Source organism: Candidatus Methylopumilus turicensis, from assembly GCF_000953015.1.
GTDB classification, from domain to species: Bacteria; Pseudomonadota; Gammaproteobacteria; order Burkholderiales; family Methylophilaceae; genus Methylopumilus_A; species Methylopumilus_A turicensis.
The window spans coordinates 113,731-575,103 of the sequence record NZ_LN794158.1 but is presented as its reverse complement, the minus strand read 5'-3'; the positions used below and the strand labels follow the sequence as shown (position 1 = coordinate 575,103).

462 protein-coding genes, 12 tRNA genes, 3 rRNA genes and 8 pseudogenes (2 of these 485 cut by a window edge) are annotated in these 461,373 nt (G+C 44.6%); 219 read left to right on the top strand and 266 right to left on the bottom strand.

Going from position 1 to position 461,373, the window contains the following annotated elements:
• Window positions 1-72, top strand: the 3' end of a protein-coding gene (serB, locus tag BN1209_RS03020) for a phosphoserine phosphatase SerB (protein ID WP_045750889.1). 792 nt of this gene lie to the left of the window's left edge; only the last 72 of its 864 coding nucleotides appear in the window; the start codon falls outside the window, past its left edge; it ends in the stop codon at window positions 70-72.
• 59 nt (window positions 73-131) lie between these two features.
• On the top strand, window positions 132-692 hold the full coding sequence (locus tag BN1209_RS03015; protein WP_082048376.1) for a peptidylprolyl isomerase: 561 nt from the start codon (window positions 132-134) through the stop codon (window positions 690-692).
• 102 nt (window positions 693-794) lie between these two features.
• Here the strand turns inward: BN1209_RS03015 and BN1209_RS03010 are convergent, their stop codons facing one another.
• The 6 genes from BN1209_RS03010 to purL are packed head-to-tail and all read right to left on the bottom strand — an operon-like array spanning window position 795 to window position 8,436.
• A complete protein-coding gene (locus BN1209_RS03010) occupies window positions 795-1,652 on the bottom strand; it encodes an SMP-30/gluconolactonase/LRE family protein (protein ID WP_045750888.1) in 858 nt (285 codons plus the stop codon).
• A 52-nt stretch (window positions 1,653-1,704) separates the two neighbouring features.
• Window positions 1,705-2,280, bottom strand: a complete 576-nt coding sequence (locus BN1209_RS03005; protein WP_052661083.1) for a hypothetical protein — start codon at window positions 2,278-2,280, stop codon at window positions 1,705-1,707.
• Window positions 2,281-2,316: 36 nt separating this feature from the next.
• Window positions 2,317-3,588: an NAD(P)/FAD-dependent oxidoreductase gene (locus tag BN1209_RS03000; protein WP_045750887.1), complete on the bottom strand. Its 1,272-nt coding sequence runs from the start codon at window positions 3,586-3,588 to the stop codon at window positions 2,317-2,319.
• A gap of 1 nt (window position 3,589) precedes the next feature.
• Complete coding sequence (locus BN1209_RS02995; protein ID WP_320408777.1) at window positions 3,590-3,970, bottom strand: c-type cytochrome; 381 nt, start codon at window positions 3,968-3,970, stop codon at window positions 3,590-3,592.
• Between the two features lie 41 nt (window positions 3,971-4,011).
• Window positions 4,012-4,494 (bottom strand): ankyrin repeat domain-containing protein, encoded by a 483-nt coding sequence (locus tag BN1209_RS02990; RefSeq protein ID WP_045750886.1) that lies wholly within the window; start codon window positions 4,492-4,494, stop codon window positions 4,012-4,014.
• A 24-nt stretch (window positions 4,495-4,518) separates the two neighbouring features.
• Entirely contained in the window at window positions 4,519-8,436 is a 3,918-nt protein-coding gene (purL, locus tag BN1209_RS02985) for a phosphoribosylformylglycinamidine synthase (RefSeq protein ID WP_171816495.1), read from the bottom strand.
• A 278-nt stretch (window positions 8,437-8,714) separates the two neighbouring features.
• On the opposite strand from purL, the gene BN1209_RS02980 reads away from it, so the two are divergent.
• From BN1209_RS02980 to BN1209_RS02910, 15 genes are all read left to right on the top strand, one after another.
• Complete coding sequence (locus BN1209_RS02980; RefSeq protein ID WP_045750884.1) at window positions 8,715-10,136, top strand: TolC family protein; 1,422 nt, start codon at window positions 8,715-8,717, stop codon at window positions 10,134-10,136.
• A complete protein-coding gene (locus tag BN1209_RS02975; RefSeq protein ID WP_045750883.1) occupies window positions 10,133-11,074 on the top strand; it encodes a phosphate/phosphite/phosphonate ABC transporter substrate-binding protein in 942 nt (313 codons plus the stop codon). The genes BN1209_RS02980 and BN1209_RS02975 overlap by 4 nt, the downstream gene beginning before the upstream one ends.
• A gap of 5 nt (window positions 11,075-11,079) precedes the next feature.
• Window positions 11,080-13,521: an EAL domain-containing protein gene (locus BN1209_RS08870; protein ID WP_171816494.1), complete on the top strand. Its 2,442-nt coding sequence runs from the start codon at window positions 11,080-11,082 to the stop codon at window positions 13,519-13,521.
• A gap of 90 nt (window positions 13,522-13,611) precedes the next feature.
• On the top strand, window positions 13,612-14,358 hold the full coding sequence (locus tag BN1209_RS02965; protein ID WP_045751926.1) for a heavy-metal-associated domain-containing protein: 747 nt from the start codon (window positions 13,612-13,614) through the stop codon (window positions 14,356-14,358).
• 15 nt (window positions 14,359-14,373) lie between these two features.
• Complete coding sequence (gene aat / locus BN1209_RS02960) at window positions 14,374-15,060, top strand: leucyl/phenylalanyl-tRNA--protein transferase (RefSeq protein WP_144402537.1); 687 nt, start codon at window positions 14,374-14,376, stop codon at window positions 15,058-15,060.
• Window position 15,061: 1 nt separating this feature from the next.
• Window positions 15,062-15,793 (top strand): arginyltransferase, encoded by a 732-nt coding sequence (locus BN1209_RS02955; protein WP_045750881.1) that lies wholly within the window; start codon window positions 15,062-15,064, stop codon window positions 15,791-15,793.
• Between the two features lie 74 nt (window positions 15,794-15,867).
• The gene (locus tag BN1209_RS02950; protein WP_045751925.1) at window positions 15,868-16,767 is read left to right on the top strand and encodes a prephenate dehydrogenase; all 900 of its coding nucleotides are present in this window, start codon (window positions 15,868-15,870) and stop codon (window positions 16,765-16,767) included.
• 3 nt (window positions 16,768-16,770) lie between these two features.
• On the top strand, window positions 16,771-18,066 hold the full coding sequence (aroA, locus tag BN1209_RS02945; RefSeq protein ID WP_045750880.1) for a 3-phosphoshikimate 1-carboxyvinyltransferase: 1,296 nt from the start codon (window positions 16,771-16,773) through the stop codon (window positions 18,064-18,066).
• Between the two features lies 1 nt (window position 18,067).
• Window positions 18,068-18,736 carry a (d)CMP kinase gene (gene cmk / locus BN1209_RS02940; RefSeq protein ID WP_045750879.1) on the top strand — a complete coding sequence of 223 codons (669 nt, stop codon included), beginning with the start codon at window positions 18,068-18,070 and terminating at the stop codon, window positions 18,734-18,736.
• Window positions 18,737-18,965: 229 nt separating this feature from the next.
• A complete protein-coding gene (gene rpsA / locus BN1209_RS02935) occupies window positions 18,966-20,477 on the top strand; it encodes a 30S ribosomal protein S1 (protein WP_045750878.1) in 1,512 nt (503 codons plus the stop codon).
• Window positions 20,478-20,488: 11 nt separating this feature from the next.
• Window positions 20,489-20,770: an integration host factor subunit beta gene (locus BN1209_RS02930; protein ID WP_045750877.1), complete on the top strand. Its 282-nt coding sequence runs from the start codon at window positions 20,489-20,491 to the stop codon at window positions 20,768-20,770.
• A 137-nt stretch (window positions 20,771-20,907) separates the two neighbouring features.
• On the top strand, window positions 20,908-21,171 hold the full coding sequence (locus BN1209_RS02925; protein ID WP_045750876.1) for a LapA family protein: 264 nt from the start codon (window positions 20,908-20,910) through the stop codon (window positions 21,169-21,171).
• Window positions 21,171-22,334: a lipopolysaccharide assembly protein LapB gene (gene lapB, locus BN1209_RS02920; protein WP_045750875.1), complete on the top strand. Its 1,164-nt coding sequence runs from the start codon at window positions 21,171-21,173 to the stop codon at window positions 22,332-22,334. The genes BN1209_RS02925 and lapB overlap by 1 nt, the downstream gene beginning before the upstream one ends.
• Entirely contained in the window at window positions 22,331-23,044 is a 714-nt protein-coding gene (pyrF, locus tag BN1209_RS02915) for an orotidine-5'-phosphate decarboxylase (RefSeq protein ID WP_045750874.1), read from the top strand. The genes lapB and pyrF overlap by 4 nt, the downstream gene beginning before the upstream one ends.
• Before the next feature lie 97 nt (window positions 23,045-23,141).
• Window positions 23,142-23,441 (top strand): ComEA family DNA-binding protein, encoded by a 300-nt coding sequence (locus tag BN1209_RS02910; protein WP_045750873.1) that lies wholly within the window; start codon window positions 23,142-23,144, stop codon window positions 23,439-23,441.
• Window positions 23,442-23,497: 56 nt separating this feature from the next.
• Here BN1209_RS02910 and metG read toward each other — a convergent pair whose 3' ends face one another.
• Complete coding sequence (gene metG, locus BN1209_RS02905; protein ID WP_045751924.1) at window positions 23,498-25,546, bottom strand: methionine--tRNA ligase; 2,049 nt, start codon at window positions 25,544-25,546, stop codon at window positions 23,498-23,500.
• A 118-nt stretch (window positions 25,547-25,664) separates the two neighbouring features.
• On the opposite strand from metG, the gene apbC reads away from it, so the two are divergent.
• Window positions 25,665-26,753 carry an iron-sulfur cluster carrier protein ApbC gene (gene apbC, locus BN1209_RS02900; protein WP_045750872.1) on the top strand — a complete coding sequence of 363 codons (1,089 nt, stop codon included), beginning with the start codon at window positions 25,665-25,667 and terminating at the stop codon, window positions 26,751-26,753.
• A 58-nt stretch (window positions 26,754-26,811) separates the two neighbouring features.
• On the opposite strand, the gene pgl is transcribed toward apbC, so the two are convergent.
• Complete coding sequence (pgl, locus tag BN1209_RS02895; protein WP_045750871.1) at window positions 26,812-27,525, bottom strand: 6-phosphogluconolactonase; 714 nt, start codon at window positions 27,523-27,525, stop codon at window positions 26,812-26,814.
• Window positions 27,526-27,633: 108 nt separating this feature from the next.
• On the opposite strand from pgl, the gene gnd reads away from it, so the two are divergent.
• From gnd to BN1209_RS02875, 4 genes are all read left to right on the top strand, one after another.
• A complete protein-coding gene (gene gnd / locus BN1209_RS02890) occupies window positions 27,634-28,557 on the top strand; it encodes a phosphogluconate dehydrogenase (NAD(+)-dependent, decarboxylating) (RefSeq protein WP_045750870.1) in 924 nt (307 codons plus the stop codon).
• 83 nt (window positions 28,558-28,640) lie between these two features.
• A complete protein-coding gene (zwf, locus tag BN1209_RS02885; protein ID WP_045750869.1) occupies window positions 28,641-30,149 on the top strand; it encodes a glucose-6-phosphate dehydrogenase in 1,509 nt (502 codons plus the stop codon).
• Window positions 30,150-30,261: 112 nt separating this feature from the next.
• Complete coding sequence (gene dcd / locus BN1209_RS02880) at window positions 30,262-30,837, top strand: dCTP deaminase (protein ID WP_045750868.1); 576 nt, start codon at window positions 30,262-30,264, stop codon at window positions 30,835-30,837.
• 158 nt (window positions 30,838-30,995) lie between these two features.
• Window positions 30,996-33,236: an arginine/lysine/ornithine decarboxylase gene (locus tag BN1209_RS02875; RefSeq protein WP_045750867.1), complete on the top strand. Its 2,241-nt coding sequence runs from the start codon at window positions 30,996-30,998 to the stop codon at window positions 33,234-33,236.
• 79 nt (window positions 33,237-33,315) lie between these two features.
• Here BN1209_RS02875 and BN1209_RS02870 read toward each other — a convergent pair whose 3' ends face one another.
• From BN1209_RS02870 to BN1209_RS02850, 5 genes are read right to left on the bottom strand one after another with little or no spacing between them, the layout of a single operon-like run.
• Window positions 33,316-33,798, bottom strand: a complete 483-nt coding sequence (locus tag BN1209_RS02870; RefSeq protein ID WP_045750866.1) for a dihydrofolate reductase — start codon at window positions 33,796-33,798, stop codon at window positions 33,316-33,318.
• Between the two features lies 1 nt (window position 33,799).
• Window positions 33,800-34,594 (bottom strand): thymidylate synthase, encoded by a 795-nt coding sequence (locus BN1209_RS02865; RefSeq protein WP_045750865.1) that lies wholly within the window; start codon window positions 34,592-34,594, stop codon window positions 33,800-33,802.
• Window positions 34,595-34,627: 33 nt separating this feature from the next.
• On the bottom strand, window positions 34,628-36,061 hold the full coding sequence (thrC, locus tag BN1209_RS02860) for a threonine synthase (protein WP_045750864.1): 1,434 nt from the start codon (window positions 36,059-36,061) through the stop codon (window positions 34,628-34,630).
• Entirely contained in the window at window positions 36,058-37,374 is a 1,317-nt protein-coding gene (locus BN1209_RS02855) for a homoserine dehydrogenase (RefSeq protein ID WP_045750863.1), read from the bottom strand. The genes thrC and BN1209_RS02855 overlap by 4 nt, the downstream gene beginning before the upstream one ends.
• A gap of 27 nt (window positions 37,375-37,401) precedes the next feature.
• Entirely contained in the window at window positions 37,402-38,631 is a 1,230-nt protein-coding gene (locus BN1209_RS02850; protein WP_045750862.1) for a pyridoxal phosphate-dependent aminotransferase, read from the bottom strand.
• A gap of 56 nt (window positions 38,632-38,687) precedes the next feature.
• Here BN1209_RS02850 and BN1209_RS02845 point away from each other — a divergent pair, with 56 nt between their 5' ends.
• The gene (locus BN1209_RS02845; protein WP_320408776.1) at window positions 38,688-39,113 is read left to right on the top strand and encodes an Mth938-like domain-containing protein; all 426 of its coding nucleotides are present in this window, start codon (window positions 38,688-38,690) and stop codon (window positions 39,111-39,113) included.
• Window positions 39,114-39,992 (top strand): 23S rRNA (adenine(1618)-N(6))-methyltransferase RlmF, encoded by an 879-nt coding sequence (gene rlmF / locus BN1209_RS02840; protein ID WP_045750861.1) that lies wholly within the window; start codon window positions 39,114-39,116, stop codon window positions 39,990-39,992.
• Between the two features lie 60 nt (window positions 39,993-40,052).
• Here rlmF and fabB read toward each other — a convergent pair whose 3' ends face one another.
• Window positions 40,053-41,270: a beta-ketoacyl-ACP synthase I gene (fabB, locus tag BN1209_RS02835; RefSeq protein WP_045750860.1), complete on the bottom strand. Its 1,218-nt coding sequence runs from the start codon at window positions 41,268-41,270 to the stop codon at window positions 40,053-40,055.
• A gap of 36 nt (window positions 41,271-41,306) precedes the next feature.
• Window positions 41,307-41,822 (bottom strand): 3-hydroxyacyl-[acyl-carrier-protein] dehydratase FabA, encoded by a 516-nt coding sequence (gene fabA, locus BN1209_RS02830; protein WP_045750859.1) that lies wholly within the window; start codon window positions 41,820-41,822, stop codon window positions 41,307-41,309.
• A 188-nt stretch (window positions 41,823-42,010) separates the two neighbouring features.
• On the opposite strand from fabA, the gene BN1209_RS02825 reads away from it, so the two are divergent.
• From BN1209_RS02825 to BN1209_RS02800, 6 genes are read left to right on the top strand one after another with little or no spacing between them, the layout of a single operon-like run.
• Entirely contained in the window at window positions 42,011-43,027 is a 1,017-nt protein-coding gene (locus BN1209_RS02825; protein WP_045750858.1) for an AAA family ATPase, read from the top strand.
• A gap of 20 nt (window positions 43,028-43,047) precedes the next feature.
• Window positions 43,048-43,908: a DUF58 domain-containing protein gene (locus tag BN1209_RS02820; RefSeq protein WP_045750857.1), complete on the top strand. Its 861-nt coding sequence runs from the start codon at window positions 43,048-43,050 to the stop codon at window positions 43,906-43,908.
• A gap of 14 nt (window positions 43,909-43,922) precedes the next feature.
• Window positions 43,923-44,936 (top strand): hypothetical protein, encoded by a 1,014-nt coding sequence (locus tag BN1209_RS02815; RefSeq protein ID WP_231855147.1) that lies wholly within the window; start codon window positions 43,923-43,925, stop codon window positions 44,934-44,936.
• A 5-nt stretch (window positions 44,937-44,941) separates the two neighbouring features.
• The gene (locus BN1209_RS02810; protein ID WP_045750855.1) at window positions 44,942-45,934 is read left to right on the top strand and encodes a vWA domain-containing protein; all 993 of its coding nucleotides are present in this window, start codon (window positions 44,942-44,944) and stop codon (window positions 45,932-45,934) included.
• Window positions 45,935-45,938: 4 nt separating this feature from the next.
• On the top strand, window positions 45,939-46,493 hold the full coding sequence (locus tag BN1209_RS02805; protein WP_045750854.1) for a hypothetical protein: 555 nt from the start codon (window positions 45,939-45,941) through the stop codon (window positions 46,491-46,493).
• A 1-nt stretch (window position 46,494) separates the two neighbouring features.
• Window positions 46,495-47,469 (top strand): VWA domain-containing protein, encoded by a 975-nt coding sequence (locus tag BN1209_RS02800; protein WP_045750853.1) that lies wholly within the window; start codon window positions 46,495-46,497, stop codon window positions 47,467-47,469.
• Here the strand turns inward: BN1209_RS02800 and BN1209_RS02795 are convergent.
• On the bottom strand, window positions 47,434-47,895 hold the full coding sequence (locus BN1209_RS02795) for a protein YgfX (protein WP_045750852.1): 462 nt from the start codon (window positions 47,893-47,895) through the stop codon (window positions 47,434-47,436). The genes BN1209_RS02800 and BN1209_RS02795 overlap by 36 nt on opposite strands.
• Before the next feature lie 39 nt (window positions 47,896-47,934).
• Between BN1209_RS02795 and ygfZ the strand changes: the two genes are divergently transcribed.
• A complete protein-coding gene (ygfZ, locus tag BN1209_RS02790; RefSeq protein ID WP_045750851.1) occupies window positions 47,935-48,960 on the top strand; it encodes a CAF17-like 4Fe-4S cluster assembly/insertion protein YgfZ in 1,026 nt (341 codons plus the stop codon).
• Window positions 48,961-48,986: 26 nt separating this feature from the next.
• Here ygfZ and ftsB read toward each other — a convergent pair whose 3' ends face one another.
• The 6 genes from ftsB to BN1209_RS02760 all read right to left on the bottom strand — a co-directional run bounded on the left by ftsB (window position 48,987) and on the right by BN1209_RS02760 (window position 54,453).
• Window positions 48,987-49,331, bottom strand: coding sequence for a cell division protein FtsB (ftsB, locus tag BN1209_RS02785; RefSeq protein WP_045750850.1), 345 nt, complete (start codon window positions 49,329-49,331; stop codon window positions 48,987-48,989).
• Window positions 49,332-49,349: 18 nt separating this feature from the next.
• Entirely contained in the window at window positions 49,350-50,636 is a 1,287-nt protein-coding gene (gene eno, locus BN1209_RS02780; protein WP_045750849.1) for a phosphopyruvate hydratase, read from the bottom strand.
• A gap of 64 nt (window positions 50,637-50,700) precedes the next feature.
• Window positions 50,701-51,540, bottom strand: coding sequence for a 3-deoxy-8-phosphooctulonate synthase (gene kdsA / locus BN1209_RS02775; RefSeq protein WP_045750848.1), 840 nt, complete (start codon window positions 51,538-51,540; stop codon window positions 50,701-50,703).
• Window positions 51,540-53,171 (bottom strand): CTP synthase, encoded by a 1,632-nt coding sequence (locus tag BN1209_RS02770; protein ID WP_045750847.1) that lies wholly within the window; start codon window positions 53,169-53,171, stop codon window positions 51,540-51,542. Before BN1209_RS02770 ends, kdsA begins: the two co-directional genes overlap by 1 nt.
• 719 nt (window positions 53,172-53,890) lie before the next feature.
• On the bottom strand, window positions 53,891-54,136 hold the full coding sequence (locus BN1209_RS02765) for a GIY-YIG nuclease family protein (RefSeq protein ID WP_045750846.1): 246 nt from the start codon (window positions 54,134-54,136) through the stop codon (window positions 53,891-53,893).
• Window positions 54,137-54,249: 113 nt separating this feature from the next.
• The gene (locus BN1209_RS02760) at window positions 54,250-54,453 is read right to left on the bottom strand and encodes a cold-shock protein (protein ID WP_045750845.1); all 204 of its coding nucleotides are present in this window, start codon (window positions 54,451-54,453) and stop codon (window positions 54,250-54,252) included.
• Window positions 54,454-54,765: 312 nt separating this feature from the next.
• On the opposite strand from BN1209_RS02760, the gene BN1209_RS02755 reads away from it, so the two are divergent.
• From BN1209_RS02755 to BN1209_RS02730, 6 genes are all read left to right on the top strand, one after another.
• Window positions 54,766-55,434, top strand: a complete 669-nt coding sequence (locus BN1209_RS02755; RefSeq protein WP_045750844.1) for an MtnX-like HAD-IB family phosphatase — start codon at window positions 54,766-54,768, stop codon at window positions 55,432-55,434.
• 31 nt (window positions 55,435-55,465) lie between these two features.
• Entirely contained in the window at window positions 55,466-56,839 is a 1,374-nt protein-coding gene (locus BN1209_RS02750; protein WP_045750843.1) for an aspartate aminotransferase family protein, read from the top strand.
• A 75-nt stretch (window positions 56,840-56,914) separates the two neighbouring features.
• Window positions 56,915-57,772: an alpha/beta hydrolase gene (locus BN1209_RS02745; protein ID WP_045751922.1), complete on the top strand. Its 858-nt coding sequence runs from the start codon at window positions 56,915-56,917 to the stop codon at window positions 57,770-57,772.
• Between the two features lie 9 nt (window positions 57,773-57,781).
• A complete protein-coding gene (locus BN1209_RS02740) occupies window positions 57,782-58,021 on the top strand; it encodes an acyl carrier protein (RefSeq protein WP_045750842.1) in 240 nt (79 codons plus the stop codon).
• Window positions 58,021-59,253, top strand: a complete 1,233-nt coding sequence (locus BN1209_RS02735; RefSeq protein WP_045750841.1) for a beta-ketoacyl-[acyl-carrier-protein] synthase family protein — start codon at window positions 58,021-58,023, stop codon at window positions 59,251-59,253. The genes BN1209_RS02740 and BN1209_RS02735 overlap by 1 nt, the downstream gene beginning before the upstream one ends.
• 16 nt (window positions 59,254-59,269) lie before the next feature.
• A complete protein-coding gene (locus BN1209_RS02730; RefSeq protein WP_045750840.1) occupies window positions 59,270-60,436 on the top strand; it encodes a nucleotide sugar dehydrogenase in 1,167 nt (388 codons plus the stop codon).
• A gap of 19 nt (window positions 60,437-60,455) precedes the next feature.
• Here BN1209_RS02730 and BN1209_RS02725 read toward each other — a convergent pair whose 3' ends face one another.
• Complete coding sequence (locus BN1209_RS02725) at window positions 60,456-61,067, bottom strand: response regulator (RefSeq protein WP_045750839.1); 612 nt, start codon at window positions 61,065-61,067, stop codon at window positions 60,456-60,458.
• Between the two features lie 340 nt (window positions 61,068-61,407).
• Here BN1209_RS02725 and BN1209_RS02720 point away from each other — a divergent pair, with 340 nt between their 5' ends.
• Entirely contained in the window at window positions 61,408-62,115 is a 708-nt protein-coding gene (locus tag BN1209_RS02720) for an IS1595 family transposase (protein ID WP_045750838.1), read from the top strand.
• On the opposite strand, the gene BN1209_RS02715 is transcribed toward BN1209_RS02720, so the two are convergent.
• From BN1209_RS02715 to BN1209_RS02670, 10 genes are read right to left on the bottom strand one after another with little or no spacing between them, the layout of a single operon-like run.
• On the bottom strand, window positions 62,116-63,639 hold the full coding sequence (locus BN1209_RS02715; RefSeq protein WP_045750837.1) for a fumarate hydratase: 1,524 nt from the start codon (window positions 63,637-63,639) through the stop codon (window positions 62,116-62,118).
• Window positions 63,636-65,282, bottom strand: coding sequence for an acetate--CoA ligase (locus BN1209_RS02710; protein ID WP_045750836.1), 1,647 nt, complete (start codon window positions 65,280-65,282; stop codon window positions 63,636-63,638). The genes BN1209_RS02715 and BN1209_RS02710 overlap by 4 nt, the downstream gene beginning before the upstream one ends.
• 42 nt (window positions 65,283-65,324) lie before the next feature.
• On the bottom strand, window positions 65,325-66,482 hold the full coding sequence (locus BN1209_RS02705) for an HpcH/HpaI aldolase/citrate lyase family protein (RefSeq protein ID WP_082048373.1): 1,158 nt from the start codon (window positions 66,480-66,482) through the stop codon (window positions 65,325-65,327).
• Window positions 66,483-66,532: 50 nt separating this feature from the next.
• Window positions 66,533-66,817, bottom strand: a complete 285-nt coding sequence (locus BN1209_RS02700) for an FAD assembly factor SdhE (protein ID WP_052661081.1) — start codon at window positions 66,815-66,817, stop codon at window positions 66,533-66,535.
• Window positions 66,817-67,512 (bottom strand): succinate dehydrogenase iron-sulfur subunit, encoded by a 696-nt coding sequence (locus tag BN1209_RS02695; protein ID WP_045750835.1) that lies wholly within the window; start codon window positions 67,510-67,512, stop codon window positions 66,817-66,819. Before BN1209_RS02695 ends, BN1209_RS02700 begins: the two co-directional genes overlap by 1 nt.
• An 18-nt stretch (window positions 67,513-67,530) precedes the next feature.
• Window positions 67,531-69,282, bottom strand: coding sequence for a succinate dehydrogenase flavoprotein subunit (gene sdhA, locus BN1209_RS02690; protein ID WP_045750834.1), 1,752 nt, complete (start codon window positions 69,280-69,282; stop codon window positions 67,531-67,533).
• Window positions 69,282-69,629, bottom strand: a complete 348-nt coding sequence (gene sdhD / locus BN1209_RS02685; protein WP_045750833.1) for a succinate dehydrogenase, hydrophobic membrane anchor protein — start codon at window positions 69,627-69,629, stop codon at window positions 69,282-69,284. The genes sdhA and sdhD overlap by 1 nt, the downstream gene beginning before the upstream one ends.
• Complete coding sequence (gene sdhC, locus BN1209_RS02680; RefSeq protein ID WP_045750832.1) at window positions 69,623-70,021, bottom strand: succinate dehydrogenase, cytochrome b556 subunit; 399 nt, start codon at window positions 70,019-70,021, stop codon at window positions 69,623-69,625. Before sdhC ends, sdhD begins: the two co-directional genes overlap by 7 nt.
• A 10-nt stretch (window positions 70,022-70,031) precedes the next feature.
• Entirely contained in the window at window positions 70,032-71,243 is a 1,212-nt protein-coding gene (locus BN1209_RS02675; RefSeq protein ID WP_045750831.1) for a malic enzyme-like NAD(P)-binding protein, read from the bottom strand.
• Between the two features lie 40 nt (window positions 71,244-71,283).
• Window positions 71,284-72,024, bottom strand: a complete 741-nt coding sequence (locus BN1209_RS02670) for a GntR family transcriptional regulator (protein ID WP_045750830.1) — start codon at window positions 72,022-72,024, stop codon at window positions 71,284-71,286.
• 160 nt (window positions 72,025-72,184) lie between these two features.
• Between BN1209_RS02670 and BN1209_RS02665 the strand changes: the two genes are divergently transcribed.
• From BN1209_RS02665 to mqo, 9 genes and pseudogenes are all read left to right on the top strand, one after another.
• A complete protein-coding gene (locus BN1209_RS02665) occupies window positions 72,185-73,066 on the top strand; it encodes an HpcH/HpaI aldolase/citrate lyase family protein (RefSeq protein ID WP_171816493.1) in 882 nt (293 codons plus the stop codon).
• Window positions 73,059-74,135, top strand: coding sequence for a MaoC family dehydratase (locus BN1209_RS02660; RefSeq protein ID WP_045750828.1), 1,077 nt, complete (start codon window positions 73,059-73,061; stop codon window positions 74,133-74,135). The genes BN1209_RS02665 and BN1209_RS02660 overlap by 8 nt, the downstream gene beginning before the upstream one ends.
• 28 nt (window positions 74,136-74,163) lie before the next feature.
• Window positions 74,164-75,156, top strand: a complete 993-nt coding sequence (locus BN1209_RS02655) for an HpcH/HpaI aldolase/citrate lyase family protein (RefSeq protein ID WP_045750827.1) — start codon at window positions 74,164-74,166, stop codon at window positions 75,154-75,156.
• Between the two features lie 31 nt (window positions 75,157-75,187).
• On the top strand, window positions 75,188-76,066 hold the full coding sequence (gene prpB, locus BN1209_RS02650) for a methylisocitrate lyase (RefSeq protein ID WP_045750826.1): 879 nt from the start codon (window positions 75,188-75,190) through the stop codon (window positions 76,064-76,066).
• A 109-nt stretch (window positions 76,067-76,175) separates the two neighbouring features.
• Window positions 76,176-77,336 carry a bifunctional 2-methylcitrate synthase/citrate synthase gene (gene prpC / locus BN1209_RS02645; protein ID WP_045750825.1) on the top strand — a complete coding sequence of 387 codons (1,161 nt, stop codon included), beginning with the start codon at window positions 76,176-76,178 and terminating at the stop codon, window positions 77,334-77,336.
• Between the two features lie 23 nt (window positions 77,337-77,359).
• A pseudogene (locus BN1209_RS09200) lies at window positions 77,360-78,802 on the top strand (bifunctional 2-methylcitrate dehydratase/aconitate hydratase); the annotation flags it as partial.
• A pseudogene (gene acnB, locus BN1209_RS09220) lies at window positions 78,800-81,306 on the top strand (bifunctional aconitate hydratase 2/2-methylisocitrate dehydratase); the annotation flags it as partial. The pseudogenes BN1209_RS09200 and acnB, both read left to right, overlap by 3 nt.
• Window positions 81,307-81,371: 65 nt before the next feature.
• Window positions 81,372-83,351 (top strand): acetate--CoA ligase, encoded by a 1,980-nt coding sequence (gene acs, locus BN1209_RS02635; RefSeq protein WP_045750824.1) that lies wholly within the window; start codon window positions 81,372-81,374, stop codon window positions 83,349-83,351.
• A 241-nt stretch (window positions 83,352-83,592) separates the two neighbouring features.
• Complete coding sequence (mqo, locus tag BN1209_RS02630; RefSeq protein WP_269446870.1) at window positions 83,593-85,098, top strand: malate dehydrogenase (quinone); 1,506 nt, start codon at window positions 83,593-83,595, stop codon at window positions 85,096-85,098.
• Between the two features lie 101 nt (window positions 85,099-85,199).
• On the opposite strand, the gene galU is transcribed toward mqo, so the two are convergent.
• Together galU and BN1209_RS02620 are read right to left on the bottom strand one after the other, a co-directional pair.
• Complete coding sequence (galU, locus tag BN1209_RS02625) at window positions 85,200-86,084, bottom strand: UTP--glucose-1-phosphate uridylyltransferase GalU (RefSeq protein WP_045750822.1); 885 nt, start codon at window positions 86,082-86,084, stop codon at window positions 85,200-85,202.
• 27 nt (window positions 86,085-86,111) lie between these two features.
• The gene (locus BN1209_RS02620; RefSeq protein ID WP_045750821.1) at window positions 86,112-86,936 is read right to left on the bottom strand and encodes an inositol monophosphatase family protein; all 825 of its coding nucleotides are present in this window, start codon (window positions 86,934-86,936) and stop codon (window positions 86,112-86,114) included.
• A 106-nt stretch (window positions 86,937-87,042) separates the two neighbouring features.
• Between BN1209_RS02620 and BN1209_RS02615 the strand changes: the two genes are divergently transcribed.
• Window positions 87,043-87,795, top strand: coding sequence for an RNA methyltransferase (locus BN1209_RS02615; protein ID WP_045751919.1), 753 nt, complete (start codon window positions 87,043-87,045; stop codon window positions 87,793-87,795).
• Window positions 87,796-87,800: 5 nt separating this feature from the next.
• Window positions 87,801-88,547 carry a serine O-acetyltransferase gene (gene cysE / locus BN1209_RS02610; RefSeq protein ID WP_045750820.1) on the top strand — a complete coding sequence of 249 codons (747 nt, stop codon included), beginning with the start codon at window positions 87,801-87,803 and terminating at the stop codon, window positions 88,545-88,547.
• A 20-nt stretch (window positions 88,548-88,567) separates the two neighbouring features.
• Here cysE and BN1209_RS02605 read toward each other — a convergent pair whose 3' ends face one another.
• Complete coding sequence (locus BN1209_RS02605; protein WP_045750819.1) at window positions 88,568-89,203, bottom strand: ParA family protein; 636 nt, start codon at window positions 89,201-89,203, stop codon at window positions 88,568-88,570.
• On the bottom strand, window positions 89,203-89,604 hold the full coding sequence (locus BN1209_RS09195; protein WP_045751918.1) for a hypothetical protein: 402 nt from the start codon (window positions 89,602-89,604) through the stop codon (window positions 89,203-89,205). Before BN1209_RS09195 ends, BN1209_RS02605 begins: the two co-directional genes overlap by 1 nt.
• A gap of 309 nt (window positions 89,605-89,913) precedes the next feature.
• Here BN1209_RS09195 and BN1209_RS02595 point away from each other — a divergent pair, with 309 nt between their 5' ends.
• The 13 genes from BN1209_RS02595 (at window position 89,914) to BN1209_RS09155 (ending at window position 99,829) form a co-directional block, all read left to right on the top strand.
• On the top strand, window positions 89,914-91,158 hold the full coding sequence (locus BN1209_RS02595) for a glycosyltransferase family 4 protein (protein ID WP_171816491.1): 1,245 nt from the start codon (window positions 89,914-89,916) through the stop codon (window positions 91,156-91,158).
• Window positions 91,159-91,375: 217 nt separating this feature from the next.
• Window positions 91,376-91,855: a Fe-S cluster assembly transcriptional regulator IscR gene (gene iscR / locus BN1209_RS02590; RefSeq protein ID WP_045750817.1), complete on the top strand. Its 480-nt coding sequence runs from the start codon at window positions 91,376-91,378 to the stop codon at window positions 91,853-91,855.
• A gap of 13 nt (window positions 91,856-91,868) precedes the next feature.
• Window positions 91,869-93,023 carry a cysteine desulfurase family protein gene (locus BN1209_RS02585; protein WP_045750816.1) on the top strand — a complete coding sequence of 385 codons (1,155 nt, stop codon included), beginning with the start codon at window positions 91,869-91,871 and terminating at the stop codon, window positions 93,021-93,023.
• Between the two features lie 56 nt (window positions 93,024-93,079).
• Window positions 93,080-94,297, top strand: coding sequence for an IscS subfamily cysteine desulfurase (locus tag BN1209_RS02580; protein ID WP_045750815.1), 1,218 nt, complete (start codon window positions 93,080-93,082; stop codon window positions 94,295-94,297).
• A gap of 246 nt (window positions 94,298-94,543) precedes the next feature.
• Entirely contained in the window at window positions 94,544-94,927 is a 384-nt protein-coding gene (gene iscU, locus BN1209_RS02575; protein ID WP_045750814.1) for a Fe-S cluster assembly scaffold IscU, read from the top strand.
• Between the two features lie 17 nt (window positions 94,928-94,944).
• Window positions 94,945-95,268 (top strand): iron-sulfur cluster assembly protein IscA, encoded by a 324-nt coding sequence (gene iscA / locus BN1209_RS02570; protein WP_045750813.1) that lies wholly within the window; start codon window positions 94,945-94,947, stop codon window positions 95,266-95,268.
• 8 nt (window positions 95,269-95,276) lie between these two features.
• The gene (gene hscB, locus BN1209_RS02565) at window positions 95,277-95,807 is read left to right on the top strand and encodes a Fe-S protein assembly co-chaperone HscB (protein ID WP_045750812.1); all 531 of its coding nucleotides are present in this window, start codon (window positions 95,277-95,279) and stop codon (window positions 95,805-95,807) included.
• 3 nt (window positions 95,808-95,810) lie between these two features.
• The gene (gene hscA / locus BN1209_RS02560) at window positions 95,811-97,679 is read left to right on the top strand and encodes a Fe-S protein assembly chaperone HscA (RefSeq protein WP_045750811.1); all 1,869 of its coding nucleotides are present in this window, start codon (window positions 95,811-95,813) and stop codon (window positions 97,677-97,679) included.
• A 14-nt stretch (window positions 97,680-97,693) separates the two neighbouring features.
• Window positions 97,694-98,035 (top strand): ISC system 2Fe-2S type ferredoxin, encoded by a 342-nt coding sequence (gene fdx, locus BN1209_RS02555; RefSeq protein ID WP_045750810.1) that lies wholly within the window; start codon window positions 97,694-97,696, stop codon window positions 98,033-98,035.
• Between the two features lie 223 nt (window positions 98,036-98,258).
• Window positions 98,259-98,636 carry a hypothetical protein gene (locus tag BN1209_RS02550; RefSeq protein ID WP_045750809.1) on the top strand — a complete coding sequence of 126 codons (378 nt, stop codon included), beginning with the start codon at window positions 98,259-98,261 and terminating at the stop codon, window positions 98,634-98,636.
• A 133-nt stretch (window positions 98,637-98,769) separates the two neighbouring features.
• A complete protein-coding gene (locus BN1209_RS02545; RefSeq protein ID WP_045750808.1) occupies window positions 98,770-98,967 on the top strand; it encodes a hypothetical protein in 198 nt (65 codons plus the stop codon).
• Between the two features lie 158 nt (window positions 98,968-99,125).
• A complete protein-coding gene (locus tag BN1209_RS02540) occupies window positions 99,126-99,338 on the top strand; it encodes a hypothetical protein (RefSeq protein WP_144402533.1) in 213 nt (70 codons plus the stop codon).
• 191 nt (window positions 99,339-99,529) lie between these two features.
• Window positions 99,530-99,829, top strand: a complete 300-nt coding sequence (locus BN1209_RS09155; RefSeq protein ID WP_045750806.1) for a hypothetical protein — start codon at window positions 99,530-99,532, stop codon at window positions 99,827-99,829.
• A 60-nt stretch (window positions 99,830-99,889) separates the two neighbouring features.
• Here BN1209_RS09155 and BN1209_RS02530 read toward each other — a convergent pair whose 3' ends face one another.
• Window positions 99,890-101,299, bottom strand: coding sequence for an alkaline phosphatase PhoX (locus BN1209_RS02530; protein WP_045750805.1), 1,410 nt, complete (start codon window positions 101,297-101,299; stop codon window positions 99,890-99,892).
• 129 nt (window positions 101,300-101,428) lie between these two features.
• Window positions 101,429-103,000: an OprO/OprP family phosphate-selective porin gene (locus BN1209_RS09150; RefSeq protein ID WP_045750804.1), complete on the bottom strand. Its 1,572-nt coding sequence runs from the start codon at window positions 102,998-103,000 to the stop codon at window positions 101,429-101,431.
• Between the two features lie 199 nt (window positions 103,001-103,199).
• On the opposite strand from BN1209_RS09150, the gene chrA reads away from it, so the two are divergent.
• Entirely contained in the window at window positions 103,200-104,519 is a 1,320-nt protein-coding gene (gene chrA / locus BN1209_RS02520; protein ID WP_045751917.1) for a chromate efflux transporter, read from the top strand.
• Between the two features lie 29 nt (window positions 104,520-104,548).
• Here the strand turns inward: chrA and lysS are convergent, their stop codons facing one another.
• Together lysS and prfB are read right to left on the bottom strand one after the other, a co-directional pair.
• Window positions 104,549-106,054, bottom strand: a complete 1,506-nt coding sequence (gene lysS / locus BN1209_RS02515) for a lysine--tRNA ligase (RefSeq protein WP_045750803.1) — start codon at window positions 106,052-106,054, stop codon at window positions 104,549-104,551.
• Window position 106,055: 1 nt separating this feature from the next.
• Window positions 106,056-107,160, bottom strand: a protein-coding gene (prfB, locus tag BN1209_RS02510; RefSeq protein WP_144402531.1) for a peptide chain release factor 2 whose coding sequence is annotated in 2 segments (ribosomal slippage) — window positions 106,056-107,078 and window positions 107,080-107,160 — 1,104 coding nt in all. Because the reading frame shifts where the segments join, the coding sequence is not laid out codon by codon here.
• 264 nt (window positions 107,161-107,424) lie between these two features.
• On the opposite strand from prfB, the gene BN1209_RS02505 reads away from it, so the two are divergent.
• From BN1209_RS02505 to pstB, 4 genes are all read left to right on the top strand, one after another.
• A complete protein-coding gene (locus BN1209_RS02505; protein ID WP_045751915.1) occupies window positions 107,425-108,414 on the top strand; it encodes a PstS family phosphate ABC transporter substrate-binding protein in 990 nt (329 codons plus the stop codon).
• Between the two features lie 153 nt (window positions 108,415-108,567).
• Window positions 108,568-109,509: a phosphate ABC transporter permease subunit PstC gene (pstC, locus tag BN1209_RS02500; protein ID WP_045750802.1), complete on the top strand. Its 942-nt coding sequence runs from the start codon at window positions 108,568-108,570 to the stop codon at window positions 109,507-109,509.
• A gap of 83 nt (window positions 109,510-109,592) precedes the next feature.
• Entirely contained in the window at window positions 109,593-110,528 is a 936-nt protein-coding gene (gene pstA / locus BN1209_RS02495) for a phosphate ABC transporter permease PstA (RefSeq protein ID WP_045750801.1), read from the top strand.
• 51 nt (window positions 110,529-110,579) lie between these two features.
• Complete coding sequence (pstB, locus tag BN1209_RS02490; protein ID WP_045750800.1) at window positions 110,580-111,359, top strand: phosphate ABC transporter ATP-binding protein PstB; 780 nt, start codon at window positions 110,580-110,582, stop codon at window positions 111,357-111,359.
• A 107-nt stretch (window positions 111,360-111,466) separates the two neighbouring features.
• Here the strand turns inward: pstB and BN1209_RS02485 are convergent, their stop codons facing one another.
• Together BN1209_RS02485 and BN1209_RS02480 are read right to left on the bottom strand one after the other, a co-directional pair.
• On the bottom strand, window positions 111,467-112,624 hold the full coding sequence (locus BN1209_RS02485) for a glycosyltransferase (protein ID WP_045750799.1): 1,158 nt from the start codon (window positions 112,622-112,624) through the stop codon (window positions 111,467-111,469).
• 94 nt (window positions 112,625-112,718) lie between these two features.
• On the bottom strand, window positions 112,719-113,093 hold the full coding sequence (locus BN1209_RS02480) for a diacylglycerol kinase (RefSeq protein ID WP_045750798.1): 375 nt from the start codon (window positions 113,091-113,093) through the stop codon (window positions 112,719-112,721).
• A 163-nt stretch (window positions 113,094-113,256) separates the two neighbouring features.
• Here BN1209_RS02480 and BN1209_RS02475 point away from each other — a divergent pair, with 163 nt between their 5' ends.
• Window positions 113,257-114,057: a zinc dependent phospholipase C family protein gene (locus tag BN1209_RS02475; protein ID WP_231855146.1), complete on the top strand. Its 801-nt coding sequence runs from the start codon at window positions 113,257-113,259 to the stop codon at window positions 114,055-114,057.
• A gap of 41 nt (window positions 114,058-114,098) precedes the next feature.
• Here the strand turns inward: BN1209_RS02475 and BN1209_RS02470 are convergent, their stop codons facing one another.
• The 17 genes from BN1209_RS02470 to BN1209_RS02390 form a co-directional block, all read right to left on the bottom strand.
• Complete coding sequence (locus tag BN1209_RS02470) at window positions 114,099-114,632, bottom strand: phosphatase PAP2 family protein (protein WP_045750796.1); 534 nt, start codon at window positions 114,630-114,632, stop codon at window positions 114,099-114,101.
• A gap of 119 nt (window positions 114,633-114,751) precedes the next feature.
• Window positions 114,752-114,865, bottom strand: a 5S ribosomal RNA gene (gene rrf / locus BN1209_RS02465).
• Between the two features lie 204 nt (window positions 114,866-115,069).
• A 23S ribosomal RNA gene (locus BN1209_RS02460) occupies window positions 115,070-117,952 on the bottom strand.
• A 363-nt stretch (window positions 117,953-118,315) separates the two neighbouring features.
• A tRNA-Ala gene (locus BN1209_RS02455) sits at window positions 118,316-118,391 on the bottom strand.
• Between the two features lie 25 nt (window positions 118,392-118,416).
• A tRNA-Ile gene (locus tag BN1209_RS02450) sits at window positions 118,417-118,493 on the bottom strand.
• Window positions 118,494-118,599: 106 nt separating this feature from the next.
• Window positions 118,600-120,139, bottom strand: a 16S ribosomal RNA gene (locus tag BN1209_RS02445).
• Together the 16S, 23S and 5S rRNA genes with 3 tRNA genes alongside form the textbook arrangement of a ribosomal RNA operon.
• Before the next feature lie 348 nt (window positions 120,140-120,487).
• Window positions 120,488-120,564, bottom strand: a tRNA-Met gene (locus tag BN1209_RS02440).
• A gap of 109 nt (window positions 120,565-120,673) precedes the next feature.
• Entirely contained in the window at window positions 120,674-121,438 is a 765-nt protein-coding gene (gene kdsB, locus BN1209_RS02435) for a 3-deoxy-manno-octulosonate cytidylyltransferase (protein WP_045750795.1), read from the bottom strand.
• 24 nt (window positions 121,439-121,462) lie between these two features.
• Window positions 121,463-121,642 carry a Trm112 family protein gene (locus BN1209_RS02430; RefSeq protein WP_045750794.1) on the bottom strand — a complete coding sequence of 60 codons (180 nt, stop codon included), beginning with the start codon at window positions 121,640-121,642 and terminating at the stop codon, window positions 121,463-121,465.
• Complete coding sequence (gene lpxK / locus BN1209_RS02425) at window positions 121,632-122,633, bottom strand: tetraacyldisaccharide 4'-kinase (protein ID WP_045750793.1); 1,002 nt, start codon at window positions 122,631-122,633, stop codon at window positions 121,632-121,634. Before lpxK ends, BN1209_RS02430 begins: the two co-directional genes overlap by 11 nt.
• A 1-nt stretch (window position 122,634) precedes the next feature.
• The gene (msbA, locus tag BN1209_RS02420) at window positions 122,635-124,386 is read right to left on the bottom strand and encodes a lipid A export permease/ATP-binding protein MsbA (RefSeq protein WP_045750792.1); all 1,752 of its coding nucleotides are present in this window, start codon (window positions 124,384-124,386) and stop codon (window positions 122,635-122,637) included.
• Between the two features lie 103 nt (window positions 124,387-124,489).
• Complete coding sequence (locus BN1209_RS02415) at window positions 124,490-124,912, bottom strand: ExbD/TolR family protein (RefSeq protein WP_045750791.1); 423 nt, start codon at window positions 124,910-124,912, stop codon at window positions 124,490-124,492.
• 2 nt (window positions 124,913-124,914) lie between these two features.
• Entirely contained in the window at window positions 124,915-125,526 is a 612-nt protein-coding gene (locus BN1209_RS02410; protein ID WP_045750790.1) for a MotA/TolQ/ExbB proton channel family protein, read from the bottom strand.
• 126 nt (window positions 125,527-125,652) lie between these two features.
• Window positions 125,653-127,989 carry a DNA internalization-related competence protein ComEC/Rec2 gene (locus tag BN1209_RS02405; protein ID WP_045750789.1) on the bottom strand — a complete coding sequence of 779 codons (2,337 nt, stop codon included), beginning with the start codon at window positions 127,987-127,989 and terminating at the stop codon, window positions 125,653-125,655.
• 14 nt (window positions 127,990-128,003) lie between these two features.
• Window positions 128,004-128,678 carry a lipoprotein-releasing ABC transporter ATP-binding protein LolD gene (gene lolD, locus BN1209_RS02400; RefSeq protein WP_045750788.1) on the bottom strand — a complete coding sequence of 225 codons (675 nt, stop codon included), beginning with the start codon at window positions 128,676-128,678 and terminating at the stop codon, window positions 128,004-128,006.
• Window positions 128,671-129,960 (bottom strand): lipoprotein-releasing ABC transporter permease subunit, encoded by a 1,290-nt coding sequence (locus BN1209_RS02395; RefSeq protein WP_045751914.1) that lies wholly within the window; start codon window positions 129,958-129,960, stop codon window positions 128,671-128,673. Before BN1209_RS02395 ends, lolD begins: the two co-directional genes overlap by 8 nt.
• A gap of 19 nt (window positions 129,961-129,979) precedes the next feature.
• Window positions 129,980-131,635, bottom strand: a complete 1,656-nt coding sequence (locus tag BN1209_RS02390; RefSeq protein ID WP_082048370.1) for an ArnT family glycosyltransferase — start codon at window positions 131,633-131,635, stop codon at window positions 129,980-129,982.
• A 77-nt stretch (window positions 131,636-131,712) separates the two neighbouring features.
• Between BN1209_RS02390 and BN1209_RS02385 the strand changes: the two genes are divergently transcribed.
• Genes BN1209_RS02385 through BN1209_RS02355 form a run of 7 tightly spaced genes read left to right on the top strand, consistent with a single transcriptional unit; the run spans window position 131,713 to window position 137,201 of the window.
• Entirely contained in the window at window positions 131,713-132,318 is a 606-nt protein-coding gene (locus BN1209_RS02385; RefSeq protein ID WP_045750787.1) for a riboflavin synthase, read from the top strand.
• Entirely contained in the window at window positions 132,315-133,412 is a 1,098-nt protein-coding gene (ribBA, locus tag BN1209_RS02380; RefSeq protein ID WP_045750786.1) for a bifunctional 3,4-dihydroxy-2-butanone-4-phosphate synthase/GTP cyclohydrolase II, read from the top strand. The genes BN1209_RS02385 and ribBA overlap by 4 nt, the downstream gene beginning before the upstream one ends.
• 27 nt (window positions 133,413-133,439) lie before the next feature.
• Window positions 133,440-134,000, top strand: coding sequence for a YqgE/AlgH family protein (locus BN1209_RS02375; RefSeq protein WP_045750785.1), 561 nt, complete (start codon window positions 133,440-133,442; stop codon window positions 133,998-134,000).
• On the top strand, window positions 133,993-134,496 hold the full coding sequence (gene ruvX, locus BN1209_RS02370; RefSeq protein ID WP_045750784.1) for a Holliday junction resolvase RuvX: 504 nt from the start codon (window positions 133,993-133,995) through the stop codon (window positions 134,494-134,496). Before BN1209_RS02375 ends, ruvX begins: the two co-directional genes overlap by 8 nt.
• A complete protein-coding gene (gene pyrR / locus BN1209_RS02365; protein WP_045750783.1) occupies window positions 134,483-134,980 on the top strand; it encodes a bifunctional pyr operon transcriptional regulator/uracil phosphoribosyltransferase PyrR in 498 nt (165 codons plus the stop codon). Before ruvX ends, pyrR begins: the two co-directional genes overlap by 14 nt.
• The gene (locus BN1209_RS02360; protein ID WP_045750782.1) at window positions 134,980-135,927 is read left to right on the top strand and encodes an aspartate carbamoyltransferase catalytic subunit; all 948 of its coding nucleotides are present in this window, start codon (window positions 134,980-134,982) and stop codon (window positions 135,925-135,927) included. Before pyrR ends, BN1209_RS02360 begins: the two co-directional genes overlap by 1 nt.
• 2 nt (window positions 135,928-135,929) lie before the next feature.
• The gene (locus tag BN1209_RS02355) at window positions 135,930-137,201 is read left to right on the top strand and encodes a dihydroorotase (protein ID WP_045750781.1); all 1,272 of its coding nucleotides are present in this window, start codon (window positions 135,930-135,932) and stop codon (window positions 137,199-137,201) included.
• 528 nt (window positions 137,202-137,729) lie between these two features.
• On the opposite strand, the gene BN1209_RS02350 is transcribed toward BN1209_RS02355, so the two are convergent.
• The 5 genes from BN1209_RS02350 to BN1209_RS02330 all read right to left on the bottom strand — a co-directional run bounded on the left by BN1209_RS02350 (window position 137,730) and on the right by BN1209_RS02330 (window position 145,894).
• The gene (locus BN1209_RS02350; protein WP_045750780.1) at window positions 137,730-138,251 is read right to left on the bottom strand and encodes a hypothetical protein; all 522 of its coding nucleotides are present in this window, start codon (window positions 138,249-138,251) and stop codon (window positions 137,730-137,732) included.
• A 67-nt stretch (window positions 138,252-138,318) separates the two neighbouring features.
• A complete protein-coding gene (locus BN1209_RS02345; protein ID WP_045750779.1) occupies window positions 138,319-141,378 on the bottom strand; it encodes an efflux RND transporter permease subunit in 3,060 nt (1,019 codons plus the stop codon).
• The gene (locus BN1209_RS02340) at window positions 141,378-142,997 is read right to left on the bottom strand and encodes a L,D-transpeptidase Cds6 family protein (RefSeq protein WP_045750778.1); all 1,620 of its coding nucleotides are present in this window, start codon (window positions 142,995-142,997) and stop codon (window positions 141,378-141,380) included. Before BN1209_RS02340 ends, BN1209_RS02345 begins: the two co-directional genes overlap by 1 nt.
• A gap of 49 nt (window positions 142,998-143,046) precedes the next feature.
• A complete protein-coding gene (locus tag BN1209_RS02335; protein WP_171816490.1) occupies window positions 143,047-144,441 on the bottom strand; it encodes a TolC family protein in 1,395 nt (464 codons plus the stop codon).
• Window positions 144,442-144,847: 406 nt separating this feature from the next.
• A complete protein-coding gene (locus BN1209_RS02330) occupies window positions 144,848-145,894 on the bottom strand; it encodes a type IV pilus twitching motility protein PilT (protein ID WP_045750776.1) in 1,047 nt (348 codons plus the stop codon).
• A gap of 94 nt (window positions 145,895-145,988) precedes the next feature.
• Here BN1209_RS02330 and BN1209_RS02325 point away from each other — a divergent pair, with 94 nt between their 5' ends.
• Genes BN1209_RS02325 through BN1209_RS02315 form a run of 3 tightly spaced genes read left to right on the top strand, consistent with a single transcriptional unit; the run spans window position 145,989 to window position 148,180 of the window.
• Window positions 145,989-146,714 (top strand): YggS family pyridoxal phosphate-dependent enzyme, encoded by a 726-nt coding sequence (locus BN1209_RS02325; RefSeq protein WP_045750775.1) that lies wholly within the window; start codon window positions 145,989-145,991, stop codon window positions 146,712-146,714.
• A gap of 60 nt (window positions 146,715-146,774) precedes the next feature.
• Window positions 146,775-147,602, top strand: coding sequence for a pyrroline-5-carboxylate reductase (proC, locus tag BN1209_RS02320; RefSeq protein ID WP_045750774.1), 828 nt, complete (start codon window positions 146,775-146,777; stop codon window positions 147,600-147,602).
• A 2-nt stretch (window positions 147,603-147,604) separates the two neighbouring features.
• A complete protein-coding gene (locus BN1209_RS02315; protein WP_045750773.1) occupies window positions 147,605-148,180 on the top strand; it encodes a YggT family protein in 576 nt (191 codons plus the stop codon).
• A gap of 12 nt (window positions 148,181-148,192) precedes the next feature.
• Here the strand turns inward: BN1209_RS02315 and rng are convergent, their stop codons facing one another.
• Both rng and BN1209_RS02305 read right to left on the bottom strand, forming a co-directional pair.
• Entirely contained in the window at window positions 148,193-149,644 is a 1,452-nt protein-coding gene (gene rng, locus BN1209_RS02310) for a ribonuclease G (RefSeq protein ID WP_045750772.1), read from the bottom strand.
• A 61-nt stretch (window positions 149,645-149,705) separates the two neighbouring features.
• Complete coding sequence (locus BN1209_RS02305; RefSeq protein ID WP_045750771.1) at window positions 149,706-150,311, bottom strand: Maf family protein; 606 nt, start codon at window positions 150,309-150,311, stop codon at window positions 149,706-149,708.
• 111 nt (window positions 150,312-150,422) lie between these two features.
• Between BN1209_RS02305 and BN1209_RS02300 the strand changes: the two genes are divergently transcribed.
• The 3 genes from BN1209_RS02300 (at window position 150,423) to mnmA (ending at window position 152,716) form a co-directional block, all read left to right on the top strand.
• Complete coding sequence (locus BN1209_RS02300) at window positions 150,423-151,061, top strand: MarC family protein (RefSeq protein WP_045750770.1); 639 nt, start codon at window positions 150,423-150,425, stop codon at window positions 151,059-151,061.
• Window positions 151,062-151,147: 86 nt separating this feature from the next.
• Window positions 151,148-151,591 carry an NUDIX hydrolase gene (locus BN1209_RS02295; protein WP_045750769.1) on the top strand — a complete coding sequence of 148 codons (444 nt, stop codon included), beginning with the start codon at window positions 151,148-151,150 and terminating at the stop codon, window positions 151,589-151,591.
• 30 nt (window positions 151,592-151,621) lie between these two features.
• Complete coding sequence (mnmA, locus tag BN1209_RS02290) at window positions 151,622-152,716, top strand: tRNA 2-thiouridine(34) synthase MnmA (protein ID WP_045750768.1); 1,095 nt, start codon at window positions 151,622-151,624, stop codon at window positions 152,714-152,716.
• 12 nt (window positions 152,717-152,728) lie between these two features.
• Here the strand turns inward: mnmA and BN1209_RS02285 are convergent, their stop codons facing one another.
• A complete protein-coding gene (locus tag BN1209_RS02285) occupies window positions 152,729-153,343 on the bottom strand; it encodes a glutathione S-transferase family protein (RefSeq protein WP_045750767.1) in 615 nt (204 codons plus the stop codon).
• 85 nt (window positions 153,344-153,428) lie between these two features.
• Between BN1209_RS02285 and nadC the strand changes: the two genes are divergently transcribed.
• From nadC to asd, 5 genes are all read left to right on the top strand, one after another.
• Window positions 153,429-154,319, top strand: a complete 891-nt coding sequence (nadC, locus tag BN1209_RS02280) for a carboxylating nicotinate-nucleotide diphosphorylase (protein WP_045751912.1) — start codon at window positions 153,429-153,431, stop codon at window positions 154,317-154,319.
• Window positions 154,320-154,468: 149 nt separating this feature from the next.
• Window positions 154,469-156,238 carry an acetolactate synthase 3 catalytic subunit gene (locus BN1209_RS02275; RefSeq protein ID WP_045750766.1) on the top strand — a complete coding sequence of 590 codons (1,770 nt, stop codon included), beginning with the start codon at window positions 154,469-154,471 and terminating at the stop codon, window positions 156,236-156,238.
• 1 nt (window position 156,239) lies between these two features.
• Complete coding sequence (gene ilvN, locus BN1209_RS02270; protein ID WP_045750765.1) at window positions 156,240-156,731, top strand: acetolactate synthase small subunit; 492 nt, start codon at window positions 156,240-156,242, stop codon at window positions 156,729-156,731.
• Window positions 156,732-156,774: 43 nt separating this feature from the next.
• Window positions 156,775-157,791 (top strand): ketol-acid reductoisomerase, encoded by a 1,017-nt coding sequence (gene ilvC, locus BN1209_RS02265; protein WP_045750764.1) that lies wholly within the window; start codon window positions 156,775-156,777, stop codon window positions 157,789-157,791.
• A gap of 90 nt (window positions 157,792-157,881) precedes the next feature.
• Window positions 157,882-158,733 (top strand): archaetidylserine decarboxylase, encoded by an 852-nt coding sequence (gene asd, locus BN1209_RS02260; protein WP_045751911.1) that lies wholly within the window; start codon window positions 157,882-157,884, stop codon window positions 158,731-158,733.
• A 77-nt stretch (window positions 158,734-158,810) separates the two neighbouring features.
• On the opposite strand, the gene BN1209_RS02255 is transcribed toward asd, so the two are convergent.
• Window positions 158,811-159,332, bottom strand: coding sequence for an RNA pyrophosphohydrolase (locus tag BN1209_RS02255; protein WP_045750763.1), 522 nt, complete (start codon window positions 159,330-159,332; stop codon window positions 158,811-158,813).
• Window positions 159,333-159,560: 228 nt separating this feature from the next.
• On the opposite strand from BN1209_RS02255, the gene BN1209_RS02250 reads away from it, so the two are divergent.
• From BN1209_RS02250 to folE2, 7 genes and pseudogenes are all read left to right on the top strand, one after another.
• Entirely contained in the window at window positions 159,561-160,532 is a 972-nt protein-coding gene (locus BN1209_RS02250; protein WP_231855145.1) for a YncE family protein, read from the top strand.
• A gap of 144 nt (window positions 160,533-160,676) precedes the next feature.
• Window positions 160,677-161,213: an SRPBCC family protein gene (locus BN1209_RS02245; RefSeq protein ID WP_045750762.1), complete on the top strand. Its 537-nt coding sequence runs from the start codon at window positions 160,677-160,679 to the stop codon at window positions 161,211-161,213.
• A 120-nt stretch (window positions 161,214-161,333) separates the two neighbouring features.
• Window positions 161,334-161,996 (top strand): alpha/beta hydrolase, encoded by a 663-nt coding sequence (locus BN1209_RS02240; RefSeq protein ID WP_045750761.1) that lies wholly within the window; start codon window positions 161,334-161,336, stop codon window positions 161,994-161,996.
• Between the two features lie 13 nt (window positions 161,997-162,009).
• Window positions 162,010-162,267, top strand: coding sequence for an exodeoxyribonuclease VII small subunit (gene xseB / locus BN1209_RS02235; protein ID WP_045750760.1), 258 nt, complete (start codon window positions 162,010-162,012; stop codon window positions 162,265-162,267).
• Between the two features lies 1 nt (window position 162,268).
• A pseudogene (locus BN1209_RS02230) lies at window positions 162,269-162,981 on the top strand (polyprenyl synthetase family protein).
• Window positions 162,981-164,834 (top strand): 1-deoxy-D-xylulose-5-phosphate synthase, encoded by a 1,854-nt coding sequence (gene dxs, locus BN1209_RS02225; protein ID WP_045750759.1) that lies wholly within the window; start codon window positions 162,981-162,983, stop codon window positions 164,832-164,834. The pseudogene BN1209_RS02230 and the gene dxs overlap by 1 nt, the downstream one beginning before the upstream one ends.
• 45 nt (window positions 164,835-164,879) lie before the next feature.
• Window positions 164,880-165,680 (top strand): GTP cyclohydrolase FolE2, encoded by an 801-nt coding sequence (gene folE2, locus BN1209_RS02220; protein WP_045750758.1) that lies wholly within the window; start codon window positions 164,880-164,882, stop codon window positions 165,678-165,680.
• A 50-nt stretch (window positions 165,681-165,730) separates the two neighbouring features.
• Here the strand turns inward: folE2 and BN1209_RS02215 are convergent, their stop codons facing one another.
• The 3 genes from BN1209_RS02215 to BN1209_RS02205 all read right to left on the bottom strand — a co-directional run bounded on the left by BN1209_RS02215 (window position 165,731) and on the right by BN1209_RS02205 (window position 168,582).
• Window positions 165,731-166,876 carry an MFS transporter gene (locus BN1209_RS02215; RefSeq protein WP_045750757.1) on the bottom strand — a complete coding sequence of 382 codons (1,146 nt, stop codon included), beginning with the start codon at window positions 166,874-166,876 and terminating at the stop codon, window positions 165,731-165,733.
• A 19-nt stretch (window positions 166,877-166,895) separates the two neighbouring features.
• Window positions 166,896-167,987 carry a chorismate synthase gene (gene aroC / locus BN1209_RS02210; RefSeq protein WP_045750756.1) on the bottom strand — a complete coding sequence of 364 codons (1,092 nt, stop codon included), beginning with the start codon at window positions 167,985-167,987 and terminating at the stop codon, window positions 166,896-166,898.
• Window positions 167,988-168,051: 64 nt separating this feature from the next.
• Window positions 168,052-168,582 (bottom strand): pseudouridine synthase, encoded by a 531-nt coding sequence (locus BN1209_RS02205; protein WP_045750755.1) that lies wholly within the window; start codon window positions 168,580-168,582, stop codon window positions 168,052-168,054.
• Between the two features lie 99 nt (window positions 168,583-168,681).
• Here BN1209_RS02205 and icd point away from each other — a divergent pair, with 99 nt between their 5' ends.
• Entirely contained in the window at window positions 168,682-169,920 is a 1,239-nt protein-coding gene (gene icd / locus BN1209_RS02200; protein ID WP_045750754.1) for an NADP-dependent isocitrate dehydrogenase, read from the top strand.
• 109 nt (window positions 169,921-170,029) lie between these two features.
• On the opposite strand, the gene BN1209_RS02195 is transcribed toward icd, so the two are convergent.
• The 7 genes from BN1209_RS02195 to BN1209_RS02165 form a co-directional block, all read right to left on the bottom strand.
• The gene (locus BN1209_RS02195; RefSeq protein WP_045750753.1) at window positions 170,030-170,749 is read right to left on the bottom strand and encodes a DsbC family protein; all 720 of its coding nucleotides are present in this window, start codon (window positions 170,747-170,749) and stop codon (window positions 170,030-170,032) included.
• A gap of 40 nt (window positions 170,750-170,789) precedes the next feature.
• Window positions 170,790-171,962, bottom strand: coding sequence for a UbiH/UbiF family hydroxylase (locus BN1209_RS02190; protein WP_045750752.1), 1,173 nt, complete (start codon window positions 171,960-171,962; stop codon window positions 170,790-170,792).
• Window positions 171,963-173,126, bottom strand: coding sequence for an FAD-dependent monooxygenase (locus BN1209_RS02185; RefSeq protein ID WP_045750751.1), 1,164 nt, complete (start codon window positions 173,124-173,126; stop codon window positions 171,963-171,965).
• On the bottom strand, window positions 173,119-174,375 hold the full coding sequence (locus BN1209_RS02180) for an aminopeptidase P N-terminal domain-containing protein (protein WP_231855144.1): 1,257 nt from the start codon (window positions 174,373-174,375) through the stop codon (window positions 173,119-173,121). Before BN1209_RS02180 ends, BN1209_RS02185 begins: the two co-directional genes overlap by 8 nt.
• 80 nt (window positions 174,376-174,455) lie before the next feature.
• Window positions 174,456-175,226 (bottom strand): class I SAM-dependent methyltransferase, encoded by a 771-nt coding sequence (locus tag BN1209_RS02175; protein WP_045750749.1) that lies wholly within the window; start codon window positions 175,224-175,226, stop codon window positions 174,456-174,458.
• Between the two features lie 22 nt (window positions 175,227-175,248).
• On the bottom strand, window positions 175,249-175,920 hold the full coding sequence (murU, locus tag BN1209_RS02170; protein ID WP_045750748.1) for an N-acetylmuramate alpha-1-phosphate uridylyltransferase MurU: 672 nt from the start codon (window positions 175,918-175,920) through the stop codon (window positions 175,249-175,251).
• Window positions 175,920-176,930: an aminoglycoside phosphotransferase family protein gene (locus BN1209_RS02165; protein WP_045750747.1), complete on the bottom strand. Its 1,011-nt coding sequence runs from the start codon at window positions 176,928-176,930 to the stop codon at window positions 175,920-175,922. The genes murU and BN1209_RS02165 overlap by 1 nt, the downstream gene beginning before the upstream one ends.
• 513 nt (window positions 176,931-177,443) lie before the next feature.
• Here BN1209_RS02165 and BN1209_RS02160 point away from each other — a divergent pair.
• The 7 genes from BN1209_RS02160 to BN1209_RS02130 all read left to right on the top strand — a co-directional run bounded on the left by BN1209_RS02160 (window position 177,444) and on the right by BN1209_RS02130 (window position 184,668).
• Window positions 177,444-179,729 carry an LPS-assembly protein LptD gene (locus tag BN1209_RS02160; RefSeq protein ID WP_045751909.1) on the top strand — a complete coding sequence of 762 codons (2,286 nt, stop codon included), beginning with the start codon at window positions 177,444-177,446 and terminating at the stop codon, window positions 179,727-179,729.
• 1 nt (window position 179,730) lies between these two features.
• A complete protein-coding gene (locus BN1209_RS02155) occupies window positions 179,731-181,053 on the top strand; it encodes a peptidylprolyl isomerase (RefSeq protein ID WP_082048367.1) in 1,323 nt (440 codons plus the stop codon).
• Between the two features lie 15 nt (window positions 181,054-181,068).
• Entirely contained in the window at window positions 181,069-182,076 is a 1,008-nt protein-coding gene (gene pdxA, locus BN1209_RS02150; RefSeq protein WP_045750746.1) for a 4-hydroxythreonine-4-phosphate dehydrogenase PdxA, read from the top strand.
• Window positions 182,073-182,852 carry a 16S rRNA (adenine(1518)-N(6)/adenine(1519)-N(6))-dimethyltransferase RsmA gene (gene rsmA / locus BN1209_RS02145; RefSeq protein ID WP_045750745.1) on the top strand — a complete coding sequence of 260 codons (780 nt, stop codon included), beginning with the start codon at window positions 182,073-182,075 and terminating at the stop codon, window positions 182,850-182,852. Before pdxA ends, rsmA begins: the two co-directional genes overlap by 4 nt.
• Before the next feature lie 49 nt (window positions 182,853-182,901).
• Window positions 182,902-183,555 (top strand): adenylate kinase, encoded by a 654-nt coding sequence (gene adk, locus BN1209_RS02140; RefSeq protein WP_045750744.1) that lies wholly within the window; start codon window positions 182,902-182,904, stop codon window positions 183,553-183,555.
• Between the two features lie 99 nt (window positions 183,556-183,654).
• Window positions 183,655-183,731: transfer RNA gene (locus BN1209_RS02135), tRNA-Met, on the top strand.
• 73 nt (window positions 183,732-183,804) lie between these two features.
• A complete protein-coding gene (locus tag BN1209_RS02130; RefSeq protein WP_045750743.1) occupies window positions 183,805-184,668 on the top strand; it encodes a radical SAM protein in 864 nt (287 codons plus the stop codon).
• A gap of 146 nt (window positions 184,669-184,814) precedes the next feature.
• Here the strand turns inward: BN1209_RS02130 and gndA are convergent, their stop codons facing one another.
• Window positions 184,815-186,326 carry an NADP-dependent phosphogluconate dehydrogenase gene (gene gndA, locus BN1209_RS02125; protein WP_045750742.1) on the bottom strand — a complete coding sequence of 504 codons (1,512 nt, stop codon included), beginning with the start codon at window positions 186,324-186,326 and terminating at the stop codon, window positions 184,815-184,817.
• 260 nt (window positions 186,327-186,586) lie between these two features.
• Between gndA and BN1209_RS02120 the strand changes: the two genes are divergently transcribed.
• The 7 genes from BN1209_RS02120 to BN1209_RS02090 all read left to right on the top strand — a co-directional run bounded on the left by BN1209_RS02120 (window position 186,587) and on the right by BN1209_RS02090 (window position 196,031).
• Window positions 186,587-186,982: a hypothetical protein gene (locus BN1209_RS02120; RefSeq protein ID WP_144402529.1), complete on the top strand. Its 396-nt coding sequence runs from the start codon at window positions 186,587-186,589 to the stop codon at window positions 186,980-186,982.
• Between the two features lie 70 nt (window positions 186,983-187,052).
• Complete coding sequence (locus BN1209_RS02115; RefSeq protein WP_052661076.1) at window positions 187,053-188,312, top strand: TolC family protein; 1,260 nt, start codon at window positions 187,053-187,055, stop codon at window positions 188,310-188,312.
• Between the two features lie 26 nt (window positions 188,313-188,338).
• Window positions 188,339-189,472: an efflux RND transporter periplasmic adaptor subunit gene (locus BN1209_RS02110; protein ID WP_045751906.1), complete on the top strand. Its 1,134-nt coding sequence runs from the start codon at window positions 188,339-188,341 to the stop codon at window positions 189,470-189,472.
• Window positions 189,472-192,591 carry an efflux RND transporter permease subunit gene (locus BN1209_RS02105; RefSeq protein ID WP_045750740.1) on the top strand — a complete coding sequence of 1,040 codons (3,120 nt, stop codon included), beginning with the start codon at window positions 189,472-189,474 and terminating at the stop codon, window positions 192,589-192,591. Before BN1209_RS02110 ends, BN1209_RS02105 begins: the two co-directional genes overlap by 1 nt.
• 112 nt (window positions 192,592-192,703) lie before the next feature.
• Entirely contained in the window at window positions 192,704-193,696 is a 993-nt protein-coding gene (locus tag BN1209_RS09095; RefSeq protein WP_045750739.1) for an AI-2E family transporter, read from the top strand.
• A gap of 12 nt (window positions 193,697-193,708) precedes the next feature.
• Window positions 193,709-194,503, top strand: a complete 795-nt coding sequence (locus BN1209_RS09090) for a ferritin-like domain-containing protein (RefSeq protein WP_045750738.1) — start codon at window positions 193,709-193,711, stop codon at window positions 194,501-194,503.
• Window positions 194,496-196,031, top strand: coding sequence for a helicase-related protein (locus BN1209_RS02090; RefSeq protein WP_045750737.1), 1,536 nt, complete (start codon window positions 194,496-194,498; stop codon window positions 196,029-196,031). Before BN1209_RS09090 ends, BN1209_RS02090 begins: the two co-directional genes overlap by 8 nt.
• Here the strand turns inward: BN1209_RS02090 and BN1209_RS02085 are convergent.
• The 3 genes from BN1209_RS02085 to BN1209_RS02075 form a co-directional block, all read right to left on the bottom strand.
• Window positions 196,028-196,603 (bottom strand): LexA family protein, encoded by a 576-nt coding sequence (locus BN1209_RS02085; RefSeq protein WP_045750736.1) that lies wholly within the window; start codon window positions 196,601-196,603, stop codon window positions 196,028-196,030. The two genes, BN1209_RS02090 and BN1209_RS02085, sit on opposite strands and share 4 nt — an antisense overlap.
• 104 nt (window positions 196,604-196,707) lie before the next feature.
• Complete coding sequence (locus BN1209_RS02080; RefSeq protein ID WP_045750735.1) at window positions 196,708-198,372, bottom strand: OFA family MFS transporter; 1,665 nt, start codon at window positions 198,370-198,372, stop codon at window positions 196,708-196,710.
• 212 nt (window positions 198,373-198,584) lie between these two features.
• The gene (locus tag BN1209_RS02075) at window positions 198,585-199,067 is read right to left on the bottom strand and encodes an EF-hand domain-containing protein (protein WP_045751905.1); all 483 of its coding nucleotides are present in this window, start codon (window positions 199,065-199,067) and stop codon (window positions 198,585-198,587) included.
• A gap of 425 nt (window positions 199,068-199,492) precedes the next feature.
• On the opposite strand from BN1209_RS02075, the gene ompR reads away from it, so the two are divergent.
• Window positions 199,493-200,236 (top strand): osmolarity response regulator transcription factor OmpR, encoded by a 744-nt coding sequence (gene ompR / locus BN1209_RS02070; protein WP_045750734.1) that lies wholly within the window; start codon window positions 199,493-199,495, stop codon window positions 200,234-200,236.
• A 25-nt stretch (window positions 200,237-200,261) separates the two neighbouring features.
• A complete protein-coding gene (locus tag BN1209_RS02065) occupies window positions 200,262-201,569 on the top strand; it encodes an ATP-binding protein (RefSeq protein ID WP_320408774.1) in 1,308 nt (435 codons plus the stop codon).
• 7 nt (window positions 201,570-201,576) lie between these two features.
• Here BN1209_RS02065 and cysG read toward each other — a convergent pair whose 3' ends face one another.
• Entirely contained in the window at window positions 201,577-202,983 is a 1,407-nt protein-coding gene (gene cysG / locus BN1209_RS02060) for a siroheme synthase CysG (RefSeq protein WP_045750732.1), read from the bottom strand.
• A gap of 168 nt (window positions 202,984-203,151) precedes the next feature.
• Here cysG and BN1209_RS02055 point away from each other — a divergent pair, with 168 nt between their 5' ends.
• On the top strand, window positions 203,152-204,639 hold the full coding sequence (locus BN1209_RS02055) for a high affinity choline transporter 1 (protein ID WP_045750731.1): 1,488 nt from the start codon (window positions 203,152-203,154) through the stop codon (window positions 204,637-204,639).
• Between the two features lie 11 nt (window positions 204,640-204,650).
• Here BN1209_RS02055 and mutM read toward each other — a convergent pair whose 3' ends face one another.
• From mutM to BN1209_RS02030, 5 genes are read right to left on the bottom strand one after another with little or no spacing between them, the layout of a single operon-like run.
• Window positions 204,651-205,487 (bottom strand): bifunctional DNA-formamidopyrimidine glycosylase/DNA-(apurinic or apyrimidinic site) lyase, encoded by an 837-nt coding sequence (gene mutM, locus BN1209_RS02050; protein ID WP_045750730.1) that lies wholly within the window; start codon window positions 205,485-205,487, stop codon window positions 204,651-204,653.
• A gap of 3 nt (window positions 205,488-205,490) precedes the next feature.
• The gene (locus BN1209_RS02045; protein WP_045750729.1) at window positions 205,491-206,375 is read right to left on the bottom strand and encodes a DUF4340 domain-containing protein; all 885 of its coding nucleotides are present in this window, start codon (window positions 206,373-206,375) and stop codon (window positions 205,491-205,493) included.
• Window positions 206,376-206,406: 31 nt separating this feature from the next.
• Window positions 206,407-207,825, bottom strand: a complete 1,419-nt coding sequence (locus tag BN1209_RS02040; protein ID WP_045750728.1) for a GldG family protein — start codon at window positions 207,823-207,825, stop codon at window positions 206,407-206,409.
• Between the two features lie 14 nt (window positions 207,826-207,839).
• Window positions 207,840-208,586, bottom strand: coding sequence for an ABC transporter permease (locus BN1209_RS02035; protein ID WP_045750727.1), 747 nt, complete (start codon window positions 208,584-208,586; stop codon window positions 207,840-207,842).
• A gap of 32 nt (window positions 208,587-208,618) precedes the next feature.
• Window positions 208,619-209,551, bottom strand: coding sequence for an ABC transporter ATP-binding protein (locus BN1209_RS02030; protein ID WP_045750726.1), 933 nt, complete (start codon window positions 209,549-209,551; stop codon window positions 208,619-208,621).
• A 282-nt stretch (window positions 209,552-209,833) separates the two neighbouring features.
• Here BN1209_RS02030 and BN1209_RS02020 point away from each other — a divergent pair, with 282 nt between their 5' ends.
• From BN1209_RS02020 to BN1209_RS01955, 14 genes are all read left to right on the top strand, one after another.
• Window positions 209,834-211,576 (top strand): tetratricopeptide repeat protein, encoded by a 1,743-nt coding sequence (locus BN1209_RS02020; protein ID WP_045750724.1) that lies wholly within the window; start codon window positions 209,834-209,836, stop codon window positions 211,574-211,576.
• Between the two features lie 11 nt (window positions 211,577-211,587).
• A complete protein-coding gene (gene lolB / locus BN1209_RS02015) occupies window positions 211,588-212,286 on the top strand; it encodes a lipoprotein insertase outer membrane protein LolB (protein WP_231855155.1) in 699 nt (232 codons plus the stop codon).
• Between the two features lie 7 nt (window positions 212,287-212,293).
• Window positions 212,294-213,259, top strand: coding sequence for a 4-(cytidine 5'-diphospho)-2-C-methyl-D-erythritol kinase (gene ispE / locus BN1209_RS02010; protein WP_082048365.1), 966 nt, complete (start codon window positions 212,294-212,296; stop codon window positions 213,257-213,259).
• A gap of 12 nt (window positions 213,260-213,271) precedes the next feature.
• Window positions 213,272-213,348: transfer RNA gene (locus BN1209_RS02005), tRNA-Gln, on the top strand.
• A gap of 82 nt (window positions 213,349-213,430) precedes the next feature.
• Entirely contained in the window at window positions 213,431-214,366 is a 936-nt protein-coding gene (locus BN1209_RS02000; RefSeq protein ID WP_045751902.1) for a ribose-phosphate pyrophosphokinase, read from the top strand.
• A gap of 111 nt (window positions 214,367-214,477) precedes the next feature.
• Complete coding sequence (locus tag BN1209_RS01995) at window positions 214,478-215,089, top strand: 50S ribosomal protein L25/general stress protein Ctc (RefSeq protein WP_045750723.1); 612 nt, start codon at window positions 214,478-214,480, stop codon at window positions 215,087-215,089.
• A 123-nt stretch (window positions 215,090-215,212) separates the two neighbouring features.
• The gene (gene pth / locus BN1209_RS01990; RefSeq protein ID WP_045750722.1) at window positions 215,213-215,791 is read left to right on the top strand and encodes an aminoacyl-tRNA hydrolase; all 579 of its coding nucleotides are present in this window, start codon (window positions 215,213-215,215) and stop codon (window positions 215,789-215,791) included.
• A 27-nt stretch (window positions 215,792-215,818) separates the two neighbouring features.
• Window positions 215,819-216,904, top strand: a complete 1,086-nt coding sequence (ychF, locus tag BN1209_RS01985) for a redox-regulated ATPase YchF (protein ID WP_045750721.1) — start codon at window positions 215,819-215,821, stop codon at window positions 216,902-216,904.
• A 142-nt stretch (window positions 216,905-217,046) separates the two neighbouring features.
• Window positions 217,047-219,503 (top strand): leucine--tRNA ligase, encoded by a 2,457-nt coding sequence (gene leuS / locus BN1209_RS01980; RefSeq protein ID WP_045751901.1) that lies wholly within the window; start codon window positions 217,047-217,049, stop codon window positions 219,501-219,503.
• Window positions 219,504-219,505: 2 nt separating this feature from the next.
• Window positions 219,506-220,009 carry an LPS-assembly lipoprotein LptE gene (locus BN1209_RS01975; RefSeq protein WP_045750720.1) on the top strand — a complete coding sequence of 168 codons (504 nt, stop codon included), beginning with the start codon at window positions 219,506-219,508 and terminating at the stop codon, window positions 220,007-220,009.
• A 23-nt stretch (window positions 220,010-220,032) separates the two neighbouring features.
• Complete coding sequence (holA, locus tag BN1209_RS01970; protein ID WP_045750719.1) at window positions 220,033-221,058, top strand: DNA polymerase III subunit delta; 1,026 nt, start codon at window positions 220,033-220,035, stop codon at window positions 221,056-221,058.
• A 20-nt stretch (window positions 221,059-221,078) separates the two neighbouring features.
• Window positions 221,079-222,335 (top strand): glutamate-5-semialdehyde dehydrogenase, encoded by a 1,257-nt coding sequence (locus BN1209_RS01965; RefSeq protein ID WP_045750718.1) that lies wholly within the window; start codon window positions 221,079-221,081, stop codon window positions 222,333-222,335.
• A 9-nt stretch (window positions 222,336-222,344) separates the two neighbouring features.
• Entirely contained in the window at window positions 222,345-222,977 is a 633-nt protein-coding gene (gene nadD / locus BN1209_RS01960; protein ID WP_045750717.1) for a nicotinate-nucleotide adenylyltransferase, read from the top strand.
• 8 nt (window positions 222,978-222,985) lie between these two features.
• Window positions 222,986-223,468: a hypothetical protein gene (locus BN1209_RS01955; RefSeq protein WP_045750716.1), complete on the top strand. Its 483-nt coding sequence runs from the start codon at window positions 222,986-222,988 to the stop codon at window positions 223,466-223,468.
• On the opposite strand, the gene bioD is transcribed toward BN1209_RS01955, so the two are convergent.
• Genes bioD through BN1209_RS01925 form a run of 6 tightly spaced genes read right to left on the bottom strand, consistent with a single transcriptional unit; the run spans window position 223,455 to window position 228,394 of the window.
• Window positions 223,455-224,111 (bottom strand): dethiobiotin synthase, encoded by a 657-nt coding sequence (bioD, locus tag BN1209_RS01950; RefSeq protein ID WP_045750715.1) that lies wholly within the window; start codon window positions 224,109-224,111, stop codon window positions 223,455-223,457. The genes BN1209_RS01955 and bioD overlap by 14 nt on opposite strands.
• The gene (bioC, locus tag BN1209_RS01945) at window positions 224,098-225,015 is read right to left on the bottom strand and encodes a malonyl-ACP O-methyltransferase BioC (protein ID WP_045750714.1); all 918 of its coding nucleotides are present in this window, start codon (window positions 225,013-225,015) and stop codon (window positions 224,098-224,100) included. Before bioC ends, bioD begins: the two co-directional genes overlap by 14 nt.
• The gene (bioH, locus tag BN1209_RS01940; RefSeq protein ID WP_045750713.1) at window positions 225,012-225,770 is read right to left on the bottom strand and encodes a pimeloyl-ACP methyl ester esterase BioH; all 759 of its coding nucleotides are present in this window, start codon (window positions 225,768-225,770) and stop codon (window positions 225,012-225,014) included. The genes bioC and bioH overlap by 4 nt, the downstream gene beginning before the upstream one ends.
• Window positions 225,767-226,930: an 8-amino-7-oxononanoate synthase gene (gene bioF, locus BN1209_RS01935; protein ID WP_045750712.1), complete on the bottom strand. Its 1,164-nt coding sequence runs from the start codon at window positions 226,928-226,930 to the stop codon at window positions 225,767-225,769. Before bioF ends, bioH begins: the two co-directional genes overlap by 4 nt.
• A 40-nt stretch (window positions 226,931-226,970) precedes the next feature.
• Window positions 226,971-227,984, bottom strand: a complete 1,014-nt coding sequence (gene bioB, locus BN1209_RS01930; RefSeq protein WP_082048364.1) for a biotin synthase BioB — start codon at window positions 227,982-227,984, stop codon at window positions 226,971-226,973.
• Window positions 227,981-228,394 carry a hypothetical protein gene (locus BN1209_RS01925; protein WP_231855142.1) on the bottom strand — a complete coding sequence of 138 codons (414 nt, stop codon included), beginning with the start codon at window positions 228,392-228,394 and terminating at the stop codon, window positions 227,981-227,983. The genes bioB and BN1209_RS01925 overlap by 4 nt, the downstream gene beginning before the upstream one ends.
• Window positions 228,395-228,486: 92 nt before the next feature.
• On the opposite strand from BN1209_RS01925, the pseudogene BN1209_RS09270 reads away from it, so the two are divergent.
• From BN1209_RS09270 to trmL, 3 genes and pseudogenes are all read left to right on the top strand, one after another.
• Window positions 228,487-228,597, top strand: a pseudogene (locus tag BN1209_RS09270) (ComF family protein); the annotation flags it as partial.
• Between the two features lie 126 nt (window positions 228,598-228,723).
• A complete protein-coding gene (locus BN1209_RS09265) occupies window positions 228,724-229,161 on the top strand; it encodes a ComF family protein (RefSeq protein ID WP_320408780.1) in 438 nt (145 codons plus the stop codon).
• On the top strand, window positions 229,162-229,626 hold the full coding sequence (gene trmL, locus BN1209_RS01915; protein WP_045750709.1) for a tRNA (uridine(34)/cytosine(34)/5-carboxymethylaminomethyluridine(34)-2'-O)-methyltransferase TrmL: 465 nt from the start codon (window positions 229,162-229,164) through the stop codon (window positions 229,624-229,626). It abuts the gene before it with no gap.
• A 9-nt stretch (window positions 229,627-229,635) separates the two neighbouring features.
• Here the strand turns inward: trmL and BN1209_RS01910 are convergent, their stop codons facing one another.
• The 4 genes from BN1209_RS01910 to grxC form a co-directional block, all read right to left on the bottom strand.
• A complete protein-coding gene (locus BN1209_RS01910) occupies window positions 229,636-230,628 on the bottom strand; it encodes an NAD(P)H-dependent glycerol-3-phosphate dehydrogenase (RefSeq protein WP_045750708.1) in 993 nt (330 codons plus the stop codon).
• Between the two features lie 9 nt (window positions 230,629-230,637).
• Window positions 230,638-231,087: an SH3 domain-containing protein gene (locus BN1209_RS01905; RefSeq protein WP_045750707.1), complete on the bottom strand. Its 450-nt coding sequence runs from the start codon at window positions 231,085-231,087 to the stop codon at window positions 230,638-230,640.
• Window positions 231,062-231,568 carry a protein-export chaperone SecB gene (gene secB, locus BN1209_RS01900; RefSeq protein ID WP_045750706.1) on the bottom strand — a complete coding sequence of 169 codons (507 nt, stop codon included), beginning with the start codon at window positions 231,566-231,568 and terminating at the stop codon, window positions 231,062-231,064. The genes BN1209_RS01905 and secB overlap by 26 nt, the downstream gene beginning before the upstream one ends.
• A 105-nt stretch (window positions 231,569-231,673) precedes the next feature.
• On the bottom strand, window positions 231,674-231,931 hold the full coding sequence (gene grxC, locus BN1209_RS01895; RefSeq protein ID WP_045750705.1) for a glutaredoxin 3: 258 nt from the start codon (window positions 231,929-231,931) through the stop codon (window positions 231,674-231,676).
• 181 nt (window positions 231,932-232,112) lie between these two features.
• Here grxC and gpmI point away from each other — a divergent pair, with 181 nt between their 5' ends.
• Window positions 232,113-233,654, top strand: a complete 1,542-nt coding sequence (gene gpmI / locus BN1209_RS01890; protein ID WP_045750704.1) for a 2,3-bisphosphoglycerate-independent phosphoglycerate mutase — start codon at window positions 232,113-232,115, stop codon at window positions 233,652-233,654.
• A 2-nt stretch (window positions 233,655-233,656) separates the two neighbouring features.
• Entirely contained in the window at window positions 233,657-234,931 is a 1,275-nt protein-coding gene (locus BN1209_RS01885) for a murein hydrolase activator EnvC family protein (RefSeq protein ID WP_045750703.1), read from the top strand.
• Window positions 234,932-234,952: 21 nt separating this feature from the next.
• Here BN1209_RS01885 and BN1209_RS01880 read toward each other — a convergent pair whose 3' ends face one another.
• From BN1209_RS01880 to cysS, 7 genes are all read right to left on the bottom strand, one after another.
• Window positions 234,953-235,969: a quinone-dependent dihydroorotate dehydrogenase gene (locus BN1209_RS01880; protein WP_045750702.1), complete on the bottom strand. Its 1,017-nt coding sequence runs from the start codon at window positions 235,967-235,969 to the stop codon at window positions 234,953-234,955.
• 55 nt (window positions 235,970-236,024) lie between these two features.
• Window positions 236,025-236,363 (bottom strand): P-II family nitrogen regulator, encoded by a 339-nt coding sequence (locus BN1209_RS01875; protein WP_045750701.1) that lies wholly within the window; start codon window positions 236,361-236,363, stop codon window positions 236,025-236,027.
• Window positions 236,364-236,400: 37 nt separating this feature from the next.
• Window positions 236,401-239,496, bottom strand: coding sequence for an efflux RND transporter permease subunit (locus tag BN1209_RS01870; protein WP_045750700.1), 3,096 nt, complete (start codon window positions 239,494-239,496; stop codon window positions 236,401-236,403).
• A 3-nt stretch (window positions 239,497-239,499) separates the two neighbouring features.
• Window positions 239,500-240,675, bottom strand: coding sequence for an efflux RND transporter periplasmic adaptor subunit (locus BN1209_RS01865; protein WP_052661073.1), 1,176 nt, complete (start codon window positions 240,673-240,675; stop codon window positions 239,500-239,502).
• A gap of 20 nt (window positions 240,676-240,695) precedes the next feature.
• The gene (locus BN1209_RS01860) at window positions 240,696-241,967 is read right to left on the bottom strand and encodes a TolC family protein (protein WP_052661072.1); all 1,272 of its coding nucleotides are present in this window, start codon (window positions 241,965-241,967) and stop codon (window positions 240,696-240,698) included.
• Between the two features lie 163 nt (window positions 241,968-242,130).
• Window positions 242,131-242,418 carry a hypothetical protein gene (locus BN1209_RS01855; protein ID WP_144402528.1) on the bottom strand — a complete coding sequence of 96 codons (288 nt, stop codon included), beginning with the start codon at window positions 242,416-242,418 and terminating at the stop codon, window positions 242,131-242,133.
• A 39-nt stretch (window positions 242,419-242,457) separates the two neighbouring features.
• On the bottom strand, window positions 242,458-243,822 hold the full coding sequence (gene cysS, locus BN1209_RS01850; RefSeq protein WP_045750698.1) for a cysteine--tRNA ligase: 1,365 nt from the start codon (window positions 243,820-243,822) through the stop codon (window positions 242,458-242,460).
• A 172-nt stretch (window positions 243,823-243,994) separates the two neighbouring features.
• Between cysS and BN1209_RS01845 the strand changes: the two genes are divergently transcribed.
• The 4 genes from BN1209_RS01845 to BN1209_RS01830 all read left to right on the top strand — a co-directional run bounded on the left by BN1209_RS01845 (window position 243,995) and on the right by BN1209_RS01830 (window position 247,590).
• Window positions 243,995-245,011 carry a nuclear transport factor 2 family protein gene (locus BN1209_RS01845; protein ID WP_045751897.1) on the top strand — a complete coding sequence of 339 codons (1,017 nt, stop codon included), beginning with the start codon at window positions 243,995-243,997 and terminating at the stop codon, window positions 245,009-245,011.
• 138 nt (window positions 245,012-245,149) lie between these two features.
• Entirely contained in the window at window positions 245,150-246,271 is a 1,122-nt protein-coding gene (locus tag BN1209_RS01840; RefSeq protein ID WP_231855141.1) for a L,D-transpeptidase family protein, read from the top strand.
• A 44-nt stretch (window positions 246,272-246,315) separates the two neighbouring features.
• Complete coding sequence (locus BN1209_RS01835; RefSeq protein WP_045750696.1) at window positions 246,316-246,807, top strand: peptidylprolyl isomerase; 492 nt, start codon at window positions 246,316-246,318, stop codon at window positions 246,805-246,807.
• Window positions 246,808-246,837: 30 nt separating this feature from the next.
• Window positions 246,838-247,590: a UDP-2,3-diacylglucosamine diphosphatase gene (locus BN1209_RS01830; protein WP_045750695.1), complete on the top strand. Its 753-nt coding sequence runs from the start codon at window positions 246,838-246,840 to the stop codon at window positions 247,588-247,590.
• Between the two features lie 61 nt (window positions 247,591-247,651).
• Here BN1209_RS01830 and nusB read toward each other — a convergent pair whose 3' ends face one another.
• Both nusB and ribH read right to left on the bottom strand, forming a co-directional pair.
• Entirely contained in the window at window positions 247,652-248,116 is a 465-nt protein-coding gene (gene nusB / locus BN1209_RS01825; protein WP_045750694.1) for a transcription antitermination factor NusB, read from the bottom strand.
• Window positions 248,113-248,562, bottom strand: a complete 450-nt coding sequence (gene ribH / locus BN1209_RS01820) for a 6,7-dimethyl-8-ribityllumazine synthase (protein WP_045750693.1) — start codon at window positions 248,560-248,562, stop codon at window positions 248,113-248,115. The genes nusB and ribH overlap by 4 nt, the downstream gene beginning before the upstream one ends.
• Before the next feature lie 199 nt (window positions 248,563-248,761).
• Here ribH and phoB point away from each other — a divergent pair, with 199 nt between their 5' ends.
• The gene (phoB, locus tag BN1209_RS01815) at window positions 248,762-249,448 is read left to right on the top strand and encodes a phosphate regulon transcriptional regulator PhoB (RefSeq protein ID WP_045750692.1); all 687 of its coding nucleotides are present in this window, start codon (window positions 248,762-248,764) and stop codon (window positions 249,446-249,448) included.
• A 41-nt stretch (window positions 249,449-249,489) separates the two neighbouring features.
• Complete coding sequence (phoR, locus tag BN1209_RS01810) at window positions 249,490-250,788, top strand: phosphate regulon sensor histidine kinase PhoR (RefSeq protein WP_045750691.1); 1,299 nt, start codon at window positions 249,490-249,492, stop codon at window positions 250,786-250,788.
• Window positions 250,789-250,817: 29 nt separating this feature from the next.
• On the opposite strand, the gene BN1209_RS01805 is transcribed toward phoR, so the two are convergent.
• The gene (locus BN1209_RS01805; RefSeq protein ID WP_197539016.1) at window positions 250,818-251,072 is read right to left on the bottom strand and encodes a helix-turn-helix domain-containing protein; all 255 of its coding nucleotides are present in this window, start codon (window positions 251,070-251,072) and stop codon (window positions 250,818-250,820) included.
• Between the two features lie 215 nt (window positions 251,073-251,287).
• Here BN1209_RS01805 and BN1209_RS01800 point away from each other — a divergent pair, with 215 nt between their 5' ends.
• On the top strand, window positions 251,288-251,599 hold the full coding sequence (locus tag BN1209_RS01800) for a hypothetical protein (RefSeq protein WP_082048363.1): 312 nt from the start codon (window positions 251,288-251,290) through the stop codon (window positions 251,597-251,599).
• A 67-nt stretch (window positions 251,600-251,666) separates the two neighbouring features.
• On the opposite strand, the gene BN1209_RS01795 is transcribed toward BN1209_RS01800, so the two are convergent.
• On the bottom strand, window positions 251,667-255,479 hold the full coding sequence (locus BN1209_RS01795; RefSeq protein WP_045750688.1) for a DUF3683 domain-containing protein: 3,813 nt from the start codon (window positions 255,477-255,479) through the stop codon (window positions 251,667-251,669).
• Window positions 255,480-255,660: 181 nt separating this feature from the next.
• Here BN1209_RS01795 and BN1209_RS01790 point away from each other — a divergent pair, with 181 nt between their 5' ends.
• From BN1209_RS01790 to BN1209_RS01765, 6 genes are all read left to right on the top strand, one after another.
• A complete protein-coding gene (locus BN1209_RS01790) occupies window positions 255,661-256,197 on the top strand; it encodes a peroxiredoxin family protein (RefSeq protein WP_045750687.1) in 537 nt (178 codons plus the stop codon).
• Window positions 256,197-256,610 carry a CopD family protein gene (locus tag BN1209_RS01785; protein WP_045750686.1) on the top strand — a complete coding sequence of 138 codons (414 nt, stop codon included), beginning with the start codon at window positions 256,197-256,199 and terminating at the stop codon, window positions 256,608-256,610. Before BN1209_RS01790 ends, BN1209_RS01785 begins: the two co-directional genes overlap by 1 nt.
• A gap of 201 nt (window positions 256,611-256,811) precedes the next feature.
• Window positions 256,812-257,762 carry a carbohydrate kinase family protein gene (locus BN1209_RS01780; RefSeq protein ID WP_045750685.1) on the top strand — a complete coding sequence of 317 codons (951 nt, stop codon included), beginning with the start codon at window positions 256,812-256,814 and terminating at the stop codon, window positions 257,760-257,762.
• A 20-nt stretch (window positions 257,763-257,782) separates the two neighbouring features.
• The gene (locus tag BN1209_RS01775) at window positions 257,783-258,244 is read left to right on the top strand and encodes an outer membrane lipoprotein (RefSeq protein ID WP_045750684.1); all 462 of its coding nucleotides are present in this window, start codon (window positions 257,783-257,785) and stop codon (window positions 258,242-258,244) included.
• A gap of 128 nt (window positions 258,245-258,372) precedes the next feature.
• Window positions 258,373-259,155, top strand: coding sequence for a GNAT family N-acetyltransferase (locus BN1209_RS01770; protein ID WP_045750683.1), 783 nt, complete (start codon window positions 258,373-258,375; stop codon window positions 259,153-259,155).
• Window positions 259,133-259,921: a lysophospholipid acyltransferase family protein gene (locus BN1209_RS01765; protein WP_045750682.1), complete on the top strand. Its 789-nt coding sequence runs from the start codon at window positions 259,133-259,135 to the stop codon at window positions 259,919-259,921. Before BN1209_RS01770 ends, BN1209_RS01765 begins: the two co-directional genes overlap by 23 nt.
• On the opposite strand, the gene BN1209_RS01760 is transcribed toward BN1209_RS01765, so the two are convergent.
• Together BN1209_RS01760 and BN1209_RS01755 are read right to left on the bottom strand one after the other, a co-directional pair.
• Window positions 259,918-260,754, bottom strand: coding sequence for a symmetrical bis(5'-nucleosyl)-tetraphosphatase (locus BN1209_RS01760; protein ID WP_045750681.1), 837 nt, complete (start codon window positions 260,752-260,754; stop codon window positions 259,918-259,920). The genes BN1209_RS01765 and BN1209_RS01760 overlap by 4 nt on opposite strands.
• Window positions 260,755-260,813: 59 nt before the next feature.
• Window positions 260,814-261,305: a c-type cytochrome gene (locus BN1209_RS01755; RefSeq protein ID WP_045750680.1), complete on the bottom strand. Its 492-nt coding sequence runs from the start codon at window positions 261,303-261,305 to the stop codon at window positions 260,814-260,816.
• A gap of 146 nt (window positions 261,306-261,451) precedes the next feature.
• Between BN1209_RS01755 and BN1209_RS01750 the strand changes: the two genes are divergently transcribed.
• A tRNA-Arg gene (locus BN1209_RS01750) sits at window positions 261,452-261,528 on the top strand.
• 75 nt (window positions 261,529-261,603) lie between these two features.
• Here the strand turns inward: BN1209_RS01750 and BN1209_RS01745 are convergent.
• From BN1209_RS01745 to BN1209_RS01720, 7 genes are all read right to left on the bottom strand, one after another.
• On the bottom strand, window positions 261,604-261,897 hold the full coding sequence (locus BN1209_RS01745; RefSeq protein ID WP_045750679.1) for a hypothetical protein: 294 nt from the start codon (window positions 261,895-261,897) through the stop codon (window positions 261,604-261,606).
• Window positions 261,898-262,030: 133 nt separating this feature from the next.
• Window positions 262,031-262,621, bottom strand: a complete 591-nt coding sequence (locus BN1209_RS01740; protein ID WP_045750678.1) for a response regulator transcription factor — start codon at window positions 262,619-262,621, stop codon at window positions 262,031-262,033.
• Entirely contained in the window at window positions 262,618-264,069 is a 1,452-nt protein-coding gene (locus tag BN1209_RS01735) for a sensor histidine kinase (protein ID WP_045750677.1), read from the bottom strand. Before BN1209_RS01735 ends, BN1209_RS01740 begins: the two co-directional genes overlap by 4 nt.
• A 30-nt stretch (window positions 264,070-264,099) precedes the next feature.
• Window positions 264,100-264,621, bottom strand: coding sequence for a TIGR00645 family protein (locus BN1209_RS01730; RefSeq protein ID WP_045750676.1), 522 nt, complete (start codon window positions 264,619-264,621; stop codon window positions 264,100-264,102).
• Window positions 264,622-264,805: 184 nt separating this feature from the next.
• The gene (locus tag BN1209_RS09300; RefSeq protein ID WP_082048445.1) at window positions 264,806-264,934 is read right to left on the bottom strand and encodes a M23 family metallopeptidase; all 129 of its coding nucleotides are present in this window, start codon (window positions 264,932-264,934) and stop codon (window positions 264,806-264,808) included.
• 624 nt (window positions 264,935-265,558) lie between these two features.
• A complete protein-coding gene (locus BN1209_RS01725; RefSeq protein ID WP_045750675.1) occupies window positions 265,559-267,049 on the bottom strand; it encodes a protein adenylyltransferase SelO in 1,491 nt (496 codons plus the stop codon).
• A gap of 144 nt (window positions 267,050-267,193) precedes the next feature.
• On the bottom strand, window positions 267,194-268,204 hold the full coding sequence (locus BN1209_RS01720; protein WP_045750674.1) for a zinc-dependent alcohol dehydrogenase family protein: 1,011 nt from the start codon (window positions 268,202-268,204) through the stop codon (window positions 267,194-267,196).
• A gap of 314 nt (window positions 268,205-268,518) precedes the next feature.
• Here BN1209_RS01720 and BN1209_RS01715 point away from each other — a divergent pair, with 314 nt between their 5' ends.
• Both BN1209_RS01715 and BN1209_RS01710 read left to right on the top strand, forming a co-directional pair.
• Entirely contained in the window at window positions 268,519-268,806 is a 288-nt protein-coding gene (locus tag BN1209_RS01715) for a hypothetical protein (protein WP_045750673.1), read from the top strand.
• Between the two features lie 26 nt (window positions 268,807-268,832).
• Window positions 268,833-269,168, top strand: a complete 336-nt coding sequence (locus BN1209_RS01710; protein WP_144402527.1) for a hypothetical protein — start codon at window positions 268,833-268,835, stop codon at window positions 269,166-269,168.
• 63 nt (window positions 269,169-269,231) lie between these two features.
• Here BN1209_RS01710 and BN1209_RS01705 read toward each other — a convergent pair whose 3' ends face one another.
• Window positions 269,232-270,146, bottom strand: coding sequence for a LysR family transcriptional regulator (locus BN1209_RS01705; protein ID WP_045750671.1), 915 nt, complete (start codon window positions 270,144-270,146; stop codon window positions 269,232-269,234).
• Between the two features lie 94 nt (window positions 270,147-270,240).
• Here BN1209_RS01705 and BN1209_RS01700 point away from each other — a divergent pair, with 94 nt between their 5' ends.
• The 10 genes from BN1209_RS01700 to BN1209_RS01655 all read left to right on the top strand — a co-directional run bounded on the left by BN1209_RS01700 (window position 270,241) and on the right by BN1209_RS01655 (window position 280,161).
• Window positions 270,241-271,200 carry a sodium-dependent bicarbonate transport family permease gene (locus tag BN1209_RS01700; protein WP_045750670.1) on the top strand — a complete coding sequence of 320 codons (960 nt, stop codon included), beginning with the start codon at window positions 270,241-270,243 and terminating at the stop codon, window positions 271,198-271,200.
• 66 nt (window positions 271,201-271,266) lie between these two features.
• Window positions 271,267-271,737, top strand: a complete 471-nt coding sequence (locus BN1209_RS01695) for a toxin-antitoxin system YwqK family antitoxin (protein ID WP_045750669.1) — start codon at window positions 271,267-271,269, stop codon at window positions 271,735-271,737.
• A gap of 343 nt (window positions 271,738-272,080) precedes the next feature.
• Window positions 272,081-272,872 carry a bacteriorhodopsin-like gene (locus tag BN1209_RS01690; RefSeq protein ID WP_045750668.1) on the top strand — a complete coding sequence of 264 codons (792 nt, stop codon included), beginning with the start codon at window positions 272,081-272,083 and terminating at the stop codon, window positions 272,870-272,872.
• 95 nt (window positions 272,873-272,967) lie between these two features.
• The gene (locus BN1209_RS08850; protein ID WP_052661070.1) at window positions 272,968-273,900 is read left to right on the top strand and encodes a polyprenyl synthetase family protein; all 933 of its coding nucleotides are present in this window, start codon (window positions 272,968-272,970) and stop codon (window positions 273,898-273,900) included.
• The gene (crtI, locus tag BN1209_RS01680; RefSeq protein WP_045750667.1) at window positions 273,884-275,377 is read left to right on the top strand and encodes a phytoene desaturase family protein; all 1,494 of its coding nucleotides are present in this window, start codon (window positions 273,884-273,886) and stop codon (window positions 275,375-275,377) included. The genes BN1209_RS08850 and crtI overlap by 17 nt, the downstream gene beginning before the upstream one ends.
• Entirely contained in the window at window positions 275,374-276,309 is a 936-nt protein-coding gene (locus BN1209_RS01675; protein WP_045750666.1) for a phytoene/squalene synthase family protein, read from the top strand. The genes crtI and BN1209_RS01675 overlap by 4 nt, the downstream gene beginning before the upstream one ends.
• Entirely contained in the window at window positions 276,302-277,483 is a 1,182-nt protein-coding gene (locus BN1209_RS01670; RefSeq protein ID WP_045750665.1) for a lycopene cyclase family protein, read from the top strand. The genes BN1209_RS01675 and BN1209_RS01670 overlap by 8 nt, the downstream gene beginning before the upstream one ends.
• 32 nt (window positions 277,484-277,515) lie before the next feature.
• Complete coding sequence (locus BN1209_RS01665; protein ID WP_045750664.1) at window positions 277,516-278,355, top strand: Brp/Blh family beta-carotene 15,15'-dioxygenase; 840 nt, start codon at window positions 277,516-277,518, stop codon at window positions 278,353-278,355.
• Between the two features lie 216 nt (window positions 278,356-278,571).
• A complete protein-coding gene (locus BN1209_RS01660) occupies window positions 278,572-279,312 on the top strand; it encodes an SDR family NAD(P)-dependent oxidoreductase (protein ID WP_045751895.1) in 741 nt (246 codons plus the stop codon).
• Window positions 279,313-279,471: 159 nt separating this feature from the next.
• On the top strand, window positions 279,472-280,161 hold the full coding sequence (locus tag BN1209_RS01655) for an SDR family oxidoreductase (RefSeq protein ID WP_045750663.1): 690 nt from the start codon (window positions 279,472-279,474) through the stop codon (window positions 280,159-280,161).
• A 168-nt stretch (window positions 280,162-280,329) separates the two neighbouring features.
• Here BN1209_RS01655 and BN1209_RS01650 read toward each other — a convergent pair.
• Window positions 280,330-280,416, bottom strand: a tRNA-Leu gene (locus tag BN1209_RS01650).
• Window positions 280,417-280,451: 35 nt separating this feature from the next.
• Between BN1209_RS01650 and queA the strand changes: the two genes are divergently transcribed.
• Window positions 280,452-281,489 (top strand): tRNA preQ1(34) S-adenosylmethionine ribosyltransferase-isomerase QueA, encoded by a 1,038-nt coding sequence (queA, locus tag BN1209_RS01645; RefSeq protein ID WP_045750662.1) that lies wholly within the window; start codon window positions 280,452-280,454, stop codon window positions 281,487-281,489.
• 69 nt (window positions 281,490-281,558) lie between these two features.
• Window positions 281,559-282,446: a hypothetical protein gene (locus BN1209_RS01640; RefSeq protein ID WP_045750661.1), complete on the top strand. Its 888-nt coding sequence runs from the start codon at window positions 281,559-281,561 to the stop codon at window positions 282,444-282,446.
• Between the two features lie 79 nt (window positions 282,447-282,525).
• Here BN1209_RS01640 and BN1209_RS01635 read toward each other — a convergent pair whose 3' ends face one another.
• From BN1209_RS01635 to arfB, 7 genes are all read right to left on the bottom strand, one after another.
• Entirely contained in the window at window positions 282,526-283,029 is a 504-nt protein-coding gene (locus BN1209_RS01635) for a DUF1097 domain-containing protein (RefSeq protein WP_045750660.1), read from the bottom strand.
• A 206-nt stretch (window positions 283,030-283,235) separates the two neighbouring features.
• On the bottom strand, window positions 283,236-283,835 hold the full coding sequence (locus BN1209_RS01630; protein WP_045750659.1) for a lytic transglycosylase domain-containing protein: 600 nt from the start codon (window positions 283,833-283,835) through the stop codon (window positions 283,236-283,238).
• A 16-nt stretch (window positions 283,836-283,851) separates the two neighbouring features.
• Window positions 283,852-285,564, bottom strand: coding sequence for a proline--tRNA ligase (locus tag BN1209_RS01625; RefSeq protein ID WP_045750658.1), 1,713 nt, complete (start codon window positions 285,562-285,564; stop codon window positions 283,852-283,854).
• A gap of 68 nt (window positions 285,565-285,632) precedes the next feature.
• Window positions 285,633-286,295 (bottom strand): uracil-DNA glycosylase, encoded by a 663-nt coding sequence (locus BN1209_RS08845; protein ID WP_052661068.1) that lies wholly within the window; start codon window positions 286,293-286,295, stop codon window positions 285,633-285,635.
• Window positions 286,292-286,756: a ribosomal protein S18-alanine N-acetyltransferase gene (rimI, locus tag BN1209_RS01615; RefSeq protein ID WP_045750657.1), complete on the bottom strand. Its 465-nt coding sequence runs from the start codon at window positions 286,754-286,756 to the stop codon at window positions 286,292-286,294. The genes BN1209_RS08845 and rimI overlap by 4 nt, the downstream gene beginning before the upstream one ends.
• A gap of 1 nt (window position 286,757) precedes the next feature.
• A complete protein-coding gene (tsaB, locus tag BN1209_RS01610) occupies window positions 286,758-287,447 on the bottom strand; it encodes a tRNA (adenosine(37)-N6)-threonylcarbamoyltransferase complex dimerization subunit type 1 TsaB (RefSeq protein WP_045750656.1) in 690 nt (229 codons plus the stop codon).
• 26 nt (window positions 287,448-287,473) lie between these two features.
• Complete coding sequence (gene arfB, locus BN1209_RS01605; protein ID WP_045750655.1) at window positions 287,474-287,899, bottom strand: alternative ribosome rescue aminoacyl-tRNA hydrolase ArfB; 426 nt, start codon at window positions 287,897-287,899, stop codon at window positions 287,474-287,476.
• A gap of 77 nt (window positions 287,900-287,976) precedes the next feature.
• Between arfB and BN1209_RS01600 the strand changes: the two genes are divergently transcribed.
• Both BN1209_RS01600 and BN1209_RS01595 read left to right on the top strand, forming a co-directional pair.
• On the top strand, window positions 287,977-288,195 hold the full coding sequence (locus BN1209_RS01600) for a TIGR02450 family Trp-rich protein (RefSeq protein ID WP_045750654.1): 219 nt from the start codon (window positions 287,977-287,979) through the stop codon (window positions 288,193-288,195).
• Window positions 288,196-288,210: 15 nt separating this feature from the next.
• Window positions 288,211-288,423 (top strand): DUF3820 family protein, encoded by a 213-nt coding sequence (locus BN1209_RS01595; RefSeq protein WP_045750653.1) that lies wholly within the window; start codon window positions 288,211-288,213, stop codon window positions 288,421-288,423.
• A 3-nt stretch (window positions 288,424-288,426) separates the two neighbouring features.
• Here BN1209_RS01595 and BN1209_RS01590 read toward each other — a convergent pair whose 3' ends face one another.
• Window positions 288,427-290,370, bottom strand: coding sequence for a DNA repair helicase YoaA (locus BN1209_RS01590; RefSeq protein ID WP_045750652.1), 1,944 nt, complete (start codon window positions 290,368-290,370; stop codon window positions 288,427-288,429).
• A gap of 101 nt (window positions 290,371-290,471) precedes the next feature.
• On the opposite strand from BN1209_RS01590, the gene BN1209_RS01585 reads away from it, so the two are divergent.
• The 6 genes from BN1209_RS01585 to BN1209_RS01560 all read left to right on the top strand — a co-directional run bounded on the left by BN1209_RS01585 (window position 290,472) and on the right by BN1209_RS01560 (window position 297,914).
• The gene (locus tag BN1209_RS01585) at window positions 290,472-291,542 is read left to right on the top strand and encodes an aldo/keto reductase (protein WP_045750651.1); all 1,071 of its coding nucleotides are present in this window, start codon (window positions 290,472-290,474) and stop codon (window positions 291,540-291,542) included.
• Between the two features lie 150 nt (window positions 291,543-291,692).
• Window positions 291,693-292,445, top strand: a complete 753-nt coding sequence (locus BN1209_RS08840) for an energy transducer TonB (RefSeq protein WP_052661067.1) — start codon at window positions 291,693-291,695, stop codon at window positions 292,443-292,445.
• 24 nt (window positions 292,446-292,469) lie between these two features.
• Complete coding sequence (locus BN1209_RS01575) at window positions 292,470-294,689, top strand: TonB-dependent receptor (RefSeq protein WP_052661066.1); 2,220 nt, start codon at window positions 292,470-292,472, stop codon at window positions 294,687-294,689.
• 12 nt (window positions 294,690-294,701) lie between these two features.
• Complete coding sequence (locus BN1209_RS01570; protein ID WP_045750650.1) at window positions 294,702-295,382, top strand: Fe2+-dependent dioxygenase; 681 nt, start codon at window positions 294,702-294,704, stop codon at window positions 295,380-295,382.
• Complete coding sequence (locus BN1209_RS01565) at window positions 295,383-295,664, top strand: PepSY domain-containing protein (protein WP_231855140.1); 282 nt, start codon at window positions 295,383-295,385, stop codon at window positions 295,662-295,664.
• 99 nt (window positions 295,665-295,763) lie between these two features.
• Window positions 295,764-297,914, top strand: coding sequence for a TonB-dependent receptor (locus BN1209_RS01560; RefSeq protein WP_045750649.1), 2,151 nt, complete (start codon window positions 295,764-295,766; stop codon window positions 297,912-297,914).
• Here BN1209_RS01560 and BN1209_RS01555 read toward each other — a convergent pair.
• Window positions 297,911-299,830: a peptidase U32 family protein gene (locus tag BN1209_RS01555; protein WP_045750648.1), complete on the bottom strand. Its 1,920-nt coding sequence runs from the start codon at window positions 299,828-299,830 to the stop codon at window positions 297,911-297,913. The two genes, BN1209_RS01560 and BN1209_RS01555, sit on opposite strands and share 4 nt — an antisense overlap.
• 125 nt (window positions 299,831-299,955) lie before the next feature.
• Here BN1209_RS01555 and BN1209_RS01550 point away from each other — a divergent pair, with 125 nt between their 5' ends.
• Window positions 299,956-300,537, top strand: coding sequence for a C40 family peptidase (locus BN1209_RS01550; RefSeq protein WP_045751890.1), 582 nt, complete (start codon window positions 299,956-299,958; stop codon window positions 300,535-300,537).
• A 12-nt stretch (window positions 300,538-300,549) separates the two neighbouring features.
• On the opposite strand, the gene BN1209_RS01545 is transcribed toward BN1209_RS01550, so the two are convergent.
• Complete coding sequence (locus tag BN1209_RS01545; RefSeq protein ID WP_045750647.1) at window positions 300,550-300,831, bottom strand: Rdx family protein; 282 nt, start codon at window positions 300,829-300,831, stop codon at window positions 300,550-300,552.
• 143 nt (window positions 300,832-300,974) lie between these two features.
• On the opposite strand from BN1209_RS01545, the gene BN1209_RS01540 reads away from it, so the two are divergent.
• The 3 genes from BN1209_RS01540 (at window position 300,975) to BN1209_RS01530 (ending at window position 303,424) form a co-directional block, all read left to right on the top strand.
• Complete coding sequence (locus BN1209_RS01540) at window positions 300,975-302,372, top strand: S41 family peptidase (protein WP_045750646.1); 1,398 nt, start codon at window positions 300,975-300,977, stop codon at window positions 302,370-302,372.
• Between the two features lie 69 nt (window positions 302,373-302,441).
• Window positions 302,442-303,065, top strand: a complete 624-nt coding sequence (gene coq7, locus BN1209_RS01535; RefSeq protein WP_045750645.1) for a 2-polyprenyl-3-methyl-6-methoxy-1,4-benzoquinone monooxygenase — start codon at window positions 302,442-302,444, stop codon at window positions 303,063-303,065.
• A 35-nt stretch (window positions 303,066-303,100) separates the two neighbouring features.
• The gene (locus BN1209_RS01530; RefSeq protein ID WP_045750644.1) at window positions 303,101-303,424 is read left to right on the top strand and encodes a DUF2322 family protein; all 324 of its coding nucleotides are present in this window, start codon (window positions 303,101-303,103) and stop codon (window positions 303,422-303,424) included.
• 3 nt (window positions 303,425-303,427) lie between these two features.
• On the opposite strand, the gene BN1209_RS01525 is transcribed toward BN1209_RS01530, so the two are convergent.
• The 5 genes from BN1209_RS01525 to BN1209_RS01505 all read right to left on the bottom strand — a co-directional run bounded on the left by BN1209_RS01525 (window position 303,428) and on the right by BN1209_RS01505 (window position 307,847).
• A complete protein-coding gene (locus tag BN1209_RS01525) occupies window positions 303,428-303,847 on the bottom strand; it encodes an OsmC family protein (RefSeq protein ID WP_045750643.1) in 420 nt (139 codons plus the stop codon).
• Between the two features lie 41 nt (window positions 303,848-303,888).
• Window positions 303,889-304,347, bottom strand: a complete 459-nt coding sequence (locus BN1209_RS01520; RefSeq protein WP_171816489.1) for an FKBP-type peptidyl-prolyl cis-trans isomerase — start codon at window positions 304,345-304,347, stop codon at window positions 303,889-303,891.
• A 91-nt stretch (window positions 304,348-304,438) separates the two neighbouring features.
• On the bottom strand, window positions 304,439-305,767 hold the full coding sequence (gene dacB, locus BN1209_RS01515; protein ID WP_052661065.1) for a D-alanyl-D-alanine carboxypeptidase/D-alanyl-D-alanine endopeptidase: 1,329 nt from the start codon (window positions 305,765-305,767) through the stop codon (window positions 304,439-304,441).
• A 71-nt stretch (window positions 305,768-305,838) separates the two neighbouring features.
• Complete coding sequence (gene bioA, locus BN1209_RS01510) at window positions 305,839-307,143, bottom strand: adenosylmethionine--8-amino-7-oxononanoate transaminase (RefSeq protein ID WP_045750642.1); 1,305 nt, start codon at window positions 307,141-307,143, stop codon at window positions 305,839-305,841.
• On the bottom strand, window positions 307,143-307,847 hold the full coding sequence (locus BN1209_RS01505) for a hypothetical protein (RefSeq protein WP_144402526.1): 705 nt from the start codon (window positions 307,845-307,847) through the stop codon (window positions 307,143-307,145). The genes bioA and BN1209_RS01505 overlap by 1 nt, the downstream gene beginning before the upstream one ends.
• A gap of 141 nt (window positions 307,848-307,988) precedes the next feature.
• Between BN1209_RS01505 and BN1209_RS01500 the strand changes: the two genes are divergently transcribed.
• The 3 genes from BN1209_RS01500 (at window position 307,989) to BN1209_RS01490 (ending at window position 312,813) form a co-directional block, all read left to right on the top strand.
• A complete protein-coding gene (locus BN1209_RS01500) occupies window positions 307,989-308,279 on the top strand; it encodes a co-chaperone GroES (protein WP_045750640.1) in 291 nt (96 codons plus the stop codon).
• A gap of 64 nt (window positions 308,280-308,343) precedes the next feature.
• Window positions 308,344-309,987 carry a chaperonin GroEL gene (gene groL / locus BN1209_RS01495; protein ID WP_045750639.1) on the top strand — a complete coding sequence of 548 codons (1,644 nt, stop codon included), beginning with the start codon at window positions 308,344-308,346 and terminating at the stop codon, window positions 309,985-309,987.
• Between the two features lie 618 nt (window positions 309,988-310,605).
• Window positions 310,606-312,813: a UvrD-helicase domain-containing protein gene (locus tag BN1209_RS01490; RefSeq protein WP_045750638.1), complete on the top strand. Its 2,208-nt coding sequence runs from the start codon at window positions 310,606-310,608 to the stop codon at window positions 312,811-312,813.
• Between the two features lie 26 nt (window positions 312,814-312,839).
• On the opposite strand, the gene BN1209_RS01485 is transcribed toward BN1209_RS01490, so the two are convergent.
• The 4 genes and pseudogenes from BN1209_RS01485 to BN1209_RS01470 all read right to left on the bottom strand — a co-directional run bounded on the left by BN1209_RS01485 (window position 312,840) and on the right by BN1209_RS01470 (window position 315,886).
• Complete coding sequence (locus BN1209_RS01485) at window positions 312,840-313,667, bottom strand: hypothetical protein (RefSeq protein WP_045750637.1); 828 nt, start codon at window positions 313,665-313,667, stop codon at window positions 312,840-312,842.
• A 21-nt stretch (window positions 313,668-313,688) separates the two neighbouring features.
• Window positions 313,689-314,639, bottom strand: a complete 951-nt coding sequence (gene thrB, locus BN1209_RS01480) for a homoserine kinase (RefSeq protein WP_045750636.1) — start codon at window positions 314,637-314,639, stop codon at window positions 313,689-313,691.
• 74 nt (window positions 314,640-314,713) lie between these two features.
• Window positions 314,714-315,073 (bottom strand): DUF2782 domain-containing protein, encoded by a 360-nt coding sequence (locus tag BN1209_RS01475; RefSeq protein WP_045750635.1) that lies wholly within the window; start codon window positions 315,071-315,073, stop codon window positions 314,714-314,716.
• Between the two features lie 83 nt (window positions 315,074-315,156).
• Window positions 315,157-315,886: pseudogene (locus BN1209_RS01470) on the bottom strand (LOG family protein).
• A 15-nt stretch (window positions 315,887-315,901) separates the two neighbouring features.
• Between BN1209_RS01470 and polA the strand changes: the two are divergent.
• The 10 genes from polA to BN1209_RS01420 all read left to right on the top strand — a co-directional run bounded on the left by polA (window position 315,902) and on the right by BN1209_RS01420 (window position 327,972).
• The gene (gene polA, locus BN1209_RS01465) at window positions 315,902-318,679 is read left to right on the top strand and encodes a DNA polymerase I (RefSeq protein WP_045750634.1); all 2,778 of its coding nucleotides are present in this window, start codon (window positions 315,902-315,904) and stop codon (window positions 318,677-318,679) included.
• A complete protein-coding gene (locus BN1209_RS01460; RefSeq protein ID WP_045750633.1) occupies window positions 318,679-319,440 on the top strand; it encodes a competence/damage-inducible protein A in 762 nt (253 codons plus the stop codon). Before polA ends, BN1209_RS01460 begins: the two co-directional genes overlap by 1 nt.
• A 134-nt stretch (window positions 319,441-319,574) precedes the next feature.
• Window positions 319,575-320,606 (top strand): tRNA dihydrouridine synthase DusB, encoded by a 1,032-nt coding sequence (gene dusB / locus BN1209_RS01455; RefSeq protein WP_045750632.1) that lies wholly within the window; start codon window positions 319,575-319,577, stop codon window positions 320,604-320,606.
• The gene (locus BN1209_RS01450; RefSeq protein WP_045750631.1) at window positions 320,603-320,839 is read left to right on the top strand and encodes a helix-turn-helix domain-containing protein; all 237 of its coding nucleotides are present in this window, start codon (window positions 320,603-320,605) and stop codon (window positions 320,837-320,839) included. Before dusB ends, BN1209_RS01450 begins: the two co-directional genes overlap by 4 nt.
• Window positions 320,840-320,898: 59 nt before the next feature.
• A complete protein-coding gene (gene purH, locus BN1209_RS01445) occupies window positions 320,899-322,461 on the top strand; it encodes a bifunctional phosphoribosylaminoimidazolecarboxamide formyltransferase/IMP cyclohydrolase (protein ID WP_045750630.1) in 1,563 nt (520 codons plus the stop codon).
• Window positions 322,462-322,481: 20 nt separating this feature from the next.
• Window positions 322,482-323,750 (top strand): phosphoribosylamine--glycine ligase, encoded by a 1,269-nt coding sequence (gene purD, locus BN1209_RS01440; RefSeq protein ID WP_045750629.1) that lies wholly within the window; start codon window positions 322,482-322,484, stop codon window positions 323,748-323,750.
• A gap of 6 nt (window positions 323,751-323,756) precedes the next feature.
• On the top strand, window positions 323,757-324,308 hold the full coding sequence (gene tsaC, locus BN1209_RS01435; RefSeq protein WP_045750628.1) for an L-threonylcarbamoyladenylate synthase type 1 TsaC: 552 nt from the start codon (window positions 323,757-323,759) through the stop codon (window positions 324,306-324,308).
• Between the two features lie 3 nt (window positions 324,309-324,311).
• On the top strand, window positions 324,312-325,238 hold the full coding sequence (gene hemF, locus BN1209_RS01430; RefSeq protein WP_045750627.1) for an oxygen-dependent coproporphyrinogen oxidase: 927 nt from the start codon (window positions 324,312-324,314) through the stop codon (window positions 325,236-325,238).
• Window positions 325,235-326,530, top strand: a complete 1,296-nt coding sequence (locus BN1209_RS01425; RefSeq protein ID WP_045750626.1) for a M18 family aminopeptidase — start codon at window positions 325,235-325,237, stop codon at window positions 326,528-326,530. The genes hemF and BN1209_RS01425 overlap by 4 nt, the downstream gene beginning before the upstream one ends.
• 44 nt (window positions 326,531-326,574) lie before the next feature.
• Window positions 326,575-327,972 (top strand): APC family permease, encoded by a 1,398-nt coding sequence (locus BN1209_RS01420; protein ID WP_045750625.1) that lies wholly within the window; start codon window positions 326,575-326,577, stop codon window positions 327,970-327,972.
• Between the two features lie 71 nt (window positions 327,973-328,043).
• Here the strand turns inward: BN1209_RS01420 and BN1209_RS01415 are convergent, their stop codons facing one another.
• The 3 genes from BN1209_RS01415 to ilvD form a co-directional block, all read right to left on the bottom strand.
• On the bottom strand, window positions 328,044-328,358 hold the full coding sequence (locus tag BN1209_RS01415; protein WP_045750624.1) for a c-type cytochrome: 315 nt from the start codon (window positions 328,356-328,358) through the stop codon (window positions 328,044-328,046).
• Between the two features lie 183 nt (window positions 328,359-328,541).
• Entirely contained in the window at window positions 328,542-329,462 is a 921-nt protein-coding gene (locus tag BN1209_RS01410) for a D-hexose-6-phosphate mutarotase (RefSeq protein WP_045750623.1), read from the bottom strand.
• Window positions 329,463-329,470: 8 nt separating this feature from the next.
• Window positions 329,471-331,324, bottom strand: coding sequence for a dihydroxy-acid dehydratase (ilvD, locus tag BN1209_RS01405; protein ID WP_045751887.1), 1,854 nt, complete (start codon window positions 331,322-331,324; stop codon window positions 329,471-329,473).
• Between the two features lie 163 nt (window positions 331,325-331,487).
• Here ilvD and lgt point away from each other — a divergent pair, with 163 nt between their 5' ends.
• Window positions 331,488-332,285 (top strand): prolipoprotein diacylglyceryl transferase, encoded by a 798-nt coding sequence (lgt, locus tag BN1209_RS01400; protein ID WP_045750622.1) that lies wholly within the window; start codon window positions 331,488-331,490, stop codon window positions 332,283-332,285.
• Between the two features lie 16 nt (window positions 332,286-332,301).
• On the opposite strand, the gene BN1209_RS01395 is transcribed toward lgt, so the two are convergent.
• The 6 genes from BN1209_RS01395 to radC are packed head-to-tail and all read right to left on the bottom strand — an operon-like array spanning window position 332,302 to window position 337,150.
• Complete coding sequence (locus BN1209_RS01395; protein ID WP_045750621.1) at window positions 332,302-332,562, bottom strand: TIGR03643 family protein; 261 nt, start codon at window positions 332,560-332,562, stop codon at window positions 332,302-332,304.
• A complete protein-coding gene (locus BN1209_RS01390) occupies window positions 332,553-332,744 on the bottom strand; it encodes a YbdD/YjiX family protein (RefSeq protein WP_045750620.1) in 192 nt (63 codons plus the stop codon). Before BN1209_RS01390 ends, BN1209_RS01395 begins: the two co-directional genes overlap by 10 nt.
• 2 nt (window positions 332,745-332,746) lie before the next feature.
• Window positions 332,747-333,046 carry a hypothetical protein gene (locus BN1209_RS01385; RefSeq protein ID WP_045750619.1) on the bottom strand — a complete coding sequence of 100 codons (300 nt, stop codon included), beginning with the start codon at window positions 333,044-333,046 and terminating at the stop codon, window positions 332,747-332,749.
• A 47-nt stretch (window positions 333,047-333,093) separates the two neighbouring features.
• Window positions 333,094-335,148 carry a carbon starvation CstA family protein gene (locus tag BN1209_RS01380; RefSeq protein WP_045750618.1) on the bottom strand — a complete coding sequence of 685 codons (2,055 nt, stop codon included), beginning with the start codon at window positions 335,146-335,148 and terminating at the stop codon, window positions 333,094-333,096.
• A gap of 23 nt (window positions 335,149-335,171) precedes the next feature.
• A complete protein-coding gene (locus BN1209_RS01375) occupies window positions 335,172-336,440 on the bottom strand; it encodes an MgtC/SapB family protein (protein ID WP_082048361.1) in 1,269 nt (422 codons plus the stop codon).
• A 35-nt stretch (window positions 336,441-336,475) separates the two neighbouring features.
• Window positions 336,476-337,150, bottom strand: a complete 675-nt coding sequence (gene radC / locus BN1209_RS01370; protein ID WP_045750617.1) for a RadC family protein — start codon at window positions 337,148-337,150, stop codon at window positions 336,476-336,478.
• 71 nt (window positions 337,151-337,221) lie between these two features.
• On the opposite strand from radC, the gene coaBC reads away from it, so the two are divergent.
• From coaBC to rpmG, 4 genes are all read left to right on the top strand, one after another.
• Window positions 337,222-338,409, top strand: coding sequence for a bifunctional phosphopantothenoylcysteine decarboxylase/phosphopantothenate--cysteine ligase CoaBC (coaBC, locus tag BN1209_RS01365; RefSeq protein ID WP_045750616.1), 1,188 nt, complete (start codon window positions 337,222-337,224; stop codon window positions 338,407-338,409).
• A 34-nt stretch (window positions 338,410-338,443) separates the two neighbouring features.
• Window positions 338,444-338,896 carry a dUTP diphosphatase gene (gene dut / locus BN1209_RS01360; protein WP_045750615.1) on the top strand — a complete coding sequence of 151 codons (453 nt, stop codon included), beginning with the start codon at window positions 338,444-338,446 and terminating at the stop codon, window positions 338,894-338,896.
• Between the two features lie 109 nt (window positions 338,897-339,005).
• Window positions 339,006-339,242, top strand: a complete 237-nt coding sequence (rpmB, locus tag BN1209_RS01355; RefSeq protein WP_045750614.1) for a 50S ribosomal protein L28 — start codon at window positions 339,006-339,008, stop codon at window positions 339,240-339,242.
• Between the two features lie 9 nt (window positions 339,243-339,251).
• Window positions 339,252-339,407 (top strand): 50S ribosomal protein L33, encoded by a 156-nt coding sequence (gene rpmG / locus BN1209_RS01350; RefSeq protein WP_020166850.1) that lies wholly within the window; start codon window positions 339,252-339,254, stop codon window positions 339,405-339,407.
• 86 nt (window positions 339,408-339,493) lie between these two features.
• Here rpmG and BN1209_RS01345 read toward each other — a convergent pair whose 3' ends face one another.
• Both BN1209_RS01345 and mgtE read right to left on the bottom strand, forming a co-directional pair.
• Window positions 339,494-340,825, bottom strand: a complete 1,332-nt coding sequence (locus BN1209_RS01345) for a mechanosensitive ion channel family protein (RefSeq protein WP_231855139.1) — start codon at window positions 340,823-340,825, stop codon at window positions 339,494-339,496.
• A gap of 8 nt (window positions 340,826-340,833) precedes the next feature.
• Window positions 340,834-342,276 (bottom strand): magnesium transporter, encoded by a 1,443-nt coding sequence (gene mgtE, locus BN1209_RS01340; RefSeq protein WP_045750613.1) that lies wholly within the window; start codon window positions 342,274-342,276, stop codon window positions 340,834-340,836.
• 92 nt (window positions 342,277-342,368) lie between these two features.
• Here mgtE and BN1209_RS01335 point away from each other — a divergent pair, with 92 nt between their 5' ends.
• Window positions 342,369-342,650, top strand: a complete 282-nt coding sequence (locus tag BN1209_RS01335) for a glutaredoxin family protein (RefSeq protein WP_045750612.1) — start codon at window positions 342,369-342,371, stop codon at window positions 342,648-342,650.
• 44 nt (window positions 342,651-342,694) lie between these two features.
• On the opposite strand, the gene rplQ is transcribed toward BN1209_RS01335, so the two are convergent.
• The 57 genes and pseudogenes from rplQ to BN1209_RS01055 form a co-directional block, all read right to left on the bottom strand.
• A complete protein-coding gene (rplQ, locus tag BN1209_RS01330) occupies window positions 342,695-343,084 on the bottom strand; it encodes a 50S ribosomal protein L17 (protein WP_045750611.1) in 390 nt (129 codons plus the stop codon).
• Between the two features lie 24 nt (window positions 343,085-343,108).
• Window positions 343,109-344,092, bottom strand: a complete 984-nt coding sequence (locus BN1209_RS01325; protein ID WP_045750610.1) for a DNA-directed RNA polymerase subunit alpha — start codon at window positions 344,090-344,092, stop codon at window positions 343,109-343,111.
• 27 nt (window positions 344,093-344,119) lie between these two features.
• Window positions 344,120-344,749: a 30S ribosomal protein S4 gene (gene rpsD / locus BN1209_RS01320; protein ID WP_045750609.1), complete on the bottom strand. Its 630-nt coding sequence runs from the start codon at window positions 344,747-344,749 to the stop codon at window positions 344,120-344,122.
• A 41-nt stretch (window positions 344,750-344,790) separates the two neighbouring features.
• Window positions 344,791-345,180: a 30S ribosomal protein S11 gene (rpsK, locus tag BN1209_RS01315; RefSeq protein ID WP_011478671.1), complete on the bottom strand. Its 390-nt coding sequence runs from the start codon at window positions 345,178-345,180 to the stop codon at window positions 344,791-344,793.
• 13 nt (window positions 345,181-345,193) lie between these two features.
• Window positions 345,194-345,556: a 30S ribosomal protein S13 gene (gene rpsM / locus BN1209_RS01310; protein WP_045750608.1), complete on the bottom strand. Its 363-nt coding sequence runs from the start codon at window positions 345,554-345,556 to the stop codon at window positions 345,194-345,196.
• A gap of 123 nt (window positions 345,557-345,679) precedes the next feature.
• A complete protein-coding gene (rpmJ, locus tag BN1209_RS08955; RefSeq protein ID WP_082048359.1) occupies window positions 345,680-345,793 on the bottom strand; it encodes a 50S ribosomal protein L36 in 114 nt (37 codons plus the stop codon).
• A 36-nt stretch (window positions 345,794-345,829) separates the two neighbouring features.
• The gene (infA, locus tag BN1209_RS01305; protein ID WP_045750607.1) at window positions 345,830-346,048 is read right to left on the bottom strand and encodes a translation initiation factor IF-1; all 219 of its coding nucleotides are present in this window, start codon (window positions 346,046-346,048) and stop codon (window positions 345,830-345,832) included.
• Window positions 346,049-346,076: 28 nt separating this feature from the next.
• Window positions 346,077-347,399: a preprotein translocase subunit SecY gene (gene secY, locus BN1209_RS01300; protein ID WP_045750606.1), complete on the bottom strand. Its 1,323-nt coding sequence runs from the start codon at window positions 347,397-347,399 to the stop codon at window positions 346,077-346,079.
• Window positions 347,400-347,403: 4 nt separating this feature from the next.
• A complete protein-coding gene (gene rplO / locus BN1209_RS01295; protein ID WP_045750605.1) occupies window positions 347,404-347,838 on the bottom strand; it encodes a 50S ribosomal protein L15 in 435 nt (144 codons plus the stop codon).
• Window positions 347,838-348,038, bottom strand: coding sequence for a 50S ribosomal protein L30 (gene rpmD / locus BN1209_RS01290; protein WP_045750604.1), 201 nt, complete (start codon window positions 348,036-348,038; stop codon window positions 347,838-347,840). The genes rplO and rpmD overlap by 1 nt, the downstream gene beginning before the upstream one ends.
• A gap of 1 nt (window position 348,039) precedes the next feature.
• Window positions 348,040-348,546: a 30S ribosomal protein S5 gene (gene rpsE / locus BN1209_RS01285; protein WP_045751884.1), complete on the bottom strand. Its 507-nt coding sequence runs from the start codon at window positions 348,544-348,546 to the stop codon at window positions 348,040-348,042.
• Window positions 348,547-348,561: 15 nt separating this feature from the next.
• Entirely contained in the window at window positions 348,562-348,915 is a 354-nt protein-coding gene (gene rplR, locus BN1209_RS01280) for a 50S ribosomal protein L18 (RefSeq protein WP_045750603.1), read from the bottom strand.
• Window positions 348,916-348,925: 10 nt separating this feature from the next.
• Window positions 348,926-349,459, bottom strand: coding sequence for a 50S ribosomal protein L6 (gene rplF, locus BN1209_RS01275; protein ID WP_045750602.1), 534 nt, complete (start codon window positions 349,457-349,459; stop codon window positions 348,926-348,928).
• A 9-nt stretch (window positions 349,460-349,468) separates the two neighbouring features.
• Complete coding sequence (rpsH, locus tag BN1209_RS01270) at window positions 349,469-349,864, bottom strand: 30S ribosomal protein S8 (RefSeq protein WP_045750601.1); 396 nt, start codon at window positions 349,862-349,864, stop codon at window positions 349,469-349,471.
• 15 nt (window positions 349,865-349,879) lie between these two features.
• Complete coding sequence (gene rpsN / locus BN1209_RS01265) at window positions 349,880-350,185, bottom strand: 30S ribosomal protein S14 (RefSeq protein ID WP_045750600.1); 306 nt, start codon at window positions 350,183-350,185, stop codon at window positions 349,880-349,882.
• A gap of 7 nt (window positions 350,186-350,192) precedes the next feature.
• A complete protein-coding gene (gene rplE / locus BN1209_RS01260; RefSeq protein ID WP_045750599.1) occupies window positions 350,193-350,732 on the bottom strand; it encodes a 50S ribosomal protein L5 in 540 nt (179 codons plus the stop codon).
• Window positions 350,733-350,755: 23 nt separating this feature from the next.
• Complete coding sequence (gene rplX / locus BN1209_RS01255) at window positions 350,756-351,073, bottom strand: 50S ribosomal protein L24 (RefSeq protein WP_045750598.1); 318 nt, start codon at window positions 351,071-351,073, stop codon at window positions 350,756-350,758.
• Window positions 351,074-351,084: 11 nt separating this feature from the next.
• Window positions 351,085-351,453 (bottom strand): 50S ribosomal protein L14, encoded by a 369-nt coding sequence (gene rplN, locus BN1209_RS01250; protein ID WP_045751883.1) that lies wholly within the window; start codon window positions 351,451-351,453, stop codon window positions 351,085-351,087.
• A gap of 160 nt (window positions 351,454-351,613) precedes the next feature.
• On the bottom strand, window positions 351,614-351,889 hold the full coding sequence (rpsQ, locus tag BN1209_RS01245; protein ID WP_045750597.1) for a 30S ribosomal protein S17: 276 nt from the start codon (window positions 351,887-351,889) through the stop codon (window positions 351,614-351,616).
• 11 nt (window positions 351,890-351,900) lie between these two features.
• Window positions 351,901-352,107: a 50S ribosomal protein L29 gene (gene rpmC, locus BN1209_RS01240; protein ID WP_045750596.1), complete on the bottom strand. Its 207-nt coding sequence runs from the start codon at window positions 352,105-352,107 to the stop codon at window positions 351,901-351,903.
• A gap of 2 nt (window positions 352,108-352,109) precedes the next feature.
• Entirely contained in the window at window positions 352,110-352,526 is a 417-nt protein-coding gene (gene rplP, locus BN1209_RS01235) for a 50S ribosomal protein L16 (protein WP_045750595.1), read from the bottom strand.
• Window positions 352,510-353,226 (bottom strand): 30S ribosomal protein S3, encoded by a 717-nt coding sequence (gene rpsC / locus BN1209_RS01230; protein ID WP_045750594.1) that lies wholly within the window; start codon window positions 353,224-353,226, stop codon window positions 352,510-352,512. The genes rplP and rpsC overlap by 17 nt, the downstream gene beginning before the upstream one ends.
• Before the next feature lie 10 nt (window positions 353,227-353,236).
• Window positions 353,237-353,566, bottom strand: a complete 330-nt coding sequence (gene rplV, locus BN1209_RS01225; RefSeq protein ID WP_045751882.1) for a 50S ribosomal protein L22 — start codon at window positions 353,564-353,566, stop codon at window positions 353,237-353,239.
• A 9-nt stretch (window positions 353,567-353,575) separates the two neighbouring features.
• Window positions 353,576-353,851, bottom strand: a complete 276-nt coding sequence (gene rpsS / locus BN1209_RS01220) for a 30S ribosomal protein S19 (protein WP_045750593.1) — start codon at window positions 353,849-353,851, stop codon at window positions 353,576-353,578.
• Between the two features lie 5 nt (window positions 353,852-353,856).
• A complete protein-coding gene (rplB, locus tag BN1209_RS01215) occupies window positions 353,857-354,690 on the bottom strand; it encodes a 50S ribosomal protein L2 (RefSeq protein WP_045750592.1) in 834 nt (277 codons plus the stop codon).
• An 8-nt stretch (window positions 354,691-354,698) separates the two neighbouring features.
• Complete coding sequence (gene rplW, locus BN1209_RS01210) at window positions 354,699-355,019, bottom strand: 50S ribosomal protein L23 (protein WP_045750591.1); 321 nt, start codon at window positions 355,017-355,019, stop codon at window positions 354,699-354,701.
• Window positions 355,016-355,642 (bottom strand): 50S ribosomal protein L4, encoded by a 627-nt coding sequence (gene rplD / locus BN1209_RS01205; protein WP_045750590.1) that lies wholly within the window; start codon window positions 355,640-355,642, stop codon window positions 355,016-355,018. The genes rplW and rplD overlap by 4 nt, the downstream gene beginning before the upstream one ends.
• Window positions 355,642-356,304 (bottom strand): 50S ribosomal protein L3, encoded by a 663-nt coding sequence (gene rplC / locus BN1209_RS01200; protein ID WP_045750589.1) that lies wholly within the window; start codon window positions 356,302-356,304, stop codon window positions 355,642-355,644. The genes rplD and rplC overlap by 1 nt, the downstream gene beginning before the upstream one ends.
• A 116-nt stretch (window positions 356,305-356,420) precedes the next feature.
• Window positions 356,421-356,729, bottom strand: coding sequence for a 30S ribosomal protein S10 (rpsJ, locus tag BN1209_RS01195; protein ID WP_045750588.1), 309 nt, complete (start codon window positions 356,727-356,729; stop codon window positions 356,421-356,423).
• Window positions 356,730-356,805: 76 nt separating this feature from the next.
• Window positions 356,806-357,996, bottom strand: coding sequence for an elongation factor Tu (gene tuf / locus BN1209_RS01190; protein WP_045750587.1), 1,191 nt, complete (start codon window positions 357,994-357,996; stop codon window positions 356,806-356,808).
• A 37-nt stretch (window positions 357,997-358,033) separates the two neighbouring features.
• Entirely contained in the window at window positions 358,034-360,145 is a 2,112-nt protein-coding gene (gene fusA, locus BN1209_RS01185; protein ID WP_045750586.1) for an elongation factor G, read from the bottom strand.
• Window positions 360,146-360,176: 31 nt separating this feature from the next.
• Complete coding sequence (gene rpsG / locus BN1209_RS01180; protein ID WP_045750585.1) at window positions 360,177-360,647, bottom strand: 30S ribosomal protein S7; 471 nt, start codon at window positions 360,645-360,647, stop codon at window positions 360,177-360,179.
• A 38-nt stretch (window positions 360,648-360,685) separates the two neighbouring features.
• Entirely contained in the window at window positions 360,686-361,063 is a 378-nt protein-coding gene (gene rpsL / locus BN1209_RS01175) for a 30S ribosomal protein S12 (protein WP_015829259.1), read from the bottom strand.
• An 84-nt stretch (window positions 361,064-361,147) separates the two neighbouring features.
• Complete coding sequence (gene rpoC, locus BN1209_RS01170; RefSeq protein WP_045750584.1) at window positions 361,148-365,395, bottom strand: DNA-directed RNA polymerase subunit beta'; 4,248 nt, start codon at window positions 365,393-365,395, stop codon at window positions 361,148-361,150.
• A gap of 39 nt (window positions 365,396-365,434) precedes the next feature.
• Window positions 365,435-369,607 (bottom strand): DNA-directed RNA polymerase subunit beta, encoded by a 4,173-nt coding sequence (rpoB, locus tag BN1209_RS01165; protein ID WP_045750583.1) that lies wholly within the window; start codon window positions 369,605-369,607, stop codon window positions 365,435-365,437.
• 124 nt (window positions 369,608-369,731) lie between these two features.
• A complete protein-coding gene (rplL, locus tag BN1209_RS01160; protein WP_045750582.1) occupies window positions 369,732-370,112 on the bottom strand; it encodes a 50S ribosomal protein L7/L12 in 381 nt (126 codons plus the stop codon).
• A gap of 47 nt (window positions 370,113-370,159) precedes the next feature.
• Entirely contained in the window at window positions 370,160-370,681 is a 522-nt protein-coding gene (gene rplJ / locus BN1209_RS01155) for a 50S ribosomal protein L10 (RefSeq protein WP_045750581.1), read from the bottom strand.
• A 336-nt stretch (window positions 370,682-371,017) separates the two neighbouring features.
• Window positions 371,018-371,710: a 50S ribosomal protein L1 gene (rplA, locus tag BN1209_RS01150; protein ID WP_045750580.1), complete on the bottom strand. Its 693-nt coding sequence runs from the start codon at window positions 371,708-371,710 to the stop codon at window positions 371,018-371,020.
• Window position 371,711: 1 nt separating this feature from the next.
• Entirely contained in the window at window positions 371,712-372,143 is a 432-nt protein-coding gene (rplK, locus tag BN1209_RS01145) for a 50S ribosomal protein L11 (protein ID WP_045750579.1), read from the bottom strand.
• A 138-nt stretch (window positions 372,144-372,281) separates the two neighbouring features.
• Window positions 372,282-372,818, bottom strand: coding sequence for a transcription termination/antitermination protein NusG (gene nusG, locus BN1209_RS01140; protein WP_045750578.1), 537 nt, complete (start codon window positions 372,816-372,818; stop codon window positions 372,282-372,284).
• Complete coding sequence (secE, locus tag BN1209_RS01135; RefSeq protein ID WP_045751881.1) at window positions 372,818-373,168, bottom strand: preprotein translocase subunit SecE; 351 nt, start codon at window positions 373,166-373,168, stop codon at window positions 372,818-372,820. Before secE ends, nusG begins: the two co-directional genes overlap by 1 nt.
• Window positions 373,169-373,205: 37 nt before the next feature.
• Window positions 373,206-373,281 (bottom strand) — tRNA-Trp (locus BN1209_RS01130).
• 67 nt (window positions 373,282-373,348) lie between these two features.
• A pseudogene (gene tuf / locus BN1209_RS01125) lies at window positions 373,349-374,541 on the bottom strand (elongation factor Tu).
• Window positions 374,542-374,634: 93 nt separating this feature from the next.
• Window positions 374,635-374,709: transfer RNA gene (locus BN1209_RS01120), tRNA-Thr, on the bottom strand.
• Window positions 374,710-374,738: 29 nt separating this feature from the next.
• Window positions 374,739-374,812 (bottom strand) — tRNA-Gly (locus BN1209_RS01115).
• 85 nt (window positions 374,813-374,897) lie between these two features.
• Window positions 374,898-374,982: transfer RNA gene (locus tag BN1209_RS01110), tRNA-Tyr, on the bottom strand.
• Between the two features lie 90 nt (window positions 374,983-375,072).
• A complete protein-coding gene (locus BN1209_RS01105) occupies window positions 375,073-376,233 on the bottom strand; it encodes a peptidogalycan biosysnthesis protein (protein WP_045750577.1) in 1,161 nt (386 codons plus the stop codon).
• Window positions 376,226-377,449, bottom strand: a complete 1,224-nt coding sequence (locus BN1209_RS01100; protein WP_171816488.1) for a DegT/DnrJ/EryC1/StrS family aminotransferase — start codon at window positions 377,447-377,449, stop codon at window positions 376,226-376,228. The genes BN1209_RS01105 and BN1209_RS01100 overlap by 8 nt, the downstream gene beginning before the upstream one ends.
• Complete coding sequence (locus tag BN1209_RS01095; RefSeq protein WP_045750575.1) at window positions 377,433-377,828, bottom strand: DMT family transporter; 396 nt, start codon at window positions 377,826-377,828, stop codon at window positions 377,433-377,435. Before BN1209_RS01095 ends, BN1209_RS01100 begins: the two co-directional genes overlap by 17 nt.
• A complete protein-coding gene (locus BN1209_RS01090) occupies window positions 377,825-378,187 on the bottom strand; it encodes an EamA family transporter (protein WP_045750574.1) in 363 nt (120 codons plus the stop codon). Before BN1209_RS01090 ends, BN1209_RS01095 begins: the two co-directional genes overlap by 4 nt.
• Before the next feature lie 28 nt (window positions 378,188-378,215).
• A tRNA-Thr gene (locus tag BN1209_RS01085) sits at window positions 378,216-378,291 on the bottom strand.
• A gap of 35 nt (window positions 378,292-378,326) precedes the next feature.
• Window positions 378,327-378,746, bottom strand: a complete 420-nt coding sequence (locus tag BN1209_RS01080; protein ID WP_045750573.1) for a ClpXP protease specificity-enhancing factor — start codon at window positions 378,744-378,746, stop codon at window positions 378,327-378,329.
• Between the two features lie 2 nt (window positions 378,747-378,748).
• Complete coding sequence (locus BN1209_RS01075; protein WP_045750572.1) at window positions 378,749-379,348, bottom strand: glutathione S-transferase N-terminal domain-containing protein; 600 nt, start codon at window positions 379,346-379,348, stop codon at window positions 378,749-378,751.
• A 73-nt stretch (window positions 379,349-379,421) separates the two neighbouring features.
• Window positions 379,422-380,132 carry a cytochrome c1 gene (locus BN1209_RS01070; protein WP_045750571.1) on the bottom strand — a complete coding sequence of 237 codons (711 nt, stop codon included), beginning with the start codon at window positions 380,130-380,132 and terminating at the stop codon, window positions 379,422-379,424.
• Window positions 380,132-381,427 carry a cytochrome b gene (locus tag BN1209_RS01065; RefSeq protein ID WP_045750570.1) on the bottom strand — a complete coding sequence of 432 codons (1,296 nt, stop codon included), beginning with the start codon at window positions 381,425-381,427 and terminating at the stop codon, window positions 380,132-380,134. The genes BN1209_RS01070 and BN1209_RS01065 overlap by 1 nt, the downstream gene beginning before the upstream one ends.
• Window positions 381,427-382,023 carry a ubiquinol-cytochrome c reductase iron-sulfur subunit gene (petA, locus tag BN1209_RS01060; RefSeq protein ID WP_045750569.1) on the bottom strand — a complete coding sequence of 199 codons (597 nt, stop codon included), beginning with the start codon at window positions 382,021-382,023 and terminating at the stop codon, window positions 381,427-381,429. The genes BN1209_RS01065 and petA overlap by 1 nt, the downstream gene beginning before the upstream one ends.
• A gap of 144 nt (window positions 382,024-382,167) precedes the next feature.
• A complete protein-coding gene (locus tag BN1209_RS01055) occupies window positions 382,168-382,914 on the bottom strand; it encodes a Nif3-like dinuclear metal center hexameric protein (RefSeq protein WP_045750568.1) in 747 nt (248 codons plus the stop codon).
• 44 nt (window positions 382,915-382,958) lie between these two features.
• Here BN1209_RS01055 and BN1209_RS01050 point away from each other — a divergent pair, with 44 nt between their 5' ends.
• Window positions 382,959-384,101 (top strand): trypsin-like peptidase domain-containing protein, encoded by a 1,143-nt coding sequence (locus tag BN1209_RS01050; protein ID WP_045750567.1) that lies wholly within the window; start codon window positions 382,959-382,961, stop codon window positions 384,099-384,101.
• 10 nt (window positions 384,102-384,111) lie between these two features.
• Here the strand turns inward: BN1209_RS01050 and tatC are convergent, their stop codons facing one another.
• The 28 genes from tatC to BN1209_RS00910 form a co-directional block, all read right to left on the bottom strand.
• Window positions 384,112-384,849, bottom strand: a complete 738-nt coding sequence (gene tatC / locus BN1209_RS01045) for a twin-arginine translocase subunit TatC (protein ID WP_045750566.1) — start codon at window positions 384,847-384,849, stop codon at window positions 384,112-384,114.
• A complete protein-coding gene (tatB, locus tag BN1209_RS01040; protein ID WP_082048357.1) occupies window positions 384,846-385,184 on the bottom strand; it encodes a Sec-independent protein translocase protein TatB in 339 nt (112 codons plus the stop codon). Before tatB ends, tatC begins: the two co-directional genes overlap by 4 nt.
• Window positions 385,185-385,187: 3 nt before the next feature.
• Complete coding sequence (locus BN1209_RS01035; protein ID WP_045750565.1) at window positions 385,188-385,382, bottom strand: Sec-independent protein translocase subunit TatA; 195 nt, start codon at window positions 385,380-385,382, stop codon at window positions 385,188-385,190.
• Window positions 385,383-385,396: 14 nt separating this feature from the next.
• Window positions 385,397-385,735, bottom strand: a complete 339-nt coding sequence (locus tag BN1209_RS01030) for a histidine triad nucleotide-binding protein (RefSeq protein ID WP_045750564.1) — start codon at window positions 385,733-385,735, stop codon at window positions 385,397-385,399.
• A gap of 23 nt (window positions 385,736-385,758) precedes the next feature.
• Window positions 385,759-386,079 (bottom strand): phosphoribosyl-ATP diphosphatase, encoded by a 321-nt coding sequence (locus BN1209_RS01025; RefSeq protein ID WP_045750563.1) that lies wholly within the window; start codon window positions 386,077-386,079, stop codon window positions 385,759-385,761.
• Window positions 386,072-386,455: a phosphoribosyl-AMP cyclohydrolase gene (gene hisI, locus BN1209_RS01020; RefSeq protein WP_045750562.1), complete on the bottom strand. Its 384-nt coding sequence runs from the start codon at window positions 386,453-386,455 to the stop codon at window positions 386,072-386,074. Before hisI ends, BN1209_RS01025 begins: the two co-directional genes overlap by 8 nt.
• Window positions 386,452-387,225, bottom strand: coding sequence for an imidazole glycerol phosphate synthase subunit HisF (hisF, locus tag BN1209_RS01015; protein ID WP_045750561.1), 774 nt, complete (start codon window positions 387,223-387,225; stop codon window positions 386,452-386,454). Before hisF ends, hisI begins: the two co-directional genes overlap by 4 nt.
• Window positions 387,225-387,965, bottom strand: a complete 741-nt coding sequence (hisA, locus tag BN1209_RS01010) for a 1-(5-phosphoribosyl)-5-[(5-phosphoribosylamino)methylideneamino]imidazole-4-carboxamide isomerase (RefSeq protein ID WP_045750560.1) — start codon at window positions 387,963-387,965, stop codon at window positions 387,225-387,227. The genes hisF and hisA overlap by 1 nt, the downstream gene beginning before the upstream one ends.
• 41 nt (window positions 387,966-388,006) lie before the next feature.
• Complete coding sequence (hisH, locus tag BN1209_RS01005; RefSeq protein WP_045751879.1) at window positions 388,007-388,651, bottom strand: imidazole glycerol phosphate synthase subunit HisH; 645 nt, start codon at window positions 388,649-388,651, stop codon at window positions 388,007-388,009.
• A gap of 75 nt (window positions 388,652-388,726) precedes the next feature.
• Complete coding sequence (gene hisB, locus BN1209_RS01000) at window positions 388,727-389,314, bottom strand: imidazoleglycerol-phosphate dehydratase HisB (protein WP_045750559.1); 588 nt, start codon at window positions 389,312-389,314, stop codon at window positions 388,727-388,729.
• A gap of 113 nt (window positions 389,315-389,427) precedes the next feature.
• Window positions 389,428-390,105: a 3-hexulose-6-phosphate synthase gene (gene hxlA / locus BN1209_RS00995; protein WP_045750558.1), complete on the bottom strand. Its 678-nt coding sequence runs from the start codon at window positions 390,103-390,105 to the stop codon at window positions 389,428-389,430.
• A 139-nt stretch (window positions 390,106-390,244) separates the two neighbouring features.
• On the bottom strand, window positions 390,245-391,309 hold the full coding sequence (gene hisC, locus BN1209_RS00990) for a histidinol-phosphate transaminase (protein WP_045750557.1): 1,065 nt from the start codon (window positions 391,307-391,309) through the stop codon (window positions 390,245-390,247).
• Window positions 391,306-392,604 (bottom strand): histidinol dehydrogenase, encoded by a 1,299-nt coding sequence (gene hisD / locus BN1209_RS00985; RefSeq protein ID WP_045751878.1) that lies wholly within the window; start codon window positions 392,602-392,604, stop codon window positions 391,306-391,308. The genes hisC and hisD overlap by 4 nt, the downstream gene beginning before the upstream one ends.
• A gap of 50 nt (window positions 392,605-392,654) precedes the next feature.
• A complete protein-coding gene (gene hisG, locus BN1209_RS00980) occupies window positions 392,655-393,293 on the bottom strand; it encodes an ATP phosphoribosyltransferase (RefSeq protein WP_045750556.1) in 639 nt (212 codons plus the stop codon).
• Between the two features lie 21 nt (window positions 393,294-393,314).
• Window positions 393,315-394,580 carry a UDP-N-acetylglucosamine 1-carboxyvinyltransferase gene (gene murA / locus BN1209_RS00975; RefSeq protein ID WP_045750555.1) on the bottom strand — a complete coding sequence of 422 codons (1,266 nt, stop codon included), beginning with the start codon at window positions 394,578-394,580 and terminating at the stop codon, window positions 393,315-393,317.
• Window positions 394,581-394,898, bottom strand: coding sequence for a Grx4 family monothiol glutaredoxin (gene grxD / locus BN1209_RS00970; RefSeq protein ID WP_045750554.1), 318 nt, complete (start codon window positions 394,896-394,898; stop codon window positions 394,581-394,583).
• Between the two features lie 26 nt (window positions 394,899-394,924).
• The gene (locus tag BN1209_RS00965; RefSeq protein ID WP_045750553.1) at window positions 394,925-395,176 is read right to left on the bottom strand and encodes a BolA family protein; all 252 of its coding nucleotides are present in this window, start codon (window positions 395,174-395,176) and stop codon (window positions 394,925-394,927) included.
• Between the two features lies 1 nt (window position 395,177).
• Entirely contained in the window at window positions 395,178-395,954 is a 777-nt protein-coding gene (locus BN1209_RS00960; RefSeq protein WP_045750552.1) for an ABC transporter permease, read from the bottom strand.
• Window positions 395,951-396,850 carry an ABC transporter ATP-binding protein gene (locus BN1209_RS00955; RefSeq protein WP_045750551.1) on the bottom strand — a complete coding sequence of 300 codons (900 nt, stop codon included), beginning with the start codon at window positions 396,848-396,850 and terminating at the stop codon, window positions 395,951-395,953. Before BN1209_RS00955 ends, BN1209_RS00960 begins: the two co-directional genes overlap by 4 nt.
• A 43-nt stretch (window positions 396,851-396,893) precedes the next feature.
• Complete coding sequence (locus BN1209_RS00950; protein ID WP_045750550.1) at window positions 396,894-397,181, bottom strand: STAS domain-containing protein; 288 nt, start codon at window positions 397,179-397,181, stop codon at window positions 396,894-396,896.
• A gap of 31 nt (window positions 397,182-397,212) precedes the next feature.
• The gene (locus BN1209_RS00945; RefSeq protein WP_045750549.1) at window positions 397,213-397,830 is read right to left on the bottom strand and encodes an MlaC/ttg2D family ABC transporter substrate-binding protein; all 618 of its coding nucleotides are present in this window, start codon (window positions 397,828-397,830) and stop codon (window positions 397,213-397,215) included.
• A 1-nt stretch (window position 397,831) separates the two neighbouring features.
• On the bottom strand, window positions 397,832-398,320 hold the full coding sequence (mlaD, locus tag BN1209_RS00940; RefSeq protein ID WP_045750548.1) for an outer membrane lipid asymmetry maintenance protein MlaD: 489 nt from the start codon (window positions 398,318-398,320) through the stop codon (window positions 397,832-397,834).
• Window positions 398,321-398,356: 36 nt separating this feature from the next.
• Window positions 398,357-399,148 (bottom strand): lipid asymmetry maintenance ABC transporter permease subunit MlaE, encoded by a 792-nt coding sequence (gene mlaE / locus BN1209_RS00935; protein ID WP_171816524.1) that lies wholly within the window; start codon window positions 399,146-399,148, stop codon window positions 398,357-398,359.
• Window positions 399,141-399,947 carry an ABC transporter ATP-binding protein gene (locus BN1209_RS00930; RefSeq protein ID WP_045751877.1) on the bottom strand — a complete coding sequence of 269 codons (807 nt, stop codon included), beginning with the start codon at window positions 399,945-399,947 and terminating at the stop codon, window positions 399,141-399,143. Before BN1209_RS00930 ends, mlaE begins: the two co-directional genes overlap by 8 nt.
• Before the next feature lie 106 nt (window positions 399,948-400,053).
• Window positions 400,054-400,707, bottom strand: a complete 654-nt coding sequence (locus BN1209_RS00925) for a prepilin-type N-terminal cleavage/methylation domain-containing protein (RefSeq protein ID WP_045751876.1) — start codon at window positions 400,705-400,707, stop codon at window positions 400,054-400,056.
• 315 nt (window positions 400,708-401,022) lie between these two features.
• On the bottom strand, window positions 401,023-402,093 hold the full coding sequence (gene ccsB / locus BN1209_RS00920; protein ID WP_338140343.1) for a c-type cytochrome biogenesis protein CcsB: 1,071 nt from the start codon (window positions 402,091-402,093) through the stop codon (window positions 401,023-401,025).
• Between the two features lie 121 nt (window positions 402,094-402,214).
• Window positions 402,215-404,167 (bottom strand): cytochrome c biogenesis protein ResB, encoded by a 1,953-nt coding sequence (locus BN1209_RS00915; RefSeq protein ID WP_231855138.1) that lies wholly within the window; start codon window positions 404,165-404,167, stop codon window positions 402,215-402,217.
• 138 nt (window positions 404,168-404,305) lie between these two features.
• Window positions 404,306-404,917, bottom strand: coding sequence for a c-type cytochrome (locus BN1209_RS00910; protein ID WP_045750545.1), 612 nt, complete (start codon window positions 404,915-404,917; stop codon window positions 404,306-404,308).
• A 107-nt stretch (window positions 404,918-405,024) separates the two neighbouring features.
• Between BN1209_RS00910 and yihA the strand changes: the two genes are divergently transcribed.
• Entirely contained in the window at window positions 405,025-405,663 is a 639-nt protein-coding gene (gene yihA, locus BN1209_RS00905) for a ribosome biogenesis GTP-binding protein YihA/YsxC (RefSeq protein WP_045750544.1), read from the top strand.
• On the opposite strand, the gene trmB is transcribed toward yihA, so the two are convergent.
• Together trmB and BN1209_RS00895 are read right to left on the bottom strand one after the other, a co-directional pair.
• A complete protein-coding gene (gene trmB / locus BN1209_RS00900) occupies window positions 405,622-406,332 on the bottom strand; it encodes a tRNA (guanosine(46)-N7)-methyltransferase TrmB (protein ID WP_420885815.1) in 711 nt (236 codons plus the stop codon). The two genes, yihA and trmB, sit on opposite strands and share 42 nt — an antisense overlap.
• Before the next feature lie 20 nt (window positions 406,333-406,352).
• Window positions 406,353-407,525, bottom strand: a complete 1,173-nt coding sequence (locus tag BN1209_RS00895; protein ID WP_045750542.1) for a class I SAM-dependent methyltransferase — start codon at window positions 407,523-407,525, stop codon at window positions 406,353-406,355.
• A gap of 30 nt (window positions 407,526-407,555) precedes the next feature.
• Between BN1209_RS00895 and BN1209_RS00890 the strand changes: the two genes are divergently transcribed.
• The 3 genes and pseudogenes from BN1209_RS00890 to topA all read left to right on the top strand — a co-directional run bounded on the left by BN1209_RS00890 (window position 407,556) and on the right by topA (window position 411,974).
• On the top strand, window positions 407,556-408,323 hold the full coding sequence (locus tag BN1209_RS00890) for a pteridine reductase (RefSeq protein WP_045750541.1): 768 nt from the start codon (window positions 407,556-407,558) through the stop codon (window positions 408,321-408,323).
• A gap of 16 nt (window positions 408,324-408,339) precedes the next feature.
• Window positions 408,340-409,253, top strand: a pseudogene (gene ttcA, locus BN1209_RS00885) (tRNA 2-thiocytidine(32) synthetase TtcA).
• 126 nt (window positions 409,254-409,379) lie between these two features.
• The gene (topA, locus tag BN1209_RS00880; RefSeq protein ID WP_045750540.1) at window positions 409,380-411,974 is read left to right on the top strand and encodes a type I DNA topoisomerase; all 2,595 of its coding nucleotides are present in this window, start codon (window positions 409,380-409,382) and stop codon (window positions 411,972-411,974) included.
• Window positions 411,975-412,054: 80 nt separating this feature from the next.
• Here topA and pbpG read toward each other — a convergent pair whose 3' ends face one another.
• The gene (gene pbpG / locus BN1209_RS00875) at window positions 412,055-413,089 is read right to left on the bottom strand and encodes a D-alanyl-D-alanine endopeptidase (protein WP_045750539.1); all 1,035 of its coding nucleotides are present in this window, start codon (window positions 413,087-413,089) and stop codon (window positions 412,055-412,057) included.
• A 166-nt stretch (window positions 413,090-413,255) separates the two neighbouring features.
• On the opposite strand from pbpG, the gene gcvH reads away from it, so the two are divergent.
• On the top strand, window positions 413,256-413,633 hold the full coding sequence (gcvH, locus tag BN1209_RS00870; protein WP_045750538.1) for a glycine cleavage system protein GcvH: 378 nt from the start codon (window positions 413,256-413,258) through the stop codon (window positions 413,631-413,633).
• A 5-nt stretch (window positions 413,634-413,638) separates the two neighbouring features.
• On the opposite strand, the gene BN1209_RS00865 is transcribed toward gcvH, so the two are convergent.
• From BN1209_RS00865 to BN1209_RS00855, 3 genes are read right to left on the bottom strand one after another with little or no spacing between them, the layout of a single operon-like run.
• The gene (locus BN1209_RS00865; protein ID WP_045750537.1) at window positions 413,639-414,616 is read right to left on the bottom strand and encodes a hypothetical protein; all 978 of its coding nucleotides are present in this window, start codon (window positions 414,614-414,616) and stop codon (window positions 413,639-413,641) included.
• A 29-nt stretch (window positions 414,617-414,645) separates the two neighbouring features.
• On the bottom strand, window positions 414,646-415,071 hold the full coding sequence (locus BN1209_RS00860; RefSeq protein WP_045750536.1) for a DNA polymerase III subunit chi: 426 nt from the start codon (window positions 415,069-415,071) through the stop codon (window positions 414,646-414,648).
• A gap of 6 nt (window positions 415,072-415,077) precedes the next feature.
• Window positions 415,078-416,598 (bottom strand): leucyl aminopeptidase, encoded by a 1,521-nt coding sequence (locus BN1209_RS00855; protein WP_045750535.1) that lies wholly within the window; start codon window positions 416,596-416,598, stop codon window positions 415,078-415,080.
• Window positions 416,599-416,722: 124 nt separating this feature from the next.
• Between BN1209_RS00855 and lptF the strand changes: the two genes are divergently transcribed.
• Both lptF and lptG read left to right on the top strand, forming a co-directional pair.
• Window positions 416,723-417,811: an LPS export ABC transporter permease LptF gene (gene lptF / locus BN1209_RS00850; RefSeq protein WP_045750534.1), complete on the top strand. Its 1,089-nt coding sequence runs from the start codon at window positions 416,723-416,725 to the stop codon at window positions 417,809-417,811.
• An 11-nt stretch (window positions 417,812-417,822) separates the two neighbouring features.
• On the top strand, window positions 417,823-418,893 hold the full coding sequence (gene lptG / locus BN1209_RS00845) for an LPS export ABC transporter permease LptG (RefSeq protein ID WP_144402573.1): 1,071 nt from the start codon (window positions 417,823-417,825) through the stop codon (window positions 418,891-418,893).
• 26 nt (window positions 418,894-418,919) lie between these two features.
• Here the strand turns inward: lptG and BN1209_RS00840 are convergent, their stop codons facing one another.
• Genes BN1209_RS00840 through BN1209_RS00825 form a run of 4 tightly spaced genes read right to left on the bottom strand, consistent with a single transcriptional unit; the run spans window position 418,920 to window position 420,776 of the window.
• Entirely contained in the window at window positions 418,920-419,342 is a 423-nt protein-coding gene (locus BN1209_RS00840) for an RDD family protein (protein ID WP_045750533.1), read from the bottom strand.
• The gene (locus tag BN1209_RS00835) at window positions 419,343-419,792 is read right to left on the bottom strand and encodes a DUF3106 domain-containing protein (protein WP_045750532.1); all 450 of its coding nucleotides are present in this window, start codon (window positions 419,790-419,792) and stop codon (window positions 419,343-419,345) included.
• Complete coding sequence (locus BN1209_RS00830) at window positions 419,768-420,172, bottom strand: DUF3619 family protein (protein ID WP_045750531.1); 405 nt, start codon at window positions 420,170-420,172, stop codon at window positions 419,768-419,770. The genes BN1209_RS00835 and BN1209_RS00830 overlap by 25 nt, the downstream gene beginning before the upstream one ends.
• Window positions 420,159-420,776: an RNA polymerase sigma factor gene (locus BN1209_RS00825; RefSeq protein ID WP_045750530.1), complete on the bottom strand. Its 618-nt coding sequence runs from the start codon at window positions 420,774-420,776 to the stop codon at window positions 420,159-420,161. Before BN1209_RS00825 ends, BN1209_RS00830 begins: the two co-directional genes overlap by 14 nt.
• 133 nt (window positions 420,777-420,909) lie before the next feature.
• Between BN1209_RS00825 and BN1209_RS00820 the strand changes: the two genes are divergently transcribed.
• The gene (locus tag BN1209_RS00820) at window positions 420,910-422,226 is read left to right on the top strand and encodes a sigma-54-dependent transcriptional regulator (RefSeq protein WP_045750529.1); all 1,317 of its coding nucleotides are present in this window, start codon (window positions 420,910-420,912) and stop codon (window positions 422,224-422,226) included.
• Window positions 422,227-422,238: 12 nt separating this feature from the next.
• On the opposite strand, the gene BN1209_RS00815 is transcribed toward BN1209_RS00820, so the two are convergent.
• Window positions 422,239-423,237, bottom strand: a complete 999-nt coding sequence (locus BN1209_RS00815; protein WP_045750528.1) for a sodium:calcium antiporter — start codon at window positions 423,235-423,237, stop codon at window positions 422,239-422,241.
• 54 nt (window positions 423,238-423,291) lie between these two features.
• Here BN1209_RS00815 and ampD point away from each other — a divergent pair, with 54 nt between their 5' ends.
• Genes ampD through BN1209_RS00800 form a run of 3 tightly spaced genes read left to right on the top strand, consistent with a single transcriptional unit; the run spans window position 423,292 to window position 428,117 of the window.
• A complete protein-coding gene (gene ampD, locus BN1209_RS00810; protein WP_045750527.1) occupies window positions 423,292-423,828 on the top strand; it encodes a 1,6-anhydro-N-acetylmuramyl-L-alanine amidase AmpD in 537 nt (178 codons plus the stop codon).
• Between the two features lie 59 nt (window positions 423,829-423,887).
• Window positions 423,888-425,009: an efflux RND transporter periplasmic adaptor subunit gene (locus BN1209_RS00805; RefSeq protein WP_045751873.1), complete on the top strand. Its 1,122-nt coding sequence runs from the start codon at window positions 423,888-423,890 to the stop codon at window positions 425,007-425,009.
• Between the two features lie 33 nt (window positions 425,010-425,042).
• Entirely contained in the window at window positions 425,043-428,117 is a 3,075-nt protein-coding gene (locus BN1209_RS00800) for an efflux RND transporter permease subunit (RefSeq protein WP_045750526.1), read from the top strand.
• Window positions 428,118-428,130: 13 nt separating this feature from the next.
• On the opposite strand, the gene BN1209_RS00795 is transcribed toward BN1209_RS00800, so the two are convergent.
• The 6 genes from BN1209_RS00795 to purM form a co-directional block, all read right to left on the bottom strand.
• Window positions 428,131-428,652, bottom strand: coding sequence for a GNAT family N-acetyltransferase (locus BN1209_RS00795; RefSeq protein WP_045750525.1), 522 nt, complete (start codon window positions 428,650-428,652; stop codon window positions 428,131-428,133).
• Between the two features lie 3 nt (window positions 428,653-428,655).
• On the bottom strand, window positions 428,656-429,888 hold the full coding sequence (locus BN1209_RS00790; RefSeq protein WP_045750524.1) for a dicarboxylate/amino acid:cation symporter: 1,233 nt from the start codon (window positions 429,886-429,888) through the stop codon (window positions 428,656-428,658).
• A 2-nt stretch (window positions 429,889-429,890) separates the two neighbouring features.
• A complete protein-coding gene (locus BN1209_RS00785; RefSeq protein WP_231855137.1) occupies window positions 429,891-431,339 on the bottom strand; it encodes an RsmB/NOP family class I SAM-dependent RNA methyltransferase in 1,449 nt (482 codons plus the stop codon).
• Window positions 431,336-432,328 carry a DUF3108 domain-containing protein gene (locus BN1209_RS00780; protein ID WP_045751871.1) on the bottom strand — a complete coding sequence of 331 codons (993 nt, stop codon included), beginning with the start codon at window positions 432,326-432,328 and terminating at the stop codon, window positions 431,336-431,338. The genes BN1209_RS00785 and BN1209_RS00780 overlap by 4 nt, the downstream gene beginning before the upstream one ends.
• 84 nt (window positions 432,329-432,412) lie before the next feature.
• Window positions 432,413-433,075 carry a DUF3108 domain-containing protein gene (locus BN1209_RS00775; RefSeq protein ID WP_231855136.1) on the bottom strand — a complete coding sequence of 221 codons (663 nt, stop codon included), beginning with the start codon at window positions 433,073-433,075 and terminating at the stop codon, window positions 432,413-432,415.
• Window positions 433,076-433,123: 48 nt separating this feature from the next.
• Window positions 433,124-434,176, bottom strand: coding sequence for a phosphoribosylformylglycinamidine cyclo-ligase (gene purM / locus BN1209_RS00770; RefSeq protein ID WP_045750522.1), 1,053 nt, complete (start codon window positions 434,174-434,176; stop codon window positions 433,124-433,126).
• A 167-nt stretch (window positions 434,177-434,343) separates the two neighbouring features.
• On the opposite strand from purM, the gene BN1209_RS00765 reads away from it, so the two are divergent.
• Both BN1209_RS00765 and BN1209_RS00760 read left to right on the top strand, forming a co-directional pair.
• Window positions 434,344-434,964 (top strand): HdaA/DnaA family protein, encoded by a 621-nt coding sequence (locus BN1209_RS00765; protein WP_045750521.1) that lies wholly within the window; start codon window positions 434,344-434,346, stop codon window positions 434,962-434,964.
• A gap of 21 nt (window positions 434,965-434,985) precedes the next feature.
• A complete protein-coding gene (locus BN1209_RS00760) occupies window positions 434,986-436,620 on the top strand; it encodes an NAD(P)/FAD-dependent oxidoreductase (RefSeq protein ID WP_045750520.1) in 1,635 nt (544 codons plus the stop codon).
• A 105-nt stretch (window positions 436,621-436,725) separates the two neighbouring features.
• On the opposite strand, the gene htpX is transcribed toward BN1209_RS00760, so the two are convergent.
• The 4 genes from htpX to BN1209_RS00740 all read right to left on the bottom strand — a co-directional run bounded on the left by htpX (window position 436,726) and on the right by BN1209_RS00740 (window position 439,966).
• Window positions 436,726-437,601 (bottom strand): protease HtpX, encoded by an 876-nt coding sequence (htpX, locus tag BN1209_RS00755; RefSeq protein WP_045751870.1) that lies wholly within the window; start codon window positions 437,599-437,601, stop codon window positions 436,726-436,728.
• A 147-nt stretch (window positions 437,602-437,748) separates the two neighbouring features.
• Window positions 437,749-438,066, bottom strand: a complete 318-nt coding sequence (gene soxZ / locus BN1209_RS00750; RefSeq protein ID WP_045751869.1) for a thiosulfate oxidation carrier complex protein SoxZ — start codon at window positions 438,064-438,066, stop codon at window positions 437,749-437,751.
• 1 nt (window position 438,067) lies between these two features.
• Entirely contained in the window at window positions 438,068-438,511 is a 444-nt protein-coding gene (soxY, locus tag BN1209_RS00745) for a thiosulfate oxidation carrier protein SoxY (protein WP_320408772.1), read from the bottom strand.
• A gap of 18 nt (window positions 438,512-438,529) precedes the next feature.
• Window positions 438,530-439,966, bottom strand: a complete 1,437-nt coding sequence (locus tag BN1209_RS00740) for a beta-barrel assembly-enhancing protease (RefSeq protein WP_045750519.1) — start codon at window positions 439,964-439,966, stop codon at window positions 438,530-438,532.
• Between the two features lie 88 nt (window positions 439,967-440,054).
• On the opposite strand from BN1209_RS00740, the gene moaC reads away from it, so the two are divergent.
• The 5 genes from moaC to BN1209_RS00715 all read left to right on the top strand — a co-directional run bounded on the left by moaC (window position 440,055) and on the right by BN1209_RS00715 (window position 442,583).
• Window positions 440,055-440,528 (top strand): cyclic pyranopterin monophosphate synthase MoaC, encoded by a 474-nt coding sequence (gene moaC, locus BN1209_RS00735; RefSeq protein ID WP_045750518.1) that lies wholly within the window; start codon window positions 440,055-440,057, stop codon window positions 440,526-440,528.
• 73 nt (window positions 440,529-440,601) lie between these two features.
• A complete protein-coding gene (locus BN1209_RS00730) occupies window positions 440,602-441,609 on the top strand; it encodes a tyrosine-type recombinase/integrase (RefSeq protein WP_045750517.1) in 1,008 nt (335 codons plus the stop codon).
• A 125-nt stretch (window positions 441,610-441,734) separates the two neighbouring features.
• Complete coding sequence (locus BN1209_RS00725; RefSeq protein ID WP_045750516.1) at window positions 441,735-441,983, top strand: type II toxin-antitoxin system Phd/YefM family antitoxin; 249 nt, start codon at window positions 441,735-441,737, stop codon at window positions 441,981-441,983.
• Window positions 441,973-442,260, top strand: a complete 288-nt coding sequence (locus tag BN1209_RS00720) for a type II toxin-antitoxin system RelE family toxin (RefSeq protein WP_045750515.1) — start codon at window positions 441,973-441,975, stop codon at window positions 442,258-442,260. The genes BN1209_RS00725 and BN1209_RS00720 overlap by 11 nt, the downstream gene beginning before the upstream one ends.
• A gap of 65 nt (window positions 442,261-442,325) precedes the next feature.
• Complete coding sequence (locus tag BN1209_RS00715) at window positions 442,326-442,583, top strand: hypothetical protein (protein ID WP_045750514.1); 258 nt, start codon at window positions 442,326-442,328, stop codon at window positions 442,581-442,583.
• Between the two features lie 67 nt (window positions 442,584-442,650).
• Here the strand turns inward: BN1209_RS00715 and BN1209_RS00710 are convergent, their stop codons facing one another.
• On the bottom strand, window positions 442,651-443,112 hold the full coding sequence (locus tag BN1209_RS00710; protein ID WP_045750513.1) for a hypothetical protein: 462 nt from the start codon (window positions 443,110-443,112) through the stop codon (window positions 442,651-442,653).
• Window positions 443,113-443,493: 381 nt separating this feature from the next.
• Between BN1209_RS00710 and BN1209_RS00705 the strand changes: the two genes are divergently transcribed.
• Window positions 443,494-443,934: a DUF6641 family protein gene (locus tag BN1209_RS00705; protein WP_045750512.1), complete on the top strand. Its 441-nt coding sequence runs from the start codon at window positions 443,494-443,496 to the stop codon at window positions 443,932-443,934.
• Between the two features lie 551 nt (window positions 443,935-444,485).
• Here the strand turns inward: BN1209_RS00705 and BN1209_RS00700 are convergent.
• Window positions 444,486-446,183 (bottom strand): NB-ARC domain-containing protein, encoded by a 1,698-nt coding sequence (locus BN1209_RS00700; RefSeq protein WP_045750511.1) that lies wholly within the window; start codon window positions 446,181-446,183, stop codon window positions 444,486-444,488.
• A 201-nt stretch (window positions 446,184-446,384) separates the two neighbouring features.
• Between BN1209_RS00700 and BN1209_RS00695 the strand changes: the two genes are divergently transcribed.
• On the top strand, window positions 446,385-446,951 hold the full coding sequence (locus BN1209_RS00695) for a tyrosine-type recombinase/integrase (protein WP_045750510.1): 567 nt from the start codon (window positions 446,385-446,387) through the stop codon (window positions 446,949-446,951).
• Between the two features lie 31 nt (window positions 446,952-446,982).
• Here BN1209_RS00695 and BN1209_RS00690 read toward each other — a convergent pair whose 3' ends face one another.
• On the bottom strand, window positions 446,983-447,951 hold the full coding sequence (locus tag BN1209_RS00690) for a hypothetical protein (protein ID WP_144402524.1): 969 nt from the start codon (window positions 447,949-447,951) through the stop codon (window positions 446,983-446,985).
• A gap of 139 nt (window positions 447,952-448,090) precedes the next feature.
• Between BN1209_RS00690 and BN1209_RS00685 the strand changes: the two genes are divergently transcribed.
• Together BN1209_RS00685 and BN1209_RS00680 are read left to right on the top strand one after the other, a co-directional pair.
• A complete protein-coding gene (locus tag BN1209_RS00685) occupies window positions 448,091-448,924 on the top strand; it encodes a hypothetical protein (protein ID WP_045750508.1) in 834 nt (277 codons plus the stop codon).
• Window positions 448,925-448,980: 56 nt separating this feature from the next.
• Window positions 448,981-449,634 carry an AAA family ATPase gene (locus tag BN1209_RS00680; RefSeq protein ID WP_045750507.1) on the top strand — a complete coding sequence of 218 codons (654 nt, stop codon included), beginning with the start codon at window positions 448,981-448,983 and terminating at the stop codon, window positions 449,632-449,634.
• 495 nt (window positions 449,635-450,129) lie between these two features.
• On the opposite strand, the gene BN1209_RS00675 is transcribed toward BN1209_RS00680, so the two are convergent.
• The 3 genes from BN1209_RS00675 to BN1209_RS00665 form a co-directional block, all read right to left on the bottom strand.
• Window positions 450,130-450,384, bottom strand: a complete 255-nt coding sequence (locus BN1209_RS00675; RefSeq protein WP_045750506.1) for a hypothetical protein — start codon at window positions 450,382-450,384, stop codon at window positions 450,130-450,132.
• 67 nt (window positions 450,385-450,451) lie between these two features.
• Complete coding sequence (locus BN1209_RS00670) at window positions 450,452-451,435, bottom strand: porin (protein ID WP_231855135.1); 984 nt, start codon at window positions 451,433-451,435, stop codon at window positions 450,452-450,454.
• Between the two features lie 228 nt (window positions 451,436-451,663).
• Window positions 451,664-452,893 (bottom strand): tyrosine-type recombinase/integrase, encoded by a 1,230-nt coding sequence (locus tag BN1209_RS00665; RefSeq protein ID WP_052661061.1) that lies wholly within the window; start codon window positions 452,891-452,893, stop codon window positions 451,664-451,666.
• 275 nt (window positions 452,894-453,168) lie between these two features.
• Here BN1209_RS00665 and BN1209_RS08945 point away from each other — a divergent pair.
• Window positions 453,169-453,294: pseudogene (locus tag BN1209_RS08945) on the top strand (cyclic pyranopterin monophosphate synthase MoaC); the annotation flags it as partial.
• A 2-nt stretch (window positions 453,295-453,296) separates the two neighbouring features.
• On the opposite strand, the gene BN1209_RS00660 reads toward BN1209_RS08945, so the two are convergent.
• From BN1209_RS00660 to BN1209_RS00650, 3 genes are all read right to left on the bottom strand, one after another.
• Window positions 453,297-454,235, bottom strand: coding sequence for an aspartyl/asparaginyl beta-hydroxylase domain-containing protein (locus tag BN1209_RS00660; protein WP_045750504.1), 939 nt, complete (start codon window positions 454,233-454,235; stop codon window positions 453,297-453,299).
• A gap of 83 nt (window positions 454,236-454,318) precedes the next feature.
• Window positions 454,319-455,407, bottom strand: a complete 1,089-nt coding sequence (locus tag BN1209_RS00655; RefSeq protein WP_082048354.1) for an NAD(P)/FAD-dependent oxidoreductase — start codon at window positions 455,405-455,407, stop codon at window positions 454,319-454,321.
• Complete coding sequence (locus BN1209_RS00650) at window positions 455,404-457,377, bottom strand: monovalent cation:proton antiporter family protein (RefSeq protein ID WP_045750503.1); 1,974 nt, start codon at window positions 457,375-457,377, stop codon at window positions 455,404-455,406. Before BN1209_RS00650 ends, BN1209_RS00655 begins: the two co-directional genes overlap by 4 nt.
• A 104-nt stretch (window positions 457,378-457,481) precedes the next feature.
• Between BN1209_RS00650 and BN1209_RS00645 the strand changes: the two genes are divergently transcribed.
• The 6 genes from BN1209_RS00645 to BN1209_RS00620 all read left to right on the top strand — a co-directional run.
• The gene (locus tag BN1209_RS00645) at window positions 457,482-458,480 is read left to right on the top strand and encodes a KpsF/GutQ family sugar-phosphate isomerase (protein ID WP_045751865.1); all 999 of its coding nucleotides are present in this window, start codon (window positions 457,482-457,484) and stop codon (window positions 458,478-458,480) included.
• Between the two features lie 80 nt (window positions 458,481-458,560).
• On the top strand, window positions 458,561-459,022 hold the full coding sequence (locus BN1209_RS00640) for a KdsC family phosphatase (RefSeq protein ID WP_231855154.1): 462 nt from the start codon (window positions 458,561-458,563) through the stop codon (window positions 459,020-459,022).
• A 31-nt stretch (window positions 459,023-459,053) separates the two neighbouring features.
• Window positions 459,054-459,785: an LPS export ABC transporter periplasmic protein LptC gene (gene lptC, locus BN1209_RS00635; RefSeq protein WP_045750502.1), complete on the top strand. Its 732-nt coding sequence runs from the start codon at window positions 459,054-459,056 to the stop codon at window positions 459,783-459,785.
• 10 nt (window positions 459,786-459,795) lie between these two features.
• On the top strand, window positions 459,796-460,329 hold the full coding sequence (lptA, locus tag BN1209_RS00630; RefSeq protein ID WP_052661060.1) for a lipopolysaccharide transport periplasmic protein LptA: 534 nt from the start codon (window positions 459,796-459,798) through the stop codon (window positions 460,327-460,329).
• Window positions 460,330-460,338: 9 nt separating this feature from the next.
• Window positions 460,339-461,061, top strand: a complete 723-nt coding sequence (gene lptB / locus BN1209_RS00625; RefSeq protein ID WP_045750500.1) for an LPS export ABC transporter ATP-binding protein — start codon at window positions 460,339-460,341, stop codon at window positions 461,059-461,061.
• 29 nt (window positions 461,062-461,090) lie between these two features.
• Window positions 461,091-461,373: the start of an RNA polymerase factor sigma-54 gene (locus BN1209_RS00620; protein ID WP_045750499.1), read on the top strand. Its footprint extends 1,199 nt past the window's final position; only the first 283 of its 1,482 coding nucleotides appear in the window; its start codon is at window positions 461,091-461,093; its stop codon lies beyond the right edge, outside the window.

The following is a 461,373-nucleotide window of genomic DNA, read 5'->3' as shown; positions in this document are numbered from 1 at the left end:
CAAGCCCAAGCCAGCTATGCGCTCAACCATGTTGGGTTAGACGGCATCGCTCATTTATTTTCTACGATTTAACTAAACTTTTTAATTCAAACCAAATTTATTCAAACCACACACTCACCAAAGGATTAAATATGTCATTAAAAAAACGACTTCTTTCATGTGCTTTAGTTTCACTTCTCGCTACAAGCGTCAGCGCATTTGCACAGCCTACGGTTGAAATTAAAACCAACAAAGGCATAATTGTGGTGGAACTCAATCAAGAAAAAGCGCCAAACACCGTGGCTAACTTTCTGAAATATGCCAACGACGGCTTTTACACAGGCACGATTTTTCACCGTGTCATTTCAGGCTTTATGATTCAAGGCGGCGGCTTGGATAAAAACTTAAATGAAAAAACCACCCGCGCTCCAATTAAAAATGAAGCAGATAATGGTTTAGCAAATACCATCGGCACTATTGCCATGGCACGCACCAATGACCCGCATTCCGCATCATCACAGTTCTTTATCAACGTCGCCAATAACTCCTTTCTAAACCACAGCGACAAATCAGAACGTGGCTGGGGCTACACCGTGTTTGGCAAAGTGGTTAAAGGCATGGACGTGGTTGAACGCATTGCCAAAATGCCAACGGATGGCGGTGATGTGCCGATGCAAACGATTGCGATTGAGTCAGTGACAGTGGTGAAATAACTTTTATTACGGTTAACACATTTCGACAAGCTCAGTGCGAATGAGGTTTGAAAGTAAAAAAGGCCTTCATTTGAAGGCCTTTTACATTTCTCTAACTTTAAATTAATGAATCGGCAAATACACCAACTCACCCGCTTTCATATCTGGCACCAACAAAAACTTGCCATCTAAGCTAGGTGCAATATCTGCAGCGGCTGCAAAGCCTTCTTTAACTAATTCGCCAGTTGGCACAGCACCTTTTTCTAGCTTCACGCTAAATACTTTGCCGTTTTTCCAATCGCTAACAAAGAACTGGTCTTTTTTACCTTTAACGATGCCATCGCCACCGCCAAAGCCTTTGGCGACTTCAATGAGAGTGTTTTTCTTCATCTCTAAGCGATATAACACGCCAGATACAAAATCGACCACCATGATGCAGTTTGGTGTTTTGCCCATTAGTAAACCATTAGGCGCTAATACGCGTGCATCTTGTTTGCCATTGATAATGGTGGTGACTTTACCTTGTGGGTTAATTTTATAAACCGCACCGCCTACGCCCTTTAAGTCACCGCTGTCGCTCACGTAAATATTGCCAGCCGCATCTGACTCTAAGTCGTTCAAAAATTGTGGTGCCTCAGGGAATGCTTCTGCCGCGGCAAACACTGAAGTTTTGCCATCTGGCGTGATTTTAATCACACGGTGGTTATCGGCCACATACAAATCCTTACCGACAATCGCTAGGCCTTTCGGATCATCCAAGCCTTGTGCAAATACTTTGGCTTCGCCGTTTTTATCTACCACGGTAATTTGACCGTCACCGTCTTTACCAAACTCGCCAATTTCTGAAACAAACACACGTCCATCTTTTGCGGCAATCGCTGATTCAGGCATTTTTAGGCCAGTGATTTTTTTGGTTTCGTGGGCTTGGGCAGTGATAGAAACCACCGCGACTAAGGCTAGTAATAATTTGGAAATACGCATACAAACTCCCCTATTGAATTGACACTACTCATTTGCAACTACTGTATTAAAACTACTGAATGGACATAAATTTAATTTTTGACTCGGGCAACATGCTGGCTGTTGCACAAGGCGATGAAAACGAAGGCGCTTTGAGCGCTTCTTGGAACTTGGTATCGGCTTTCATTTTATTTGAAACCCCTTGCATGGCTGCGTGATAAACCGCTTTGAGTGTCATGTCGGTTTTAACATCAAAAAAAGCACGCTTGCTAGCTTCGCCCACATACTTACCCAAAGGCTTACCATCCGCAGTCAAGGTCATCGCAGTGACTTTTCCGTAAAAGGTTTGCATTTGTGGGTTATAGAACATACTTGGGCGGAGCCACACCAAGACTTTAGATTCCAGTGGTTTTGCATCGCACATTTCCACGCCGCCAAAGTCCTTGCTCAACACCTCGAGCGCCGCAGTCTCTAACATTGGCGCTTGGCTAACCCAATAATCTTGTGAGTAATTTCTTAACCGAATTGGGTGATCATAGTCTTGCGCTTGAATATAGACAGCGACAGAGGTTAGGGTAATTTCATGTGCCAGTGCCGATGTGCTAACGCATGCCAGCAGCCAAACAGATAAGCATTGTTTTAATTTCAAGGTAACGCTCCTTCATAAAATGTGCTAAAAAAACCCTTAGGTCAGGACGTCGGACCAAATATTGTTTGCCCAAGCTTGCGCATAATTGCCTTCCAGCTCTGATGGTTTTTCAGACACTCCGCCGCCTTCGGCAGGCACCATGATTTTTTTATTCGCATCATAACGATAGACATTCGCTACGTGCATGGCCATTTTATCGGATACATAGCTGTAACATGTATTGGCAAATACAGGCGATGCGTCAGGCGCTTGCTGGCTCATGATTGCCAGGATGGCATTGGCGCACACTTTGGCTTGCGAAGTCGCCATGTGCGCTGACTTTGGCAATGCAGCTGAAACGGAGTCTCCAATAATATGAACATTGGGGACAATCTTAGATTCATAGCTTACAAAATCCACCTCGCACCAACGCTTATCCACATTGGCAGTGCCTGCAATTTGTGCAATTTTTCCTGCACGTTGCGGCGGAATAATATTCAGCACATCAGCCTGAATGGATTCGAATTCAGTTGTAACGGTTTTACGCCCTACATCCACATCAACTATCGTGCTATTGGCCCGATAGTCAATAATGCTTGCATAATTTTCCGCAAACACTTTAGTGAACAAAGCTTTTTTTGAAGTGATTTCGGGATTGGCATCCAACACAATCACTTTTGATGTTGGTTGATTGTTCTTTAAATAAAGCGCGACCTGACAGGCGCGCTCATATGGCCCCGGTGGGCAACGGTATGGCGCTTTAGGGACGCTCATGACAAATACCCCGCCGTCTTTCATACTTTCTAGCTGTTTGCGCAAAGTCACAGTTTGCGCCCCAGCTTTCCAAGCGTGAGGCACTTCCAACTGCGCTTCCTTGCTTTCCAACATCGGTAATTGTTCATACATAAAATCAATACCAGGCGCCACGACTAGCTTGTCATAGGCGAGTTCACCCCGCTTCATTTTCACGACCCGCTTAGCAGCATCGATGGCGAGCACTTCATCTGACACCCATTCAATGCCATGATTTTTTTTAAGAAGATCGTAGCCAAAGGTCAGTTGATTGATATTTTTACTACCACCCAACACGAGATTGCTCAGCGGGCAAGAAACGAACTGATTACGCGGCTCAACCACCACAACATCAAGGCCACCGTCACTCCAAACACGTAAATACTTCGCCACCGTCGCGCCGGCATAGCCGCCACCAATTACCACCACCCTGCCCCTGGCTTGGCTTGCTTTTGCAAGCAAGGGGGTAACCATGGGCAATGAAACCAGCGCACTTGCAGCCGCCATTTTAAGGAAGTCACGTCTATCGATAGCCATGTTATTCTGCCCACTTTTGATTGGGCGGTGTGAGTCCGTCGATGCGCTTTTGCTGAGAAAAGTATAGGGCCAAATCGTTAATTTCCTCAACCGTTAAGCCTTTAGCATGTCGATGCATCACAGTTGCGCTTCGCGTGCCATTTTTGAATGCCATCATTTGCATTACAAAATGGGAGGCATCTAAGCCGGCAAGCACTGCGTTGCCACCAAGACTATTCCCTTCAGAGCCATGACAAGCCGCACAGGATGCTGCAAGTGTTTGAATATGTCGGCTGGTGAATTGGTTTTCTTCCGCATGACCGTGACTCATCAACGTAAAAAAACCCACAAACACCATCAGGTACTTGTGGGTTAATGCATTAATGTTCAAATGAATCTGCATAGACTCATGTTAAAGCATTTAAACTAATTTGTGAGGCTTTATTAGAAGCACTTCTCTTCTTTACAGCCGTCATCTTTAGCACCTAAAGAAAGTAGCAAATCTACCATCTTGGTATTGCCTGTATCACGAACCACACGAACAATCGATACATCACCTTTAAGCTTTAAGTTTAAATCAGCACCTTTAGAAGCCAGGTATTTCACAATTTCAGTATAACCATCATAAGCCGCCATTTGGATCGCAGACATCTTCGTTAATGGATGGGTATAGTTCACATCAGCGCCATGCTCAACCAAATATTTGACCACGCCTAATTGATTTTTGTTTGCAGAAATCTGTAATGCTGACCATGCGAAGAATTTCTCATTCACATCTACACCTGAATCAATATATTTTTTTACTTTTTTAACATTACCATCACGTAATGCTTCGGTGTAATCAACTTGCTGCTCACCTTCCATTGCAAATGCTGCAAACGGGATGCTTAGGGCAATTACCATCATTAGGGCTTTGATCATTTTCATGTATTTCTCTCCGTGTTATTTGTTTTAATTAATAAACTTTCTTGCATTTCTAAACATACGTATCCAAGCACCATCTTCGCCCCAAGCATCTGGATGCCAAGAGTTTTGCACAGTACGGAAAACACGTTCTGGATGCGGCATCATAATACTAAAACGCCCATCTTGCGTAGTTAAACCAGTAATTCCCTGGGGTGATCCATTTGGGTTAAATGGATACACTTCAGTTGGACTGCCTGCATTATCTACGAACTTCATACTAACTAATTTACTTGCTATAACATCATTGACCGCAGATTCTGAAGAAAATTCCGCAAAACCTTCACCATGTGCAACGGCAATTGGCATGCGGCTTCCAGCCATGCCTGCAAAGAATAGTGATGGCGACTCTTGCACTTCCACCATCGCAAAGCGCGCTTCAAACTGTTCTGACTTGTTACGAACAAAATGCGGCCATTGATCAGCACCAGGAATAATGCTGTGTAAGTTGCTCATCATTTGGCAACCGTTACAAATACCTAAAGAGAATGAGTCTTGGCGTTGAAAGAATGCTGAGAACTCGTCATTAGCGCGTGCGTTAAACAAGATGGACTTCGCCCAACCCTCACCCGCACCTAACACATCCCCATAAGAGAAACCGCCACAAGCCACAAAACCAGCAAAGTCTTTTAAGCTCACTCGACCGCTAATGATGTCACTCATATGCACGTCGTAAGTGGCAAAGCCAGCACGGTCAAATGCAGCAGCCATTTCCGTTTGGCCATTCACGCCTTGCTCCCGCAAAATTGCCATTTTTGGGCGCGCGCCAGTGGCAATATATGGGGCAGCAACATTGTCGCTTGGGTCGAATGTGAGTTTTGCATGCAAACCCACATCTGATTTATCTAAAATACGGTCATATTCTTGTTGCGCACAAGCTGGGTTATCACGCATTTTTTGCATTTGGTAAGTCGTTTCAGACCAAGCGCGATGCAAATCAACTCGAGAGGCTTCAAATATTGCCATGCCCGCTTGCTTCATCACGATAGCGTCGCCAGGAGTCACCTCACCAATGACATGGATGCAATTTGGTAGCGCTTGCTTCAAGCTGGCGGCAATCACATCTGTATCTGATGCGCGCACTTGAATCACTGCACCTAATTCTTCGTTATATAGCACGCTTGCAATATCACCAGCCAAGCCATCTAGACTTATCGCCAATCCGCAATGTCCGGCAAAAGCCATTTCAACAACGGTTGAGAATAAGCCGCCGTCAGAACGGTCATGATAGGCAAGCAATTTACCATCTGAATTCAACGCTTGAATTGCGCTAAAGAAGCTTTTCAAACGTGACGCATCATCCACATCTGGCGCTTGATTACCCACCGCACCGTAGACTTGTGCCAAAGCTGAGCCACCCATGCGGTTTTTACCAGCGCCCAAATCAATCAAAATCAAACTGGTATCACCCAAGTCTGTTCTTAATTGTGGCGTCAGTGTTTTACGTGCATCTGGCGTAGCGGCAAATGCAGTGACTACTAATGAAATTGGTGATGTGACGGCTTTATTCTCGCCCGCATCATCCCAAACCGTCTTCATTGACATCGAGTCTTTACCAACAGGAATACTAATGCCAAGCGCAGGGCAAAGTTCCATGCCTACTGCTTTAACAGTATCAAACAAGGCAGCATCCTCACCCGGGTGACCTGCTGGCGCCATCCAGTTAGCGGATAGTTTCAAATCACTAATGTCGCTAATTAAACTTGCGGCGATATTGGTAATTGATTCGCCAATGGCCATCCGGCCAGATGCGGGGCCGTAAATCAAGGCCAAAGGCGCTTTCTCACCAATCGCGAAGGCTTCACCTTGATAAGTTTGATAGCCCGCAAGCGTTACCGCCACGTCAGCTACTGGTACTTGCCATGGGCCGACCATTTGGTCACGCGCAATCAAACCCGTTACAGAGCGGTCGCCAATGGTAATGAGGAATGTTTTATCAGCAACGCCAGGCAGGCGTAGCACGCGATTTGCCGCGTCTTTTAAATCAATCTTTGTTGTATCAAAGGCTGGCAAGGTACGTGTTGCATGCTTTACATCCCGAAGCATTTTTGGCGGTTTGCCAAGCAATACAGATAAATCCATATCCACAGGCTTGTTGCCAAAATGACTGTCAGCCACCGTTAAATGGCGCTCTTCAGTAGCTTCACCAACCACTGCAAACGGACAACGCTCACGCTCACAGATTTCAGCAAATAGCGCTAGGTTTTCTTTAGAAACAGCCATGACATAACGCTCTTGCGCTTCGTTACTCCAAAGCTCACGAGGTGACATACCCGGCTCTTCGTTATGCACATCACGTAATTGGAACACTGCACCCACACCAGCATCATTCACCAGCTCAGGGAATGCATTTGAGATACCACCCGCGCCAACGTCATGAATACTTAAGATTGGGTTCTTATCGCCCAACTGCCAGCAACGATCAATCACTTCTTGCGCACGGCGCTCTAACTCTGGATTGCCTCGTTGCACTGAATCAAAGTCCAAGTTCTCTGCATTAGCGCCTGTATCCATACTTGAAGCAGCACCGCCACCTAAACCAATCAACATCGCTGGGCCACCTAACTGAATAAGGCAAGCACCTGCAGGTATCGGGTTCTTTTTAGAGTGTTTCGCAGAAATATTACCAACGCCCCCTGCCAACATAATTGGCTTGTGATAGCCGCGTATTTCACCAGCAGCTTCTAATTCAAAAGTTCGGAAATAACCCGCAATATTTGGACGACCAAATTCATTGTTATAAGCCGCGCCACCCAGCGGGCCATCCATCATAATTTGTAAAGGGGAAGCGGTACGTGAAGGCTTGCCGTAACTACCTTCCCAAGGCTGTTCAAAACCTGGAATATTCAAATTTGAAACTGAGAAGCCAGTTAAGCCAGCTTTCGGTTTAGAGCCGCTACCTGTTGCACCTTCATCACGAATCTCACCACCTGCACCTGTCGCCGCACCAGCAAAAGGTGAAATGGCTGTTGGATGGTTATGTGTTTCCACTTTCATCAAGTAATGCATTTCTTCTTCGATGAAACCATATGCGCCGCCTGCTTGCGGATAGAAACGTTTGGTTTTTTGACCAGCTGAGCCCGCCACGATAGAGGCGTTGTCAGAATAAGCAACGACAGTGCTGCCTGGATTTAACTTGTGTGTATTTCGAATCATGCCAAACAATGACTGTGCTTGCTCAACACCATCCACAACCCAATCCGCATTAAAAATCTTGTGGCGACAATGCTCTGAGTTCGCCTGCGCAAACATCATCAATTCAACATCCGTTGGATTGCGGCCAATGCGAGTGAAGTTTTCTAACAAATAGTCCACTTCATCTGGAGAAAGCGCTAAGCCTAAGTCGGTGTTGGCTTGATTAAGCGCAGCCTTACCCCCAGCCAAAATATCCACACTCGACAAAGGCGCTGGCGTTGCTTGATGATAAAGCTTAGCCGCATCATCGATGCTTCCAAACACAGCTTCCGTCATGCGATCATGGACGGCAGCCTTCACTGCTTGTTTTTCAGCTTCCGTTAATGCTGAGCCATCTTTCTTACTCACGTAATAAGCAATCCCTCGCTCAATACGTTGCATATTGCCTAAGCCGCAATGTTTAGCAATATCCGTTGCACGTGAAGCCCAAGGTGAAATCGTGCCTGGTCGGGGAATCACCAAAAACAACTCACCTACTGGCGCTTCCTCAGCCATACGTGGACCATAAGTCAGGATCTTTTTCAGCGTGTCCAATTGCCCATCAGTCAACGATCCTTCATTCCAAGCAAAATGCCAAAAATCAGCATGCACCGCATTAATTTGAGGGGCTGATTGACTTAAATTCGCAAGGATTTTTTGAAGTCTGAAAGAGGATAGCGCCGCGCTACCGCGCAAACTTAACATAGGCAAACTTGGCATAGATGGGGACATGGACTGAGAAGCTGAAGTGATAAAAGCGTTATTTTACCCGAAATTGGATTGAATATCGCCCAAAGGAATCGTTTTATCCCTAGCCATCTTACAGAATCAAATGATGCCAAATAAAATAGCGCACTTAATCATCCATCCCATTAAAACAAAGCGTTGTTTAAGCATATAAAAAATGTAATCATATTAAAATTTTCCGTATTAGATAATAAAATTTCCTGTATTAGATTGATTTTATTCGTTCTTTTTTAACCGAAACCGATCATTAAGGCATTGAAAAAATGAATTGTTTTGCTGTGTTCACCAAAAACAATAATAAAAGCACACGCACGCACGCTGTTTTAATCTTGGCTAGCGTTCTGACATCACTCAATCTCAATCTCAATGTCTATGCCGCCGAGAACTTCCCTCGTCTAAGCCTAGATACCGCGATTGAAATTGCCCTCAAAAACAATATTGAAAAACAGATTTCCTATCAATCTGCAGCCATCGCTGAAAGCCAATACCAACAAGCACTTTCGGCACGCTGGCCCACCTTGACCCTTCAAGCTGGTTTTCAGCACCGCGATAAAGCGCCTTTGTTTAGTGTGCCCGCAAACAGCATTTCTGTGGCCGCACTGGGTGGCGCAGAGGTGCCAGTGCCAGCGCAAAACATTAAGCTCATGGATCAAAACATCAGCTCAGCTGCATTGCAATTAATGTATCCGCTATACACTGGCGGAAAAATCACCAGCCTCATTAACCAAACTGTTATCGGCAAGGAAATTGCACAAGAGGAATATCGCCGCACCAGCTTGCAAGTGGTGCGCGATGTAAAGCGCTATTATTTCGCAGCGCAACTCACTCAGGCACTCAACAAAACAGCGAAAGCGATTCTCAGCTCACTGAGTAGCACAAGGGATTTCACCAAAAGCTTGTATGAGGGCGGTTCAGAAACGGTGAATAAACTTGATTTCATTAAAACAGAACTCGCCGTCTCTTATGCAAAATCAGTTGAAATTGATTTTGCCAGCAAACATCAAGCGGCACTGGCTGCCCTGGCCAATACGATGGGTGCAAGCTGGGATAGTCAAATCAGTATCGAGACGCCTTTAAACAATACATTAAATCAAGATCCACAAATCGAGGCATTGATTCAACAGGCGAATCAATTCAATCCTCAAATCAACTTACTCAAACTCGCAGTGCGTGCCTCCAATGAAAAGATTGATGAAGCACGCAGCGGCTACTTTCCAAAAGTTGCGCTTACCGCAGAAGCAAAACACCTCGACAGCAACATCGACTCGGCACTGGTTAATGGCTCGACTAAAGATAGCTGGACAATTGGTGTTGGGATCAGCTTGCCACTTTTTAATGGTGGCATGACCACGAACCAAGTCAATACAGCAAGATTGCAATCCTCACAAATGCGAGACAAGCAGAAATTAGTTGAGCAAGGCATCGCGACTTTAATCAAAAAGCTATTCATCGAATTTGATGCGGCAAGACAACAAATCGCAGTATCAACACTCGCCGCTAAACAAGCACAAGAAAACGTCGATCTCACTGCAAGTGCGTTGCAGATAGGCGCATCAAAACCTCAAGACATGGTAGAAGCCAGTATTTTAGAAGCCATCGTAAAAGGCAATTTGTTGCGCGCACAGCATGATCAACAGCTTCAATTAGCGGAAATCAACTACGTATTAGGCGCAGAAGCGCAATGATCCAGCATCTACAAAAAATATTTTTGCTTTTACTACTCACTATCGCAATCAATGGCATAGCTGCCGACGATAACATCGCTGAAAAGATCATGATGGGTGGCAGTTCCCTTGGTATTCGAGATAGCTCCAAACAAGATACTGAAATCACGTTTAACGTGGCCTTATCAGACTTGCTTAAAGCACACAGCGCCAATTTATCCGTGCTTGTATTTGACTCGACACAAGATCTATACAACGCCTTTGATAAAGATCAAATACATGGCATCTTTGGCACACCTCTTGAATACCTTCAACGAGAAAACAAGATGAAGCCTCAAATGATGGCAATTCATTATAAAAATGCAGCGCTTAAACAATCACTTATTGCGCTGGTGAGAAGCGCTGATAACATTAAAAGTATTAAAGATTTACGAGGTAAACGCCTGAGCATGCGCAATACGCAAGATATGGAAAAGCTTTTTTTGAATACTATGCTGTTGGAAAACCAAGCGCCTGAGCTTGATAGTTTTTTTGCCGAAAGCATTAATCCAAAAAACATCAATACCGGCATTATGGATGTTTTCTTTGGACGGTCAGACATGACCATCGTGAGAGAAAGTGAATACAAAACGGCCATTGAACTAAATCCTCAATTAGCTAAAAAATTGACCGTCTTAGCAACATCAGAACCTATGCTAGGACTAGTCGCGGGCGCAAAAATTTCCATGCCCAACAAATCCCATCAAGCCGCAATGCAGTCTCTCATTGACCTCAGCTCCACTGAAAAAGGTAAGCAACTCATGCGCATTATTCATGCGGAGTCATTCGAAGAAGTCGGCAGCGCTGACTTAGACAACGTGCGTGATTTACTCAAGCGTTATAAAACGCTCAAAGCGAATGCGAGTATTGGTTCGTCAAACGCAAATAAGTCTAAAAAACCGGCACGTGTCCCCAACTGATGCTAATGAAAAATAAGTTATTTTCAGGCATTTTTGGTCACTTCTTCATACGCACCAGTATTATTCAATCGTTCACTGGTCTATTACTGTTATTGGTAGTTTTACCATTCTTCAATCGCCTTTCTGATGAAATGGCTGCCGAGCAGGGGCGAACCTTCTCCAACAGCACCCTCGCTGCCACTTACGATGCACTCTACAAAAAAGAATTTAGTCAGATTATCGATTACTGCATGAACGTTATGCGGGATACACCGAACATTTTGATGATTGTTTACAGCAATCGTAGTGGTGAAGAAATCATCATGACAAAAGATAATTGGACGCTGAAAGAAAAATCCCTGCCCTATTACAAAATACACTTTAATCATGACAAAGCATTATTGATAGGTGACCGCCCTTACGTCATCAGCAATAGCCACAACTTATTTTCAACCACCAAACATTTTGAATTTAGTACGCCAGTAGCGATTAGCGGTCAAGAGTGGGGCGTGATTACTGTGAGCTTCTCTCAAGAAGCTTATTTTTCTATTATCAATAGCTTTTACTGGGCCGTGATCGTTTTCACTATTCTCTCCTGCGGTTTGTCTTTATTCTTATTCTTCGCCTCATCGAGTAAAATCCGTCGACAAATCAGTACATTTACCTCCATGGCCAAAAACTTGGCCGAAGGCAAACTGTCTACTCGTGCGCCGGAAACCTCGATTGGGGAAATTGGCGAGCTAGGCAAAGCGATTAATGAAATGTCCAGCTCTCTACAAGAAAAGTCTTCACGACTTTTCCAACTAGTGCAGATTGTTGAACAAACCCACGATGCCTTTGTGCTGTTTAATAAAAATCTTAATATTGTTTTTGTGAATGATGCAGTGACTAGCATTACTGGTTATCCGACCGATTACTTTAATGGCATGCATGTTGTAGCGTTTAGTGATGCGCTTAACCTTGACTTGGCCGACTTACTCCGTGAAATCGAGTGGATGGAAAAACACAAAAGCAACCCACCTTCTCATGACATCGTGATCTCAAAGCAAAACAAAACTGCACTCCCTGTCGAAATGCGTTTGGAATTTATAGAGGATAGTGAAAAGTCTGAGAACCATTTACTTGCAGTGTTATCAAGCATTACTGAACGCAAAAAATTAGAGAATGAGTTACATCAACTTGCGTTCTTCGATAAGTTAACAGGCTTGCCAAATCGCAGAATGTTTTTGGATCACCTCAATCAGGTTATCCGATTCTCACATCACAACAATCAATCCTTTGCGCTGTTTTTTATGGATTTGGATAATTTCAAATATATTAATGATTCACTTGGCCACGAAGCTGGGGACGCACTTTTAATTCAAATTGCAGGCAGGCTGAAAGATATTTTTCGTAGCAGCGATATGGTGACGCGTCTTGGTGGTGATGAATTCACTGTCATCATTGAAAATACAAAAGAAAACGCGCAATTTGATGTCACACTCTTAGCGCAAAAACTTCTCGACCAATTAGCGACCTACCCAATTGTGATTGGCGCTAGAAGCTTCACGGTCAACACCAGTATCGGTATCGCAAAATTTCCTGATAATGGGTTGGATAGCGACACCCTCCTTCGGCATGCCGATACTGCCATGTATGCGGCCAAAAAATCTGGCAAAAATCGTTATGCTTTATTTACCGAAGACATGAATAGCGATATGCGAGAGCACATCGAAATGGAAAGTGCGCTCAAAGAAGCAATTCGAGTAAAAGATCAGCTCAATTTACAATACCAGCCGATTGTAGACCTGAAAACAGGGGCATTAGTCGGTGCTGAAGCACTCGCCCGATGGCATCATCCGACAAAAGGCTTAATTTCTCCAAGCGACTTTATCGCCGTGGCAGAAAAATCCGACCTCATCATCGATCTCAGCGACAAACTCTTAAATATTGCATTTAAACAAGCACAAATTTGGGAAGGTAATGAAAATTCACCTTATTTATCCATCAACATTTCTGTCAAGCAATTTGCCAAAGATGACTTTGTTGACCGCATGATTGTGATGCTACAAACCTTCCAAATTAACGCACATAAAATACTGCTCGAATTTACAGAGAGTGTGATGCTTGACTCCACCAACGAGACATTCACTAAATTTGAAAAGCTGAAAAAAGTAGGCTTTCAAATTGGTATTGATGATTTTGGAACTGGCTACTCATCGATGGGCTATATACACAAACTCCCGATCGATATTCTCAAAATTGATCGAACATTTGTGGTTGATGTGACGAACAATAATAAGTCGCAAGCAATCGTTTCAGCGATTACGAAGCTTTCATCCACGCTAGGCATTAAAACGATTGCTGAGGGCGTTGAACGTCAGGAAGATGCTGACTGGTTGCAAGCATTTGATTGCAACTATGGGCAAGGGTATTTGTATGATGAAGCACTCGATATTGATGTATTCGAAAAAAAATATCTGAAATAATTATGAATCGACATTTTGCGTATCAATATCTAGCCAATTAAAATGGGTTAAACTGATTTTCTTATTGGTCGATTAAGAATGGTTTTACTAATGCCAGCACAAGATACATTACTGTTAGAAATTCAGGGCATGCATTGCAACAGCTGCGTAAACAAAATCAGACTTGCACTTGAGCCTTTGGCCGAAAGCGTGACAGTCACACTCAATCCGCCTTTGGCAAAGCTTGATCATGCGAAGGCAACTTTTACTCAAATCAATCAAGCCCTTGCGCTCGCAGGAAACTACCAAGCATCAAAGCTTAGCCCTCATAAAATTCCTGAGCGTTCAACGATTGTCGCTGAAAATCCATCTTGGTTATCGACTTATCAACCACTGCTCTTAATCCTGTCTTATCTTCTCATCACTACGCTAGCCATCCAGCTTCATCCGGTCATGTTGCATGATGAGCTCTTTAATATTGAGCGTTGGATGATGGACTTTATGGCGGGATTTTTTCTGGTGTTTTCTTTTTTCAAGTTACTCAACATTCGCGCCTTCGCGGATAGTTATGCCATGTATGACCTACTTGCGATGCGTTGGAAACAGTATGGTTTGATTTATCCATTCATCGAACTCGGACTTGGCTTTGCATATTTACTCGCCCTAGCCCCTCAAATTACGAATATGGTAACAATCGTGGTCATGGGCTTCTCAAGCTTGGGTGTCATTCGCGCCGTCATGAATAAGCAAAAAATACGTTGTGCCTGTTTAGGCGCTGTGTTTAATTTGCCGATGTCAACCATCACCATCATCGAGGACTTACTCATGGTGGCGATGGCGGCTTGGATGCTCGCATAACAAGAGAAAATTGAAGTGCAAGGTGATTACTATCAACTTCCCACGGGGAAAGTGGCTGCACTAGACGATGCCACGCCCTTTCCACCTCTCAGGGATGCTTTGACTGAGCCAAATGGCTTGATAGCCATAGGTGGAGATTTGTCCAGCGAGCGCCTTTTAAGCGCTTATCGGTCCGGCATTTTCCCTTGGTTTAGCGAGGGTGAACCTGTGCTTTGGTGGAGCCCAAGTCCACGCATGGTGCTTTTTCCGCAAGACTTTAAAGTCTCTAAATCACTTGCAAAACGCTTAAAGAAAAATGACTTCGAAGTAAGATTTAACACCCATTTTCGTCAAGTCATGGAAGCTTGCGCAGAGACCAATCGTCCAGACCAAGATGGCACTTGGATTACTTCTGAGATTATTGATGCATACTGTGAATTGCATCAGCGAGGCTTTGCTTATTCCGCCGAAACTTGGATAAATAACACTTTAGTTGGTGGTTTATATGGTGTACTGATCAACCACATGTTTTTTGGTGAATCGATGTTTCACAATGTCACGGATGCTTCGAAGATTGCTTTTGCTCACATGGTGCAATTCTTAAAAGATAAAGGGGTTGGTATGATCGATTGTCAGATGAACACCCGACATCTTGCTTCACTTGGTGCTCAAGAAATTGATAGAACAGCATTTATGATTCATTTAAAGAGACTGATCGCATAACATGACAAGCCCAGCCGATTCAATCCTGCGAAAGATTCAGTTTTATGTCACTGCGCCATACACTTGCAGTTACTTACCCAACCAGCTTGCACAATCAATCATCGCGACACCACAACATTTAGTGGATGCTCATCAATATAGCGGGCTCATTCAACAGGGGTTTAGACGAAGCGGCAAGTTTGTTTATCGCCCACATTGTGAAAACTGCAATGCCTGTATTCCTGTCAGACTGCCTGTCGCTGATTTTCAAGAAACTAGAAGCCAGAAACGCGCTTTCAAGCAACATGCAACGCTAGAAGCTAGCGTATCCAGGCTTTCTTTTGATGAAGAACATTTTGCCCTTTATAAAGCCTATCAAATCGCACGCCACGAAGGCAATGAACAAGAAGAAACTGCTGAGCAATACCGCAACTTTCTAGTTCAAAGTAACGTTGATAGTCTATTTATTTCATTTACCTTGAACGGCATTCTAAAAATGGTCAGCGTGGTCGACATTCTCGAGGATGGCGTATCGGCGGTTTATACTTTTTACGATACCACTGACTCAAAAGCCAGCTATGGCACTTACAGCATCCTTTGGTTAATTGAATGGTGCAAACAGCTCAAACTGGCGTATTTATATTTGGGCTATTGGATTAAAAGCAGCCAAAAAATGGCTTATAAAGAAAACTTTAGCCCACAAGAAGCGTTAATTGATGGTGAATGGCAAAAGATAAAACACGTTAAACCGTAAACGGGCCATAAATCAGACAAGCCCAGCTTGGCAATGCTACAATTATTGTTTTATCAATCTTCAAAGCAATGCACTTGAATAAAATCGTCATTTTTGGTGTCGGGCTCATTGGTGGCTCTGTTGCACTTGCGCTCAAAAAAGCAGGTGTCTCGTCTAAAATTGTGGGGGTTGGCCGAAACTCAGATAACCTCAAAGCAGCGATTCATTTGGGTGTGATCGATGAAGCAGAATCGAATATCGAAATAGCGATCAGCGATGCTGATTTAATCCTCATCGCTACGCCTGTCGCCCAAACTCCAAAAATTTTAGCAGCCATCATTCCGCATCTTGCTGAAAAAACAGTGATTACCGATGCAGGCAGTACAAAATCAGATATTGCACAGTATGTAATTAATGCTTCAACACAAGCCAAAAATGCACAGCATTTTGTTAGCCAGTTTGTAGGGGGGCATCCAATCGCTGGTGCAGAAAAAAGCGGTGTCACTGCTGCAAAAGCTAATTTATTTAGTGGCAAAAATGTAGTGTTAACCCCTAACGAAAACACCTCTGCGGAAGCCATCAAACTTGTTCGCGAATTATGGCTAACAACAGGTGCGAACGTAAGTGAAATGACCGCCCAAGCGCATGATCAAATTTTTGCTGCGGTGAGTCATTTACCGCACCTATTGGCCTTTGCTTTGGTCAACAATTTAGCTAATCGAACGAACGCCAAACAATTATTTGAATTTGCTGCAAGTGGATTTAGGGATTTCACGCGCATTGCTGGTAGTTCACCTGAAATGTGGCGCGACATTAGTCTCGCCAATAAAACTGCTTTATTAAGCGAATTAGAGGCTTATCAAGCTGAAATATCAGCCTTGCAAAACCTCCTAAAGAACGAAGACAGCCAAGGCTTACAGACTATGTTTGAGCATGCAAGTCAGGCACGCCAAGCTTGGCAAAAAGAACGAGAAATGTCACAAGAAAAATCATAAGCCATGACGGAATCTATTACCTTACAACCAGCTAATCAAGTTGGCGGAACCATTAAGCTACCCGGCTCAAAGAGTATCTCTAATCGCACTTTATTGCTGGCCGCCTTTTCAAATGGCGTCACACATATTCGTGATTTACTTGCCTCAGACGACACAGCAAGAATGCTGGAAGCGCTTGAAAAACTTGGTATTCCACTTGAGAAAACTGGTGAGAATGACTGGCGCGTGTCAGGCAATAACGGAAAACTCTCCATCAAACAAGCAGACTTATTTTTAGGCAACGCAGGCACTGCCTTTAGACCCCTGACTGCAGCTTTAGCCTTATCACAAGGCGACTTTACACTTTCTGGCATTGCACGCATGCATGAACGTCCGATTGGTGATTTAGTCAATGCACTGCGCCAGGCTGGCGCAAACATAGAATACCTAGGTAATGATGGCTTCCCGCCACTTAAAATCTCACCTGCAAACATTCAATCATCGACGCCAATCAAAATTCGTGGGGATGTGTCTAGTCAGTTTTTAACTGCACTTTTAATGGCTTTGCCGCTCACTGGAAAATCTTTCATCATCGAAGTGGTCGGGGATCTCATCTCAAAACCTTATATTGAAATCACGCTTAATTTAATGCGTCGTTTTGGTGTAGAGGTTCAACGTGATGGTTGGGAGCGCTTCAATATTCCTGCAAACACCCCCTATCAAAGTCCACAAGAAATTTATGTGGAGGGCGACGCCTCTTCAGCCTCTTATTTCCTGGCTGCTGGCGTAATTGCGGCAGGTGCCGATGGCCTCAAAATTGAGGGCGTTTCATCAGATAGCATTCAAGGCGATATCAAGTTTGCAGATGAGATCGTCAAAATGGGCGCGAAAGTTGAATACGGCACCAATAGCATTGTTGTGAAACGTACAGCAGGCAAATTAAAAGCCATAGATCTGGACTGCAATCACATCCCGGATGCCGCGATGACTCTCGCCATTTTGGCTTTGTTTGCTGAGGGCACAACCACCTTACGCAATATCGCGAGCTGGCGCGTTAAAGAAACTGACCGCATTAGCGCAATGGCCACTGAGCTTCGCAAAGTCGGTGCTATCGTTGAGGAAGGTGCTGATTACATCCGTATCACCCCGCCTGAAAAAGTTACTCCAAATGCAGTGATTGATACGTATGATGACCACCGCATGGCGATGTGTTTCTCGCTAGTAAGCTTGGGCGGCGTGCCTATCGTGATTAATGACCCAAAATGCGTAGGCAAAACCTTCCCTGATTATTTCGAACGCTTTGCAACAATTATTCAATAACATGAGTTCAAATCCTACTCCTGTGATTGCAATTGATGGCCCTTCTGCGTCGGGCAAAGGCACCGTTGCACAAATCGTTGCTGAAAAACTTGGTTACCATTATTTAGATTCAGGTGCACTCTATCGTATCGTTGCATTGGCAGCTTTTGAACAAGACATTCATTGGGAGGCTGAACAAGCCGTCGCAAAAATCATCCCCCAATTAACGATTCAATTCGAGCATGACGAGATTTATCTCAATGATGCAAACGTCAGCGAAAAAATACGCACCGAGCAAATGGGACAAGGCGCATCGAAAGTTGCAGCGCACCCACTTGTCAGGCTTGCATTAATTGACTTGCAACACAGCTTCCGAAAGGCACCTGGCTTGGTGGCTGATGGCCGCGATATGGCCACGGTGATTTTCCCTGATGCGGAAACAAAAATCTTCTTAACGGCCAGCGCAGAAGTCCGCGCAGAAAGAAGATACAAGCAACTGATTAATAAAGGACTTGAGGCGGATTACCAGGCTATCTTAAAAGACCTTCAAGATAGGGATGCGCGTGATAGTGAAAGAAGTGTTGCGCCGTTACAACAAGCACATGATGCCACGCTTTTAGACACAAGCCATCTCAACATAGAACAGGCTGTAAACCACGTATTACAAGCGATTGCAGCAACGCAACAATAGCTGACAGTGCCACGGTCACACTAAAATCTGTCGCACTTAACCAATCTTATCTGTAAATCAAAAACTCAATTCATTAGAGTTTCACAAAAAAATCAAAAAATACTTAATTAAATGATTGTTTTATTGTAAAATTCCGATTTGTTTTGATTTTTAGGCATCCGAGTCTCTAAAACTCGTGATTTTTTTAATTTACCCCACTGCACGGTGGGATTATTTAGGTACCTTTTTAATGGCTAATGTTTCAACCTCAACCGCCTCTATGGGCGAAAGTTTCGCAGCGCTATTCGAAGAAAGTCTTGCACGTCAAGAGATGCGCTCTGGTGAAGTGATCACCGCGGAAGTTGTTTCTATTGATTCTGATTTTGTTGTAGTCAATGCAGGCCTCAAATCTGAGAGCGTGATTGACGCAGCAGAATTCTTAAATGACCGTGGCGAAATGGAAGTCCAAGTTGGCGACTTCGTTAAAGTTTGCATCGAATCATTGGAAGATGGTTACGGCTCAACAAAATTATCACGTGAAAAAGCGAAACGCCTAGCAGCATGGCTAGATCTTGAAGAAGCGATGAATGAAGCTCGCATCATCAAGGGTATGGTAAACGGTCGCGTTAAGGGTGGTTTAACTGTCATGGTTAACGGCATCCGCGCATTCTTACCAGGTTCATTGGTTGACTTACGCCCAGTTAAAGACACGACACCATTCGAAAATAAAGAATGGGATTTCAAAGTGATCAAGCTAGACCGCAAACGTAACAACGTTGTGGTTTCACGCCGCGCTGTTCTAGAAGACAGCATGGGTGCTGATCGCGAAGCATTAATGGGTTCATTGAAAGAAGGCGCAGTTGTTAAGGGTATCGTTAAAAATATCACTGACTACGGTGCATTCGTTGATTTGGGCGGCATTGATGGCTTGCTACACATTACTGACTTGGCATGGCGCCGTGTTAAACACCCATCAGAGGTGTTGACTGTTGGTGAAGAAGTTGAAGCGAAGATCCTTAAATTCGATCAAGACAAAAACCGCGTTTCACTCGGTATCAAACAATTGGGCGATGACCCATGGGTTGCATTAAGCCGTCGTTACCCAGCAAACACACGTTTGTTCGGTAAAGTGACTAACTTGACTGACTACGGTGCATTCGTTGAAATCGAACCAGGCATTGAAGGTCTTGTTCACGTTTCAGAAATGGACTGGACTAATAAGAACGTTCACCCAGCTAAGATCGCTCAATTAGGCGACGAAGTTGAAGTAATGATTCTTGAAATTGACGAAGATCGTCGTCGCTTGTCACTTGGCATGAAACAATGTCAAACAAATCCATGGGATGATTTTGCAGCAAGTCATAAAAAATCTGACAAAGTAAGCGGTCAAATTAAATCAATTACAGACTTCGGTGTGTTTATTGGCTTGCCAGGCGGCATTGATGGTTTAGTGCACTTATCAGACCTTTCATGGACTCAAACTGGCGAAGAAGCGATCCGCAACTTCAAAAAAGGTGACGAATTAGAAGCTTTAGTATTGAGCATTGATGTTGAGAAAGAGCGTATCTCATTGGGCGTTAAGCAAATGACGCCAGATCCAACAGGTGGCGCATCAGAAGAAAAAGCTGAAGCAAAACCTAAGGCTAAGTCTGCTAAAGCTAAAGAAGCCGCGCAAGTACCTGATGATGGCGCAGCAACAGCAGGCACTACTAACTTAGGCGCTTTGCTTAAAGCTAAACTTGATAGCAAAAACAACGAATAAGGTAGAAAGCCATGACAAAATCAGAGCTCATTCTTAACTTAGCCACACGTTTTCCACAACTTGTTGTCAAGGATGCTGAACTTTCAGTGAAAGCCATCCTTGACTCAATGACGGACAACTTAGCAGCTGGTGAGCGTATTGAAATCCGTGGCTTCGGTAGCTTTAGTCTTAACTACCGTCCGCCACGTCTTGGTCGCAACCCAAAAACTGGCAGCAAAGTTGAAGTGCCTGCAAAGCATGTACCTCACTTTAAAGCAGGGAAAGAGTTACGCGAGCGCGTTGATTTAGTCTAAGCCTCACATTAATCAACTGTTTGTTGATTGAGACCTGAAAGACGGTAGTTTCCAAGTCATCAGATAAGGAAGCTACCGTTTTTTTTAACTATATTTTTACCTAGCCCTTTTTAGCTAGCGCCAGTAAAATCTAAGTCATGCGAATACTGTATAAAATATTAAGCTTGGCATTGTTTATTCTTTTGATGGGATTTGCCGTCAAGAATGCTTACCCAGTGACCTTGCTCTACTATCTGGGGATTTCTTGGCAAGCCCCCCTATCGTTGATTCTTTTTATTGCATTGCTCACGGGCATAGTCGCAGGACTAATTGCCATTACACCAACACTAATCAAACAACGTCGTGAATTAAACAGTTTACGCAAACAAATTACCGCATCAAGCCATCAAGGTGCTCAATAATGGATTTTGAATATTGGTGGCTGATTGCTATCCCGCTCTTTTTCACCCTAGGCTGGGTTGCTGCTCGTATTGATATCAAACAGTTACTCTCTGAATCGACCAGTTTGCCTGCTGCTTATTTCAAGGGCCTAAACTTCCTCATTACAGACCAGCAAGATAAAGCCATTGAGGCTTTTATCGAGGCGGCTCAATCTAATGCCGAGTCACTAGAACTCCATTTTGCATTGGGTAGCTTATTTCGTCGTAGTGGAGAGGTAGATCGTGCAATCAACCTCCATCTCAGCTTGCTTGACCGTAAAGAACTCCCCAATGAACAAAGAAAAGCAATCAAGGCAGAACTCGCGCAAGACTATCTGAAAGCCGGCTTGTATGATCGCGCTGAGGAGTTATTTAATGGTCTTGATGATAGCCGCTACAAGCAACCTGCACTCCGTGCATTGCTAGAAATATTCATTCGTGAGCGTGAGTGGCAACGTGCGATTAAAACAGCCACGGAACTTGAACGCGTTTCTGGGATTTCATTTCGCAAAGAAGTTGCCCAGTTTTATTGTGAAATGGCCATTAAGTCTACCTTAGATCAAGACGATCAATCAGCACGCCATGCCCTTGAAATGGCTCTCGACGCTAACAAAAACTGTGTACGGGCTAACATCATGCTAGGCGATATGCAAGCTAATGTAAAAGCACACAAGCTTGCCATTAATTTTTGGAAACGTATTGAATTTCAAAAATCAGAATGTCTGGGCATGGTGGCAAATAAATTGCTCCATAGCTATCGTGAACTGGGTGAGCTTAATGACGGTATAGCACTGTTAAGTCAGTACTTTCATCACTACAAACTACCATCGCTGCTTTCTGTTGTTTTCGAAATCACCCTCGCCGAACAGGGTGCGGATGCCGCAGCCAATTTGGTTCTCAGTGATTTAGAAAGAAAACCAAGCTTACAAACCTTAGACCAATTACTAAAAGCACGCAGCTTGCAAAGTAAGCGCCCGAATAGCGACATTAATCTTATGCACCAAACCATTCGCTATGCTATTGGCAATCGCAATGCGTACTGTTGCGACCAATGCGGCTTTAAAGCCCGTAACTTTCATTGGCAATGCCCAGCATGTAATGCCTGGGAATCCTTACCTGCCGAACCTAAAGAAACTGCAGCATGACCAATACTACCCTTGACCCAAAAATTGTGATCGCACTAGATTATGCGAATCCTCAAGATGCGCTTAATTTTGCTGAACAGCTTGATCCATCCATTTGCCGTTTAAAAGTCGGCAAAGAATTATTTACTGCGGCAGGCCCACATCTTGTTGAGGCGCTAATTGCAAAAGGTTTTGGCGTGTTTTTGGACTTAAAATTTCATGACATCCCAACCACAGTTGCAAAAGCTTGCGAGGTGGCAAGCCGCTTGGGGGTTTGGATGCTCAATGTTCATGCATCAGGTGGGAGCGCCATGATGGAAGCAGCCCGAGAAGGTGTTGAGCGCTCAGGTCAAAAACCAATTCTCATCGCAGTGACTGTGCTCACCAGCATGAATCAACAAATGCTCAATGAAGTCGGTGTGGAGAGCACCGTTTCCGACCAAGTGTTAAACCTTGCCTCGCTCACCCAAAAGTCTGGTTTAGATGGCGTTGTTTGCTCGGCACAAGAAGCACCAATCTTAAGAAAAGCTTTAGGTGACAAATTTTGTCTAGTCACCCCGGGCATTCGTCCTGCAGATGCCGCTCTCGATGACCAATCTCGCGTAGTGACGCCAAGCCAAGCATTGGCGCTGGGTTCAAGCTATTTAGTAATTGGCCGTCCGATTACAAAATCTAACAACCCTCTAGAAACCCTGAAAAAAATACATGAGGAAATCCTTTTATCTGAATAAATATTAATAGTTAGTTACTATTAATCTAATACAGGATTATGATTTAGTTGCGTGATTTGTTACGCAGTTCATTCATTTTCAAAAAAGGAGATTCATCATGAAAAAGTTTTTACTAGCGACCATATTGTTCTTTAGTTTTACCGTTGGCGCTTTCGCGGCAGTTAATCTAAATACAGCCACTGTTGAGCAACTCGAGGCACTAAATGGTGTTGGCCCAGCAAAAGCCCAAGCGATTGTGGATTATCGTAAGAAAAATGGCAATTTCAAAACAGTCGATGATTTGAATAATGTGCCAGGTATCGGTGACAAAACCTTAGCCAAACTAAAACCAGAAATCACGGTATCAGGCACCGCACCAGCAGCAGCAGCAGCAAAACCAGCACCCGTAAAGAAATAAAATCATTAGCCAACAAAAAGCCCGCTTGCGCGGGCTTTTTGTTGGCTAATGCCGTGTTACTTAACGCGCATTCCCGCTTCAGCACCGACATCTGGTGACAAGATAAACGGGCCACCGCGCTCATCACTTGCAGCAAGCACCATGCCTTCAGACATCCCAAATTTCATCTTACGCGGTGCAAGGTTCGCCACCATGACCGTCAAGCGGCCAACCAATGTCACAGGGTCGTAAGCTGATTTAATCCCTGCAAATACTTGGCGTGGTTTTTCTTCACCGATATCTAAACTCAAGCACAAGAGCTTTTCAGCCCCCTCCACATGCTCGGCATTCACGATTTTCGCGATACGCAAATCCACCTTGGTAAAATCATCAATCGAGATATAGTCGCCAGCATTTTCAGACACCGCAGGCGCAGGTTGAGCAGTTGGCGCAACGGATTGTTGTAACGTTTCTTTATTGGCTTCAGTCATGGCTTCAATGTGTTTCGGATCAATTCTGGTAATTAAATGGTTGTATTCGTTAATTGCATGACCATCCGCAAATGAATCATTCACGCTAGCCCATGTAAGCGGGGCAATATTCAAGAACTGCTCAATATTGCCTGCCAAATCAGGCAAAGCTGGTTTTAAATAAAGTGTTAATAAACGGAACATTTCAAGCGCGCTTGAACAATCTGCATTTAATTTAGCTTGCGCTGCATCGCCCTCTTGCTTAGCCACGACCCAAGGCGCAGCCTCTGCCACATCAGCATTAGCCAAATCCGCCAAACGCATAATTTCACGCAAAGCACGGCTGTAATCACGCGCTTCATAAGCTTTAGCAATTTCAGGTGCTGACGCTTTGATCGTCTCTACCACAACATGACTCTTCGCTGAAACTAACTTGCCTGCAAAACGCTTATTGATAAAACCCGCCGTACGACTCGCAATATTGATGTACTTACCTACCAAATCACTATTTACCCGCGCAACAAAGTCTTCCAAATTCAAATCAATATCTTCCATGCTACCGTTCAGCTTAGCTGCATAGTAATAACGTAAATACTCAGGATTTTTGATGTGATCTAAATAACTGCGGGCAGTAATAAAGGTGCCGCGAGATTTGGACATTTTTTCGCCGTTCACGGTTAAGAAACCATGAGAGAACACTTGCGTTGGTTTGCGATAGCCTGAATATTCAAGCGTTGCAGGCCAGAATAAAGCATGGAAATACAAAATATCTTTACCAATAAAATGATAAAGCTCAGTTGTTGAATCCGCTTTCCAGTACTCATCAAAATCTAGGCCATTTTTAGCACATAAATTCTTAAAGCTAGCCATATAACCAATAGGCGCATCTAACCAAACATAGAAGTACTTATCTGGTGCATCAGGAATCTCAAAACCAAAATATGGTGCATCGCGTGAAATATCCCAATCAGATAATTTATTCTCGCCCGCCTCGCCTATCCACTCGTTCATTTTGTTGGCAGCCTCTTGTTGAAGAGTGCCGGAGCGCGTCCAGCCTCGTAAGAAGTGACTACACTCTGAAAGCTTGAAGAAATAATGTTCCGTTTCTTTACGAACAGGCGCCGCGCCAGAAACTGCTGAGAAAGGGTTAATCAATTCAGTTGGGTTGTAAGTGGCGCCGCAGACCTCACATGAATCACCGTATTGATCTTTCGCATGACACTTAGGACACTCGCCTTTAATAAAACGGTCTGGCAAGAACATGTTTTTAACTGGGTCATAAAACTGTTCAATGGTTTTGGTCGCAATCTTGCCATTGGCTTTAAGCGCTTTATAGATACCGCTTGCGAGCGCTTTATTTTCTGGCGAGTTGGTTGAGTAGTAATTATCAAACTCAACTAAGAACTCTGAAAAGTCTGCAAAATGCTCTGTATGCACCTTGGCAATCAAAGCTTCAGGGGTAATGCCCTCTTTTTCAGCGCGCAACATAATCGGGGTGCCGTGGGTGTCATCTGCACAAACATAATGCACGGTATTACCTTGCATCTTCTGAAAGCGAACCCAAATGTCGGTTTGAATATACTCAACCAAATGGCCTAGATGAATACTGCCATTGGCATAAGGAAGTGCAGAGGTGACCAGAATTTTACGGCTCATGAATTTCAATCTATGTATAAATTGTTCGAATACGCCCATTTTAACAAATGACGGGCGCTTTCACATGCGTTAAAATTACCTTAATCTTTTACTCAAGAATTATTGCAAGGAAAAGCAAATGGCAATTTCGGAATTAGACGTTCAAAACACGCTTAAAACATTGGTAGACCCAAACACTGACGCTGACTTTGTAAGCAGTAAATCTGCAAAGAATATTCAAATTAACGGTAGTGACGTGTCAGTAGATATTGTGCTTGGTTACCCTGCAAAAAGCGTACTTGCTGAATTGAAAGCACTCGTTGAAAACAAATTAGCGACGATTGCAGGCATCGGCAAGATCACTGTCAATATCGGCAGCCGAATTGTTCCGCACAGCGCGCAACGAGGCGTACCCCTTATTCCAAATGTAAAAAACATCATCGCCGTAGCGTCAGGCAAAGGCGGCGTTGGCAAATCAACCACTGCGGTAAATATTGCTTTAGCACTTGCTGAAGAAGGCGCTAATGTAGGCATTTTAGATGCTGATATTTACGGCCCTAGCCAACCACAAATGTTGGGCATTTCAGGCAGGCCAGACAGCGCGGATGGCAAAAGCATAGAGCCGATGCAAGCCCACGGCATACAAGCGATGTCGATAGGCTTCTTGGTTGACGTTGACACGCCTATGGTATGGCGCGGTCCAATGGTCACAGGCGCATTAGAGCAATTGTTACGCGACACACGCTGGAAAGATTTAGATTATTTAATTATCGACTTACCGCCGGGCACTGGCGATATCCAACTCACCCTGTCACAAAAAGTACCAGTAACAGGCGCGATTATTGTGACAACACCACAAGACATTGCCTTATTGGACGCACGCAAAGGCCTCAAAATGTTTGAAAAAGTAGGAATTCCGATTTTAGGCATTGTTGAAAACATGAGCACGCATATCTGCTCAAAATGCGGCCATGAAGAACATATTTTTGGCGCAGGTGGTGGCGAGGCAATGTGTAAAGACTACAACGTGGACTTGCTCGGCAGCCTGCCTCTCGACATTAAAATTCGTGAGCAATCAGATGGCGGCAAACCAACCGTGATTAGCGAACCAAATAGTCAAATCGCTGGCATTTACAAACAAATCGCCAGAAAGACAGCCTCTAAACTCTCTCAACTCGCCCTAGACCACAGCAGTAAATTTCCAAATATTGTGATTCAGAATACCTAATAAAAAAGCCCCGAATTTTCGGGGCTTTTTTATGGCAATCTAGAATGCAACACTGGGCCTAAAAAGTCACGCCATAACAATAAACATCCACGCCATTTTCAGGGGTAATTAACGTAGCAGGAATCGCAACACCATTTCGCCAATGATTGACCGCATCTTGTTTACCCGCACCAGTCACCAAAAAGATCACTTCACGCGAATTGCTTAAACGTTGCTGACTGACAGTAATACGATCTGCAGGCGGTTTTGGCGCATCAAATACAGGCACTGCATCGGCTGAATTATCGACTGCTTGATTAGGAAATAAGCTTGCCGTATGCCCGTCTTCACCCAAACCTAACAGCACCAAATCAAACGTTGGCACACCAGCCAAGGTTTTGGCATAAGCTTTAGCACCTTCAATATTACCTAACTCTGCAGGAATGTCGTGGATTTGATTAGCCGGAATGCTCACATGATTGAGCCACGTGGTGCGAGCCATCAAACTGTTGCGTTCAGAATTATCCACTGGCAAACAGCGGTCATCGTTATGATAAACATGCCAATTTGCCCAATCGGCTTTTGCATCTTTCAGCAAAGCGTAAATGCTTTTAGGCGTTGATCCGCCGGCTAGAACGATAGAAAAACGACCACGATTAGCAATTGCTTCATTTGCTGCAGCTAAAATTCGTTTTAATGTAGTTTGGTTAATGGCATCTTGCGTTTCAAAATTGTGCCATCGACTTATTTGGCAGGGGGGTTTTGGGGAGTTTTCTTGGTTTGTATTTTGCATCATGCAAAGCCTTCACGTTATAATTACAGACTTATTCAATAAATCAATTTAGCCCGCCATCTTACCCAAAAGGACGATGGCAGACTACATCCTAACCAAGGAAAATTAATGAAACTAGCAATGATAGGTTTAGGCAAGATGGGTGGCAACATGACGACTCGCTTGCTTCGTAGTGGTATTGAAGTGGTTGGCTATGACAGAAGTGTGGAAGTCGTCACTAAATTAGTCGACACTGAGGGTATGACTGCTGCCAGCTCAGTGGCTGATGCAGTTTCAAAGCTAGGGGAATCTGGCGAAAAACGCATTGTTTGGCTAATGTTACCAAGCGGCGAACCGACCGAAATTCAAATTCAAAATCTTGCTGAGATGCTTGCTAAGGGCGACATCATTATTGATGGCGGCAATTCTAACTACAAAGACAGTCAACGTCGTGGTGCTTGGCTTGCAGAGCGTGGCATTGGATTTATGGATGCTGGAACCTCTGGCGGCATCTGGGGATTGGAAAACGGCTACTGCTTGATGGTTGGCGCAACCCCTGAAATTGCTAAAGTAGTTGAACCCATTTTGATTGCGCTTGCACCTTCGAAAGAAAATGGCTGGGCACACGTGGGACCAATTGGATCAGGCCACTTCACTAAGATGATTCACAACGGAATTGAATACGGCATGATGCAAGCAATGGCCGAAGGATTAGATTTGCTAAAAGGCAAAACAGACTTCAATTTAGACCTCGCACAAATCACAGAACTATGGCGTCATGGTTCTGTTGTCCGCAGTTGGTTGCTGGATTTAACTGCCGATGCACTAAAAGAAGACCAAGAGTTATCTGCGGTTGCCCCTTATGTGGCCGACTCTGGCGAAGGTCGCTGGACAGTGATGGAGTCAGTTGAACAAGGCGTTGCTGCGCCAGTGCTAACGCTAGCGCTTCAAGCGCGATTCAGAAGCCAAGATGCAACTGGTTACAGCTACAAATTGCTATCTATGATGCGTAATGGCTTTGGTGGTCACTTTGTTAAGTCAGTCAACGACTAAGCGCATCAAAAGTTAAACATATCATCGCGGCCAACATCAGATTGGCCGCTTATTAATACCGAAACTTTAGGAAACTTGAAGTAATGAGCAAACAAATTGATCCTTGTACCCTTGTTTTATTTGGCGCTAGCGGCAACCTATCTCGCCTGAAGCTAATTCCAGGCCTTTTTCGTTTGGATGCTGCTGGTCGTTTACCAGACCACATGGCGATTTTATCTGTCGGCCGTGGTGACGTTGCCCGAGAAGATTGGCACAAAGAAATCAAAGGCATGTTGGATGCTAAATTTAAAAATGGCTACGACAAGCAAGTATTCGAGCGTTTTTTAAATCGTAACCATTACCATGCTAATCCGCCAACGGATCCTAATGCTTTCGAAAAAATGCGTGACCGACTCAGTGATGAGAAAGTGTTCCCGCAAAACCTGGCTTATTTCTTGTCTGTTCGCCCGACTGACTTCGCCCCAGTGGTGGAGCAGCTCTCAGCGGTGGGCTTGCTAGATGAGAGCAAATACTGGCGCCGTGTATTGATTGAAAAACCGTTTGGCACAGACTTAGCCAGCGCGCAAGATTTGCAATCAAAAATCACTAAGCACTTGAAAGAAAGCCAAATTTACCGTATCGACCATTACCTCGGTAAATCAGCGATTCAAAACATCATGCTTACTCGCTTTACCAATGCGATTTTTGAGCCGCTTTGGAATAACGGTCATATCGACCATGTGCAAATCACTAACAATGAGACATTAGGCGTTGGCGAACGCACCACTTTCTACGAAGCAACGGGCGCACTTCGTGACATGTTCCAAAGTCACTTGCTACAAACCTTAGCTTTGGTGGCCATGGAAAAACCAAAAGACCTGACGCCAGACAGCATCCGTGCAGAAAAAATCAAGGTGCTAGAATCTATTCGCCCAATCGACTTAGAAAACTTCAACAAACAAGTTTTCCGCGCACAATATGCGGCAGGCCGTGTTTGTGTAGGTGATGGTCATGGTGAAAATGTGCCTGGCTACTTAGAAGAAATAAAACGTGATGGTCTTGGCGATACAAGCTTCACAGAAACTTACGCTGCCGTTAAGCTGTTTATTGATAGCCCACGCTGGAAAGGTGTTCCTTTCTACGTTCGTACTGGCAAACGTATGCACGAAGGCAATACTGCGATTGCCATTCGCTTTAAACAATCTCCACTCGAGCTTAAACAAGGCCAACATCACAACTGGCTAATTATCAACATCCAACCACGTGAGTGCATAAAAATTGAGATGGAATCTAAGATTCCAGGTCTAGATATTGCAACACGCACCATGAGTCTTGATGGCGCCCAACGCCAACAAGGCGATGAAACAATCGACTCGTATGAAACATTGATGTTGAACTTGATGGAGGGCGATCCTTCACAATATCTACACATCAGTGAAGTGGAAGCACAATGGCGCTTGGTTGACCAAATCGTGAATGCGTGGGCAAAGGACAAAACACCATTGCATCAATACCGCGCTGGCGACCGTGATCCAAAAGAGTCTAGCGTGATTTTTGAAGCGGAAGATCAGTTCTGGCGTTACAGCATTGAACTAGGTGGCGACGCGCACTAAACTGGGTTTTAGCTATCATAAAATGCCTGCGCGAACTGTCAGTAAAATGGCATAATGCGTGGGCATTTTAATTTTGTTATTTTTGTTTTTTTAATGAATGGTTGAGTGAAAAATGAGCATTAAATCGGATAAATGGATACGCCGCATGGCTGAACAACACGGCATGATTGAGCCGTTTGAGCCTAAGCAAGTTAAAACCAATGCTGCTGGAGAACGTTTAGTGTCATACGGCACTTCAAGTTATGGCTACGATATCCGCTGCTCAAAAGAATTCAAACTATTCACGAACATTAATAGCACGATTGTTGATCCCAAAAATTTCGATCCAAACTCATTTGTCGAAGTGAATGCAGATTACTGCATTATTCCACCTAACTCATTTGCCCTTGCGCGTACTGTTGAGTACTTCCGCATTCCACGTAATGTACTAACAGTTTGCTTAGGTAAATCTACTTATGCGCGTTGCGGCATTATCGTGAACGTCACGCCATTCGAGCCAGAATGGGAAGGTTATGTCACACTAGAATTCAGCAACACCACCCCGCTTCCAGCCAAAATCTACGCAAACGAAGGATGCGCACAAGTGTTATTCTTTGAAGCAGATGAAGACGATGTTTGTGAAACGAGTTATAAAGATCGTGGCGGCAAATATCAAGGCCAAGTCGGCGTGACATTACCTAAAATCTAACTTTAGCCCGACAACGCCAAACAGAAATTTACTTTTGTTGGATGAAACGCAAGAAGCCGCACAGCGAATAACGCTGGCATATCAGTAAGATAGACAAGGAATGAGCGAGCACGCGACGCAGCGATTCGCCATCAAAATAAATTTATGAAGGCATTGAAATGAAATTTAGATTTCCTATCGTAATCATCGATGAAGACTTTCGCTCTGAAAACTCTTCAGGCCTAGGCATTCGTGTTCTCGCAAAAGCGATTGAAGAAGAGGGCTTCGAGGTCTTAGGCGTGACCAGTTATGGAGATCTGACCTCTTTTGCACAGCAACAAAGTCGAGCATCGGCCTTTATTTTGTCGATTGATGATGAAGAAATCGTAGAAGAAAAACCAGAAGCGATTGAGCAGCTTCGGACATTCGTGACGGAAATCCGTTACCGCAACGAAGAAATCCCTATTTTCTTGCACGGCGAAACACGCACTTCACGTCATATTCCAAACGACGTACTACGGGAATTACACGGCTTCATCCACATGAATGAAGATACGCCAGAGTTTGTGGCACGCTTAATCATTCGTGAAGCTAAAGCTTATTTAGATAGCTTACCACCGCCATTTTTTAAAGCCTTAACGCATTACGCGGCTGACGGCTCTTACTCATGGCACTGTCCTGGACACTCTGGTGGCGTTGCATTCTTAAAATCACCAGTGGGTCAAATGTTCCACCAGTTCTTCGGTGAAAACATGCTACGTGCGGACGTTTGTAATGCGGTAGATGAACTTGGTCAATTACTCGATCACACAGGCCCTGTCGCAGCATCAGAACGCAACGCTGCACGCATTTACAACTGTGACCACTTGTACTTTGTCACCAACGGCACATCAACGTCTAACAAGATTGTTTGGAACTCAACCGTCGCGCCAGGTGACATTGTGGTGGTTGACCGTAACTGTCATAAATCCGTGTTGCACTCCATTATTATGACAGGGGCGATTCCTGTCTTTCTAATGCCAACGCGCAATCATTTTGGCATTATCGGCCCGATTCCAAAAGCAGAGTTTGAATGGGAAAACATTAAGAAAAAGATTGAAGCCAATCCATTTGCTACCGATAAAAACGCAAAACCACGTGTCTTGACCATTACCCAATCGACTTACGACGGTGTGCTTTATAACGTAGAAGAAATCAAAGAAATGTTAGACGGCAAGATTGATACACTGCATTTCGATGAAGCTTGGTTACCACACGCCACATTCCATGACTTCTATGGTGATTACCACGCAATCGGTGCTGATCGCCCACGTTGTAAAGAGTCGATGATTTTCTCAACGCAATCTACGCATAAACTATTAGCAGGTCTCAGCCAAGCATCACAGATTTTGGTTGAGGATGCTGAAAACATTCAATTAGATCGTGACGTATTCAATGAAGCCTATTTGATGCACACATCTACCAGCCCACAATACTCAATCATTGCAAGCTGCGACGTAGCCGCAGCAATGATGGAAGCGCCTGGCGGCACGGTACTCGTTGAAGAGTCCATTATGGAAGCCTTGGACTTCCGCCGTGCGATGCGCAAAGTAGATGAAGAATGGGGTGCCGACTGGTGGTTTAAAGTTTGGGGGCCTAATGACCTGTCAGAAGAAGGCATTGAGGAACGCGAAGCTTGGATGCTTAAAGCTAATGAGCGTTGGCATGGTTTCGGCAATCTTGCCGAAGGCTTTAATATGCTTGACCCAATTAAAGCGACCATCATCACCCCAGGCTTGGACGTGGATGGTGACTTTTCTGATGAATTTGGCATTCCAGCCGCGATTGTCACTAAATACTTGGCTGAACATGGCGTGATTGTTGAAAAAACTGGCCTCTATTCATTCTTTATTATGTTTACGATTGGCATCACTAAGGGCCGCTGGAACACTATGGTGGCGGCGCTTCAACAGTTCAAAGATGATTACGACAAGAATCAACCACTGTGGAAGGTGTTGCCTGAATTTGCGGCGAAATACCCACGTTATGAACGTACAGGCTTGCAAGATTTATGTACGCAAATTCATGAAATCTACAAACAAAATGATGTCGCGCGCTTAACCACTGAAATGTATCTATCAAACATGGTACCTGACATGAAACCGACTGATGCATTCGCAAAAATGGCGCACCGTGAGATTGACCGTGTATTGATTGATGAACTAGAAGGACGCATTACTGCTGTATTGCTCACCCCTTACCCACCGGGCATCCCGCTATTAATTCCGGGCGAACAGTTCAACGCGATTATCGTGAATTACTTGAAATTTGCACGTGAATTCAATGAGCGCTTCCCAGGTTTTGAAACTGACGTTCACGGCTTAGTGAAACAAGTGGTCGATGGCAAGGCGATGTACTATGTCGACTGTGTGGCAGCATAGACCGATAAAGATCACCTGATCGGATAATAAAAAAGCGCTTAAACCATAAGCGCTTTTTTATTATCTAAAACTTTATAACCTAGCCCCGCTGATAAGTCAGATAACTGAAGCCTAAGCCGTTCTCAGCCTGATGGCTTTCACGCTCTACAACTTGCCATTCAGCCACATCAAATTCAGGGAAAAAAGCATCGCCCTCATACTCCGCATCAATCTCAGTAATGTAGAGCTTTTTAGCAAGCTTTAAGCCATCTTTGTATAGCTCTGCACCACCAATCAAGAATGCTTCATTGTCGTCACCACAAGCAGTAATAGCGGCTTCAAGGCTATGGACAACTATTGCACCTGCCATCTTGTAATCTGGATTGCGTGTGACGATGACCGTGGTTCTGCCGGGTAATAAGCGGCCAAGAGAATCAAAGGTTTTGCGACCCATAATAATATGATGGCCGGTGGTTAAAGCCCGGAAGCGTTTGAGATCTTCAGGAAGATGCCAAGGCAAGGTGTTGTTGACACCAATCACCCTATTTTTGGCGATTGCCACAATCAGAGATAAATCACTCATGCTAAACCGCGACTATGCCTTTAATTGGCGGATGTGGGTCGTAGCCTTCTAGCGTGAAATCTTCAAATTTAAAGTCAAAAATATCGTTGACATCCGGATTGATGTGCATAGTTGGCAAAGCACGCATATCGCGGGTAAGTTGCTCATTCACTTGTTCAAAATGGTTGCTGTAGATGTGCGCATCACCGAGCGTATGCACGAAATCACCAAGCTTTAAACCGCACACTTGCGCCACCATCATGGTGAGCAATGAATAAGAGGCAATATTAAATGGCACGCCCAAGAAAATATCAGCACTACGCTGATAAAGCTGGCAGCTTAATTTACCGTCCGCCACATAAAACTGAAAGAAAGCATGACAAGGTGGCAACTTCATTTGGTCAACATCTGCGACGTTCCAGGCGGAGACAATCAAACGGCGTGAGTCAGGATTATTCTTAATCATGTTCACCACTTGCGTGATTTGGTCGATATGTGTGCCATCTGGCTTAGGCCAATTGCGCCACTGATAGCCATAAACAGGGCCTAAATTACCATTTTCATCGGCCCATTCGTCCCAAATGCGCACACCATTTTCTTTTAGATAGGCAATATTTGTACTGCCCTGCAAAAACCAAAGTAGCTCATGAATGATGGACTTTAGATGGACTTTTTTAGTCGTGAGTAGCGGAAAGCCTGCATTCAAATCAAAACGCATTTGGTAGCCAAAAACAGAAACCGTGCCAGTGCCGGTTCTATCTTCTTTTTTATTACCATACTTAAGAACATGACTAACTAAGTCTTGATATTGTTTCATACTGGCTCCGTCAAAATGACTCTCACTTGACTATTAAGTATTCGCGACTAAATAAGCTTTAATTGCATCCACATCAGCATCCATCACTTCAAAGCGTTGAGGCAGATCCTCTATTCCTTGTAATGGCTCTGGACGTTCTGGCGAGTGACCTAGCGCTTCAATAATGGCATCTTCGAATTTAATAGGCAAAGCCGTTTCTAATACCACCATTGGCGTATTCATATCCCGCAACTCTAGCGCCACTTTCAAACCGTCTGCGGTATGCGTATCAATCACTACGCCATATTTAGCTTCAGCCTCTCGAATGACAATCATGCGATGAAGATGATTACTGCTACCTGAAACAAACCCATAACTGGCAATCTTGTCGAACAAGCCAGCTTGCTTGATATCAAAAGCGCCGCCTGCATCAACAGAAGACCATAGTTCGCGAACCTTAGCAGCATCACGTCCCGTTAAGTCGAAAACAAAACGCTCAAAATTGGATGCCTTACTAATATCCATAGAAGGGCTTGAGGTGTGGTAAGTGTTCGCTGAGCCACGCGGACGATACACGCCTGTTTTAAAGAACTCATCAAGCACGTCATTCTCATTAGTTGCCACAACTAATTTATCAATCGGCAAGCCCATCATGCGAGCAATATGGCCTGCGCATACATTACCAAAGTTACCAGATGGCACAGCAAAGCTTACTTTTTCGCTATTGTTTTGCGTGACCGCAAAATAGCCTTTGAAGTAGTAAACCACTTGTGCCGCAACACGGGCCCAGTTAATTGAATTCACTGCGCCTATCTTATTTGCAGCCTTGAAAGCATGGTCATTAGACACTGCTTTCACAATGTCTTGCGCATCGTCAAACACACCCTTCACGGCGATATTGAAAATATTCTTATCTTGAAGACTAAACATCTGGGCGGCTTGGAATCGACTCATTTTTTGGTGTGGCGAAAGCATGAATACGCTCACACCTTTTTTGCCACGCATTGCATATTCAGCTGCAGAGCCAGTATCGCCAGAGGTCGCGCCTAAGATATTAGTGGTCTCCCCTTTTTTAGCGAGTACATATTCGAACAAATTACCAAGCAACTGCATGGCCATATCTTTGAATGCCAACGTTGGGCCATTTGAAAGCGATAACAAATACAGGTTATTTTCGAGCTTGAGTGTAGGCGTAATATCCTCTGCATTTTGCCCTTTACGCGTATAGCAATAAACCTCGGCGCGATAAGTCTTGTCAACAATGGTGCGGAGATCTTGCGCTGGAATATCTTGCTCATCGATTAAACGACTTAAAACTGTGAAGGCTAAATCACGGTAATTCATGCCACGCATGGCGCTTAAATCAGCATCGCTAAATTGCGGATAGCTTTCAGGCAAATACAAGCCACCGTCTGGCGCTAAACCGCCAAGCAAAATTTCACTAAAACTTAAAGCAGGCGACTGCCCACGGGTGCTGATGTATTTCATTTGTTTAATTCTTCCATACGCAATTTCACGACTGCGCCATCAATCGCTGGCAAAGCTTCAATGGCTTGAATTGCAGCATTCATATTCTTTTCAACCGTAATGTGCGTCAAAATCACAATATCCGCCTCAGTCTCACCATCTTGCGGTTCTTTTTGCATCATCGCATCGATAGAGATTTGTCTATCACCTAAGATCTTGGTCACTTCTGCCAACACTCCAGGCTTATCTGAAGCACGCATACGCAAATAGTAAGCAGTACTAATTTCACTAATCGGCAAAATGGGCGTGTTCTCAGTGGCAGAAATATCGTGATAGGCCAAATAGGGAACACGATCTTGGATGCTGGTATTTTGCATACGCGCCACATCCACCAAATCAGCAATGACCGAACTTGCAGTTGGCTCTGAGCCAGCACCAGCACCATAATAAAGCGTAGGGCCTACCGCATCTCCTTTTACTACCACGGCATTCATCGCGCCATTGACATTCGCAATTAAGCGCTTTTCAGGAATCAAGGTGGGATGCACACGAATCTCAATGCCATTAGCGCTATGTTTAGTCATACCTAACAATTTAACGCGGTAGCCTAGCTCCTCAGCATAGCGAATGTCTTTGCTCTCAAGCTTAGTAATACCTTCGGTATAAACTTTATCAAACTGCATCGGAATACCAAATCCAATCGCCGACATAATCATCAGCTTATGCGCAGCATCGATACCCTCAACGTCAAAAGTGGGATCTGCTTCTGCATAACCAAGACGCTGAGCCTCACCAAGTACATCAGAGAAAGCTAGGCCCTTATCACGCATTTCTGTCAGGATAAAGTTAGTAGTGCCGTTAATAATGCCTGCAATCCACTCAATTTTATTCGCGACCAAACCTTCACGCAGCGCTTTAATAATAGGAATCCCGCCTGCAACAGCCGCTTCAAAAGCCACAATCACGCCTTTGGCTTTTGCTGCTGCAAAAATCTCGTTGCCGTGTGTTGCAATTAGGGCCTTATTCGCTGTCACTACATGCTTACCATGTTCAATCGCTTTTAAGATTGCATCTTTGGCCAGCGTGTAGCCCCCAATCAATTCAACAACAACATCCACATTCGGGTCTGTGACTATCGACATCACATCATCGGTGACTTCAACTTGTCCGTTGGTTAGTTTTTTTGCAAGCTCAAGGTTACGATCTGCTACTTTCACAATTTCAATCTTGCAACCAGCACGACGTGAAATTTCTTCTTGATTACGCGTTAATACTGCGTATGTGCCACCACCTACTGTGCCTATACCAAGCAAACCAACTTTTAATGACTTCATCTATTCATGTACTTTCGTTAACGTTTGTTATTTTGTGCCGTGCTGTTTTCTGTATTGATCCAAGAAACGTGCCACTCTTGTCATTGCTTCTTTCAAGTCATCAACATTCGGCAAAAACACCACTCGGAAATGATCTGGTGTTTTCCAATTAAACCCTGAGCCTTGTACCAATAACACTTTTTCCTCTAAGAGCAGGTCAAGAATGAACTGCTGATCATCCTCAATCGGATACATTTTAGGATCAAGTTTAGGAAAAAGGTACATGGCGGCTGCAGGCTTGTAGCAGGTAACGCCAGGAATAGCGGTGAGCATGTCATAGGCGAGGTCGCGCTGTTTACACAAACGACCCTCTGGAGAGACTAAATCATTGATGCTCTGATAGCCCCCCAGTGCAGTTTGAATACCTAGCTGGCCAGGCACATTGGCGCAAAGGCGCATCGAGGCAAGCATATTGAGACCCTCGATATAATCTTTAGCGTGTTTTTTCTCGCCAGAAATAATTAACCAACCAGCGCGATAACCGCAGGTACGATAATTTTTAGACAACCCATTAAATGTCACGAACAGCACATCATCTGCAAGTGAAGCAATTGATGTATGGGTATGACCGTCGTACAACACTTTGTCATAAATCTCATCCGCAAAAATCACCAAATTGTGATGGCGGGCAATTTCAATAATGCCTTGCAAAATCTCATCAGGATACAAAGCGCCTGTTGGATTGTTGGGATTGATAATCACAATACCGCGAGTATTCGCAGTAATTTTTGATTCAATATCTTTTAGATCTGGCAACCAACCAGAACCTTCATCACAAATATAGTGGCGCGGTGTACCGCCGGCTAAATTAACAGCCGCTGTCCACAAAGGATAGTCTGGCGCCGGCACCAACACTTGATCCCCATTATTCAGCAAGCCTTGCATTGCCATTACAATCAGTTCAGACACCCCATTACCAATAATGATGTCATCAATTGTTACACCATCAATATTCTTTTGCTGTGAGTAATGCATAATGGCTTTGCGAGCAGCAAACAGGCCTTTGGAATCTGTATAACCAGAGGCTTGATCCATATTGCGAATGACGTCTTGTAAGATTTCTTCAGGCGCGGCGAATCCAAATGGTGCTGGGTTACCGATATTCAATTTAATGATGCGTTGACCATCTTCTTCCATCTTTTTGGCACGCGCCAACACTGGGCCGCGAATGTCGTAGCACACGTTATTAAGCTTGGAAGATTTAAGTAAAGGTTGCACGGCAAAAACCTAAGCGGAAAAATGTGTTATCTTACCCGCGAAGGCCATATCAGGCAATGAAACGAGCGATTTTCGGGCTCACTATTCCAGCCGTTCAAACACGAGAAATGACGATGAAGTTACATTTAACCCAAGCAGATGGCAAACAGCTGATTACAGGCTATAGTCCAGACTGGATTTCGATCAACAATTTTGTTTATCCTCAAAGTCTGGTTGTGCTTCCCGAAGCCTTACTTTTAGACTGGATCGTGAATGACTTTGCCGACTTAAATCAATCGCATTTTGAACATCTATTGCCGCATCAGCCTGAAGTCGTCTTACTTGGCACAGGTTCAACACATCGCTTCATCCGTCCAAATCTCATTCAAGCATTAACAGCAGCAAATATTCCTGTGGAATGCATGACGACCGATGCGGCTTGCAGAACTTACAACATCCTGATGGCTGAAGGTCGCAAAGTGGCAGCTGCACTGATTTTATAAATGCACCCAAGAAACAAACATCAAGGTCGATACGACCTTCAATCGCTATCCCTTGCAAATCCATCGCTTAAATCCTTTGTTAAGCTAAACGCTTTTAATGACTTATCTATCGACTTTGCCAATCCAATCGCAGTCAAAGCCCTGAATAAAGCACTGCTAATGCTTGACTACAATATTACAGATTGGGATATTCCAGACCAATTCCTTTGTCCACCGATTCCTGGCCGAGCAGACTACATCCACTTTTTAGCAGACCTAATTGGACACAATCAAACAAGCGTGGTGAAAGGGCTAGATGTGGGTGTGGGCGCGAATGTCATTTACCCATTGATTGGCCATCGTGAATATGAGTGGGATTTTGTAGGTGTAGACATCAATCTTATCGCTATTCAAAATGCTCAGCGCGTGCTGGATAAAAATAACTTGTCCAGCGCAATCGAGTTGCGTTTACAAAAAAATCCCAAGCAAATATTTAATGGCATTATCCGTGAACAAGACTTTTTTGAATTTAGCATGTGCAATCCCCCCTTTCATGCGTCCCTCAAAGACGCACAAGCTGGCACAAAAAGAAAAATGAACGGGCTCGCCAAAACGTCAGGAAACCGACCCTCAAAGACGGAAAATCCCACGCTTAACTTTGGCGGGCAAGCAGAAGAGCTTTATTGTGAAGGCGGGGAAATCAGCTTTATCAATCAAATGATTGAGGAAAGCCAACGTTATCAACATCAGTGCCGCTGGTTTACAACCTTAGTTTCAAAATCCAGCAACTTACCTAAAATCCAACACTTACTCAAAGCATCAAGTGTGAAAAAAACAAATGTTGTTGAGATGTCACAAGGCCAAAAACAAAGCCGTTTTGTCGCTTGGTCATACATGTGATGAACATCTTATCAATAAAAAAGCCGCCTAAAGAGCGGCTTTTTTACTCGCTAAAAACGCTTACAAGTTTTTAGTTGATAGCGTCAATGAAGCGTTTGTACCACCGAAACCAAAGCTGTTAGAAAGCGCCGTTTCGATTTTCACATGATCAATACGCTTGCGGACAATATTCAAGCCTTCAGCCCCAGGATCTAACGTTTCGATATTCGCAGATGCGGCAATGAAGTTATGTTCCATCATGATGAGCGTGTAAATTGCTTCATTCACACCCGCCGCACCAAGCGCGTGACCTGAAAGTGATTTAGTTGAAGCAATGGCGGTATCACTATCCCCAAATACAGCCCGAATCGCTTCCAATTCTTTAGTATCGCCCACTGGCGTACTTGTGCCGTGGGTGTTGATGTAATCTACCTTATCAACACCTTCAATCGCTAGCTTCATGCAACGCTCAGCACCTTCACCACTTGGCGCGACCATATCATAACCATCTGAAGTTGCCCCATAGCCAACCACTTCAGCGTAGATTTTTGCGCCACGGGCTTTCGCGTGTTCATATGCTTCTAATACTAAAATTCCGCCACCGCCTGAGATAACAAATCCATCACGGTCCGCATCATAAGTGCGCGAGGCTTTTTCTGGCGTTTCATTGTATTTACTTGAAAGCGCACCCATTGCATCAAACAAGAATGACATCGTCCAGTGCTCTTCTTCACCGCCACCAGCAAATACAATGTCTTGTTTGCCTAATTGAATTTGTTCTACTCCGGCACCGATACAGTGTGCGCTGGTTGAGCAAGCCGAGCTGATGCCATAGTTGACACCTTTAATTTTCGCGCCAGTTGCCAAGCATGCAGCAATCCCGCTAGACATGGTTTTTGTTACCATGTAAGGCCCAACACGGCGGATGCCTTTCTCAGCAAGGGTATCTGTTGCTTCCAACATGCTTTCTGTCGATGTGCCACCAGCGCCAACAATCAAGCCTGTTCGGACATGAGAGACCATTTCTTCAGGCAAGGCTGCATCCGCAATCGCCTCTTGCATGGCAAGCCAAGTGTAAGCATGGCCCTTGGCCATAAATCGCAAAAGCTTACGGTCAATTAAAGCTTCAACATCAAGATTCTTGATAGAACCGGCCACATGAGAACGTAAACCACGGTCTGCATATTCCTGTTGAAATGTGATGCCTGAGCGGCCCTCATAAAGACTATCTTTCACCTCAGCTTTGTTATTGCCTAAGCTTGAAACAATCCCCATGCCAGTTACGACGACACGACGCATAATACCGTTCTCCCGAACTCGTTTATTTTTGTAATTTTAGAAATTATCTGTACTGGTAAATAAGCCAACACGCAAATCATTTGCCACATAAATTTCACGACCATCTAACTCCATGCGTGCATCGGCAATACCCATCACTAATTTGCGCATGATCACACGCTTCAAATCAATATAGTAAGTAATCTTTTTTCCTGTAGGTAAGACCTGACCGCTAAATTTAACTTCACCTGCGCCCAGCGCTCGTCCGCGACCAGGGCCACCTTTCCAACCTAAGTAAAAGCCAACCAACTGCCACATTGCATCCAAACCCAAACATCCAGGCATCACAGGATCACCTTCAAAATGACATGCAAAAAACCATAGATCTGGCTTTATATCCAACTCAGCAATGATTTGACCCTGACCATATTTGCCACCCTCTTCCGTGATAGAAACAATACGGTCAAACATCAACATTGGTGGCAATGGCAATTGTGCATTGCCGGCACCAAACATCTCGCCTCGCCCGCAGGACAGGAGTTCTTCGAAGGTAAAGCTATTCTTTTTTTGCATTGGATTAACCTAGTATTTTCAGAATTAATGCTATTTTCGCTGGAAAACCGTTTAAGTGAAAGCCCTATTGTTATTTAAGCGCGAAATTAAGAGCGCACAACTCCGTTTTACAGCATGTTAAATCTCAGTTACTATCAGTTACAAATTGGTCATCCAAAACTCCAACCATTTTCTTACGGGACACGTCCATGAGCGACAAACAACTTACCGACTGGCGCCAACACGCACAAAAACTAGAGTCAGAAATTAACAAAGTCGTAGTAGGCCAGCAGACGCCTATTCGCTTAATTACCACAGCGATTTTTTCTCGAGGTCACGTTTTACTTGAGGGTGACGTGGGCGTTGGTAAAACGACCTTGTTACGTGCTTTTACAAGATGTATTGGCGGTGGCTATCAGCGTATCGAGGGCACCATTGATTTGATGCCGAATGATTTGGTTTATCACACCTATCTTGGTGAAGACGGCAAACCGCATGTGAGCCCAGGCCCGTTGTTAATGTCTGGTGAGAATCTTTCAGTGTTCTTTTTTAATGAAATTAACCGTGCTCGTCCACAAGTTCACTCATTGTTACTACGTGTGATGGCAGAACGCACTTTATCTGCATTCAACAAGGAATATCATTTCCCACACATGCTGGTATTTGCTGACCGTAATCAAGTTGAAAAAGAAGAGACTTTCGAAATTCCATCTGCTGCTCGAGATCGCTTTATGATGGAAATTCCAATTCTAGTGCCTGAAGACAACGCGATTATGGAGTCTCTAGTATTTGATACTAAATTCCACAACGTAGATGCCTTAGTTGATACGATTCAAGCAGACGTTCTTCAATTCGATCAACTGAATGCTTTCTCCGCACTTCTTCAGGATCGTATTGAAGCGAGCCCTACACTCCGTCAATACGCACTTAATTTATGGCGCGCAACTAAAGCACCAGGTACCTATGGGGTTAAAGTGAGTGGTGTGGATATGAATCGCCTTGTATTAGCTGGCGCAAGTCCGCGAGGCATGAGCATGATGATGCGTGCCGCACGTGTCAATGCATGGTTGAACAATCGCGACTCAGTAATTCCTGAAGATATTCATGCCGTGTTCCACTCAACAGTGGCACATCGCTTGGTATTCAGCCCTGTTTATGAAATGCGCCGCACAGAAATTGCACGCGAATTACTTACAGGCATTGTAAATGCAGTGGCTGCCCCCTAGTTTTATCAAGTACAAGACCCATGCACACCGAGATAAAAGAGTTTAGTTATCATATCAATTGGCGTTCACGTGGACGGCACTCTGGTAGTCACTCAAGCACCCAACGTGGCATGGGGATGGAGTTTCGTGGTCACACAACATTACTGTCATATCCTGACCCTCGTCGCATTGATATTCGCCAAACGATGCGTGATCCACTTGAACAGGTATATGTGCGCATTTTTAATCAAAAAAGCGCAACCCCTGTTTTTGCTATTGCAGACTTGTCTGGCTCAATGAGTTTTGGCAATACGCAAAGTAAAATTGCGCTCAGCAGTCAAATAGCAAACTCAATTGCAATGTCAGCCACCAACAACAGCGACCCATTTGGCTTCATTGGATTTGATGATATCGTCCGAGAAGACTGGCTTTGTACCCAATCTTTCAGGGTCCATCAAGCCTTGGAATTAACCGCCTTGTTAAAAGATTTTGAACCAGACCAAGTAGGCAGCGCGGGACTGAGGGATGTTAACCGGTTTTTACCACGGGAACGCGCTTTAGTCTTCTTGATTTCAGATTTTCACATGCCGCTTAGTGAACTAGAAGAATCGCTATCACTATTAATGCAACACCATGTTGTACCAGTGGTGCTTTGGGACTCTGCTGAGTACAAGCAACTGCCTGAATTTGGTATCACCAGCGTAACCGACTGCGAAACAGGTGAGAAACGCACAATATTTTTGCGTAAAGATATGCGTGCAAATATCATCGCAAGATTTGAAACAAGACGCATTGAAATTGAAACCTTATTTATGAAGTTCGATATGGCGCCATTTTTCGTGGATGGTGATTTCGATGCTGATGCTTTAACCGAATACTTTCACCAATTTGTGGCGGCCTAATAATGAAATGCCTAATGAATCCCTTGATAAAACCGTTCAATATTAGCTTAGCAAGCTTTGTATTATTTTTTAACATTAGTTTCTTGGCGCTTGCTAACGATGCGCCATCACCAGAAATTCCTGAGGGTGTAGTAAAGCTAACCAAGATTGACCCTAATCGCAATGTTGGCTATTTGATGGGTGACATACTTGACCGCAACATCACGTTGGAAGTTAAAAAGCCTTACAAACTCATTGAAACAACGCTGCCGATTGTCGGATACGAGCATCGCTATCAAGGGCAGGTCTCTGGTATCGAACTTCGTAAAATTAGTCATACCAAAAAAGAAAGTAATACTTCCACTACTTACGTGATGCAACTTTCTTACCAAGTTTTTGCAACAGCGCCTACTGTAAAGCCAGCGCTACTGCCTGCTGAAATTGTAAAATTTCAAGGTCCATCAACCTCAGAGGCTAAAGATGGTCTGGTGCAATATCGAATTCCTGAGTTTTACTTTAGAAGCTCCCCTATGGCCGTTTTTGGTGCCGTCAAAATCGAAGATGATATGAGCCCTTTAAGACAGCCTATTTTGCTTCAGCCCTATCCTGAAAAACAAAAGCTAGTAGCTTACCTAGCGGTACTTAGTTTGAGCTTGCTTGGATTGCTCTATATTATAGGTTCTCATGCTTGGTTACCTCTGATGGGTAAACCTTTTGCAAGGGCTTCACGTCAACTAGCTAAGCTCTCCCCAAAAGAAGCAAAAGACCTTAAAGTCGCGATATCTGCTTTACATCAAGCGCTAAATACCACAGCTAAATACAGTGTATTTAGTGACAACTTGGCCACATTTATTCAGTGCAATCCATCATTTAAAACAATTGAATCAGAGATGGGTCAATTTTTTGCGCTGTCACATCAGGTTTTTTTCAACACACAAAACCCTCCAGGCCATGAAGAATCTTGTTCGCTAGTATGGTTGAGAAAATTTTGCAAACAATGTCGAGATTGTGAACGTGGTCTTAAGCCATCGAAGCTCAAGAAGGCCTGAGGCATATGAACATTCCTCTATTCTTTAACTCGCCATGGGCACTCTGGCTAATGCCACTAGCATTTTTGCCTTTGGTACTGAATCGCACCTTTACGCAGCGCTATTCTTGGGTGGCCATGCTCCCCAAAGACAGACTCTCCGACTTGATAGGCTTAATGCTAAAAGTGTTAGCAGTGCTAGCCTTGTTAATGATCATTCTAGGATTGGCGAGCCCGCATAGCCAACAACAGAGTATAGAGCGTATTGGTGTTGGTGCTCAGATAACCCTGGTGCTAGACAGAAGTGCCAGTATGGATGATCCGTTCTCTGGTGGAGAAGTTAACGGTAAAGTAGGAGAAACAAAGTCTGTTGCAGCAAGCAGACTATTAACTGATTTTCTAAAGTCCCGCCAAAATGATATGTTCGGCATGATCACTTTTAGTAACTCTGCCATGTATGTTTTGCCGCTCACTGAGAACCGTGAAGCAATCTTAGCTGCGGTGCAAGCGACTGCTGGTAACGCACTATTTCAAACCAATATCGGCAGTGGAATCACAAGTGGCGCAGGCCTCTTCGACAAAGTCCCTGATTCAGGATCTCGGGCAATGATTCTCATATCTGATGGTGGCGGGCGCATTGATATTGAAACACAGCAAAAAATTAGGGATTGGCTTGACCGCTTACATATTGGCTTATATTGGATTGTTCTTCGCCAACCCGGTGGCTTAAGTATTTTCGACACTAGTTACGTCCCACCCGAAGATGCTGTATTGCCACCGCAAATTGAATTGAATGCGTTCTTCAAAACGCTCAACTCCCCTTTTCATGCTTATGAAGCAGATGATCCGAAATCATTAGCAGCTGCAATTGCCGACATTAATCGAAAAGAGAAAAAACCAATTCGTTATCACGAACAAATCCCGGGGTATGACTTTTCTTCAGCCTGCTTTTTACTCGCTGCGTTGATGATCGGTCTTTTGCTGGGCGTAAAGTTTTTAGAAGTTAGAACATGGGATTAAGCCAATGACACTCAATATTTTTAAAATCCTTAGCGTTAAAAAACTAATTTGGATTTTTAGTATTATCGCTCTTGCTAGCACAGTAGGTGCTGGATATCAGCTAAATCGCATCATGCAAATCAATGCATTTAATCATGCAATATTAAATGCGAAATCTCCCAAAACGGATATGCAAAGTTTTGAAGCAAAGTTTGCGACAGCCTATTGGCTTGCAAAAAATGAGCGTTACAAGGAATCAACCTTGCTTTATACCCAACTGTTAGAACGTGCCAACACTGCCCAGAAAGAAGCCATTCAACACAATCTTGGCACCATCTTCTTTTTAAGGGGCTTAGCCATCAATGGCACTAACATGGCGGTTGGCAAAGAAACAGAATACCTCCTCAGACAAGCAAAAACGCTTTACCAGCAAGCAGTTAGGCTTGATAACACTCATTGGGATGCACGTCATAATTTGGACAGATTAATCCTTTTGCTGCCAGGCACTCCGACACCTGGCGTTGGAGAATCAGACTCTCCTGGGCTTATTATGGGCAACATTCCAGTAGGTCTTCCATAGCATGGGCAAAGTTATTAGCTACCTTCGTGATCGTCGAGATGCGGCGCTGATTGCAAGCGCGTGCGTTCTGCTCATTGCGGCTGCTTTCAAGCCCACGCTTCCAATGCCTAGAAATATCTATAGTTACATATTAGTGGCTGATATATCGCAAAGCATGAACGTTATTGACACTAACTTAAATGGGAAGCCCACAAGTCGTATCGCTTATACACAGTATATGTTGCATCATATCGTTGCCAACATGCCTTGTGGTACTCACGTCAGTATTGGCTTGTTTGCTGGCGCTAGCGTTGCAGCACTTTACAATCCAATTGAAGTCTGTAGCAATTATGCGGCGATTCAAGATACGATTGATAACCTAGATTGGCGAACAGCTTGGTCAGGAAATAGTCGCGTACGTGAAAGCATGCTGACCCTTGCTCGCGTCATTCGTGCTTTTCCAGAACCTGCGCAAGTCGTTTACTTTACTGATGGAGAGGAAGCCCCTAAACTCCACGCATTTAACACCAAAGATTTAACCAATTTCCAAGGTGGCAATGGCTGGCTTTTTGTAGGCGTTGGCAGTGAAAAAGGCTCTTCTATTCCAAAACTTGATGATAAAAACCAACTTATCGGCTATTGGTCCGCAGACAGTTTTGCGATGCAGCCAGGGATTGCACAAATTTCAGAAGCTAACATTGGTGTACGTGATAATAATGTTGCGAGTGGAGAAGGTGACCGCTACATTTCAAAATTACAAGAAGATTATCTCAAATCACTCTCTAAAGAGGTGAATGGCGATTATGTGCGCGCCGATAATTTGCAAAGAATTTTATCCGCCATGAAAAACCAAAAGCCTGCTCGTCGAGATATCGCACCTTATGAGATTCAATGGATATTGGCCTCTCTTGCAGGCTTATTATTTTTGATGGCATATTTTCCAAAAAAACCTTTCAATGCTTTATCTAAATGGCTTAGTCGCAAAAGAATAGTCTAGATTTTTCAATCCCCAACGCAACCATATCCGCCACAAACGCGCTTCATCTGCTTGGACATTATCAGGGAGAAGGAGGATGTGGCGGGACAAATAATGACCGTTCGCAATCAGATTAATGACCGTTAATTGCGGTGTTACAAGACTAGTTGGCAATACTTTGATAAGAAATTTTTTGCCATTTTTTTGAGTTAACTCAATTTCACTATCTTTATTAAGCGTTAAATAATGACAAGACCAAGGCAACAACAATAATGCACTGAGCGCAATGGAGTAAGCGCTTAGAAGCAGGATGATTGAGATGAGTCCGACCTTCCACCAAAAACCAAATGGCAAACATATCAAGAGCACTGAAGCGACTAAGCTCACTAGTGCCAATAAGAATGAAAGTAAGCGTGATGGCTTTAACGCTAATTGGGTGGGCTTCATTTATAATCTCCCTTATGGTTTTTCATATAAAGTAAGCAAATGACACAATGGCACGAGTTTTTAAGCGCGCAGGGCGCAAATTTTATCGATAGCGAACTCCAATCCTTTGGTGATACGAGCCATGAGCTCGCTGCTGCAAATGGCAATGTGCTGACCAGTTTATCGCATTTAGGCCTTCTGGAAATTAGCGGTGATGATGCGATTACTTTTCTACAGGGGCAAGTGACGAATGATGTCAAAAAGCTCAATTGTAGCAATAGTCAATATGCTGGTTATTGCACACCGAAAGGTCGTTTATTAGGTCTATTTTTAGCTTTTGCTCACGCCGACCACTTACACCTTCAAATGCCACTTAGCATTCTAGAGCCCATAATGAAGCGCCTCAGAATGTATGTAATGCGATCAAAAGTAGTTATTACAAACAAATCTGCTGATATTTTATGCTTTGGTATTGCGGGGCCACATGCTGAAAGGACATTGCTAAGCCTTTTCAGTCAGGTACCCACCTTACCGCACCAACTGATCACCTTAGAAGATGCGACTTTATTAAGGCTAACGGGGATCAACCCTCGCTACCAAGTGTTTACCAATATCGCGAATGCTGAACGTATTTGGAATACACTTTCTAACACCTGTAATAAGGTTGGGAAATCGGTTTGGGACTATTTAGAAATTCAAGCTGGTATTCCCGAAATCGTGCCAGCCACTCAAGAAGCCTTTGTGCCACAAATGATTAACTTAGATGCACTAGATGGAATTAACTTCAAGAAAGGCTGCTATACAGGCCAGGAAATCGTTGCGCGCACCCATTATCTTGGCAAAGTGAAGCGCCGCACACAACTTGCTCATATTAACACTGAAGAAATGCCATGCGCTGGCGATTTAATTCAATTGGATGGTCATGATGAAACAATAGGCCAGATTGTTCGAGCTGCAAATACCCCCAGCGGAGGTGTAGATGTCTTGGTTGAAATTCGCCTAGAAAACTTAGAATCGACCGCTGAACATCCAGTTTGGAAAGGTAAAAGGCTAGCATTTAAACCATTACCTTATGCGCTTAGCTAGTCATTAGGAGATTCGTATTCAATAAGTTAATGCTTGGCCTGCTCTTTCATTTCAGCCATTGGTGCTTGAACAACCGGCTTATTTGGGGAAAGGCTATTGGCATCTAGTACTTGGATAAACACTTCATCTTGTTTCACCATGCCTAACTCACTTCGTGCACGCTCTTCAATCGCGGCATAACCTTGTTTTAAATCTCGGACTTCCTCATCCAAACTCGCATTGCGCGCATTTAATGCATCGTTTTTATCTTTTTGCTGAGAGATTTGCTGATTGAGGTTCCACACAGTTAACCAGCTACCCTTTTTGCTGAGCCACAGAGGATACTGAAGCGCAGCAATCAGGATAACGAAGATGAGCGTGAGCGATTTCAAGGCAGGCTTTAATCAGGACTATCGTTTGAGGTTGTAAAACGCACCCATACCCGCATAGCTAGTTGCATCACCAAGCTCCTCCTCGATGCGTAAGAGCTGGTTATATTTCGCGATACGTTCAGAGCGTGAAAGTGAACCCGTTTTGATTTGCAATGCATTGGTTGCAACTGAAATATCAGCAATCGTTGTATCTTCAGTTTCACCAGAACGATGTGAAATTACTGAGGTATAACCAGCACGTTTTGCTGTTTCAATGGTTTGGAATGTTTCAGTCAATGTACCAATTTGGTTCACTTTGATCAGTACTGAGTTAGCCAAGCCTTTAGCGATGCCTTCTCGCAAAATTTTAGCGTTTGTCACAAACAAATCATCCCCGACTAATTGGATATTTTTGCCCATGCGGTCCGTCAATAGTTTCCAACCATCCCAATCATGCTCACTCATCCCATCTTCAATGCTGATGATAGGATATTTATCCACCCAAGCACTCAAGTAGTCTGCAAACTGACCTGAAGACAATTGCAAGCCTTCTGACTCTAAATTGTATTTACCATCTTTGTAGAACTCAGAGCTTGCACAATCCAAACCTAACAATACGTCACGGCCTGGCTCATATCCTGCCGCTGAAATCGCTTCTAAGATATATTGAATCGCAGATTCGTTTGATGGCAAATCAGGAGCAAAGCCACCCTCATCACCTACTGTTGTTGCCAATCCTTGTTTGTGAAGAATTTTGTTCAACGCATGGAATACTTCAGCGCCGCAACGCAACGCTTCACGGAAGCTAGGCAAACCAGCAGGAATAATCATGAATTCTTGAATATCAACACTGTTAGCCGCGTGCGCACCACCGTTAATGATGTTCATCATTGGCGTTGGCAATTGCATCATGCCAGAACCACCCAAGTAGCGATAAAGTGGCAAGCCAGATTCTTCTGCTGCAGCACGAGCGCAAGCCATCGAAACCGCTAAGATTGCATTTGCACCTAAGCGTGCTTTATTTTCAGTACCATCCACTTCAATCAAAGTTGCATCGATAAAGCTTTGGTCTTCAGCATCCAAACCAATAATCGCTTCACAGATTTCTGTATTAACGTTCTCAACCGCTTGCAAAACGCCCTTGCCCAAATAGCGGGCTTTGTCGCCATCACGAAGCTCAACCGCCTCTTTAGTGCCTGTTGAAGCGCCAGAAGGCACAGCCGCACGGCCAATAATGCCAGACTCAAGCAATACATCTGCTTCAACAGTTGGATTGCCACGTGAATCCATAATCTCGCGGGCGATGATGTCTACAATTGCGCTCATACTTTTTTCCTTGGTTTAAATCTAATGATTAAGTTTAAATCTGATGATTAATTAAAGCGTTTTTTTAAAGCGTACTTTCAATAAAGCCCGCTTTTTTGACTACTTTATCTAAATCAATCAATACTTCTAACAAATCTTTCATCTTAGCCAAAGGCCATGCATTAGGGCCGTCTGACAATGCTTGAGATGGGTCTGGATGCGTTTCCATAAACAGGCCTGCAATTCCGCTTGCGACAGCCGCACGCGCCAACACAGGCACATGCTCACGTTGACCGCCACTCTTGTCACCATGACCACCAGGCTGTTGAACGGAATGTGTCGCATCGAAAACAACAGGGCAATTCGTCTCGCGCATAATGGCTAAGCCGCGCATATCTGAAACCAAAGTATTATAGCCAAATGAAGCGCCGCGTTCACACACCATAATCGTATCTGCACCACCGTTAGCTTCTTTAGCTTTTTGCACGACTTGCTTCATGTCGCCCGGTGCTAAAAACTGACCTTTTTTAATATTTACAGGCTTACCGCAAGTCGCAACTGCAGTAATAAAATCTGTTTGGCGGCATAAAAATGCTGGCGTTTGAAGCACATCCACGACTGATGCCACTTCAGCAACCTGCTCTTCGGTATGCACGTCTGTCAAAATCGGCACGCCAATTTGGCGACGCACTTCGTCCAAAATACGCAAACCTTCTGTGATACCAAAGCCACGGAATGTCTTGTTAGAGCTACGATTGGCTTTGTCGTATGAAGACTTATAAATAAATGGAATGCCAAGACTTGCGCAAATTTCTTTGAGCTGACCAGCCGTATCAATTGCCATTTGCTCAGACTCAATGACACAGGGACCAGCAATCAAGAAAATTGGATGTTCGATACCAACATCAAAACCGCATAATTTCATTATTTAGATCCTTTGTATTTCAACGCGGCTTCAATATAAGACTTAAATAGCGGATGGCCTGTACGAGGATTTGACGTGAACTCAGGATGGAACTGACAAGCCACAAACCAAGGATGCACATTTTGTGGCAACTCCACCATTTCACACAATTGCTCTGTTGGTGTTCGGGCTGAAATCACCAAACCTGCTGCTTTTAATTGGTCGACGTAATGATTGTTTACTTCGTAACGATGACGGTGACGTTCATTCACTTCTTTTCCGTAAATTTGAGCAGCTAATGTACCTGCTTCAATTGGACATTTTTGTGCGCCCAAACGCATGGTGCCGCCTAAATCAGAATCTTCTGAACGCACTTCAACTTTGCCGTCAGCATCTTGCCACTCAGTAATTAATCCGACGAGTGGATGCGGGCTATCTGGATTAAACTCTGTACTGTTCGCATCTTTAAGATTTGCGACATTGCGAGCATACTCAATCACCGCCAATTGCATACCCAAGCAAATGCCCAAGTATGGTTTTTTATTCTCACGCGCAAATTGAATGGCTTTCATTTTGCCTTCAGTACCGCGCTTACCAAACCCGCCCGGTACCAAAATCGCATCCATTGGTTCGAGCACTGCTGTGCCGTCGCGCTCGATGTCTTCTGAGTCCATGTAATGAATACGCACTTTTGATTCAGTATGAATACCCGCATGAATGAGGGCTTCAGTGAGCGACTTGTATGACTCAGTTAAATCAACATACTTACCAACAAAGGCAATATTCACTTCTTGTTTAGGGTGGGCTAAGGCGTAACATATTTTTTCCCAGCTGGAAAGATCCGCTGGCTTCGCGGTAATATTCAGCTTGCGGCAAACAATTTCATCCATTTTTTGCGCATGCAATAGACCTGGAATTTGATAAATTGAGCTTGCATCAACCGCAGAAATCACTGCTTCTGAAGATACATTAGTAAACAAGGCAATTTTATAGCGCTCATCTTCTGGCAATGCTCTGTCTGAACGACAAAGTAACAAGTCTGGTTGAATACCAATCTCGCGCAATTCTTTTACGGAGTGCTGAGTTGGTTTAGTTTTAAGCTCCCCCGCCGTTGGAATCCATGGCAGCAAGGTTAAATGGATATAACAAGTGTTATCTCGCCCCTCTTCAAAACCCATTTGGCGAATCGCTTCAAGAAAAGGGAGGGACTCAATATCTCCCACCGTACCACCCACCTCCACAATCGCGACTTCAGCGCCTTCTGCTCCGCGTTTTACATGCGTTTTTATTTCGTCGGTAATATGAGGAATGACTTGAACAGTTTTACCAAGATACTCACCACGACGCTCTTTCTTGATAACAGTCTCGTAGATTTGACCCGCCGTAAAGTTGTTTCTCTTACCCATTCGAGCACTAATGAAGCGCTCATAGTGACCCAAATCCAAATCAGTTTCAGCACCATCGTCAGTAACAAAAACCTCGCCATGCTGAAATGGACTCATCGTGCCAGGATCAACGTTGATGTAAGGATCAAGTTTTAGCATCGTCACCTTAAGGCCACGTGATTCAAGGATAGCGCCTAACGATGCAGCTGCAATTCCCTTACCTAAAGAGGAAACAACGCCACCTGTAACAAACACATATTTGGTCATGAAAATACTTTTCTAGATATTACGGACAATAGCTTTATGAGTCTTTTATTTTACTGGAAAGCGTTGCTAGTCACAAACCAAAAACCATTTTTTCTAACTTCTAATGCTTGATTAAATGCGTCCTTTAAACGTTACAAAATGTTCAAGTAACATTCTCACCTCTCAACTTAATATTGATTTTCAATTGGCTGCCATTAAACATAACAACTCACCCTTAAAGCATTAACATCTAACCTCTTGTAAGTTTGAGTGAAATCAAAACTACGCTACACTACTCCAGTCGCCAAAGCCCATCACACTTTCGCAATTGCTAGATTGCCGAATTTCATTTATCGGGCATTAGTTCTGTCATCCGCCACATATCGGATGTAACCAAAAACGCCTTAAATATGTTTTTTGAAATCAATGGCGATGTTAGAAAATGTTGCTGACGGCTACCTATGCCAAACTGCAACAAAAGAACCTCGGCTATTTAAACAATATGTTGCAAAAAAAAGAGAATAGCTATGGCCAACAAAACTGATGTGATGAAAATTAGGCAAAAAAAATGACGAGATAAAAATCTCGTCATCAAAAATGGTAAATTAAATACCACTGGAGGGTAACACAAGGAGATAACTTATTCATGTAAACAAGCTAATGTTCTTATTACATCATGTGTGTGTAACAAGAATATGTCACTTTGTAATAACTTTGTATCTCTTATTACTTTAAGCATTTTAACTATGATTAAAAAAATCTATTTTTTTATGCTTAGGCAAAGATTTCAGAAAGAATTCAGCTTTGCTAGCCTCAGATCTGTCTGCATAACTCTTGTGAGCTAAAATTCTGATCGGCGGATAAGCCCGGGTATATTTAGCACCACGACCCTCAACGTGCGCCTTAAATCTGACCTCTAATTGATTAGTGATTCCCGCATAAAAGCTTCCACCTTTACATTCCAACAGATATAAAAACCAGGGCATTTTTTCGGTGCTTTATCCTCAAGCTTTGATTAACGCGATGAATTAAATAAAAAAACGGCTCGATAAACGAGCCGTTTTAATTAAAACCTGTAGCTAAACACTACAAAAAGCGATTAAGCCTTTTGAATGTTTGATGCTTGTTTGCCCTTAGGGCCGTCAGTTACATCAAAGCTAACACGTTCGTTTTCTTTTAAGCTCTTATAGCCGCTATCTACGATCGCAGAGAAGTGAGCGAAAAGATCATCGCCGCCTTCATCAGGAGTGATAAAGCCGAAGCCTTTAGAATCATTGAACCATTTTACGGTACCAGTTGCCATTGCATACTTCCTTACTAAAACAAGGGGAGGCGCCCCAAAAGTTTGTACTTCACGAACTAAAGCCAGCTACGCCAACCATAAAAGATCTAAGTAAAAACGCCCAATATGCTTTGTACGGGTATAAGTCGATCAAGTCAAGTGTTTATTTGCACAATCATTCAATTTAAAAACCATATAAATCTCAAAAACACTATATGGTGTGGTTTGAACTTCCTAAAAATCAATAGGCGAGTGTAAATTCTTAACGTTTGTAAGCATACTGTAAGGAAGCATCTTTATTATGACGATAAATAATTTTAGTAAAGATGCACGATGCTTTTTGTTGTAGATTTTGATGGCACACTATCACTAAGAGACACTGTTGATGCAATGCTTGAGCGTTTTGCAGACCCTTCTTGGGAAGATGTTGAGAAGGAATGGCTGGATGGAAAAATTACAGCCGTCCAATGCATGCAAAAGCAACTCCACATGGTCAAAACTGATCATGCAAAGCTCGAAGATTTTTTTCGCAACATACAACTCGATATCAGCTTTCTACCTTTCTATGAATACGTTAGTCAGTTTGCAAAACTCGCAATCGTCAGTGATGGCTTGGATCACGCTATTGATGTCGCCATGAAAAATGCTGACTTCCCCAACCTCCCAGTTTACGCAAACAAGTTGCACTTTGTTACTGATGGCATCGATATGTCCTGGCCACACAAAAATCCAAACTGCAACGCAGGTAACGGGGTTTGCAAATGCAAGGTAGCTCAAGACTTATCTAGTGGAGAGAAGCCTGTCATTTTAATTGGTGACGGTAAGTCCGATGCTTGTTTGGCAAAATCAGCAGATGTTGTCTTTGCAAAAGGTTCGCTCATTAAATATTGTGAAGCTAACAACATTCCTCACATTAAATTTCAAACTTTTGCTGACGTACTTGCAGAAGTGAAAGCCTGGCCAGAAGATGCTCGCAATAATTTTGCTTGCTTGTCTGCTTAATTTTTTAGATTCGTAACCGAGAGCTTAAATCATGGATAAAAAAATCATCGAAATCCTCGCAAAGAACGATAAGTATTGTTCACATGGCGATACCGTTAATTATGCTGACCCTCCAAAAGTATTTGAAAACTGTGAAGGTAGCTTTTTATTCGATGAGAATAAAACACCTTACCTAGATTGGCAGATGTGGTATTCGGCCGTTAACTTCGGTTACAAAAACAAACGCATCGCCGACGTACTGCATAAACAAGTGGACACACTCCCACAATTAGCTAGCCAGTATCTACACAAAGAAAAAGTTGAGCTAGCTGAAATCATTTGCAAATACATGGAAGACAAATACGGCGTTAAAGGTCGTGTTCACTTCAACGTAGGTGGCGCGCAGGCAGTTGAAGATTCATTAAAAGTAGTACGTAACCACACAGGTAAAACACACCAATTTGCTTTCATGGGTGGCTACCACGGCCGCACATTAGGTGCTTCAGCCATTACTTCTAGCTATCGCTACCGTCGTCGCTTCGGCAACTTTGCTGACCGCGCACATTTTGTACCTTATCCATACTGTTTCCGCTGCCCATACGACATGAAGGTAGAAACTTGCGACACTTATTGCCACAAACAATTTGAGCATTTATTCGATACAGAATATCAATCTATATGGGATGAAAAAGCAAAACAAAGTGAATTTGGGGCTTTCTACATTGAACCTATGCAAGGCACGGGCGGTTACATCGTTCCACCTGCTGGCTACATGAAAAAACTTCAAGAGTCATTGAAAAAACGTAATATCTTGTTAGTCGCTGACGAAATTCAAATGGGCGTTTACCGTACTGGTAAGCTTTGGTCATGGGAAAACTTTGACATCATCCCTGATATTTTCGTGTTCGGTAAAGCCATTACTAATGGATTAAACCCACTGTCAGGCATTTGGGCGCGTGAAGAATTAATCTCTCCAGAAAAATTCCCGCCAGGCTCAACACACTCTACATTTGCTTCAAATCCGTTAGGCACTGCAGTGGCGCTTGAAGTCATGAACATGACGCTAGAAGAAGATTTTGAACCACATGTTCGTGAGCGTGGCGCTTACTTCTTAAAACGTATTCAAGAATTGAAGTCACGTTGGAAGTGCGTTGGTGATGTGAGTGGATTAGGCTTGGCATTACGCATCGAACTTTGTGAAAAAGATGGCTACACCGCGAGCCGTGCACTAGCAGACCGCATGTTTAATGAAGGTCTTAATGGCGACATTATGATTGATGGCAAACAATATGGCTTAGTGCTTGATATCGGTGGCTATGAAAAGAACGTCATTACGCTTGCACCATCTCTATTGATTACAGAAGAAGAAATTGATCTGGGTATTAAGCTGTTTGAATCATTACTTAAACGCTGCGGCGCTGAATAATGAAAGTTCAAATCGGGGCGCAAGCCCCGATTTGATTTTTAGCGATCCTATTTGAATCAACGCAAAAAAGAATACATGACACAAGAAACTCAACACTCACTGGGCTCAACAGGTTTTTATGATAAGCGTGGCGAAGATGCCGTATTGCTTATTCACGGGCTGACTGGCACTCCTGCTGAAATGCGCTACATCGCTAAAAACTTGCTCAAGCAAGGCTTCAGCGTGGCCTGTCCGCAATTAGCAGGGCATTGTGGCAGTGTCGCCGATCTGAAGCGCTCAACATGGCAAGACTGGTATGCTTCAATGGAAGTGTCATTTGAAGCACTCAAAAAAGAACACAAACGCGTGTTTGTTTCTGGCTTATCAATGGGCGCATTAATTGCAATTAAACTAGCCGAAGAAAAAGGCGAGCGCGTAGATGGCTTAGGACTACTTTCTACAACTTTCTTTTATGACGGCTGGAATATGCCACGACTAAAGCGAAAGCTATTGCTTCCGTTTGTCTTGTACACGCCACTTCAATACTTTATGTCTTGGGAGGAAACCCCACCTTACGGCATTAAATGTGAGAGAACTCGTGCGCTAGTCCATGCAGTGCTTGAAAATCGTGATGCGATGGCTTCAGAAAAAGTGGGGATTTTTAACACACCTGCTGTTGTGATTAAAGAAAGTACAAGATTAATCAAGTCAGCTAAGAGAGGGTTACCCAAGGTCACCTCACCCACCTTGATTGTGCATTCAACCGAAGATGATATGGCCAGCGTCAAAAACGCACATTTAGTTGCAAAACGTATTTCATCGCGTAAAGTAGAGACTTTTCTAGTAGATGACTCATATCATGTGCTGACGCTAGATAAGCGTAAGAATGATGTTGCCCTTCGTATGGGTGAATTTTTTAAGAAATGCGTCGCCATCGAAGCGGCTGTAGTTTAGGAGAGTAAGTTGGACACCTTTGAAACATTGCGAGAAATTATCGCAACGAAATTTGATAAACCGCTTGATGAAATCACCCCTGATGCTACTTTTGAATCTCTAGAAATTGATTCATTGGATACGTTCGATATTATTTTTGATGCAGAAGAAAAATTTGGCATTAAAGTGCCAAACGATGAAGTTGATATTAAAACTGTCAGTGATGTTGTTGCATTGCTTGAGCGTCTTCGCGCAGCACAAGGTCAATAATGACTGTTAGACGCGTTGCTGTGACGGGCTTGGGTGTGCTTTCCCCCGTTGGAAACGACCCAAAAACTTTTTTTGCCAACTTAATGGCTGGAAGATCAGGCATTAAACGCATGGAAACAGACTTTGTCGATAGCCTGGATTGCAAAATTGCAGCCTATATTAACGACTACGACCCCCTTGACCACTTTGTAAAAAACAAAGCAGCGACCATGGACCGCGTCACACAATTTGCGGTATCCGCCAGCCAACAAGCCATTAACGATGCAGGTCTTAATTTAGAAGCAGAAGATTTAGAGCGCTTTGGCGTTTACCTTGGCACCGGCATGGGTGGCGCAGCTTCAATTGAAGAAGGTTATATCAGACTCTACAAAGAGCAAGCAAGACGCCTCAAACCCTTTACCGTGCTCATGGCCATGAACAACGCCGCAAGCGCACAAGTAGCATTAGATTTTGGCATCACTGGCCCAGACCTGACATTCTGCACTGCATGTTCATCATCATCTGTCGCCATTGGTGAGGCGGTAAAACAAATCAGGCACGGCTATACGGATGTTATGTTGGCAGGGGGCTCGGAAGCACTGCTTACATTTGGTACGATAAAAGCATGGGAAGCACTTAGAACCCTTGCGGATGAAGATGAGGCTAATCCAAGTGCATCGTGTAAGCCATTCTCAGCCAATCGCTCAGGCTTGGTATTGGGTGAAGGCGCTGGGATGGTGGTCTTAGAAGATATGGACAGAGCCATCGCCCGCGGTGCAAAAATCTATGCTGAAGTCATTGGTTACGGAAGTAGTAACGACTCAACCCATATCACCCAACCCTCTATCGAAGGTCAGGCTCGTGCCATGCGTAAAGCGCTTAAAGACGCTAATATTAATGCTGACCAGCTTGATTATATCAATGCCCACGGCACAGGCACAAAGCTAAATGACATCACTGAAACCAATGCAATTAAACAAGTTTGCGGAAACAAAATCCCAGTCAGCTCAACAAAATCCATGCACGGTCATTTAATGGGTGCAGCGGGTGCTGTTGAGTTTGTGGCGTGTATGATGGCGATAGAAGAACAAGCGCTTCCGCCAACTGCGCATCTGCTAGAACCCGATCCTGAATGCGACTTGGACTATATTCCAAATGTCGGGCGTAAAAACGTTAAAGTGAACACCATCATGTCTAATTCATTTGCATTTGGTGGCACTAGCGGCGTTTTGATTGCCAAAAAAATTATTTAAAAGCTAAGGAGTAAGCATGAAAATTGTCATCGCAGGCACAGGATATGTAGGTTTATCTCTCGCAGTGTTGTTGGCTCAGCAAAATGAAGTTGTTGCATTGGACATCATCGCTGAAAAAGTGGACATGTTAAATCATAAAGTCTCACCTATTTCAGATGTTGAAATTGAAGACTATCTAAAAAACAAAGCGCTTAACCTCACTGCGACGCTAGACAAAGAAAAGGCATATCAAGGTGCTGACTTTGTGGTGATTGCAACCCCTACAGACTACGATATTGAGACCAATTACTTCAACACCAAGTCAATTGAAGCTGTGATTCAAGATGTTTTAAGTATTCATCCAAAAGCTGTCATGGTCATTAAATCGACTGTCCCTGTTGGCTATACGGACAGTATCAAACAACGCTATCCAAACGCTCATATTATGTTTTCACCCGAGTTTTTACGTGAAGGCAAAGCACTTTATGACAATCTTTACCCATCACGAATTATTGTGGGCGAGATATCCGAAAGCGCTAAAACATTTGCAGGTTTACTGAAGCAAGGCTCAAACAAACCAGATGTGGAGGTTTTACTTACGCATAGTGCAGAAGCAGAAGCGATTAAACTTTTTGCGAACACCTACCTGGCGATGCGCGTTTCTTACTTTAATGAGCTTGATACATACGCTGAGTCGCATGGATTAAATACGCAACAAATTATTGAAGGTGTTTGTTTAGATCCCCGTATCGGAAGTCATTACAACAACCCTTCTTTTGGTTATGGCGGTTATTGCTTACCCAAAGATACAAAACAGCTTTTAGCCAATTACAGTAATGTTCCGCAAAACTTGATCAATGCAATTGTGCAATCCAATAGCACACGTAAAGATTTTATTGCAGAGAGTATCGTCAAACGAAATCCACAAGTCGTTGGGGTCTATCGACTGATTATGAAAGCAGGTTCAGACAACTTTAGGGCATCAAGCATACAAGGGGTCATGAAACGTATTAAAGCTAAAGGAATCGAAGTCATTGTGTACGAGCCTGAGCTTAAAGAAGCTGAATTCTTTAACTCAAAGGTTTACAAAGATTTGAGTGCATTCAAAGAAAAGGCTGATGTGATTATTAGCAATCGGATGACTGAAGAACTATCAAACGTCAAAGAAAAAGTATTTACACGGGATTTATTTGGCGCTGATTAAAAGTCAGCCCCAAATCGTATTACTGAAGCCTTGCTCTTGCTGCTTCCTTGGCTTTTACATAGCCTTCTAAAGTTGAAAATGAAATAGGTTTTGTTAACACCGTCATGCCTTTAGGCAATCCACCACGCGCAGCAATTTCATCTTTATGCATACCAGTAACGACAACAATATCAATTTCGTCAAAGCTTGAGTCGTTATGCAGGGTATGAATCATTTCAAAGCCATCTAATCCCTTCATGCGTAAGTCTGCAATGACCAAATCAGGGTAGTGCTTTGCAATATGAAGCAAAGCAGTTAAACCATCTCCTACTAGCTTCAGATCAACATTCAAGTCCCACTCAGCCACATTTAAGGCATAAAGCTTTTGTATTTCAGTGTCATCTTCGACAACCAAAATAGACAGTTGCTGATTACGCACTGCACGAATATTAGACTCCCTCGCGGTCATGTAGCTAGTCACAGAGCTTGCAATCACGCGCCGATGACCGCCAGCTGTTTTCCAAGCACTTAGTGCGCCTGTTTCCACCATTTTTTGGACAGTGCCCAGTGACAAACCAAGTTTTTCAGCCGCTTCACGGGTGCTATAAAACTCTGGGAGCGCATCAGCACTATTTGAGGTTGAATTCTTCATATAATTTTTATATTGGTGTCGTAGATAATTAAGGTGAAAAGCAAAAACAAAACGAATTTTATTACAAAAATGAAATTAATGTACAAACTATTTTTTACGTTAATTTTGTTAAATATTTAACAAAATTAATGGTTAAAATCCTAATAATTAATTGATTTTGAAGGGGTTTTGGCTCGTAAAAATCAACAAATATTACATATATAACAAATACAATATAAAATCAGAAATGGTATATAAAATATAGGCGTCTATATGTTAAATATTTAACATATAGACGTGCAATCTTCTTATAATCATTGGGTGAATTCGCTCGTCCATCACGATAAAGAACAGTTTCAACATGAAAATAGCCGTGTCAAAAAATCAGTCATCGTTAAAACAGACCCCTAAAAGGGTCAGGATAAGTCGTTGCAAACTGTCCAAAAAAGAACAACAAAAAATGATCGAGTTTTTTGTGCTGGGCGTTACTGCACGCTCTGCCGCTGACCTAATGGAAATGCAACCAAATACTGCCGCTTTGTTTTACCGAAAAATCCGTGAAGTGATTGCACATTATCTGGCAGAAGATGCGAGTCAAGCATTTAACGGCGACTTTATATTGGATGAGTCACATTTTGGTGAGCCTCGCGACAACAAGCAATATAAAACGGATGAAGACAAGCACGCCGTATTTGGTATTTTATCAAGGCAAGGAAAAATCTTCACCAAAATGACTGGCCAAACAACCGCGGCGCTTTTAACTGCAGCTGCACCCAATCTATTAGTGCCTGATAGCGTTGTCTATATTAAAGGCTATCATGAAGATCAGGCATTAGACGTGAATGAGTTTTATCAAGAACGTGTGAGCAATATTGAAGATGCCGAGCAGGCTAGATATTTAATTGGTGAAACTGAAAATTTCTGGAATCAGACTAAGCGCATGTTAAGAAAATATAACGGCATCCCAAAAAACACATTTCCTTTGTTTTTGAAGGAGTGCGAATTTAGATTTAACTATGGCACGCCGAAACAACAACTCAAAATACTCAAGCAATGGACAGGCGTCTAACTAAGATTTCTTTGCGATTATCTTCTGCCATTTTGCAGGTCCTGAAGTGTGCACAGAAGCACCTTGAGCATCTACAGCAACAGTTACGGGCATATCCTTTACATCAAACTCATAAATCGCCTCCATACCCAAATCTGCGAACGCAACGACACGCGCAGATTGAATAGATTGCGACACCAAATAAGCCGCGCCACCCACAGCAATTAAATACACCGAATGATGCTTTTTGATAGAAGCAATTGTTTCTTCACCACGCTCAGCTTTACCCACCATCCCTAACAAGCCTGTGTTATCAAGCATCATGTCGGTAAATTTATCCATACGTGTCGCTGTGGTTGGGCCTGCAGGACCAACGGCTTCGCCGCGCACAGGATCAACAGGACCGACGTAATAGATAAAACGATTAGTTAAGTCTACGCCCTCAGGCAAAGATTCTCCTCGGGCTAAAATCTCTGCAATCCGCTTATGCGCGGCGTCTCGGCCAGTGAGTAACTTACCATTTAAGAGTAAGGTTTCTCCAGGCTGCCAAGTTTGCACATCGGCGGCCGTCACCGTATTTAAATCAACACGCCGGGAAGCTTGATTGGGGGCCCAAGTCACATCAGGCCAATCTGCTAAATCAGGCGGAATTTGTTTCACCGCGCCAGAACCATTCAATACAAAATGCGCATGACGCGTTGCTGCGCAGTTAGGTATAACGGCTACAGGCAATGAGGCCGCATGGGTTGGATAATCTAAGATTTTCACATCCAATAAAGTCGTTAAGCCACCTAAACCTTGTGCACCGATACCAAGCGCGTTTACTTTATCTGCAATTTCCAAGCGTAACTCTTCGATACGATTACTTGCGCCTCGTTTCCGCAATTTTGCTAAATCGAGCGGCTGCATGAGCGACTCTTTAGCCAGCAACACTGCCTTTTCAGCGGTTCCACCTATACCAACGCCCAATACACCCGGTGGACACCAACCAGCGCCCATCTCCTGTACCACGCTTAAAATCCAATCCACAATACTGTCAGAAGGATTCAGCATGGCTAGCTTTGCTTTGTTCTCAGAACCGCCACCTTTAGCGGCGATATTTACTTCCACCGTATTGCCTGGCACCAAGCGCACATGCACAACGGCCGGCGTATTATCTTTAGTGTTAGCTCGTTTGCCCGCAGGGTCAGCTACGATCGATGCTCTCAGCGGGTTGTCTGCAAACAAATAAGCCTGACGCACCCCCTCATTCACCCAAGCTTCAACATCTGCGCCCTGCTCCCACTCCACACCTGTGCCAACATTCACAAAAGCCACCACAATGCCTGTGTCTTGGCAGATAGGACGCTTACCCTCAGCACACATGCGAGAGTTGGTTAAAATTTGTGCAATTGCATCTTTTGCGGCTGGAGACTCTTCAATTTCATAGGCATCACCTAAAGCCTGAATGAAATCCACAGGATGGTAGTAAGACATAAATTGCAAAGCATCCGCAACGCTCGCAACAAAGTCTGATTTAGTGATAATCGGCTTATTTAGGCTCATGTACTCGATCTGCTTAATGCAATAGTTGGGTTCACATCACGGCGTAAAATTTTGCCGTTTTTAGTGCGTGGAAATTGGTCAGTAATATAAACCACTTTAGGCGCTTTGTATGCCGCCAAATGCTTTTTACCAAATGCATACAAATCGTCTGCGGTAGCAGTGCTACCTGGCTGCAGAATAATATAAGCCACGACCAACACCTTATCTTTTTCAATCGTTTCTGCCACAGAAGCACAATCTGCCACATCTGGGTGTGACTTCAACACGCGCTCAACCTCATAAGGTGAAACCCGGAAACCAAAGCTTTTAATAATGTCGTCTTTGCGGCCTAAGAACCAAATATAACCATCGGCATCCATGCGCGCAAAGTCGCCTGTAATAAACCAGCCGTCATGTTTATGTTTAGCCGTTTCTTCTGGTTGATTCCAATAGTGAATAAATAAACCTGGATCAGTATCCGGAACGCTAATCACGCCCTCTTCACCCTGCGCTACCGGCTGCAAGGTTTCAGGGTCTAGCAGCGCAATATCATGCCCTGGCTGGGCAAAACCTGCTGAACCAGGGCGAATTGGACGAGACTTAGTTTCGCACAAGTAATATGAAAACTCAGACATGCCTACTGCTTCGTAAATATCAATGCCAAAGCGCTCATGCCATTGGGCTAACACTTCATCAGACAAGTGTTCACCAGCACTCATGCAGTAACGCAAGCTAGGCAAGTCCTTTTGCACATATTCAGTTTTTTGCAAAATCTGACGGTAAATTGTCGGGACCCCAATAAAAATCGTGGCCTGATGTTTTTGAATCAAGCGCGGCCATGTATTCGCATCATTTTTGCCTTCATGCACGATGACCGTTTTGCCTTGAAAGAGCGGATCCATCAAGCCAGTCCCCAAAACATAAGTCCAATTGAACTTGCCTGAGTGCATGATACGGTCGCCGTTTGGACTGAAATTAAACCAATATTTAGACGCTGGCTGACGACCAATCATTGAGCGGTGTGCATGCAATACACCCTTCGGATAACCTGTTGTGCCTGAGGTATACACCAAATACGCAGGGTCATCTGACTTGGTTTGATGTGGCGCATCCCAAGTGGAAATGGCTTCTAAGCTAGAGGCCAAATCGAGCACTTCTAGGCCATCCGCAGGCAAGCATTCACCCTCACCAGACAGCAATACATGGGTTAAACCACCCACGCCATTCAAGCCTTCGCGTAATGTTTTCCAAGCGGCTTTATCAGTCACCAATACTTGGGCGCCAGAATCTTTAGCTAAATAAACCACTTCATCAGCTGTCAGCAATGTTGAAGTAGGCACTGAAATCGCGCCACGCTTCATCGCACCCAAAAAGGCTGTTGGATAATCCAAACTGTTTGGCAAACGAATGAGTACTCGTTCACCTGCTGCAATACCAATATTTCTGAGTAGCTGTGCAAACTGATGTGTTCGTTTTGATAATCCAGCGAAAGTAATTTCAGAGGTGCCTAGTGTGTCATCTTCGACGATCATCGCAATCGCGGATTCAGCGGGCGTGCCAAGATGAATATCAGTACAAGCCACACCAATATTGAAATGCGCTGGCACTTGCCACACCCATTTTTCGAATGGTGCAAACGGTGCTTGTGTAGTCGTTACTGACATTTGATAACTCCCTTTACTTAATATTCGCTTATAAAACCAAACTTACAGAATTAAACCGTATGGCCAGTTTTGACTAATCACTTGCGTTGGCAACATCTGCATCACGGTCAGTGCAAACTTGGTATCTTCTGGACCTAGTGCACGTAAAGCATTGGCACGAAGCAACGTTTGTAGCGCCTTACCAAACATTGGTGGATCAAGCATTTCACCTTCAAACTTAATCGCACCACCAAGAAGCGCATCAGCCTCAATCGCCGCTTTTAGAATTTTGATTTTTTGCGTAATCTCAGTGGGTGATGGCGTATAGGCCACCTTACATAAATGAATATGCGCAGGATGAATGACTTGCTTACCAGTTAAGCCCATCGCCGCTTCTTGGCAGGCGTGTTTGTAAACAATGCGTGACTCGTTTTCACCGTGCAAATCTAACCAACGACGCACATCATGTGGCTCTAAAAACTTCTCCGGCATACTGCTTGAGCCAATTAAAGTTTCCACACCACCAATCACGCCCTTACCGGCAATACGTGCTTCAAACATGAGTTGATTCATGAAGTACTTCAACTCTTCAGTCCAGTGCTCTGGCGTGATGTGAATACCCATCGCCTTTGAGAAGTCATGGATACCAAACACCACGTGTTTAACGGTGGAATACTGCATCAATTCATGGGCGATTTTGAGCGATTTAGGATGCTCAATAATCGGCTGAATCGTGATTTTGTCATTCCAGCCCGCAAGCAAATTAGACAAATCGCGCACTTCAGCAGCACCATAAGCCTCGCCAGCTTTGGCGAGCATCACCACATCAATCACATCCGCCATATCACGCACGAAAGCAATATCGCGCTCGTACTCCTCCGTTCTAAACGGATTAATCCGCACAGCAATTGAAACTTTTTTATTGCTCGTCATGAATGCTGGCAATTCATTCCTCAGCAATTCACGACTCATTTCCTTTTGACGACAACCATCTTCCAAATCAAAAATCAAGGTATGCGCATGGGTATTAAGCGCATGTTTTTTCATGCGCTTTGAAGCGGCTTCTAAATCCTCATAAATGCCCTGCGCTGGCGAGTATTTAACTGGCGGATAGTAGAGCTGGATGCCCGGCCAATAATCACCCAACACATGTGGCGACACAACACGGCAATAGTCCGCGTTGGCGTATGGATCTGAATTGTAGGTATGGTCTTGGCTCATCGTACTTTCCCTATTAAATGGGATTAAAAAGAACTATCCGTTTTTTTACTTTATTGCTTACTGCGCAACATCGTTAACACTTGCGCAGTTGCTAAATCGCTGACATCTTCGCCTTCAGAAACTAAGTTCCACAGCTCGTTATCTGGCAAATCTAGCAACTTATCCAAGGCTGAAATTTGTGTGTCGCTCAAACTTGGCAAATGGCGACTCACAAAATCAACAAACAACAAATCCATCTCTAACATGCCACGCCGACAGCGCCACTCCATGCGCCTCAACTCAGCATCGTGCGTATCTATTGTTGGAGTGTTAGCTGTTTGCGCATCGGCCATCATTAAAATTTTTGCTTCACTTTAAGCGCTTTGATTTCATTAATCGCTTTCGATGGATTCAAGCCCTTAGGGCACACATCTACACAATTCATAATGTTATGGCAACGATACAAACGATAGGGATCTTCAAGGTTTTCCAAACGCTCTTCTTGCGCCTGATCTCGACTATCTGAAATGAATCGATAGGCTTGCATTAGGCCAGCTGGACCTACAAACTTATCAGGATTCCACCAGAAGGAAGGGCACGCTGCCGTGCATGCACCACACAAAATACACTCATAAAGGCCATCTAACTTTGCCCTGTCTTCTGGCGATTGCAAACGCTCAGTGGCAGGTGGCGGATCATTGTTAATTAAGTAAGGCTTAATCGAGTTGTAATGAGCAAAAAATTGCTCCATATCCACCACCAAATCACGCACCACGGGCAAACCAGGGAGTGGGCGAAGCACCACGGGCTGTTTAATTCCCTCTAAAGGCGTCATACATGCCAAACCATTCTTGCCATTGATGTTCATAGCATCTGAGCCACACACCCCTTCTCGGCAAGATTTACGCATACTTAAAGTGTCATCGAGGGCTTTAATTTGGATGAGGGCATCCAGCAACATCCGCGTATCGGGCACAAGCTCAATGTCGTACTCCTGCATATACGGATCTTTATCAACATCTGGGTTAAAACGATAAATAGAAAATTTCATTTTTTCCTTATCCCCGGCTTAATAGGTTCTTGCAATTAATGGGAAGCTATCCACGGTGAGTGGTTTTAAGCGAACTGGCTTATATGCAAGGCGATTACCTTCACGATAATGCAATGAGTGTTTTAGCCATTGCTCATCATCTCGCGCCGCAAAATCTTCACGACAATGTGCACCGCGACTCTCTTGTCTCGCTTCTGCCGACACCATGGTGGCTTTTGCCACTTCAATTAAATTCTCAAGCTCAAGCGCTTCAACACGGGCGGTGTTGAACACTTTGCTTTTGTCTTTAATTTCAAGTGACTTAATGCGCTCTTCAATTTGCATAATTTCGCGCACCCCTTTTGACATCAAATCTGGGAATCGAAATACACCACAATGCACTTGCATTGTTCTACGCATTGCATCCCCCACTTCAGCCACCACTTCGCCTGATTTTTGATGATCTAAACGGTCAAGACGACTTAAGGTTTGATCTGCAAAGTCAGCTGGCAATGGCTTATGACTAAACCCTTTAAGCGTTTCTACTGTATGGTTGCCAGCAGCACGGCCAAACACCATCAAATCAAGCAATGAGTTTGAACCCAGCCGATTGGCTCCGTGCACAGAAACACAAGCACATTCACCAATCGCATAAAGACCATTCACGACTTTTTCATTATCGATGACTTGGCCGTTTAAATTGGTGGGAATCCCCCCCATCATGTAATGCACCGTTGGGACGACTGGAATTGGAGAGTGAACAGGATCCACATTAGCGAACTTAATCGCAATATTTCGTATCCCAGGCAGGCGAGTATCGATGACTTTTTCGGACAAATGATCAAGCTTAAGCAATACCGCCTGACCATCAATACCAACACCACGGCCAGCTTTCACTTCCGTGGCAATAGCCCGCGATACCACATCACGACTCGCTAAGTCTTTAGCATTTGGCGCGTAACGCTCCATAAAGCGCTCGCCTTCAGCATTGACCAAATAACCGCCCTCACCTCGGGCGCCCTCTGTAATCAGAACCCCAGCGCCAGCAACACCTGTTGGATGGAATTGCCAAAACTCCATATCTTGTAAAGGCACACCAGCACGTGCCGCCATCCCTAAGCCGTCGCCCGTATTAATAAAGGCATTCGTGCTTGCCTGGAAAATTCGCCCCGCACCGCCTGTGGCAAACATTGTTGATTTCGCGTGGAGCGCAAAAATCTGACCAGTTTCAATTTCCATGGCTGTCACCCCTAACACATCGCCTTCAGCATCACGAATTAAATCAAGCGCAAACCACTCGATCAGAAAGTCTGTTTTCGCGTAAACATTACGCTGATAAAGCGTGTGAAGCATGGCATGACCAGTTCTATCAGCCACTGCACAAGTGCGGGCAACAGATTCCGCACCATATTTCTTAGACATACCACCAAATGGACGTTGAAAGATTTTGCCGTTTTCTAAACGGTCAAACGGCATCCCAAAATGCTCAAGTTCATAAATCGCTTCAGCCGCGTTTTTGCACATAAACTCAATCGCATCTTGGTCACCCAAATAATCTGAGCCCTTGATGGTATCGTACATGTGCCAGTGCCAGTTATCTTCCCCCACATTACCAAGTGAAGCTGCAATACCCCCTTGCGCTGCGACAGTGTGTGAGCGGGTCGGGAAAACTTTGGAAAGGACAGCAACACTTAAGCCGCTATCGGCCAATTGCAAAGCTGCACGCAAGCCTGCGCCACCGCCACCAATCACGATGGCATCATATTTTCTAATCTCGATTGCTGAGGCCATTACGCTAGACTCCAAAGTATATAAGCTGCCCAAATGGCATCGCCCACCAAAACCAAGCCAAACAAGCTTTGCAACTTAGCGCGAATGCCGACGTTGTGAACGTAATCCATTAAAATCTCTTTCACCCCAAGCCAGGCGTGATAAATCAAGGCCCATAAAAATAGTAAGGTGATCGCTCTAAATGACATTGGCGCAAACCATGTATGCCAACCATCAAAACCAACACTGGGCGCATCCACCACAAAGCGCACTGCAAGCAATAAACTGTAGATGACCATCATGATTGCGGTCGCTCGCTGCCAAGCCCAATCACTAAAGCCGTGTGCAGGTTTTTTACGATCTACCATAGCCAAATTCCCATTCTTAATGTGAGCAAGCCACTAACGATCAACACCGCACGACTGGTCGCTCGGGCGTAGTTAAGACGTAAGCCATAATGTGCGTCCAAAGCCAAATGACGAATGCCCGCACAAGCATGATGTAAATAAGCCCAAGTCACCGCCAAACAAATCAGCTTAGCAATCGGATGATGGAGAACCGCCTGCGCCAATTGGTAAGACTCATCATTAGCCAAGCTCTGATGCAACACCCACAGCAAAACAGGCAGTAACATAAACAAAAATGCGCCACTTACACGGTGCATGATCGACACCAAGGCAGGAATCGGCAGACGTATCGTGAGCAAATTCAGATTTTTTGGGCGTTTTCTTTGGGGCGCTTTTGGATAAGATGAGGCCATGTTGTTTTCCCTATTGATCCAGAGCGGCTTCAGCGCGTGCAGCATCCGCCACACGTCCAGAAACACGGGCCATTAAGCGAGGATCAAATGGCTTAGGAATAATGTATTCCTTACCAAATGACAACTCAGTTAATTGGTAAGCATCCAGCACTTCTTGTGGCACTGGTTCACGGGCAATTTCAGCCAAGGCTTCCGCTGCAGCGACTTGCATCGCCGTGGTGATTTGTTTTGCGCGCGCATCTAAAGCACCGCGGAACAAATAAGGGAAACACAACGCGTTATTTACTTGGTTTGGAAAATCTGAACGGCCTGTTGCCATCAAAATATCGTCACGCACTGCATGCGCTAATGAAGGCAAGATTTCTGGATCTGGATTTGCCAAAGCAAACACCACTGGCTTAGCCGCCATGACTTTCAATAACTCTGGCGACAAGGCATTCGCTGCAGAAACGCCAATAAATACATCCGCATCCACCATCGCTTCAGCTAAGGTGTTGACATCTCGGCTTGTGGCCAAATCACGGTTCATATCGTGTAAATCAGGACGGCTTGTTTTCAGCACGCCAGACTTATCCACCATCACCAAATGCTGTGCACCCATCACTTTAAGTAGGCGAGCACAAGCACAGCCTGCCGCGCCAGCCCCCAAAAATACAATTTTTGCATCCGCAAGCTTTTTACCTTGCACTGCCAATGCATTGAGTAATGCCGCACCCACAATCACCGCCGTACCATGTTGGTCATCATGAAAAACTGGGATGTCTAAACGTTCACGCAACTCTTTTTCAATGCGGAAACAGTGTGGCGCGGCAATATCTTCCAAGTTAATGCCACCAAAAGTTGGTGCAATATTCACGACTGTTTCAATAAAAGCCTCAATACTTGGTGCGGTCACTTCAATATCAAACACATCAATATTAGCAAAACGCTTAAACAATACCGCCTTACCTTCCATCACAGGCTTGCTGGCTAGCGCACCCATATTACCCAAGCCCAATACCGCAGTGCCGTCAGTAATCACGGCAACCAAGTTGCCCTTGTTGGTATATTTGTAAGCGTTTTCAGGGTCACGATTGATCTCACGCACAGGCTCTGCAACACCTGGGGTATAAGCCAAAGACAAATCCGCTTGCGTCGCACAAGGTTTGGAAGACTCAACCGACAGCTTGCCCGGCTTTGGAAACTGGTGATAATGCAATGCTCTGGTTTTTAAATCGCTCATGATGGTTTCTTTTTAAGATGTAATTCGAAAATGAATAGGTTTACTCAAGCTCATTTCGATAGTGATAACTATCGGTCAAACATAAACCTAAGCGCCATTCCAATGGCCTATCACCGTAAGTAAAAGCGATACGTTCAATTCTTAACAAAGGTGCGCCCTCTTCCAAGTTCAAAGCATCTGCCGCTTCTTCGTCTGCGCCTACCGCACGAATATCTTCAACCGCACGCACCATACGGATATCGTATTCTTGCTCATACATTCGATACAGCGATCCCTGATACTCTTCAATCTGCTTAGCGCCTAAGCCAGAAAATTCGGCAGAGGGAACAATAATGTGATCTAAAATCAGAGGCCGCCCTTCAAATCCCAACAAACGCTTAATTTCAATAATCGAAGTGCCCGCTTTTATATTTAAAGCTTTGGCAATTTTTGCGTTAGCTTTGCCTCGCGTGCAAGAAAGCAAACTATTCTTTGGAAAAGCTTTATTGCCACTCTCATCCGTCAAACGCAGAAATCGAAGCTGCATTCCCTTTTCGTTGTGCGTGTTGACATAGGTCCCCTTGCCTTGACGTCGCATCAAAATATTTTCTGATACCAATTCATCAATGGCTTTTCTAACGGTACCTTGGCTCACTCTAAAGCGAGCAGCCAACTCCATTTCGCTGGGAATCACTTCACCAGCCCTCCATTCACCCTCGATCAAACTCTGCGTCAGCATGCGCTTGATTTGCTCGTAGAGTGGCTGATATGAAAGGACTGTTGATGTATTTGTAGTAACCATAAGCGCAAGTTTAACTCAAGGAAATATTAAAAGTCTATAGTTTTATGTCTTATATAAGATATATATATTTTTATTGACTTCAGTGTTTTCTCTCGCTAAAATCGTTTCACATATAGGGAACTTTTTCGCACTGTATTAATAACTTTCGAATCGAGAATGTATGAACGGTTTGTTTCGACCACGCAGATCCATGCTTTATGTACCAGGATGCAATACACGCTATATTAATAAAGCGCGTTCGCTGATTGTCGACTCCGTCATTCTTGATCTAGGCAATCCAATTCTTATCGAAGCAAAAGAAGAAGCTCGAAAGAATGTTGTGGCTGCAGTAAAAGAGGGTGGCTTTGGTTCCCGTGAAGTGGTCGTAAGAGTCAATGACATCGACTCGCCTTGGGGCAAAGATGATATTTACGCAGTCGCCAACATTGGTGCGGATGCGATTTTGTTTCCCAATATCGAAAGTCGTGAGGATGTTCTTACGGTGCTCGACATATTAAAAGATGCAGGCAACACCACTATTCCTATTATGGTGATGATAGAAAGTCCACTTGCTGTATTGCATGCAGAAGAGATCGCCAGCGCTTCAGATCGCATCGCCTGTATGGTGATGGCCACTTCAGACCTGCTCTCGCATTTACGTGGACGCATTACTTTAGAACGCCTCCCGCTTTTAACCAGCTTATCCATGGTGCAATTAGCCGCTCGCGCATATGGTCGCTCTATTGTGGATGGCATCAACACCAACTTAAAAGATATGCACTCATTCGAATATGCATGCCGAATGGGTCGCGATTTAGGCTTAGATGGCAAAACATTGGTGCATCCTTTTCAGCTCGACTACTGCAACGATGCTTACACCCCCAAACGTGCTGAGGTGGAGTTGGCGCAAGAAGTGATTACAGAATTAGAAGCCGCCAATGCAGCAGGCCGAGGCACTGTGGTGGTTGAAGGCCGCCTCATTGAAAAACACCAAGTTGAAGCAGCCAAACGCTTGCTGATACTCAGCGAAATGATCCAAAAATTGGAGGCAGAAAGTGCATAACAGCAACGCGACAAACAAAAGCCCACGAGGCAATTTTTTTGAAGACTTCCATATCGGGCAAGTCTTTCATCATGCAACGCCCCGCACAATATCCGATGGCGATAGCGCTTTATATATTGCATTAACTGGCGCACGCCAAGTGATTCACTCTGCACAACCCGTAGCACATGCCATGGGTTACAAAAACCGCACTATTGATGATTTACTTGCTTTTCATATGGCACTTGGCAAAACCGTGCCAGATATTTCGATTAATGCTATTGCCAACTTAGGTTACGCCCAGGTGAAGTTCGTGAAACCCATTTATGCTGGCGACACCATCAGCTCAACATCTACTGTGGTTGGCCTCAAGCAAAACTCCGATGGCAAAAGTGGCATTGTATATGTGCAATGTGAAGCGCTTAACCAAGACCACCAAGTAGTGATCTCATGGGTGCGCTGGGTGATGGTGCGTAAAAATGATACCAATGCGCCAACCCCTGAAACAGTATTGCCAACACTGGATACAGTAGTTCAAGCAAAAGACTTAGATATTCCACACGATGTTGAATACAACGGCTTTGATACTTCGATGACAGGCAGCGACTTCCTATGGGATGACTACAACGTAGGCGAAGAAATCGCACATCCATCCGGCATGACGATTGATGAAAGCGACCACACCTTAGCGACTAAATTGTACCAAAACCCTGCGCGCCTGCATTTTGACGCTTCAAAATCCACTTACAACAAACGCCTAGTGTTTGGTGGCCACGTGATGTCTGTGTGCCGTGCGTTGAGTTATGAGGGCTTGGAAAACGCACTCAGCATTGCTGCAATTAACGGTGGAGCACATTGCAATCCAACGTTTGGCGGCGACACGATTTACGCCCATAGCGCAGTGCTTGATCGCTTTGAGATCCCAGGTCGCAAGGATGTCGGCGCACTTCGTTTACGCTTAATTGGCGTAAAAGGCGCTCCACTAAAATCCATCGCTGAAGCTTCAAGCAATGTTGATGGCAAACGCAGCTACAACCCAAATGTGGTGTTGGATTTGGACTATACCGTCCTCATGCCGCGCAAATCTTAAAAGCAATTTTGGAAAAAAGGAAAAGTTCTTGAATACTCTAGTCCACCCAAACGACGCATTGTTTAAAGGCGAAAAAGCCTTTCCAGTGATTCCTAGTTGCGAGCATTTTGCGGGCAGCGAGAAGCTCATCTTAAAAGCATTACAAATTCAAGATGAGCTAGGTCCAATTTTTGACATTACTTGCGACTGTGAAGATGGCGCTGCGGCAGGTCAAGAGCGCGAACATGCCGAGATGATTGTGCGCGTTCAGCAATCTCAAGCAAACAAACACAAAATGGCGGGTGTACGTATTCACGACTACACCCACCCTGCTTGGCGCCAAGACGTCGATATTTTTGTCGAAGGCATCGGCAATCTTGTGGCTTATATCACGATTCCAAAGTCGACCAATGCGGCGCAAGTAAAAGAAATGATCACTTACATTCAAACCAAATGTAAGGAACATGGCATCAAGCGTGAAATTCCTATCCATATATTGATTGAAACACATGGCGCTTTGCATGAAGTATTCGAGATTGCTGCTTTGCCTTGGATTCAAGTTTTAGACTTTGGTCTCATGGACTTTGTGAGTGGCCATCACGGCGCAATTCCAGCGTCGGCAATGCGCAGCCCAGGGCAATTCGAACACCGCTTACTTGCACGCGCAAAATCAGAAGTGGTTGCTGCAGCTTTAATGCATGGCATTGTCCCAGCGCACAATGTGTCTCTAGATTTGAAAAATACCGTAGCAACCAATAGCGATGCCTCTCGTGCTCGCCAAGAGTTTGGCTTCTTAAGAATGTGGAGTATTTACCCAACCCAAATTCAAGCGATTGTAGATGCCATGAAGCCTAATCTCGATGAAGTACAAGATGCAGCTGACATTTTGATTGCCGCACAAAAAGCGGAATGGGGACCAATTCAACATGCAGGCGAGCTGCATGATAGAGCAACGTATCGCTACTACTGGGAAGTATTACAAAAAGCAAAAGTGAGTGGCATTAGCATTCCTGCCGAAGCTGAACACGCTTTTTTCGCATAATACTTTTTTGCTTAAAACCTAGGACATTAACATGACGACCCTTAATTCAGCCGGCGCAAGATTCCGCGCAGCACTTGCCGCAGAAAAGCCTTTGCAAATCATCGGCGCAATTAACGCTTACCACGCAAAACTTGCTGAACAAGTTGGCTACAAAGCACTTTACCTTTCTGGTGGCGGCGTTGCGGCTGGATCACTTGGCTTGCCCGACCTTGGCATCTCAACGATGGATGATGTAATGACAGACGTGCGTCGCATTACCGATGCCACGGATGTGCCTTTGTTAGTTGATATCGACACAGGCTTTGGTGGTGCATTTAACATCGCCCGCACAGTCAAATCCATGATCAAAATGGGCGCCGCGGCTGTGCATATTGAAGACCAAGTGCAAGCAAAACGCTGCGGTCATCGCCCGAATAAAGCCGTGGTGAGCCAACAAGAAATGGTGGATCGCGTTAAGGCAGCAGTGGACGCAAAAACCGATCCTAGTTTCGTCATCATGGCTCGCACTGATGCGCTTGCTGTTGAAGGTTTGCAATCAGCGATTGACCGTGCATGTGCATGCGTTGAGGCTGGTGCTGACATGATTTTTCCTGAAGCCATGACAGAACTTAGCATGTACAAGCAGTTTGCCAATGCCGTCAAAGTGCCTGTGCTAGCCAATATTACTGAGTTCGGCTCAACACCACTATTTACAGTTGAAGAGCTTGCCACTGCAGATGTAGGCATGGTGCTGTATCCACTTTCCGCTTTCCGCGCCATGAACCAAGCAGCGCTTAAAGTTTACGAGGCTGTTCGTAAAGAAGGCACACAAAAGAATGTAGTACCACTGATGCAAAGCCGCATGGAGCTTTACGATTATTTGGGTTACCACGCTTTTGAACAAAAGCTTGATGAACTCTACAAGAGTTAATCAACAAAAATATAAAGCGAAACTCTACAAAAGTTAAGCGATAAAAACTCACCCGTCGCTTTAATGATTTAAACAAAAGTTATATTAAAAATAACGATAGGAAACAGTCATGACAAACCATGCAAATCCAGCACCTGCTGAGCCAAAACGTAAAAAAGGCGTTGCCCTTTCTGGTGTCGTTGCAGGCATTTCAGCCATCTGTACTGTCGGCCACTCAGGCAACGATTTGCATTATCGCGGTTACGACATTTTAGAATTAGCCAAACACGCGACCTTTGAAGAAGTGGCGTATTTGTTGATTCACGGCGCATTGCCAACTAAAACTGAATTAACGGGATACCACGCAAAACTTAAAAAACTGCGTGATTTACCAGCTGCACTTAAAACTGTTTTAGAGCAAATTCCAGCCAACGCCCATCCAATGGACGTCATGCGGACAGCTTGCTCCATGCTCGGCACACTTGAGCAAGAAGCTGAAGACCATAACATTAATGGTGCAAAAGATATTGCTGATCGTTTGATTGCTTGCTTTGGCTCTGTTTTGCTTTATTGGTATCACTTTAGTCACCACAACAAACGCATCAACTGCGTGACGGATGATGATTCTGTCGCCGCGCATTTCTTACATTTATTACACGGCAAAAAACCATCCGCTTTACACGAAGCCTGCATGAACACGTCTTTAGTGCTTTACGCAGAACATGAATTTAATGCTTCAACATTCACTGCCCGCGTCATTTCAGGCACGCTTGCTGACATTTACTCTAGCATCAGTGGTGCGATTGGTGCCCTGAGCGGCCCTAAACACGGCGGCGCGAATGAAGTAGCGATGGAAATTATTGCGCGCTACCAAACACCTGATGAAGCAGAAGCTGACATCATGCGTCGCATGGCAGCTAAAGAAATTATCATTGGGTTTGGCCACCCTGTTTACACCATTTCAGACCCCCGCAACGTGGCGATTAAAGAAATCTCACGCAAGCTTTGCGAGGCTGGCAACAACATGAATTTATTTAACATTTCTGATCGCATTGAACAAACGATGTGGCGCGAAAAGAAAATGTTCCCGAACCTCGACTGGTACAGTGCGTCGAGTTATCACATGATGGGGGTTCCAACTGCCATGTTCACCCCCATCTTTGTGATTTCCCGCACGACTGGCTGGGCTGCACACGTTATTGAGCAGCGCATAGACAACAAGATTATTCGACCAAACGCAGAATATAACGGTCCCGAAGACCGTCCATTCTTGCCTATCGAAAAACGCTAATTTATATAAAAGAAAGCAATAACATGTCATCTCATATTTCAAATGTTCGCCCAGCAGCAGACCAAGTTTTAGTCGATATTGCTGATTATGTATTGAACTACAAAATTGATAGCGCAGAAGCTTACGATACCGCACGCAACTGTTTGATGGACACATTAGGTTGTGGATTAGAAGCGCTTTCATACCCTGCTTGCACAAAACTAATGGGGCCAATCGTTCCTGGCACTGTTGTACCGAATGGGGCAAAAGTACCAGGCACACAATTCCAACTCGACCCGATTCAAGCAGCATTCAACATCGGCGCGATGATTCGTTGGTTAGACTTTAACGATACTTGGTTGGCTGCTGAATGGGGTCATCCATCTGATAACTTAGGTGGCATCCTTGCAACCTCTGATTGGATTTCCCGCACACGTGTTGCGCAAGGCAAAGTACCCTTGACTGTTAAAGATGTGCTTACTGCCATGATTAAAGCCCACGAAATCCAAGGCGTGCTTGCCCTTGAGAACAGTTTTAACCGCGTTGGTTTAGATCACGTAATTTTGGTGAAAGTCGCCTCTACTGCTGTAGTCACAGGCTTGCTTGGCGGCACGAAAGAAGAAATTATCAATGCCGTTTCTAATGCATGGGTCGATGGTCAAGCGCTACGTACCTATCGCCACACGCCAAATACTGGCTCACGTAAATCATGGGCTGCTGGTGATGCAACGAGTCGCGCAGTACGTTTGGCTTTAATGGCGATGAAAGGTGAAATGGGTTATCCATCAGCACTGACAGCGAAAACTTGGGGCTTTTATGACGTGTCATTCAAAGGTCAGCCATTCAAATTCCAACGTCCATACGGTAGTTATGTGATGGAACAAGTATTGTTCAAAATCTCGTTCCCTGCAGAATTCCATGCACAAACCGCTGTGGAATGTGCGTTAACACTGCACCCACAAATTGGGGAGCGTATTAATACACTAGAAAAAATCGATCAAATTGAAAAAATCGTGATTACAACGCACGAATCTGCAATCCGCATCATTGATAAAACAGGTCCATTAGCGAACCCAGCCGACCGTGACCACTGTATTCAATACATGAGCGCAATTGGTCTATTAAAAGGCAACCTCACCGCAGCTGATTATGAAGATGATGTTGCGGGTGACCCACGCGTTGATGCGCTGCGCGCAAAAATGCAATGCGTGGAAAAGGCGGAATACACCAAGGACTATTTAGACCCTGAAAAACGTTCTATTGCGAATGCGATTCAAGTGTTCTTTAAAGATGGCTCTAAATCTGACAATGTCGCTGTGGAATATCCAATTGGCCATCGTCGTCGTCGCGGTGAGGGCATTCCTGAGCTAGTGAAAAAATTCAAAATCAACTTGGCACGTCGTTTCCCAGCGAAACAACAAGCGGCAATTTTGGCGGTGTGCGAGAACCAAAAAACATTGGAAGCCACACCAGTTCACGAATTCGTTGCAGAGCAAGTAGCTTTGCTTGTTGAATTACTGAAGGTCACGCCTGCCAACTCATCCGATGCGTCTGAGCTTGTTGATTTACTCGAGAACCGTATTCCTGCTGGGGTGGATCAAGCAGCGTATGTGAAGGCGGCATTCTTAGCGGATTTAGCAAAGGGCGTGGCCAAATCTGCTTTGGTATCACCCCATCATGCCGTAAAGTTACTCGGCACCATGTTGGGCGGTTATAACGTTCAAGCTTTGGTTGCTTTGCTCGATAGCAGTGATGCTGCGCTCGCTGCTGAAGCGGGTTCTATTCTTTCTCATACCATCCTGATGTTCGATGCTTATCATGATGTCGCCACCAAGATGAAGGCCGGTAATGCCCATGCGAAGAAGCTCATTGAATCTTGGGCTGCTGGCGAATGGTTTACTGCACGCCCTAAACTTGCTGATGAAATCCGTGTGGTGGTGTTTAAGGTCGCTGGTGAAACCAATACCGATGATCTCTCTCCTGCACAAGAAGCTTGGTCTCGTCCTGATATCCCGCAGCACGCCAAAGCGATGCTCGTGAACAAGATGCCAGAAGCGTTAAGTGTGATCGAAGCGCTCAAAGCCAAACACGGCTTACCACTTGCTTATGTGGGTGATGTGGTGGGGACTGGTTCATCACGCAAGTCAGCGATTAACTCATTACAGTGGTATATGGGTGATGACATCCCTAACATCCCAAACAAACGCACTGGCGGTATCGTCATTGGCAGTAAGATTGCCCCAATCTTCTTTAACACTGCAGAAGACTCTGGTGCTTTCCCGATTCAATGTGATGTCAGCAAACTCAATACCGGTGATGTGATTGTGATTCGTCCGTATCAAGGCACCATTACTAAAGATACAGGTAGTCAAGATACTGGAAACGCAGGCGACGTCCTCGCCACCTTCGACATGGCACCGCTCACCATTGCCGATGAGGTGCGAGCCGGCGGCCGTATCCCCCTCATCATTGGGCGTGGCTTAACAACGAATGCACGCACGACATTAGGCTTACCCCCATCAGATCTCTTCATTCACCCCATTGCCCCTAAAGATACTGGCAAGGGTTATACGCTTGCCCAGAAGATGGTGGGCCGTGCTTGTGGGTTACCTGAAGGCGTAGGTGTACGTCCTGGTACTTACTGTGAACCGAAAGCCACCACCGTTGGCTCTCAAGACACCACAGGCGGCATGACCCGTGACGAACTTAAAGAACTCGCTTGCTTAGGCTTTAGCGCTGACTTAGTCATGCAAAGCTTCTGTCATACCGCCGCTTATCCTAAGCCTGTGGATATTAAGCTACAACACAGCTTGCCTGAGTTTATGTCTAGCCGTGGCGGTGTATCGCTGCGTCCTGGTGATGGCGTGATCCACTCTTGGCTTAACCGTATGGTGTTACCCGATACGGTCGGCACAGGGGGCGACTCACATACCCGTTTCCCCATTGGCATTTCCTTCCCAGCAGGTTCAGGCTTAGTCGCCTTTGCGGCGGCCATGGGGGTGATGCCTCTTGATATGCCTGAATCAGTCTTAGTGCGCTTTAAAGGCGAGATGCAGCCTGGCATTACTTTACGAGACTTAGTGAACGCGATTCCCTATGTGGCCATTCAAGCTGGTGAACTCACGACCGATAAGAAAGGCAAGAAGAACGTCTTTAACGGCCGCGTACTCGAGATTGAAGGCTTACCTGACCTGAAGGTCGAACAAGCCTTTGAGTTTGCTGATGCTTCTGCTGAACGTTCAGCCAACGGCTGTACCGTGCGCTTAAACAAAGAACCCGTCATCGAGTTTTTAAAGTCCAACATCGTGCTCATGCAAAACATGATCGATCATGATTATGAAGATGCACGTACACTCAAGCGCCGTATTGAAGCCATGGAAGCTTGGCTCGCGAATCCGCAGCTACTCGAACCAGATGCGGATGCAGAATATGCACACATCTTTGAGATTGATTTAAACCAAATCAAAGAACCGCTGGTGGCGTGTCCGAACGATCCTGATGACATCAAGCCACTGTCTGCAGTGCAAAACGACAAGATTGATGAAGTCTTTATCGGTAGCTGTATGACCAATATCGGTCATTACCGCGCAGCTGCCAAAGTATTAGAAGGTCAAGGCGCTATTCCAACCAGATTATGGATTGCACCACCGACAAGAATGGACGAAGCACAGCTGCGTGATGAAGGGGTTTACTCGACCTTTGGGATCGCAGGGGCGAGAACTGAAGTGCCTGGATGTTCTTTGTGTATGGGCAACCAAGCCAGAGTCGCAGACAAAGCCTAGGCTCTGCAGAACTCGCTGCGGTGTGTGCCAAACTAGGGCGCTTGCCAACAACGGCAGAGTACTTGCAAGTCGTGGGCGACACCATCAGCCAACATCACGCGCAAATCTATCAGTACCTCAACTTCAATTTGATGGATGAGTACAAAACTAATATGGTGATGAGTGCTGGCAAAAAAATCATCGCAATTAATGCTGGCGCGGCAGTTTAGCTCTACTTTTAAAACAATAATTTTTAAATCATCACAATAATAATAAAACATCAGTGGGAGTAAGGATGAGTTCTATCGAATCAGTGATGCATGAAACACGGGTTTTCAAGCCGAGTGAACAGCTACAAGCCAATGCCGCAGTAAAAGGCATGGCTGAGTATAAAGCCCTTTGTAAAAAAGCAGGTGACGACTATGAAGGTTTTTGGGCTGAACTTGCGAGTGAATTGCTTGACTGGAAAAAGCCTTTCTCCCAAACACTAGATGAGTCTAACGCGCCTTTTTATCGCTGGTTTGGTGACGGTGAGCTTAATGTTTCTTACAACTGTCTTGACCGCCACTTAGCGACACGCGCTAACCAAACTGCCATTATTTTTGAAGCAGATGACGGTAGTGTCAGCCATGTGACTTACCAGGAATTATATCACCGCGTTTGTAAACTAGCCAACGGCCTGAAGTCCCTAAAATTCAATACAGGTGACCGCGTCATTATTTACTTACCGATGGGCGTCGAAGCGATTGTCGCGATGCAAGCTTGCGCTCGTTTAGGCTTAACACATTCGGTGGTATTCGGTGGTTTTTCATCAAAAAGCTTACAAGAGCGCATTCAAGATACAGGCGCTCGTGCAGTCATTACTGCTGATGGCCAATTCCGTGGCGGCAAAGCATTGCCATTAAAATCTGCTGTTGACGAAGCGCTCACAATGCCAGGTTGTGAAAGCGTTGAAAAAGTCATCGTATATAAACGTACTGGTTTAGCGATTGATTTTAATAGTCGTGACATTTGGTGGGACGATTTAATCGAGGGCCAAGCCAACACTTGTGAGCCTGTTTATGTCAATGCAGAACACCCCCTATTCTTACTCTACACCTCCGGCTCTACAGGCAAACCAAAAGGTGTTCAACATTCATCAGCCGGGTATTTACTCCATGCCATGAACACCATGCGCTGGACCTTTGATGCCAATGAGAAAGACGTCTTTTGGTGTACTGCAGATGTGGGTTGGATTACAGGACATAGCTATGTAGCCTACGGCCCATTAGCTTTAGGCGTGACGCAGGTGGTATTTGAGGGCATTCCAACCTACCCAGATGCAGCACGCTTCTGGCGCATGATTGCGGCCCATAAAGTCAGCATTTTCTACACAGCACCAACTGCCATTCGGTCATTGATTAAGTCTTCAAGCACCAACCCTGAACTTCATCCGAAACAATATGATTTAAGTAGCTTACGTTTATTGGGTTCAGTGGGCGAGCCTATCAATCCAGAGGCTTGGATGTGGTATTACGAAGAAGTGGGCAATAATCATTGCCCTATCATGGATACATTTTGGCAAACGGAAACAGGTGGGCACGTGATTACGCCGCTGCCAGGTGTCACACCACTTATCCCAGGTTCTTGCACTTTACCCTTTCCTGGCATTCAAGCAGATGTTGTGGATGAAACAGGTAAAGATGTGCCTTGGGGTACTGGGGGCTTGATGGTGATTAAACGTCCGTGGCCTTCGATGATTCGGACGATATGGAATGACGATGAACGCTATGTAAAATCCTATTTCCCAGAAGATTTGGGTGGGAAGCTTTATCTCGCTGGCGATGGTGCAATTCGCGATGCAGAAACTGGCTACTTCACGATCATGGGCCGTATTGATGATGTACTGAATGTTTCTGGTCACCGCCTAGGCACGATGGAAATTGAGTCTGCGTTGGTAGCGAATCCATTAGTAGCTGAAGCTGCAGTTGTGGGCAGACCGCATGACATCAAAGGAGAATCGATCGTCGCTTATGTGGTACTTAAAGGCAAACGACCAGAAGGTGATGAAGCTAAAAAAATGATTGCCGAATTACGTGAATGGGTTGGCAAAGAAATCGGACCTATTGCAAAACCTGACGACATTCGCTTTGGAGATAATTTGCCTAAAACACGCTCAGGGAAAATCATGCGTCGCTTATTGCGGAGCTTGGCAAGAGGTGAAGAGATTACCTCGGATATTTCGACTTTAGAAAATCCAGCGATTTTAGAACAACTCAAAGAGGTCATTAATTAATGACTGCTCAGAAACGCAGGATTTCGACGCAGGCTAACTCGCGTAGCGATGTTAAGCAAAGCGGCCGAAGCCAAAATCCAGCGATTCTTGAACAGCTGAAACAAAGCATCACTTAATTTTCAGTCAAAAAAGCAATCAACCAAGATGGGGCGCTTTGCCCCATCTGCATGTCAGGCATAGCAATTTACATCAAGCGCATTCACGCTTATCATGCTGACCGAGCGACTAGATATAAAGCGCGATTTTTAATCAAAATAGGCAAGCATTCATGTCAAATCAGCAAGTCGATGTTTTATTAGTGGGCGCAGGCGTCATGAGCGCAACACTAGCGGCTATGCTAAAAGAGCTCGACCCCAATTTGTCGATTAACATCGTTGAGCGTTTACCCAAAATCGCGGGAGAAAGCTCCGATGGCTGGAACAATGCTGGAACAGGTCACGCAGGCTATTGTGAACTTAATTACACCCCACAAAATGCTGATGGCAGCGTTGCGATTAACCGTGCGCTCAACATCAATGCTGCTTTTGAAGAGTCACTACAGTTTTGGTCTTATTTAGTCGAACAAAACATTTTAAAAGCCAAAGATTTTATCAACCCAACACCGCATCTCAGCTTTGTTTGGGGGCAAGATAATGTCGCTTTTCTGAAAAAACGCTTTGATGGCTTGAGTCAACATCCTTTATTCCAGGATATGGAGTACAGCGAGGACGTAAGTAAGCTCAAGCAATGGATGCCATTAATTATGGAAGGCCGTGACAATCAAGCTGTTGCAGCCACCCGTATTGATTACGGCACCGATGTAGATTTTGGTGCACTAACGCGCGGCTTAATTTCACACCTTCAAAAACAAAATGATTTTGAGTTAAAACTCAGCCACAGTGTGCGACGACTTAAGCAAGACAAACGTGGCATCTGGCATGTTGGCGTGCATGATTTAAACAATAAAAAATCACATACCATTAAAGCTAAATTTGTATTTTTAGGGGCTGGCGGCGGCGCATTACCGCTACTACAAAAATCACGCATTCCCGAAAGCAAAGGTTACGGCGGCTTTCCTGTGAGTGGCTTGTGGCTAGTATGCAAAAATCCTGACATCATTAAAGAACACAATGCAAAAGTGTATGGCAAGGCCGCCATCGGGGCACCGCCAATGTCTGTACCGCACTTAGATACCCGCATTATTGATGGTGAACCCGCTTTATTGTTTGGCCCGTATGCAGGATTTACCACTAAGTTCCTCAAAAAAGGCTCTTTACTGGACTTAGTAAAATCATTCAAGCTCAACAATATGAAGTCGATGACATGGGCTGGTTTGCGCAATATGGATTTAACCCGCTATTTAATTGGCGAAGTATTTCAATCACCGGCTAAACGTTTAGATGCTTTGAAGCAATATTTCCCAAACGCCAAAACCGAAGACTGGCATTTAGCCACCGCTGGTCAACGTGTCCAAATCATTAAAAACTGTCATAAAAAAGGCGGGAAATTAGAGTTTGGCACTGAAATTGTGACGGCTAAAGATGGCTCGATTGCTGCTTTATTAGGTGCTTCACCAGGCGCGTCAACTTCAGTGCAAGCGATGACCGAAGTCATTAAGCGCTGTTTTAGTGACCGCGTGCAAACGCAAGAATGGAAAGCAAAGATGCGGACGATGGTGCCATCCTATGGACAGTCCCTCATTGATGATGCAGAGCTTCTCAAAGAAGTTAGAAAAAGAACACTCGCAACACTCGATCTTAAAAAATAGACATAAAAAATCCCAGCAGACCGCAAGGGTCTTGTCCGTGGAATATATCCGCTAAAGCAGATTATTCACACGCCATGGGGATTTTCAATTCAAAAACGCATTTACTTAAACTTTTCTTCATTCACAATCTTCTCTAGCAACTTCTTAAAGTCTGCACCAACCTCAGGATGGCGTAAACCTAAACGCACTGTCGCCTCCATATAGCCCGCTTTAGAGCCGCAATCATAACGAACTCCGTCGTATCGGTAAGCCAAGATTTGCTCTTCAGCCAATAGCGCTGAAATACCGTCCGTTAATTGAATTTCACCACCAGCACCAGGTTTTACATTATCCAAATGATGAAAAATTCTTGGCGTTAAAATATAACGACCTACTACGCCGAGTGTAGATGGCGCATCTTCTGGTTTTGGTTTTTCTACAATGCCTGATACCTGCTCGATTTGTTCATTGACTGGTGTTGTAGCGACAATACCGTAACTCTTGGTTTGCTCGCGTGGCACATTCTGTACACCTAACAATGAACAGCGGTAGTAATCATAAGCATCGACCATTTGCTTCATCACAGGCACATTGCCGTCAAGCAAGTCATCAGCTAATAGCACCGCAAATGGCTCATCATTCACTACTGGTCTTGCAATACGCACTGCGTGGCCTAAGCCCAATGCTTGTGCTTGACGAATATAAATACAATTCACATGTTTAGGAATAATGTTTTGAACGATTTTAAGCAGCTCTGTTTTACCGTTACGCTCAAGCTCGTTTTCCAATTCGTAAGCCATATCAAAATGATCTGGAATGGCACGTTTATTACGACCGATAATAAAAATTAAATCGGTAATGCCGGCATCAATCGCCTCTTCCACCGCATATTGAATAAGCGGTTTATCAATAATCGGCAACATCTCTTTTGGATTTGCTTTGGTCGCCGGCAAAAAACGTGTGCCTAAACCCGCTACTGGAAAAACCGCTTTCGTCACTTTTTTCATCGCGCTACCTTTGGTGTTCAATGTTGACTATTCAGAAATAACTGCTTGGTATTTTGACTTTAATTCATCGGTTAAATGTGGCGCTAATACTTGTAACATTTGTGCGAAAACTTTCGGATTGCCCGCCACGATATTGCCGGTGTCTATCCAAGTTTCATTTCCTTCAAAGTCGCCCACAATACCCCCCGCCTCTTGCACCAATAATGCGCCTGCGGCAATATCCCATTTAGACAAACCGATTTCCCAGAAGCCATCAAACCAGCCAGCGGCCACATAAGCTAAATCAAGCGCAGCTGATCCAGGGCGGCGAAGACCTGCCGTATTCTTAATCATGTCTTTGAACATGCCAAGGTAGGTATCTAGGTGCTTAAAATCACGGAATGGAAAACCAGTGCCTATCATCGAGCTTTGGAGTTTGGCACGGTTGCTCACACGGATACGTTTGTCGTTTAAAAAAGCACCTCGACCACGCGTTGCGGTAAATAAATCGTTACGACTGGGGTCAAACACAACTGCTTGCTCTAATTGACCACGACTCATTAAAGCAATCGACACGGAGTATTGCTCAAAACCATGCAAGAAGTTGGTTGTGCCATCCAACGGATCGATAATCCAAACATGTTCGGCGTCCACTCGGTCATGGCCACTTTCTTCACCAATAAATCCATGATCGGGATAAAGCGCTTGGAGTGTTTCAATAATTGCACGCTCAGCCGCATGGTCAACTTCGCTGACAAAGTCGTTGTAATTTTTACTGTGTACTTTAATCGAACCTACATCTTGAGAGGCGCGATTGATGATGGTGCCAGCAAGGCGCGCGGCTTTTACCGCATTCGTTAGCATTGGATGCATGTGTGTTTTCCATTGTTGCCTGATGTCGATTAAGGACATCTGTAGATTAAAACTACATGAGGCATGATTAAAGAGCTGTTAAAATAACATTTTAATGCTTTATGCCATGACTTCCAAACTTAACTTACTAAATAATTTTCGCATTGTGCTCTGCCAAACCAGCCACCCGGGCAATATTGGCTCAACAGCACGTGCAATGAAAACCATGGGTCTGACTCAGCTCTATTTGGTCCAGCCCAAACACTTTCCAGACAAGGAAGCAAATGCGCTTGCTTGTGGGGCAATTGATCTCCTTGAAAATGCAGTCGTTTGTGACACCTTGGAGGATGCCTTAAAAGGCTGTGCTGTGGCAATTGGCATGAGCGCCCGCAAACGCCAGCTTTCACATGAACTCATCTCCTCACGCGAGGCGGCAATGCGTGCAGCAAGCATTGCACATGGAGAGCAAGCAGTGGCTTTAGTATTTGGCACAGAGATGAGCGGACTCTCTAATCGAGAGTTGGATTTATGCCAATTATTGGCAATGATTCCGACCAACCCCGACTTTTCATCACTTAACGTCGCCGCGGCAGTTCAAGTCATGTGTTATGAATTACGGATGGCATCAGGCGAAGGCAATATTGAAAATACTGCAAACAAAGTACCGCTAGCCACCAGCGATGAAGTGGAGGGCTTTTATCAACACTTAGAAGAAACGCTCATTAAAGTTGGTTTTTTAAATCCGAAAGAACCTAAAAAGTTGATGCAACGCGTGCGTCGTATTTACGCCCGTGCAAATCTAGAAAAAGAAGAAGTCAATATTTTGCGTGGTATATTAAAACTCACGCAAAACCCACGAAGCTTTAGCGATAAAGAGTAAAAACAATGCTAGATCATATTAAAGAAGATATTTCAGTTGTCTTTGAGCGTGACCCTGCTGCAAGAACGCACTGGGAAATTATCACCACATATCCGGGTGTTCATGCCCTCCTTGTTCATCGCTTATCCCATTGGATTTGGCGTAAACGTTTTTTCTGGCTTGCTCGCTTTATTGCGCATATCAGCCGCTGGATGACTGGGATTGAAATTCATCCCGGGGCAACCATTGGTCGCCGTGTATTTATCGATCATGGCATGGGCGTGGTGATTGGGGAAACCGCCGTGATTGGTGATGATTGCACGCTTTATCACGGCATTACGCTAGGGGGTACATCATGGAACAAAGGTAAACGCCACCCAACCTTAGAACAAGGCGTAGTCATTGGCGCGGGTGCTAAAGTGCTGGGCCCAATCACGATTGGCAAAGGTGCAAAGATTGGCTCTAATGCCGTGGTTGTAAAAGACGTGCCTGAGAATGCGACGGCAGTTGGTATCCCTGCTCGCATACTTGAACAAGAAACCAACAAACAACGCGATGAAATGGCAGAAAAAATTGGCTTTTCAGCTTACGCTGTTAGCGACAACGCAAACGATCCGATGACCAAAGCGATTCAGGCTTTGCTTGATCATGCAGCCGCGCAAGATTTAAAACTGCAGGAAGTGATGGCGCAACTTAACAAACTAGGCGCAGATGTTGAGTCTGATGCTGATGTAGGTAAAGCGTTTGATGTAGATGCGTTTAAAAAACTCTAACTGACCAATCAGCAAGTTGCTTAAACGCCTTTGTTTTCGCCTGCTCGTATCCATTGCAACAAGTTTGACCACTGCTGAATATCTTGTTTGACGCGAGAGGGGCTCATGTCAAACAAACTCAGCCCAGCCTCTGCGGCATGCACGTAGGCTTGCGCGCTGCGCAAATGTCCCATGACGGGGAATCCACTTTGCGCTAAATAGTCCTCAAGATTGATGGCGGCTTTGGTTCTTGCATTCACACGCATGCCCACCATCGCAACAAAGGTACGTTCCTTGCGAACAGCCTTTTCCTCTTTTAGCACTTCCAAAAAGTCCTGTGTCGCATTGATATCAAAACTCGATGATTGCATTGGCACAATGACCCAGTCTGCGGCCTTCACCGCATCACTCAACTTATCTCCACGCAAACCGGCTGGAGAATCAATCACGTTAATATCCGCACTCAAGCTACTCAGGTGGCCGCTTCTGCCGTTCAGCGCATGGATTAAGGGTAAATGACTTGGCCGACGCTCAAGCCAGCCAAGCGAAGACTCTTGTCTATCCATGTCGGACAGCACCACATGGCGACCTCGACTGGCAAAATAGCCAGCCAGATTAGTCGCAAGCGTTGTTTTGCCGCTCCCACCTTTGGGATTAGCGACGAGAAACGTTTTCATTATTTCTTCACAGCAGGTGTTACTGGGGCTTTGGCTTGCACAGCGACTTTAGCGGCTACTGCTGGTTTTGCTGAAGGCTGCACTTTAGTTTCTGTGCTTGTTTTAAGGGGCGCATCTTTGGTTTTAAAGGGCGCATCTTTAGATTTTGATTTAGCCGCTTTTTCATCCGCTTTTAATTTGGCTTTAGCTGCTTTCTCTTGAATAACGGCCATATTGGCACGCCACTCCTCAAGCTGCTCATCCTCCAGCTCCAACTGAATGGCAATTGCTTCTTCAACTGTGAGCTTTTCTTTATGGAGTCGCTTAGGTAATTTTCCACACATGCGAGAGAGAACGCGATCACGGTCTTCTTCATTTAATGCTTTCGCTTTTGCAACGTAATCAACATTTACACTTTTCATGGCCAACATTCCTATTAAAATTACTCAACTGAGCGATTAATTAACATTGTAAAGCTTTTGAATCACAGATATGTTACTTTTTTATGACAAAAAGAGCGATATAAAAAATCCATAAAAAATATAAAATCTCGACCCAATAATGGTCATTGTTAACTCAATAATAATATTGATAGCTTATGAAGAAAATATTTCAATTGAATTGTGAGTTGATGAGATGACCATAAAAAAGGTCCCAAAAGATTTCACAAAATTTTCACAAATCTCTTATTGATTCATCCTAAAATTTGTTAAAACTCAATGGATGTGGACATGCCAACAAAATCTGACACTCAACAACCACATCGACTCAAGTATGCGTTAGTGACCGAAACATTCCAACCTGAAATCAATGGCGTTGCGATGACATTAGGCAAAATAGCAGAACACCTCGCCAAAAAACAACATCTGGTCCAAGTCTTTCGCCCTCAGCAATCCAGGATGGACAAACCCTCACACACCAAACATCTGACGGAGCATTTGGTTGCGGGCATGCCGATTCCTTTTTATCAACACTTAAAATTCGGCTTCCCTGCTAAGAGCCATTTAATCAAGTGTTGGTCCGCAAATAAGCCAGATGTCGTGCACATTGCCACTGAAGGCCCGCTCGGATGGTCAGCTCTTCAAGCGGCAAAACAACTTAACATTCCAGTCATCAGCTCTTACCACACCAATTTCCATCAGTACTCTCAACACTACGGCGCTAGTTTTTTAGTCGATCCTATTCGAAATTATCTTAGGCACTTTCATAATCAAACGCTGGCAACATTGGCCCCTACCGCGCAGGTTGTCCACGAGTTAGAAAGCAGCGGTTATAACAATGTTTCTATCATGGCAAGAGGGGTCGATACCACGCAATTTCACCCTGCCATGCGCTCAAACCATTTGCGTAAAAGCTGGGGAGCCAGCGATGAGGACTTGGTGATTATTCATGTCGGCAGATTGGCCAAAGAAAAAAATATCCATTTAGTGCTCGATGCCTTTACCGCTATTCAAAAAGAAAAGCCGAGCACAAAACTAGTATTCGTGGGTGACGGCCCAATGCGAAACTCACTTGCCAAAGCTTGTCCGCATGCAATATTTAGTGGCAACAAACAAGGAAGAGACCTGGCTGAACATTACGCGTCAGCAGATCTATTTATATTTCCTAGCATGACGGAAACATTTGGAAATGTGGTACCTGAGGCATTAGCCAGCGGCTTGTGTGTGATTGCTTATGATTATGCAGCAGCTGGAAGCATCATTAAACATGGCGTCAATGGTCTACTTGCCCCTTTCAACCAAAGCAAGACCCTGATTGAAACAGCGTTAAATGCCACCAACAACATGAATATAGTCGCGCAATGTCGCGAACAGTCCGCTGCAAGCATAGCCAATCACCAATGGGATAAGGTGATAGATGAATTAGAAAGATTACTCTACGCCACCGCCAATGGCTTTAAACCGACAAAGTCAGCCACAAGCAAGCCTAATAAAAACAAGGCTAGCACAGCAAATCCCATTAATTTAAACGTATAAGGCAACAGGCCAACTTTCCTCGCGGCCTATGCAACGCTCCTCGCGTGCTATATCAAGCAACAAACGCTCACCAACCCTCAAATTAGCCCGACGTATCCATCCCTTTAACCACTAATTAATACTTGACTAAAGTATTGGGTTATTATATTATTTTTACATGGTTAGTGACGCAAAAAACATCATTAACCACCTCCCAACACTCCTAGGAATTTAAGCAATGCGATTAACCACCAAAGGTCGATTTGCAGTGACAGCCATGCTAGACCTCGCCATGAATGAGGCTGATAAGCCCGTCACGCTTGCAGGTATTAGCGAGCGCCAAAGCATTTCTTTGTCATACCTAGAGCAATTATTTAGCCGTCTTCGCCGCAGTGGACTTGTGAAAAGCGTGCGAGGCCCGGGTGGGGGTTACCGAATTGCAAAAACATTGGATCAAATTACAGTCTCAGAAATCATCAGCGCAGTAGATGAATTAATCGACGCTACCCAATGCGGCGGACATGAAAACTGCCATGATGAAGGTCGTTGCATGACGCATGATTTATGGTCGAGCTTGAATGTAAAGATTTTAGAATATCTTTCTGGCGTGAGCTTGGCTGACTTAGTCGCGAGCAACGAAGCAAAATCCAAAGGGCAAAGCAAACCTATCGCCTTTAATGTCAGAAAAGATTCTGCTTCAGAATCACTGACCAACTAACGATCAAGCGCTCATGTCCAGCCAACACGCATACTTTGATAACAACAGCACCACGCTATTAGACGAGCGTGTGCTAGAGGCTATGTTGCCTCACATGCAACACCAATATGGCAACGCCACGAGTCGTCACATGTTTGGCCGGTCTGCACGACAAGCGTTAGATCAAGCACGTGAACAAGTGGCTGATGCCTGTGGCGCGCACCCATCCCAAGTCATATTGACTGCTAGCGGGACTGAAGCGAATAATTTTGCGATTCTTGGTATGGCTGGCACTCGGGAAAATGCCAAGCAAATTGCTGTAAGCGCTATTGAACATCCTGCAGTGACTCGCCCTGCTTTTGCACTTCGTGAGCGTGACTATCGCGTTGCGGTCATTGCGACAGACCACTTTGGTCAAGTCGACCCTTTAAGCTTGCAAGTCGCACTAGAAAAACCGAGCAGTTTAGTTTCGATTATGTTGGCGAATAATGAAACTGGCGTGATTCAAGACATCGCCGCACTAGCAGAAATAGCAAAAGTAAAAGGTGCACTGTTCCATACAGATGCCGTGCAAGCACTAGGCAAAATACCAGTTGATTTTGAATCACTTGGCGTTCACGCCATGACGGTTTCGTCACACAAGATTAATGGCCCGCAAGGCGCAGGCGCGTTAATTTTAGATAAGCGCGTAGACATCAAGCCTCTTCTGCATGGTGGCGGACAAGAGAAAGGCTTGCGCAGTGGCACTGAAAATGTCGCCGCGATCGTGGGCTTTGGTGCAGCATGTGCGCTGATTAAACAATCACTCGAAGCGCGAGCAACAAACACACAGCAATTGCGTGACGCCTTAAATGTTGGTCTAAAAAACATGGGTGCCAGCATTTTTGGCGAAAAATCAGCACGCTTACCAAACACCAGTTTTTTTGCTTTCAATGAAATTGAAGGCGAAACCTTAGTCATGGCGTTAGATCGCAAAGGTTTTGCAGTTGCCAGCGGCTCTGCTTGCTCTAGCGACAGCACCGAACCCAGCCACGTGTTAATGGCCATGGGCGTGACGCCAGACTTAGCGCGTGGCGCAGTGCGTGTGAGCTTTGGGGCAAACAACACGCAGGATGAACTCAATCGATTTTTGGTGGCCTTACAAGGTGAAGTGCAGCGTTTGCGCCAGCTCACCGCTCTGAGTGCTTAATTTAATGAAATGCCTAACAAAATTTGCAATAGCTACTTAAGACTTACAGGAACGATATGACCGTAAAAACACCTATTTATCTTGATTACTCAGCGACCACACCCGTAGATCCTCGCGTGGCTGAAAAAATGATCCCTTTCATCACGGAACATTTTGGCAATCCTGCTTCACGTAGCCATCCATTTGGTTGGACAGCGGAAGAAGCGGTTGAAGAAGCGCGCGACGAAGTGGCTAAATTAGTCAATGCTGACCCACGTGAAATCGTTTGGACGTCAGGTGCAACCGAATCAAACAACCTAGCGATTAAAGGCGCCGCAAATTTCTACAGCGCCACTAAAGGCAAGCACATCATTACTGTGCAAACTGAGCATAAAGCCGTGATTGACGCAGTACGCGATTTAGAACGTCAAGGCTTTACCGCAACGTATTTGGCGCCTGAGCCAAATGGCTTAATCGACTTAGAAAAGTTTAAAGCAGCCATTCAACCTGATACTGTTTTAGCGTCTGTCATGTTCGTGAATAACGAAATTGGCGTGATTCAAGACATCACAGCGATTGGTAATATCTGCCGCGAAAACAACATTATTTTTCACGTGGACGCAGCACAAGCCACGGGCAAAGTAGAGATTGATTTAGAAAAATTGCCAGTCGATTTAATGAGCTTTTGTGCGCATAAAACTTATGGCCCTAAAGGTGTTGGCGCTTTGTATGTTCGCCGCAAACCACGCATCCGTATTGAAGCGCAAATGCATGGCGGTGGTCATGAGCGTGGTATGCGCTCAGGCACATTAGCCACGCACCAAATCGTTGGCATGGGTGAAGCCTTCCGTCTTGCTCGCTTGGAAATGAAAGCAGAAAATTTAGAAGTTCGCCGCCTACGCGACCGCTTGTTAGCTGGCCTTGAGGAAATTGATGAAGTGTACGTCAATGGCGACATGGATCACCGCGTGCCACACAACCTCAACATCAGCTTTAACTTTGTTGAGGGCGAATCACTTATTATGGCGGTGAAAGATATCGCCGTTTCAAGCGGTTCAGCATGTACTTCTGCCAGCCTAGAGCCTAGCTATGTGTTACGTGCGCTAGGTCGCTCTGACGAACTTGCACATAGCTCAATTCGCTTCTCTATCGGCCGCTTCACCACCGAAGAAGACATTGACTACACCATTGCATTAATGAAGAGCAAGATTGGTAAGTTACGCGAATTATCTCCGCTTTGGGAGATGCATTTAGACGGTGTTGATTTAAGTAAAGTTGAGTGGGCTGCCCATTAATCATTCATCTTTAATAGACTGATGTTGTTGTCGAACTGCTTGTTTAGAACAACTAAACGGCGCAGTCCTCCGCCTAATCAGCCAATTAAATCAAAAATGATTCGCAAGCAAACAGCAATTTAAAAGCAATTGAAATAGGAAGAAAAATCAAGGCGACAAGCCGACGACAGCACGATAAGTTCGGCGAGGCGCAGGCAACGTAGATTTTTCGAAGTAGTTCAGTTGCCCTAATAAAGGAGAAACAAAATGGCATATTCAGATAAAGTTTTAGACCACTACGAAAACCCACGTAACGTAGGAACATTAGACAAGAATGATCCACATGTTGGTACCGGCATGGTCGGTGCGCCAGCTTGTGGTGACGTGATGAAACTGCAAATTAAAGTGAATGATAGCGGCATTATTGAAGATGCTAAATTCAAAACTTATGGTTGTGGTTCTGCGATTGCTTCAAGCTCACTTGTGACCGAGTGGCTTAAAGGCAAAACACTCGATCAAGCGGCAGAAATCAAGAACTCAGCCATCGCTGAAGAGCTTGCATTACCGCCAGTGAAGATCCACTGCTCAGTACTAGCAGAAGATGCAATTAAAGCAGCAGTCGCTGATTTAAAGTCAAAACAACCGGCTTAATGAAGGCGTAAAGACTGATGGCAATTACACTCACAGAAACTGCAGCACAACGTGTTGAAAAATTTCTCGCAAACCGAGGCAAGGGAATCGGCTTGCGCCTTGGCGTGAAAACCACGGGCTGTTCTGGCATGGCTTACACATTGGAATTTGTGGATGACATGCAGCCCGAAGACACGGCCTTTGAAAGCCATGGGGTGAAGGTCATTGTGGATCCTAAAAGCTTGGTGTACATCGATGGCACTGAACTCGACTTCACCAAAGAAGGCTTAAACGAAGGCTTTAAATTCAACAACCCCAATGTCAAAGATGAATGCGGTTGCGGTGAAAGCTTTACTATTTAAGCCAGACGATGGAACTGCTGCAAAGAAATTATTTTGAGTTATTGGGATTGCCCACGCAGTTTGAAGTCGATTTAACCTTGCTCGATCAGCATTACCGCACCCTTCAGTCCGAAGTTCATCCAGATCGCTTTGTCACCGCCTCAGCCAACGATCGCATGCAATCAATGCAACTGGCGACACAAGCGAATGAAGCGTACCAAACGTTAAAGAACATAACGGCGCGTGCACGTTATCTTTTACAACTGCGTGGTATTGAAACCCTCGAAGAGAGCAACACCGCCATGCCTGCTGACTTCTTAATGCTGCAAATGGAATGGCGCGAAGCCATTGATGACGCAAATAGCGCAAAAGATATCTCCGCACTCGATCAACTGCTGGCCGAAATCAGACAAATGGCACAGCACTTGTCAAAAGGCCTCAGTATGCAATTTGCAGAAAAATCCTATCAGGCCGCCAGCGAAAGCGTCAGAAAACTAAGTTTTATTGATAAAATTAGCGCCGACATCAATCGTGTCATTGAACAATTAGAGAACGCATAATAAATGGCATTACTTCAAATCGCAGAACCAGGCATGAGCGCAGCGCCACACCAGCACAAACTGGCGATTGGCATTGACCTTGGCACGACCAACTCACTGGTGGCGACTGTACAAAGCGGCATGAGTCTTTGCCTTCAGGATGAACATGGCCATGCCCTGCTTCCTTCCGTTGTGCGTTATTTAGAAGATGGCCAAATTGCGGTGGGTCACGCCGCGCAAGCTGCGCAAAGTGCAGACCCTAAAAACACCATTAGCTCCGTGAAACGCTTTATGGGGCGTGGTATCAACGACATTCCCGACACCACGCATATCCCTTATGCGTTTCGTGACACAGGGGCTGGCATGGTGCAGATTGAAACCCGCGCTGGCATCAAAAGCCCAGTTGAAATCTCGGCTGAAATTTTACGTACCCTTAAAAACCGCGCTGAAAAAGCCTTAGGGGGCGAACTCACTGGCGCGGTCATTACCGTGCCTGCTTATTTTGATGATGCACAGCGCCAAGCCACGAAAGATGCGGCACGCCTTGCAGGCTTAACGGTTTTACGGCTACTGAATGAACCTACTGCCGCCGCAGTTGCTTATGGCTTAGATAATGCGGCTGAGGGCGTTTATGTGATTTACGACTTAGGCGGCGGGACGTTTGACGTATCCATCTTGCGCTTATCCAAAGGCATTTTTGAGGTACTTGCCACCAATGGGGACTCAGCCTTAGGCGGCGATGATTTTGACCACCGAATTTTCTGCTGGATATTGTCTGAAGCAGGCTTAGCCCCACTTAACCAAGAAGATACAAGGCTACTGCTCACAAAATCACGCGAAGTAAAAGAATGGTTAAGTGAAAATACTGAAGCACAAATCACCAGCGTATTAAGCACTGGCAAGCTTGTGAACATCAAGCTGACTGCCGATAAGCTCGTTGAGCTGACGCAAACCTTAGTCACCAAAACACTCAACCCAACCCGCAAAGCCCTGCGTGATGCTGGCTTAAGCATTGAAGACATTAAAGGTGTGGTCATGGTGGGCGGCGCAACGCGCATGCCGCAAATTCGTCAAGCCGTGGCTGAATTTTTTAAGCAAGAACCACTAACCAATTTAGACCCCGACAAAGTCGTGGCGCTTGGTGCGGCGATTCAAGCCAATGTATTGGCCGGTAACCGCAGTGATGATGATTTATTACTACTGGATGTTATTCCATTGTCACTTGGCTTAGAAACCATGGGCGGCTTGGTAGAGCGTGTGATTCCTCGCAATGCCACATTGCCAGTGGCGCGCGCACAAGATTTTACGACCTTCAAAGATGGCCAAACTGCCATGAGCATTCATGTGCTTCAGGGTGAACGTGAATTAGTGACAGATTGCCGCTCACTCGCTAAGTTTGAGTTACGCGGCATTCCACCCATGGTGGCTGGCGCAGCACGCATTCGTGTGACCTTCCAAGTGGATGCCGATGGCTTACTTTCGGTGACAGCACGTGAGCAATCAAGCGGCGTCGTGGCTGATATTGTCGTCAAACCGTCTTATGGATTATCTGAAGATGAAATCACCACGATGCTGAAATCATCATTTGGATCAGCCGAACAAGACAAACAAGCACGTGCATTAAGAGAGGCGATTGTGGATGCAGAACGTCTCATCGAAGCTATCAATGCAGCCCTTGCCCAAGATGGTCATTTATTAAGTGCGGATGAAAAGACAGCCATTCAAGCCCAAGTGAGTGCATTAGACGCCACTCGCCAAGGCAGTGATAAAGACAGCATTATTCAAGCGGTAGAAGCGCTTAATCATGCCACTGAAGGCTTTGCCGCTAGACGCATGGATGCTTCCGTTAAACAGGCCTTTGCTGGCCAAGACTTACACAAATTAGAACTTTAAAAGACAAAAACAACATGCCACAAATTATCGTATTGCCCCATGAAGAACTCTGCCCCGAAGGCCTTGCATTTGAAGAAAAGCCCGGTGTATCGATTTGCGATAGTCTGCTCAATCATGATATTGATATCGACCATGCTTGTGACAAAGTGTGTGCTTGTACCACTTGCCACGTGATTGTGCGTGAGGGTTATAAAACGCTTAAACCAGCCGAGGACCAAGAAGAAGACCTACTCGACAAGGCTTGGGGCCTAGAGCCAAACTCACGCCTCTCTTGCCAAGCCATGGTTGGCACCACGGATTTAGTGATTGAAATTCCTAAATACTCGATCAATATGGCAAAAGAAGGCCATCGCTAAAGCACGCACCACTCAAGTAAGATCGCGTGGCTTAATTCCCGCGTGACGCTCGCTAGTGGCTTACTCAGGCCACAGCAAGATTAAGCGTCTAGGATTGCTTATTCCATTATTAACGGCTCATCCCAACCAAATTAAGTCACTGTTCACACATCCCCAATCGGGGTTGTCATCAAACCTTCATCTAATCATGTTTGACTAGCATCTTTGATCAGGAGCGAACCACATGTCCAAAAAAGAGAAAGTTGAAGTGCACTGGCTTAACAAGCCACAAGATCACAACTACCCGGCCGCGATTTCCTATTTAAGTCTCCTGTATGACGAAAAAACTGCAGTAAGCTTAGTCAAACAGCTTGAAAGCGCACCGCTTGTGGAGTTTAAGGCGAAAGATATATTTAGAGCCTCCCATTTATCCTTGCTCGGCGTGAGTAATTTACATGTCAGACGTGATATCAAAAAAATAAAATCTGGGGAGTTATTATCGCCTTTACTGTTGATTCGCGACCAAACAAATCGCATGCTCATCATTGCAGATGGCTACCATCTTCTTTGTGCGGCTTATCGTTTTGATGAGGATGCACTCATCCCCTGCAAAATTGCCTAATGCATAAATTGTCTTATTACTGCAACAATTAAGTCCTAAAATAAAATCTGATTGATGAATTAATCTCTACTCCTAGTTTTAATAGAGCGCCTTAAAGCCGCTCTATTTTTTTATCTGCAAGCGTGTACAAAAAATGAAAATCTTTTTTATCAGTTGGGCAATGACTGCGATTGCATTTACTTTTTACGCTAGCCACTACAAATTGTTTGGCTTTAAAAACCTCGCCAAAACTACGGGCAATCTGGTCATTCTTTTTTCATTGGGCATTTTTGTGTTCTCCATCAGCTGCCTGATTTACCGAGAAGCGATGATTTACGCCATCCTCTCCTAGCCATTCAACTACTACTCAACGCTTCACGCACGACCCATCAGGTTTTCAATCCCTTCATTAATTCATCTTCAATTTGACATACAACTGCAACATAGCAAACGCATAATGCTTACTTAATTTGAATAACTGCATTAAAGAAGTCAAAAATGATTGAAGTCATGAAATTAATAAAGCAAGCAAAAACCAGTGAAATCACCAGCCAACTCAATAGCCCGATGATTCATCAACGCGTGCTTAAAAGCATCCACAAGATTTCAAAAGAAGAAATCACAAGAACCGCGACAACGCTTCGTCTATTTAACGAACACCTAAGCGCCAAAAAACAAGCAAAACACCCAAAAGAAATAACCCCGATTTATCTTGTTTTTTAGAACACCATTTTAACCCACACTCCTTTTAGAGCGTCCTTCGTGGCGCTCTCTTTTTTCATATAATCTTCATGCAGTCTTAACAATAAAAAATAGCATGCTTGATAAGATAGACTCACTTGAAATATGACCAGTGCTACTCCTTAAACTAAACCACGTTCAAGCTTTATTAATTATTGATCAGGTGAGGGTTTGTGCCAGAAACAATAGGCTACTTTGATTTTATAGTAATCAAACACCATCAGGATTATCTCAACTTTGCTATTACCTTTAGCTTTGGCAAACACTTTTGCGAGGTCACCGGCATGGGCTGGCAAACGGAAAAGAAAGTGCATTACTACATTAGCAATATCATCATGAACAAACAACACGCAACGTTTGAAGAAGCCAAAGAAGTAGGTATTGCGATGGTGCAAGATAGCGCCGTATTTGAATATCTACAACTCGACCACTTAGCCAAGTCTTACATTAAAGCCAAACTGGCTAAGCCCTAAGGTGCATTAACACGATAGGTGCGCAGCCAGTATTGGGTTTAAAGCCAACAGCAGGATCAATCATGGACGATTTGGCCCGGTGATTAAATACAATTGCCCATCTTCGATGAGTTCAGGATCATTCGACTTTGTATGCACTTGAAGTGCCCCTAAATAGTAACGCTGGCTTGCATCAAACCATGTTGCTTTGCGCACCAAATCGGTAATGTCAATAATCCCTGAATTTTCTTCATCTTGCGTTAAATAAGCTGTGCTGTTTTTATCCAAAAAAGCTTCTGGCGCAACTTTAACGATCTTCTCGGCCTTGCCTGTTTTTGGGTCAAACTGCCAAATAGAAGCCATGTGCGCGTTATCACCTGGGTCTTCTTCCACCAGCAATTTGCCATCGCCCGCCACGGTGATGTTATCAAACATCTGCGCACCAATATCCCGCGCATTGAGCACGACTTTAATCGCGCCACCTTTTTCTGGCTGAGTCATATCATCAAAGGTCAGTTGAAATAACTGGCTAGTGCCATCGATCTTATCCGTGGTGGCAAAGTAGAAAACATTCGGGTTATTCACATCCCAAGCACCGTCTTCTGGGCGCATAAAGTTAGCAACACCCAGCTTTTGCCCCGCTTTTTCTAAGTCATCGCCACTCATGGCCGACACATCACCAAAGCTCACAAAGCCAAAGCGTTTGCCATTCACTTTTACTGCGTACAAATTACCGCCCATCAAGCCTGCTTGCTCCACAGGGTTGCCAGCCGCACGTTTTTCACCCACATACATGTACACTTGGCCACCAGGGCTATCATCCATGCCCATCACCAACGTTTTAACCCCTGTGCTTGGGTTAGCCACGGCATTTTCCCAAGCAAATTTACCCAAGTAAGGTAGCTCGTAACTGATGCCTTTTTGTTCGCCGGTCACCACATGCGCAAAGCCACGGCCACCCTCGCGGTCTTCTTCACCGTTCATAAACAAGCGGCCATTAAAGCCCTTGGCAGAAGCCGCATCATATAAGGCGCTCAGGGCAGGTAAATCAGCCGAACATAAACGGTTAAAGCTATGCGCTGGGGCGTTTGCATGCTTTTTATCATCAGGTAACCATAGCTTGACTTGCTTGATTAAATCCTCACCTGCGGTGATTTTTAGACGATCAATATCTAATATCCAAGAAGATACAAATGCACCACGTCCAAAATGTTTACGATTTTTACCTTGGTCTTTACCCGCCTCATGGTTCATATAAATGGATAGCGTACCGTCACCATTATCCATCGCACCCAAACCATCCGGGATGCCCACCATGCGGTAGTTTTTAGCGCCAACGGCATCGCCTACATTGAGTAAAGGCTTGACTTGCCAAGCATCAGCGATCGGCCTTAACCAAGCCTGAGAAGCTACACTTTCAGCAAGCGCTGGTGTTTGATATGCAAGGAGTGCGAATAAAGTGGCGAGCTTGAGAGAGTTGGAGATTTTCATACGCGTATCCAAAAATGACATTAATTTAATAAATATTATTTTAAGTGATAAATAAGATAGTTTTTTGACAGGCAATAAAAAAACCCGCCGAAGCGGGTTTTTTTATTTAGTAAAACAATCTAACTTAAATTAAAACATCCATTGACCACGAAGTGACATAACTTGTTCGTTATCCATGAACTTAGTACCTTCTGTATCAAAGTGATCCCATTTATAATCAAACTTAGTATATGTGTAGTTAAGCTTAAATAGTAAATTTGGATTAGCAATCCATCTTAGACCAGCAGTATATGATTTAGCGCCTGATTCGCAATTAGCTTGAGCAGCTGTTTTGCTTGAGCCTGTGTTAATAGTTTCTGATGAACCTGATGCACAGCTCAAGTTACCTTGGAAGCGAGAGCTTGAGGCACCGCCGGTAAGTGAACCATTTTCGACATTATAACCTTCAGCCCTAAATGCCAGTTCCCAAGCACCCCAGCCCTTGCCGCCATCCATGTCATACATACTCTTAGGTTTGATTGCACCAAATACACCTTTTTTGTATGAATCAGCATAACTTTCGCCAGTAATCATCCATGCAGCTTCAGCGTACCAAGCATTGGCATCAAGTGACATTTTTGCAACGTCATTGTAATTAGCTTTGTAATCTGATCTTACATATTCACCTTGCAATTTGAATGGACCTCTAGCAACGATACCCTCAAGACCAAGTGCTTTAGCTGAGACCTGTGAACTATTGTCTGACGCAACGCTCTGGCCGCTTACTGTTGTGTCACCCTCAATTTGAGCTCTAAAAATATTGCTTAAACCACGATTAGAACCTCTAAATGACATGATTGAACCACTTGAAGTGGTGCCACCTGAAGCGCTTGATGATGTTGTAGGACGAACAGCATAAGATGTATCAAAACCAGACAAGCCAACATGGTAAATAGCAGTTTTGTCGCCCATAATTTCAGCAAAGTTTAATGTCGTACGGCCAGCGTAAGACAAATCTTCACCTTTATAACTTAGCTCAGTATCGTTAAATTGGAAACCTGAAGCCGCGTATGTGAAGCCAGGACGACCTTCACCAGAGAACATCACACCAAGTTTTTTTGCTGGTGCTAACTGGTTAACGTATGAGCGCTCCATGAAAGTGATATTGTTTGAACTTGTTAACTCTTCCAAGTTAAATGGTTGCTTAAATTTACCAAAACGAATATTACCTTGATCGTACTTAGCCCAATCTAAGAAAGCCACATCGATTGTCGGTGTGCCACCAACTAAGTTTGTAACCGCTTCATATTTGAAATCTTTGGCAAGTTTGCCTTTAACACCAATACGTGCGCGACGAATTTCAAACTGATCCGCAGCACTTGCAGTGTCTTTATCAGTGTTTTCGGTAGTAGCAAAATCAAGATTTGAGTTATGCATATCAAAATGCAAACGACCTGTAACAGCCATTGTTGTGTTGCCATTGCCACTTTCAAGCGTAAATGCGCCATCTTTTTCAGTTGTTTTAGGTTTTTTTGAAGCACCTAATTTTTCGCCCTCACGGCCTTTTTGAAGCAAAGCACCTTCTTCTTCTGTTAACACGCCTTTTGCAATCAATGCATTCAGGATGTCGTCTGTTGAGTCAGCCATTGCGTTGGCGCCGAAGCCGAACATCAAAGCACCCGCTACCGCAGCTACTACGCCACGCATTTTGATAGATTTCATAAATACTCCCTTAAAAAAACCAAACAAAAAAATTCTGTAATAAAGAAATTGATACGTGCGCGATTATGATAGTTATATATGACATTTAGATGACAATAATGAATTTAGATTAGTTCTGTTGTAAAAAAACAACAATGCAGTGTTCAATGAGATGACTTATCATTCATCTCACATAGATAAACTCAATTTATATGATGACATGGCAAAAAAAAATATTTCCTTAAAACAAGCTTTTTGGTATTGGCTAAGGCTAGGCTTTATTAGCTTTGGCGGCCCAGCTGGGCAGATTGCGATCATGCATCAAGAGTTAGTGGTAGAAAAACGCTGGATTTCTGAAGCCCGTTTTTTACATGCGCTTAATTTTTGTATGTTGCTGCCCGGCCCTGAGGCCCAGCAGCTGGCGATTTATATTGGTTGGCTGATGCACAAAACCGTGGGCGGGCTAATCGCTGGGTTGTTATTTATCTTGCCATCCTTCTTTATATTGGCTGGTTTGGGTGTGATGTATATGCAATATGGCGATTTGCCTATCATCCAAAGCCTATTTAGCGGCATTAAACCTGCGGTGGTGGCGATTGTGTTATTTGCGGCTTATCGCATTGGCACACGGATACTGAAGCATCCTTTACTCGTCCTCATTGCGGCCTTGTCATTTATTGGTATTTTGTTTTTCAAATTGCCATTCCCTTTGATTGTTTTACTTGCAGCCGTCATCGGCTGGGTAGCAAGTCATTGGTTGCCGCAGGCTTTTAAAACAGCCCCACACAAAGCTGATACACACGCTGAACATTTGCCCGCCATCATTGATGACGATACGGCCATTCCCGACCATGCAAGCTATAGCCCTAAGCATTTCATTAAAACACTGACCTTGGGATTTCTGATTGGCGGCTCGGCTTTTTATCTATTAGTGAGCGCTTTTGGCTTTGATGATTTGCTTAGCCAAACGGCTTTGTTCTTTACCAAGGCCGCCTTATTAACCTTTGGCGGGGCTTATGCAGTGTTACCTTATGTGTATCAAGGGGCGGTGGAGCATTATCATTGGATTACTGCCACGCAAATGATGGATGGCTTGGCGCTGGGTGAGACCACGCCTGGCCCGCTGATTATGGTGATTACCTTTATTAGCTTTGTGAGTGGCTGGGTGAACCATGCACTACCTCTTGCACCGCTTTGGGTTTCAGGTTTGGCTTCGGCGGGCGTGGCGACCTTTTTTACTTTTTTACCGAGCTTTGTGATGATTTTTTTAGGCGCGCCGTTTATTGAAACCACGCGCAGCCAACTTAAACTCGCTGCGCCATTAACCGCCATTACTGCAGCAGTGGTTGGCGTGATTTTGAATTTGGCGGTGTTTTTTGCCCTACATACTTTTTGGCAAGAAAAAACCCAGCAACTTAACATTGCTGGGTTGGTGATTGCAGGCTTGGCTTTTATTGCCCTCACCAAATTTAAAGCGAATACTTTAGTGGTGATTATTGCTAGCGGGTTAATTGGGCTGGCTTTAGCTTATTTAAGCTAACTTAGTATTTAGCCTAACTTAATATTTAATTAAACTTCTTTGCGCATGTGCGGGAATAAAATCACGTCACGAATGCTTGGGCTGTCTGTGAGGAGCATCACTAAGCGGTCAATGCCGATACCGCAACCGCCTGTTGGTGGCATGCCGTATTCCAGCGCACGGATAAAGTCTGCATCGTAATACATCGCTTCATCATCCCCCGCCTCTTTGGCCGCCACTTGCGCATGAAAGCGCGCGGCTTGGTCTTCCGCATCGTTCAGCTCTGAGAAGCCATTGGCGATTTCACGGCCAGCAATAAAGAGTTCAAAACGCTCCGTGATTTCAGGGTTGGCATCTGACGCACGCGCGAGTGGAGAAACCTCTATCGGGTAGTCAATAATATAAGTAGGCTCCCACAATTGGCTTTCTGCGGTTTCTTCAAACAGCGCCAATTGCAATGCGCCGAGGCCTGCATGGTCAAAGGCTTTTACGCCAAACTTGAGTAGCTCTTGACGAATAAACGCTGCATCGGCTAATTGCGCTGCGTTGTAATTAGGGGCGTATTTGTTAATGGCGTCCACAATGGTTAAGCGTTGGAATGGCTTGCTAAAGTCTAATTCACGACCTTGATATTGCAAGGTAGCAGTGCCGCAAGCCGCCATTGCCGCAGCGCGGATACAGTTTTCTGTATAGTCCATTAGCCACTTATAGTCGGTATAAGTCGCGTAAAACTCCATCATGGTAAATTCTGGATTGTGTCTAACACTCACACCTTCATTACGGAAATTGCGGTTTACTTCAAACACACGCTCAAAGCCACCCACAATCAAGCGCTTCAAATATAGCTCTGGGGCAATACGCAAGGTCATTTGCATATCTAAAGCATTGTGATGCGTGACAAATGGCTTAGCTGAAGCACCACCAGGAATTGGGTGCAACATCGGCGTTTCAACCTCTAAAAACTCGTTTTCCACCATGAAATTGCGAATGGCTGAAACAATTTTGCTACGTGCCTTAAAGGTGTTGCGGGTTTCTTCAGAAACAATCATGTCCACATAGCGTTGGCGATATTTAATCTCTTGGTCAGCCAAACCGTGGAATTTTTCAGGGAGTGGACGCAACGATTTAGTGAGTAAGCGAAGCTCCGTGACTTTAATCGAAAGCTCGCCTGTTTTGGTTTTAAACATTACACCAACGGCGGCGAGAATGTCGCCCAAATCCCAATGTTTGAATGATTCGTATATTTCTTCGCCGATATTATCTTTAGAGATAAATAGCTGAACGCGACCAGAGCGATCTTGCACGGTCGCAAAGCTGGCTTTGCCCATCACGCGTTTGAGCATCATGCGACCAGCGATTTTAACGTTGACGGCCATGCCTTCAAGCGATTCGTTTTCAAGCTCGCCATATTGCGCATGTAAATCTGCAGCAAAATGCTCAGGCTTAAAATCATTCGGGAAGGCAACGCCAGCCGCACGAATGGCTTTTAGCTTTTCACGACGCTCGGCAATCACGTGGTTTTCGTCTTGTAATGGCGGATTTAGATGTTCACTCACTTCAAACTCCCTGCTTTAAACTTTCAGATATAAATGGATCAAGGTCGCCATCGAGCACCCCTTGTGTATTCCCAACTTCAACGTTGGTACGTAAATCTTTAATACGTGATTGGTCTAGCACATAGCTGCGAATTTGGTGGCCCCAGCCGATGTCGGTTTTGGCATCTTCTAAGGCTTGTTTTTCTTCATTACGCTTATTCAGCTCTAGCTGATAAAGCTGAGCTTTGAGCATATTCATGGCTTCCGCTTTATTGCGGTGTTGCGAGCGATCGTTTTGACACTGCACCACGGTATTGGTTGGGATATGCGTAATCCGCACCGCAGAATCGGTCTTGTTAATATGCTGACCACCCGCACCACTGGCACGGTAAGTATCAATACGCAAATCGGCAGGATTAATATCCACTTCGATCGAGTCATCAATCTCTGGAAAAATTTGCACGCTTGCAAATGAAGTGTGACGGCGATTACCCGAGTCAAATGGTGATTTACGCACTAAGCGATGCACCCCTGATTCACTGCGCAAATAACCGTAGGCATATTCACCCGACACTTTAAGCGATGCACTCTTGATCCCCGCAATATCGCCTTCGGATTCTTCAAGCACTTCGACCTTAAAGCCTTTACGCTCGCAATAACGCAAATACATCCGCAGCAACATAGACGCCCAATCCTGGGCCTCAGTTCCGCCACTGCCAGATTGAAAGTCCATAAAGCAGTTATTGGGGTCCATTGGATTGGCAAACATGCGGCGGAATTCCATGCCTTCAAGTTGTTTTTCAAGTGCAAGGCTATCGGCTTCTATACTGAGTAGCGTGCCTTCGTCGCTTTCATCTTTGGCCATGTCAAATAGCTCAGAAGCATCTCGAATGCCCGCATCGATGTCCACTAGCGACTTCACTAATCCTTCAAGCTCACGGCGTTCTTTGCCTAGCTTTTGTGAGCGCTCGTTATCGTTCCAAATACTGGGGTCTTCTAAAAGCTGACTGACTTCTTCTAAACGTTGTTGCTTGTTTTCAAAGTCAAAGATACCCCCGAAGCGCATGTTGGCGCTCGGCGAGGTCGGCAAGGCGATTGCCAATGAGGTTAAGTTGTTCGGCTTCCATGTGTATTTCCGGCACGGCTAATTTTTAGTAGGCCAAATTATACATCAAACCTCGCAAGGCGCCCTTTATCAAACCGCGCTTTCAAACAAGAAGCTAAAGCATCTCGCACATTCTTAGCAAAGGATAGTTTCGGAATATATGTTTCGCAAATTTTGTCACAAACTTGTAATATTTCATCTATACGATACGAAGCATATTTCTGAGTCAAATGATCAGGTTTATGATCAGGCTCATGAAAGAACAGTTCACTCAATGGAGATTATTATGCAATCTAAGTTCGTAAAAGCTCTCACAGTTGCTTCGTTTGTTGCAGCTGCATTGTCAGCAACATCAACATACGCTGTTGAAAAAATCATTAAAATCGACGGTTCTTCAACTGTTTATCCAATTACTGAAGCAGTTGCTGAAGAATTTCAAAAATCAGCAAAAGTAAAAGTAACGGTTGGTGAATCTGGTACTGGCGGTGGTTTCAAAAAATTCTGCCGTGGCGAAACTGACATTTCAGATGCTTCACGCCCAATCTCACAAAAAGAAATCGACGCTTGTAAAGATGCTGGTATTCAATACATTGAATTGCCAATCGCTTATGATGCGTTAACTGTTGTTGTTAACGGTAAAAACAACTTCATCAAAGAAATCTCTGCTGATGACTTGAAAAAAATCTGGGCTGGTTCTTCAGTGAAAAACTGGAACCAAATCAACAGCTCTTATCCAAACCAACCACTTGCTTTATTTGGCCCAGGTACTGCTTCAGGTACATTTGATTATTTCTGTGAAGCGATCAACGGTCAAAAAGGTAAACATCGTTCAGACTACACACCATCAGAAGATGACAACGTGTTAGTACAAGGCGTTTCAAGCAACCTTGGCGGCATGGGTTACTTTGGTTATGCATATTACGAAGCGAACAAAGACAAGCTACGCGCACTACCAATTATTGCTAAAGCTGGTACTCCAGCGATTATGCCTTCACCAGAAGCGGTAATGAACGGTACATATCAACCACTTTCACGTCCATTGTTCATCTACGTGAACGCAACAGCGGCTGCATTCAAACCAGAAGTTAAAGCATTCGTTAACTACTATTTGGAAAATGCACCTAAGTTGGTTAAAGAAGTGAAATATGTTCCACTTCCAGCTGCAGATTATGCAGCAGTGACAGCCCACTTCAAGGCAATGAAACCAGGTACTGGTTTCAACGGTACGCCAGAAGTAGGCATTAAGATTACTGACCTAATCAACCGTATCAAGTAATTCAATGTTGTAAGCATTGGGGCAGCGAAAGCTGCCCCAAATTCGCTAGGGGTTTAAATCTAGCGGTTATAAATTGTCACCTCTTGTCATTAAGATTGATTGAATTGTTAAACAGCAAATTCCGTCATCTAAAATAGAAAAATATCATTAAATATGGCTACTACTGCGATGAATGAATTATCAACGACGACCATCAGCCCACGTTTAGCGAAAAATATTCGCCGCAACATTAAAGAACGTGTGATTGAATTCATTTTGATGCTCGCTGCGCTATCAGCCGTTGCCACAACCGTTGGGATTGTGGCCATTTTATTAAATGAATCGCTTGGGTTTTTCAAAACCGTTTCAGTGATTGATTTCTTTACAGACACTCAATGGACGCCTCTTTTTGAAGATGCGCACTACGGCATTATGCCGCTCGTTGCAGGTACACTCACTACCTCAGCGATTGCTTTACTTGTTGCAATTCCAGTTGGTACGATTGGGGCAATTTACTTATCAGAGTTTGCTTCGCACAAAACCCGTGAAACGGTTAAGCCTATTCTTGAACTGCTTGTTGGCGTGCCAACAGTAGTATTTGGTTACTTCGCGCTTTTCTTCATCACCCCTTTACTTCAAAAAATGATTCCTACATTGCCTGGCTTTAATATGCTTTCAGCTGGCTTGGTGTTGGGCATTATGATTATTCCTTACATCAGCTCTGTGGCTGAAGATGCGATGCGCGCTGTGCCGATGAGTATGCGTGAAGGCTCTTACGCCATGGGTGCGACACGTTTTCAAACCGCTTTGCGTGTCGTTGCGCCAGCGGCGATTTCAGGGATTGTTGCTGCTTATATTTTGGGCATTTCACGTGCGGTAGGTGAAACCATGGTGGTGGCGGTTGCTGCTGGCCAACAACCTAACTTAACGTTCAATCCGATGGATAGCGCCGCCACAATTACCGCTTATATTGTGCAGGTGGCACTGGGTGACTTACCGCACGGCAGTATTGGTTATCAAAGTATTTTTGCTGCTGGTTTAGTACTCATGGTGATGACGCTTGGCTTTAACATGCTTGGACATTATGTTCGTAAAAAATATCGTGAAAATTACTAAGCAGAAGATTCGTTGAATAGAAATTAAAGATTTAAATCAACAATTCAATATTGATCATCAATATTCATAAATAGAGCAACCATATGACACAAGTATCGGTAATTAAAAACTTAACTGAAGTGCGCGCCATGATTAAGCGCCACAAAATGAATGACTATATTTTCTCAGTCATTGGCATCATCGCTTTGATGATTGGCTTGCTAACCCTACTTACGCTGTTTATTGACTTGATTTACGATGGTAGTGCTCGCTTTAATTTGCAATTTTTGAGTGACTTCCCTTCTCGTCGTGCTGAACATGCTGGCTTATTATCAGCCTGGGTTGGCTCAACCTTAGTGATGATGATTACTTTCTTAACTGCGGTGCCGATGGGCGTGGCTGCTGGTTTATATCTTGAAGAATATGCCCCAAAAAATTGGTTTTCTGATCTGATTGAAATTAACGTGTCAAATCTTGCAGGTGTGCCATCCATTGTTTATGGTTTGCTCGCTTTGGGTTTGTTTGTTTATGGCTTAGGTTTGGGTCAAAGCATTTTGACTGCTGGCTTAACGCTTGGCTTGTTAATTCTGCCTATCGTGATTGTTTCAACACGCGAATCCATCCGTGCAATTCCAGTGGCCATTCGTGAAGCAGCTTACGCGGTTGGCGCCACTAAATGGCAAGTCGTTCATGACCATGTATTGAAATACTCTTACGGTGGTGTGTTAACAGGTGTGATTATTGGGATGGCCCGTGCGCTTGGCGAAACTGCACCGATTATTACCATTGGCGCACTTACATTTATTGCGTTCTTGCCACCATCACCCATTACAGCTGAACCACCTTACTTGAATTTTGAATGGCTAAGCTCTGGATTTACAGTGATGCCGATTCAAATGTTTAACTGGTTATCACGTCCAGACCACGCTTTCCATGTGAATGCAGCAGCAACAGGCGCGATTATCATTGTCGTGACGCTGCTGATGAACGGTTATGCGATCCGCTTGCGCTACAAAATTCGTGAAAGTATTAAGTGGTAGCGCGCAATTTTTTACTAAATCAATATTCAATCTATTAGCAGGGAAATAATTATGGTCACTACGACAACACCGATTAAAGCTGAAGCACGTGATTTAGACTTTTACTACAGCACCGGCATGAAGGCGCTAAAAGGTGTCTCAATGCCTTTGTACGAAAAGAAAATTACTGCACTCATTGGCCCTTCAGGCTGTGGTAAATCGACATTCTTGCGTTGCTTTAACCGGATGCATGACCTTTATCCTGGCAATAAGTACGATGGTGAAATCGTGATGCACCCGGACAATACCAATATTTTGGCTGATGGTGTTGACCCTATTGAAGTGCGTATGCGTATTAGCATGGTTTTCCAAAAACCTAATCCATTCCCTAAATCAATCTACGAAAACGTGGCGTATGGCTTACGTGTTCGTGGCGAGTCAAACAAACGTGTGGTGGATGATAAGGTTGAAGAAGCACTGAAGGGTGCAGCGATTTGGAATGAAGTGAAAGACCGTTTGGATGACTTGGCTTTCAACTTGTCTGGTGGCCAACAACAGCGCTTGTGTATCGCACGTGCTTTGGCAACTGACCCTGAAATTATGCTATTTGATGAACCAACATCAGCACTTGACCCTATTGCGACTGCGAACATTGAAGAGTTAATGTCTGAGCTAAAAGATAAGCTAACGATCTTGGTGGTCACGCACAATATGCAACAGGCAGCACGTGTATCTGACTACACCGCTTATATGTATCTTGGTGAGATGATGGAGTTTGGTGACACAGACTCGATCTTTACTAAACCAACACGTAAAGAAACTGAAGATTACATTACTGGTAAATTTGGTTAATTAACCGAATGACCCCAATAAAAAAGCTGGCCTAGGCCAGCTTTTTTATTGCTTATCTTGGATCAGCTTATCTTGCACTAGCTTATCTTGGACTAGCTTATCTTGGACTAGATTGAGGTTGTCACATCCGTATAGAAATGAATCATTCGTTCAGCTTGCGCTTTATCGGTCCAGCGTGCTTTTGCGTATTGGTATGCCGCTTTGCCTAATGCATCACGACGGGCTTGATCGCTGAGTAGTGCATATACTTTATCCGCAAAAATAACTTGATCATGGGGTGCAATCAAAGCACCTTCGCCTTCGATCAAAATAGACTTTGTGCCCAACTCAGCAATGGCAACCACTGGCGTTGCTTGTGCCATGGCTTCTAGCAAGACTAAACCTTGCGTTTCGCTTAATGAAGAAAATACAAAGACATCAGCACTTTGATAACAAGCATTTAGCTCGGTATTGCGGTCCAAATAGCCAATAAACTTAATATTGTCCTCAAGATTCAGTTCTTTACTTAATGCATGAAGACTCGCCTCCGCTGGGCCCTCGCCTGCCACCACCAACAATGCATTTGGCTGTTTCTTGATGAGATCAACCCACATTTGTAACAAGAAACCAATATTCTTTTCAAACGCTACCCGCCCAACAAACAGACCCATCGGTCTATCGGCTGCAATGCCATATTTAGCTCTAAACGCTGCGCCATCTGCTTTTGCAAAGCTGTGTGCTTGCAGGCCTGTTGGAACGACTTCTGCTTTTGATTTGACACCGTATTGACGTAACACGTCGAGCATAGGCTGTGACGGAGCCACAATCGCATCTACCGCATTGCATTGTCGGCGTGAAATCTGGCGTGCAATACTTTTTGCAATGCCTTTAGGGATAAAAGGCAGATAGTGATGCAAGTAATCTTCAAAGAACGTATGGTAAGTCTCAACACAAGGCACATCCAGCAAGTGTGCAAGCTTTAACCCTAAATAATGGGCGACAAATGGGGTGTGTATATGAATGATGTCGTACTTTTCTTTGCGTAGCGAGATTAAGTTATCCAACGCTACCCCGTACTTCATGAGCTTATCTTCGGGATCGAAATAAATGCTGCGGGCTGGAATGCGCTTAATCCAAGCTTCGTCCTCTGTCTTTATGCCATACTCTGGCGCGATTAAATGCACGGTATGACCCATGTCCTGCATTTGTTTCACAAAGGTTCGGATGGAGGTAGAAACCCCATTGATGCGCGGAAAATAGACATCAGAGATAAATAGAATTTTCAATGCTACGGCCTTAGTAGTGGCGCCGCGATGACGGTCGCTAACAAGCTTATGTTAGCGACGCTTTATGACAGTTAGATGAATTGTAACAATTCTTTTATAACGCGGTGCAAAGCACCAAAGACCAAACGACGACTAGATTTAACAAACTAAGTAACACTGCTGCGCTGCCGATATCTTTTGCGCGTTTTGCAAGCAAGTGATGGTCTAGTGAAATACGGTCAACAGTTGCTTCAACAGAAGAGTTAAGTAGCTCAACAATAATGACTAAAAACACACAAGCAATCATCACGGCACGTTCCATGCCCGTATGTCCCAAGTAAGCAGCAAGAGGAATTAAGATCAATGCTAAGCGCAACTCTTGTCTGAAAGCATCTTCATTTTTGTAAGCTGCTGATAAGCCCTCCATCGAATAACCGAACGCATTAATTAATCGACGAAATCCTGTTTTTCCTTTGAATGGACTTTCCATAACATCCTTAATATATGGTTATTAATCTTGGCGAGCAGTATATCAAACAAGTCGCGCTCAATTTGTTTGTCATCATACCATCATCAAATCTTCACACTCCTTTAACGTCTGCAGGGCAAATTATCAACCCATGAAGAAGATAATCTATAAGCTGTGTTGGATAATGCCACTCATCCTCTATACGGCTGATGCGAATGCTTGGGGATTAATGACGCATCTCTATTTTGCGCATTCTTTATTATGGGCGATGCCTGCGCTTGACCCCAGACTCAGAAAAGCGGTTCAAAATTTTCCTGACTTGGTTATGGCAGGCGCTTGTCTTCCCGATTTAGCCATCATGTCAAAAACATTCAAAAGCTCACATGATTGGCAACATGCACACAATTTATTAGCGATTGCGGAAACAGAAGAGGAGCTTGCGATTGCCATTGGTTACGCAAGCCATTTGTATGTGGACGTAATTGCGCATAATCATTTTGTACCAGCGCATGAGGAGATGTGGACGGAAAATGGAATGATCGCTCATATTGCATCAGAGTGGGCCATGGACGCACATTTACAACCCTTACTTCATACATCTCCAAGTAAGCTCATTAATAAGCATAAACGTATGCTTTGTGAGTTTATTCATAAAGAATTTGCATGCACATTCAAAGATGCACAAAAGGCGTTAACACAGTTAAGCTTTTGGGATGGTCTATTAAGAACCGCTAAGATACCGCATGCAATTTATATTAGTATTAAGGTCGTTGATCGGCGTGTGTTTAAGCATTTTGTTTACTACATCGCAAAAACTCAAACTGCTATTACTGAAATAGGGATCGTACTGAGTGGGGAAAAACCTGCTTGGAAAGCAGAGCTGCTTCATCTTAATGACACGCAACTTAGTGCATGGAGATTAGCTTGCCTAGGAGACTTAGCACTGCTGCATCCGTCACCCATTAATTTTTTTCATGCCGAATAATTAGCCGAGTAATAATGAGCAATCAAAAGTGACTATATCAATTAAAAAATAATAAAGATGCTTGCAATCAACCCACCAATGAATGCGCCTGCAATTACATCACTAGGATAATGCAAGCCAAGCACAACACGTGATAAGGCAACAAAGGCGGTAAAAGGAAGAAGCAATGCAGCTAACTGCGGATAGTAATACAAACCAACTGCGCAGAATGCAACCGCGTGTAATGTATGTCCAGATGGAAAGCTAAAACGATCAAGTGGTCGACCAGTAAGCCAAATGTCTTGATGTATTTCGTATGGACGTGGACGTAATGTTTTACCTTTGATCCATTTATAAACAATCGTGCCTGTTAATCCTGCAGTTGCCATATGTAATACTGGAACAAACGAACTCTCGCCTTGGGTCAACATAATGCCAAGCATTACTGCGTACCAAAAAACACCATCGCCTAGTCGGCTGATTAATCTAAAGAAAACTCTTACTGCTCGATAGTGGCTCGATTTATTAACACTAATACAAAGCGCACTATCCCAAGCAAGAAAACGATTTCTATACAAGGCTAATTTATAAGGCATGATGGCTCCAAGGCTTATTCATGCCGCTATAGTGACAAGCAATTATGACAATTTGATGAAGAATCAAGACTATAAATGAAAAAACCCCAGTCATTGCTGACTAGGGTTTTGTATAAAGAGTCTGGCGGTGACCTACTTTCGCATGCACGAAGCATACTATCATTGGCGCAGAATCGTTTCACGGCCCTGTTCGAGATGGGAAGGGGTGGTTCCAATTCGCTATGGCCGCCAGACATAACCGTGATTTCTTGGGAGCCAAGTAATCGTTAAGCTGTCGTGAGCAATTGCTTGCTCAGCGAGTAAAACATGTTTGTTTTTCACAAACTTGTCTTAAACAAATTGGAAGAAGTAAAGATTATTGGGTTGTTGCAATTGATTACATTGCTTTAGAACAACCTTAATTTGAATCTCATCAAGAGATCAAGATTTAAGGTTATAGGATCAAGCCTCACGAGCAATTAGTATCGGTCAGCTTAACGCATTACTGCGCTTCCACATCCGACCTATCAACGTCCTGGTCTCGAACGACTCTTTAGTGTGCTTAAAGCACAGGGAAGTCTCATCTTGAGGCAAGTTTCACGCTTAGATGCTTTCAGCGTTTATCTCTTCCGGATTTAGCTACCCGGCTATGCCATTGGCATGACAACCGGTCCACCAGAGATCCGTCCACTCCGGTCCTCTCGTACTAGGAGCAGCCCCCCTCAAACTTCCAACGCCCACGGCAGATAGGGACCAAACTGTCTCACGACGTTTTAAACCCAGCTCACGTACCACTTTAAATGGCGAACAGCCATACCCTTGGGACCGGCTACAGCCCCAGGATGTGATGAGCCGACATCGAGGTGCCAAACTCCCCCGTCGATATGAACTCTTGGGAGGAATCAGCCTGTTATCCCCAGAGTACCTTTTATCCGTTGAGCGATGGCCCTTCCATACAGAACCACCGGATCACTATGACCTGCTTTCGCACCTGCTCGACCTGTCCGTCTCGCAGTCAAGCAACCTTATGCCATTGCACTATCAGTACGATTTCCGACCGTACCTAGGTTACCTTCGCACTCCTCCGTTACTCTTTGGGAGGAGACCGCCCCAGTCAAACTGCCCACCATACACGGTCCCCGATCCGGATTACGGACCTAGGTTAGAACCTCAACAACATCAGGGTGGTATTTCAAGGTTGACTCCACGAAATCTAGCGACTCCGCTTCAACGTCTCCCACCTATCCTACACAAATCTTGTCAAAGTCCAATGTAAAGCTACAGTAAAGGTTCATGGGGTCTTTCCGTCTAGCCGCGGGTAGATTGCATCTTCACAAACATTTCAACTTCGCTGAGTCCCGAGAGGAGACAGTGTGGCCATCGTTACGCCATTCGTGCGGGTCGGAACTTACCCGACAAGGAATTTCGCTACCTTAGGACCGTTATAGTTACGGCCGCCGTTTACCGGGGCTTCGATCAAGAGCTTGCACCCCATCAATTAACCTTCCGGCACCGGGCAGGCGTCACACCCTATACGTCCACTTTCGTGTTTGCAGAGTGCTGTGTTTTTATTAAACAGTCGCAGCCACCTTTTCACTGCAACCCCATCGGCCTTCGAGAGTAAATCTCTACAACCTACCGGGGCGCACCTTCTCCCGAAGTTACGGTGCAAATTTGCCGAGTTCCTTCTCCCGGGTTCTCTCAAGCGCCTTAGAATTCTCATCCTGCCCACCTGTGTCGGTTTGCGGTACGGTTTTAATATGACTGAAGCTTAGTGGCTTTTCTTGGAAGCATGGTATCAATCACTTCAGCACCTAAGTGCCTCGTTATCACGTCTCAGAATTGACCTCCCGGATTTGCCTAAGAGATCTCCCTACTCGCTTGAACCAACTATTCCAACAGTTGGATGACCTAACCTTCTCCGTCCCCACATCGCATCATATTAAAGTACAGGAATATTAACCTGTTTCCCATCAGCTACGCATCTCTGCCTCACCTTAGGGGCCGACTCACCCTGCGCCGATGAACGTTGCGCAGGAAACCTTGGGCTTTCGGCGAGGGTGCTTTTCACACCCTTTATCGCTACTCATGTCAGCATTCGCACTTCTGATACCTCCAGCATTCCTCACAGAACACCTTCGCAGGCCTACAGAACGCTCTCCTACCATGCATATAAATATGCATCCGCAGCTTCGGTTACGTGCTTAGCCCCGTTACATCTTCCGCGCGGGACGACTCGACCAGTGAGCTATTACGCTTTCTTTAAAGGATGGCTGCTTCTAAGCCAACCTCCTGGCTGTCTGTGCCTTCCCACTTCGTTTTCCACTTAGCACGTCATTTGGGACCTTAGCTGGCGGTCTGGGTTGTTTCCCTCTTGTCCACGGACGTTAGCACCCATGGACTGTCTCCCGTAATTGAACTTCTCGGTATTCGGAGTTTGCAATGAGTTGGTAAGTTCTTGTGAACCCCCTAGTCATAACAGTGCTCTACCCCCAAGAGTTATATACGAGGCACTACCTAAATAGTTTTCGGAGAGAACCAGCTATTTCCAAGTTTGTTTAGCCTTTCACCCCTATCCACAGCTCATCCCCAAATTTTTCAACATTTGTGGGTTCGGACCTCCAGTACCTGTTACGGCACCTTCATCCTGGCCATGGATAGATCACTTGGTTTCGGGTCTACACCCAGCAACTAGACGCCCTATTCGGACTCGCTTTCGCTACGCCTCCCCTATCGGTTAAGCTTGCTACTGAATGTAAGTCGCTGACCCATTATACAAAAGGTACGCAGTCACGGAACAAGTCCGCTCCCACTGTTTGTATGCATACGGTTTCAGGATCTATTTCACTCCCCTCCCGGGGTTCTTTTCGCCTTTCCCTCACGGTACTGGTTCACTATCGGTCGATTACGAGTATTTAGCCTTGGAGGATGGTCCCCCCATGTTCAGACAAGGTTTCTCGTGCCCCGCCCTACTTGTCGTTACCCTAGTTCCACACACGGGATTTCGTATAAGGGGCTATCACCCTCTATGGCCGGACTTTCCATTCCGTTCTACTATCGCATGTGCTAAAAATAACAGGCTTTTCCGGGTTCGCTCGCCACTACTTCCGGAATCTCGGTTGATTTCTTTTCCTCGAGCTACTTAGATGTTTCAGTTCACTCGGTTCGCCACCACTCCCCTATATATTCAGAGAGGGTTACCCTTGCGGGTGGGTTTCCCCATTCAGATATCTACGGATCAAAGCTTATTTGCCAGCTCCCCGTAGCTTTTCGCAGGCTATCACGTCTTTCATCGCCTGTAATCGCCAAGGCATCCACCATATGCACTTATTCGCTTGACCCTATAACGTTAAAACCTGAGCCCTTTTTAAACTCAAATCATGCGGCAAGGAGTAAATTTGCCAGTTATAGGTTTTCTAAAGCACTACATCACCACATACCAAGCTAGATATATGGCAACTTGAGTTAACCGTTTATTACTTAACTAGTTAGAGAACTAGTCAGAACTTACGTATTAAAACATTTCGATTTTGCAATCAATTACTACCCATTTGAACACATCACACTCATCACAAATGCGTGTGTTCTCTTTACTTCTTCCATTTTGTTAAAGATCAATACTAAACGTCAAGACGCTAGTCCTTAATACTCATCAAGCAATTCGCTCAATCAGCACTAACGACTAATTTCTTACACTAAATAAATGGTGGAGGATGACGGGATCGAACCGACGACCCCCTGCTTGCAAAGCAGGTGCTCTCCCAGCTGAGCTAATCCCCCAGATTTTCAATACACATATAAAATCTGGTGGGTCTGGTTGGACTCGAACCAACGACCCCCGCCTTATCAAGACGGTGCTCTAACCAGCTGAGCTACAGACCCTCTAAGGCTTTATCTGTTTCAAGATATCTTAAGGACCAATCATTTAGTGACGCTCTTTTTTAAACAACCGATAAGTGTGAATGCTTGCAGCCATAGGCTTCTCTAGAAAGGAGGTGATCCAGCCGCACCTTCCGATACGGCTACCTTGTTACGACTTCACCCCAGTCATGAATCCCACCGTGGTAATCGTCCTCCTTGCGGTTAGACTAACTACTTCTGGTGAAACCCACTCCCATGGTGTGACGGGCGGTGTGTACAAGGCCCGGGAACGTATTCACCGCGACATGCTGATCCGCGATTACTAGCGATTCCGACTTCATGCAGTCGAGTTGCAGACTACAATCCGGACTACGATCGGCTTTCTGGGATTGGCTCCCCCTCGCGGGTTGGCAACCCTCTGTACCGACCATTGTATTACGTGTGAAGCCCTGGCCATAAGGGCCATGAGGACTTGACGTCATCCCCACCTTCCTCCGGTTTGTCACCGGCAGTCCCATTAAAGTGCCCAACTAAATGATGGCAATTAATGGCAAGGGTTGCGCTCGTTGCGGGACTTAACCCAACATCTCACGACACGAGCTGACGACAGCCATGCAGCACCTGTGTTACCGTTCTCTTTCGAGCACTAAAGCATCTCTGCTAAATTCGGTACATGTCAAGGCCAGGTAAGGTTTTTCGCGTTGCATCGAATTAATCCACATAATCCACCGCTTGTGCGGGCCCCCGTCAATTCCTTTGAGTTTTAATCTTGCGACCGTACTCCCCAGGCGGTCTACTTCACGCGTTAGCTGCGTTACTAAGAGATTTTACTCTCCCAACAACTAGTAGACATCGTTTAGGGCGTGGACTACCAGGGTATCTAATCCTGTTTGCTCCCCACGCTTTCGTGCATGAGCGTCAGTATTAGTCCAGGGGGCTGCCTTCGCCATTGGTATTCCTCCACATCTCTACGCATTTCACTGCTACACGTGGAATTCTACCCCCCTCTACCATACTCTAGCCTTGTAGTTTCAAACGCAGTTCCCAAGTTGAGCTCGGGGATTTCACATCTGACTTACAAAACCGCCTGCGCACGCTTTACGCCCAGTAATTCCGATTAACGCTCGCACCCTACGTATTACCGCGGCTGCTGGCACGTAGTTAGCCGGTGCTTCTTATCAAGGTACCGTCATTATCACGAGTTATTCGCTCGTAACGTTTCTTCCCTTGCGAAAGAGCTTTACAACCCGAAGGCCTTCTTCACTCACGCGGAATGGCTGGATCAGGCTTGCGCCCATTGTCCAAAATTCCCCACTGCTGCCTCCCGTAGGAGTCTGGACCGTGTCTCAGTTCCAGTGTGGCTGGTCGTCCTCTCAGACCAGCTACTGATCGAAGCCTAGGTGAGCCTTTACCTCACCTACTAGCTAATCAGATATCAGCCGCTCCATTAACGCAAGGTCCGAAGATCCCCTGCTTTCCCCCGTAGGGCGTATGCGGTATTAGCCAACCTTTCGATTAGTTATCCCCCATTATTGGATACGTTCCGATATATTACTCACCCGTTCGCCACTCGCCACCAAGAGCAAGCTCTCGTGCTGCCGTTCGACTTGCATGTGTAAAGCATTCCGCCAGCGTTCAATCTGAGCCAGGATCAAACTCTTCAGTTTAATTCCTAACTATTACTTGTGACCCCAATAAAGGGATCGGTATGTCGCTTTTGCTTTATTTACTCAAATGAATCTAGGTTGTCGACATTGTCTATTGCTAAACAATGTTTATTACAAAGTTTCATTCAAGGTATAAGCATTTGTATCTTGAGCGTTCACGTTCCGAAGAACCAGTGAACTTGCCAGCTACAAACACTCACACCTATCGATTGTTCAAATTTTTAAAGAGCGGGTATTACTAAATTCTTTCTACTTCGCCAACCCAGAATCTTGTTCCGCGTTAGCAACGAGAGGGGCGCATTATACAGAGCCAAAAATTCTCGTCAACCACTAAATTCAGTATTTTTTTGGTTGCGGGGGCAGGATTTGAACCTACGACCTTCGGGTTATGAGCCCGACGAGCTGCCAGACTGCTCCACCCCGCGCCTGATTCGACATTGGTGCCGTCGAGAGGTGAGACTATAGCAAGCCTTGACCTTGAGTGTCAAGGCAAAAACCGGATTATATTCAAAGAAACCATCGACTCTGATGTAACTAATTGGACTGACTTAAAATAATCTGACGCACCATCTCTAAGTCATCAAGCGTGTCGACCCCATTGGCTGGAGCTTTGCTAACAATTGAGACACTAATTTTGTAACCATGCCACATTGCCCGCAACTGTTCTAATGCTTCAAACCTCTCAACTGGCGCTGGGCTCAGCTGAGTATAAGCATGAAGGAATCCTGCTCGGTAGGCATAAATGCCTACATGACGATATACAGGTAAGCCATGAGGCAAACCATGCCCCTCCGCAAATGCATCACGCGGATAAGGAATGGGCGCCCGACTAAAGTACATGGCATACCCATCGGCATCCATCACAACCTTAACCACATTTGGATTAAGCATTGTTTCTTTATCATGAATCGCATGACTCACAGTGGCAATAGAGGCTTGAGATTGTGCATTTAAATCACTGGCCACTTGCTTAATCAACTCGGGATCAATTAACGGCTCGTCACCTTGCACATTGACCACTAAGACGTCATCCGCCCATTGAAAGTATGCAGCTACTTCAGCAAGTCGATCTGTTCCAGATACATGATCTTCACGTGTCATTAAGGCTTTAAATCCGGAGCGCTCAACAACGGCCAGGATATCCGCATGGTCGGTTGCGACAATAACTTCTTCTGCACCACTCGCGAGCGCTTGTTCGGCAACACGCACTACCATGGGTTTTCCGCCAATATCTAACAATGGCTTGGCTGGCAAACGGCTACTTGCATAACGGGCTGGAATGACAACTTTAAATTTCATGGTTTGCACTGACTGATCATACGTTCAGACTTCTTCTGCGTCAGGCAATTTTCTCGCCTCATCTTCCAGCATGACTGGAATATCATCTCTTATCTGAAAACCTAAGCGGCAGGGACTACAAACCAACTCTTGCTCAGCTTTTCGATAATGTAGAGGTCCTTTACAAACCGGGCACACCAGAATTTCAAGCAGCTTAGCGTCCATAAAAACTGTTTATCCTTTCAACGACTTTATTTTCTAAACCCAACTCAATATGAGCTTGCACCGGCAAAACCCAAATGTTTTTAAGTGCAAACTTTGAACATTTCACCGCATCTTTTTCTGTCATCAGTATGACTTCAGCCCCATTGATTTGCAAATCGGCCAGACTAAATGGATGATGATCAGGAAAGGCATGCTCAACGAACGTCAGCCCGAGTTGACGAAGCTGATTAAAGAATCTCGCTGGATTGCCAATACCAGCAACTGCATGTATCTGCTTAGCTTCAAAATCCTTAGCGATTGCAGTGTGGGTCATGTCATTTAGTGTGTGAAAGATCTCGCCATTTAGGCGCATTAAATACTCACCTTCACTCATATCAGAATCACCGCCATTCACAACCAAGGCGTCTGCTTCAATCACGCGTGAAGCAGGCTCTCGCATTGGACCAAACGGTAACATCGCACCATTGCCATACCGGCGAACCCCATCCACCATCACAATCTCAAAGTCTCGCTTCAAGGCATAATGTTGTAAGCCGTCATCAGAAATAATGACGTCGCATTGAGGATGCGCTTTTAGAAGCGAGCGAATAACCGCCGGTCGCTTTTTCCCAATCCATACCGGACAAGAGGTGCGCATCGCCATGAGCAAAGGCTCATCCCCAACTAAAGCAGCACTAGTATCTTTGGTAACCTCAGTGATTTGAGTTGCAGCGCCACCGTAGCCACGACTAATAATGCCCGGGGAGTATCCTTTTGCTTGTAATTGCTCCGCCAGCCAAATCACTAGTGGGGTCTTACCTGTGCCACCCACTGTGACATTGCCAACTACAATCACTGGGACAGGACTGCGCCAGGAGGAAACAAGGCCCGTTTGATATAAAAATCGACGAAATCTCACCAATGTAGCAAGCAGAAAACTGGGGAACACAGCAAACAAGCGCCAAAAACTGGCGTTGTCTGAATACCAATATTGCTCCAGCCAGCGTTGCATCTTAATGAAATTGCTTTTGATAAAGCTTAGCGTAATGCCCGCCAGCCTCTAATAGGGTTTCGTGCGTGCCACTTTCAACAATCGCACCATGCTCCATCACAAAAATACGATCCGCATTTTCAATGGTTGATAAGCGATGAGCAATCACAATACTCGTGCGGTTTTGCATTAAGGTGTCTAATGCCGCCTGAACATGCTGCTCTGACTCAGTATCTAGGGCAGAAGTGGCTTCATCCAGCAACAAAATAGGTGCATCTTTCAAAATTGCACGTGCAATCGCTAAGCGCTGACGCTGTCCGCCAGAGAGTCGCACACCCCTATCCCCAATCTGGCTTTGCAAGCCACCAGGCAAATGCTGAATGAACTCCCAAGCGTGCGCGGCTTTTGCAGCCGCAATGACTTTTTCCTCACTCACGCCACGCAAAGCACCGTAAGCAATGTTATTAAAGACAGTATCGTTAAACAACACAACGTCCTGACTTACTAAGGCAAACTGCTCTCGCAAATTACTGAGTTTTAGTGCCCGAATATCCAGGCCATCTAAGAGGACCAAGCCTTCTTGATGCTCATAAAAACGTGGAAGTAAGTTGACCATTGTCGTTTTGCCACCACCGGAGCGCCCAACCAGGGCTAATTTTTCGCCTGGCTTAATCGTAAAGCTGAGCTGACTCAGCGCATTACTTTTTGCGCCCTCATAACGTAAACCGACGTTTTTAAATTCAATTTCACCTTTGGCACGGCCAATCTCATGGCAGCCTTCATCAGACTCAGGCTGCGTATCGATCAAACCAAAAACACTTTGTGCTGCCGCCACGCCGACTTGCACGGTTTCATTCATTTTGGTGAGACTTTTAATGGGTGGAATCAGCATGAGTAATGCGCCAATAAATGCCGCAAATTCACCTGCCGTAAATTTACCGACGGAGTAATAAACAACCGCACCTAAGGATAAAGCAGCCAGCATTTCAACCACCATACTGTTGATGCCAGAAATGCGCGTCAGACGAATCTGCATATGTCTATTTTTAGCCACCACCTCACTAAAACGCTTTTGCTCATAAGGTGCGCCAGCAAAAATTTTAATCATGCGCTGACCAGCGCTAGCTTCTTCGGCCACCTGAGTCATTTCACCCATCGTGCCTTGATTCGCCCTACCTGCTTCCCGAAGCTTGGGCGTCATTTTGTTAAGATAAAGCACCATCAAAGGCGCCGTTACCACAAAAATCAAAGTAAGCCGCCAATCTAAGTAAAGCATGTAAGCAACCATACCAACAATCGTCAAACTATCCCGCACTGAACTCATCGCCGCATTCGTGGCGGCGCCAGACATTTGTTCAGTGTCATAAGTGAGCTTTGAGGTCACAATCCCTGCTGAGATGGAATCAAAGAAACTGACTGGCAAGGTCATTAATTTGGCGAAGGCCTCAACACGCAAATCTTCTACCACGCGACGCGCCACCCACTTCATCGCAAATGTTGACGCAAATCCGGCAAATGCACGCAAAGCCAGCAAACCAAACAACATAAAAGGAAGTAGATTGAGCATCGTGGTATCGTGCTTAACAAAGCCTGCATCCGTCACCAATTTTATGGTGGCAAGAAAACCTGTATTGGTCGCCGAAAAAACCACGAGCGCCAATATACTGAAAGCAAATACAGGCCAATAGCGAAGGGCGTACTGCAACATTCGCAAATACAGTGTCTTTGCGGAGTAATTGAGAGCGGGAGATTTTGAACGACTAGATTTGGTCATGAAGTTGACTACTTTGCTCAACCGCTCGGAGAAGCTTACCTAAGCAGCAAACCCAAGGCGCGTTGAATGAATACAATAACGGATAGGAATCCATCAATAGTGATTAACGATTACCACCCGTTTGTGTTGCAAAGGTGATGTGTGTGTAGCCTACCTGACGCGCGGCTTCCATCACATTAATGACAGATTGATGTGTGGCATTAGCATCCGCATTGATAATAATTGTCGGCTCTTTACCATTGCCTGCAGCACTTTGAAGCGCAGCACCAATTGCACTTACAGAGCCATCAGTTAGCGCAGTTTTGCTGATAACATAATGACCTTTTGCGTCAACACCGACATCAATCACCAAAGGCTTCTGTTCAGGTGAATTAGCATCTGCCGTTGGCAAATTAATTTGCAACTCACTCATGCGCGCAAAGGTTGAGCTGACGACCAAGAAAATAATAATGACTAATAACACATCGATTAGTGGCACAAGATTCATTTCTAAATCCTCGTGCTTTTTGCCACGCTGAAAATTCATGATTACTGACGCTCGCCGTGAATAATTTCTACTAGTTTATTGGCCTGTTGTTCCATTTCAACAATCAAGCCATCAATTTTAGCGCGGTAATAACGATAGGAAATCATCGCTGGCACTGCCACCACAATACCGCCCGCTGTGTTGTAGAGCGCCACAGAAATCCCTTTAGCAAACTGTGCTACATCATGGCCTGAACCTGCTGCATTGAAAGCACCAAATAATTCCACCATACCAATCACGGTACCCAACAAACCAAGCAATGGGCTGACTGTTGCAATCGTACCAAGCGTTGACAAGTTTCTTTCTAGTTTGTGTGCAACAGCACGGCCAGATTCCTCAATAGACTCTTTAATAATTTCTCTGGATGAAGTGACATTATTCAATGCAGCAGCAAAGATCTCACCGAGTAAAGAATGCGCTTCAAGTTTGTCACACGTTTCTTTGGTCACACCGCCCTGCGCTAACCATTTTTTTACTTCTGGTAATAAATTGGATGGTGCAATCAACTCACTACGCAAGGTCCAGGCACGCTCGACAATAATGGCAATCGCAACAATAGAAGCAAGAATAAGAGGGTAAATTGGCCAACCAGCAGCTTTGATGATTTCTAACACGCAGCACTCCTAAAATGTTCTTAAAAACTCTTACTTAGCGGCATTAAAACACTAAGTCATATAAAGTGCCGTTACTTTAGCGCGTCAGTGCTTTTTCAGCAAGTGGACATCACTTAAATCAAGCAGTTATTTATCGTGCCAATAGTGGCAATGTGTGTTTCGCCAAGCCTGCTCAGACCAACCAGATTTAGCATTAAAATTAAACAAAACTGCGCCGTTTTCATCCGAACGATAGGTCTTGATGTTGCGTCGCAAATAGCGTGCCACAATATCTGGCTTGGGATGCCCAAATCGATTGCGATAGCCCACGGTAAAAATAACCGTTTTTGGATTCACTGCCTCAATCCAAGTTTCACTTGATGAGGTTCTACTGCCATGATGAGGCACAATCAGGACATCCGCTTTTAGCGAACTCCCTGCATTTTCTGCCAATCGCATTTCTACAGGACGTTCAATATCCCCTGCCAACAAAGCACTGCCAGAGACGCTAGTTATCTTAAGCACACAGCTTCGATTATTATCTTTGATGGCCTTGTCAGGATAGCTCGTCAAGTCTGGGCTGAGCATTTCAAACCGCACCCCATCCCAGGTCCATTGCTGCCCGGCAAAACAAGTGAGGTGTTTGATGTTCCTGAGTTCAGCAGGTAACTGCGGCAAAGAAGAGGCCATCCAATTGACAGGAACTTGCGACAAGACAGAACGCATACCGCCACTGTGATCATTGTCGTTATGACTTACCACGAGACCATCCAAACGCTTGACCCCCTCAGCACGCAAGTATGGCACCAAAATTCGTCCACCCGCATCTGTGAGCGAAGTGTATTGAGGGCCAGTGTCGTAGAGCAAGGTGTGTTGATGCGTGCGCACAAACACGGCCAAGCCTTGGCCAACATCCAAGACTGTCACCAGCATCGCACCCTCTTCAGGCGCCTTGGGCATCACAAGAAATAAGGGTAAGAAAAATATCACACCCAATAGTCGGAGCGGAAAACCTCTCGGCAGAAGCATCCAAACTAAGCCAAACATCGCCAATAAAAAGGTCCAAACTGGCGGCGCTTGTTGTTGCCAAGTGCTTAAAGGCAAAGCTGCCATCCATTTGAGAGCCAGCATTAAGGCTTGCATCAACCAATGCGCTAGCCATAGGGCACCATCAATCGGTAATATGGCCCCAAGCAAAGATAAAGGCACAACGAGCAAGCTCACAATAGGAATCGCAAGCGCATTAGCCACTGGTGAAATCAATGAAATTTGCTGAAACATTAATAGCAAAAGCGGCACCAAGCCTAAGGTGACAACCCATTGCGTCCGAACTGCAGCAGTGAACCAATGAGATTGGCCCAGTCGACCGCCCAAGGCATAGGCAATAATCGCTACTGCGCCAAACGACAGATAGAAGCCCGGCGCCAAGACCGCCCAGGGATCAAGCAATGCCACCACAAATAAGGCGTAAGCTAACACTTTGACGATATCCACTGGTTTGTTTGACCAAAGCGCGAAAGCAAATACCATCAACATATAGACAGTGCGTTGCGTGGGCACAGAAAATCCGGCCACCAACGCGTAACTCAATGCAACCAGGACGCCTGCAACCACTGCCGCTTTTCGCGCAGGCAATTTAAGTGTGAATTTGCTCGACCGTCGCCACAAGGCCATCACGAAGGCAAATGCGATACCCGACAGCATAGTGATATGCAGCCCTGAAATACTCATTAAATGATTGATGCCTGTACGTAAAAAAACCTGCCAGTCTTCCTGCGTAATTTCACTTTCATCGCCCATCACTAAGGCCTGCAAAACGCCAGCATAGGGTCTGCCTTTGAGCACTTGCGAGATGCGAGATTGCACGCGCTCCCTCAGCGCTTCGATCATGTAAGTTGGTCGCCAAACGAAGTCACTTAAACGTTGATTAGTAGATGCTTTTCGCACAACACCAACAGCCCGAATATTCCGCTCCAGCGCCCACGCTTCAAAATCAAAGCCATGTGGATTCATCGTGGCATGCGGACGCTTGAGCTTCACACGCAAATGCCATCGCTCACCGGCATGAAACGCCAATAAATCAGTCGGCTTTTTGATTTCAGAAAATCCATCCGCATATTGCGCTAGGGCAATATGCTCAGGCACATGAGCACCAGGGGTTAAAACGCGCTCGACATTAACATTGAAGCGCGTACCGTTTTCGATCACTTGAGGCAGTGTCGCGACCACCCCCACTAGCTCAACCTCCTTAGATTCCCATTCATATGGCAAGGCATCCGCCAGGCGCCATGAGGCAAATAGCCCAGCCCAAACAAACCCCAAAGCAAGTGCTAAAACATGGAAAGCAACCCGTCGAATAACAACAAATCGATAAGCGCAAAAAATAAGCGGAATAAACGCCAGCAACCAAAAAATGCTGGGTATAAAAGACATTTGCTGAAACAGCCAAACACCTAACACAAAGATGATTGCCTGAATCGCCATGTGAGACTAAAACATCAAATCGCCAACAACTTACCATCCACCAATTTATATTGGCGTTTTAACTTGGCTGACAACTCCAAATCATGCGTGACCACTACCAAAGCCACGCCTTGCGTTTGGTTCATTTCAAGCAATAAATCGAATACCGCATGCGCAGTGTGTCTATCTAAATTGCCCGTTGGCTCGTCCGCCAACACGCATTGAGGGTTGGTGACTAGCGCACGGGCTACCGCAGCGCGCTGACGCTCACCGCCAGAAAGCTCGCCCGGCATATGTTCCATGCGGTGAGCTAAGCCCACTCTTTTCAACACTTCAGCAGCCCTCACCATCGCTTCTTCACGCGGTGTGCGGCGGATTAATAAAGGCATAGCCACATTCTCTAGCGCAGTAAATTCGGGCAACAAGTGATGAAATTGATACACAAAACCCAAATACTGGTTACGCAGTTCGCCACGCTTGGTTTCATTCATTTTCGCAAGCGGCTGACCTAAGACACTGACTTCACCAGCAGTTGGAGCATCCAAGCCACCAAGCAGATGGAGTAAGGTACTTTTCCCTGAACCAGAAGTACCAACAATTGCCACCTGTTCACCAGCACTGACTTGCAAATCAATGCCATTCAGGACAGCAACATCCAAACCAGCATAAGTCTTTTGCAAACCTGTTGATTGAAGAATAGGATTAGTCATAACGCAAAGCCTCAGCAGGATTCATTTTGGAAGCCTTCCAACTTGGGTAAAGCGTCGCAATCAAACTTAACAAGAACGATAAGATCACGATAGTCAACACGTCACCCCAGAGCAAGTGAGATGGTAACTCGCTGATGTAGTAAACATCTTTTGCCAAAAACTGCACATTAAATAAGTGCTCAATAAATGGCACGATGGTGCTGATATTCAGCGCAATCAACACCCCAAAAAACGCCCCAACCACGGTACCAATCACCCCGATGAGCGCGCCCTGCACAATGAAAATCGCCATAATACTAGGCGGACTTGCCCCGAAGGTCCGCATAATGGCAATATCAGCGCGTTTATCCGTGACTGCCATGACTAAAGTCGAGACAATATTAAAGGCGGCCACAGCGACAATGAGCGCGAGGATAATAAACATCACCCGCTTTTCCATTTGAATCGCACGGAAAAAGTTGGCATGCTCTTGTGTCCAATCCGTTAAAAACAAAGCCTGCGTTTCATCACTCAACACCACTGCCAAATCACGCGAGATTTTTGGCGCCAAAAACAAATCATCTAATTTCAAGCGCACACCAGAAACATTATCGCCCATTCGATAAAGCTTAGCGGCATCTTCTATATTGATCAGCGCCAAGCCAGCATCGTACTCATACATGCCAATTTGAAATAGGCCAACCACAGTGAACTGCTTAATACGGGGCACAACACCCGTCGGCGTAAATTGCCCTTGCGGTGCCATCAGCACGACTTTGTCACCTAAAATAACACCCAATGACTGCGCTAACTCAGCGCCCAATACAATGCCAAATTCGCCTGCTTTTAAATCGGCTAATTGCCCAGCACGCATATGCTCAGCTAAGTCAGAAACCTTGCCTTCTTGGCTTGGCAACACCCCACGTACAATTGCGCCTTGGACCGCTTGACCGTTAGAAAGCATGCCTTGCGCCATAATATAAGGCGCTGTCCCTGTGACATGCTTGGCCGTTTGTACTTTAGATGCAACCGATTGCCAATCCGCAAGCACGTTATTCGCACCCGTGACTTGCAAATGCGAAGCCACGCCCAAAATACGTGATCGCAACTCTTCCTGAAAGCCATTCATCACTGAAAGCACAACAATCAGCGCTGCCACACCAAGCCCAATGCCGACCATGCTGGTGAGTGAAATAAAAGAAATAAAGTGGTTGCGTCTTTTGGCACGGGTATAGCGCATGCCGACAAAAAGTTCGAATGGCAATGATTGCTTGATATTCTGGAAACGACTAAAAATGGACATCAACGTTTTCTCTTTTGATTTATTCACTGCGACCAGCTTCATTCGATGAAAATATTTGAGATTGTTCAGACAATGCCTGCCATTGCGCTTGCGTCAGAATACATAAAAGCTTTGAGCCACGGTATAGCTGCTTATATTCTGGCTTAACAGCTTTAAGCTTGGATGGCTGGTCAATATAAATGATCACTTGTCCTTGAGGATTTTCTTTGAACCAACCATTTAACTGGCTCTCACTTAATACATCGGGTGACTTTATCAGCCTACCTAAGAAATTAAACTGTCCATAATATCGACCAATATGCGCAATAGGAATATTTTGGTCCTGCAGTCTCTTTAAGTGATAACTAATGGGCCGAACATCATAAGCTTCACCCGCAGTGCGGATAACGCCAAACCATAACATTGAAATAAGTAATAAACCCAACAAAGCCACATGCTGCAAATAACGCAATTTGTTAGTGCCAGCACTCAACATTAAAAGCATACTGCCTAATACCACCACAGCACCAACCCAAACAGGGATATCAGCCAACCAGATCACTGAAGGGAATTGATGTTTCAGATTAGGCAGCGCAAGTAACAAAACGCCGACACCAACACCCACAATTGCAACTAATAATTTGTCCAACCAAGAAATATGATTAAGCTCATCCCAGCCTCGGGCAACTAACAAAGCAAAGGCTGGAATAATCGGCAACACATAATGAGGTTGTTTCCCACTAATCAAACTAAAAGCGATAAATACAGGGATAAACCAAGCCAAGCAAAATCGCACGCCTTGTTCATTAATCGCACTGCCCGCCTTAGCCAAAGCTCGCCAAATTGGCAAAGCGAATAACCAAGGGAATAGCATGACTGGCAGCATAGGCAAATACCAATAAAGAGGAAGGCGATGTGCGAAAGATTTCACCATGCGGTCAGCCGTTTGTCCCCAGAAAATCTCATGTTGATATTTAGCCCCCCCGTAAATGCCTGCTGGAATTGCCCAAGCCAGCAATACCAACACCCCAACCACAACGGCAATTAAAATACTGAAATACCAATGACGTAAATTTAGCTTATTAGCAGCATTGCCCGTCCACCAAGACGCAAGCGCCGCTAAAGGTAAAATCTGTAGCAATATCGTTGGGCCTTTTGCGAGCAAACCACCAGCGATGGCAAGCGCCACATAAGTCCAACCTTTTTTAGGCTCGCCCTGCCAGGCAAGCAATAAACCTAACGCGCCCCATAGGGTAAAAAACGCCACCAACATATCAAACATGGTGGCGGTGGTGAACACTGCCCACATTCCACTACCCAGCAAAATGAGCGATGCCACATAGCCAATTTGCGGACGCTCAGGCCATAAACGTGCCGCAATTTTCTGCATTATGAGGACTGCGCCTAATGCAAAAATAGAAGGGACTAGTCGAGGCCACCAGTCATTGACACCAAACACTGCCCACCCCAAATTCATCAGCCAAAATAAAAGCGGCGGTTTATGGCTGTAGGTTTCACCATTTAAATACGGCACTAAAAAATCGTGATTTAAAAACATATTCCACGCGACAGTGACGTAGCGCGTCTCATCAATCGGCATGAATGAACGACTAAACAAAGAAACCAGCACTAATACTAACCAGAATAAGCCGATATGGAGTTGCATTTGCTGAGATTGATATTGCGGATGGCTCATGGAAAATTGCACTAAAGTAATAATGTGAATTCAAGAATTTTAGCAGGGTTGAGGCTTCATTCTGTTAAAATTACATTATGTTTACAGGAATAATTCAAGCTACAGGCAAAATCGAAACCATCACCCCTGCTGGCGATGACGTCAAACTACACATCAACATTGGAACGCTTGATATGTCTGACGTGCAGATTGGCGACAGCATCGCAGTGAATGGCGTATGCCTCACCGCGGTGGCTTTGAGTGACAAACACTTTGAAGCACACGTTTCAAAAGAAACGCTCAACTGCACAGTAGGCTTAGATTCGCCACGTGAAGTCAACTTAGAAAAAGCACTACGTCTTTCAGATCGCTTAGGTGGGCACATGGTCAGCGGTCATGTGGATGGCGTAGGCCAAGTCGTTAAATTTGAGCCTATTGGCGATTGCTGGATTTTGCTGATTCGTGCACCACATGCACTTTCACGTTACATCGCCATTAAAGGTTCCGTAGCGATTGATGGCGTTAGCCTAACGGTAAACGCTGTCGACAAAGACACCTTCAGCATGAACCTGATTCCTCATACCCTCGAAAAGACTTCCCTGAAACACTTGGGTATTGGCAGTCGAATTAATTTAGAAGTTGACCTGATTGCGCGTTATGTTGAACGCATGACCCAATGGGGCAATGAAAGCGAACCTGCATGAACGCATTTAAAATGAGCACCACAGAAGAAATCATCAGCGAAATTCGCAATGGTCGCATGGTGATTTTGGTGGATGAAGAAGACCGTGAAAACGAAGGTGACTTAGTACTGGCGGCGCAATTCGCTTCACCAGAGCACATTAATTTCATGGCAAAACATGGCCGCGGACTAATTTGCTTAACGCTGACTGAGGCGCGTTGCCGTCAACTCAACCTGACCTCGATGGTGGATAAAAACGGTTCAAGCATGCACACCAACTTTACGGTGTCGATTGAAGCTGCAGAAGGCGTGACCACTGGCATTTCAGCGTCAGATCGCGCACGCACAATTCAAGCAGCCGTTGCCAAACAAGCGACTGCGAAAGATATTGTCAGCCCTGGTCATGTATTTCCGCTTGCCGCTGAAAATGGTGGCGTATTGGTGCGTGCTGGCCACACAGAAGCCGGTTGTGATTTAGCCTCACTTGCTGGCTTAGAGCCAGCTTCTGTGATTTGTGAGATCTTAAAAGACGATGGCAGCATGGCGCGGCTACCGGATTTAATTGAATTTGCCGAACAACATCAACTCAAAATCGGCACGATTGCAGACCTTATTCACTACCGTAGTGAAAACGAATGTTTAGTTGAACGCAAAGCTGAACGCAATATAGAAACGCCTTACGGTGCAATGCGCTTGATGGCTTATACCGACAGAATGGCACAAGAGACGCATTTAGCTTTGGTCAAAGGCATACCTAATTCAGAAAACGAGGTCCTAGTGAGAGTGCACGAGCCACTGTCGGTATTTGACTTGCTCGACAGTAGCAGCCTCAGCCACTCCTGGAATATGTTAGATGCGATGAAAGTCATTAGCGCATCCGAGTGTGGCGTGATCGTCATGCTCAATCGCAATGAAAATGGCGAGGAGTTGTTAAATCGGATTATGAACGCAGATGCGCCTATTCGACTCAAGCAAGATTTACGCAATTACGGCATAGGCTCACAAATATTGCTAGATTTGGGGGTGCGTAAAATGAAACTCATGGCAACGCCGCGCAAGATGCCAAGCATGGCGGGTTTTGGGCTTGAAGTCACAGGATACTTAGAGTCGACTTAGTTCGATAGAAAAGATATAATTCGCAGCGTGGAAAACGTCAATCTTACTGGACACTTTCTCATTGCAATGCCCGCAATGACAGACCCACATTTTGCAAAGTCAGTGACCTACATTTGCGAACACAATGAAACAGGCGCGATGGGCGTGGTGATTAACCACCCGATCGAGATGAAATTAGATGCCCTGTTCAAACAAATTAATCTCAATATTTCCGAATTACCAATCGCCCAGCAAACAGCCCAATTTGGCGGCCCTGTGCAAATCGAACGCGGCTTTGTACTGCATCAGCCGCCAGGAGATTGGGATTGCACTATTGCCGTGCTTGGCAACACCGCCCTCACCAGCTCAAAAGACATTCTAGAAGCAGTTGCTAATGGCAATGGCCCAGAAAAAATACTGGTGACCCTTGGCTTTGCAGGCTGGTCGCCCGGTCAGCTAGAAGATGAAATTAGCAAAAATGCTTGGCTGACTGTCGAGGCCAAAGACACCGTGATTTTTGATACGCCCAATGCTGACAAACTCAATGCCGCAATGGGCTTATTAGGCTTAAACTTTGCAAATCTTTCCGAGGTGGCTGGTCATGCTTAAATCATTGCAGGCCATCAATAATGACAAAACCATACAACCTACCTTTGCTGGCACCGTATTAGGCTTTGATTTTGGCCTCAAGCGCATTGGCGTGGCCTCTGGTGAACACATGCTGGGGATTGCACATCCGCTCACGACACTCAATGCAGAATCCAACGACGATCGCTTTAATTTGATTGCCAACTTAATAAAAGAATGGAAACCGACGACTTTAATCGTTGGCTTACCCCTGAGTCTAGATGGCCAAGAAAATGAAGTAACGTTACTCAGTAAAAAGTTTGCACGGCGCATGGATGGGCGATTCAATCTGCCTATTATTATGATAGATGAACGCTTCAGTTCAGCAGAGGCGAGCCAATCTCTCAGTGAAAGCGGCATCAAAGGGCGTAAACAAAAACCGATGTTGGACCAAATGGCGGCGCAAGTCATATTACAATCTTACTTTGACACGATTACCCATGAAATGAGCAAGCGGCAGCATCATGAATCTTCCTAACGCAGAAACGCTTTTTGAAACCCTCGCCGAGCGCATCAAGCCCCTCATTCAACCAAACACGGCGATTGTTGGCATTCATAGTGGCGGCGCTTGGCTGGCGGAGCGCTTGCTGCCTATGTTAGGCAAAGACTTAGCGCATGGGATCCTAGACGTGTCGTTTTATCGGGACGACTTTAATGAACGTGGTTTGCACAGTGAAACCAAACCATCGCAAATCCCCTTTGATGTGCAAGACAAACACATTATTCTCATTGATGATGTTTTTTACACGGGCCGCACTATTCGTGCCGCAATGAATGAGTTGTTTGATTACGGTCGCCCTGCCAGCATTACATTGGCAGTCTTGGTGAATCGGGGCGGACGTGAATTGCCGATCGCACCTCAAATCAGCGCGTTCGACACTGAATTAGCCGAATCACAAAACTTACAACTACTCCGCCATGAGAATGGTACTTTTTACTTTACGCTGGAAGAGAACACGTAATGCAAAATCCACAATTGACGCAAGACGGCGAACTTAAACACCTGCTTTCGATTGAAGGCCTCCCCAAAAGAATCCTGAACCAAATTTTAGACACGGCAGAATCTTTTGTCGGCGTGGCCGAGCGTGAAGTTAAAAAAGTGCCGATTCTTCGAGGCAAAACAGTCTGTAATTTATTCTTTGAAAACAGCACCCGAACACGCACTACTTTTGAGATTGCCGCCAAACGCCTTTCTGCCGACGTGATTACGCTGAATGTGAGCACCTCGTCACAATCCAAAGGCGAAACTATCTTAGACACCATCGACAACCTCACGGCCATGCATGCTGATATGTTTGTGGTCCGCCACGCACAATCTGGCGCGGCACATATGATCGCCAAGCACGTTGCACCTCACATCAGCGTCATCAACGCGGGTGATGGCCGTCATGCTCACCCAACACAAGGTTTGTTAGACGTGTTCACCATCCGAAAATACAAACCTGAGATGCATAATTTACGTGTCGCCATCGTCGGTGACGTGTTGCACTCGCGGGTGGCAAGATCTGAAATCCATGCACTCACCACGCTAGGCGTGCCAGAAGTCCGCGTGATTGCGCCCAAGACCCTTTTACCACAAGACGTTGAAAAACTAGGTGTGCACGTTTATCACGACATGAATGAAGGCTTAAAAGATGTGGATGTGGTCATGATGCTCCGCCTACAAAACGAACGCATGGCTGGCGCGATGTTGCCTAGCGCGCAAGAATATTTTAAGACTTACGGCCTTACTTCAGAGAAACTGGCACTCGCAAAACCCGATGCGATTGTGATGCACCCGGGTCCAATGAACCGAGGCGTAGAAATTGATAGTGCGGTCGCAGATGGCACACAGTCCGTCATCTTGCCGCAGGTGACTTACGGAATTGCGGTGCGCATGGCTGTGATGAGCATTTTGGCGGGGAATTAATCATGAAAATACACATTAAAAACGGCCACTTAATCGACCCTAAAAATGGCATAGATGCCAAACACGACCTCTACATCGCCGCAGGAAAAATCGCTGGCATAGGTAAAGCGCCTGATGGTTTTGTTGCCAACCAAACCATCGACGCAACTAACTTAGTCATCATCCCTGGCTTAGTGGATTTATCTGCACGCTTGCGTGAACCAGGCTATGAGCACAAAGCCACCCTAGAAAGCGAAATGAATGCTGCAGCAGCGGGCGGCGTGACTAGCCTTGCTTGCCCTCCAGATACCGACCCAGTGCTTGATGAGCCAGGCTTGGTAGAAATGCTCAAGCATCGTGCTAAACAACTCAACCAAGCCCATGTTTATCCGCTAGGCGCTCTCACCCACCAACTTGCTGGCAAAGAAATTACCGAAATGTGCGAGCTGAGTGAAGCAGGTTGTGTGGGATTCTCGCAAGCAGATGTTGCCATTAAAGATACCCAAGTATTGTGGCGTGCGATGCAATACGCTGCGACATTTGGCTTCACTGTCTGGCTTCGCCCAGAGGAGCCTTACCTCGCTAAAGATGGTGTGGCACATGATGGCGAAGTAGCCGCACGACTTGGCTTAAAAGGTATCCCAGCCGCAGCTGAAACCTTAGCCATTGCAAGCATCTTGCGTATCGCCAAAGAAACAGGCGCCAAAGTGCATCTATGCCGGCTCTCGACTTCAGAAGGTGTGGAGATGGTGCGCGCCGCGAAAAAAGCAGGCCAACAAGTCACCTGTGATGTCAGCGCCAACCACCTGCACCTCACCGACTTTGACATTGGCTACTTTGATGCCAACACCCACCTCAAACCACCTGTGCGCAGTCAACGTGACAAAACAGCCCTCACCAACGGCCTCGCGGATGGCACCATTGATGCCATTTGCTCTGACCACACCCCAGTGGATGATGATGCAAAGCTCTATCCTTTTGCCGAAGCAGAAGCCGGTGCCACAGGCCTGGAGTTACTATTGCCCCTCACCCTCAAATGGGCAGAAGATAACAAGCTCAAGTTAAGCGATGCGATAAAACACATCACCCAAGCCCCAGCCAATATCTTAGGCGTTCAAGCTGGTGATTTAAGTTTGAATGCCAGCGCAGATATTTGTGTGTTTGACCCAAAACAATATTGGAAGATAGAACCGAAAGCGCTGCTCAGCCAAGGTAAAAACACACCGTTCTTGGGGCTGGAACTCGCAGGAAAAGTGAAATACACCCTGCTCAATGGGCATGTGGTGCATGGGTAAGTTACAGATTTAGCACAACTTCCGTTCGTGCTGAGCTTGTCGAAGTACACCATCCGTTTAGGCTAAGCCTGCCTTTCGGCAAGATCAGGAAGAGCGGTTTATTGAGAATTAACGAAGGAAGTACGGCGGACTGCAACCGAGTCCGCCCAACAAGAACCTAACAACAAGAACCTAAGTGCCTAAACCCGTCCGAACCCGCATCAAAGCTTGCGAACACTGCAAAGTAGTCAGCGCAACGCTTTATCGTATTATTTACGACCAAACAGCTTCATGGGCCTTAATCTGCAATGAATGCAGAATCAAAGTCCAAGAGCACCCTTGTTATCGCTACGGCGGCACTTGGAAATCGGACAAGCGGCACTGACTCTTCAATATTAAAAGATAGCGCCGTGAGATTCTCTCAACACAGGCAAGATAAAATGCAGCCTTCAGAGTGAGCATTTGGTGCATGGCTAGTTTTGAGAAGTTAATTGGAGGGAGTACTGCGAACTGCAAGCAAATCCTACCTAATGGACTAAACCAAACTATCTAGATTTTTTCGTTAAATGTTTTGTCGAAACAATATAGCTGTTCATCAACTTCTCTTAGCGGGATATTCAGTGAAGTAGATATTTTTGTAATTTCATCTATGTAATCTAAATATAGGTTCAAACTATATTGACCATAAGATATTTTTTTCCCATTTAAAGCTCTGTAAGCCCGCACATCAATAATTGGATAAATATCTGGTCTGATAAACTTTAAAATAGAACTCGCCATTGGAAATCCTACACCATCGCATTCAATAAGCGCACTAATGATTGATCTTGATGTTTCATCACTAAAATGGAGGCTTTTATTAGTAGCCAGTTTACTAAGGTTTTTTAATAGATCTTCGGGAATATTAATGACCCTGTTCAACTTCCAAAGAGCCACTCTTCGAATATCATCCATGCCTAAGCTGGGGTTATAGTTTAGCTGCTCATGACAATTAAATGTTTCGTCGGGATTAAAAGAAAAATCAAAATTTAATTTATCTGTTTTGATATTAAAAACTCTTAAATTACTCATTACAAATCCTACAAAACCTTAAGAGCTGCATATTGCAGACTTACCTCATAAAATAGCATTACAAACACTACTTCTCTAGCGTCAACAAGCCTCTTAATTTAGGCGTGATTGACTGCTCAAAATCGTCAATCAGCACATAGACCACAGGCACAAATAACAAGCTCAATGCGGTAGAAGCAATCAAGCCGCCAATCACCGCAACGGCCATCGGCTCGCGGAAAGCGTTGACCGCACCAAAGCCAAGTACTAGCGGCAACATGCCGGCAATCATCGCCATGGAGGTCATGACGATCGGTTTAGCGCGTTGTTGCGCAGCTTCTAAAATAGCCTCGTGACGAGATTTTCCAGAGGCAATGGTTTCGATAATGCAGTCCACCAGCAAGATGCCGTTTTTACCAACGATGCCAGAGAGCATGAGAATGCCAATCACAGAGGGCAATGAAAGCGATTCACCAAACACCCAAAGCGCCAAACAAGCACCAAAGATAGAAAGCGGTAGTGCGACCATGATGGTGATAGGCTGAAGCACGGTGCGGAATAAAAGCACTAACACACCGAGCACCACCATGGCGCCAAACACCATCGCCATTAAGAATGAATCGAACATTTCGCCCAGCAATTCCGCATCGCCTGTATCAAAACGCTTCACGGTTTTAGGGAGATTTTTTAAGGCAGGCAATTGCTCAACTGCATCCAAGCCCTCACCTAGCGTTGCATGATTAAGATTGGCTTCTAAGGTGATTTGGCGCTGTCTGTCGTAGCGCAAAATGCTCGATGGACCAGCGCTAAAGTTAATATCTGCCACTGCGGAAATTGGAAGCATGACGCCTTCACTATTGGGTACGAGCATCTGACCAATCATCACGCCATCTTCTTTAGCGCCTGCATTGAGCTGAACACGCAATGGAATTTGGCGGCCATCCAGACTGATTTTGGCTAGGTTAGAATTTAAATCCCCCATCGTTGCCACGCGACCAGCTTCTGCTATCACCTCCGTATTGACACTAAAGCGCGCGGCATCTTCACTCCTTGGGGTAATCACGTATTCTGAATGTGGCAATGGGATGGTGGATGAGACTTCTTTTAGCACAGGCAAGCCACGCATTTGGGTTTCCAAGGCGCCAGCAGTTTGCGCTAAATCATCTGGCTTGCTACTAGCCAGCGAGAAGGTCAGCGCTTTGCTTCCGTTTTCATTCAGCACTGAAATTCGCGCATTTGGAATAGCGGCAAAATCTTGCAGGATGGATTGCTCAAAGGTTTTTACATCCACATCCCGCTCAGATTTAGGCTTGAGGCGCACTAAGACAGAAGCACGGCGCACTTCACCATCAATATTGGTATCAACATCCGCACCACCAGCCACAGTGTAAACTGACTGCACTTCTGGTTTTTTGCGTAAAACTGCCGTCATCAAACCCAAGACATGGTCCGTTTCTTCAATACGCGAACCTGTTGGCAATTCCACTTGCAGGGTGGATTGCGATTTATCTTCAAACGGCATGAAGTCGGTAGGCAAGCGTGATGCAATCAACACCGTTGCGACCATAATGCCGATAGCGATTAATAATGAGGTTTTAGGCTTAGCTAAAGCCTGCTCTAACCAGCGGCGATAGCTTGACATCCAGGAGGACGGCGCATGCGCTTCATCGAAAGGTTTGAGGAAATAAGCCGCTAATACAGGGGTGATAAAACGCGCAACGAACAATGAGAAAACAGTTGCGACTGCCACGGTTAACCCAAACTGAATAAAGTATTGCCCAACCACCCCGCCCATAAAGCTGACAGGCACGAATACCGCCACAATAACTACGGTCGTCGCAACGACGGCGAGACCAATTTCGTCAGCAGCATCCATCGCGGCGCGATAGGCGGTTTTGCCCATGCGCAAATGACGCATGATGTTTTCAATCTCAACAATCGCATCATCCACCAACACGCCCGAAACAAGCGACAAAGCTAACAAGCTGACCATGTTGAGCGAGAAGCCTAGCCATTGCATGACGAGGAAAGTAGGAATCACAGAAAGCGGAATACCCAGCGCGGTAATCCAAGTGGCACGCCAATTGCGGAAGAACACAAACACCACAGCAGCCGCGAGCAATGCGCCTTCAATAAACGACCAAAGTGCCGCATGGTAAGTATCTTGTGTAAATTCAACCAATGTTTGCGCTTGAGTGAAACTCACATCTGGCTGGTTCGCTTGAATCTCTTTAAGTACAGCTTGCACTTCTTTTTCAACACTGACTTCACTGGCAGTTTTTGAACGATACACCGCAAACCCAACCAAAGGCTGGCCATCTAATCGTGCGATTTGGCGTTGCGAGGCGGTGGTATCAATCACGTCACCCAAATCCGCCAAGCGCACAAAGCGTTGGCCAGGCAAAGCGATATTCATATGTTGCAAACTGACTACATCCGTTGGCGCACCTAAAGTACGAATCAGCGTTTCTTGCCCCGCGCTATCAATACGCCCTGCAGGCAAGTTTTGCACAGAAGCAAGTAATTGATCATTAATGGCGGCAGCGGTGACGCCATAGCTTTGAAGTTTTACGGGATCTAAAGCGATGCGAATTTCACGCCCAACACCGCCTTGTCGCTGCACTTTTGCCACGCCTTTAATGGCCAGCAAAGCACGGCTAATTTGTGTATCCACCAGCAAAGTGGACTGTTCAATTGAGCGCTGTGGGGCTTGCACGGCATAAGTCAAAATCGGCACTACATCGGCATCAATGCTTTGGATCATCGGTTCTTCTGAGCCACGCGGCAATAGCGGTTTAATGCCGATCATTTGGTCACGCACTTTTGAGAGTGCTTGGTTGATGTCCGTTCCAAGCTGGAATTCGATTTTGGTACTTGAAACGCTATCCGTCACATTTGAAGTAATGTGTTTGATATTACCGATGCCTGCTAATGCAGTTTCCACGCGTAGCGTAATTTGGGATTCAATTTCCGTTGGCGATGCACCAGGCAAAAATACCGACACATTGACTACAGGAATATTCACATTCGGCATGCCATTGATAGGCAAGCGGGAGAAGGACATTAACCCAGTCACTACTAAGCCAACAAAGATGACGATTGGCACTAGCGGGCGTTTAATCGCCCATGATGAAATGCGCAAAGCCATTAGTTTGCAGACCTTATCGTTACTTTGACAGGCTCACCATCCCGCAAGAAAGAAGCGGCGGTATCAATCACCATCATGCCCGCTGATACGCCCTCCAAGATTTCTAGCTTACTACCAATATGCTGACCAACTTTGACTACCTGACGTTTTGCAACACCATTTTTGGCCGTAAATACATAAGCGGAAGAACCCTCAAAGCGCACTGCTGTGTCGGGTAGATAGATGCCATTGCTTGAACTTGCATTAACCGCAACCCGCGCAAACTGACCCAGAATCAAATGCGGTGTTTGGTCAAAGCGAACGCGTACTTTTGCGATTTGGTTTTGGCGATTAATTTGGGTGGCCGCGCGGCTAATTTTACCGTTATAGATATTGGCAGATTGTGTATCAGATGCTGGCAAAGCGCGTTCTGCTTGCATCGCATCGAGGTGCGCCACACTTTGTTCACGCACAATCAGCCACTCACCATTCACATTAGATAGCGTTAAGCGCTTATTCGTGTCTTCTTTTTTACCGTTGGCGCTGTAATGTTGCACAAACTCCTCGGTGGCTTTGTCGCCATTGACTTGCACATTAATTTGGCTCAACGAAATATCCAGTGCGTCTTTTGAGGACAAGCGTTTTTGACGCTGGGACTGCCATTCTGCTCGGCTAATTTTTTGTTCAGGCACAAATTTTTCGGCATAAAAGCTTAAATAAGTATCAATATCTTTGTTTTTCCATGCTTGAGACCAAGCATCCACGCGGCTTAACACAGCATCTACGGCATTAGCACTTGGCGCTTTGATAGTCGACAGGTCACCGACTAACTGAATCGTCGCTGGCATGCCCAATTTCAGACGAGGCGCGTCATCTGCGGACACTTCAAGCTCCACTTCAACGTCATCCTCACGGAGAATGTTAAATAAAGGCTCAGTGTTTTGAGCAAGCGACATCCCAGTTCGCGCCCTACGCTCAACCACCATGCCAGACACTGGTGAACGAATGGCTGCTTGATCGAGGCGTAAATCAGACTCTGCCAATTGCGCACTGGCTAAATTAAAATCCGCTTGCGCCATGCTTAAGCTATTTTTCACGGCTTGAACGTGCGTTTTCGCTAACTGCTCAGCCATCACGCGCTGATCTCTCGCTTCTCTTGAAATTAAGCCAGATTCGGCCACCAGATCACCACGCTTACGTTCAGCTTGCGCTTGAGTATATTGGGCTTGCGCTTCCTCTAAAGCATTTTCTTGTTGCTTAATGGCGACGCTCGCTTTTTGTTGATTGGCTTGTTGTTGCGCTTTTTGAATACGCAAAGCTGAAGCATCAACAGTTGCAAGCACAGTGCCTGCTTTGACGGGTTGGCCAGGTTCTACCAAAATCTTATCAATACGGCCTTGTGCGAGATCACTATAAATTGGCACTTCATCACGGCCAACTACTGGCCCAGAAAAGGTCATACGGCGCTGCACTGTCCCGGCTTGTGCCGTGACGGCGGTGACGGCGATCGCTTGACCATTTTTTTGGTCAACTGCATTTGCGTTATTGCTGGTATGTTGAATCAGCACAAATAAACCAAGTGCCGCCACGGCACACAAAATACTAAAACGCGTGAGTTGTTGGGTGGTATATCGTTTCATGCAGCTTTTTACCTCAAGCAATTTTTACTTAAATAGTTGAATGATGATGTTACTTAGCCGACACGCTTGGCTTATCAGTCATGCGCGTTTTTTCAGCCTTCATATTGGTTTGCGCTTTGTTTGCCGCAGCAAATGCGGCTAGCCATGCTGATTGATCATCGGCATGGGCTAATTTACGTTCTTGCAATTTCGCTTGTAAGCGAAATGCATCTAAGGGACTTAAATAGCCAATAGTTAACCCTGCTTTGTTGCGCTTCGCAGCATCCTCAAGATTAACGGCCTCTTTGCTTGTTCGCTCCATGCGCTCATCCATTGCATTAAAGTTTGCAATGGTGATTTCCGTCTCGGCAATGGCCTGTAATACGGTATCACGATAACTCAAAATCGCGCGGCGTAACTCTGCTTCACTGGCGTTCTTCTGTTCACGTGACACGCCCCAATCCATAATGGGGAAGCGCAAACTTGGCGCCAAGAAACTGATTAAGCCATCGGGTGTTGTTGACCCATTTCGAATAATCGACCCTGAATACAATACCGCACCTTCTAAACCAATTTTAGGATAAAGCTCTGCATCCGAAACGCCTACAGCGCCGGCAGCATATATAACTTTTGCAATCGCAGTTTGGACATCCGGGCGCTGCATAATCAAATCAACAGGCACAGCAAAGGCCGGGACTTTGGCGCGCTCAAGCAGCCATGGACGTTCACTCAACGCCAGCCATTGCGGCAATGGCGCATCAAGACCGCAAAGCACATCGAGGCGCTGAATGGCGGATTCACGTATGGCACGCATTTCAGATAGCGCAGACTCTGCTTCAATCAGTTTGCTATTGGCTTCCATCACATCTTGTTGTGAAACGGCACCCACTGCAACCGAGCGTTCAAACATTTCATTAACGCCTTGCTGATAAGCCACGATTTTTTTAATTGACTGCACTTTTTGATCGGCGGCTCTCAACTCACCATAAACACGCACCACCTCAGCGATTAAACTTGTCCTTGCTGCGACCATACTAGCTTGCGCCATCTCCACATTGGCTTGCGCCATCTCCCGTTCGCCTTGCTTTTTTGAGGTATAGGGCACTTCCCAATTAAAATCAAAACCGAATAAAAAAGCACTCGATGAACGGTAGTTTGAAAAAGCCACCGAGCTGTTTGGGCCTAGATACAAACCCACCCGCGGTTTGTGTGAGGCTAGGGTGGCTTTTTCTAGGGCACGCTCAGCATTTAAGCGCTCATAGGATTGAGCAACGGATAAATTATTGCTTAGTGCTAATTCAACGACTTGATTAAGCGCAGGGTCATTGAGCAATGTCCACCAGGGTTCATTTGCGTTGGCAGAGGAGGTTGGAACGGCAGTATTTCTCCAAGTTGCAGGCGTTTTGACATTTAAATCAGGATGCGGAACAGACCCGCAAGCGGTCAGCGCGAATGAAAGTGCCAAAACAGCACTTGAACGAAGCTTTCCAAGTCGCAGAACTAAAACATTTTTATTGTAAAAATTGACCATCAACAATACCTGAATACCGCGTCCCTATTGGTTTAACGGGCCTGTTAACCACGTCAGCTTGCAATACTCCCATAAATAGAAAAGCTAACGCAAGTCATTTTGAATAATTTATTTTTTGATAAATGATTGTTAAATAACATTTAATCCTTGCATGCTATGGCCTAAATCCATGCCTTGATTAATATTGCCATCTAACTTGATTTTGAGTTGCACATCATTTACCGATTCGGCATTTCAAATAGATTCTCTATGTGAGCCCTCCTTCTGCATACAAATCCAACAGCACACCTTGATTTGTTCTGTATGGATTTGTTCTGAATGGATGTGTGCTTGGCGCATTTTATGCGCCTAAGAAGTTATCTTTGTTGGCGGCCTTCTTGCGTGCTTCTGCATTTGAAATCACATTGCCACTGACTAGCGCCTGTAAATGTTGATCGAGGGTTTGCATGCCGATGTTTTGACCTGTTTGAATGGCCGAATACATCTGAGCGACTTTGTTTTCGCGAATCAGGTTACGAATAGCGGGCGTACCAATCATAATTTCATGGGCGGCAACCCTGCCTTCACCATCTTTGGTTTTACATAGGGTTTGTGAAATGACTGCACGAAGCGATTCAGAAAGCATTGAACGCACCATTTCCTTTTCTGCGGCAGGAAAAACATCCACGACACGGTCAATGGTTTTTGCGGCAGAGCTTGTGTGCAAAGTGCCGAAAACCAGATGCCCTGTTTCAGCCGCACTTAATGCTAAGCGTATCGTTTCTAAATCACGCATTTCCCCGACTAAAATCACATCTGGATCTTCTCGCAACGCCGCTCTTAGTGCATTAGCAAATGACTGCGTATGTGGCCCAACCTCCCGTTGGTTAATCAGACATTTTTTTGACGTATGCACAAACTCAATCGGGTCCTCGACCGTCAGAATATGACCATAGTCATGTTCATTGACGTAATCCACCATGGCGGCCAATGTCGTCGATTTTCCGGAACCTGTTGGCCCAGTTACCAACACTAAGCCACGCGGCATTTCGGCAATCTCTTTAAAAATTTTGGGCGCATTCAGCTGATCAAGGGTCAACACAACAGAGGGAATCGTTCTGAAAACCGCACCAGCGCCGCGATTTTGATTAAACGCATTGACGCGAAAACGGGCTAAATTTGGAATTTCAAATGAAAAATCACACTCGAGCGTTTCTTTAAACGTCTTGCGCTGACCATCGTTCATAATGTCATACAACATGCCATGCACTTGCTCATGGCTCAATGATGGAAGACTCATCTTACGCACATCACCATGCACCCTAATCATAGGAGGCAATCCAGATGACAAATGCAAATCGGATGCTTTATTTTTGACTGAAAATGCCAACAAATCGGAAATATCCACACAACGCTCCTATATAATCAAACCAACACAGCAGATCAACCCAGATCCACTAAAAACCTGTCGTAGTTTAATGGCATAAATAAACGAATTGATTATGAACATAAGCACCCAGCGCTTGCAAGCCGTGAAAGCGGATATTGAAAAAGCCCTTACCAAACGTGGCACCCAACACATCGTCAATCAAGATGGTCATGTCACCCTAGTAGCTGTGAGCAAAACACAATCTGCGGACAAAGTACGCGAAGCTTATCAAGCGGGGCAAACCGCCTTTGGCGAAAACTACTTACAAGAAGCGCTAAACAAACAAGTTGCCTTGGCAGATTTAGCAATTGAATGGCATTTTATTGGCCCCATACAAAGCAACAAAACCCAACCAATTGCACAACACTTTAGCTGGGTGCATGGCGTGGATAGGCTAAAAGTTGCACAACGCTTAAATGACGCTAGGCCTGCAGCATTGCATCCTTTGCAAATCTGTTTGCAAGTGAATATCAGCGGTGAGTCAACCAAGAGTGGCATTGCGCCTGACGCCCTTGCCGAATTAGTAAAAACAGTAAGCACTTTACCTAAACTCAAATTACGCGGATTAATGTCAATCCCAGAACCGACAGATGATGAAGCTTTACAGCGACAACAATTTCAGCAAATGCGACATTTGCTTAATGCATTAGTCAAGCAAGGCTATGCAATGGATACCTTATCCATGGGCATGTCGGGGGATTACCAAATTGCGATTGAAGAAGGCGCAACCATCGTCAGAATCGGCTCTGCTATTTTTGGCGCACGACCAGCCAAAATTACACTTGAAGACCCACATTAAATCCCGCACTATAAGTCGCGCAATATTGAAGAACAATGCAAGCAACACTGAAAGCTAAACATGACTGAACATACCCTCGGAAAAATTTGTTTTATTGGCGGCGGCAATATGGCGCGAGCGCTTATTGGCGGCCTTCAAACCAATGGCTACCTGATGAGTGATATCAATGTGATAGAGCCTGACGCAGAAAAACGCACGCAACTCAAAGCAGACTTTGGTGTATCAGTCACCGAACAATTACCAAGCGTTTCGATGGCGGACATTGTGGTGTTGGCTGTGAAGCCTCAACAACTGCGTGATCTCTCTATTTTCTTGGGAAGCTTATTGCAAAACCAATTACTGATTTCGATTGCTGCGGGCATTCGTGCTAAAGACATCGCACGTTGGCTTGGGGGTTATCAATCGATTATTCGCGTGATGCCAAACACACCGGCACAAATCCAATTAGGCGTTTCTGCGCTTTATGCAATGCCAGAAGTGACCCAACATCAGCATGGTCAAGCAGAAACAATCCTTAAAGCAGTCGGTCAAATTTTATGGTTGGACGAAGAAGCTAAGATGGATGCTGTCACGGCTATTTCAGGCAGCGGGCCAGCATATGTGTTTTACTTTATTGAAGCGATGCAACAAGCCGCATTAGAATTGGGGCTTAATGCAGAACAAGCAAAAACCTTAAGTTTGCAAACCTTTATTGGCGCCAGCAAATTAGCTGAACAAAGCCATGAGTCGCCAGCAACATTGAGAAGCCAAGTGACTTCAAAAGGTGGCACGACCGAACAAGCCATTTTGACCATGGAAAGCGCGACCGTAAAGTCATCGATCATTAAAGCAGCAAAAGCCGCCGCCGCTCGTTCAGAAGCGCTTGGTGATAGTTTAGGGAAGGATTAATCATGCTGGTCACTGCGTTCCAATTCTTGCTGAACACCCTACTTGGTTTGCTCAGTCTGGCTTTTTTACTACGCTTTTATTTACAAGCCACCAACGCGCCGTTTCGAAACCCACTTTCACAGATGGTCGTTGCGGTGACTGATTTTGCAGTGATCCCAATGCGAAGAGCGATCCCGAGCCTTTTTAGGCTGGATACATCAACATTTTTACTCGCCTTCTTAACCCAGTTACTCTTACAGTTTCTGTTGCAATGGGTAAATGGTTTTCCATTTTCACTTGCGGGGAATTCAGTTTACCTGGTGATCATTGGCTTATCCGTACTGCATGTCGCCAACCTCAGCATGGATCTATTCTTGTACGCGATTGTGGCCCAAGCCTTGCTGAGCTGGGTGAATCCCCACACCCCTATCGCACCTGCGCTGGAAGCTTTAACAAGGCCGATCATGCAACCTATTCGTCGCATGATCCCATCACCTAACGGCCTAGATCTATCACCATTAATTGCGATCATGACTGCGCAGCTTATGCAGATACTTGTCTTTGCACCCCTAGAAATAAGCTTGATGAAGTTGTTTTAAGCGCAAGACTCATTACATCAACACAATATCAAACGACTCTTGTGAGTATTGATTTTCCACCTGCAGGGAAACGGGCTTACCAATAAAGTCAGATAGATTAGCGAGGCTTTGTGACTCCTCATCCAACAACATCCCAATCACTTTTTGCGAAGCGAGCACACGAAATTCTCTGGCGCTAAACTGTCTAGCATGCCGCAATAACTCACGCAGAATTTCGTAACAGACCGTCTGCGCAGTTTTTAGCTCACCGCGACCTCTACAACTTGGGCATGGCTCACAAAGAATATGTGCCAAACTTTCACGGGTACGTTTGCGGGTCATTTCAACCAAGCCCAAAGAAGAAAAGCCGCTCACACTAATCCGTGCACGGTCTTTTTCCACAGCACGCTTCAGCTCCTGCATCACGGCTTCGCGCTGGCTATCTTCATCCATATCAATAAAATCGATAATAATAATACCGCCAAGATTACGGAGTCTTAGTTGGCGAGCAATGCATTGTGAGGCTTCAAGATTTGTCTTAAAAATGGTGTCAGACAGGCTCTTTCCACTGACAAAGCCCCCAGTATTCACATCCACTGTAGTGAGCGCCTCGGTTTGATCAAAAATCAAATAGCCGCCGGACTTAAGCTCCACTTTGCGTGACATGGCTTTTTCAATTTCCACCTCCACGTTATACATGTCAAATAATGGACGCTCACCTTGGTAATGCTCGAGTCGCGTTACCGCGCCTGCCGCATAAAGCTCTGCAAACTCTGAAAGCTTTTGGAAGGTTTCTCGTGAGTCGATGACAATACGATCCGTTTTTTCATTCACCACATCACGCAATATCCGCATCGGCAAGTTCAAGTCCTGAAACACCAGAGAACGTTCAGAAGCGCCATGACTTGCCGCTTGAATATTGCCCCACACCTTATCTAAATAAGCGATATCGGCTAGCAACTCTTCATCACTCGCTGTTTCTGACATGGTGCGAATAATGTAACCCCCCGCGTGCTTTTCAGGTAACAGCCCAAGCAGTCGATCTCGCAACAATTCGCGCTCCGCCTCATCTTCAATCCGCTGCGAAACTCCAATATGATCTTGCTGCGGCAAATAAACCAAAAAGCGCCCGGCGATACTGATTTGCGTCGTCAGCCGCGCACCTTTGGTGCCAATCGGCTCTTTCACCACTTGCACCATTAAAGGCTGGCCTTCGTGCAACACCTCTTGAATGGTTTTTTCTTGATTCGCATTGGTACATTCCAACACATCAGCCACATGTAAAAATGCGGCGCGATGCAAACCAATTTCCACAAAAGCTGACTGCATGCCGGGTAATACGCGACATACCGAACCACGATAAATATTACCAACCAAGCCCAATGATGTGCTGCGCTCAATATGAAGCTCTTGAACGACCCCCTGCTCGACAATCGCTACCCGCGTTTCTTGCGGGGTGACATTAATTAAAATTTCTTCACTCATCTCAACTCACTTTAGCTATTTTTTGATTCGTCATTTGTTATCAATTTTGTATTTTTTGTTTTCAATACATTCGGATGCCCGCTTGGCTCAGCAACTGGGCAGTTTCATAGACTGGCAATCCCATTACGCCAGAATAGCTGCCTTCAATACGCTTAATGAGTGTGCCAGCAAAGCCTTGTATGCCATATGCACCCGCTTTGTCGCGGGGCTCTCCTGTGGCGATGTAGGCCAGAATCGTTTGATCAGACAATGGTGCCATTTCAACTCTAGTGCTGGAAATAGCCACACTCACGCCATCAGCAGTCGCGACAGCGATTCCTGTGTGGACTTCATGCCATCGCCCGGACATGCTTGAGAGCATCTGAAAAGCATCATCATCATCCTGTGGTTTGCCTAATATTTTTCCATCAATACTAACCGTCGTATCGGCCGCCAATACTGGGTAGAGCGACATAGATTTCATGACCAAGTCTTTGTAGCACGCTTTTGCTTTTTCGGCAGCCAGTCGCAACACGTACGCCTCTGATGGCTCATTTTGGAGCGGTGTTTCATCAATATCTGCAGGCAACACAATAAACGCAAGGCCCATTTGCTGAAGCAACTCAGCGCGTCTTGGTGACCGTGATGCTAAGTAAATCATTTTGTGCTGATCAGTATTGGTAAACATAGATTGACGCTTAGGGTTAATATTTCGTTGTGTAATAAGCCGATGTGCCACAATACTAACCGAAGCCTTAATAAGCACCAACAAAGAAAACAAGAAAAGAAGACTACTAACATGACCGAATGGGCCTATTTATTCAAAACAGGAATTGCACTTTTCGCCATCGTCAATCCAATCGGTAGCATCCCGATTTTTATCAGTGCGACCAGCAGCTGGGACAAAAAGGCAAGGGCTCACACAGCCAATATCGTTGCCATCACCGTGTTTACGGTACTAACGATTGCAACGTTTATTGGCAATGATATTTTGAATTTTTTCAGCATCACCATTCCCTCGTTTCAAGTGGGTGGTGGAATTTTAATTTTGCTGATGTCAATTAACATGATGCACGGCAAACAAAGTCATGCAAGCCAAACACCTGAAGAAGCACAAAATTTAGTTGACCGTGAAGCAATCGCGATTGTCCCGCTCAGCATTCCTTTATTGGCAGGGCCAGGTGCGATTAGTAGTATGATTATTGCGGCCGAAAAAAGTACCAACTTGGTGAATCATGCCAGCCTAACCATCCCTGTCGCTGTGGTCGCGGCTTTGGTTTGGATCACCTTAAGACTCTCTGCCAATATCGCCAATAAGCTTGGCACCATCGGCATGAATATCGTCACGCGTTTGATGGGCCTGATATTAGCGGCCATGTCCATTGAATTTATTGCACACGGACTGACAGGATTATTTCCCCAACTAGTGTCTTCATGAGCCTGGCTGGTGATGTCGAGCGACACGCGGTAAAATGTCTCTTTAAGATAACTAAGCCTCCAAGGTAATTTGGAAAGCCAAGCAACATGAACTGGAAACCTAATACCACGGTAGCGGCTATTATCGAGCAGGATGGTCGTTTTTTAATGGTTGAAGAAAACACAACAGAAGGCGTGCGCATCAATCAGCCTGCTGGTCACTTAGACCAAGGGGAAACGCTCTTGCAAGGCGTCATTCGCGAGACGCTTGAAGAAACGGCGCACGACTTTACACCAACTGCATTATTAGGCATTTATCTCTGGCAACGTCCGGCCAAAGACATTACTTATTTACGTTTTGCCTTTGTTGGAAAACTTGGGCTTCATTACCCAGCGCTAGGTTTAGATGATGGCATTATTCGCGCGGTGTGGATGACGATTGAAGAGCTTCGCGCCAGCCAAGCAACCCATCGCAGCCCCCAAGTATTGAAATGTGTAGAAGATTATTTAGCTGGACAGCGTTTTCCATTAACTGTTCTGTCTCATTTGTAAAAAATAGCCCTTGTATAAAGCAAAGATTTTATGAAAAACAAAAGAGTTGTCGTTGGGCTTTCTGGAGGCGTAGATTCTTCAGTCACCGCTTTGTTGCTCAAGCAGCAAGGCTATGACGTGGTCGGCCTATTTATGAAAAACTGGGAAGACGACGATACCGACGAGTATTGCTCATCTAAGCAAGACTTAATTGATGCCGTTTCTGTCGCGGACAAAATCGGCATTGAAATCGAAGCGGTCAATTTTAGTAAAGAATATAAAGAGCGCGTGTTTCAAAACTTCTTAGATGAATATCAAGCAGGCCGCACGCCTAATCCAGATATTTTGTGCAATGCCGAAATTAAATTCAAAGCGTTTTTAGATCATGCGATGGGCTTAGGCGCCGATTTAATTGCCACAGGCCACTATGCTCAAGTCCGAGAAAACCCGTTCGAAGCGGGCGAGTATCAGTTACTGAAAGCAGAAGACGGCAGCAAAGACCAAAGTTACTTCTTACACCGCCTAAACCAAGCGCAACTTTCTAAAACATTATTTCCACTGGGTCACTTACTTAAACGGGACGTACGTGAAATTGCCCGTGAAGCAGGCCTTGCCACCAGTGAAAAGAAAGACTCAACTGGCATTTGCTTTATTGGCGAACGCCCATTTCAGGAATTTTTAAGCCGCTACTTACCACGCGAACCAGGCGAAATGAAAACGCCAGACGGAAAAGTGGTCGGCAAACACGATGGCTTGATGTATTACACATTAGGCCAGCGCCAAGGGTTGAAAATTGGCGGCTCAAAAGAGAGCAACGGTGAGCCTTGGTTTGTGGCGCAAAAGGACATGAAGAATAATGTGTTGATTGTGGTGCAAGGGCATGAGCATCCGTTACTGCTCAACGATGGCCTGCAAGCAGGTCAAGTGCATTGGATTAGTGGCAAGCCACCCAAAACCAATTGGGTTTATGCCGCAAAAACACGCTACCGCCAGCCTGATGCACCATGCGAAATCGAACGTTTAGGCGATGATTTTGTGGAAATTAAATTCGGCCAAAAACAATGGGCAATTACCCCGGGCCAATCAGCCGTTGTATATGAAAGCAACGTCTGTTTGGGTGGTGGAATTATTACAGGGGCGATTTAAGCCTGAATGGGCTTACGCCTGAGGCGGAACAGTTTCTGCAATTGAAGGGCGTGAAGCAAGCGCCTGATTCACTCTTGCTAAGTTTGGGTAATTTTTATCTAAATCAAGCTTGTTACCAAAGCGTAGATTTAAGTAGCCAAGCACACAGACCAAGGCAATATCGGCCAAACTGAATGTATCCGCCACACAAAATTTATTTTGACCCAAATCGTCATTGAGGACTTGCAAGCCACGTTCAACTTTCGTCCATTGTTTGGCAATCCAACTTGGATCTTGTAAGTTTTCTGGGCGACGCTGCTCGATCATCACCGCAACGCCAGCGTCGCAAACACCATCCGCCAAAGACTCCCAGCGCTTTACTTGAAACTTAGACTTAGTGTCTTGCGGAACAAGATGAGACACAGGGGTACGCTGATCTAAGTAATCAACAATCACGCTGGAATCATACAAGCTCTCACCATCATCCATAATCAATACTGGAATTTTGCCTAATGGATTATGCAATGGCACAGGACAATCCGGATCTGCCAAGACCACTAATTCTAGGTCGATTGAAATATGTTTTTCAGCAGCGACAATGCGCACTTTTCGTGCATAAGGGCTAGTAAGTGAATACAAAAGTTTCATAAATTTAGCGTTTACTTTTTTAAATGAGGTGAACTAAAAGACAGCATCGAGACATCCGATGCGGATTGTCATTATAATGGAATTCATGAACGAACTTACACACAAACACACGTTGGCAATGCTTGCCGAAACCATCACAGCCAATGTCCAAGCCGCCATCCTTGAAGATTTAGGTGGGTTAGGTGTGAACGCCCAGGACTTTACCGCACAGTTAATTCGCTCAACGCAACTGGCCGAAGCGCGCATCATTTCTCGAGAGCATGCCGTGATATGTGGCATTCCTTGGGTAGAGGAATGTTTTAAACAAATTGCACCTAGCGTCACCATTACTTGGCAAGTCAAGGAAGGTGAAATCGTGTCAGCCAATCAAACTTTGTGTACATTAAATGGACGCGCACAAGAAATGCTGAGCGCAGAACGTTGCGCCCTAAACTTTTTACAAACATTATCCGCCACCGCGACCGCCACAAAAAAATATACCGATGAAATTGCTGGCACCAAAGCACGCATTATGGACACAAGAAAAACCATCCCTGGATTACGGATTGCACAAAAATATGCAGTCACTGTGGGCGGGGGGCTCAATCAGCGCATCGGTCTTTATGATGGCATTCTCATTAAAGAAAACCATATTGCCGCCGCAGGTAGCATAGAAGCTGCAATGCTTGAGGCCAATAAAATTGCGGCTCAGCAAGGCCATGCCTTGAGCATTCAAATCGAAGTCGAAAGCTTAACCGAACTTGAACGTGCATTGAGTGCCGGCGCTCAGTTGATATTATTGGACAACTTCGACACCGCCCTGCTCAAAGCGGCAGTAGCGCTTAATGCCAACCGAGCAATACTAGAAGCATCGGGAGGCATTGATCTATCTAACGTCAAAGAAATTGCCCTGACTGGTGTAGATCGGATTTCGATTGGTAGCCTGACCAAAAACATTAAGGCCATTGATCTTTCCATGCGCTTTTCGAACATTTGAGTTTGTATTCTTAAAGCAGAATAAGCCTATGTGTTTTAGGGCTTATTTCGCAGCAAGGGCATGAACATTCTGGGCTTCCCGCCTTGACCAAAACGCTGTAAACAGTTACTGTTCAGGGTTACCCGATTATTAGCAAATACAAGTACGTTATGGACGATAGCAATCAGCAAAAAGTAGGCCAAATTTCTGGCGCAGAAATCATCATGCGATGTTTGCAAGAAGAGAACGTTAAGTTCGTCTTCGGCTATCCAGGCGGCGCAGTGCTTCATATTTATGACGCACTGTTCAAGCAAAATCACTTCAAGCACATTCTCGTTCGCCATGAGCAAGCTGCGGTGCATGCCGCCGATGCCTTCTCACGCGCAACAGGCGAAGTGGGTGTAGCGCTTGTAACATCAGGGCCAGGCGCAACCAACGCAGTCACAGGGATTGCAACGGCGTACATGGACTCTATCCCCATGGTGGTAATTAGCGGTCAAGTACCCACAGCAGCCATCGGCATGGACGCATTCCAAGAGGTCGATATGGTGGGCGTGACTCGCCCATGTGTGAAACACAACTTCTTGATCAAAGATGTACGCGACATCGCCAGCACTCTTAAAAAAGCATTTTATATTGCTTCAAGTGGCCGTCCGGGACCTGTTGTTGTTGATATTCCAAAGGATATTACAGCTGAATTTGCCGACTTTGATTATCCTAAGACCATTGAAATGCGCTCTTACACGCCAGTCGTGAAAGGCCATTCCGGACAAATCAAAAAGGCTGTCAAAATATTATTGGAAGCTAAACGCCCAATGATTTATACAGGCGGTGGTTTAGTGCTTGGTGACGCATCAAATGAGCTTGTTAAATTAGCGAGAGCACTGGGCTATCCTGTTACTAACACACTCATGGGCTTAGGTGGCTATCCAGCAACGGACAAACAATATGTGGGCATGCTTGGTATGCACGGCACTTACGAAGCCAACAATGCAATGCAAGACTGTGACGTTTTGTTAGCGGTTGGTGCGCGTTTCGACGACCGCGTGATTGGCAACCCTGACCATTTCTTGAGCGTTCCACGGACAATTATCCATATCGATGTTGATCCTTCATCTATCTCAAAACGCGTAAAAGTCGATGTGCCTATCGTTGGCCATGTGCAATCCGTGCTTGCTGAAATGAATGAGCTTCTAGCTGCGGAAACCACAAAGCCCGATACTTCTGCATTAAAAACTTGGTGGGCAAAAATTGATGGTTGGCGCGCGAAGAAATCGGCCAGCTATGACGGCTCAAGCAGCACGATTATCAAACCACAATATGTGATTGAAAAACTATGTGAAGTAACCAAAGGCGACGCCTTTATTACTTCCGACGTTGGTCAACATCAAATGTGGGCAGCGCAATACTATAAATTTGACAAACCACGTCGTTGGATTAATTCTGGCGGCCTTGGCACGATGGGCGTTGGCTTGCCGTATGCAATGGGCTGTCAATTAGCGTTTCCTGATGCGCAAGTAGCTTGTGTGACGGGTGAAGGCAGTATTCAAATGAATATTCAAGAGCTTTCAACCTGCAAACAATTCCATTTGCCGATTAAAGTGATTTTGCTCAACAACCGTTATTTGGGCATGGTGCGCCAATGGCAAGAGTTCTTCTACGAGAACCGTTACTCAGAATCTTATATGGACAGCTTGCCTGATTTCGTTAAGCTCGCAGAATCTTATGGCCACATCGGCATGAACATTGAGAAACCAGGCGACGTTGAAGGTGCATTACAAGACGCATTCGCCATGAAAGACAAGTTTGTCTTTATGAACTTCTTAACAGACCAAAAAGAGAATGTATTTCCAATGGTGCCAAACGGCAAAGGTATTTCTGAGATGATTTTAGGCTCGGACACTAACGCCAATAACGCTAGTGATGAGATGGAGGGTTAAGATGAAACATATTATTTCTCTACTCATGGAAAACGAAGCGGGCGCCCTCTCTCGCGTGGCCGGTTTGTTCTCAGCACGTGCTTACAATATTGAATCCCTGACAGTAGCGCCAACTGAAGACGCTACCTTGTCACGCATGACGATTGTCACATCCGGATCGGATGAGGTAATCGAGCAAATCATCAAACAGCTCAACAAGCTGGTCGATGTTGTAAAAGTCCTAGACCTGAATGATGGCCGCTATATCCAACGCGAGCTGATGTTGGTCAAGGTCAAAGCCACTGGCGCATTGCGCGAAGAAATGAAGCGTATTAGCGATATTTTCCGTGGTCGTATTATTGACGTAGCAGATGGCAGTTACACCATCGAACTCACTGGTTCTGGCTCAAAACTAGATGCTTTTTTAGAAGCACTGGATAAAACCGTTATTCTAGAAACTGTGCGCACAGGCGCCTCAGGCATTGGTCGCGGCGACAGAATTTTAAAAGTTTAATTATTTAATATCACCTAAGCAAAAAGCACCGAAAGGCAAAAAAATGAAAGTTTATTACGATAAAGACGCTGACCTCTCCATCATTAAGAACCTTAAAGTAACCATCGTTGGTTACGGTTCACAAGGTCATGCACACGCACAAAACTTAAAAGACTCTGGCGTTAATGTCACAGTTGGTATCCGCAAAGAAGGCAGCTCATGGTCGAAAGCGCAAGCAGCTGGCCACAACGTGGCTGAAATCGCTGACGCAGTTAAAACTGCTGACGTTGTAATGCTTTTATTGCCAGATGAAAACATGGCGCAAATTTACGAAGCAGAAGTGGCAGCGAACTTGAAAAAAGGCGCAGCATTAGCATTTGCTCACGGCTTTAACATTCATTACAACCAAATCGTGCCACGCCAAGATATGGACGTGATCATGATTGCACCAAAAGGCCCAGGCCATACAGTGCGTTCTGAGTACCTTAAAGGCGGCGGCGTTCCTTCACTCATCGCTGTTTACCAAGACGCATCAGGCAAAGCAAAAGATATCGCATTGTCATACGCTGCAGCTAATGGCGGCACTAAAGGTGGCGTGATTGAAACTGATTTCCGCGAAGAAACAGAAACAGACTTGTTCGGCGAACAAGCTGTGTTGTGCGGTGGTGCTGTTGAATTGGTGAAAGCAGGTTTCGAAACTTTGGTTGAAGCTGGTTACGCACCTGAAATGGCATACTTCGAATGCTTGCACGAATTGAAATTGATTGTGGACTTGATGTACGAAGGTGGTATCGCGAACATGAACTACTCAATCTCAAACAACGCTGAATACGGCGAATACGTGACTGGCCCTAAAGTGATTAACGATGAATCACGTTGGGCAATGAAAGAAGCGTTGGAAAACATCCAAAACGGTGAGTATGCTAAGAAATTCATCTTGGAAGGCCGTACAAATTATCCAGAAATGACAGCACGTCGTCGTTTGAACGCGATGCACCCAATCGAAAAAGTGGGCGGCCAATTACGTTCTATGATGCCTTGGATCGCTAAAAACAAATTAGTTGATCAATCTAAAAACTAATTTAGGCACGTATTAAGCGTTAATCGCTTAAAATAGAAGGGCAAGGTGATAACACCTTGCCCTTTTTACTTTTATACAGCTGAGATTTATGTGCGCAATCAATTAAAAGTTTTACCGCAATACCTAATTCCAAAACAAGCGATTACAGCATTGGCGGGAAAACTCGCCTCAGCCAAAGCAGGTAAGCTAACGACTGCTGTGATTAAATGGTTTGTAAAGCGCTACCAAGTCAATATGGCAGAAGCGGCCGAACCCAATATTGCAGCTTACGAAAGTTTTAACGAGTTTTTTACGCGCCCATTAAAAAAAGGTGCAAGACAGATCGCTAAAGCTGACTTCATCAGCCCAGTTGATGGTGCGATTAGCCAATTTGGCAACATTGAAGCCGACCAAATCTTTCAGGCCAAAGGCCATCATTACTCGACACTTGCGATGCTTGCTGGCGATAAAAAACTCGCCGCTAGTTTTCAACATGGTCACTTCGCCACGCTTTATTTAAGTCCCAAAGACTATCACCGTATTCACATGCCATGCGATGGCACGCTAAAAAGCATGACTTATGTGCCAGGCGATTTATTTTCAGTCAATCCAACCACAGCACAAGGCGTACCAGGTTTATTTGCAAGAAACGAACGGGTGATTTGTGAGTTTGATTCAGCACACGGGACTTTTGTACTAATTTTAGTTGGCGCAACCATCGTGGGAAGCATGGCGACGGTTTGGCATGGGATGATTAACCCACCGCGAGTAGGCCGTATCACTACGTGGACTTACGAAAACCAAAGCATCACACTTAAACAAGGCGAAGAAATGGGCCGCTTTTTACTCGGCTCAACCGTGGTGATGTTGTTTCCAGAAAACACGCTCAGCTTTAATAACGCATGGAAAGCAGCCAAGTCCATTAAGCTTGGTGAAAAAATGGCGGATGGCGTAATCAGCTAAGCAAAAGCTTTAGCTGATCCATCCCTAAGCAACAAAAAAGCCGCGATTAAGCGGCTTTTAATTTTAATGATCGGAATCTACTCGGTCATTGAGTGATCATTTTGTGCGCGCTGTTTTGTGCGATCACTACCCCCCAAATAAACCGCCAGTTCATTGAGCGCTAAACGATACACATCACGCTTAAAATCAATCACACTTTCCATGGGCACCCAATACTCACTCCAGCGCCATGCATCAAATTCAGGATGCGGTGTTGCACGAAGCGACACATCCGTATCGCGTCCAACTAAACGCAATAAAAACCAAATTTGCTTTTGGCCTTTATAACTGCCTCGCCACTCACGCTTAATCCAGCTGGTCGGCACGTCGTAACGCAACCAGTCGCGTGTGCGACCAAGAATTTTGACATGCTCGGGACGTAAGCCGACCTCTTCCATCAGCTCTCGGTACATGGCCTCTTCAGGGCTTTCGCCTTGCTTAATGCCACCTTGCGGAAACTGCCAAGAGTGTTCGCGGATGCGTTTACCCCAAAAAACCTGATTGTTGGCATTACTAATAATAATGCCAACGTTCGGGCGATATCCATCGCGATCTATCATCACAAACAACCTAAATAATTTAGTGTAATTTTTTCATACTTCGCCACATATTGAAAGGCATCGTTTCAATATCGGCCTTATAAAACATGAATTAGCTTCTTAACAAAGGGATAAACCGTCCTTTAATTTTCTCTTCACTTTTTTGAGTCAACCTGATCAAAACAAGCACGTTAAATAAACTAAATAAGCGTTAAAATGAAAACTATTCAATCTCATTAAGCAATCCAATTGAAATCTCCTAAACTCATATTAGAGACTACCATCTTCGCCTTATTGATGCTCAGTCATGTCTGCCCTTCTATTGCTGGCATGGCATACATTACTAATCAAGGCGATAACACTGTATCGGTCATTGATACCACGACTAACCAAGTCGTCAGCACCATTAAGGTGGGATTGAAGCCGGTTGGCGTCGCTGTGTCAGCCATCAATCATCGTGCTTACATTTCAAATGTGGATGGTCAAAGCGTTTCAGTGATCGATACCCAAAAAAACAAATTGATAAGTACCTATCCAATTAAAGGCTCTCCGGTAGGCCTGTTAGCTTCACCAGACAACAAGACATTGTATGTGGCCGATTGGACCGAAGATCGTATTTATCTATTCGATGCAATGAGCATGAAAGCGCAAGCAGAAATCAAAAGCGGCAAAGCACCTGCCGGCATGGTGATCAGCCCTGATGGAAAAAGTCTCTACATTGCCAATCGTGATAGCAATGATATCGCCGTCATCAACACCACCACTCGTCAAATTAGCCAACGCATCCCCGTTGGCAAACATCCTTTTGGTTTGGCACTGAACAAAAGTGGCACTGAGCTTTATGTTGTTAATGTTTTTAGCAATTCTGTCTCAATCATCAATACCACTAACTTCAAAAGTGAAAGCATTCGTGTAGGTGAGCACCCATACTGCGTCACCCCAAGTAAGGATGGCTTATTTTTACTAGTCACAAACACCCAAGACGATAGCGTATCCATCATTGAATTAGCAAAAAAACAACTCATTGCCACGATTAAAGTGGGAGAAGTGCCAGAGGGCATCAGTGTTGACGAGCAATCCGGCCAAATTTACGTGGCCAATTGGGCAAGCAACCAAGTGAGTGTGATTGATGGGCAAACGTACAAGCTTATCACCCAAATAAAAACCGGCGATAAAAGCCGCGCTTTCGGTCAGTTCATCCTCCCTTCAATCATTAAATAACGGGTTTTTCATCAAAAAATATCGTAAAAAAGGCTAAATTTAGGTAGAGTGCTAAGTTAAGTTTTTTGCAGTATTTTGGTTGTTTTTAGCGTTAAAAGTAGCAAGCTTGATTAAGCAATATCATTTATTTTTGGAGAAATTCGCATGAAAAACGTAATCGCCCTTATCGCTATGGCTTTGTTGCCGCTAACTGCGGCAGCGCATGGCCCAAGCCCACAAAAAGTAGAAAAAGAAATTGTCATCAAAGCAGATCCAGCGAAAGTTTGGGCTTTGGTCAAAGATTTCGGCAACTTGCAAAAATGGCATCCCGCAGTCGCTAGCACCAAGCTAGAAAGCAAAAAAGATGAAAATGGCGACATGCAAACTTACCGCACATTGACATTAAAAGCCGGTGGCACAATCTATGAAAAACTACGTAGTTCTGACGACAAAGACATGCAACTAAAATATGAAATCGTCTCTGGTGTATTACCAGTAGCAGATTACAACGCAAAAATGACAGTGAAGGCAGGTCCTGGTGCTGGTGAAACCACTGTGGTTTGGATGGCGCGCTTCTACCGTGTGTACAAACTCAACCCACCAATCCCTGCGGGCCAAGATGATGAATCTGCGGTGAAAGCAGTGACCGGTGTATTTGATGCAGGTTTACCCGCACTAAAAGCATTGGCCGAAGCTAAATAATTTTCGCTAAGCGTTTCAGGCACTTAAAAAGCCCCGAGTTGTTGGGGCTTTTTTTATTTCCTAAGACTGCTTAGAAGTGCCAAAATACAAGCCTCACTCTTTTCAGATTTAAGCAACGCTATGTCTGCACTCGAAACCATCATCATCGAAACATCTCAGCCAATCAAACATAGTGTCATTTGGCTCCATGGCTTGGGCGCCGATGGCCATGATTTTGCGCCGATTGTGCCTGAACTAGACTCACCCAATACTCGCTTTATTTTTCCGCATGCCCCGCACAAAGCGATCACCATGAACAATGGGTATGAAATGCGCGCTTGGTTTGATTTATTTGGTCTCAGCTTGCAACATCAGCAAGACGAAGCGGGCATGCGTGACATGCAAAAAAGTATCGAAGCCATCATTGCGAATGAGGTGGCGCAGGGCGTGAGTGAGAAAAACATCGTGCTGGCAGGCTTTTCACAGGGCGGAGCGATGGCCTTATTTACTGCACTTCGCTATCCAACAAGGCTGGCGGGCGTATTGGCGCTCTCTACTTATGTGTCGCTCAAAGAGAAACTCTTCGAAGAGGCCACCGCTGCAAACAAAAATATGCCAATTTTGATGGCGCATGGCCGTTTTGATAGCATCATTACCTTAGACACTTGCTTGGTTTCACGGCGCCTATTAGAAAGCCTAGACTACCCTCTCGAATGGCATGAATATCCAATGGCGCATTCTGTATGCGCCGAGGAGATTGATGATATTTCACGCTTTCTAAACAAGGTTTTTAGAGCCGAATAGGTTAAAATGTCATATGATTAAAGATCTCACAGAAACTAGTGCCGAATCCCTTGAGCTGACGTTTGAAGCCGCAGTAACTGAGCTTGAAAGTATCGTCAGACAAATGGAATCCAATCAATTGCCTTTGCAAGATACCCTGGCCGCATTTAAGCGGGGCACCATGCTATTGCATCACTGCCAAAAAACTTTGGCAGACGTTGAACAACAAGTACGCATATTGAGTGATGACGGCAAATCCCAATCACTACAGGCTTACCAAGACCACGATTAACATGGACTTGCACAATGACTTTCAAGGATGGGCAAGCGCCATCCAGCAACGCACTGAACAGGCTTTGGATCAAGCACTGCCAGCCGTGAGCATCATCCCAAATCAACTACACGAAGCGATGCGCTATGCAACCCTGGGGGGGGGGCAAACGCGTTCGCGCTTTATTGGCTCATGCCGCAGGCGAGTTTTGCGGCGCGGATGCCAATAAGATTGATCAAGCCGCCATTGCCGTTGAGATGATTCATGCTTACTCATTGGTGCATGACGATATGCCGTGCATGGATGGCAGGCGGTCAAGCCATTGATTTAGCCAGCGTTGGTCAAACGCTGACGCAAACTGAACTTGAGCATATGCACATCCACAAAACGGGGGCGCTAATTCGTGCCGCAGCTTTACTCGGAGCCTCTAGCGCAAATACCATAGATGAAAAACGCATTGCCGCCATTGATCATTATGCACAATCAATTGGTCTTGCTTTTCAGGTGGTCGATGACATTTTAGATGCCGAAGCGGACACCGCTACATTGGGCAAAACTGCAGGCAAAGATGCGGATAGCAACAAGCCAACTTATGTAACTATTCTGGGTTTGGCCCGTGCCAAAAGCCTGGCGCAAGAACTTTACGCAGCGGCAATTGAGCCGCTTAACGCTTACGGCCTTGAGGCAGCAAGGCTGGTTCAGCTTGCCCAATTTATTACCCAACGAGGCTTTTAATGACGGCTGATTACCCTTTACTCGATCGCGTTAAAATGCCTGAGCAGTTGCGCCAATTATCGCGCAAACAATTGCCAGAGCTTGCGCAAGAGTTGCGTGCGTTTGTAGTAGAAAGCGTCTCGCAAACCGGCGGGCATTTATCCTCAAACCTTGGCGTGGTGGAGTTAACCATTGCCTTGCATTATGTATTCAACACCCCAGAAGATCGATTGGTGTGGGATGTTGGCCATCAAACTTATCCACACAAAATTTTAACCGGTCGTCGTGATGCGATGAGCAACTTACGCAAACCTGGCGGCATCGCAGGATTTCCGCGTCGAGACGAAAGTGTATTTGATACTTTCGGCACGGGTCACTCTAGCACGTCTATTTCTGCCGCACTCGGCATGGCGATTGCTGCGCAACAAACAGGTTCTGATCGCCGTGCAGTCGCAATCATTGGTGACGGCGCGATGACAGCAGGTATGGCATTTGAAGCACTGAACAATGCGGGCGCAATGGACGCAAACTTACTGGTGATTTTGAACGATAACGACATGTCGATTTCACCAAATGTTGGTGCGTTGCAAAACTACTTAGCCAAACTACTTTCAGGAAGCCTTTATACAAAAGTCCGCAAGTCTGGCGAGCGCGTGCTTGGTGTGATGCCGCCAGTATTGGAATTTGCCAAGCGCGCAGAAGAGCACGTTAAAGGCATGGTGACCCCAAGCACGCTATTTGAAGAATTTGGCTTCAATTATATTGGGCCAATTGACGGTCACAATCTCGACACTTTGGTCAGCACGCTAAGCAATATCAAGCATCTACAAGGCCCGCAATTCTTACATATCGTGACTGAAAAAGGCCGGGGTTATGCACCTGCTGAAAACGAGCCTGGCAAGTTTCATGGCGTTGGGAAATTCAACCCTGAAAATGGCTGTGCGATTAGCACTTCAAGCAAAAAGACTTACACCCAAGTATTTAGCGATTGGCTGGTTGACATGGCGGCAAGCGATGAGCGCTTAATCGGCATTACGCCCGCCATGTGCGATGGCTCAGGTATGAATGACTTTGCCGCAGCCTATCCAAAACGGTTTTACGATGTAGGTATTGCCGAACAACACGCACTGACCTTTGCCGCGGGCATGGCTTGCGATGGCTTAAAACCTGTTGTCGCGATTTACTCTACATTTTTACAACGGGCATACGACCAGCTCATCCATGATATTGCGCTACAGAACTTGCCTGTCGTATTCGCGATTGATCGTGCGGGCTTGGTAGGCGCTGATGGTCCGACCCATGCAGGCAGCTTTGATTTAAGCTTCTTACGCTGCATCCCCAATATGATCGTGATGACGCCGAGCGATGAGCAAGAGTGCCGTCAAATGCTGACAACCGCATTTCATCATGATGGTCCAAGCGCGGTGCGTTACCCGCGCGGCGGCGGCCCAGGTGCTGCCATTCAAAACGACCTTAGCGTTTTACCAATTGGTAAAGGCGAAGTCCGTCGTCAAGGCAAAAAAGTGGCTATTTTGGCTTTTGGCAGCATGCTGTCACCTGCACTTACCGCCGCAGAAAAGCTCGATGCAACGGTAGCCAATATGCGCTTTGTTAAACCTTTAGATATTGCGTTAGTAAAAAGCCTAGCAAGTAGCCACGACCTCATCGTGACCATTGAAGAAAACGCCATCATGGGCGGGGCAGGTGCGGCAGTGATGGAGGCCATGCAAGCAATGAACATGACAACACCAATGCTATGCCTTGGCTTGCCCGACAGCTTTATTGAACATGGCGTGCATGAAACCATGTTGGCAGAATGCGGTCTTGATAGTGAGGGCATCGTGACCTCAATTGAGAAAAAATTAACCGAGTGATATACTCAAGTATTAGCAATAAACATTCATAAATACAGGAACCCAATGAGCCAAGACAACAACCTACCTATTGAAGATGTTCAAAATACGCCTGATGTTCGTCATTTGGCCATTGATAAAGTAGGCATTAAATCTATCCGCCACCCTGTGAAGGTGAAAGACAAAACAGGCGGTGTTCAGCACACTGTTGCCATGTTTGATATGTACGTGCATTTACCACACAATTTCAAAGGCACGCACATGTCGCGCTTTGTTGAGATTCTCAACATGAATGAACGTGAAATTTCAGTGGATTCTTTTGAATCGATCTTGCAAGAAATGGTGAAGCGCTTGGAAGCCGAATCGGGCTATGTGCAAATGACCTTCCCTTACTTTGTGAATAAAGCGGCGCCTATATCTGGCGTACAAAGTCTACTTGATTACGAAGTGACATTTATCGGCGAAATCAAACAAGGTAAATTCGACATTACCGTTAAAGTATTGGTGCCAGTGACTAGCCTTTGTCCATGCTCTAAAAAGATTTCAGACTACGGCGCGCACAACCAACGCTCACACGTCACAGTCACTGCACTGATTAACGACTTTATTTGGGTAGAAGACATTATTCGCATGGTCGAAGAACAAGCCTCTTGCGAGCTTTATGGCCTACTCAAACGCCCAGACGAAAAATTTGTCACTGAGCGGGCTTATGACAATCCTAAGTTTGTAGAAGACATGGTGCGCGATGTTGCCGCGGTTTTGAATAATGAAAAACGTATTGATATGTTTGTTGTGGAGTCGGAAAACTTCGAGTCTATTCACAATCATTCGGCTTATGCATTAATTGAAAAAGATAAACGCGTTTAACTAATTTTCAGCATTAAAAAAGCCAGTTCAATTGAACTGGCTTTTTTAATTTAGAGCTTCGCTTTTTTTGGCATCACCCAAATAAAGAACAAACAACCCAGCAAGCCAAAGATACCCGAAATGGTGAACGTCCAACTAGATCCTAACGCCTCCCAAGCATAACCACTCACCAAACCACCAAAAGTGCCGCCCATGCCATAAGAAACGCTGGTGTAAAGCCCCTGCCCTTTTGATTGATGACGACCTTTGAAGTGCTGATGCGTCATCGCCACTGCGGCGGCATGATAAGAACCAAAAGTAGCAGCATGCAAAACTTGTGCAAACAATACGATCCACCACCAATCCACCGCCCAGCCAATTAAATTAAAGCGCACGAAGGCAATGAATAAGCTGACGAGTAAAATATTCTTTAGGCCAAAGCGCTTGGTGAGTTTAGGCATCCACAAGAAAATCAAAATCTCAGCGATGACTCCCAAGGCCCACAACAAACCAACATTTGCTTTACTGTAGCCATGATCAACCAAGTAGATAGAGTAAAAGGTGTAATACACGCCATGCGCGGCTGCCATCATGAAACAAGCCGCTAACAAGGCCAACACTTCGCGCTGACGCATAATCGCCCAAATAGAGCGATCATCCGTATGATGCGGCTCTATTATTGGCTCTGGAATATTGCGAGAGAACACCAAGACCGCTACCATCATGCCGAGCACCGCCCACAGCAATAAACGAATATTGTAGATATCCAATAAATAGCCAAGACCAATCACCGCAACGATAAAGCCTATCGAACCCCACATACGGATATGTCCGTACTTATCAAAGCGATCCCCAAGATGGCCTAGCGTAACGGTTTCAATTAAGGGCAGAGATGCGCTCCAAAAGAAGCTGAGCAACAGCATCACGGCAAACAGCCATGCATAGCTTGTGCTGACAAATACACCAACATACGATAGCAAGCTCAACGCAGATAGCCATTGAATAATAGCAACGCGCCTGCCAAGGTGGTCTGCCAACCAACCCCACAAGCTAGGTGCAAAAATTCTCGCCACTTGAAACAAAGCCATGAGAACAGCAATCTGAAATGGTGCAAAAGCGAGTGATTTTAGATAGAGACTCCAATACGGCGAAAAGGAGCCTACAAATGCGAAGTAAGCAAAATAAAAAGCGGAAAGGCGCCAATAAGGGAGTTGCATATCAGGCCTATAAAAATAATTAGATGTTTTTAAGGCCCGGATTTACATCAGCATTTTGTGCACGATTGCGAAGCGCATGGTCGATTAATACCAAAGCCAACATCGCCTCAACGATAGGCGTAGCGCGTATACCGACGCACGGATCATGACGACCCGTGGTTTGCATCAGCACTGGCTGGCCAGTTTTATCAATGGAGTTGCGCTCTTGTGGAATACTTGAGGTTGGCTTGAAAGCCACATTCACATGAATTTCTTGGCCGCTAGAAATGCCGCCCAAAATGCCGCCGGCATGGTTAGTTGCAAAGCCATTTGGTGTGAGTTCATCACTATGCACACTGCCGCGCTGGGCAATAGACTCAAAACCTGCCCCGATTTCAACACCTTTAACCGCGTTAATACCCATCATGGCATAAGCAATTTCTGCATCTAAACGATCAAAGATAGGCTCGCCCCAACCCACTGGCACACCTTCGGCAATCACAGCAATCTTTGCACCAACTGAATCACGCTCAGCACGCACATTGTCCAAATAAGCCTCAATTTCCGGCATCATCGCCATATTCGGCGTAAAAATTTTATTGTCTGGATGCTGTAAGTCATCCCAACTTGCAAAAGGAATATTGATCTCACCAAGTTGACTCAAGTAAGCACGAATCGTCACGCCATATCGCTGCTTCAACCATTTTTTAGCAATCGCACCAGCGGCAACGCGCACTGCAGTTTCACGCGCGCTTGAACGACCACCGCCACGATAATCGCGAATGCCATATTTTTGGGCGTAAGTGTAATCGGCATGGCCAGGACGGAAAGTGTCCATAATCTTACTGTAATCTTGACTGCGCTGGTCAGTGTTGCGAATTAACAAGCCAATCGGCGCACCTGTGGTTTTGCCTTCAAATATACCTGAGAGAATCTCGACGCTATCTGCTTCACTGCGTTGCGTGACATGACGCGAAGTGCCTGGTTTACGTCTATCCAAATCCACCTGTAAATCTTCTGCCGATAACTCCAAACCCGGAGGGCAGCCATCCACCACGCCGCCAATAGCAGCGCCGTGAGATTCACCAAATGACGTAAGCGTGAATAAAGTACCAATGGTATTACCAGACATGAATTTTCTCTTTAATGAGCGCAATAAATAGACGTAAGTTTACCATAAGCGATTTACCTTCAGGCTAGACTTGCCGCCAAGTGCCCAATGGCAAATCATCCAAGGTATGTTGCCCAATCGCATATCGAATCAATCGTAAAGTTGGAAAACCCACTTTGGCGGTCATTCGGCGCACCTGACGATTTTTACCTTCTGAAATTTTAATCTCCACCCATGTGGTGGGGATGGCTTTGCGCTCGCGAATGGGCGGATTGCGAGGCCATAAATGAGCGGGTTCCGGAATGACTTTCACTTGCGCTGGCGCGGTCACAAAATCACCCAAGTCCACCCCTTTTAAAAGTGGCATTAAATCTGCTTGGGTAGGAGCACCCTCGACTTGCGCCCAATAAGTTTTGATTTCTTTATACTTTGGGTGCGAAACACGGTGTTGAAGTGCGCCATCATCGGTTAAAATAAGCAAACCTTCGCTATCCGTATCGAGTCTGCCAGCGGCATAGACATTTGGGATAGCAATATAATCAGCCAATGTTTCGTGATTTTCGTGTGCACTAAATTGGCAAACCACACCGTAGGGCTTATTGAACAGAATTAACATAAGTATTTGTTTTTTGTTTTTTGTTTTTTGTTTTTTGTTTTTTGTTTTTTGTTTTTTGTTTTTTATTTTTAAAGTTTTAATACATAGGGTCTATTGAGCATGTCATCCAAAATCACAGTTCCAACCTTTGGTGAAAAAATCACCGTTAATGCAGACAACTCTTTGAATGTCCCAAATCAGCCCATTATCCCATTTATTGAGGGAGATGGTATTGGTGTAGATATTACACCGCCGATGCAAAAAGTCGTGGATGCAGCGGTAGAAAAAGCTTACGGCGGTCAGAAGAAAATCGCATGGATGGAAGTATTTGCTGGCGAAAAAGCCACGAAGATGTACGACAAAGATACTTGGTTACCAGATGAAACCATGAAGGCCATTCGTGACTATGTCATCTCCATCAAAGGCCCTTTGACGACCCCAGTGGGTGGCGGCATTCGTTCACTTAATGTGACATTGCGCCAAGAGTTAGATTTGTATGTTTGTTTACGTCCTATTCAATATTTCAATGGTGTTCCAAGCCCTGTGAAGCATCCCGAGAAAACTGACATGGTGATTTTCCGTGAAAACACGGAAGATATTTACGCAGGTATTGAATGGGCAGCTGGCACACCAGAAGCGGAGAAAGTCATCACTTTCTTGAGCGACATGGGCATGCGTAAAAAAATTCGCTTTCCCGAATCTTCAGCCATTGGCATCAAACCAGTTTCAATTGATGGTAGCAAACGCTTAATTCGCAAAGCGATTCAATATGCGATTGATAACAAGCGAAAATCGGTGACCATCACCCACAAAGGCAATATCATGAAGTTCACCGAAGGTGGCTTTAGAGACTGGGGTTATGAATTAGCGAAACAAGAGTTTGGCGCAGTTGAGATGGATGGCGGCCCATGGTGCAAACTACCGAATGGCATCATTATTAAAGACTGCATCGCTGATGCATTCTTACAAGAAATCTTGTTACACCCTAGCGATTATGATGTGGTCACAGCGCTTAACTTAAACGGCGACTATATGTCCGACGCCCTTGCAGCTCAGGTTGGTGGGATTGGGATTGCACCAGGGGCAAACTTATCTGACACAGTTGCGATGTTTGAAGCCACACATGGTACAGCGCCTAAGATAGCTGGCAAAGACATTGCCAACCCAAGCTCGATTATTCTTTCCGCTGAAATGATGCTTCGTCATTTAGGCTGGGTAGAAGCGGCTGATTTAGTGCTTAAAGGCGTAGGCAAAGCAATTAGTGCGAAACGCGTCACACACGATTTCTCTTCGCAAATGGATGGCGCAACACAAGTCGGTAGCGCGCAGTTTGGTGATGAAATTATCAGCCAAATGTAATTAAAGTTTTTAGCTATCCAAAAGAAGGGCTTAACGCGTGTGCTTTAAGCCCTTTTTATTGGGACAAACTGAGTTGAAGTTACCCTAACCCAAGCATGGAGTCACTGAATTACTTTTTTGGTGAGGGGACCAACGCCTTTTCAATTTCCGCCGCAGGATATGCCCCTAACATGCGTTTGCCATCAGCAAAGAAAATGGTAGGCGTGCTAGTCACACCAAGCTTACGCGCTAAAGTCGCCACCTTTTCAAGCGGCACATCACAATTCGCTGTTTTCTTTGGCAGCTGACTATTGAGTGCCCAATCTTGCCAAGCTTTCGCCCGATCAACAGCACACCAAATAGCTTTGGATTTATTGGCGGCATCCGGATGCAATTGCTCTAATGGCATGAGGAATGTGTAAATCGTCACATCCGTTATATTGCTCAATTCGTTTTGTTCTAAACGCTTACAAAATGGGCAATCCGGATCAGAGAATACCGCCATTTTTCGACTTCCATTGCCCTTCACTACTTTGATCGCCTGATCCAAAGGCAGTGCTGAAAAATCAATTTTAGACAAATCCGCCATGCGGTCACCCGTTACGTCCTTTTTAGTTTTTGAATCGACCAAATGGCCTTCGGCGATCAAGAAACTAAACTTTTCATCGGTATAGACAATCTGCCCATTCATATACACTTCATAAAGCCCTGCATAGGGCGTTTTCACAACACTTTCTACCGACATTTTTGGGTAAGCCGCTTCAACGGCTTTTTTGAGTGAGGCCTCATCCGCCCAAACGCTTGCAGCGTAAATTGAGAGAATTGCTGCAATGAGTGATTTTTTTAACATGTTTGTCCTATTAACTTTTCTAGTCGTGTTTTTAAAAGTTTTAAATTAATGCCTGCTTCATCAAAGCGCGTTTGAGTATGGGATGCTTATTGGGCAAGCTTAAACCCCAATTGCGCGCAACTCTCACTAAGGCTTGCTTGCTATCAAAAGCACCATACAAACCATGAGTTAGGCTTTGCATCGACAACACATCCGCTTTTCTAGCGCGTTCATAACGGCGCAATACAAACTGATCGCCAATATCGGCGAATGGATTACGGTCAGCAAGCACTTGAGCCAACTCAATCGCATCACGAAAGCCCAAATTAACACCTTGCCCTGCCATGGGGTGCACTTGATGCGCCGCGTCACCCACTAAAGCCAAGCGATTAGCAATTAAGGCACTCGCCTTCTGCTTGATTAACGGAAATGCCTGCGCCGGGGTAATCACACGCATTTTTCCCAACACATGGCCACCCGTTTGTTCAATAAATTCAGCCAATCCCTCTGGAGTTAACGCCATCAACTTCTCTGAGTGCTTAGTAGAAAACACCATTGAAATTTTATTACCCGCAAGTGGCAACCAAGCCAAAATGCCATCCTCGACAAACCATTGCCTTGCAATATTTTGATGCGGCAAAGTCACTTCAAAATTGGCGACGACACCCACATGCTCGTAAAATGTTTTATGTTGACTCAAGCCTGCATTTTCTCGCACCCAAGAGCTACCGCCATCGGCGCCAACCAATAATTTAGCACTGAGTTGCGTGCCATCAATCAGCGCTAAATGTGCCTCCTGATCGCTCAAATCAAGGGACGCACCCTCTCCAATGAAGACATCAACTTCCAAGGTCTTGAGTTCATCCCAAATGGCTTGTTGCAGGGCATTGCTTTCCAAGATGTAGCCTATGTTATTGGTAAAAGCCTCTTCTGCGTTAAAGGCTAATGGGTCAGGGTTTGTATCTCCCCAAATATGCATCGCCTCGATGGGCGTCACTCTCCTAGCATCCATGTGATGCCAAACACCAAGCGCTTTTAGCCACTCTGCATTACCTGGACTAATTGCATAAATACGACTATCCCAAGCTTCAGCCTTGATTGCAGATGGAATCGGTGTTTTTTTGTCGACCAATGCAACACGGAGGCCTTGTTTGGAAAGAGCAACCGCAGCAGAGGCGCCCACTAGCGAAGCACCTACAATCACAACATCGTATTGCTTGATTGTCGATTGCATTTAACCGCGACTTCCAAAGCTCATTTTTCTTACCAAGCGGGATTTCACCGGCTTTAACAAATGAAGCATGCCTAAACTCATGCCGCGCAAACCAGAAACACCCACAAGATCATTGGAAAACAAGTTGACTAAAAAGTCAGTAAACATCAAACCACGCTGCGTGTCAGTCTTGCGGCTACGTTGATAGGCCCGCATCATGGCATCTTGACCCCAAGAGATGGGCTCTGTTGCAGCAATTAATTGTGCTAACTCACAGGCATCTCGCAAGCCAACATTAAAGCCTTGTCCTGCAACAGGGTGCATCGTTTGAGCTGCATTACCAATCACGACTAGATGCGGTGCGGTCACTGGATTGAGCTGGGAAAGTTTGAGCGGGAAAGTCAGGCGCTTTCCAACACTTAAAAAGTGACCAACACGGTCGCCAAAATGTTGATGCAATTGGCTTAAAAAATCGGCATCTTCCAGCGCCATCACCTTTGCCACCTCGGCTTGCTTTCCAGTCCATACCAAGGAAAAATCTTCACCATTCGGCAGTAATGCCACCGGGCCCATGGGCGTGAAACGCTCATAAGCAATATTGTGATGAGGCAACTCACATTTCACCTTGGTGACTAAGGCATCATGACCGTACATTTTAGTTTCGCGCTGTATACCAGCGATATCACCTAAACTTCGACCACCGTCAGCAAGGACAAGTAAGGACGAGTTTAAGAGGTGTGACTGACCTTGATGATTAAATGCAACCGCCGCTTTTTCCAAGCCAGGATCAATGTGAGTAGCCTCTGCTTCAGCAATAATGGTGACCCCAGTAAACTCTGCGAGCGCCTCATCCAAGGCTCGTGCAAGGACTCCATAAGAAAGCACATAACCCAGCGCAGGCAAATCATGATCCTGTGCTTTAAGTAAACTACGTCCAAAGCTACCACGTTGTGAAATATGAATCGTATTAATCGCAGTCGCTTGGCGCTCTAGTTTTTCCCATACGCCTAACTTTTCCAAAATAGTACGACTGCCATAAGAAAGCGCTAATGCACGTTGGTCTTGGTAAGCCGCGCCCTCAGCGCGTGCTTCCAACATCGTCACTGCAATACCTTTGTGCTGTAAGGTCAATGCGAGTGTTGCACCTACCGGACCTCCACCGACGATGACAACTGGTTCAGTCATGACGCATCAAATCCTCAATCTCAGCCACCGTTTTCGGCGCGGCGTGCGTCATCACTTCGCAACCACCTTCGGTCACAACAACGTCATCCTCAATGCGGATGCCAATATTCCAAAAGTGCTCTGGAACATTGTCTGCTGGCCGAACATAACATCCTGGCTCAACGGTTAAGGTCATTCCTGGTGCTAGCATTTTCCAGCTTCCCAGCTTATCTTTATATTCACCGGCATCATGGACATCCAAGCCGAGCCAATGCCCTGTGCGATGCATATAAAACTGACGATAGCTTCCCGTTTCCAGCACCTCTTCAGCGCTGCCTTTACACAAACCAAAATCAATAAACCCTCGAATGAGCACATCCAATGCCGCCTCGTGAGGAGCGTTCCAATGGTTCATTGGCGAAACTTTTGAAATCGCAGCCGCTTGCGAGGCCAATACCAATTCGTACAAATCTTTTTGTGCTGCACTGAATTGGCCGCTGACTGGAAAAGTACGTGTAATGTCTGAGGCATATCCATCTAATTCGCAACCTGCATCAATTAATAGCAAATCTCCATGATTCAACTTCGCATTGTTCGCGTTGTAATGCAAAGTGCAAGCATTAGCCCCACCAGCCACAATACTGGTATAAGCGGGGGCTTGTGCACCGCTTCGATAGAACTCATGCAAGAACTCTGCCTCAACTTGATATTCCATCATGCCCGGCTTAGTGAACTGCATAGCGCGTTGATGCGCCGCCGCCGCAATATTGGCCGACTGACGCATGGTGTCGATTTCGTACTGTGATTTATGTAAACGCATTTCATCAAGGTGTTTGCGAACATCTACTACCGCATCGGGGGCGCTAAGCCCAGTTCGCGCTTGAGAGCGCAGGGCGTTCATCCAAGCGGTCACACGGCCATCCCAAGCGGCATCTGCGCCCAAGTTATAAAAAAGCTTAGATTGATTGGCAAGCAGTTTAGGCGCCATTTCATCAAGCTGTTGAATAGAATAAGCTTCATCAATGCCGAACTCAGTCACCGCCGCAGTGGGGCCGTAACGGAATCCATCCCAAATTTCTCGCTCCATATCTTTGTCACGGCAAAAAAGGATTGTTTTTGGGTTGGCGCCAGCAACAACAAACAACACCGACTCAGGCTCTTTAAATGCAGAAAGATAATAAAAGTAACTATCAAAACGGAAGGGATAATGACTGTCACGATTGCGAATCAGCTCATGGGAAGTTGGGATGACTGCAACTCCTTCGCCCATCAACTTAATTAACCTTTGGCGTCTGAGCGCAGCTTCCTGAATACAATGTTTCATTATTTAAAGACTTTTCTATAATAGAACTACTTGGGCTTACGAAGCACCCAATAAGTTTCACCCGGCCAAGAAGGAAACATGCCTCCAAACCATAAATTAAACTTGAACCACCATTGATAATTTTCTAGGAAAAAGCCTTTTTTACGCATGAAGAAAGCGCCCGACAACAGCTCTACTTGCAAGCCACTCTCTGCCGCCATATTTCTTACGCGCGCTGGAGAAAACACGCTGACATGTCCATATTTTTTAGCGCTTGGTCGAATTTTTGCTTCTCGCTTGGCCTCAAGACATTTCGGCAATGAAGGAAATCCACCGATCATAATGCCGCCCGGCTTTAGATTCTTCATCAGCTTTTTGACTAGCACCTCAGGCTCAAAAAGGTGTTCAAGGACGTGCAACAAAATCATTGCATCATAGGTTTTATCACTCAAGCTAAACTCAGGACTCTCTAGGTTCACTTCATAAAACTGGCCATAGCCAGCTTTAATTAGCAATTCCTTTTGGACAATCACGTCCACTGCGTCCCAACTTGCAAACTCGACTTGCTCTCCACCATTCGCTGCGGCACCTTTAACAAATCCCAACATTTGCCCGACATCTACGCCAATCTCGCAAACATCCATGACAGCGACTTGCTTAGATTGATTTCGTAAAAAATGATACATAAACCAATATCTCACCAACCGAATTGGATAGTGGATGGCTTTTACTTCCTCGGGAATGCCGTAATGTCTATCCTGAAATACTGGATTGTTTTTTAAAAAATTCATGTCCCAAGACAATTGCGGCAATGCCATCAGAAATCTCCTACCTATCAAATTATAATGATGAAAAATTGATCAGCTCGTCGAGCTGATGAAGTCGTTCAGGTGTTCCTATGTCATGCCAAACGCCTTGGTAATACTCACCACTCACCAGCCCGTTTGACATGGCAGCCTTTAACAAAGGTGCTAATTTTGCGGGCTGGCCTCGCTGAATACCAACAAATAATGTTGGATGGTAAACCCCAACACCAGAAAATGTCAGTTTCCGTGCACCCGCTTCAGCCACTTTGCCAGAGCTGACTGCAAAATCCCCATGCGGATGCTGTGGTGGATTATCCACCATCACCAAGTGCGCCAAGTTAGGTGACGAGAGGCTCAAACGATCAAAATGAATGTCAGTAAACACATCGCCATTGACTACCAAAAATGGCGTGTCTCCCAACAAAGGCAGGGCATTTGCAATTCCGCCGGCTGTTTCTAAGGCAATGCTTTCTGGGCTATATTGAATATTGAGCCCCCAAACACTGCCATTTCCTAAGGCTTGTTCAATCTGCTCACCAAGATATGCGTGATTAATCACAACATCTTTAAAACCAAGCGTTGATAAACGCTCTAAATGCCAAACAATCAGCGGCTTGCCTCCCACCAGCAAAAGCGGCTTGGGGGTATGGTCAGTCAATGGGCGCATTCGCTCCCCTCGCCCGGCCGCTAAAATCATGGCTTTCATTAGAACGTGTAACCGGCTTTTAGCTCAACGCCAGCTAACTGATCGAGCAAACGGAGCATCGGTTTTAATTCAATATAGCGGTCGCAAACACGGCGCAGATAATCCATCACCAACGGCATATCTTTCAAATAGCCGTCTTTACCATCGCGATGGTAAAGTCTTGCAAAGATGCCAAGCACTTTGATATGGCGCTGCGCGCCCATCCATTCAAAATCACGGTAAAAATCTGCTACATCTTCTGGCACAGGCAAACCCGCTTTCCTTGCAGACTGCCAATAGCGGACTACCCAATCTAACACCTGGTCTTCTTCCCAGCTTATATAGGCATCTTTGAGCAATGACACCAAATCGTAAGTAATTGGCCCATATACCGCATCCTGGAAATCCAAAATGCCCAAATCATGAGAGCCACTTTGCACCATCAAATTACGTGAATGATAATCACGATGCACATAAACTTTTGATTGCGCCAAGATGTTGGCATTCAGCAAATCAAAAGTTTTTTTCATAGTTTGTTGCTGCGCACCAGTCAGCGTGACATTCAAATGCTTAGTCAAATACCAATCTGGAAATAACTCCATCTCACGAGTCAGCAGTGCTTCGTCATACGCTGGAAAAACATTCGGCTTACTTGCTAGCTGCATAGTCACCAAAGCATTACTCGCATCTCGATATAAATCAGCCGCGACTTCTAGGCCATTTGGCGCTTGAAGCGCGCTTAAAAAAGTCGTATTGCCTAAATCGGAGAGCAATAAAAACCCATGCGAAATATCTTGCGCAATGACTTTGGGCACATTCAATCCAGCGTCCGCAAACACTTTTGCCACATGCACGAATGGGGTGCAATCCTCTTGAGGTGGCGGGGCATCCATCGCGATGTAAGTAAGCTCATTGATCGTTACCCTAAAATAACGCCTAAAGCTGGCGTCTGCGGAGGCAGGCTCAATTTGATAGGGAGCGTTTTTCAAGACTACGGCCAACCATGCGTTTAACTGCTGCAATCGTTCCAATTTAGATATCCATCAACATAATTATTTAGGGCTAAAAACGCTTAAACAGGCATTTTTATTGTTCAAAAAAGCTAAAAAAACACATCTTTAAGCTATCATACGAAGATGATGAAAAACGTGTTTGAAACTCTATTTGCTGTGCGATTTTATCACCCAAAAAGAAACCCGCGCTCACTTTAATATCCGCGAATACTAATATTGAAATTTATCTCATTTATTTTTACTGCAATGCTCGCCATCTTGAGGCCTGAACTCGCTTGTGCCGAGGATGCCAAGCTGACTGAAAACAACACGAATAACGATAATCCAATTGCGCTAAAACTTGACCAAGTGATGCTACCCATCACAGCTCCCTCTGATAGCGAAAAGCAAGCCTCCATTCCAAAAGTGGATTTGCGCATCAAGTTACGCATGAGTAAAAGCATCAACAATTTTGACGTACTCAACAAAACAACTGATATTGCTGAAATTGATCCACTCACATTTAAAAAACAAGCAGATGCCGAAAACGAGATGCTTGCCAACGGTGGAGTAATTATCGAGGGGGATCGACTAGAAGTTCAGCTTGATAGAACCATGACTTCTTTGGGTAATGCATCTCTAAAAACAGGCTCCAACGTCATTCTTGGCGACCGGATTGAGTTTGACTCACAAAATCACGCTACGCACTCAGCTGGGCACGCCTCTATGGAAGGGCCAGACAGCCTGGTCAAAGGTCCGTCATTTCATCTCAATATTGATGACAATACTGGCGAGATGCCTAACGCCTCTTTCTTTATGTACAAACCACTCATCAAGATTTCTCCTTTAGGGGCTTTGGGAGACAAACTTTACGGGCAAAATCCAGGCTTGAATAATGATCTTTTATCTGGTGTGGTCGATCGCAACATGATGCCAGTCAATGGAGAAACTAAGCCAGTCCTAGGTCTAGAAAATACAGACAATACTGAAGCGAAAAAAGTAAGCTCACGCGGCGATGCCGAAATGCTATTTTTCGAGGGCGACTCCAAGAAGCGATTGCTTAAATCTCGCTACACCACTTGCGAAGTCGGCTCTGACGATTGGTATATCAAATCAGGTCAGCTTAAAATTAATGACGAAACCAAAACAGCCGTTGCTACGAATGCCACTGTTGAATTTAAAGGCGTGCCTATTTTGTATACGCCTTGGATTAATTTCCCATATGCCAATCAACGAAAATCAGGATTACTAGCGCCCACATGGGGCACCACCACAAAGAGTGGCTTTGAGGTATTAACACCTTTTTATTGGAACATTTCACCCAACATGGATGCCACCATTGCCAGTCGCTATTTGAGTAAGCGAGGCCTTCAGGGGCAAGGTGAGCTTCGTTACTTGGAAGAAAACTATGCCGGTATTCTAGCGGCTGAGTATTTGCCTTCGGACGACATCACGAATAATCAGCGTTATTTTGCAAAAATTAAACATCAGCATAATTTTGGCGATGGATGGACAGCTGGCATTGATGCACAAAAAGTCTCCGACGATCAATATTTTTCAGATCTATCCACTCACATTATTACCACCAGTAAAGTCAACTTACTCCAACAAGCTAATATCAATTACGCTGGCGACGTTTGGCAATTTGGTGCCTTGGCACAAAAGTACCAAACACTCGATAAAATTTCATATCCATACCAACGCATGCCTCAGATGACACTTAATGGGTCCAAAGATTGGGATTGGGGCACAAGTCGCATACAAAACCAGTTAACGCGCTTTGAATCTGACCCAAGTTCAAGCCGAGCCGTGAAGGCTGGTACCCGCTTTAGCACTTACCCAAGCATTAGCATCCCCATGGTCAGGCCTTATGGTTATATCACGCCAAAAATTGGAATTAATTACACAAGCTACAGCTTGGATAGCATCGATCCTTTATCGGCATCCGCCTATGATAAAACGGCTGACCGTACCTTGCCGATTGTGAGCTTAGATAGTGGATTATTCTTTGAGCGTGACACGCGAATTGTCAGCAGAAACTACACGCAAACATTGGAACCAAGGCTTTTCTATGTTTACATTCCATACCAAGATCAATCACGCCTGCCTGTGTTTGATACCGGCATTGCCGACCTCAACATGGGAACAATGTTTATTGAAAATCAATACACCGGTGGCGATCGTATTAATAACGCCAACCAGATGAGTATGTCTTTAAGTTCGCGCCTCATTGATGCCAATACCGGCGAACAACGATTTGCGACATCCATTGGACAACGCTTTTATTTTGAAGACCAAAAGGTAGGTTTGCCTAACGAAGTTTTACGCTTTGGAGCTAGCTCCGACATTGTGGCCGCAGCAACTGCAAGGCTCGTGAATAAATGGAATATTGACGCTGCTTGGCAATATAACAACAACACAGGCGAGACAGTGAAGGGCAATATCGGCACAAGATACAATCCGGAACCCGGCAAAGTGCTCAACTTAAGTTATCGTTTTACACAAAACAATCTAGAGCAAATTAACGCCTCAACACAATGGCCCCTGGGCCGAGGCTACTATGGTTTGGCGCGGGCAAACTACTCCATTCGTGAAGGCTCAATGATCGAAGGCCTTGCAGGGATTGAGTATGATGCAGGCTGTTGGCAATCTCGATTCGTTGTTCAGCGCGTACAAACCGCAACAGCCGATGCTAACTTTGCGATGTTTTTCCAATTAGAGCTTGGCGGAATCGCATCGATCGGTTCAAATCCGCTACAATTGATTAATCGAAATATTCCTGGCTACAAGAGCAGTGGCCTTCTCCCTGATAATTATCGACAACTATACAATGAGTAAAATGCAAAAAATCATTAAATTAAAACAGTCATTCGCCCTTTTGATTGGTCTGGTTTTGCTGACGTCAGTAGTGCACGCTGAGTCGGACAAAAAAACTGAAATCGTCAAAATGGATCGCATCGTTGCTATTGTTGATCAAGTAGTGATAACAGAAAAAGAGTTAGCTGACCGCATTAAAAGCGTGACTGCCCAATTAGAAAAACAAGGTACAGAACTTCCACCACCAACAATTCTCGAAAAGCAGATTCTTGAGCGGATGATTACAGATAGATTGCAGTTGCAATTTGCCAGCCAAACTGGCCTGCGCATTGATGACAACCAGTTAGATAAAACCATCGAACGTATTGCTGGGCAAAATAAAATGGACATCCCCGCATTTAAAAAAGCTTTACTCGACGATGGTATTCAATACCGAAAATTTCGTGAAGACATCCGAAACGAAATTACCCTAGCCCGCTTGCGCGAACGTGAAGTTGACAACCGCATTAATATTACAGAATCTGAAATTGACAGTTTCATTTCACTCCAGTCAGCCTCAAACACCTCAGACGAGTATGAAATTGCCCATATCTTAATTCGTGCGGCCGAAGATACCGCCCCAGAGGATTTGAAAAAACTTCGCGCAAAAGCAGAAGATGCGCTAGCGCAACTGCAATCAGGAAAAGACTTCGCAAAAATCTCAGCAGGCTTCTCTGATGCCCCGAACGCCCTCGAAGGCGGCAGTCTTGGCTGGAAAAATGGCGCGCAGATTCCAGCGTTATTTCTTGAAGCACTCAAACCACTGAAAGCTGGCGAGATGAGTCAAATCCTTCGCAGTCCAAATGGCTTTCATATTCTCAAGGTCACCAATCGTCGCGGCGGTTCATCGCCCCTTGTGGTTAATCAGACGCATGTCCGCCATATCCTCATCAAATTCAGTGAAATTGTCTCTGAAAAAGACGCACTTACCCGAATGGCAAGCATTAAAGAGCGTCTAGATAACGGAGAAAAATTTGAAGATTTAGCTCGCCAATACTCGGATGATGGCTCAGCGAAAAGTGGTGGCGACTTGTCTTGGGTGAATCCTGGGGATACGGTGCCCGAGTTTGAAAAAACTATGAACGTATTAGCGCTTGGTGAAATTAGCAACATCATCAAAACGCAATTCGGCTTGCACGTTATCCAAGTTCTGGAACGACGCAATCAAGACATGTCCAAAGAGGCTGCCCGCATCAAAGCCAGACAAGAGATTCGTGCCAGAAAATCTGACGAAGCTTATCAAGACTGGGTGCGCGAACTCCGCGACCGCGCCTTTGTTGAATTAAGACTCGAAGATAAGTACTAAGCGTCAAACCTCAACGTGGCAAAGATTTTACCTCGCATCGTTATTACCGCTGGAGAACCAGCAGGCATAGGTTTAGATTTATGCGCCATGTTGGCACATCAAGCCATTGCCGCCAACATCGTAGTGATTGCCGACCAGGAAGCTTTGTTAGCTCGCGCTAAAGCACTCAACATCCACTTGGGCGTTCAAAACTACCAAGCTGACCAAGCGCCATCTTTTCATGTTGGCAATGGAATGATAACCGTTTTGCATCAAGCCACAGCCCAGCCTGTGATTCCAGGTATTTTAAATAAAGCCAATAGCGCTTATGTTCTCGATACGCTATCTACCGCGCTTCAAGGGTGCCAGCAGAACCACTTTGATGCGATGGTGACAGCACCTGTTCACAAAGGCATTATCAATGAGGCAGGTATTGCTTTTACTGGCCATACTGAATATTTAGCTGAAGAAACCAATACGCCACAAGTTGTGATGATGCTCGTTGGTGGAGAGATGCGTGTCGCGCTTGCCACCACGCATTTGCCGTTGACTCAAGTGAGTGCAGCGATTACGGCAGAGAGTTTAACCAATACCATTCGCATTTTATATGCCTATCTCGTTCAAAAATTTGGCATCACAGCCCCTACCATCATGGTGGCTGGACTCAATCCGCACGCGGGCGAAGGTGGCTACTTGGGCGAGGAAGAAATCAAAACCATTACCCCTGTGCTAGAAAATCTTCGTGCTGAAGGCATGAACTTAGTTGGTCCAATGCCAGCAGACACGATGTTTTCACAAAAAAACATCGCGCACACTGATGCATTTTTAGCGATGTATCACGACCAAGGATTGGCTGTACTGAAGCACGCAAGCTTTGGTGAGGGCGTCAACGTCACACTTGGCTTGCCTATCATTCGCACATCAGTGGATCATGGCACAGCTTTAGATTTGGCTGGTAAAGGTAACATCGAAATTGGCAGCCTACTTGCTGCCATTAACCTTGCCATTGAGTTGGCTCACACAAAAAACAATCAAGCCGCATGAAACATATTGCCAAAAAACGCTTCGGCCAAAACTTCCTGACCGATCAAGGCGTAATTTATAGCTTAGTGGAAGCCATCTCCCCAAAATTAGATGACTTATTGGTAGAGATTGGACCAGGCCTTGGCGCGCTAACACAGCCACTGCTTAAAAAACTAAACCATTTACATGTGGTTGAAATTGACCGAGACATTATTGCTTGGATGGAAAGCTTTTATCCCAAAGACAAACTGACCATTCATAATTCTGATGCACTCAAATTTAATTTTGCAGAACTTGCGACACTCAGCCCTGATCACAAAATTCGCGTCACCGGCAACTTGCCTTACAACATCTCTACGCCAATTCTGTTTCACTTACTAGAGAACGTCAGCAGCATTATCGATATGCACTTTATGCTGCAAAAAGAAGTCGTTGAGCGCATGGTAGCTGCTCCTTCAACATCGGAATACGGCAGACTTTCGGTGATGCTGCAATATCGACTCAAGATGGATTATTTAATCACGGTACCGCCAGAAGCCTTTGACCCAGCCCCTAAAGTGGAGTCGGCTTTTGTGAGATGTGTACCGCATCAAGCTCTCCCCTTCCCAGCTAAAAATGAAGCATTATTTGGCAAAATTGTGACAGCCGCTTTTGGTCAACGTCGCAAAACTTTACGCAATACACTTAAAGAGTATTTAGATGATGCCGGCTTTAATGCTGTTGGTATCGACTCTGGACTTCGAGCAGAAAATTTATCGGTCGAACAATTTGTGTCGATTGCTAACTTTCTAGCCTGATATAATTTCACCCCTTTATGCAAACAACCCACACCATCAGGAGATAAACATGCGTGTAATTCTGCTAGGCGCACCTGGCGCAGGCAAAGGCACTCAAGCCACATTCATTAAAGAAAAATTTAACATCCCACAAATCTCAACGGGTGATATGTTGCGTGCGGCTGTTAAAGCAGGCACGCAATTGGGTTTGGAAGCAAAAAGCTATATGGATAGCGGCGGCTTGGTGCCGGATGCCGTGATTATCGGTTTGGTATCTGAACGCATCAAAGAAGCAGATTGCGCCAATGGCTTTTTATTTGATGGCTTTCCACGCACCATCCCTCAAGCGGAAGCGATGAAAGCTGCGGGTGTCGATATTGATTACGTGGTTGAAATCGATGTCCCTGATGAGGCTATTGTAGAACGCATGAGCGGTCGTCGTTCACATCCAGCGAGCGGCCGTACTTATCACGTTAAATTTAACCCACCTAAAGTGGCTGGCAAAGATGATGTGACTGGTGAAGACTTAGTACAACGAGAAGATGACCACGAAGCAACGGTATTAAAACGCCTAGAGGTTTACCATAGCCAAACAAAACCTTTAGTGGATTACTACGTAAGCTGGGCTAAAAGTGGTGCAACTGGTGCGCCTAAGCACGTGTTTGTGCCGGGTCTTGGCGAGATGAATACCATCCGCGATCAGATTTTCGCGGCGCTCAAATAAGTAATTACTTTTTTTATTCCAAAAAAGTAGAGTAGTTTTTGACAAGGGCTCGCCAAACCCATAAAATGGCGAGCTTGCTTAATTGCAAGGTAATAGGATGGTGATGTAGCTCAGCTGGTTAGAGCGATGGATTCATAATCCATAGGTCGAGGGTTCGAGTCCCCCCATCACCACCACTCAGTTTCAAGCCTAGTCAGGTTAGTTGGAAATCCTTTTCAACTCAGAATTTTTTCCGAAATGGTATTTAAAATGTCTGATGACCAATACCTTACCGTCGAAGATCACAATAGAGATGTCACCGGCTTAACCTATATTTACCCGGTGGTTTCACGTCGTGCTGGCGGTGTCTCAATCGGCATCAATCTGAATATCAACAATGCGTGTAATTGGCGATGTGTCTATTGCCAAGTCCCCAATCTTACACGCGGCACACCGCCCCCCATTAATCTTGAATTGCTCGAAAAAGAGCTTCGTGATTTTTTAAAGTACATCGTGCATGGCGATTTTATGTTGCGCTATGTTGCGGAAGGCGATCGCCAGACTCAAGACATTGCATTTGCAGGCAACGGCGAACCCACCAGTGCAAAAGAATTTCCAGCGGTCCTTGGCATTGTTGAAAAGCTGTTGAACGAATTTGATTTGCTGAATCCTGGCTTGGCGCATCCGATAAAAGTACGTTTAATTACCAACGGTAGCTTAATGGATAAACCGCATGTGCTTGAAAGCATGCGTCATCTGGCAAAAATCAATGGTGAAGTTTGGTTCAAGGCAGATGCTGGCACCGCTGAAGGTGTTGCAAAGATTAATGATGTGAATATCAACATTGCTAGCGTGATTAAGCGCATCAAAGCTTGCGCTGACGCTTGTCCAACCTTTGTGCAAACTTGCATGGTTGCGATTGATGGTAAGCCTCCAACAGAGATCGAAGTAGATGCCTACATTGCGCTCCTGGCTGAGGTGAAAGATGTCATTCAAGGCGTACATTTGTATGGCCTAGCCAGGCCATCCATGCAAGCTGAAGCTCCAAGACTGACGCGGCTTTTGCCAGAATGGCTAGAAGGCGTTGCTAATAAAATTCGAGCGATTGGCTTGAAGGCTTTTGTAAGCCCGTGAGCGCGTTCATTGAGAAGCTTAATGAAGTGACCTTCATTGAGTGACAAAAAGCAGGCAATAAAAAAGGCACAGGATACTGTGCCTTTTTCGTTTTAAGCTAGTTTGTCATTGAGACATGACGTCTCAATGACAAACTAAAACATCGCTTAAATCTCGTACTGTGGACGACCTGCTTCTGGCCAATCCAAGTGGTAGAACTGACCACGTGGCTGATCAACACGCTCATAGGTGTGCGCACCGAAGTAATCGCGCTGTGCTTGCAGCAAGTTAGCTGGTAGCACTGCACTGCGGTAGCCATCATAGTATGAAAGCGCTGCGCAGAAACCTTGAGCAGGAATACCGTTGGTCACTGCTAGGGCAATCACTTTACGCCAACCAGCTTGACCGTCGTTCATTGCTTGCGTGAAGTATGGATCGAGCATCAAGTTTTTCAAACGTGAATCAAGCGCATAAGCATCCGTGATTTTTTGTAAGAAACGAGCGCGAATGATACAACCACCACGCCAGATTTGAGCGATTTCACCGAAGTTCAATTTCCAGTTATAAGCCACTTGTGCCTTATCAATCAATTGGAAGCCTTGTGCGTAAGCGCAGATTTTTGAGCAATACAAAGCGTTTTTAATCGCTTCAATAATTTCTTTCTTATCCGCTTCCGTTTTGATCACTGGGCCTTTAAGAATCTTGCTTGCTTCAACACGCTCCTCTTTCAAGCTTGAAAGTGCGCGTGCATATACCGCTGCTGCAATCGCATTCGCTGGCGCACCTAACTCAAGCGCATTGGCTGCAGTCCACTGACCTGTGCCTTTTTGACCTGCAGCGTCCATCACCATATCAACTAAGAAACCCTTACCCATTGGGTCTTTTTGTTGCAGAATATCGCCAGTGATTTCAATCAGGAAGCTTGATAATTCACCCTTGTTCCAGTCTTCAAAGATCTTACCGATTTCGCCAGCAGTCATGCCGAGCAAATTCTTCATCAGCCAGTAAGCTTCGCAAATCAATTGCATATCGATATATTCAATACCGTTATGCACCATCTTCACATAATGGCCCGCGCCATCTGGGCCGATGTATTCAGCACAAGAGAAACCGCCTTCAACTGGCTTACCTGGTGCGCCGCCTTCAAGTGGCACACCAGTTTTTGGGTCAACTTTAGCGGCAATATCGCGCCAGATTGGCTCTAAGCTCGCCCATGCTTTGCGTGTGCCAGATGGCATCAAGCTTGGACCGAAACGTGCCCCCGTTTCGCCACCAGAAACGCCTGAGCCGATAAATTCAATGCCCTTGGCGGCTAATTCTTTTTCACGACGAATCGTGTCTGTCCATAAAGCATTACCGCCATCAATAATGATGTCACCTTGCTCTAAGAATGGAAGCAACGCATTGATGGTGACATCTGTTGCACTACCTGCTTTTACTAACAATACAATCTTACGTGGACGCTTAATGCTCAACACGAAAGAAGCTAAATCCGCATGACCAACCACATTTTCATGTGAGGGCTCATTTTTCTTACACTCTTCAATAAAATTCACCATTTTTTTCGGGTCACGGTTGTAAACCGCAATGGTGTAGCCATGATCGGCAATATTGAGGGCAAGATTTTGCCCCATCACAGCAAGGCCAACGAGGCCAATATCAGCATTTTTGGTGGTCATTTTCTTCTCTTTTGGAGTTGTTTAATGGATGCGATCTGGATTGCCCAAACCGACAGAGCCGAAATTATAAATCGGATTTGCTTGGAAAGCGCGTTAGATAAAGAAAAACTTCAACAAAATTATTATTTTTATCAACTACACATGAGAAACAGTTAAAAACTAATTGTACAAACCCTCAAGCAATCACTTTCTTTTATCTATCATCTCGCCCTATAATAACTTTTGAAGTAGTTAAAACAATGATTATATTTGTATGCATTTTGAATAAAAAACGACACATTCAGTTTTTCATATTTTGGCTAGTTGCTTTACAGCTTATCTCGCCATTTTTGCACGCCCATGTATTTGGGATTGGCGCTGTAGAAAATACCCCTGGCATCCATATTCATTTAGATGAAATCGAATCTGCTGCGAAGCAAGATTTTCAAACAGCCACCATCCACAACGAAGTACTTTCCGAGCAAAGTGTTGGTGTATTGACAGGGGTGAATGAAAAGTTTGAATTTGAATCCCTGATCCCATTTTTATTTGTATTGAGCGCACTGAGTCTTTACTTAGTTTACGTTAGGCGCTTCTACGCGCCATCTTCGGCCCCTGTTGTTAAGCCACACTTCAAACGCACCTCCCCGCCTCGCGCACCACCATCACACTATTAATCCCTAGGCGGCGTTGCCGTTTTAGCCAAGCATCTAGATGCTTGGCGTTCGTATTAATAGGAGTGATTTTATGTTTCCGAAGTTTGAACTGATGCATCCATGGTTTTTACTATGGGCTTTATATTGTTTGTTGTTCAATACGCCAGCCTTTGCTGAGTCAGATGAACACGACCATGATTTGCAAATAAGCGCTCAACTTAGCCTACACGACTTAGTCGAGAAAACCATTGTGCGTTATCCAGATAGCGCTTTATTGGCGGCCAAAAAAATTGAAATCGAAGCAAAGTATAAAAGAGCGAGTGGGCTTCTTCCTGCAACACCGGCGATAGGCCTACTGAACCGAAACGACGCTGCAACCTCGAATCGAGGGGAGCGCGAATGGGAAAGTGAACTTGAATTGCCGATATGGCTGCCAGGTCAAAGAGCCGCCCGTGAAGCCCTTGCTCGTGATGCCGCCCTTGGATTTGTCGATACAAAAGCAACGCTTAATCTTCAAGTGGCTGGCATGGTTCGCAATGCACTCTGGGACATTGCGATGGTGACCCATCAAGCAACACTTGCAAAAAGTCGTCATGTGACTTCACTGGAACTTCTGTCTGACGTTGAAAAACGGGTAAAGGCTGGGGACTTAGCAAAAACAGATCGTATGCTGGCACAAAACGATGCCTATCAAGCGGAGACTTTTTTACTGCGTGCACAAGCAGAAATTAAACATGCGCAATATCGATACAAACTACTGACAGGACTCAACACACTCCCTGAATATTTTTCTGAGCAGCAGTCCAAAACAATACTTGATGACAACCATCCCGCCCTGAGGGATGCCTCAAAGAAAATATTAGTCGCTGACGATGAGAGAAGTTTAATTAAAGTCGAGCGTCGTTCAAACCCAACGGTTTCCATTAGTGCTAGAACGCAGCGTGGTGCCTTTGATAATCAAATTAACGAAACAATTGGTTTGAGGCTAAGAATTCCTTTTGAAACGGAAGCACAAAGCGCACCGTTAATGGCGATCGCTGAAATGAACTATGCAAAAAATCAGGCCGACGCTCAGCATTTACGTTATGCCTTGGAGGCAGCATTCCATGAAGCTGAACATAATTTAAATGTGACAAAGTCAGAGCTTGAGATCACAACAAAACAACATGCCAATGCACAAGAGAGTTTACGCCTTGCCAAAAAAGCCTTTGCCCTAGGCGAGACCGATTTAGTGAATCTTTTACGTGTGCAAGCCTCAGCTTATGAAGCAGAGCGAGCGATGAAACAACGTCAAATTCAATTGCAATGGGATACCGCGCATTACAATCAAGCTGCCGGAGAAATGCCATGAGCCAACCAAAAAAATCTGGAAATACTATGTCTACCCCTATCAAAAATACGTGCTTTTTTACGGCCACAATCCTGCTATCGATATGCTTGAATATTGCCAACGCTAGCGAAATAATCCACATTACCCCATCACAAATAAAAACGTTAGGGATAGCAACCGCCCCGATCGTCGCCAACCAAAATGCGAGCAGCCAGCATTTACCAGGTGAGATTGTGGTGCCGGTCGATCAAGCACGTTTGATTAGCGCGCCGCAGTCTGGTCTGATTGATCAAATGTTTGTCGCGACGGGTCAGCGCGTTAAACAAGGGCAAGCGCTTGCCCATCTCAGCAGTCCCGATTTAGTTGCATTGCAACGAGATCACCTGCAAGCACTTTCCCAACATCGCCTTGCGCAACAATCCCTTAATCGAGATGCAGAACTATACAAGGATGGCATTATTGCTGAACGTCGCTACCTCAGCACACAGAGCACCCATGCTGAAGTCAATGCATTACTCGCTCAGCGCCGACAGGCACTCAAATTATCTGGCATGAGTTCGCAAGCCATTAAAAGTCTAGAGACTCACGGTAATTACACGAATGGCATCACCTTGAGTGCGCCGATTGATGGCATGGTACTTGAGCAAATGGTGACCGCTGGGCAACGTGTTGATAGCGCTATGCCGATTTACCGCATTGCTAAACTCTCACCGCTTTGGTTAGAAATGCGTGTTCCTTCACAACTACTGAACGGCATGCAAGTTGGGATGCGCGTTAGCGTTTCTAACACAGAGGCCAGCGGAAAAGTGATCGCCATCGTGCCCAACGTCAACAAATTAGATCAAACCGCTTTGGTGAGAATATTGATCACAAATGGCACATCTGCTTTAGCACCCGGACAGTTAGTTGAGGCAGAAATTGCTCAACCAATCAATCAGAAATCCTCAAGCTTTAGCATATCAAAACGCGCGATTGTGCAAATTAACGATGCCAAACATAGCAATCAAACACTTGTTTTTGTTCAAACAAAAAAGGGCTTTGAAGCCCGTTCAATTAAAGTACTCAACAACAACGGCAATCAAGCTTTTATTTCTGGTGATTTCATAGGCAATGAGCATTTAGTCGTCTCTGGCACCGCAGCGCTGAAAGCAAAAATGCAGGGCATTGGCGGAGACGAGTGATGTTAAATTCAATTATTCAAGCCTCCATGAAAGGCCGACTCGTTGTGATGCTCTTCATTGTTGGTCTAGTCGGTGGTGGCCTTTATTCAGTTCAAAACTTGCCAATTGATGCGTTTCCTGACGTGTCTAACACCCAAGTTGAAATCATTATCAAATCTCCAGGGCTCACGCCAGAGGAAATGGAAGCACGTATTACAGCGCCGGTGGAGGTGGAAATGCTGGGCTTACCCAAGCAAACGATGCTGCGTTCAATTGCAAAGTTTGGACTAACGGACATCACCATCGACTTTGCCGATGGCACCGATATTTATTGGGCACGTCAGCAGGTGTCGGAGCGGCTCAATAATGTATGGGGCAATTTGCCTGCGGAGATTACTGGCGGCATTGCACCCATGACCACCCCGCTTGGGGAAATGTTTATGTTCACGATCGAAGGAGATCACTTATCACTTGATGAACGTCGAAGCTTGCTAGACTGGGTCATTCGTCCGCAATTACGAAGTGTGCCAGGGGTGGCTGATGTCAACGCTTTGGGCGGATTAGTGCGTAGTTTTGAAATCACACCAGACCTAGCCAGAATGTCAGCTCGCGGGATCACACACGATGATTTACAACAAGCACTCGAGCGTAATAATCGCAACGATGGGGCTGGCCGATTAAACGAAGGTGAAGAGTCATTAATTGTTCGTGCTGAAGGACGTTTTAACAATTTAGACGATGTACGAAATACCGTGATTAAAGCTTATGCTGGCAATCCGATTAGAATTAGCGATGTCGCGAGCGTTAAAATTGGCGCATTAACCCGATATGGTGCCGTCAGCAAAAACGGTAAAGGGGAAACCGTTGAGGGCTTGGTGCTTGGTTTGCGCGGCGCGAATGCAAGACAGGTCGTTGACAATGTGCGTGATCGCTTAGCAGAAATTCAACTTACGCTCCCCAAAGGCGTTACCACAAAAGTTTTTTATAACCGTGGAAGTTTAGTAGACCGCGCAATCAGTGGGGTGTCTAAAGCACTACTTGAAGCGATTGTGCTTGTTGTGATCCTGCTGATTTTATTCTTGGGCAATTTACGCGCTGCTCTCGCGGTAGCGCTGGCCCTGCCACTCGCAGCCTTAGTCACCTTTATTCTTATGCGTTACTTTGACTTGTCGGCCAATTTAATGAGCTTGGGCGGCCTCTCTATTGCGATTGGTATGCTGGTGGATGCTGCAGTCGTCGTTGTAGAGAATATTACGGCCCACCTCGCTAAAAATGAGCATCAGCCTAAGTTTTTGGATGGTCATTTAAATCAAAAAAATAGTGATTTGCAACGTGCCTCTCGTCTAGAAATTATCACGTATGCGGTCAAAGAGGTCGCTGTTCCAGTGACTGCAGGCATCTTAATTATCATCACGGTATTTATACCATTATTAACCTTACAAGGTTTAGAAGGAAAGTTGTTTAGTCCAGTTGCTCTGACCATTGTTTTCGCACTTGCTGGCTCACTCTTTTTATCGCTGACTGCCATTCCAGTGCTCGCTTCTTTGCTGTTAGGAAAAATCAAGCACGAGGAGCCTTGGCTTGTACAAAAAGCGTTGAAGCTTTACGAACCTGCTTTGCAATGGGCACTCAAGCATAGTCGAACAGTTTTTATAGGTGCGCTGATAGGCTTATTAGCGACTGGCATTATTTATACCCAAATCGGTAAAATATTTATGCCCACCATGGATGAAGGTGACATCATTATTGGGACTGAAAAGTTACCGTCCATCAATCTCAATCAAAGTGTGTTAATCGATGGAAAAATTCAGCAAGCAATTTTAAGTCGTGTTCCCGAGGTGAAAGAAATCGTCTCAAGAGTGGGTTCGGATGAACTTGGTCTCGACCCAATGGGACTCAATCAAACTGATCATTTTTTGATTCTTCATCCCCGTGATACTTGGCGATCATCCAATAAAAATGATCTGATTGATCATCTTCGTGTGGTGATGCAAGACTTGCCAGGGGTCGCTTACAGCTTTACTCAGCCGATCGATATGCGGGTCAATGAAATGATTTTAGGCGTGCGTGGTGACTTGGCGATTAAAGTATTTGGGAGCGATTTAGAAGTGCTCAATCAACACGTACAACAAATCAAAAGCATTCTTGAAACGATCAAAGGAAGTCAGGATGTCTACACGCCTCAAAATAGTGGTGTGCAATATTTGCGCGTGGAGATAGATCGAATGGCGGCGGGAAGGCTGGGATTTGATATCACGCAAATTGAAGATATTTTACGCGCGCACGTTGAAGGCAAAGTCTTGGGTATCGTACAAGAAGGTCAGCGTCGCACGCCCCTACTTTTAAGAGGCGAAGAGTCTTTACGATTTTCACCTGCTGAGTTCGCTAATATTCGCCTCACTTTGCCTTCTGGCGTGAGCGTGCCTCTCTCAACCATTGCCAAGCTTGTACGCACCGACGGCCCAGTCAAAATTGACCGTGAACGCGCTGCCCGCATGGTGGTGGTCACCGTGAACGTGCGTGAACGTGACTTGGTAGGCTTTGTGGAAGAAGCCAAAAAACGGGTGAATGCCGAAGTGAAATTAGGCGAAGGCTATCATTTGCTTTGGGGTGGTCAATTTGAAAATCAACAACGTGCAGCACAACGCTTAGCAATTGTAGTACCGATTGCATTGGGCTTGATTTTCTTACTGCTTTATACGACGTTTAACTCTATCCGCCAAGCGGTGCTGATTCTCTCAAACATTCCGTTTGCGATGATAGGCGGCGTATTTGCACTGTGGATTTCTGGCGAATATTTATCTGTGCCAGCCTCGGTTGGCTTCATCGCGCTTCTGGGAATTGCCGTGCTCAATGGCGTAGTAATGGTGAGTTACTTTAACCAACTTGCCAATGAAGGTATGGCGCTAGTCCAAGTTGTCGTCGAAGGTGCCAAACGTCGATTGAGACCGGTACTGATGACCGCCAGCATTGCTGCATTTGGGTTAGTTCCATTGTTATTTGCAAGCGGCCCAGGTTCTGAAATCCAACGCCCGCTTGCGATTGTTGTGATTGGGGGATTAGTGACTTCGACTTTATTAACCCTGATTTTATTACCGATGCTGTATTTGCGATTTGGACAAAAAGACGGAACGCGGTAACTTAGGGATGGGATGTCATTAATCAAAATCGGCATCTCAACCGATCCCCGCCAAATAACAATCAAAGTGCTTAAATTAAGTATAATGAATTTTCATTAGCCAATACCTCGCCATGAATAACATCAAAATCATTAGCTTTATTGCGATATCAGCCCTCATTAGTTTGGTCTTAATTTTCCACATGGCCCCGACGCTGTTAATTGGCATGTTGATCTTTTTGCTTGCCAAAAGACTTGGCGATAAGTTGACCTTCATCATGCCTGATCAATTTGCGCGTATTTTTGCCGTCTTTTTAATTACCGCCTCGATTATTGGCGCAACAGCCAGCGCAGTGATGTTTCTATCCAACACCCTTGGTAATGAGCAAAATTTAGCAGGGCTTGCTGCGAAGCTTGGGGAAAGCGTCAATGATATTAAGGATGACTTACCGCCCACGCTATTAAGTTATCTTCCAGAAAGCATGCAGTCATTAAATAGCTCTGTCAGCGACATCATTAAAGAGCATACCCGTGAGCTGGGGGTTGCTGGCAAAGAGAGCCTACATACATTTGCCCATATTTTAATCGCGCTTGTGATCGCATTAATGGTCTCCATTCATTCTTTTTCAGAGATTGCTAAAGCGCACCCCTTGGCAAAAGCCCTTCGTGAACGGATCCAGCTATTTGGTAAGGCTTTTGAAAATATTGTATTTGCCCAAATTAAAATCTCTGCAATTAATACCTTGCTGACGGGCATTTTCCTACTGATTATATTGCCACTATTTGGGGTGAATTTGCCTTACAACAAAACCCTTGTCGTCGTGACTTTTGTTGCTGGGCTGTTGCCAGTGATCGGCAACCTCATTTCCAATATCATTATTACGGTGATCAGTATTGGTGTTTCATTCAAAGTAGCAATTGCAGCTTTAGTGTTTTTAGTGGCTATCCATAAACTAGAATACTTCATCAACGCCAAAATCGTCGGGAGCAAAATAAATGCTGCCGCTTGGGAATTGCTATTAGCGCTGCTGGTAATGGAAACATTGTTTGGGATTACAGGCGTATTAATTGCCCCCATTCTTTATGCCTATATCAAATCCGAATTGTTAATTGCCAAGCTGATCTAGGGGTTTGACAAGATGGAGCTGCGTGCACAAGCACTTAATTGTCTGGCTGAGACAGATTTTTTAAAGAAAACACAAAAAGTAGCGCAATTAACCGAGGCATGGTCATCAGGGTGCTGTTCATTGGACGCCACCAGTGTGATTAATGCGTCTGATCATATTCCTGGCTTACCAAACAAACCCCATTTAGTCTCGCCCAAAGACGTTGCTCGTCGGAACATGCGCACTACTGAGGGGCGTGCAGTCATGATTCATGCACTTGCACATATTGAGTTTAATGCGATTAATTTAGCTCTCGATGCTATTTGGCGTTTTGCGGAGATGCCCGAGCAATATTACAGCGATTGGCTGAAAGTGGCGGCTGAAGAGGCGTATCACTTCACTTTGCTCAACCAACATCTTGTAAAACTTGGGTATATCTATGGGGATTTTCCTGCCCATAATAGCTTGTGGGAGATGGCGACACGCACTTCAAATGATCTCTTAGCGCGCATCGCTTTAGTCCCTCGCACCATGGAGGCTCGTGGTTTAGATGCCTCACCTGCCCTTCGTGCGAAGCTGGCCCAGGTTGGTGACATGGAAGCGGCCGAAATTTTAGATATCATCCTTCGTGATGAAATCGGACATGTGGCGATCGGAAACTTCTGGTTTAATTGGCTGTGTCAGTCACGTCATTTAGAACCAATCAACACCTACGCCCAGCTTGCCAAGCAATATGAAGCACCAACACCCCGCAAACCTTTTAACCATCAAGCAAGGCTTGCTGCCGGGTTTACCGAACAAGAATTAGCTTGGCTTGAGAATGCATAAACAACTCACCAGCACGCTTGCACTGCATGCGCTCCCCAATAGTTTCAAATTAGCACGAAGTTTAAATCGTCGTATCCATTTTCATTTGGGGCCAACCAACTCTGGAAAAACCTATGAAGCACTCATCAAACTTCAGAAAGCTGAATCTGGCGTTTACCTTGCTCCCCTTCGATTATTAGCCATGGAGATTAGAGATAGGCTCATGGAGGCAGGCGTGCCTTGCAACTTGATTACAGGAGAAGAGCGCCAACTCATTCCAGGTGCAAAACATACCGCGTGTACTGTCGAAATGATGAACACGAATCAAGCGGTAGACGTAGCCATTATTGATGAAATACAAATGTTACAAGATGAGTCGCGGGGATATGCATGGACGACTGCCCTCATCGGCGCCCCTGCGAAAGATGTGTATGTGTGCGGTGCAAATAGTGTCACTGAACCATGTCTCAGGGCGATCAAAGCGCTTGGGGAGCAATTTGATGTGACACATCTTGAACGAAAAACTCCCCTGCTGCTTGAGCAACAGGGGCTGAGCGGTCAAAAATACAAGCGCGCAAACCTTAAAGGAAAGTTACAAAAGGGCGACGCAGTCATCGCCTTTTCTCGCAAAGATGTGCTCACCTTAAGCGCAAGATTTAGACAATGGGGTTATGGCGTTGCTTCTATTTATGGCGCGCTGTCTCCTGAAGTACGCCGTACCGAATCCAAGCGTTTTTGCGAGGGAGAGGCTGACATCCTTGTTGCCACAGATGCTATTGGGATGGGCCTTAACTTACCCATTCGGCGTGTCATTTTTTCTTGCATTGATAAATTTGATGGCGTAGCAAGCCGCCGGATTAATGCAACGGAAGTGCGTCAAATTGGAGGGCGTGCGGGTCGCTTTGGTATTTATGATATTGGCTATATCAGCGCTTTTGAAGATGATGAGTTAATCCATTTAGAACATATGCTGACCACATCAGATGTGGCCGATTTGAAAAAACTACCGATCTCCCCGAGCTTCCCGCATTTATCTGAAATTGCCAACACACTGCATAGCCATAAAATAAGTGAAGTGCTCGCATACTTTGCTGAGCGCATTCGTATTGAGAGTGATTTGTTTGAGATTGCCCCCCTTCAGACGCAAACGCAACTTGCTTTGTTGGTCGACGAATATGCCCCAACCCTGAATCTTAAAGACAAGTTTTTGTTAACTTGCGCGCCAGTTGGATGGGATAAAGCACGTGAGCGCGATTATTTTTTAAGTTGTTTAGATTGTGTAGTGAATAACCAAAAGAAGGCATTACCAAATGATGTCAGTTGGTTAAGTTCAAACAGCCCTAAACATCTAGAAGAAGCTGAAGATTTGGGTAAAGACATCAGTTTATACGCTTGGTTAGCGCATAAATTTCCTCATCACTTTTTTGAACTAGATGCACTGCCCGCATTGAGGAGCAAAGTGAGTCGATATATTGAAGCCGCATTATTAATCCAAGCGGGGTACCGCGATACATCGAAAGAAATGATGTATCAGTCAGGACAGTTTTAGTATTTTCTAAATTGTCCGACCACCACACCAAAAATTTCTAACTGGCCTTGTGGGCGAATGGTTGGATAGGCCTTGTTGGCAGGGTAAAGCACGAACTCTTTACCTTCGCGACCTAACGTTTTAAGCGTGAACTCATTATCGACAATCGCCACCACAATGTCGCCAATATTAGCCGCCTGCTTTTTCTCAATGATGACAACATCATCTTGATAAATGCCAGCATCAATCATCGAATCGCCCTTGACGGTAATGAGTACTGTATCGGATGGCCGCTCAATCAAATAATCATCAATACTTAAACTATCGCTTCTGTCGCTCAATGCCGCGGTTGCAAAGCCAGCCTGCACAGTGCTTTCAGCAAGCACACGCTCAAAGAAACGACGACCAGGCTTTAGTCTGCCATCGGTTGCTGACTCAATAAAATTTTGCAGCTTGAGTCTTGCCACCAATGCGGTCACTGCATTCTTAGACTTAAAGCCTAATAATTGCGCGATTGCAGCATAAGACGGCAAGATCTTTTGATCTGCGTAATAGTCTTGAAGCTTGCCTAAATAATCAATATCGTTAGCCATAACCTTTACAATACTGTACGAACGTACATGCGTCAAGTATTTGTTTGATCCAAACAAAAACAGGGGCTAGCGCCCCTGTTTTGATGATTCAACTTCAGTCAAAGTTAGCTAAATAAAGCCCAAGCCTTTTGAAGCGTGCTCCAAACACCGAAGGTAATTGGGATAAGCACGGCAACCCAAGCAATTACAGCGAGGGCTTTGCCACCCCTTGCTTGTTCACTAACGGCTTTGGAAGCTGGCGCCGCTTGTTCATGTGCTAATTTTTTTTCAGCAGCTAACTCAGCATCTGTCATAAAGTATTTATCAGCCACTGGTCGCACTAACAGGTTCGCCACAAAACCAATTGCCAACATACCCGCTAACACATAGAAAATAGGTGCGTAGATTTGATCAAAAGGCACCTTCGCCTCTACTCGCATATCGTGCATGTAGTTCACAATCACCGGGCCTAAAATGCCGGCCGTTGACCATGCAGTGAGTAATCGACCGTGAATCGCACCCACAAACTGTGTGCCGAACATATCTGCAAGATAGGCTGGAATGGTTGCAAAACCGCCGCCATACATAGAAACAATGACACACAAAGCCGCGCCAAAAATTGCCAACGACTTCACGTCAGCACCATAGCTTGCTAATACATACAACAAGGCCCCTAATACAAAGAAGATGAAGTAAGTTTGTTTACGACCCAATTTGTCAGATGAGCTTGCCCATGCGATTCGACCAAAAATATTGAAGAGTGAAATTAATCCAACGAAACCAGCCGCAATGGCTGCTGCTGCTGCCGTCAATGCATCATCCGCTTTGATATCGGCAAAGCCTAAATCAGGCTGATGGATCAAAATGCCGCCAAAGGTTTCTTGGAGCATTGGTGCAGCCGCGCCAATAATACCGATGCTGGCCGATACGTTCATACAAAGCACCAACCAAAGCAACCAAAATTGTGGAGTTTTGTGTGCGTTTTTAAGATGGACATGGCGCGTTGCAATCATGCCATTGTTTGCTTTGGCTGCTGGCGGCGTCCATCCTGCAGGTTGCCAACCCGTTGGTGGAACACGATAGCCAAGTGAGCCGCAAATCATGAAGATCGCGTAGACAACGGCTAGCACCACAAATGTTTGCCATACACCAACCGCAGTAGGCGTTGCGAAGTAAGTCATTAACTTAGTAGCGATGGGTGAGCCAACTAACGCACCCCCACCAAAACCCATGATAGCAAGACCTGTCGCCATGCCACGACGATCTGGAAACCATTTGATTAACGTAGAAACGGGTGAAATATAACCCAGCCCAAGGCCTACACCACCAATCACCCCTGAGCCTAACCACATCATCCAGAGTTGATGGGTATAAACACCCAAGGCGGAAATAAGCAGTCCGCCTGTCCAACATAGCGTGGCTACAGAACCCGCTTTACGTGGCCCTGCACGCTCAAGCCAGCCACCCCAAAGCGCTGCAGAACAACCGAGCAATACAAAAAACAGGGTATACATCCAGCCCAAATCAAATTGGGTCCAATTACAATCCGTTGCAAACAATGCACGACCAGTTCCACTTAACTTTTCTGCAAAAGTCGTTGCGCCAGCAGCACACGCGGCAAGCGGCTTACCATCCGCCCCCATTAAAGCATTGCCTAGCGGCTTCCAAAAAACCGAAAAACCATAAGCCATGCCGATACATAAATGCACGGCTAAAGCAGCAGGTGGAATTAGCCATCGATTATAGGAAGAAGGCGCAATGATGCGCTCTTTAGAAAAAAAACCAGCCATGTGATTACCCTCTCGTTATTAGTATTTACTCAACATTGATCACGCAATTTGAGCTGAAGCTTTGTCGCTTCTTGAACGAGACTATATATGCAAGTTTAGTTTTTTACCACCATGGATGGCTGGCAGTTCAGGATGAGAGACTAAAAGATGAGAGGTTAAAACTTAATGAGGGAGTAGGGATTTGTAAGACTGAAGAGATGTCACTAATCTTTTTAGTAAGCGTTTTTACGGTTATTTACGACACTTTGTTTGTTCTTGGACTTGGTGTTTTCAACTTCAGGTGGATCAGATTTCACAGAAGCGACTCGTTGGCGCTCAATGATTCTAACCTGTAAGGCCTCAAGTTCATCCAAGGTAATTAAGCGGTCACCATTCAAATCAACCGCACCAAAATGACGGGCTAACTGAGGCATTGAGTCGTATGCTTCTTCTAGCGAAACCGTGCCATCATTGTCTTTGTCGGTTTGTGAAAACCGCTCTTGCAAGCGCTTGTGCATAACACGACGACGCTCTTCAATTTGAACATGGGCAGGATCGACCATACGAGAGTATTCATCTAGCGCACGGCGCAAACGAATATTGTCATCCATATTCACGCCGGCAGGTTCATTTGAGGATTTTGGGTTAGCGCTTTCGACTTGCTGAGCTTTGCTTGCCTCATCATTGTTTTGATTATCACGTGGGGCAGCCATCATCGATTCAGTGCTTGAAACCAACAAGAAAAGGCCAAATACTATACGAAAATTCTGAAATGCACGGCTGATTTTAATAAAACCAAATCTGACTAAATCAGCCTTATTGCTGATCGGATTTATGTAAAATCGCTTGCTAAGAACATTAAAGTTTTGATTGATGATCATGCATTCCTAACCGTTTTAACAAGAATTACAACTGGTAAGACTGAATAAAAGAAGGTGAGTTCATGGCTTGTTCAAAATACAAGATTACACTTGCTTTTCTATTTTTGCAAAGTTGATCATGATGCTATAGGAATGTAAATCGAGTGTTTCACACAAAAACGTGTTTGTAAGAAAATGTAACGAATTAAATTGTTAAATAGCTCTCAGCAAATCGTATAATAATGTTTAGATAATTCGCAAGCGAATGGAGCGGCCCTAAGATGAGTACCCCATCACAAACCCCTAATGCAAAAAAAATATTGATGGTTGATGATGATGTGCGGATGCGCGAGTTATTACAGCGCTATTTATCTGAGCAAGGTTTTAACATCAAAACGGTCGCAGACGCTAGCGAGATGGATGCCGCAATCGCTCAAGAACATATCGATCTACTGGTGCTTGACCTCATGTTGCCCGGCGAAGATGGCTTAGCTATTTGCCGCCGGCTCCGCGCTGCTGGCAGCACAATGCCTATCATTATGCTTACAGCCCGGGGGGACGAAGTTGATCGTATCATCGGCCTTGAAATGGGAGCAGATGACTACTTACCAAAGCCATTTAACCCACGTGAGTTACTGGCCAGAATCAACGCCATTATGCGCCGTCAAGTGCGCACAGAACCAAGCGCCCCTGGACTGATACCAGGCAGCCTTGCATTTGGTGATTTTTTATTTGATCCTTCAACACGCAGCCTTACCCGTCATGGTGAAAACATCACCATTACCAGTGGCGAATACGCGTTGTTAAAAGTATTTATCGATCATCCAAGACAACCACTTTCACGTGACAGGCTGATGCAGCTGGCGCGCGGCCGTGAACTGGATGTTTTTGATCGTAGTATCGATGTACAGGTATCGCGCCTGAGAAGACTCATAGAATCAGACCCAGCACATCCGCGCTACCTTCAAACCATGTGGGGCTTTGGTTATGTATTCGTCCCAGATGGTGAAGCTGGCAAACATTAGTTTTTACCACCAAATATCGATTCGTATGTTGAAACTGCTCCCTCGTACTCTTCTTTCACGGCTGATGCTGCTTATCGCTATTTTGCTGACAATCGGACAATTTGCGGCCCTACAACTGTTTGATTACTTTGAACGTGAGCCTCGTGCCAATGCCGCTGCCTTACAAGCCATCACCATTGTCAACTACACCAAAGCATCCCTTTTAGCTGCGCATGAAAACCGTAGGACTGCATTGTTATCTGAGCTTTCTGGTCGCGAGGGTGTCCGCATCTATGCGGCAGACATTCTGGAGGAAATTGAGCCTCTACCTAAAGATCCATTCATTCAAATCCTCGCCAAAAAGATTCGTAACACCCTGGGTAGCGATACGATGGTCGCCATTAACCATTTCGGTGTGCCTGGGCTTTGGATTAGCTTTAATATGGATCAAGATGAATATTGGGTAGTCATTCCACGGCTGCAAGCTGAACGACACTTTCCTTGGCAATGGCTAAACTGGGGCGCATTAGTGATTCTGCTGTCGCTAATCGGCGCCTACATGACAGCGATTAGAATTAATAAACCATTAAAACTTCTTGTTAGCGCAGCCGATCGGATTCGAAATGGCCAAACACCCATCCTGCTGCCTGAAGAGGGTGTTGATGAGTTAAGGGCCGTTAGTCACACTTTCAACCAAATGACAGAATCACTCGCTTTGCTGGACTCGGAAAGAACGCTTTTACTGGCTGGCGTTTCTCATGACCTACGCACTCCATTAGCGCGCTTACGTCTAGCGATTGAGATGCTACCTGATACGCTAGGCGCCGCATACAAAGAAGGCATGATTCAAGACATTACCGATATGGATGGCATTATCAATCAGTTCCTCGATTTTGTTCGAGGGGTGGAAGGCGAGCCCACCCAAATGCTTGATTTAAATGCATTGCTTACATCACTTTATGAAAGACATGTTCGCTCAGGCCGAAAACTCAGCCTTCATCTTGCGCCCACCCATCTCATTGCACTTAGACCTTTAGCGATGCAAAGACTTTTAGGTAATTTAATTGATAATGCTTTTAATTATGGGAAAGGCGAAGTCATTATTAGCACTAAGATTGAAGCGGAAAACATTTTAGTCAGCGTGCTAGACAACGGCCCTGGAATTCCCGATGCCCAAAAGTCAAGACTTCTCAGACCATTTGAACGTCTAGATACTGCGCGTGGCAACACCAAAGGGAGTGGTTTAGGGCTCGCAATTTGCGACAGAATTACTAAGTTGCACCGTGGCAAACTAGATTTAATTAATCGCCCGGAAGGTGGTTTAGAAGTGAGACTGACCTTGCCACTTAATTGAGCCTTATTTAATCTAAACGAGGCTCAAACCAAGCAAGCTTCTCTCGCAGCTTGACTACATGCCCCACAATAATTAAACATGGCGGCTTTAATTCAGCTAAAGCCGCTTTTGCTGCTAAATCACTTAAATCCCCAACCACGACTTTTTGTTTCGGCGTTGTGCCTTGCTGAACAATCGCTGCCGGCGTTGTTGCATCCAGCCCATGCTTGATGAGTTGTATGCAAATCTGCTCCAACCCAATTAAGCCCATATAAATAACCACGGTTTGATTTGGCCTTGCCAGTGCGGGCCAATCCAATTCCACGGTATGCGACTGCCCATCTTTCGATTTGAGATGTCCCGTAGTAAACACACATGACTGAGCATAATCGCGATGGGTCAATGGAATGCCCGCATAACTAGAAACACCATTTGCAGCGGTAATCCCAGGGACCACTTGAAACGGCACGCCATTCTCCATCAATGTTTCTATTTCTTCACCACCCCGCCCAAAAATAAACGGGTCCCCCCCTTTAAGCCGGAGCACTCGCTTGCCTTCTTTTGCCAGCGCGACCAAGAGCAAATTTATTTCTTCTTGTGGAAGCGTATGTTGGTCACGCGCCTTGCCCACATTGATAAGTTCAGCATCACGTCGAACGAGCTCCATGACCTCTTTGCTCACCAGCTTATCGTAGACACATACATCGCATTGCTGCATCAATCTGAGCGCACGAAAGGTAAGTAAATCGGGATCTCCCGGCCCACCACCCACTAAATAAACCTCACCATGCTGAGCCTTGCTATCCTCTGCTTTGATTGCATCGGCTAAAGCAATATTTGCGGCACGCTCTTGACCAGAAAACATCAATTCTGCAATTGGGCCTTGAAAGGTTTTTTCCCAAAAAATACGACGAGATTGCGTATCCGCAAATTTAGCTTTGACTGCATCACGAAAGTCTCGTGACAAATAGGCAAGCCTGCCGTACGAAGCTGGAATCATGGTCTCAAGCTTGCCGCGAATTAGCCTTGCAAGCACAGGTGCAGCACCGTTACTAGAGATGGCAATCACCACTGGGGAGCGATCAACGATCGATGGCATGGTAAACGTGCAAAGTGCAGGCGAATCCACTACGTTGACCGGAATATTTTGCGCTTTGGCGGCATTTGAAACTGCCGTGTTTACATCTTCATGATCTGTTGCTGCGATCACTAACACCGCACCAGTCAATTGCGTAGGCTCAAACAATGCTTGCCGAAACTGGATTTCATTCGCCAGCACCTGTGCATTTAGTGCATCACAAAGCTCAGGCGCAATCACTTCCACCGCAGCTTCAGCCTTAAGCAACATACTCACTTTGCGAGTAGCAACTTCGCCACCCCCAATGACCACGCAGCGAGCGCCCTTTATTCTCATAAAAATTGGTAAAGATTCCATGATGGTATTTTACCCTTGAAACGCATCATCCTCGCCTAAAAACTTAGCAATAGTGCTGCCTCGCTATTCCAGCAAGCTAGTTTTTGATAAAATCGTCTTTGTTTTAAAAGCGCTGCCATTGTTCAATCTGGCAGCATTCCATATTTTCCTAACGATAGGTAACGCACCTTGCTCCTTTGGTTGGTCATTAGCTACTGGGTACTCTCTGTTGGCATCGGCCTTTATGCTGGTACTAAAGTGCATACATCAAAAGACTTTGCGATCGCAGGCCGACACCTTCCCATGCACATTGTTGTCGCCACAGTATTTGCAACGTGGTTTGGTGCTGAAACGGTCCTCGGCATTCCAGCCGTATTCTTAAAAGATGGCTTAAATGGGGTTGTTGCTGATCCTTTTGGATCATCCCTGTGTTTAATTTTAGTCGGCTTGTTATTTGCTGCGCCGCTTTACCGCATGAACCTCATCACCATTGGCGATTTCTATCGAAAACGATATGGCCACGTCGCTGAAACACTCACTTCAATCGCAATTGTCGCCTCTTATCTCGGCTGGGTTGGTGCCCAAATTACGGCCTTAGGCTTAGTATTTAATATCGTTTCAGCAGGGGAAATCAGCAAAATAACTGGCATGTGGATAGGCTCTAGCACCATTCTCATTTACACGCTTTTTGGTGGGATGTGGGCAGTTGCGATTACTGACTTTATTCAAATGCTCGTGATAGTTATCGGCATGTTATTTATTGGCAATGAATTCAGCGGACAAATTGGCGGGGTGTCTGTTGTGATTGACCATGCAAGACAGGCAGGAAAGTTTGAGTTTTGGCCTCATGCGAATGCTAAGGAAATAATTGGATTCTTTGCCGCGTGGATCACCATTATGCTGGGTTCAATACCACAACAGGATGTGTTTCAACGCGTCCAGTCTTCCAAAACAGTCAACATTGCAATATGGGGCTCCCTGATAGGAGGTGCTCTTTATTTTTTATTTGCCTTTGTGCCAATGTTCTTAGTTTACTCAGCCACACTTATCGACCCTAAAATGGTAGCTGAGCATATTGATAATGACCCACAAATGATCTTACCCACACTTGTGCTGCAACATGCTCCTCTCGTTGCGCAAGTGCTATTTTTTGGCGCCTTATTATCTGCCATCAAGAGTTGCGCGTCTGCCACGCTGCTTGCCCCATCAGTGACCTTTACCGAAAACATCATCAAGCCCATCCTGATTAAGCGCTTAAAAGGCGCCAGGCTTGCAGATCATGTGGTGCTCAACTATATGCGCGTGGTGACATTCAGCTTTACGCTACTCGTCACATTGTATGCAGTCAATTCGGAAGCAAGCATTTTTAGCATGGTTGAAAAAGCCTACCAAGTGACATTGGTCATGGCATTTGTTCCACTTGCTTGCGGTGTATATTGGAAGAAAGCGAATAATCAAGGCGCCCTACTTTCCATCTTTTTAGGGGTTGTCACCTGGTTAACATTATTGACGGTTGGTCCAGATGATCCATTTATTCCAGCACAATTAGCAGGGCTTATGGCAAGTGGCGTGGGGATGTTAGTTGGGTCATTGCTGCCAAAATATATTAAAGACCCTCCTAAGGAGCATCAACACGACTTCTTACACGAACATGCTGCACAAATACATCGGCATTAAACATTGAACGACTAGTGCTGGCACTCCGCACAGTAAAATGTCGATCGTTGCCCTTGTTTAATTTGACTAATCGGTGCGCCGCACTCTCTACAAGGCGCATCTGTTCTGCCATAGACAAAATACGTTTGTTGAAAGTAGCCAGGATTGCCATCTGCACCAAAGAAATCGCGCAAACTACTCCCGCCCGCCTCAATCGCTGCAACCAGTGTGGCTTTAATTTCCACCACTAAACGCTCACATTTTACTTTGCTAACTTTATTAGCAGGGGTTTTGGGGTTTATTTTGGCACGAAACAAAGACTCACTTGCATAGATATTGCCAACACCGACGACTAAATGACTGTCCATGATGGCGATTTTAATGGCAGTACTTTTGGTTTTCAGTTGACGATACAAATACTCGCCCGTAAAGCAGGCTTCAAGCGGCTCAGGACCCAGTGATTTAATTAAGGCAAACTCTGCTAAGCTTTCATTGGCGTCCACCCATAGCACAGCACCAAACCGTCTTGGATCGCGCAAACGTAACACCTGTCCATTCACAAAGTGAATATCAAAGTGATCATGCTTCGCAGCCGCTTCATCTTGTGCCAATAAACAAATGCGGCCAGACATCCCAAGATGCAAAATCAAAGTGCCCAAATGGCCATCGTTCACATCATTAAAATCCGCCAAAATATATTTAGCGCGACGGGTTAATCTGGAAAGCTTGGCGTGGGGAAGCGTGTCAACAAGATGCGCTGGAATGGGCCAGCGTAAGGTTGGGTGTCGAATAACAACACTACTCACCTTTTGATCGACCAAGGGGGCAATGCCCCGCATGGTCGTTTCTACTTCTGGGAGTTCTGGCAAAAATTACTTACCGAGATTGACGGGTGGATTGAGCAAACTAAATCCAATATCAGGTGGCACATGGTACATCATGCCTTCATCCGGACGACCCAATAAAAGCTCGGGCGATTCTTGTATTTTATCAAAATGTACTTTGTGACCATCACTCAGCTTCACTTCAAACGATGGATAAGCCACTTTTCGATCCGGGGTGTATGACGTGACACGCTGAACGCTGATATTGCGCCATAATGAGTCAAACCATTCATTCATTTCCTTCTGAGTTGGTTTTGCTTTGGCAGGAGATGCCGTCCACTTACCATCGATCAAATCGACATTCAACCGTACCTCTTCCCACTGTTCTAAGTGAGAGAGATCAAAACCAACAATTTTCTTTTGCTCCGTTGGTTTAAATGGCGTTTTGTCCAAATATTCTTCCAGTGGAGACTGAGCACTCTCGGCGTAGCTGACTGGGAGCAAATATACATGATTGTCATGGGCAACATACTGCTCCGAGGTCACTGGATTGAAGGTGCCAAATACAAATTCAGCATCATCAAACTTAAGCTTTAATTTGGGCTGATCGAGACCAAACTGCGCTAGATCAGTAGCTGGAAACTTTTGTGCGCTTTTTGCTGCTACCAATGACAGAATACGCATCACCAACATTTGGTCAGCGCGAGCCTTGTAAGGTTTGGCAATGTACCAATAGCCATCCACCTTTTCAAAAGCAATCGGGGCTTTAGTAGGAAATTCAACACTGACATTGTTGAACGAACTCAGCTTAAGCGAAGATACTTCATAACTCGTCGCCTTAACTATCTCTTGTTGGGGGCGAAATTTAATAAACGCACCAACGCCCAACACGATCAACAAAAGCAGCACATTAACTAACCAACGTGACTTCATTCTTCTATCCTTTAATGATTATCTCTAGCGATTAAGCTTTGCGACGCTTCCACCATAAAACGACGCCAGTCACTAATAGCGCTAACGGAATAATAATTTGGAATAAACCGAACGAAACACCGAAAATCGGCATAAAAACAATCATTGCCCAAAAGTGACCCCAGCCTGATTGAGGAATTGTCACGTTCATATCCTTCAGTGGCTTAGGTTGAATAGTAATCAAGCTATCATCACCCGCCAACCAGTTCACCATATTTAAACCCAAGTCGAGATTGGATTCACTGGTAATGTGAGTATTAGAGAGAAAGTTAGCGTTACCCACAACCACGACACGCTGCCCTTTTTTGCCATAAATACGATCTAGAGCGACAGCAATATTAGTCGGCCCCTTAACGTCTTCTTTTTCATCAAATACTGCTTTAGATGCTTTAGCATCCAATTCTTTGGGGTTGTTTTCCAACCAACCATTTGGCGCAACATCGATAATATTGCTGACTTTCCAGCCATTCGCATCAGTACCATAAGCAGTCACTTTCCTGGCTTCCGGAAACATCGTGCGTAACATGAAGTTTTTAGTAATGGCATGCTCACCATACTGGCTCGCAAATGCGAATTTAGGATCAACACCGTATTGCGAAGCGGAGCCATCGATCACCATACCTTTGGACACTTCTAAGCCGATGTAATTTGCAATCTCATCTAAACCATGCAAATTATTGTCATCCAACAACCAAAGCAAATTGCCACCATTATCCAGATATCGTTTAATTTTTTGCACTTCAACTGCACCGACATTCACCTGTGGGCTAGCAATGACCAACATAGAGCCATTCATCGGAACGTCCTGAGCAATCGTTAAATCAGGATTAAATAGTTTAAATCCTTTCTTCTGCAATTGCTCGCCGAACCCGCCAAGGTCATTGTTTTTGACACCGATCAAATTACGCTCACTATGCCCATCCAAATACATCACAGGCTTTTCATGGCTTCTGGACAGACGCACCAACAAATTGGTCATTTCTTGCTCAGCGTATGGCGGCAATAAGTGCTCGCTACGCTTTTGGTATTCAACCACCAACTCACCTTCGGCTTTAATGCCGGCCTCTTGTGCAAGTTTTGGCTGTGCAGCTGGACTTACAAAGGCCACATGAATATTAGGCTTTGTGCGCTGGAAGCGCGAAATAAAGTCACGCACGCCTTTACGATAGTTTTCGCCATGCGCCGTATTATCTTCTGAGGCAAATACGGTGACATTCACATCACCCTTCATTTGCTTGAGTACGTTGATACTGCCTTCGGTCAAAATATTACGATTGCTTTGCGTGATGTCGCGGGCCACATGATATTCACGGCTTAAGTAGCCAACTAGAGACACCAAGACCAAAAACAAAATAACAAAAAAACTATTTTGCATGAGCAATTGCAAACGCAGTTTGTGATTAATTTTCATAATGAAATACCCGATTAGCCACGAAGACGGTCGGCATCAAGACGACGCACCGTTAGTGTTAAGAATGTAATGATAAATAGTAAGAAATAGGCAATATCGGCCGTATCAATTAGTCCGCGTGCAAAAGGCTGGAAGTGATGCATGAGCGAAAGATAGTTCACTACGCTTGTTTCATCCCCCGTTAAAAAGCGATCGACGATGAGCAGACCAAATAGCGCAATGAACGTGATGATCGCTGCAACCACTGGCTGAGCAGTAAGGCTAGAAAAATAAAGCCCCATTGCAGAAAAACTCGCCACTAATAACCAAAGACCAAGCACATTTGAAAATAAGTAGCCAAAGTCAACATCTGCCCAAGCGTTAAGTGTGCAAAGCATGACGGCAATCATCATCACCAAAATACTTAAGAACGAGACCAGTCCAATGAATTTACCAAGCACGATTTCGGTTAATGACAATGGCGCACTGAATAAAAAGGTTAATGTATTGCTTCGGCGCTCTTCGCTAATTAAGCGCATTGAAAGTAGGGGAACAGAGAAAAGCATCACGAAAGAAGCCAACCCGAATACACTCTGTCCAATAAACATGGTCACACCAGTGCGCTCTGCTGGGCGAATTGCGCCAGACATGACTTCAAAATACTCATTCACTCCATTTAAAAAATAAGTACCAAACCCAAATTGCAGCAGTGCCAAAATCACCCAGCCCATTGGAGAGGCAAATACGCTTTTAAGCTCTTTTCTTGCGACTTTTAAAATCATAACTTTTGCTTTCTAAATTAGACTGAAGACACTTAAGCGACAGCGTCTTGGTAAGTCAATTGTACGAATACGTCTTCAAGACTAGTTTGGTCTGGATTAATTTGATGCAAACCCCAACCTTTTGAAACAGCCGCTTGAACCAATGCTTCCGCTGGCATTTGACCTGCTGCATAGCGAACGCTTATTAATCCATTTGGTAGCGCTTCAACTGACTCAACCCCCGCCACCTTCAGCAACTCGCCATGCGCTGGCGCGTTATTTAAACCGATGACTAATTTATTACCGTGACGTTGCTGTTTAAGAATATCGATTGAACCGTTAAACACCAACTTACCTTTGTCGATAATTTGTACATGATCACAAACCATCTCAACCTCAGGAAGAATGTGCGTCGAAAGAATGACACTATGCTCACCACCGAGCTCTTTAATTAGCGCACGGATGTCACGAATCTGAATTGGATCTAAACCAACGGTTGGCTCATCCAAAATCACCACCATGGGGTTGTGAATAATCGCTTGTGCAATCCCAACACGCTGTTGGTAACCTTTAGATAAGTTTTCAATCAAGCGCTTGCTCATTTCGGTTAAGCCACAACGCTCTTTAGCGCGCTGAACCGCTGTTTTAATGTGTTTGCCGCTAACGCCATGAAGACGCGCCGCAATAGCCAAAAACTCATCAACGGTAAATTCACGATATAAAGGGGGGGTTTCTGGCAAATACCCAATCAGCGCTTTTGCCTCTTTCGGGTTTTCGATCATATCTACGCCGCAAATTTGCACGCTACCTTTGCTGGGGGCTAAATTACCAGTCAGCATTTTCATGGTCGTTGATTTGCCAGCACCATTAGGGCCCAGAAAACCAAGCACTTCGCCCTTACTTAAAGTAAAGCTGACATCACTGACCGCCTCGCGGCCGCCGTAAATGCGCGTTAAATTGTTTGCTTCAACAGTTAAAGTAGTCATAAAAAATTAAAGACTCCACATTATTTGGCAAGACCAAATCAAAATTACATTGCCTCTAGATTAGTGGCAGATTAAATTAAAAAAACGCCTGACAATTGTCAAGCGCCGGGCAATCAACTGACCACTTTTTCTTCAACACTCATCACTTTGAAACAAAGCCTATTGGAAAGTTTCAATTAAAAAGCTATAGTCAGCTCTCATTATGGATGAACTTGCATAAGGTGTCACGGACTAAGCATCATCAAGTTCATTCACTATCAGCGAAGAAACAAACCCCACATCATGCTAAAAAACTCAAATTTATTGCTTAATTTCAAAAAAAAATCACTGCTTGTAGCGATTTCAATTGGACTTTATTCGATAACACTAGCCCCTTGTGCTATTTCTGCTGAGGCAGCATCTAAGCCAGTACAAACCGAAGCGAATGCCGAGTTCGTCTTTAAGTACTTGGCAGCGGAGGTTGCCGGACAAAAAGGTGAGTTAGGCATTTCAACCCAGCTTTTCTATGACCTTGCGAAATCGAGTCGAGATGTTCGTTTAGCTGAGCGCGCAGCAAAAGTAGCCATGTACAGTAAAAATGCCCAAGCCGCTTTAGAAACAGCCAAACTTTGGGTTGAGCTGGATGCCAACTCCACAGAAGCGCAGCAAACGGCGGCACAAATTTATGTCATTAATGGTGATTTAATTGCTGCCAAACCACTTTTGCAAAAACTGCTTGAAAATACAGAAACGCAAAGCAACAGCTTTTTATATCTGAATAATTTGTTTTCACACCAAGCGAATCGAAGTGCTGTCTTGCAATTAGTGCAGGATCTGGCAGCCCCCTATCCGCAGTTAGCAGAAGCGCACTTCACTTTGGCACAAGCTGCATTTCAAGCCGACAATCTTGCGCTGGCACTTACAGAGTCCGCTCGAGCAAATCAATTAAAACCCCATTGGGAAATTGCTGCGATTCAACAGGCCGACATTCTCTACACCACCTCACCAGAACAAGCGATTGGTTTCTATCGCAATTTTCTAAATGACAATGCTGATGCAAATGATGCGCGCCTGAATTTGGCAAGGATGTTGATTAAGCAATCTCGTTTCAATGAGGCTAAACCCGAGTTAGTTAAATTAACCAAACTTGCGCCTCAAAATCCCGAGATTTTGGTCGTTGTTGGGCTTTTATTTGTCCAAAGCAATCAATTCAACGATGCTGAAAAGTATTTCTTACAAGCACTTGATAGCGAAATCAAAAATAAGGACCCCATTTATCTATACTTAGGTCAAATTGCTGAGAAAAACAAAAACGATACTGAAGCAATCAATTGGTATAACAAGGTTCAACAGCGGGCAAGCAATACAAGTGCTCCGCAAAATGATCATTATTTAGATGCAAAATTAAGCGCAGCCAATGTCATCGCTCGTAGTCAAGGTGCTGATATCGCGATTAAGATGTTGGATGACCTCGAGAATTTGAGTGATATTCAATTAGCACAAGTCATTACAGCACAAGCCAACATATTGGCCCAATCAAAACGCTACCAGGAATCTTATGAGTTATTAGGCAAAGCGGTTGCCAACATGCCCAATACTAATGAACTGATTTATGAATATGCGATGGCTGCAGAGCGCGTTCAACAATACAGCGTGCTAGAAACGCAATTGCGTTTGCTGATTAAAATTAAACCAAACTTTGTTCAAGCCTACAATGCACTCGGCTATTCGTTTGCAGACCGAAACGTTAAACTTGAAGAAGCAAACAAACTGATTGCAAAAGCTTTAGAACTTAGCCCAGGTGATCATTACATTATGGACAGTATGGGCTGGGTACAATACCGATTAGGTAATCTTGATAAGGCTTATGAGTTCTTAAACAAAGCCTACAACTTACAGAACGATAGCGAAATTGCAGCGCATTTAGGTGAAGTGCTTTGGAAACAAGGCAAGCACGATGAAGCGAACAAAATATGGGATGAAGGCATAAAAGCAAGCCCTCAAAATGAAGTAATTCTTAAAACGATTAAGAAATTTAAGCCTTAGTATTGACCCCTATGCCCCTGTTCCAGGTTTCATGCGCCAGTCTTCTTTTGTTGATGTCTGGCGCATTAATTTCTAGTTGTGCAACGGTGCGCCCAACACCATCAACCCCTAATCACCAACCCAGTTATTCATCAATATCAGAAACACCAATCGTTCCAGCCCAAGCGCAACGCCACCAAGCGAATTTGTTGCCTGTCGTCGACTTTAAAATCAATGGAAGAATGGGTGTTCAAAGCCAAGGCTACGGTGTTTCTGGCAACATTCATTGGATACACACAAAAGAAAATGATGTGATCGATTTATATTCACCGCTTGGAAGTAAAATGGCCGCCATTGTAAAAAATACTAACGGCGCCATCTTAACCTCATCAGACGGCAAAACGATCAGAGCTGAGGACGCAGAGACCCTCACTGCATTAACATTAGGCTGGCGCTTACCATTATCGAAACTATCCGACTGGATTGTTGGACGTCCGGCCCAAGGGGCCGTTTCTGGGGTTGCTTGGGATGAAAAAGGTCAAGTCAGCAGATTTAATCAGGACGGATGGGAAATTAGCTACCTGCAATATCAGAGCGAAATCCAGCCAGCCTTGCCGAGTAAAATTAATCTTCGCAATCCAAAAATGAATGTACGCATTCTGATTGAAAGCTGGGATATTACGCCGCAAACACTCTCAACTCCAGATAACAACTCTGCGCAAACGCACTAGGCCAAAAATGGCAAACTTAAGAAAAAATACAATATTAAGCAAACAATTGCTGGATCTTGGCTATCAAGCTTTTTTAGCGCCCGCAAAAATTAATTTATTTTTGCATATTACTGGCCGCCGCGATGATGGCTACCACTTGCTACAAAGTGTATTTCAACTCGTCGATTTATATGATTCTGTTTTTCTAAAAGTACGTGAAGATGGCCTCATTACTCGCGTTACTGAACATGCCAATGTGCCAGCAGATCAAGATTTATGCGTAAAAGCGGCCAGACTCCTACAGATGCAAACTCAATGCAGTTTGGGCGTTGATATTGGTCTAATAAAAAACATTCCAATGGGCGGTGGCTTGGGTGGCGGAAGTTCAGATGCTGCAACCGTTTTGATAGCATTAAACCATCTTTGGCACTTGGGCCTCAGCCGAAAAGTATTAATGGAATTGAGCTTAACACTTGGCGCCGATGTACCTTTTTTTATTTTCGGAAAAAACGCTTGGGTAGAAGGTATCGGCGAAAAAATGCAGGCTATTCCCCTGCCAACCGCTACTTATGTGATTGTGACACCCAAAGTACACGTTTCCACGCCTGAAATTTTTAGCACTGAGGAATTGACAAGAAACACGTTTCCCACGACAATAGCGGCCTTTTCCAAGATGCTGAATTCGATGCAAATCGGTAAAGAAAAACAAAGCCTAGTGTTTGAACATGAAAACCAACATTTTCATAACGATCTCGAAGCAGTGGTTGTTCAGAAATATCCAGTCGTAAAGGCTTGTCTCAATTGGTTAAATCAATTCTCACAAGCACGAATGAGTGGTTCTGGAGCATCAGTTTTTGTGGCAGTTAAGGATTTAGCTGAGGCAAATAATTTTGTCAAAACCGCGCCAAAAGAGATTGCGAATACTGAAATATTTTGTGTAGCGGCACTCGGATTATCACAGCATCCGCTGTATAATTTGGTTCCTGTACTTTAGGTAAAGATCAAATGGGGAGTCGCCAAGCTGGTTAAGGCACCGGATTTTGATTCCGGCATGCGAAGGTTCGAATCCTTCTTCCCCAGCCAGTATTGCAATATGGAGCGTGTAGCATTACACGCTTTTTTTGTTTTAATAGCTTAAAAGGAATCCACTGTGGCCAAAGGCGACATGATGGTGTTTACAGGTACGGCCAATCCGAAACTCGCCAAAAAAGTGGCTAAACACTTAGGCATGGAGTTGGGTCGTGCTACCGTTGACCGTTTTAGCGATGGCGAAGTCATGGTTGAGTTACAAGATAACGTACGTGGTAAAGACGTGTTTGTGTTGCAATCAACTTGCGCCCCAACCAATGACACGTTAATGGAAGTGATGGTCATGGTTGACGCGCTTCGCCGCGCATCTGCTGGTCGCATTACGGCAGCCATTCCTTACTTTGGCTACTCACGTCAAGATCGTCGTCCACGCTCTGCCCGCGTTGCGATTACTGCAAAAGTAGTGGCCAATATGCTCACCAGCGTAGGTGTTAACCGTTTATTGACCATGGATTTACATTCAGATCAAATCCAAGGCTTCTTTGAAATTCCAGTTGATAACATTTATGCATCACCTGTATTGCTGGATGATCTAACAAAACAAAACCACAACAACTTAGTTGTCGTCTCACCAGACGTTGGTGGCGTAGTTCGTGCACGTGCACTCGCTAAGCAAATGGGTTCAGATTTAGCGATTATCGACAAACGTCGTCCAAAAGCCAATGTGGCTAAAGTGATGAACATCATTGGTGATGTTACAGGCCGTACATGCGTGATCATGGATGACATGGTCGACACAGCCAATACACTTTGTGAAGCCGCATCAGCACTTAAGAAAAAAGGCGCAATCAAGGTTGTGGCTTACTGCACTCACCCCGTGCTTTCAGGCACTGCGATCGAGCGTATTACCGCTTCAGAACTTGATGAATTAGTTGTTACAGACACCATTCCACTGCGTGAAGACGCAGCTTCATGCAAAAAAGTTCGCCAACTAAGCGTAGGTGAATTAATGGCTGAAACCATCCGCCGCATTAGCAATGAAGACTCTGTCAGCTCATTATTTGAAGATTAATTAAAGTTTCGATGCCATTGGCAACAATGGCATCACACCCTGTTATCTGGTCGCGGATAACAGTTTTTAAAAAGCCAAAATGTTTTTTGGTTAAATTTAGGAGTAGTAAAAATGACGATTGAAATTTCAGCAGTAACACGTGCAGCGAAAGGTACGGGTGCGAGCCGCCGTCTTCGCCGTTCAGCTAAAGTACCAGGTGTGGTTTATGGTGCTGGTAAAGACGCAGTAAGCGTTGAATTTGATATGAAAGCCTTGTTCATGGAATTCCGCCATGAAGCATTCCACGCCTCTATCTTAACGCTTAACTTAGATGGCAAAAAAGAGTCAGTATTGTTACGTGACTATCAAATGCATCCAGTGCGCAACACCATTCAACACATCGACTTTCAACGTGTTAGCGCAACAGAAAAAATCCACGTTAAAGTGCCATTGCACTTCGTGAATGCAGACATCGCTCCTGGCGTAAAAGTGGGCGGCGGCATTGTAGCTCACATCGCTACTGAAGCTGACGTAAGCTGCTTGGCAAAAGACTTGCCAGAGTTTATCGAGGTTGATTTGGCTAATTTAGAAATGGGTCACTCAGTACACTTGTCAGAAATCAAATTGCCTAAAGGTGTTGAGTTCGTTCAATTAGCGCATGGTGCCGACGTTGCTGTTGCAAGCATTGCAAAAACTCGCGGCGGTGCAGCTGCTGCAGCTGAGGAAGCAACGCCAGCAGCTTAATCGCTGATGTGCTTTACACTCTGTGTGAAAGCCCTCTAAAACGCGCGTTTCGGTTTTTCCGGAACGCGCGTTATTATTTTCAGGCTGTGAAATTATTTTAGGCTGGATGAGCGACAATAGGCTATGAGTCAAATCAAACTAATCGTTGGACTAGGCAACCCAGGCGCCCAATATGAATCCACCCGCCACAATGCAGGTTTTTGGTGGGTGGATCAAATCTGCGCCGAAACAGGGAGCAAGCTCAACCTTGAAGCCAAGTTTTTTGGTCATGCTGGCCGCTTAAAATCCAGCAATGATGAAGCATGGCTACTCAAACCAACAACCTTCATGAATGCCAGCGGGCGTGCAGTCGCGGCACTGGCTAAGTTTTATAAAATTGCGCCTGAGTCAGTTTTAGTGGTGCACGATGAATTAGATCTACCCCCCGGCACCGTGAAGCTCAAAAAAGGTGGCGGGCATGGCGGACACAACGGTCTTAAAGATATTACTGCACAGCTAGGCACCCCTGATTTTTGGCGTTTACGCTTAGGCATCGGCCACCCAGGTGATAAAAATGCGGTGGCAAATTTTGTATTACACGACCCAAGTCGCGATGAAATGCGCGCCATTGAAGAAAATATAGATCAAAGCACGACACTGCTTCCTTTGCTATTAAAAGGCGAATTTGAAGCAGCAATGTTAAAATTGCACACTAAAAATTAGTTACGAATTTATTGAACAGGAAAAAATATGAAATGCGGAATTGTCGGCCTACCAAACGTAGGTAAATCAACGCTCTTCAATGCCATTACCAAAGCAGGCATCGCCGCAGAGAACTACCCTTTCTGCACCATCGAGCCTAACGTCGGCATTGTTGAAGTGCCTGACCCACGCATGAAACCATTGATTGATATCGTCAATCCGCAAAAAGTACAACCCGCCATTGTTGAGTTTGTGGACATTGCAGGCTTGGTGGCTGGGGCATCAAAGGGTGAAGGCCTAGGTAACAAATTCTTGGCTAACATCCGCGAAACAGATGCGATTGCACACGTGGTACGTTGCTTTAATGATGCTAACGTGGTGCACGTTGCCAATAAAGTTGATCCGCTTTCAGACGTTGAAACCATCAACACCGAACTTGCACTCGCTGATATGGAAACCGTCGACAAAACGGTTCAACGCGAAAGTAAAAAAGCGAAATCAGGCGATAAAGAAGCGATTGCCCTTTGTGCGGTATTGGCCAAAGTCCAAAAAGGCTTAGATGAAGGCAAAGCTGTTCGCACCTTAGGCTTAGATGCTGACGAATTGCACTTACTCAAGCCACTCTGCCTGATCACTGTTAAACCAGTCATGTACATCGCAAACGTTGATGAGAAAGGCTTTAACAATAACCCACTCCTTGATTCAATTGTAGAGCTTGGCAAAAAAGAAGGTTCACCAGTAGTGAGCATCTGCGCAAAAATTGAAGCAGAAATCTCAGACCTTGAAGATGAAGACAAAGCTTTATTCTTAGAAGAGCTAGGCTTAACTGAGCCAGGCTTAGACCGCGTAGTACGCGCGGCATATGCCCTACTCGGCCTAGAAACCTACTTCACCGCTGGTGTTAAAGAAGTTCGTGCTTGGACAGTCCGCAAAGGCTCAACCGCACCACAAGCCGCCGGCGTTATTCATACAGACTTTGAACGTGGCTTTATTCGCGCAGAAGTGATTGCCTTTAACGAATATGTTGCTCACAAAGGCGAGCAAGGCGCAAAAGAGGCTGGCAAGATGCGTTTAGAAGGAAAAGAATATATCGTGCAAGATGGCGATGTGATGCACTTTAGATTTAATGTCTAAGTAAAAAATAGCCCTGTAAAAGCCATCCTCAGGATGGCTTTTTTATTGCCTCAAACACCAGAGCAATTCGTTGATGCTTCCGCACATCCCTTTGGCTTCAAGGTATAATTCAGGCTTATTTATCCACACAAAAATATTTGCCATGCAACAGCAGTATCCATTTAAAGAAATCGAAGAACGCGCCCAGCAATATTGGGAAACCAATCAAACTTTTAAGGCGACTGAAAAGAGCGATAAGCCTAAGTATTACTGCTTATCCATGTTTCCTTATCCAAGTGGTCGATTGCACATGGGTCATGTCCGCAATTACACGATTGGTGATGTGCTAAGCCGTTTCCATCGCATGCGTGGTTTTAATGTGATGCAACCGATGGGCTGGGATGCATTTGGCTTGCCTGCTGAAAATGCAGCAATCAAAAACAATGTGGCGCCTGCTGGTTGGACATACAGCAATATCGAGCACATGAAAGAGCAACTCAAGTCTTTAGGCTTAGGGATTTCTTGGGATAGAGAAATTGCCACTTGCACCCCAGAGTATTACCGCTGGGAACAATGGTTATTCACGGAGCTATTCAAAAAAGGCCTCATCTACAAAAAAACGGCCACGGTGAATTGGGACCCTGTTGACCAAACCGTGCTTGCGAATGAACAAGTGATTGATGGTAAAGGCTGGCGCTCTGGGGCGGTGGTTGAAAAACGCGACATTCCGCAATACTTTATGAAAATCACGGCTTATGCCGATGAGTTGTTAGCTGACCTCGATAAACTTGAAGGCTGGCCTGAGCAAGTCAAAACCATGCAACGCAATTGGATAGGTAAAAGTTACGGCTGTGAAGTTGAGTTTCCTATCGTTGGTGGCAATGGCAATCTTAAGGTTTACACCACACGTCCAGATACATTGATGGGCGCAACTTATGTCGCTGTTGCTGCAGAGCACGCCCTTGCAACCCAAGCGGCTGAGAACAACCCTGCACTACAAGCATTTATTCAAGAGTGCAAAATGGGTAGCGTGGCTGAAGCCGACATGGCGACTGCCGAGAAAAAAGGCATGGCAACTGGGCTATTCGTTCAGCATCCAATCACTGGCGAGCAATTGCCAGTTTGGGTAGCTAACTATGTACTCATAAGCTACGGCGAAGGTGCTGTCATGGCTGTGCCAGCACATGATGAGCGCGACTTTGAGTTTGCGAACAAATACAGTTTACCTATGAAGGTTGTGATTAAGCCACAAGGTACCGAGCTTGATCTTCCGCTGACTGCCGCTTTTACAGAACATGGCGTTTTGTTTAACTCTGGCGCGTTTGATGGCCTGGATTTTGATAGCGCATCAAGCAAAATCGCTGAAGCACTCACTACTAAGAATTTAGGTAAACGTCGCACACAATATCGTTTGCGCGACTGGGGTGTTTCACGTCAGCGCTATTGGGGCTGCCCTATCCCTATCGTGCATTGTGCTAGCTGTGGCGAGGTGCCAGTGCCTGCTGACCAATTGCCTGTGCGCTTACCAGAAGACGTGGTGATGGATGGCGTAGGCTCACCAATTAAAAAAGACCCAAGCTTTTACGAAACGACTTGCCCAAGTTGTGGCGGCAAAGCCACGCGTGAAACCGACACCATGGACACGTTCTTCGAGTCTTCATGGTACTTTGCACGCTACGCAAGCTTTGACTGCCACACCGGCATGGTGGATGAACGCGCAAACTATTGGTTGCCTGTTGATCAATATATTGGCGGGATTGAACATGCGATTTTGCATCTACTTTACGCGCGCTTCTTTAACAAATTGATGCGTGATGTTGGCCTGCTCAAAAATGATGAGCCGTTTACTCATTTGCTCACACAAGGCATGGTGCTAAAAGAAGGCACCAAGATGAGTAAATCTAAGGGCAATACAGTTGACCCGCAAGCGCTTATCGACACTTACGGCGCAGATACTGCACGTTTATTTATGATGTTTGCTGCACCTCCTGAGCAAAGCTTGGAATGGGCTGACAGCGGTGTGGAAGGCGCACATCGTTTCTTGCGACGCTTGTGGACATTTGTGGCAACGCATTTAGAAAATGGTGCTGTAGCTGCTTACAAAACGGGTGAATTAACTGCCGAAGTTAAAACCCTTCGTCGCCAACTTCATCAAACGATTGAAAAAATTACGGATGACTATGGTCGTCGCCAAACATTCAACACGGCCATTGCTGCCGTGATGGAACTCATGAACGCTTACGGCAAAATCGAGGGCGAGGATGCCGTCACACGTAGCGTACGCCAAGAAGTACTAGAGAATGTTGTACTACTCCTATCTCCTATCGTGCCGCATATTTGCCAAGCTTTGTGGGCTGAACTGCGTCAAGACATTGTGATTGAGGATGCCACATGGCCAAGTGCCGACCAATCTGCGATGGTACAAGATGAGGTAGAGCTGGTAGTGCAAGTCAATGGGAAATTGCGTGGTAGCATCACCGTGGCTAAAACCATGGCAAAAGAAGCCATTGAGCAACATGCACTTGCACAACCGTTTGTGCAAAAATTCCTAGAAGAGGGTTCGGCTGTGCGTAAAATCATTGTCGTGCCGAATAAACTCGTCAATATTGTTGTGGGGTAATTATGCAAAGCACTATCGCTCGTCGCTTAACTATTCTGATGCTGGCCTTTGTCGTTGCGGCCTGCGGATTTCATTTACGTGGCGTGGCTGATTTGGCATTCAGTAAGCTTTACATGAAGGGCTCTGCGAGTATTTCTAAAGACTTAATCAGCGCACTTAAAACCAACGGGGTTAAGATTGTGACTGAGCCGGAAGAAGCAGAAGTGATGCTAGAGCTAATGAGTGATGGCGTTGAAAAGCGCATTCTTTCATTGGGCGGCACAGGTTCTGTTCGTGAGTTTGAGTTGTTCTATCGCATAAAATTTCGCGTGCGTGACGCGTCAGAAGAGCTTTGGGGCCAAGAACAAATCATTGAAAGTCGTCGTGATTTTTCATATTTAGATACTGAATTGCTCGCCAAATCTTACGAAGAAGCCATGCTTTATGAAGATATGCGCCGCGATGCTACAAGAGAACTCATGCGTCGCTTAGTTGCACAAAAACCTAAAGCCAAGGCAGTGAAATAGGCCAACCGCCTATATGTTCAAATATGAATTTGGCGCCACAACAACTCTCCCAACATTTAAGCAGCGGTCTTAAACCGCTCTATGTGCTCACGGGAGATGAGCCTTTATCTCAGCGGGAATGTTTAGATGCTATTCGTGCCAAAGCGTGTGAATTAGGTTTTGATGAACGGACCAGTTTAACTTCTGACCGTTATTTTAATTGGGGACAAATTGCTGAATTCGGTCAGGCCATGTCATTGTTTGCCAGCCAACGCTTGCTTGAAATTAATATCCCTACAGGCAAACCTGGCCTTGATGGTAGCAAAGCACTTCAAGCATTAGCAGCTGAAGCATTGCCTGATACTGTCACTGTGGTTATTTTGCCAGCGGTAGATTGGCGAGATGCAAAGAGCGCTTGGTACACAGCGCTGCAACAAAACAGCGTATTTATTGAATTGCGCGAAGTTGGACCAGCGCAATTGCCACCATGGATTGCAACCCGTTTGGCTTTGCAAAAGCAAAGTACTGATGCGGAAACTTTAACTTTTATGGCAAACCAAGTGGAAGGTAATTTACTTGCCGCGCATCAAGAGATACAAAAACTAGGCTTGCTCTTCCCTGCTGGCGTCATTGCTGGGGATGATGTCCGTGCAGCCGTGCTCAATGTTTCGCGCTTTGACGCAGTGCAACTTGGCGAGGCCGTATTGGCAGGCGATGTTGATCGCACCGTGCGTATTTTAGATGGCCTGAAGGACGAGGGCGCACAAGCTGTTGCTGTGATGAACCCACTGATTTGGGCGATTACGCCATTAGTCAAAATCAAGCAGGCCGAAGCACGTGGTGAAAACTTAAACAGCGCCATGGTGCAAGCCAAGGTATTTGGCCCAAAACAAGCGCTTGCCAAGCAAGCGGTTGGCCGATTAAGCTTAAAACAATTACAAGCCGCATTACTAAAACTCGCCGACATTGATAAAACCGCAAAAGGCATGATGCAAGGCGATGCTTGGCTAGAAATTTCAAGATTATGCTTTGGCCTGGCAAGAGTTGGCACAAGAGCCAGAAGCCGCTAAAAAGAAGGTTAGGAACACTGATGGACATTAAATCGTATATGCACAATGTTGGAGTTGAAGCGCGCAACGCTTCACGCGCCATGGCAAAAGCTGAAACCAACACCAAAAACTTAGCACTCACCACCATCGCTAAAGCGATTTTGCGTGAAAAAGATGCACTACTTGCCGCCAACCAACAAGATCTTGCAGCAGCAAAAGCTGCAGGCATGGAAGCAGCCATGTTAGACCGCCTCACACTCACTGAAAAATCTATTGCGACAATGGCTGAAGGCCTTCAGCAAATTGCGAGCCTTGCCGACCCAATTGGCGAAATCAGCGATATGAAGTATCGCCCTTCTGGTATCCAGATTGGCAAAATGCGCGTACCACTTGGCGTAATAGGCATCATTTACGAAGCACGTCCAAATGTAACAGTGGATGCGGCCGGCTTATGTATTAAATCCGGCAATGCCACCATTCTTCGTGGCGGCTCAGAAGCTATTCATTGCAACCAAGCCTTGGCAAAGTTAGTACATGAAGGCTTAGCGGCTGCAGGCCTACCAAAAGCCGCAGTGCAAGTCGTCGAAACCACGGATCGTGCTGCGGTTGGCGAACTCATCACCATGAAAGAGTTTGTGGATGTCATCGTGCCGCGAGGTGGCAAAGGCCTCATTGAGCGCATTTCAGCCGACGCACGCATTCCTGTGATTAAGCATTTAGATGGGAATTGTCACGTTTATGTAGATGATGAAGCTGATTTTGAAAAGGCTATACGCATCGTTGAGAACTCAAAAACGCAACGTCTTGGCACTTGCAACACCACAGAATCTTTGTTGGTGGCACGTAGCGTATCCCACAGCATGCTGCCAAAAATTGCTGAGATGTTGATCAGCAAAGGTATTGAGATTCGTGGTTGTGCAGAAACTTGTGCGTTGGTCCCAGCCGCTAAGAAAGCATCAGAAGAAGATTTTTATACGGAATATTTAGATGCGATTATTTCCTGCAAAGTGGTTGAGGGCTTAGATGAAGCGATTGCACATATCAATCAGCATTCATCACAGCATACCGAAGCCATCGTGACTGAGAATTACACCAAAGCACGCCGTTTCTTGCGCGAAGTGGACTCAAGCAGCGTCATGGTAAATGCATCCACACGCTTTGCAGATGGCTTTGAATATGGCTTGGGCGCTGAGATTGGCATCTCAACGGATAAGCTCCATGCCCGCGGCCCAGTTGGTCTTGATGGCTTAACCTCACTCAAATACATCGTATTGGGTGATGGGCATGTTCGCGCTTAAATATCATTCATGATAGGTATTTTAGGCGGTACGTTTAATCCCATCCATAACGGCCACCTGCACCTTGCTGAACGCTTACAACAAACGCTTGCTTTTGAGACAGTTCGTTTCATGCCTGCTGCAATTCCTGCATTAAAAGATTTGCCAAACGTCAGCGCAGAACAACGCGCTGACATGGTAAAACTTGCGATTGTTGACCATCCCACATTTCAGATTGATAGCCGCGAACTTGATCGCGCAGGCCCGTCCTACACCATCGATAGTCTCATTTCATTACGTGAAGAACTTGGCGACAAAGTCAGTATTTGCTGGCTGATAGGTTCGGATGCTTTCGCAAGGTTGCACACATGGCATCGCTGGAATGAGCTGCTCGACTACTGCCATTTTGTGGTGGTCAAACGCCCGCAATCTGAAGACTTAACTTGGAACGCTAAGATTGAGTCTCTCGTTGAAAAGCATCAAACCAACCATCTAAATGCCCTTAAAAACTCCGCCAACGGAAAAATATTAATGCAAGAAATTGCGGCTTTGGACATTTCATCTACACAAATTCGAGAAAACATCGCATCCAAAACTAATGTCAGCGATGTAATGCCGAGCCATGTTATTCACTACATTCAACAACATCAGCTCTACCAATAAATAAATAAATGGATACCTTTAGCCACGCACTTTGGGGATATGGATTATTCGGTCACAAGCGCCATGCGTGGTTGGCAATTCTATTTGGTGCTGCACCTGATTTAATTTCTTTCGGCGCATTGATGCTGCTTAACATGCTGAGTGGCACATGGCATTTTGGCAAACCGCCGCTAGAAACACTGCCGTCTTGGCTATTCACCAACTATGCTTTTGGGCATAGCGTCATCGTTTGTTTTTCTGTAGTTGGATTGGTATGGTTGTGGCGCAAAGACATTGCGTTTGCCATGCTTGCGTGGCCTTTTCACATCCTGCTTGATTTTCCATTCCACGCTAAATCCTACTTCGCCACGCCGCTATTTTGGCCGTTCTCAGACTTTAGTATTGATGGCATCCCTTGGTCACATTGGTATATTTGGTATCCCAATGTCGCCGGTTTGATCATTTTGCTGACCTATCGATTTAAGCAAAAACGCAAAGTTAAAAATCAATAAATTGGGGCTCTTCACCCCAAGCCACATCTGCAATACAAGGCGCTTTAATCATGGCTTTTAGCGTTGCAATATTTTCCTCAATGGCTGGCATATTAGGATCAAGGCGGTTAGCCACCCAGCCTACTAAATTTAACCCTGCCGCTCCAATAGAGCCAGCTGTCATGAGTGCATGATTAATACAGCCCAAGCGAACACCCACCACCATAATCACGGGGAGATTGAGTTTCACCGCTAAATCCGCCATGGTTTCTTGGCGATTAATGGGTACACGAAAACCGCCCGCCCCTTCCACCACCACTACATCGGCTTTTGCTTGTAAGGCATCAAAAGCTTGCTGAATATCATCTAATGAAACCGTCATGCTAACCTGCTCAGCGGCAATGTGAGGCGCAATCGCGGGAGCAAATACATAAGGATTCATCAAAGCCAAATCAGCATCCACGTTACTGGCTTTAATAAGTGCAGTCACGTCACTATTAAGCAAACGACCATTCACCATCTCAGCCCCAGCAGCGACTGGCTTCATGCCAACCGCTTGCAAGCCTTGGTGTACGAAATGACGAACTAAGGCAGCGGCAACATAAGTTTTACCAACGTCGGTATCAGTGCCAGTAATAAAATAGGCGGTCTTATTTTTTTGCATGAAAAGTCACAGGCGCAAAGCCAGCCTCTAAGTCGATTTTTGTTTTAGGTCTAGCCGCGGGCTTCCAAGCGTGGCCATAAATCACTTCAAACGTAGCAGGCAACTTCCCATCTTTTCTAAAGCGCTCGTAGTGTTCAGCAATCTGCTTTAAAAAACCTCGACCTTGCAAGCCACGACTCCGGCCATCAGCCGCATTATGCGCGCCGATAGCCTTCAAATCGCGCATCACGGCCATCACATCATTGTAAGTCAGCGTAATGTGTTCTACATCCAAAACAGGCGCCGCAAAACCCGCACGCACCAAAGCATCGCCAATATCATGCATATCAATAAAACGACTGACGTGCACATGCTCGCCATCCACACTTGAAGCCGCACGCAACTCTTTCAGCGTATCGGGCCCAAGCGTGCTAAACGTCAGCAGACCTTCATGACGAAGCACGCGATGGATATGAGTGAAAGCGGCATCTAAATCATTGCACCATTGAATCGCAAGGTTAGACCACACCATATCCAAACTGGCATCCGCCAAAGGGAGCTGTTCGATATCTGCACACAGGAAATGCTGCTTATTAACACCTAAGGTTTGCTTGATGCGCTGAATAAGGGAGGTATTCGTGGACTGGCTTTTGTGCAACATACCCATTGCCAAATCCAGCGAAACAACTTGAGATTTTGGGTACTTTTGCATCAAGGCTTGGCTGGCATGACCTGTGCCACAGCCCGCATCTAATATGCTTGTGGGTTGCATACTCACTAAATCTAAACGGCTAAGCATTTCTTCACGCACCAGCTTTTGCATCACTGCCGCCGCATCGTAAGTATTGGCCGCACGGTCAAATGACGCACGGACGCGCGCTTTATCTAGGTGGTAAACATCTTGCTCGGAAGGGGCTTGGCTCATAAGTGTAAAAACTCTGTGACTTTTTGGCTGAATAATTCAGGATGCGAAATAAATGGCTCGTGCGCGGCGCTTGGTAAGGTCAATAACGCTGCGTTCGGCAAAGTCTTAGCCGTCCATTCGGCCGCACTTAATGAGGCTAATTTGTCATGAGTGCCATGTATCACCAAGGTTGGCATTTTCAGGCTTGGCAAGTCAGCACGCACATCCCCTGTACGCAAAATATCTAAAGCGCCAAGTAAGCCTTGTTGATGAGGGGCAGGACGGAGACTAAGTGCCTCACGTAATATTTTGGAGGTCGCGCGCGCATTGCCGCTTCCCATCGCAATGAGCGCCAAAAGCTTATTCATTGTGCCTTGATAATCCTGCATCGCCCCTGCAAAAAAACTTTCAAATACATCGCTAGGCATGCCTTGTTGCCAATCATCCCGGGCTACGAAACATGGCGTACTCCCGACCAAAATCAGCTTTTTAATGGGGGTGATTAAGGCGATTTTTGTTGCAATTAATCCCCCCAATGACCAACCGAGAAGATAAGCATTGGCTGGCATTTCCTGCGCAACTTTTTCAGCAATCGTGTGTAGGTTATACACATCAATATTGTCGCTGTGCCCCATGCCTGGCAAATCCACCAAGTGCAATTCAAAATGCTGACTGAGTAAATCACGCGCTTGCATCCACATGCCGCTATGCATCCCCCAACCATGAATCATCACAAGTGGCTCACCCTGCCCTATTTTTTCAATATGCAGACTCATGTGGCCAACACCTGCTCAGCTTCATGCAAATGCTGAATCAGTAATTTCACATCATCTAAAGTATGTGCTGCCGATAGTGAAATACGAAGACGTGCAGTATTTTTTGGCACAGTCGGTGGACGGATGGCTGGCACCAAGACACCCAGCGCCAGGAGATAGTTACTTAGTCCGAGCGTCGCTTCATTACTACCCACAACGATAGGTTGTATCGCAGTATCCGATGGCATTAACTGCCATTTTTTAAGGCTTAAATTTTCTTTGAAATAAGCAATTAAATCCCGCAAATGCTGATGACGCGCCTCATCTTTTTTCATCACATTAACCGCCGTGACCAAAGCCGCCGCCAATGCTGGCGGGCTCGCCGTCGTATAAATATAAGTGTTAGCCGACTGAATTAAATACTCAATGATCGTTTCATCGCCAGCCACAAAGGCGCCCGCAACGCCTGCCGCCTTACCTAATGTTGCCATGTAGATAATGCGTGGGGATATCACATTAAAATGACTCAAAATACCGCGACCTTGGCGACCCAACACACCAAAACCATGGGCATCATCAAGCAAAAAATAGGCGTCATATTTTTCGCAAAGTGCAAGCAGTTCAGGGACAGGAGCGATGTCACCATCCATACTAAATACTGCATCAACAATGACTAGCTTTCTTGGCGCATTGCTGGCCGCGAGCATTTGCTCTAATTGGGATAAATCTTGATGTGCATAGCGATTTAATTCTGCACGCGACAAAACGGCGGCATCATTCAATGAGGCATGATTAAGTTTATCCGCAAAGATTGCATCGTTACGTCCAAGCAATGCCGCAACTACCCCCATATTCGCCATATAACCTGTGCTAAACAGCAAGCCTGATGGCGAACCTACAAAGCCCGCCAATGCTTGTTCTGCTTCATGGTGAAATTGATGATGGCCTGTAATAAGATGGGATGCCCCACCACCCACGCCCGCTAGTTGAGCCGCTTGTTGAAAGGCGAGGATTAAATCAGGATGATTTGCCAAACCAAGATAATCATTGCTGGCGAATGAGAGCAGGTGCTGATCATCTGCAACCAAGTGGGCAGCTTGAGGGCTTTGCAGCAAGCGCCGCTTACGCTTTAAACCTGCTTGCGCACGCTCCGCGAGTTCTGATTTAAGTTGTTCTATCATTTTGTAAATGCGCGTAACGTTTGCACGTCACGCAAAATGATTAAATTGGATGTAGACCCAATTTGGCAAACAGCTGTTTATCTGTTTCCGCTTCTGGGTTGCCTGTGGTGAGTAATTTTTCACCATAAAAAATCGAATTCGCGCCAGCAATAAAGCACAATGCTTGAATGCCTTCATGCATGCTTTGGCGACCCGCTGAAAGGCGAACGAAGCTCTTGGGCATGGTGATGCGTGCCGCGGCAATAGTACGGATAAATTCAAACTGATCTAAATCTTCCACGCCATGCAATGGCGTACCTTCGACTTGCGTGAGCAAGTTAATTGGCACGCTTTCTGGTGGACGTTCCATATTGGCAAGTTGCGCAATCAGACCGGCACGTTGGTTGCGACTTTCGCCCATACCGATAATGCCGCCACAACATACGTTAATGTCTGCCTCACGCACGCTGTCCAATGTATCCAATCGATCTTGGTAGGTCCGCGTCGTGATGACATCACCATAGAATTCTGGCGCGGTATCTAAGTTGTGGTTGTAGTAATCAAGACCTGCATCCTTCAATTGCGCGGCTTGCCCCTCTTTTAACATGCCCAAAGTGGCGCATGTCTGTAAACCCATCGCTTTAACTTCTGAAATCATTTTAAGCACAGGCTCTAAATCTTTTTGCTTAGGGCTACGCCATGCAGCGCCCATACAGAAGCGGCTCGCACCGCTTTCTTTGGCTGCGCGAGCAGCGGCCAATACTTCATCAATAGGCATCAGAGGCTCATTTTCCACGTCCGTGTGATAACGCGCAGCTTGTGGGCAATAACCACAGTCCTCCGAACAACCGCCGGTCTTGATTGAAAGCAATGTGCTCACTTGCACAGCATTGGGATCAAAATTTTCACGATGCACAGTTTGCGCGCGGTGGATTAAGTCGCTAAATGGCAACTCAAACAATGCCACAATTTGCGCGACACTCCAGCGCTGCTCTGTTTCAACTGGGGCGACATTGCGCTTAATACTTGATGCTTCAACCACGCTCACATTTACATCCATATTTAACTCGCTCATGCTTCAATCTCCATCTTCATGTCTTGCCAATCTTCTTTTGAAGCGCGCAACATATCTCTAATACCCAGAGGCACCACCAGCAACACACTAATGCCCCACACTAAAAACAAGACGTTTAATACGCCAATTTTTTCACCTAACATAAAACCAAAAAACGCCATCACCACCAGCAAAGCAAAAGTGGAATAGAATCGGTAAGCTGACTTTGTCATGTACTCACAGATTTTGTGATTAGGATGATTAGCCGCTGCCGCGTACATAAAGATCGAAGCGGCCACCCATATAAAAAGAGGAATCACTAAAGGCAGAAGCAACACCGCCAAACAGGAAAAAAAGGTAAATCCCTGTGCAGAGCGCATTTGTTGTTTAGCAGTAATAATATGATGTGTATTTGAAGCGGATTCCATCATGACGGGCCTACTGAAGACTAATAATATTAATGATTATACATTGTTAAGTAGAAAGCCATTCATTGAATAACCACTGGTTAAAATTTAAGCAAATGTTCAAAGCAAGCCTATTTCCACAAGCTTGCCTGCTGTGCTCCGCAAGTAAGGGCGGTAGCTTGGGGGTTTGCAGTGACTGTCTTTGCGACCTGCCTTACCATGACCAATCTTCTTGCCCACAATGCGGTTTGCCAAGTTTTGAACGCCAGCATTGTGGTTCATGTCTTGCATCAACGCCAGACTTTGACCTAACCACTGCGGCATTTACTTATGCGTATCCCATCAGCCAAGTATTGCAACAATACAAATATCAGCAGCAATTGTTTTTAGCGGAAACCTTTGCCAACTTAATGCTCCAAAAACTTAAACCACACAACATAGACCTCATTATTCCCATGCCGTTGCATCCAAACAGATTGCAAGAACGTGGCTTTAATCAATCTTTAGAAATTGCACGCATCATCGGCAAACGCTCAAATATTGTAGTCAATAGTCAGGCCGTTGCGCGAATCAAACACTCCCCACCGCAAGCCAGCCTACCGCTTAAAGAACGTGCACGGAATATGAAGGGCGCTTTCATCTGCCATGAAGATTTAAGCGGTCTGCGCATTGCCCTCGTTGATGACGTGATGACCACGGGGGCCAGTCTCAACGCACTTGCAAAAGCAGTCAAGGCAAAAGGTGCAGCTCATGTAGAATGTTGGCTTATCGCACGCACACTCGCAAAGTAAATGTTTAATATCGTCTTATTTGAACCAGAAATTCCACCAAACACAGGCAACATTATTCGTCTGTGTGCCAATACGGGCGCGCAACTGCACTTAGTTAAACCGCTCGGATTCTCATTGGAAGATAAGCAGCTTAAACGCGCTGGCTTGGATTATCACGAATACGCCAACTTGCAAATCCACGAAAATTGGCAGGCGTGCAAAATAGCTTTAGCTGGCAAGCGCATGTTCGCTATCACAACCAAAGGCAGCACTTCACACGGCAACATCAAGTTTGAGAAAGACGATGTGTTTGTGTTTGGACCAGAAACGCGCGGGCTACCAGAAGAAATACGAAATGAATTTAGCGCAGAGCATCGCGTCAGGTTGCCGATGTTGCCGCAAAGCCGCAGTTTGAACTTATCTAACTCAGCAGCAGTGTTGCTTTATGAAGCTTGGAGGCAGATAGGCTTTGAGGGCGGGGTTTAACAGTAGCAGCTAGTTAAAAGACTCTTGTTTTTGCTCACGACCGAGCAAATCCATCACCGCATCGCGCGGTGACTTTCCATGAGAAAGCACTTGGTCTACCTCATGGGTAATCGGCATATCCACACCTAAATCTTGGGCGCGCTTCACGACTTCACGCGCGGTATAAACACCTTCAGCCACATGGCCTAAAGTCGCTAGGATTTCAGCTAAAAGCTTGCCACTTGCTAATTGCAAGCCCACTTCACGGTTACGTGAGTACTGTCCGGTACAAGTCAAAATCAAATCACCCGCGCCAGCCAAGCCCATAAAGGTGTCTTTTTGCGCGGCCATCGCCATACCGAAGCGCGTCATTTCAGCCAGCCCACGCGTAATCATTGCCGCACGAGCATTGTTACCAAACTGCATACCATCTGAAATACCCGCGGCAATCGCCATCACATTTTTAAGCGCACCACCAACAGCAACTCCAGCCACATCGGTGCTGGTATAAACACGTAGCGAACCACCATGAAGCGCGGCACCTGCTTGTTTTGCAAAGTCAGCATCGTTCACCGCCAAAGAAACCGCCGTTGGCAAGCCACGCACTAATTCAGCCGCAAAGCTAGGGCCAGAAAGTGCACCCCACGCTTGATGTGGACCAAGCTCTTCAAGCGCAACTTCATGAGGTAGTTTAGCGGTGACAGGCTCCAGGCCTTTGTTCGCCCAAATAACTGGCACCTTTACGCCAAGCGCTTTGATGGATTGCAACATATCGCGGAAGCCACAAGTAGGGACAACAGAAACGATGAAGTCGACGCCTTGCAATGCCAAGCCTAAATCTGACTCTACGCTGAGATTATCGTTGAATTTGAAATCGCCAAGATACATAGGGTTGGCGCGCACCTTGCGCATACCATCCACATGGGCAGCTTTGCGCGCCCACAAGCAAACTTGGTGCTGCTGGCTGATATGCATCGCCAATGCGGTTCCCCAAGCACCTGCTCCTAATACGGCTATTTTCATTGCATATCCTTACAAACCCCAAACGGCTGAGGTTTGGACAAAGCCTACCAATCCATCGCGATGCTTTACTTTGACCCAACCATTTTTAGCTGGCTCAATAAAATCCACCACCACATCTTTTTCTAACCGGCCAATCGAAGCAACGCCCATCTCAGGGGATGGCTTAATATCTGCAGGGGCAACCAACAACAAAGTACGTTTAGCGCTGAGTTGTTTGGCATCTATCCAACTTAGGCCGCCTTGCTGATCTCGCACCTTAACCCACTCCGCGAGATTAACGATTACTTCTACTGGATAGCCTTGACCAAGCAAATAAACTTTTTTGCTTTGCGCTGAGGGCGAATCGTAAACAATCGCCTTAGACACGCTCACTGAACGAAATTCAGCTACTGCCAAGCTAGGCAGTAGCATCAGTAAAGCAACAACAAAAAGCCTAGTGTGTCGTTTTTGCAGCGTCATCTTGCGCTTGTTGTTGCTTTTGTTGCGCATATAACGCTTCAAAGTTAATCGGGCTCAGTACCACAGGCGGGAAGCCAGCACGGACTGAAGCATCGGAAACCACTTCACGCGCGTATGGGAACAAGATGTTCGGGCAAGTGATGCTAAAAATGATCTCTAAATTTTCTTCCGGTACGTTACGTACTTGGAAAATACCGGCTTGCGCTACTTCAATGAGGAACGCAGTTTTGTCACCAATTTTTGAAGTCACTGTAATGGTTAACACGACTTCATAAATGCCATCTTCAAGTTTGCTAGCAGTATTGCTGATTTCGATACCGATTTGCGGGGCATCACGTTCTGTAAAAATCTGTGGGGCATTAGGCAATTCTAATGACAAATCTTTAACGTACAATTTTTCAATCCCAAAGCCAGGCGCTTGATTTTGTTCTAAGGCTTGATTTTCTGTTGTTTGCTCTGCTGCTGTGTCTTTAGTTGCCATGATGTTCCCTAAAAATTTCAAAAAAATGCATCAAAAAATGCTAAACGATAACGAATAAAGGCGATATTTTAACCGATGCGCATACTAATTGCTTGTGTTGCTTAATTAAGCACTTAATAACGAGTCAAGCTCGCCTGCCAAATCTAAGGCACGCAAATCATCAAATCCCCCAACGTGCTGCTCACCAATGTAAATTTGTGGCACAGTGCGACGACCAGTTTTTTCCATCATGGCGACTTTTAATTCAGGATCAGTATCAATTTGAATTTTCTCTATCTCCATCACGCCTTTGGCATTTAGCAAGCGTTCAGCGTTTGTGCAATAGGGGCAATAAGCACTGGTGTACATCAAAACTTTGGCCATGAAAAAACCTTTAAAGAATTAAGCGCGTTGCGCAATGATTAAATTGGAAGCTGAATTGTACAGAAAGACAGGATTAAAAAAGAATCTGAACAAGATAAATTCGGCAAATAATGCAGATTTATTAAGCAAAAATCACTAAAATAGTGATATCCCATGAATACTCATTGAGAAAACACCTCGCATGAAAATTACGCCCGTCGTATTGTTGATTTTAGATGGTTTTGGATATCGCGAAGACATCACAGATAATGCCATTGCCCAAGCCAATAAACCAAACTGGGATAGACTTTGGCAACAGTATCCACATACCCTAATTAACGCATCAGAACACTTTGTCGGCTTACCTGACGGACAAATGGGCAATTCAGAAGTTGGTCATCTTAATATTGGTGCAGGCCGTATCGTCTTTCAAGAATTTGAGCGAATTAATCACGCAATAAAAACCGGTCAATTTGGTCAAAATCCGGTGCTGCTTGAAGCGGTAAATCAGGCTAAAAACACCGATAAAGCATTGCACATTTTTGGCTTAATTTCTGATGGCGGCGTGCATAGTCATCAAGACCATATATATGCCATGATCCGCATGGCCGCAAAGCAAGGCCTCAATAAGATCTACATCCATGCGTTTTTAGATGGTCGCGATACGCCACCGGTTAGCGCAAAACCATACCTTCAAGCACTGGAAGATCAAATCAAAATGATTGGTGCCGGCAAAATCGCTTCTATCTGTGGTCGTTATTATGCAATGGATAGAGATAAGCGCTGGGAGCGCGTCGAGCCAGCCTATCGCTTACTAACAGAAGGCACAGGTGAATTCAAAGCCAACTCCGCTTTAGAGGCCTTGGAGGCCGCCTACAAGCGGGGCGAAAATGACGAATTTGTAAAAGCCACCTCTATTGCTAATGAGGGTGAAGTGCCGGCATTTGTGGATGATGGCGATGTGATTGTATTTATGAACTTCCGCTCTGATCGCGCCCGGCAGATGACTGCGTGTTTTCTCGATGCGAGTTTTGAAGGCTTTAAACGTCAAAAATTACCAACTCTGGGGGGCTATTACACCCTGACGATGTACGACAAAAATGAAGTCAATGCAAAAACTGTATTTGCTCCCAATGATATTCACAACACTTTTGGTGAATACATTGCCAACCAAGGCCTTAAACAACTGCGCATCGCGGAAACTGAAAAATATCCCCACGTGACATTCTTCTTTAACGGTGGCGAAGAAAAAGTTTTTGAAGGCGAAAGTCGTATTCTTGTGCCTTCACCTAAGGTCGCTACTTATGATTTACAGCCTGAAATGAGCGCATTTGAGCTAACAGACCAATTAGAAGCGGCTGTGTTGAGCAATGCGTATGCCGCTATTATTTGTAACTATGCGAACTGCGACATGGTCGGCCACACCGGCTTCATGCCTGCTGCAATTAAAGCTATTGAAGCGATCGACACATGTATCGGCAGGGTCGTAAAAGCTGCCTTAAGCGTTGGCGCTGAAGTGATAATTACAGCAGATCACGGCAATGTAGAAATGATGCAAGACCTTGCCAACGACCAACCGCACACCCAGCACACCACGAATGTGGTGCCATTGCTTTACATTGGCCGCGATGCTGAAATGGCCAAGACTGGTGCACTTTCTGACATAGCACCAAGTTTGCTCTGCATGATGGGGCTGTCGCAACCAGCAGAGATGACTGGTCACTCTCTGGTGAAAATTAAGTAATCATGCGTCATGTTAAAAGCATTGCAATTGGGCTTAGTTTATTTGCGGCAACGATACTTTCAACCTCGACTTTCGCGGCAAACAAAACAGAAAAACCAAAAGAAAAGCTCAACACCATTCATGAACGTATTGAATCGCTCACCAAAGCGTTAGGCAAAACAAAAGAGGCACATGACGATGCTGCTGACGCTTTGAAAGAGAGCGAAAAGGCCATCAGTGAGACCAATCGAAAGCTTTTCGAGCTTCAACAAGAACAAAAGAAACATAGCGAAACCCTTCAAGCATTGCAAACCCAAAAATCAGGCCTTGAGAATACGATTGAAGGTCAAAAGGATCAGCTAAGTAAACAGATGTATCAGCAGTATCTGCACGGCAAGCAAAATTACTTACAAATTATTTTGCAAGAACAAGACCCCAGTGCCGCTTCGCGCCAACTAAAATACTTTTCATACGTGACTAAAGCCCGTGAAAATCTGATTCATGGCATGCAATCCAATTTAAGCCAAGTCACCAAGCTAAACGAACAAACAGTCGATGCATTACAAGAGGTAGTCAACCTCAAAAACAAACAACAGTCGGAGCGAAAAAATCTTGAGTCGCAAAAGCAATCACATAGCAAGATCGTTGAGAAGCTATCATCACAGATTAGTGCGCAACGTAATGAGATTGAAAAACTAAAGCGTGACGAAAAAAGCCTATCTCAATTAGTTGAGCGCCTAGCAAGAGCAGCGCAACCAAAACCACAAAAGCCAACAGAAGAAAGTAAACCAAAAAACATATCGCGTGAAACAACTGCAAATAAACCTGACACTGAAAATCGACCACAACAAGCGTTAGCTAGCAACGAGTCGTTACCTAGCAATGCATTTGACGGTGGAAGCTTTGAGTCATTAAGAGGAAAACTGAATTTGCCTGTGCGCGGTGAAGTCACCAATAAATTTGGCAACAGTCGCCAAGACACCGGGCTTACATGGAAAGGTTTATTTATCAAATCAAATGAAGGCAACGACGTCAAGTCCGTGGCAAGCGGCCGAATCGTTTTTGCGGATTGGATGCGCGGATTCGGCAATCTGATTATTGTTGACCATGGTGGGGGCTACATGAGCCTCTACGGTAACAACCAAGCACTTTTGCGCAAGATGGGGGATACGGTCAAAGGTGGTGATACGATTGCAAGCGTTGGTAACAGCGGCGGCAACGACACTTCAGGCTTATATTACGAGTTACGTAGCCGCAGCAAACCATTTGACCCGATGAGTTGGAGCGTTTTACGCTAGGATGCGCTTAACTTTCAAGATCTAACCGATGGCTTTACAAATATCGCGAACCAAACTTGGACCACGGTAAATCAAGCCACTGTAAACCTGCACTAAGCTTGCGCCAGCCGCAAATTTTTCTGCGGCATCAGCACCACTCAAAATGCCACCAACCCCAATAATGGGCAATGCGCCAGCGAGCTGTTTTGAAAGTTGTGTAATCACCAGCGTAGACTTTTCACGCACCGGCGCACCAGACAAACCGCCTGCCTCAGAGGCATTTGGTAAACCAGCCACCATGTCTCTTGCGACCGTGGTATTCGTGGCAATGACGCCATCAAACTGATGGATTTTAAGTAAATCAGCAATGCCAATAATTTGGGCCTCGTCTAGATCTGGTGCAATTTTCAATGCAATTGGCACGTATTGACCATGCTTATCCGCCAATATTTTTTGCTCTGCTTTTAAGCTAGCCAGCAAAGCATCTAATGCATCTTTTTCTTGCAACTGGCGAAGGTTTTTCGTATTTGGCGAAGAGATATTTACTGTGATGTAGCTGGCATGCGAATAAACTTTACGCATACAAATCAGGTAATCATCCACCGCACGTTCGTTTGGGGTATCAAAGTTCTTGCCAATATTAATACCTAAAATACCGCGAAAATTAGAAGCTTGGACGTTCTCAATAAGATGATCAACACCCAAGTTATTGAAGCCAAAGCGATTCACAATACCTTCTGCTTCTTTAACTCTAAATAATCTAGGCTTAGGATTACCTGGCTGCGGACGTGGTGTAGTCGTTCCGATCTCCAGAAAGCCAAACCCTAATGCGGCCATGCCATCAATGACAGCCCCATTTTTATCCAAACCTGCAGCGAGACCAACAGAGTTAGGGAAAGTAAGCCCCATCACTTGTTTGGACTTGCATTGGATAGGTGTTGGCAACATAGCTAGCAAGCCTGTTTTCTCAGCCAATTTAAGACTGTTCAGCGACAGGTCGTGGGCGCGTTCAGCGTCGAGCTGAAATAAAAACGGCTTTGCGAGTGCGTATAAATTCATACGTTTATTTTACTCGAAAAGCCGCGGTTTTCTAACACTCTCAACAATTGACTAATTAGCAGTCAAACACAATAATCTGCTCCGATAGCCTTATCATTCGCTCAACAGGCGTTACCCAAACGATGCCATCTCCCACCTGACCCATTTGACCAACCTCAACCAATATTTGCAATATGCCCTCCACCAACTCATCTGGGGCCACAATATCGATTCTCACCTTGGGCGTATATTCGTTTAGCTCATCTTTAAGACCCTGACTTGGTTTCGCCAAATAGTGCCCACACCCCTCAACTTTCGTAATGGTCATTCCTGGGAATTCTTTAATATTACGAAATGCCGAGCGGATTTTGGCTAATCTTTGTGGCGGAATAATCGCCTTAATTTCTTTTTTCATTCTAGCTCCATCTACAAATAGGAATCTTTAGGATTCTTTATGATTCAATTCTTTTCTCTTCAAACGTTCTGTAGAGTGCCGGCAATACAACTAGGGTCAGCAAGGTTGAGGTGATTAAGCCCCCAATCACCACAATCGCTAATGGTCGCTGAATTTCTGAACCTGGTCCCGTCGCAAACAAGAAGGGCACCAAGCCTAACATCGCCACTGTCGCGGTCATCATGACCGGCCTAAACCGTTGCTGACAACCCTGAGTAATCGCTTCAAACTGGCTCTTCCCTTCGTCACGCAAGTGTCGGATATAAGAGACCAACACAACCCCATTGAGCACCGCAATCCCCCACAAGGCAATAAATCCTACCGATGCCGGCACCGAGAGATACTCTCCCGTTACAAACAAGGCAACGATGCCGCCGATCGAGGCGAATGGAAGCACCAGGATAATTAATGCTGCATAACGCACTGAGTTAAACAGTAAAAATAACAGGAAGAAAATTGCGCCAATCGTTACCGGTACAATTAAAGCCAAATGACTCAAGGCGCGCTGCATATTCTGGAACTGACCACCATATTCTAAATAATAGCCATCTGGCAGTTTTAACTCTTTGTCCAAATTATTTTGAAGCTCAGCAACAAAACCACCTAAATCTCTGTCCTTTACGTTGACACCAACCACGATCCTTCGTTTCGCCAGCTCACGACTAATTTGCACGGGTCCGTCTTTCACTTCAATTTTAGCCAAATCGCGTAATTTAACCCGACTACCATTTGGAGAAGTCATCAAAATATCGCCAATCTCCTCGGCGCTACTTCTGAAGTTTTCTGGATAACGCACAGCGGCGCTAAAACGACGCTGCCCTTCAAACACTTCCGTTGCTTCTTTCCCCCCAATGGCGGTTTCAATAACGTCATGCACATCTGCAGCATTAATGCCGTGCCTTGAAATTTCATGACGATCAATGGTGATGTTCAAATATTGCTGACCAGAGACTTTTTCCACACGCATGTCCACCGCGCCAGGAACACCGCCCGCAATTTTGGCAATCTCGTCAGCTTTGGCTTTCAACACCAACATATCATCGCCAAACAATTTGACTGCAACATCGGAACGAACACCACTCAGCAGTTCAGCTACCCTAGCAGCAATCGGCTGCGCCATGACCACTTGAACACCAGGCAAGATTTTTAGGCTGTTCTGAATAGAGGCCGCAATATCATCCTGCGTCCAACCTTTTGGCCATTGATCTCGAGGCAATAAACTCACAATAGGCTGAGACTCGTTCTGACTTTGTGGATCTGCAGGACTCTCACCACGCCCCACGCCTGAAACCACGGACTTCACGCCAGGCAGCTTAGCAATCACTTGCAAAGCTTCTTTTTCCATCACGAGTGACTCATCTAAAGAAATATTAGGCGCACGAATAATGTTAGGCACAATCGAGCCCTCGCGCATTTCAGGAATAAACGAAGTACCTAATAAAGGAATGATCAGCAGCGCAACGACAAATGATGCAACTGCAACGCCAATGGTTCTCTTTTCATTGGAAATGGCCACGTTAAGCAATCGAAGGTAGGGCCTTTTAATGGCTTGAATAAAGCGCGTATCTTCGCCACTCCCCCCTTTTAAAATATAAGAGCACATCACAGGCGAAAGCGTGAGAGAAAGCACCAATGATACAAACAACGCAATTGCGATGGTCATGGCTAAAGGACCAAACATCTTCCCTTCCATCCCTTCTAAGGTCATTAATGGCAAGAACACGAGGATGATAATGCCAACCCCAAAAAGCACAGGAGTGCCAACTTCTGTTGCCGCTTCTAAAACGACGCGAATTTTGCTTTCACCCTGACGATGTCCTAATTGATGAAATGCATTTTCAACGACCACCACCGATCCGTCCACCATCAAACCAATGGCAATCGCTAAACCACCCAAGGACATGAGGTTCGCTGAAATACCTAAATAGTTCATGGCCATAAACGTCATCAATGGCGTTAGGATTAGGGTCCCAACTACAATCAAACTAGAGCGGACATCCCCCAAAAAGAGAAACAGAATAATAACAACCAAGATAACGCCCTCAATCAACACCTTCACCACAGTGTTCAAGGCAGCATCCACTAGCTCACTTCGATCGTAAAATGGGGTGATTTGTAAATTACCGGGCAGAATTCCTTTTTCATTCACCTCTTTAACTTTGGTTTTAATACGACCAACAACCTCTTTGGCGTTACCCCCTTTAATCATCATCACGATGCCACCAACAGACTCGGTTTCACCATTTTTGAGCAAGGCACCAACCCGTACTTCATTACCAAGCTTAACCTCAGCCACATCGCGCATATAAACAGGAACGCCACCCTGTTCTTTTAAAACGATATTGCCAATGTCATTAAGATTTTGAATTAAACCAACGCCCCGAATTAAATATTGCTCGGAATAGTGAGGCAAAATGCCACCACCACTGTTTGCATTATTTCTAGCAAGTGCGGTGTAAATATCGTTGAGCTTAAGCCCGTAATAATTCATTCGGTCTGGATTCACTAAAGCTTGATACTGCTTAACATAACCGCCCATGGAGTTAATTTCAGCAACCCCTGGAATGCTTCTTAACAAGGGACGAACCACCCAATCTTGAATAGCTCGACGCTCAGTTAAGTCTTCTTTAGTTAAGTTTTTGTGACCATCCGTTTTTTTGTCTAATGTGTACTGATAGACCTCACCTAAGCCTGTAGATACCGGGCCTAAAATGGGAATAACGCCTTCAGGCATTTTCTGGCTGGCTTCCATCAGACGTTCCATCACCAATTGCCGAGCAAAGTAAACATCCGTATGCTCAGTAAATACAAGAGTGATGAGTGACAATCCATTTTTATTAAGCGAACGCATCTCGACTAGGCCAGGCAATCCGGTCATCGAAATTTCTAGGGGAACGGTAATAAATCGCTCAACTTCTTCGGGAGATTTACCCATCGCTTGCGTTGCGATTAACACCTGAATATTGGTCACATCAGGAAAAGCATCAACAGATAGTTTTTTAACAGCAAAACCACCCGCCACCATCATTGCCAATGCCAGCACAACAACAACTAGGCGCTGCTTAAGCGCGCCACGAATCAATGACTCAATCATGGCTTACTCCAATTCTTTACGTTTGCGTTCGTTATTTAAATGGAACGCACCGTCAGTCACGATCGTTTCACCCTCTTCAACGCCACCAATGATTGGCCGCATCGCATTAAATTCATCACCAACATCCACCTCTCTCAAGCGATATTTATTCGCTGAGATTTGAACGAAAACATAATTCTTATCGTTCTGACGAACAATTGACCTAACCGGCACAGAAAGTTTTGCAATTGGCTTTGATTGCACCAACATGGAAACCAACATATCTGGTTTGATCTCACGATTCACATTACTGAGCTCACTCCGGACCATGACAGTTCTGGTTTCTGGATTGACGATATCGGAGACATACACCAATTTGCCTTTAATTGGCTTTTCATTGATTGATGGAATTAAAATATCGACTTCCTGGCCTTTTTCAATCAAGTCAATCTGACGCTCTGGCACTTCCGCAACTGCGTAAACCTTTGACAAATCGGCAACAATAAAAAGCTCATCCGCAGGCTGAACAACCTGCCCCAGGTTAATCTTTCTGGAAATGACAGTGCCTGAAATTCTTGCTGTCACTGTGCTAAATGAATGCATCTGTGAGTTTTTTGAAAGCTTAGCAATGCCTTGCGATGTCATCCCTAAGACTTGTAACTGATCCGCAGCGGCGTTCAAATCAGCCTTTGCGGCACTAAGTTCAGACTCTCTTCGTTGAACTTCTGCCTTACTAATAACATCGGCCTCTAACAAAATGCGTGCGCGCTCCACCGCTTTACTTTGCAGATCAATTTGTTGCAATGCTTTAATGTAAACCAATTGATTTTGAGCTAACTCAGTACTATTGAGCGTGGCTAAGGCCTGTCCTTGTGTGACATGTTGACCCAACACAGCATCGATATCAGTGATACGACCAGTGACTGGCGCACCTATTTTAGCCATACGTTGTTCATCCACTTGAATGCTACCTGGGATTCGCAACACTTCGCGAATGTCTGCCTGGCCAACCTTCATTAAGGTTACCTTCTTTTGCAAGTCCGCACTTAACTCAACCAAATACGGATCGATCTCTGGTTTTTTTGATTGCTGTGTGTCATCACTGCCTTTACAAGCCGTCAATGCAAGCATCAAACTCAACACTAGAACATCTCTCAGCACGGATGCCCGAGTTTTGTTGCCATTAAAAATTGTTGTCATCTCGATTATTCCTAATTTTTTTAATTTGTTTGTAGTATTTCAAAACCCAATAAGCGCTCTATCTCAAGCATTGCGCTAACGTAGTCAAACTTTGCAGCCAAATAATCTTTTTTTACGATGCGATAGACGCGCTGGGCATCCAGGTACTCCAAAATTCCACGCTCACCATAACGATAAGCCGCCTCAGCGACCTTGAGCACTGACTCTGACTGCGCTAATAAACCGCTCTCAAAAGAAGTCACTTGATTTTGTGCAATGATGTAGCGCTGATATGAAGCATCTAAATCCCGTGTTAATGCGAGCTCGCGGTCACTGAAAACCGCCTGAACTTGACTCACATTAGCAGCTGCCTCAGCAATCTGACCTTGGCGTTGATTCCATAGCGGCAATGGCAGCGCCAAACCCAAACGGTAGCTTGTTAAATCAGGATCTTGCTCAATACCCGCCTTAAGCGTTAACCCGGGATTGCGTAGATTTTGCTCAAGCCTTAACTTTGCATCCGCTGTCTGAGAAGCAGCTCGCACTTGTTTCAGTTGTGGGCTTTGGGAAATTTGATCTTTCAACGCACTAATACCGGGAAGTGATTGGCGCATTGGGAGCTCACCTGTCACGTCAAAGTTAGCTGGCATTGAAGCGCCAACCAGCCCTTGTAAAAATGCTTTTGACTCTACAACGCGAACAATTGCCGCCTGATAATCTCGCTCTGCAGCAAGCGTTTCCGTATCCGCCTTAATTAATTCATAGCGTGGAGACTCCCCAACATCCACACGCAATTTCACGCGCTCACGAATTTGTTGTAACAAATTACGATCATCTTCGATTAAACGTAATGCCGCCTGTCTTTGTAAAACATCATAAAAAGCTTTTTTGACCCTGGCACGCAATTCGATCTGATTGATTTCAGCACTGACGCCATAAAATGCCACATTGGATTCGGCAATCTCTCGTCTCGCTGCTCTAACATCTGAAAACTCCAGCGGCTGAGATAAGCCAACAATCCAGTTGCTTTTATTATCGCCTGGACCCGTTCTATAACGACTAGGACCCGCTGTCATTTCAACTTCAGGATTGGCAAAGGATTTGGCAGTCGTGACCGTTGCAACAGCGGCATCTTGTTGCGCTTTCACCACGCGAACGCTTGGGTTTTCAACCAAAGCAATGTCGATCACTTGCTGAAGTGAATAAACGGGGGCAGCCGAGGAAAATAGGGGCTGAGAAAGCAGTATTGAGAAGCAAAGAAAGATTGCACGCTTCGTCAAACATGAGGGTTTGATATTTTTTTCTACATTCATTTGATTTTTTTATTCCATAAACAAAAAACATGCTTAAAGTTTTTATCCATCGCTCTGCGTTGGTAAAGACAAAAGCGCACTGGTTTGTTCTTGCGCATCTTCAAACATCTTAAATTAATTATGATAAAAGTGAAGAATACGCAGAACTGGTGCACCAGATCAATTAGAACGATGGTGGCCGTTTGGGGGCAATAAGTGGAGGCTGAGAATAGAGTCGAACGATAGAAGTTGGCAAGATAGCCAACAATAAGGAGATAAACGGGATGAGTAAAGTCAAAATACCATCATCATTAATATCTGATGAATCATCGTGATTGGACGACTCAGGCACAACATCTTGTATCGAAAAACCATCCATAAATTCAGGCGAAGAGTGATTCACTTGTTTACCAAGCAAACAAAAGCAAAACATTAATCCAATAATCAGCGTAGTGAAATATTTCAGTGTCATGGTTGTATTGTAATCAATTGCCCGAATTAGTTCCAAATATTAGCTATTTCGCCAAGTCGTACCCTGTGGAGTATCCTCTAAAACAATCCCTTGCGCTAACAACGTTTGACGAATGCGATCTGCCTCCGGAAAGTTTTTATCCTTTTTAGCCTCTGCGCGGGCTTTAATCAGCCCCTCGATAGTATCGGGTTGTAAGCCGCCTTTAGATTCAGCCTGCATAAATTCTTCAGGATTACGCTCAAGCAAACCAAGCACACCAGCAAGACCCTTCAGCTGTGAAGCCAATGCCACATCATTCGTCTTGTTTAATTGATTAGCCAAATCAAACAGCACCGCCATCGCTTCTGGAGTATTGAAATCATCATCCATGGCGTTTTGAAATGCTTGAAAGGATGGCAGAGTCGTATCAACATGAGCAATGACATCATAATTGCGTAGCGCTGTGTAAAGTCTGGTCAAGGCTTGCTTTGCGTCATCCAGGTGCTTATCAGAGTAATTGAGTGGGCTACGGTATTGTGCCCGCAAAATAAAGAAACGAACGACTTCAGCATCATATTTTTTCAGGACATCACGAATCGTAAAAAAGTTACCTAAGGACTTAGACATCTTCTCATCGTCGACGCGGACAAAACCGTTATGCATCCAATAATTCACAAAAGTACAATCATTGGCGGCTTCGGATTGCGCAATTTCATTTTCGTGATGTGGAAATTGAAGATCTTGACCACCGCCATGAATATCGAAGTGTTTGCCTAAGTGGCATGCGCCCATGACTGAACATTCGATATGCCAACCTGGACGCCCCTTTCCCCAAGGAGAGTCCCAACTAGGTTCGTTAGGCTTCACAGATTTCCAAAGAACAAAGTCCATCGGGTCGCGTTTAAAGGTATCGACGTCCACACGCTCACCAGCGCGCAAGTCCTCTAAGGATTTACCAGAAAGCTGGCCATAATTGGCAAAGCTATTGACTGAGTAAAATACATCTCCATTATCTGCTTGATAAGCGTGCCCCTTGTCAATAAGGCTAGCAATCATCCTAACCATTTCATCTACATGGGTTGTTGCTCGCGGTTCAACGTTAGGGGGCAACACACCCAGCATCGCTGAGTCCTCATTCATGGCGTCAATAAAGCGCTGAGTTAAGTCACCAATCTCTTCACCATTTTCATTGGCACGTTTGATAATCTTGTCGTCAATGTCCGTAATATTCCGAACGTAATTCACCTCAAGGCCTGAGGCTTTTAACCAGCGATTAACCATATCAAACACGACCATCACACGCGCATGCCCAAGATGACAGAAGTCGTACACAGTCATGCCGCAGACGTACATTCCGACTTTTCCGGGCACTCTTGGGACAAAGGTTTGTTTTTCTCGTGCAAGTGTATTGTAAATTTTGAGCATTTGATTTGATTAAAACTGAGTGCTTTTGATGACTCGCATAATACACCCTGTGGTGAGATCACTTAAATCACTAAATAAATATGGTTTATTGTGTTGCGCTAGTGGAGCAAAGACGGGGTTTTTGATAGAATCAGCACCTCATCAAACTGCGAAAAAGTATATCACAATGGTTATGTCGCGCACCCTCTCTATTCGTTTACTACTTGTCCTGATTCTGAGCTTCTCAAGCTTCGTTAACGCCGACGACCTAAAAGATATCGCTCAACAAGCTAGCCAAGGCCAACCATCTGCCGCAATGGAGCGCGTGAACAACCACATCAGTGCTAACCCAAATGACGTTCAAGCACTGTTCATGCGTGGCGTAATGCTAGCGGAGCAGGGTAAAAAAGATGAGGCCATCAAAGCCTTTACAGACATTACTCAACGATTCCCAGCCCTGCCAGAGCCATACAACAATTTGGCAGTCCTTTATGCCGATCAAGGCCAGTTTGACAAAGCAAAACAGGCGCTGGAAAGTGCAATCAAAACGCACCCAAGCTATGCCACCGCCCACGAGAATCTTGGGGATATTTACTCAAAAATGGCCTCAGAGGCTTATGGAAAAGCGCTTCAATTGGACACAGCTAACGCTCGGGCTCAAAACAAACTACTACTGATTAAAGATTTGCTCAGCGCAAGCGGAAAAACAGCTTCGGCAATCAGTGCAAAACCGGCACACATCAATACAACAACCTTGCCAGCCACGCCAGATTCCGCCTATGGAAATAAAGTTGCTGATTCAATTAAATCTACTGAGCCTGGAAAAACAAATACAAAGCTTGAAAGTAGCAATGACGTAGGGCGCGCTGACACCCAAAGTGTTGTAACCGCGGTAAATAAATGGGCCAGCGCATGGTCAAATAAAGATATTAACGCTTACTTAGATGCTTATGCTGATGGATTTAAAACGCCTGACGGACTGAGTCGCAAGGCTTGGGAGGCGATGCGTCGCGAACGCATCAACAAACCAGGGAAAATCGAAGTGTCAGTTTCTAATATCAATGTTCACCTAGACGATAGCTCTCATGCTACTGCCAGCTTCAAACAAAGCTACCACTCTGGCAATCTGTCGCAAAAAACCTCCAAGGTATTGGTCTTTGTTTTCACCAATGGAAAATGGCTCATCGTGCAAGAAAAAGCCAACCACTAATACTGAGCTTATTGCATCGTGAATCTCTTTCCTCATTACCCTAGATTGAAATTTAAACTCTATACTTTCATTACTTTAGTGATCGTAACAGTTTGTCCATGGAGTGCGACCGCATTAAACCGCCCCGAGCTTAGTTTATTGACTAAAGATAGTCTCTCTGCATCCACTAAGACAGAAGATTTAATTGTTCAAAGTCTGATGGAAATTTCATCAGGAGATATAGAATCCGCCCTAAAGACATTAGATCAGGTCATTTCAGCCACGCCTAATTTTAAGCTAGCCCACCTTGTCAAAGGCGATTTGTTAATGGCACGGGCACAACAGTTTGAAGCATTCGGCAGCCCGCATCCCAGCTCAGAAGATGTCGCTGGTTATCGCGATGAAGCGCGTAAAAGAATTGAGCGTTATTTAGATAAATCATCCGATCAATTAATTCCTGAACCCATTTGGCAACTTGATGGTTCGCAATCTTATATTTTTGTCGTGGATGCAGATAAGTCACGCTTGTTTGTTTATCGCAACGAAAATGGCAAGGCACAATACACTGCAGACTTTTATGTGACGATCGGTAAAAACGGTAGCGAAAAAAAATATGCCGGCGACAAGAAAACACCATTAGGTGTTTACTTCACCTCCCCCAAGCTAACTCAAAAACTAGCGGACACTTATGGTGATGCTGCATACCCATTAAGTTACCCCAATGAATGGGACAGGCGAGAAGGAAAAACGGGAAGTGGTATTTGGTTACATGGAACACCCCACGACACCTACAGCCGCGCGCCTCAATCAAGTGATGGTTGTGTGGTACTCTCTAATCAAGACTTAAGTAAATTGGCGCCCATTTTGCAACAAGGCAATATTCCTGTCGTTGTAAGCAAAGGGCTTGAATGGCTTAAACCAAATCAAACCTCAAAAGACAAACAAGCCCTTCTAGACACTATTGAGGCTTGGCGCAAAGACTGGGCTTCACAAGACACTGAAGAGTATTTAAGTCACTATGCAACTGAATTTTCAAACGGGAGCTTGGACCTTCATCATTGGTCAGAAGAAAAACGACGCATTCAAGCAAGCAAGCCAAATGTGGATATTACCATTTCAAACCTTAGTTTATTACGCTACCCCAATAGTGCTCTGCCGATGGCCGTGGTGACATTCGACCAAAACTTTCGAAGTAGCTTGCTGGATAGCAAAATGCGAAAAAGACAATATTGGATTCAAGAAAACCAACAATGGAAAATTATTTACGAGGGCGCTGCATAAGCACTCTTTTTAAAAACACACTTTAATTTTAAAAGGAAAATATCATGGTTAAATTACACACAAATTTCGGCGAAATTACACTTGAACTGGATGCAGAAAAAGCGCCGATAACGGTCGCTAACTTTCTGGCTTACGTGGAAAGTGATTTCTACAACGGCACAATTTTCCATCGCGTGATTGATGGCTTTATGATTCAAGGCGGTGGCTTCACGCCAGAAATGTCACAAAAAAATACCAGCCCGACCATTAAAAACGAAGCTAACAATGGTCTAAAAAATAAATCTTATACCATCGCCATGGCTAGAACACCTGCCCCTGACTCTGCAAGCAGCCAATTCTTTATCAACATTGCTGATAATGACTTTTTGAACTTCACATCACCAACTGCACAAGGCTGGGGCTACTGCGTATTTGGCAAAGTCGTTGCAGGCACTGAAGTGATCGATAAAATCGCCAAAGTAAAAACAGGCAGCAAAAGCGGCCATCAAGATGTGCCTGCTGAAAGCGTGGTAATCGAACGCGCTGAAGTTTGCTAATCAGACGTTACGTTTCTTTAGCCTAGTCAAATGAACAACATCGGAAATGCAGTAAGCCACAGCTTATTCATTTCCGATTTGCATTTGTGTGCCTCGCGACCAGCTATCACACATCTATTTATCCACTTTCTGCAACAGACGGCAAGCCAGGCTGAACAGCTGTTTATACTGGGTGATTTGTTTGAATATTGGGCCGGCGATGATGACCTAACGCATCCCGACCATGCGGCAATGATTGAGGCTTTAAAAAATCTGACAAGCAACAACACTCAGGTCTCTTTGATACATGGCAATCGCGACTTTCTGCTCAGCGAACAATTTTCGGCTGCAACCGGGATCCAGCTACTCAACGACCCAAGCGATGTCAATCTCTATGGCAAACGCATATTAATCAGTCATGGTGATGCCTTGTGTACGGATGACACTCGCTACCAAGCTTTTAGATTACAAGTGCGTTCAACAGACTGGCAACAAGACTTTTTATCGCAACCACTGAGCACAAGAAAAGCGCAAATTGAAGCCCTTAGGTTGCAAAGCGAACAAGAAAAATCTCATAAATCACTTACCATTATGGATGTAAATGAAGACGCGGTTCGCGCACTTTTACGTCATCACGCTTATCCCGAATTATTTATTCATGGGCATACACATAGACCAGGCATTCACGACATCGAGATTGATGGCCATCAATGCAAACGCATTGTTCTTGGTGATTGGTATGAGCAAGGCTCGTGCTTACGATTAGATCATCATGGCTTCTCTAGCCAAACAATCAATGTTTAATCAAATTCGGACATTAAAAAAGCCAAGCATTGCTTGGCTTTTTAGTTTACGCAGATAAAAACTAGCGGCTGACTTCCGAAGGTCTTGCTGCCGCAGCGAGTTTATCTAGCACACCGTTCACGTACTTATGACCATCCGTACCACCATAAAGCTTTGCTAATTCGACACCTTCATTAATTGCAACGCGGTATGGGATGCTCACATCAAAAATTAATTCATAGGCTGAGATCAATAAAATTGCATGTTCAATTGGACTAAGCTCGCTAATTGGGCGGTCCAAGAACTGAGCGATACGATGATCGAGTTCAGGGATCTGATCGTAAACGCCTTCGAGCAGACTTCTGAAGTAAGTTTCATCTGCTCGGGCGAAATCGGCCTCATCTGCCATTTCACGCACAATGAGACGAAGCTCTTTTGGGCTCAACAACAGCTGATATAGGCCCTTTAGTGCAAGCTCACGAGATTTGCGGCGATTGCCCGTTGGCTTAGTTGATTTGATCGCACTTTGTGTTGGATTGTCGCTCATATTGCCCTAAGTAAATTAACCATTTCGATTGCAACTTCCGCCGCTTCCGCACCTTTAACATCAATCCGCGCAAGCGCTTGCTCGTCGTTTTCTGTGGTTAAGATCGCATTGGCAACTGGCACACCGTATTGCAATTGCACTTCGGAAACCCCACGAGCAGACTCGTTAGAGACGACTTCGAAATGGTAAGTCTCACCTCGAATAATGGCGCCTAAAGCAATCAAAGCATCGAATTTTTCGCTGTTAGCCATTTCTTGCAATACGACTGGCGTCTCAAGCGCACCAGGCACTGTGGCCAGCGTAATATCATCCGCCAAAACACCTAGCGCTAATAACTTAACCTCGCAAGCCTTCAATAATCCTTCACCCACTTCACTATTAAAACGAGACAGCACAATCCCTACTTTTAAGCCTGTGCCATCCAAATTTTTTTCGATGATATTCAACAACAACCCCTTTTAACATCTACATTCCAAGAATGCGTCATCATACCACTAAGCGCCGTCACGCTAAATCATGCGTGCGTTAAAAACCAATCTTTTTCAATGCCTAAAACAAGCGTCACAATTGTCATTAAATTGTCACAATAAATTCATATAGTGTGTTCAATTGTGATAAAACATCATTTAAATGAGAGACTAATTTATGGCCGCAAATATACTAATTGTTGAAGACGAACCTGCAATTCAAGAACTGCTGGCGCTCAACCTGACCCAGGCCGGCCATAATCCAATTCGCGCACTTTCTGTAGAGCAAGCGCAAATGCTGATGCGTGATGCCTTGCCAGATCTTATTATTCTTGATTGGATGCTTCCTGGCATGAGCGGCATTGAGTTTGCTCGAAAACTCAAAAGTGACGAACTCTCAAAAACCATTCCGATTATTATGCTGACTGCCCGCGGTGAAGAGGTCGATAAAATTCGCGGGCTTGAAGTTGGCGCAGATGATTACGTCACGAAGCCATTTAGCCCGCGCGAACTTAATGCGCGTATCAAGGCTGTCCTCCGTCGACGTTCTCCGCAAATGACTGACGATCCAATTGAATTAAATGGCTTACGTTTAGATCCAACTACGCATCGCGTGACGGGCAATAACAAAACCATTGAACTTGGCCCAACCGAATTTAAATTATTACATTATTTAATGTCCAATCCAGAGCGTGTCCATTCTCGCAGTCAGGTATTAGACCGAGTCTGGGGTGACCGCGTTTTTGTAGAAGACAGAACGGTGGACGTCCATATCCGCCGCTTACGTCTTGCACTTGAGCAAACAGGGCATGAAGATTTAATTCAAACTGTACGTGGCGTTGGCTACCGCTTTTCATCGCAATAGCTCATAATATGAAGGCCTTCTAACTTCATGATTGAATAGCCTTGCAAGATATCCGCTGGAAAGCATTTTGGCTAATTGTTAGCCTTACCTTCATCTGCCTCATCGTGTGGGCAGCAAATGACGCTGAAACAGCCCTCATCACTTTTTCTGTCGGTATTACGCTTTACCTTGCACATCACTTGTTTTGGTTAGCCAAACTGCTCGCTTGGTATAAAAAACCAGACTTGAATGCTATGCCACTTGGGAGTGGTGCTTGGGAAGATGTGTTTGCCACCATCTACCACGAACAGCGACGTCACAACCGCAGCAAGATACAACTCAGCTCTGCACTTGATCGCTTTAGACACGCTGCCAGCGCACTCCCCGATGGCGTAGTACTTTTGGATGATGACAATAAAATAGAGTGGTGTAATAAACCTGCTGAGCAGCAATTAGGTTTGTCGCTCAAACAAGATATCAATCAACCAATTGTTTACTTAGTTCGCAATACCGACTTCATTCAGTATCTCAAACATCATGTCGACATTGACCCGATCAAGCTCAAGTCATGGATAAAATCGGATATCACCCTTGAAATACAGTTAGTAGCATTTGGTAGCAATCAAAAACTGCTGATCAGTCGAGATATCAGCCAAGTAGAAAAACTTGAGCACATGCGCAGAGATTTTATTGCGAACGTCTCTCACGAACTAAGAACACCGCTGACTGTGGTCGGTGGCTTTTTAGAAACGCTCAGCGACATGGACGGCGCCGTCCCAGAATCACTTCGCAATTACTTTGGAATGATGCAAGATCAAACAAGTCGCATGCGTCTCTTGATTGAAGACCTGCTTACCTTGTCTCAATTAGAAAGTGGCGCCACATCCCCAGATGAAGCAGAACTTGATGTGCCTGCACTTCTCAACACTATTCTCAATGAGTCGAAAAGCCTCAGTAATGGCCGCCACACTATTACACTAGATGCTAATCCCAATTTATCAATCATTGCTTCAGCCCAAGAACTACACAGCGCCTTTGGAAACTTAGTTGGTAACGCGATTCGTTACACCCCTGAGGGTGGCAGCATCACGATGCATTGGGATGAGAACAATCAAGAGGCTGTGTTTAGTGTCATCGACACCGGGCTAGGCATTGAACAACAACATATTGATCGTCTCACCGAACGCTTTTACCGCGTCGATCGCAGCCGTAGCCGTGAAACGGGCGGCACAGGCTTAGGACTCTCTATCGTTAAACACATCCTTAGCCGCCATCAAGGTCGCTTAGAAATCACCAGCGAATTTGGCAAAGGCAGTACGTTTAAGGCGGTGTTTCCTAAGTCTAGGATTGTAAGTAAATAGACTGAATTGGTTGAGTAATTGATATCAAATCAAGACTTCATCAACTCTTCAAAAAGGCCTCTTCGCCTCTCTGCACTAAGTTTACTTATCAGCAGAATAGTCTCAGCAAGCTCATCATCTTCACAATATAAATAAGCAGTAGGCACAGATAAAACTTTCGCTATTTTTGATGCTGTTAAATAACTTGGCTCATGCACCCCACTCTCATACCTGCTCATTCTAGCGCTGCTGGACCCTTCATCCAATCCAACTTGAACACCAAGCTTATCTTGCGCAACACCCATAGCAATTCTCGCGGCTTTTAATCGCCTACCGAAAACTGATGAGCTGCATGTTTGACTAGACATTCTACGATAATGGTAGAAATAATATTTTTTATCTCTACGAATTACGTAGATTTATTGGTAATATGCTTACGTTTTACTAATTCATATTAATTACCAATAGAAAGTTTATTATGCTCAAAAAAATAACATTAGCCTTAGCTATAGGGCTTTTAATGCTTAGCGGTTGCGCAACAAAACCCAACAAAATCTCAGCAGCTTATGTTTCACCCTTGCAATACAAAGACTATGATTGCAAACAACTCGGCAATGAATCAGAAAGAGTGAATCGCAGAGTAACGGATTTAAATGCGTCGCTTCAAAAAAAAGCTGATGGTGACAACGCAAAAGTGGCAGTTGGAATGATCTTGTTCTTCCCCACTTTATTCTTTACTGATGGCGATGGTCCTGAGGTAGCAGAATACTCAAGACTGAAAGGTGAAGCAGAGGCGCTTCAAAAAGCAGTCATTGAAAAGAAATGTGGATAGAAAAATAGGCGATAAAAAAGCGCGGCATCTTTTCAGACCCGCGCTTTTTGTTTAATACTACAGCACATTACAACAAGACTTTTTCAATCCCACCGTTATTCGCTTTTTCCACATAGTCTTGCATCCAGTTTTCACCAAGTATGTGCTTGGCCATTTCCACCACGATGTAGTCAGACGTAATACCTGTATCTTCACCATAGCGTGACAAGCCTTGTAAACAACTTGGGCAAGAAGTCAAAATCTTCACATCTTGCTCTGGCGCGCCAGGGGTTAAACCAAGCTTAACCATGCCTTTTTCTAGCTCTTCTTGCTTACGCATTTTTACTTGCGTTGCAATATCTGGACGGCTGACCGCAAAAGTACCTGACTCACCGCAACAGCGCTCATTCAAGGCAACATCTTGACCCATCAATGCGTTAGTCACTTTAAGTGGCGCATAAGTCTTCATTGGGCTATGGCAAGGGTCGTGATACATATAACGTGTACCAGTAACACCTTCAAGTTTCATGCCTTTTTCCATGAGATATTCGTGAATATCTAACAAGCGACAGCCAGGGAAAATCTTCTCAAACTCGTACTTTTGCAACTGATCCATACAAGTACCGCAAGACACAATCACCGTCTTAATATCAAGATAGTTTAGGGTATTGGCAATACGATGGAACTGTACGCGGTTTTCAGCGGTGATTTGCTGACCTTTATCATGATTACCACTTGCCGTTTGCGGATAGCCACAACATAAATAACCTGGTGGTAATACAGTCGTTGTGCCTACTTCATAAAGCATGGCTTGAGTTGCTAAACCAACCGTTGAGAACAAACGCTCTGAACCACAACCTGGGAAGTAGAAGACTGCATCACCCTCTTCACCCATTTTTTTAGGGTCACGAATCACTGGCACCATCTTGTCATCTTCAATGCCAAGCAAGGCACGTGAGGTCTTCGTTGGCATGGCTTTTGGCATCGGACGATTTAAGAAATGCACTACTTGCGCTTTTATTTCCGGCTTGCCTAAGGTTGATGGCGGACGTTTCTTAAAGCCTGTTAACAGGCCCAGCTTATTCAATACAGTATGGCCAAGTCGTTGTGCTTTGTATCCAACACCCACCATCAAAGTGCGCATCAATTTAATTGTTGCTGGGTCTTTGATATTAAGGAAAGTCATGGCTAGCGAAGTGCCAGGATTGAAATGCTTCTTACCTTGCTCACGCAAGAAATTACGCATTGCAATCGACACATCACCGAAGTCGATATCCACAGGACAAGGGTTATAACACTTATGGCAAACCGTACAATGGTCGGCCACATCGTTAAACTCATCAAAATGCTTGAGTGAAATACCGCGGCGGGTTTGCTCTTCGTAAAGGAAGGCTTCAATCAGTAATGATGTGCCAAGAATCTTGTTGCGTGGGCTATAGAGCAAGTTAGCGCGTGGCACATGCGTGGTACACACTGGCTTACACTTACCGCAACGCAAACAATCGCTGATTGAGTCGGCAATCTCACCAATTGCAGATTGCTCCATAATAATGGACTCTTGCTCAAGCAAGCCAAAGCTAGGGGTATAAGCTCTCTCCAAGCCGGAGCCCGCAAGGAGTTTGCCTTTATTAAAGCGGCCTTCCGGATCAACTTTTTGCTTATACGCTGCAAAGGTAGAAATGGTTTTCTCATCCAAGAATGCCATTTTGGTGATGCCAATACCATGCTCGCCAGAAATCACCCCATCCAAATCACCGGCCAATTTCATAATGCGTGCTACCGCAGTATGCGCGGCGTGCATCATTTCATAGTCATCTGAGTTGACAGGAATGTTGGTATGCACATTACCGTCACCTGCATGCATATGCAGCGCAACAAACACGCGGCCTTTTAGCACTTTCTGATGAATTTCGTCGCAACGCGCCAAAATACTTTGGTATTCACGGCCAGAGAAAATAAGCGCTAGTGGCTTTTTAAGCTCTCGCTTCCAAGAGATGCGTACTTGGTGCTCTTGAACAGCGCGGAATACATTCTCTACCGCAAGATTTGCGAAGTCTTGGCCCAAACTGCTGGCTGGTAAATCAAGGCTATTGAGCACTTTCAGCCAATGTGCCTTGACATCTTGAATCAATTTGAGCGATTGGGCTTTTTTGGCCAATAACAACTCTTGATCCACTTGCGTGTCGTCATCTTCATACAAGGGCAAATCCCCTTGCAAGAATGACTCAAGCGCATCCACCAGCTTCAATTTATTATCAATAGAAAGCTCAATATTGATGCGCTCAATACCATCTGAATAATCACCCAAACGAGGCAATGGAATTACCACGTCTTCGTTAATTTTAAAGGCGTTGGTGTGCTTAGCAATCGCCGCAGTCCGCGCGCGATCTAGCCAGAATTTTTTACGTGCTTCAGGCGAAACAGCAATAAAGCCTTCACCGCCACGCGCATTGGCTAGGCGAACAATGTGCGATGCTGCTTCTCCCACGGCATCTTCATCATCACTCGCAATATCGGCAATCAACACCATTTTAGGGCGCTCAGAACGGTTCGCTTTCGTCGCGTAACCTACTGCCTTAATGTAGCGCTCATCCATGTGCTCCAAACCTGCAAGCAAAGTTGATTCTGTGGCATCTAAATGATCTTTAATTTCGACGATTGCTGGCACAGCAAGGGCCACGTGGCCAAAGAACTCCAAGCAAACGGTACGCACGTGCTTAGGCATACGATGAAGAATGAATGTTGCAGAGGTGATTAAGCCATCACAGCCTTCTTTTTGGATACCAGGTAAACCAGATAGGAATTTATCTGTGACGTCTTTACCCAAACCAACTTTACGGAAGCTAGGGCCAGGAATTTCTAAAATCTCAGGCTCACCAATGAGGGTTTTGCCATCAACATCGAAACGACTAACGCGGAATCTTGCTACATCAATATCGTGAATTTTGCCGAGGTTATGATCTAAACGCTCAACCTCAAGCCAGTTTGCATCTGGGGTTACCATGCGCCATGAAGCCAAGATGTCGAGCGCTGTGCCCCAAAGCACCGCCTTTTTACCGCCAGCGTTCATTGCTACGTTACCACCGATACAACAGGCGTCAGCAGAGGTTGGGTCACAAGCAAACTCAAGGCCCGCTTCAGTAGCGGCTTCCATAGCACGACGTGTCACCACACCAGCACCACAATGTAAAGTGGGCACTTGGCGGCTAACACCAGGTAAAGTGCGCATTTCTACACGACCAATGGTGTCTAATTTTTCTGTGTTAATCACTGCTGAGAGCTTAGTCAGTGGCACGGCTCCGCCTGTGTAACCAGTACCACCTCCGCGTGGGATAATCGTCAAACCAAGCTCAATACAAGCTTTTACAATCGCGGCCACTTCAATTTCAGTATCTGGATTCACTACAACAAAAGGATATTCAACGCGCCAATCAGTGGCATCAGTCACGTGCGAAACGCGCGCTAAACCATCAAATTGGATATTGTCTTTACGGGTAATTTTTCCTAGCTTAGCTAGAGCCTTTTTACGCAAAGCTTCTGTTTGCTTAAAGTCTTCTTCAAAGGCATTAACAGCCTCACGCGCCGCTACAATAAGTTTAAGAACGAGAGGATTCTCTTGTGAACGTTCATGAATTGCATGGATTCGGTGATTAAGCGCGCTGATTAATTCATTTCTACGCTTTTTGCTTGCAAGCAGATCATCTTGCAAGTATGGATTTCGTGTCACCACCCACAAATCACCAAGCACTTCAAACAACATGCGCGCAGAGCGACCTGTTTTGCGCTCTCCGCGCAGCTCGTTTAAAACATTCCAGATGTCTTCGCCCAAAAATCGAATGACGATTTCGCGGTCTGAGAATGAGGTGTAGTTATATGGAATTTCGCGTAAGCGGCTGGCCATGAGTGTTCACGTCAAATTAAAGAAACAATTATATCATGCGAGTGCATGGCATTAAACGGTTGCAGGATTGTGGTTATAAAGTTAATTCAGCCTTCAAACTGATGACATTCCCTAAAAAAAACCGCACAATGCGTAGAGTATTTAGTTCATAAAAACGTTCCACAGAATGAAGATTTTCTTAATGAAGTTATTGTTCAATTCCCCCGCAAAAATTTTGATCCCGCTGATCGTGGCAGGATTACTTGCTTTTTTATTTTTAAACTTGAGCGACAAAAAACAAGCACCAAACCTCACGTTCACAACCATCGATGGGCAAACCATGCCCATCACTTCACTCAAAGGCAAAATGGTGGTGGTTAACTTCTGGGCCACATACTGCCCTGGTTGTATTGAGGAGATGCCCGACTTGGTCAAGATCTATCAGCAATATCATGCCCAAGGCTTGGAAATAATTGCCGTCTCAATTGCAGACGATCCACTCAATCAAGTTGAAAACTTTGTGAAAAAGAATGCGTTGCCTTTTCCTGTGGTGCATGACAGCGACGCTTCAATTAGTTTAGCCTTTGATCAAGTGAGTCTCACACCCACTTCATTTATCATTGACCAACAGGGCCGTATCATTGGCAAAACCATTGGAAAACTCGACTTTGTGAGCCTGCGCAAATTGCTTGATCAGTCACTCACCACCCAATCAACCTCAAGTAAGGGCTCAACATAATGTTGTGGATAAAAGCTTGGCACATTATTTTTATGGTGACTTGGTTCGCGGGCATGTTCTACCTGCCCAGACTATTTGTTTACCATGCCATGTCTGACGACAAAATCAGTCACGAGCGCTTCAAAATTATGGAGCGTAAATTGTTTTACGGCATCATGACCCCCGGCGCCATTCTAACAATCGCTTTTGGCTTTTGGCTTTGGCTAGGATATGGCATTACAGGTGGATGGTTACATATCAAGCTAGCAATCGTTTTAGGCTTGGTGGCTTATCATATTTATTGCGGAAAATTACTCCGCGATTTTAAACATGATAGAAATCAGCGCAGTCATATTTACTACCGGTGGTTTAATGAGGCGCCTGTCCTAGCCCTTATTGCAATCATTATTTTGGTTGAGGTGAAGCCTTGCTAGGGCTTGTCAATTCTTACTCATCCTAAATTACCCATAAAATAATGCTTTGTGCAAAGATGCACAAAGCAGTTAATGCCAACAAAATCTCAATCAATGGCGCGCTAAAAATGCGCATTTTATTCGGGCCAAAAAATCCACATCTTGCCCTTACTAATCCCTATCAGGATAATGACGTTTTAATCTAATTAAAGCTTTCCACTCATGCAAACCCTAATCTGCGGCTCACTGGCTTTTGACACTATCATGGTGTTTCCTGACAAATTTAAACATCACATCCTGCCAGAGAAAATTCACATGCTGAATGTGGCTTTTTTAGTGCCAGAAATGCGGAGGGAGTTTGGTGGCACGGCGGGCAATATTGCTTACAACCTGAGGTTGCTTGAAGATAACCCCATTATCATGGCAACAGTGGGTGATGACTTTGGCGCTTACACTGCTTGGCTTGAAAGCAACAACATCAGCGATGCGCACATTAAAAACATCCCCAATAGCTTTACTGCACAAGCTTTTATCACGACCGATTTAGATGATAATCAGATCACCGCTTTTCATCCAGGCGCTATGAACGAGTCTTATTTAAATAGCGTGAATGATGCAAAGAACATCTCACTCGCCATCATCGCGCCAGATGGCCGAGATGGCATGTTTAAACATGCTCAGGAATGTTTTGATGCTGGCATTCCATTCTTGTTTGATCCAGGCCAAGGCTTGCCGATGTTTAACGGTGAGGAGCTACTTGGTTTTATTGATATGGCAGACTATCTGGCCGTCAATGACTATGAGGCACAAATGTTGCAAGAAAAGACCGGCTTGGACCTCGACACACTAGCTTCAAAAGTAAAAGCGCTGATTGTGACGCTTGGCGCAAATGGCTCAACTATTTATGCAGATGGTCAACGCTTTGAAATCCCGCCCGTTAAAGCAGAGGAAGTGGTTGACCCAACAGGCTGTGGTGATGCTTACCGTGCTGGCTTACTGTATGGCATTTCAAGAGGCTGGGATTGGCCAACTTGCGGAAGGCTTGCTTCAGTAATGGGCGCAATCAAAATCGCTAGTCGCGGCGGACAGAATCACAGGCCTAGCAAAGAAGAGATTGAAGTCATTTACACCCAAGCTTTGGTGGATAACACAAAGCTGGATGAAAACACCTAAACTTAAAAAGAGGCTTAATCATGAAACATCATTATTTAATTAAAACCACTTTTATCTTAATCATTGCAGGCTTGCTCAATGCTTGTGCAAGTTCTAACTCCGGTGACGTTTACAGTCGTGATGAAGCACGCAAAGTGCAAACCATCCGCAAAGGCGTGGTTGAATCTGTTCGCACCGTCAAACTCGAAGGCACTAAAACGCCTGTCGGCACTGCCGCCGGCGCTGTTATTGGCGGAGTTGCAGGAAGCACAGTAGGCGATGGTAAAGGCTCAGCAATCGCTGCTGTGATTGGCGCCGTTGCTGGTGGCTTACTGGGCTCAGCAGCCGAGGAAGGGCTAACCAGAAAAGACGCGCTAGAGATTACTGTCAAACTTGATAATGGTAGCTTGGTTGCGATTGTGCAAGAAGCAACTGAAAAGTTCGCACCAGGCGATACAGTTCGCCTCATTGATAGCGGCGGCATCACACGCGTCAGTCATTAAGCCTCAATATTTCCATGAAGCTGCATTCATCGCACCTTCATGGAAACGTCAAATTTTAGTCACATTTCTGTCACAAAAAGTTCGTAAAGTTGCTCCTGTTAAAATCTATTGAATAGCAGGAGTTTGAGATGCTCGAACAACCAACTTCAGAACAACAAAGCGCGCAAAACCAAAGCACTCAAGAACAACAACAAGTTGTTGGGCACGAGTTGTACATCAGCTTTGCACGCAACCCAAGTGAAATCGCAGAAGCCCAGCGTTTACGTTATAAAGTATTCGCAGAAGAAATGGGTGCGAATATTCAAAGCGACGATGGCCTTGACCAGGACGGCTTTGATGCCTTTTGTGATCATCTTTTAATTCGTGAAAGTGTGAATCATCGGGTCGTTGGTACCTACCGTATTCTTAATCCAGCTATGGCTAATGAAGCTGGGGGTTATTACTCTGCTGGTGAGTTTGATATTAGCCGCTTGCAACATTTATTTCCACGCATGGTAGAAGTTGGTCGCGCTTGTGTTCATCGTGATTACCGTAATGGCGGCACTATCACAATGCTTTGGGCCGGCCTTGCAAAATATATGCAAATGAATGGTTATGAATATATGATTGGCTGCGCAAGTGTGCCCATGGCTGATGGTGGACATATGGCCGCGAGTCTTTATAATGGATTGCAGAAAAAATACCTGTGCCCACCAGAATACCGCGTATTTCCGCATTGCCCACTGCCAATGGAAGCTTTACAAAAAGACTTGGCAGTCGATTGTCCGCCACTCATTAAAGGCTATTTGCGTTTAGGTGCTTACATATGCGGTGAACCTGCTTGGGATCCTGACTTTAATAGTGCAGACATGCTAGTCATGCTGCCCCTTTCACGAATTAACAGGCGTTATGCTGCCCATTTTTTTAAGTAATCAACAACAATCCTCGCTTGTCATTCGCTTAATTCGAATTCTTCGGATTATCATTCATACTGTTTACGGTGGCTTCTTGGGCATAGTCATTATGCCTACAGCCACTGCAAGACAGCGCAATTGGATCGTTAGCCACTGGTCCAGATCCTTACTCAAGCTGTTGAATATCGAACTGACGAAACACGGTGAAATGCCAGACCATGATGCTGTTAACACCATGTTTGTTGGCAACCATATCTCTTGGATCGATATTCATGCGCTCAATAGCGTTCGCGCTGTTAGGTTCATTGCCAAATCCGACCTAAAAAGCTGGCCTATCTTTGGCTGGCTCGCCAAAAAATGTAACACCCTATTTATTGAACGCGAGCAAAAGAAAGACGCTGTTCGGATTATCGAGGAAGCAAGTGCGAGTCTAAAACGCGGCGATTGTTTATGCTATTTCCCGGAAGGCACGACCACGGATGGCTCAACGCTTTTGGCGTTCAAAGGCAGCCTGATGCAAGCCCCGATCAATGCGGGGGCAACTATTTGGCCTTTTGCAATTCATTACCCAAATACTGACGGAAGTGCAAATACTGAAATGGCATTTGCGGGAGAAACAACACTCGTGGAATCTATCTGGCGGATTGTTTCGTTAAGTAGTCCAAAAGCAGTCCTAACGTTTTTGCCCAAGATTCACCCACAGGGACATGAACGCAGAGGATTAACGATTGCAGCACGACATTCAATTGCTACCCAACTAGGCTTAGGTCATCACCTAGACTAATCCGCAAAATGGATGCTAATAGGAGCATCATCAGCATGACAAGGCACTTGAGTAACCGCCTTGTCCTCTAAGCGAAGGGCGGTTAACGCGCCCCCCCACAAGCATCCTGTATCTAATCCAAAAACATTATTTTGTGTATAGAGACCAAGCGCAGACCAATGCCCAAAAATAACAGGGATATCCGCACTCGCTCTTTTCGGCAGATCAAACCATGGTGCGTAGTTTTTTGGGCAATTCACAAGCTCGCCCTTAAACTTAAACTCCATCTCACCCTCCTGCGTGCAGACACGCAAACGAGTCATCGCGTTGGTAATCACACGCAATCTGTCCCAGCCAGTCAATGCATCATGCCATTGCGCTGGCTGATTGCCATACATGTGTTTAAGAAACTCACGGTAGTCGTCAGCGCTTAACGCTTGACTGACTTCCTTAGCCAACCCTTGTGCAATTTGACTTGTCCATTGCGGTAAAAGACCAGCATGTACCATCAAATAATCGTGTTCGACATGCAATAAAGGCTGGTGACGTAACCAGTTCAGCAATGAGTCAGCATCTGGGGCATCTAAGAGGGTTTGAATTGTATCGCTGCGGTGTGGGCTGACAAAGCCCTCAGCAACGACTAGGGCATGCAAATCATGATTACCGAGAACGGTCACGATTGAAGATTGATGATCAAACACCCAGCGCAAAACTTCTAATGAGCCCGAGCCGCGATTGATTAAATCCCCTACCAACCATAGCTTGTCTGAGGCGGGATTAAATTTAATTTTTTTCAGGAGCGCCTGAAAGGAATGGAAACAACCTTGAATGTCACCAATCGCGTAGGTAGCCATATTTTGTGTCAATGGTCATCATGAGCAATGCTCACAATGACCATTATTTGACCTGCAATTTACTTGCCAGCCTTAAAGCCAGCACCCGCTTGGTTCGCCATATAGGCAACCGCATTAGCGACTTCACCGTCTGTTAATTCAGCATTGCCACCACGCGCAGGCATGGAACGGATACCAGCAATCGCATGTTTCACTAATGTTTCATAGCCTTGTGCAATACGAGGCCCCCAAGCGGCTTTATCGCCAATCTTAGGTGATCCCAAAGCGCCTACAGCGTGACAAGCTGAACAAACACCCTTCACGACTTCCTCGCCACCTTTGTCGACATGGGGCCCGGTTTCGACAACGGCCACCGCAAGTTGCGCCACTGGCTTAATTCGCTCTTCAGCTTGTGTTGCAGCCACTTTAGCATCTTCAGGCGTATGACTAGCATCAACACCAAAGACTAATTTAGCAATCAAAAAAATGACCAAAGCTGGGGCAATAATGCCGCCAAGTACAGCCAAAACAACCTGCTTGACGGAAGTGGGGGGAAACTCGTGTTCGCTCATGACTATGTATTCCAATCCAAAAATTTGATCAACGGAAAAATTTATAACTGAATTATACTGATAAGGCAGGACGGATAAAAGGGCAATGTCTTGCAATCGGACAATCCAAGGCGCATTTGCTATAATCCTCAGGCTTTAAAGCATATGCGCCCGTAGCTCAGCTGGATAGAGTGTTGGTTTCCGAAGCCAAAGGTCGTGGGTTCGACTCCCGCCGGGCGCACCAGAAAATATCAAAAAAAAGCCGCGGTCAGAATGACTCACGGCAACAAACCCCATTACTTTTAAAATGTTCGAGTGACTAGTCTTGTCTTTTCTTCAAGAACTCGGGTAAATCTAAATTCGCTTCAATCGCTAAATTAGCGAGCTGATCTTGACCAACGATTGCTTTTTCACTGACTCTGCGACGAACACCAGTGATGATGTCTATCATCCAAACGCAATCTTCGCAAATCACCAATAAAGTATTTTGATGAATCTTTGCCTCCACCAAATCCGAGACAAAGATCGTCTTAGAAACAGTAGAGTCTAGTTTATTAACTTTAATCAACTGTCTTTTTGTGTCTACCAAATCAAGCACCCAAGTTGACTGCATGACATTACCTTCTAAGCAAATATTGAAGGCATTAAATCTGAAAAAAAATACGAGGAGTATCCCCAATTGGGGATGTTAACGAATAAAAATCAACAACAATTACATAGCGTTAGCGATTTAACAAATTTGAAAACTAATCAAGCAGCTCGGGCAAATTAGTCACCTGCAATTTTTCGTAAATATGCGCACGTCTTTTTTTAATAGTATCCGCTTTTAAATGCATCGCCTCTGCCACCGTTTTGTTGGGATGCCCCTTTAGAAACATCAACAGAATTTGGTGCTCGACAGGGGTTAATCGACTGAGTAATGCACTTTTATTGATCTCGTGCTTAATCGCACTGTCTCGCTGATACTTGCTCTTAAAAGTTCGCTGCAATGCTTCAAACAATAACTTGGGTGAGACTGGCTTAAGAAAAAACTCGTATGCGCCACCTTTTAGTGCATCAATAATCTGCTGAGACTTGCTTTCACCACTCAGAAAAAATATTGGCGAATCATTATCAATTTCAAGCAATTTACGCTGTATGTCCAATCCACCTAACAGGGGCATATGCATATCCAGGATAATCACAGATGGATGCGCCAATGGTAAAGCGCGTAAAAAATCTAATCCATTATTAAAAGTACGCACTTCAAAATGTTTATCACGCAGGTAAGTAGATATCCCAGCAAGAATTAACTCATCATCATCTACCAGATAAATTGTTTCTCGCCACACATTCATGATTGAGAAGTTTTTAATTTAATTTCAAATACCGCACCAGCCAGCCCATCGATATCTGGGTTTGCTGAGTATGCCCTAATTGCACCTTGCCAGCTCTCAACAAGCATTCTAGACAATGCCAGCCCAATTCCCATGCCGCCTGACTGTGTCTCTAGCCACTCAAAGACTTTAGTTTCGGCACCGTCAGGAATCCCCGGTCCAGAATCAATCATTTTGATCAGCACAAATTGCTTTTGCTGAATATGAGTGAGTTTAATCACAATGCGCTTAAGTCTTCCTGCATCGGAGCCGCTCCCGATCGCATCTAATGCATTGTTCATGAGATTAAAAAATACACGCTCTAGTTGATGCTGATCGGCTTGCACAAATAAATTGGATGCATTGGACTCGATCAAAATCTCGACATCTAACTCTTTTACTCTTGACTGCACTAGCGCAATCACGTCTTCTAAGGTGTGTTGAACGTCGACTTGCTTCAACATCACATTCCGTTCAACCATAAAATTACGTAAATTTTCAATGACATCAATTGCTTTTTCAGCTGGCTTTCTGACGGCAGCCAACCGCTCAGTTGCAATAGGATCTTGGTTGTTCTTTAAGAAATAAGACTCTAGATTCTCAAGGCCAAAACGCAATGCAGTCAAAGGCTGAAGCACCTCATGAACAACCGTCGCCCCATAGCTACCAACGGTAGAAAAAGCCTGCATTTTCATTAGGTCCTTAATTAGGGAATTACGTTTCTCGAGAAGATTGAACATCATTTCATTTTCCCTGACACTTAGTTGATACTCCTTCTCAACCTTAGATAAAACAATAGCAATATAGCCAATGTTAGAGTAGATCACTGTAAAGATACCCGTGAGCGTCATGACGGAGTTAATCAAAGAGCTTTTCAAAATATTGGCTTCATCATGCCCAGAAATCAGCAAAATAAATTTAATGAATACAGTGACGCCTAAGACAAAATACGCTAACCCAAGATAACTCAATCTTGTAATTGCAAAGTAGCGGACATACCTCTGCACTTCAAAAGACAGCGTAAATGTCAACACACCAACCACGACGAGACCCAACAAAACTCTCGTTTCCAACTCGTCTGAGAAGAGAACAATCAAATGATAAATAAATCCGTACAGCATCACGAAAGCAACAAGCATCGCCAAAGGAAGTGCTCGATTCATTTCTGAACGTAGCGATTTAATACGCGTTAAATACCCTGTAACAAGGAGAACATTAGCTAGCGTGAACGTAAAGAATTCAGAAAGATGCCCATGCAATAGCGGCCTGAGACTGATGATAATGAAGCCAATACCATTAAGAAGCCCACCAAGACACCACAACTTTACCGGTATCGTTCTATGACCGCGCAAATATAGATAGGCGGTAAGAGGCATCACGACATAAAAAAGCCCAAGTAAGAAATAAGCTGTTTTTATGTCAAGAAGCATAATTGATTGCCCTAAGGCTTACTTAGAAGATTAGTGTTTGGTAGATTCTGAAATCTTATCCATCACAGCAAATAACACGCCGGACAATATCAAGATAAAGTGAATACCGACCATCCATGCCATTTGCGTATTGCTTTGATGCTCAATACCCACCTGAGATTGATGCATAAATGCTTTCAATAAATCAATCGCAGAAATCGCCACGATAGAACCAATCAGCTTCAGTTTTAGCCCTGAGTAATCCACATGTCCCATCCAGCTGGGTCTATCTTCATGCGTGGCAACATCAATTTTAGAAACAAAGTTTTCGTAACCACTAAAAATCACCATGATGAGCAAATTGGCAACCAAGGTGATGTCCACCAAGCCCAAAATTGATAACACCACTTCCTTCTCGGGAGTATCTACAATATGCGTAAAAATATGTAAAAACTCTTGAACGAATTTAACCAACATGAGAACCAAGCCGCCCACTAGTCCAATATACATGGGGGCTAAAAGCCAACGGCTTCGAAACATAATGACTTCTAATACATGTTCAAAAAATCGCATGTTTTTTCCTTATTGAAAATCTTCGTGAATGCAGATCAGACAATCGCATTGGTCTATGTGAAGAATCAAACCACTCTAAATACTGTTGAGTGATAAGCTCTGTTTTTTGAAGATTATATCACCCGTTAAAACTCAAAGTAGTGTGAACTTGAGTAGCCATGAATCATTTCATTGAATCAAAAAATCAATGGGCGAGAAATGGTTGAATATTGATATATTCAGTAGGATCTTGCTTATTTCCATACTTGATAACTTCGTAATGAAGGTGCGGTCCAGTTGACCTACCTGAACTGCCGATTGCACCTAAAATCATCCCTTTTTCAACACGCGCACCTTGCTGCCAATCAGCTTCCGTCACTCGCCCGCTCGCAGTCGCAAAAAAAGCGTGCCATACAGAGGAACATCGATGGGTTTCGATTTAAGCCACTCGATAAAACGCCTAGTGTCGAAGACCCCGTGATCTAATTGCTAATTAAGCAATTAGATATCTTGATGGGTCTGTACAAAAAGAGCTAAAGGGCTCCCCGACCGAATCGGCTCGAGCAGCTCAACCCGACCACCTAAGCCTGATGAAATTGGCTTATCTTTTCGAATGACCGTCAGCATCGCGGAAATCGATAGCTGCTGATAGCGTCTTTATGCCTAAAAAAGTATCTATATTCCAACTTAGCTTTTTATTTTTTTAACATACCATAGTGATGAAAATAATGAATTAAGGTGTTAAAAAACTCAGGCAATGTGACAAAAATATGGACATATGCGCGCGTAAAATGAAGGGCTTCTAGAACAGCATCATTAGAAATTTACTTTTTTAAATGAGTGGAATCGCAATTAAATTAACTCAAAAAAATGGCACCTGAGGGTGCCGTGGTGAAAGTCAATTTCATCGCGTTTTACTTAACAACACTTAACGCTTGTTAGTTAGATTTCAATGCAACTACGTACCACAGAAGGTCTGGTAGGTTTCGTCAAAACCTGATCCTGCGCCTGATAAATATTTGTCATTCATAGGCAGGTTGTATGGATTTTGTAGCACTTCGAGAAAGTCATGAAATGGGGTCATATTGCCTTGGGCCGCAGATTCCAACACTTCTTCTACCAAATGATTTCTTGGAATCACCTGAGGGTTGTGTGCATTCATTAATTCAACAACCTCTGCCATCGTTTGTTTTTGCTTAGCCAGACGCTCTTTCCAACGCGTCTGCCAATGTTGAAAGCCGACATCGCTAACAAGGCCTTCATCCAATTGACCGGGGTTATTGAGCTGCCTAAAGGTATTCGTAAAATCCGCTTGGTGTTTGTACATCAACATCAACAAATCTTCCACCAGATTCAAGTCACTAGGCTCCGCGTTAATTGCTGCAGCATCAAAAATCCCGAGTTTATTTCGCATTGCATTTAGCCAACAATCTCTATATTGCGTCTGATATAAATTCAAGCGATCGGTTGCGATACGAATCGCCTCTTCACGATCTTTAGCCAACAAAGGTAAAAGGCTTTCAGCAAATCGGGTTAGATTCCATTCCCCCATCTTGGGCTGATTACCGAACGCGTAACGGCCATTTTGATCGATCGAACTAAATACGGTGTTGGGTGAATAAGCATTTACAAAAGCGCATGGGCCATAATCAATGGTTTCTCCAGCAATGCTCATATTATCTGTATTCATCACGCCATGAATAAAGCCTAGCCGCATCCAGTTGGTAATTAATGAGGCTTGCGCGTTGATCACCGCATCAAGCAAAGCCACATAAGGATTGGGATGATCTTTTATCGCTGGATAATGACGATTTATTGTATAGTCAGCTAAGGCTTTTAATACATCCACTTGATTGATGGCTGCCGCATACTGAAACGTGCCAACACGAATATGGCTAGCCGCTACCCGAGTGAGCACTGCGCCGCTTTGTGGCTGGGCTCTGTAAACGACCTCTCCGGTCAACATCACAGCAAGACTTCGTGTCGTTGGCACGCCCAAGGCATGCATGGCCTCGCTAATTAAATACTCACGCAACATGGGCCCTAAACCAGCCAGACCATCTCCAGAACGCGAATACGGTGTTTGGCCAGCACCTTTGAGCTGAATATCAACACGCGTGGCATCCGGCAAAATGTGCTCACCGAGCAATACGGCTCGTCCATCGCCCAAATTATTGAAGCCGCCAAATTGATGCCCTGCATAAGCTTGCGCAATAGGGTAAGCCATCACTGGAATTTCTAGACCTGAGAAACAGGCCCAATTGGAGGATTCAATCACGTTCGCATTCAAGCCAAGCGTTTTGGCTAGGGAGACATTAAAAATCACGAAGCTTGGATGGTTAAATCGCTTGGGATTTGCACGAGAAAATAAGACTTCAGGTAGTTTCGAGTAAGAGTGATCGAAACAAAAGCCATATTGATCTGGCGTAAGATTGGTTGGAGCGTTCATCAATGTATAGTCTTCTATTTATTTGGTTACCGTGAACCAACAAATCATACGATCAAAGCATACGGTTTAAGTCGGTATCAGAAAGACAAAGCCTCTAATCCAATGAGAAGCTTTGTTGACAGGTAAAGCGTGGTTAATGATCTATTACATTTCTAGGCAAATTTTACCAAAGTGCTGATTACTTTCTTGGTATTGAAATGCTTCTACTATATTTTCTAGCGGAAAGACTTTATCGACAATCGGCCGCATATGATTGGCGTCAATGGCCCTCACCATTTCCTGCTGTTGCGTGCGATTGCCAACAATTAGCCCCTGTAAACGCAGCTGTTTAATCAAGGCAGTCACAATAGACAGCTCACCACCAAGACCAGTCAATATTCCAATCACCGAAATGTGTGCACCAACGCGAGCCGCCATCATTGATTGGTCAAGCGTGGACGGCCCACCCACCTCAACAATATGATCAACGCCCCTTCCACCTGTTATTTCGCGTGCAACTTCACCCCAATTGGCTGTTTTACGATAATTAATCAGATGATCCGCACCAAGTGCCTTCAAACGTTCCAGCTTTTCATCACTAGAAGATGTGGCAATCACTTTGGCGCCAGCCATTTTTGCAAACTGCAGCGCAAAAATAGAAACCCCACCTGTGCCTTGAACTAAAACGGTATCGCCAGGTTTTAGCGCATCATCTGACATGAGGGCACGCCATGAGGTAAGCGCAGCAGTAGTCAGCGTAGATGCTTCAACGTGGCTCCAGCCTTTTGGGGCAAGTGTGAACGCTTGCGTGGATGCGGTGACAGTTTCTCGTGCATAACCATCAACCCCATCGCCCGGCGTGGTTGCAAATCCCTCAACAAGCGGCTCCCCAGCAAGCCAGGTCGGGAAAAATGTACTGACGACATGATCGCCGACCACAAAATCCGAAACACCATCTCCCACCGCAGTCACAACACCAGCGCCATCAGCCATTGGAATTCTGGCTTCAGAGGGGCCCCACATCCCGCTTACAACGGCAAAGTCATGATAATTCAGTGAGTTCGCATGCAAACGAACCGTTATCTCACCGGCTTTGGGCTCGTCTGCATCTCGAACGCCAACGGTGACCTTGTCATAACCTCCTCCTGTAAGCAGGATAATGGATTTATTTTGCATACAATTCCTTTTGAAAGTTAAATAGACAGAGTGATGAAATTGAAATGAATTTAATCATAAGACTTGCAACATCATCAAACAAATTCGCATTGATACCAATGCAATCAATTGAAAGATCCTCATCTAAGGCAACTCCTTTGCATTTGAAGCGTCATAGAATAATCTAGCCTGATTTAATACGCGCCAAACCAAGCATTGCCAGCAATTAAATTATCGTCGTACGTGACGTTAAGTTGCCTGTATCGAGTAAAATAAGCACTCAGGCAATTCCGTCCTGTAGTTCCCAATCACATTCACAACTTTCAGGATTTAGCATGCAAACCAAAATTAGCTCGGTGATCAATACTGTTTTATCAATCGCCGTCGTAGCACTAGCAATCAACGCCTATGAGACTAAACAGCAACTAGATAGTCTGCTGTTAGATTCATCGAGTGCGGTTGAGAAAATTGATGCCTCCATTACCACCATCAAATTGCATGAAGTCGAACAAGAAAAAAAAGAGGCTGCAACGTCAGCTTTGATTGCTGATCTCATTATCAAAACGCAAGAACAAGGTCAAAATATCGACGACCTCATTACAAAACTACCAAAGAAAAAATAAGTCGCTAAGGGAGTGGGTAAAAATTGATGAAGATACTTATATTGTTGTTAGGCACTTTTCTGGCTGCTGATGCACAGGCTGAAGCAGGGCTTCCTAGTTTTGATCAAGGCACGACATACGAGGAGGTCAAAAAGGGCTTAATCGCGCATCAATGGAAGCCCATTCCTAACCTCAAGATTTCAAACAGTAGTTTATATGCGCAAGAACTTTATGCGCAGGGAATGCTAGAAGTTGTTGATTGTGTCTCAATGGAGTTAGATGGCTGCTGGTTTTACTATGCTAAAAATAAGCAAAAATTAGAAGTTAGAACGATTACACGTCAGCTTCGCGTTGAGAAAATCAGACGTATCCAGAACCCTTGAATTCTTTGACTTGAACTCTTTGAAATGCGTTGAATTCAAGTATCAGTTTACTTTGCGAAGATGTTAGTAGATGTGTTCTAGACTCTCATTAATTTCGCTGACTTTTTCGAGCAAATGATCATGGAATATTTGGGCAATAGGACTCATCTTCTTGCCTTTCAAACTCACAATGTGCCATTGAGATTTAATTGGGAAATCACTCATATTTAATACGGACACTAAGACTTTCAAGTCGTGCTCAGTCAGTGAATGCATTGAAACAATCGAGAGTCCCAAGCCACTTCCAACAGCATGTTTAATGGCTTCATTACTGCCAAGCGTCAACCTCACATTGGGCGAAATTCTTTTATTTTTAAAGAATAAGTCACAAGACATCCTCGTGCCAGATCCGACTTCACGCATCACAAAAAACTCATGGGCAATATCGTTAAGACTTATTTTCTTACCTACTAAAGGGTGATTCTTTGCTGCGATACAAACCAAAGGATTGTCCAAAAACACCTCATCCTGAATCTCTAAATGCGCCGGCGGCTGAGTCATGATGGCCATGTCATCTAAATTGTTTTCTAATCTTGCAATCACTGCATCTCTGTTCAACACCTCCAAAGCAATATCCACCCCTGGATGATCTGCACAAAAATTTCCCACTAATTTTGGAATGAAATATTTTGCAGTACTCACCACAGAAATTTTGAGCGTACCTCTCTCCAATCCCTTAATTGATGAAATAGTTTGATCAAAGGCTTCCCACTCTTGAGCAATAGATTGCGCCGTGACCGCCAATTTTTTTCCGGCTTCTGTTAAGTAAACTTTTTTTCCAACGAATTCAAACAATGGAAGACCAACCGCATTGCTTAGGTCTTTAAGTTGCATTGACGCAGTCGGCTGAGTCACATGCATTAACTTAGCAGCCGCTGTCACACTGCCTGTCTCTGCAAATGCTTTAAAAAGTCTAAGTTGTCTAAAACTAATGTTCATAGATTTTTATCTATAGCTTTATTAATAATTATTGATTTTACTCTATTTTAATTCTTACTTAAAATTCAGCCATTAAAATCACCAAGAAAAAATAATGCATAACTTTTTAGATCCAGCCATCCTCTTTTTTATCTTTGGCGTGAGCGCTGGCTTATTAAAATCAAACTTAGAAATTCCTCAGCCAGTCACAAGATTTTTATCTTTGTATTTATTAATGGCACTGGGATTGAAGGGCGGATTTGCGCTTCATCAATCAGGCATTACTGCAGAAATCACATTAGTACTGGGGAGTGCGATCTTACTGGCCGTGTTAGTGCCGCTGCTTGCCTACGCTTTACTTAGCCACCACCTAAATAAATTAGATGCAGCCGCGATTGCTGCGACTTACGGATCCATCAGTGCGGTTACTTTTATCACTGCCACTCAAACGCTTGATCTGGCTGACATTCAATATGGAGGCTACATGGCTGCAGCCATGGCGTTAATGGAATCACCCGCGATTATTTTAGCCATCATTCTTGCCAATAAAGCCAGGTCATCGACTTCTGCTGACCGTCATCAAGGAAAAGGCCTTTCAAAAATATTACATGAATCATTTACCGATGGCGGTCAAATTTTGTTACTTGGATCGATGTTAGTTGGCTACTTAAGCGGCGACGCAGGCCATACAGTCATGGCTCCATTTTCAATTGATTTATTCAAAGGCATGCTTTCTTTCTTTTTATTGGATATGGGCCTACAAGCCGCAAAAAGTTTCGGTTATTTAAAGAACACACCAAAGCTCACTTTGGTTTATGGCCTCGTGGCACCTTTTGTCCATGCCTCAATCGCACTCATCATCTCCAAGCTATTGGGGTTTGGTTTGGGTGAGACGATCTTGCTCATGGTACTTGCAGCGAGCGCTTCTTATATTGCAGTACCTGCGGTACTGAAGCATGCGCTTCCCGAGGTTAAGCCAGCACTTTATATGGGGATGTCGCTAGGCATTACCTTTCCCCTGAATATCTTGATCGGCATCCCTGTTTATACTTATCTAGCTAAGACCTTTTTATAGTTAAAAAACTTGGAACAAATATCTGAATAGGCTATCTTAAAAACTGACTTATTAAAGAACTTAGCCATGAAAACACTCAGCCACTATGTAATAACCTTAGCAATGACCTTATTTTTTGTTTTATCTATTAGCACCAGTTTCGCACAAACGATTTTTGATAAAAATTTTACTGGCGTTCAGAAAGAGCATTACGCGGATGGCAAACCAAAATATGAAGTGAATGTCATCAAAGGTAAAAAGCAAGGTCTCGAAACCTTTTGGTATGCGAGTGGCGGTCTTTATATTCAAACGAATTATCTCGATGACAAAGAAGATGGCGTTTGGAAGCAATGGTACGAAAATGGTCAAATCAAATTAGAAGCCAACTACAAAGCGGGCCTTGAACATGGCACTTTTACGCTGTGGTACGAAAATGGCCAGAAGCGCGTTCAAAGCACACTCGTTAATGGCAAAAAAGAAGGCGAAGAAACGGCTTGGAATAAAGATGGCAGCCTTAAGTACAAAAGCACTTACATTGACGGCAAAGAAGTAAAGTAACACCGATCACTCAACAGAAATAAGTCTGATTTAAACGCCTAAACACTTTAATTGTGATCGAATTCTATCGCTGTTTCCGTCACTTTTATTTGAGAATTTGCTGAGTTTTCACTCTTAGCAACAGCCTCCCAAACAGCAACACTCTGATTGTCATCCGTCACTTAAATGCCCCCAATGAGGCCCAGCATGGCTTCCATCGACGTTTTTGAATGTCCGAAATAGACGCTATATACCCATAAAAAATTTAAGGTTGTTAATACTAAATTTTAGGCATATTGTATCAATGCTGTAAAAAAGTGTTAAAAGTTGTATCTACACTAAAATTATCCTTTAGGAGAATTAAATGATTAAAGATTTAAAAATTTCTAGTAAGCGTATGTGGTTGGGCGTAGTCGCGTTGCTTGGTTTTTCAGCACCAGCTTTTGCTGAACATAGCTCTGTACTTCAATCTAGTGACTTCGTTGGTATTTCATTTTGGTTAATCTCAATGGCATTAATTGCTTCAACAGCGTTCTTCTTTCTTGAGCGCGACCGTGTTGCAGGTAAATGGAAAACTTCATTAACTGTTTCTGGCCTTGTAACGCTTGTTGCAGCTGTTCACTACTTCTACATGCGTGATGTATGGGTGGCAACAGGTTCAACACCAACTGTTTATCGCTATATCGATTGGCTCATTACAGTGCCATTGCTCATGATTGAGTTCTACTTAATTCTTGCTGCAATTGCAAAAGTGCCAGTTGGCGTATTCTGGCGCCTAATGATTGGTACTTTAGTCATGTTGGTTGGTGGCTATGCAGGTGAAGCTGGTTACCTTTCTGTTATGCCAGCATTCATTATTGGTATGGTGGGTTGGTTCTACATTCTTTGGGAAATTTTCGCTGGCGAAGCAAGCAAGATCAATGCTGGCCAAGCACCAAAAAATGTTCAATCTGCATTTAGTTTAATGCGTTGGATTGTGACAATTGGTTGGGCAATTTACCCAATTGGTTACTACTTCGGCTACCTAACAGGTTCAGATCCTGCTGATAGCATGAAAGCACTAAACATTGTTTATAACCTTGCTGACGTTCTAAACAAAATTGCTTTCGGTGTGATCATCTGGTCTGTTGCAGTATCAGAAAGCGAAAAGAAGTAATCATTAGTTAATTAAATATTAACCAAGCGGACACATTTTTATTCAAAGTAAAAGCAGTCCTTTAAAAATGTGTCCGTATTTATTGAGGTTAAAAGATGTCAGCTCAAGCATTAGTTAACTTACCAAACGAATTACAGTCGTCTCAAATATCGCTTGATATGCTTTTGTCTGAATTAGACGACTTCACTAGTAAACATCTATCATCCGCCTCAGATTCAAATCAACGTCATGTTAATGCTGCTGAATATGCGGCGAAATATCATCTGGCCACCCCAGGACACAAAGTAAGAGCGAGACTTTGCCTAGCGGCCTGCCTCGATCTCAACATCCAATATAATGACATGCTGATTATTTCAGCAGTCTCAGAATTACTGCACAATGCATCACTTATTCATGACGACATTCAAGACATGGATGAAACCCGCCGCGGCGTAGAAACCGTATGGAAAAAATTCGGGGTCAGTGTTGCTATTTGTGCTGGCGACTTACTGCTATCAAGCGCTTATGGCGTTTTAGCTGGCATCAGTGACGTAAAAAAATTACAGCAATTAATCTCACTGATCGCCAAGCGTACCACCTCTGTCATTAAAGGGCAGTGTGACGATATTGAGTACAAAAACAAACCAATCAACTCAATCGAAACCTACAAAAATATCGCCCAAGCAAAGTCTGGCGCATTGCTTGGACTTCCCATTGAGCTGGCATTGACGCTATCAGGCCAGACGGAATATTTACGTTTAGCGCAACAAGCAACCAGCGCATTTGCGGTGGGTTATCAAGTAGTGGATGACCTAGACGACATCACAAAAGATGCGCCGCAAAATGGACGCTCAAAATCATTAAATATTGTGTTTGTATTAGCAGATGCGCATTCAAGCGATCCAGTTGCAGATGCAACGCGTCTTGCAGAACAATCTTTGTCCGAAGCAGTCAGATTAGCAGAACAGCTCCCTCACTCTCTCGGGACTTTGCTCATCTCACTGGCACAACAGCTTCAAGGACAAATAAAACATGACATTGGAAGTTAAACAAGCCATCGTTATTGGATCTGGCTTTGGTGGAATCGCTTCAGCATTAAGACTCAGAGCCAAAGGCTATGCCGTCAAAATCATTGATCGCGCCCCAATGCTTGGTGGTAGGGCGCAAGTATTCACCAGAAACGGGTTCAAACATGATGCGGGTCCAACCGTTATTACAGCCCCCTTTTTATTCGAAGAGCTTTTTGACCTTTTCCAAGAAAAACTTGAAGATCATATTAAGCTCGTTCCACTGACCCCTTGGTATCGATTTTATTTTTCGGATAAAACCACGTTTGATTACGGCGGGACACTCGAGCAAACGCTATCAGAAATTGAAAAGATTGAGCCAAAAGATAAAGCCGGCTATTTAAAACTACTCAATCATTCAAAAAATATTTTTGACGTTGCTTTTACGCAGCTTTCAGCCATCCCTTTTCATCGATTTTTTTTAATGCTTTCGTTAATCCCAAAGCTCATTATCTTGAGAAGTTACGAGACGGTATGGGGAACGGTGTCACGACACCTCATTAGCCCAAAACTACGCCAAGCCTTTTCTATCCAGCCATTGCTGGTTGGCGGCAACCCTTTCTCGACAACCAGTATTTATGGCCTGATCCACTACCTTGAGCGTGCGTATGGTGTATTTTTTGCAATGGGAGGCACGGGGGCAATTGTAAATGCTCTAAAAAGCCTCATGGAAAGACATGGTATTGAGATTTGTCTGAACACGACCGTGAAAAACATCGTCATTGATAATGGAAAAGCAACAGGGCTCTTGCTAGAAGACGGAACAACACTTAGTGCAGACATTATTGTGTCAAATGCAGATGCTGCTTACCTTTATCAGAAGATGATTAAGCCAAGCCAGGTCGCTTTATCTTCAAAACTCAAAATAAAAGCAGCGCACTACTCCATGGGTTTGTTTGTGATTTATTTTGGCACCACAAAACAATATCCAGAGGTCGTTCACCATACCATTTGGTTAGGAAAAACCTACAAAACGCTCCTCTCAAACATTTTCGATAAAAAAATATTATCGGAAGATTTCTCACTTTACATCCATCGACCCACAGCAACGGATGAGAGCTTTGCGCCAACTGGGTGCGATAGCTTTTATGTACTGTGTCCCGTGCCTAATTTAAAAGCCGACATTGATTGGTCTATTGAAGGCGAAATCTTAAAAAATAAAATCATCGAGGCCCTGGATCAAACCATCCTGCCCGACTTGAAAAAGCATATCACTGATGACTTTTTCATGACGCCTAGCGATTTCAAAACAGACTATCTAAGCATGCATGGTGCAGGCTTTTCTATTGCGCCTTTATTCAGGCAGTCGGCTTGGTTTAGATTTCATAATAAAGCCGAAGGCATTAAAAATTTATACATTACCGGCGCTGGCACCCATCCAGGCGCAGGATTGCCCGGCGTTCTATGTTCGGCAAAAGTGATTGATCAGCTGATCCCCGCCGCCGCTGATTTTAAATGAGTCAAGCTAAGCGTAATCAAGCAGAATATATTAAAGAGTCAAATGTGGTGTTGGCTCAAAAAGGCAAAACCTTTTTTTGGGCTAAGTTTTTACTTAACCAAAAACATGCCACGCAAGCGGTCAGGTTATATCGATTTTGCCGGCATGTTGATGATGTTGCTGATGACACCGAAGATCAATCTGTCGCTCGTCAAATGCTGTTACAGATGATTGAGGAATTAACCGCGGGTCGATCAGCCCATCCCATTATCAGCGATGCAATTGCCCTCTTTCATGAAGCTCAGATCAACATACATATTCCTATTTCGTTGATCGAAGGCGTGATTTCTGACTTGGCTCTGGTGAGATTTAAAGATGAAACCGCACTGATGGTTTACTGCTACCAAGTCGCGGGAACGGTAGGATTGATGATGAGCAAAATTCTAGACATCAAAGATAAACGTGCTTTCGCGCATGCGATTGATTTGGGCATGGCGATGCAATTAACCAACATCTGTCGAGATGTTGCTGAAGATGCCTTAATGAATAGAAGATACCTGCCTGCATCGCTCATTGGGGATGTTGAGCCGGCTGCGCTCATTACGCCTGATGGACAAACACAAGATAAAATAAGAAGCACATTAATTAAAATGCTAAATGATGCTGATGCCTATTACCAAAGCGGGCATGATGGGTTATGTTTTTTGCCGATACGAGCGCGTTTAGGGATTGTGATTGCGTCAGGTTTATATCGTCATATTGGGACGCAACTTGCCAATAAAAATTACGCATGTTGGGCATTTAGATCGGTGGTGAGCAAACCGTTAAAAGTTTGGCTAACCCTCAAAATATTAACGCAAAGCTTAATGAATAAATCATTTTATGTTCACGCTAAGGTCCATCAACAGCGCTTGCATCATGCCATTCAGGAAATGGCTCATCTAAATGGCTGAGCTTCCGCATTACGATTTAGTGATCATAGGTGGTGGCTGTGCTGGCTTTAGTCTTGCAAGTAAGCTATCTGAGTATGGCGAAAAAGCGCCTAAGGTACTGATCCTCGAACAACGAAAAAACTACACCAATGATCGGACCTGGTGTTTTTGGGATATCGATCATCCGGCATATCAATCCCTCGCTAGCCATGCATGGTCCACATTTGAAGTGGCGAATCGAGAACGCGTTCATCATTTTGATTGCAACCAACATCCATATCTCATGTTGGAAAGTCAGCACTTTTACGAGGCGGCAATCAAACAAATTAGCAATCATCCGAAAATACAATTGATGCTTGGCCAAGAAGTGCTATCAGCTCCGATCAACACAGATCAAGGCTGGCATATCAGCACTGCGCATACAGTATTCACAGCAAGACAAGTCATCGACACTCGGCCACCAAAGAAAATTAACCCTCAGGACTCTGTGCTCTGGCAGTGCTTTGTGGGCTATGAGATTCAAACGCAATCAGATTGTTTTTCACCCGAAAAAATGGTGTTAATGGACTTTGACCATACGTTTGAACATGGCCTAGCATTTATTTATATTTTGCCCACATCCGAGAAAAAGGCATTAATCGAGTACACCGTTTTTTCTGAAAACATTATTCCCAAGCAGCAATTAATTACACGTCTAAAAAAATCTATTACTCAAAAGATTGATCGCCAGCCATACGAACTTTTAAGGGTTGAACACGGCACGCTTCCCATGGGTTATACATTAACCCAACAATACAAAGCCTCCACTTACCTGTATGCAGGATTGTTTGCGGGGGCGGCGAGGCCCAGTTCTGGCTATGCCTTTCAACGCATACAGTCCTGGGCAAACAAATGTGCGCAATCAATTGTGAGCGAGCAAAAGCTTTACGCATCGCCAAAAGAACAGTGGGTACAGTCTTCCATGGATGGGCTTTTCCTAAACGTGATTAAAAATAACCCAACGCGGGCGGCCTCACTTTTTGAGGATTTATTTAATCGATGTGAGTTGAATACGGTTGTGAAATTCATGTCAGACCAAGCAACACTTGGCGATTACTTTAGGATCATCAAATCACTGCCACCTGGACCCTTCATAAAAGCGCTCCCAGGCTTTGTGATTCAAAAGATTTTTCATCGTCTAGGATGGGCGAAATGAACAAACCCATGATATTTCAGAGCAATCTATTCATGTTAATTAGTAGTCTCGCTTTGGTCTTGGGATTCGCATTTGACCTTAATGCTAATCCCTATGGATTACTGATGACCTTGGTCTTTGTCGTTTTGCTGGGCGTCCCTCACGGCTCACTCGATGTATTATTTGCCAGCCAAACTTACGACCTCAGACACATCAAGCATTGGCTGAAATTTATCGCTTATTACATGGCAGCGGCGTTGGCAGTGATTTTAGTGTGGTGGCTCGTGCCGAATGCGTTCTTTATTGTATTCTTAATATTGTCAGCCCTGCACTTTTCGGATGATCTCAACTTATCCGGCTTTACATTGCTAAAATGGAGTGATGGCGCTGCTATTATTAGCCTCCCTAGCGTATTCTTTGGGCATGAATTAATTGATTTATATGCAATGATCATTCACATCGACATCGCCACCAGCATCGTCAAAACCTCTCAATTGATCAGCATCCCTGCTGGCTTGGTCATTGCTTTTTATCTTGTGACAAAAAAAATAGACCTGCGAACAAAATTAGAATTATTTTGCACTTGCGCTCTATTTTTACTACTTAATCCCATCTTGGCATTTGGGATTTATTTCTGTGGCATGCATAGCGCAAGGCACCTCATCAGAAGCCGCTATTTTTTGCGTCAATTTACGCGACAGGCATTTCTAAATGCATTAATCTTACCAACGATTGCAGTGATTTTGATGGGCCTCGTGATTTGGTGGCTAGGCCCAAAAAAACCGCTAGAAATTGACTTAATCCGGATTGTTTTTGTTGGCCTCGCCGCACTCACTGTTCCTCACGCTTGGGTCCTAAAACAATCAAAGTTTCAAGCACACCGCACGCGTTAATAAAATCTAATAAGGAGTTTGTATGAGTAAAATACAAACCATTAGAGACATTCCTGCTGCAGTGCTTGATGTGGAAGCCTCGGCAGCCTAAGGAGATCTTTCTGAGGCGATAAGTAGGTTTGCACGCCAACGTCGCTTTTAAAGTCAGGCCGCCCAAGTGCATTAATCTTCGTAGAACGCAGTAAGAAAACTTAATTCAAAATGATGGATATCGATATGAACAAAACAGTATTAATAACCGGTGCGACAGGTGGATTAGCGCAGGCTTTAGCTAAAAAGTTGGTCATAGGTAATTGGCAGCTCGTTTTAGTGAGTAGAAACTCAGAAAAACTTGAAGAGATATATGGCGATCAACACACTCAAATTACTGCAGACTGCTCAACCATTGATGGGGTTAAACACCTCTTTGATGAAATTGAAAAAAGAAGTATCACTTTAAATAGCTTGGCACATTGTGTTGGTAACATCAAGCTTGGCGCGCTTCACAGAACCTCCGAAGCGGACTTGTTAGATTGTATTTCAACAAACCTATTGAGTGCGATATTCACCTTGTCATCTTTTATTTCGCATTTGAAACAAACCTCTAGTGATGGTGCCGCAGTGTTTGTTTCATCTGCTGCCGCCAGCATAGGCATTCAAAATCATGAAGCCGTATCTGCTGCCAAGGGTGGTCTCGAGGCGCTAGTGAGAAGCGCCGCCGCAACCTATGCAGCCTCTAATATTCGTATTAATGCTGTTTCTCCTGGAATATTGAACACGCCCGCATCCGCAAATCTTTTGAGTAGTGAACTGATGAGAGAAATAGCGGCAAAACAATACCCGATTAAAGGGATTGGAAATCCAGACGATGTGGCTGATTTAATGGCTTGGTTGTTATCTGAAAAAGCACAAAGAGTGACTGGTCAAATTTGGTCAATTGATGGTGGCTTTTCAGCCATCAGGCCTTTAGTTAAATAAGTGGCGGCATCATGCAAGTGATGGTCTAGATAATGTTACAAAGACCTGGGAAGCTCAATCGACAATATCAAATATTGATTGGAGTCGGTGAAGTCCAGTCCTCTAATAAAATGGGGCTTTTTTACTTTATATATTTTTAACTTTTCAAAGGTTTTGCTCGTGGCACATACATTATTTATAACAGGCGCCAACCGAGGCTTGGGTTTGGAATTTGTGAGGCAATATGCAATTGATGGCTGGCAAGTAATCGCAAGTTGCAGGAATTCTGATGAAGCTCACGCGTTGCAGTCCCTTAAAACAAGTTACGCGAATATTTCTATCATCAAATTAGATGTCGCGAATTTTGATGAAATTCATCAGGTTGCAGACTCTCTCAAGCATGTCACGATCGATCTGCTCATTAATAATGCAGGCATCTATCTTGACCGAGCAACTGATCAAATGAATGTCGATGACTGGGTGCAAACTTTCAAAGTGAATAGTATTGCGCCTGTCATCTTATTGAATGCATTTAAAAACCATCTAGCAAATAGTACGCTTAAAAAGGCGGTCACTTTGAGTAGTAAGATGGGGAGTATTGATGACAATACTAAGGGTGGAAGTTACCTTTATCGCAGTAGCAAAGCCGCTGTTAATATGGCAATTAAAACTGCAAGTATTGATTTAAAGCACCTTGGCATTAGCGTTGCGACTTTACATCCTGGTTGGGTGCAAACGGATATGGGCGGTCCGGATGGTTTAATTGACATACCAACAAGTGTGAATGGTTTAAGGCTGGTGATTGACAATTTATCCCTTGCAAACACTGGCCGATTTATTGACTATCAAGGCAAATCAATTGCTTGGTAAAGCCATTTCCATATCAATGGAGATAGCACTTAAATATGCCTGACATTTCCAAGCAGCAAAACTTTTGACAGCCCACTTCGGGTAAAATGTCGAATAATACTGAGTGATGTGCCACAAGAATTTTTAGACGTAAAAAAAGCCTACCAATTGGTAAGCTTTTAATTTACTTGGTGCCGGGGGGGGGAATCGAACCCCCATGAAGTTGCCCTCGCTGGATTTTGAGTCCAGTGCGTCTACCAATTCCGCCACCCCGGCAACGAAGTCAAATATTATAACAAACACTGGCGTTTATGCGAACTACTGAATTCGATTTTTATTTACCAACGGAGCTGATTGCACAATTTCCAACCAAAGAGCGCTCAGCCAGTAGATTACTGAGACTCAATGGCAATAGCGGCATCATCAGTGACGAGCACTTTATTGATATCTGCCAATTCATTGATGCAGGTGATTTACTGATTTTTAACAATACTAAAGTCATCAAGGCGCGCCTTGCTGGGCAGAAAGCATCAGGTGGTGCGATTGAAGCCTTATTTGAGCGCATTATTGATGAGCATCATGTGTTGGCACATGTTCGTGCGTCTAAATCACCCAAGCCTGGCGCACGTTTGATTTTTGCGAATGCTTTTGAAGCTGAGGTGGAAGCGCGTCAGGATGACCTTTTTTTACTGCGTATTGATTCACCACGCCCTATTTTAGATTTGCTAGATGAATACGGCGCACTGCCTTTGCCACCTTATATTACGCATGCCGCAGATGAGTTTGATGATGAGCGTTACCAAACTGTCTTTGCCAAGGACCCAGGCGCTGTGGCGGCGCCAACAGCAGGCCTGCATTTTGATGAGGAAGTAATTGAACGTTTAAAAGCGCAAGGCGTGAATGTCGCTTATGTGACACTCCACGTTGGCGCCGGAACTTTTCAACCTGTGCGTGTCGATGATATCAACGAGCATAAAATGCATTCTGAGCTTTATTCCGTGCCCGCAGAAACGCTGGCCTTAATTCAATCTACGCATAATGCAGGCAAAAAAGTCACCGCGGTTGGCACCACAGTCCTTAGGGCGCTTGAGAGTGCGGCGCGCTCTGGTGAGCTAGTGGCTGGTAATGGTGAAACCGATATTTTTATTACCCCAGGCTATCAATTCAAAGTGGTGGATAGATTGCTGACCAACTTCCATTTACCAAAAAGCACCTTACTGATGTTAGTGTCAGCCTTTGCTGGTTTGGAAAATATCCAAAAAGCCTACCAACACGCGATCGAACAAAAGTACCGTTTCTTTAGCTACGGCGACGCGATGTTACTAGAGCGAACCGAGACAAGACAATAAACTGGGAACTCTTCAAGAGAAGTTGTGCCCACTAAACGACAATGTGTTCACCGTAAGAAGAAAGCGTTTATGAAAATTCTAAAATCATTATCTAGCCTGAGTCTTTTATGCTTGCCTTTAATTGGGCTTCAAGCCCAAGCGGCTGTTTTGCCTGAAGCTGAAGTCGTGACTAAAATCACCCTCGCTAAAATGCCAAGCTCTAAACCCATGTCAATCGCTTACGTGCCGATTCATCAACGTTACTATGTGGCAGATGGCGGCTTAGCGCCGATGGGCTCAGAAATGGAAGCGCCGATTTCAAAATCACAGGTGCATGTTTATGGTGATGGCGGTCAGTATATTCAATCCGCAAAACCTGGCTATGACAATCGCTCGATTTACTTCAATCAAGTCACCAAACAACTTGAGACGATTACTTACAACATCTCTAGCAATGCAGGCTTCTCTCCAAATACCGGCCTTTTTTCATTAGAGCTTGATGACAAAGGCAACCTCACGGGAAACTCTAAAGACATTTCGGGCTTTAATGCGGCATTTGGCGACGCTTCGACCATTCCAACTCATAACCCTGAAACCAACCTTTATTACGCCAAACAAGGCCGCAGTAATTTGGTGTGGGTGGTTGATTTAAATAAAGATGAAAAAGTAGAAGAGATTAAACTCGACCTAAAAACAGCCGGTGTTCAATTTGATGATATCACTGACTATTATGTTGCCTATACAGGCATTAAAGGCGAAGAGCTTGCCTTGTTAGACGTCGATCACAAAGCAGTCTTGGTGTTCGATATTAAAGGTAGCTTTGTGGCCAAGAGTGCTTTACCAAGCACATTGAAACTGCGCTCACAAAACCACATCGCTGGGCTCGGTTATACAAACGGTTTGTTCTTTGTGTATCACGAACCTGAGAGTGAATTTGGTACTTTTTATGGCTTTAAGGTGTCCGATTTAGCCAGATAAGCATCATTAAATCGCTATATATCAGCCAATAAAAAAACCGCCCAAAGGCGGTTTTTTTAATTTAAGTGATGTGAAATGCTTATTTCCCTAATGCCCCTGCAAGCTTGCCTGATATCAAACCAAACACAGCACCAAGCACCGCTGAAACTGCCACTAATACCACTGGGTTAGTCAGATCAGTGGCTGTTACACTCCCTGCATTTGCTGTTTGTAAGGCATAAGCTGCCGTTGCTGCATAGCCATATACGTTGGCTGGCACGCATGAAAGTGGTTCAATATTGGCAACGATGACTAAGAAAAAGACTGTCACGGCGATATAAACGGCTGGACCCACTGGAGCGGCTAAACCTAATGGGTTCAAGCCAACCAAGTACAAGGCAACACCAGCGATGACAGCACCATAAATCATTCCGACGATTGTTTTTTGAAGTGCAGCAGCGTCACCACCAGAATGGAAGAAACTTCCCCAAGCAATAAAGCCGGCCCAAACTAAAACGGAACCGGCCAATGGACCTAATGCTAGAAACGCCCATAGACCACCAAGCAAAGCGATACTTACAGATAGTGCAGTTACTTTAGACATGCTTATCTCCTCTAGTTGTACTTCTATTTTTACTTCTAGTTAAAATTTAAAAAATAGAACAGCTATAGCGACAGGTGCAAAAGCGTTTATTTCGTTGTAGTGCTGTTGCACCATCAAAACCGCTGAATGTGATACTAGTACGAAAAAGAGGAATGTGTAAACTATTTGCACTAAATAAGTGCAGAGAAAATCTGTGAAAATACTGCCTAATGCGCGTAACTCCAATAACGACGCCAGACTCCGAGCACCGCATTAGGATATTGTGGCTGACCTAAACTGCCATTATATCGACCTAAAGCACGGTATAAATCCCCATGCTCAATGTCTAGATAGTGCCTTAATATCGTGCAGCCATAGCGCAAATTGAGTCGTAAATGAAACAAATCATGCTCAGGCGAGCCTATGCTATTTACCCAAAATGGCATCACTTGCATAAAACCGCGCGCGCCAACGGATGAAACTGCATACTTCTTAAAGCCACTTTCTACTTGAATTAGGCCCAATACTAACTGCGGATCTAAGCCTGCACGGGTGGCTTCGTAATGCACTGTACGTAAAAAATCTTCACGCAAGGATTGATCTGGCATACGCTTTTTGAGGCGTTCGGACATGGTATCCAGCCATTTTTGGGCTTCAACTTCATTGCTAAAAAACAACTTAGGCACGGCACGATCGCTGACCGATTGTTGCATCAAGGATTTGACGCTATTAGATAGGGGCTCCTCTTGCTGAGCCCCTGCAAAGGCAAAATGACTGATTAAATAAGCACTAAAAAATAGGGCAATTATACAAAAGCGCTTTTGCATAATTTACCCTGCTCACTCAGCGCAATGTGTTGGTGATAAATCCAAACACTTCATCAAGCGGAATCAATTGTGCTTCAGTGGAGGTACGCGCTTGATATTCCACTTGGTTTTCTTTCAAACCACGGTCACCAATCACAATACGATGCGGAATCCCAATCAGCTCCATCTCCGCAAACATGACACCTGGTCGCTCACCGCGGTCATCCAGTAAAACATCCACACCCGCCGCAAGCAAATCATTATAAAGCTTGGTCGCGGCCTCTTTTACCGCGTCACTCTTATCCATGCCAATTGGTGCAATCGCCACTTGGAAAGGCGCAAGGCTGGTTGGGAACACAATTCCGCGCTCATCGTTACCCTGCTCAATCGCCGCGCCCACAATACGTGATACGCCGATGCCATAACAACCCATTTCCATGACTTGCGTTTGACCTTGCTCATCAAGGTAAGTCGCATTCATCGCTTGTGCGTACTTAGTGCGTAATTGGAAAATATGACCTACTTCAATCCCGCGACATAAAGCCAAAACGCCCTTGCCATCTGGGCTCGCATCGCCATCAATCACATTACGAATATCTGCCACCAAACTAGGCTCTGGCAAATCACGGCCAAAGTTCACGCCTGATAAATGGAGTTTTGGTTGGTTTGCACCGCAAATAAAATCGCTCATCGTAGCTACTGTGCGGTCCGCAATCACTGTCACATTCGCACCCACTTTTACCGGACCGATAAAGCCAGGCGGGCAATCATTCAAATTCGCACGCACTTCTTCAGGCGTTGCAAAACGGAAATCAGCCAAGCCTTCTAACTTGCCAACTTTAATCTCATTTAAGCTGTGGTCGCCACGCAGCAAGAGCAAATAGAACTTGTCATTCGCCATTAACGCGATGGATTTCACCGTGCGTTGCAAGCTCACGCCTAATAATTCTGCAACGGCTTCGCAGGTCGTTTGTTTTGGCGTTTCTACTAACTTCATTTCTTCGCTAGCCGCCGCACGTGGCGTGCTTGGTGCGAGGGCTTCAGCCAATTCCACGTTTGCCGCGTAATCTGAATTTGGGCAATACGCCAAACCATCTTCACCAGAATCAGCCAATACATGAAACTCATGTGAACCATCGCCGCCAATCGCGCCAGTATCAGCACGCACAGCGCGGAACTCCAAGCCTAAACGGGTAAATACATTTGAATAAGCTTGGAACATACGCGCGTAAGTTTGCTCAAGCGAAGCTAAATTGGTATGGAATGAATACGCATCTTTCATCATAAATTCGCGTGCACGCATCACCCCAAAACGTGGGCGAATCTCGTCACGGAACTTGGTTTGTACTTGGTAAAAATTAAGCGGCAATTGCTTATAACTCTTAATCTCACGGCGGGCGATATCGGTAATCACCTCTTCATGCGTTGGACCAAAGCAAAACTCGCGCTCATGTCTATCGTTAATCTTGAGCATTTGTGGGCCAAACACCGCCCAGCGACCGGTTTCTTCCCACAACTCTTTTGGCTGAACGGCAGGCATCAAAAGCTCTAGCGCGCCGGCCTTATTCATCTCATCACGCACCACCGCTTCCACTTTGCGCAACACACGCAAACCAAGTGGCATCCAAGTGTAAAGACCAGAACCTAAACGCTTAATAAACCCAGCGCGCAACATTAAGCGATGGCTAGCAAGCTCCGCTTCTTGTGGAGCTTCTTTTTGAGTGGCAATAAAAAACTGTGAGGCGCGCATAACGACTTCTTTTCAAGTAACAAGTAATAAGGGGTGGAATTTTATAGCTAAATCAACTCAGCGTCAGCCTATTTAAAGGTTTCCATTGTGCTTCGCGCTAAACACAAATCTGCCCAAGCTTTAGCTTTGTCTTGCGTGTGTTCTAGCAAGTGAGATGGTGCGTAGCTAACCACAAAAGAAATACCTTGATATTGATGAACTGTGTCACGCAAGGCATCGAGCGGCTCATTTGAGACCAGCAAAGTTTGGGCGGCTTTTTCACCAAAAGCGACAATCAATTTTGGCTGAATGAGTGCGATTTGGCGTTTGAAATAATCTGGTTCAGATAGCGGTGTGAGGTACACATTTTTGCCACGCTGTAGCTGAATGGCGATGAGCATTTTATCGAGCAATACGCCTGTATCGCCATCGGTAGGCACATCGCCCACAAACACCCATTCGGCATTTTGGTCTCCAGTGCCCACCACGAATTGTTTGAGTTCTGCCCAATCCATATTCGCAATATCGGGTAAAGCTGGTGCTTGAATTTCAGGCGCTTGAGTTTCTAGGTCTTGAGTTGCTAATGCTTGTGTTGGCTCTTCTTTTATTTCAGCCATCAATTCAACAACCGGTTCTATTGGTGGCGCAACAGTCGCATCAGCCGCTTCCTGCTTAGCTTCTAGAGTCCCATTTAAGCGCCACACAGGCAATAGTTCTAATTCGCGCAACATATCTTCACGGGTCAAACTCATAGCGCGACTCCCATTAATACCGCGTTTTCTCGGCCATTGTGCGCTGGGTAGTAGCCAGGGCGAACGCCCATTTCATTAAAGCCTATGCTTTCATAAAGCGTGATGGCAGAAACATTCGATGGGCGCACTTCTAAAAACATATTGAGGCCGCCTTGTTCGCGGCTGATTTGCATCATGTGGTTAAGCAGATGACGTCCCCAGCCTTTGCCTTTCCAATCCGCTGAAATACTAATATTAAGCAAGTGCGCTTCATCGAGCACCATCATCAAGATGGCATAGCCAATCATCAATTCATCAATCTCCAACACCAAGCAAATGTGCCCTGAGTTGATGGAGTCTTTGAAATTACCCGCAGTCCAAGGGAAAGGAAAGTTGACGGTTTCGATTTGGATAACAGCGTCCAAATCGTCAATCTGCATTTCCCGAAAACTGACATTCGGCTGATTTAACGGCGCGTTCATGTTAGCGGTTTACCCGTTCGCTCATTTTAAGCGCGACTTTGTTGCGGATATAAATCGGTGCAGCTTCATGGGCTGGTCGTGCCAAGCCTGCCTCAAAAGTGGGTAAAGCGAGTTCTGCAATGGAGGTAGCAGTTGGATGTGAGCTATGGTCAGGCTTGGGCATTTCGCGCAATTGCTCGCCATACACAGTTTGCAATACCTCAGGATAAACTAGCCAACCCGTGCCTACCCCCACCCAATCATTACCAGTTACTTTGGGTGCTTCTTCAGGCTTAAATAATGCTGGGGCGCTCACCTCAATCCAGGCATTGTTTTGCTTCTCATAAGCCGCATGGTAGATTTCCCCCATACGTGCATCGAGGCAGGCGATTACTTTATCTGCCCCGCTTTGCTGGGCCAAGGCCTGTAATGTGCTCACCGCGACTACTGGCAAGTTGGCACCAAATGCCAAGCCTTGTGCCACGCCGCAAGCAATACGCAAACCTGTAAAAGAACCGGGGCCAGCCCCAAAAGCAATACCATCTAGCGCTGTTAATTCGATATTCGCTTCATCAAGCAATTCGCGGAGAGTGGGCAAAATCTGCTGTGAATGCGTTTGCCCGGCATGAATATCGCGCGACAACACACGGCCATCCAGCCACAAGGCTAATGACAAAAATTCAGTGGAAGTGTCGATGGCGAGGATTTGCATAAGGCTCTACATAAAAACGTGAAAGGTTAATCAGCCTCTATTTTGCCATAACCCAAGCGGGTACGATTGGCTTTGATTTCACCACGCTGACTTTTGCTCGCGAGCCGTCTTTTTTGTGAGCCTAGGGTTGGCCTTGTTGGTCTTCTTATTTCAGGCGCTTTTGCCACACTATTCACCAGCGCATGAAGTCGCTCAATCGCATCTTGTTTGTTGAGTTCTTGGCTGCGATGCTGTTGCGCTTTAATAATCAACACTCCTTCCGCTGTAATACGAGAATCGCGGAGTGCCATGAGGCGCAATTGATGCGGCAGCGATAGCGATGAAGCCCGAATATCAAAGCGCAAATGAATGGCGCTAGATACCTTGTTCACATTTTGCCCACCCGCACCCTGCGAGCGCATCGCGGTGAGCACGTATTCACTTTCTGGAATGAGAATAGGGCTTGGTTTCATGATTGGATTTTAACAAGAAAACTGCTCAAAAATCATTTGGCTGATAAACTGACAAGCTATTTACTGGATGGCACGACATGGCACTTAGTCCGAAAAAATTATTGCACTCAAAATGGACGGCCACTGCTCCACAAAACCGTGAAATGCATTTCATTGTGGTGCGCGTCACGCAAGATGAAACTGACCCGCAAATTGTCACCGAGGTGACATTAGAAGCTGTGCTGAGCAAACGTCATCAAACCTTGCATTGGCGTGTTTTATCGGACGAAACACTTTGGAAAGCTGGCTGGCTTTAATCAGCATAATTGGCAATGCACCCCGAAGATCTTAAAAAACTTGTCAGCATGGAAATGCCGTTCGGCAAACACAAAGGTCGCATAATTGCCGACTTACCTGGCAACTATCTTAATTGGTTTGCGCGTGAGGGGTTTCCACCAGGAGAGATTGGCCGATTATTGCAACTGATGCAAGAAATCGACCACAACGGATTATCAGACTTGCTTAAGCCGCTTCGTCAGCGCTAGCTTTTAATGCTTAATGTTTTCAAAGAACGCCTGCACATCCGCCAAAAAGCGTGAGCGTTTAAATGGCGGTAAGCTCTGCCAAATGCGGCGACCATAAGGCTTAGAAATCAAACGCGGGTCGCAAATCATGAGTACGCCACTATCCGCTTCATCTCGAATTAATCGACCTGCACCCTGCTTGAGCGTAATCACCGCATAAGGCAATTGATATTCCATAAAGGCATTTTTGCCTTCTTCATTCATCTTGTCGATACGCGCAGCCAGCACAGGATCATCAGGTGGAGCAAAAGGGAGTTTGTCGATAATCACGCAGGAAAGCGCTTCGCCGCGAACGTCCACACCCTCCCAAAAGCTTTGACTACCCACCAGCACAGCATTGCCGCGCTTACGGAAACGCTCTAGCAATTCGCTTCGTGAACTTTCGCCCTGCATCATCAATGGATATTCAATGCCATTTTGTTCAAACGCATCTTTGAGTAAAGCATGAATTTCACGCATGGCTCTTAATGATGTGCACAAAACAAAGGCACGTCCTCCACTGGCTTGAATGACAGGTAACGCCACCGTCGCAACCGCTGCGGAATAGCCTGGGCTATTCGGCTCTGGCATATTTTCTGGCACATAAAAAAGGGCTTGCTTGCCATAATCAAACGGGCTTTCCCAATAACCTGTGTTGGCATTACTCAAACCCATTTGGCCGATGTAATGACTAAAGTCACTTTTTACCGCGAGCGTGGCTGAAGTAAAAATCCAAGCACGTGGCGATGCGTTCAGTTGCTTACCAAAACCTTCAGCCACCGATAAAGGCGTGGCATGAAGCTGAACGCTTTGTGTAAAAACTTCCACCCAGCGCACTAAGTTAGCATTTTCAGCGGCAAGCCAGCGTTGCAATTGCACCATTAGTCCTGCGCCACGTTGCCAGCAATTTTCGAGTGCAGGGTCACGCGGGGCTTGCGTTTCTAATACATTGGTCAAGGCTTGAAGCTTGGCTTGCATCTCAATATAAGCGCTATCAAAACCCTTCAAAGCCAAGGCTTTTTGCACAGGCATACGAGAGCCTTCATAAGCAAATACCAGCCTAAAATCTCGGACGGATTTTTCTAGCGCATTGGCGGCTTCTTGCAAAGCAGGACAATCTTTAGCGGTAGTGATGTATTCAGCCTCAGCATCACGTGCTAACTCTAAAAGCTGACTAGTCGAAACATCTTCACCAAAGAATAGTCCCGCCACTTCAGGCAATTGATGGGCTTCGTCAAAGATCACCGTATTGGCTGATGGCAATAATTCAGACACGCCTTCATCGCGCAACATCACATCTGCAAAAAATAGATGATGATTCACCACCACCACATCAGCAGCTAACGCCCTTTTGCGGGCATCCATCACAAAACAATCTTTGTAAAAATTACATTCTTGCCCCATGCAGTTATCACGTGTCGAGGTCACACTGGGCCAAATGGTCGCGTTCTCTGGAACTTCAATTAACTCGGCTTTGTCGCCTGTTTTACTGTTCTCAACAAAGTTGCGAATTACATGGACATAGTTGGCATCTTCACGCGAAACAAAACGGCCTTCGTTAGCTGAGCGTTCTAAATGAAAATGACACACGTAATTAGCACGGCCTTTAAGCATTTCAACCGTGACAGGCACTTTGAGTGCATCACGCACGGCAGGCAAATCGCGATGAAATAATTGGTCTTGCAGGGTTTTGGTACCAGTTGAAACGATGACTTTACCGCCAGAAAGTAAGGCTGGCACTAAATAAGCAAAGGTTTTGCCGGTGCCGGTGCCCGCTTCAGCCACTAATTGTTTGTTTTCTTGAATAGCCGTTTCAATCGCCAAGGCCATTTCTAGCTGTTGTTGACGCGTGCGATATCCTGGGATGCCCTCTGCGAGCGGCCCTTTTTCGGAAAAGATAAAATTGAGTTTTGAATCTGACGCGGACAAAGCTGACTCTTAGAGTAAGAACTGCAAAGACCATATTGTAATGCTTTTATGAGGCGGCCTTACAGGTACAATGTTGGTAAAGATTAATTAATAGGCAAAATATGGAATATAGAAAGTTAGCCAACACTGATTTAAACGTTTCTGCCATCTGTTTGGGCACCATGACCTATGGCGACCAAAACACACAAGCCGAAGCTTTCAACCAGCTCGATTATGCCATGTCGCAAGGCATTAACTTTATCGACACGGCAGAAATGTATCCTGTGCCACCGAAGGCAGATACTTATACCAAAACTGAAACCATCATTGGCCATTGGCTCAAAAATCAGCCTCGCGACAAGATTATTTTAGGTGGCAAAGTGGCTGGCCCAAGACGAGGGATGGATTGGATACGCGGTGGCCCACCATGCTTAGATAGCACCAATATTCGCGAGGCAATTGAAGGCTCTCTCAAGCGTATGCAAACGGATTACATCGATATTTACCAATTGCATTGGCCTGAACGTAACGTGCCGATGTTTGGGCAATATTTATTCGACCCTGCGAATGAATATGTCTCAGGTAAATTTGGCGAAGGCGAACGTAAAGAGTGGGTGACGATTCGAAACCAGTTAGAAACCTTGGCCGAATTGGTGAAAGAAGGAAAAATAAGATACATCGGACTATCCAATGAACAGCCCTGGGGACTAATGGAGTTCTTACGCATCGCCAAAGAATATGATTTACCGCGCGTTGCCACAGTACAAAACTGCTATAACTTAATTAATCGTGGCATGGAATTTGGGATGTCCGAAGTGTTATTCCGCGAGAATGTGGGATTACTTGCTTATTCACCTTTGGCATTTGGACATTTAACTGGCAAGTATATTGATGACCCTGCAGCGCCTGGACGTATTACTGAGTTCCTGGGCTATTCACAGCGCTACAAAAAACCAAATGTCACGCCAGCCAGCAAAGCATATGCAGAACTGGCCCGTGCGCATGGACTAACGCCAACGCAACTCGCTTTATCTTTTGTGTATCACCGTTGGTTTGTCACCAGCACCATTATTGGTGCCACGAAGATGCACCAGCTCAAAGAAAATATGGCGGCTTGGGATACAAAACTATCACCAGAGGTGATGCTGGAAATTGAAGACCTCCATTTACGAATGATGAATCCAGCACCTTAATATTAGCGTCACTTAGCACTCGAAAAAAATACTCTTTGAGTTGAAACTCTCGCAACTTCTTTTTGAGAATAATTCTTATTTACTTTTTAGATGAGAATGATTATCATTTAATCTAATTGATAACAAATTGTGAGTTTCATCTAAAGAATCATGAGTTCAACTTTCTCCTTTAATATTAATCCTTTCGGTAAGGCGGAAAGCGGGCTCAATCTTAGCGCCCCAAAAACACATGAGCTTTCAACAAGCAAATTTATGGTGCTGTCTGCTATTGCACACTTAGTCGCTGCCTTGTTACTTTTTCAACAAGTTAACATAACGCCCACCAACCTAAATTCGTTTCAATCACCGATCACCATCAAGTTAATGAATGAATCGAAAAATTTAATCGCACCTTCTGAGCCGATCGTTCAAAAAGTAAGCCCCAAAGTGCAAGAAAGCCCTGTAATAAGCGCTCACGAAATAAGTACATTTACCATCCCTGAGAAGCCGCAAGTCAGTCACAAAGATCTTGCGCCAAAAAACCCACTGGAAACAGAAATCAAGACTGATCAATCTTCAGGACCAATTACGTCAGAGCCCCCTAGAAAAGGGGAAGAAAAAGCTGAGCCTAACCCAGTTTATGTAGCGCCAAAATTTGGTGCTGATTACTTACGCAATCCAGCTCCAGAGTACCCAGGCATGGCAAGACGAAGAGGGGAGCAAGGCAAAGTGCTCCTCAAGGTTTTTGTCTCCGTACAAGGAAACGCAGAAAAAGTCTTGCTCGAAAAAGGCAGTGGCTACGAGTTATTGGATAAATCAGCAATCGACGTTGTAAAAACATGGAAGTTTATCCCGGCCAGTAGCAACAACCAGCCAGTCAGCGGTGTCGTGATTGTGCCAATTAGATTCTCACTCGATAGTTAGTGTAATTGTTATAGAAAGTTTAGAATGTTCTCGAAAAAAAATATGCTATACAAAAAAAGTATTTCTCTTGCCGTGCTTATCGCATTGCAATCGATGACTGCTCAGGCTGAACCAGAGACTGCATTGATCAAAACAGCGCAAAAAAAACAAGAGGAATTGGAGAAAGCAACCTCAGAAAAAGAATTAGCTGAGGTCACCGTCAAAGCAACGGCTATCCAATCAAGTACTGGCTACCAGGCCACTAAAACGCGCGTTGGTAAAGTGTTACAAGACCCGCATGATATCCCACAAGCAGTGACCACGATCACAAAGAGCCTCATTAAAGATCAGCAACTTAGTTCGTTGCGTGAAGCGCTATCCAACGTTGCTGGCTTGACATTTAACGCCGCTGAAGGCGGACGCGCTGGCGACAATATGATGTTGCGTGGCTTTTATACTTTCGGTGATATTTATTTAGATGGCATCCGCGACACTGCTCAATACAATCGTGAACTATTCAACCTAGAACAGGTCGACGTTTTGCGTGGCTCCGCTGCAATGTTGTTTGGACGCGGCCAAGCTGGCGGGGTCATCAATCAAGTGAGTAAAATGGCTGAACTCAAAGATGAAAATAAAATCAGTGCGGCTTTGGGTAGTCAAGACTATTACTTGGTAACGGGCGACTTTAATAAAAAGTTGGCTGATACTACTGCGATTCGCATCAACGTAATGGATAGGGCTGAAGAAAACTATCGTAAAAACCCGACCAATGGCGATCGCCCAAGATTAGACCGACAAGGAATTGCATTAAGCTTTGGCACCGGCATCGGGACAAACGATGAGTTTTTCTTTAACCATGTCACAACCAAAACAGACGATAAGCCAGATTACGGCGTTTCTTTTGTAAACAAAAGGCCTGTGAACACGCCATCAATCAACAACAGCATTTATTACGGTGGCAACCAAAACTTTGATAACAGCACCACTTCAGTCACCACTGGGATATACACCCATAAATTTAGTGAAGACAGCCAGGTTCGGACACAATTGCGGGCGGCGGACTATGAGCGCGCTTACTGGGCTAAAACCCCAAACTCCTCGAGCTTACCAGCCCATGATTACAGCGTAGGTGGAAATCAAAGTCGAAAGATGCATTACCAAACACAAACGCTACAGTCCGACTTCAGCACGAAGTTTGATTTTGCAGGATTCAAGCATCAATTCTTAAGCGGTGTCGAATACTTAAAAGAAAAAAACTATCGCAATAGTTTGCGCGATCTGGATTTAGGAAGTGGCGCACTTTATATGCCTGATGCAGAAAGTACAACAACGAATCCATCAAAGTTTAATGCTGACAACTACGCCGTTTATGCGCAAGACACCATTACCATTGCCCCTAAATGGGATGTGTTATTCGGTTTACGCAGAGATGAGCTCCGCGCAGAGTACTCGAGCGCAACCTCCCCTAAACTAAGTTATGGTGAGAATAGCTATCGCAGTGCATTGTCGTATCACCACACTCCAGAAAAGCACTATTATCTGAGCTGGAGTGACTCATTCAGTCCAACTGCCGACCTTTATCAATTAACGGTTGCCCCAATGCCAGCAGAGCGAAGCAAGACTATTGAGGCTGGTGCAAAATGGCTCCTTTTGGATGGCGACCTCGCTTTAAGAACTGCGATTTACACGACAACCAAAGATTGGGAAAGAAATACTGACCTCGAATCAACTGCTGCAATTTTGACCAAAAAACGTCGTACCAATGGTGTTGAATTTGAACTCGCAGGCCGAATCACTAATAAGTGGGAAGTCTTCAGTGGCTTAGCTTTGATGGATGCTGAAATTCTAGAAGTGGCGGAAAATGTGAACGCAAACACTGGTGTCATCACACCTGCCTATGCGGGATATAAAGGTCAACGGCCTAGGAATACTCCGCCGGTCACATTTAACATTTGGAGCACTTACAAGCTCACTGACAAATTGAAGTTTGGTATGGGCTTGGAGGCTAAGGGTGAGCGATACGGATATAACCCATCTGGAAGTGCGGGCTCTAATTTCACTAATGGAAACTTTGATCCAAATGTGCTTCCAGGTTACGCCCGTGTAGATGCAATGCTGACTTATGAAGAAAAAAAATGGGCTGTTAAATTGAATGCTAAGAACTTACTAGATAAAGTTTACTACGATGCCATTTACGACAATGGCGGCTTTAGCGTCCCAGGCAATGGTCGTACAATTATATTAACGACTGAATTTAAATTTTAAGGAAATAGCACAATGCTTCTCCGTATTCCTAATGTTTTAAACCCTGAGGAGCTAGCGAAGCTTCAAGACTTAATGGCAAAGGCAAACTGGGTGGATGGCAAGGTGACGGCCGGCACTCAGTCAGCGCAGGTCAAACGGAATATGCAACTACCTGAAGAGTCTGAGTTTGCAGAAACCAGCAGAAAAATTGTGTTGCAAGCCTTGAGTCGAAATGCGCTATTTTTCTCAGCGGCACTGCCTAAAAAAATCTACCCACCGCTTTTCAATCAATATCGTGAAGGGATGGATTTTGGAGCACATATTGATAACGCAGTTAGAACCCACGCTTTAACTGGCAACCATGTTCGTACGGATATTTCATCTACTTTATTTATCTCCCCTCCAGAAAGCTATGAGGGAGGAGAGTTAGTGATTGAAGACACCTATGGCGTTCAGTCTGTAAAGCTTCCAGCTGGCGATATGGTTTTATACCCCGGTACTAGTTTGCATCATGTAAGACCTGTCTCAAAAGGTGCCAGAATTGCCTGCTTTTTTTGGACACAAAGCATGATTCGAGATGACGCACAGAGAACTTTATTGTTTGACATGGATGCCGCCATTTCAACATTACGGCAAGAACATGGCGACAGTGCGGCAGTGATTCGACTCACTGGAAATTACCATAATTTAATTCGCATGTGGGCTGATACTTAAATGAAAAATAAAAACATGAAAAGCTTATTCTTAGTTTTATTGCTTGGCTTGATGGTAAGCAAAGTGCAAGCGGCAGTTACTTGCAAAGCTTACCCTCAATCGGAATGGGCAAATCAAGATGACTTGAAACAAGTGCTCATTGAGGAAGGTTACACGATTAAAACCTTAAAGATTGAGAACAATTGCTACGAGATGTACGGTAAAAACAAGCAAAACAAAAAGGTCGAAATCTATTTCGACATGAAATTATTAGCGATTGTGGCCGCGGAAATTGAAAAGTAAGATCAGGCAATTCTCTCAGAGTACGTAACTTTTAATTGATAATGATTCTCATTTACTATAAGATGAGGATCATTATCATTTACAAACTAAAGCCGCGCAATGAAAAATCGTCATTCAAAACCCCTTGGATACTTCACTTTTGCAGTACTGAGCGCATCAATTGGGCAAGCGCATGCTGAGACATTAAAAGTAGCCGCACTCAATATTGATAAGGTTGAGGTAGCCGCCAAGCGGATCAGCGACACAAAGCCAGTTAAAGGTTACCAAGCAAAAAGGTCCTTAACCGCTACAAAAACGGATAGGCCGCTTATTGATGTTCCTCAATCCGTTTCTGTGGTTACCCAAGAGCAAATGAGTGACCAATCCGTTCAAAGCATGTCTGATGCCGTTCGATATGTGCCTGGCGTTACTGCATCGCAAGGTGAAGGCAACCGCGATGCACTTAACTTTCGAGGAAGTGGCGTTACAACCGGCGACTTTTATTTAGATGGCATTCGCGATGATGTGCAAACTTACCGAGACTTTTACAATACCGATCGTGTAGAGGTTCTTAAAGGCCCAAACGGCATGGCTTTTGGTCGAGGAGCGTCAGGCGGCGCGATTAATCGCGTATCAAAAGAAGCTGGCTGGGATCCTGTCAGAGAAATTAAAGCCACTTATGGCGCTTACAATCAAAAACGTACCAGCATCGATATTGGCAATGGTATTAATGACGTGGCCGCTTTTAGGCTGAATGCTGTTTATGAAGAATCAGACAGCTATCGAAGCGGCGTTAATCTAAAGCGATATGGGGTTAATCCAACGTTTACCATCACGCCAACTGAAAACACCAAAATTACTTTTGGCGCTGAGTATTTTAAAGATCAGCATATTGGTGACCGAGGCATTCCATCGATTGGGAGTGAGTTGAACAATCGTCCATATCGCTTGGAAGATTACAAAACGTTTTATGGCAATGCGAGCTTAAGCCCAAACGAAACTGAAACAAAAGCATTGAACGCGATGATTGAGCATGCCTTCAACGACAATCTCAGTATCCGAAATCGCACCCGCTATGCAAGTTACGATAAGTTTTATCAGAACGTTTATGCTGACGGCGCTGTGGCCAACAATCTATTTGCTGTCGGCGCGTATCGTGATACGACTGACCGAAAAAACTTTATCAATCAAACCGATATTATTTACAAAATCAATACCGGTCGCTTTGAACATCAACTCTTGGCGGGCATGGAAGTTGGCACACAAAAAACCACCAACGCAAGATTCATTGCTGGCAATAGCGAAAGAATTTCATCTAGCGTTTCAGCTCTCAGCCCGACTTACACTCTCCCAATCAGCCTGAGCAATACTTCACGCAATCAGGCCAGCGAAATCGATATATTTGCGTTGTATGTGCAGGATCAAATTAAGATTAGCGAGCAGTGGGAGGCCATTGTAGGTGTCCGTCATGATCAACTAAAAACAAACTATGACAACATTAAAACAAGTCAGACTTTTGACGTGACAGACAGTCTTGTTTCACCGCGCGCCGGATTGATTTTCAAGCCACTTGAAAATCTCTCTGTTTATGGTTCATACAGCCTTTCTTATGTGCCTCGCGCTGGCGACCAACTGATTAGCTTAACGGCAACGACCAAGTCATTGCAGCCTGAAAAATTCATCAACAAAGAGCTTGGCGCAAAATATGACATCACGCCTCAATTATCTCTAACAGCGGCTATATATGAGCTAGAACGAAAAAACGTAGCCATCACAGATCCAGCCAACACCGCCCAAAATACCATCATCGACGGCCAGCTAACAAAAGGCGCTGAGTTTGGTATTGCAGGAAAAATAACTGACCGCTGGAGTATGGTAGGTGGTTATAGCTACCAAGATGCCACGTTTACCAAAGCGATGACCATCAGTGGACTTAGTTATATTGCTGGCGCCACGCTTGGCCAAACGCCTAGCCATACATTTTCATTGTGGAACCGCTACGACTTTAATGAGACCTGGGGCGCCGCAATAGGTGTGGTCAGCAGATCTCAAATGTACGCGCTTACGCCAAGCACAACAGCAAGCACAATACTGCCTGGCTTCGCGCGTGTAGATGCAGCCCTTTTTTGGAAAGCCACAGATAAAATGCAACTACAGTTGAACGTAGAAAATCTTACGAATAAAGACTACGTGGCGAGTGCGCATACCAATAACAACCTCACGCCTGGTGCGCCGCTTACTGCTCGCGCAACACTCACCTATCACTTCTAAGATTTAACTCTTGGAATAAACTGCAAAGGCTGCGGCGGCGGCATTTGCAGGATGGGCTTACGAATCTTGCCCATCACGTGCATTTCGCAAGGTTTACAATCAAATTTAAGCGTAAACCTATCGTTGCCATTAATCAAAGTCATTGGCTCCGCAGTCACCGTGCCTTGCACACCAATGACGCCCTTGGCCTCTTTAGGACACATGCCGTGACTAAAGCGCAAACAGTGTTTGGTAATCATGAGCGGCACTTCATCTAACTCTTGGTTTGCCTCGTAAGCCGCCGCAATCATTTTAACGCCATGCTTCTCATAAAAAGCGCGGGCTTTTTTGTTATACACATTGGCAAGGTAGCTCAAAGTATCTTCAGGATAAATGGCTGGTGGATTCGCTGGCATGCGCTTTTCAGGACGCTGATAGCTAGCAATACGCACTGCGGTGAGTTGTTCAATGGCATCGCGTCTAAGCGCATTAATGCTCGATGCTGGCACAAACCACGCTTGCGATAAATCGAATGAAATGGCACTCACCACAAAATCGGTACTGCCTAATTTTGCTAAATTCTCACGCAAACTGGCTTCAGCTTTTTCTGCTTGCTGTGCAGGCTGCTTTTCTACTTGGCAAAGTGCAGTGGCGTTCAGCCCATCACTATCCGTCACGCTAAGTGCAAAGCCATCTGACGTTTCATAAAAATGCATCTCTACAGGAATTTTGCGTGTGGCCGAATCTTTTTCTAGTAAGCGCATAAAAGCTTGGTCGCGATTACGATAAAGCGTCATGCCACGGCGCATATCCTCAGGCATTTCATTGGGTGTTAAGCGCTTACCTTCAACGGTGTTAATACGCATGCCGACCAACTCTTTATGCACATCAAAAAAGCATAGGCCGTCACCGTTATGAAGCGCAATTTGGCTATCAACCTCAAAAGAATCTTTAGCCACTTTAGTGACTTTGCCCACTTCTTCCCCCGAAAATTTAGGGGTATCAAATGCACCAATATCATCTTGACGACCGTTTACAAAATAATCCGTTGCGCTTCGGTTAAAGGTTTTTTCAGGTTGAGGCGTAAAGCTAAACGTGGTGATGCCAGAAGAAGTTTTTGCATACTCAGGCATATCCAGCAAAATTTCATCTATCAGCTGACGATAATGCGCGGTGGCGTTCTTTACATAGGGTAAATCTTTGTAGCGCCCCTCAATTTTGAATGAGCTAATCCCCGCGCCAATCAAAGCACGCAGGTTTGCGCTTTGGTCATTATCTTTCATGGATAAGTAATGCTTGTCGTTGCCTATTACACGGCCTTGGGAATCTTCTAAACGGTAAGGCAAACGGCACTCTTGCGAGCACTCGCCACGATTGGCGCTTCGACCTGTGTGGGCATGGCTAATAAAACACTGTCCGCTAAACGCCACACACAAAGCGCCATGCACAAAAAACTCTAAATTGCAGGTAGTTGCATCAGCGATTTGCTGAATGGTTTTTAAGTCTAGCTCACGCGCTAAGACGATTTGCGAGAAGCCCACTTGATCTAGAAACTTGGCTTTTTCAACGGTGCGAATATCAGTTTGTGTGCTGGCATGAAGCTGAATAGGTGGCAAATCCATTTCCAGTAGGCCCATGTCCTGGACAATGAGCGCATCGACACCAGCATCATAAAGCTGATAAACGATCTCACGCGCACCTTCTAATTCATTGTCATGAAAAATAGTATTAAGCGCTACAAACACTTCAGCATTAAAACGATGCGCGTGTTTGATTAATCTTGCGATATCTTCAACTGTATTTGGGGCTTTGGCACGTGCGCCATAGGCTGGGCCACCAATATAGACTGCATCTGCGCCGTGATTAATCGCCTCAATACCAAAATCGGCATTTTTTGCAGGGGCAAGCAGTTCGAGATGGCGGCGGGAAGTTTTCATGGTTTGGTGCTGTCAAAAAGATGTGCGAACTATAGCATTTATCGGCACATGCTTCACCCATACCATGTCTGGCCAAAACCAGTGGTGGATTAGGAAAAATGACGGCTTCGTTTTATAATATGCTGATGAAAAATTGGAAAAAAACATCATGCTTTGTCGTGTTAAGTCTCTTGTTAGGCCTGTCAAACATTGCCTTGGCATTTGATTTTCCGTTCTTATCGTCGACCCATGACGAGACCCCTGCGACGCCCAACCAGGTTCAAGAAGCTGAGTCAAACAGCTCTTGGACAAGTGTTGCACAAGAAATTATTCTGCATGCCCTAAGCCAAACAGGCGTGAAATATAAATATGGTGGCATTAATCCTGACTCAGGCTTTGATTGCAGTGGCTTCGTTCGTTATGTATTTAAAGAGGCGGCAAACCTAACCTTGCCGCACGGTGCAAGGGCGATGAGTCAAGTGGGTCAAAATGTGCCAGAAAAAGAATTAAAGCCGGGTGATTTAGTGTTTTTTAACACGATGAAATCTGTTTATTCACACGTTGGCATTTACGTTGGCAACAACCGTTTTATTCACTCACCAAGTGCGGGCAGCAGCATTAGCGTTGCTGACATGAATGATAGTTACTGGTCAAAACGCTTTACTGGGGCTCGTCGTGTTGATGCAAAAGAACTTGCAAGCACCGACCTCAGCAAACAGACTAAGTAAACACCAATATTTCTAACGGTCACTGTGCCCAAGTGGCCTTTCAGGGTCAATTACATCGCGCACTAACTGTTTTAACTCCTTGGACTCTGGGAACCGCCCTGTTGCTTTACGTGAGCATATGACTGCATCATTGAGTCTGACTTCAAAAATACCACCGGTGCCAGGAACTAGCGCTAAACTTGTAATGTCTGTGTTAAAGGTCGTTAAAAGTTCCTGTGCCATCCAGGTAGCGCGAAGTAACCAATGACATTGTGTGCAATATTCGATTTCAAGCTTGTTTGTTTGTGTTTTCATGTGACCTTGCTATGCAAAAATACCTGGGGACATGTTATTTCAATTGGTTAAAGTCGTGCAACACGATATTATCTCAAGCATCATTTTTAATTGCCCTTTTGGGTTATTTGTCATTTAAAAGTCAGTGAAGGAATTTTTATTTCATGCGTACAAAATTTGAAAAAATCAGCTTAGTAGTGATAGGCGCAGTTTTAGGCGTCAGCTTAAGTCTCAACTATCCGGCAGTGGCCGAAAAAGACGCGAAGCCTCAGCTTCCGCTTGATGAGCTACGCACCTTTGCTGAGGTGTACGGCAAAATTAAAAGTGACTACGTAGAAACAGTACCAGATAAGAAGTTAATCAATGAAGCGATTAACGGAATGTTAACCGGATTAGATCCACACTCATCATTCTTAGATGTTGATGGCTACAAAGATTTGCAAGCTGGCACACAAGGCGAATTTGGTGGCCTAGGTATTGAGGTTGGCATGGAGGATGGCTTGGTGAAAGTCATCTCTCCAATCGAAGACTCTCCAGCGTTCAAAGCAGGGGTGAAATCTGGCGATTTGATTATGCAGCTAGATGATAAGTTAGTGAAAGGTTTGACACTCAATGATGCAGTCAAGCTCATGCGCGGCAAACCCAACACGCCAATCAAGCTAACTATTTTACGTAAAGGTGAAGTTAAACCACTTTACATCACCTTAGTACGTGCAATCATCAAAACTCAGAGTGTAAAGTACAAATTGCCAGAGCCTGGTTACGCATATCTTCGAGTTACGCAATTCCAAGAACACTCAGCTGCTGATTTAGCTAAAGCAATTAAAACACTGCGTGAGCAAAACAAAGCACCACTGAAAGGCTTAGTGCTCGATTTGCGTAACAATCCAGGCGGTTTAATTACTGCTGCAGTTGGCATTACTTCTGCATTTGTGCCAAAAGATGCACTTGTGGTTTACACAGAAGGCCGAACAGAAGACGCGAAAATGCGTTTGACTGCGAATGCCGCAAACTATTCACGTGGTGGCGAAGCTGGTGACTTCCTGAAGGACTTGCCTGCTGACATCAAAACGGTACCGATGGTGGTGTTAATCAACGGCGGTTCTGCTTCTGCTTCAGAAATTGTGTCTGGTGCGTTGCAAGATCACAAACGTGCAGTCATCATGGGCACACAAAGTTTTGGTAAAGGCTCTGTGCAAACCATTCTACCGATGAATAATGGCACTGCGATCAAACTCACGACTGCTCGCTACTTCACACCAAACGGCCGCTCTATTCAAGCCAAAGGGATCGTGCCAGACATCATCGTAGAGGATGCAACGGTGAATACTGCTGATCAAGGCATGAACTTGCGCGAAGCGGATTTAAGCAATCACTTATCTAATCCTAAAGAAGCGGAAGCCCCAGCAAAAGAAACACCTAAACCGCCTACAGTGAAAAAAGACGACAAACAGTCTGCTGATAAAGCACCAATGGAAGCTGGCACTAAAACTGACTACCAATTTATGCAAGCAGTTAACTTGCTAAAAGGTATTGATATTTTAGCGCCGAGTAAGAAATAATCATCTTCCCTGAGGGTAGGCAATGCTACCCTCAGGCTTAGTTTTATTAAGACCTCACTGGTATAACCCATGCTAGACCGACTCATTATCGAATTCGACAAAGGCTTAAAAACCTTAGCGGCAACTGCGCGTAGCGTTCGCCCACATCCAGATCAAAACATTTCGCAAACTACCGAGTTAAACGCTGAAGAGAAGCGACATGCTGCTGCACTGATGCGGATTAATCATTGTGGCGAGGTGTGTGCCCAAGCGCTTTATAACGGCCAGGCGCTGACGACCCAAAATCCTCAAACTGTGCGCGCCTTAGAACATGCATCAAAAGAAGAAACCGAACATTTGGCTTGGTGTGAAAAGCGCATACACGAACTTGGTGGCCACACCAGTTTTCTAAATCCGATTTGGTATGCTGGATCCTTCACGCTTGGGGCAATTGCTGGCGCACTTGGTGACAAATGGAATTTAGGTTTTCTAGCCGAAACGGAACGCCAAGTCGGCGAGCATCTCAATCAACATTTAGATGCGCTACCTACTAACGATGACAAAAGCCGGGCCATTCTAGAACAAATGAAAATAGACGAAGCCGAACATGCAGCTACAGCGATACACTTAGGTGGGGCAGAACTACCAAGCCCCATTAAAGCGGCAATGCAGGGTATGTCAAAAGTCATGACTTCAACCACCTACCATTTATAAATCAATCGTAAAAAAGAAAGCGTCAGCAAAGACACATGAAGAAATTTAGCGAAGTTTTAGCCAGTTTAGAAAACAGCGATCATATTCAAAAAATTGAATTGGCTAAAGCTGATGGGTCAAATGCAGGCTTGATTGAAAACAAACCTGGGAGCCAAGGCTCGGTGAAGGTGTACCATCATTTATTGAAAAAATGGGGCAGCATCAACAAAGATGCTGCAACAGATGGCTTGGAAATTTATGCAGAACACACGCAAGATGCAGAAGAAAATCCAGGCAAGCACCCAAATATCGACCGACTATTTGAAGTGATTGAAACAGGCGATGTACTGACTGTTTCAATCATTGAAGCAAGCAACTAAAAGCTATTCAGCCTCTTGAATCTCAAAGCTGTGGCTCATTTCCGCCGCTTTGCCGAGCATAATAGAGGCTGAACAATACTTATCAGCAGATAAACTCACCGCACGCTCAACCTGCGTGGCATTGAGATTTTTACCCGTGACCACAAAATGTGCGTGAATCTTGGTAAATACTTTTGGAATTTCATCCGCACGTTCAGCAGTAATTTCAGCAACGCAATTGGTAATTGGTTGACGTGATTTTTTAAGAATCGTCACCACATCAATAGACGAACATCCCCCCATTGCGAGCAGCAACATTTCCATTGGACGCATGCCGAGATTACGTCCGCCAATCTCTGGCGAGCCATCCATGATGACTGCATGACTACTTTCCGCCTCGCCCATAAAACAGACGTCTTCCACCCATTTCACTCTTACTTTCATTGCGTTGCCCTTACCAAAACAAAAGGTTGAAATTGTGTGCCTTATTTAATCCCTAACAACTCAACATCAAAAATCAATGTTGCATTTGGCGGAATCACACTACCAGCGCCGTGAACACCATAACCCATGTTTGGCGGGATGATGAGCGTACGTTTACCGCCCACTTTCATGCCAGCAAAGCCTTCATCCCATCCTTGAATCACTTGGCCACCACCTAAGAAAAACACAAAAGGCTCATGACGATCTAATGAACTATCAAACTTAGTGCCTTTACCCTCTGCCTTGCTTGGGTCATATAACCAGCCTGTATAGTGCACGGTCACATTAAAGCCAGCTTCAGCCTCGCGACCCTCACCAACGACCGTGTCATTTTTGACGAGTTCTGTGATATTTTGTGTCATTGCAGTTTCCTTCGTGGATGTTTTTGAATCGGCTTTACAGCCAGTGATAGCGAGCATGGCAATCATTAAAGCGCTTGCCATTAAGGTACTTTTTTTCATATTTCGCTCCAAAATAAAAATCTTAATTATCATACCCGAGTTACAAGATCGGATTCAATCAAACTGACTTGATTGACCAAGCTCCAATCATTTAATCCTGTTGATATACCCAGTTTAACAGTGCATCTTGAGCTGGCCGGGTGGCTTCTGACTTAGCGCCATTTGCGATAAAGACGACCGACCAATAACGGCCTTTAGCATCGAGTACATAACCAGCGAGACTTCTTACGCTATCTAATGAGCCTGTTTTTAAGTGCGCGCGTCCGAACACACCGGCGTCTTTACGTTTGCTTAGTGACCCATCTACACCGTAGATAGGCAAAGAAGCCGTAAGTTCGGCCATGACTGGGCTTCGGAAAGCATCGCCAAGTAAAACGCCTAAATGTGAAGCACTAATTCGCTCAATCCTTGAGAGCCCTGCACCGTTTTCAAGCACCAATTCATCAAAATTAAATCCTTTATTTTGTAACCAAGTCTTCATCATCAATTCACTTTTAGCAATCGAAGCTGCTTGTAATGGGTCATTCAAACGACTCAAGCTTAAATAAAGGGCACGTGCCATCACATTGTTACTGGTCTTATTCATTTCACGCAGCATTTCTGCTAGCGTTGGGGACGTATGTTCTACAAGCAAGGTTGCATTTTCTGGCACACTCTCCATGCGTGTTTGCGTTCCATCTGCCAGCGCCCAGCGTCCACCCGCCTGCTCCCAAGCGCTATAAAAAAGCCCACCGACGTATTCTGTCCCTTGCCAATTCACATCTAAATACTTATTTCCACAACTCATGGGATATTCACCACGAAGATTTAATACCCGTCCCTCACGCTTAATTTGAAGGCCGTTTTTCCAATCCCCACACTCGCCCACCACAGGCTTAATATCTGTGCGCTTAATCAACCACTGCCAACTGGGGTAAGCGACCACCGTTACTTTTTCGCTACTAGGAATAAGTTGCAAACGAATGGCCTGCTGATTCACCATCAAGGCCTCTGCTGGCGCGTTGTAAGCACGAGTGGGCTTCCCATCAAAGGAAGCCGGATCAAAGTTTTGGGGTGCATAAGCGCTGTTATCCAAATAGATTTCACAGCAAATTTCATCCAATCCATACTTTTGTTTAAGCTCACTGGCCGCTTCAATTAAATGTGCCGTATTTAAGGCGGGGTCACCTGAACCCTTAATCCAAATCCCACCTTTTAGCTTGCCTTGCTGAGGCTGATTTAAGCCATAAAATTGTGTTTTCCAACGATAAGATGGGCCGAGCAAATCAAGCGCTGCATAGCTTGTCACTAACTTCATCACGGATGCTGGATTACGCGGCACATCCGACTGATAAGTTAATAATGCTTGCGGGGCGTCTACGCGCTGAACATAAATACTGACATTTTCTACTGGCACATTTTCCGATTGCAGTGCTTGCATAACAGGCGTAGGTAATAGCGAACTTTGAGCGAAGGTTAGCTCGGAGGAAATCACCAATAAAAGGACGAAGATTAAGCGCACGCAGTGACCAATTGCTTGGTTGTATTGACCATAAAATCTATTTCATCCTGGCTAATCACATAGGGTGGCATCCAATAGACAGTATGACCAATCGGTCTCAGCAATAAGCCTTTTTCCAAACCTTGTTGATAAAACGCGCGTTGAAATTGCTGATTATTTGTTTGCACATCAAATGCCCAAATCATGCCTTGATTACGGACATGCGCGATTGGCAGATCATGCCACGTGCTAATTTGATTATTGATATAAGCCGTCTTGGTTTGGTTTTTAGAGAGCACATCGTCTTGCTCAAAGATCGCCAAGGTCGCCAAAGCCGCACTACAAGCCAAAGCATTGCCAGTGTAACTATGTGAATGTAAAAAGCCCCGCGCCACGCTATCGTCATAAAATGCCTCATAAATTTTATCCGTCGTCAGCGTGACTGATAAAGGCAAGTAACCGGCGGTAATGCCTTTTGAAAGACAAATAAAATCAGGCTTAATATTGGCTTGTTCACAAGCAAACATCGTCCCTGTTCGACCAAAGCCCACCGCAATTTCATCCGCAATCAAATGCACTTGATATTGCGAACAGATTTCTCCCGCACGCTTGAGATAAACCGAGGAGTACATCCCCATACCAGCAGCACATTGAATCAATGGCTCAATAATAAATGCTGCAATGTCAGCATGATGTTGCTTTATATAGGCTTCTAAAAAATCTGCACAGCGATTTGCGTAAGCTTCGGCGCTCTCACCCGATTCAGCCAGGCGTGCATCTGGTGATGGCATTTGTGCACTTTGACGAAGCAAGGGCGCATAAGTATCTTTGAAAATAGCGACATCTGTCACCGATAAAGCACCGATGGTTTCACCGTGATAGCTATTTTGTAGACTTAAAAATTGATTCTTTTCTGGCTGACCAATGTTGCGCCAATAATGAAAGCTCATTTTGAGCGCTATTTCAGTCGCAGAGGCACCATCCGAAGCATAAAAACAATGACCAAGCCCAGTGAGCACACCTAGCTTTTCCGATAACTGCACCACTGGCGCATGCGTAAAGCCTGCCAACATAACGTGCTCTAAGGTGTTCAACTGCTCACTAATGGCAGCTTTAATGCGCGGCTCGTTATGCCCAAATAAATTAACCCACCATGAACTTACACCATCTAAATAACGCTTACCCTCAAAATCCTTAAGCCAGACACCCTCGCCACTGGCAATGGGTAGCAATGGCAAAGTTTCGTGCGCTTTCATCTGTGTGCAAGGATGCCAAACAGACTTTAAGCTTCGATTAAGTAAGTCTTGATTGTTCACTAATGTAAAACCTGATTTGAACGCATTTGCGGGGTCACAAAGTGGCTGTTTTGCACGCCAATATCCCAAGCCGCCTCTTTTGCGGCTAATTGCAACATATTGCCAAAGGCAATCTTCAGCTCCGCATTAAAAGAAACTTGGGCATTAATGCCTTCTTTAGCAGTAAATTCCAGTACAAATTGGGTTGCGTTATCACTCAATACTTTGCATATGGTCGCCAACATAGGGGCTTGAAGGCGTGATGTACGATTTGCCAAATATTGCTTACTAAAGTCTAAATTTGGTGCTGCAGCTTGTAATTGTGCTTCTGCGCCTGAACTAGCCTCCGGGCTAATTGATGTCGCAGAAATCGTGTTAGGAGTAACCGGATCTAAGCCACCTTGGGCATTCATCACCACGACTTGCATAGGCAAATCAACCGCAGCTTGGCTCCCTTGCAACCAAGCAGTAATCGACTTTGCAATCCGCCGCGTAATCCAAATTGCAAGCTCGGTATTGTCCGACAAACCTACTTTGAATAACAAACGGTCTTGGTCAGCATCAAATGCTAAATTCAATTGTTCAATGACCGCTGGCTGCATACCTATTTGTCCCACGATTTCACTCAAAATGCGTATCCTTTCACCCAACACTGGCAATACCCTTATTATCGCTGATTGCGTAGAAATTGCGTTGAATTTGCCGATAGATTTTATTTCCAACATTTTCGTGTCAAAAGATTTCATCCTTCCTCTTGAAATTCCCAACCCCGCCCCAAAGTATTAGCAGTCGATGGACAGGAGTGCTAAAATGCATTTTAAGATTTTTGTTATTCGTTATTTATTCAATTATTAAGGAGTTCGTTTATGAAAATTCGTCCTTTACACGATCGCGTGATCGTTAAGCGTTTAGAAGAAGTGCGTACCACTGCATCTGGCATTGTGATTCCAGACACAGCCACTGAAAAACCAGATCAAGGCGAAGTAATCGCAGTGGGTCCAGGTAAAAAAGATGACAACGGCAAAGTGATGACACTTGACGTTAAAGTGGGCGATAAAGTGTTGTTCGGCAAATACGCTGGCCAAACCGTCAAAATCGACGGTGACGAATTCTTGGTGATGACTGAGTCAGACCTCATGGGTGTAATCGAGGCTTAATCGCTTCTTCCCTTTTTGCATTAAAGAATTTTAGTAATTAATTAAGTAATTAAGGAGATTTAAGATGGCTGCTAAAGACGTAAGATTTGGTGATGACGTTCGCCAAAAAATGGTGAATGGTGTAAATATTTTAGCTAACGCAGTGCGCGTAACTTTGGGCCCTAAAGGCCGCAATGTAGTGTTAGAGCGTTCATATGGCTCTCCAACCATCACTAAAGATGGTGTGTCAGTTGCTAAAGAAATCGAATTAAAAGACAAATTCGAAAACATGGGTGCGCAATTAGTAAAAGAAGTGGCAAGCAAAACTAACGATATCGCTGGTGACGGCACAACAACTGCAACAGTTTTAGCACAAGCAATCATCCGCGAAGGCATGAAATCTGTTGCCGCTGGCATGAACCCAATGGATTTGAAGCGTGGCATTGACAAAGCTGTTGAAGCTGCTGTTGCTGACCTTCAAAAACAATCTGTTGCATGTACAACAAGCGCACAAATCGCGCAAGTTGGCTCTATTTCAGCGAACTCAGACGCTTCAGTTGGCCAAATTATTGCTGACGCAATGGACAAAGTGGGTAAAGAAGGCGTGATTACTGTTGAAGATGGTTCAGGCTTACAAAATGAACTAGATGTTGTAGAAGGCATGCAATTCGACCGTGGTTACCTATCACCATACTTTATCAATAACCAAGAACGTCAAATCGCATTAATGGACAATCCATTCGTGCTTTTATATGACAAAAAAATCTCTAACATCCGTGATTTGCTTCCAGCACTTGAACAAGTGGCTAAAGCAGGTCGTCCACTGTTGATTATCGCTGAAGATATCGACGGCGAAGCATTAGCAACATTGGTGGTAAACAACATCCGTGGCATCTTAAAAACTTGTGCTGTTAAAGCCCCTGGTTTCGGTGATCGTCGTAAAGCGATGTTAGAAGATATCGCTATCTTGACAGGTGGTACTGTGATTGCTGAAGAATTGGGTTTGAAACTTGAAAACATCAAGTTAGAAGATCTAGGCCAAGCTAAACGTATCGAAGTAGGTAAAGAAAACACCATCATCATCGACGGTGCTGGCGTTGAAGACAACATTAAAGCACGTATCGACCAAGTGAAAAAACAAGCTGAAGATGCAACAAGCGACTACGACCGTGAAAAATTGCAAGAACGTGTTGCAAAACTAGCAGGCGGCGTTGCTGTGATTAAAGTTGGCGCAACCACTGAGATCGAAATGAAAGAGAAAAAAGCACGTGTGGAAGATGCATTACACGCAACACGCGCAGCGGTTGAAGAAGGTATTGTGGCTGGCGGCGGCGTAGCGTTGATTCGTGCACGTGATGCAATTGCTAAAGTAAAAGGCGACAACCACGATCAAGATGCTGGCGTGAAAATTGTATTGCGTGCTGTTGAAGAGCCACTCCGTCAAATCGTTCAAAACGCTGGCTGTGAACCATCAGTCGTAGTTAACAACGTAGCTGCCGGCAAAGGCAACTACGGCTACAACGCTGCTAACGAAACTTACGGCGACATGGTTGAAATGGGCGTGCTAGATCCAACTAAGGTAACGCGTTCTGCATTGCAAAACGCAGCTTCAGTGGCTGGCTTAATGCTCACAACAGACTGCATGATTGCTGAACTACCTAAAGATGACGCACCAGCAATGGGTGGTGGTGATATGGGTGGTATGGGTGGCATGGGCGGTATGATGTAATCTTTGCTTGCTTAAGCATCGAAATAAAAAACCCGCTTCGGCGGGTTTTTTATTGTCTAGATTCATCAAAGCCAACAAGACTGCACACCGTCACCCCGCATCTAATGCGGGGTCCATTTTGAAGTTGATGTGCTAATTAAAATGAATATTGGCTCTTAGGCTGGAATGACATCAAGAGAAGTTTTCGGATTTACTAATTATCAAGTTTATCTTCGCCGAGAATTTCACCAAAGCCAGCAAGTGGCTTGTCCGCAAAATCATAATCGCTAAAGCGATTTGTTTTGCGCCAAGCCCGCAAGGGGCTTCCCCAATTTACCAACCGCAAGGGTTGTGTCCATGGAACATATCAGCTGAAGCCGATTGTTCACATGCCATAAGCCAGTAAACTGGCAAGTAAAGTGTGAAAAAAAGCCCCGACCAAGGGGATCGGTCGGGGCGAAATGCCTTAAAAGGCGCCACGCTCAGGGAGGGAAGCGTGGGACAGTGACTTGATTATTCATTGAATATTCAACATCACCATCGCACTACTAAAGACCGACAATACTTGAGTAAAGTTCAAGATTATTTAATCACGTTTAAGTGGTTCTCGAAGTAGCACCGACCTGCGATAATCTCAACATGACAACATCAAACGCATCTCAAGATTCACTCCTTACCGGACTCAATAACAAGCAATTAGAAGCGGTGACTTTGCCACATCAATCCGCGCTCATTTTAGCGGGTGCTGGCAGTGGCAAAACACGCGTGCTCACGACGCGGATTGCTTGGTTGATTCAAACAGGTCAGGTTTCGCCTACTGGATTATTAGCGGTCACGTTCACCAATAAAGCCGCGAAAGAAATGCTCACAAGACTGACCGCAATGTTGCCGATTAATACGCGCGGTATGTGGGTGGGGACTTTTCACGGGCTATGCAATCGCTTACTAAGAGCCCACCATCGTGAAGCTTTATTGCCTGCTACTTTCCAGATTTTAGATTCTGCCGATCAGCTTTCTGCGATTAAGCGCCTGATGAAAGTCATGAATGTAGATGATGAGAAATTCCCACCTAAACAAGTAATGGGCTATATCAATAGCTGCAAAGAAGAAGGCCTGCGTGCGCACAGCGTGGATGCTTATGACCCACACTCACAGCGCATGCGTGAGATTTTTGAAGAATACGACAAGCAATGCCAACGCGAAGGCGTGGTGGATTTTGCGGAGTTATTGTTGCGTTGCTATGAGCTTTTAAGTCGCGACACCAATATTCGCAAGCATTACCAAGCACGCTTTAAATACATCTTGGTCGATGAGTTTCAAGACACCAACAAACTGCAATATATGTGGCTCAAGTTATTTGCTGGCATGGGCAAAGAAGAACCGAATAACTGTATTTTTGCAGTGGGGGACGATGACCAATCGATTTACGCTTTCCGCGGTGCGCGCGTGGGCAATATGCGTGACTTTGAGGTGGATTTTAAAGTACAGAACATTGTAAAACTCGAAGAAAACTACCGCTCACACAGCAATATTTTGGATGCGGCCAATGCGATTATTTCAAATAACAAAAATCGCTTGGGTAAGAACTTATGGACATCCGCTGGCGAGGGAGAGCCGGTCCGTGTTTATCAAGCCTATAACGACATAGATGAAGCGAGCTTTATTGTTGATGAAGTCAAGATGCTCCACAGCGATGGCTGGGCGCTTAATGATATCGCCCTACTCTATCGATCCAACGCGCAATCTCGTGTGATTGAACATGCGCTATTTTCAAACAATATTCCTTATCGCGTTTACGGTGGGCTGCGCTTTTTTGAGCGTGCCGAAATTAAACATGCTATGGCGTATTTACGGCTGATTAACAATCCAGAAGATGATGTCGCTTTATTACGCGTAATTAATTTCCCAACTCGCGGCATTGGTGCGCGTAGCTTGGAGCAACTTCAAGAATCAGCACGCGCGCAGGATTGTAGCCTGTGGCAAGCCGCGATTAACAAGGTTGGCAATGGGCGTCCAGGTAAAGGCTTGGAGGGCTTTGTGTCGTTGATTAAGCAAATTCAAGATGATGCAAAAGGCATAACGCTCACTGAAATGACTGAGATTGCAACCACGATGTCTGGCCTCAAAAACTTCTATCAACTAGAAAAAGAAGGCGAAGACCGTATCGCCAACTTGGATGAGTTGATTAACGCCGCGGTAAGCTTTATGAATAATAATAGCGATGCCCTAGAAGATAATAGCAGCGGCCTGACTGAATTCTTAACCCATGCCAGTCTTGAGGCAGGTGAACACCAAGCAGATGTTGGGGCTGACGCTTTGCAGATGATGACGGTTCATGCCGCAAAAGGATTGGAGTTTAAAGGAGTATTTATCAGCGGGCTAGAAGAGGGCTTATGCCCGCATGAAAATAGCCTGTACGAAAATAACGGCTTAGAGGAAGAACGTCGCTTGATGTATGTAGCAGTGACCCGCGCAAGACAACGACTTTACTTGAGCCACGCGCAAAGCCGCATGCTCCATGGGCAAATTCGTTATGGCATTGCTTCGCGATTTTTAGATGAGATTCCTGATGCTTTGTTAAAACGCCTGAACAGCAAACCAGCCCCAAAACCAAGCATGTCTAGTCATTATGACAACAGCTATCAAGGCGCACCAACAGTGAGCAGTAGCGAACAAAAATCGGCGATGCCTTGGAAGATAGGCCAAGCCGTAACACATGCTAAATTTGGGCAAGGTGTGGTGGTGAGCTACGAGGGGAATGCCAGCGATATGCGCATCCAAATTAACTTTGGACGGGAAGGCCTTAAGTGGCTTGCGATGGAATATGCAAAACTAGAAAAAGCGTAATTCAGATCTAGTTTTGCATCATCAGCTTAGCTAACGAAATCTTCGCCTTTTTTGTAATACATCGACAAGAAACTGAAGTATTGGATGGAGAATAAGAAGGCCGTTGCCATTAACGACACAAACATAATGAGCATCATGCCTAGAAACGCCGCAATCCCTTTTGCGAAAATTGCGATCACACCAATCACAAGGCCAAGGACTAACATCACGCCCACAACCGCTAATGTCAGGGCGACCCAAGCGGTAACCAATGCCGTGATATTGTGTAAGGCAGCCCAAACACTGTGCCCAATAGACTTAAATACAGAATATTGATGATAGGAAATCAGCAGCGGAGAGTACCAGGTGGCTAATAAAAGTGGTACTTGCAAGATCAACAATTTAAGCATTAACCACCAAAAACCAATAGGCATCACCTCTTTATCCATCTGTTGGATATCCATCGATTGAATGTCAGCTTCTGTCAGTGCAATCATAATTAAACGATAGACAAAGAAAACCACCCCCAAGAAGATTAATTGTTGCGCGTGTGGCTTCACTCGATGAAAAATTTCTGTCACTGAGGTCGTTCTTTCGGCGTGCGTTTCGCGACAAACACCAATCACGACTGAAGTAAAAATTGGCCAGCTAAACGTTAACGCCAAACCCAATAAACCAACCAAAAACAAGATAATGATCGAGCCATGCGCTTGATTAATTTGCTCAATAATGCCGAGTAGCAGAATGGGTAAGAACTGAAAAAAAACGAGATACAGGGAAGACAAACCCATCCACTTAGCAGGATGCTGTTTGAAAAGCGCTAAACTGTCAGTCACCCAGCTAAAACCTAGTTTCACTTTTGATCTAAACGTCATATTTTTTCCAATTTCAATCTATTAAACCCACATCGCTGAGATTTCAGCTTGATGCGTAATGCCCCATTGTAATATTTTCTTAAAGTGCTGCGGGTCTTTCGCGTGTGTCAATTCCCCCGCTTGAGGAAAGTGCTTATCTTTTAAGCGCGATAACCAAAATCGAAGCGCAGCAATGGTTAGCATGCTTGGCCAGGCAGCATGTTCCGCTTGGGTGAATGGCCTTATCTGATGATAATTTGTGATCAACGCTTTCACGCGTGATGCATCTAATGAACCATCATCGTTGACGCACCAATCATTCACTGCAATCGCAACATCGTAAAGATAAGCGCCACGACAAGCGTAATAAAAATCAATCACACCACCGATTTTGTCGCCATCAAATAAAACATTATCACGGAATAAATCCGCATGAATGACGCCCTGTGGTAGTACTTGAAGATCTAATCGCGCTTGGCGATCCATCATTTGCTTGAGCATCACTTGATCATCAGCGCTCAAAAAATCTAAAACGCTCTTAGCCGCTGCTTCACGCCAAACGACATCTCGCGTATCTTGATTATTGCCAGTAAAACTGGCACCGGCCACATGCAAATTGGCGAGCACTTTGCCTAATTCGGCACACTGCGCAACAGATGGCTTAACAACATCACGGCCAGCAAGGCAAGTGACCATAGCCGCTGGCTTGCCATTGAGCTCATCTAACATGACGCCGTCGAGGCGCATCACTGGGTGCGGACACGGCACACCACGCTCTGCTAAGTGGGTCATCAAGCTTAAAAAGTACGGCAACTCTTCTGCGCCATGCTCTTCAAATAAAGTCAGCACATAGCGACCCGTGGTCGTGGTCACAAAGTAGTTGGTATTCGAGATGCCAGATGAAATACCTTGGAGCTCAAGTAACTCCCCTAATGGGTATGCTTGGAGCCAAGGAATTAATTCATCTTTAGAGACGGTGGTAAATACGGACATAACAGCTTTACGTTAAATGCTTTAAATTAAACAGGCGTTTTCAATGGAAATAAACCCCCGTCATGAAGCAAAATTTAGAATCTAAAAATCACCCACTTAGGAATGACTAAAGGGGCTGCTGGCCCATCAAACTTAGACCATCCTCCTTCTTGATCTTGCTTCATCAAATAATAAGGCTTGCCAGTTGAAGGCGTGATTTTTTGCATGTAAAGCTCACCATGCATGCGGTATTCTTCAACAGTTGTTTCACCTTTTTTGACAATGGTGATTTCTGGCTCATCATTCGGATTAGCCTCAATCACACCCGGTGGTGGCAACGCTTCAGGCAAGGGCTCTACATCCGCGGGCACTGGCTTTTTATCTGCCGCTTGAGCAGACATGTAAGTGATGGGGGAAGCTAACACTAAAAGCAAAAACAAATGTTGAATACGCATAGGATTCCCGCGCTTAATGCGCAAAAACTAAGATAAATTTCATTCTATCAAAAAGCTATGCTTGTCGGTAAAGCGTTTTTGTCCTAGAGATAAAGCTGCGTCTTACGTTCAGCGGCGGAAAGCTCAAAGCCACGCGTTTCGTAATGCTTAAATATCGCTGCAACCACCTCATGAGGATCGTCAATCACTTGGATTAAGTCCATATCATCGGCCTCAATCATGGCTTCTGAGATCAAGGTTTTACGAAACCAGTCAACCAAACCACCCCAAAATTTGGTGCCCACTAGAATAATTGGAATACGACGTGACTTTCCTGTTTGCACCAGCGTCATCGCCTCGAGCAATTCATCCAAAGTGCCGAAGCCCCCCGGCATGACCACATAAGCAGATGCGTATTTCACAAACATCACTTTACGCATAAAAAAATGTTTGAAATCCAGACTGATGTCTTGATAAGGATTGCTGGTTTGCTCATGTGGCAAATTAATATTGAGCCCAACACTTGGAGATATACCGGGATGCGCGCCTTTATTAGCCGCTTCCATGATGCCTGGCCCCCCCCCCCGATATGACTGTAAAACCTGCATCGGAAAGTAGCCGTGCAATTTTTTCAGCTAACAGATAATCAGCGTGCTTTGGTTTTGTGCGAGCACTGCCAAAAATAGAAACGGCTGGTGTGATTTCTTTCAGGCTTTCCGTTGCACCGACGAATTCTGCCATAATCTCAAATGCGTGCCAGGATTCGTTTGCTGTTTGATGGTCGCCCTGAAAATCAGGATCGGCGATTTTTGGTACTTTTTTTGTAACAGACATAATGTAGACCCAAATATGAAAACATTGTTGTTAGTGGATGGTTCATCCTACCTTTATCGTGCCTTTCACGCCATGCCAGATTTACGCAATCGGCAAAACGAGCCAACTGGCGCGATTCAAGGCGTACTCAACATGCTAAGACGCTTACATAAAGAATACCCAGCTGATTATAGCGCGTGTATTTTTGATGCAAAAGGCAAAACCTTCCGCGACGACATTTATCCAGAATATAAAGCCAATCGCGCCTCAATGCCTGACGATTTACGTGCACAAGTTGAGCCACTGCACGAGGCAATCAAGGCAATGGGATGGCCCCTGATTATGGAAGAAGGCGTTGAGGCGGACGATGTTATCGGCGCGCTTGCTAAACAAGCTGAACGCGAAGGTATCCGCGTCATTATTTCTACAGGTGATAAAGACATTGCTCAGTTGGTGAATGAACACGTCACCATCGTGAATACCATGAGCAACGAAGTCCTTGATATCGCTGGCGTGACCAATAAGTTTGGTTTGCCTCCTGAACGCATTATTGATTACCTCACCTTAATCGGCGACACTTCCGACAATGTGCCAGGGGTGGAAAAAGTTGGCCCAAAAACAGCGGTCAAATGGCTCACCCAATATGGCACGTTGGATAATATTGTTGCGCATGCCGATGAAATTACAGGTGTCGTGGGTGAAAACTTACGTAAAGCCTTGCCTTGGATACCAACTGCGCGCGAACTGATTACGATTCGTTGTGATGTCGGCATACAAGAATCTTTAGGCGATCTTGCACCACGAGCAATGGACAAAAATAAACTGGCGGAATTGTTTGAGCACTTTGATTTTAAGTCTTGGCGCCGTGAATTAGATTCAATGGGTGGTGAGCCTGTGAGTGTGACACCACTTACCGTGCCAACAAGTAGTGGCGATTTATTCGCGCCCACCAGCGAAACTGTTAATACACCCCCAACAGAAACGACTGTTGATTACACCCCAATCACTACCCGCAATTATGCAACCATTCTGAGTGAAGCTGATTTAGATGTTTGGCTCGACAAAATCAACCAAGCTAAACTAGTTTGCTTTGATACCGAAACAACGTCACTAGACCCGATGACTGCAAAAATCGTCGGCATGTCATTTAGCATTGAGGCTGGCTCGGGGGCTTATTTGCCACTGACGCATGATTATTTTGATGCACCAGCTCAACTTAACTTAGCAGCAACTTTAGCCAAAGTGAGGCCCATTCTAGAAAATTCAGCCATCAAGAAAGTTGGGCAGAATCTAAAATATGACCAACATGTATTAGCTAATCATGGCATTGCCCTACGTGGCATTGCGCATGACACGTTGCTGCAGTCATATGTGTTTGAATCACATAAAACGCACAATATGGATGACCTGGCGATGCGCCATTTGGGCATCAAAACCATCAGCTTTGATGAAATCGCTGGCAAGGGAGCTAAGCAGGTTGGATTTAATCAAGTCACTGTTGAGGTGGCTGCAGCTTACGCAGCAGAAGATGCAGACATTACCCTGCAATTACACCAAGCCATGTATCCAGTCATTCAAGCTGATGACAAGTTAGACTTCATTTACAGCCAAGTTGAAATGCCATCTCGCGAAGTGCTTTTTACGATTGAGCGCAATGGCGTGCTGATCGACCAAGGCATGCTTAACCGCCAAAGCAATGAAATCGGCATGAAGTTAATGGACTTGGAAAAACAAGCCTTCGAGCTTGCAGGCCAGCCTTTTAATTTAGCCTCCCCAAAACAACTACAAGAGATTTTGTTCGGCAAGCTTGGCATTAAGCCTACCAAAAAAACACCTTCTGGCGCCCCTTCAACCGATGAGGACGTACTTCAAGAGTTAGCGCTTGATTACCCGTTACCCAAGGTACTACTGGAGTATCGTGGGTTGGCAAAACTAAAGTCGACCTATACAGACAAGCTGCCAAAAATGATTAATACGCAAACTGGGCGCGTACATACAAGCTACAACCAAGCGGTAGCCATTACGGGCCGTCTAGCAAGCTCAGATCCCAACTTACAAAACATTCCTGTACGAACCGCTGAAGGTCGCCGTATTCGTGAAGCATTTATCGCGCCTACTGGCAGCGTCATTGTCTCTGCCGACTATTCACAGATTGAGCTCCGCATCATGGCACATCTTTCACAAGATGACGGCATGCTGAGCGCATTTGCTAACAACGAAGATATTCACAGAGCAACAGCCGCTGAGATTTTCGGATGCGAGCGTGAAGCCGTCACCAGCGAACAACGTCGTTATGCCAAAGTGATTAACTTTGGGTTGATTTATGGCATGAGTGCATTTGGTTTAGCGCAAAACCTCAACATCGACCGTAGCGCCGCCCAAAGCTATATCGAACGCTATTTTGCGCGTTATCCAGGCGTCCGAGCTTACATGCAAGACACGCGCGAACTCGCCAAACAAAAAGGGTATGTAGAGACCTACTTTGGCAGACGCCTATGGGTACCAGAAATTAATAGCAGCAACGGCATGCGTCGCGCTGGCGCAGAACGAGCTGCCATTAACGCCCCTATGCAAGGCACCGCAGCCGACCTGATTAAACTTGCCATGATTGCCGTTCAGAATTGGATCGCCGCTCAACAACTACAAACCAAACTCATCATGCAAGTTCACGATGAGCTGGTACTTGAAGTGCCTGAAGCAGAATTAGATTTAGTCAAAACAATGTTGCCACAGCTCATGCAGAACGTGGCCAAACTTGATGTGCCATTATTGGCTGAGGTTGGCGTGGGTAACAATTGGGAAGCGGCGCATTAATGATGACTAAAGACATTCCAAATATCGGCATTTACGTGATTGGCGATGAGATTCTCTCAGGCAAACGCCAAGATGCCCATTTAAGCAAAGCCATTGAAATCTTAAAAGCACGCGGCTTACAATTAAGCTGGGCTGAGTATTTAGGCGATGACCCAGCGCGTTTAGTGGCTTCATTCAAACGCAGTTTAGCCACCAACGATATCGTATTTTCCTTTGGCGGTATTGGTGCCACGCCCGATGACTTTACAAGGCAAGCGGCAGCAGAGGCAATCAATGTACCCATCGAGCGTCATGCTGGCGCAGTGGCTGAAATTGAAGCGCAATTTGGTGAAGCCGCTTATCCTAAAAGGGTTTTGATGGCAGACTTTCCCAAAGGGGCTGATTTAATTCCAAATCCAGTCAATCGGATTGCAGGCTTTAGTGTAAAACAGCATTACTTTATGCCCGGCTTTCCACAAATGTCTCACCCGATGATGGAGTGGGTGCTAGATACGCACTACCAACATTTTTTTCACCAAGTCATCATTAGCGAGTTATCTATTTTAGTGATGGATGCAGGGGAAAGTAGTTTGTTAGACTTCATGAATGAAATGACAAGCAAATATCCTCAACTCAAGCTCTTTAGCCTCCCCCGCTTGGATACAAGGCGCACAATTGAACTTGGCATGAAGGGCGATTTAACGTCCATCGACACTGCGATGTCAGAAATAAAAGAAAAAATGACTGTATTAGGTTACGCCTGGTCAGAACTCCCTAAATAAAGCTAAAACGCGCTAAGAAAAAATATCGCACGGAAAAAATTGCTAAGCTGTTCAAAAAATAAGCAAATTTAGGTTTTAAGAAGGGCAGTTTGCGTATAAAATAGGCAGCTTTCTCGTAAGGTTTAAAATCACCCGTGCAAATTGGTCCATACAAACTGCGTAACAACCTTGTCGTTGCCCCTATGGCGGGCGTAACCGACAGGCCTTTCCGCATGCTTTGTAAAAAGCTAGGTGCAGGGTATGCCGTATCCGAAATGGTGACGTCAAACTCCCTACTATATGGCAGTGAAAAGACCTTGAGACGCGCCAATCATGAAGGTGAAGTAGCACCGATCTCAGTGCAAATTGCAGGTGCAGATCCAAAAATTCTGGCGGATGCTGCTCGATATAATGTAGACCATGGCGCACAAGTCATTGATATCAATATGGGCTGCCCAGCCAAAAAAATCTGTAACGTCATGGCGGGTTCAGCGCTTTTAAAAGACGAGCCCCTCGTTTCTCAAATTCTCAAAGCGGTCGTTGCTGCGGTTGATGTGCCAGTCACACTTAAAATTCGCACTGGCTGGGATAAGCAAAATCGCAATGCCGTTGCGGTCGCAAGAATGGCGGAAGATATTGGTATACAAGCCTTAGCCATGCACGGCCGCACTCGCGCTTGCGCTTACATGGGCGATGCTGAGTACGACACCATTGCGGAAGTTAAACAAGCCATCAACATTCCACTCATCGCCAATGGCGATATTACCACCCCTGAAAAGGCTAAATTCGTCCTAGAGTACACAGGCGCTGACGGGGTCATGATTGGTCGTGCCGCACAAGGCCGCCCTTGGATTTTCCGCGAAATTGAACATTATTTAGCCACTGGCGAGCATATGCCTGCACCAGAGGTTGAAGAAATCCGTAGCGTGATGCTAGGCCATTTACACGATTTATATGAATTTTATGGTGACTTAACAGGAATGCGGGTCGCTCGTAAGCACATCTCCTGGTACACCAAAGGCTTGAAAGATTCGTCTAATTTCCGTCATGCAATGAATCAATTGCAAACGATTGATGAACAATTGAACGCGATTAACGACTTTTTTAACCATCTGCAATCACAAGATACACGCATTCAATATGCCACTGATGAAGTGGAAGCTAACGGCGAGGTGCTCGCAGCATGAGTTCAAAATGTGAACTAGCGATGAGCGTGGAGCTTGCGCTCAATGAGTATTTCAAGGATTTAGACGGTCAACCACCGCATGCGGTATATGACATGGTGCTTGCTTGTATCGAGAAACCAATGATTGAGCACATTATGAAACGTGCTGGTGGCAACCAAAGCAAAGCTGCTGAAATCTTGGGTTTAAACCGCAACACCCTCAGAAAAAAATTACAGCAATACAATATTGAATAAGCGTACACCGCTTACTCAGCCCTTTTCCATTCCAATTACTTTTATCGAAATCTTTCATCATGGCAGTCATTAAAAGAGCACTTATCAGCGTTTCAGACAAACAAGGTATTCTAGAGTTTGCAAAAAACTTGCAAAGCTTTGGCGTAGAAATTTTATCAACAGGCGGCACTGCGAAACTATTCCGTGAAAACAACATTCCAGTGATTGAAGTCAGCGACTACACAGGCTTCCCAGAAATGTTAGATGGCCGTGTTAAAACCCTACACCCTAAAGTCCACGGTGGTATTTTAGGCCGTCGTGACTTGCCTGAGCATGTGACTGCCATGCAAGAAGCGAACATTCCTAACATCGACATGGTGGTCGTGAATCTTTATCCATTCCGCGAAACCATTGCCAAACCAAACTGTAGCTTAGAAGACGCGATTGAAAACATCGACATCGGCGGCCCAACCATGGTACGTGCTGCGGCTAAGAACTATCATCATGTTGCGATTGTGACTGACCCAGCAGATTACGCTATTATTGCCCGCGAAATGACTTCTACCAAAGGCGCAGTCGGTGCTGAAACACGCATTATGTTGGCGAAAAAGGCCTTTTCACATACGGCTGAATACGATGGTGCAATTAGCAACTATCTCACCAGCCTCACTACGACTGGCGAGAAACAAGCATTCCCAGATAAATACTCAACACAGCTCACTAAAGTGATGGATTTACGTTACGGCGAAAATCCACACCAAGAAGCTGCTTTCTATCGAGATGCAACTGTACCGGCAGGCGCGCTTGCAAGCTTTACGCAACTACAAGGTAAAGAGCTTTCATACAACAACATTGGCGATGCTGATGCGGCTTGGGAATGCGTAAAAACATTCGATGTGCCAGCTTGCGTGATTGTGAAGCATGCCAATCCATGCGGCGTTGCGATTGGCGCAACTTTGCTTGAGACCTATCAAAAAGCATTTAGCACAGACCCAACTTCTGCATTTGGCGGCATCATCGCGTTCAACCGTGAAATTGATGCGGCAACGGCAGAACCCTTGGTAAAGCAATTCGTTGAGGTGGTCATTGCGCCAGCAGTGTCATTTGCCGCAAAAGAAATTTTTGCCGCAAAAACCAATGTGCGTGTATTAACCGTTGCGCTTGGTAGCGAACTCAATACGCTTGAATATAAACGTGTTGGTGGCGGCTTATTGGTACAAACACCAGACGCGTTAAACGTGACCCCGGCGCAATTCAAAATTGTGACTAAAAAACAACCGACCCCAAAACAATTAGAAGATTTGCTCTTCGCTTGGCGTGTCGCTAAATTTGTTAAATCTAACGCGATTGTATTCTGTGGCAATGGCATGACATTAGGTGTGGGCGCAGGGCAAATGAGCCGTGTGGACAGCACTAAGATTGCTGCCATCAAAGCGCAAAACGCAAACCTTGCATTGCAGGGCGCAGCGGTTGCTTCTGATGCATTCTTCCCATTCCGTGACGGTGTAGACGTCCTTGCTGAAGCCGGCGCTTCATGTGTGATTCAACCCGGCGGCAGTATGCGTGACGAAGAGGTCATTGCAGCGGCAGATGAACATGGGTTAGCAATGGTGCTCACAGGCTTCCGTCACTTCCGTCATTAATTAAGTATTAGGAATAAACAATGAAAGTCATGATTATTGGTGGTGGCGGACGTGAACATGCGTTAGCTTGGAAAGTGGCGCAAAACAAATCCGTTAGCCGAGTTTTTGTCGCCCCAGGTAATGCAGGCACAGCCCTTAATCCAGACATGGTGAACGTCGCAATAACCAGCGTGCCAGAATTGGTCAAATTTGCACAAGAAGAACAAATTGGCCTCACTATTGTTGGCCCTGAAGCCACCCTTTCTCAAGGGGTAGTAGATGCATTTCGTGCTGCTGACCTTAAAATTTTCGGGCCAACCAAGGCGGCTGCACAACTTGAAAGTTCTAAAGACTTTGCAAAAGCTTTCATGATTCGTCACAACATTCCTACCGCTGCTTACGCCACCTTCACGGATGCAAATGCCGCGCATGATTACGTGAATGCACAAGGTGCTCCAATTGTCATTAAAGCCGATGGCTTGGCTGCTGGTAAAGGCGTGGTTGTAGCGATGTCACTAGATGAAGCGCACGCGGCTATTGACTCTATGCTTTCAGATAACAAACTAGGCAGTGCTGGTGCACGCGTGGTGATTGAAGAGTTTTTAACCGGTGAAGAAGCTAGCTTTATTGTGATGGTAGATGGCAAAAATATCTTGCCACTCGCCACTAGCCAAGATCACAAACGCTTACTTGATGGTGATCAAGGCCCTAATACTGGCGGCATGGGCGCGTACTCCCCAGCCCCTGTTGTCACACCGACCATCCATGCAAAAGTCATGCGCGAAATCATCAAGCCAACTGTCGAAGGCATGGCGGCTGATGGCATTCCGTACACAGGCTTTTTATATGCAGGCCTCATGATTAGTCCGAATGGCGATGTTAAAACATTAGAATTTAATTGCCGCATGGGCGACCCTGAAACACAACCCATCATGCTTCGATTAAAGAGTGATTTGGTCAAATTAGCGGAACATGCAGTGAATGGGACGCTCAACACCATTGAAGCTGAATGGGACAGGCGTACTGCTTTAGGCGTTGTCATGGCCGCTGCCAACTATCCTGACACGCCACGTGCAGGTGATGAGATTACAGGTTTACCTACTGGCTCGGATGATATGCAAGTATTTCATGCTGGCACCGCCTTAAATGGGGATCAAGTAGTGACAAGTGGCGGTCGTGTTCTATGCGTCACAGCGCTAGGTGAAACAGTGAAGTATGCACAAACACAAGCCTATCAAGCGCTTGATGGAATCAAATTTGCAGGCGCGCAATATCGCAAAGACATTGGCTACCGCGCAGTTAAAGGTTAATGCCCGTTGAATGCCCGTGGCCTTAGGCATTATTTAAAAATTGGTGGGGTTTTCGCCTATCCAACCGAAGCTGTATTTGGACTTGGCTGCGACCCTACCAACCGAAAAGCGGTACAAAAAATCTTGAGATTAAAAGGCAGGCCGCAACACAAAGGCTTAATCTTGGTTGCCGATTGCTTTGATCATCTTGAACGATTTATCGCGCCCCTTAGCCCATCTCAAATACACAACATGCAGCAATCATGGGGCAATGCCAAAAAGCCTCATACCTGGATAGTCCCCGCCGCTAAACATTGCCCTAAATGGCTCACCGGTAGACATACCAGCATTGCAATTCGCGTTAGCAGTCACCCATTAACCGCTAAACTATGTAAAGATACTGGGATGGCCTTAGTCTCCACCAGCGCAAACCACAGCGGACATCAAGCCGCGAAAACAGCTAAGCAATGTCATCAGGTTTTTGGGCATCAAATCCAAATCATGACAGGCAAAACATCTGGCGCTAAGAAACCATCGACTATACAAGATTTGTTGACTGGAAAAATCCTTAGGAAGTAAGTCATGGCTGAACAACACATTAATCTAAACGCCGTTTATGAATATCTTCAGGGCTTACAAAATCGTATCGTTGAAGCAGTTGAACTCATTGATGGAAAAAACTTTTTAAATGACAGCTGGCAACGTCCCGAGGGTGGTGGTGGAACCTCTTGCATGCTGGAAGAGGGCAACGTATTTGAAAGAGCCGGCGTTGGCTTTTCACATGTTAAAGGAAATAAGCTACCGCCTGCAGCAACCTTAGCCCATCCTGAAGCCGCGGGAAGATCGTGGGAGGCTATGGGAGTGTCTTTAGTGTTTCATCCACGCAATCCATACATTCCGACAGTGCATATGAATGTCAGATTTTTTGTAGCAAAAGCCCGACAAGATTCTGATGAGCAAGATATTTGGTGGTTTGGTGGCGGTATGGATTTAACCCCTTACTATGGCTTCGAAGAGGACGCCGTGCATTTTCATAGAACATGTCGCGATGCGCTAGCGCCTTTTGGTGAAGATTTATATCCAAGTTTCAAACAACATTGTGATGAATACTTTCATCTTAAACATCGTAATGAACCACGCGGTATCGGTGGCATTTTCTTTGATGACTTTAATAAACTGGGATTTGAGCAAAGCTTTGCGATGCAAAAAGCAGTAGGTGATGCTTTTGTTAGCGCGTACTTACCTATCGTACAACGCCGTAAGGACTTGCCATTCGGTGAAAGAGAGCGAGATTTCCAAGCATATCGTCGTGGTCGCTATGTGGAATTTAATTTGGTATTCGACCGCGGCACATTATTTGGATTACAGTCGAATGGACGCACAGAATCCATCTTGCTTTCCATGCCGCCTATCGTGAAATGGCGATATGATTGGAAGCCTGAAGCTGGAAGCGCTGAAGCAAAACTCTATACTGACTTTTTAATTGATAAAAACTGGTTAGGTCTATGACAACGATTGCTAGTTCCAACATTCAAGATCTTCTCGACTTTATTGATGCCAGCCCAAGTCCTTGGCATGTTGTGTCGACAACAACAAAATGGCTAATTGATGCTGGGTTTAGCGCCCTAACTGAACATGAAGCCTGGAAACTGGAAATCGGTGGTCGCTATTTTGTCACACGTGGCGGCAGTTCAATCATCGCTTTTACCGTGGGCCAAAATGCCTTACCGACCACGGGCTTCAATATGGTTGGAGCCCATACAGACTCACCTGGCCTTCGCCTCAAACCAAACCCAGCGCATAGCGGCGATGGCTTAATTCGCATCGGGGTTGAGGTATACGGGGGGCCGATATTAGCTACTTTTGCAGATCGAGACTTAAGCATGGCGGGGCGAGTTAATGTCCGCACTGTCGAGGGCTTTGAGTCGCACTTAGTCAAATTTGATCAGCCAATTTTAAGACTGCCCAACTTGGCAATTCATATGAACCGTGAGGTGAATGAAAAAGGACTCAAGTTCAACAAACAAACAGAGCTTCCTTTACTCTTTGGCGAAAGTGCAAATCACATAGAAGCCGATACCGCATTTTTAGGCCATATTGCTGAAGCACTCAATGTAAAAATTGAAGACATCATTAACTTTGAATTAAATGTTTTTGACACGCAAAAGGGAGTCGTCTGGGGAGCCAATCAAGAATTCATTGCCAACAGCCAGCTTGATAATTTGGCTTCATGCCACGCAGCACTCACTGCTTTACTGGCCAATAAAAAGCCTAAGGCGACAGCCGTCTGCGCCCTGTTCGACCACGAAGAGGTCGGAAGCGAAAGTGCTACTGGTGCAAGCGGAAGCTTTTTAGCCGATGTCATCGAGCGCATTTCAATTAGTCAATCGCTGAAGGATGAAGAGAAACTAAGGGCATTAGCTAAAAGCTTTTTCATTAGCGCTGATATGGGCCATGCTTTTCACCCGAATCATGCCGCCAGTTATGAGCCGTGCCACCATGTGCTCATCAATCAAGGTCCAGTGATTAAAACCAACGCGAATCAGCGTTATGCCACCAACGCAGACAGTGCTGCAAGATTTATCAGACTTTGCGAACAAGCCGGCGTCCCTTACCAACAATATGCGCATCGAACAGATTTGGGGTGTGGTAGCACGATCGGGCCAATTGTTGCCTCTCGCCTTGGCGTACAAACGGTTGATGTTGGGTCGCCGATGTGGGCGATGCATAGCCTTCGTGAAAGCGCAGGGGTTCTTGACCACGCCTACATGATAAAGGCCTTGACCAGTTTCTACTCCTAAAAAATACACCTTTAATAAAGGGGAAGCTCGTGTTCGCTCAACTAATGAAGCAAATTTTCCGCACCAAAGCCGTGTCTTCAAAAGATCACGGTGAATTAAAACGATGCCTGAGTGCGTTTGACCTGACATTACTTGGGGTAGGGGCGATTATTGGTACAGGTATTTTTGTGCTCACCGGCATTGCGGCGGCCAATCAAGCTGGCCCTGCTGTGATTCTCTCGTTTGTGGTGTCTGGCACCGCTTGCGCTTTTGCTGCGCTTGCGTACGCTGAACTAGCCGCATCAGTAGGTGGTTGTGGTAGCGCTTACGGCTATAGTTATGTGGCATTTGGTGAGATTGTTGCTTGGATTATCGGCTGGATTTTATTGCTTGAATACAGCGTATCCGTGGCGGCGGTTGCTAATGGCTGGTCAGGCTATTTTAATAACGCACTGCACGCCATTGGCATGGGACTTCCTGATGCACTGACTAAGTCACCAGAGTTAGGTGGGATCATCAACTTACCTGCGTCGGCGATTATTTTGATTCTAATGGGTCTATTGATTAAAGGCGCCAAACAAAGTGCCCAACTCAATACCGCCATGGTATTCGTCAAAGTACTCGCCATCACCATCTTTGTGGGTGTGGCAATTTTTAACGTACACCCTGAAAACTGGCATCCTTTTATGCCATATGGATGGTTTAGCAGCTTACCGGATGGCAAAACGGTGGGGGTGCTTGCTGGTGCATCTTTGGTTTTCTTTGCTTATGTTGGATTTGATGCGGTTTCAACCGCTGTGGAGGAGGCGAAAGACCCGCAACGTGACGTCCCGATTGGCATTATTTCATCCCTCGCGTTCTGCACCATTATTTATGTCATTGTCGCAGGACTGCTCACTGGTATTGTTCCATACAGCACACTAGGCGTGGATCATCCTGTGGCTTTTGCATTAGAGTCCATTGGCTATCACTGGGCTTCTGCACTTGTTTCAACAGGCGTGATTGCTGGCCTCACGACCGTGATGCTTGTCCTTTATTATGGCTTAACACGGATTATCTTAGCCATGAGCCGAGACGGCTTAATAACGCCTTATCTATCCCATGTCAGCCCAAGCACGCAAACCCCTGTTCGCGTGATTATCATCACTGGCTTAATTATGTCGATTGCCGCGGGGCTTGTGCCACTTGGCGCACTGGCAGAGTTAGTCAACATCGGTACCTTAGCGGCATTTGTATTGGTTTGCTTGGGTGTGATTGTATTGAGAAAAACGCACCCTGACCTACCAAGGCCATTCAAGAACCCCTTCACACCAGTGTTTCCGGTCTTAGGAATGCTTTCGTGCGGCGCATTAATGACCTTCCTCCCGCAACAAACTTGGACGCGCTTTTTACTTTGGCTGGGTCTAGGCCTGATTATTTATTTTGCTTACTCCATTCGAAATAGCAAATTGAACAAGATCTAATCCAACTTTTGAACAACAAAAAAGCCAGTCTTTTGAACTGGCTTTTTTTATTCATCAACTGTGCTTAAAGATTACAGTGACAACACCCAATGAACGATAGTCTTGATGTCTTCTTCTTTTACTTGTGGGTGTGCTGGCATTGGAATTGGACCCCAAACACCGCTACCACCGGCTTTCACTTTAGCAACTAACTTAGCTTCCATGTCTTTGCCTTTGTACTTAGCAGCAACATCTTTATATGCTGGGCCAACCACTTTTGCTTCAACAGAGTGACAAGCTAAACAACCGCTTTTTTGCGCCAATGCTTTAGCAGCATCATCTGCACTGGCTTGACCAGCTAGCATTAGTGAACCTGCGGCTGCAACTGTTAATAATAATGCTCTCATGCTATCTCCTAATTTCAATGAACTTTGAAAAGCTTATAACTACTGCCACCCGTAATACTACTGAATATTGATCCTGTTTTGAAAGTATTTTAAGTTTTTTTAACAACTCACCATCACAATTGATAGCAGGCACTTATCTAACGCCCTAAGGTTTACTTGAGTTGACATCTCAGCGCACAAATATTAACTAGCGCTTACAGACTCCAAACTATATTCCGTCACCATCGTATGCGTTTCGTTGGGATAAATGGTCACACTATTTTCCATGGCATTGGCTGACTCGACACAAATCATCTTGCGCCATTCGTGTTGAGCGCCCATATCGACCATTTGCCCTGCTTTTTCTTCCCAAGGCGTCCAAATAATCGTGGTATGACTACATGACTTAGTGACGCGAATTTTGCGCGCGTAAGCCGCATCATGAATCACAATGTCACGACGACTATTGATATAGACACGGTCAAACTCACTATTAAATTTCACAGGTCCATGCTGAATATTGCGTTCATAGCCAGCCACTTTGTCGGAGAACACTAAATTCTCTAACCCCGTCACTTGAATATCTTCAACATCGCTCACGTTAAAGTAAGTATGGAATGCCTCGCCAATCATAAAGGGATGACTTGCCAAATTGGTCGTCATCATCTCTAAGCGCAAAGTTTCACCAATATTAATGGCCATCACAAAACGATAGTCGTAAGACAATTGTTTTCTGGTGACATCCGTGTGCGTCATTTCAAGTAACAGTCTTGTCGCACCATTTGAAAGCGTACTTGTTTGCAACACCTTCCAAGGGATCACCCTTGCAAACCCATGCGGGCAATAGCTACTATCGGTTGGGTGTGCGCCAAACCAAGGCCAGCAAATTGGGATACCACCACGAATAGAACGACCTTCGGTATAGCGCGCATTGCTTGAGAGCCACAACAAAGGCTCAACTGCAGATTTTGGTTGCCAATGCATCACATGCCCACCTTGCATTGCAATCGTGGCCGTTGCATGGTTATTTTCTATCGATAAAAACTGTAATCCGTTCTCATCCTCGTACTGAACAATGCCAACCCCTACCCCGACTTTATTTTTAGCTAATGCTGTATGAATCATGACTACCCTTATTTCTTCTCGATTTGCGATACATCCCGCACTGCACCCTTAGCGGCTGAGGTCGTCATGGCGGCGTATGCACGGAGGGCTGGTGAAACAACACGCTCACGGCTTAAAGGCTTCCAAGCTTCAGCGCCTTTTGCTTCCATCGCCGCACGGCGCTTTGATAGCGTTGCATCATCGACTTTGAGATTAATCGTGCGGTTAGGAATATCAATTTCAATGGTATCGCCCTCTTCCACCAAGCCAATTGCACCGCCTTCGGCCGCTTCTGGCGAAGCATGACCAATACTCAACCCAGAAGTGCCACCTGAGAAACGACCGTCTGTAAGCAAGGCGCATTCTTTGCCCAAGCCTTTAGACTTGAGGTAAGAAGTTGGATACAACATTTCTTGCATCCCAGGCCCACCACGTGGACCTTCATAGCGAATCACCACCACATCACCAGCAACGATTTCATCATTCAAAATCGCCGCCACTGAATCATCTTGTGATTCAAAAATACGTGCACGGCCAGTGAATTTCAAAATACTATCGTCCACGCCTGCGGTTTTAACAATACAGCCATCTAAAGCAATATTACCGTAAAGCACTGCCAAACCACCGTCTTGTGAATAAGCATGGGCTTTATCGCGGATACAGCCCTCAGCCCTATCGGTATCTAGGGATGGCCATAACATGGATTGGCTAAAAGCGATCGTGGTGGCGATACCACCTGGCGCCGCCAAGAATAATTTCTTGGCTTCTTCATTACCAGACTTCATCACATCCCACTGATCTAAGGCATCACCCATCGTTGGGGCATGCACCACTGGCGTATCACGATGGATGACGCCTGCTCGGTCTAGCTCACCCAAAATACCCATCACACCACCAGCGCGGTGGACATCTTCCATGTGGTACTTAGCGGTTGCTGGCGCCACTTTACAAACACAAGGCACACCGCGAGAAATACGGTCGATATCTTTCATTGTGAAATCAACACCAGCTTCATGTGCCGCTGCCAATAAGTGCAATACGGTATTGGTCGAACCGCCCATCGCCACATCTAAGCTCATGGCATTTTCAAAGGCTTTGAAGTTCGCAACTGAGCGAGGCAATACGCTTGCATCATCCTGCTCGTAATAACGCTTAGTGATATCCACAATTAAACGACCCGCGTTTAGGAATAATTGTTTACGGGCAGCATGGGTAGCAAGCGTAGAGCCATTACCAGGCAGGCTTAAACCAAGCGCTTCGGTTAAACAGTTCATGGAATTAGCAGTAAACATCCCTGAACAAGAGCCACAAGTTGGGCAAGCTGAGCGCTCAATTGCTTCAGATTCAGCATCTGAAACATTGCTGTCCGCTGCCGCCACCATCGCATCCACTAAATCTAGCTTGTGAGTATTGCCTTGCCAGTTCACCTTGCCGGCTTCCATCGGGCCGCCAGAAACAAACACCACTGGGATATTCAAACGCAAAGCTGCCATCAACATGCCAGGCGTGATTTTGTCGCAATTAGAAATACACACCAGCGCATCCGCACAATGGGCATTCACCATGTACTCCACGCTATCGGCAATCAAATCGCGGCTAGGTAAGCTGTAAAGCATACCGCCATGGCCCATTGCAATGCCGTCATCTACAGCAATCGTATTAAACTCTTTTGCTACGCCGCCTGCTTTTTCAATCTCACGCGCAACCAACTGACCCATGTCTTTTAAGTGCACATGTCCTGGTACAAATTGTGTAAAAGAATTTGCAACCGCGATAATCGGCTTATCGAAATCTCCATCTTTCATCCCAGTAGCGCGCCAAAGTGCGCGAGCGCCCGCCATGTTGCGGCCGTGAGTGGTAGTGCGTGAACGATATACAGGCATGACAGCATCCAACAAAATTCAAAAATGTAATTTTAAACTACCCAGCCTCAATCGGCATTAGTTATATGGCCTCAGAAAGCATAGGGATATGAAATCACAGCCACGCATCTCTGCCTTAGATGTAAAATAGTCACAGTCTTTTATTGAGAGTCTTTTTATTTTCATGTTTACACACCCGCAATTAGACCCCATCGCTATCCACATCGGCAATTTTGGCATCCATTGGTACGGCCTGATGTATTTAGCTGGCTTTATGGCTTTTTTAACTTTAGGCAAATGGCGTGCGGCCCATCAAATTTGGCGCGGCTGGTCTGTTGAGATGGTGGATGATGCATTGTTCTTCGGCGCTTTAGGCGTCATTTTCGGCGGCCGTTTAGGCTACGTTGTGTTTTACCAAGCAAGCTACTTTATCGAGCATCCACTTGAGATTTTTTACGTATGGCAAGGCGGCATGAGCTTTCATGGCGGCTTTTTAGGTGTATTAGTGGCGATGGTCTTTTTTGGGCGCAAGTATCATAAATCATGGTTAGGCATTATGGATTTTGTCGCACCGCTTGTCCCAATTGGCTTGGGCGCAGGCCGCATGGGGAACTTCATCAATGGCGAGCTATGGGGTCGCGCTACCAATGCTCATTGGGGCATGATTTTCCCGCGTGTCGATAACACACCACGCCACCCTTCTCAACTTTACGAGTTCGGTCTAGAAGGCGTTTTGCTATTTTTGATTTTATGGACTTACTCAAGCAAACCGCGTGAGACAGGAACGGTGTCAGCGATATTTTTAATCGGTTATGGTAGCTTTAGATTTTTAGCAGAGTTCACCCGTGAACCAGATGCTAATTTAGGGATATTAAGCTTGGGGATGAGTATGGGGCAGTGGCTGAGTTTACCAATGATCGTGGTAGGTCTGGCTATGTACTTTTATCACCAGCATAAAGCACAACCTTTAAAACCGTTCTAAATCTACAAGGCTTTCTCTAAAACTGTTTTACTCGGTGATTGGCTTTGTGCCTGGAGACTTCAGGGCTGCGCAACTTTGCATGCTTGGTAGTTTGTCCATGGGTACGCTCACGCCAAAGCTTGAAAGAACTTAACTTTAGCTCCCGACGCATGAGCTTAATCACGCCGTCTTGATTCAAGCCAAACTGCAATTCTATGGCTTCGAATGGCGTTCTATCCTCCCAAGCCATTTCTACCACCCGAGAAATCTCAGCCTCATCCAATATTCTTAACAGCATCGCTTAACACCCGTCCATTTTTTATCTTGCCACGCTTTAAAGAAAGCCTCTTGACTGAGAGGCGGCTCCGCCTCTAAAACATGTTGATGATGCTCTGCATAATGGCGCAAATAACGCTCATAAGCATCATCGCCAGACAACTGGCGCACACTTCTCCATAGATTTTTGAGCACGCTAAACAAGCTTAGACTTCCACAATCCCCAGCACAGCACGCGCACGTGCCATCACCGCTGGTTCATCTTTTAGAATGTAGCCTTTCTCAAGCATTCTGATCATGTATTGTTTGTTATATAAAAACGCAACAATAAACTGCCAAAGACCAAAGGTAATCAAAGTAAAAATCAAGTGTAGCGCAGCAACACCAAGCTCCCCACGAATAAGTGGCACCCACCAGCCGAACAATAGATATGTCCAACTAAAGCCAAAATAACCCATACGCGTTAATCCATTTTTTGGGTTTTGAATAATCACGCCTGTTGCCATAATCAACCATCCTCTACTCTTAAAATTAAACCACTAAATATCAAGCACTAATCAATGCATGACTTTTGATAGGCGACTTCTGATGAAGGTAAGACCGCTTTACCGAAATAAGATTGCACCACTACACGCAACATATCCAGCACCACCACCCAAAGCATGACCACAAAGAACATGGTAAGCCAAGCATCTAAGTGCTGATTAAAAATCAACTTCGGCGCAACAGCCGCTTTTTCAGGAGGTAAAACACCTGCCGCTAATTTATTCGTCATGTCGTTCGCCGCTGCAAAAAATCCTACGCGAATGTCGCTACTTGTAATCTTTTCCCATGCGGCAGTGCTAGTAATCACTATTAGCCAGAGCAAAGGTAAGCCTGTTACCCATGCAAATTTGAGCTTGCCAGACTTGACTAGAATCCCGGTACCCACACTCAAAGCAATCGCAGCCAACATTTGGTTGGCAATGCCAAAGAGTGGCCACAAAATATTCACGCCACCGTTTGGATCAATTACACCGATATACAAGAAATAGCCCCAACCAGCCACTACCAGCGCACTGCTGATTAATACCGAAGGCCACCAAGAAGTTTGTGCCATTTTGGGCCAAATATTGCCCAGCATATCTTGCAGCATAAAGCGACCAACGCGTGTGCCTGCATCTAATGTCGTAAGAATAAAAATCGCCTCAAACATAATCGCGAAGTGATACCACATCGCCAACAAACCTTTGCCGAACAAACTACCAAAAATGCTTGCCATGCCAACTGCCAAGCTTGGTGCACCACCTGTACGCGCAAATAAAGACGCTTCACCCATGTCACTCGCGAGGGTGTTCATTTGCTCTACCGTCACAGGAAAGCCCCAAGATGAAATCATCGCAACCGCATCTGCCGCCTCTTTACCCACCACTCCCGCTGGACTATTGATCGCGAAGAACACGCCAGGATCAAGCACTGTAGCGGCTATCAGAGCCATGATAGCGACGAAAGACTCAAGCAGCATACCGCCGTAACCGATCATGCGAATATCACGTTCATTGGTCAACAACTTAGGCGTAGTGCCAGATGAAATCAGTGCGTGAAAACCAGAAATAGCGCCGCAAGCAATGGTAATAAATACAAACGGAAATAACGTGCCTCCAAAAATTGGACCTGTGCCATCAATAAATTGCGTGAGTGCTGGCATCTTAATTTGTGGATGCAGCGTCAAAATCGCGACCGTGAGCAAAATAATCGTACCGAGCTTCATGAAAGTTGAGAGGTAGTCACGCGGGGCAAGCAATAGCCAAACAGGCATAATCGCCGCCGCAAAGCCATAAGCAATGACCCACCAAGCAAGGGTCAGGCCTTCATGATCAAACAACACACGCAGGGTCGGGTGATGATCAACCCAACCACCACTCACTACTGCAAATAACAACAAGACCACACCAAGCGCAGAAGCCTCAAGCACCTGCCCCACCCGAATGTGGCGCATATAAAGGCCAACAATCATGGCAATAGGGATCGTCGCTGCCACAGTAGAAGTTGCCCAGGGGCTATGCTTCATGGCATTCACCACGACCAGCCCAAGCACAGCAATCAAAATAATCATGATAGCGAAAGTGCCAACTAACGCCGCCGCACCACCGATCGGGCCAATTTCATCCCGTGCCATTTGGCCTAAACTACGGCCATTACGGCGCACTGAGAAAAAGAGCGTGACCATATCCTGCACACAACCACCCAGCACCGCGCCAAACAAAATCCAAAGCGTTCCTGGCAAGTAGCCAAACTGCGCCGCCAAAGTTGGGCCAACCAATGGGCCAGGGCCAGCAATGGCCGCAAAATGGTGGCCAAAGACTATCCATTTATTGGTCGGAATAAAGTCTCGGCCGTTATCCAAGCGCTCAGCAGGCGTTGCGCGGGTTTCATCCACCAATAAAACTTTGGTGGCTAACCAAGCGGCATAAAAGCGATAAGCAATGGCGTACACACAAAGCGCCGCAGTGATAAACCAAAGTGCATTGATACTCTCACCACGATTGAGCGCAATACCACCAACTGCGCCAGCACCGATTAACGCAACCAGTATCCAAATGAGATTTTTCATTAAGTTATTTTGCATTGTCATTCACTTTTTTAACGACCTCATGAAAACACTAACCAACCAAGCCACACAGCGACCACCTGTATGACTAGGCTTGGCACTACCTGCCAAGCAAACACTTTACCACCGCTTACAATTGCAGCAATCACTTTGGCCATTGCATTAAACGAAAACGCTGCCAGAATAGGCAGCGCTGCATCGACTGCAGCAAGTTGGTGGTTGGCCACAAAAGAGGCCGCAGACACTGTGGGGGCATGCGCATCAATTAATCCTACAAGTGCTGAGCCAATGACCAAGCCCGCTTGCCCAAACCAAGCATTGAGTCCCGCTGAAACAACCAACACCACCGCAATAATACCTGCCATAGAGAATGCCGTCTTGATCCCAAAAGACTGACTGACTTTACCTGGATCGGTTACAGGGCGATGCATTGCATTTAAGGTAAGCGCACCACCACATAGCAAAATTGCAACCCCACCAAAAATCATCGGGATCGCCAAAGCCTCCAGAGTTGGCTGGCTGATGGCGATCAAGATTAAGGTGATTTGTAAAATTGTTGAAAAGCTTGAAAGCACTGCACCTGCTACTGCAGAGCCAAGCAAAGCTGGCGTCTCACGTGAACGATGACCCATCGCGCTAATCGTTGCAATGCTGGAGATAAATCCAGACACCATACCAACCAAAGGTAAGCCAATACGTCCACCCACCATGCGTAAAGCCAAATGACCGAATGCACCAATCGCCATAACCAAAATCACCACCAGCCATAAATTATGCGGATTAATTGCGTTAAAAGGCCCCATGGTTGCGTTTGGCATCAGTGGCAGAATGATGAGGGTTGCTCCAGCTAAAATCAAAAAATCATTTAACTCTTCTCGAGTCATGATCCCCAGCACAAAACCATGGATCGGTTCTTTTGCAGCAAGCAAAATGGCCGCGCTCACAGCAAGGCTGGCAGCCAATATCGGCGAGGTCATTGCCAGTGCCCCTAGAATCACCGTAAACAAAAGAGAAATCTCAGTGGTTAAGCCCAAGCGTTCATCACGCCTCACGTAAAACGCGACGGCCGCAAACAAAGCAACGCAGGTAACAGATGCAAACAGTAACCAGAAGTTCATCCAAGACGTAATTGCCCCCAACATCGATGCAATGGTAAAAGTCCGTATGCCGGCTAAGGTGCTATCCATTTGACCATTGCCATTGACCGGATGACTTTTGCTGCGCTCTCTTTCCGCGCCAATCAAAAGGCCGATGCCAAGCGCAACACCCAAATTAATTAATACAATGTTATCCATTGCGTGACCAATCATTATTCAATATCCAAATACATTCATTAATCGAGAGTTTACAACAAGCCTCGCTCTGCGAAAGACATTGTCTCGTTTCCCGCCACAATAAAATGATCGAGCACACGCACATCCACTAAATCCAAAGCGCTTTTTAAAGCTTTGGTTAAAGTTTCATCCGCACGGCTGGGCTCAACGATGCCCGATGGATGATTGTGTGCAAAGATGACCGAAGCGGCATTGTAATGGAGCGCGCGTTTGACAATTTCGCGCGGGTAAACGCTGGCTTGGGTGAGTGTGCCTTCAAAAAGATTTTCTTGCGCTTGAACGCGATTTTGTGAATCCAAAAACAGTACCATAAAGATTTCGCGTGGCTCGTTGCCTAGCTTAAGCGATAGATAATCGCGCACTTTTTTGGGTGAACTGAGTACATTTTTTTGCTTCATTTCTTCAATCAATGCACGGCGGCTCATTTCAAAGATGGCTTGTAACTGGCAATATTTACTGATACCCATGCCGTGCACGGTTTCAATCTGGTTCGCGCTGGCTGAAAATATGCCATTGAGGCTGCCAAACGTGCTGAGTAAATCACGCGCCAAATCCACTGCACTTTTACCCACGACGCCAACGCGCAAAAAAATAGCGAGCAGTTCAGCATCCGACAGCGCCTCAACGCCTTTTTGCATGAGTTTTTCACGTGGCCGTTCGTCAGTTGGCCAGTCGGTAATTGACATGATTGCCCCTTTTTGTGTCGTGGAACGCGAATTCATATTAAAATGAAAGCATTACATAGTTTCAAAACTCCATGCAAACAATCAAACACTTAGTATTAGGCATCACAGGCGGTATTGCAGCATACAAAGCGGCTGAATTGACGCGTCTACTGGTAAAGCAAGGCATTACCGTTCAGGTGATCATGACTGACGCAGCGTGTCAGTTTATTACCCCAATTACCATGCAAGCCCTCTCTGGCAGAGCTGTGCATACCAAGATGTGGGATGCGAGCATTGCTAATGGCATGCCACATATTGAGCTTAGTCGTGAGGCCGATGCGATTTTAGTAGCACCAGCGAGTGCAGACTTCATGGCGAAGCTAGTTCACGGCAATGCCGATGATTTACTTTCTACCCTTTGCTTGGCGCGCGACTGTCCATTATTAGTTGCGCCCGCCATGAACAAGCAAATGTGGGAAAGCCCAGCAACACAGCGCAATGTGGCGCAGCTTTTAAAAGATGGCGTCATGATTTTAGGGCCTGATAGCGGCGTGCAAGCCTGTGGTGAAATTGGCTTGGGGCGAATGCTTGAGCCTAAGTCTTTATTTGCCGAACTATTATCAAGTCTAAATGCAGAGACCGCTCCAAGACCTTTAGCAGGCAAGCGCATACTGATTACTGCTGGCCCAACCGTTGAAAAGATTGATCCAGTCCGCGCGATTACTAACTTAAGCTCAGGAAAAATGGGGTACAGCCTTGCCGAAGCGGCGATTGAAATGGGTGCGGAAGTCGTTTTAGTCAGCGGCCCAACCAACTTAATCCCTCCCACATCAGCGCAAGTGATTGCTGTAGAAAGTGGTGCAGAGATGTTAGATGCTGTGATGGCTAATATTTCGAATCAAGATATTTTTATTGGCGTCGCTGCAGTGGCGGATTACCGTCCATCCAAACCCAGCAAGGAAAAAATCAAGAAGAGCAATGCTTCGCTCAATATTGAACTTATACCGAATGAGGATATTTTGGCGAAAGTTGCTGCCATGCCTCATGCACCATTTTGCGTGGGGTTTGCCGCCGAAAGCGAAAACGTATTGGCTTATGCCGAAGAGAAGCGCAAACGTAAAAATATTCCTTTGATCGTTGCAAATCTTGCATCAGAGGCTTTGGGCGCGGATGAAAGCACGCTGACGATTTTAGACGACCAAGGCGCGCATCCTTTGCCTAAAAGTAGCAAAGCCAAGTCAGCACGTGCGCTGTTAAATCATATTGCAAAGATGCTTTAGCAATTTTTATATAGAAATATAGAAAGTCACTCAAATGCGTTTACAAGTCGAACTTAAAATTTTAGATCCTCGCTTAAATGAAAACATGCCTGCCTATGCCACAACTGGCTCAGCAGGCTTGGATTTACGCGCATGCATTAACGAAGCCATCACCATCCAACCAGGTGAAACAAAACTGATTCCAACTGGCATGGCGATTAACCTTGAGAATCCCGCTTATGCAGCGATGATTCTTCCCCGTTCAGGCTTGGGCCATAAACATGGCATCGTCCTAGGCAATTTAGTTGGATTGATTGATTCAGACTATCAAGGCCAACTATTTGTTTCTTGCTGGAATCGCAGCCAAGAAGCTTTTGTCATGAATCCAATGGAGCGCATGGCTCAATTAGTGATTGTGCCGGTTGTGCAGGCAAGCTTTACAGTTGTAGATGAGTTTAACGCTAGCGAACGTGGCGAAGGCGGCTTTGGTAGCACCGGTAAACATTAATTAAACTTTTAGCATATGCAAAAATATTCGAATTAACTTGAAAATAAACGCGTTTTCATGGTATAAATGCGGTCTTTCGAATTTTGGTATGCAGTATCAGGAGAGTAGTATGGCGCGCGTATGTCAAGTAACCGGCAAAAAGCCGATGGTGGGAAATAATGTTTCTCATGCAAATAACAAAACAAAGCGTCGTTTTTTACCTAACTTGCAAAATCGCAAGTTCTGGGTTGAGAGCGAAAATCGTTGGATCAGTATGCGTATTACTAACGCTGCACTTCGTACTATCGACAAAAATGGCATTGATGCTGTTTTAGCTGATATGCGTGCTGCTGGCGAGAAGATTTAAGGACTCATCATGCGTGAAAAAATCAAATTAGAATCAAGTGCTGGTACAGGTCATTTCTATACCACTACTAAAAACAAACGTACCATGCCAGAAAAAATGGAAATCAAGAAATTTGATCCAGTAGTTCGCAAGCATGTGATTTACAAAGAAACAAAATTAAAATAATTCGAAGTATCTTCGAGTTATATGCCCAATAAAAAACCCGCTATTAGCGGGTTTTTTATTGGCTGTAACTTTTTGATTTATGCTATCTATATCACATCATCCCAGTTTCTGATTGATGGCTTTGCCTCTTCAACAATAGACTCAGCTCTCACAACCGCTTGCGCTTCTGGAGTCGAAAGCATACGAACCTCTCTTTGCGGATATGGTACAACAACGCCATGCTTTTTAAACTGCCGCCAAACATCCAAGTAGATCTCTGATTGCAAGGCTGAAGAGCCTTCCTCTGGATCGGGGATCCAAAAAACGAGGCTCAGATCAATACCGCTTTCACCAAAGCCTTTGATGTGGACATCTGGCAATGGCGTTTCCAAAACTCTAGGATGCGCATTTGCTGAACCCTTCATCAGTGCCATAGCGAACTCTAAATCACCTTCATAGCTCACTTGAATTGGCATAGCAATACGCGCTTTACGCTCGGTATGCGTATGGTTAATCACAGCGGTCGTCATTAAGGTTTCATGAGGAATCACAACTTCCGTGCCATCAAGCTTACGGAGCACCATGTAACGGAAGCGAAGCTCACTAACCACGCCGTAATGCAGATCTACCGTGACAACATCCCCAATGTGCATAGAGTCATCAAGCAAGATGATAAAGCCGCTTAAATAGTTACTCGCAATCTTCTGAAGACCAAAACCAAGACCTACGCCTAACGCACCACCAAATACTGATAATAAGGTGATATCAATCCCCACGGTTGATAGTGCAAGCAATACCGCAATTACCGCAAATGCAATACGAATGAGTTTCGAGAGTACAACGCGTACATTGATATCAATCTTGTCCGCACGCATCATTTTATTTTCAATCATGCGGCTCAATGAAAGCGAAACAAACAATGTAATTAATATCGTAAGAACGCCTTGAATGAGCATCAAAACGTTAAGGTGGGTCTTGCCGACACTAAAACTGATCTCCTCTAAAAAGCTCAGGATGGGAGACCAAAAACCACTTAAGTGTAGCGCTAGCACAACCCAAATCGCCTTGGAGATAACATGTTCCATTGTGCGCATCCAGCCACCTTCGGTAAAGATGTAGCGCATACCATAGACAGACAATCGAATAGCCGCCATCGCCCATAACAAATTAATGCTCAATATCAATAAGCTAACGTGTTGCCATTGCACCAATATATATTTACCTATATAGATGAACACAAGCGAAGACAACGGGAATAACACGCGATTAAAACCTCCAATACCCACCTTCCAGCCCTCAGGGGCATGGGACATCACATATGCACGCAGCAAGCCGCTTAGCAGCCATGCAGACGCGACACCAGCTCCAATCACAACAAACTGCCAAAGCATAATGGCTTTAGGCAAATCATCAATCAATTCACGCCATATCAATTGCATCTCTGTATTCATCGTAAAAATATCGCCGCTAAACCAAGGAAAATAAAGAAACCACCACTATCTGTCACCGCAGTAATTAATACGCTTGACCCGACTGCCGGGTCACGCCCGGATTTAGTCATGACTAATGGGATCATCACGCCCATCACGGCAGCGAGTAGTAAATTCAGGGTCATTGCAGCCGTCATTACAATACTCAGCGTGATATTTTGATAGAGTGCGTAAGCAATGACACCAAGCACACTTCCCCAGATGAGTCCGTTAAGCAGACTAACACCTAACTCTTTTTTAAGAAGAGAATGCATATTGTGTGATGCAATTTGGCCAAGGGCTAAGCCTCGAACAATCATTGTCGTCGTTTGATTGCCCGAGTTACCCCCAATACCAGCCACAATAGGCATAAGGGCTGCCAAAGCAACAGTTTTCTCAATAGAGCCCTCGAATAAACCAATGACCCGTGACGCTACTAATGCAGTAACAAGATTAACTGCCAGCCATGTCCAACGGTTTTGAACTGACTTCCATACAGAAGAAAACAAGTCTTCTTCTTCGCGCAAACCCGCCATGGAAAGCATATCACTCTCAGCTTCCTCACGAATGTAATCCATGACAGTATCAACCGTTAAACGACCAACGAGCTTGTTATTATGGTCAACAACAGGGGCGGTTACTAAGTCATAACGTTCGAAAGCCTTAGAAGCATCATCAGCTAAGTCCTCTGGATGAAAAACCACTGGATCGTCTGCCATAATTTCCGCAACACCAAGGTCCAGGTCATTTACAACCAATCGCTTTAATGGCAATACCCCCCGAAGGATATCATGCCTATCTACAACGAATAATTTATCTGTGTGATCCGGTAAAGTGCCGATACGGCGAAGATAGCGTAATGCAACCTCTAACGTAATATCCTCACGAATAGTGACAATATCAAAGTCCATCAACGCACCTACTGCGTCGTCAGGATAGGCAAGCGCTGACTGTAGTCGCTCACGATTTTGGTAGTCTAGACTATCTAAAAGTTCATGTAGTACATCGGTCGGTAAATCAGGTGCTAAGTCTGCAAGTTCATCGGTATCAAGTTGTTCAGCAGCGGCAAGAAGCTCATCACTGTCCATGTCTGCGATCAGTGTTTGACGAACCGCATCTGAAACTTCCAGAAGGATTTCACCATCTCTCTCAGCTTTTACAAGTTCCCATACGTCTAAGCGTTGTGCTAAAGGCAATGCTTCAAGAATATATGCAACGTCAGCAGGGTGAAGTAGATCAAGCTTTTTCTGAAGTAGTGTGATGTTTTGCTTGTGAACAATGGATTCAACAAGTGAGCGCTTGGGCATGTCTAGTTCTTGCTTATGAACAAGATCTTCAATAAGCTTATGCTTATCTAACAAGTGGATCACTTGCTGAAGACTTTCCTGTAAGCTTTCTTTAAGTTCTGGAACTTCTGCCATTTCGTTTACCCGCAGAGAAATAATTATGCTTGAGAAATGCCTTAGCATTCACCGCAATAAGGACTAATGATGTTATATCATAAGTTTTAGGTATGTTTTTAAAAACTATGAATCAACTCAACTCAGAGATAAAAATTCAATATATTTTATATGGTACAAGCGCGTGTCATTTGTGCGAACTTGCAGAAACAATGATCATTGATGCCAGCCAGGCTCATGGAATCGGTTACGAATATATTGATATCGCTGAAAATGAAATCTTGCTAGAAAAATACGGCATAACAATTCCTGTTTTTAAATGCATAGAATCACGACAAGAGCTTAATTGGCCATTTACTAAAGTAATGTTGAAATCATTTATTGATAGGCAATAAAAAAGCCGGCAATTAACCGGCTTTTTTAAAAAAATCAATAAGATTTAGTCAGCAACAACAGCTTCTGCTGATGTATCAGGACGATCTACTAATTCAACCAACGCCATAGGCGCATTGTCACCATTACGGAAACCGCACTTCAATATACGAAGGTAACCACCTGGACGTGTAGAGTAGCGAGGGCCAAGTTCATTAAACAACTTACCAACAATGTCTCTGTCACGAAGACGACTAAACGCTAAACGACGATTTGCTAAAGTAGCATCCTTACCCAAGGTAATTAAAGGCTCTGCGATACGACGCAGCTCTTTAGCTTTTGGCAATGTAGTTTTAATGATCTCATGACGCAACAATGAAGTTGCCATATTACGCAACATTGCCTGACGATGGCTGCTGGTACGATTTAATTTACGATTACTGTTGCGATGACGCATAGTGATATCCTCACACCTTTACTATTATACTTTTTCCAGGCCAACTGGCGGCCAGTTCTCTAATTTCATACCTAACGTGAGACCTTTAGATGCTAATACATCCTTAATCTCATTAAGTGATTTACGGCCCAAATTAGGCGCCTTCAATAACTCATTTTCACCGCGTTGGATCAAATCACCAATATAGTAAATATTTTCAGCCTTTAAGCAGTTCGCAGAACGAACCGTTAACTCTAAATCATCTACCGGGCGCAACAAGATAGGATCAACTTGTGGCACCTGTTTAACTTCAACTTCCGTTGGAGCACCCTCAAGATCGGCAAATACAGATAACTGGCCAATCAAAATACGTGCTGCGTCACGAATCGCTTGTTCAGGTTCCATCACACCGTTTGTTTCAACGTCCATGATAAGTTTGTCCAAGTCAGTTCGCTGTTCAACACGAGCGCTTTCTACGAAATAGCTAACTTTGTTGATTGGGCTAAATGAAGCATCAACCATAATAAAACCAAGTACACGATCTTCATCAGTTTTCTGACGAACTGGAACTGGTTGATAACCACGACCCATTTCAACTTTAACTTCTAAATTTAATTTACCACCTTTAGTCAGGTGAGCAATTACATGATTTGGATTAAAGATTTCAGCATCATGACCAGTTTCGAAATCACCAGCTGTAACTACGCCTTCTGATGATTTACTTAATGTTAAAACTGTTTCACTTTTATTATTAAGCTTTAGTGCAACACCTTTAAGGTTCAACAAGATATCAACGACATCTTCTTGAACGCCATCAATGGTTGAATACTCGTGAACAACACCATCAATTTTCACTTCTGTAATTGCGAAGCCTGGAATTGATGAAAGCAATACACGGCGGAGAGCATTACCAAGTGTATAACCAAAACCACGTTCCATAGGCTCTAAAGTAACACGTGCACGCAATGGTGAAATAACCTCAACATCCACTACACGTGGCTTCAAATATTCAGTCGGACTGTTTTGCATAAACTTTCCTTACGGTCCTAAATTAAATTACTTAGAGTAAAGCTCAACAACGAGTGACTCATTTATTGTTGCTGGCAACTCATCACGTTGTGGCTTAGCCTTAAATGTACCCTTAAGCGCTTTAACATCAACTTCAATCCATTGTGGAAAACCGCGTAGCTCTGCAGCAGCCAAAGCGCCTTTGATACGCAATTGATTAATTGATGCTGGAGCAACCTGCACAGTATCACCTGGCTTAACTTGGTATGAAGGAATGTTGACGCGCTTACCATTAACCAAAATACTATTATGGCGAACAATTTGACGCGCTTCAGTGCGTGAAGCACCGATACCCATACGATATGTTACGTTATCTAAACGACATTCCAAGAGTTGTAACAAGTTTTCACCTGTAATACCTTTAAGACGGTCAGCTTCAGCATAATACTTACGGAATTGCTTCTCTAACACGCCATATATACGACGTAACTTTTGTTTTTCACGCAACTGGACACCATAATCAGATAAGCGCTGATTACGACGCTGACCATGTTGACCAGGTGGAAAATTACGTTTTTCGATAGCGCATTTGTCTGTAAAACACTTTTCGCCTTTAAGGAAAAGTTTTTCGCCTTCACGACGACACTGACGGCACTTAGGATCGAGATTTCTAGCCAAGGTATTTCTCCTATTAAATCTTGCTGCTTAATTGCGGCGTATTAAATACGGCGCTTTTTAGGTGGACGGCATCCGTTGTGTGGAACTGGCGTCACATCTGAAATGCTAGTAATTTTAAAACCAACAGCGTTCAACGCACGAACTGCTGATTCACGGCCTGGACCAGGTCCCTTGATACGAACCTCAAGGTTTTTAACACCACATTCTTGTGCAGCTTTTCCAGCTGCCTCTGCTGCAACCTGCGCAGCAAATGGCGTACTCTTACGAGAACCTTTAAAACCAGCACCACCAGAAGTTGCCCATGAGAGCGCATTTCCTTGGCGATCTGTGATCGTAATAATAGTGTTGTTAAATGAAGCATGAACGTGGGCGATACCCTCGGCAATGTTCTTTTTAACTTTTTTGCGTACACGTACGTTAGCTTTAGCCATGTCTACTTATTCCTTACTTGGATTGCTTAATAGGCTTCACAGGACCCTTACGTGTTCGCGCATTTGTCTTAGTGCGCTGACCACGAACAGGTAAACCACGGCGGTGACGAACACCACGATAGCAACCTAAGTCCATTAATCGCTTAATATTCATTGAAACTTCACGACGTAAGTCACCTTCAACTTGAAGCTTTGCAACTTCGTCACGCAACTTTTCAACTTCCGCATCGTTAAGATCCTTAACTTTTGCAGTCGTTAATACGCCAGCTGCAGCACAAATTTGTTTTGCAGTATTGCGTCCTACACCGTAAATCGAAGTTAATGCGATTTCAGTGTGCTTATGATTTGGGATGTTTACCCCTGCTATCCGAGCCATGTATCTACTCCAAAATTATGGCGTTGAATTTTCAATTTCGCCAAAAAAGCCCTAAATTTTAACACCTAAGCTAATTTATAACAATTAGCAGAGGATGATTCTCTACTACTCTACAACCACCAATTAACCTTGGCGTTGTTTATGTCTAGGATCAGTGCAAATAACACGCACAACACCACGACGACGAACAACTTTACAATGACGGCATAAAGCCTTTACTGATGCACGAACTCTCATGTTTGCCTCACAAAATCCAAATAATTATTGCTAATACTATTTAGCCCGGAAAATAATCCGTGCTCGCGAAAGATCATACGGGGTCATTTCTACTGTGACTTTGTCACCTGGCAAGATGCGAATATAGTGCATACGCATTTTTCCAGAGATATAACCCAAAACGATATGTCCGTTTTCTAACTTAACTCTAAATGTTGCATTCGGGAGATTCTCTAAAATCTCTCCTTGCATCTCAATTCTGTCTTCTTTTGCCATGCTCTAATGAACTCGCTCTCTTATTAAACTAGCGTGAACTAGCCGCACCATTCTTAAAATTCGCTTTCTTAAGCAAACCTTCATACTGGTGCGACATCAAATGCGCTTGCACTTGCGTCATGAAGTCCATAGTCACCACAACAATAATTAAAAGTGATGTACCACCAAAATAAAACGGCACATTAAATTTCAAAATCAAAAACTCAGGCAGTAAACATACCAGGGTAATGTAAATAGCGCCTATTAAAGTTAAACGACCCATGATGCGATCAATATACTTGGCTGTTTGCTCACCAGGACGTATCCCAGGTACGAAAGCACCGTTTTTCTTTAAGTTATCTGCAGTTTCCTTAGGATTAAACACTAAAGCAGTATAGAAAAAGCAGAAAAACATAATCGCACTGACAAAGAATAAAATGTACAAAGGTTGTCCTGGGGACAATTTAGTACCTATATCTTTGAGCCATGAAAAATTTTCGTTACTTCCAAACCAACCCGCCATTGTAGCTGGAAACAAAATAATACTTGATGCAAAAATAGGGGGAATTACACCAGCCATATTTAGCTTCAAAGGCAAATGACTTGTTTGACCGCCCATTACTTGGCGACCAACTTGTCTTTTTGCATAATTAACGGTAATTTTTCTTTGGCCGCGTTCAACAAAAACAACAAATGCAGTGACTAATATAGTCGCAGCAAAAAGAAAGATCACAAATACAGGATTAAAAGCACCACTACTTGCAAGCTCTAGCGTACTAAAAACCGCATGAGGGAGTCCTGCAACAATACCCGCAAATATAATGATTGAAATACCATTACCAATACCACGCTCAGTAATCTGCTCTCCCAACCACATCAAAAACATAGTGCCACTGACCAAAGTTACAACTGCAGTCAGTCTAAATAATAATCCAGGATCAACTACTAGGTTCGCCTGTGATTCAAGTGCAATAGCAATACCTAGGGCCTGGAATGTTGCTAAAAGAACCGTTCCGTAGCGTGTGTACTTAGTAATTTGTCTTCTACCCGCTTCACCCTCTTTTTTAAGTTGTTCCATTTGAGGTGAAACAACCGTCAAAAGCTGCATAATGATTGAAGCAGAGATGTAGGGCATGATACCAAGTGCAAACACCGTAAATCTTGAAAGTGCGCCACCAGAGAACATATTAAACATTCCCAAAATACCACCACTTTGCGATTCAAATAACTTAGCTAAAACATCTGCATTAATACCAGGGACTGGTATATGTGCGCCCAAACGATAAATAACCAGTGCACCAAGAACAAATAGCAAGCGACTTTTTAGTTCGCCAGTCTTGCTTACAGCACTTAAAATACTATCGTTTGCCAACTGATTACTCTACGATCTTGCCGCCAGCAGCTTCAAGAGCAGCGCGAGCACCTTTAGATAGCAATAAACCTTGAACAGATACTGCACGTGTCAAGTCACCTGACAAATAAACTTTTACAGATTTAACAGTGCCTGGAACAATATTCGCAGCTTTTAAAGTCAAAATGTCGATTACTGGAGCATCAATCAACAACAACTCGCTTGTTCTTACACGTGCTGTGTCGTTTTTGGTTAATGATCTAAAACCACGTTTAGGTAAACGGCGTTGTAAAGGCATCTGGCCGCCTTCGAAACCAACCTTGTGGAAACCACCTGTACGTGATTTTTGACCTTTGTGACCACGACCAGCTGTTTTACCAAAACCTGAGCCAATACCGCGACCTACACGACGTTTAACTTTTTTACTGCCTTCTGCAGGACTTATAGAATTTAATTTCATTATGCTTCTACCTTTAAAAGATAGTTAACGGTATTAATCATTCCACGGTTAGCAGGAGTATCAATCACTTCTACAGTGTGGTGCATACGACGTAGACCTAAACCAGCCACGCATGCTTTGTGAGAAGCAATACGACCAATAGTACTTTTTACTAAAGTAACTTTAACCGTGCCAATCGTCTCTTTATTTGTCTTAGCCATGTTACCCTCTAATTTCTTCTACTGATTTGCCGCGTTTAGCAGCAATTTCAGAAGGTGTATTCATTGACTGCAAACCATTAAGGGTAGCACGTACAACGTTGTAAGGATTTGTAGAACCAATGCATTTAGCTAACACATTAGTAATACCCATTACTTCGAAGATAGCACGCATTGCACCACCAGCAATAATTCCAGTACCTTCAGATGCAGGCTGAATGAATACTTTAGCTGCGCCGTGAACACCAGTAACTGCATGATGCAATGTACCGTTATTCAAGCTCACTTTAACCATTCCGCGACGTGCTTCATCCATTGCCTTTTGAACAGCAACTGGTACCTCACGTGCTTTACCTTTACCCATACCTACAGCACCATCGCCATCACCTACAACAGTAAGTGCAGCAAAACTCATAATACGACCGCCTTTGACCACTTTGGTCACGCGGTTGACTGTGATCATTTTTTCACGCAAACCATCGGTTTGCTGTTGTTCCATTTCTTTTGCCATCATCAACCCCGTCTATTAGAAGGACAAGCCGTTTTCGCGGGCAGCTTCTGCCAACGCTTTAATACGACCATGGTATTTATAACCAGAACGATCGAACGCAACTGTAGTAACACCAGCTTTTTTCGCCTTTTCAGCGATACGTTTACCAATTAATGCTGCCGCAGCAACATTGCCGCCATTTGCCAAACTCTTGCGAACCTCAGCTTCTAGCGTAGAAGCACTCGCTAATACCTTATCGCCAGTTTCAGCAATAATTTGAGCGTAAATGTGACCGTTACTACGGTGTACACAAAGACGGGTTACTTTCAATTCGGCGATTTTGGCACGGGTTTTACGTGCGCGACGCAAACGTGAATTTACATTGTTCATGGTTTAAACCTTACTTCTTCTTGGTTTCTTTAATAATCACTACTTCATCAGAGTAACGAACACCTTTGCCTTTATAAGGCTCTGGCGCTCTGTAACCACGAATCTGAGCAGCAACCTGACCAACTACTTGTTTATCAACACCCTTAAGAATAACTTCTGTAAGGGTTGGAGTTTCAACAGTAACACCAGCTGGCATTTTGTGATTGATAGGATGTGAGTAACCTAGTTCCAAATTCAACATAGCACCTTGAGCCTGCGCTTTATAACCAACGCCAACTAAAGATAACTTACGTGTGAATCCTTCGGATACACCTTTCACCATATTTGCAACTAACGCACGCAATGTACCTGACATTGCACGAGAATGCTGACTATCGTTAGCAGCAGCAAAAGTGATTGTTTCACCTTCACGCGTTAACGTTACTGCACCTGTAAGTGGGTGAGTTAGTTTACCTAACGGACCACTCACATTAATACTATCTGGGTTCAAAACTACCTCAACTTTAGCTGGGATAGCGACCGGGTTTTTAGCTACACGAGACATTTTTGCTCCTTAAGCTACTACGCATAGCACTTCACCACCGATACCGGCAGCTGATGCTTTACGATCAGTCATTACACCCTTGGACGTAGACACGATGGTCACGCCTAGGCCGTTCATTACCTTAGGAATATCTTGACTACCACGATATACACGAAGACCAGGACGGCTTACGCGGTCAATCTTCTCGATAACTGGTTGACCAGCATAATACTTAAGGCCAATGTTTAATGTTGGTTTGCCATCAACTGTTTGCACACCAAACTCATCAATGTAACCTTCATCTTTTAATACGCTAGCAATAGCGCACTTCAGTTTAGATGAAGGCATAGATACTGTTGGCTTGTTAGTGCTTTGCGCATTACGAATGCGGGTTAGCATATCGGCAATCGGATCACTCATACTCATCGTTAAATTCCTCCGTTACCAGCTAGCTTTAGTGACGCCTGGCACTTCGCCACGCATCATTAACTCGCGCAATTTACTACGCGCAATGCCAAATTTACTAAACACACCACGTGGGCGACCAGTTAAAGCACAGCGGTTACGCAGTCTTACTGGACTTGCATTACGTGGCAAACTTTGCAACTTCAAACGTGCTGCACGGCGATCTTCTGGAGTTGCATTAACGTCGTTAAGCACCGCCATAATTTCAGTACGCTTAGCAGCGTATTTTTCAACCGTTTCGCGACGTTTTTGTTCGCGCTCAATCATACATGTCTTAGCCATGAGATCCTCAGTTTCTAAACGGGAAGCTGAATGCAGTTAAAAGTGCACGCGCTTCTTCATCTGTTTTTGCTGTCGTTGTAATGGTGATGTTCATACCACGCAACGCATCAATTTTGTCGTATTCAATTTCAGGGAAAATAATCTGTTCTTTAACGCCCATGTTGTAGTTGCCACGACCATCAAATGATTTAGCAGAAATACCACGGAAGTCACGAATACGAGGGATTGCAACAGTTACTAAGCGATCCAAGAACTCATACATACGTTCACGACGCAACGTTACCTTACAACCAACAGGATAATCATCACGAATTTTAAACGCAGCAACTGATTTCTTTGCTTTCGTTACAATTGGTTTTTGACCAGCGATTTTCTCCATATCACCCACCGCATTTTCCATTACCTTTTTATCAGCAACAGCTTCACCAACACCCATATTGAGTGTGATTTTTTCGATTCGCGGCACTTGCATTGGAGACTTATAACCGAACTGTTCGGTCAAAGACTTAACCACTGTATCTTTATAGAAATCTTTTAAACGAGCCATTTGTTTTCTTATGCCTCTCGCGCTTACGCGTCAACAACTTCACCGCTAGATTTGAATACACGCACTTTGCGTCCATCATCTAACGTTTTGAAGCCAACACGTTCACCCTTTTGGGTGGCAGGATTAAACAAAGCAACATTAGAGATATCAATTGGCATCTCTTTATTGATGATACCGCCAGCCACACCCTTCATTGGGTTTGGCTTAGCATGTTTCTTCACCATGTTTGCGCCTTCAACTACAACATGACCAGTATCAAGAATACTCAATACTGTGCCACGTTTACCTTTATCCTTACCTGTATTCAGGATAACTTCGTCACCTTTACGAATTTTATTCATTTAGCAGATCCTTACAAAACTTCTGGTGCTAAAGAAACGATCTTCATGAAACGCTCACCACGTAACTCACGTGTAACCGGTCCAAAGATACGAGTGCCAATTGGCTCTAGCTTGTTATTTAGCAAAACAGCAGCGTTGCTATCGAACTTAACTAAAGAGCCATCTGCACGACGAACACCTTTAGCTGTACGAACAACAACAGCACTATAAACTTCGCCTTTCTTGACGCGACCACGTGGTGCAGCATCTTTAATGCTGACCTTGATAACATCGCCAATACTTGCGTAACGACGCTTTGATCCGCCCAACACTTTGATACACATTACAGAACGTGCACCAGTATTGTCGGCAACATCTAGCCGAGATTGCATTTGAATCATGAGAATAATCTCCAACTTAATCCGTTAAAACCAACACCAGCCGCTTGTCATCCACGGCCGACAGCACTACGGTCAGTATTGGGGCACTAGCTTAGGCCGAAGCCATGAGTGCCGAAAAGTCCAACATTATATATTGCATCCGTGACGGATGCAATATTATTTATACACCTGTAGATTTAGTAACTACTTTACTAACTTTCCAAGTTTTTGTTTTTGAAAGTGGGCGTGTTTCTTCAATCACAACCAAATCACCTTCTTTACATTCATTTGTTTCGTCATGCGCGTGAAACTTATTTGAACGGCGAATAACTTTACCGATCAATGGATGCTTCACTTTACGCTCAACTAAAACAGTGACTGTTTTATCCATCTTGTCACTTACTACTCGACCGCTTAATGTACGGACGACTTTATTTGTTGCTAAATCGTTACTCATAATGACTCCGTTTAAGCTGCTTTAGCAGATGACTTTGATTTTTCCGCAAGCACTGTGCGAACACGTGCAACATCTCTGCGAACTTTACGAATTTGATCAACTTTGTTGAGTTGTTGAGTTGCCAATTGCATACGCATAGAAAACTGTGCGCGACGCAATTCGATTAACTCAGCATTCAACTCGTCAACAGACTTCGCTCTTAATTCAGTTGCTTTCATCATTAACTCCCGAGATGACGTGTAGCAAATGTTGTTTCAATTGGCAATTTCGCAGCTGCCAATTTGAACGCTTCACGCGCCAACTCTTCACTCACACCGTCCATTTCATAAAGCATTTTTCCAGGCTGAATCTGTGCAACGTAGTACTCAGTACTACCTTTACCATTACCCATACGAACTTCAGCTGGCTTCTTAGAAATTGGCTGATCAGGAAAAATACGAATCCAAACGCGACCACCACGTTTAATATGACGTGTCATCACGCGACGAGCTGCTTCAATTTGACGTGCAGTAAGACGACCACGACCAACTGCTTTCAAACCGAATTCGCCAAAACTTACTTTATTACCCGTAGTTGCAATACCTTTATTACGGCCTTTTTGCATCTTACGGAATTTTTGTCTAGCTGGCTGTAGCATTTTTTGCCCCCGACTTTCTTACTTTCTTTTCTGGTTCTGCGACTGGCGCAACAACTGGTTGTTCACCTTTGTTGTCAAACACTTCGCCTTTGAATACCCAAACTTTGATGCCGATGATTCCGTATGTTGTTAATGCTTCTGCAACACCGTAATCAATATCAGCACGTAAAGTATGAAGTGGCACACGGCCTTCGCGATACCATTCAGTACGAGCAATTTCAATACCGTTCAAACGGCCTGAACTCATAATCTTGATACCTTGAGCACCTAAACGCATCGCGTTTTGCATCGCACGCTTCATCGCACGACGGAACATTACACGTTTCTCTAATTGCTGAGCGATGCTCTGTGCAATCAAAGTAGCGTCAATCTCTGGCTTACGCACTTCTTCAATATTCAAATGAACAGGTACACCCATCAAACCCTGAATGCTAGAGCGTAAAGTTTCAATATCTTCACCCTTCTTACCAATCACGATACCTGGACGTGCACTGTAGATAGTTATTTTTGCGTTCTTTGCAGGACGCTCAATCACGATCTTGCTTACAGCAGCGTGTGCTAGCTTTTTGTTAAGGAACTCGCGTACCTTAATGTCGCTATTCAACATTGCTGGGAAATTTTTGCTGTTGGCATACCAACGTGATGTCCAGTTCTTTTGGACGCTCAGACGGAAACCAATTGGATGAATTTTCTGACCCATAACGATTCCTTTAGTTACCCACTGTCACGTTAATGTGACAAGTTGGTTTGGTAATGCGACCAGCGCGACCTTTAGCACGAGCACGAATACGCTTAAGCACAATACCTTTATCAACGTAGATTGAAGTTACCTTCAACTCATCGATATCAGCACCATTGTTGTGTTCGGCATTAGCAATTGCTGACTCAAGCACTTTCTTGATAATTTCAGCACCTTTTTTAGGTGAGAATTGCAAAATGTTAAGTGCATGGTCAACTTTCTTACCGCGTACCAAATCCGCTACTAAGCGAGCTTTCTGTGGAGAAAGATGTACACCTTTTAATACTGCAGATACTTGCATCATCATCTCCTACTTCTTAGCTTTCTTATCGGCTGCATGACCTTTGAAAGTGCGTGTTAACGCAAATTCGCCGAGCTTGTGGCCAACCATGTTTTCAGAAATCAACACAGGTACGTGTTGCTTGCCATTATGAACCGCAATAGTTAAACCAATGAAGTCAGGCAAAATTGTAGAACGACGTGACCAAGTTTTAATTGGTTTACGATCGCGCGTTTCAGCAGCTTTTTCTACTTTTTTAGCCAAGTGACCATCGATAAATGGACCTTTTTTAATTGAACGTGCCATATTGATTACCTCTTATTCGCAGGACGGCGTGAAACACGCATATTGTCAGTGCGCTTGTTGCTACGAGTACGATAACCCTTGGTTGGAGTACCCCATGGGCTCACTGGATTCATACCAGCAGCTGTTTTACCCTCACCACCACCGTGCGGGTGATCAACTGGGTTCATTACAACACCGCGGACTGTAGGACGCACACCGCGCCAGCGCATCGCACCAGCTTTACCGATAGAGCGCAATGAATGTTCTTCATTACCCACTTCACCAAGCGTTGCTTTGCAATCAACGTGTACACGACGAACTTCACCTGAACGTAAACGCAATTGAGCGTAGCTGCCTTCACGAGCTAAAAGCTGCACTGAAGTACCTGCTGAACGAGCCAACTGCGCACCTTTACCAGGTTGCAATTCAATACAATGAATCGTGCTACCTACTGGGATATTGCGTAATGGCAATGCGTTACCTACTTTAATAGGTGCATCTGAACCACTAATCAACTGTGCGCCAGCAGCTACACCGCGCGGAGCGATGATATAACGACGCTCCCCGTCGGCATAACATAACAACGCAATGTGTGCGCTACGATTTGGATCGTATTCAATATGCTCAACCTTTGCTGGAATGCCGTCTTTATTGCGACGGAAATCTACCAAACGGTAATGTTGCTTATGACCGCCACCTTGGTGACGGATTGTAATGTGGCCGTTATTATTACGACCCGCATTTTTGCTTTGCTTCTCCAGCAGCGGCGCATAAGGCTTGCCCTTATATAGATCAGGTGTTACCACCTTTACTACGGCGCGCCGACCTGGTGAAGTTGGCTTGACTTTAATCAGTGCCATGATTTCTCCTATTCGCCCGCTGCAAAATTAATTTCTTGGCCTGGTTTCAAGCTTACATAAGCTTTCTTCCAGTCTTTACGGCGACCCATAATGCGGCCAGCACGTTTCTCTTTACCCTTAACGTTAACTACCGTTACGGATTGCACTTCAACTTTGAATACAAGCTCAACCGCAGCCATAATTTCTGGTTTAGTTGCATCTGTACGCACTTTGAAAGCAATTTGCTGATTTTGATCAGCAATACGAGTTGCCTTTTCAGTAATTTGCGGAGCCAAAATAACTTGCAGTAAACGATCTTGGATTTTTACTAAGTTTAGATTCGCACTCATGCTAGCATCTCCTCAAGCTTCTTCACTGCAGCTTTAGTAGCAACCACATTTGGGAAGCGAACCAAGCTGACAGGATCAACGTATTGAGCTTCAACAACTAACACGTTAGGAATGTTACGTGCTGACAGATATAAGTTTTCATCAAAACCATCCACCAACAACAAAACACCTTCAGCAAAACCCAAACCCTTGATTTTCTCAACAAGGTTTTTAGTTTTTGGAGTGTCAACAGTAAACTCTTCAATCACTGACAAACGTGTTTGACGTACAAGTTCTGAAAGAATTGCACACATACCAGCACGGTAAGCCTTACGGTTTACTTTATGGCTGAAGTTTTCATCAGGACTATTAGGGAATGCACGACCACCTCCACGCCAGATAGGGCTTGAGCTCATACCTGAACGTGCACGACCAGTACCTTTTTGGTTCCATGGTTTGTGTGTAGTGTGACTTACGTTACCACGACCCAATTGAGCACGAGTCGCAGTACGGGCATTAGCTTGGTATGCAACAACAACTTGATGCACCAAAGCCTCATTAAATTCACGAGCAAACGTTACATCTGAAAGCTCAACAGCTGACTTTGTAACCTTACCGCTTTTGTCGATTAATTTGATTTCCATTATTTGGCCGCCTTATTAGAAGACTTGGCTTTAACAGCAGGACGTACAACTACATCGCCACCCTTAGAGCCTGGAATAGCACCTTTAATCAACAATAGATTACGTTCAACATCAACACGAACCACTTGAAGGTTTTGTGTCGTTACTTGAACAGCACCTAAATGACCAGGCATGCGCTTACCAGGGAATACTCGACCTGGATCTTGCGCCATACCGATTGAGCCTGGAACATTGTGTGATCTTGAGTTACCGTGAGATGCACGGTTTGATGAGAAGTGGTGACGCTTAATCGCGCCAGCAAAACCTTTACCAAGAGAAGTGCCAGTCACATCGACCATTTGACCTTCTTGGAAAATATCAACTGAGATTGTTGCGCCAGCAGTGTAGTTTGCCAACACATCATCAGAAACTGAAAATTCTTGGATACCAGCACCTGCAGCAGAGCCTGACTTAGCATAGTGCCCAGTCAAAGCTTTGTTGATACGGCTAGCGCGACGTTCGCCGAATGCAACTTGAAGGCCTGTGTAGCCATCAGTAGCAATCGTCTTAATCTGTGTCACACGGTTAGGTACAACTTCCAATACTGTAACTGGGACGCTTGCGCCATCCTCAGTAAACAGGCGGGTCATGCCTACCTTGCGACCAATAAGCCCTAAGCTCATGATCGATTCCTTATATTTAGTTAAAAAGCCGATTACAATTGACCGACTTCTCTGAAAGAGCGCGGATTATACCGAACTCTCGTTTACATTACAACTTTAAATCTAAAACCAGCTTATTAAAGCTTAATCTCTACATCAACACCAGCCGGCAAATCTAACTTCATCAATGCATCAACTGTTTTATCAGTTGGGTCAACAATATCCATTAAACGTTGGTGTGTACGGATTTCAAATTGATCGCGTGATGTTTTATTCACGTGTGGTGAACGTAAAATATCGAAACGCTCAATACGCGTTGGCAATGGAACTGGGCCTTTAACAACAGCACCAGTACGTTTTGCTGTTTCTACGATTTCTTGAGCAGATTGATCAATCAAACGATAATCAAAAGCTTTTAAACGAATTCGGATTTTTTGACTTTGCATTTTTTACTGCCTTTCTAAAGAGCGAAACGGCGGGACAAGTCCCGCCATCTGATTTAACTACAAAATTACTTATTGATTATTCAATAATCTTAGCAACAACACCCGCACCAACAGTACGACCGCCTTCACGAATCGCGAAGCGTAAACCATCTTCCATCGCAATCGGAGCAATCAATGTCACTGTGATTGATACGTTATCACCTGGCATCACCATTTCTGTACCTTCTGGCAATTCAACTGCACCAGTCACGTCTGTTGTACGGAAATAGAATTGTGGACGGTAACCATTGAAGAATGGTGTATGACGACCACCTTCATCTTTACCCAACACGTAAATCTCTGCTGTGAATTTTGTATGTGGCTTGATAGAACCTGCTTTTGAAAGCACTTGACCACGTTCAACTTCTTCACGTTTTGTACCACGTAGCAATACGCCAACGTTGTCGCCTGCTTGACCTTGGTCTAGCAATTTGCGGAACATTTCAACGCCTGTACATGTTGTTTTCAATGTTGGCTTAATACCAACGATTTCAATTTCATCACCAACTTTAACAATACCGCGCTCAATACGGCCTGTTACTACTGTACCGCGACCTGAGATTGAGAATACGTCTTCAACTGGCATCAAGAATGCACCGTCGATTGCACGTTCTGGCAATGGGATGTAGCTATCTAAAGCTGCAGCCAATTTGAAAATTGCTGGTTCGCCGATTTCTGATTGGTCACCTTCTAGTGCCAATTTTGCTGAACCGTGAATGATTGGTGTGTCATCACCTGGGAAGTCATATTTAGACAACAAATCACGAACTTCCATTTCTACTAGCTCTAACAACTCAGCATCATCAACCATGTCTGCTTTGTTTAGGAACACAACGATGTATGGAACACCAACTTGGCGAGCTAAAAGGATATGCTCACGTGTTTGTGGCATAGGACCGTCAGCTGCTGAACATACCAAAATAGCACCGTCCATTTGCGCAGCGCCAGTAATCATGTTTTTTACATAGTCAGCATGGCCTGGGCAGTCAACGTGTGCGTAGTGACGTGTTTCTGTCTCGTACTCAACGTGGGCAGTATTAATAGTAATACCACGTGCCTTTTCTTCTGGTGCAGCATCAATTTGGTCGTAAGCTTTTGCTTCGCCGCCAAATTTCTTTGTCAATACAGTCGTGATCGCTGCTGTTAGTGTTGTCTTACCATGGTCAACGTGTCCAATTGTGCCTACGTTAACGTGTGGCTTGGTACGTTCAAATTTGCCTTTTGCCATTTTTTTCTTCCTTAATCTATCTTAATTAAATTAATACTTATTTTTTGTTGATAATTGCTTCAGCAACGTTTCTTGGTGCTTCAGTGTAATGCTTAAATTCCATGCTGTAACTTGCACGACCTTGAGACAATGAACGTACAACCGTTGAGTAACCGAACATCTCAGCTAGCGGAACTTCTGCACGAATGATTTTACCTGTCGGGCTATCATCCATACCTTGAATCATACCCCGGCGTGATGACAAGTCACCCATCACATCACCCATGTAGTCTTCTGGTGTCTCCACTTCAACAGCCATCATAGGCTCAAGCAAGATAGGATCTGCTTTACGCATACCATCTTTGAAACCGATTGATGCTGCCATCTTAAATGCGTTTTCGTTCGAGTCAACATCATGGTACGAACCATCAAACAACGTTACTTTTACGTCAACGACAGGGAAACCAGCCAAAATACCGCTAGGGATAGTTTCTCTCAAGCCTTTTTCAACAGCAGGGATAAATTCACGTGGCACTGTACCACCCTTAATTTGATCAATGAATTCAAAGCCCTTACCTTGCTCGTTAGGCTCCATGATAAGCCAAACGTGACCGTATTGACCCTTACCACCAGATTGCTTAACGAACTTACCTTCAACTTCAACTTTCTTCTTGATCGCTTCACGATACGCAACTTGTGGTGCGCCAACGTTAGCTTCAACGCCAAACTCACGTTTCATACGATCAACTAGAATTTCTAAGTGCAACTCACCCATACCAGAAATAATCGTTTGGTTAGTTTCTTCATCTGTTTTAACACGGAACGAAGGATCTTCTTGTGCCAAACGGTTAAGCGCAACACCCATTTTTTCTTGGTCGGCCTTTGTTTTTGGCTCTACAGCAACGTGAATTACTGGCTCAGGGAAAATCATACGCTCAAGAATCACTTCGTGGTTCAAGCTACACAATGTATCACCTGTTGTGGCTTCTTTAAGACCAACAGCTGCTGCAATATCGCCCGCACGAACTTCATCAAGCGGCTCGCGAGTATTCGCATGCATTTGCACGATACGTCCGATACGTTCTTTTTTTCCCTTGATTGGGTTGTAAACTGTATCACCAGCATTAACAACACCAGAGTAAACGCGGAAGAAAATCAATTGACCAACAAATGGGTCAGTCATAATCTTAAACGCTAACGCTGAGAATTTTTCATCATCAGCAGCGAATTTTTCATCATCAGCAGCACGCAAGCGAACTTCATTGCCTTTTTCATCTTCAGCTTTAACTGGAGGAATGTCAGTTGGTGCTGGCATAAGTTCAATTACCTTGTCCAACATTGCCTGAACACCCTTGTTCTTAAATGCTGAACCACACATCATTGGAACAATTTCAAATGCAATCGTACGAAGACGCAAGCCTGCCAAGATATCTTCTTCTGACAAATCACCATTTTCTAGGTACTTGTTCATTAGCTGTTCATTAGCTTCAGCAGCAGCTTCCACCATGTTCTCACGCCATTTAGCGCAATCAGCCTTTAGATTGTCAGGAATATCACGGTAATCAAACTTCATACCTTGCGAAGCTTCGTCCCAGAAGATTGCTTTCATCTTGATTAAGTCAACCACACCCTCAAAGGTTTCTGAAGCGCCGATTGGCACTTGCAATGGGACTGGATTTGCTTTTAGACGAAGACGCATTTGATCGTAAACTTTGAAGAAATCCGCACCAGCGCGGTCCATCTTATTTACGAATGCCAAACGTGGCACTTTGTATTTGTTAGCTTGACGCCAAACCGTTTCAGATTGTGGCTGTACACCACCTACCGCACAGTAAACCATACATGCGCCGTCAAGCACACGCATTGAACGTTCAACCTCAATTGTGAAGTCAACGTGACCTGGGGTATCAATAATGTTGATACGGTGCTGGTCAAACTGCTTAGCCATGCCAGACCAGAAGCAGGTAGTCGCTGCAGACGTAATAGTAATACCACGTTCTTGCTCTTGCTCCATCCAGTCCATCGTAGCAGCGCCATCATGCACTTCACCGATTTTGTGGTTAACACCAGTGTAAAAAAGAATACGTTCAGTTGTCGTTGTTTTACCAGCGTCAATGTGCGCACTAATACCAATGTTACGGTAGCGTTCAATAGGGGTTTTACGAGCCACAGCGATTACCTTTTTTCTTTATATCTGTTGATTAGAAGCGGAAATGCGAGAATGCTTTGTTAGCTTCTGCCATACGGTGAACTTCTTCACGTTTCTTCATTGCAGAACCGCGACCTTCAGAAGCCTCAACCAATTCAGCCGCCAAGCGCAAGCCCATTGATTTTTCACCACGCTTACGCGCAGCATCACGCAACCAACGCATTGCCAAAGCACTACGGCGATTTGGACGAACTTCAACTGGCACTTGATAGTTAGCACCACCAACACGGCGGCTCTTAACTTCAACAATCGGGCGCAAATTGTTAATTGCTAGCGTAAACACTTCCAATGCATCCTTGCCACTTTTTTGAGTAACTTGGTCAAATGCACCGTACAAAATACGCTCAGCAACTGATTTTTTACCACCAGTCATCAATACGTTTACGAATTTAGAAACTTCTTGGCTACCAAATTTTGGATCAGGCAAGATGTTTCGTTTGGGGACTTCTCTACGTCTAGGCATTTTTCTCTATTCCTTAGTTTAAGCGGCTAGGCCAATAATTAAGCCGCTTTAGGGCGCTTAGCACCGTATTTAGAACGTGATTGTTTACGGTCTTTAACACCAGCAGTATCCAAGCTACCGCGCACCATATGGTAACGCACACCAGGCAAGTCCTTTACACGACCACCGCGCAGTAGAACCACGCTATGCTCTTGCAAGTTATGGCCTTCACCGCCGATATAACTAATAACTTCGTAGCCGTTAGTCAAACGTACTTTTGCGACTTTACGCAAAGCTGAGTTTGGCTTTTTAGGCGTTGTTGTGTAAACACGTGTACAGACACCACGCTTTTGTGGACAGCTTTCTAAGGCTGGCACTTTGCTCTTGGTGACCACTTTTTGGCGCGGTTTGCGCACTAATTGATTGATGGTTGGCATAACCTTTAATCCTGTAAAAATTACGGGACGGCGAAATTCGCCATCCCGAAAAACCTAGCATTCTATTTAGCGTTCAATACATTGTCAAGCAATCTCGGTACTTCCTGTTTCTGATTCAGGCACTTCCGACACTGTTGCTTCTGTAATTTCCGCCTCTTCTATTACCGCAGGTGCTGCATCCACACCGCTCGCTTGACGCTTACGCGTTTCGTGATAGGCAAGACCAGTACCAGCAGGAATCAAACGACCCACAATGACGTTTTCTTTCAAACCACGCAATTCATCACGTTTGCCCAAGATTGCAGCTTCGGTTAGAACACGCGTTGTTTCTTGGAATGACGCCGCTGAAATAAATGAGTCTGTAGATAGTGAAGCCTTTGTAATACCTAGCAATACGTATTCGTATACTGCTGGGCGTTTATCTAACGCTACAACTCTTTCGTTTTCAGACAATACATCTGCGCGCTCAACTTGCTCACCCATGATGAATGTTGTGTCGCCAGCATCTGAGATGCGAACACGACGTAACATTTGACGCACGATGACTTCGATGTGCTTGTCATTAATCTTAACGCCTTGCAAACGATAAACGTCTTGCACTTCGTCAATGATGTAACGCGCTAGCGCTTCACGACCTTGCAGTCTCAAGATATCTTGAGGATCTGCTGGACCGTCAACAATGCTTTCACCCTTAGTCACCACTTGACCATCATGTGCAGTCACGTGCTTATCTTTAGGGATCAAGTATTCATGCGTCACACCGTCCAAGTCAGTAAAGACTAGACGTTGTTTACCCTTTGTATCTTTACCGAATGAAACAGTACCCGTCACCTCTGCAAGCAAACCTGCATCTTTTGGTGAACGTGCTTCGAACAACTCAGCTACACGCGGCAAGCCCCCTGTAATATCACGAGTCTTAGATGATTCTTGTGGGATACGTGCTAATACTTCACCCACGCCAACTTCTTGGCCATCTTTCACAGTAATAATGCAGCCTAATTGGAATGTAATGTTCACTGAAACATCACCGCCAGCAATCTTCACTTCATTGCCATTGGCATCCAACAATTTAACTTGAGGACGTAAGCCTTTCGTTTGGCCAGCACGTTGTTTTGGATCAATCACCACCAATGAAGACAAACCTGTCACTTCATCGATTTGCTTAGCAACAGTGATACCTTCTTCAACGTTTTCAAACTTCACGCGACCTGCGTACTCTGTGATGATTGGACGAGTATGCGGATCCCATGTTGCAATCGCTTGGCCAGCTTTAATTGGCTTGCCATCAGTAATTACAAGCGTTGCACCGTAAGGCACTTTATGACGCTCACGTTCACGACCGTTATCATCTTGAATAATCGCTTCACCATTACGTGAAATGACGACTTGCTCATTACGTGCATTCGTTACATAACGCATAGTTGAGCTGAAACGGATAATGCCGTTTGATTTACTTTCAACTTGGCTCACAGAGGCAGCACGGGATACCGCACCACCGATGTGGAATGTACGCATGGTCAATTGAGTACCTGGCTCGCCGATAGATTGCGCAGCAATCACACCAACAGCTTCACCCATGTTAATCAATTTACCGCGACCTAAGTCACGGCCGTAACATTTCGCACAAATACCGTAGCGAGTTTCACATGTGAGCGCTGTACGCACTTTCACTTCATCAACGCCTAAAGCATCAATATGTTCAACTTCATCTTCTGTTAGCAATGTACCAGCTGGATAAACCACTTCTTGATTTTCAGGGTTAATAATATCAAGCGCGGTTGTACGACCCAAGATACGGTCATGCAACGGCTCAACCACTTCACCACCTTTAACCAAAGCTTTTGTTACCAAACCATCGCTAGTACCACAATCATGTTCAGTCACCACCAAGTCTTGTGTCACATCAACCAAACGACGCGTCAAGTAACCTGAGTTCGCTGTTTTCAACGCAGTATCGGCAAGACCCTTACGAGCACCATGGGTTGAAATAAAGTATTGCAACACGTTCAAACCATCACGGAAGTTCGCAATAATTGGCGTTTCAATAATTGAGCCATCTGGTTTAGCCATCAAACCACGCATACCAGCAAGCTGTCTAACCTGAGCTGCTGAACCGCGGGCGCCAGAGTCAGCCATCATATAAATCGCGTTGAAAGACTCTTGACGTAAAGCTTTACCATCTTTGTCTTTCGCTACATTACCGTCAGCATCAAGTACATTTTCTTCTTTCAATTGCTTCATCATAGCGTCAGCGACTTTATCGCCAGCACGACCCCAGATATCCACAACCTTGTTATAACGCTCACCTTGTGTCACCAAACCAGAAACGTATTGATCTTCAATTTCTTTCACTTCAGCTTCTGCTGAAGCAATCAATTGACCTTTTTCTGGTGGAACCAACATGTCGTTAATGCTGATAGAAATACCTGCACGTGTCGCATAGGTGTAACCCATGCCCATGAGCTTATCAGCCAAAATAACTGTTTCACGAATACCAACTTTACGGAAACCAGAGTTAATCAAACGTGAGATTTCTTTTTTCTTCAACGCTTTATCAATCAAGCTAAATGGCAAGCCAGCTGGCATGATTTCTGATAACAATGCACGACCCACTGTTGTTTCGTAACGATTGATTTTCTCGTGTTTTGTACCATCTAAATCAACATCGTATTCTTTAATACGTACCGTGATTTTTGCGTGCAAGTCGATTTGACCGCTGTCATAAACACGTTGAACTTCAGCCACGTTAGCGAAGCGCATGCCTTCACCACGTGCCGCAACTTTTTCGCGCGTCATGTAGTAAAGACCCAACACGATATCTTGTGATGGCACAATAATTGGTTCACCGTTTGCTGGAGAAAGCACGTTGTTTGAAGCAAGCATCAATGTGCGTGCTTCCATTTGCGCTTCCAAGCTCAATGGAACGTGGACCGCCATTTGGTCACCGTCAAAGTCGGCGTTAAACGCAGCACAAACCAATGGGTGCAATTGAATTGCCTTACCTTCAATCAATACTGGTTCAAATGCTTGAATACCCAAGCGGTGCAATGTAGGCGCACGGTTTAGTAGTACTGGATGCTCGCGAATGACGTCCTCTAGGATATCCCATACTTCTGGACCTTCCTCTTCAACTTTTTTCTTCGCAGCTTTAATGGTTGTCGCTAAGCCCAACACTTCTAGCTTATGGAAAATGAATGGCTTGAATAACTCAAGCGCCATTTTCTTAGGTAGACCGCATTGGTGCAGTTTCAATTGTGGACCAACCACAATCACTGAACGACCAGAGTAATCCACACGTTTACCAAGCAAGTTTTGACGGAAACGACCGCCTTTACCCTTGATCATGTCAGCAAGTGATTTCAATGGACGCTTGTTAGCACCAGTCATCACTTTACCGCGACGACCATTGTCTAATAGTGAATCCACCGCTTCTTGTAACATACGTTTTTCGTTACGTACAATAATTTCTGGTGCTTTTAACTCTAACAAGCGTTTTAGACGATTGTTACGATTAATCACGCGACGATATAAATCGTTCAAGTCAGAAGTTGCGAAACGACCACCATCCAATGGTACTAATGGACGTAACTCTGGTGGCAATACTGGCAATACTTCAAGAATCATCCACTCTGGCTTAATGCCAGATTTTTGGAATGCTTCGAGTACTTTCAAGCGTTTTGCAATTTTCTTGATTTTTGCTTCAGAACCAGTTGCGCCCAAATCTTGACGCAATGTTTCGATTTCATTGTGTACATCCATAGTGCGAAGTAATTCACGCACCGCTTCAGCACCCATCACTGCATTGAATTCATCACCGTACTCTTCTACTTTAGCGAGGTAGTCATCTTCCGTGAGCAATTGACCACGTGTAAGTGGTGTCATACCCGGCTCAATAACAATGTATGCTTCAAAATAAAGCACACGTTCGATGTCGCGCAATGCGATATCAAGCACCATACCTAAACGGCTTGGCAAACTCTTCAAGAACCAGATGTGTGCAACTGGACTAGCTAACTCAATGTGCGCCATGCGCTCACGACGTACTTTTGACAATGTGACTTCAACACCACATTTCTCACAAATAACACCGCGATGTTTTAAGCGTTTGTATTTACCGCACAAGCACTCGTAATCTTTGATAGGGCCAAAGATTTTTGCGCAGAACAAGCCATCACGTTCAGGCTTGAATGTACGGTAGTTAATGGTTTCTGGCTTTTTAACTTCACCATAGGACCATGAGCGAATTTTCTCAGGAGAAGCAAGCGCGATCTTAATCGCGTCAAATTCTTCTTCTTGAGTGACCTGCTTAAATAAGTCTAATAGAGCTTTCATTTAATCTCCTTAGTTTCGCTTGAGCGAATGCTTATACTGTTAGTTGCGATCAAGGTCGATATCAATAGCGAGTGAGCGAATTTCTTTCACCAACACGTTGAATGACTCTGGCATGCCAGCATCAATCTTATGTTCGCCCTTCACGATATTTTCATAAACCTTGGTACGGCCAGAAACGTCATCAGATTTCACTGTGAGCATTTCTTGTAAGGTGTATGAAGCACCATAAGCCTCCAATGCCCAAACTTCCATCTCACCAAAGCGCTGACCACCGAATTGAGCTTTACCGCCCAATGGTTGTTGCGTAACCAAACTGTAAGGACCTGTAGAACGCGCATGCATCTTGTCATCAACCAAGTGATGCAATTTCAATACGTGCATATAACCCACAGTCACTGGACGCTCAAATGGATCACCTGTTCGGCCATCAATTAATTGAACCTGTGTTTTACCAGCAGAGAACTTTAATTGTTTTGTACGTGGATCATCATCTGGGAACGCCAAATCAAGCATCGCTTTAATATCTAACTCGGTTGCACCGTCAAATACTGGCGTTGCAAAAGGTACGCCATGTTCTAGATTTTTCGCTAAGTCCAGCACCTCTTTATCAGACAATGACTTAATGTCTTCGCCCTTACCGTTGCTGTCGTTATAGATTTGATCTAAGAACTTACGCACTTCAGAGACTTTTGCTTGTGTAGCAAGCATTTCGCCAATGCGCATACCAAGACCCTTAGCAGCCCAGCCTAAGTGAGTTTCTAGAATCTGACCGATGTTCATACGTGATGGAACGCCTAGTGGGTTCAACACGATATCAACAGGGGTACCATCGGCCATGTGCGGCATGTCTTCAACAGGGGCAATCTTAGAGATAACACCCTTGTTACCGTGACGACCCGCCATTTTATCGCCAGGTTGAATACGACGTTTAACAGCGATATAGACTTTCACCATTTTTTGAACGCCAGCTTGCAAATCATCGCCTTGCGTCAATTTACGTTTTTTCTCTTCAAAACGGCTATCGAACTCAACACGTGCTTGAGATAAGCTGTCTTTCAATTGTTCAAGTTGACGTGCTGCTTCTTCATCAGCCAAACGAATATCAAACCAATCATAACGACCAATGGCTTGCAGATATTCTGCAGTCACTGTTTCGCCTTTTTTCAGCTTGTTAGGGCCGCCAGTGGCTGATTTTCCTTCGATTAAGCGTTGAATACGACCGAATGCGTCATCTTCAACAATACGCATTTGGTCAGCCAAATCTTGTTTGTAATGACCTAATTGGTCATCAATGATTTGTTGAGCACGGGTATCACGGTCAATACCTTCACGAGTGAACACTTGAACGTCAATCACAGTCCCTGACATCCCTGATGGCACGCGCAAGCTTGTATCTTTAACGTCAGAAGCTTTTTCACCGAAAATCGCACGTAGTAATTTCTCTTCTGGTGTCAGTTGTGTTTCACCCTTAGGCGTTACTTTACCAACCAATACGTCGCCAGCCTCAACCTCTGCACCGATGTAGATAATGCCTGATTCATCCAAACGACCAAGCATACGCTCAGACAAGTTTGAGATATCACGCGTAATTTCTTCAGCGCCTAATTTCGTATCACGTGCCACGACTGACAATTCTTCAATATGAATTGAAGTGTAACGATCGTCAGATACAACACGCTCTGAAATTAGAATTGAATCTTCGTAGTTATAACCATTCCATGGCATAAATGCGACTAGCATGTTTTGACCAAGCGCTAATTCGCCCATGTCTGTTGATGCACCGTCAGCAATGACATCGCCACGTGCTAATACGTCACCCACGTTCACTAGTGGACGTTGGTTAATATTAGTGTTTTGGTTAGAACGCGTGTATTTCGTTAGGTTGTAGATATCCACACCAACTTCGCCTGCAAGCGCTTCAGCGTCATGCACACGAATCACGATACGGCCTGAATCTACGTAATCAACGATACCGCCACGACGCGCTTGTACTGTTGTACCAGAGTCAATCGCCACGGTACGTTCAATCCCTGTACCTACCACTGCTTTTTCAGCACGTAGACATGGCACAGCTTGACGTTGCATGTTCGCACCCATCAATGCACGGTTCGCATCATCGTGTTCCAAGAATGGAATCAATGAAGCCGCAACAGAAACAATTTGGCCTGGCGCAACGTCCATGTATTGAACACGGTCAGGTTGCGTCATTGTAAATTCGTTGTGATAACGGGCTGAGATAAGGTCTTCTTTAAAGTTACCTTTAGCATCTAACTCTGAGTTAGCTTGCGCAATCATGTATTGACTCTCTTCAATCGCTGAGAGGAAGTCGATGTTTGCTGAAACTTTATTACCATCAACACGGCGATAAGGCGTTTCTAAGAAGCCGTATTTATTTGTACGTGCATAAAGGGCCAATGAGTTAATCAAACCAATGTTTGGACCCTCTGGCGTTTCAATCGGACATACACGACCGTAGTGCGTTGTATGAACGTCACGCACTTCAAAACCAGCACGTTCACGTGTCAGACCACCAGGGCCTAACGCTGAAACACGACGTTTGTGCGTAATTTCAGACAATGGATTGGTTTGATCCATAAACTGACTTAATTGGCTTGAGCCGAAGAACTCACGAATCGCACTAGATACAGGCTTAGCGTTAATCAAATCGTGTGGCATCAAGTTATCTGATTCTGCTTGGCTTAAACGCTCTTTAACAGCACGTTCAACACGCACTAGACCTGCGCGGAATTGGTTTTCTGCTAACTCACCTACTGAACGGATACGACGGTTACCCAAATGATCAATATCGTCAATCTCGCCTCGGCCGTTACGCAACTCTAGTAACACGCCAACCACTGCCAAGATGTCTTCATTTGAAAGTGTAGAAGCACCTTCAGCACCTTGCGGGCCAACTTTTTCATAGAATTTACGCAACCAAGCAGCGATACGATCTTCAATTTTCTCTGGGAATGCACGACGATTGAACTTCATACGACCAACAACTGACAAATCGTAGCGATCTGGATTGAAGAACAGGCCTTCAAACAATGCTTGAACTGCATCTTCCGTTGGTGGCTCACCAGGACGCATCATGCGGTAAATCGCAACACGCGCGCTGTACTGGTCAGGGATTTCATCAATACGTAATGTTTGTGAAATGTAATCACCGTGGTCTAAATCGTTAGCATAAAGCGTGTTGATTTTGGCAACACTTGCGCCGTGTAGTTTTTCTAATAAGCTTTCAGTGATTTCGTCATTTGCGTTTGCAACAACTTCACCTGTTTCTTTATCTACAATAGCGTTTGCAATGGTACGACCTAAAACGAATTCAACTGGCACAGCAATTTTGCTGATGCCTGCTTTTTCCATATCACGGATATGCTTAACAGTAATGCGCTTGTCTTTAGCAACAATTACTGTACCGTCCTTAGCAGTGATGTCGAACTTAGCAACTTCACCACGTAGACGTTCAGGCACTAATTCAAATTGAACACCCTTTGCTGACAAGTGGAATGTATCCACGTCATAGAATGTTTCAAGAATTTGTTCTGGTGTGTAGCCAAGTGCTTTAAGCAAAATAGTGACCGGCATCTTACGGCGACGATCAACACGGAAGTACAAGTAGTCTTTTGGATCAAACTCGAAATCCAACCAAGAGCCACGGTAAGGGATGATTCGAGCTGAGAATAATAATTTACCTGAGCTGTGTGTTTTACCACGATCATGCTCAAAGAATACGCCTGGGCTACGGTGCAATTGAGAAACAATCACACGCTCGGTACCGTTAATCACAAATGAGCCATTTTCAGTCATCAAAGGCAATTCGCCCATGTAAACTTCTTGCTCTTTCACTTCCTTCACAGTTGGCTTTGAAGCCTCTTTATCCATGATGGTCAAACGCACCTTGACACGCAATGGCGCTGCGTAAGTCAAGCCACGTTGTTGACATTCTTTCACGTCAAAAGGCTCAGCACCCAAGTGATAACTCACGTAATCTAAACGTGCGTTACCTGAGTGGCTAACGATTGGGAAAATAGAACTAAATGTTGCTTGTAAACCAGCATCTTCACGTTTGTCAGCAATAACATTTGCTTGTAAAAACGCAGCATACGATTCCAATTGCATCGCGAGTAAGTATGGAATTTCCTGCACACTTTCACGTTTTGCAAAGCTCTTACGAATGCGTTTCTTTTCGGTAAAGGAATAGCTCATAGCGTCTCCTAAGGGGGTAAAAGGTAGAAGGTAAGGCACATAATTTAATGCCTTATCTTCTACCATCTTAAAATGGTTAAGGCTGACGGTTTCCCGTCAGCCTAAATCTAACTTACAACCTGAATTACTTGATTTCGCCAGTCGCGCCAGCTTCAATCAATTTCTTCAATGTTTCATCAGCGTCAGCTTTTGAAACGCCTTCTTTAACTGCTTTTGGTGCGCCATCAACTAGATCTTTAGCTTCTTTTAAGCCAAGCGCTGTGATTTCACGAACTGCTTTAATTACGTTAACTTTGTTATCGCCTGCAGCTAACAAAATAACATCGAACTCCGATTTCTCAGCAGCAGCTGAAGCACCACCTGCAGCAGGTGCTGCAGCAACCGCAACAGCTGCAGCTGCAGCTGAAACGCCAAATTTTTCTTCCATGTCTTTGATCAATTCTGAAAGTTCAAGAACTGATAAAGCTGCTACTGCATCTAAAATTTCTGATTTAGAAATTGCCATTTGAAATACTCCTGATAAATAAAATGTAGTTTAAGTTTGCGGTAAAGTTACGCGGCTTTTTGATCGCGCACTGCAGCAAGACCACGCACAAATTTTGTAGGTACTTCATTAAGCGTACGTACAAATTTAGCAACAGGTGCTTGCATAGTGCCGAGCAATTTAGCCAACAATTCGTCACGGCTTGGCAACGCAGCAAGTGCTTGAACGGCATTAGCGTCCATCACTTGGTTAGGCATTGCACCAGCTTTAATAATGAATTTGTCGTTAGCTTTAGCAAAGTCGCTAAGTACTTTAGCGGCTGATACTGGATCGGAAGATATACCGAACACTAATGGGCCAACCATTTCGTTTGCTAAACCAGAAAATGGCGTGCCTTCAACTGCACGGCGTACCAATGTATTTTTCAATACACGAAGGTATACGCCTGATTTTCTGGCTTGAGCGCGCAATTCGGTCATATGACCCACTTGTAAGCCACGATACTCAGCTACGATGATTGCTTGGGCCGTCGAGACTTGCTCGCTGACTTCAACAACTACTGCCTTTTTCTGTTCAAGATTAAGACTCAAGGTCTTCTCCTTCCGTTAATTAAACCTTTGTAGCAAAACACTACAAAAGCCATCCCACGGCGACCTTTCGTCAGGAGTATTTTTCAATACTGTCCTGTTTTCAGGGGACGCCATCTGCGTAGGTATTCATTAATCAGTCACAGAGGATTGAATATCTAACCCTTCATCACCCATCACTGACCACTACCATTAAACCCACCAATTAACTTCAATTGGTTATGGTGCCTACGGTCTTTGATAACCTTGACATCGGTCAAAACTTCTAAAACGATGTCAAGCCCAAAGCCCTTTATTGAATTGATGCATCATCAACTCAAAAATACTTCTATCTAGCTATTAAACTAGATTAGATTGATCTACACGCACCCCAACACCCATGGTGCTAGAGACTGATACTTTCTTTAAATACTGACCTTTTGATGACGCTGGTTTTGCTTTATTCAAAGCATCAACTAGCGCAGCCAAGTTCTGTTGCAACGCATCAACCGTAAATGAAGCGCGGCCGATTGTGCAGTGAATAATGCCACCTTTGTCTGTACGGTATTGCACTTGACCCGCTTTAGCATCTTTAACTGCTTTAGCAACATCAGGCGTTACTGTGCCAACTTTAGGGTTAGGCATCAAACCACGTGGGCCTAACACTTGACCAAGTTGACCAACGATACGCATTGCATCAGGCGTAGCAATTGCGACATCAAAATCTAACATGCCGCCTTTAACTTGCTCAGCTAAATCTTCAAAACCAACAATCTCAGCACCAGCCGCTTTAGCAGCCTCAGCTTGTGCGCCTTGTGCGAACACTGCAACACGTTTTGTTTTACCTGTACCATTTGGCAATACAAGCGCGCCACGGATCAATTGATCTGATTTACGTGCATCAATACCCAAATTCACAACTGCATCAACTGATTCGTCGAATTTGGCAGTTGCCGTTTCTTTTACTAATGCCAATGCATCAGCCACTTGATAGATTTTATCGCGATCAACTTTTGATTGAAGCGCTACATTACGTTTAGAAATCTTAGCCATGTTATACACCCTCCACTTCAATACCCATACTGCGAGCGCTACCAGCAATCGTACGAACAGCAGCATCCATATCAGAGGCTGTTAGATCTGGCATCTTAGTTTTAGCAATTTCCTCAGCTTGAGCGCGAGTAATCTTACCAACTTTGTCAGTATGTGGACGTGGTGAACCTTTGTCGATTTTTGCAGCTTTCTTGATCAAAATCGTTGCAGGTGGTGTCTTCATGATGAACGTGAAGCTCTTGTCTGCAAATGCAGTAATCACAACTGGAATTGGAAGGCCAGGCTCAACACTTTGTGTTGCGGCATTAAATGCCTTACAGAATTCCATGATGTTCAAACCACGTTGACCCAATGCTGGACCGACTGGAGGACTTGGGTTAGCTTTGCCTGCAGGGATCTGCAGTTTGATATAGCCAATAACTTTCTTTGCCATTTTACGACTCCTAATATGGGTACAATCGCTTTAAATCAAGCTCCCCAGTTTGGTAATTGCAGCGTAATAAAACGCTACCGCTTATGCTATTTTATAAATAGCAAATGCCCAAGTGCCTTAAGGCGCCCGAGCAAAATCTTATATTTCTTTTTGTACCTGACCGAACTCTAGTTCTACAGGCGTTGCGCGGCCAAAAATAACCACTGAAACACGCAATTTACTTTTCTCGTAATTGATATCTTCAACGCTTCCTGAGAAGTCTTTGAATGGGCCATCAATAACACGCACAGCCTCACCTTTTTCAAAAGTAAGTTTTTGCGTAGGATTGCTTTTGCTGTCATCCATACGTTGCAAGATAATTTCGACTTCTTTATCTTTGATTGGCGTAGGCTTTAGGGCTGTTCCACCAATAAAGGCAGTAACCCTTGGTGTACTTTTGACTAAATGCCAGCTCTCATCTGTCATGTCCATTTGTACAAGAACATAGCCAGGATAAAGCTTACGCTCACTAATCGCTTTTTGCCCAGCCTTCATCTCGACCACTTCTTCAACTGGTACTAGAATTTGACCAAACTGCTCTTTGAAATCTGAACGTGAAACACGTTCTTCCAAACTGCGCTGAACTGATTTCTCAAAACCAGAAAAAGCTTGAACTGCATACCATCGCATACTCATTAAGCACCCCGACCCATCAGCGCTTTTACTAATGATAAAAAGCCGACATCAACAATCCACATAAAAATTGCCATCACCAAAACAAGGACAAATACCGCAACAGTAGTTTGTATTGTTTCACGGCGTGACGGCCATACAACTCGTTTTGCTTCTGCTACTGAATCACGTGAAAATGCAAAAAATTCTTTACCTGATTTCGTCGTGGACAACAGAACAGCTGCTGCAATTAATCCAGCCAAAACCGCCAAGATACGAACGACCATTGGCTGCTTTTCTTCAAGCAAATAAAAGCCTGTGACGCCAAACCCTACAAAGAGCAAGCTAAATACAAGCTTAATTTTATCAATCATCATTTATGCGCTTTAGCTAAAAAAATTACTAAATACATGGCAGGCCAAGAGGGTCTCGAACCCCCAACCCTCGGTTTTGGAGACCGATACTCTACCAATTGAGCTATTGGCCTGTACTTAAAAACTGAAGATGCCACGCTGGGTTGTTAGCGTAGCATCTCGATTTGATGAAACTAAAGATTATTCAATAATCTTAGCAACAACACCCGCACCAACAGTACGACCGCCTTCACGAATCGCGAAGCGTAAACCATCTTCCATCGCAATCGGAGCAATCAATGTCACTGTGATTGATACGTTATCACCTGGCATCACCATTTCTGTACCTTCTGGCAATTCAACTGCACCAGTCACGTCTGTTGTACGGAAATAGAATTGTGGACGGTAACCATTGAAGAATGGTGTATGACGACCACCTTCATCTTTACCCAACACGTAAATCTCTGCTGTGAATTTTGTATGTGGCTTGATAGAACCTGCTTTTGAAAGCACTTGACCACGTTCAACTTCTTCACGTTTTGTACCACGTAGCAATACGCCAACGTTGTCGCCTGCTTGACCTTGGTCTAGCAATTTGCGGAACATTTCAACGCCTGTACATGTTGTTTTCAATGTTGGCTTAATACCAACGATTTCAATTTCATCACCAACTTTAACAATACCGCGCTCAATACGGCCTGTTACTACTGTACCGCGACCTGAGATTGAGAATACGTCTTCAACTGGCATCAAGAATGCACCGTCGATTGCACGTTCTGGCAATGGGATGTAGCTATCTAAAGCTGCAGCCAATTTGAAAATTGCTGGTTCGCCGATTTCTGATTGGTCACCTTCTAGTGCCAATTTTGCTGAACCGTGAATGATTGGTGTGTCATCACCTGGGAAGTCATATTTAGACAACAAATCACGAACTTCCATTTCTACTAGCTCTAACAACTCAGCATCATCAACCATGTCTGCTTTGTTTAGGAACACAACGATGTATGGAACACCAACTTGGCGAGCTAAAAAGGATATGCTCACGTGTTTGTGGCATAGGACCGTCAGCTGCTGAACATACCAAAATAGCACCGTCCATTTGCGCAGCGCCAGTAATCATGTTTTTTTACATAGTCAGCATGGCCTGGGCAGTCAACGTGTGCGTAGTGACGTGTTTCTGTCTCGTACTCAACGTGGGCAGTATTAATAGTAATACCACGTGCCTTTTCTTCTGGTGCAGCATCAATTTGGTCGTAAGCTTTTGCTTCGCCGCCAAATTTCTTTGTCAATACAGTCGTGATCGCTGCTGTTAGTGTTGTCTTACCATGGTCAACGTGTCCAATTGTGCCTACGTTAACGTGTGGCTTGGTACGTTCAAATTTGCCTTTTGCCATTTTTTTCTTCCTTTAACTGACTTCATCAAGTTAAGTTAGGTGCACATGAGTACGCAAATTCATAACGCACCACCGTAATACCAGCACCGTACGTGGTGCCCATGGCGGGAATCGGACCCGCGACCTCTCCCTTACCAAGGGAGTGCTCTACCACTGAGCCACATGGGCGCTAATATTCTTTAAAAGATTGACTTGAATGGAGCGGGGTACGGGAATCGAACCCGCGGCTCTAGCTTGGAAGGCTAGGGTATTACCATTATACGAACCCCGCAATCGAGGCTAGCTCGGCAATAAAAGCCTTCACTTGGCTCCAATTACTTCAAATCAAACAATTTAAATCTTGGTTTAAAATACATTGGTGGAGGGGGAAGGATTCGAACCTTCGTACTCTGAGAGAACGGATTTACAGTCCGTCGCCTTTAACCACTCGGCCACCCCTCCAAACCGAACCCAAGATTATGCAGATATTCTTAAGCGCTGTCAATCCAAATATTGACTATTAATTGGACTTTTAAAAACCTGCAATCTACGTCATTTTAAGTTTGCAGGTTTAAGCTCTGGATAGGCTTTGACGTAAATCGCCAAATCAGGATCTAAGGTATCCCAATTAATCGTTTTAGCGACCAATTGATAGATGAAGTTCACGACTGGATTTTTGTGCTGACAATAGTTACTCAAAGCCACCATCTCATTACCCAGCTCTATTTTTGGTGCGTAGCCAGTTTGACCACTTTGGATTGATGTGGCCCCTACGCTATAAGACCACTCAACAGCCGCATCCCAAAGTCTAAAATACAAGAACCATTCTTTTGGCTGGCTGTAATCAATCCCAATAAACTTATTCACCACATGCTCACCAAGCTTGAAGCAAAGCATAAAGCACAACATTTCTTTGGATTCATTCTTACGCAAAATTACATAATGTGAATTCTCATATTGCGAGATTTCCTCGAAAAATGCTCGGTTAAGTTGCTCAAACTTTGTGTTACCTTTTTCGTACGTTTGCCAAAACAAGCTAAAAATCTCATCCATCACTGCTGTATTAGGATACGAAACAATCTCAACATATACAGGCGCGTCATTTGCCTGCTTCATTTTCTTTTTTATCTTGTTACGACGAGAAGCTTTGAGTGACGAAATATAGTCATTTTTATTTTTGCCATCTAAATACAAGTTTGTGCCAGGAAAACTCACCAAATGAAACAAACCATCATTTTTTAGCAAAGGAACCAGTGCGGGTTGCTGCTCCTGAGCAAAATCTTTCCAAACACGCATCGAAGCGCCTAGCTCATCAGCCTTAGTCCGCATCGCTTTGTTGATAAGTGCGAACACCTCCAGCGAATTAGCTCCATGCCCAAGACCAACACGACCTTCGTCACTACACGGCGACCCAATAAAAAATGTACGCTGATAAAGTAAAGCGGGGAAAAACTTGCCCAAGATATTAAAAATTGGAAGCAATGCTGGCGGAATGACCAAAGCAATTGGCACGTCCATCAGAAATGCAGGGGCAATTGCCAAAGGCTTATCGTTATATGAAACCAGCCCATACATAAATTTGAATTGCGCATCCAAGCCTGCTCGCTCAAGCGCTGCATACCACCATTTACCTTCGTAAGGCGCAGCAAAAGACTCCTGCCATAATGCCTCAGGAATATCTTCTACAGATTGCTGCCATTGGATTTTATACATGCGCTACTTGCTCCGAAATCACGTCGCATATTTTAGCGAAATCTTGCTCACTCAACCAATTGCAATTCGTAATAATAAACGTACGTGAAGCAAATACTTGTGCATTAGGGATTTTACTATCTGTGAAATGTGGCACTAAATAATCATAGTCTTTAAGGGCATGAATAAATAAACGCCCCACACCCAAGCCTTTATTCCACAATTGCTCAAGAATTCTGTCTCGCATTTCTTCAGATGGTATTTGAACAATAAAAAATGGCCAAACACCCTCTCCACCCTTGGTATCAAGAACAACGCTTACCCCTGGAATCTTGGTCAAGATTGCTAAACGTCCCCTCGTTATTTTTTTGGTTTGCTCAATAAAGGCTGGCAGTCTATCTGCAGCGCTCGCGCCTATACTCTTTCGCCAAGCGCCAACTTTGTGTAACGGAAAATCAAAAGAGCAATCATCCCCCACTGCCTGAATTAAATTGCCCCGTTTTAATTTATTGCGTAAATGATGTCCAAATGCCATACCGATCCCTGCTGGACGATATAGTAAATAATACGCAATCAATTCAATAGTTCGACGTAACTCAAGCAAATGATGACTTGGCAAATTTCCACCAACACGACGAAGTGCTTCTCTAATTTGTAGACTCTCCGTGACAACAACGCCGCCAGAAAATATGGTGAGCCCTTTTCCAACCCCCAAACTATAAAATCCTATGTCTCCAAACGTACCAACTGATTTATTGTGCAACTTAGCCCCTAATGATTGAGCTGCATCCTCAATTACATACGCACCCACATTTTTGGCGATAGCGATTGTTTTCTCAACATCGGCAACTCGCCCACCAAGATGTGTATGAACTACCGCTAAGGTCTGATGGTTAACAACGGAATTAAGAGATTTTTCACAATAAGCGAAGTGCTCGGACTGAGAATCTGCAAGCACAGGAATAAGATTGGCCTTGATCACGGCCAACGCAACCCAAGGACAGGTATAAGCACTAATAACCACAAGCTTTCTATCACTCAGCATCTTGAGCGCCTCAAGTGCAACAACCAAAGCTGCAGTCCCAGAGCATTCTACTTGTGCCTCATCAACACCTATAAATGAAGCTAGCTTTTCTTCAAGCGAAAATCTAGATTTTTGTGAAAATAAGTAAGGAAAAAAATCACGCCAATTGAGCGGTAAACCAGCTGTAGGGGCGGCTTCAGTGAACTTCATCATTTTCATGCTCAGCCTCACTAAAGCTCAAACAAACAATACCAAGCACAATGAGCAATGCTCCAACTATCTGCATTGGAGCTAATCTATCTCCAAAATAAACTGCGGAGACGACTAACACTAACACCACTTCTAAATGTGATGCCGCAAAAGCTGGCCCGACTGGCGCATGCTTCAGCAAGGTCATCCAAGCGATAAATGCGCCAAAATATCCAAGCACTGCGCCATAAATCCATGGTTGAGAGAATATTGAGAGGAACCACTCCAACTGCATCACAAACTCACCGCCATGATTTGATGCCAGCTTGAAGGAAACTTGAGTAAGCGTATCGCATAGCATTAAGGCTGAAAATCCGAGGACATAAAAACGTGTTTTCTTCATGCGTGAATCCCCACAAAGATAACGCCTAGCGTAATCAACGCCATCCCCAAAAGACGCATACGATCTAATTTTTCTTTGAATATCAATCGTCCTGCAATGACAATTGAAACCATATTAATCGCACCAAGCAACACACCTTGTGACAAGGAAAGAACTGAAAGGAATGCTAGCCAAACGACGAATTCGAGACAAAAACAAACCACCCCCACCCACAAAGGGAATGAGCGAAGCATTGATTTCCAACGTTCAATTTCTTTAGATTCTGTGTGTTCAGCTGTAGCGGCAAATTTAAGCGCTACATGACCAACGGTATCGAGTGTTACATTGATAACCCAAATTAAAATCGCGATTGAGGACAATAGATTTAACTTCGGGTGATTAAGGGATTGGTGCCGAATGTCGGAATCGAACTGACGACCTTCGCATTACAAGTGCGCTGCTCTACCAACTGAGCTAATTCGGCAAGTACTAATCAATCAACTGCATTTACAAAGGACACTATTTTACCAACTTTAGCGTAGTTTTTTTCACTTCTGATGAAATATTTTTTTCTTTTTTGTCAGAAAATTCTATGTCATTGTTTTTATTTTCATTTAAATCTTCTGGATGCACTTCAAAAAACATTCCCTGCCCATTTTCACGAGCAAAAATCCCTTTTACAGCACTTATTGGGATGTATAAATTATTTGAAGCACCTGAAAATCGCGCAGAAAAACTTATTGCTTCATTAGTAAAGTAAAGATCCTTTGTGGCAGAATGATTAAGATTTAAGACAATCTCACCATCCTTAACGTAAGCCATGGGAACTCTAGTTTGTGCGTTTACCTCAACCAAGAGATGGGGCGTCAATTGATTATCAACGCACCACTCGTGAATAGCCATGATCATGTAGGGTTTGGTTGAAGTGAATTCACTCATCCTTATTTACGCATTGCTTTTTCTGAAGGCGTCATCGCTTCGATGTAAGCAGGGCGAGAGAAAATACGCTCAGCATATTTTAATAAAGGTGCAGCTTGTTTAGGCAGCTCAATACCATAATGACCAAGACGCCATAACAACGGAGCAATCGCCACATCTAACATTGAGAAGTCATCACCCAAAATATACTCTTGCTTGCTGAACAAAGGTACGATTTGCGTTAGATTGTCACGAATCGTGTTCCGCGCTTTGTCTGCTGCCTTCTGGTTGTCTGATTCGAGATCTTTAATATGGTCAAATAACTGCTCTTCAAAATTGTGAAGGAACAAACGTGCGCGTGCGCGCATAACGGGATCAGCGGGCATCAACTGTGGATGTGGAAAGCGCTCATCAATGTACTCATTGATGATATTTGCTTGCTCTAACACCAGGTCACGCTCAACTAACACTGGCACAGTATTGTGTGGATTAATGACAGCCAGGTCTTCTGGCTTGTTTGCCAAATCGACATCAATGACTTGAAAGTCCATGCCCTTTTCGAACAAGACAATACGGCAACGATGGCTATATGGATCGGTAGTACCTGAATAAAGTGTCATCATAATTTTGGTTCCTCGCTTACAAAAGCAAAACGGGAAGCCAACCGAATAGCTGGCTTCCCGCTAAGTTGTTATTTTAGTGTATATCTTTCCAGAACTCTTTTTTCAAATAATAGCTTAGTACAAACATTAAACCCAAAAAGGCCAACACCAATAATCCAAGATGTTTGTCACGCTCTTTGTAAGGTTCTGCCATAAAAACTAAATAATTCACAAGATCTGCAATCGTTTGATCGTATTCAGCTGGTGTCTGAATGCCTGGCTTATTCAACACAAGACGATGCGTTTCTGTTTTTGCATCAACCTTTAATACCTGCTCACCCTGCAATGTCCAAAGTACATGTGGCATAGCGACTTTCTCATACACAAGATTGTTCCAACCAGTCGGCCTTGTATCATCACGGTAAAAACTGCGTAAGTAGCTGTAAATCCAATCAGCACCTCGAGCACGCGCCTCAACCGACAAGTCCGGTGGGGTTACGCCAAACCAAGATTTAGCTTCAGTTTTTTGCATGGCAACAGTCATTGTGTCGCCCACTTTGTCACCAGCAAACATCAAATTCGATTTAATTTGCGCATCAGTTAAGCCAATATCTTGAAGACGGTTGTAGCGCATATAAGCTGCGCTATGACAATTTAAACAGTAATTAACAAACGTTTTTGCTCCACGCTGCAAGGAAGCTTGATTGTTTGGATCGATTGGAGCGTGATCCAACTTTACACCTTCGTTTGCTGCTGCTAAAAAAGGCACCAACAAAGCGAGCACTAATAAAATTTTAGTCTTCATTATCCTGTTACCCTTTCTGGTACTGGCTTGGTCTTATCTCTCTTGGTATACCAAGGCATTAAAGCAAAGAATGAAAAGTAAACCACACTAAATATCCTAGCTACCACAGTCGCTCGATCAGCGCCGCCCAAGAGAGGGATGTTGGCTGAGAATTGACCCCAAACATTCGACGGTTCAGTACCCAAATATCCTAAGATCAGGAAGCTCACTACAAATGCTGCAAGCCATTTTTTGTATAAATTACCGCGATAGCGAATTGATTTAACTGGACTACGATCCAACCAAGGTAAAAATGCGAAGCTCACTACTGACAATCCCATCGCTGCCACACCAGGGAATTGCGAGTTCAAGATCGGCGGCACTGCACGCAAAATAGAATAGTAAGGCGTAAAATACCAAACGGGTGCAATGTGCGCTGGCGTTTTCAAGGGATCCGCTGGAATGAAGTTATTGGCCTCTAAAAAGTAACCACCCATTTCAGGCGCAAAGAAAATGATTGCTGTAAACACAATTAAGAATACTGAAACACCCATCAAATCCTTGACTGTGTAGTAAGGGTGGAACGGAATACCATCAAGAGGGATATGTGTTTTTGGATCTTTATTCTTCTTAATTTCAACACCATCAGGATTGTTTGACCCAACTTCGTGCAGTGCAATTAAATGCGCCATTACTAAGCCCAATAAAACAAGCGGCAAGGCAATTACATGAAATGCAAAGAATCGGTTGAGCGTTGCATCAGAGACCGTATAGTCACCACGCAACCATAGTGAAATGTCTGGACCAATAAACGGAATTGAAGTGAACAAGTTAATAATCACTTGTGCGCCCCAATAGGACATTTGGCCCCAAGGCAATAGGTAACCAAAAAACGCTTCTCCCATTAGCACTAGAAATATACCAACCCCAAATAACCAAATCAGTTCACGCGGTGTTTTATAAGACCCGTACATTAATCCACGGAACATATGCAGGTAAACAACCACAAAGAACATTGAAGCGCCGGTGGAGTGCATATAACGGATTAAACGCCCCCAAGAGACATCACGCATGATGTACTCAACTGAAGCAAATGCTAACGATGCTTCTGGTTTGTAATTCATGGTTAGAAAGATACCAGTGAGGATTTGTATCACCAAAATTAACGTGGCTAATGCACCGAAAAAGTACCAAAAATTAAAGTTTTTAGGTGCGTAATACTCGGTGATATGCGCTTTGACCGTTGAACTGAGCGGGAATCGAGCGTCAATCCAACCTACTAGATTCTTAGAATCTTGTTGCGTGCTGTTTGCCATTATGCAACTCCCTTATCGTCTGCACCAATGAGCAAAACTGCATCGCTGATGTATTTATGCGGTGGAACAACCAGATTAATTGGCGCTGGAGAACCATTAAATACTCGGCCAGCCAAGTCAAATCGAGAGCCGTGACATGGGCAGAAAAAACCACCAACCCAATCCGCACCCATATCACCACCTGTTTGAAGCTTCGGCGATGGTGAACAACCCAAGTGCGTACAAATCCCAACAAGGACCATGATGTTTGGCTTAATCGAGCGAGCAGGATTTATACAATAGTCAGGTTGCTGGCTGGTTACAGCCAATTTCGGATCGGATAGCTTATCATCATGCTTTGCAAGTCCATCAAGCATCGCCTGGCTGCGATTAACAATCCATACAGGCTTGCCACGCCACTCAACAGTAATCATTGAACCAGATTCAATCTTGCTGATGTCTGCCTCTACAGGCGCACCAGCTGCCTTCGCACGCTCGCTAGGCAGCATGCTAGTAACGAAAGGCACAGCAACAGCCGCGGCTGCAACACCACCAGCAACCGAGGTTGCCGCAATCAGAAACTTACGCTTACTTTGGTCTACTTCTTGATTCGCCATTACATGTCCTTAATTTCTAAACTACATCGACATACTATTAAAATTTAACCATCTATTTTACAGGTTTCATCTCAAAACTTAAACCCTTGAAGCCTTTAATTTATGGCATACCCATCAAAATCATTGATTACTAATGCCGGTCGATCAAACTGGATTATCAATATCAATAAACTCATGACTTAAGCCAAAGTGATGGGAAAGATGCTCACCTAGTGCCCTAACCCCGTAACGCTCGGTCGCATGATGGCCAGCCGCAATGTATGCAACGCCTGACTCACGAGCAAGGTGAACCGTTTGCTCTGAAATCTCACCACTGATATATACATCGACACCAAGCGCAATAGCTTCATCAAAGTAACCTTGAGCTGCACCTGTGCACCAAGCGATACTTTGAACCGATCGATTTAGATCCCCAATCACCAATGGGGCTCTTTGTAATTGTGAATGAACAAATGTTGAAAAATCACTTAGCGTTTGAGGTACCACTAAACTTCCACTTGCAACTAGACTTTCATTCCCAAAATTGGTTTCAGCGCTTAATCCCAACACCCTTGCCAACTGGGCATTGTTACCGAGTTCTGGATGCGCATCCAAAGGTAGATGAAAAGCCAACAAGCTTATTTCATTATCCAATAGAAACTTAATACGTTTACGCTTTACACCCACCATACAAGGCGCTTCATTTTTCCAAAAGTAGCCATGATGCACCAATACAGCATCCGCACCGGCATCTCTCGCTGCCTCAAGAAAAGCCAAACTCGCACTAACGCCGCTTGCAATCTTATTCACCTCCAATCGCCCTTCAACCTGAAGCCCGTTAGGACAATAGTCTTTGAACTGGTCCACCTGCAAAATTTGTCGGGTATAATTTACGAGTTGTTTTAGTTCCATTTTAATCCGCAGTCATTGAGTTAGTTTTTAAACGGGTATATTGAATGAAGAAGCTTTGGCTCATTTTCGCACAAACCGTCACCGCAACCCTTGCTGTTGTGTTCGTGATACAAATTTTTTATCCAACAATACTGCCCTCAAGCTATGAGTCTGTTGAAAGTCACATTTCTAAAAATTTCGAGTCGGCGGCTAATACCGGCTCTTTCAGTGTCGCAGCTAAAAAAGCGATGCCCTCTGTGGTTAATATTTTCACCAGCAAAAAAAATGAGATTAATCCTCATCAACAATTTTTGGATGACCCAGTATTCAAACATTTCTTTGGTGATCAAATGGATGAAACTCCTCAACATGACACTAGTCTGGGCTCTGGCGTAATCGTCAATGAGAACGGCCTCATTCTGACCAACCATCATGTTATTGAAGCGGCAGATGAAATTGAAGTCGCATTAGAAGATGGTCGCTCGGTAAGAGCGCATGTTGTTGGCGTGGACCCAGAGACTGATTTAGCAGTGCTCAAAATTGACGTCAACCATCTTCCTGCCATTACTTTTGCTGACCCTAAAAAAAATAAAGTGGGAGATGTCGTCCTTGCTATTGGTAACCCATTTGGGGTTGGTCAAACTGTTACTCAGGGCATTATTAGCGCGCTTGGGCGCAACCATTTAGGCATCAGCACCTTTGAAAGCTTTATTCAAACTGATGCATCCATTAATCCAGGTAACTCTGGTGGCGCACTGATTGATACAGAAGGCAACTTAGTGGGGGTCAATAGTGCTATTTATTCTCGAAATGGGGGATCCATGGGAATTGGATTCGCAATTCCAGTAAGTATTGCGAAACAGGTCATGGAGCAAATCATTCGTCAAGGAAGCGTAACGCGCGGCTGGATTGGGATCGAGGCGCAAGACTTAACCTTGGCCCTTGCTGACTCTTTTAAGCTTAAAAGCACCAATGGCGCATTGATTGCAGGGGTGATTAAAGGGGGTCCTGCCGAGCAAGCCGGTATTAAGGCTGGGGATGTACTTCTTGAAATTAACGGCCTTAGGGTTGCGGATGGCACCAGCATGCTGGGGATTATTTCAGAATTAGAGCCTAATAAAGCAGCCACATTAAAGGTCGCTCGCAATCAGAAAGAAATGCTTATTACAGTGATGATCGGTCGAAGACCTAAGCTGATGATAAATTAATGGGACAGCCTCAACCATCCAATTGATTACCATCTCCTCTTGGCTGGATAAATTTGGCAACAAAAACACCAGCTTCATACAAAAGCCAGAGTGGAATCGCTAGCATAATTTGTGAAATAACATCGGGAGGAGTGAGGATGGCACCGACAATAAATGCGCCGACAATCACGTAAGATCGTGCCTCTTTTAGCATTTCAATCTTAACGAGATTAAACTTTACTAGCACCACCACAGCAATCGGCACTTCAAAAGCGAGGCCAAATGAAACAAACATGGTGGTTACAAAATCTAGGTAATTACCAATATCCGTCATGACCGCTACACCCTTTGGAGCTGATGCCGTAATGAATCCAAATAAAACCGGAAATACCGCAAAATAAGCAAAAGCCATCCCAGCTAAAAATAACAACGTACTGACCACAATTAAAGGGCCAATAAAGCGACGTTCGTGAGCATAAAGACCCGGCGCAACAAATGCCCAAGCTTGATAAAGGGTGTATGGCAATGAAACTACTATCGCAACAAGTGTCGCCACCTTCATCGGCACTAAAAATGGAGTAGTCACCGCCGTTGCAATCATATGGGTACCAACAGGCATGTGACTTAATAATGGTTGTGCCAACCACGTATAAAGCAGATTTGAAAATGGCAGAAAAGCAATCACGCAAACCACCAACCCCAACACGATCTTCAGTAAGCGATTACGTAGCTCAAGTAAATGAGAAATGAATGTCTCCGTCATACTCATTCGATTTTGGGGGGGATAATAGATTGGGGGGTGATTGCTGCTTTTTGGTCTTGTAATGGAAGCTCGCTTTGAGCTGGAGATGCATCTGAGGCAGTTGGCGCCAGAATACTATTCTCGAGTTCTCTAGATTGCGCCTGAATTTCTTGCTGCAATTTTTTGAGATCTTCAAATTGCATTTCACGCTCAACTTCAGATTTGACGTTGGCCACATAACGTTGCATGCGTCCAAGCAATGCGCCAGCTGTTCGCGCTACTTTAGGGAGCCTCTCCGGGCCGATGACAATCATGGCAACAACAGCAATGAGCACCAGCTCTGAAAACCCGACATCAAACATAAATCAGTGCTTCGATTTATCAATCACTTCAGCATCAATTGTTTCCACTTTGCGACCTTCTTCAGGCGTCGTATCGCCCTTCATCGCGTCTTTAAAGTTCTTGATAGCGCCACCCAAGTCCCCGCCCATATTACGAAGTCTTTTAGTGCCAAAAACAACAAGTGCAATCACCAAGATAACGATTAATTCTTTAAACATGAGATAACTCCTAATTAAGTCTTGGGTAAAGTTGTTCCACCACCAAATACATGAACATGAATATGAAACACTTCTTGTCCACCTTCACGGCCTGTATTAATCATGGTTCGAAAACCTTTTAAGCCTTGATCTGCAGCCAGTTTTGGCGCTAGCAAAAGCATTTTACCTAACAAAGCCTGATGAGATTGATCTGTAGAGGCAAGGCTATCAATATGTAGTTTAGGTACAATCAAAAAATGAACTGGCGCAATTGGATGAATGTCATGAAAAACGATCACGTCCTCATCTTCAAAAATCTTTTTTGAAGGAATTTCACCTCTCGTAATTTTGCAAAAAATACAATCTGCGCTCATGTTGATCTCTAATCTCGCTGGTTCTAATCTTTAGGACGTGAGGCTTTTTCAGCGATGCCAGACAAACCCTCACGACGTGCCAATTCATCTAAAATATCCTGCGCATTGAGCCCAGCTTGCGCCAACATCACCATGGTATGAAACCACAAATCAGCTGTCTCATAAATTAAGTCTTCTTTACTGCCATCTTTTGCAGCAATAATAGTTTCAGCAGCTTCTTCACCGACTTTTTTAAGGATGCTATTCATCCCTTTGCTATACAGTTTTGCCACATAAGATGTTTGCGGATCAGCGCCTTTTCGCGCTTCTAAAGCCTCTGTTAAGCGCTGAATAATGTCATTCATGTTTATAAATTTCCTCTGGATTTTTAATCACAGGTTTGTCTGTCGTCCATTCACCATTTTCTAGTTTTTGGAAAAAACAGTCATGTCTCCCAGTATGACAAGCAATGCCACCAACCTGTTCAACAGTCATCAAAATAACATCGGCATCACAATCCAAACGTAACGCATGCACTTTTTGCACATGACCAGACTCTTCGCCCTTGTGCCAAAGCTTGCCACGCGAACGTGACCAATACACGGCATGCCCTGTTTCCATCGTCAACTGTAAAGCTTCTCGGTTCATGAAAGCAAACATCAATACTTGATTGGTACCCAGCTCTTGGGCGATGACTGGCACCAGTCCGTCAGTCCAACTTATTTTATCCAACCAGCTCACAGCCGTACCTCTATACCGTGGGCACGCATGTATTCCTTAGCTTCACGCACAGTGTATTCTCCATAGTGAAAAATACTCGCCGCAAGCACAGCATCGGCGCCGCCTAATTTCACACCATCCACTAAATGCTGCAAATTACCAACCCCACCAGAAGCAATAATAGGCACATCGACTGCGTCGCTAATGGCTTTATTCAAACCAAGATTAAATCCTATTTTGGTGCCGTCTCTATCCATACTCGTTACGAGCAATTCACCTGCTCCGAGACTCACCATTTTTCGCGCCCACTCAACGGCATCCAGGCCTGTTTCTTTACGTCCGCCATGGGTAAAAACTTCCCATCTCGGCTGCCCTAAAGCATCGACGCCAACCTGTTTAGCATCAATAGCCACCACGATACATTGTGACCCATAACGATCGGCAGCATCTGCAACCAACTGCGGATTTACAACAGCGGAGGTATTAATGCTCACTTTATCAGCACCCGCATTCAGCAAGCGACGGACATCTTCAACCTCACGAACACCGCCACCTACCGTTAATGGGATAAATACTTGTGAAGCCACTTCTTCAATAATGTGCAGAATCAATCCGCGATTATCTGAGCTGGCAGTGATATCAAGGAAAGTTAACTCGTCTGCGCCCTGCTCATCATAACGGCGCGCGATTTCTACTGGATCACCTGCATCACGCAGTTCAAGAAAATTGACACCCTTCACGACGCGACCATCAGTCACGTCAAGACATGGAATGATGCGTTTTGCTAGCATTAACCGTTCAACTCATTGGCAAGTGCTTGTGCCGCTTCAAAATTCAACGTGCCTTCATAGATTGCACGGCCTGTAATCGCACCCATAATACCTTCACTTTCAACCGCACAAAGCTTACGCACATCATCTAAATCGGTAATGCCACCGCTCGCAATCACTGGAATATTGAGCGCTTGTGCCAAGGCAACTGTTGCCTCGATGTTGACACCACTTAGCATCCCGTCACGACCGATATCGGTATAAACAATCGCTTCAACACCGTAGTCTTCAAACTTCTTAGCTAGATCAATCACGTCATGACCAGTTAATTTAGACCAGCCATCTACAGCCACTTTGCCATCTTTTGCATCTAAACCCACCATGATTTGACCGGGGAATGCGTAGCATGCCTCATGTAAGAAACCTGGATTTTTAACAGCGGCCGTGCCAATAATCACATAATCAATCCCATTATCGAGATAACGCTCGATGGTTTCCAAATCACGAATACCACCGCCCAATTGAATTGGAATTTCACCACGACAAGCTTCAACAATGGCTTTAATGGCACCTTCATTTACTGGCTTACCAGCAAACGCGCCATTCAAATCAACAAGATGCAGGCGCTTACCGCCTTGATCTACCCAATGACGGGCCATTGCACCAGGATCTTCAGAAAACACCGTCGCGTCTTCCATCAAACCTTGTTTCAAACGAACACAGTGACCGTCTTTTAAATCGATAGCAGGAATAATTAACATAATATAAAGGCTGTTTTTACAAATAAAAGTGAATAAAGGGATTAAGACTTGCCGTTCCACTGAACAAAGTTGGATAACAACTGTAATCCAGCGTGCTGACTTTTCTCTGGGTGAAATTGCACTGCAAAAATATTGTTGTGAGCGATAGCGCCTGTGAATGCTTTAGGATACTCAGTCACGCCCGCCACTAAACTTTCATCATCTGGCTGGACATAATAACTATGCACGTAATAAAAACGCTCACCATCCGGAATATCTTTCCACATCGGGTGATCTTGCTTTTGATAAACCTGATTCCATCCCATGTGCGGAACTTTGAGTTTACTGCCTTCTGCATCATACATAGCATCGCTAGCAAAGCGTTTTACCTTACCAGCTAAAATCCCTAAGCCATTTGCATCGCCTTCTTCAGAGTGCTGAAACAAAAGCTGTAAGCCTATACAAATACCGAGGAATGGTTTGCTAGCTGCTGATTGCACAATCGCATCACGCAAACCTCTAGACTCAAGTTCGCGCATACAATCAGGCATGGCACCTTGCCCAGGAAACACAACGCGCTCTGCATCCAAAATTTCCTTAGCGCTACTTGTCACCGCAACGTTTTTATTGGGTGCAACATGCTCCAAAGCTTTTGAAACTGAGCGTAAATTGCCCATGCCATAATCTACTACTGCGATATCAATCATCATACTTTTCTGAAAATTTCGTCATCCACTATTTAAGTTTGGATGACCAAAGTGTTGAGTAATTAACACTCAGACTTATAAACTTCCCTTGGTAGAAGGCATGATGCCTGCCATACGAGGATCTAGTTCGGCAGCCATACGAAGCGCACGGCCAAATGCCTTAAAGATTGTTTCTGATTGATGATGTGCATTATCACCACGCAAGTTGTCAATATGCAAAGTCACTAAAGCATGGTTAACAAAACCTTGGAAAAATTCGTGGATAAGATCCACATCAAAATCACCGATGCGTGCCCGTTTAAATTCAACACCAAATTCCAAACCAGGACGACCTGACAAATCAAGAACAACCCGGGACAGCGCTTCGTCAAGAGGCACATATGAATGGCCGTAGCGTCGCACACCTTTTTTATCGCCAATTGCTTTTGCAAAGGCTTGGCCAAGGGTAATGCCAACATCTTCTACAGTGTGATGCGCATCAATATGCAAATCACCTTTCGCTTCAACTTTGATATCCATCATGCCGTGTCTGGCAATCTGGTCAATCATGTGATCAAGAAAACCTAGCCCACTCGCCAATTGAGAGGCCCCAGTGCCATCAAGATTAATTGAAACAACAATTTGGGTTTCTAGAGTATTACGGCTTACTTCAGCTTTACGCATGAGAGTATGTTTTCTTTCTTAATTTAAAAAAAAACCGCCGCAAAACATCATTATTTGTTTTGCAGCGGTCTAGTATGGTCGTTTAATACCTTTTTTATTTAGCCAACTTAATATTAGCTAAATAAACCTTTCAACCAACCGAACAAACCACCTGATTTGCCACCGTGTGCAATTGCTGTGATTTCTGCAGCAGAAGCAGCAGGATCAGCAGCACCGTAAATTGCAGCACCAGCAACAATGATTGTTGCGCCAGCATCACGTACTTGAGCAGCTGTAGAAGCTTTAACGCCACCAGCAACAGAGATCTCAACGCCTAATTTCAAACCAGCCACTAATGCCAAATCTGCAAATGGTGTTTGACCTGCAGCTTGTTGATCTAAACCAGTATGCACACCAATAATATGCGCACCAAGTTTAGCAACTTGTTCTGTTAATGCCTTTTTGTCAGCAACGTTGATCAAGTCAACTTGTGCTTTTTTGCCGTACTTGTTAGCTACATCGATTACACCTTTTACAGTGCCAATATCTGAAGTGCCCAAAACTGTACAGATGTCTGCACCAGCTTTGTAAAACGGCTCAGCTTCGTAAAAACCAGCATCCGCTGTTTTTAAGTCAACTAAGATTTTGTTGTTTGGGAATTTAGCACGAAGTGTTTCAAGCAATTTGATACCGTTATGCTTAATGCATGGTGTGCCAATTTCAAGAATATCAACATGTGGAGCAACTTTTGTAGCCAATGCTACTGTTGCGTCAAAATCCAATGAGTCTAAAGCCATTTGTGTTAATGCCATGTTACTTCCTCCGCTTAATTACACGTTTACGATTTAACTACCGCGTAATGATACATTTTTTTATGAACTTAATGGTAAATAGATACTGATTTACCAAAAATGACTTTATATAACGATTTCTCTATTTGGTCAAAACTGTTTACGATTTAATCATGCTTTCTAAGGCAGATGTCAGCGCTTGACACTCAAGATCTGTACCAATAGTGATGCGCAAAAACTGATTAATTCGTGCTGGCTTTTTGAAATGACGAACAATGATTTTTTGTTCCCTTAACAATCCAGATAAATGGGCTGCATCATGATTTGGGTGTCGCGCAAAAATGAAATTGGCCCCTGAAGGCAGGACTTCAAAACCTAGGCGCTGCATCGCTTCTACAACTACCCTGCGAGTTTCAATCACGCGCTGACAACAATTTTCAAAATAGGCCTGGTCTTCCATTGCCGCAATTGCCCCAGCTTGGGCAAAACGATCAAGCGGATAGGAGTTAAAACTGTCTTTAACTCGGTGAAGCGCATCAATGAGGTCTGGATGGCCGACGGCATAACCAACCCGCAACCCAGCAAGCGAACGACCCTTTGATAGGGTGTGAGTTACTAATAATTGTGGGTATTGGTTCACCAGCCTAACTGCTGATTCACCACCAAAATCCACATAAGCTTCATCGATCACCACGACAGAATCTGTGTTGTGTTTCAACAACCGCTCAATGTCTGCAAGGGCAACTAAACGCCCAGTAGGCGCATTAGGGTTTGGGAAAATAATTCCACCATTTGCCTTAGAGTAATCGTCGACTTTGATTTCGAATGTGTCGTTTAGCGGCACTGTTTCAAATTCAATTTCGTACAGTCCGCAGTAAACAGGATAAAAACTGTAAGTAATATCCGGAAATAAAACAGGCTTATCATGCTTAAGCAATGCGTTAAAAACATGTGCCAACACTTCATCAGAGCCATTTCCAACAAACACTTGATTGCTATTTAATCCATGATATTTAGCAACCGCTTGTTTAAGCGCATCAGAATTTGGATCTGGATAAAGACGCAAGGTATCAGCAGCTTCTTTCTGCAAAGCAGCAATCACCTTTGGACTTGGCCCATAAGGGTTCTCATTAGTATTTAACTTAATGAGATTGTTGATTTTAGGCTGTTCGCCTGGCACGTAGGGTGTCAGCGAGTGAACAAGCTTGCTCCAGTATTGGCTCATTTTTTTAGTCTATATTCCGCAGATTGGGCGTGCGCTTGCAGCCCTTCGCCATAAGCCAAAGTCGCGGCAACTTTACCCAATGTTTGTGCGCCCGCTGACGAAACAAAGATTAGGCTTGAGCGTTTTTGGAAGTCATAAACACCTAATGGCGATGAAAAACGTGCAGTCCGTGAAGTTGGCAGCACATGATTCGGGCCTGCGCAATAATCGCCAAGTGCCTCGCAAGTATCACGACCCATAAAAATAGCACCCGCATGTTTGATTTTTTTGCTGAATGCGAGCGGGTCTTCAAGCGACAGCTCTAAATGCTCAGGCGCAATGTAGTTACTGATTTCAGCGGCCTCATCCAAATCGCGCACTTGAATTAAAGCGCCACGATCTGTCAATGAAGTAGAGATGATGTCTTGACGTGGCATGGTTTTCACTAGCGTTTGAATGCTGGCATACACTTGATCCAAGAAAGCAGCATCTGGACTGAGCAAGATAGCTTGTGCCAACTCATCATGCTCCGCCTGGCTGAACAAATCCATCGCTACCCAATCAGGATTGGTTTTGCCATCACAAATCACTAAAATCTCGGAAGGTCCAGCGACCATATCAATACCAACAAAACCAAATACACGGCGCTTTGCAGCAGCCACATAAGCATTGCCTGGGCCTACGATTTTATCGACTTGTGGCACCGTTTCAGTTCCGTAAGCCATCGCGCCAACGCCTTGCGCACCGCCAATACAGAACACACGGTCAACACCAGCAATCGCTGCAGCAGCTAAGACCAATTGGTTTTTCTCGCCATGAGGCGTTGGCACTACCATAATCAACTCTTCAACACCCGCCACTTTAGCTGGAATCGCATTCATCAAGACGGAAGATGGATAAGCAGCTTTGCCTCCCGGCACGTAAAGGCCTACACGGTCTAAAGCAGTGACTTGCTGACCTAAAATTGTGCCATCCGCTTCAGTGTATTGCCACGAAGCCATCAATTGCTTTTCATGGTAAGAACGAACACGATCAGCCGCAGCTTTTAAAGCATCACGCTGTTCGGCTGGTAAGCCATTTAATGCAGCTAAAAGCTCAGCTTGAGGAATTTCCAATTGCGTCAAAGAAGTCGCATTGGTTTTATCAAAGCGGTTGGTGTACTCCAAGACCGCAGCATCGCCACGCTTTTTCACGTCTTTGAGAATATTCGCAACCACCTCATCAACACTGTCGTCTTGTGCAGTTTCAAATGCGAGCAATGCTTTTAATTTGCTATCAAAATCAGCATCTGTACTGGAAAAACGTCTAAGTTTAATTTCTGCACTCATAGTCAATTGAACCTGTTTCTAATATCTATTTTAAATAATTACTTACCGATAGCGCCGATAAAAGCATCCATCATAGGCTGTAATTTAGCGCGATTGAGCTTGAAGGAAGCTTGATTAACCACCAAGCGTGAACTGACCTCCCCCACCTCTTCAACCGCTTTGAGATTGTTCGCACGCAGGGTGCTCCCTGTGCTGACCAAATCCACAATCACATCAGCCAAGCCCACTAAAGGGCCAAGCTCCATTGAACCGTAAAGCTTAATTAAATCTACGTGCATGCCTTTAGCAGCAAAATGTTCACGCGCCGTTTTAACATATTTAGTGACGACTTTAAGACGCGCACCGCTTCGAATAGAAGCAAAATAATCAAAATCTTCACGCACCGCGACCATCATTTTGCATTTTGCGATTTGCAAGTCAATCGGCTGATAAAGACCTTCTCCGCCATGCTCATCTAGGACGTCTTTACCTGCAATGCCCAAATCGGCAGCGCCATATTGCACATAGGTTGGCACATCGGAAGCACGCACAATAATCAAACGCACATCATCGCGATTCGTTGGCAAAATCAACTTACGTGAGGCTTCAGGATCTTCAAGCGCATGGATACCTGCCGCCGCCAATAATGGTGTGGTTTCTTGGAAGATTCTGCCTTTTGAAAGTGCAATGGTAATCATGTTGTCATTAGTTTTCGTTATTTAAGAAACGCGCTTCACATTTGCACCAAGCGCATTAAATTTCTCTTCAAGATTTTCGTATCCACGATCTAAATGATAAATACGTTCAATCACGGTTTGCCCCTGGGCAACTAGGCCAGCCAACACCAAACTTGCTGAGGCACGTAAATCTGTCGCCATGACGGTCGCACCTTCTAACTGGGCAACGCCTTTTACTAAAGCCGTATTGCCATCAATATCAATATTTGCACCTAAGCGCTGCATTTCTTGAACATGCATAAAGCGGTTTTCAAAAATCGTTTCTGTGACTTTTGAAACGCCTTCAGCCACCGTGTTAAGCGCCATAAACTGGGCTTGCATATCCGTTGGAAAAGCAGGATGCGGTGCGGTACGAATATTCACAGCTTTAAGCTTGCCATCACTTTTAACGGTAATGGTATTCTGGTCACAAATCACTTCAGCACCAGCTTCACGCAGCTTCTCAATCACCGCATCCAGTAAGTTTTCTTTGACATTAAGAAGCTTCACTTCTCCGCCTGTCATTGCTGCTGCGACCATGTAAGTGCCCGCTTCGATACGATCACACACTACCTGATGAGTCGCACCATGCAATTTTTCAACACCTTCAATCGTAATCACATCGGTACCAGCACCTTTAATTTTAGCGCCCATTTTAATCAAGCACTCTGCCATATCAACAACTTCAGGCTCTTTAGCCGCATTTTCTAAAACCGTGGTGCCGTTAGCGAGTGCAGCAGCCATCATCAAATTTTCAGTCCCAGTGACTGTGACCAAATCCATGTAATAACGTGCACCTTGCAGGCGTTTATTTGGCAAATGCTCTGTTGTTGCTTCGATGTAACCATGCTCGATATGGATTTTAGCGCCCATGGCTTGTAAGCCTTTGATATGCAAATCCACCGGACGAGAGCCAATTGCACAGCCACCTGGCAATGAAACACGCGCCTTACCAAAGCGAGCCAACAATGGGCCTAACACCAAGATAGAAGCTCGCATGGTTTTCACCATTTCATAGGGGGCTTCAAGGCTTTGAATATGACGCGCGTCCAAATCTACTTTGTCCGCTTGGCGGTTCACCTTAACGCCCATATGCTCAAGCAAATGAATTGTGGTGCCTACATCTTTGAGCTTAGGAACGCTAGACAACTTCAACGTATCTTCCGCTAATAATGCCGCACACAAGATTGGCAATGCTGCATTTTTAGCGCCTGAAACGGTGACTTCACCATTAAGACGAGCACCACCCTGAATAAGGAGTTTGTCCAATTAAGCAGCCACTTCCGCTAATAGTTTTTGTAATTCACCTTGTTCATACATACTGCGCATAATGTCTGAACCACCAACGAACTCACCATTGATATAAAGTTGAGGAATCGTTGGCCAGTTTGCGTAAACCTTAATCCCATCACGAATTGCTGGATCAGCTAACACGTCCACCGCCACTAAATTCTGCACACCACATGCTTGTAAAATTTGAATCGCTAAACCAGAAAAACCACATTGTGGAAATTTAGGACTGCCCTTCATGTAAAGCACAACAGGGTTGCTAGTTACTTGACTCTTAATTGCTGCTTGAACATCCATACTTAACTCCTAATAAAAATTCTTTTTTAAGCCCGCTTACCATTAGCCTGCCAGGCATCGGGTGTAAAAGTGCGCATTGAAAGCGCATGTATTTCTGAGCGCATTCTATCGCCCAGCGCTTGATAAACTAATTGATGCTGTTGCACCATATTCTTACCTACAAAAGCCGCACTCACAATAATGGCTTCAAAATGCTGCCCATCATCCCCAAGCACTGCGACATGCTCGCATATAAGGCCATTCGTAATATAGGTTTTTAACTCATCCGCACTTAACATCTTAACCCCGTAATTTATATCCAGCTTTTAACATGCCAATTGTCACCAATGATAGGACAACAAAGCTCCCCACAACAACACTCAAACTAAACCAAGCTGAGATGTCGCCTTGCCCAAAGAAGCCATATCTAAAACCATCAATCATGTAAAAAAATGGGTTTAAATGCGAAACTTGTTGCCAAAATGGCGGCAGCGAATGAATCGAATAAAACACGCCTGACAAGAATGACAGTGGCATGATGACAAAGTTTTGGAAAGCGGCCATTTGATCGAATTTTTCAGCCCATAAGCCTGCAATAATCCCAAATGCCCCTAACATACCGCTACCAAATAACGCGAACGCCAAAATAAACCATGGGTGCACCAATGGCAAATCAATAAAGCAAATTGCCACTAAATAAATACTCAAACCAACGACCAATCCTCTAATAATGGACGCCGCTAAAAACGCCAAAAAGAATTCCAAATAACTTAATGGTGTCAGTAGCACAAAAATAATGCTCCCCATTACTTTTGATTGAATAAGGCTTGATGAGCTATTTGCAAAGGCATTCTGCAAAACAGACATCATCATTAAGCCAGGAATCAAGAATGCGGTATAAGCCACGCCGGGGTATACCTCAACACGCTCACCCAGCACATGCGAAAAAATTAACAAATACAAGAGCGCCGTCATGACGGGTGCTGCTACCGTTTGGAAACTGACGCGCCAAAAACGAAGCATCTCTTTTTTGAATAATGTCCAAGGACCACGAAAACGCTGGCTAATTAAACTCATGCCCGCCCCATTAAATCAACAAACACGTCTTCCAAATCTGGCTCAATCAACTGCATATCTTCCACCGCCACATTGGCACTTCTTAATTCAGCCAAAACATATTCCACTTGATTAATCGCATTGAGTGATAGCGTGTAGTCTTGCGTTTCTTGATGACGCACCATGCCAATTAAAGAGGGTGGCAATTCACTCGCCAATTTGAGGCGTAATTTTTTACCTGGCATGCTCGCCAATAAGTTTTTTGTGCTATCGAGGGCAATCACTTCGCCCTGTTTTAGCAGAGCAACACGCGAACATAAGGCTTCAGCTTCTTCCAAATAATGCGTGGTGAGAATAATGGTATGACCTTCGCGATTCAATCGCTTAATAAATTCCCATAACATATAGCGCAACTCAACGTCTACGCCAGCAGTTGGCTCATCCAGCACAATCACAGGCGGCTTATGCACCAAAGCTTGCGCAATAAGTGCACGACGTTTCATGCCGCCAGATAAGCGGCGCATGTTTGTATTCACTTTATCCGTGAGCCCCAAAGACTCAATCACTTCGTCTATCCATGGGTCGTTTTCAGGGCCTTTACCGAAATAACCGGCTTGAAAACGCAACATTTCACGCACATTAAAAAATGGGTCAAACACCAACTCTTGAGGCACAACTCCCAACGCGTGGCGTGCTTGGCGATATTGCGCCATCACGTCATTCCCCATCACTGAAAGATTGCCACTGGAAGGACGCAACAAACCAGCCAGCAAGTTAATCAGCGTTGATTTACCTGCCCCATTAGGGCCTAGTAAAGCAAAAAACTCCCCCTGCTCAATGGTCAAGTCAACACCTCTTAGTGCATGCAATGCACCAAACTGCTTGTGTACTTGCTCGATTTTAATAGCGGGCGTCATGGATTCCTAGGGCCGATAAATTGCCCATTTTTTAATTTAATTACTAATTTGAGGGGATTAAATCAGTGACGCCATAAAGCGCTAGCAAACTTAATAGATTTTTAGGGAAATTTGAAAATCGCAAGTCGCACTTTTTATCCTGTGCCTGGCGAAGCCATTCAAACATCAAGCTTATGCTTGCTGTATCAACGTGACTGACCTTTGAAAAATCAATCAATAGAGACCCCGACATCGGCATCGTATTACCTTCAACCAATAGCGCCTGTGTTTGAGCGATAGTGATATCGCCATCGATATCCCAGCGGCTATCTGATTTATTGATTTGGGCCAATTAATTTCTCAGTGTATTTTATCAAAATGAATTATTTTTTTGCGGCGGCATTACTTTTGTTTTTGTCGACAAGCTTTTGAATCAGGCCATCCATACCACCCTGACGTATTTCACTGCTGAACTGGCCGCGATAGTTCGTCACTAAGCTCACACCTTCAATGGTAATGTCATAAACTTTCCATGCATCACCAACTTGTTCAACACTGTAGTCCACGCCAAGTGGTTGACCGCCAGGTTGTAAAATAAGTGTTTTAATCACAACTTGCTTATCATCAGCGGCTTCGCGAAGCGGTTTGTATTCAATCGTTTGATTTCGATATTTTGACAATGCCGAGGCATAGGTTCTAATTAATAAACTACGAAATTCACGCTCAAATGCTTCTTGTTGCTCTTTAGTTGCTTTACTGAAATTTTTACCCAATACCAGCTTACAAACATGGTCAAAATTAAAGTTAGGTACAATTTTCTCTTCAGCCAATGCAAAAACCTTCGCTTGGTCACCGTTCTGGATGTCTTTATCTTTTTTGACGATGCTTAATACTTCATCTGCCACTGACTTTACAAAAACATCGGCTGGAACAATGGCTTGGGCTATAGCTGAATAAGCAATCATTATCAAACCAACGTAAATAGTCATTACATATTTCATATTATTCTGCCGCCTTTGTTGTTTCAGAAGATTTGTTATCTGAAGCCTTGTTATATAAGAACTGACTAATCATTTTTTCTAAAACCACTGCATCTTGCGTATATGAGATTTTGTCGCCATCTTTAAGGACCACTTCATCGCCACCAGCTTCTAAACCAACATACTGCTCACCAAGCAAACCGGCAGTGTATATGTTCGCAAACGTATCCACAGGGAATGGATAACGTTTATCTAACTTAATGGTCACTTTGGCTTCATAGTCTTTGCTATCAAACACAATGCCATCTACGCGGCCGATAACAACACCAGCGCTTTTCACCGGCGCATGTGGTTTCAAACCACCAATATTTTCAAATGCTGCAGTCACCGTATAAGTTTCACCAACATTACTTGATGTCAGATTACCGACTTTGAGCGCTAGACCAAATATGGCAGCTAAGCCTAAGGCGACAAACACTCCCACCCATAAATCTATTGTTGTGCGTTCCATGCCATCTCCAATTTACTACTGTTTCCATTCAAAAAATTAAACACTGATCATAAATGAGGTCAAAATAAAGTCTATCGCCAATACAGCTAAAGAGGAATTCACAACTGTTCTGGTGGTTGCACGACTCACGCCCTCAGCTGTTGGTGGGGCATCGTAGCCTTCGAATAAGGCAATCATGGTACATACGACACCGAACACTAGACTTTTAATCACCCCATTCATAATGTCATCTCTAAAGTCTACGTTCGCCTGCATTTGTGACCAAAAAGCACCATCATCAACACCAATAATGGGCACTGCGACAAAATAACCACCTAATACACCAACCATCGAAAACAATGCAGCCAAAATTGGCATTGAAATCACACCAGCCCAGAATCTTGGCGCAATCACACGTGCTACAGGGCTTACGGCCATCATCTCCATGGCAGACAACTGTTCGGTTGCTTTCATTAGACCAATTTCTGCGGTAATCGCTGTCCCAGCTCGACCCGCAAACAACAGTGCTGTTACTACCGGACCTAATTCACGCACCAAAGATAAAGCGACCAAGACACCAATCGCTTCAGATGAACCGTACTTCTGCAGTGTATTGTAGCCCTGCAAACCAAGCACCATGCCTACAAAAAAAGCGGAAACCAAAATAATGAGTAATGAAAGAACGCCTGTGGCGAAAATCTCACGCACAATTAAACCTGGGCGCTTAAAGCTCTCAATAAGATAAACCCAAATATAAAAGAACAGGCGAGTAGCAGCACCAATGCGCCAAATACCCGCTGTTACACGATGACCAAGTCCAACCAGCACCCGTGATAGCCCCTTAAGCATCATGGCCTCTTAACATTTCTTTTCTGTAGTCTGGGGCAGGATAATGAAAAGGAACTGGGCCATCCGCTTCGCCGTGCACAAATTGATGTACAAATGGCATTGACGAACTGCGCAGTTCATCTGGGGTGCCTTCAGCCACTACCACACCGCCAGACACAAAATAGATGTAGTCCACAAAAGTGAAGGTTTCATGCACATCGTGCGTCACCACAATTGAAGTCGCGCCAAGCGCATCATTCAAACTACGAATCAAATTACACACCACACCCATAGAAATAGGATCAAGACCAGCAAACGGCTCGTCATACATGATAATTTGGGGATCTAGCGCAACAGCGCGCGCCAATGCAACGCGGCGGGCCATTCCACCAGAAAGCTCTGTTGGCATTAAATTATGTGCGCCTCGAAGGCCTACCGCATTTAATTTAAGCATCACAAAGTCACGCACCATAGACTCTGGCAAGTTGGTATGTTCGCGAATCGGGAACGCGACATTTTCGAAGACGGACAAATCAGTAAAAAGCGCACCAAATTGAAATAACATGCCCATTTTGCGGCGCAATTGATACAAACCATCACGGCTTTGCTCGTGCACGACATCGCCGTCAACACGTACTTCGCCCAAGTTAGGCTTGAGCTGACCACCAATCAAACGAAGTAAGGTGGTTTTGCCGCTTCCGCTACCGCCCATAATGGCCACCACCTTGCCACGTGGAAACACCATATTGATGCCCTTGTGCAGCAATCGGCCTTTGTAGCCAAACGATAAGTTATCAATTTCGACGATGTTGTCGGACATAATATTGCGCATTAAAAGTATTTCGTTATTTTAATGCATATTGAGTGTGATTGATAATAGAAATGAAAAAGCCCGCCGAAGCGGGCTTTTGTTTACTTCTAATATTCTAGAATGATTGGCAAACGGTATAAGCGCCAGTTGTAGTAGTTGTAATAACTGCAGGGGCTATTGCAGTTGCTGGCGCAGCTGAAGTTGCAACTGCGCGAATTGATCCCGTTGAGGTATTACCATCATCAATAGTCGTGTCAATTTGCAAAGCATATTTGGCATCTATACCAGACGAACACATAAAATATGTGCCTGGCATTCCAGTGATAGGAGTAGTTGCAGAAACACCGATACGCCCTCCGTTAGAATTTGATGGGACAAAACTAGACATATCAGTGCCAGTTGGAATAACAGTTGGGCCTGGTGCTAAACCAGCCAATCGAACATGCTGCCAAAATAAAATGGACTCATCTGCTGCAGTATTGGAATCCCATACACCATTAATCACGCCATCTCCACTGGTGGAGCCTGTCGAATTTGTTGCAGAGGCGCCCAAATGTGTTACTGCGGACTTATCATCGCCAGGCATTGCCTTGAACTTATCTTGATAGCCGTAAATATATACAGGCACATTTCTAAAATCAGCAGCCAAATTTTTTACTTTGGCGCTATTAATGAGCTCCTGCCCCTTCAGCACCCCGCCCAGCAACAAGCCAATAATCACCAGCACAATAGCTAATTCAATCAGTGTAAATCCAGCATTTTTTTTCATTTTATTCATTCCCGCCTTTCAAGACATTGGTATGGTGTTGATCAGAACCACGATTTAATTGCTTAGAAGCCATCTGTGCACGGCCTAAGATTCAATATTTTCAAATAATAGTTTACTGAATAAACCAATGCAACATAATGATAAATAAACATTTTAATTGTTAAATATTTAACAATATACGACAGGTTAAAAGGTGTGAATTTAAGCCATAAAAATGCGGTTTAATAAAATAGAGAGGGGTAAACAAAAAATCCTGCATCATCAGTAAATACTGACGAGTGCAGGACCTATAGGGAGTTATAAAGCTTTATAAAACTATAGCGTACCGTAAGAGTGCAGCCCTGAGAGAAACATATTCACCCCCAAGAATGCGAAGGTTGTAACTAGCAAACCAATAAGCGCCCACCAAGCCAGCATCGGGCCACGCAGACCCTTCACTAAACGTAAGTGCAGCCATGCCGCATAGTTAAGCCAAACAATAAGCGCCCATGTTTCTTTTGCATCCCAAGACCAATAACCACCCCAGGCCTCTGCCGCCCAAACTGCACCCAAAATAGTAGCGATGGTAAAGAATGCAAAGCCTACTGAAATCGCTTTGTACATCAAGTCATCCAGCACATCCGTTCCTGGTAAACGAGACGACATCACACCTTTTTCAGCAAGCAAATATGCAATGGCGACCATTGCAGCTAAGGAGAAGGCGCCGTATCCAACAAAATTCGCTGGCACATGGATTTTCATCCAATAAGATTGGAGCGCAGGCACCAAAGGTTGAATACCATTAGCGTGACGACTAAATGTGTACCAAAGGATAAAGCCAACAGCTGCACTCACCACCAACATGACAAAACCACCCAACTGTTTAGTGGCGTAGCGTTGCTCGTAATATAAATACATCAACGAGGTGATGAGACAAAACAGAATGAACACTTCATACAAGTTACTGAGTGGGATATGGCCAACATCGGGTGCAATTAAATATGACTCATACCAGCGCACCATTAAGCCTACAAAACCCATCAATACTGCCGCCCATGTGAGACTAGTTGCCACCTTGCCAGTAAATGTAGAGCGTGCAAATAGCGCAAACCAATAAGTGAGCATGGCCAATACAAACAACACATTCATCCACATGACAGCAGTCTGACTGCCTATCATGAACTTTAAGAAGAACACTTGATTTGCCCGCTCAAGATCTCCTTGGTAAAGATTGATAGAAAACAAACTAAGGGCAGCAATGCCTACGAGCAGAAGACGAATCGGCTTCCAACACCAACCTAGCACACTAAAAACAACCCCCGCCCCAAACAAGAACGTTGTTTCGTAAATGTCCATGTAGGCATTGTATTTTGTATAGGCAAAGATCGTTGCCGCCATCAGCACCATGGCATAAAGCCAATCCTTCCAGCCTAGCTGGCTAAAAAATGGTACAGGGTCATTATTTATATTGGTAGGGCTTGTATTTTGCTTCGTCGCCATGGCGTTATCCTAAAATGACTTTTGATATTTAACGTTGTAAGAGTGCTGACAGTTGACCTTGGTAGCGATTAAATTCAATCTCAAAATCGCGATTTTTCCGGTTTGCTGACATCGCAAATAACACGCTCTTTTCAGGCTTGATTAGCAACCAAATCCGTCTCTCGCGAATATAAATCATCGCAAAGATTCCCAACACGAGTAAGACAGAACCCAAATACACTAAGTTCTTACCTGGCGAACGGGTTAACTGCAAACCGCTTGCTTCGCGCTGTTCAAATTTAGTCATCTGCAAGTAAATTGGCTCACCATAAAAGAACAAATCACTGATCGCATTAAGTGAGTCTTGTAAGAATGTCTGCGTACTTTCATCCACTTTTGCATTTTTAATCCCAGCACGCTCCTGACCAACTTGATAAGCTTCAAAAGCAGCGCCCGTGATGATCTTTATATAAGTTTGAGCTGCAGCCTCACGTTGCGCCTGAGGGACAGAGGCATCGATTAGTTTAGCAATTTCGGCAAACCCACCATCCGCAAAAGCACCAAGTAACTGAACAACACTTGCTTCAAATTTTTGTTTAACCACCAAGTCATCAGTTGGCTTGAGCGCTTTTAGTGCGAATCGACGTGCTACTTCTTGATGAAGTCCTTTATTAAAAAGGACTGCACGCGTGCGCATAAAGCCCTGAATCTCAAAATTACTGTCGGCTGGAACGCGAAGGTATTTAAACTCTTCTTGAGGCGTTGAACGCATTCCTGAAACAAAATAGTATTTACCATCTAGTTGCAATGGCTGCATATAGTTCACATACTCTTTCGCTTGGCCAGCACTATCACGCACCTTAAAAGTCACATTTGGACCAACATTGTGTGGCTTCCCTTTTCCATCAGGGCTTAAGTTTAAGATATTGAATTTGCGAAAATCAATAAACTCGAGTTGTAATGCACCATCGCCTTCACCAAACATCGTCTTTCCGAAAATATTTCCTGCCAAAGGAATAGATTTTGATGCAGAACTTAGAATCCCCCAGACATCAAAATTTAAGTGTGTGCCGCCATCTTGAAAGTCAGACTGGTAAATTGCGATCCCTTTATAAATCAAAGGATGATTCACGCTAATCGTCTGCTTAAGCGGCTCTTTTAAGTCGGGATCAATAATCACCAAATCACTTTCAAACGACTTTGGCTGCCCTGTGGGGTAATGCTCAATTCTAAAGTCTGTGAGTGCAATACTAAATGGCAACTCTTGCACCATATAACCATCTCGCACACGCTGAAATGCTACATCAGCACTTGCCCCTTCAGGGAGTGTCATGTTCGCTCTAAAAGATAAATTACTAACAGACAGTCGACTTTTCTTCGGGACTTCACTTGCTGGGATGTCTCTAGATTCGACTGTTTTGTTGCCAAACAGCTCTTCAATTTTGAGAGGCACATTGCCATCCATCAAGCCACCAACACAAATAATGACAATTGCGGCATGGGTGAATATGTAGCCAAGACGTTGGTAACTGCCCGCCTTAGCGGCGATTAGCTCACTGCCATCCTTATGCTTAACGGTTCTAAATCGGAAACCACGTGCCTTTAAAAAGTGACTTAAGTCTTGCTTGGTTTGATCAAAATTTTGAGTGCTTGTATATTCATGCTGGTGACTAAAAGCCCTGAGAGATTTCTCCGTAACATGCTCACGATAAGCACGCAGTTCTTTGAGCATCAAGGGGGTATTGCGATAAATACAAAGACTGGTAGATGCCACCAAAAAAACCAAAATAACTAAAAACCAAGCACTGTGGTAAACATCATAGAGCCCCATCATTTCAAACATATCAAACCAAAATTGTCCGAATTGAATGACATAATTGGCATAGGGCTCATTTTGTTTGAGCACTGTTCCAATGATCGAAGCAATTCCCAAGACCGTTAATACGCTCACCGCAAAGCGCATGGAGCTTAGTAGTTCATAGAGTCTTTTAGAGTTCGTCATTAAAAACTTTCAACCAATATTGAAGTGAAACTTATGATGAAATTGCCCGTGAAGGAGCAGAGTTGCATACCAAAAAATTAAGGGTGGCAGCGCCACCCTCATTTACTTGGTAACACTTAGTAACCAAATAGTTTCAAATTAATGCAAACCTTGAATGTAATCTGCCACTGCAGCCATTTCAGCGTCGGAAAGTTTTGAGGCAATCATTCGCATGACCTTAGCGTTATCATTTGCACGCTCTCCTGCATAGAAAGCTTTCAGCTGAGTCACAACGTACTCTGCATGTTGACCAGATAATCTTGGAAACTGAACAGGAATGCCAGCGCCTGTAGCGCCGTGACATGACGCACAAGCTGGAACACCAACACTGGCAATCCCCCCACGGTAAATTTTTTCACCTAGAGAGCCTGCGACGTTCGATTTTGCACTACCAACTTTACCTTTTTGCGCGCCAAAGTATGCTGCTACATTGGCCATATCTTCAGCCGAGAGACCTGCAGCAATCCCTGACATGACAGCATTTTTACGCTCGCCAGATTTAAAATTGGCTAATTGCTTCGCAATATACTCAGGATGCTGCTGCGCAAGTCTAGGATTGCTTGTAATGACGCTATTGCCATCAGCACCATGGCAGGCAGCACATACGCCAGTCACAATTTTCTCACCCGCAGCCGCATTGCCAGCTGCTTGCGCAGTTGTAATAAAACCAACAAACACTAGGACAATTGCTAATACGTTACCGATTTTCATGCTTATTTTCCCTTAAACCTTGTGACTGATACATTTACAATAATTAAAACATTTTATCGAAAATCGCCTAATCGTGGTAGCATTTTCGGCCTTGAAAGGGTTATCTTATGCCGTTGTTCCAAAATGCTACGTTTTACATTTCCGCTCACCACCTCCGCGATCTGCCTGACCCAGTTGGCATTGAAGTTGCATTTGCTGGACGTTCGAATGCGGGTAAATCAAGTGCGCTCAACACCTTGGCTAACCACAATCGTCTGGCATACGTCAGCAAACAACCTGGCCGGACCCAACTGATTAACTTTTTCAGCTTAGGCAACGACCGCTTTTTAGTCGATTTACCAGGCTACGGCTATGCAAAAGTACCGGCATCGATGCGTGCACATTGGCAAATGACCCTATCAAAGTACCTCAGCCAACGCAGTACATTATATGGCTTAGTGTTGGTGATGGATTGCCGTCATCCACTCACTCCACTTGACCGCCAAATGTTGGACTGGTTCTCACCAAGTGGCAGACCTATTCATGTATTACTTACAAAATCAGATAAATTATCACGCAACGCTGCCAACCAAACCTTGCAAGCGGTGAAAAAAGAATTACAAAGCATTTGGGGAAATTGTACGATTCAACTCTTCTCAAGCTTGAAAAAACAAGGCGTAGAAGAGGCTGAAACCGTCATTGGTGCTTGGCTTAAAAACGACCCTTTATTGTCTAATGAAAATCAAATCCCAGACGCCGTGGCCTAACTTAATTCCACGATTTTCAAATTTGGTCAGCGGACGATAAGCTGGTTTAGGCGCGTAATCATTTGCTGAGTTAGTCAGCAATGGCTCGACTTTCAAGATATCTAACACCCATTCGGCATATTCTTGCCAATCAGTCGCTACATGCAAGTAGCCCCCTGATTTCAATTTTGAACATAATAGCTTCACGAACTCAGCTTGAATTAAGCGGCGTTTGTGGTGACGTTTTTTATGCCAAGGGTCAGGGAAGAAAATATGAACGCCATCCAAGCTAGCGTCAGCAATCATATGATTGAGCACATCCACAACATCATGCTGAATGATGCGCACATTACTCAACGACTTCTCACCGATTAATTTCAGCAAACCGCCAACGCCAGGCGTATGCACTTCAACGCCTAAAAAATCTCTCTCTGGCATCCCTTCTGCAATCGTCGCTGTGGTTTCACCCATGCCAAAACCAATCTCCAAAACTTTCAAGCTTTCTGACCGACCAAAAGTTTTGGACAAGTCTAAAGCTTCAGGGATGTAATCAATGCCAAATGTTGGCCAATGATCAGCAAGCGCCTTTTCTTGCCCTTTTGTCAGGCGACCTTGGCGCAATACAAAACTACGAATACGACGCTGTGTGAGGTCTTCTTCTAGTTCAATGTGTGGGGTGTCTTTATTCATGGGCGGCATTATACGTGAAGCTACAAGGTATGCGATTTATCCCCGCTGGAAAATCCAATATAAGGTATGTCTAGATTTTTCTCAAAGCCAATAACTTTAAATAAATCGCCCATTTCAGCCGGTGACAATAACTTCTGAGCCGAAGCAACTAATGGTAAATAGTTCGCTGAATCTTCTGCAGGAATGCTTTGAAGTAACTCGGTAATGCCTGCATTAATTAGAAACTGCGCCTGTGTTAAAAAGCCGATCAATTCCAAACCATTGGCCACGCCTGCTTCTGCAATCCTGGTAAAATCAACGTGTGCAGTGATATCTTGCAATCCCAAATAAACCAAAGGATCACCATGAGCGCGGTGGCGATAATGACACATTAAAGTGCCTTGATTGCGTTGCTGATGGTAGTATTCCGCACGAGAAAAACCATAATCAATCATCAGCAGCATGCCGCTTTGCAGGCTATTAGCCAGGCTAGAAACTAGGCCGGTTGCGGCCAGACAAATTTCGGTTGTGTAGCCCTCCATTAAATCAAGGGTTTCGACAAAATCTTTTAATACGGGTAGCGACACAGGCTTTTCTTGCCAAGCCAACCCTTCATGGGCTGAAACCACTCCCAATTCAGAAACGCCCTCAAGCGTTTTTTTAATCATATGCACAGGCAACGCGTCTAAGACTTCATTAGCAAACATCAGCCCATTAAAATGATCGGGCAATGCATCCAACCAAACTATGCGCTTCATTAAATCATCCGGCAAAGCAGCTTTTAAAGTAGATTGCTGCACTTCACGTAAATGAGCGCTCACCTCTAAAATCATGTACCGTGTTGGCAACTGTTCGAGCTTGGCCAATTCAAGCAGTAAATCTTTAGCCAAACGGCCTGTACCTGCTCCCAGCTCTAAAATATCACCTGGCTTGTTTTGTAGTTGAAGCACGTTTAAGACTTGCTGTGCTTGCCTCGCAATCACTTGTGCAAATAAAGGTGAAATTTCTGGTGCTGTAACAAAATCGCCACTTAAACCGAACTTTTTAGCACCGCCACTGTAATAACCAAGGCCAGGGGTGTACAAGGCGGCGTCCATTAACTGGGCGAAGTTAATCCAACCTCCATTGCTTGCGATCAGCAATTGGATGGACGCAAGCAATGCCACACTGTGTGCGACTGCATCTGAATCTGGTTGCGGGAATGAAGTGTGCATAAAGATTAGATTATAATTGCAAGAGATAAAATGTCAGGAAAAAACGTGAAAGACAGCTTACAAAATAAAGTTATTTTAATCACTGGTGGCGCTAAACGCGTTGGTGCGTCTATTTGCAGACTGCTGCATGCAAACGGCGCAAACCTGATGATTCATTACCGCAGCTCGGTCAATGAGGCCCGCGCACTTCAGGCCGAGCTAAATTTACAGCGTCCGAACTCCGTTGCCATTATTCAGGGGGATTTACTCAACTTGTCCATTTTGCCAAGTTTGGTGCAAGAAAGCATTCAACATTTTGGACGATTAGACGTGCTGATCAACAATGCCTCGAGTTACTACCCAACTGAAATTGGTGATATCAAAGATGAACAATGGCAGGATTTAATGGGCTCAAATTTAAAAGCACCTTTATTTTTAGCGCAAGCGGCAGCGGATGAGCTTCGTAAACAGCATGGGTGCATTATTAATATCACGGATATGCACGTTGAACGACCCAAGAAAGGCTACATCATTTACAGTGTCGCCAAAGCAGGGCTTGTAACGCTGACCAAATCTTTGGCGCATGAATTTTCACCGGATGTTCGTGTTAACGCGGTGGCCCCAGGACCTGTGATGTGGCCTGAAGACAACCCTCAGTTTGATGAGCTCTATCGTCAGCGCGTAATTTCTCAAACCTTATTAAAACGCATCGGGGAACCAAACGATATTGCAAAAGCGGTAAAATTTCTTATTCAAGATGCGCCTTTCATCACTGGTCAAATTATTGCTGTTGATGGCGGCCGCTCTCTTAACCTCTAAAATTAGTTAGTATTAAATGATTAAACATCTCCCAGACAACGCCTCTAATACATTTATAAGACTCCGCAATAGCCTAATAAGCGCAACAGGTAAGGCGATTGGCGATTACAACATGATCGAAGATGGTATACTGTTTTGGTTTGCATGAGTGGGGGCAAAGATTCGCATGCAATGCTCATGATTTTATTAGCACTGCAAGAGCGCGCGCCGATTGATTTCAAAATTATTGCAATGAATCTGGATCAAAAACAACCTGGTTTTCCTGAGGATATATTGCCCGCATACCTAGCAAAGCTTGGTGTTGAATATCGCATTGTGGAAGCGGACACTTATTCCATCGTAAAGGAAAAGATTCCAGAAGGAAAAACCACCTGCTCCTTATGTTCTCGCTTACGTCGTGGCGTCATTTATCGCACGGCTAAAGAGTTAGGCGCCAATAAAATCGCCTTGGGCCATCATCGCGATGACATCGTTGAAACTTTATTTTTAAATTTATTCTTTGGCGCAAAAATGAAAGCCATGCCCCCCAAATTAGCGACCAATGACAGGCAAAATATTGTGATACGTCCACTGGCTTATTGTGCTGAAAAAGACATTGCCACTTACGCTCGCCAAATGGGCTTCCCCATTATTCCTTGCGACCTTTGCGGGTCACAAGAGAATTTACAGCGACAAAAAGTAAAAGACATGCTCCACGCTTGGGAGTTGGAACAGCCTGGACGCGTGAATAATATTTTCCGAGCTATTGGCAACGTTGAACCTTCACATCTCGCAGATACGAATTTATATGACTTTAAAAATCTCAGCCAAGCATCAGCAGAAGATGAAGATCCGTTGTTTGGTGATATTGCCGAGAAAAACAAGCCAGATGGCGCATTAAGCTTGGGCACAAGCGAAGGAACGCGTATTGAGTTTGTGCGCAATCTTTAGCAATAAAAACAGTATAGTTTAAGCAATTCTTGAAAAAATTATTTAAGATCTTGCGTCTCTGTCCTTGTATAGACTAGGTTTTACTCTTATCATCCCCCCAATTAGCATCATTCTTATAAAGCCCACATGTCAAAACTGTTGATTGTTGAATCCCCTTCCAAAGCCAAAACACTTGAAAAGTATTTGGGCAAGGAATTCAAAGTACTTGCCTCTTATGGCCATGTGCGCGACCTCATTCCAAAATCTGGCGCGGTAGATACTGACAATGATTTTGCGATGAAATATGAAATTATCGATCGCAACTCAAAACATGTCGATGCCATTACCCGTGCAGTCAAAGATGCAGACGCTATCTACCTCGCAACCGATCCGGACCGAGAAGGAGAGGCGATTTCTTGGCACATCGCAGAGATTTTAAAAAGCAAGAATCTCGTTAAAAACAAATTAATGAAGCGTGTAGTTTTTCACGAAATCACTAAAACAGCCGTACAGCACGCGATCGATGAGCCACGCGATATTCTGATGCCGCTCGTTAATGCACAACAAGCACGTCGGGCACTTGATTACTTAGTGGGCTTTAACCTTTCTCCTCTGTTGTGGAAAAAAATTCGTCGCGGCCTATCAGCTGGTCGGGTACAAAGCCCAGCACTGCGTTTAATTGTTGAGCGTGAGCTTGAAATTGAAGCGTTTAAGAGCCAAGAATATTGGTCTATTCACTTAGAATCACGCAAACATCAGCATGCTTTTGATGCAAAATTGATCCAACTTGATGGGAAAAAAGTTGAGCAATTCACCGTCATCAATCAAGATCAACAAGCAGATATTGTTGGTGAGTTACTCCTTAAAAGCGCAGGAAAAACCACGGTTAGTCGCGTTGAGAAAAAGCAACGCAGCCGAAGCCCAGCTGCGCCATTCACAACATCAACGCTACAACAAGAAGCCGTTCGTAAACTAGGATTTACAACGAGTCGTGCAATGCGAATTGCACAACAGCTTTATGAAGGCATAGACACTGGTGGCGGTGCAGTTGGCTTAATCACTTACATGCGTACTGATTCTTTCAGCTTAGCTGCTGAAGCAATCGCGCAGATTCGTGGCTATATCAAAGATAACTATTCGGCTGAATATCTACCTAAGTTACCGATTGCATACAAAACTAAATCAAAAAATGCACAAGAAGCCCACGAAGCGATTCGCCCTACTGATATTTCACGCACACCAACAAGCGTTGAGCAGTTCTTAACACCAGAGCAGTTCAAGCTTTATGAAATGATTTGGAAACGCTCTGTAGCATGCCAAATGGCGCCTGCAAAATTTGACGCAGTCAGTGTTGACTTGTCCGTTGGTAGCGATGCCAATTTGTTCCGCGCCACAGGTCAAACCCTTGTATTCCCTGGATTTATGGGCGTCTATATGGAAGGCGTTGATGATGCGGAAGAAGAAAACGAAACGAAATTACCTGTACTAGAAACTGGTGAAATTTTAGACGTACAAAAGATTTTTGGTGACCAACATTTCACAGAGCCTCCTCCTCGCTACGGTGAAGCTAGCTTGGTTAAGGTCCTCGAAGAGTATGGCATAGGCCGCCCTTCAACTTATGCAAGCATCATTTCTACCCTGCAAGATAGAGAGTATGTTTTATTAGATAAAAAACGTTTTACGCCTACTGATGTTGGTCGCGTAGTGAATAAATTCTTAACAGATCACTTTACGCGTTATGTGGATTATGACTTCACTGCCAACCTTGAAAATAAACTGGATAGTGTTGCAGATGGCGAGCACGAATGGATTCCGCTTCTAAAAGAGTTTTGGGATGGCTTACATAAGCAAATCGACGACAAAAAAGATGTCGAGCGCCCAGGCACTGAACTCATAGATGAAGCTTGTCCAAAATGTGGCAAGCAACTCTCCAAACAACTCAGCCGCTACGGAAGTTTTATCGGTTGCACAGGCTATAACGATACTCCGAAATGTGACTACAAGCGCAATGTGGATGGCGCTGCTGCCATTAGTAGTGAGCCAATCGTCATGGGCTTGGATGCTGCGTCAGGCAAGGACATTTTATTACTGAATGGCCCATATGGCCCATACCTTCAACTTGGTCTACCAGAAGCGGATGCGAAGAAGAAACCTAAACGTGTGAGTATTCCTAAGGATATTCCATTTGCAAATGTTAATCTGGACATCGCTTTGCAATTAATCGCATTGCCTCGTGACTTAGGCTTGCATCCGGAAACCAATAAAAAGGTGATTGCTAACATCGGTCGCTTTGGCCCTTATGTCAACCATGATGCGAAGTTTAAATCCATCCCCAAAACGGATAGCGTATTTGATATCGATTTACCCCGTGCAGTTGAATTACTTGCACAAGCAAACACAGGACCAGCGCCAATACGTGAGCTTGGAAATCACCCAACAGAAGATGGTCAAATTGCAATATATGCAGGACGCTATGGTCCATACGTTCAACATGGGAAGGTCAGAGCGACAATTGCAAAAAGCGAAGATCCTGAATCATTAACTTTAGAAGAGGCACTGGAACTTTTGGCTGCAAAAGTGCTAAAAGATGCGCCAGCTAAGAAAAAACCGACGGCCAAGAAAGTTGCAGCGAAAAAGACAGTCGTCAAAAAAGCCGTTGTGAAAAAAACTGCGGTTAAAAAAGTAACGCCTAAAAAGACAGTTGCAAAAAAAGCAGCCGTCAAGAAAACAGCCACTGAATAATACCTTGGCTAAAAAATAACGGATGCATGACATAAAAAAAGCGGCTTAACAATTAAGCCGCTTTTTTTATGTGTGCCAGACTAACTCATACTGGGACTGAAGTTACGTGCTTCCATCCACTTGCGAATACGTTCAGCGTCACCGATTCTGGAGAACTTACCCATTGAATCAAGAAAAACAAGTACGACTGATTTTCCAGAAATCTCGGCCTGCATGACCAAACAACGACCTGCCTCACTAATATAACCAGTTTTGGACAATCCAATTACCCATTTCTGACTGTTATTACGCACCAATAAATTGGTATTAGAGAAGTTCACAGGATTACGATATCCATGCACATTAAATTCATGCGAAGCGGAGGTGCTCACTTGCCTGATTTGTGGGTAGCTGTATGCTGCACGCACCATTTTCGAAAGATCTGCTGCTGTCGATATATTTTCACTATGAAGACCTGTTGAATCGACAAAATGACTGTTCGTCATCCCCAATGCCCGCGCTTTCTCATTCATGGCAGCAACAAAACCGTGAATACCACCAGGATAATTACGGCCAAGAGCGGAAGCCGCCCTATTTTCTGAGGACATAACCGCCATATGCAGCAACTCAGCTCTTGTTAGTTGAGAACCAACTGGCAATTTTGAACTTGAGCCTTTAAACATATCCACATCTGCATCTGTCACTTCCAACACTTCATCCATCGGCTGATGCGCATCCAACATCACCATCGCCGTCATTAACTTGGTCACTGAAGCAATCGGTGTTTGCGTATTAATATTTTTGGCAAAAATAATCTCACCAGTCGCTTGATCCATCACCAAAGCCTTTGCGGATGCAAGCTGAGGCTCGCCAGCAGCCGTGACACTCTCCTGATTAAATTGTGAATTCAGACTCGCTTTTTGAAAATATTTTTTATTAGATGCCAATAGTTTTTTATGAGAAGCGAAACGTTTTTTACTGGAAACGATTGGTTTTTGACTTTTAGAAATAGCATGCGTTTTAGCATCAAGCTGGTGATGAACGCGGTGTTGATTTTTTTTAGTCGAGGCCTCGACCGTGCTAAATGGCAAAGCCATTAACAACACAAGACTGAAAGCTATTATTTTTGATGTCATAGGATGACCCCTATTTGTTAAATCCTTAACAATGTTAACTAAATTATGTTGATTTGTCATTAAGATAGCGCATATTGGTAAGCTATTTTATGAGAGTGATTAATATTTATCCATTTTATTTCGTTTATGGGAGAATTAAGTCTTAATAGTTTTGGTCATAACCAGCATGAAAATCGACAATCAGTTACATTACTCTCGCGAACATCTTTGGGTTAGCATCAATCAGCAAGGTGAATATATCAGCGGAATTACAGATTACGCCCAAGATTTACTGGGCGACATCGTTTTTGTGGAGTTCCCTAAAGTTGGTGCAGTATTAGAAGCAGGACGGCCGTGCGGCTTAGTTGAGTCTGTCAAAACCGGCTCTGACTTGCATGCACCGATCGATGGTGTAGTCACCGCAATCAATGAGAGTCTGCAGGTCAATCCCGAGCAGATTAACGATGCCCCCTATAAAACATGGATTTTTAAATTCAAGCCTAACAATCCTGATGACATCATGCAACTTCTCGATGCCAAAGCCTATGAAACAATGCTTGGCTGAGCCAACTAACTTTCATCTACTTGGTGACGCGATGTCACCAAGCGAACAGACCGAATCATCGCCTCAATTTCAGCATTTACTTGCGCACTTATTTCTTGTCGCATTGTTGGCAATTCGTTCTCAAAAGCATCCTTTATCCTATCTTTGAGCAGTTGCTCAAGTTCAGGAAGGTCACATTTCAAGCCTGATTCAAATCCGTCCTTGGTTGTTTGGGCAAACTCAGACATCTCAGCAAGCAAATCTGTTTTTACTTGCATGGAAGCTAACGCATAGATGCTTGGCAAGGTCTCATTCATCTTAATGCCAAGCTCTTGGCTTGCATCCTCTTGAAGACTGTTTAGCTGTTGTGCAAGGGCCAGCTTGGCTTGCTCTAGGATGGATTGATAGATTTCCGGGAGCTCGAGCGCTAAATCATCACGCATTTTATCGAGCGTTGCTTCGTGGAAGTCAGAGATTTTTTGTTGCAAAATATCCGTCACTTTTTCTATTGTAGCCGTTTGCAAGTCATTAAGCCGCGCATTGACTCTCTCGATTAGACCGCTTTCAAGTTGCGGCGCAAGCTGTTCAAACGCCTCGCGCAATAACATCAAAGATTGTGCTTGAAGCGAAGATAGTTTTTCAACGATATCTGCTTGAAAAAACTCTGCTCTCGCATGATAAATTTGTGGAACTTCTGTCGCTAAATCTGCTTTTAATTTATCTGAGAAATCGCGCATGTCATGCATTAACGTTTGCTGACTTACTTCTAAAACGCTAGTCATCTGCGCTTGAAATTCTTCACTTAATGCGGGTTTCAACTCCTCAAGAATTTCACGCTTAAGCTTTTCACTTTGCTGATCAAGCGCGGCCTCTGTTAAAGCCTGATCTAGACGAGGCTTTAGTTGCGCCATCGCGTACTCAAAGAATGCAGGGGTTAATACTGGGGAATCCGCAGTACTGAAGACTTCAGTGAGCACGGGAATATCTTTATATTTTGATGCCATGAGATTCTCGATTAATGAGATTTTTTTCGCTAAACAATCCGACCAAGTGCATCATAGTTTTTAATTTCATAGCCACGGTCCCGATAAAATTTATATCGAATACGCGCCTCAATCTTTTCCTCTTCGCTTGTACCTACCACCTCGATCAATCGTCTAAAACGACTAAAAAAAACTGGTTGTGGATGTTGCATATTAATAAGAACCTCATCGTGTGGAGGTTCATCAACACGCCAGTCCACAATGATAGGGGTTTGTGCCGCCAAAGGATGATGCGCTGGGTGATTAGGCAAAAACTGCTGAGGCAAGCGCCACAAATAATCCTGTATTTGAAGCGCCGCCTCATTTGTTTGCGTCAGCATTAGCAACTTAACATTTTTTGCGATGGCTTTTTCGCTTAACTCAGCGAGCTTCTGTAACTTATCTTCCACATTAAAGAAGAACTCCACTCGCGTCATCAGAAACTAAGCCTTTTCTGCACGATGCTTGAGGAATTGTGTGAGCAAAGGCACTGGTCGACCTGTGGAGCCCTTTTCTTTGCCAGACTTCCAAGCCGTTCCAGCGATATCTAAATGCGCCCAATGATATTTCTTGGCAAAACGAGATAAGAAACACGCAGCGGTAATACTACCGCCCGCGCGCCCACCAATATTGGCAATATCCGCAAAATTACTATCCAATTGCGACTGATACTCTTCCCACATCGGCATGTGCCAAGCACGATCCAATGCAGTTTCACCTGCCGATAAAATCTCTTTTGCCAATCGATCTTGATTACTAAATACCGCACTTGCATGATGTCCGAGTGCAATGACACAGGCACCAGTGAGTGTTGCAATATCAATCACAGCCGAGGGATCAAATTTTTCAACGTAAGTTAATGCATCACACAGAATCAAACGGCCTTCAGCATCCGTATTCAATACTTCGATAGTTTGACCTGACATGCTGGTTAATACATCACCTGGACGAATGGCATCTGCATCTGGCATGTTTTCACAAGCTGGAATAACACCAATCACGTTCAAGGGCAAATCCATTTCCGAGATTGTCTTGAATGTTCCTAACACACTAGCAGCGCCACACATGTCATACTTCATTTCATCCATGTCAGCACCAGGCTTAAGAGAAATCCCACCTGTATCAAAGGTAATACCTTTACCCACTAGCACCACAGGCTTTTGATCTTTTTTGCCACGTAAATGCTGAAGCACAATTAATTTAGGTGGCTGAACACTTCCTTGCGCAACACCAAGGAACGAACCCATGCCCAATTTCTTTAATTCTTCGCGCTCTAATATCTGCACCGTGAGGCCATGGGTTTTTACCATCGCTAATGCCTGCTCTGCTAAGTAAGTCGGGGTACAAATATTAGGCGGTAAGTTGCCAAGATCCTTAGCAAAGCTAACGCCAGAAGACACCGCAAGACCATCCTTCAAAGCAGTTTTTGCCGCTTGATTGTCGTCAGCCTCAGCTACATGCACTTCTAATCGCGTAATGCCTTTAGTGATGCCTTTATCAGCCTTCTCTTTTTTACCTTTCATGACATCAAAACGATATAAAGCGTCATTCACAGCCTCAACCGTTTGTGAAATTTTCCATGTAGCATCTTGTTTTTTATCATCAGCATTCAGTACATCCGCTTCCACCAAAAAACTCGCTACGTCATTAGCACCTGTTTTAGCAAGCGCCTTGACAGAAGCAATCAGGGCTTGACGAAAGCCCTTCTCAGACAGCTCATCATGCTTACCCAAGCCAGCTAACAGGACGCGTTCAGCATGAATGCCCCCGACGCTTTGTAACAGCAAAGTTGATCCTAGTTTTCCATCCATATCACCACGCTTCAAAACAGCATTGATTAATCCATCAGAGACGGCATCAATGGATTGAGCCGCGTGACTGAGTTTGCCTGATTCATAAACACCAACAATCACACAATCATTACGTTGTTTTTCCGGTTTACCACTTTTTATGCTAAATTCCATTGAATAGATCCTTTTCGCTTAATATCGGTGAATTATCCTGCGTTTTGGTTTGAAATCAAAATTTTGTACGAAATCATTTTTTAAATGCATTTATTACTCAGCCTAGCAAAAGAAAAAGTCCAGCATGATCTTTAAACGATCACTTTCTCAAGAACTGCTTCATACTGCCATTGGTGCATTTGCAGTGCTATTCGGCATTGTCATCGCGCAGCGTGTGACTTATTACATCGGCATCGCCGCAAACGGTGGTATTGCAAGCAATGCCATCAATACGCTTCTTGGCTTTAGCATGCTCAAATTCTTGCCTATGCTACTTTCACTCACGCTTTTTCTAGCTGTCTTACTTACATTGACTCGCCAACATCGAGACAGCGAAATGGTCATTTGGTTTAGCTCGGGGCAAGGATTAGCTGCTTGGATACGGCCCATCTTAACTTTTTCCGGCCCAGTCATTGTGCTCATTGCATTTTTAAGCTTGTTTGTTACTCCTTGGGCAACCAACAAAAGCGCCGATTATAAAACACAACTAAAAAAGCAAGATGAACTTGCCACGATTACTCCTGGAGTTTTCAAAGAGTCAAAGCATGCGAATCGCGTTTATTTTGTTGAAGCATTTGATCAGCTTGGTACAACGGTTAAGAATATATTTATTCAGTCGATACAACACCAGCAATTAGGGGTGATTGTTGCTAAAGAAGGTCATCGTGAAACAATGACTAATAATGATAATTTCCTAGTCATGCTCAAAGGCCGGCGATATGAGGGAAAGCCAGCTTCATCTGAATTCTCATCCACTACTTTTGAAAAATACGCAGTACGCATTGAGGCTAAAGAATCTAAAGAAGCCCCCGTTGTCATTGTGCAGGCCCTCTCAAGCAAGGCATTAATGAGTGAACATACGCCTGCTAATAATGCCGAGATCCAGGGGCGCATCGCCATCCCCATTTCTGCTTTAGTTTTAGTATTGCTTGCGATTCCTTTGAGCTTTGTAGATCCGCGTTCTGGCAGAACTGGCAATATGGCGATGGCGATTCTGATCTATATTGTCTATAACAACATGATTAGTATTATGCAAGCTTGGCTGGTGCAGGGACACCTTAGCCCAATGATCGGATTATGGCCCGTTCACTTAATGTTTACATCGCTGACCGCTTATTTATTCTATCTAAGAGCATTTCAACTTCCTATAATACCAAGATGGTGGGGAAGATGAGCCTATTAAAAATTAACACGGTTGATCGCTATTTAATCAAGGAGACAACCACTAGTATTTTGCTCATCATGGGTGCGCTGCTTGCCATGTTTGCTTTCTTTGACTTACTTCAAGAGTTGGAAAGTGTCGGCAAAGGCTCTTATGGCATAGTAAAAATTGTTGCGTTCGTTTTGCTCAGCACCCCAGGACACTTTTATGAGATTGTTCCAGTTGCCGTGCTTATCGGTAGTATCTACTCACTAGGTCAGCTATCCAGAAATTCTGAGCTGATTATTCTGAGGGTCAGCGGTATGTCCATCCTCAACATAGGCATGACCCTCATCCGCATTGGTCTTGTGTTTGCAGTGCTTACTTTTGTCGTTGGTGAAATGATTACACCCATCAGCGAAAAAACTGGCCAACGTATGCGGATTAAGGCGATTGACTCTGTTATTGCGCAAGATTTTCGCTCAGGACTGTGGGTGAAAGATGGTAAAAATTTCGTGAACGTTGAGCAAGTGCTTCCTGACGCACAACTTGTGAACATCCACATTTATGAGTTTGACGAAAACTTTGAAATGAAAGCGATCAATCAAGCGAAGACAGGTACTTACAATGGAGAAAGTTGGGACTTAACCGACCTCACGCAAACGAATTTAGCAAAAACGAATGTCGAATCAACTCATTTAGCGCAATCAGAATGGAAATCACTTATTCGGCCTGAATTAATGAGTATTCTATTGGTGGTGCCAGAAAAAATGTCTGCTTGGAATTTATATTCCTATATTTCACACTTGAATAAAAGCAAACAAAAGACATCACGCTACGATATTGCCTTGTGGGCTAAGATAATCTATCCGTTGGCTTGCTTAGTGATGGTGTTACTCGCACTTCCTTTTGGCTTTTTGCAACAGCGGTCTGGTGGTGCAGTGAACAAACTTTTTGCAGGGGTATTACTGGGGATACTTTATCAAGTCCTCAATAGAGTATCCCTCCATTTGGGTTTGCTTAATGATTGGACTGCATTGACCAGTGCTGTTTTACCAACGTTCTTGTTCTTGATGACGGGAATTTTTATGCTGATATGGGTTGAGCGTCAATAATTTCAGATGCGCTGAAAATGACTCACTTAAGGCGCTGCTTTTTTCGGCAACATCACTAATCGTCCACCAGCCAAGCGATCGTGCAGAGACAAACCCTCACGATCAAACAATGCCCAAATAAAGCCCAGTCCGAAAAACATCAAACTAAAAGTGGCCAGTAAATAACGTTTTGAAGATTGTTCGAATGACAATAGCTGACCATCTCGACCGACCAACTTTACACGCCACGTTTGCATTGCTAATGTCTGCCCTACTTTTACCCAACAAAACACAAAATAAATCCCTGCTATCGACCAAGAATAAAGAAAAAATAAGTGTTGTTGAAAACCGGATTGCGGATCGCCAAATAAGGCACGATAAATAATTCCCGTCACAAACAAGAGTGTGAAGACCAAAATGCTTTCGTAAAGCATGCAGGCAGCGCGTTTTAATAATGAAACTGACTGCATTTACCGCTCGATTTCTTCTATGCCGAAAATTTCAGGATGTTGCGTTCTTAATTGCTGACGCTTTTCCGGCGATGCCTCTCGATATACCCGCCAGTGCTGACGAAGCTCTTCTTTTTTTTCAGGAGGCAACGATTTGAATTGATGGAAGCGTTTACGCGCGTTCTCACGTTCAAAAGGCGTCATTCTGCTCCAACTATTCAATCGCTGCTGGACGCGCTCCTGACGATCTGGCGTCATTTTAGGATACTCATGCGCAATCTCGAGCATTCGCTCACGTTGCCACGGCCTAAGGGTGTCCCAATCTTCCGCTAGTGGCGCCAACACTTTACGCTGGTCCTCATTAAGAGATGCCCAAGGTTTTAAAGTCCCATCATCCGCTCTGACTAAATGACTCAAGAGAACAGTCAATGCGAAAACAATCAATATTAACTTGCGTTTTGTGATAGCCATGTATCAAAAGCCTCATTCAAATAAGCCTCAGGCGGGAGATCTGAAGACAATAAATCAGCATCTTCTTGGCCATACACCTCTTGATTAGTCATGTTTTGTAAAGTTAATAATGCAACAAGACCGAGCCCACCCATCATGACGGTCATTAATAAGCGATACTGATGCCAATAACCACCGAGCAATACTAACATCCCATTTTGGCTGATTGACATGCCAGAGGGAGATTTTGCCATCTTAGCAAGCGCTTGTTGACGCGCGTAATTAAGCTTAGAGGCGGTGCTCTCATCTATATTTTCACATTGTTTATTCAACATTAATGCAATTTTTTTAGCCAGCTGCTCATCTTGCAGCTCTAAATTTTTCTGTTCAAGCTTCATCATTCACTTCTTTCTTTACCAATCGATGATTAGCCAACATCTTTTCAACTAAACCATGTTTTTCTAAAGTGCTTGCCATCGCACGGACTGCACGGGAACAGTGTGTTTTTACGCTTCCTTGAGAACAACCCATTGCTGTCGCTGTTTCAGCAACATCCATATCTTCCCAATAACGCATGATAAAGGCTTCACGTTGACGCGTGGGGAGTTGATGTAATGCCTCTTCAATTAAACGCATTGTTTGACGTTGTTCAAGCTGAGCCTCAGGCTCGTCTTGCACATTTCGGTTAGATGATGTCAGCATTTCAAGTGGATCGGACTCTTCACCATCTTCGCCGGGCACACTAAAAGAAGAAAGTAAGGTAGTCCAAATATTTCTGACTTTCTGACGACGCCAAAAATCACGCATCGTATTTTGTAATATGCGCTGAAAGAGCATAGGAAGCTCGCTTACAGGCTTATCCGGATACTTTTCCACAAGCTTCATCATTGCATCCTGCACAATATCCAAAGCTGTATGTTCGTCCCGAACGGCGTAAGCCGTTTGCTTAAAAGCCCTTCGCTCAACCTGCTCAAGAAAATCTGATAGTTCATGTCTTGTTGCCATTTGTCTTAATGTATCGCTTTCAAGCCAAAAAGCAAAGTAGATTGCTTGCGTGTTAAGAGATTAAATATTCTGATTGTTAGCTAGGCCATAATTTAGCTACAATCTACGACAGTTTTATAATAACCAAAAACTCATGACCACAAAACCCACCTGCCTGATTGTTGACGACGAACCTACCATACTAAAATTTATTGCGGCCAGTCTCGAGAAAATGGGTATAAAAGCAGAATGCAGCGAGACTGTTGCTGATGCAAAGCATTTAATTGCACACCGTCATTACGACTTGTGTTTGACAGATATGCGTTTACCTGACGGCAATGGTCTTGACTTGGTGAAGCATATTGGCTTTCAACAATCGGGCTTACCTATCGCCATCATGACTGCATTTGCTAACGCTGATAATGCCGTATCTGCATTAAAGGCAGGCGCTTTTGATTATTTGAGCAAACCGATTGAATTGCAACAATTACAAGCATTGGTTCGAGCCGCACTTAAATTTGGACAAAGCAATGAGCTGCGTCATGCGAAAATTTCCCTGCTCGGAAATTCAATTGCTATGCAGCATGTTAGGTTGGCACTTGAAAAGATGTCCCACAATCAATCCCCGCTATTCATTACAGGCGAGCTAGGTACTGGCAAGGAAACTGCCGCAAGATTATTGCATTTAAATAGTCTGAGACGTGAACAGCCTTTTATTAAGGTAAATTGTGCAGCACTTCATCTCGACAATGCTGAAAAAGACTTTTTTGGATACACGAAAACGAATCCTCAAGATCCAAAAAAGGAACATGAGGGCTTCTTGAAAAAGGCTATAGGCGGCACGCTTTTTTTAGATAGCATTGATAAATTACCAATTTCTATTCAAAACAAACTCATTGATTTCATTGAAAATGAAACCCTAGACATCCGATATATTGGAGCCACACATCAAGATATTCAGGCGCTAATAGAACAAGGTATTTTGAACCAAAAATTTTACTACCATATCAATGTCATGAGTCTTCAAATGCCGGCATTGCGAGAAATCACAGATGATATTCCCGTGGTTGCTCAACATTTGCTTGTTAAGATTGCTGAAGCATCTGGCGAAAGCCCTGTCACTATTTCCGATAGCGCACTCAATAAATTAAAAAACTGTCGATTTGTTGGCAACGTTAGGGAATTGAAGAATACATTAGAGCGAGCATTTGCTTTATGTGATGGCAAGCAAATTACGACAGAGGATCTACACATCAAAGAGCAGATCGCACTGCCCGAATCAGCGACACTTGATGTTACAGCGCTATCACTCCCAAGTTATTTGGAGAAAATTGAGAAGCAGGCGATTAAAGAGGCTTTAGCAAAAACAAAACAAAACAAAACGGCAGCAGCAAAATTACTGGGCGTTAGCTTTAGGACATTACGTTACCGCCTCGCTAAACTTGGATTTAGTAAAAGCGATGAGGACTAACAATAAAAAAATTTAACTAAGCGCAAACACCAAGTACCCAACATACATCAAACCATTGACCCAAACGTGCCAAACACGAAGCTGTCCGCGGGAAATCATCCAGCGAAGCCATAAGATACCCAGCAAGGTCACTACGACCCCCGCAAACACTTCTTTTTGTGGAACCCACGGGGTCAGCATAATACCGATGGCTGGCAACAACGTGCCTTGAAAAACCAACGCACCCGTAATATTTCCAAAGGCCAAAGTGTCTTTACCTTTACGCACCCATAGAATGCTGTTCACTTTTTCAGGTAACTCTGTCGCAATCGGTATTACTAAAAGAGAAAGTAACAAAGGCGTTATCCCGAGTAATTCAGAAGCGCCTTCTATGCCTGAGATAAAACCTTTTGCACCATAAATGAGCAACAACAAACCTAACACCAACTGCACAACCACGACTGCCATATAATTGGGTAAGCCTAAGCGACACAAAAACATCGGGCTATCGGCTTCAGTCGCATGACCATCTGCCACCAAGGCTTTTGAAGCCCTTAACGTCAACATGATATAAACAAAATAAATCGTGACCATTGAGAAGCCAATGGCATAACGTAACACACCGCCGTGGGGTAAAAATAACGCCAATGTCGCAAAACCAAAAGCGACGAGGAAAAAATCTAAATCTCGCTTTAAGCCTGTTTTTTCAGGGTGAAAATGTCCGGTCGACTTTCTGTTTTTTAAAACAGCAAACGATAGTAAAGAAAGAGAAAGCGTAGAGAGCATCAATGGGGCGCCCAAGATGGCACCAACTCCAATTTCTTCATTGAGATGCGTGTTACTTGTCCCTGCCATTAACGCTAATAATGGGACCGAAGTCTCTGGTAAAGCAGTCCCCACGGCTGCAAATAATGAGCCTGTCACCCCTTCAGAGATGCCAAGTTTTTCGCCTAAATGCTCAAGTGCATTGGTAAACACTTCGGCAGCAATTAGAATAACAATGAGAAACAAAAACAATTCGGCAAAAATCATGATGACCCCTCAAAAATATATAGCTGAATTTTATCGGATAAGCGACTATTAAGCATGCAGAATATTAAGATTAATGATCAAGGCATATATCTAGATGCAAATTTTATTGCCTCACCAAATAGAGATGCGCGTCCTGATGCAAACGATATTTCTTTAATTGTGATTCACAACATTAGCCTGCCACCCAATCAATATGGCGGCGACGCAGTCACAGCGCTTTTTACTAACCAGCTAGATCCTAAGGCACATCCTTATTACGCAGAAATTTCTCACCTAAAAGTTTCATCGCATTTTTTCATTCGTCGCGATGGAAGTATTATTCAATTTGCATCATGCAATGATCGCGCGTGGCATGCTGGAAAGTCAATCTGGGAGGGCCGGGAGCAATGTAACGACTTTTCGATCGGTATTGAACTGGAAGGAAGTGATTATGAAGCATTTGAACCTCCTCAATACCAGACGCTCAACGTTTTAATCGAAGCGATTAAAGTAAAGTATCCGATTAAAGCAATCACTGGTCATTCAAACATTGCGCCTGACAGAAAAACTGATCCTGGGCCTTACTTTGATTGGTCAAGCATTCATACATAATGATACTTTGTTAAGTGACTTCGCTATACTCTAAACAATTCCTAATGAAAGCTTTTAGAATGCAACATAAGCAATATTATTCAAGCCGCATCATAACGACCATCTTAATTTCAACCACTTTAATCATTAGCCTTGCACTCACGGCTTGCGGTAAAAAAGAGTCTGAAGCTGACGCGAAGAAAAAACCACAAGCCGCACTCATTAGCACCACTGTTGCAGAATCAAGCGTTTTAGAGATTCGAGAAGTGTCTGTCGGTACATTAGAGGGCTTAATGGATCCAACTTTAGTAGCGGAGGCCTCTGGCAGAGTGATCAAAATGCTAGCGCACCCTGGACAGACAGTCAAAAAGGGCGCTATTTTAGCCTTATTAGATCCAACCGATTACAATTTAGAGCGCTCACATGCACAAGCAGAAGTGGCAAGGTTGGAAGCACTCACAATCAATCAGGGGCGTATCGTAGAGCGAAATCAAACGCTCGTTCAAAAGAAGTTCATCTCACAAAATGCATTAGACGACGTCACCACACAACATCTTGCACTACAAAATCAACTTAATGGCGCAAAAGCGCAAATTGCCATCATCGAACATACGCGTGCAAAAACCACCATCGTTGCCCCGATTGATGGCGTGGTGCAAAAACAAATCGTCTCGACAGGTGAATATGTCAAAATTGGTGACCCAATTTTGCAAATCATCAGCAAACAAAAATTACGTGCGCATTTACCACTCCCCGAAAATATGGCTGCCAAAATTCATGCTGGGATTAAGGTGAGGCTCACAACGCCCACCTCGTCGAACATCTTAGTCAGCACAATCAAAGAATTAAAACCTTTAATCAGTGAAACAAACCGTGCCGTGGATGTGATTGCTGATGTGACAGATCAGGCCGGATGGCAGCCTGGCGCAAGTGTTACAGGTGAAATTATTTTAGGGGAGCACTCCGATGCTGTCTTAGTGCATGAGCAGTGTGTCGTATTAAGGCCAGCCGGCGAAGTGGTCTATGTCATTCATCAAGGACAAGCACTGCAACGTATTGTAAAAACAGGCATACGTCAGGATGGGAAAATCGAAATTATCGAGGGCTTAGTTGCTGGAGAAGTCATCGCAAAAGATGGCGCAGCATTTCTGACCGATCAAGCAAAAGTAAAAATTGAAGCCAAAAAACCATCCAAACAATAAACGCACTCATCAAGAAATTTAAGAGAAAATCGCATGAATTTGCCTGAGCTTTCTATCAAACGCCATGTACTAGCATGGATGCTGTCCGCCGTCATCGTCCTCTTCGGCATTATTTCTTATCAACGTATTGGCATTGACCGCATTCCAGCAATCGATTTTCCAATCATCATGGTGAACACTACGCTCAAGGGGGCTAACCCGGACGTGGTGGATGCCAGCATTACTAGCATTATCGAAACAGCAGTAAACACCACGCCTGGAATTGAACACATACAGTCTTCATCGTCGCCTGGCGTTTCTACCATCACCATTACATTTGCACTCAATAAAAATATTGATGTTGCGTATAACGAAGTCCAGTCTAAAGTGAGTCAAGTGCTCAAGAAACTGCCAGCGGATACAGATCCACCGACCATCCAAAAAGTTGATACCAATGCTCAGGCTGTTATATGGCTGGCGCTTACAGGCGACCGAACGATACAACAACTCAACTTGTACGCAACCAATGTACTCAAAAAGAAATTTGAAACCATCAACGGCGTTGGTGAAGTGACATTAGGCGGGCGCCGTGATCGCGTTGTTCGCGTCACCCTTTCTCCCGAGAGAATGGCAGCTTACCGGCTTACCGCAAGTGATTTAATCAACGCATTTAACCGAGAGCATGTCCAGTTACCTGGTGGCTTTCTAGTCAGCAGCCAAACGGAGAAGTTAATTAAACTTGATCTAGAGTTTCATAATATTAAAGACTTAGGTGACTTGATCATTCATTACAAAGATGGCTCGCCAGTTCATCTTAAAGATATTGCAACTGTGACTGATAGCATCACTGACAATCGACAAGTGGCGCGTTATAAAGGTCAGCCTACGGTTGGACTAGGCATGGTAAAAATCGCCAACTCCAATACGGTTGAAATCATCAAAGAGGTCGAACGTAGATTAGAAGAGGAGATAAGGCCCAACTTACCACCTGGCATGAAACTAGAAATTTCCACCAATGACTCAATTTTTATTAATCAAATGGTCGCCTCACTCAAAGAGCATTTGTTCACTGGCACACTGCTTGCAGCTCTAATTGTATTTATTTTCCTGCGTTCAATACGTTCAACACTGATCGTTGCCACTGCAATTCCAGTATCACTCTTGGGAGCAATTGCGGTGATGTACTTCTCAGGGTTTACATTCAACTCAATGACATTGCTGGGCTTGCTTCTTTTAATTGGCGTGGTGGTGGACGATGCAATTGTGGTGCTTGAAAACATATTCCGTCATCGTGAGCATATCGATAAGGATCCAATGAGCGCTGCCATCAATGGATCAAGAGAGGTGACTTTTGCAGTCGTTGCCGCATCACTTTCACTTATTTGTATTTTTGCACCTGTCATTTTTATGGATGGCATTGTCGGCATGTTTTTTAAATCTTTCGGTGTGGTCGTCACCTTCGGTGTGCTTGCATCACTCTTTGTTTCTCTCACACTTACCCCAATGCTTTGTTCACGCTACTTAACCGCCGGTCACAAAGAGAATCAATTCTATAGTGCGATTGAAAAAAACTTAGCAAAGCTTGATGCGGCTTATCATTATTTACTCAACATGAGCCTCAATTATCGCTGGCGCGTCCTCATTATTACGATACTTTTCGTGGTATTGGGCGGAGGCTATGCGATGAAAAATGTACAAAAAGATTTTGTACCAGAAGCCGATGAGGGGAGTTTCACAATCAGCGTCAAGACACCGCTTGGCTCCAGCTTGGACTACACCGACACTAGAATGAAATTAGTAGAAGCAACCCTCGCCAGTCATCCCAAGGAAATTTCGAGTTACTTTGCTACGATAGGCTCAGGCTCTAAAGGTCAGGTCAATCAAGGCAACGTCAATGTACGTTTGGTCCCCAAAACCGAGCGCGAAAAATCTCAAAAAGACCTGATGAAGGAACTCAAAAAACAATTCGACCTTATCCCTGGCGTAAAGGCTATCCCCTCTCCGGCCTCAATCGCAAAAGGACAACGTTCCGAGAAGCTACAATTCATTATCACTGGTCAGCGCCTTGAAGAGATTGGTAGCCTCTCCAAACAAATTCAACAGTCCCTCACTAAAAATTCTGAAATGGGAAAAGTGGATTTAGATGTACAACTAGACCTGCCTCAACTGGATATGAATATTGATCGCGCGCGCGCAGCTTCTTTGGGCTTAAGTGCTCAAGACGTGGCGAGTGCTGTAAGCATGTATGCAGGGGGTCTAAACATTGCCAAATATAATGATTTTAATGGAGATGGACAACGTTACGACATCAGGCTCAAGGCGAATGAGGATGACTTAAAGCAGACCACAGACTTAAGTAAAATTTATTTAAGGAGTGCAAGCGGGGAGTTAGTGCGTTTAGATTCGGTTGCTAGCTTTAAAAAAACCTTGGGCGCAGCAGTTATTGGGCGCTATGACTTGCAATATTCAGCCAACTTTTATGCCAACCCCAGTATGCCACTGGGCGAAGCAGTTACGCTTGTTAAAGAAACTACCGCAAAAATTTTACCTCCAAACTACACACTCAAAATGACTGGCCAAGCAGAAGAGTTTGGTAAAACATTTAAGAACATTAAATTTGTTTTTATTCTTGCATTCATCTTGTTATACATGGTCCTCGCAAGCCAATTCAACTCTTTTATTCAACCACTAATTATTATGTTGGCTCAGCCACTCGCGATTATTGGTGGATTAATCGCGCTCCTACTTTCGGGCGATTCGCTCAACATTTACTCCATGATTGGTCTAGTCCTGCTCATCGGGTTGGTCGCTAAAAACTCCATCTTATTGGTCGACCTAACCAATCAATTGCGTGATCGAGGGGCTGGAATTAACGAAGCTCTGAGAGAGGCGTGTCCAATAAGACTGCGCCCAGTGGTGATGACATCACTCACTATTATTTTAGCACTGCTGCCCGCTGCGCTTGGATTTGGAGCTGGTAGCGAAACTAACAAGCCATTATCTGTTGCGATTATTGGGGGGATGATTTCATCGACCCTACTTACCTTAGTCGTTGTCCCGGCAGCTTATTCATTAGTTATGAACGGCCTAGAGAAATGGAAGACCCGATTTCCAAGATCCAAGGCCTAAGCAGGGAACCCTTCTATCGACGAATAAGCTTCACTAGGTATTCCAACGCAAGTGCAGGGACTTTGGGTTGCCATAGCGTAGGGTTGACGGGAAAATCTTCAAACTGACCAGAGCGCTCGAATCCCAAGCGCTCATAAAACTCAATGAGCTCTGTTCGCAAAGTAATCACTGATAAATAAAAACCTGCCACTCGCCACTCTCTAGCCGTCATCGCCTCGGCGGCCATTAGCATTTCACGGCCATAGCCTTTGTTCTGGAGTGTTGGCTTAACTGCAACCAGTCCAAACTTCGCTGTATTTTCATTGTGCTCACATGCAACACAAGCAACTATCTGATCACGCAAAACGCCAACCAAAACGAAAGCGTCATCACGTCTGATTAATGCAGCAACTTCAGGGGTAGTAATACGCATGCCATCTAATATATCCGCTTCCGTTGTCCAACCCGCACGACTACTTTCACCGCGATAGGCGGAATTGACCAAATCCGCAATTGCGGTGGCATCATTTATTTCTGCTTTGTAAAAACTAAGCATCGCTTACTTACTCACTAGCTTTTGAACGACCAGGCTACCCACCATATCGCCTTGCACATTGACTGTGGTGCGGAGCGTATCTAGCAATCTATCTATCGGTAACAAAATCGCAATCGCCTCTGCAGGCAAACCAACGGATTGTAAGACCATCACCATGGTCACCATGCCAGCACTCGGAATGCCTGGGGCACCCATGGCAGCAATCATGGCGGTGAAAAACACAATAAATTGCTGAGCTAAACTCAAATCAATGCCTGCAATATTTGCGATAAATAAGGCAGCGGCCGCTTCATAAAGCGCCGTTCCGTCCATATTAATGGTTGCCCCAAGCGGAATTACGAACCCAGCAATTTCTGGCTTAACGTGTAAATGTTGCATCGTGCAACGCAACGTCACTGGCAATGTTGCATTGCTTGAGCTAGTCGAAAAAGCGGTCACTAATGCTTCACGTGCACCACGCCAAAACCACAGTGGCGATTTGCCCGTAAAGACAAATAAAATCAGCGGAAGCACAACCACACCATGGAATAAAGTTGTACCTAAAACAACAGCGATAAACTTACCTAAAGTAGTGAGCATGGTTGCATCTTGTAAAACAACCAATTTAAACAGTAGTGCAAAAATGCCTAAAGGCGCTAAGCGCATTATCCAGCTCACAATACGCATACATATTTCTAGCGCTTCTTGTAGCAGAGCCAAGATATTTTTGTAGCGCTCGCCACCCATCACCAGCGCAATGCCCAAAATCAAAGCAAAGACGACTACCGCCAGCACATTGCCTTGTGAAAGTGCAGTAAAAGGATTAATAAAAATGCTATGTAAAAACTGGGCGAAAAATTCAGGTAAAGGCAATTGCTTAGCCTCAAAGTTTTGCATAGCATCAGTAAACATCGCCAAGTGCAAACCCGCACCAGGTTTGAAATAATTGCTCGCCAATAAACCCAGTGCAATAGCGATTGCCATCGAAGCCACAAAAAATGCTAGCGTCGTGACCCAAACTTTGTGCATTTGCTGATGCTGACGCAAGTTAGCAATGCCCACCGCAATCGAGCAAAACACCAGTGGAATTAAAATCATTTTCAGCAAGTCGATAAATAAAGTCGCGACCAAACTTGCTGAATACAAGCCTAATTCAACAACCGCATTTTCAGCGTCTAGTCCATGAAAATACCAGCCCAAGCCTAGCCCAGTGATAGCACCAATGAGGATTTGGAGATTGAGGCTAGGCAGCTTCATGTTTACGCTTTTGCCTTTTTAGGCGCGGCTTTTTTGGGTGTAGCCTTTTTAGCAGGTTCTTTAGTAGCCGTAGCTTTGGTTAAGGCTTTAGATTTCGAAATTGCTGCTTTTTTACGCTCAGCTTTGACTGCAGCCTCATCTGCTTCAGTCATTACTTCTGCCGTTTCAGCTTTTGTATCAAGGGCTGGCTTAGCTGCTGCGGCTTTTTCAAATACTGCTGCGAAGAAGCCATCTGTTTGATGCACATGTGGCAACAGTTTTAGGTAGTTGCCCGTATCCAAATTGATTTGCTGTTGCGCCAAAATGCTGTTCGCTGGCACCAATACAAACTCAGGGTTTGCATTTAAGAATGCTTCAGCGATCTGTTCATTTTCATCTTGCAGCAAACTACAAGTCGCATAAATTAAACGACCGCCAGCTTTCACCAATTTAGCAGCACGCGCCAAAATGTTGGTTTGTTTGACAGTTAACTCCAACACATCCTGTGGTTTTTGACGCCATTTTAAATCTGGATTACGGCGTAAAGTCCCAAGACCACTACAAGGCGCATCGACCAATACACGGTCAAATTTGCCATTGAGGCGTTTTAACTTCGGGTCAGCTTCGCTGCTGATTAACTGGCTATGTAAGTTTGATAAGCCCGAACGTTTTAAACGTGTCCCTAAGTTTTGCAAGCGTTTTTCAGAAACATCAAATGCGTAAATGCGGCCTGAATTACGCATTAAAGCGCCCAATGCCAAACTCTTACCGCCAGCACCCGCACAGAAATCTGCCACCATTTCACCACGGCGCGGTGCGACCAATTGCGCCAATAATTGACTGCCTTCATCCTGCACTTCAATCTTGCCATCTGTGAATAACATGTGGCGGCTGATGGTCATTTTTTGCGCCATACGCAAGCCATTTGGCGAATATGGCGTTGGCACTACTTCAGTTTTTTCAGAGGCAAATTTCGCCATCACATCTTCACGCGTGGCTTTGACCAAGTTCACACGCAAATCCAAAGCTGCTGATTGGTGCATACTTCTAGCGATGGTTAGTGCTTGCTCCTCGCCATACTGCTCAACCAATTTATCCCAAAACCACTCTGGCAAATCAGCTTGCATGGCTTTGCTAATATCGTCCGTTTTCTTGGATTTAATTTCTAAAGCCCACTCTTTTTGTTGTGCGTTTAATGTGTCGGCTAAGTCACGCGTGCTCATGCCAAGCACACGCACCAAATAAGCCACTAAGAGCTTACGTGGATCATCACCATCAGCCACATAAGTCAAAAATGATTTACGGCGCAAAACACCATAAGCAGACTCGGCGATAAATGCGCGATCTTTAGTACCCAAATCACGGTTTTGCTTAAAGAACCAACCAAGCTTTACATCAGCAGGACCGGTGTTGGACAACACATCCGAAAGCGCCACACCAGCGAGTCGTAATAAATTAGGGTTTATTGTCATTTTGCGATATCGGTATCTATGCGAGTGGCGATGAATTCGTACCCGCTACCGTCCTTTGTTATTTTCAAAATTTTAATGGGGATAAATCGATAATCTTCTGCTAACCAAACATCGGTTTTTTCTTCTGCATCACCACTACTTTTAGCGATGTGATACGTATTAATTTGACCAAACTTGGTTGTAATCACTTCTTCAGAAATAAACTGATAGTGATAAACACGTAACATTTTGCCATTGGTTAATGGCCACGCCATTCGCTCAAGCGGTGGCACAAACATAAACTGATACATAAAGCTTAAAAAGTCCTGTGTGCCTTCTAGCAACTCCTCCACAGTTTCTGACTTAGCCGTTTTGAGAGTCAATTTATTATTGTCCCAATCAAAATTCGCCACTTGCAACTTGTCGGGCTTGCCTGTTACTTCCACACGATAAGCTTCTGGCTTAAGTCCCTGTTCCATGATTTTGCCGATGCTGGTTTCAATGCGTTTTCCAGCAAAAGCAATAGAAGCTAACCCTACCGCCTCCATCTCACTACGCAAACTATATCGGTCTTGTGGCTCAGCTTGATAGCGATAATGCGCTCGGCCACTACCAAAACCATTCACGCGTTTTACATCAAACTCCATGTCCACAAATGAAGGTGGAAGCAATCGCGCCATTTCTTCATACGCTGGCCTATCTTCCTCACGCCATAACGGCTCAGCCACTTGGGACACTTCTGCTTGCTCATCCGTACTGGGCGCTATCGACTCTCGACTCACCTCATTAGGGACTTCCTTATGCTTGAGTGATTGATGCACCTTTTTAGGTGGTGATGGCTTTTTTTCTACTTTTTTAACTGGTGGCGGAAGCAGTTCCGCTTCAATTAAATGTGATGACGATTCAAAACTCGGCATCACAAAACTCCAACCGCCAAGCAATACAACATGTAATAACAGGGACAACAACACTGCCCAAAGCCAGCGTTGCGGCACAGTAATTTTTTGCAATTGAAAGGTTAAAAATCTGCTATTTTTCAAATGATGTTTTACTGATTTTTTCAAAAAAACGATCAAAAATCATTTTGCACACTGCTAATCTGTTTGAATGCTGGTCAGCGTTTGCTCAATGGCCGTGCCATTTTCCTCACGCATGATGATTTTAACTGGCAAGTAAAAACGCTCAACCGCCAACCAAAATTCCTTTTCGTTACCGCCGCCAGTTTCACTCGCATTGATTAAATGCAGGGTCTTAAATTGCCCTGCATCCACCGATAGGCTCACATCACGCGCTATCGCTTTGTAGCTGTAGATGCGCTGTTTTTTGCCTGTCGTAATCATCAAACTCACTTCATCAGCCTTGGGTGGCAAGAGCATCCACTGATAAGGAAAACTTGCCACATCTTGCGTGCCTTTGGCTAATGGCACTGAAGTGACATTGCCTTTATTTGTCATGCGCAATTGATTAGCAAGCCAATCAAAATCTGCATACACCGCCTTTTTCTCGTTATCACCTTGGTGTTGTTCAAAGTGTTTCGGTTCTAAGCCCTCGGCAGTGACAATGCCTTCACTCTTTAAAATACGTTTACCAAACAGCGCCGCTAAACCCACACCTTCGGTCACACTTTCAATCACATATTGGTCGCCTATTTGTTTGAATGTTTCCGTCACATTCGCAAAAGGCTTACCGTTTCGCGTTGCTTGATAAGTCAGCGTTACATTTTTTGGAGCGGCAAACGCAAGGTTTGAAATGGCCAAAAAGCTGGCCAAAAAACTAAGCAGTGCTAATTTAGCGAAGGCTTTAATTTAAACCACGACCGTTGGCGCTTCGCCCGCTTGTTGCTTGCGGATAAAGCCGATTTCAAATACTTGCTCGCCTTCGGCTTTGAGCAATTCCATCGCCGCTTTTGCTTGGTCTTTAGACACAATCACTACCATGCCAATGCCGCAGTTAAATGTTTTGTGCATTTCGCTTTCAGCAACATTGCCCTGAGCTTGCAACCAGGTAAACAAAGGCGGCATATCCCAGCTACCTTTTTTGATTTCAGCAGTAAAACCTTCTGGCAATACGCGTGGCACATTTTCTGTAATACCGCCGCCAGTGATGTGGGCCATGCCTTTTACCGTCATGGATGAAATCAATTTAAGCAAAGGTTTTACGTAAATACGTGTTGGCGCCATCACCACATCTTTGAATGGCTTACCGTGGAAGTCTGCATTGAAATCAATGCCAGATTTCGCGATTAATTTACGAATCAATGAATACCCGTTTGAATGTGCGCCGCTTGAAGCCAAGCCCAACACAACATCGCCTTCAGTGATTGTTTTACCCGTAATAATGCTTTCTTTATCCACGCAACCCACTGCAAAACCAGCCAAGTCATACTCACCCGCCGGATACATCCCTGGCATTTCAGCCGTTTCACCGCCGACCAATGCACAGCCAGATTGTTCACAACCTTGTGCAATACCTTTGATCACTTGAGCCGCTGTGCCAACTTCTAACTTGCCACAGGCAAAGTAATCCAAGAAAAATAATGGCTCAGCGCCTTGCACCAAAATATCATTCACGCTCATCGCAACAAGATCGATACCGACTGTATCGTGTTTATTCAGCTCAAAAGCGAGTTTTAATTTAGTGCCCACACCATCTGTGCCAGACACCAATACTGGATTTTTGAATTTTTTTGGCATCTCAAACAATGAGCCAAAGCCGCCAATACCGCCTAAAACCTCTGGGCGCATGGTGCGTTTTGCGAAAGGCTTAATCTGTTCAACCAGCGCGTCACCAGCCTCAATATCTACCCCAGCATCACGGTAACTGATAGATGTGCCATTGGTTTGGTCGTTCGAATTCAAAGCTTTCTCGCTTTCTACAAGATAAAAACAAATAAAAGGTTAAAATACACATTGTTCGCGTATTTTTTGCAACACCCGAATTTTAACCTAAATGACGCCTAAACGAGAAAAGACTGAACGATTAAAGCGGAGTTATGCCGCTTTAATTGCTTTGCAAGATTAAATAAATGAAACAACTGCTCCTAGATATTCAGCCAGACGCATTGCCTAGCATTGCCAACTTCGTTGTTGGCCGCAATGCAGAGGCCTTGCACAGCTTGCATCAGGCGTTGCAAACAGGCGCCGAGAGTCGTTTTATTTACTTTTGGGGCGCAGCAGGCAGTGGCAAAACGCATCTGCTCAAAGCGGCGCAAGCATTAGCAAAAACATCCAACATTCAACTCGTCACAGCAGATGATGTCAATTTTCTCAATGACGAAGCGCAAATCGCTTTATTCGACACTTACAACCAAACACGTGCGGCAAACGGCGTGCTTCTTGCCGCGGGCAACGCGTCGCCTAATCAAATGCATCTGCGTGATGACCTCGCAACTCGATTGGCTTGGGGCTTAACTTACCAATTACATCCCCTCACCGATGAAGAAAAAGCTCAAGCGTTGCAAGCCCACGCTTTAGAGCGCGGAATGAAACTTCCAGATGAAGTAGTGGATTATTGCTTGCGCTATTTGCGTCGTGATTTGCCAAGCTTGATGGCAATTTTAGATGCGCTCGATGAATGGTCGCTCACTGAAAAGCGTCCTGTGACCGTTCCTCTTCTTAAAAAATTGCTTCAATTACCGCTTATTTGACCTCAATTAAAAATTAAAAATATGTTACGCGCATCCGAAATCAAACTCCCTTTAGATAACGCCACTTCGTTGCATCACGAACCCGAAGTGATTAAAGCCGCGCTTCTTAAAAAGCTTGGCATTCCAGCCAGCGATTTAATTAGCATGGCGATTTTTAAGCGGGGTGTGGATGCCCGTAAATCGCACGCGATTTTGTTTGTTTACACACTCGATGTTGAAGTGAAAAACGAGGACAAAATTTTAGCCAAATTCAAAAAAGACCCGCACGTCAAAGTGGCGCCTGACACGTCTTACCACTTTGTGGCAAAAGCGCCAGAGGCAAGCAAGGCGCCTAGACCTGTGATTGTCGGCTTTGGCCCAGCAGGCATTTTTGCTGCGCTCATTTTGGCGCAATCGGGCTTTAAGCCTATCGTTTTAGAACGTGGCAAATCGGTGCGCGAACGCACCAAAGATACATGGGCTTTATGGCGCAAAAATGTTCTCAACCCAGAGTCTAACGTGCAGTTTGGTGAAGGTGGCGCCGGGACTTTTTCAGATGGCAAACTCTACAGCCAAATTAAAGACCCTAAACATTACGGTCGAAAAGTGCTCCATGAATTTGTAAAAGCAGGCGCACCAGAAGAAATTTTATACGTCAGCCATCCGCATATCGGGACATTCCGCTTGGTGGGTATGGTAGAAGAAATGCGTCAAAATATCATCGAGCTTGGCGGCGAAATCCGCTTCCAAAGTCGTGTGGATGATATTGAAATTGAAAACGGCCAAGTGCAAGGCGTAGTGCTACAAAACGGAGAGCGCATCGCCACCAACCATCTTGTATTGGCGGTCGGCCATAGTGCCCGAGATACGTTTGAGATGATCCACAAACGTGGCATTTATATTGACGCAAAACCTTTTTCTATTGGCTTCCGTATTGAACATCCACAATCGCTGATTGACCATGCGCGCTTTGGCCCAAATGCTCAGCACCCGGTCTTGGGCGCGGCAGATTATAAGCTTGTCCATCATGCCAAAAATGGACGAAGCGTTTACAGCTTTTGTATGTGCCCAGGTGGCACAGTTGTGGCGGCTGCCTCAGAAGAAGGCCGCGTTGTCACCAACGGCATGAGCCAATACTCACGTAACGAACGTAACGCCAACGCGGGCATTGTAGTGGGCATTGACCCAGAGAAGGATTATCCAGGTGACCCGCTTGCTGGCATGGAGTTTCAACGCAAATGGGAAGCACGCGCTTTTGAGTTGGGCGGCAAAAACTACCAAGCGCCAGGGCAACTCATAGGTGACTTTATCAATGGCAAACCTTCTACCGAATTTGGCACAGTGCAACCTTCCTACACCCCAGGCGTGCACCTTACTGACTTAAGCACCGCTTTACCTGAATATGCGATTACCGCCATCCGCGAGGCGCTCCCCGCTTTTGCCAAACAGATTAAAGGCTTTGATTTGCCTGATGGCGTGCTGACCGGCGTTGAAACGAGAACGTCCTCACCGATTAGAATTAAACGCGACGACGAAACACTCCAGAGCATTAATACCAAAGGCCTTTACCCAACGGGTGAAGGTGCTGGCTATGCAGGTGGGATTTTGTCAGCAGCGGTGGATGGAATTAAGATTGCTGAGGCGGTGGCGTTGAATATAAGTAATGTAAGGATTTAATTTATGTAGTTTGGAAAGAAAAAGGGCGTCTAACTAATCGCTAGACGTCCTTTTCTTCCGCAAAACCTAATCAATACAAGTAATCAACAGAATAGTGCTGTGCGACTATCCTCGTACTTTTAAGGCAGCAATACGGTCATCCAAGCTTGGATGACTTGCAAAGAGTTGTGACATCCCACCACCTAAACTAGCAATACCAAATGCAGCCATTTGCTTGGGTAAAACAGATGGCTCGTGGGCATTTTTTAAGCGTTCTAATGCGGCAATCATCTTTTGTGCGCTAGCAAGATTGGCTGCGCCGGCATCCGCACGAAACTCTCGCTGACGTGAAAACCACATCACGATAATTGATGCGAGCACACCCAACACCATCTCGGCAATAATCATGGTGATAAAGAAGGCAGGGCCGTTACCGTCTTTGGTTTTAAACACGGCTTTATCAACAATATTGCCAATCACACGAGAGAAGAACATCACGAAGGTATTCACCACCCCTTGGATGAGGGTTAAGGTCACCATATCGCCATTGGCAATGTGAGACACTTCGTGCGCTAAGACGGCTTCGACTTCTTCTTGTGTCATGCCTCTAAGCAAACCTGTTGAGACAGCAACCAGTGAGCTGTTTTTGGTCATGCCGGTAGCAAATGCATTGGCTTCTGGGGAATCAAAAATAGCCACTTCTGGCATTTTAATCCCCACTTTATCCGCTTGCTGACGAACGGTTGCGAGCAACCAACGCTCCGTTTGTGTGTTCGCTTGTTCAATAACGACTGCACCAGACATGCGTTTAGCGGTCCATTTTGAGATCGCTAATGAGATAAACGCGCCACCAAAGCCCATCACCCCTGAAAATATTAAGAGGCTGGTGTAATTTAAGCCATTAGCGGTGAGATAAGGCCCCACACCAAGCAGTCGCATGGTGACGGATAACACAAGCATAATCGCAATGTTGGTCAACAAAAAATAAAATACACGCTTCATTTGAACTCCGTTGGTTGAATTAAATGGATCTTGAAACTGCACGATTAAATTCGCACTTAAAAACTGCGTCAAAATAGTTTGCTTTGACATTCATCCTAACGTACCACCACCGAATGTGGACGACATGAAGTTGGATGCAATCAAATTTTATGCAGCACTCACAACAATTTCACCCTCGCCTGTTTTTCCATGATTATCAGTCCAAGTCACCCGGATGATATCCCCCACTTTGGCCCCATGCAGATGAAAAGTAAGGTAAGGATTTTTTGATATCCCTGTTCCCCATTGCGCCTCCATTACTTGCTTTCCATTAAGGGTAGCGCTTACTAGCTGAATGAAATTGGCAGGAATCACCTCACCAAAATCATTCTTACGACGCCCTGTTTCCATGGGGTGGGTCATGAGCACTTTCACCTCTGTCATTTGGCCCTTAAGCAGGGCACGCATACGCATATTTTCAGCCATCTTAGCCACATCCATTCTCTAAAACTTCCACCCGTTTTTTGGCAGAATAATAGCGATTGTTTGATTTAATCACGGCTTGCACGTCTGAGGTTTCGGCCATTTTGATGCGCGTGATCACAAAACCATCCGCGCCTTCACCAAAGACAAAGTTGGCAATTAAAGCGGTGGGATTATTTTCCACAAAAATGGCAATCGATTCCGTATTAGGAACAAGGCTAGTAATTTCAATTTGCACCACCGCACCGTTTTCAGCTTTATCTGGCGCGATAATTTGAATATCGTTTGAAACAGTCACATTGCTGATTTTCATAGCGGCAATGGCCTCTTGTAGCTTTGTCGCTTGAAAAGCAGGCGTGTTCCAAATGGCAGCAAATGCTTTAATGGGTAACATGGCCAATGCACTGGCGGCAAATAAGGCTTTTAAGAATTTTCTACGTTGCATCATGGAGCGCTCCTTTTCAAACTAGTTAAACCAGCCACGTTTTTTAGGTTCATCAATTAATCCACGAAGTTCTTTTAATCTCGCTTCCACAATCGACTGTTGATAAAAGTCACCGTCGCCTGATTTCACCGCCAAATCCATTTGTTCCAACGCTTTAGGTACATTGTAACGCCTAAAATAGCCCTCTCCCTGTGCTTGATGACTAAGTAAATTTTTACTTAAATCAGCATACGCTTTAGATTTTAATTCATAGAGATAAGCGTCATCAGGATATAGGCTTTGTTTTTCATTGAGCAATTGCAAGGCTTGTTGTGGCTGGCGAACGCGCAAAAAATGTTCGGCATAGCCATAGATTAAGGCTCTGCTGCCCGGATAAACAGCCAAACCAGTTTGGTAGGCTTTTGCAGCTTGTGCTGGATGATCACGCGCCACTTCAATATTGGCGGCAAGGCTGGCAAAAAATGGATGGCTAGGCGCATTGGCGCGTAACCAACTTAGCTCTTTGCTTGCCCCATCTACGTTTGCAACGCGCAACATGGCAATCGCAAGACCGTAATGCTGAGCACTTTCACTGGTATAGCGTCTATCTCGTAGATTGCTTTGAAACAAGCTGACCGCCTGAGTGGCAATGCCGCCGCTGGCAAGAATCTTGGCACGGACCAAATCAAAATCTGGGGAATATGGCGCCATTCGATATCGACTGTTGGCAATTCGGGCAGTGACATCTGCAATACGCTCACTCGTAATTGGATGTGTACGCAAAAAAGTTGGCGCACTGCCTTCAACGTAACGTGTGCCTTTTTGCATAATTTGGAAAAAGCTGGCCATGCCATGCGTATCGTAACCTGCGCTTTCTAATATTGAGATGCCCACGCGATCAGCTTCACGCTCATGATCGCGGGTGTAATCCAATTGTTTTTGTACCGTACTGGCTGATGAGGTCATCATCGCCGCACTCGCTAATTGTGGATTAGCGCGAGCCGATAAAATGGCCAATGCCATGCCGGCGAGACTAATGAGTGAGTCATTTTTCTGTTGTGCCATCATCCTTGCCATATGGTGTTGCACCACATGACCAATCTCATGCCCTATCACGCCTGCTAACTCAGACTCATTGGTCGCCGCTACAATGAGGCCTGTATGCACGCCAATCACGCCCCCAGGCATGGCAAACGCGTTAATACTGTTGTCCCTCACCACAAAAAAATTAAACCACTGGGTTTTATCTGGGCCATTACTCGCTAATCGCATACCAAGGTTTTGGATATAGTCGGTAATTTCTGGGTCAGAAATCACCTCATCACTGGACATCACGCTTCGCATGATTTGGTCGGCAATTTTCTTTTCCTGAAGGGGTGAGAGCACGGTCGCTGAAACATCACCCAAATCGGGCAAATCATCCGCCAGTGCGATAGGCGCAATCAGAGAAAGTAATAGAAGGCTATAAACTAATTTCATGTTTGCGTATGATAACGACATTAAGGACCAAGTTCACCGTTCGCTTCGAAATTCTCTTGCGAAAAGGTTTAAAAATAAGGCAATATTGATGAGCGAACTCACCCATTTTGATAGCCAAGGCCAAGCCCATATGGTCGATGTTGGTAGTAAAGCCGATACAGAGCGTGTAGCCGTCGCGACGGGCAATATTGTTATGTTACCGAGCACTTTAGCGATGATTATCAAAGGCGATACTAAAAAAGGGGATGTGCTTGGTATTGCACGCATTGCTGCCATTCAAGCCTCAAAACGCACTTCAGACTTAATCCCACTTTGCCATCCAATTAGCCTTACAAAAGTGGGGGTTGAATTTGAAATCGACGAAAAAAATAACACCATTCATTGCACGGTAACTGCAAAATGCACAGGTAAAACTGGCGTAGAAATGGAAGCACTCACCGCCACTAGCGTAGCATTGCTGACCATTTATGATATGAGCAAAGCCGTTGACCGCGGCATGGTAATGGGCGAGATTAAACTGCTAAAAAAACAAGGTGGCAAATCGGGGCACTGGGTGGCTTAAAAATAACCTATCCTTACATTCAAATAATCAAAATTAGCTAATTGTCCTAAATCTGTCCTAACTAGGATAGATAATGGCTACATATAGAAAACGATGCGGCAAATGGCAAGCTCGTGTAACACGCAAAGGCTATGAAACACTAAGCAAAACCTTTGTATCTAAAAAAGATGCGCAATATTGGGCAAGGGGTATTGAAAGCAATATTGATAAAGGCGCATATAAAAACCTTCGCTATGCCCAAAAGATAACATTCAAAGAGCTAATCGAACGTTTTATTAACGAAGTAACTCCATCAATGCGTGGCGCTGCCGCAGATACTTATCGTCTTCGTGCGATCGCAAGGCGACCAATCAGTAAACTCAGCATGACCGAACTGACTCCAACCAAATTAGCAGAATATAGAGATCAGCGATTAAAAATCATTGCTCCTAATACGATGCTAAGAGAACTGTCCTATTTTTCAGCCATCATCAATCATGCGAGACGTGAATGGGGGCTTAACATTGAAAATCCCGTCGCAATGATTAAAAAGCCACCAATGCCCGAAGGCAGAACAAGGGTGCTAACTGAAGATGAAAAGATACGAATAATTAATGCCATTCAGAGAGCCAAGCCCGCTAATACAAATGTTTGGGTACCAGCAATAATAGAGTTTGCTTTAGCCACTGCGATGAGGCTAGGCGAAATTACATCACTTTTATGGAAAGATGTAGATTTCAATAATCGAACAGCTTTCTTACCGATCACGAAGAATGGTAGTTGCCGTTATGTACCACTATCAAATACTGCGATCAAAATTCTTAACGAGCTACCTCGTAATCACGACAGAGTTTTCCCATTTATAAATGGCTCTGTATCACTGGCATTCACTCGATACTCTCGCAAAGCAGGCGTAAAGGGAGTGCGTTTTCATGATTTAAGACATTCGGCGATTACTGCTATGTCAGGCAAGCTTACCAATGTAATTGAACTATCTAGCGTAACTGGTCATAGATCGCTATCAATGCTCAAACGCTATATCCATTTAAACGTTAGTGAACTGGCTAAAAAGTTGGATGACCAAACAAAAGCAAATCCTTAGCAAAATTAAGCGTCCAGTTACTAGACGCTTTAAATTTAAATATCTCCATAAGTTATAGTGATTGACAGTCAAAAAAATCCACACAATAATACACATTAATTTACACATTATAAGACACGAATATTATGACTATTACACACAAAATATATGCACCTGCTACTGTTAGCATGACAGATTTACGTCGTGCCAGCATTGCTGATATTGTCAGTGATTCACCAGTAGCCGTGTTAAACCATAACAAGCCAGCAGCTTATTTACTGTCAGCAAACTACTATGAAGCTTTGCTTGATCAAGTCGAGAATATTGAGTTAAGCAAGATCGTGAGAGAGCGTCGCGGTGGTAAGACAGTGAAAGTATCGCTTGATGATCTATGAGTTAGAGTTTAACGAAGAAGCTCTAAAAGAGTGGAACGACTTAGACGGATCAATTAAGGCGCAGTTTAAAAAGCAATTAGAAAAGCGCTTGGTAAATCCGCATTTGCCCTCGGCAAGATTAGGTAACGATCTTGAAGGCTGCTACAAAATCAAACTTCAAAAAATTGGCTATCGCTTAGTTTATGATGTTATTGATAGCCGCTTGGTGATCATTGTCCTATCTGTCGGTCGGCGAGATGGATTGGCAGCATACACCAAGGCTAGTAAGCGGATATAAAAGCTAACCTTTGTACTACTCAATATAATTAGCAAATTTACTGACCATTTGCAGGTGTAATTCTTATGAAAACAACCATAAATTCGCTAGGTATTTTGAGTGCGACTATTGGAGCATTTTTAGTTTGGCGTTATTTAACAGAAATTAATTTTGCAGATAAAGATAAGTATTTACAGGGTCAAGGAGTTTTAAATATTCCGTCCCCATCAAAAGAAGATGTAGCAAAGTTCAAAAGAACTCTGCTGTTATCTAAACTTGGGTTGTTCTTAATAGCCTTAGGCGGCGGCTTACAAATAATTAGTAATTACATGCCATCTAGTTAAACTAAGCGTCTAGTAACTAGACGCTTAGTTTTCAGCTTTAAGACACCCTAGCGTTAATCTAAGACACCTAATTTAGATCAACATTGGTCGCTATAAACACAGGTTTGTTAGCGCCGATGTTTCGACAAAGATGAACATCTAATGTCCACTCCTCGACAGTTTGATTGTCAGGATCATTGATCGTTGTATAAAGCTCACTAGTACTTGGTGCGTAAATTGAATAGCCATCTACTTTGGTTTTTGATTTGGTCAGCGGGTCATAACGCACTAGCCAACTAAACAATAAATCCTCATTTTCAGGAAAGCCTGAACCACGTAGTTGTCGAATTACACTCATCTGTTCATCGCTTTTGGCTGATGCTTCCCAAGCAGCATATTGGTAGTAGTCGACTAGATATTTACTACTGGGATTTCTAAGTTCTACTGAGCCATTAAAGAATGCTCTACGGAATTGATTCTTACCAAACGTCGTGTTGAATTTCTCATTAACAAAACCTCTTACTGCTATTTCTCTTTCTCTTTCTATCATTTTCTTTTTTCCTTTTTCTTAAGTTGCGAGGTTGTGCTAGTTACAAAGGAGTCGAGACAAAAAGATGTTGCTTCGAGTTAAGTCGCAAGAGACAAGAGAAAAAGATGTTGCTTCGTGTGTTGCTTAGTCAGAGTTACTCATTTGTAACCCCTAGTGACTTAAGTAACTAACTCACTTAACTCAACAGCAACTTCTTTTATTTCTTCTGCGACCTAACTTTGTAACCTAGCAACTCGCAAAAGTATTTATGCCTGTATAAGAAAAACCACTTAAAACTGGTAAAAAATGAGTCAAAACGAAAGAACACCAATAAATCGGTTGTCCATTCACCGAATCTGACATTAACTTACTGAGTGCCCATTCATTAATAGGAGAAAACAAATGAGCACATTAGGTCAATTGAAGTTAACAGCAGAAACTAAACCACAACACATTGCGCCAGTTCAGCAGCGCAGAAACAAACTATCGCATCGATTATGGGAACAGATTCAATTAGCCAAAAGCCAAATTGAAGGCACAGAGTTTGTGGTGAAGAAATACCGATCATTTAAAGATCAAGAAACAGGATTACGGAAACAACTAGAAGTACCTAAACGCATTAGACCTTGGTGGTTTATTTCAGCTAACGGGAAAGTATGTATTTCTATCAAATACGGCACTAGCGTATTAGAGCTAGCAAAAGGCAAACCTAGCGTTGAAGTGGACAGTCCACAGGATTTAGTCAAAACACTAGAGACTATCAAGGTCGCAGTTGAAAGTGGCGAATTAGATAGTCAGATAGAAACAGCGAGTACTAACTTAAGAGCTGGCTTTCAGCACTAGCGAAGGAGAAAAATTAAAACAAGCGTCTAGTAACTAGACGCTTAATAACGCGGGGCAGTGCCCCGCCTATAGTCGGCAAGCTAGCCGACGTAAAGGGATTGAGGCATAAGCATCATATTGTGCTCGGGCCAGAGCTGCTTACAAGATGATGCGAGCTCACTTTGAACAGTTGCGTGAACTGGTGCTTTGAAAAGTGAGATATGCCGAACCTGAAGCGCCGAGTCCGCTGGACGCAAAGGCGTGAAGTCCGATAAACGATAAATACTTTTATGCATCGATATCAAGTACAAGCGAGAGTAAATGGGACATGGGTGAAGACGGTGATCTTTGCTGACAATGATCTACACGCTCGTTTGATTGCGCAATATCAGTTTGGACACAGCAATGTGCCATTCGCCCCTACTAAAATTGGATAAACATTATGCGTTTTTATGAGTTCGCTAGTGCTGTGAAGAAACCGCTGACGCCAGATCAAGCTCGAATTGAGGCAATGAAAATTCAAGCTAAAAAGGCACAGCAGGCAGTGAAAGCCGAAAGGGCTAGGCAGAAAATTAAGGCTGGACAGGCTCAGTTAAGCTCTGTTCATTACTAAGCTTACTTTCATAACCACTAACCTTAAATTGCCTAATGATGATTTGAGCTAACCTAGATTTTGGATTCAAGCCAATAATTTCTTGGCATGCAGCTAGAAAATTAGCCCTGCCATTTTCAAATTCAGAATCAAAAGAGCTATTTCTAAACCACTCAAAATGTAATTTAAAGAAAATATAAAGCTGATTTCTATCTAGGCTTTGAATTTTATCAATGTATTGCTCTTGCGTTGACACTTGAAAAGCAATTCTTTCTCTATCACCCCAACCAGAACCTTTGATAACTCTCTCTGCCGCATCATATATATCCAATGGCGGGTGCTGCTCATCCCTTAATTGGTTCATTTTCATTAAAATTCTCGGATGTATTTTTTGAAAAGAGGTATCAAAAATTCTTTCTTCTATATTCTGATAGGCGGGTCTGCTAGAAAGAGATATTTCCCAAGCAGCAATAAATCTCTCTGCCAAATCTTTGCCATCTAATTCTTCTATAACATCAATCATATTAGTAATCATTGATGGGTTCATAACTTCGGCTGCGGAAAGTAAATTATCAGCCTCCTGTAATAGCTGACTTTCTGATTTATGAGCATCCCATAAAAAAGACTTTAAAAACGAATTTATTTCGTCATGCAAAGTTTGATTTTTTAGATCATCTTGATATTGATTGAAGAGATTAGTTAGTTTTTCAGAATCTAACAGACCTGTCTCTAGAAATTCATTAAAGATTAACTCAAAGTCATCGGTGTGATTGATTCCTAAGCTATCGAGCAGGGAGTTCCATTTGTACTCATCTGAATCTTGATTTTTATGTTGATTTAACAATCTACTATAAGGGTTATAGGAGCACACATAATTGAAGGGCGGAGCATTATCAATAGCTTTAAAGGCTAATGCTGTTAGAAGAACTGTAGAGGGTATCCATCGTTCTGCTGATAATTTATTTACTGGGAATTTCGTCGCTATTAAATTTATATTCTTAACGATTTTTCTTATGACTCTTATATTTCTTAAATTAAGAATCTCTACCGCACGAAGAACCTCAGTCTCGTATTTACATTCATTTGAGGTAATTGCTTTTTCAAAACATTCTGTTGAGTCTGGATTAAGGTTTACTTGAGCATCAATAACCTTTTCATGAAGCAGTGACCAATCCGATTCTCCTTCGTCGAGTTTAGAGATATTAATTAGTATTAAAAATCTAGTTTCATAATTTTCTGAGTATTCATTTAAGAAACCCATTATTTCTTGAATTTTAAGATCAGTGCCTCTTCTTTCAAAGTCATCAATAACTATTAGTTTTCCTGATGTAACTTTTGGTAGCCATAACAAGGCTGGGCTTTTCAAAGAAAGACCAGCGAATTTACTCAATAACTTATCAATAAGATCTGTGCCTGTTTGAATGATGCCTTTTGCAGCTTCCCCTCCCAAAATGAATGCGTTTTGGAGGATTCGCATCTTTATCTCATCAATATCTTTAGCACCAAATATAGAGATATATATCGAAGATTTATAGGACTCTCCAGTTTCTTGCTCAAGGATCTCTTTCCATAAATGCGTTTTACCAACACCCCATTCTCCTGCAAGAGCTATAACTTTGTTATCAGATTCTAACAACGCTTCCTTCAAATTTTGAGTAACTTGTTTATATGAGTTCATATCTAGGCTCACTTTTTAACTTAATTTAGATTCAATACTAATCACAACCTTAAAAATAAGGTAAAGAAAATTACACTTTTCTTAACCTAAAACATAACCAATTGATTTTATTGATTCTTCGCTAGTGCTTTTTTCGGTTGTCCATTTAAGCCTAAGAAAACAAAATGTATAAATACTTTTCTTTATCGGAGATATTTATAAATGGCACAAGCAAAGACATTTACTCAATCAGAACTAGATCAAGTTCTTCGTTTTATCAGCACTAAAAAATTCGCATTAAGGGATCGCGCAATGATATTGACTAGTTTCTGGTCGGGAATGCGTGTGGGTGAAATCGCTAACTTGAGAATGCGCGATGTATTAAACGATGATGGTAGTTTGAAAAACGAAGTACGCTTAAGTGCAGCTCAAACAAAAGGAGATAAAGGGCGTTTAGTATTCATTCCACAAAAACTCAAAGATGAATGGGCTAGTTATTTAACGACAAGAAAGGTGCAGCATTTAGATGTACCGTTATTTCATACCGAGAACCGATTAGGGTTTAGTCCTAATGGATTATGTCAGTGGTTCTTTTGGACTTATAAGCGAGCAGGGATTAATGGGGCTAGTAGTCACAGTGGAAGAAGAAGCTTTATTACAAGCCTAGCTAGCAAAGGTATTGGTGTGCGTGTATTAGCAAGTCTGGCAGGTCATAAATCAATTATGGTCACACAGCAATATATTGATGTGAATGATGATATGAAGCGTAATGCTGTGGAATTGATTTAAGAAAACGAGCGTCTAGTAACTAGACGCTGTATCAAACCAAATCACTTTCTCCTGCCACAAACGCTTGCATTCGTCGCCACGTTTGACTTAATGGCTTGCGGTAGTTTTCTTCTAAACGATTTCTTTTGATTACTTCATGTTTCAGACTATTGGTATATTGACCTAATAGCCAAAGATGAAACTCTGATTTTGGTTTATCCCCAGATAACCTAGTGGCGTCTAAATAAGCTTGTTGATGTTCTTTACCAAAGGGCATAAATGACTCGTCAAGATTCAAAGCTGTGCTATTTGGGAACTTGCCATATAAAAGATTATTCAGCGTGAATTTTCCTTTATACAGATATCTGCCAGTTAGGCTACTTAGTCCATCAAAAAGACGAGGCTCACCTTTACGATCCATATCTCTTAACTTTAAATGAGGTGATAACTGTAAACGATCACCTATCCTCCAGTTTTCAATATTGGGATAAAGCATTCGATAAAGTAATGCCCAATACTCAATTTCAATTACTCTTAATCTGTAACGCTTCGTATGAAGTTTTAATTGCGCAGTAGTTGTTCCAGCTAAATCTAACCCACGACCATCATGGTGCTCATTAAGTAATTGCTTTACCTGTTTAAGAATAGTTTCTTTGCGAATATTGAGAGGTATTTCAAGATAAAGAGCTTCATCCATAAAAGTATGTTTATCTAGATTGAATAAATCTAGGTTGGCTACCTTAGGGGGTCTTATCACTTCCGCAAATACATTCACTCCAGTGTTATGCCACCATTGATTGAAATGTGGATGACTTAAATCACCAACTAACTTATAGGTCTCGGCAATCTTTGGATCTACAGGATCAATTTCTTTTGTTCTCGCATACCAGAAAACTGGACTTAATCGCATGAACTCCCACCACCATCGATAAATACTGTCCTCAGCATCCCTCGATAGCATCCCGCTACTTTGGCGAGTAAATCCTAATATCCCCTTAAAAAATGGCTGCTGTTTGTTCATGTATTAATCGTAACACTTTGTTTGTACTTTCGCACGTATATGTTATGGCTGAAATAATTCGATCTACAGCATGACAAAACAAACAGACATTTCGTCATAACTTGTTGTGTTGTTTTTTGAAAATGAAAGCGAGTAAAAAATGGTTACAGTTACTAACAAAACAGCAGTAAAAACTTCTTCAACAACAGCTAAAGCAAAACAAGTGTTTGTGCCTAGCGATACTAATATCAAATATGCGCAAACGATTGTTAAGCAGTTAAGCGATTTAGTTGTTAAGCGTGAGAAATGGGAAAGCACGGATTACAAGAAAGCAAACGAAGGTTTGTATGCTTTGTTGTCAAGCTGCTTAGAGATGTTTAACAGCAAGTTTGTGACAGCTGGTGACAGTGATCGTAAAACACTACGTCACGAGCTAGCTACATTGCTTAAAACAGACGGCATTAAAGTACAAACAAATACGCCTACACTGACTATGTTTGTGCGTTATGTATTTGGCTCAGATCGCAAACGTGCGCACGGTTACGCTTACGTACTAAAAGCAGCGATTTCTTATGAAATTTCTGCTGAAGCCTTAGCTAAGTTTATTGTTGAGCAAGGGGGCATTGAAGAGATCAAACGCAAAATGGTTGCGAGCGAAGAAGCGATTGCTAATAAAGCCAAGCGTGAAAAAGCACTAGAAGCAGTTAACGCTAATGCTGAACAAGCTGAGCTTGCGCCTCTAGCAACGGTTAGCATTGATCTTAGCCAGAACACCTCGCCTTTTGCGATTGTGATTACTAAGCCTAATGCTAATGGTGAAGGTGATGTGATTGCTGTGCTTAAAAATGCTGAAGCAAAACTTGTTACAGCACTTTACAAGCACATTGCTAAGCAGAACATTGCTGACGAAGCTGCGCAGAAAATGCTTGAAACAGAAATGGCAAGCTTAACTGGCAAACAAGCAGCAAACGATGCTGAGCTTGAAGTAGCTTAATACTTAACTATGGGGCAGCCTTTGTGGTTGCCCCTTTTTTATTGAAAGGAAAAAACATGAGCTTGCTCAACAAATACAAACCACAAAACCTTAACGATCTTGTGATCCCCAATACTGCTATTAAGGATTTGCTAGATGATATGGCAAATGGGTACATTATTAATAAGCTTTGTTTTGTGGGCACAAATGGCACAGGCAAAAGTACAGCAGCACACTTAATGCCGATTTTGATTGAAGGCTTCCCTCCCAATACTGTTCATTTAGTTGGTGAGGAGAAGTTTGATGTGAGTAATGCGATCAATCAGCTAAGCACCATTAACAACTTTGGATGGGCTGCTCAAAAGTATCAGTACGTACTTTTTGACGAGCTTGATAAGGTAAAGAATAGCTTGGCAGCACTTTGGCAAACAATGGATACATTCAATGACAAAGTGATTGTGATTGCCACAGCGAATGACTTTATGAAAATCGAGAAAGCAGTTCGCTCTCGCTTTCAGTTATTGGACTTTGGGCTAATCACAGCAGATGATTTCCTGCCTCGCGCACAGCAGATTTTAGGGCAGGAAAATATCAAGCTAAAAGATAGCTATGTATTGGGTCAATTACAAACCAAACAGAGCTTAAGTGATATGCGCAAGTACTTTGACACGCTCAGTGATATTCAGCGTAATCACAACGCTGGACGCATTCAGCAAACACACTATGTTTAATTAAACGGCAAGGGTGCGAAAGCACCTTTGCTTTTTTCAATTCAAGCGTCTAGTTACTGGACGGTCAATGGAAAATTTAGCAGGTGTTTTGACTGCTAAATTATTTATTACACTGAAACACCAACTCACGTTTTCCACCCACAGGGCTTTGGTTTCTTTCTTTCAAGTCATAGCCATTAGGGCAGGTTTGCTTTGCGCGGTCATGGCAATCAGCTTAATTACTTACAAGAAAACTGCATAACTCGTTTCTGCGTCATCATATCTTCTTCTTGGTTTCTAAGATCGAAGCCTTTAGGACATGACTTAGCTGCAACACTCATGCAAGCATCCCAGCCTTTGTTGCTGCTACATGAAACAGTTTCCCATCTGCGCACATCAGGTTGATTAACCCCACCACACGCTGACAAAAGAAACACTAATATTACTAAGTATTTTTTCATATAAACCCAAAATAAGATTTCTTAAAGTACTGCCATTTCTTCCCACCACTAAAAATCACTTTTTGCACTGAAATGTTAATTCACGACGAGCACCAGTTGGTGTCTCATATCGCTCAATAACATTGAAACCACCTTGGCAAGTTTCTCTAGCCTTATCTTGACACGTCCCAGAAGTCTCAACAACACCAGAACAAGTCGTAAAATAAATCCTCTCTTGTAAGTTTTTAACCGTGACAGGTTGAACAGCACCATGCATTAATTGTGCACAGCCACTCAAACTTAAGAGTACTAATAAAGTAATTTTTTTCATTTTTTTATCCAATAAAAAACGGCACCCGAAGGTGCCGTTTTATTCATATTAAACTAAGAATTTAATCCTAGAAGAATAAGATCGCGCCAAGTGAAACTGTACGAGCTTTACCTGTTGCATTAGCACCGGCAACGCCAGTATCTGTCTCAAGGTTGTTGTACTCAGCTACTAAGTTAACTGACTTAGTAAGTGGGTGGTAAGCACCAACAATCCAAGCTTCACGTGAAGCAGCACCAATGTTGTTTACGCCCCATGAAGCGCCAAGTTTAGTACCGATTGTTGGCAATTTGAATGTACCTTGTACATAACCGCCTGAGTTCTTTGTTTCTGCAATTGCAGCACCAGCGAATGTTGATCCAGGGAATTGACCTACGCCGCCGTCCATGTTCTGACCATCGTAGTAGTAACCAACCAATTCAGCACCTTGGTATGCAACTTTTGCACCAACTTCATATGCGTCCGCAGTAACTTCGCTAGCAGATACTGCTAGGCCGTCAGCACCACGAGCTGCTGCACCGTTTTGACGTTTAGTAGTAACACCACCAACCCATACGCGACCAGTTACATCATTAGCTGCGAAATCATAAGTTACTTTACCAGCATAACCTAGGTTGCTGTTGTCAACTTGACCCAACGCTTCTTGAACTGCAACAGTTGCTTGGAAGCCATTGAAGTTTGGAGTTTGGTATTGTAATTGAGCTAACCAGTCAGCATACAAGTAGCCTGAACCGATACGACCCAATGTTGATGAACCAGTAGAGCCAGCGTTAGAACCTACGCCTAACAATGTCATGTCTGACAAGATAGCATCAGAACCGAATACACCTAGATCACGACCAGCCTTCACAGTACCCCATGAAGCATCGCCAAATGACAAGAATGATTGACGAATGTTCAATGAGCTGTAACCCAAACCGCCGTTAGAAGCGCCTGAACCATTCAAGTTGTCAGCTGAAGAAGCGTTAATACCAGTCCAGAATGAGAATTGAACAGCAACGTCTAAGTCGTTTTGACGTGTTTTAGCACCAATAGCAAGCGCTGTTGGCAACAAACCAGTTTGAATTGTGTTTGTTGTTTCTTTGTTAAGATTGCCACTGAAGTTTGTGTTTGTGTAGTAAGCGTTAACGTTACCACCGATGTCAACAGTCCAATCACCAGCTGGGATTGTGATACCAGCGTTTGCTGTAGATGCGAATGCTACTAACGCACCAGCATCACCTAAGACTGGGTTATGTATATGATTTTTAATAACTAATTCCGGAACAAAAATGTAGTCGATTTATATTATCAAATTGACTTTGAAAGGCGTCATTTTTTCCAAGTAATTGCCCCACCAATTCATTAGCGCAATTCGGTCATTTAGGTACTGCGCTCGGTTATAGGCTCGACGGACTTGGTTAGTATCAGTATGAGCTAACTGTCTTTCAATCACATCAGGTCTAAATTCGTTTTCATTAAGAACAGTACTAGCGACTGCCCTAAATCCATGTACTGTCATTCTGTTTTTGTATCCCATCCAATAAAGCGCATAAATTAATGCGTGATCAACTAATGGTTTTTTTGCTTTATGAAATACATAGCCATCGCTTGGATAAGAAGATTTAATATGATTAAGTATTAAGAGAGCTTGTTTATTCAATGGCACAACATGCTCAAGCCTCATTTTCATCCGCTCTGCTGGAATTTTCCATATAGCCTTTTCTAAATCAAATTCATCCCAAGTGGCTTGTAATAATTCATTCTTGCGAACAAATGTCAGCGCCATAAGTTGTAAGGCATATCTCACAATTGAATCACCTAATTTTTCATATCCTGCGATGTCACTCATTAACTTAGGTAATTCTTTGGGTGTTACAGCATTAAAATGAACGACAGTATGCTCATGTAATGCTTTATTTAAACCGATGGTAATGTCATGTTTACATACACCAATGATGATTGCGTATTGCCATATTTGGCGACAGTCATTTAGTACACGGCGAGCTAAACCATATGCTCCGCGCTCTTCCATTTTCTGTAATAGCCCGAGCAAGTCATTTCTCGTAATTCGCTGTATATTTTTATCGGCAACATACTTAAGAATGTTATTGATTAGCCTGCTCTCAACCTGTTTTGTATGCGCAGGTGTCCATTTTGAAGCGCGACGAGACAGCCATTGCGATGCGATTTTCTTCAATCGCAAATCAACTTGTATCCCCTTGACAGGCATATTCGCATCACTAATCTGATGTTCTAGCAAATGGGCTGGGTGCTGATATTTGGTTATCAGAAGCTTTTCGTAAAATACTCTCGCCTCTCTGAAAGCTTCAAATTTATCCTGAGTTTTACAGCTATGACGATAAGTCTTTCCTCTATCAAAATAGGTTGCCCACCAGTATGGCGAAGCGTTGTTCAGATAAACTTTTAACTTTCTTGGGTAGTGTGGAACTGGCGTAACCGTTCCTGGGATTGCTGCGGTGCGATGACGAGTTGGGATGTTAATTTGATCAAAAGTATCAATTCCTATCATTTTGAGAGCCTCAAAATGATTAATTATTAATGATAACTTTGTGCTTGAGCTACCTGTATTTGTAGTCGAAAAAGTCGTTAACTACGAATCGACTACTTTTTAACAAAGCGTCCAGTAACTAGACGCTCGTTTTTTATTTTTAAAGGGAGATTAAAACTCGAATTAAGTGATATTCTTTTCAAATCACTCGTCCGAAATATGGTCTAGTGAATTTTAAAAAACTACAGATTTAGGATTTTTTAATTTTGATAACTTGTTGATTCTATGGTTTTGACACCGCCACTAGCGTAGCATTGCTGACCATTTATGATATGAGCAAAGCCGTTGACCGCGGCATGGTAATGGGCGAGATTAAACTGCTAGAAAAACAAGGTGGCAAATCGGGGCACTGGCTTGCATAAGCTTAAGTAGCAAGCCAATGTATTAAGCGCAATAAATGATCTGCGCCTATCAACCAAACAATAAAGCCAAACACCAATCCAAGCTTGATGGCCAAATATAAAGGCCTGCTAAATTGTTTAAGTTTGCGTCTGTATTTACCCACCAGCCAAAAAAAGCGGAAGATTTTATTTATACCGCCCGTTTGATCACCCGTTTCATTAGGCGAACTCCCGGCTGACATCACTACCTTTGCTAGCCAGCGATTAATCGCTGTTGCCCAGCGATATTTCATTGGACGCTCCACATCGCACAACAAAATAATACGGGTTTGTTCGGTTTGATTAATCGCCCAATGAATGTAAGTTTCGTCAAAAATCACGCCTTCGCCATCACGCCAACTATAAGGCTGTTGGTTCACATCAATAAAAGCACGATCATCATTAGGGGTCGATAAACCCAGGTGGTAGCGCAGTGATCCTGCGTAAGGATCTCGATGAGGATTGAGCTTTGCACCTGGTGGCAACTCTGCAAACATGGCGGCTTTTATTTCGGGGACCTGTGCTAATAATGCCACTGTTTTTGGGCAAAATTGAAGTGCTGATGGGTGTTTTGCCTCGTACCATTTTAGATAAAAACGCTTCCAGCCTTTTTTGAAAAAAGAGTTAAAACCAGCATCGTCATTCTTTTCAGCCGCTTTAATTTTCTCAAGCTTATTAAGTGCCAGCGCTTCATCACGCATCACCTGCCAGTTATCTTCCAAAAGCTTTAAGCCCTTGAATTCCGTCACTGGAATATAGGCTTGCTTGGTGGATACTTTTGAAAATAGATAAATGAAAATATTAATCGGCGAAACCACAGAAGAGTGGTCAAATATTTGCCGAAAAAATGGCAATCTGGCTTTGCCACGAAAATGGACAAATAAAATACAAGCGGCATACAAGCCTAAGATAATCGTTTTCATGGTCATCACTTTACTGTGCGTAATGTTGGCATTTTATAAAAGTTGGCTTCGCAGAAGCAATCCTGATTCGTGGCGGATAATTTTTAATCCATGACCAACTGAAAAGGAGCTGGGTCAATAAATGGGGTTTGTTCTGTCATCAACGCCGCAATTAATCGCGCACTGGCTGGCGCCATGGTCAAGCCATAGCGAAAATGTCCTGTGTTGAGATAGAGATTTTCTATGCGTGGATGCGCTGAAATTGTGGGTAAATTTTCAGGGGTGCCTGGCCGCAATCCGCTCCAGTGCTTGATAACAGCTTGGTCTTTTAATGCCGGCATGATCGCTTCCGCCTTGGCCGCCAGCTCAGCTTTCACGGCATCGGTCACCGTAGCGTCAAAGCCGACATCTTCCAGCGTACTCCCCGCGAGAAGATAACCATCGTCTCGCGGAATCATATAAAAGCCATCTTTATAAACAATTTGATCTAAATTTTGGGTTGGCTGATAAAGCAAAATCTGGCCACGCATCGGCTTGATATTGAGCTTTCCAGCGACCGTTTTTAATAGCTGAAAGCTCCAAGCCCCAGACGTGACCAAAAATTTATCTGCTTTAATTTCAAGCCCATCTAAAGTGCTCCATGCTTTAAGTGGCTTGCTTTCGTCTAGCGGGCTCAGCTCGGTTTGCTCTAACAAGGTCACATGATTTTGTACTAACCATTGGCGAAGGGCCTTCATTAAATAAGGCGGTCTAATTTGGCATACATCTGGCATCCAAAGTGATGGATGCGGCGACTGATTAATTGCAAGTTGCTCATCCACGTTATCCAACAAAGTATAGTCCTGCTGATGTTGCTCACACCAACGAATCGCGGCTGCTTGGTCATAAGGCGGGAGTAACAAAAAACCTGATTTAATAAACCCTGTGGGCAAACCTGTTTCACGGGTTAAGCGCTCACAAATTTGCTGATAGGCCTTTGCACCATAAGCAGTGAGTTGATTGACAGGCGCGGAATACATCCAAGGAAGCAAGGGGAAAACAATACCGCCGCCTGCCCACGATGACTCACCAGAAGTTTGACTAGCGATTTGATTGCGTTCGACAATCGTGACCTTGTAACCGCTGTCAACAAGGGCCATCGCCGTCATGCAGCCTACAATGCCACCGCCAACGATGACGACATGTTCACTCACGTATCTTTACCTGTGAGCAATATTCTTTCCGCCAAGACCAAATCATGTGGCTTGGCGAGAATCACAACGACATCCCCTTCCTTAAAGACAAAGTCTGGGGATACCTCCTCGGGGTGAGCATCGCGCCTCACCGCTGTAATTTCTGCTTTGCAAAGACCAAAATAAATATCTTTAAGTGGCTTACCTACACAATAAGCAAGTGCATTGATAGGAACAGAATGTAAGCGTGGCACTGCTCGCTCAACGGCTTCATCCCCATCCGAAATGCCATGGAAAAAGCCTTTGAACATTTTGTATCGCTCTTCACGAAACAAACGAATGCGCTTCACCACGCGGTTAAGAGGAACACCCAACAAGACCAATGCGTGTGAAGCCAGCATCAAACTGCCTTCCAAGACTTCTGGTACAACCTCTGATGCACCCGCATCTCGGAAACGCTCCATATTAGTATCATCGACAGTCCTGACCACAACAGGCAAATTCGGAAAGTAGTCATTCACTAAGTGTAAAATTTTAATCGCCGATGGTGGGTCATCGTAACTAATGATTAGCGCTTTAGCGCGTGCAGCACCGGCCGCATCCAAGACCAAGCGCTTACCTGCGTCGCCATACATCACATTTTCACCAGCGCTGGCTGCTTCTTGTACCCGCGCAGGGTCAATATCCAATGCAATGAAAGGAAATTTTTCTTCTTTTAAGAAGCGGCTTAGATACTGACCGCTTCGTCCAAAACCACAAATAATGACATGATCTTTAAGTTGCTTGCCGACGCTTTCAATGCCCTCAATTTGATTTTTGCGATTGCGGGTATAACTGCGAGAGAAGAACTCAGCGATCTGTAAATTACGCTGAATAATGAATGGCGCAATAAACATAGAGAGCAATGAGGCGGCAAGGACGATTTGTAAGACGCCGTTACCAATTAAGTCGTTTTCCAAGCCAAGCGAGAAGACCACAAACGAGAATTCACCTGCTTGCGCTAAAGTCACGCCTGCCCTAACTGCCACACCTGGCTCATACCGGAAAAAGCGACTCAGCATGGCGACGACTAATGCTTTGAAAATAATCAGTCCAACCATCACCAGCAAAATACTGGAGAGATTGCCTACTAAACTATTGAAGTCCAAGAGCATGCCAATAGTGATGAAAAATAAGCCCATTAATATGTCACGAAACGCGGCAATATCAGATTCCACTTGATAGCGAAAACGTGTTTCAGAAATCAACATCCCCGCAATAAAAGCACCCAGCGCATAGGATAAGCCCGCCACTTTCGTTGCATATGCCAACACCATCGTGACCATCAAAACGTTCATCACGAATAATTCGCGTGACCGCTGTCTAGCTACAATCCCAAACCAGCGATTCATTAAATTTTTACCGAAAAAGAAAAGAATAGACAGCATCACAGCTGCTTTTAAAAAAGCAATCCCGAGTGTGTAAGCCAATGATCCAGTTGGGCTTGCAATGGCAGGAATCAACACTAACAACGGGACAACCGCGAGGTCTTGAAAAAGCAACACGCCAATAGCAATTCGACCATGACGCGCATTGAGATCCAAGCGCTCAACCAGCAGTTTTGAAACAATCGCTGTCGATGACATGGTCAATGCGCCACTCACGACCAATGCAGCCTTCCAGTCAAGATCAAAGCTCAAGCACAACAGCATGATGGCCCCCATCGTGATGAGGACCTGTAAGCTACCAATCCCTAATACAATTCTGCGCATCGCGTATAGCTGACCAAGGCTGAATTCTAAGCCTATGCTAAACATCAAAAAAACAATCCCAAACTCGGCAAGCTGACGGTTAGCTTCTGTATCAGGCAAAAACCCAAAGCTTTTCGGCCCCAGCAACAAACCGACCAAAATATAGGCCAACATTGCAGGCAATTTAAGCGCACGAAATAGTGCAACAACAAGCACTGAGCTGACGAGCAATAACAGAATAGCTGGGAGGGTTTCGTGCATAAGTTCTTAAATGATGCAAAATGTATGCCGACTTTGCTAAAAGTCGGTTTTATTTGCAAATGTATCCTTTATTCGTGATGGATTCCCTTTTATACTTGGCGGGTATGGAAAAATCATCATTACAAAAATCAAGCGCCAACAAAACGCCTATCGAGCTAGCAAAAACAGTGCTGTTAATCGAAGCAAATGCGGTTGAAGCACTTGCACAAAAGCTAGACGACAACTTCACTCAGGCAGTAAGCCTTATTTTACAATGCCAAGGCCGGGTTGTGGTGAGTGGTATGGGAAAATCTGGCCATATTGGCAATAAAATTGCAGCCACATTAGCAAGCACTGGCACACCCGCTTTTTTTATGCACCCTGCGGAAGCAAGCCACGGTGATTTAGGCATGATTACTAAAGACGATGTTGTGATCGCGCTCTCCAACTCTGGCGAGAGTGATGAACTTCTCACTATTTTGCCATTGCTTAAACGCATGGGCACAAAAATCATCAGCATGACCGGCAAAAATAATTCAACACTTGCAAGACAAGGTGACGTGCATTTAGATGCAGAAGTTGCCGTTGAAGCTTGCCCACTTGGCTTAGCACCAACAGCCAGCACCACTGCAATGCTAGCACTAGGTGATGCACTTGCTTTAGCGGTGCTAGATCAACGTGGATTTTCAGCAGAAGATTTTGCACGCTCCCATCCAGGCGGCAGTATCGGCCGTAAGCTTTTCATCCGCATTCAAGACGTTATGCGAACGGGTGACGCGATTCCTAGCATACACATTCAAGCCAGCTTAAAAGATGCGCTGATTGAAATGTCTCGCAAAGGACTAGGCATGACTGCTGTTGTGGATAATCAAAACAAAGTGGTGGGGATATTCACCGATGGCGATTTACGTCGCGCCTTTGAAAATGGCGTTGACGTTAATCAAACGGTGATTCGCGATGTGATGCATGCAAATCCGCAAAATATCCACCCAGAACAGCTTGCTGTAGAGGCTGTTGAAATCATGGAGCAAAGAAAAATTACTGCCTTGTTGGTCGTAAACCAACAAGGTGACTTATTAGGTGCATTAAATATGCACGATTTACTGATCGCAAAGGTGGTTTAACAGTGGCTTTAACAGACAATATTTCAATTGAAGAACGCGCTAAGAAAATCAAAGTAGTGATTTTTGATGTGGATGGCGTCATGACCAATGGCGGCCTCATGCTCGGGGATGATGGCTTGGAATACAAAAACTTCCACTCGCAAGATGGTTTAGGTTTAAAGCTTCTTCACAATACGGGTCTTAAGATGGCCATTGTGACAGGTCGAACTTCTAACGTGGTCACTAAGCGCGCTGAAAACATCAAAATCACGCACATTTACCAAGGTGTTGAAGATAAATTAGAAGCGTTTAATGAGATTCTGAAAGACTTAAACGTCACGGCTGAAGAATGTATGTTCATGGGGGATGATGTGATTGATCTACCACCAATGCGCCGGGCTGGATTAGCGGTGACCGTTCCACACGCCATGCCATTGGTAAAAGAATATGCGCATTACATTACCACTCGTGAAGCTGGACATGGGGCAGTGCGTGAGCTTTGCGAATTGCTCATGAAAGCGCAAGGAACGTTTGACGGCCAAATGGCAAAGTTCCTTAAATAAACTGACGCCATTTTTTAGCGCTAGGCTTGATATGAATGGACGAAACACGATTATTTTTCCACTGGTTGTATTGAGTGTGCTCGCATTCATTACTTTTTGGATTAATAGTACCGTCCAATCTGACACCAAAAGAATCGACGGTAGTCATCGTCACGATGTTGATTACTTTGTAGAAAACTTTGTCACGACAAAAACTGACGTCAATGGCAATCTCCGCCACATGCTTGCAGCGGTTGAAATGCGACATTATCCCGATGATGATACGACAGAACTGATCAGACCTCGCTTCACGCAATTCGGGCAAAACAAACCTTACACGCAAATCGAAGCGCAACGAGGGTTTATCTCTGCCAATGGTGAAGAAGTGGTGTTTAAAGATAAGGTTATTATTGTTAGACAAGCATTTGAGGGGCGTGGTGAGATGCGCTTAAAAACAGACTATTTGAAAATTTTACCTAAAACTGAGTACGCGACTACTGACAGTGATGTTGTGATTACCCAAGATCCTAAAACGATCATTCATGGCACTGGAATGATTTATGATAAAGATGGCAAAAACTTTACATTGCAAAAAAGAGTCCGTGTCCATTATGAAAAGCCCCATGTCAAATCAACGCTTTCAGTATTGCCTAAAGACGAATCAAGCGCTAAGGTAAACCCCAAGGAAGTGACAAATAAAACAACCTCAAATAACAAGGCAAATAATGTCAACAAAACTTCAACCTCATCGCGAAAATCAAATCGCGATAACAAGAAAAACTGATTTCGGAGTCATGATGCTGCGTCATTTTTTTCTCTACTGCCTGATTGCCTTGTTTGTCACACCCGCTTGGGCTGAAAAGGCGGACAAAGACAAACCAATTGAAATTGAAGCAGATACTGTGACGGTGAATGATGCCAAGAAAATTAGCGTTTACACTGGGAATGTGATTGTTACACAGGGGACATTACTCATCAAAGCAGACAAGTTAGTGGTGCGTGAAGACGAGTCCGGCTTTCAACACAGCTCCTCTTACGGCAATCCTACGACGTTTAAACAAAAGCGTGAAGGAAAAGATGAGTACATGGAAGGCTCTGCACAACGTATCGAATATGATGGTCGGATGGATAAAGTCCAGCTTTACTCCAAAGCATGGGTAAAACGTGCCAACGATATCGTGCATGGCGACTACATTATGTATGACGCTAATGCCGAATACTCTGAAGTCATTGGCGGCGGATCAAAGTCTGCCACACCAGCAACGCCAACGGGTCGTGTAAAGGCAATTATTCAACCTAAAAGTAAACCAGCGCAAGATAATCAATAAAGCATCACCATGACCGAGTTAATTGTTCAAAATTTACGCAAGAAATACAAAGCACGCACTGTCGTACAAGACATCTCGCTACACATTAAAAGTGGAGAAGTTGTAGGCTTGCTAGGGCCTAATGGTGCCGGTAAAACAACCAGCTTTTACATGATTGTTGGCTTAGTCCCCTCTGACGATGGGCGCATTATTCTAAATAGTAAAGACATTAGCCGTTTACCCATTCACCAGCGTGCAAGAATGGGAATTTCTTATTTACCCCAAGAGCCCTCTGTATTCAGAAAGTTAAGTGCAGCAGATAATGTGCGTGCTGTATTGGAGTTAAAGAAGATTACACCTGGTGCACTAGAGACGCGGCTTGATGAACTCATGGAGGAGATGCATATCTCTCATATACGTGACAACTTAGCCATCAGTTTGTCTGGCGGGGAGCGGCGTCGCGTTGAGATTGCACGTTGCTTAGCTACTGACCCAAAATTCATTTTATTGGATGAACCCTTTGCGGGTATTGACCCAATTGCCGTGCTGGACATTCAAAAAACCATCAAATTTTTAGCGGCCAAAAACATTGGTGTGCTGATTACCGACCATAACGTTCGAGAAACATTGGGTATCTGTGATCGCGCATATATTGTGAATGAGGGGCGTGTTTTTGCCTCTGGCACTTCTGCAGAAATTATTGAAAACCAAGACGTGAGAGCAGTCTATTTAGGGAAAGATTTTCGTCTTTAATCAGCGAGATCAGCCAAATCAAGCACTCAATGAAACAAAGCTTACAATTCAAACTCTCACAAAACTTAGCGCTAACCCCGCAACTGCAGCAGTCTATTAGACTCCTCCAGCTTTCATCACAAGAGCTCAATCAAGAGCTTGAAACCATCTTGCAAGAAAACCCATTGCTCGAACGCACGGATAAAAATGACGATGGGTCAGACAATATAAACGAATTCAGCATAGAAGGGTTTGCGACAGCAGATTCAGTGGTTAGCATTACTCCTGCCCAAACAAACGAGCAAAATCAGAACGAAAGCGCATTTCAAGACT

Coding starts and splice junctions, on each gene's coding strand:
- nusB (WP_045750694.1), bottom strand. CDS start 248,116: ATGAGCGACAATCCAACACAAAGTGCGATCAAATCAACTAAGCCAACG.
- BN1209_RS02700 (WP_052661081.1), bottom strand. CDS start 66,817: ATGATGGCCGATGCGCAAACAGCTAACACTCCAACAATAGATACGCAC.
- hemF (WP_045750627.1), top strand. CDS start 324,312: ATGGCTGAACAACACATTAATCTAAACGCCGTTTATGAATATCTTCAG.
- BN1209_RS01835 (WP_045750696.1), top strand. CDS start 246,316: ATGGTTAAATTACACACAAATTTCGGCGAAATTACACTTGAACTGGAT.
- BN1209_RS02825 (WP_045750858.1), top strand. CDS start 42,011: ATGAGCGACAAACAACTTACCGACTGGCGCCAACACGCACAAAAACTA.
- bioH (WP_045750713.1), bottom strand. CDS start 225,770: ATGAGTCTGCATATTGAAAAAATAGGGCAGGGTGAGCCACTTGTGATG.
- BN1209_RS02075 (WP_045751905.1), bottom strand. CDS start 199,067: ATGATGGCTGCCCCACGTGATAATCAAAACAATGATGAGGCAAGCAAA.
- BN1209_RS02355 (WP_045750781.1), top strand. CDS start 135,930: ATGAAAATACACATTAAAAACGGCCACTTAATCGACCCTAAAAATGGC.
- chrA (WP_045751917.1), top strand. CDS start 103,200: ATGGCAAAAAAAAATATTTCCTTAAAACAAGCTTTTTGGTATTGGCTA.
- ruvX (WP_045750784.1), top strand. CDS start 133,993: ATGCTTAAATCATTGCAGGCCATCAATAATGACAAAACCATACAACCT.
- rpsE (WP_045751884.1), bottom strand. CDS start 348,546: ATGGCAAAAGAAATGGAACAACAGCAAACCGATGGTTTGCGTGAAAAA.
- BN1209_RS02815 (WP_231855147.1), top strand. CDS start 43,923: ATGAATCCCTTGATAAAACCGTTCAATATTAGCTTAGCAAGCTTTGTA.
- BN1209_RS01775 (WP_045750684.1), top strand. CDS start 257,783: ATGAAACATCATTATTTAATTAAAACCACTTTTATCTTAATCATTGCA.
- BN1209_RS02760 (WP_045750845.1), bottom strand. CDS start 54,453: ATGGCAACTGGTACCGTAAAATGGTTCAATGATTCTAAAGGCTTCGGC.
- BN1209_RS00805 (WP_045751873.1), top strand. CDS start 423,888: ATGCAACATAAGCAATATTATTCAAGCCGCATCATAACGACCATCTTA.
- BN1209_RS02715 (WP_045750837.1), bottom strand. CDS start 63,639: ATGAGCCTAAATAAGCCGATTATCACTAAATCAGACTTTGTTGCGAGC.
- gndA (WP_045750742.1), bottom strand. CDS start 186,326: ATGACCACCAAAAATGCTGATATTGGCCTCGTTGGCCTTGCTGTGATG.
- rng (WP_045750772.1), bottom strand. CDS start 149,644: ATGAGTGAAGAAATTTTAATTAATGTCACCCCGCAAGAAACGCGGGTA.
- BN1209_RS02090 (WP_045750737.1), top strand. CDS start 194,496: ATGCATAAACAACTCACCAGCACGCTTGCACTGCATGCGCTCCCCAAT.
- aroA (WP_045750880.1), top strand. CDS start 16,771: ATGACGGAATCTATTACCTTACAACCAGCTAATCAAGTTGGCGGAACC.
- BN1209_RS02750 (WP_045750843.1), top strand. CDS start 55,466: ATGGATAAAAAAATCATCGAAATCCTCGCAAAGAACGATAAGTATTGT.
- aroC (WP_045750756.1), bottom strand. CDS start 167,987: ATGTCTGGTAATACCATTGGTACTTTATTCACGCTTACGTCATTTGGT.
- BN1209_RS01725 (WP_045750675.1), bottom strand. CDS start 267,049: ATGAACGCTCCAACCAATCTTACGCCAGATCAATATGGCTTTTGTTTC.
- rpmC (WP_045750596.1), bottom strand. CDS start 352,107: ATGAAAGCAACTGAATTAAGAGCGAAGTCTGTTGACGAGTTGAATGCT.
- BN1209_RS02845 (WP_320408776.1), top strand. CDS start 38,688: ATGAAACGAGCGATTTTCGGGCTCACTATTCCAGCCGTTCAAACACGA.
- BN1209_RS02110 (WP_045751906.1), top strand. CDS start 188,339: ATGTCTACCCCTATCAAAAATACGTGCTTTTTTACGGCCACAATCCTG.
- rplQ (WP_045750611.1), bottom strand. CDS start 343,084: ATGCGTCATCGCAACAGTAATCGTAAATTAAATCGTACCAGCAGCCAT.
- BN1209_RS01460 (WP_045750633.1), top strand. CDS start 318,679: ATGATGACTAAAGACATTCCAAATATCGGCATTTACGTGATTGGCGAT.
- kdsB (WP_045750795.1), bottom strand. CDS start 121,438: ATGAAATTTAAAGTTGTCATTCCAGCCCGTTATGCAAGTAGCCGTTTG.
- BN1209_RS01490 (WP_045750638.1), top strand. CDS start 310,606: ATGACAACATCAAACGCATCTCAAGATTCACTCCTTACCGGACTCAAT.
- BN1209_RS01450 (WP_045750631.1), top strand. CDS start 320,603: ATGAGTTCAAAATGTGAACTAGCGATGAGCGTGGAGCTTGCGCTCAAT.
- rplK (WP_045750579.1), bottom strand. CDS start 372,143: ATGGCAAAGAAAGTTATTGGCTATATCAAACTGCAGATCCCTGCAGGC.
- BN1209_RS02040 (WP_045750728.1), bottom strand. CDS start 207,825: ATGAAAATTAATCACAAACTGCGTTTGCAATTGCTCATGCAAAATAGT.
- BN1209_RS09090 (WP_045750738.1), top strand. CDS start 193,709: ATGGAGCTGCGTGCACAAGCACTTAATTGTCTGGCTGAGACAGATTTT.
- BN1209_RS00800 (WP_045750526.1), top strand. CDS start 425,043: ATGAATTTGCCTGAGCTTTCTATCAAACGCCATGTACTAGCATGGATG.
- BN1209_RS01080 (WP_045750573.1), bottom strand. CDS start 378,746: ATGAGTGAATTCACTTCAACCAAACCCTACATGATCATGGCTATTCAC.
- phoB (WP_045750692.1), top strand. CDS start 248,762: ATGGCCGCAAATATACTAATTGTTGAAGACGAACCTGCAATTCAAGAA.
- ychF (WP_045750721.1), top strand. CDS start 215,819: ATGAAATGCGGAATTGTCGGCCTACCAAACGTAGGTAAATCAACGCTC.
- BN1209_RS02245 (WP_045750762.1), top strand. CDS start 160,677: ATGAAAAACGTAATCGCCCTTATCGCTATGGCTTTGTTGCCGCTAACT.
- rplL (WP_045750582.1), bottom strand. CDS start 370,112: ATGGCAATTTCTAAATCAGAAATTTTAGATGCAGTAGCAGCTTTATCA.
- tatB (WP_082048357.1), bottom strand. CDS start 385,184: ATGTTTGATGTCGGGTTTTCAGAGCTGGTGCTCATTGCTGTTGTTGCC.
- BN1209_RS01695 (WP_045750669.1), top strand. CDS start 271,267: ATGAAAACACTCAGCCACTATGTAATAACCTTAGCAATGACCTTATTT.
- BN1209_RS01955 (WP_045750716.1), top strand. CDS start 222,986: ATGGATACCTTTAGCCACGCACTTTGGGGATATGGATTATTCGGTCAC.
- BN1209_RS01095 (WP_045750575.1), bottom strand. CDS start 377,828: ATGAAGAAAACACGTTTTTATGTCCTCGGATTTTCAGCCTTAATGCTA.
- BN1209_RS02360 (WP_045750782.1), top strand. CDS start 134,980: ATGCAAAATCCACAATTGACGCAAGACGGCGAACTTAAACACCTGCTT.
- BN1209_RS01600 (WP_045750654.1), top strand. CDS start 287,977: ATGGCACTTAGTCCGAAAAAATTATTGCACTCAAAATGGACGGCCACT.
- BN1209_RS03000 (WP_045750887.1), bottom strand. CDS start 3,588: ATGGCTATCGATAGACGTGACTTCCTTAAAATGGCGGCTGCAAGTGCG.
- BN1209_RS02805 (WP_045750854.1), top strand. CDS start 45,939: ATGACACTCAATATTTTTAAAATCCTTAGCGTTAAAAAACTAATTTGG.
- BN1209_RS00720 (WP_045750515.1), top strand. CDS start 441,973: ATGATCTATGAGTTAGAGTTTAACGAAGAAGCTCTAAAAGAGTGGAAC.
- BN1209_RS01550 (WP_045751890.1), top strand. CDS start 299,956: ATGAAAAATTGGAAAAAAACATCATGCTTTGTCGTGTTAAGTCTCTTG.
- BN1209_RS01800 (WP_082048363.1), top strand. CDS start 251,288: ATGCTTAGCGGTTGCGCAACAAAACCCAACAAAATCTCAGCAGCTTAT.
- lgt (WP_045750622.1), top strand. CDS start 331,488: ATGTTTACACACCCGCAATTAGACCCCATCGCTATCCACATCGGCAAT.
- BN1209_RS01570 (WP_045750650.1), top strand. CDS start 294,702: ATGCTTCTCCGTATTCCTAATGTTTTAAACCCTGAGGAGCTAGCGAAG.
- BN1209_RS02995 (WP_320408777.1), bottom strand. CDS start 3,970: ATGCAGATTCATTTGAACATTAATGCATTAACCCACAAGTACCTGATG.
- lptF (WP_045750534.1), top strand. CDS start 416,723: ATGATCTTTAAACGATCACTTTCTCAAGAACTGCTTCATACTGCCATT.
- ilvC (WP_045750764.1), top strand. CDS start 156,775: ATGAAAGTTTATTACGATAAAGACGCTGACCTCTCCATCATTAAGAAC.
- BN1209_RS02395 (WP_045751914.1), bottom strand. CDS start 129,960: ATGTCCATTTTTAGTCGTTTCCAGAATATCAAGCAATCATTGCCATTC.
- BN1209_RS00785 (WP_231855137.1), bottom strand. CDS start 431,339: ATGACAATAAACCCTAATTTATTACGACTCGCTGGTGTGGCGCTTTCG.
- BN1209_RS01335 (WP_045750612.1), top strand. CDS start 342,369: ATGTTTTTAAAAACTATGAATCAACTCAACTCAGAGATAAAAATTCAA.
- BN1209_RS02195 (WP_045750753.1), bottom strand. CDS start 170,749: ATGTTAAAAAAATCACTCATTGCAGCAATTCTCTCAATTTACGCTGCA.
- BN1209_RS01035 (WP_045750565.1), bottom strand. CDS start 385,382: ATGTTTAAAGAATTAATCGTTATCTTGGTGATTGCACTTGTTGTTTTT.
- rplO (WP_045750605.1), bottom strand. CDS start 347,838: ATGAAATTAAATTCTATAAGTCCTGCAGAAGGCAGTAAAAAAGTTAAA.
- pstC (WP_045750802.1), top strand. CDS start 108,568: ATGGCTACTACTGCGATGAATGAATTATCAACGACGACCATCAGCCCA.
- BN1209_RS00645 (WP_045751865.1), top strand. CDS start 457,482: ATGGAAAAATCATCATTACAAAAATCAAGCGCCAACAAAACGCCTATC.
- BN1209_RS08840 (WP_052661067.1), top strand. CDS start 291,693: ATGAGTTCAACTTTCTCCTTTAATATTAATCCTTTCGGTAAGGCGGAA.
- BN1209_RS01860 (WP_052661072.1), bottom strand. CDS start 241,967: ATGAATGTAGAAAAAAATATCAAACCCTCATGTTTGACGAAGCGTGCA.
- BN1209_RS02595 (WP_171816491.1), top strand. CDS start 89,914: ATGCCAACAAAATCTGACACTCAACAACCACATCGACTCAAGTATGCG.
- nusG (WP_045750578.1), bottom strand. CDS start 372,818: ATGAGTATGCGATGGTATGCAGTTCAAGCTTTTTCTGGTTTTGAGAAA.
- rsmA (WP_045750745.1), top strand. CDS start 182,073: ATGAAACATATTGCCAAAAAACGCTTCGGCCAAAACTTCCTGACCGAT.
- tuf (WP_045750587.1), bottom strand. CDS start 357,996: ATGGCAAAAGGCAAATTTGAACGTACCAAGCCACACGTTAACGTAGGC.
- msbA (WP_045750792.1), bottom strand. CDS start 124,386: ATGACCAAATCTAGTCGTTCAAAATCTCCCGCTCTCAATTACTCCGCA.
- BN1209_RS01635 (WP_045750660.1), bottom strand. CDS start 283,029: ATGTCTAAAGTAACTGCACTATCTGTAAGTATCGCTTTGCTTGGTGGT.
- BN1209_RS02080 (WP_045750735.1), bottom strand. CDS start 198,372: ATGGCTGGTTTTTTTTCTAAAGAGCGCATCATTGCGCCTTCTTCCTAT.
- rpsQ (WP_045750597.1), bottom strand. CDS start 351,889: ATGAGTAACGATTTAGCAACAAATAAAGTCGTCCGTACATTAAGCGGT.
- BN1209_RS02180 (WP_231855144.1), bottom strand. CDS start 174,375: ATGGGCGAAGGAGTTGCAGTCATCCCAACTTCCCATGAGCTGATTCGC.
- rpmJ (WP_082048359.1), bottom strand. CDS start 345,793: ATGAGAGTTCGTGCATCAGTAAAGGCTTTATGCCGTCATTGTAAAGTT.
- soxY (WP_320408772.1), bottom strand. CDS start 438,511: ATGATGCAACGTAGAAAATTCTTAAAAGCCTTATTTGCCGCCAGTGCA.
- hisA (WP_045750560.1), bottom strand. CDS start 387,965: ATGTTAATTATTCCTGCTATCGATTTAAAAGACGGTCACTGTGTTCGT.
- BN1209_RS01745 (WP_045750679.1), bottom strand. CDS start 261,897: ATGCAGTCAACTTGGGTGCTTGATTTGGTAGACACAAAAAGACAGTTG.
- tsaB (WP_045750656.1), bottom strand. CDS start 287,447: ATGCAAATCCTCGCCATCGACACTTCCACTGAATTTTTGTCATTAGCC.
- BN1209_RS01630 (WP_045750659.1), bottom strand. CDS start 283,835: ATGCAAAAGCGCTTTTGTATAATTGCCCTATTTTTTAGTGCTTATTTA.
- BN1209_RS02745 (WP_045751922.1), top strand. CDS start 56,915: ATGACACAAGAAACTCAACACTCACTGGGCTCAACAGGTTTTTATGAT.
- BN1209_RS02710 (WP_045750836.1), bottom strand. CDS start 65,282: ATGTCAGTAACGACTACACAAGCACCGTTTGCACCATTCGAAAAATGG.
- bioC (WP_045750714.1), bottom strand. CDS start 225,015: ATGAGCCAAGCCCCTTCCGAGCAAGATGTTTACCACCTAGATAAAGCG.
- BN1209_RS01640 (WP_045750661.1), top strand. CDS start 281,559: ATGAAAATTCTAAAATCATTATCTAGCCTGAGTCTTTTATGCTTGCCT.
- BN1209_RS02980 (WP_045750884.1), top strand. CDS start 8,715: ATGAATTGTTTTGCTGTGTTCACCAAAAACAATAATAAAAGCACACGC.
- BN1209_RS02765 (WP_045750846.1), bottom strand. CDS start 54,136: ATGCCCTGGTTTTTATATCTGTTGGAATGTAAAGGTGGAAGCTTTTAT.
- BN1209_RS00700 (WP_045750511.1), bottom strand. CDS start 446,183: ATGAACTCATATAAACAAGTTACTCAAAATTTGAAGGAAGCGTTGTTA.
- BN1209_RS02795 (WP_045750852.1), bottom strand. CDS start 47,895: ATGAAGCCCACCCAATTAGCGTTAAAGCCATCACGCTTACTTTCATTC.
- eno (WP_045750849.1), bottom strand. CDS start 50,636: ATGAGCGCAATTGTAGACATCATCGCCCGCGAGATTATGGATTCACGT.
- BN1209_RS01565 (WP_231855140.1), top strand. CDS start 295,383: ATGAAAAATAAAAACATGAAAAGCTTATTCTTAGTTTTATTGCTTGGC.
- rpoB (WP_045750583.1), bottom strand. CDS start 369,607: ATGAGCTATTCCTTTACCGAAAAGAAACGCATTCGTAAGAGCTTTGCA.
- BN1209_RS02615 (WP_045751919.1), top strand. CDS start 87,043: ATGACTTCCAAACTTAACTTACTAAATAATTTTCGCATTGTGCTCTGC.
- BN1209_RS02755 (WP_045750844.1), top strand. CDS start 54,766: ATGCTTTTTGTTGTAGATTTTGATGGCACACTATCACTAAGAGACACT.
- arfB (WP_045750655.1), bottom strand. CDS start 287,899: ATGAAACCAAGCCCTATTCTCATTCCAGAAAGTGAATACGTGCTCACC.
- BN1209_RS00825 (WP_045750530.1), bottom strand. CDS start 420,776: ATGGCAACAAGACATGAACTATCAGATTTTCTTGAGCAGGTTGAGCGA.
- BN1209_RS01740 (WP_045750678.1), bottom strand. CDS start 262,621: ATGAATGTGTGGCGAGAAACAATTTATCTGGTAGATGATGATGAGTTA.
- BN1209_RS02585 (WP_045750816.1), top strand. CDS start 91,869: ATGTCCAGCCAACACGCATACTTTGATAACAACAGCACCACGCTATTA.
- BN1209_RS01520 (WP_171816489.1), bottom strand. CDS start 304,347: ATGAAAAAAAGTACCTTAATGGCAAGCGCTTTAATGATTGCCATGCTC.
- BN1209_RS01055 (WP_045750568.1), bottom strand. CDS start 382,914: ATGGAACTAAAACAACTCGTAAATTATACCCGACAAATTTTGCAGGTG.
- BN1209_RS01385 (WP_045750619.1), bottom strand. CDS start 333,046: ATGGCAACAGGCGTGATTATTCAAAACCCAAAAAATGGATTAACGCGT.
- BN1209_RS02035 (WP_045750727.1), bottom strand. CDS start 208,586: ATGATTTTAAAAGTCGCAAGAAAAGAGCTTAAAAGCGTATTTGCCTCT.
- BN1209_RS00915 (WP_231855138.1), bottom strand. CDS start 404,167: ATGACGAACTCTAAAAGACTCTATGAACTACTAAGCTCCATGCGCTTT.
- BN1209_RS02725 (WP_045750839.1), bottom strand. CDS start 61,067: ATGAAGAATTCAACCTCAAATAGTGCTGATGCGCTCCCAGAGTTTTAT.
- queA (WP_045750662.1), top strand. CDS start 280,452: ATGCGAACTACTGAATTCGATTTTTATTTACCAACGGAGCTGATTGCA.
- BN1209_RS01700 (WP_045750670.1), top strand. CDS start 270,241: ATGCATAACTTTTTAGATCCAGCCATCCTCTTTTTTATCTTTGGCGTG.
- rpmD (WP_045750604.1), bottom strand. CDS start 348,038: ATGGCTAAGACAAATAAAGAGACGATTGGCACGGTTAAAGTTACTTTA.
- BN1209_RS00855 (WP_045750535.1), bottom strand. CDS start 416,598: ATGGAATTTAGCATAAAAAGTGGTAAACCGGAAAAACAACGTAATGAT.
- BN1209_RS02875 (WP_045750867.1), top strand. CDS start 30,996: ATGAAATTTAGATTTCCTATCGTAATCATCGATGAAGACTTTCGCTCT.
- BN1209_RS00960 (WP_045750552.1), bottom strand. CDS start 395,954: ATGAGTTTAATTAGCCAGCGTTTTCGTGGTCCTTGGACATTATTCAAA.
- secE (WP_045751881.1), bottom strand. CDS start 373,168: ATGATTGATAAAATTAAGCTTGTATTTAGCTTGCTCTTTGTAGGGTTT.
- BN1209_RS02205 (WP_045750755.1), bottom strand. CDS start 168,582: ATGTTAATTCTGTTCAATAAGCCCTACGGTGTGGTTTGCCAATTTAGT.
- folE2 (WP_045750758.1), top strand. CDS start 164,880: ATGAGCCAAGACAACAACCTACCTATTGAAGATGTTCAAAATACGCCT.
- BN1209_RS00965 (WP_045750553.1), bottom strand. CDS start 395,176: ATGTTAAGTGCGGATGAGTTAAAAACCTATATTACGAATGGCCTTATA.
- BN1209_RS09095 (WP_045750739.1), top strand. CDS start 192,704: ATGAATAACATCAAAATCATTAGCTTTATTGCGATATCAGCCCTCATT.
- proC (WP_045750774.1), top strand. CDS start 146,775: ATGACTGAACATACCCTCGGAAAAATTTGTTTTATTGGCGGCGGCAAT.
- BN1209_RS01765 (WP_045750682.1), top strand. CDS start 259,133: ATGCTGCCCATTTTTTTAAGTAATCAACAACAATCCTCGCTTGTCATT.
- BN1209_RS01505 (WP_144402526.1), bottom strand. CDS start 307,847: ATGTTGGAAATAAAATCTATCGGCAAATTCAACGCAATTTCTACGCAA.
- radC (WP_045750617.1), bottom strand. CDS start 337,150: ATGTCAATTACCGACTGGCCAACTGACGAACGGCCACGTGAAAAACTC.
- trmL (WP_045750709.1), top strand. CDS start 229,162: ATGTTTAATATCGTCTTATTTGAACCAGAAATTCCACCAAACACAGGC.
- coq7 (WP_045750645.1), top strand. CDS start 302,442: ATGCTAGACCGACTCATTATCGAATTCGACAAAGGCTTAAAAACCTTA.
- lpxK (WP_045750793.1), bottom strand. CDS start 122,633: ATGCAACGCTGGCTGGAGCAATATTGGTATTCAGACAACGCCAGTTTT.
- coaBC (WP_045750616.1), top strand. CDS start 337,222: ATGCAAACAATCAAACACTTAGTATTAGGCATCACAGGCGGTATTGCA.
- BN1209_RS02580 (WP_045750815.1), top strand. CDS start 93,080: ATGACCGTAAAAACACCTATTTATCTTGATTACTCAGCGACCACACCC.
- BN1209_RS02405 (WP_045750789.1), bottom strand. CDS start 127,989: ATGGCGATTCAGGCAATCATCTTTGTGTTAGGTGTTTGGCTGTTTCAG.
- BN1209_RS01425 (WP_045750626.1), top strand. CDS start 325,235: ATGACAACGATTGCTAGTTCCAACATTCAAGATCTTCTCGACTTTATT.
- BN1209_RS02800 (WP_045750853.1), top strand. CDS start 46,495: ATGGGCAAAGTTATTAGCTACCTTCGTGATCGTCGAGATGCGGCGCTG.
- BN1209_RS01965 (WP_045750718.1), top strand. CDS start 221,079: ATGGACATTAAATCGTATATGCACAATGTTGGAGTTGAAGCGCGCAAC.
- BN1209_RS01660 (WP_045751895.1), top strand. CDS start 278,572: ATGAACAAAACAGTATTAATAACCGGTGCGACAGGTGGATTAGCGCAG.
- BN1209_RS00740 (WP_045750519.1), bottom strand. CDS start 439,966: ATGAAATTAGTTTATAGCCTTCTATTACTTTCTCTGATTGCGCCTATC.
- pyrF (WP_045750874.1), top strand. CDS start 22,331: ATGACCAATACTACCCTTGACCCAAAAATTGTGATCGCACTAGATTAT.
- fabA (WP_045750859.1), bottom strand. CDS start 41,822: ATGCAAAAAAAGAATAGCTTTACCTTCGAAGAACTCCTGTCCTGCGGG.
- BN1209_RS01050 (WP_045750567.1), top strand. CDS start 382,959: ATGAAGAAGCTTTGGCTCATTTTCGCACAAACCGTCACCGCAACCCTT.
- BN1209_RS02605 (WP_045750819.1), bottom strand. CDS start 89,203: ATGAAAACGTTTCTCGTCGCTAATCCCAAAGGTGGGAGCGGCAAAACA.
- BN1209_RS02730 (WP_045750840.1), top strand. CDS start 59,270: ATGAAAATTGTCATCGCAGGCACAGGATATGTAGGTTTATCTCTCGCA.
- BN1209_RS01785 (WP_045750686.1), top strand. CDS start 256,197: ATGTTGTGGATAAAAGCTTGGCACATTATTTTTATGGTGACTTGGTTC.
- BN1209_RS00760 (WP_045750520.1), top strand. CDS start 434,986: ATGTTACGCGCATCCGAAATCAAACTCCCTTTAGATAACGCCACTTCG.
- rpsN (WP_045750600.1), bottom strand. CDS start 350,185: ATGGCTAAGACATGTATGATTGAGCGCGAACAAAAACGTCGCGAAACG.
- sdhC (WP_045750832.1), bottom strand. CDS start 70,021: ATGGCCTCATCTTATCCAAAAGCGCCCCAAAGAAAACGCCCAAAAAAT.
- purD (WP_045750629.1), top strand. CDS start 322,482: ATGAAAGTCATGATTATTGGTGGTGGCGGACGTGAACATGCGTTAGCT.
- ribBA (WP_045750786.1), top strand. CDS start 132,315: ATGAACGCATTTAAAATGAGCACCACAGAAGAAATCATCAGCGAAATT.
- sdhD (WP_045750833.1), bottom strand. CDS start 69,629: ATGGTAGATCGTAAAAAACCTGCACACGGCTTTAGTGATTGGGCTTGG.
- BN1209_RS01030 (WP_045750564.1), bottom strand. CDS start 385,735: ATGAGCGCAGATTGTATTTTTTGCAAAATTACGAGAGGTGAAATTCCT.
- BN1209_RS00840 (WP_045750533.1), bottom strand. CDS start 419,342: ATGCAGTCAGTTTCATTATTAAAACGCGCTGCCTGCATGCTTTACGAA.
- BN1209_RS01715 (WP_045750673.1), top strand. CDS start 268,519: ATGCAAACCAAAATTAGCTCGGTGATCAATACTGTTTTATCAATCGCC.
- BN1209_RS01555 (WP_045750648.1), bottom strand. CDS start 299,830: ATGAAAACTTCCCGCCGCCATCTCGAACTGCTTGCCCCTGCAAAAAAT.
- BN1209_RS00955 (WP_045750551.1), bottom strand. CDS start 396,850: ATGACGCCCGCTATTAAAATCGAGCAAGTACACAAGCAGTTTGGTGCA.
- rpsK (WP_011478671.1), bottom strand. CDS start 345,180: ATGGCTAAAGCTAACGTACGTGTACGCAAAAAAGTTAAAAAGAACATT.
- rimI (WP_045750657.1), bottom strand. CDS start 286,756: ATGAACGCGCCGTTAAATCAGCCGAATGTCAGTTTTCGGGAAATGCAG.
- hxlA (WP_045750558.1), bottom strand. CDS start 390,105: ATGGCATTAACACAAATGGCTTTAGACTCATTGGATTTTGACGCAACA.
- BN1209_RS02215 (WP_045750757.1), bottom strand. CDS start 166,876: ATGCAACTCCCTTATTGGCGCCTTTCCGCTTTTTATTTTGCTTACTTC.
- xseB (WP_045750760.1), top strand. CDS start 162,010: ATGATTAAAGATCTCACAGAAACTAGTGCCGAATCCCTTGAGCTGACG.
- BN1209_RS01975 (WP_045750720.1), top strand. CDS start 219,506: ATGCAAAGCACTATCGCTCGTCGCTTAACTATTCTGATGCTGGCCTTT.
- leuS (WP_045751901.1), top strand. CDS start 217,047: ATGCAACAGCAGTATCCATTTAAAGAAATCGAAGAACGCGCCCAGCAA.
- BN1209_RS00830 (WP_045750531.1), bottom strand. CDS start 420,172: ATGATGAAGCTTGAACAGAAAAATTTAGAGCTGCAAGATGAGCAGCTG.
- BN1209_RS09300 (WP_082048445.1), bottom strand. CDS start 264,934: ATGATTTTAGGTGCAATCGGCAGTTCAGGTAGGTCAACTGGACCGCAC.
- gnd (WP_045750870.1), top strand. CDS start 27,634: ATGAAACTAGCAATGATAGGTTTAGGCAAGATGGGTGGCAACATGACG.
- BN1209_RS00795 (WP_045750525.1), bottom strand. CDS start 428,652: ATGCTTAGTTTTTACAAAGCAGAAATAAATGATGCCACCGCAATTGCG.
- mgtE (WP_045750613.1), bottom strand. CDS start 342,276: ATGGCAGAAGTTCCAGAACTTAAAGAAAGCTTACAGGAAAGTCTTCAG.
- rplN (WP_045751883.1), bottom strand. CDS start 351,453: ATGATTCAAATGCAATCTCGGCTAGATGTTGCCGACAATACTGGTGCA.
- pstB (WP_045750800.1), top strand. CDS start 110,580: ATGGTCACTACGACAACACCGATTAAAGCTGAAGCACGTGATTTAGAC.
- BN1209_RS02540 (WP_144402533.1), top strand. CDS start 99,126: ATGAAATTAATAAAGCAAGCAAAAACCAGTGAAATCACCAGCCAACTC.
- BN1209_RS02530 (WP_045750805.1), bottom strand. CDS start 101,299: ATGAAAATCTCCAACTCTCTCAAGCTCGCCACTTTATTCGCACTCCTT.
- BN1209_RS02385 (WP_045750787.1), top strand. CDS start 131,713: ATGTTTACAGGAATAATTCAAGCTACAGGCAAAATCGAAACCATCACC.
- nadD (WP_045750717.1), top strand. CDS start 222,345: ATGATAGGTATTTTAGGCGGTACGTTTAATCCCATCCATAACGGCCAC.
- BN1209_RS02345 (WP_045750779.1), bottom strand. CDS start 141,378: ATGGCTTTGCGCATTTCATCATGGGCGATTAAACGCCCGCTAGTGCCA.
- BN1209_RS02735 (WP_045750841.1), top strand. CDS start 58,021: ATGACTGTTAGACGCGTTGCTGTGACGGGCTTGGGTGTGCTTTCCCCC.
- BN1209_RS02870 (WP_045750866.1), bottom strand. CDS start 33,798: ATGAGTGATTTATCTCTGATTGTGGCAATCGCCAAAAATAGGGTGATT.
- dxs (WP_045750759.1), top strand. CDS start 162,981: ATGACGGCTGATTACCCTTTACTCGATCGCGTTAAAATGCCTGAGCAG.
- iscU (WP_045750814.1), top strand. CDS start 94,544: ATGGCATATTCAGATAAAGTTTTAGACCACTACGAAAACCCACGTAAC.
- BN1209_RS01790 (WP_045750687.1), top strand. CDS start 255,661: ATGAAGTTATTGTTCAATTCCCCCGCAAAAATTTTGATCCCGCTGATC.
- dacB (WP_052661065.1), bottom strand. CDS start 305,767: ATGCAAGCACTGCAATCGGAAAATGTGCCAGTAGAAAATGTCAGTATT.
- tatC (WP_045750566.1), bottom strand. CDS start 384,849: ATGAGTATGACGGAGACATTCATTTCTCATTTACTTGAGCTACGTAAT.
- BN1209_RS02820 (WP_045750857.1), top strand. CDS start 43,048: ATGCACACCGAGATAAAAGAGTTTAGTTATCATATCAATTGGCGTTCA.
- BN1209_RS02160 (WP_045751909.1), top strand. CDS start 177,444: ATGCTTGCCAACGGTGGAGTAATTATCGAGGGGGATCGACTAGAAGTT.
- BN1209_RS01065 (WP_045750570.1), bottom strand. CDS start 381,427: ATGGCAAACAGCACGCAACAAGATTCTAAGAATCTAGTAGGTTGGATT.
- BN1209_RS00710 (WP_045750513.1), bottom strand. CDS start 443,112: ATGATAGAAAGAGAAAGAGAAATAGCAGTAAGAGGTTTTGTTAATGAG.
- BN1209_RS01905 (WP_045750707.1), bottom strand. CDS start 231,087: ATGACGCTGCAAAAACGACACACTAGGCTTTTTGTTGTTGCTTTACTG.
- BN1209_RS02675 (WP_045750831.1), bottom strand. CDS start 71,243: ATGAGCGATTTAAAAACCAGAGCATTGCATTATCACCAGTTTCCAAAG.
- BN1209_RS08870 (WP_171816494.1), top strand. CDS start 11,080: ATGAAAAATAAGTTATTTTCAGGCATTTTTGGTCACTTCTTCATACGC.
- BN1209_RS02670 (WP_045750830.1), bottom strand. CDS start 72,024: ATGGTTACTACAAATACATCAACAGTCCTTTCATATCAGCCACTCTAC.
- BN1209_RS02550 (WP_045750809.1), top strand. CDS start 98,259: ATGTCCAAAAAAGAGAAAGTTGAAGTGCACTGGCTTAACAAGCCACAA.
- BN1209_RS02030 (WP_045750726.1), bottom strand. CDS start 209,551: ATGACTACTTTAACTGTTGAAGCAAACAATTTAACGCGCATTTACGGC.
- mlaE (WP_171816524.1), bottom strand. CDS start 399,148: ATGCTTAAGGGGCTATCACGGGTGCTGGTTGGACTTGGTCATCGTGTA.
- BN1209_RS02175 (WP_045750749.1), bottom strand. CDS start 175,226: ATGGCATTGCCGCAATTGTCTTGGGACATGAATTTTTTAAAAAACAAT.
- BN1209_RS01830 (WP_045750695.1), top strand. CDS start 246,838: ATGAACAACATCGGAAATGCAGTAAGCCACAGCTTATTCATTTCCGAT.
- ompR (WP_045750734.1), top strand. CDS start 199,493: ATGAGTACCCCATCACAAACCCCTAATGCAAAAAAAATATTGATGGTT.
- fdx (WP_045750810.1), top strand. CDS start 97,694: ATGCCACAAATTATCGTATTGCCCCATGAAGAACTCTGCCCCGAAGGC.
- grxC (WP_045750705.1), bottom strand. CDS start 231,931: ATGGCCAAAGTTTTGATGTACACCAGTGCTTATTGCCCCTATTGCACA.
- zwf (WP_045750869.1), top strand. CDS start 28,641: ATGAGCAAACAAATTGATCCTTGTACCCTTGTTTTATTTGGCGCTAGC.
- BN1209_RS01910 (WP_045750708.1), bottom strand. CDS start 230,628: ATGAAAATAGCCGTATTAGGAGCAGGTGCTTGGGGAACCGCATTGGCG.
- sdhA (WP_045750834.1), bottom strand. CDS start 69,282: ATGGCCTCAGCAATCGAGATTAGAAAATATGATGCCATCGTGATTGGT.
- grxD (WP_045750554.1), bottom strand. CDS start 394,898: ATGGATGTTCAAGCAGCAATTAAGAGTCAAGTAACTAGCAACCCTGTT.
- BN1209_RS02275 (WP_045750766.1), top strand. CDS start 154,469: ATGGACGATAGCAATCAGCAAAAAGTAGGCCAAATTTCTGGCGCAGAA.
- BN1209_RS01690 (WP_045750668.1), top strand. CDS start 272,081: ATGATTAAAGATTTAAAAATTTCTAGTAAGCGTATGTGGTTGGGCGTA.
- BN1209_RS02295 (WP_045750769.1), top strand. CDS start 151,148: ATGAACTGGAAACCTAATACCACGGTAGCGGCTATTATCGAGCAGGAT.
- BN1209_RS00820 (WP_045750529.1), top strand. CDS start 420,910: ATGACCACAAAACCCACCTGCCTGATTGTTGACGACGAACCTACCATA.
- BN1209_RS00680 (WP_045750507.1), top strand. CDS start 448,981: ATGAGCTTGCTCAACAAATACAAACCACAAAACCTTAACGATCTTGTG.
- BN1209_RS02990 (WP_045750886.1), bottom strand. CDS start 4,494: ATGAAAATGATCAAAGCCCTAATGATGGTAATTGCCCTAAGCATCCCG.
- BN1209_RS01995 (WP_045750723.1), top strand. CDS start 214,478: ATGACGATTGAAATTTCAGCAGTAACACGTGCAGCGAAAGGTACGGGT.
- BN1209_RS02620 (WP_045750821.1), bottom strand. CDS start 86,936: ATGCATCCAATGCTAACGAATGCGGTAAAAGCCGCGCGCCTTGCTGGC.
- BN1209_RS02065 (WP_320408774.1), top strand. CDS start 200,262: ATGTTGAAACTGCTCCCTCGTACTCTTCTTTCACGGCTGATGCTGCTT.
- yihA (WP_045750544.1), top strand. CDS start 405,025: ATGCCGTTGTTCCAAAATGCTACGTTTTACATTTCCGCTCACCACCTC.
- rpsS (WP_045750593.1), bottom strand. CDS start 353,851: ATGGCACGTTCAATTAAAAAAGGTCCATTTATCGATGGTCACTTGGCT.
- BN1209_RS01070 (WP_045750571.1), bottom strand. CDS start 380,132: ATGAAGACTAAAATTTTATTAGTGCTCGCTTTGTTGGTGCCTTTTTTA.
- BN1209_RS01575 (WP_052661066.1), top strand. CDS start 292,470: ATGTTCTCGAAAAAAAATATGCTATACAAAAAAAGTATTTCTCTTGCC.
- BN1209_RS02020 (WP_045750724.1), top strand. CDS start 209,834: ATGCTAAAAAACTCAAATTTATTGCTTAATTTCAAAAAAAAATCACTG.
- BN1209_RS02155 (WP_082048367.1), top strand. CDS start 179,731: ATGCAAAAAATCATTAAATTAAAACAGTCATTCGCCCTTTTGATTGGT.
- BN1209_RS02930 (WP_045750877.1), top strand. CDS start 20,489: ATGACAAAATCAGAGCTCATTCTTAACTTAGCCACACGTTTTCCACAA.
- BN1209_RS01410 (WP_045750623.1), bottom strand. CDS start 329,462: ATGATTCATACAGCATTAGCTAAAAATAAAGTCGGGGTAGGGGTTGGC.
- BN1209_RS01720 (WP_045750674.1), bottom strand. CDS start 268,204: ATGCAAAATAAATCCATTATCCTGCTTACAGGAGGAGGTTATGACAAG.
- BN1209_RS02045 (WP_045750729.1), bottom strand. CDS start 206,375: ATGAAGTCACGTTGGTTAGTTAATGTGCTGCTTTTGTTGATCGTGTTG.
- BN1209_RS02475 (WP_231855146.1), top strand. CDS start 113,257: ATGCCACTCATCCTCTATACGGCTGATGCGAATGCTTGGGGATTAATG.
- BN1209_RS08845 (WP_052661068.1), bottom strand. CDS start 286,295: ATGAGTTTGACCCGTGAAGATATGTTGCGCGAATTAGAACTATTGCCT.
- rplB (WP_045750592.1), bottom strand. CDS start 354,690: ATGGCACTGATTAAAGTCAAGCCAACTTCACCAGGTCGGCGCGCCGTA.
- BN1209_RS02305 (WP_045750771.1), bottom strand. CDS start 150,311: ATGTTTACCAATACTGATCAGCACAAAATGATTTACTTAGCATCACGG.
- prpC (WP_045750825.1), top strand. CDS start 76,176: ATGACAAACCATGCAAATCCAGCACCTGCTGAGCCAAAACGTAAAAAA.
- BN1209_RS00835 (WP_045750532.1), bottom strand. CDS start 419,792: ATGGCTATCACAAAACGCAAGTTAATATTGATTGTTTTCGCATTGACT.
- BN1209_RS01875 (WP_045750701.1), bottom strand. CDS start 236,363: ATGAAAAAAGAAATTAAGGCGATTATTCCGCCACAAAGATTAGCCAAA.
- pgl (WP_045750871.1), bottom strand. CDS start 27,525: ATGCAAAATACAAACCAAGAAAACTCCCCAAAACCCCCCTGCCAAATA.
- BN1209_RS01415 (WP_045750624.1), bottom strand. CDS start 328,358: ATGAGAGCATTATTATTAACAGTTGCAGCCGCAGGTTCACTAATGCTA.
- lptA (WP_052661060.1), top strand. CDS start 459,796: ATGATGCTGCGTCATTTTTTTCTCTACTGCCTGATTGCCTTGTTTGTC.
- rplV (WP_045751882.1), bottom strand. CDS start 353,566: ATGCAAGTATCTGCAGTATTAAAAGGTGTACATCTTTCTCCACAGAAA.
- BN1209_RS01760 (WP_045750681.1), bottom strand. CDS start 260,754: ATGGCTACCTACGCGATTGGTGACATTCAAGGTTGTTTCCATTCCTTT.
- groL (WP_045750639.1), top strand. CDS start 308,344: ATGGCTGCTAAAGACGTAAGATTTGGTGATGACGTTCGCCAAAAAATG.
- BN1209_RS00640 (WP_231855154.1), top strand. CDS start 458,561: ATGACCAATGGCGGCCTCATGCTCGGGGATGATGGCTTGGAATACAAA.
- BN1209_RS02190 (WP_045750752.1), bottom strand. CDS start 171,962: ATGCAATCGACAATCAAGCAATACGATGTTGTGATTGTAGGTGCTTCG.
- BN1209_RS01925 (WP_231855142.1), bottom strand. CDS start 228,394: ATGATGGAATCCGCTTCAAATACACATCATATTATTACTGCTAAACAA.
- BN1209_RS01545 (WP_045750647.1), bottom strand. CDS start 300,831: ATGAAAACACAAACAAACAAGCTTGAAATCGAATATTGCACACAATGT.
- purL (WP_171816495.1), bottom strand. CDS start 8,436: ATGTCCCCATCTATGCCAAGTTTGCCTATGTTAAGTTTGCGCGGTAGC.
- rpmB (WP_045750614.1), top strand. CDS start 339,006: ATGGCGCGCGTATGTCAAGTAACCGGCAAAAAGCCGATGGTGGGAAAT.
- BN1209_RS02415 (WP_045750791.1), bottom strand. CDS start 124,912: ATGAATTTTCAGCGTGGCAAAAAGCACGAGGATTTAGAAATGAATCTT.
- lolB (WP_231855155.1), top strand. CDS start 211,588: ATGCCCCTGTTCCAGGTTTCATGCGCCAGTCTTCTTTTGTTGATGTCT.
- gcvH (WP_045750538.1), top strand. CDS start 413,256: ATGAAAATCGACAATCAGTTACATTACTCTCGCGAACATCTTTGGGTT.
- BN1209_RS01855 (WP_144402528.1), bottom strand. CDS start 242,418: ATGACACTGAAATATTTCACTACGCTGATTATTGGATTAATGTTTTGC.
- adk (WP_045750744.1), top strand. CDS start 182,902: ATGCGTGTAATTCTGCTAGGCGCACCTGGCGCAGGCAAAGGCACTCAA.
- rpsG (WP_045750585.1), bottom strand. CDS start 360,647: ATGCCTAGACGTAGAGAAGTCCCCAAACGAAACATCTTGCCTGATCCA.
- BN1209_RS00665 (WP_052661061.1), bottom strand. CDS start 452,893: ATGATAGGAATTGATACTTTTGATCAAATTAACATCCCAACTCGTCAT.
- thrB (WP_045750636.1), bottom strand. CDS start 314,639: ATGTCCGTATTTACCACCGTCTCTAAAGATGAATTAATTCCTTGGCTC.
- htpX (WP_045751870.1), bottom strand. CDS start 437,601: ATGAAGCGTGTATTTTATTTTTTGTTGACCAACATTGCGATTATGCTT.
- BN1209_RS02130 (WP_045750743.1), top strand. CDS start 183,805: ATGTCTGATGACCAATACCTTACCGTCGAAGATCACAATAGAGATGTC.
- BN1209_RS01665 (WP_045750664.1), top strand. CDS start 277,516: ATGTTAATTAGTAGTCTCGCTTTGGTCTTGGGATTCGCATTTGACCTT.
- BN1209_RS01395 (WP_045750621.1), bottom strand. CDS start 332,562: ATGCTGTTAAGAATATTGGATGAGGCTGAGATTTCTCGGGTGGTAGAA.
- BN1209_RS02975 (WP_045750883.1), top strand. CDS start 10,133: ATGATCCAGCATCTACAAAAAATATTTTTGCTTTTACTACTCACTATC.
- BN1209_RS00730 (WP_045750517.1), top strand. CDS start 440,602: ATGGCTACATATAGAAAACGATGCGGCAAATGGCAAGCTCGTGTAACA.
- fabB (WP_045750860.1), bottom strand. CDS start 41,270: ATGCGTCGTGTCGTCGTAACTGGCATGGGGATTGTTTCAAGCTTAGGC.
- rpsA (WP_045750878.1), top strand. CDS start 18,966: ATGGCTAATGTTTCAACCTCAACCGCCTCTATGGGCGAAAGTTTCGCA.
- BN1209_RS00650 (WP_045750503.1), bottom strand. CDS start 457,377: ATGCACGAAACCCTCCCAGCTATTCTGTTATTGCTCGTCAGCTCAGTG.
- hisH (WP_045751879.1), bottom strand. CDS start 388,651: ATGATTGATATCGCAGTAGTAGATTATGGCATGGGCAATTTACGCTCA.
- BN1209_RS01530 (WP_045750644.1), top strand. CDS start 303,101: ATGAAGAAATTTAGCGAAGTTTTAGCCAGTTTAGAAAACAGCGATCAT.
- purH (WP_045750630.1), top strand. CDS start 320,899: ATGGCAGTCATTAAAAGAGCACTTATCAGCGTTTCAGACAAACAAGGT.
- acs (WP_045750824.1), top strand. CDS start 81,372: ATGAGTTCTATCGAATCAGTGATGCATGAAACACGGGTTTTCAAGCCG.
- BN1209_RS09195 (WP_045751918.1), bottom strand. CDS start 89,604: ATGAAAAGTGTAAATGTTGATTACGTTGCAAAAGCGAAAGCATTAAAT.
- hisF (WP_045750561.1), bottom strand. CDS start 387,225: ATGCTAGCAAAACGCATCATTCCATGTCTTGACGTGACTGATGGTCGC.
- soxZ (WP_045751869.1), bottom strand. CDS start 438,066: ATGGCTGAAAATATGCGTATGCGTGCCCTGCTTAAGGGCCAAATGACA.
- rplR (WP_045750603.1), bottom strand. CDS start 348,915: ATGAACAATGTAAATTCACGTTTGCGTCGCGCACGTAAAACCCGTGCC.
- BN1209_RS02665 (WP_171816493.1), top strand. CDS start 72,185: ATGAACGGTTTGTTTCGACCACGCAGATCCATGCTTTATGTACCAGGA.
- BN1209_RS01865 (WP_052661073.1), bottom strand. CDS start 240,675: ATGACAACAATTTTTAATGGCAACAAAACTCGGGCATCCGTGCTGAGA.
- BN1209_RS01675 (WP_045750666.1), top strand. CDS start 275,374: ATGAGTCAAGCTAAGCGTAATCAAGCAGAATATATTAAAGAGTCAAAT.
- BN1209_RS01730 (WP_045750676.1), bottom strand. CDS start 264,621: ATGCGATTTTTTGAACATGTATTAGAAGTCATTATGTTTCGAAGCCGT.
- BN1209_RS02925 (WP_045750876.1), top strand. CDS start 20,908: ATGCGAATACTGTATAAAATATTAAGCTTGGCATTGTTTATTCTTTTG.
- rplE (WP_045750599.1), bottom strand. CDS start 350,732: ATGGCTCGTTTAAAAGATTTCTATAAAGATACAGTGGTTAAGTCTTTG.
- BN1209_RS02390 (WP_082048370.1), bottom strand. CDS start 131,635: ATGAGCCATCCGCAATATCAATCTCAGCAAATGCAACTCCATATCGGC.
- BN1209_RS01870 (WP_045750700.1), bottom strand. CDS start 239,496: ATGATTGAGTCATTGATTCGTGGCGCGCTTAAGCAGCGCCTAGTTGTT.
- BN1209_RS02855 (WP_045750863.1), bottom strand. CDS start 37,374: ATGAAGTCATTAAAAGTTGGTTTGCTTGGTATAGGCACAGTAGGTGGT.
- BN1209_RS02240 (WP_045750761.1), top strand. CDS start 161,334: ATGTCTGCACTCGAAACCATCATCATCGAAACATCTCAGCCAATCAAA.
- cysE (WP_045750820.1), top strand. CDS start 87,801: ATGCTAGATCATATTAAAGAAGATATTTCAGTTGTCTTTGAGCGTGAC.
- BN1209_RS02955 (WP_045750881.1), top strand. CDS start 15,062: ATGACAAGCCCAGCCGATTCAATCCTGCGAAAGATTCAGTTTTATGTC.
- BN1209_RS02085 (WP_045750736.1), bottom strand. CDS start 196,603: ATGGCTAACGATATTGATTATTTAGGCAAGCTTCAAGACTATTACGCA.
- BN1209_RS00930 (WP_045751877.1), bottom strand. CDS start 399,947: ATGTCCGACAACATCGTCGAAATTGATAACTTATCGTTTGGCTACAAA.
- crtI (WP_045750667.1), top strand. CDS start 273,884: ATGACATTGGAAGTTAAACAAGCCATCGTTATTGGATCTGGCTTTGGT.
- polA (WP_045750634.1), top strand. CDS start 315,902: ATGAAAACATTGTTGTTAGTGGATGGTTCATCCTACCTTTATCGTGCC.
- rpmG (WP_020166850.1), top strand. CDS start 339,252: ATGCGTGAAAAAATCAAATTAGAATCAAGTGCTGGTACAGGTCATTTC.
- BN1209_RS00675 (WP_045750506.1), bottom strand. CDS start 450,384: ATGAAAAAAATTACTTTATTAGTACTCTTAAGTTTGAGTGGCTGTGCA.
- BN1209_RS00660 (WP_045750504.1), bottom strand. CDS start 454,235: ATGAAAACGATTATCTTAGGCTTGTATGCCGCTTGTATTTTATTTGTC.
- BN1209_RS00815 (WP_045750528.1), bottom strand. CDS start 423,237: ATGATTTTTGCCGAATTGTTTTTGTTTCTCATTGTTATTCTAATTGCT.
- BN1209_RS02115 (WP_052661076.1), top strand. CDS start 187,053: ATGTTTCCGAAGTTTGAACTGATGCATCCATGGTTTTTACTATGGGCT.
- gpmI (WP_045750704.1), top strand. CDS start 232,113: ATGAAAATTACGCCCGTCGTATTGTTGATTTTAGATGGTTTTGGATAT.
- dcd (WP_045750868.1), top strand. CDS start 30,262: ATGAGCATTAAATCGGATAAATGGATACGCCGCATGGCTGAACAACAC.
- cysG (WP_045750732.1), bottom strand. CDS start 202,983: ATGGAATCTTTACCAATTTTTATGAGAATAAAGGGCGCTCGCTGCGTG.
- BN1209_RS01345 (WP_231855139.1), bottom strand. CDS start 340,825: ATGCAATTGATATGGCGTGAATTGATTGATGATTTGCCTAAAGCCATT.
- BN1209_RS01845 (WP_045751897.1), top strand. CDS start 243,995: ATGTCGCGCACCCTCTCTATTCGTTTACTACTTGTCCTGATTCTGAGC.
- BN1209_RS02340 (WP_045750778.1), bottom strand. CDS start 142,997: ATGAAACGATATACCACCCAACAACTCACGCGTTTTAGTATTTTGTGT.
- petA (WP_045750569.1), bottom strand. CDS start 382,023: ATGGCGAATCAAGAAGTAGACCAAAGTAAGCGTAAGTTTCTGATTGCG.
- BN1209_RS00685 (WP_045750508.1), top strand. CDS start 448,091: ATGGTTACAGTTACTAACAAAACAGCAGTAAAAACTTCTTCAACAACA.
- BN1209_RS00715 (WP_045750514.1), top strand. CDS start 442,326: ATGAAAACAACCATAAATTCGCTAGGTATTTTGAGTGCGACTATTGGA.
- BN1209_RS02350 (WP_045750780.1), bottom strand. CDS start 138,251: ATGAGTAATTTAAGAGTTTTTAATATCAAAACAGATAAATTAAATTTT.
- BN1209_RS01325 (WP_045750610.1), bottom strand. CDS start 344,092: ATGCAAAACAGTCCGACTGAATATTTGAAGCCACGTGTAGTGGATGTT.
- galU (WP_045750822.1), bottom strand. CDS start 86,084: ATGAAAAAAGTGACGAAAGCGGTTTTTCCAGTAGCGGGTTTAGGCACA.
- BN1209_RS01710 (WP_144402527.1), top strand. CDS start 268,833: ATGAAGATACTTATATTGTTGTTAGGCACTTTTCTGGCTGCTGATGCA.
- cysS (WP_045750698.1), bottom strand. CDS start 243,822: ATGCTCAAAATTTACAATACACTTGCACGAGAAAAACAAACCTTTGTC.
- BN1209_RS01885 (WP_045750703.1), top strand. CDS start 233,657: ATGCGTCATGTTAAAAGCATTGCAATTGGGCTTAGTTTATTTGCGGCA.
- BN1209_RS01705 (WP_045750671.1), bottom strand. CDS start 270,146: ATGAACATTAGTTTTAGACAACTTAGACTTTTTAAAGCATTTGCAGAG.
- apbC (WP_045750872.1), top strand. CDS start 25,665: ATGGCAATTTCGGAATTAGACGTTCAAAACACGCTTAAAACATTGGTA.
- metG (WP_045751924.1), bottom strand. CDS start 25,546: ATGAGCCGTAAAATTCTGGTCACCTCTGCACTTCCTTATGCCAATGGC.
- iscR (WP_045750817.1), top strand. CDS start 91,376: ATGCGATTAACCACCAAAGGTCGATTTGCAGTGACAGCCATGCTAGAC.
- rplX (WP_045750598.1), bottom strand. CDS start 351,073: ATGAATAAAATTCGTAAAGGTGACGAAGTTATCCTGAATACAGGTAAG.
- icd (WP_045750754.1), top strand. CDS start 168,682: ATGTCATCCAAAATCACAGTTCCAACCTTTGGTGAAAAAATCACCGTT.
- hscA (WP_045750811.1), top strand. CDS start 95,811: ATGGCATTACTTCAAATCGCAGAACCAGGCATGAGCGCAGCGCCACAC.
- hscB (WP_045750812.1), top strand. CDS start 95,277: ATGGAACTGCTGCAAAGAAATTATTTTGAGTTATTGGGATTGCCCACG.
- BN1209_RS00690 (WP_144402524.1), bottom strand. CDS start 447,951: ATGAACAAACAGCAGCCATTTTTTAAGGGGATATTAGGATTTACTCGC.
- trmB (WP_420885815.1), bottom strand. CDS start 406,332: ATGAATAAAGACACCCCACACATTGAACTAGAAGAAGACCTCACACAG.
- mnmA (WP_045750768.1), top strand. CDS start 151,622: ATGAAAAACAAAAGAGTTGTCGTTGGGCTTTCTGGAGGCGTAGATTCT.
- BN1209_RS01560 (WP_045750649.1), top strand. CDS start 295,764: ATGAAAAATCGTCATTCAAAACCCCTTGGATACTTCACTTTTGCAGTA.
- BN1209_RS09150 (WP_045750804.1), bottom strand. CDS start 103,000: ATGAAATCTATCAAAATGCGTGGCGTAGTAGCTGCGGTAGCGGGTGCT.
- BN1209_RS00895 (WP_045750542.1), bottom strand. CDS start 407,525: ATGCACACTTCATTCCCGCAACCAGATTCAGATGCAGTCGCACACAGT.
- BN1209_RS01420 (WP_045750625.1), top strand. CDS start 326,575: ATGAAGCAAATTTTCCGCACCAAAGCCGTGTCTTCAAAAGATCACGGT.
- rpsM (WP_045750608.1), bottom strand. CDS start 345,556: ATGGCTCGGATAGCAGGGGTAAACATCCCAAATCATAAGCACACTGAA.
- BN1209_RS01475 (WP_045750635.1), bottom strand. CDS start 315,073: ATGCGTATTCAACATTTGTTTTTGCTTTTAGTGTTAGCTTCCCCCATC.
- rpsH (WP_045750601.1), bottom strand. CDS start 349,864: ATGAGTATGAGTGATCCGATTGCCGATATGCTAACCCGCATTCGTAAT.
- BN1209_RS00865 (WP_045750537.1), bottom strand. CDS start 414,616: ATGGCATCAAAATATAAAGATATTCCCGTGCTCACTGAAGTCTTCAGT.
- kdsA (WP_045750848.1), bottom strand. CDS start 51,540: ATGAAATTATGCGGTTTTGATGTTGGTATCGAACATCCAATTTTCTTG.
- moaC (WP_045750518.1), top strand. CDS start 440,055: ATGAGCGAACTCACCCATTTTGATAGCCAAGGCCAAGCCCATATGGTC.
- lolD (WP_045750788.1), bottom strand. CDS start 128,678: ATGACTAATCCTATTCTTCAATCAACAGGTTTGCAAAAGACTTATGCT.
- BN1209_RS01075 (WP_045750572.1), bottom strand. CDS start 379,348: ATGATGACACTTTATTCAGGTACTACCGATCCATATAGCCATCGTTGC.
- lapB (WP_045750875.1), top strand. CDS start 21,171: ATGGATTTTGAATATTGGTGGCTGATTGCTATCCCGCTCTTTTTCACC.
- BN1209_RS02285 (WP_045750767.1), bottom strand. CDS start 153,343: ATGAAACTTTTGTATTCACTTACTAGCCCTTATGCACGAAAAGTGCGC.
- BN1209_RS01670 (WP_045750665.1), top strand. CDS start 276,302: ATGGCTGAGCTTCCGCATTACGATTTAGTGATCATAGGTGGTGGCTGT.
- nadC (WP_045751912.1), top strand. CDS start 153,429: ATGAACGAACTTACACACAAACACACGTTGGCAATGCTTGCCGAAACC.
- hisG (WP_045750556.1), bottom strand. CDS start 393,293: ATGATTACCATTGCACTTTCAAAAGGCAGAATCTTCCAAGAAACCACA.
- ampD (WP_045750527.1), top strand. CDS start 423,292: ATGCAGAATATTAAGATTAATGATCAAGGCATATATCTAGATGCAAAT.
- lptC (WP_045750502.1), top strand. CDS start 459,054: ATGAATGGACGAAACACGATTATTTTTCCACTGGTTGTATTGAGTGTG.
- BN1209_RS00725 (WP_045750516.1), top strand. CDS start 441,735: ATGACTATTACACACAAAATATATGCACCTGCTACTGTTAGCATGACA.
- BN1209_RS02810 (WP_045750855.1), top strand. CDS start 44,942: ATGAACATTCCTCTATTCTTTAACTCGCCATGGGCACTCTGGCTAATG.
- BN1209_RS01375 (WP_082048361.1), bottom strand. CDS start 336,440: ATGATTGGTCACGCAATGGATAACATTGTATTAATTAATTTGGGTGTT.
- ilvN (WP_045750765.1), top strand. CDS start 156,240: ATGAAACATATTATTTCTCTACTCATGGAAAACGAAGCGGGCGCCCTC.
- BN1209_RS01625 (WP_045750658.1), bottom strand. CDS start 285,564: ATGCGCGCCTCACAGTTTTTTATTGCCACTCAAAAAGAAGCTCCACAA.
- BN1209_RS01525 (WP_045750643.1), bottom strand. CDS start 303,847: ATGAAAGTAAGAGTGAAATGGGTGGAAGACGTCTGTTTTATGGGCGAG.
- rplC (WP_045750589.1), bottom strand. CDS start 356,304: ATGAGCTTAGGGCTTATTGGTCGCAAGGTAGGCATGACCCGCCTGTTT.
- pbpG (WP_045750539.1), bottom strand. CDS start 413,089: ATGACATCAAAAATAATAGCTTTCAGTCTTGTGTTGTTAATGGCTTTG.
- rlmF (WP_045750861.1), top strand. CDS start 39,114: ATGCACCCAAGAAACAAACATCAAGGTCGATACGACCTTCAATCGCTA.
- BN1209_RS03015 (WP_082048376.1), top strand. CDS start 132: ATGTCATTAAAAAAACGACTTCTTTCATGTGCTTTAGTTTCACTTCTC.
- BN1209_RS02720 (WP_045750838.1), top strand. CDS start 61,408: ATGAAAATAGCCGTGTCAAAAAATCAGTCATCGTTAAAACAGACCCCT.
- BN1209_RS01100 (WP_171816488.1), bottom strand. CDS start 377,449: ATGATGAAGTTCACTGAAGCCGCCCCTACAGCTGGTTTACCGCTCAAT.
- BN1209_RS01735 (WP_045750677.1), bottom strand. CDS start 264,069: ATGCTTCTTGACATAAAAACAGCTTATTTCTTACTTGGGCTTTTTTAT.
- BN1209_RS02300 (WP_045750770.1), top strand. CDS start 150,423: ATGACCGAATGGGCCTATTTATTCAAAACAGGAATTGCACTTTTCGCC.
- mlaD (WP_045750548.1), bottom strand. CDS start 398,320: ATGGAACGCACAACAATAGATTTATGGGTGGGAGTGTTTGTCGCCTTA.
- BN1209_RS01485 (WP_045750637.1), bottom strand. CDS start 313,667: ATGACGTTTAGATCAAAAGTGAAACTAGGTTTTAGCTGGGTGACTGAC.
- BN1209_RS00695 (WP_045750510.1), top strand. CDS start 446,385: ATGGCACAAGCAAAGACATTTACTCAATCAGAACTAGATCAAGTTCTT.
- BN1209_RS02505 (WP_045751915.1), top strand. CDS start 107,425: ATGCAATCTAAGTTCGTAAAAGCTCTCACAGTTGCTTCGTTTGTTGCA.
- BN1209_RS08850 (WP_052661070.1), top strand. CDS start 272,968: ATGTCAGCTCAAGCATTAGTTAACTTACCAAACGAATTACAGTCGTCT.
- BN1209_RS02185 (WP_045750751.1), bottom strand. CDS start 173,126: ATGACTGAACCAGTTGTCATCGTCGGTGGAGGTCCGGTAGGTGCAACA.
- iscA (WP_045750813.1), top strand. CDS start 94,945: ATGGCAATTACACTCACAGAAACTGCAGCACAACGTGTTGAAAAATTT.
- bioF (WP_045750712.1), bottom strand. CDS start 226,930: ATGATAGAACAACTTAAATCAGAACTCGCGGAGCGTGCGCAAGCAGGT.
- BN1209_RS00860 (WP_045750536.1), bottom strand. CDS start 415,071: ATGACGCGAGTGGAGTTCTTCTTTAATGTGGAAGATAAGTTACAGAAG.
- BN1209_RS02315 (WP_045750773.1), top strand. CDS start 147,605: ATGCTGGTCACTGCGTTCCAATTCTTGCTGAACACCCTACTTGGTTTG.
- BN1209_RS00890 (WP_045750541.1), top strand. CDS start 407,556: ATGTCAGGAAAAAACGTGAAAGACAGCTTACAAAATAAAGTTATTTTA.
- BN1209_RS00945 (WP_045750549.1), bottom strand. CDS start 397,830: ATGAAATATGTAATGACTATTTACGTTGGTTTGATAATGATTGCTTAT.
- murU (WP_045750748.1), bottom strand. CDS start 175,920: ATGAAAGCCATGATTTTAGCGGCCGGGCGAGGGGAGCGAATGCGCCCA.
- BN1209_RS01025 (WP_045750563.1), bottom strand. CDS start 386,079: ATGAATGACATTATTCAGCGCTTAACAGAGGCTTTAGAAGCGCGAAAA.
- BN1209_RS02105 (WP_045750740.1), top strand. CDS start 189,472: ATGTTAAATTCAATTATTCAAGCCTCCATGAAAGGCCGACTCGTTGTG.
- BN1209_RS02255 (WP_045750763.1), bottom strand. CDS start 159,332: ATGATAGATCGCGATGGATATCGCCCGAACGTTGGCATTATTATTAGT.
- BN1209_RS00705 (WP_045750512.1), top strand. CDS start 443,494: ATGAGCACATTAGGTCAATTGAAGTTAACAGCAGAAACTAAACCACAA.
- dut (WP_045750615.1), top strand. CDS start 338,444: ATGCGTTTACAAGTCGAACTTAAAATTTTAGATCCTCGCTTAAATGAA.
- ilvD (WP_045751887.1), bottom strand. CDS start 331,324: ATGCCTGTATATCGTTCACGCACTACCACTCACGGCCGCAACATGGCG.
- BN1209_RS02325 (WP_045750775.1), top strand. CDS start 145,989: ATGAACATAAGCACCCAGCGCTTGCAAGCCGTGAAAGCGGATATTGAA.
- rpsL (WP_015829259.1), bottom strand. CDS start 361,063: ATGCCAACCATCAATCAATTAGTGCGCAAACCGCGCCAAAAAGTGGTC.
- BN1209_RS01500 (WP_045750640.1), top strand. CDS start 307,989: ATGAAAATTCGTCCTTTACACGATCGCGTGATCGTTAAGCGTTTAGAA.
- topA (WP_045750540.1), top strand. CDS start 409,380: ATGTCAAAACTGTTGATTGTTGAATCCCCTTCCAAAGCCAAAACACTT.
- BN1209_RS02965 (WP_045751926.1), top strand. CDS start 13,612: ATGCCAGCACAAGATACATTACTGTTAGAAATTCAGGGCATGCATTGC.
- BN1209_RS01595 (WP_045750653.1), top strand. CDS start 288,211: ATGCACCCCGAAGATCTTAAAAAACTTGTCAGCATGGAAATGCCGTTC.
- BN1209_RS01805 (WP_197539016.1), bottom strand. CDS start 251,072: ATGGGTGTTGCGCAAGATAAGCTTGGTGTTCAAGTTGGATTGGATGAA.
- BN1209_RS02470 (WP_045750796.1), bottom strand. CDS start 114,632: ATGCCTTATAAATTAGCCTTGTATAGAAATCGTTTTCTTGCTTGGGAT.
- BN1209_RS00910 (WP_045750545.1), bottom strand. CDS start 404,917: ATGAAAATCGGTAACGTATTAGCAATTGTCCTAGTGTTTGTTGGTTTT.
- pth (WP_045750722.1), top strand. CDS start 215,213: ATGAGTCAAATCAAACTAATCGTTGGACTAGGCAACCCAGGCGCCCAA.
- BN1209_RS02430 (WP_045750794.1), bottom strand. CDS start 121,642: ATGGACGCTAAGCTGCTTGAAATTCTGGTGTGCCCGGTTTGTAAAGGA.
- BN1209_RS01105 (WP_045750577.1), bottom strand. CDS start 376,233: ATGTATAAAATCCAATGGCAGCAATCTGTAGAAGATATTCCTGAGGCA.
- BN1209_RS02000 (WP_045751902.1), top strand. CDS start 213,431: ATGATGGTGTTTACAGGTACGGCCAATCCGAAACTCGCCAAAAAAGTG.
- BN1209_RS00925 (WP_045751876.1), bottom strand. CDS start 400,707: ATGAAAAAAAATGCTGGATTTACACTGATTGAATTAGCTATTGTGCTG.
- BN1209_RS00790 (WP_045750524.1), bottom strand. CDS start 429,888: ATGAAGCTGCCTAGCCTCAATCTCCAAATCCTCATTGGTGCTATCACT.
- BN1209_RS02695 (WP_045750835.1), bottom strand. CDS start 67,512: ATGAAATTTTCTATTTATCGTTTTAACCCAGATGTTGATAAAGATCCG.
- BN1209_RS01380 (WP_045750618.1), bottom strand. CDS start 335,148: ATGCAAAATAACTTAATGAAAAATCTCATTTGGATACTGGTTGCGTTA.
- thrC (WP_045750864.1), bottom strand. CDS start 36,061: ATGAAATACATCAGCACCCGTGGGCAGTCGCCTGCTTTAAGTTTTAGT.
- hisC (WP_045750557.1), bottom strand. CDS start 391,309: ATGAGCCAATACTGGAGCAAGCTTGTTCACTCGCTGACACCCTACGTG.
- rplA (WP_045750580.1), bottom strand. CDS start 371,710: ATGGCTAAGATTTCTAAACGTAATGTAGCGCTTCAATCAAAAGTTGAT.
- rplW (WP_045750591.1), bottom strand. CDS start 355,019: ATGAGTGCGAATCTAAACTTAGTAAAAATCCAAGATCGTTTACTGCAA.
- lptB (WP_045750500.1), top strand. CDS start 460,339: ATGACCGAGTTAATTGTTCAAAATTTACGCAAGAAATACAAAGCACGC.
- BN1209_RS01880 (WP_045750702.1), bottom strand. CDS start 235,969: ATGAATTTATACGCACTCGCAAAGCCGTTTTTATTTCAGCTCGACGCT.
- ygfZ (WP_045750851.1), top strand. CDS start 47,935: ATGACACAATGGCACGAGTTTTTAAGCGCGCAGGGCGCAAATTTTATC.
- BN1209_RS02770 (WP_045750847.1), bottom strand. CDS start 53,171: ATGACCAAATATGTGTTTGTTACAGGTGGCGTTGTTTCCTCTTTAGGT.
- ispE (WP_082048365.1), top strand. CDS start 212,294: ATGGCAAACTTAAGAAAAAATACAATATTAAGCAAACAATTGCTGGAT.
- bioD (WP_045750715.1), bottom strand. CDS start 224,111: ATGCAAAAAAATAAGACCGCCTATTTTATTACTGGCACTGATACCGAC.
- bioB (WP_082048364.1), bottom strand. CDS start 227,984: ATGAGCGAGTTAAATATGGATGTAAATGTGAGCGTGGTTGAAGCATCA.
- BN1209_RS01770 (WP_045750683.1), top strand. CDS start 258,373: ATGCTCGAACAACCAACTTCAGAACAACAAAGCGCGCAAAACCAAAGC.
- hisB (WP_045750559.1), bottom strand. CDS start 389,314: ATGCGTAAAGCTGAAGTAAGCCGTAATACTCTAGAAACCCAAATTGTT.
- ccsB (WP_338140343.1), bottom strand. CDS start 402,093: ATGGTGCTGATGGCGGCAACGATCTTTGCCTATACAAAATACAATGCC.
- BN1209_RS02910 (WP_045750873.1), top strand. CDS start 23,142: ATGAAAAAGTTTTTACTAGCGACCATATTGTTCTTTAGTTTTACCGTT.
- rpsC (WP_045750594.1), bottom strand. CDS start 353,226: ATGGGTCAGAAAATTCATCCAATTGGTTTCCGTCTGAGCGTCCAAAAG.
- BN1209_RS02865 (WP_045750865.1), bottom strand. CDS start 34,594: ATGAAACAATATCAAGACTTAGTTAGTCATGTTCTTAAGTATGGTAAT.
- rplF (WP_045750602.1), bottom strand. CDS start 349,459: ATGTCTCGTGTAGCTAAAAACCCGGTCGCTATCCCAGCTAAAGTTGAG.
- BN1209_RS02545 (WP_045750808.1), top strand. CDS start 98,770: ATGAAAATCTTTTTTATCAGTTGGGCAATGACTGCGATTGCATTTACT.
- rpoC (WP_045750584.1), bottom strand. CDS start 365,395: ATGAAAGCTCTATTAGACTTATTTAAGCAGGTCACTCAAGAAGAAGAA.
- BN1209_RS01755 (WP_045750680.1), bottom strand. CDS start 261,305: ATGAGCGAACACGAGTTTCCCCCCACTTCCGTCAAGCAGGTTGTTTTG.
- cmk (WP_045750879.1), top strand. CDS start 18,068: ATGAGTTCAAATCCTACTCCTGTGATTGCAATTGATGGCCCTTCTGCG.
- BN1209_RS01585 (WP_045750651.1), top strand. CDS start 290,472: ATGGAATATAGAAAGTTAGCCAACACTGATTTAAACGTTTCTGCCATC.
- BN1209_RS01540 (WP_045750646.1), top strand. CDS start 300,975: ATGCGTACAAAATTTGAAAAAATCAGCTTAGTAGTGATAGGCGCAGTT.
- holA (WP_045750719.1), top strand. CDS start 220,033: ATGAATTTGGCGCCACAACAACTCTCCCAACATTTAAGCAGCGGTCTT.
- BN1209_RS03010 (WP_045750888.1), bottom strand. CDS start 1,652: ATGCGTATTTCCAAATTATTACTAGCCTTAGTCGCGGTGGTTTCTATC.
- BN1209_RS02480 (WP_045750798.1), bottom strand. CDS start 113,093: ATGGAAAGTCCATTCAAAGGAAAAACAGGATTTCGTCGATTAATTAAT.
- infA (WP_045750607.1), bottom strand. CDS start 346,048: ATGGCAAAAGAAGACAGAATTGAGATGCAAGGAGAGATTTTAGAGAAT.
- rpsJ (WP_045750588.1), bottom strand. CDS start 356,729: ATGCAAAGTCAAAAAATCCGAATTCGTTTAAAAGCTTTTGATTATCGT.
- BN1209_RS01795 (WP_045750688.1), bottom strand. CDS start 255,479: ATGGCCAGCCGCTTACGCGAAATTCCATATAACTACACCTCATTCTCA.
- BN1209_RS01780 (WP_045750685.1), top strand. CDS start 256,812: ATGCAAACCCTAATCTGCGGCTCACTGGCTTTTGACACTATCATGGTG.
- BN1209_RS02705 (WP_082048373.1), bottom strand. CDS start 66,482: ATGAGCCAAGACCATACCTACAATTCAGATCCATACGCCAACGCGGAC.
- secB (WP_045750706.1), bottom strand. CDS start 231,568: ATGGCAACTAAAGACACAGCAGCAGAGCAAACAACAGAAAATCAAGCC.
- BN1209_RS00765 (WP_045750521.1), top strand. CDS start 434,344: ATGAAACAACTGCTCCTAGATATTCAGCCAGACGCATTGCCTAGCATT.
- rplD (WP_045750590.1), bottom strand. CDS start 355,642: ATGGAAATCAAATTAATCGACAAAAGCGGTAAGGTTACAAAGTCAGCT.
- pstA (WP_045750801.1), top strand. CDS start 109,593: ATGACACAAGTATCGGTAATTAAAAACTTAACTGAAGTGCGCGCCATG.
- prpB (WP_045750826.1), top strand. CDS start 75,188: ATGACGACCCTTAATTCAGCCGGCGCAAGATTCCGCGCAGCACTTGCC.
- rplP (WP_045750595.1), bottom strand. CDS start 352,526: ATGCTACAGCCAGCTAGACAAAAATTCCGTAAGATGCAAAAAGGCCGT.
- pyrR (WP_045750783.1), top strand. CDS start 134,483: ATGAATCTTCCTAACGCAGAAACGCTTTTTGAAACCCTCGCCGAGCGC.